At 66.0% G+C, this 461,373-nt stretch carries 431 protein-coding genes, 2 tRNA genes, 7 pseudogenes and 1 riboswitch (2 of these 441 running past the window's edge); of the genes and pseudogenes, 188 read left to right on the forward strand and 252 right to left on the reverse strand.

Features of this window, described 5'->3' with window-relative positions; translation table 11 throughout:
* On the reverse strand, positions 1-414 hold the 5' portion of the coding sequence (locus IV501_RS08605; RefSeq protein ID WP_200556276.1) for an SDR family oxidoreductase. Its footprint begins 405 nt before the window's first position; 414 of the gene's 819 nt are visible here — the first part of the coding sequence; the start codon lies at positions 412-414; its stop codon lies beyond the left edge, outside the window.
* A 107-nt stretch (positions 415-521) separates the two neighbouring features.
* Here IV501_RS08605 and IV501_RS08610 point away from each other — a divergent pair, with 107 nt between their 5' ends.
* Together IV501_RS08610 and IV501_RS08615 are read left to right on the forward strand one after the other, a co-directional pair.
* The gene (locus tag IV501_RS08610; protein WP_200556278.1) at positions 522-1,130 is read left to right on the forward strand and encodes a TetR family transcriptional regulator; all 609 of its coding nucleotides are present in this window, start codon (positions 522-524) and stop codon (positions 1,128-1,130) included.
* 229 nt (positions 1,131-1,359) lie between these two features.
* Positions 1,360-1,835, forward strand: a pseudogene (locus IV501_RS08615) (transposase); the annotation flags it as partial.
* A gap of 193 nt (positions 1,836-2,028) precedes the next feature.
* On the opposite strand, the gene IV501_RS08620 reads toward IV501_RS08615, so the two are convergent.
* Both IV501_RS08620 and IV501_RS08625 read right to left on the reverse strand, forming a co-directional pair.
* Positions 2,029-2,322 carry a hypothetical protein gene (locus tag IV501_RS08620; protein WP_200556282.1) on the reverse strand — a complete coding sequence of 98 codons (294 nt, stop codon included), beginning with the start codon at positions 2,320-2,322 and terminating at the stop codon, positions 2,029-2,031.
* Positions 2,323-2,451: 129 nt separating this feature from the next.
* A complete protein-coding gene (locus tag IV501_RS08625) occupies positions 2,452-3,219 on the reverse strand; it encodes an enoyl-CoA hydratase/isomerase family protein (protein WP_200556284.1) in 768 nt (255 codons plus the stop codon).
* A gap of 81 nt (positions 3,220-3,300) precedes the next feature.
* Here IV501_RS08625 and IV501_RS08630 point away from each other — a divergent pair, with 81 nt between their 5' ends.
* Positions 3,301-3,918: a TetR/AcrR family transcriptional regulator gene (locus IV501_RS08630; protein WP_200556286.1), complete on the forward strand. Its 618-nt coding sequence runs from the start codon at positions 3,301-3,303 to the stop codon at positions 3,916-3,918.
* 162 nt (positions 3,919-4,080) lie between these two features.
* Here IV501_RS08630 and IV501_RS08635 read toward each other — a convergent pair whose 3' ends face one another.
* Together IV501_RS08635 and IV501_RS08640 are read right to left on the reverse strand one after the other, a co-directional pair.
* Positions 4,081-4,473: a hypothetical protein gene (locus IV501_RS08635; protein WP_200556288.1), complete on the reverse strand. Its 393-nt coding sequence runs from the start codon at positions 4,471-4,473 to the stop codon at positions 4,081-4,083.
* A gap of 53 nt (positions 4,474-4,526) precedes the next feature.
* Positions 4,527-4,910: a DUF2256 and DUF3253 domain-containing protein gene (locus tag IV501_RS08640; protein WP_200556290.1), complete on the reverse strand. Its 384-nt coding sequence runs from the start codon at positions 4,908-4,910 to the stop codon at positions 4,527-4,529.
* A 127-nt stretch (positions 4,911-5,037) separates the two neighbouring features.
* Between IV501_RS08640 and IV501_RS08645 the strand changes: the two genes are divergently transcribed.
* Together IV501_RS08645 and IV501_RS08650 are read left to right on the forward strand one after the other, a co-directional pair.
* Positions 5,038-5,808 (forward strand): class I SAM-dependent methyltransferase, encoded by a 771-nt coding sequence (locus IV501_RS08645; RefSeq protein WP_200556292.1) that lies wholly within the window; start codon positions 5,038-5,040, stop codon positions 5,806-5,808.
* 149 nt (positions 5,809-5,957) lie between these two features.
* Entirely contained in the window at positions 5,958-6,206 is a 249-nt protein-coding gene (locus IV501_RS08650) for a hypothetical protein (protein WP_200556293.1), read from the forward strand.
* Between the two features lie 64 nt (positions 6,207-6,270).
* On the opposite strand, the gene IV501_RS08655 is transcribed toward IV501_RS08650, so the two are convergent.
* Positions 6,271-6,555 carry a glutaredoxin family protein gene (locus IV501_RS08655; protein WP_200556295.1) on the reverse strand — a complete coding sequence of 95 codons (285 nt, stop codon included), beginning with the start codon at positions 6,553-6,555 and terminating at the stop codon, positions 6,271-6,273.
* A gap of 176 nt (positions 6,556-6,731) precedes the next feature.
* On the opposite strand from IV501_RS08655, the gene IV501_RS08660 reads away from it, so the two are divergent.
* Together IV501_RS08660 and IV501_RS08665 are read left to right on the forward strand one after the other, a co-directional pair.
* On the forward strand, positions 6,732-7,667 hold the full coding sequence (locus IV501_RS08660) for a 5'-3' exonuclease (RefSeq protein ID WP_200556297.1): 936 nt from the start codon (positions 6,732-6,734) through the stop codon (positions 7,665-7,667).
* A 120-nt stretch (positions 7,668-7,787) separates the two neighbouring features.
* On the forward strand, positions 7,788-9,182 hold the full coding sequence (locus tag IV501_RS08665) for a pyridoxal phosphate-dependent decarboxylase family protein (RefSeq protein WP_372430751.1): 1,395 nt from the start codon (positions 7,788-7,790) through the stop codon (positions 9,180-9,182).
* A 46-nt stretch (positions 9,183-9,228) separates the two neighbouring features.
* Here the strand turns inward: IV501_RS08665 and IV501_RS08670 are convergent, their stop codons facing one another.
* Complete coding sequence (locus tag IV501_RS08670; RefSeq protein ID WP_200556299.1) at positions 9,229-11,238, reverse strand: DUF262 domain-containing protein; 2,010 nt, start codon at positions 11,236-11,238, stop codon at positions 9,229-9,231.
* Between the two features lie 113 nt (positions 11,239-11,351).
* Between IV501_RS08670 and IV501_RS08675 the strand changes: the two genes are divergently transcribed.
* Positions 11,352-12,125, forward strand: a complete 774-nt coding sequence (locus IV501_RS08675; protein ID WP_200556300.1) for a hypothetical protein — start codon at positions 11,352-11,354, stop codon at positions 12,123-12,125.
* A gap of 82 nt (positions 12,126-12,207) precedes the next feature.
* Here IV501_RS08675 and IV501_RS08680 read toward each other — a convergent pair whose 3' ends face one another.
* A complete protein-coding gene (locus tag IV501_RS08680) occupies positions 12,208-12,702 on the reverse strand; it encodes a DNA alkylation repair protein (RefSeq protein ID WP_200556302.1) in 495 nt (164 codons plus the stop codon).
* Between the two features lie 109 nt (positions 12,703-12,811).
* Here IV501_RS08680 and IV501_RS08685 point away from each other — a divergent pair, with 109 nt between their 5' ends.
* Positions 12,812-13,234 (forward strand): VOC family protein, encoded by a 423-nt coding sequence (locus IV501_RS08685; protein WP_200556303.1) that lies wholly within the window; start codon positions 12,812-12,814, stop codon positions 13,232-13,234.
* A gap of 42 nt (positions 13,235-13,276) precedes the next feature.
* On the opposite strand, the gene IV501_RS08690 is transcribed toward IV501_RS08685, so the two are convergent.
* A complete protein-coding gene (locus tag IV501_RS08690; RefSeq protein ID WP_200556411.1) occupies positions 13,277-13,978 on the reverse strand; it encodes a FadR/GntR family transcriptional regulator in 702 nt (233 codons plus the stop codon).
* A 155-nt stretch (positions 13,979-14,133) separates the two neighbouring features.
* Here IV501_RS08690 and IV501_RS08695 point away from each other — a divergent pair, with 155 nt between their 5' ends.
* Positions 14,134-15,054, forward strand: coding sequence for an NAD(P)-dependent oxidoreductase (locus IV501_RS08695; RefSeq protein ID WP_200556305.1), 921 nt, complete (start codon positions 14,134-14,136; stop codon positions 15,052-15,054).
* 4 nt (positions 15,055-15,058) lie between these two features.
* Here IV501_RS08695 and IV501_RS08700 read toward each other — a convergent pair whose 3' ends face one another.
* Positions 15,059-15,895 (reverse strand): aldo/keto reductase, encoded by an 837-nt coding sequence (locus tag IV501_RS08700; RefSeq protein ID WP_200556307.1) that lies wholly within the window; start codon positions 15,893-15,895, stop codon positions 15,059-15,061.
* A gap of 114 nt (positions 15,896-16,009) precedes the next feature.
* On the opposite strand from IV501_RS08700, the gene IV501_RS08705 reads away from it, so the two are divergent.
* From IV501_RS08705 to IV501_RS16385, 8 genes and pseudogenes are all read left to right on the forward strand, one after another.
* Positions 16,010-16,687: an aspartate/glutamate racemase family protein gene (locus tag IV501_RS08705; protein ID WP_200556309.1), complete on the forward strand. Its 678-nt coding sequence runs from the start codon at positions 16,010-16,012 to the stop codon at positions 16,685-16,687.
* Positions 16,684-18,162, forward strand: coding sequence for a four-carbon acid sugar kinase family protein (locus tag IV501_RS08710; protein WP_200556311.1), 1,479 nt, complete (start codon positions 16,684-16,686; stop codon positions 18,160-18,162). The genes IV501_RS08705 and IV501_RS08710 overlap by 4 nt, the downstream gene beginning before the upstream one ends.
* Before the next feature lie 82 nt (positions 18,163-18,244).
* Positions 18,245-19,216, forward strand: coding sequence for a sugar-binding protein (locus IV501_RS08715; RefSeq protein ID WP_200556313.1), 972 nt, complete (start codon positions 18,245-18,247; stop codon positions 19,214-19,216).
* Between the two features lie 69 nt (positions 19,217-19,285).
* A complete protein-coding gene (locus tag IV501_RS08720) occupies positions 19,286-20,800 on the forward strand; it encodes a sugar ABC transporter ATP-binding protein (RefSeq protein ID WP_200556315.1) in 1,515 nt (504 codons plus the stop codon).
* A complete protein-coding gene (locus IV501_RS08725) occupies positions 20,797-21,840 on the forward strand; it encodes an ABC transporter permease (protein ID WP_200556317.1) in 1,044 nt (347 codons plus the stop codon). Before IV501_RS08720 ends, IV501_RS08725 begins: the two co-directional genes overlap by 4 nt.
* A gap of 34 nt (positions 21,841-21,874) precedes the next feature.
* Complete coding sequence (locus IV501_RS08730) at positions 21,875-22,759, forward strand: NAD-dependent epimerase/dehydratase family protein (protein ID WP_200556319.1); 885 nt, start codon at positions 21,875-21,877, stop codon at positions 22,757-22,759.
* A gap of 38 nt (positions 22,760-22,797) precedes the next feature.
* Positions 22,798-22,974, forward strand: a pseudogene (locus IV501_RS16380) (RbsD/FucU domain-containing protein); the annotation flags it as partial.
* Between the two features lie 76 nt (positions 22,975-23,050).
* A complete protein-coding gene (locus IV501_RS16385) occupies positions 23,051-23,161 on the forward strand; it encodes an RbsD/FucU domain-containing protein (RefSeq protein ID WP_307812245.1) in 111 nt (36 codons plus the stop codon).
* Between the two features lie 107 nt (positions 23,162-23,268).
* On the opposite strand, the gene IV501_RS08740 is transcribed toward IV501_RS16385, so the two are convergent.
* On the reverse strand, positions 23,269-25,026 hold the full coding sequence (locus IV501_RS08740) for an MFS transporter (protein ID WP_307812246.1): 1,758 nt from the start codon (positions 25,024-25,026) through the stop codon (positions 23,269-23,271).
* A 135-nt stretch (positions 25,027-25,161) separates the two neighbouring features.
* Here IV501_RS08740 and IV501_RS08745 point away from each other — a divergent pair, with 135 nt between their 5' ends.
* Entirely contained in the window at positions 25,162-26,571 is a 1,410-nt protein-coding gene (locus IV501_RS08745) for a glucose-6-phosphate dehydrogenase (RefSeq protein ID WP_200556323.1), read from the forward strand.
* A 23-nt stretch (positions 26,572-26,594) separates the two neighbouring features.
* Here the strand turns inward: IV501_RS08745 and IV501_RS08750 are convergent, their stop codons facing one another.
* Entirely contained in the window at positions 26,595-27,608 is a 1,014-nt protein-coding gene (locus tag IV501_RS08750; protein ID WP_200556325.1) for an LLM class flavin-dependent oxidoreductase, read from the reverse strand.
* 94 nt (positions 27,609-27,702) lie between these two features.
* Here IV501_RS08750 and IV501_RS08755 point away from each other — a divergent pair, with 94 nt between their 5' ends.
* From IV501_RS08755 to IV501_RS08765, 3 genes are all read left to right on the forward strand, one after another.
* Positions 27,703-28,179: a VOC family protein gene (locus IV501_RS08755; RefSeq protein WP_200556327.1), complete on the forward strand. Its 477-nt coding sequence runs from the start codon at positions 27,703-27,705 to the stop codon at positions 28,177-28,179.
* 49 nt (positions 28,180-28,228) lie between these two features.
* On the forward strand, positions 28,229-28,762 hold the full coding sequence (locus IV501_RS08760; protein WP_200556329.1) for a nitroreductase/quinone reductase family protein: 534 nt from the start codon (positions 28,229-28,231) through the stop codon (positions 28,760-28,762).
* An 84-nt stretch (positions 28,763-28,846) separates the two neighbouring features.
* On the forward strand, positions 28,847-29,392 hold the full coding sequence (locus IV501_RS08765) for a TetR/AcrR family transcriptional regulator (RefSeq protein ID WP_200556331.1): 546 nt from the start codon (positions 28,847-28,849) through the stop codon (positions 29,390-29,392).
* A gap of 45 nt (positions 29,393-29,437) precedes the next feature.
* Here IV501_RS08765 and IV501_RS08770 read toward each other — a convergent pair whose 3' ends face one another.
* The 7 genes from IV501_RS08770 to IV501_RS08800 all read right to left on the reverse strand — a co-directional run bounded on the left by IV501_RS08770 (position 29,438) and on the right by IV501_RS08800 (position 35,061).
* Positions 29,438-29,791, reverse strand: a complete 354-nt coding sequence (locus IV501_RS08770) for a hypothetical protein (protein WP_200556333.1) — start codon at positions 29,789-29,791, stop codon at positions 29,438-29,440.
* A 126-nt stretch (positions 29,792-29,917) separates the two neighbouring features.
* Positions 29,918-31,261, reverse strand: a complete 1,344-nt coding sequence (locus IV501_RS08775) for a serine/threonine-protein kinase (protein WP_200556335.1) — start codon at positions 31,259-31,261, stop codon at positions 29,918-29,920.
* Positions 31,262-31,371: 110 nt separating this feature from the next.
* Positions 31,372-31,833, reverse strand: coding sequence for a nucleoside deaminase (locus IV501_RS08780; RefSeq protein WP_200556337.1), 462 nt, complete (start codon positions 31,831-31,833; stop codon positions 31,372-31,374).
* Positions 31,830-33,257 carry a purine-cytosine permease family protein gene (locus tag IV501_RS08785; RefSeq protein WP_200556339.1) on the reverse strand — a complete coding sequence of 476 codons (1,428 nt, stop codon included), beginning with the start codon at positions 33,255-33,257 and terminating at the stop codon, positions 31,830-31,832. The genes IV501_RS08780 and IV501_RS08785 overlap by 4 nt, the downstream gene beginning before the upstream one ends.
* 88 nt (positions 33,258-33,345) lie before the next feature.
* The gene (locus IV501_RS08790) at positions 33,346-33,714 is read right to left on the reverse strand and encodes an RNA-binding S4 domain-containing protein (protein ID WP_200556341.1); all 369 of its coding nucleotides are present in this window, start codon (positions 33,712-33,714) and stop codon (positions 33,346-33,348) included.
* Between the two features lie 16 nt (positions 33,715-33,730).
* Complete coding sequence (locus IV501_RS08795) at positions 33,731-34,066, reverse strand: hypothetical protein (protein ID WP_307812247.1); 336 nt, start codon at positions 34,064-34,066, stop codon at positions 33,731-33,733.
* Positions 34,067-34,233: 167 nt separating this feature from the next.
* The gene (locus IV501_RS08800; protein ID WP_200556345.1) at positions 34,234-35,061 is read right to left on the reverse strand and encodes a DUF1295 domain-containing protein; all 828 of its coding nucleotides are present in this window, start codon (positions 35,059-35,061) and stop codon (positions 34,234-34,236) included.
* A 57-nt stretch (positions 35,062-35,118) separates the two neighbouring features.
* Between IV501_RS08800 and IV501_RS08805 the strand changes: the two genes are divergently transcribed.
* The 4 genes from IV501_RS08805 to IV501_RS08820 all read left to right on the forward strand — a co-directional run bounded on the left by IV501_RS08805 (position 35,119) and on the right by IV501_RS08820 (position 37,694).
* Positions 35,119-35,733: a CDP-alcohol phosphatidyltransferase family protein gene (locus tag IV501_RS08805; RefSeq protein WP_307812248.1), complete on the forward strand. Its 615-nt coding sequence runs from the start codon at positions 35,119-35,121 to the stop codon at positions 35,731-35,733.
* Between the two features lie 38 nt (positions 35,734-35,771).
* Positions 35,772-36,251 carry an FHA domain-containing protein gene (locus IV501_RS08810; RefSeq protein ID WP_200556346.1) on the forward strand — a complete coding sequence of 160 codons (480 nt, stop codon included), beginning with the start codon at positions 35,772-35,774 and terminating at the stop codon, positions 36,249-36,251.
* Positions 36,251-36,952: a transcriptional regulator FtsR gene (ftsR, locus tag IV501_RS08815; protein ID WP_200556348.1), complete on the forward strand. Its 702-nt coding sequence runs from the start codon at positions 36,251-36,253 to the stop codon at positions 36,950-36,952. The genes IV501_RS08810 and ftsR overlap by 1 nt, the downstream gene beginning before the upstream one ends.
* A 193-nt stretch (positions 36,953-37,145) precedes the next feature.
* A complete protein-coding gene (locus tag IV501_RS08820; RefSeq protein WP_200556350.1) occupies positions 37,146-37,694 on the forward strand; it encodes a MerR family transcriptional regulator in 549 nt (182 codons plus the stop codon).
* A gap of 143 nt (positions 37,695-37,837) precedes the next feature.
* Here the strand turns inward: IV501_RS08820 and IV501_RS08825 are convergent, their stop codons facing one another.
* Positions 37,838-38,641, reverse strand: coding sequence for a ParA family protein (locus IV501_RS08825; protein WP_200556413.1), 804 nt, complete (start codon positions 38,639-38,641; stop codon positions 37,838-37,840).
* 125 nt (positions 38,642-38,766) lie between these two features.
* Between IV501_RS08825 and IV501_RS08830 the strand changes: the two genes are divergently transcribed.
* The 4 genes from IV501_RS08830 to def all read left to right on the forward strand — a co-directional run bounded on the left by IV501_RS08830 (position 38,767) and on the right by def (position 45,484).
* Complete coding sequence (locus IV501_RS08830) at positions 38,767-42,171, forward strand: pyruvate carboxylase (RefSeq protein WP_200556352.1); 3,405 nt, start codon at positions 38,767-38,769, stop codon at positions 42,169-42,171.
* A 79-nt stretch (positions 42,172-42,250) separates the two neighbouring features.
* Positions 42,251-43,570, forward strand: coding sequence for a MinD/ParA family ATP-binding protein (locus IV501_RS08835; RefSeq protein ID WP_200556354.1), 1,320 nt, complete (start codon positions 42,251-42,253; stop codon positions 43,568-43,570).
* Positions 43,563-44,999 carry a mycothione reductase gene (locus IV501_RS08840; protein ID WP_200556356.1) on the forward strand — a complete coding sequence of 479 codons (1,437 nt, stop codon included), beginning with the start codon at positions 43,563-43,565 and terminating at the stop codon, positions 44,997-44,999. The genes IV501_RS08835 and IV501_RS08840 overlap by 8 nt, the downstream gene beginning before the upstream one ends.
* Complete coding sequence (gene def / locus IV501_RS08845; protein WP_200556358.1) at positions 44,996-45,484, forward strand: peptide deformylase; 489 nt, start codon at positions 44,996-44,998, stop codon at positions 45,482-45,484. The genes IV501_RS08840 and def overlap by 4 nt, the downstream gene beginning before the upstream one ends.
* Positions 45,485-45,562: 78 nt before the next feature.
* Here the strand turns inward: def and IV501_RS08850 are convergent, their stop codons facing one another.
* Positions 45,563-47,389: an AMP-dependent synthetase/ligase gene (locus IV501_RS08850; RefSeq protein WP_200556360.1), complete on the reverse strand. Its 1,827-nt coding sequence runs from the start codon at positions 47,387-47,389 to the stop codon at positions 45,563-45,565.
* Between the two features lie 158 nt (positions 47,390-47,547).
* Here IV501_RS08850 and IV501_RS08855 point away from each other — a divergent pair, with 158 nt between their 5' ends.
* The 3 genes from IV501_RS08855 (at position 47,548) to IV501_RS08865 (ending at position 50,687) form a co-directional block, all read left to right on the forward strand.
* A complete protein-coding gene (locus tag IV501_RS08855; RefSeq protein ID WP_200556414.1) occupies positions 47,548-48,495 on the forward strand; it encodes an ROK family glucokinase in 948 nt (315 codons plus the stop codon).
* Positions 48,496-48,534: 39 nt separating this feature from the next.
* Complete coding sequence (locus IV501_RS08860) at positions 48,535-49,224, forward strand: lysophospholipid acyltransferase family protein (protein WP_200556362.1); 690 nt, start codon at positions 48,535-48,537, stop codon at positions 49,222-49,224.
* A 134-nt stretch (positions 49,225-49,358) separates the two neighbouring features.
* Positions 49,359-50,687: a class II 3-deoxy-7-phosphoheptulonate synthase gene (locus IV501_RS08865; protein ID WP_200556415.1), complete on the forward strand. Its 1,329-nt coding sequence runs from the start codon at positions 49,359-49,361 to the stop codon at positions 50,685-50,687.
* Between the two features lie 163 nt (positions 50,688-50,850).
* Here the strand turns inward: IV501_RS08865 and pknB are convergent, their stop codons facing one another.
* Together pknB and IV501_RS08875 are read right to left on the reverse strand one after the other, a co-directional pair.
* The gene (gene pknB / locus IV501_RS08870; RefSeq protein ID WP_200556364.1) at positions 50,851-52,815 is read right to left on the reverse strand and encodes a Stk1 family PASTA domain-containing Ser/Thr kinase; all 1,965 of its coding nucleotides are present in this window, start codon (positions 52,813-52,815) and stop codon (positions 50,851-50,853) included.
* A 201-nt stretch (positions 52,816-53,016) separates the two neighbouring features.
* Positions 53,017-54,174, reverse strand: a complete 1,158-nt coding sequence (locus IV501_RS08875) for a muramidase family protein (protein WP_200556365.1) — start codon at positions 54,172-54,174, stop codon at positions 53,017-53,019.
* Positions 54,175-54,365: 191 nt separating this feature from the next.
* On the opposite strand from IV501_RS08875, the gene IV501_RS08880 reads away from it, so the two are divergent.
* Positions 54,366-54,707 (forward strand): Rv2175c family DNA-binding protein, encoded by a 342-nt coding sequence (locus IV501_RS08880; protein ID WP_200556367.1) that lies wholly within the window; start codon positions 54,366-54,368, stop codon positions 54,705-54,707.
* A 59-nt stretch (positions 54,708-54,766) separates the two neighbouring features.
* On the opposite strand, the gene IV501_RS08885 is transcribed toward IV501_RS08880, so the two are convergent.
* Positions 54,767-55,900 carry a polyprenyl synthetase family protein gene (locus tag IV501_RS08885; RefSeq protein WP_200556369.1) on the reverse strand — a complete coding sequence of 378 codons (1,134 nt, stop codon included), beginning with the start codon at positions 55,898-55,900 and terminating at the stop codon, positions 54,767-54,769.
* Between the two features lie 77 nt (positions 55,901-55,977).
* Here IV501_RS08885 and IV501_RS08890 point away from each other — a divergent pair, with 77 nt between their 5' ends.
* From IV501_RS08890 to IV501_RS09005, 24 genes are all read left to right on the forward strand, one after another.
* Positions 55,978-56,358: an SCO2097 family morphological protein gene (locus IV501_RS08890; RefSeq protein WP_200556371.1), complete on the forward strand. Its 381-nt coding sequence runs from the start codon at positions 55,978-55,980 to the stop codon at positions 56,356-56,358.
* Between the two features lie 251 nt (positions 56,359-56,609).
* The gene (gene mraZ / locus IV501_RS08895; protein WP_200556373.1) at positions 56,610-57,041 is read left to right on the forward strand and encodes a division/cell wall cluster transcriptional repressor MraZ; all 432 of its coding nucleotides are present in this window, start codon (positions 56,610-56,612) and stop codon (positions 57,039-57,041) included.
* A 103-nt stretch (positions 57,042-57,144) separates the two neighbouring features.
* Positions 57,145-58,116 carry a 16S rRNA (cytosine(1402)-N(4))-methyltransferase RsmH gene (rsmH, locus tag IV501_RS08900; protein WP_200556375.1) on the forward strand — a complete coding sequence of 324 codons (972 nt, stop codon included), beginning with the start codon at positions 57,145-57,147 and terminating at the stop codon, positions 58,114-58,116.
* Positions 58,113-58,748, forward strand: coding sequence for a cell division protein FtsL (gene ftsL / locus IV501_RS08905; protein ID WP_200556377.1), 636 nt, complete (start codon positions 58,113-58,115; stop codon positions 58,746-58,748). Before rsmH ends, ftsL begins: the two co-directional genes overlap by 4 nt.
* A gap of 104 nt (positions 58,749-58,852) precedes the next feature.
* Entirely contained in the window at positions 58,853-60,619 is a 1,767-nt protein-coding gene (locus IV501_RS08910) for a peptidoglycan D,D-transpeptidase FtsI family protein (protein ID WP_200556379.1), read from the forward strand.
* Between the two features lie 14 nt (positions 60,620-60,633).
* Positions 60,634-62,223 (forward strand): Mur ligase family protein, encoded by a 1,590-nt coding sequence (locus IV501_RS08915; RefSeq protein ID WP_200556381.1) that lies wholly within the window; start codon positions 60,634-60,636, stop codon positions 62,221-62,223.
* Entirely contained in the window at positions 62,220-63,635 is a 1,416-nt protein-coding gene (locus tag IV501_RS08920; protein ID WP_200556383.1) for a UDP-N-acetylmuramoyl-tripeptide--D-alanyl-D-alanine ligase, read from the forward strand. The genes IV501_RS08915 and IV501_RS08920 overlap by 4 nt, the downstream gene beginning before the upstream one ends.
* Positions 63,632-64,735 carry a phospho-N-acetylmuramoyl-pentapeptide-transferase gene (gene mraY / locus IV501_RS08925; protein WP_200556385.1) on the forward strand — a complete coding sequence of 368 codons (1,104 nt, stop codon included), beginning with the start codon at positions 63,632-63,634 and terminating at the stop codon, positions 64,733-64,735. Before IV501_RS08920 ends, mraY begins: the two co-directional genes overlap by 4 nt.
* Before the next feature lie 13 nt (positions 64,736-64,748).
* The gene (murD, locus tag IV501_RS08930; RefSeq protein WP_200556386.1) at positions 64,749-66,290 is read left to right on the forward strand and encodes a UDP-N-acetylmuramoyl-L-alanine--D-glutamate ligase; all 1,542 of its coding nucleotides are present in this window, start codon (positions 64,749-64,751) and stop codon (positions 66,288-66,290) included.
* A 76-nt stretch (positions 66,291-66,366) separates the two neighbouring features.
* Complete coding sequence (ftsW, locus tag IV501_RS08935) at positions 66,367-67,566, forward strand: putative lipid II flippase FtsW (protein ID WP_307812249.1); 1,200 nt, start codon at positions 66,367-66,369, stop codon at positions 67,564-67,566.
* Positions 67,563-68,660, forward strand: coding sequence for a UDP-N-acetylglucosamine--N-acetylmuramyl-(pentapeptide) pyrophosphoryl-undecaprenol N-acetylglucosamine transferase (locus IV501_RS08940; RefSeq protein WP_200556388.1), 1,098 nt, complete (start codon positions 67,563-67,565; stop codon positions 68,658-68,660). The genes ftsW and IV501_RS08940 overlap by 4 nt, the downstream gene beginning before the upstream one ends.
* A 5-nt stretch (positions 68,661-68,665) precedes the next feature.
* Complete coding sequence (murC, locus tag IV501_RS08945) at positions 68,666-70,084, forward strand: UDP-N-acetylmuramate--L-alanine ligase (RefSeq protein WP_200556389.1); 1,419 nt, start codon at positions 68,666-68,668, stop codon at positions 70,082-70,084.
* Positions 70,085-70,097: 13 nt separating this feature from the next.
* Complete coding sequence (locus IV501_RS08950) at positions 70,098-71,177, forward strand: cell division protein FtsQ/DivIB (protein WP_234698474.1); 1,080 nt, start codon at positions 70,098-70,100, stop codon at positions 71,175-71,177.
* Positions 71,178-71,321: 144 nt separating this feature from the next.
* A complete protein-coding gene (ftsZ, locus tag IV501_RS08955) occupies positions 71,322-72,488 on the forward strand; it encodes a cell division protein FtsZ (protein ID WP_200556390.1) in 1,167 nt (388 codons plus the stop codon).
* A 4-nt stretch (positions 72,489-72,492) separates the two neighbouring features.
* Positions 72,493-73,182: a YggS family pyridoxal phosphate-dependent enzyme gene (locus IV501_RS08960; RefSeq protein ID WP_200556391.1), complete on the forward strand. Its 690-nt coding sequence runs from the start codon at positions 72,493-72,495 to the stop codon at positions 73,180-73,182.
* A 35-nt stretch (positions 73,183-73,217) separates the two neighbouring features.
* The gene (locus IV501_RS08965) at positions 73,218-73,709 is read left to right on the forward strand and encodes a cell division protein SepF (RefSeq protein ID WP_200556392.1); all 492 of its coding nucleotides are present in this window, start codon (positions 73,218-73,220) and stop codon (positions 73,707-73,709) included.
* 49 nt (positions 73,710-73,758) lie between these two features.
* Positions 73,759-74,055 (forward strand): YggT family protein, encoded by a 297-nt coding sequence (locus IV501_RS08970; protein ID WP_200556393.1) that lies wholly within the window; start codon positions 73,759-73,761, stop codon positions 74,053-74,055.
* A gap of 178 nt (positions 74,056-74,233) precedes the next feature.
* A complete protein-coding gene (locus tag IV501_RS16390; RefSeq protein WP_200556394.1) occupies positions 74,234-75,142 on the forward strand; it encodes a DivIVA domain-containing protein in 909 nt (302 codons plus the stop codon).
* A complete protein-coding gene (gene lspA / locus IV501_RS08980; RefSeq protein WP_234698475.1) occupies positions 75,129-75,749 on the forward strand; it encodes a signal peptidase II in 621 nt (206 codons plus the stop codon). Before IV501_RS16390 ends, lspA begins: the two co-directional genes overlap by 14 nt.
* A 4-nt stretch (positions 75,750-75,753) precedes the next feature.
* The gene (locus IV501_RS08985) at positions 75,754-76,674 is read left to right on the forward strand and encodes an RluA family pseudouridine synthase (protein WP_200556395.1); all 921 of its coding nucleotides are present in this window, start codon (positions 75,754-75,756) and stop codon (positions 76,672-76,674) included.
* A 71-nt stretch (positions 76,675-76,745) separates the two neighbouring features.
* Positions 76,746-80,264 (forward strand): DNA polymerase III subunit alpha, encoded by a 3,519-nt coding sequence (gene dnaE / locus IV501_RS08990; RefSeq protein WP_200556396.1) that lies wholly within the window; start codon positions 76,746-76,748, stop codon positions 80,262-80,264.
* 63 nt (positions 80,265-80,327) lie between these two features.
* Positions 80,328-81,638 (forward strand): histidinol dehydrogenase, encoded by a 1,311-nt coding sequence (gene hisD / locus IV501_RS08995; RefSeq protein ID WP_200556397.1) that lies wholly within the window; start codon positions 80,328-80,330, stop codon positions 81,636-81,638.
* Between the two features lie 58 nt (positions 81,639-81,696).
* On the forward strand, positions 81,697-82,176 hold the full coding sequence (gene nrdR, locus IV501_RS09000) for a transcriptional regulator NrdR (protein ID WP_200556398.1): 480 nt from the start codon (positions 81,697-81,699) through the stop codon (positions 82,174-82,176).
* Positions 82,177-82,228: 52 nt separating this feature from the next.
* The gene (locus tag IV501_RS09005) at positions 82,229-83,260 is read left to right on the forward strand and encodes a quinone-dependent dihydroorotate dehydrogenase (RefSeq protein ID WP_200556399.1); all 1,032 of its coding nucleotides are present in this window, start codon (positions 82,229-82,231) and stop codon (positions 83,258-83,260) included.
* Positions 83,261-83,321: 61 nt separating this feature from the next.
* On the opposite strand, the gene IV501_RS09010 is transcribed toward IV501_RS09005, so the two are convergent.
* Entirely contained in the window at positions 83,322-83,906 is a 585-nt protein-coding gene (locus IV501_RS09010; protein WP_307812250.1) for a DUF3043 domain-containing protein, read from the reverse strand.
* 40 nt (positions 83,907-83,946) lie between these two features.
* On the opposite strand from IV501_RS09010, the gene IV501_RS09015 reads away from it, so the two are divergent.
* From IV501_RS09015 to IV501_RS09060, 11 genes and pseudogenes are all read left to right on the forward strand, one after another.
* Positions 83,947-85,347, forward strand: coding sequence for a dipeptidase (locus IV501_RS09015; RefSeq protein WP_200556401.1), 1,401 nt, complete (start codon positions 83,947-83,949; stop codon positions 85,345-85,347).
* Between the two features lie 107 nt (positions 85,348-85,454).
* Positions 85,455-85,859, forward strand: coding sequence for a HesB/IscA family protein (locus tag IV501_RS09020; protein WP_234698476.1), 405 nt, complete (start codon positions 85,455-85,457; stop codon positions 85,857-85,859).
* 213 nt (positions 85,860-86,072) lie between these two features.
* Positions 86,073-86,948 (forward strand): aa3-type cytochrome oxidase subunit II, encoded by an 876-nt coding sequence (gene ctaC / locus IV501_RS09025; protein ID WP_200556402.1) that lies wholly within the window; start codon positions 86,073-86,075, stop codon positions 86,946-86,948.
* Positions 86,949-86,958: 10 nt separating this feature from the next.
* Positions 86,959-88,701, forward strand: a complete 1,743-nt coding sequence (gene ctaD / locus IV501_RS09030; RefSeq protein WP_200556403.1) for an aa3-type cytochrome oxidase subunit I — start codon at positions 86,959-86,961, stop codon at positions 88,699-88,701.
* 2 nt (positions 88,702-88,703) lie between these two features.
* Positions 88,704-89,162 carry a cytochrome c oxidase subunit 4 gene (locus tag IV501_RS09035; protein WP_200556404.1) on the forward strand — a complete coding sequence of 153 codons (459 nt, stop codon included), beginning with the start codon at positions 88,704-88,706 and terminating at the stop codon, positions 89,160-89,162.
* Entirely contained in the window at positions 89,131-89,589 is a 459-nt protein-coding gene (locus IV501_RS09040) for a GNAT family N-acetyltransferase (RefSeq protein ID WP_200556405.1), read from the forward strand. Before IV501_RS09035 ends, IV501_RS09040 begins: the two co-directional genes overlap by 32 nt.
* A gap of 408 nt (positions 89,590-89,997) precedes the next feature.
* A complete protein-coding gene (locus tag IV501_RS09045; RefSeq protein WP_200555360.1) occupies positions 89,998-90,270 on the forward strand; it encodes a hypothetical protein in 273 nt (90 codons plus the stop codon).
* Between the two features lie 88 nt (positions 90,271-90,358).
* A complete protein-coding gene (locus IV501_RS09050; protein ID WP_200555359.1) occupies positions 90,359-90,496 on the forward strand; it encodes a hypothetical protein in 138 nt (45 codons plus the stop codon).
* An 83-nt stretch (positions 90,497-90,579) separates the two neighbouring features.
* Complete coding sequence (locus IV501_RS16685) at positions 90,580-90,750, forward strand: hypothetical protein (RefSeq protein WP_372430740.1); 171 nt, start codon at positions 90,580-90,582, stop codon at positions 90,748-90,750.
* Positions 90,678-91,204, forward strand: a pseudogene (locus tag IV501_RS16145) (transposase); the annotation flags it as partial. The gene IV501_RS16685 and the pseudogene IV501_RS16145, both read left to right, overlap by 73 nt.
* Before the next feature lie 40 nt (positions 91,205-91,244).
* Positions 91,245-91,454, forward strand: a complete 210-nt coding sequence (locus IV501_RS09060; RefSeq protein WP_200555357.1) for a hypothetical protein — start codon at positions 91,245-91,247, stop codon at positions 91,452-91,454.
* Between the two features lie 63 nt (positions 91,455-91,517).
* Here IV501_RS09060 and IV501_RS09065 read toward each other — a convergent pair whose 3' ends face one another.
* Together IV501_RS09065 and IV501_RS09070 are read right to left on the reverse strand one after the other, a co-directional pair.
* A complete protein-coding gene (locus tag IV501_RS09065) occupies positions 91,518-92,708 on the reverse strand; it encodes a chymotrypsin family serine protease (protein ID WP_200555356.1) in 1,191 nt (396 codons plus the stop codon).
* Positions 92,709-93,265: 557 nt separating this feature from the next.
* Complete coding sequence (locus IV501_RS09070) at positions 93,266-93,520, reverse strand: hypothetical protein (protein ID WP_200555355.1); 255 nt, start codon at positions 93,518-93,520, stop codon at positions 93,266-93,268.
* Between the two features lie 324 nt (positions 93,521-93,844).
* Between IV501_RS09070 and IV501_RS09075 the strand changes: the two genes are divergently transcribed.
* Positions 93,845-94,237: a VOC family protein gene (locus IV501_RS09075; RefSeq protein ID WP_200555354.1), complete on the forward strand. Its 393-nt coding sequence runs from the start codon at positions 93,845-93,847 to the stop codon at positions 94,235-94,237.
* 19 nt (positions 94,238-94,256) lie between these two features.
* On the opposite strand, the gene istB is transcribed toward IV501_RS09075, so the two are convergent.
* The 6 genes from istB to ctaE all read right to left on the reverse strand — a co-directional run bounded on the left by istB (position 94,257) and on the right by ctaE (position 101,461).
* The gene (gene istB, locus IV501_RS09080) at positions 94,257-95,069 is read right to left on the reverse strand and encodes an IS21-like element helper ATPase IstB (protein WP_200555353.1); all 813 of its coding nucleotides are present in this window, start codon (positions 95,067-95,069) and stop codon (positions 94,257-94,259) included.
* A complete protein-coding gene (gene istA / locus IV501_RS09085; protein ID WP_200555352.1) occupies positions 95,066-96,742 on the reverse strand; it encodes an IS21 family transposase in 1,677 nt (558 codons plus the stop codon). Before istA ends, istB begins: the two co-directional genes overlap by 4 nt.
* Before the next feature lie 397 nt (positions 96,743-97,139).
* Positions 97,140-98,771 (reverse strand): cytochrome bc1 complex cytochrome b subunit, encoded by a 1,632-nt coding sequence (qcrB, locus tag IV501_RS09090; protein WP_200555351.1) that lies wholly within the window; start codon positions 98,769-98,771, stop codon positions 97,140-97,142.
* Positions 98,768-99,835 carry a cytochrome bc1 complex Rieske iron-sulfur subunit gene (gene qcrA / locus IV501_RS09095; RefSeq protein WP_200555350.1) on the reverse strand — a complete coding sequence of 356 codons (1,068 nt, stop codon included), beginning with the start codon at positions 99,833-99,835 and terminating at the stop codon, positions 98,768-98,770. The genes qcrB and qcrA overlap by 4 nt, the downstream gene beginning before the upstream one ends.
* A 78-nt stretch (positions 99,836-99,913) precedes the next feature.
* Complete coding sequence (gene qcrC, locus IV501_RS09100; RefSeq protein ID WP_200555349.1) at positions 99,914-100,735, reverse strand: cytochrome bc1 complex diheme cytochrome c subunit; 822 nt, start codon at positions 100,733-100,735, stop codon at positions 99,914-99,916.
* A gap of 57 nt (positions 100,736-100,792) precedes the next feature.
* Positions 100,793-101,461, reverse strand: a complete 669-nt coding sequence (gene ctaE, locus IV501_RS09105) for an aa3-type cytochrome oxidase subunit III (protein ID WP_200555348.1) — start codon at positions 101,459-101,461, stop codon at positions 100,793-100,795.
* A gap of 39 nt (positions 101,462-101,500) precedes the next feature.
* Between ctaE and trpD the strand changes: the two genes are divergently transcribed.
* A complete protein-coding gene (trpD, locus tag IV501_RS09110; protein WP_200555347.1) occupies positions 101,501-102,553 on the forward strand; it encodes an anthranilate phosphoribosyltransferase in 1,053 nt (350 codons plus the stop codon).
* Between the two features lie 30 nt (positions 102,554-102,583).
* Positions 102,584-102,943: a TraR/DksA family transcriptional regulator gene (locus IV501_RS09115; protein ID WP_200555346.1), complete on the forward strand. Its 360-nt coding sequence runs from the start codon at positions 102,584-102,586 to the stop codon at positions 102,941-102,943.
* Here the strand turns inward: IV501_RS09115 and IV501_RS09120 are convergent.
* The 4 genes from IV501_RS09120 to IV501_RS09135 all read right to left on the reverse strand — a co-directional run bounded on the left by IV501_RS09120 (position 102,940) and on the right by IV501_RS09135 (position 107,854).
* Entirely contained in the window at positions 102,940-104,205 is a 1,266-nt protein-coding gene (locus IV501_RS09120) for an alpha-hydroxy-acid oxidizing protein (RefSeq protein WP_200555345.1), read from the reverse strand. The two genes, IV501_RS09115 and IV501_RS09120, sit on opposite strands and share 4 nt — an antisense overlap.
* Before the next feature lie 56 nt (positions 104,206-104,261).
* Positions 104,262-104,669 carry a YchJ family protein gene (locus IV501_RS09125; RefSeq protein ID WP_307812192.1) on the reverse strand — a complete coding sequence of 136 codons (408 nt, stop codon included), beginning with the start codon at positions 104,667-104,669 and terminating at the stop codon, positions 104,262-104,264.
* 25 nt (positions 104,670-104,694) lie between these two features.
* A complete protein-coding gene (locus IV501_RS09130; protein ID WP_200555343.1) occupies positions 104,695-105,120 on the reverse strand; it encodes a VOC family protein in 426 nt (141 codons plus the stop codon).
* A 157-nt stretch (positions 105,121-105,277) separates the two neighbouring features.
* Entirely contained in the window at positions 105,278-107,854 is a 2,577-nt protein-coding gene (locus IV501_RS09135; protein WP_200555342.1) for a X2-like carbohydrate binding domain-containing protein, read from the reverse strand.
* Positions 107,855-108,134: 280 nt separating this feature from the next.
* Here IV501_RS09135 and IV501_RS09140 point away from each other — a divergent pair, with 280 nt between their 5' ends.
* Positions 108,135-109,121 (forward strand): helix-turn-helix transcriptional regulator, encoded by a 987-nt coding sequence (locus IV501_RS09140; protein WP_200555341.1) that lies wholly within the window; start codon positions 108,135-108,137, stop codon positions 109,119-109,121.
* A 46-nt stretch (positions 109,122-109,167) separates the two neighbouring features.
* Here the strand turns inward: IV501_RS09140 and IV501_RS09145 are convergent, their stop codons facing one another.
* Positions 109,168-110,307, reverse strand: coding sequence for a glycerate kinase (locus IV501_RS09145; RefSeq protein WP_200555471.1), 1,140 nt, complete (start codon positions 110,305-110,307; stop codon positions 109,168-109,170).
* Positions 110,308-110,641: 334 nt separating this feature from the next.
* Between IV501_RS09145 and IV501_RS09150 the strand changes: the two genes are divergently transcribed.
* Positions 110,642-112,363 carry a hypothetical protein gene (locus IV501_RS09150; RefSeq protein ID WP_200555340.1) on the forward strand — a complete coding sequence of 574 codons (1,722 nt, stop codon included), beginning with the start codon at positions 110,642-110,644 and terminating at the stop codon, positions 112,361-112,363.
* Positions 112,364-112,471: 108 nt separating this feature from the next.
* On the opposite strand, the gene IV501_RS09155 is transcribed toward IV501_RS09150, so the two are convergent.
* Positions 112,472-113,311 carry a bacteriorhodopsin gene (locus IV501_RS09155; RefSeq protein ID WP_200555339.1) on the reverse strand — a complete coding sequence of 280 codons (840 nt, stop codon included), beginning with the start codon at positions 113,309-113,311 and terminating at the stop codon, positions 112,472-112,474.
* 133 nt (positions 113,312-113,444) lie between these two features.
* Between IV501_RS09155 and IV501_RS09160 the strand changes: the two genes are divergently transcribed.
* Positions 113,445-113,933 (forward strand): MarR family winged helix-turn-helix transcriptional regulator, encoded by a 489-nt coding sequence (locus tag IV501_RS09160; protein WP_200555338.1) that lies wholly within the window; start codon positions 113,445-113,447, stop codon positions 113,931-113,933.
* A gap of 13 nt (positions 113,934-113,946) precedes the next feature.
* Here the strand turns inward: IV501_RS09160 and IV501_RS09165 are convergent, their stop codons facing one another.
* Positions 113,947-115,164: an Acg family FMN-binding oxidoreductase gene (locus tag IV501_RS09165; protein WP_200555337.1), complete on the reverse strand. Its 1,218-nt coding sequence runs from the start codon at positions 115,162-115,164 to the stop codon at positions 113,947-113,949.
* Complete coding sequence (locus tag IV501_RS09170) at positions 115,164-115,547, reverse strand: DUF805 domain-containing protein (RefSeq protein WP_200555336.1); 384 nt, start codon at positions 115,545-115,547, stop codon at positions 115,164-115,166. The genes IV501_RS09165 and IV501_RS09170 overlap by 1 nt, the downstream gene beginning before the upstream one ends.
* A gap of 332 nt (positions 115,548-115,879) precedes the next feature.
* Between IV501_RS09170 and IV501_RS09175 the strand changes: the two genes are divergently transcribed.
* The 3 genes from IV501_RS09175 to IV501_RS09185 all read left to right on the forward strand — a co-directional run bounded on the left by IV501_RS09175 (position 115,880) and on the right by IV501_RS09185 (position 119,115).
* The gene (locus IV501_RS09175) at positions 115,880-117,013 is read left to right on the forward strand and encodes a glycosyltransferase (RefSeq protein WP_200555335.1); all 1,134 of its coding nucleotides are present in this window, start codon (positions 115,880-115,882) and stop codon (positions 117,011-117,013) included.
* 825 nt (positions 117,014-117,838) lie between these two features.
* Positions 117,839-118,153 (forward strand): VOC family protein, encoded by a 315-nt coding sequence (locus IV501_RS09180; protein WP_200555334.1) that lies wholly within the window; start codon positions 117,839-117,841, stop codon positions 118,151-118,153.
* 404 nt (positions 118,154-118,557) lie between these two features.
* The gene (locus IV501_RS09185; RefSeq protein WP_200555333.1) at positions 118,558-119,115 is read left to right on the forward strand and encodes an SOUL family heme-binding protein; all 558 of its coding nucleotides are present in this window, start codon (positions 118,558-118,560) and stop codon (positions 119,113-119,115) included.
* 16 nt (positions 119,116-119,131) lie between these two features.
* Here the strand turns inward: IV501_RS09185 and IV501_RS09190 are convergent, their stop codons facing one another.
* The 6 genes from IV501_RS09190 to IV501_RS09215 all read right to left on the reverse strand — a co-directional run bounded on the left by IV501_RS09190 (position 119,132) and on the right by IV501_RS09215 (position 123,977).
* Positions 119,132-119,611, reverse strand: coding sequence for a hypothetical protein (locus tag IV501_RS09190; RefSeq protein ID WP_200555332.1), 480 nt, complete (start codon positions 119,609-119,611; stop codon positions 119,132-119,134).
* 434 nt (positions 119,612-120,045) lie between these two features.
* Positions 120,046-120,534, reverse strand: coding sequence for a DUF305 domain-containing protein (locus tag IV501_RS09195; protein WP_307812191.1), 489 nt, complete (start codon positions 120,532-120,534; stop codon positions 120,046-120,048).
* Between the two features lie 141 nt (positions 120,535-120,675).
* Positions 120,676-121,395, reverse strand: a complete 720-nt coding sequence (locus tag IV501_RS09200; protein WP_200555331.1) for a hypothetical protein — start codon at positions 121,393-121,395, stop codon at positions 120,676-120,678.
* Positions 121,396-122,094: 699 nt separating this feature from the next.
* The gene (locus IV501_RS09205; RefSeq protein WP_200555330.1) at positions 122,095-122,772 is read right to left on the reverse strand and encodes a cation diffusion facilitator family transporter; all 678 of its coding nucleotides are present in this window, start codon (positions 122,770-122,772) and stop codon (positions 122,095-122,097) included.
* Complete coding sequence (locus tag IV501_RS09210; protein WP_200555329.1) at positions 122,772-123,104, reverse strand: ArsR/SmtB family transcription factor; 333 nt, start codon at positions 123,102-123,104, stop codon at positions 122,772-122,774. Before IV501_RS09210 ends, IV501_RS09205 begins: the two co-directional genes overlap by 1 nt.
* Before the next feature lie 288 nt (positions 123,105-123,392).
* Positions 123,393-123,977, reverse strand: a complete 585-nt coding sequence (locus tag IV501_RS09215; RefSeq protein ID WP_200555328.1) for a TetR/AcrR family transcriptional regulator — start codon at positions 123,975-123,977, stop codon at positions 123,393-123,395.
* A gap of 73 nt (positions 123,978-124,050) precedes the next feature.
* On the opposite strand from IV501_RS09215, the gene IV501_RS09220 reads away from it, so the two are divergent.
* Both IV501_RS09220 and IV501_RS09225 read left to right on the forward strand, forming a co-directional pair.
* Positions 124,051-125,100, forward strand: coding sequence for a zinc-binding alcohol dehydrogenase family protein (locus IV501_RS09220; protein ID WP_200555327.1), 1,050 nt, complete (start codon positions 124,051-124,053; stop codon positions 125,098-125,100).
* A 48-nt stretch (positions 125,101-125,148) separates the two neighbouring features.
* A complete protein-coding gene (locus tag IV501_RS09225) occupies positions 125,149-125,799 on the forward strand; it encodes an NAD(P)-dependent oxidoreductase (RefSeq protein ID WP_200555326.1) in 651 nt (216 codons plus the stop codon).
* A 263-nt stretch (positions 125,800-126,062) separates the two neighbouring features.
* Here IV501_RS09225 and IV501_RS09230 read toward each other — a convergent pair whose 3' ends face one another.
* The 10 genes from IV501_RS09230 to IV501_RS09275 form a co-directional block, all read right to left on the reverse strand.
* Complete coding sequence (locus IV501_RS09230) at positions 126,063-126,581, reverse strand: VOC family protein (RefSeq protein ID WP_200555325.1); 519 nt, start codon at positions 126,579-126,581, stop codon at positions 126,063-126,065.
* A 94-nt stretch (positions 126,582-126,675) separates the two neighbouring features.
* Entirely contained in the window at positions 126,676-127,353 is a 678-nt protein-coding gene (locus IV501_RS09235) for a TetR/AcrR family transcriptional regulator (RefSeq protein ID WP_200555324.1), read from the reverse strand.
* Positions 127,354-127,372: 19 nt separating this feature from the next.
* Entirely contained in the window at positions 127,373-128,662 is a 1,290-nt protein-coding gene (locus IV501_RS09240; protein ID WP_200555323.1) for an ABC transporter permease, read from the reverse strand.
* Positions 128,659-129,372, reverse strand: coding sequence for an ABC transporter ATP-binding protein (locus IV501_RS09245; RefSeq protein WP_200555322.1), 714 nt, complete (start codon positions 129,370-129,372; stop codon positions 128,659-128,661). Before IV501_RS09245 ends, IV501_RS09240 begins: the two co-directional genes overlap by 4 nt.
* A 122-nt stretch (positions 129,373-129,494) precedes the next feature.
* Complete coding sequence (locus tag IV501_RS09250; RefSeq protein ID WP_200555321.1) at positions 129,495-131,891, reverse strand: ATP-binding cassette domain-containing protein; 2,397 nt, start codon at positions 131,889-131,891, stop codon at positions 129,495-129,497.
* A gap of 47 nt (positions 131,892-131,938) precedes the next feature.
* On the reverse strand, positions 131,939-132,781 hold the full coding sequence (locus tag IV501_RS09255; protein ID WP_200555320.1) for an ABC transporter permease: 843 nt from the start codon (positions 132,779-132,781) through the stop codon (positions 131,939-131,941).
* The gene (locus IV501_RS09260) at positions 132,778-133,803 is read right to left on the reverse strand and encodes an ATP-binding cassette domain-containing protein (protein WP_307812190.1); all 1,026 of its coding nucleotides are present in this window, start codon (positions 133,801-133,803) and stop codon (positions 132,778-132,780) included. Before IV501_RS09260 ends, IV501_RS09255 begins: the two co-directional genes overlap by 4 nt.
* 5 nt (positions 133,804-133,808) lie before the next feature.
* Positions 133,809-134,684: a DUF4097 family beta strand repeat-containing protein gene (locus IV501_RS09265; protein WP_200555319.1), complete on the reverse strand. Its 876-nt coding sequence runs from the start codon at positions 134,682-134,684 to the stop codon at positions 133,809-133,811.
* Entirely contained in the window at positions 134,681-135,208 is a 528-nt protein-coding gene (locus IV501_RS09270) for a toxin-antitoxin system HicB family antitoxin (RefSeq protein WP_200555318.1), read from the reverse strand. The genes IV501_RS09265 and IV501_RS09270 overlap by 4 nt, the downstream gene beginning before the upstream one ends.
* 66 nt (positions 135,209-135,274) lie before the next feature.
* Complete coding sequence (locus IV501_RS09275; protein WP_200555317.1) at positions 135,275-135,742, reverse strand: Lrp/AsnC family transcriptional regulator; 468 nt, start codon at positions 135,740-135,742, stop codon at positions 135,275-135,277.
* A 188-nt stretch (positions 135,743-135,930) separates the two neighbouring features.
* Between IV501_RS09275 and ald the strand changes: the two genes are divergently transcribed.
* Positions 135,931-137,043, forward strand: a complete 1,113-nt coding sequence (gene ald, locus IV501_RS09280; protein WP_200555316.1) for an alanine dehydrogenase — start codon at positions 135,931-135,933, stop codon at positions 137,041-137,043.
* Positions 137,044-137,112: 69 nt separating this feature from the next.
* Here the strand turns inward: ald and IV501_RS09285 are convergent, their stop codons facing one another.
* Genes IV501_RS09285 through kynA form a run of 3 tightly spaced genes read right to left on the reverse strand, consistent with a single transcriptional unit; the run spans position 137,113 to position 140,224 of the window.
* On the reverse strand, positions 137,113-138,360 hold the full coding sequence (locus IV501_RS09285) for a kynureninase (RefSeq protein ID WP_200555315.1): 1,248 nt from the start codon (positions 138,358-138,360) through the stop codon (positions 137,113-137,115).
* A complete protein-coding gene (locus IV501_RS09290; RefSeq protein ID WP_200555314.1) occupies positions 138,357-139,373 on the reverse strand; it encodes an amidohydrolase family protein in 1,017 nt (338 codons plus the stop codon). Before IV501_RS09290 ends, IV501_RS09285 begins: the two co-directional genes overlap by 4 nt.
* Positions 139,370-140,224, reverse strand: coding sequence for a tryptophan 2,3-dioxygenase (gene kynA, locus IV501_RS09295; RefSeq protein WP_200555313.1), 855 nt, complete (start codon positions 140,222-140,224; stop codon positions 139,370-139,372). Before kynA ends, IV501_RS09290 begins: the two co-directional genes overlap by 4 nt.
* Positions 140,225-140,257: 33 nt before the next feature.
* On the opposite strand from kynA, the gene IV501_RS09300 reads away from it, so the two are divergent.
* A complete protein-coding gene (locus tag IV501_RS09300) occupies positions 140,258-140,395 on the forward strand; it encodes a hypothetical protein (protein WP_200555312.1) in 138 nt (45 codons plus the stop codon).
* Between the two features lie 14 nt (positions 140,396-140,409).
* Here IV501_RS09300 and IV501_RS09305 read toward each other — a convergent pair whose 3' ends face one another.
* The 4 genes from IV501_RS09305 to IV501_RS09320 are packed head-to-tail and all read right to left on the reverse strand — an operon-like array spanning position 140,410 to position 144,176.
* Positions 140,410-140,883: a heme-binding protein gene (locus IV501_RS09305; protein WP_234698124.1), complete on the reverse strand. Its 474-nt coding sequence runs from the start codon at positions 140,881-140,883 to the stop codon at positions 140,410-140,412.
* Between the two features lie 3 nt (positions 140,884-140,886).
* A complete protein-coding gene (locus IV501_RS09310) occupies positions 140,887-141,351 on the reverse strand; it encodes an NUDIX hydrolase (protein ID WP_200555311.1) in 465 nt (154 codons plus the stop codon).
* Entirely contained in the window at positions 141,348-143,381 is a 2,034-nt protein-coding gene (locus tag IV501_RS09315) for a S9 family peptidase (RefSeq protein ID WP_200555310.1), read from the reverse strand. Before IV501_RS09315 ends, IV501_RS09310 begins: the two co-directional genes overlap by 4 nt.
* A 15-nt stretch (positions 143,382-143,396) precedes the next feature.
* Positions 143,397-144,176: an SDR family oxidoreductase gene (locus IV501_RS09320; RefSeq protein ID WP_200555309.1), complete on the reverse strand. Its 780-nt coding sequence runs from the start codon at positions 144,174-144,176 to the stop codon at positions 143,397-143,399.
* Between the two features lie 174 nt (positions 144,177-144,350).
* Here IV501_RS09320 and IV501_RS09325 point away from each other — a divergent pair, with 174 nt between their 5' ends.
* From IV501_RS09325 to IV501_RS09340, 4 genes are all read left to right on the forward strand, one after another.
* Positions 144,351-144,827, forward strand: coding sequence for an NfeD family protein (locus IV501_RS09325; protein ID WP_200555308.1), 477 nt, complete (start codon positions 144,351-144,353; stop codon positions 144,825-144,827).
* Positions 144,824-145,741 carry an SPFH domain-containing protein gene (locus IV501_RS09330; RefSeq protein WP_200555307.1) on the forward strand — a complete coding sequence of 306 codons (918 nt, stop codon included), beginning with the start codon at positions 144,824-144,826 and terminating at the stop codon, positions 145,739-145,741. Before IV501_RS09325 ends, IV501_RS09330 begins: the two co-directional genes overlap by 4 nt.
* Positions 145,742-145,745: 4 nt before the next feature.
* On the forward strand, positions 145,746-146,549 hold the full coding sequence (locus IV501_RS09335; protein WP_307812189.1) for a glycerophosphodiester phosphodiesterase family protein: 804 nt from the start codon (positions 145,746-145,748) through the stop codon (positions 146,547-146,549).
* Between the two features lie 183 nt (positions 146,550-146,732).
* On the forward strand, positions 146,733-147,098 hold the full coding sequence (locus tag IV501_RS09340; RefSeq protein ID WP_200555306.1) for an RNA polymerase-binding protein RbpA: 366 nt from the start codon (positions 146,733-146,735) through the stop codon (positions 147,096-147,098).
* Positions 147,099-147,262: 164 nt separating this feature from the next.
* On the opposite strand, the gene lnt is transcribed toward IV501_RS09340, so the two are convergent.
* The 10 genes from lnt to IV501_RS09390 form a co-directional block, all read right to left on the reverse strand.
* Positions 147,263-148,834, reverse strand: a complete 1,572-nt coding sequence (gene lnt, locus IV501_RS09345; protein ID WP_307812188.1) for an apolipoprotein N-acyltransferase — start codon at positions 148,832-148,834, stop codon at positions 147,263-147,265.
* Positions 148,835-148,869: 35 nt separating this feature from the next.
* On the reverse strand, positions 148,870-151,314 hold the full coding sequence (locus IV501_RS09350; RefSeq protein ID WP_200555305.1) for a DEAD/DEAH box helicase: 2,445 nt from the start codon (positions 151,312-151,314) through the stop codon (positions 148,870-148,872).
* Positions 151,311-152,072, reverse strand: coding sequence for a twin-arginine translocase subunit TatC (tatC, locus tag IV501_RS09355; RefSeq protein WP_200555465.1), 762 nt, complete (start codon positions 152,070-152,072; stop codon positions 151,311-151,313). The genes IV501_RS09350 and tatC overlap by 4 nt, the downstream gene beginning before the upstream one ends.
* Before the next feature lie 100 nt (positions 152,073-152,172).
* Entirely contained in the window at positions 152,173-152,415 is a 243-nt protein-coding gene (gene tatA, locus IV501_RS09360; RefSeq protein WP_200555304.1) for a twin-arginine translocase TatA/TatE family subunit, read from the reverse strand.
* A 120-nt stretch (positions 152,416-152,535) separates the two neighbouring features.
* A complete protein-coding gene (locus IV501_RS09365; protein WP_200555303.1) occupies positions 152,536-152,937 on the reverse strand; it encodes a hypothetical protein in 402 nt (133 codons plus the stop codon).
* Positions 152,934-153,920 (reverse strand): helix-turn-helix transcriptional regulator, encoded by a 987-nt coding sequence (locus tag IV501_RS09370; protein ID WP_200555302.1) that lies wholly within the window; start codon positions 153,918-153,920, stop codon positions 152,934-152,936. Before IV501_RS09370 ends, IV501_RS09365 begins: the two co-directional genes overlap by 4 nt.
* The gene (locus IV501_RS09375) at positions 153,913-154,929 is read right to left on the reverse strand and encodes a helix-turn-helix transcriptional regulator (RefSeq protein ID WP_200555301.1); all 1,017 of its coding nucleotides are present in this window, start codon (positions 154,927-154,929) and stop codon (positions 153,913-153,915) included. Before IV501_RS09375 ends, IV501_RS09370 begins: the two co-directional genes overlap by 8 nt.
* Positions 154,930-155,067: 138 nt before the next feature.
* Positions 155,068-156,045, reverse strand: coding sequence for an FKBP-type peptidyl-prolyl cis-trans isomerase (locus IV501_RS09380; RefSeq protein ID WP_200555300.1), 978 nt, complete (start codon positions 156,043-156,045; stop codon positions 155,068-155,070).
* 60 nt (positions 156,046-156,105) lie between these two features.
* Positions 156,106-157,116: a tRNA (adenine-N1)-methyltransferase gene (locus IV501_RS09385; protein WP_200555299.1), complete on the reverse strand. Its 1,011-nt coding sequence runs from the start codon at positions 157,114-157,116 to the stop codon at positions 156,106-156,108.
* A complete protein-coding gene (locus tag IV501_RS09390) occupies positions 157,113-157,847 on the reverse strand; it encodes an HAD family hydrolase (protein WP_307812186.1) in 735 nt (244 codons plus the stop codon). Before IV501_RS09390 ends, IV501_RS09385 begins: the two co-directional genes overlap by 4 nt.
* Before the next feature lie 96 nt (positions 157,848-157,943).
* On the opposite strand from IV501_RS09390, the gene IV501_RS09395 reads away from it, so the two are divergent.
* A complete protein-coding gene (locus tag IV501_RS09395) occupies positions 157,944-158,921 on the forward strand; it encodes a PAC2 family protein (protein WP_200555463.1) in 978 nt (325 codons plus the stop codon).
* 162 nt (positions 158,922-159,083) lie between these two features.
* Here the strand turns inward: IV501_RS09395 and mshC are convergent, their stop codons facing one another.
* The 7 genes from mshC to IV501_RS09430 all read right to left on the reverse strand — a co-directional run bounded on the left by mshC (position 159,084) and on the right by IV501_RS09430 (position 165,357).
* Positions 159,084-160,310, reverse strand: a complete 1,227-nt coding sequence (gene mshC, locus IV501_RS09400; protein ID WP_200555298.1) for a cysteine--1-D-myo-inosityl 2-amino-2-deoxy-alpha-D-glucopyranoside ligase — start codon at positions 160,308-160,310, stop codon at positions 159,084-159,086.
* 58 nt (positions 160,311-160,368) lie between these two features.
* Positions 160,369-160,554, reverse strand: coding sequence for a hypothetical protein (locus IV501_RS09405; RefSeq protein WP_200555297.1), 186 nt, complete (start codon positions 160,552-160,554; stop codon positions 160,369-160,371).
* Between the two features lie 107 nt (positions 160,555-160,661).
* Positions 160,662-161,375, reverse strand: coding sequence for a GAF and ANTAR domain-containing protein (locus IV501_RS09410; RefSeq protein WP_200555296.1), 714 nt, complete (start codon positions 161,373-161,375; stop codon positions 160,662-160,664).
* 9 nt (positions 161,376-161,384) lie between these two features.
* On the reverse strand, positions 161,385-162,107 hold the full coding sequence (locus tag IV501_RS09415) for a GAF and ANTAR domain-containing protein (RefSeq protein ID WP_200555295.1): 723 nt from the start codon (positions 162,105-162,107) through the stop codon (positions 161,385-161,387).
* 77 nt (positions 162,108-162,184) lie between these two features.
* A complete protein-coding gene (locus IV501_RS09420; protein ID WP_200555294.1) occupies positions 162,185-163,018 on the reverse strand; it encodes an undecaprenyl-diphosphate phosphatase in 834 nt (277 codons plus the stop codon).
* Positions 163,019-163,031: 13 nt separating this feature from the next.
* Entirely contained in the window at positions 163,032-164,345 is a 1,314-nt protein-coding gene (locus IV501_RS09425) for a M20/M25/M40 family metallo-hydrolase (protein WP_200555293.1), read from the reverse strand.
* A gap of 46 nt (positions 164,346-164,391) precedes the next feature.
* Positions 164,392-165,357: a nucleoside hydrolase gene (locus IV501_RS09430; protein WP_200555292.1), complete on the reverse strand. Its 966-nt coding sequence runs from the start codon at positions 165,355-165,357 to the stop codon at positions 164,392-164,394.
* A 123-nt stretch (positions 165,358-165,480) separates the two neighbouring features.
* Here IV501_RS09430 and IV501_RS09435 point away from each other — a divergent pair.
* The 10 genes from IV501_RS09435 (at position 165,481) to IV501_RS09480 (ending at position 176,218) form a co-directional block, all read left to right on the forward strand.
* Positions 165,481-165,565 (forward strand) — tRNA-Leu (locus IV501_RS09435).
* A gap of 331 nt (positions 165,566-165,896) precedes the next feature.
* A complete protein-coding gene (locus tag IV501_RS09440; RefSeq protein ID WP_200555291.1) occupies positions 165,897-166,253 on the forward strand; it encodes a YciI family protein in 357 nt (118 codons plus the stop codon).
* Between the two features lie 32 nt (positions 166,254-166,285).
* Positions 166,286-167,566, forward strand: a complete 1,281-nt coding sequence (locus tag IV501_RS09445; protein WP_200555290.1) for an RNA polymerase sigma factor — start codon at positions 166,286-166,288, stop codon at positions 167,564-167,566.
* 1,325 nt (positions 167,567-168,891) lie between these two features.
* On the forward strand, positions 168,892-169,335 hold the full coding sequence (locus IV501_RS09450; protein ID WP_234698123.1) for a GtrA family protein: 444 nt from the start codon (positions 168,892-168,894) through the stop codon (positions 169,333-169,335).
* A gap of 61 nt (positions 169,336-169,396) precedes the next feature.
* A complete protein-coding gene (locus IV501_RS09455; protein ID WP_307812185.1) occupies positions 169,397-170,776 on the forward strand; it encodes a glycosyltransferase family 2 protein in 1,380 nt (459 codons plus the stop codon).
* Positions 170,773-172,725 carry an ArnT family glycosyltransferase gene (locus tag IV501_RS09460; protein ID WP_200555288.1) on the forward strand — a complete coding sequence of 651 codons (1,953 nt, stop codon included), beginning with the start codon at positions 170,773-170,775 and terminating at the stop codon, positions 172,723-172,725. The genes IV501_RS09455 and IV501_RS09460 overlap by 4 nt, the downstream gene beginning before the upstream one ends.
* A gap of 49 nt (positions 172,726-172,774) precedes the next feature.
* Complete coding sequence (locus IV501_RS09465; RefSeq protein ID WP_200555287.1) at positions 172,775-173,611, forward strand: DUF4397 domain-containing protein; 837 nt, start codon at positions 172,775-172,777, stop codon at positions 173,609-173,611.
* Positions 173,608-174,762, forward strand: coding sequence for a glycosyl hydrolase family 8 (locus IV501_RS09470; RefSeq protein WP_200555286.1), 1,155 nt, complete (start codon positions 173,608-173,610; stop codon positions 174,760-174,762). Before IV501_RS09465 ends, IV501_RS09470 begins: the two co-directional genes overlap by 4 nt.
* On the forward strand, positions 174,735-175,382 hold the full coding sequence (locus IV501_RS09475) for a class F sortase (protein WP_200555285.1): 648 nt from the start codon (positions 174,735-174,737) through the stop codon (positions 175,380-175,382). Before IV501_RS09470 ends, IV501_RS09475 begins: the two co-directional genes overlap by 28 nt.
* 53 nt (positions 175,383-175,435) lie before the next feature.
* On the forward strand, positions 175,436-176,218 hold the full coding sequence (locus tag IV501_RS09480; RefSeq protein ID WP_200555284.1) for a polyprenol monophosphomannose synthase: 783 nt from the start codon (positions 175,436-175,438) through the stop codon (positions 176,216-176,218).
* A gap of 247 nt (positions 176,219-176,465) precedes the next feature.
* Here IV501_RS09480 and IV501_RS09485 read toward each other — a convergent pair whose 3' ends face one another.
* The 16 genes and pseudogenes from IV501_RS09485 to IV501_RS09560 form a co-directional block, all read right to left on the reverse strand.
* Positions 176,466-179,423 carry a Tn3 family transposase gene (locus IV501_RS09485; RefSeq protein ID WP_200555283.1) on the reverse strand — a complete coding sequence of 986 codons (2,958 nt, stop codon included), beginning with the start codon at positions 179,421-179,423 and terminating at the stop codon, positions 176,466-176,468.
* A 14-nt stretch (positions 179,424-179,437) separates the two neighbouring features.
* Positions 179,438-180,010 (reverse strand): recombinase family protein, encoded by a 573-nt coding sequence (locus IV501_RS09490; protein WP_200555282.1) that lies wholly within the window; start codon positions 180,008-180,010, stop codon positions 179,438-179,440.
* A gap of 321 nt (positions 180,011-180,331) precedes the next feature.
* Entirely contained in the window at positions 180,332-180,769 is a 438-nt protein-coding gene (locus IV501_RS09495; protein ID WP_200555281.1) for a hypothetical protein, read from the reverse strand.
* Positions 180,770-180,804: 35 nt separating this feature from the next.
* Positions 180,805-181,893 (reverse strand): hypothetical protein, encoded by a 1,089-nt coding sequence (locus IV501_RS09500; RefSeq protein ID WP_200555280.1) that lies wholly within the window; start codon positions 181,891-181,893, stop codon positions 180,805-180,807.
* Between the two features lie 164 nt (positions 181,894-182,057).
* Entirely contained in the window at positions 182,058-182,687 is a 630-nt protein-coding gene (locus IV501_RS09505) for a recombinase family protein (protein ID WP_200555279.1), read from the reverse strand.
* Positions 182,688-182,777: 90 nt separating this feature from the next.
* Positions 182,778-184,001 (reverse strand): TniQ family protein, encoded by a 1,224-nt coding sequence (locus IV501_RS09510; protein WP_200555278.1) that lies wholly within the window; start codon positions 183,999-184,001, stop codon positions 182,778-182,780.
* Positions 183,998-184,903, reverse strand: a complete 906-nt coding sequence (locus IV501_RS09515; RefSeq protein WP_200555277.1) for a TniB family NTP-binding protein — start codon at positions 184,901-184,903, stop codon at positions 183,998-184,000. Before IV501_RS09515 ends, IV501_RS09510 begins: the two co-directional genes overlap by 4 nt.
* 1 nt (position 184,904) lies before the next feature.
* Complete coding sequence (locus tag IV501_RS09520) at positions 184,905-186,578, reverse strand: TnsB C-terminal domain-containing protein (RefSeq protein ID WP_200555276.1); 1,674 nt, start codon at positions 186,576-186,578, stop codon at positions 184,905-184,907.
* Positions 186,579-186,871: 293 nt separating this feature from the next.
* Positions 186,872-187,471: a hypothetical protein gene (locus tag IV501_RS09525; RefSeq protein ID WP_200555275.1), complete on the reverse strand. Its 600-nt coding sequence runs from the start codon at positions 187,469-187,471 to the stop codon at positions 186,872-186,874.
* On the reverse strand, positions 187,471-188,745 hold the full coding sequence (locus tag IV501_RS09530) for a hypothetical protein (RefSeq protein ID WP_200555274.1): 1,275 nt from the start codon (positions 188,743-188,745) through the stop codon (positions 187,471-187,473). The genes IV501_RS09525 and IV501_RS09530 overlap by 1 nt, the downstream gene beginning before the upstream one ends.
* A gap of 251 nt (positions 188,746-188,996) precedes the next feature.
* A pseudogene (locus IV501_RS16720) lies at positions 188,997-189,611 on the reverse strand (ATP-binding cassette domain-containing protein); the annotation flags it as partial.
* Entirely contained in the window at positions 189,497-189,907 is a 411-nt protein-coding gene (locus IV501_RS09540; protein ID WP_185204220.1) for a hypothetical protein, read from the reverse strand. The pseudogene IV501_RS16720 and the gene IV501_RS09540, both read right to left, overlap by 115 nt.
* A gap of 332 nt (positions 189,908-190,239) precedes the next feature.
* Complete coding sequence (locus IV501_RS16560) at positions 190,240-191,007, reverse strand: COG4705 family protein (RefSeq protein ID WP_307812184.1); 768 nt, start codon at positions 191,005-191,007, stop codon at positions 190,240-190,242.
* Complete coding sequence (locus IV501_RS09550; protein WP_200555272.1) at positions 191,004-191,216, reverse strand: hypothetical protein; 213 nt, start codon at positions 191,214-191,216, stop codon at positions 191,004-191,006. The genes IV501_RS16560 and IV501_RS09550 overlap by 4 nt, the downstream gene beginning before the upstream one ends.
* 90 nt (positions 191,217-191,306) lie before the next feature.
* Positions 191,307-191,951 carry a DedA family protein gene (locus IV501_RS09555; RefSeq protein WP_200555271.1) on the reverse strand — a complete coding sequence of 215 codons (645 nt, stop codon included), beginning with the start codon at positions 191,949-191,951 and terminating at the stop codon, positions 191,307-191,309.
* A gap of 68 nt (positions 191,952-192,019) precedes the next feature.
* A complete protein-coding gene (locus IV501_RS09560) occupies positions 192,020-193,441 on the reverse strand; it encodes a DUF2079 domain-containing protein (RefSeq protein WP_200555270.1) in 1,422 nt (473 codons plus the stop codon).
* Between the two features lie 117 nt (positions 193,442-193,558).
* Here IV501_RS09560 and IV501_RS09565 point away from each other — a divergent pair, with 117 nt between their 5' ends.
* The 5 genes from IV501_RS09565 (at position 193,559) to IV501_RS09585 (ending at position 200,147) form a co-directional block, all read left to right on the forward strand.
* Positions 193,559-194,221 carry a response regulator transcription factor gene (locus IV501_RS09565; protein ID WP_200555269.1) on the forward strand — a complete coding sequence of 221 codons (663 nt, stop codon included), beginning with the start codon at positions 193,559-193,561 and terminating at the stop codon, positions 194,219-194,221.
* Positions 194,218-195,222 (forward strand): sensor histidine kinase, encoded by a 1,005-nt coding sequence (locus tag IV501_RS09570; protein WP_307812183.1) that lies wholly within the window; start codon positions 194,218-194,220, stop codon positions 195,220-195,222. Before IV501_RS09565 ends, IV501_RS09570 begins: the two co-directional genes overlap by 4 nt.
* Positions 195,223-195,280: 58 nt before the next feature.
* Positions 195,281-196,807: a glycosyltransferase family 39 protein gene (locus IV501_RS09575; RefSeq protein WP_234698317.1), complete on the forward strand. Its 1,527-nt coding sequence runs from the start codon at positions 195,281-195,283 to the stop codon at positions 196,805-196,807.
* 113 nt (positions 196,808-196,920) lie between these two features.
* Positions 196,921-199,416, forward strand: coding sequence for a glycosyltransferase (locus tag IV501_RS09580; RefSeq protein ID WP_200555267.1), 2,496 nt, complete (start codon positions 196,921-196,923; stop codon positions 199,414-199,416).
* Positions 199,413-200,147, forward strand: a complete 735-nt coding sequence (locus tag IV501_RS09585) for a phosphatase PAP2 family protein (RefSeq protein WP_200555266.1) — start codon at positions 199,413-199,415, stop codon at positions 200,145-200,147. Before IV501_RS09580 ends, IV501_RS09585 begins: the two co-directional genes overlap by 4 nt.
* A gap of 12 nt (positions 200,148-200,159) precedes the next feature.
* Here the strand turns inward: IV501_RS09585 and IV501_RS16405 are convergent, their stop codons facing one another.
* Positions 200,160-200,282: a hypothetical protein gene (locus IV501_RS16405; RefSeq protein ID WP_267910389.1), complete on the reverse strand. Its 123-nt coding sequence runs from the start codon at positions 200,280-200,282 to the stop codon at positions 200,160-200,162.
* Positions 200,283-200,410: 128 nt separating this feature from the next.
* On the opposite strand from IV501_RS16405, the gene IV501_RS09590 reads away from it, so the two are divergent.
* The gene (locus IV501_RS09590) at positions 200,411-202,126 is read left to right on the forward strand and encodes an alkaline phosphatase family protein (protein WP_200555265.1); all 1,716 of its coding nucleotides are present in this window, start codon (positions 200,411-200,413) and stop codon (positions 202,124-202,126) included.
* A gap of 10 nt (positions 202,127-202,136) precedes the next feature.
* Here IV501_RS09590 and IV501_RS09595 read toward each other — a convergent pair whose 3' ends face one another.
* The 10 genes from IV501_RS09595 to IV501_RS16690 all read right to left on the reverse strand — a co-directional run bounded on the left by IV501_RS09595 (position 202,137) and on the right by IV501_RS16690 (position 213,586).
* A complete protein-coding gene (locus IV501_RS09595) occupies positions 202,137-202,886 on the reverse strand; it encodes an FAD:protein FMN transferase (protein ID WP_307812182.1) in 750 nt (249 codons plus the stop codon).
* A complete protein-coding gene (locus IV501_RS09600) occupies positions 202,883-203,383 on the reverse strand; it encodes an FMN-binding protein (protein ID WP_307812181.1) in 501 nt (166 codons plus the stop codon). The genes IV501_RS09595 and IV501_RS09600 overlap by 4 nt, the downstream gene beginning before the upstream one ends.
* Positions 203,380-204,795 (reverse strand): ferredoxin reductase family protein, encoded by a 1,416-nt coding sequence (locus tag IV501_RS09605; RefSeq protein ID WP_307812180.1) that lies wholly within the window; start codon positions 204,793-204,795, stop codon positions 203,380-203,382. Before IV501_RS09605 ends, IV501_RS09600 begins: the two co-directional genes overlap by 4 nt.
* Positions 204,796-204,895: 100 nt before the next feature.
* Positions 204,896-206,245, reverse strand: a complete 1,350-nt coding sequence (locus IV501_RS09610) for a sensor histidine kinase (RefSeq protein WP_200555264.1) — start codon at positions 206,243-206,245, stop codon at positions 204,896-204,898.
* 3 nt (positions 206,246-206,248) lie between these two features.
* Positions 206,249-206,950 (reverse strand): response regulator transcription factor, encoded by a 702-nt coding sequence (locus IV501_RS09615; protein ID WP_200555263.1) that lies wholly within the window; start codon positions 206,948-206,950, stop codon positions 206,249-206,251.
* A 173-nt stretch (positions 206,951-207,123) separates the two neighbouring features.
* Complete coding sequence (locus tag IV501_RS09620) at positions 207,124-208,917, reverse strand: FAD-dependent oxidoreductase (RefSeq protein ID WP_200555262.1); 1,794 nt, start codon at positions 208,915-208,917, stop codon at positions 207,124-207,126.
* 136 nt (positions 208,918-209,053) lie between these two features.
* Positions 209,054-209,944: a LysR family transcriptional regulator gene (locus IV501_RS09625; RefSeq protein WP_200555261.1), complete on the reverse strand. Its 891-nt coding sequence runs from the start codon at positions 209,942-209,944 to the stop codon at positions 209,054-209,056.
* Positions 209,945-210,086: 142 nt separating this feature from the next.
* On the reverse strand, positions 210,087-212,528 hold the full coding sequence (locus IV501_RS09630; protein ID WP_307812254.1) for a GAF domain-containing protein: 2,442 nt from the start codon (positions 212,526-212,528) through the stop codon (positions 210,087-210,089).
* A gap of 13 nt (positions 212,529-212,541) precedes the next feature.
* Positions 212,542-213,222 carry a response regulator transcription factor gene (locus tag IV501_RS16150; RefSeq protein WP_234698122.1) on the reverse strand — a complete coding sequence of 227 codons (681 nt, stop codon included), beginning with the start codon at positions 213,220-213,222 and terminating at the stop codon, positions 212,542-212,544.
* Between the two features lie 4 nt (positions 213,223-213,226).
* Positions 213,227-213,586, reverse strand: coding sequence for a response regulator (locus tag IV501_RS16690; protein ID WP_200555259.1), 360 nt, complete (start codon positions 213,584-213,586; stop codon positions 213,227-213,229).
* A 159-nt stretch (positions 213,587-213,745) separates the two neighbouring features.
* Here IV501_RS16690 and IV501_RS16695 point away from each other — a divergent pair.
* Positions 213,746-214,261: pseudogene (locus IV501_RS16695) on the forward strand (ATP-binding protein); the annotation flags it as partial.
* 210 nt (positions 214,262-214,471) lie between these two features.
* The gene (locus IV501_RS09640) at positions 214,472-216,655 is read left to right on the forward strand and encodes a LuxR C-terminal-related transcriptional regulator (protein WP_307812201.1); all 2,184 of its coding nucleotides are present in this window, start codon (positions 214,472-214,474) and stop codon (positions 216,653-216,655) included.
* On the opposite strand, the gene IV501_RS09645 is transcribed toward IV501_RS09640, so the two are convergent.
* Positions 216,568-217,227: a DNA-3-methyladenine glycosylase family protein gene (locus tag IV501_RS09645; protein ID WP_200556406.1), complete on the reverse strand. Its 660-nt coding sequence runs from the start codon at positions 217,225-217,227 to the stop codon at positions 216,568-216,570. The two genes, IV501_RS09640 and IV501_RS09645, sit on opposite strands and share 88 nt — an antisense overlap.
* Before the next feature lie 211 nt (positions 217,228-217,438).
* Here IV501_RS09645 and IV501_RS09650 point away from each other — a divergent pair, with 211 nt between their 5' ends.
* A complete protein-coding gene (locus IV501_RS09650) occupies positions 217,439-219,619 on the forward strand; it encodes a beta-glucosidase (protein ID WP_234698120.1) in 2,181 nt (726 codons plus the stop codon).
* Positions 219,620-219,632: 13 nt separating this feature from the next.
* Here the strand turns inward: IV501_RS09650 and IV501_RS09655 are convergent, their stop codons facing one another.
* Entirely contained in the window at positions 219,633-221,111 is a 1,479-nt protein-coding gene (locus IV501_RS09655; protein WP_200555256.1) for an MGDG synthase family glycosyltransferase, read from the reverse strand.
* 134 nt (positions 221,112-221,245) lie between these two features.
* Here IV501_RS09655 and IV501_RS09660 point away from each other — a divergent pair, with 134 nt between their 5' ends.
* Both IV501_RS09660 and IV501_RS09665 read left to right on the forward strand, forming a co-directional pair.
* Positions 221,246-221,662: a cytochrome c oxidase subunit 4 gene (locus IV501_RS09660; protein WP_200555255.1), complete on the forward strand. Its 417-nt coding sequence runs from the start codon at positions 221,246-221,248 to the stop codon at positions 221,660-221,662.
* Between the two features lie 43 nt (positions 221,663-221,705).
* Positions 221,706-222,578 (forward strand): 3-hydroxyacyl-CoA dehydrogenase, encoded by an 873-nt coding sequence (locus tag IV501_RS09665; protein WP_200555254.1) that lies wholly within the window; start codon positions 221,706-221,708, stop codon positions 222,576-222,578.
* Between the two features lie 40 nt (positions 222,579-222,618).
* Here the strand turns inward: IV501_RS09665 and IV501_RS09670 are convergent, their stop codons facing one another.
* Together IV501_RS09670 and IV501_RS09675 are read right to left on the reverse strand one after the other, a co-directional pair.
* Entirely contained in the window at positions 222,619-223,080 is a 462-nt protein-coding gene (locus tag IV501_RS09670) for a universal stress protein (RefSeq protein WP_200555253.1), read from the reverse strand.
* Between the two features lie 104 nt (positions 223,081-223,184).
* Positions 223,185-224,231 (reverse strand): NAD(P)-dependent alcohol dehydrogenase, encoded by a 1,047-nt coding sequence (locus tag IV501_RS09675; protein ID WP_200555252.1) that lies wholly within the window; start codon positions 224,229-224,231, stop codon positions 223,185-223,187.
* A gap of 103 nt (positions 224,232-224,334) precedes the next feature.
* On the opposite strand from IV501_RS09675, the gene IV501_RS09680 reads away from it, so the two are divergent.
* Positions 224,335-224,778 carry a universal stress protein gene (locus IV501_RS09680; protein WP_200555251.1) on the forward strand — a complete coding sequence of 148 codons (444 nt, stop codon included), beginning with the start codon at positions 224,335-224,337 and terminating at the stop codon, positions 224,776-224,778.
* On the opposite strand, the gene IV501_RS09685 is transcribed toward IV501_RS09680, so the two are convergent.
* The gene (locus tag IV501_RS09685) at positions 224,768-226,684 is read right to left on the reverse strand and encodes a heavy metal translocating P-type ATPase (RefSeq protein WP_200555250.1); all 1,917 of its coding nucleotides are present in this window, start codon (positions 226,682-226,684) and stop codon (positions 224,768-224,770) included. The two genes, IV501_RS09680 and IV501_RS09685, sit on opposite strands and share 11 nt — an antisense overlap.
* A 150-nt stretch (positions 226,685-226,834) precedes the next feature.
* Here IV501_RS09685 and IV501_RS09690 point away from each other — a divergent pair, with 150 nt between their 5' ends.
* Both IV501_RS09690 and IV501_RS09695 read left to right on the forward strand, forming a co-directional pair.
* Entirely contained in the window at positions 226,835-227,299 is a 465-nt protein-coding gene (locus tag IV501_RS09690; RefSeq protein WP_200555249.1) for a universal stress protein, read from the forward strand.
* A gap of 37 nt (positions 227,300-227,336) precedes the next feature.
* Positions 227,337-227,810, forward strand: coding sequence for a hypothetical protein (locus IV501_RS09695; RefSeq protein WP_200555248.1), 474 nt, complete (start codon positions 227,337-227,339; stop codon positions 227,808-227,810).
* An 11-nt stretch (positions 227,811-227,821) separates the two neighbouring features.
* Here the strand turns inward: IV501_RS09695 and IV501_RS09700 are convergent, their stop codons facing one another.
* From IV501_RS09700 to IV501_RS09710, 3 genes are all read right to left on the reverse strand, one after another.
* Complete coding sequence (locus IV501_RS09700; protein ID WP_200555247.1) at positions 227,822-228,268, reverse strand: pyridoxamine 5'-phosphate oxidase family protein; 447 nt, start codon at positions 228,266-228,268, stop codon at positions 227,822-227,824.
* A gap of 150 nt (positions 228,269-228,418) precedes the next feature.
* Positions 228,419-229,069, reverse strand: coding sequence for a response regulator (locus tag IV501_RS09705; protein WP_200555246.1), 651 nt, complete (start codon positions 229,067-229,069; stop codon positions 228,419-228,421).
* Positions 229,066-230,766 (reverse strand): sensor histidine kinase, encoded by a 1,701-nt coding sequence (locus IV501_RS09710; protein WP_234698118.1) that lies wholly within the window; start codon positions 230,764-230,766, stop codon positions 229,066-229,068. The genes IV501_RS09705 and IV501_RS09710 overlap by 4 nt, the downstream gene beginning before the upstream one ends.
* Before the next feature lie 178 nt (positions 230,767-230,944).
* On the opposite strand from IV501_RS09710, the gene IV501_RS09715 reads away from it, so the two are divergent.
* The 4 genes from IV501_RS09715 to IV501_RS09730 are packed head-to-tail and all read left to right on the forward strand — an operon-like array spanning position 230,945 to position 233,616.
* Entirely contained in the window at positions 230,945-231,868 is a 924-nt protein-coding gene (locus IV501_RS09715; protein WP_200555245.1) for a universal stress protein, read from the forward strand.
* Complete coding sequence (locus tag IV501_RS09720; RefSeq protein WP_200555244.1) at positions 231,865-232,719, forward strand: universal stress protein; 855 nt, start codon at positions 231,865-231,867, stop codon at positions 232,717-232,719. The genes IV501_RS09715 and IV501_RS09720 overlap by 4 nt, the downstream gene beginning before the upstream one ends.
* A complete protein-coding gene (locus IV501_RS09725) occupies positions 232,719-233,162 on the forward strand; it encodes a pyridoxamine 5'-phosphate oxidase family protein (protein WP_200555243.1) in 444 nt (147 codons plus the stop codon). The genes IV501_RS09720 and IV501_RS09725 overlap by 1 nt, the downstream gene beginning before the upstream one ends.
* A 7-nt stretch (positions 233,163-233,169) precedes the next feature.
* Complete coding sequence (locus tag IV501_RS09730) at positions 233,170-233,616, forward strand: DUF2269 family protein (protein ID WP_200555242.1); 447 nt, start codon at positions 233,170-233,172, stop codon at positions 233,614-233,616.
* A gap of 39 nt (positions 233,617-233,655) precedes the next feature.
* Here IV501_RS09730 and IV501_RS09735 read toward each other — a convergent pair whose 3' ends face one another.
* Positions 233,656-235,302, reverse strand: coding sequence for an MFS transporter (locus IV501_RS09735; protein ID WP_234698116.1), 1,647 nt, complete (start codon positions 235,300-235,302; stop codon positions 233,656-233,658).
* A gap of 146 nt (positions 235,303-235,448) precedes the next feature.
* On the opposite strand from IV501_RS09735, the gene IV501_RS09740 reads away from it, so the two are divergent.
* The 5 genes from IV501_RS09740 to IV501_RS09760 all read left to right on the forward strand — a co-directional run bounded on the left by IV501_RS09740 (position 235,449) and on the right by IV501_RS09760 (position 240,344).
* Positions 235,449-236,456, forward strand: a complete 1,008-nt coding sequence (locus IV501_RS09740; RefSeq protein ID WP_200555241.1) for a FecCD family ABC transporter permease — start codon at positions 235,449-235,451, stop codon at positions 236,454-236,456.
* Complete coding sequence (locus IV501_RS09745) at positions 236,453-237,505, forward strand: FecCD family ABC transporter permease (RefSeq protein ID WP_200555240.1); 1,053 nt, start codon at positions 236,453-236,455, stop codon at positions 237,503-237,505. The genes IV501_RS09740 and IV501_RS09745 overlap by 4 nt, the downstream gene beginning before the upstream one ends.
* Positions 237,502-238,353 carry an ABC transporter ATP-binding protein gene (locus tag IV501_RS09750; protein WP_307812179.1) on the forward strand — a complete coding sequence of 284 codons (852 nt, stop codon included), beginning with the start codon at positions 237,502-237,504 and terminating at the stop codon, positions 238,351-238,353. Before IV501_RS09745 ends, IV501_RS09750 begins: the two co-directional genes overlap by 4 nt.
* Before the next feature lie 91 nt (positions 238,354-238,444).
* Positions 238,445-239,452 (forward strand): ABC transporter substrate-binding protein, encoded by a 1,008-nt coding sequence (locus IV501_RS09755; RefSeq protein ID WP_200555239.1) that lies wholly within the window; start codon positions 238,445-238,447, stop codon positions 239,450-239,452.
* Between the two features lie 73 nt (positions 239,453-239,525).
* Positions 239,526-240,344, forward strand: coding sequence for an ABC transporter permease (locus tag IV501_RS09760; protein ID WP_200555238.1), 819 nt, complete (start codon positions 239,526-239,528; stop codon positions 240,342-240,344).
* A gap of 24 nt (positions 240,345-240,368) precedes the next feature.
* Here the strand turns inward: IV501_RS09760 and IV501_RS09765 are convergent, their stop codons facing one another.
* The gene (locus tag IV501_RS09765) at positions 240,369-240,875 is read right to left on the reverse strand and encodes an NUDIX hydrolase (RefSeq protein ID WP_307812178.1); all 507 of its coding nucleotides are present in this window, start codon (positions 240,873-240,875) and stop codon (positions 240,369-240,371) included.
* Positions 240,876-240,893: 18 nt separating this feature from the next.
* On the reverse strand, positions 240,894-241,775 hold the full coding sequence (locus tag IV501_RS09770) for a coiled-coil domain-containing protein (RefSeq protein WP_200555237.1): 882 nt from the start codon (positions 241,773-241,775) through the stop codon (positions 240,894-240,896).
* Between the two features lie 152 nt (positions 241,776-241,927).
* Between IV501_RS09770 and IV501_RS09775 the strand changes: the two genes are divergently transcribed.
* Positions 241,928-242,275, forward strand: a complete 348-nt coding sequence (locus IV501_RS09775) for a cytoplasmic protein (RefSeq protein ID WP_200555236.1) — start codon at positions 241,928-241,930, stop codon at positions 242,273-242,275.
* Positions 242,276-242,429: 154 nt separating this feature from the next.
* Here the strand turns inward: IV501_RS09775 and IV501_RS09780 are convergent, their stop codons facing one another.
* Both IV501_RS09780 and IV501_RS16700 read right to left on the reverse strand, forming a co-directional pair.
* Positions 242,430-243,818 (reverse strand): HNH endonuclease signature motif containing protein, encoded by a 1,389-nt coding sequence (locus IV501_RS09780; protein WP_200555235.1) that lies wholly within the window; start codon positions 243,816-243,818, stop codon positions 242,430-242,432.
* 305 nt (positions 243,819-244,123) lie between these two features.
* Positions 244,124-244,375 (reverse strand): GNAT family N-acetyltransferase, encoded by a 252-nt coding sequence (locus IV501_RS16700; protein WP_200555234.1) that lies wholly within the window; start codon positions 244,373-244,375, stop codon positions 244,124-244,126.
* An 80-nt stretch (positions 244,376-244,455) separates the two neighbouring features.
* Between IV501_RS16700 and IV501_RS09790 the strand changes: the two genes are divergently transcribed.
* The 3 genes from IV501_RS09790 to IV501_RS09800 all read left to right on the forward strand — a co-directional run bounded on the left by IV501_RS09790 (position 244,456) and on the right by IV501_RS09800 (position 248,373).
* Complete coding sequence (locus IV501_RS09790; RefSeq protein WP_200555233.1) at positions 244,456-247,341, forward strand: hypothetical protein; 2,886 nt, start codon at positions 244,456-244,458, stop codon at positions 247,339-247,341.
* Positions 247,338-248,012, forward strand: coding sequence for an ABC transporter ATP-binding protein (locus IV501_RS09795; RefSeq protein ID WP_200555232.1), 675 nt, complete (start codon positions 247,338-247,340; stop codon positions 248,010-248,012). Before IV501_RS09790 ends, IV501_RS09795 begins: the two co-directional genes overlap by 4 nt.
* Before the next feature lie 160 nt (positions 248,013-248,172).
* The gene (locus IV501_RS09800; protein WP_200555231.1) at positions 248,173-248,373 is read left to right on the forward strand and encodes a hypothetical protein; all 201 of its coding nucleotides are present in this window, start codon (positions 248,173-248,175) and stop codon (positions 248,371-248,373) included.
* Between the two features lie 40 nt (positions 248,374-248,413).
* Here the strand turns inward: IV501_RS09800 and IV501_RS09805 are convergent, their stop codons facing one another.
* The 3 genes from IV501_RS09805 to IV501_RS09815 form a co-directional block, all read right to left on the reverse strand.
* Entirely contained in the window at positions 248,414-248,986 is a 573-nt protein-coding gene (locus IV501_RS09805) for a flavin reductase family protein (protein WP_200555230.1), read from the reverse strand.
* Positions 248,987-249,160: 174 nt separating this feature from the next.
* Positions 249,161-249,610 carry a Fe-S cluster assembly sulfur transfer protein SufU gene (sufU, locus tag IV501_RS09810; protein ID WP_200555229.1) on the reverse strand — a complete coding sequence of 150 codons (450 nt, stop codon included), beginning with the start codon at positions 249,608-249,610 and terminating at the stop codon, positions 249,161-249,163.
* Complete coding sequence (locus IV501_RS09815) at positions 249,607-250,926, reverse strand: SufS family cysteine desulfurase (RefSeq protein WP_200555228.1); 1,320 nt, start codon at positions 250,924-250,926, stop codon at positions 249,607-249,609. Before IV501_RS09815 ends, sufU begins: the two co-directional genes overlap by 4 nt.
* A 176-nt stretch (positions 250,927-251,102) precedes the next feature.
* Between IV501_RS09815 and IV501_RS09820 the strand changes: the two genes are divergently transcribed.
* From IV501_RS09820 to IV501_RS09830, 3 genes are all read left to right on the forward strand, one after another.
* Positions 251,103-252,104 carry a hypothetical protein gene (locus IV501_RS09820; RefSeq protein ID WP_200555227.1) on the forward strand — a complete coding sequence of 334 codons (1,002 nt, stop codon included), beginning with the start codon at positions 251,103-251,105 and terminating at the stop codon, positions 252,102-252,104.
* 118 nt (positions 252,105-252,222) lie between these two features.
* Entirely contained in the window at positions 252,223-253,377 is a 1,155-nt protein-coding gene (locus IV501_RS09825) for a hypothetical protein (RefSeq protein WP_234698115.1), read from the forward strand.
* A gap of 141 nt (positions 253,378-253,518) precedes the next feature.
* Entirely contained in the window at positions 253,519-254,136 is a 618-nt protein-coding gene (locus IV501_RS09830; protein ID WP_200555225.1) for a hypothetical protein, read from the forward strand.
* Between the two features lie 33 nt (positions 254,137-254,169).
* Here the strand turns inward: IV501_RS09830 and IV501_RS09835 are convergent, their stop codons facing one another.
* On the reverse strand, positions 254,170-255,498 hold the full coding sequence (locus IV501_RS09835) for an L-serine ammonia-lyase (RefSeq protein ID WP_234698114.1): 1,329 nt from the start codon (positions 255,496-255,498) through the stop codon (positions 254,170-254,172).
* A 342-nt stretch (positions 255,499-255,840) separates the two neighbouring features.
* Positions 255,841-255,933: riboswitch (glycine riboswitch) on the reverse strand.
* Positions 255,934-255,987: 54 nt separating this feature from the next.
* Complete coding sequence (locus IV501_RS09840; RefSeq protein WP_200555223.1) at positions 255,988-256,701, reverse strand: endonuclease/exonuclease/phosphatase family protein; 714 nt, start codon at positions 256,699-256,701, stop codon at positions 255,988-255,990.
* 315 nt (positions 256,702-257,016) lie between these two features.
* On the opposite strand from IV501_RS09840, the gene IV501_RS09845 reads away from it, so the two are divergent.
* The 4 genes from IV501_RS09845 to IV501_RS09860 all read left to right on the forward strand — a co-directional run bounded on the left by IV501_RS09845 (position 257,017) and on the right by IV501_RS09860 (position 259,445).
* A complete protein-coding gene (locus IV501_RS09845) occupies positions 257,017-257,229 on the forward strand; it encodes a hypothetical protein (protein WP_200555222.1) in 213 nt (70 codons plus the stop codon).
* A 74-nt stretch (positions 257,230-257,303) separates the two neighbouring features.
* Positions 257,304-257,510, forward strand: a complete 207-nt coding sequence (locus tag IV501_RS09850; RefSeq protein WP_200555221.1) for a hypothetical protein — start codon at positions 257,304-257,306, stop codon at positions 257,508-257,510.
* Between the two features lie 25 nt (positions 257,511-257,535).
* Positions 257,536-257,706 (forward strand): hypothetical protein, encoded by a 171-nt coding sequence (locus IV501_RS09855; RefSeq protein ID WP_200555220.1) that lies wholly within the window; start codon positions 257,536-257,538, stop codon positions 257,704-257,706.
* Between the two features lie 158 nt (positions 257,707-257,864).
* Positions 257,865-259,445 (forward strand): DUF2510 domain-containing protein, encoded by a 1,581-nt coding sequence (locus tag IV501_RS09860; RefSeq protein ID WP_200555219.1) that lies wholly within the window; start codon positions 257,865-257,867, stop codon positions 259,443-259,445.
* 52 nt (positions 259,446-259,497) lie between these two features.
* Here IV501_RS09860 and IV501_RS09865 read toward each other — a convergent pair whose 3' ends face one another.
* Entirely contained in the window at positions 259,498-260,463 is a 966-nt protein-coding gene (locus IV501_RS09865; protein WP_200555218.1) for a J domain-containing protein, read from the reverse strand.
* A gap of 166 nt (positions 260,464-260,629) precedes the next feature.
* Between IV501_RS09865 and IV501_RS09870 the strand changes: the two genes are divergently transcribed.
* The 4 genes from IV501_RS09870 to IV501_RS09885 all read left to right on the forward strand — a co-directional run bounded on the left by IV501_RS09870 (position 260,630) and on the right by IV501_RS09885 (position 262,623).
* Positions 260,630-261,142: a glutathione peroxidase gene (locus IV501_RS09870; protein WP_200555217.1), complete on the forward strand. Its 513-nt coding sequence runs from the start codon at positions 260,630-260,632 to the stop codon at positions 261,140-261,142.
* 85 nt (positions 261,143-261,227) lie between these two features.
* A complete protein-coding gene (locus tag IV501_RS09875) occupies positions 261,228-261,881 on the forward strand; it encodes a histidine phosphatase family protein (RefSeq protein ID WP_200555216.1) in 654 nt (217 codons plus the stop codon).
* A gap of 98 nt (positions 261,882-261,979) precedes the next feature.
* Positions 261,980-262,354 carry a hypothetical protein gene (locus IV501_RS09880; protein WP_200555215.1) on the forward strand — a complete coding sequence of 125 codons (375 nt, stop codon included), beginning with the start codon at positions 261,980-261,982 and terminating at the stop codon, positions 262,352-262,354.
* Between the two features lie 14 nt (positions 262,355-262,368).
* The gene (locus IV501_RS09885; protein WP_200555214.1) at positions 262,369-262,623 is read left to right on the forward strand and encodes a hypothetical protein; all 255 of its coding nucleotides are present in this window, start codon (positions 262,369-262,371) and stop codon (positions 262,621-262,623) included.
* A gap of 49 nt (positions 262,624-262,672) precedes the next feature.
* On the opposite strand, the gene IV501_RS09890 is transcribed toward IV501_RS09885, so the two are convergent.
* The 9 genes from IV501_RS09890 to IV501_RS09930 all read right to left on the reverse strand — a co-directional run bounded on the left by IV501_RS09890 (position 262,673) and on the right by IV501_RS09930 (position 271,753).
* Positions 262,673-265,696 (reverse strand): AAA family ATPase, encoded by a 3,024-nt coding sequence (locus tag IV501_RS09890; RefSeq protein WP_200555213.1) that lies wholly within the window; start codon positions 265,694-265,696, stop codon positions 262,673-262,675.
* Complete coding sequence (locus IV501_RS09895; protein ID WP_200555212.1) at positions 265,693-266,892, reverse strand: exonuclease SbcCD subunit D; 1,200 nt, start codon at positions 266,890-266,892, stop codon at positions 265,693-265,695. The genes IV501_RS09890 and IV501_RS09895 overlap by 4 nt, the downstream gene beginning before the upstream one ends.
* A gap of 73 nt (positions 266,893-266,965) precedes the next feature.
* Complete coding sequence (locus IV501_RS09900; protein ID WP_200555211.1) at positions 266,966-267,718, reverse strand: nuclease-related domain-containing protein; 753 nt, start codon at positions 267,716-267,718, stop codon at positions 266,966-266,968.
* Between the two features lie 134 nt (positions 267,719-267,852).
* A complete protein-coding gene (locus IV501_RS09905) occupies positions 267,853-268,053 on the reverse strand; it encodes a DUF2188 domain-containing protein (RefSeq protein WP_200555210.1) in 201 nt (66 codons plus the stop codon).
* A gap of 73 nt (positions 268,054-268,126) precedes the next feature.
* Positions 268,127-269,008 (reverse strand): Rieske (2Fe-2S) protein, encoded by an 882-nt coding sequence (locus tag IV501_RS09910; RefSeq protein WP_200555209.1) that lies wholly within the window; start codon positions 269,006-269,008, stop codon positions 268,127-268,129.
* Between the two features lie 163 nt (positions 269,009-269,171).
* Positions 269,172-269,594 carry a TIGR03618 family F420-dependent PPOX class oxidoreductase gene (locus tag IV501_RS09915; RefSeq protein ID WP_307812175.1) on the reverse strand — a complete coding sequence of 141 codons (423 nt, stop codon included), beginning with the start codon at positions 269,592-269,594 and terminating at the stop codon, positions 269,172-269,174.
* Positions 269,587-270,003: an MmcQ/YjbR family DNA-binding protein gene (locus tag IV501_RS09920; RefSeq protein ID WP_200555207.1), complete on the reverse strand. Its 417-nt coding sequence runs from the start codon at positions 270,001-270,003 to the stop codon at positions 269,587-269,589. Before IV501_RS09920 ends, IV501_RS09915 begins: the two co-directional genes overlap by 8 nt.
* A gap of 4 nt (positions 270,004-270,007) precedes the next feature.
* Positions 270,008-270,631, reverse strand: a complete 624-nt coding sequence (locus IV501_RS09925) for a DUF1294 domain-containing protein (protein ID WP_200555206.1) — start codon at positions 270,629-270,631, stop codon at positions 270,008-270,010.
* Between the two features lie 114 nt (positions 270,632-270,745).
* The gene (locus tag IV501_RS09930; RefSeq protein WP_200555205.1) at positions 270,746-271,753 is read right to left on the reverse strand and encodes an LLM class flavin-dependent oxidoreductase; all 1,008 of its coding nucleotides are present in this window, start codon (positions 271,751-271,753) and stop codon (positions 270,746-270,748) included.
* A 154-nt stretch (positions 271,754-271,907) separates the two neighbouring features.
* On the opposite strand from IV501_RS09930, the gene IV501_RS09935 reads away from it, so the two are divergent.
* The 3 genes from IV501_RS09935 to IV501_RS09945 are packed head-to-tail and all read left to right on the forward strand — an operon-like array spanning position 271,908 to position 274,857.
* Positions 271,908-272,846: a phosphatase PAP2 family protein gene (locus tag IV501_RS09935; RefSeq protein WP_200555204.1), complete on the forward strand. Its 939-nt coding sequence runs from the start codon at positions 271,908-271,910 to the stop codon at positions 272,844-272,846.
* Between the two features lie 37 nt (positions 272,847-272,883).
* Positions 272,884-273,849 (forward strand): diacylglycerol/lipid kinase family protein, encoded by a 966-nt coding sequence (locus tag IV501_RS09940; protein WP_200555203.1) that lies wholly within the window; start codon positions 272,884-272,886, stop codon positions 273,847-273,849.
* A 36-nt stretch (positions 273,850-273,885) separates the two neighbouring features.
* On the forward strand, positions 273,886-274,857 hold the full coding sequence (locus tag IV501_RS09945) for a diacylglycerol/lipid kinase family protein (protein ID WP_200555202.1): 972 nt from the start codon (positions 273,886-273,888) through the stop codon (positions 274,855-274,857).
* Positions 274,858-274,958: 101 nt separating this feature from the next.
* Here IV501_RS09945 and IV501_RS09950 read toward each other — a convergent pair whose 3' ends face one another.
* Together IV501_RS09950 and IV501_RS09955 are read right to left on the reverse strand one after the other, a co-directional pair.
* Positions 274,959-276,314 (reverse strand): HNH endonuclease signature motif containing protein, encoded by a 1,356-nt coding sequence (locus IV501_RS09950; protein WP_200555201.1) that lies wholly within the window; start codon positions 276,312-276,314, stop codon positions 274,959-274,961.
* Positions 276,315-276,434: 120 nt separating this feature from the next.
* Positions 276,435-276,872 carry a hypothetical protein gene (locus tag IV501_RS09955; protein ID WP_200555200.1) on the reverse strand — a complete coding sequence of 146 codons (438 nt, stop codon included), beginning with the start codon at positions 276,870-276,872 and terminating at the stop codon, positions 276,435-276,437.
* Positions 276,873-276,987: 115 nt separating this feature from the next.
* Here IV501_RS09955 and IV501_RS09960 point away from each other — a divergent pair, with 115 nt between their 5' ends.
* From IV501_RS09960 to IV501_RS09985, 6 genes are all read left to right on the forward strand, one after another.
* Complete coding sequence (locus IV501_RS09960) at positions 276,988-278,307, forward strand: threonine/serine exporter family protein (protein WP_200555199.1); 1,320 nt, start codon at positions 276,988-276,990, stop codon at positions 278,305-278,307.
* Entirely contained in the window at positions 278,307-278,756 is a 450-nt protein-coding gene (locus IV501_RS09965) for a hypothetical protein (RefSeq protein ID WP_200555198.1), read from the forward strand. The genes IV501_RS09960 and IV501_RS09965 overlap by 1 nt, the downstream gene beginning before the upstream one ends.
* A gap of 196 nt (positions 278,757-278,952) precedes the next feature.
* Complete coding sequence (locus tag IV501_RS09970) at positions 278,953-279,945, forward strand: hypothetical protein (RefSeq protein WP_200555197.1); 993 nt, start codon at positions 278,953-278,955, stop codon at positions 279,943-279,945.
* A 4-nt stretch (positions 279,946-279,949) separates the two neighbouring features.
* Positions 279,950-280,894 (forward strand): L,D-transpeptidase, encoded by a 945-nt coding sequence (locus tag IV501_RS16565; protein WP_200555196.1) that lies wholly within the window; start codon positions 279,950-279,952, stop codon positions 280,892-280,894.
* A 56-nt stretch (positions 280,895-280,950) separates the two neighbouring features.
* A complete protein-coding gene (locus IV501_RS09980) occupies positions 280,951-281,286 on the forward strand; it encodes a tryptophan synthase subunit alpha (RefSeq protein ID WP_200555195.1) in 336 nt (111 codons plus the stop codon).
* An 81-nt stretch (positions 281,287-281,367) separates the two neighbouring features.
* Positions 281,368-284,928, forward strand: coding sequence for a DEAD/DEAH box helicase (locus IV501_RS09985; protein ID WP_234698113.1), 3,561 nt, complete (start codon positions 281,368-281,370; stop codon positions 284,926-284,928).
* Between the two features lie 91 nt (positions 284,929-285,019).
* On the opposite strand, the gene IV501_RS09990 is transcribed toward IV501_RS09985, so the two are convergent.
* Positions 285,020-286,315, reverse strand: coding sequence for a M18 family aminopeptidase (locus tag IV501_RS09990; protein ID WP_200555194.1), 1,296 nt, complete (start codon positions 286,313-286,315; stop codon positions 285,020-285,022).
* Positions 286,316-286,367: 52 nt separating this feature from the next.
* Here IV501_RS09990 and IV501_RS09995 point away from each other — a divergent pair, with 52 nt between their 5' ends.
* A complete protein-coding gene (locus tag IV501_RS09995; protein ID WP_200555193.1) occupies positions 286,368-287,699 on the forward strand; it encodes a GNAT family N-acetyltransferase in 1,332 nt (443 codons plus the stop codon).
* A gap of 28 nt (positions 287,700-287,727) precedes the next feature.
* Here the strand turns inward: IV501_RS09995 and IV501_RS10000 are convergent, their stop codons facing one another.
* The 3 genes from IV501_RS10000 to IV501_RS10010 all read right to left on the reverse strand — a co-directional run bounded on the left by IV501_RS10000 (position 287,728) and on the right by IV501_RS10010 (position 290,901).
* On the reverse strand, positions 287,728-288,486 hold the full coding sequence (locus tag IV501_RS10000; RefSeq protein WP_200555192.1) for a DarT ssDNA thymidine ADP-ribosyltransferase family protein: 759 nt from the start codon (positions 288,484-288,486) through the stop codon (positions 287,728-287,730).
* A gap of 62 nt (positions 288,487-288,548) precedes the next feature.
* Entirely contained in the window at positions 288,549-289,118 is a 570-nt protein-coding gene (locus IV501_RS10005) for a DUF4287 domain-containing protein (RefSeq protein WP_200555191.1), read from the reverse strand.
* A 25-nt stretch (positions 289,119-289,143) separates the two neighbouring features.
* Positions 289,144-290,901 carry a pyruvate dehydrogenase gene (locus tag IV501_RS10010; RefSeq protein WP_200555190.1) on the reverse strand — a complete coding sequence of 586 codons (1,758 nt, stop codon included), beginning with the start codon at positions 290,899-290,901 and terminating at the stop codon, positions 289,144-289,146.
* 89 nt (positions 290,902-290,990) lie between these two features.
* On the opposite strand from IV501_RS10010, the gene IV501_RS10015 reads away from it, so the two are divergent.
* Positions 290,991-292,856, forward strand: a complete 1,866-nt coding sequence (locus tag IV501_RS10015; RefSeq protein ID WP_200555450.1) for a gamma-glutamyltransferase family protein — start codon at positions 290,991-290,993, stop codon at positions 292,854-292,856.
* Here the strand turns inward: IV501_RS10015 and IV501_RS16570 are convergent.
* The 3 genes from IV501_RS16570 to IV501_RS10030 all read right to left on the reverse strand — a co-directional run bounded on the left by IV501_RS16570 (position 292,853) and on the right by IV501_RS10030 (position 296,289).
* Positions 292,853-294,025 carry a GAF domain-containing protein gene (locus IV501_RS16570; RefSeq protein ID WP_200555189.1) on the reverse strand — a complete coding sequence of 391 codons (1,173 nt, stop codon included), beginning with the start codon at positions 294,023-294,025 and terminating at the stop codon, positions 292,853-292,855. The two genes, IV501_RS10015 and IV501_RS16570, sit on opposite strands and share 4 nt — an antisense overlap.
* 309 nt (positions 294,026-294,334) lie before the next feature.
* Positions 294,335-294,682, reverse strand: a complete 348-nt coding sequence (locus IV501_RS10025; RefSeq protein WP_200555188.1) for a hypothetical protein — start codon at positions 294,680-294,682, stop codon at positions 294,335-294,337.
* Positions 294,683-294,711: 29 nt separating this feature from the next.
* Entirely contained in the window at positions 294,712-296,289 is a 1,578-nt protein-coding gene (locus tag IV501_RS10030; RefSeq protein WP_200555187.1) for a S53 family peptidase, read from the reverse strand.
* Positions 296,290-296,425: 136 nt separating this feature from the next.
* On the opposite strand from IV501_RS10030, the gene IV501_RS10035 reads away from it, so the two are divergent.
* From IV501_RS10035 to IV501_RS10075, 9 genes are all read left to right on the forward strand, one after another.
* Positions 296,426-297,103, forward strand: a complete 678-nt coding sequence (locus tag IV501_RS10035; RefSeq protein ID WP_200555186.1) for a response regulator transcription factor — start codon at positions 296,426-296,428, stop codon at positions 297,101-297,103.
* Positions 297,100-298,485: a sensor histidine kinase gene (locus IV501_RS10040; protein ID WP_200555185.1), complete on the forward strand. Its 1,386-nt coding sequence runs from the start codon at positions 297,100-297,102 to the stop codon at positions 298,483-298,485. The genes IV501_RS10035 and IV501_RS10040 overlap by 4 nt, the downstream gene beginning before the upstream one ends.
* 72 nt (positions 298,486-298,557) lie before the next feature.
* On the forward strand, positions 298,558-300,099 hold the full coding sequence (locus tag IV501_RS10045) for a glycosyltransferase family 39 protein (RefSeq protein WP_200555184.1): 1,542 nt from the start codon (positions 298,558-298,560) through the stop codon (positions 300,097-300,099).
* Positions 300,096-300,941, forward strand: coding sequence for a polyprenol monophosphomannose synthase (locus IV501_RS10050; protein ID WP_200555183.1), 846 nt, complete (start codon positions 300,096-300,098; stop codon positions 300,939-300,941). The genes IV501_RS10045 and IV501_RS10050 overlap by 4 nt, the downstream gene beginning before the upstream one ends.
* The gene (locus tag IV501_RS10055; RefSeq protein ID WP_200555182.1) at positions 300,934-301,473 is read left to right on the forward strand and encodes a GtrA family protein; all 540 of its coding nucleotides are present in this window, start codon (positions 300,934-300,936) and stop codon (positions 301,471-301,473) included. The genes IV501_RS10050 and IV501_RS10055 overlap by 8 nt, the downstream gene beginning before the upstream one ends.
* A 13-nt stretch (positions 301,474-301,486) precedes the next feature.
* Positions 301,487-302,245 carry a DnaE2-dependent mutagenesis accessory factor ImuA' gene (imuA', locus tag IV501_RS10060; protein ID WP_307812174.1) on the forward strand — a complete coding sequence of 253 codons (759 nt, stop codon included), beginning with the start codon at positions 301,487-301,489 and terminating at the stop codon, positions 302,243-302,245.
* On the forward strand, positions 302,242-303,981 hold the full coding sequence (locus IV501_RS10065) for a DNA polymerase Y family protein (RefSeq protein WP_200555181.1): 1,740 nt from the start codon (positions 302,242-302,244) through the stop codon (positions 303,979-303,981). The genes imuA' and IV501_RS10065 overlap by 4 nt, the downstream gene beginning before the upstream one ends.
* 21 nt (positions 303,982-304,002) lie before the next feature.
* On the forward strand, positions 304,003-307,404 hold the full coding sequence (locus tag IV501_RS10070) for an error-prone DNA polymerase (protein ID WP_200555448.1): 3,402 nt from the start codon (positions 304,003-304,005) through the stop codon (positions 307,402-307,404).
* Positions 307,405-307,477: 73 nt separating this feature from the next.
* Positions 307,478-308,119, forward strand: a complete 642-nt coding sequence (locus IV501_RS10075; RefSeq protein WP_200555180.1) for a dihydrofolate reductase family protein — start codon at positions 307,478-307,480, stop codon at positions 308,117-308,119.
* Positions 308,120-308,136: 17 nt separating this feature from the next.
* On the opposite strand, the gene IV501_RS10080 is transcribed toward IV501_RS10075, so the two are convergent.
* Positions 308,137-309,234 carry a glycoside hydrolase family 6 protein gene (locus tag IV501_RS10080; protein ID WP_200555179.1) on the reverse strand — a complete coding sequence of 366 codons (1,098 nt, stop codon included), beginning with the start codon at positions 309,232-309,234 and terminating at the stop codon, positions 308,137-308,139.
* Between the two features lie 197 nt (positions 309,235-309,431).
* Positions 309,432-311,297: a DEAD/DEAH box helicase gene (locus IV501_RS10085; RefSeq protein ID WP_200555178.1), complete on the reverse strand. Its 1,866-nt coding sequence runs from the start codon at positions 311,295-311,297 to the stop codon at positions 309,432-309,434.
* Between the two features lie 86 nt (positions 311,298-311,383).
* On the opposite strand from IV501_RS10085, the gene IV501_RS10090 reads away from it, so the two are divergent.
* A complete protein-coding gene (locus tag IV501_RS10090) occupies positions 311,384-312,169 on the forward strand; it encodes an SGNH/GDSL hydrolase family protein (RefSeq protein ID WP_200555177.1) in 786 nt (261 codons plus the stop codon).
* Positions 312,170-312,258: 89 nt separating this feature from the next.
* Here the strand turns inward: IV501_RS10090 and IV501_RS10095 are convergent, their stop codons facing one another.
* From IV501_RS10095 to IV501_RS10105, 3 genes are all read right to left on the reverse strand, one after another.
* Complete coding sequence (locus IV501_RS10095) at positions 312,259-313,332, reverse strand: fatty acid desaturase family protein (RefSeq protein WP_307812200.1); 1,074 nt, start codon at positions 313,330-313,332, stop codon at positions 312,259-312,261.
* Positions 313,333-313,512: 180 nt separating this feature from the next.
* Positions 313,513-314,784, reverse strand: coding sequence for a D-alanyl-D-alanine carboxypeptidase family protein (locus IV501_RS10100; RefSeq protein ID WP_200555175.1), 1,272 nt, complete (start codon positions 314,782-314,784; stop codon positions 313,513-313,515).
* A complete protein-coding gene (locus IV501_RS10105) occupies positions 314,781-315,602 on the reverse strand; it encodes a TrmH family RNA methyltransferase (protein WP_200555174.1) in 822 nt (273 codons plus the stop codon). Before IV501_RS10105 ends, IV501_RS10100 begins: the two co-directional genes overlap by 4 nt.
* Before the next feature lie 114 nt (positions 315,603-315,716).
* Here IV501_RS10105 and IV501_RS10110 point away from each other — a divergent pair, with 114 nt between their 5' ends.
* Together IV501_RS10110 and IV501_RS10115 are read left to right on the forward strand one after the other, a co-directional pair.
* Positions 315,717-316,601 carry a Sir2 family NAD-dependent protein deacetylase gene (locus tag IV501_RS10110; protein WP_200555173.1) on the forward strand — a complete coding sequence of 295 codons (885 nt, stop codon included), beginning with the start codon at positions 315,717-315,719 and terminating at the stop codon, positions 316,599-316,601.
* A gap of 44 nt (positions 316,602-316,645) precedes the next feature.
* Positions 316,646-317,323, forward strand: a complete 678-nt coding sequence (locus IV501_RS10115; RefSeq protein ID WP_200555172.1) for a histidine phosphatase family protein — start codon at positions 316,646-316,648, stop codon at positions 317,321-317,323.
* Positions 317,324-317,362: 39 nt separating this feature from the next.
* Here the strand turns inward: IV501_RS10115 and IV501_RS16575 are convergent, their stop codons facing one another.
* Both IV501_RS16575 and IV501_RS10125 read right to left on the reverse strand, forming a co-directional pair.
* Positions 317,363-318,508, reverse strand: coding sequence for a glycosyltransferase family 4 protein (locus tag IV501_RS16575; RefSeq protein ID WP_200555171.1), 1,146 nt, complete (start codon positions 318,506-318,508; stop codon positions 317,363-317,365).
* Complete coding sequence (locus IV501_RS10125; protein WP_200555170.1) at positions 318,505-319,443, reverse strand: alpha/beta fold hydrolase; 939 nt, start codon at positions 319,441-319,443, stop codon at positions 318,505-318,507. Before IV501_RS10125 ends, IV501_RS16575 begins: the two co-directional genes overlap by 4 nt.
* 124 nt (positions 319,444-319,567) lie before the next feature.
* Between IV501_RS10125 and treS the strand changes: the two genes are divergently transcribed.
* Genes treS through IV501_RS10140 form a run of 3 tightly spaced genes read left to right on the forward strand, consistent with a single transcriptional unit; the run spans position 319,568 to position 322,506 of the window.
* The gene (gene treS / locus IV501_RS10130; protein WP_200555169.1) at positions 319,568-321,292 is read left to right on the forward strand and encodes a maltose alpha-D-glucosyltransferase; all 1,725 of its coding nucleotides are present in this window, start codon (positions 319,568-319,570) and stop codon (positions 321,290-321,292) included.
* 9 nt (positions 321,293-321,301) lie between these two features.
* Positions 321,302-322,066, forward strand: a complete 765-nt coding sequence (locus tag IV501_RS10135; protein ID WP_200555168.1) for a 3'-5' exonuclease — start codon at positions 321,302-321,304, stop codon at positions 322,064-322,066.
* Positions 322,063-322,506: an NUDIX hydrolase gene (locus IV501_RS10140; RefSeq protein WP_200555167.1), complete on the forward strand. Its 444-nt coding sequence runs from the start codon at positions 322,063-322,065 to the stop codon at positions 322,504-322,506. Before IV501_RS10135 ends, IV501_RS10140 begins: the two co-directional genes overlap by 4 nt.
* Before the next feature lie 314 nt (positions 322,507-322,820).
* Here IV501_RS10140 and IV501_RS10145 read toward each other — a convergent pair whose 3' ends face one another.
* The 3 genes from IV501_RS10145 to glgA form a co-directional block, all read right to left on the reverse strand.
* Positions 322,821-323,069: a type B 50S ribosomal protein L31 gene (locus tag IV501_RS10145; RefSeq protein ID WP_200555166.1), complete on the reverse strand. Its 249-nt coding sequence runs from the start codon at positions 323,067-323,069 to the stop codon at positions 322,821-322,823.
* 122 nt (positions 323,070-323,191) lie between these two features.
* A complete protein-coding gene (locus IV501_RS10150; protein ID WP_200555165.1) occupies positions 323,192-323,974 on the reverse strand; it encodes an ABC transporter ATP-binding protein in 783 nt (260 codons plus the stop codon).
* A 109-nt stretch (positions 323,975-324,083) separates the two neighbouring features.
* Entirely contained in the window at positions 324,084-325,268 is a 1,185-nt protein-coding gene (gene glgA / locus IV501_RS10155) for a glycogen synthase (protein ID WP_200555164.1), read from the reverse strand.
* Positions 325,269-325,314: 46 nt separating this feature from the next.
* Between glgA and glgC the strand changes: the two genes are divergently transcribed.
* Together glgC and serB are read left to right on the forward strand one after the other, a co-directional pair.
* Positions 325,315-326,553 (forward strand): glucose-1-phosphate adenylyltransferase, encoded by a 1,239-nt coding sequence (gene glgC, locus IV501_RS10160; RefSeq protein ID WP_200555163.1) that lies wholly within the window; start codon positions 325,315-325,317, stop codon positions 326,551-326,553.
* 37 nt (positions 326,554-326,590) lie between these two features.
* Positions 326,591-327,223 carry a phosphoserine phosphatase SerB gene (gene serB, locus IV501_RS10165; protein ID WP_200555162.1) on the forward strand — a complete coding sequence of 211 codons (633 nt, stop codon included), beginning with the start codon at positions 326,591-326,593 and terminating at the stop codon, positions 327,221-327,223.
* An 8-nt stretch (positions 327,224-327,231) separates the two neighbouring features.
* Here serB and fabG read toward each other — a convergent pair whose 3' ends face one another.
* Positions 327,232-327,942: a 3-oxoacyl-ACP reductase FabG gene (gene fabG, locus IV501_RS10170; RefSeq protein ID WP_200555161.1), complete on the reverse strand. Its 711-nt coding sequence runs from the start codon at positions 327,940-327,942 to the stop codon at positions 327,232-327,234.
* A 114-nt stretch (positions 327,943-328,056) separates the two neighbouring features.
* On the opposite strand from fabG, the gene IV501_RS10175 reads away from it, so the two are divergent.
* Genes IV501_RS10175 through IV501_RS10185 form a run of 3 tightly spaced genes read left to right on the forward strand, consistent with a single transcriptional unit; the run spans position 328,057 to position 329,476 of the window.
* Entirely contained in the window at positions 328,057-328,365 is a 309-nt protein-coding gene (locus tag IV501_RS10175) for a DUF3099 domain-containing protein (protein WP_234698291.1), read from the forward strand.
* Positions 328,362-328,619, forward strand: coding sequence for a hypothetical protein (locus IV501_RS10180; protein WP_200555159.1), 258 nt, complete (start codon positions 328,362-328,364; stop codon positions 328,617-328,619). The genes IV501_RS10175 and IV501_RS10180 overlap by 4 nt, the downstream gene beginning before the upstream one ends.
* Positions 328,616-329,476, forward strand: a complete 861-nt coding sequence (locus IV501_RS10185) for an SURF1 family cytochrome oxidase biogenesis protein (RefSeq protein WP_200555158.1) — start codon at positions 328,616-328,618, stop codon at positions 329,474-329,476. The genes IV501_RS10180 and IV501_RS10185 overlap by 4 nt, the downstream gene beginning before the upstream one ends.
* Positions 329,477-329,488: 12 nt before the next feature.
* Here IV501_RS10185 and IV501_RS10190 read toward each other — a convergent pair whose 3' ends face one another.
* Entirely contained in the window at positions 329,489-331,087 is a 1,599-nt protein-coding gene (locus tag IV501_RS10190) for an ABC-F family ATP-binding cassette domain-containing protein (protein ID WP_307812199.1), read from the reverse strand.
* Between the two features lie 125 nt (positions 331,088-331,212).
* Between IV501_RS10190 and IV501_RS10195 the strand changes: the two genes are divergently transcribed.
* The 3 genes from IV501_RS10195 to IV501_RS10205 all read left to right on the forward strand — a co-directional run bounded on the left by IV501_RS10195 (position 331,213) and on the right by IV501_RS10205 (position 333,926).
* Positions 331,213-331,821, forward strand: coding sequence for a biotin transporter BioY (locus IV501_RS10195; RefSeq protein ID WP_200555156.1), 609 nt, complete (start codon positions 331,213-331,215; stop codon positions 331,819-331,821).
* A 93-nt stretch (positions 331,822-331,914) separates the two neighbouring features.
* Positions 331,915-332,895, forward strand: coding sequence for a glycoside hydrolase family 6 protein (locus IV501_RS10200; protein WP_200555155.1), 981 nt, complete (start codon positions 331,915-331,917; stop codon positions 332,893-332,895).
* A 56-nt stretch (positions 332,896-332,951) separates the two neighbouring features.
* Entirely contained in the window at positions 332,952-333,926 is a 975-nt protein-coding gene (locus tag IV501_RS10205) for a response regulator transcription factor (protein WP_200555154.1), read from the forward strand.
* 57 nt (positions 333,927-333,983) lie between these two features.
* Here IV501_RS10205 and IV501_RS10210 read toward each other — a convergent pair whose 3' ends face one another.
* Positions 333,984-335,474 carry a glycosyltransferase family 2 protein gene (locus IV501_RS10210; RefSeq protein WP_200555153.1) on the reverse strand — a complete coding sequence of 497 codons (1,491 nt, stop codon included), beginning with the start codon at positions 335,472-335,474 and terminating at the stop codon, positions 333,984-333,986.
* A gap of 203 nt (positions 335,475-335,677) precedes the next feature.
* Between IV501_RS10210 and IV501_RS10215 the strand changes: the two genes are divergently transcribed.
* The gene (locus IV501_RS10215; RefSeq protein WP_200555152.1) at positions 335,678-336,286 is read left to right on the forward strand and encodes a hypothetical protein; all 609 of its coding nucleotides are present in this window, start codon (positions 335,678-335,680) and stop codon (positions 336,284-336,286) included.
* A gap of 10 nt (positions 336,287-336,296) precedes the next feature.
* On the opposite strand, the gene IV501_RS10220 is transcribed toward IV501_RS10215, so the two are convergent.
* The 9 genes from IV501_RS10220 to IV501_RS10260 all read right to left on the reverse strand — a co-directional run bounded on the left by IV501_RS10220 (position 336,297) and on the right by IV501_RS10260 (position 345,384).
* A complete protein-coding gene (locus IV501_RS10220; protein WP_200555151.1) occupies positions 336,297-337,451 on the reverse strand; it encodes a GGDEF domain-containing protein in 1,155 nt (384 codons plus the stop codon).
* A complete protein-coding gene (locus IV501_RS10225) occupies positions 337,448-339,088 on the reverse strand; it encodes a sensor histidine kinase (protein ID WP_200555150.1) in 1,641 nt (546 codons plus the stop codon). The genes IV501_RS10220 and IV501_RS10225 overlap by 4 nt, the downstream gene beginning before the upstream one ends.
* Positions 339,089-339,219: 131 nt before the next feature.
* Positions 339,220-339,549: a metal-sulfur cluster assembly factor gene (locus IV501_RS10230; protein WP_200555149.1), complete on the reverse strand. Its 330-nt coding sequence runs from the start codon at positions 339,547-339,549 to the stop codon at positions 339,220-339,222.
* A gap of 2 nt (positions 339,550-339,551) precedes the next feature.
* Positions 339,552-340,328 carry a Fe-S cluster assembly ATPase SufC gene (gene sufC / locus IV501_RS10235; RefSeq protein WP_200555148.1) on the reverse strand — a complete coding sequence of 259 codons (777 nt, stop codon included), beginning with the start codon at positions 340,326-340,328 and terminating at the stop codon, positions 339,552-339,554.
* A 29-nt stretch (positions 340,329-340,357) separates the two neighbouring features.
* Positions 340,358-340,690 (reverse strand): non-heme iron oxygenase ferredoxin subunit, encoded by a 333-nt coding sequence (locus IV501_RS10240; RefSeq protein ID WP_200555147.1) that lies wholly within the window; start codon positions 340,688-340,690, stop codon positions 340,358-340,360.
* Entirely contained in the window at positions 340,687-341,904 is a 1,218-nt protein-coding gene (gene sufD, locus IV501_RS10245) for a Fe-S cluster assembly protein SufD (protein WP_200555146.1), read from the reverse strand. Before sufD ends, IV501_RS10240 begins: the two co-directional genes overlap by 4 nt.
* Positions 341,905-343,323: a Fe-S cluster assembly protein SufB gene (gene sufB / locus IV501_RS10250; RefSeq protein ID WP_200555145.1), complete on the reverse strand. Its 1,419-nt coding sequence runs from the start codon at positions 343,321-343,323 to the stop codon at positions 341,905-341,907. It lies immediately after the preceding gene.
* Between the two features lie 130 nt (positions 343,324-343,453).
* The gene (locus IV501_RS10255; RefSeq protein WP_200555447.1) at positions 343,454-344,335 is read right to left on the reverse strand and encodes a COX15/CtaA family protein; all 882 of its coding nucleotides are present in this window, start codon (positions 344,333-344,335) and stop codon (positions 343,454-343,456) included.
* Positions 344,336-344,454: 119 nt separating this feature from the next.
* Positions 344,455-345,384, reverse strand: a complete 930-nt coding sequence (locus IV501_RS10260) for a heme o synthase (protein ID WP_200555144.1) — start codon at positions 345,382-345,384, stop codon at positions 344,455-344,457.
* Positions 345,385-345,706: 322 nt separating this feature from the next.
* Between IV501_RS10260 and tkt the strand changes: the two genes are divergently transcribed.
* The 6 genes from tkt to pgl are packed head-to-tail and all read left to right on the forward strand — an operon-like array spanning position 345,707 to position 353,886.
* Positions 345,707-347,800: a transketolase gene (gene tkt, locus IV501_RS10265; protein WP_200555143.1), complete on the forward strand. Its 2,094-nt coding sequence runs from the start codon at positions 345,707-345,709 to the stop codon at positions 347,798-347,800.
* Between the two features lie 27 nt (positions 347,801-347,827).
* Positions 347,828-349,003 (forward strand): transaldolase, encoded by a 1,176-nt coding sequence (gene tal / locus IV501_RS10270; protein WP_200555142.1) that lies wholly within the window; start codon positions 347,828-347,830, stop codon positions 349,001-349,003.
* 5 nt (positions 349,004-349,008) lie between these two features.
* Positions 349,009-350,607, forward strand: coding sequence for a phosphoglucose isomerase-related protein (locus IV501_RS10275; protein ID WP_200555141.1), 1,599 nt, complete (start codon positions 349,009-349,011; stop codon positions 350,605-350,607).
* A gap of 14 nt (positions 350,608-350,621) precedes the next feature.
* Complete coding sequence (gene zwf, locus IV501_RS10280; protein WP_200555140.1) at positions 350,622-352,163, forward strand: glucose-6-phosphate dehydrogenase; 1,542 nt, start codon at positions 350,622-350,624, stop codon at positions 352,161-352,163.
* Entirely contained in the window at positions 352,160-353,122 is a 963-nt protein-coding gene (locus IV501_RS10285; RefSeq protein WP_200555139.1) for a glucose-6-phosphate dehydrogenase assembly protein OpcA, read from the forward strand. Before zwf ends, IV501_RS10285 begins: the two co-directional genes overlap by 4 nt.
* A complete protein-coding gene (gene pgl / locus IV501_RS10290) occupies positions 353,119-353,886 on the forward strand; it encodes a 6-phosphogluconolactonase (RefSeq protein ID WP_200555138.1) in 768 nt (255 codons plus the stop codon). Before IV501_RS10285 ends, pgl begins: the two co-directional genes overlap by 4 nt.
* A 205-nt stretch (positions 353,887-354,091) precedes the next feature.
* Here pgl and IV501_RS10295 read toward each other — a convergent pair whose 3' ends face one another.
* From IV501_RS10295 to IV501_RS10360, 14 genes are all read right to left on the reverse strand, one after another.
* Positions 354,092-354,457 (reverse strand): RNA polymerase-binding protein RbpA, encoded by a 366-nt coding sequence (locus IV501_RS10295; RefSeq protein ID WP_200555137.1) that lies wholly within the window; start codon positions 354,455-354,457, stop codon positions 354,092-354,094.
* A gap of 25 nt (positions 354,458-354,482) precedes the next feature.
* Positions 354,483-354,734 (reverse strand): preprotein translocase subunit SecG, encoded by a 252-nt coding sequence (secG, locus tag IV501_RS10300; RefSeq protein ID WP_200555136.1) that lies wholly within the window; start codon positions 354,732-354,734, stop codon positions 354,483-354,485.
* Positions 354,735-354,866: 132 nt separating this feature from the next.
* Entirely contained in the window at positions 354,867-355,658 is a 792-nt protein-coding gene (gene tpiA / locus IV501_RS10305) for a triose-phosphate isomerase (RefSeq protein ID WP_307812198.1), read from the reverse strand.
* 5 nt (positions 355,659-355,663) lie between these two features.
* On the reverse strand, positions 355,664-356,881 hold the full coding sequence (locus tag IV501_RS10310) for a phosphoglycerate kinase (protein ID WP_200555135.1): 1,218 nt from the start codon (positions 356,879-356,881) through the stop codon (positions 355,664-355,666).
* A gap of 9 nt (positions 356,882-356,890) precedes the next feature.
* Positions 356,891-357,898 carry a type I glyceraldehyde-3-phosphate dehydrogenase gene (gene gap, locus IV501_RS10315; RefSeq protein ID WP_200555134.1) on the reverse strand — a complete coding sequence of 336 codons (1,008 nt, stop codon included), beginning with the start codon at positions 357,896-357,898 and terminating at the stop codon, positions 356,891-356,893.
* Positions 357,899-358,052: 154 nt separating this feature from the next.
* Positions 358,053-358,679: a superoxide dismutase gene (locus IV501_RS10320; RefSeq protein WP_200555133.1), complete on the reverse strand. Its 627-nt coding sequence runs from the start codon at positions 358,677-358,679 to the stop codon at positions 358,053-358,055.
* 161 nt (positions 358,680-358,840) lie between these two features.
* Positions 358,841-359,821, reverse strand: a complete 981-nt coding sequence (whiA, locus tag IV501_RS10325) for a DNA-binding protein WhiA (protein WP_200555132.1) — start codon at positions 359,819-359,821, stop codon at positions 358,841-358,843.
* Positions 359,822-359,916: 95 nt separating this feature from the next.
* The gene (gene rapZ / locus IV501_RS10330; RefSeq protein WP_200555131.1) at positions 359,917-360,792 is read right to left on the reverse strand and encodes an RNase adapter RapZ; all 876 of its coding nucleotides are present in this window, start codon (positions 360,790-360,792) and stop codon (positions 359,917-359,919) included.
* Positions 360,793-360,838: 46 nt separating this feature from the next.
* The gene (uvrC, locus tag IV501_RS10335) at positions 360,839-362,761 is read right to left on the reverse strand and encodes an excinuclease ABC subunit UvrC (RefSeq protein ID WP_200555445.1); all 1,923 of its coding nucleotides are present in this window, start codon (positions 362,759-362,761) and stop codon (positions 360,839-360,841) included.
* Between the two features lie 71 nt (positions 362,762-362,832).
* Positions 362,833-365,775, reverse strand: a complete 2,943-nt coding sequence (gene uvrA, locus IV501_RS10340; RefSeq protein WP_307812173.1) for an excinuclease ABC subunit UvrA — start codon at positions 365,773-365,775, stop codon at positions 362,833-362,835.
* Positions 365,776-365,995: 220 nt separating this feature from the next.
* The gene (gene uvrB / locus IV501_RS10345; RefSeq protein WP_200555129.1) at positions 365,996-368,074 is read right to left on the reverse strand and encodes an excinuclease ABC subunit UvrB; all 2,079 of its coding nucleotides are present in this window, start codon (positions 368,072-368,074) and stop codon (positions 365,996-365,998) included.
* 9 nt (positions 368,075-368,083) lie between these two features.
* A complete protein-coding gene (gene cydC, locus IV501_RS10350; RefSeq protein WP_307812172.1) occupies positions 368,084-371,431 on the reverse strand; it encodes a thiol reductant ABC exporter subunit CydC in 3,348 nt (1,115 codons plus the stop codon).
* On the reverse strand, positions 371,428-372,474 hold the full coding sequence (cydB, locus tag IV501_RS10355) for a cytochrome d ubiquinol oxidase subunit II (RefSeq protein WP_200555443.1): 1,047 nt from the start codon (positions 372,472-372,474) through the stop codon (positions 371,428-371,430). The genes cydC and cydB overlap by 4 nt, the downstream gene beginning before the upstream one ends.
* Before the next feature lie 19 nt (positions 372,475-372,493).
* Complete coding sequence (locus tag IV501_RS10360) at positions 372,494-374,098, reverse strand: cytochrome ubiquinol oxidase subunit I (protein WP_234698112.1); 1,605 nt, start codon at positions 374,096-374,098, stop codon at positions 372,494-372,496.
* Positions 374,099-374,182: 84 nt separating this feature from the next.
* Here IV501_RS10360 and IV501_RS10365 point away from each other — a divergent pair, with 84 nt between their 5' ends.
* The 3 genes from IV501_RS10365 (at position 374,183) to IV501_RS10375 (ending at position 376,966) form a co-directional block, all read left to right on the forward strand.
* Entirely contained in the window at positions 374,183-374,554 is a 372-nt protein-coding gene (locus IV501_RS10365) for a BlaI/MecI/CopY family transcriptional regulator (RefSeq protein ID WP_200555128.1), read from the forward strand.
* The gene (locus IV501_RS10370) at positions 374,551-375,513 is read left to right on the forward strand and encodes a M56 family metallopeptidase (protein ID WP_200555127.1); all 963 of its coding nucleotides are present in this window, start codon (positions 374,551-374,553) and stop codon (positions 375,511-375,513) included. The genes IV501_RS10365 and IV501_RS10370 overlap by 4 nt, the downstream gene beginning before the upstream one ends.
* Positions 375,514-375,655: 142 nt before the next feature.
* Entirely contained in the window at positions 375,656-376,966 is a 1,311-nt protein-coding gene (locus IV501_RS10375; RefSeq protein WP_200555126.1) for an MFS transporter, read from the forward strand.
* Between the two features lie 227 nt (positions 376,967-377,193).
* Here IV501_RS10375 and IV501_RS10380 read toward each other — a convergent pair whose 3' ends face one another.
* The 12 genes and pseudogenes from IV501_RS10380 to polA all read right to left on the reverse strand — a co-directional run bounded on the left by IV501_RS10380 (position 377,194) and on the right by polA (position 391,139).
* On the reverse strand, positions 377,194-378,384 hold the full coding sequence (locus tag IV501_RS10380) for an acyltransferase (RefSeq protein WP_200555125.1): 1,191 nt from the start codon (positions 378,382-378,384) through the stop codon (positions 377,194-377,196).
* Positions 378,381-379,853 (reverse strand): class I adenylate-forming enzyme family protein, encoded by a 1,473-nt coding sequence (locus IV501_RS10385; protein WP_200555124.1) that lies wholly within the window; start codon positions 379,851-379,853, stop codon positions 378,381-378,383. Before IV501_RS10385 ends, IV501_RS10380 begins: the two co-directional genes overlap by 4 nt.
* 13 nt (positions 379,854-379,866) lie before the next feature.
* The gene (locus tag IV501_RS10390; protein ID WP_200555123.1) at positions 379,867-380,799 is read right to left on the reverse strand and encodes a BPSS1187 family protein; all 933 of its coding nucleotides are present in this window, start codon (positions 380,797-380,799) and stop codon (positions 379,867-379,869) included.
* A 67-nt stretch (positions 380,800-380,866) separates the two neighbouring features.
* Positions 380,867-381,475, reverse strand: coding sequence for a dephospho-CoA kinase (coaE, locus tag IV501_RS10395; protein ID WP_200555122.1), 609 nt, complete (start codon positions 381,473-381,475; stop codon positions 380,867-380,869).
* Positions 381,476-381,561: 86 nt separating this feature from the next.
* Entirely contained in the window at positions 381,562-382,581 is a 1,020-nt protein-coding gene (locus IV501_RS10400) for a BPSS1187 family protein (protein ID WP_200555121.1), read from the reverse strand.
* A 111-nt stretch (positions 382,582-382,692) separates the two neighbouring features.
* Positions 382,693-384,138: a 30S ribosomal protein S1 gene (rpsA, locus tag IV501_RS10405; RefSeq protein WP_200555120.1), complete on the reverse strand. Its 1,446-nt coding sequence runs from the start codon at positions 384,136-384,138 to the stop codon at positions 382,693-382,695.
* A gap of 155 nt (positions 384,139-384,293) precedes the next feature.
* Positions 384,294-385,259: pseudogene (locus IV501_RS10410) on the reverse strand (epimerase).
* A gap of 4 nt (positions 385,260-385,263) precedes the next feature.
* Entirely contained in the window at positions 385,264-385,941 is a 678-nt protein-coding gene (locus IV501_RS10415; RefSeq protein ID WP_234698111.1) for a DUF4166 domain-containing protein, read from the reverse strand.
* Between the two features lie 4 nt (positions 385,942-385,945).
* Positions 385,946-387,646, reverse strand: coding sequence for a DUF885 domain-containing protein (locus IV501_RS10420; RefSeq protein ID WP_200555119.1), 1,701 nt, complete (start codon positions 387,644-387,646; stop codon positions 385,946-385,948).
* 25 nt (positions 387,647-387,671) lie between these two features.
* A complete protein-coding gene (locus IV501_RS10425; protein WP_200555118.1) occupies positions 387,672-387,941 on the reverse strand; it encodes an HPr family phosphocarrier protein in 270 nt (89 codons plus the stop codon).
* A 76-nt stretch (positions 387,942-388,017) separates the two neighbouring features.
* A complete protein-coding gene (locus IV501_RS10430) occupies positions 388,018-388,461 on the reverse strand; it encodes a PTS mannitol transporter subunit IIA (RefSeq protein WP_200555117.1) in 444 nt (147 codons plus the stop codon).
* A gap of 2 nt (positions 388,462-388,463) precedes the next feature.
* The gene (polA, locus tag IV501_RS10435) at positions 388,464-391,139 is read right to left on the reverse strand and encodes a DNA polymerase I (protein ID WP_200555116.1); all 2,676 of its coding nucleotides are present in this window, start codon (positions 391,137-391,139) and stop codon (positions 388,464-388,466) included.
* Between the two features lie 64 nt (positions 391,140-391,203).
* Between polA and IV501_RS10440 the strand changes: the two genes are divergently transcribed.
* Positions 391,204-391,635, forward strand: coding sequence for a hotdog fold thioesterase (locus IV501_RS10440; protein WP_200555115.1), 432 nt, complete (start codon positions 391,204-391,206; stop codon positions 391,633-391,635).
* A gap of 296 nt (positions 391,636-391,931) precedes the next feature.
* On the opposite strand, the gene IV501_RS10445 is transcribed toward IV501_RS10440, so the two are convergent.
* On the reverse strand, positions 391,932-392,537 hold the full coding sequence (locus IV501_RS10445; RefSeq protein WP_200555114.1) for an ANTAR domain-containing response regulator: 606 nt from the start codon (positions 392,535-392,537) through the stop codon (positions 391,932-391,934).
* Between the two features lie 39 nt (positions 392,538-392,576).
* Between IV501_RS10445 and IV501_RS10450 the strand changes: the two genes are divergently transcribed.
* Positions 392,577-392,659, forward strand: a tRNA-Leu gene (locus IV501_RS10450).
* Between the two features lie 78 nt (positions 392,660-392,737).
* Here the strand turns inward: IV501_RS10450 and IV501_RS10455 are convergent.
* Positions 392,738-393,607, reverse strand: coding sequence for an FHA domain-containing protein (locus IV501_RS10455; protein ID WP_200555113.1), 870 nt, complete (start codon positions 393,605-393,607; stop codon positions 392,738-392,740).
* Positions 393,607-393,885: a hypothetical protein gene (locus IV501_RS10460; RefSeq protein ID WP_200555112.1), complete on the reverse strand. Its 279-nt coding sequence runs from the start codon at positions 393,883-393,885 to the stop codon at positions 393,607-393,609. Before IV501_RS10460 ends, IV501_RS10455 begins: the two co-directional genes overlap by 1 nt.
* Positions 393,886-394,088: 203 nt before the next feature.
* Here IV501_RS10460 and IV501_RS10465 point away from each other — a divergent pair, with 203 nt between their 5' ends.
* Positions 394,089-394,784 carry a DUF2510 domain-containing protein gene (locus IV501_RS10465; protein ID WP_200555111.1) on the forward strand — a complete coding sequence of 232 codons (696 nt, stop codon included), beginning with the start codon at positions 394,089-394,091 and terminating at the stop codon, positions 394,782-394,784.
* 105 nt (positions 394,785-394,889) lie between these two features.
* Here the strand turns inward: IV501_RS10465 and pyk are convergent, their stop codons facing one another.
* From pyk to fdhD, 16 genes and pseudogenes are all read right to left on the reverse strand, one after another.
* Complete coding sequence (gene pyk / locus IV501_RS10470; protein ID WP_200555110.1) at positions 394,890-396,335, reverse strand: pyruvate kinase; 1,446 nt, start codon at positions 396,333-396,335, stop codon at positions 394,890-394,892.
* A gap of 61 nt (positions 396,336-396,396) precedes the next feature.
* On the reverse strand, positions 396,397-397,851 hold the full coding sequence (locus IV501_RS10475; protein ID WP_200555109.1) for a glutamate synthase subunit beta: 1,455 nt from the start codon (positions 397,849-397,851) through the stop codon (positions 396,397-396,399).
* Complete coding sequence (gene gltB, locus IV501_RS10480; protein WP_200555108.1) at positions 397,844-402,427, reverse strand: glutamate synthase large subunit; 4,584 nt, start codon at positions 402,425-402,427, stop codon at positions 397,844-397,846. Before gltB ends, IV501_RS10475 begins: the two co-directional genes overlap by 8 nt.
* 88 nt (positions 402,428-402,515) lie before the next feature.
* Entirely contained in the window at positions 402,516-403,556 is a 1,041-nt protein-coding gene (locus IV501_RS10485; protein WP_200555107.1) for a prolipoprotein diacylglyceryl transferase, read from the reverse strand.
* Positions 403,557-403,628: 72 nt separating this feature from the next.
* The gene (gene trpA, locus IV501_RS10490; protein WP_200555106.1) at positions 403,629-404,426 is read right to left on the reverse strand and encodes a tryptophan synthase subunit alpha; all 798 of its coding nucleotides are present in this window, start codon (positions 404,424-404,426) and stop codon (positions 403,629-403,631) included.
* Positions 404,423-405,655, reverse strand: coding sequence for a tryptophan synthase subunit beta (gene trpB / locus IV501_RS10495; protein WP_200555105.1), 1,233 nt, complete (start codon positions 405,653-405,655; stop codon positions 404,423-404,425). The genes trpA and trpB overlap by 4 nt, the downstream gene beginning before the upstream one ends.
* A gap of 51 nt (positions 405,656-405,706) precedes the next feature.
* Positions 405,707-406,480 carry an indole-3-glycerol phosphate synthase TrpC gene (gene trpC / locus IV501_RS10500; protein WP_200555104.1) on the reverse strand — a complete coding sequence of 258 codons (774 nt, stop codon included), beginning with the start codon at positions 406,478-406,480 and terminating at the stop codon, positions 405,707-405,709.
* The gene (locus IV501_RS10505; protein ID WP_200555103.1) at positions 406,481-406,714 is read right to left on the reverse strand and encodes a DUF6704 family protein; all 234 of its coding nucleotides are present in this window, start codon (positions 406,712-406,714) and stop codon (positions 406,481-406,483) included. It lies immediately after the preceding gene.
* Between the two features lie 35 nt (positions 406,715-406,749).
* The gene (locus tag IV501_RS10510) at positions 406,750-407,415 is read right to left on the reverse strand and encodes a Trp biosynthesis-associated membrane protein (protein ID WP_200555102.1); all 666 of its coding nucleotides are present in this window, start codon (positions 407,413-407,415) and stop codon (positions 406,750-406,752) included.
* On the reverse strand, positions 407,412-408,935 hold the full coding sequence (locus IV501_RS10515; protein ID WP_200555101.1) for an anthranilate synthase component I: 1,524 nt from the start codon (positions 408,933-408,935) through the stop codon (positions 407,412-407,414). Before IV501_RS10515 ends, IV501_RS10510 begins: the two co-directional genes overlap by 4 nt.
* 111 nt (positions 408,936-409,046) lie before the next feature.
* A pseudogene (hisI, locus tag IV501_RS10520) lies at positions 409,047-409,400 on the reverse strand (phosphoribosyl-AMP cyclohydrolase); the annotation flags it as partial.
* A gap of 2 nt (positions 409,401-409,402) precedes the next feature.
* Complete coding sequence (gene hisF, locus IV501_RS10525; protein WP_200555099.1) at positions 409,403-410,164, reverse strand: imidazole glycerol phosphate synthase subunit HisF; 762 nt, start codon at positions 410,162-410,164, stop codon at positions 409,403-409,405.
* A gap of 2 nt (positions 410,165-410,166) precedes the next feature.
* A complete protein-coding gene (gene hisG / locus IV501_RS10530) occupies positions 410,167-411,021 on the reverse strand; it encodes an ATP phosphoribosyltransferase (RefSeq protein ID WP_200555098.1) in 855 nt (284 codons plus the stop codon).
* Positions 411,022-411,073: 52 nt separating this feature from the next.
* Positions 411,074-411,337: a phosphoribosyl-ATP diphosphatase gene (locus IV501_RS10535; protein ID WP_200555097.1), complete on the reverse strand. Its 264-nt coding sequence runs from the start codon at positions 411,335-411,337 to the stop codon at positions 411,074-411,076.
* Positions 411,338-412,239: 902 nt separating this feature from the next.
* Positions 412,240-414,585, reverse strand: a complete 2,346-nt coding sequence (locus IV501_RS10540) for an FdhF/YdeP family oxidoreductase (RefSeq protein ID WP_200555096.1) — start codon at positions 414,583-414,585, stop codon at positions 412,240-412,242.
* Positions 414,582-415,553: a formate dehydrogenase accessory sulfurtransferase FdhD gene (fdhD, locus tag IV501_RS10545; protein ID WP_200555095.1), complete on the reverse strand. Its 972-nt coding sequence runs from the start codon at positions 415,551-415,553 to the stop codon at positions 414,582-414,584. Before fdhD ends, IV501_RS10540 begins: the two co-directional genes overlap by 4 nt.
* A gap of 85 nt (positions 415,554-415,638) precedes the next feature.
* Here fdhD and mobA point away from each other — a divergent pair, with 85 nt between their 5' ends.
* From mobA to IV501_RS10560, 3 genes are read left to right on the forward strand one after another with little or no spacing between them, the layout of a single operon-like run.
* A complete protein-coding gene (gene mobA, locus IV501_RS10550) occupies positions 415,639-416,178 on the forward strand; it encodes a molybdenum cofactor guanylyltransferase (protein ID WP_200555094.1) in 540 nt (179 codons plus the stop codon).
* Complete coding sequence (locus IV501_RS10555; RefSeq protein ID WP_307812170.1) at positions 416,175-416,444, forward strand: DUF6457 domain-containing protein; 270 nt, start codon at positions 416,175-416,177, stop codon at positions 416,442-416,444. The genes mobA and IV501_RS10555 overlap by 4 nt, the downstream gene beginning before the upstream one ends.
* Positions 416,441-417,607: a molybdopterin molybdotransferase MoeA gene (locus IV501_RS10560; protein WP_200555093.1), complete on the forward strand. Its 1,167-nt coding sequence runs from the start codon at positions 416,441-416,443 to the stop codon at positions 417,605-417,607. Before IV501_RS10555 ends, IV501_RS10560 begins: the two co-directional genes overlap by 4 nt.
* A 12-nt stretch (positions 417,608-417,619) precedes the next feature.
* Here the strand turns inward: IV501_RS10560 and IV501_RS10565 are convergent, their stop codons facing one another.
* The 31 genes from IV501_RS10565 to IV501_RS10715 all read right to left on the reverse strand — a co-directional run bounded on the left by IV501_RS10565 (position 417,620) and on the right by IV501_RS10715 (position 449,826).
* Positions 417,620-417,994: an FKBP-type peptidyl-prolyl cis-trans isomerase gene (locus IV501_RS10565; protein ID WP_200555092.1), complete on the reverse strand. Its 375-nt coding sequence runs from the start codon at positions 417,992-417,994 to the stop codon at positions 417,620-417,622.
* Positions 417,995-418,174: 180 nt separating this feature from the next.
* Positions 418,175-418,840 carry a ribulose-phosphate 3-epimerase gene (rpe, locus tag IV501_RS10570; protein ID WP_200555091.1) on the reverse strand — a complete coding sequence of 222 codons (666 nt, stop codon included), beginning with the start codon at positions 418,838-418,840 and terminating at the stop codon, positions 418,175-418,177.
* Positions 418,841-418,881: 41 nt separating this feature from the next.
* A complete protein-coding gene (locus tag IV501_RS10575) occupies positions 418,882-420,288 on the reverse strand; it encodes an RsmB/NOP family class I SAM-dependent RNA methyltransferase (protein WP_307812197.1) in 1,407 nt (468 codons plus the stop codon).
* 23 nt (positions 420,289-420,311) lie between these two features.
* Positions 420,312-421,241, reverse strand: a complete 930-nt coding sequence (gene fmt / locus IV501_RS10580; RefSeq protein ID WP_200555090.1) for a methionyl-tRNA formyltransferase — start codon at positions 421,239-421,241, stop codon at positions 420,312-420,314.
* Positions 421,242-421,343: 102 nt separating this feature from the next.
* The gene (locus IV501_RS10585) at positions 421,344-423,371 is read right to left on the reverse strand and encodes a primosomal protein N' family DNA-binding protein (RefSeq protein WP_200555089.1); all 2,028 of its coding nucleotides are present in this window, start codon (positions 423,369-423,371) and stop codon (positions 421,344-421,346) included.
* A gap of 16 nt (positions 423,372-423,387) precedes the next feature.
* On the reverse strand, positions 423,388-424,587 hold the full coding sequence (gene metK, locus IV501_RS10590) for a methionine adenosyltransferase (RefSeq protein WP_200555088.1): 1,200 nt from the start codon (positions 424,585-424,587) through the stop codon (positions 423,388-423,390).
* A 355-nt stretch (positions 424,588-424,942) separates the two neighbouring features.
* Entirely contained in the window at positions 424,943-425,209 is a 267-nt protein-coding gene (gene rpoZ / locus IV501_RS10595; RefSeq protein WP_200555087.1) for a DNA-directed RNA polymerase subunit omega, read from the reverse strand.
* A gap of 88 nt (positions 425,210-425,297) precedes the next feature.
* A complete protein-coding gene (gene gmk, locus IV501_RS10600; RefSeq protein ID WP_200555086.1) occupies positions 425,298-426,191 on the reverse strand; it encodes a guanylate kinase in 894 nt (297 codons plus the stop codon).
* Positions 426,179-427,069: an orotidine-5'-phosphate decarboxylase gene (pyrF, locus tag IV501_RS10605; protein WP_234698110.1), complete on the reverse strand. Its 891-nt coding sequence runs from the start codon at positions 427,067-427,069 to the stop codon at positions 426,179-426,181. The genes gmk and pyrF overlap by 13 nt, the downstream gene beginning before the upstream one ends.
* On the reverse strand, positions 427,062-430,370 hold the full coding sequence (carB, locus tag IV501_RS10610) for a carbamoyl-phosphate synthase large subunit (RefSeq protein WP_200555085.1): 3,309 nt from the start codon (positions 430,368-430,370) through the stop codon (positions 427,062-427,064). Before carB ends, pyrF begins: the two co-directional genes overlap by 8 nt.
* Positions 430,370-431,530, reverse strand: a complete 1,161-nt coding sequence (carA, locus tag IV501_RS10615) for a glutamine-hydrolyzing carbamoyl-phosphate synthase small subunit (protein WP_200555084.1) — start codon at positions 431,528-431,530, stop codon at positions 430,370-430,372. The genes carB and carA overlap by 1 nt, the downstream gene beginning before the upstream one ends.
* Positions 431,527-432,048: a PH-like domain-containing protein gene (locus tag IV501_RS10620; protein WP_200555083.1), complete on the reverse strand. Its 522-nt coding sequence runs from the start codon at positions 432,046-432,048 to the stop codon at positions 431,527-431,529. Before IV501_RS10620 ends, carA begins: the two co-directional genes overlap by 4 nt.
* The gene (locus IV501_RS10625) at positions 432,041-433,387 is read right to left on the reverse strand and encodes a dihydroorotase (protein ID WP_200555082.1); all 1,347 of its coding nucleotides are present in this window, start codon (positions 433,385-433,387) and stop codon (positions 432,041-432,043) included. The genes IV501_RS10620 and IV501_RS10625 overlap by 8 nt, the downstream gene beginning before the upstream one ends.
* The gene (locus IV501_RS10630; RefSeq protein WP_200555081.1) at positions 433,384-434,370 is read right to left on the reverse strand and encodes an aspartate carbamoyltransferase catalytic subunit; all 987 of its coding nucleotides are present in this window, start codon (positions 434,368-434,370) and stop codon (positions 433,384-433,386) included. The genes IV501_RS10625 and IV501_RS10630 overlap by 4 nt, the downstream gene beginning before the upstream one ends.
* Positions 434,367-434,963: a bifunctional pyr operon transcriptional regulator/uracil phosphoribosyltransferase PyrR gene (pyrR, locus tag IV501_RS10635; RefSeq protein WP_200555080.1), complete on the reverse strand. Its 597-nt coding sequence runs from the start codon at positions 434,961-434,963 to the stop codon at positions 434,367-434,369. Before pyrR ends, IV501_RS10630 begins: the two co-directional genes overlap by 4 nt.
* A gap of 263 nt (positions 434,964-435,226) precedes the next feature.
* A complete protein-coding gene (gene nusB / locus IV501_RS10640; RefSeq protein ID WP_200555079.1) occupies positions 435,227-435,640 on the reverse strand; it encodes a transcription antitermination factor NusB in 414 nt (137 codons plus the stop codon).
* Positions 435,640-436,200 carry an elongation factor P gene (efp, locus tag IV501_RS10645; RefSeq protein ID WP_200555078.1) on the reverse strand — a complete coding sequence of 187 codons (561 nt, stop codon included), beginning with the start codon at positions 436,198-436,200 and terminating at the stop codon, positions 435,640-435,642. The genes nusB and efp overlap by 1 nt, the downstream gene beginning before the upstream one ends.
* A gap of 100 nt (positions 436,201-436,300) precedes the next feature.
* Positions 436,301-436,741 carry a type II 3-dehydroquinate dehydratase gene (locus IV501_RS10650; protein ID WP_200555077.1) on the reverse strand — a complete coding sequence of 147 codons (441 nt, stop codon included), beginning with the start codon at positions 436,739-436,741 and terminating at the stop codon, positions 436,301-436,303.
* A gap of 36 nt (positions 436,742-436,777) precedes the next feature.
* On the reverse strand, positions 436,778-437,530 hold the full coding sequence (locus IV501_RS10655; RefSeq protein WP_200555076.1) for an SDR family oxidoreductase: 753 nt from the start codon (positions 437,528-437,530) through the stop codon (positions 436,778-436,780).
* 99 nt (positions 437,531-437,629) lie between these two features.
* Positions 437,630-438,703: a 3-dehydroquinate synthase gene (gene aroB, locus IV501_RS10660; RefSeq protein ID WP_200555075.1), complete on the reverse strand. Its 1,074-nt coding sequence runs from the start codon at positions 438,701-438,703 to the stop codon at positions 437,630-437,632.
* The gene (locus IV501_RS10665; RefSeq protein WP_307812169.1) at positions 438,700-439,221 is read right to left on the reverse strand and encodes a shikimate kinase; all 522 of its coding nucleotides are present in this window, start codon (positions 439,219-439,221) and stop codon (positions 438,700-438,702) included. Before IV501_RS10665 ends, aroB begins: the two co-directional genes overlap by 4 nt.
* Positions 439,218-440,450, reverse strand: coding sequence for a chorismate synthase (aroC, locus tag IV501_RS10670; RefSeq protein ID WP_200555074.1), 1,233 nt, complete (start codon positions 440,448-440,450; stop codon positions 439,218-439,220). The genes IV501_RS10665 and aroC overlap by 4 nt, the downstream gene beginning before the upstream one ends.
* Positions 440,451-440,523: 73 nt before the next feature.
* Positions 440,524-441,354 (reverse strand): shikimate dehydrogenase family protein, encoded by an 831-nt coding sequence (locus IV501_RS10675; RefSeq protein ID WP_307812168.1) that lies wholly within the window; start codon positions 441,352-441,354, stop codon positions 440,524-440,526.
* 10 nt (positions 441,355-441,364) lie between these two features.
* The gene (gene mltG / locus IV501_RS10680) at positions 441,365-442,660 is read right to left on the reverse strand and encodes an endolytic transglycosylase MltG (RefSeq protein WP_307812167.1); all 1,296 of its coding nucleotides are present in this window, start codon (positions 442,658-442,660) and stop codon (positions 441,365-441,367) included.
* 3 nt (positions 442,661-442,663) lie between these two features.
* Positions 442,664-443,125: a Holliday junction resolvase RuvX gene (gene ruvX, locus IV501_RS10685; protein WP_200555072.1), complete on the reverse strand. Its 462-nt coding sequence runs from the start codon at positions 443,123-443,125 to the stop codon at positions 442,664-442,666.
* Positions 443,126-443,150: 25 nt separating this feature from the next.
* The gene (alaS, locus tag IV501_RS10690; protein WP_200555071.1) at positions 443,151-445,805 is read right to left on the reverse strand and encodes an alanine--tRNA ligase; all 2,655 of its coding nucleotides are present in this window, start codon (positions 445,803-445,805) and stop codon (positions 443,151-443,153) included.
* A gap of 66 nt (positions 445,806-445,871) precedes the next feature.
* Positions 445,872-446,096 carry a hypothetical protein gene (locus tag IV501_RS10695; protein WP_200555070.1) on the reverse strand — a complete coding sequence of 75 codons (225 nt, stop codon included), beginning with the start codon at positions 446,094-446,096 and terminating at the stop codon, positions 445,872-445,874.
* A gap of 90 nt (positions 446,097-446,186) precedes the next feature.
* Positions 446,187-446,564: a DUF948 domain-containing protein gene (locus IV501_RS10700; RefSeq protein WP_200555435.1), complete on the reverse strand. Its 378-nt coding sequence runs from the start codon at positions 446,562-446,564 to the stop codon at positions 446,187-446,189.
* 130 nt (positions 446,565-446,694) lie between these two features.
* Complete coding sequence (rpsD, locus tag IV501_RS10705) at positions 446,695-447,324, reverse strand: 30S ribosomal protein S4 (protein ID WP_200555069.1); 630 nt, start codon at positions 447,322-447,324, stop codon at positions 446,695-446,697.
* A gap of 285 nt (positions 447,325-447,609) precedes the next feature.
* On the reverse strand, positions 447,610-448,461 hold the full coding sequence (locus IV501_RS10710) for a phosphotransferase family protein (protein ID WP_200555068.1): 852 nt from the start codon (positions 448,459-448,461) through the stop codon (positions 447,610-447,612).
* Between the two features lie 15 nt (positions 448,462-448,476).
* On the reverse strand, positions 448,477-449,826 hold the full coding sequence (locus tag IV501_RS10715; RefSeq protein WP_200555067.1) for a replication-associated recombination protein A: 1,350 nt from the start codon (positions 449,824-449,826) through the stop codon (positions 448,477-448,479).
* A 94-nt stretch (positions 449,827-449,920) separates the two neighbouring features.
* Here IV501_RS10715 and IV501_RS10720 point away from each other — a divergent pair, with 94 nt between their 5' ends.
* The 3 genes from IV501_RS10720 (at position 449,921) to IV501_RS10730 (ending at position 452,773) form a co-directional block, all read left to right on the forward strand.
* Positions 449,921-450,733, forward strand: a complete 813-nt coding sequence (locus tag IV501_RS10720; RefSeq protein ID WP_307812166.1) for a peptidylprolyl isomerase — start codon at positions 449,921-449,923, stop codon at positions 450,731-450,733.
* A 114-nt stretch (positions 450,734-450,847) separates the two neighbouring features.
* Positions 450,848-452,092, forward strand: coding sequence for a DUF349 domain-containing protein (locus IV501_RS10725; protein ID WP_200555065.1), 1,245 nt, complete (start codon positions 450,848-450,850; stop codon positions 452,090-452,092).
* A gap of 138 nt (positions 452,093-452,230) precedes the next feature.
* Positions 452,231-452,773: a type IV toxin-antitoxin system AbiEi family antitoxin gene (locus IV501_RS10730; protein WP_200555064.1), complete on the forward strand. Its 543-nt coding sequence runs from the start codon at positions 452,231-452,233 to the stop codon at positions 452,771-452,773.
* On the opposite strand, the gene IV501_RS10735 is transcribed toward IV501_RS10730, so the two are convergent.
* From IV501_RS10735 to IV501_RS10775, 9 genes are all read right to left on the reverse strand, one after another.
* The gene (locus IV501_RS10735; protein WP_200555063.1) at positions 452,752-455,070 is read right to left on the reverse strand and encodes a RelA/SpoT family protein; all 2,319 of its coding nucleotides are present in this window, start codon (positions 455,068-455,070) and stop codon (positions 452,752-452,754) included. The two genes, IV501_RS10730 and IV501_RS10735, sit on opposite strands and share 22 nt — an antisense overlap.
* A gap of 97 nt (positions 455,071-455,167) precedes the next feature.
* Positions 455,168-455,506, reverse strand: a complete 339-nt coding sequence (locus tag IV501_RS10740; RefSeq protein WP_200555062.1) for a rhodanese-like domain-containing protein — start codon at positions 455,504-455,506, stop codon at positions 455,168-455,170.
* Positions 455,507-455,552: 46 nt separating this feature from the next.
* Complete coding sequence (gene secF, locus IV501_RS10745) at positions 455,553-456,542, reverse strand: protein translocase subunit SecF (RefSeq protein WP_200555061.1); 990 nt, start codon at positions 456,540-456,542, stop codon at positions 455,553-455,555.
* The gene (secD, locus tag IV501_RS10750; protein ID WP_200555060.1) at positions 456,542-458,314 is read right to left on the reverse strand and encodes a protein translocase subunit SecD; all 1,773 of its coding nucleotides are present in this window, start codon (positions 458,312-458,314) and stop codon (positions 456,542-456,544) included. Before secD ends, secF begins: the two co-directional genes overlap by 1 nt.
* Positions 458,315-458,431: 117 nt before the next feature.
* Positions 458,432-458,863 (reverse strand): preprotein translocase subunit YajC, encoded by a 432-nt coding sequence (locus tag IV501_RS10755; protein ID WP_200555059.1) that lies wholly within the window; start codon positions 458,861-458,863, stop codon positions 458,432-458,434.
* Positions 458,864-458,936: 73 nt separating this feature from the next.
* Complete coding sequence (gene ruvB / locus IV501_RS10760) at positions 458,937-459,971, reverse strand: Holliday junction branch migration DNA helicase RuvB (protein ID WP_200555434.1); 1,035 nt, start codon at positions 459,969-459,971, stop codon at positions 458,937-458,939.
* Positions 459,972-459,973: 2 nt separating this feature from the next.
* Positions 459,974-460,612 (reverse strand): Holliday junction branch migration protein RuvA, encoded by a 639-nt coding sequence (gene ruvA, locus IV501_RS10765; RefSeq protein WP_200555058.1) that lies wholly within the window; start codon positions 460,610-460,612, stop codon positions 459,974-459,976.
* The gene (ruvC, locus tag IV501_RS10770; RefSeq protein ID WP_200555433.1) at positions 460,609-461,187 is read right to left on the reverse strand and encodes a crossover junction endodeoxyribonuclease RuvC; all 579 of its coding nucleotides are present in this window, start codon (positions 461,185-461,187) and stop codon (positions 460,609-460,611) included. The genes ruvA and ruvC overlap by 4 nt, the downstream gene beginning before the upstream one ends.
* 18 nt (positions 461,188-461,205) lie before the next feature.
* Positions 461,206-461,373, reverse strand: partial view of a YebC/PmpR family DNA-binding transcriptional regulator gene (locus tag IV501_RS10775; protein ID WP_200555057.1) — the end only. The gene runs 591 nt beyond the window's last position; 168 of the gene's 759 nt are visible here — the last part of the coding sequence; its start codon lies off the right edge, out of view — the gene reads right to left on this strand; it ends in the stop codon at positions 461,206-461,208.

A 461,373-nucleotide genomic window follows, 5' to 3' on the forward strand; every position in this document is an offset into this window, starting at 1 on the left:
GCCGCCGACGGTGGAGATCTGGATGATGTGACCCGAGCTCTGCTGACGGAGGATCGGCAGCACGGCCTGGGTGACGTGGAACACCCCAAACAGATTGGTCTCGAGCTGGTCGCGAAGCTGCTGCTCGGTGATCTCCTCGAGCGTGCCGAAGAGGCCGTAGCCGGCGTTGTTGATGACAACGTCGAGGCGGCCGAACGTGTCGTGGGCGGTCTTGACCGCGGCGAACACCTGGTCGCGGTCGGTGACATCCAGCTGGAGGGGGAGGACCGCGTCCCCGTACTTCTCGACCAGGTCGTTGAGGGTGTCGGAGTTGCGGGCAGTTGCTGCGACTTTGTCGCCTCGCTCGAGCGCGGCAAGAACGAACTCCCGGCCGAAGCCCTTTGATGAACCGGTGACGAACCAAACTTTGCTCATAGTGATGCTCCTCGAGTCATGTGGCGCTGCTCAGCGCTCGGGAGTCATCCTATGCCGATAGTGACAACCGGTGTCAAGTTCGCGTCTGTGGGGGTATGCTGAGGATCATGTCCGATACCACGCCGCCGAAGATCCGTGAGCGCACCCGCCGGATCGCGCAGACGGAACTGACGCTGGTCGCGCAAGATCTGTTCTTGGAGAACGGGTACGAGGGTACGACGGTGGATCAGATTGCTTCGGCCGCGGGGATGTCGAAGCGCACGTTCTTCCGCTACTTCGCCTCGAAGGATGACCTGGTCATCGGAAAATACGACCTTTTCGCCGACCGGATCGCTGACGCCTTCGACGACCGACCGATGGACGAGCCTGTGTGGCAGTCATTGCGTCGCGTTTTCGACATCACCCTCGACTACGTGCAAGACGACCATGCCCGCGCCCGCAATGACGCGATGGAACGCATCGTCCAAAGCACCCCCCAGCTCAACGCTCGCTATCTCGAGAAGATGCAGCGCGTTCAAGAGATCCTCGTGGGACGCGTTGCTGCTCGCCTCAGCCACCAGGCCGTGTCCGCGCCTAGTCCGAAACCGGCCGCCATCGTCGGGGCTGCGTTCGCATGTATGCAAGCGGCACGCGTTGCATGGCTCCAATCAGACCAAACGCAACCCTTCGGCGAATACCTCGACGACGCGATGTTGACTTTCACGCTCACGGAGTAGCGAGTGAGCCGCACCAGATGCCTTTGGTGAACTGACGTCGTGCGGTGGTGCTCTCGGTGGGACACCACCGAGAGCAGCGGCCCGACGTTAGAACCGCCTGGGGTTGTCGCTGCACTTAGTGCAAAGACGAATGTGCCTGGTGCAACGTGAAACCCGCAAGCGCAACGGCAACATGAGAATCGCTCTGGGTTTGTTCGAGACTCCTGATCTTGGAAACGAGGATGGGTTTATGTCGAGAGAACGATCAGTGGCGAAGCCGACGACCCGTCGCTACTCGCCAGAAGAGAAGGCGTCAGCGGTCCGGATGGTGCGGACGGTGCGGGCGGAGCTCGGGACTGAGCACGGCACGGTGCAGCGTGTCGCGTCTCAGCTCGGATATGCGCTCGAGTCCGTGCGGACGTGGGTGAAACAGTCCGATAGTGACGTTGGCCATGCCGCCGGCGTGACGACGGTCGATGCGCGGCAGGTGCGGGTGCTTGAGCAGGAGGTCCGCGAGCTTCGTCGGGCCAACGAAAACTTGAAGCGAGCGGCCAGGTCCTTGGGGGCGGAGCTCGACCGCCAACACCGGAAGTAGTCGCTTTCGTGGACGACGACAAGGACGACGTTGTCGAGGGTCGCCCGCTCGGAGTCGAGTCCATCTGCACCGTGCTGCAGATGGCTCCGAGTACCTACTGCGCCACGAATGGTCGGGCCCCGTCGGCGCGGGGCGGTCAGCTAGTGATGAGGCCGTCTCTGCCAGGGAAGACCTGTCGTCTGATGATGACGAGTTTCTTGGTGAAGTCCACGTCTCCGACGTGAAGACCGGAGACTTCTGTAGAGCGTGCTGCCAGTAGAGCGGCGAGCATCACGAAGTCTGAATAGGACTGGTGGACGTCGCCGCAGGTGGTGGCGGGCTGATTCAGCCGCTGCAGGTCAGGGATCGCGAGTGCGCGCGCGGGGCAGCATCTTCGGCCGGGTGAACTCGGAAGCCGTTTCGGTGGAGACTCTGCTTCGCCCGGTGCTTGGCGGGGTGGACTGTGATCAGACCATCGCGCACTGCTTCGTCGAGCACCCGCACAAGTGGGGCGATGGTGTTCTTGATCGTCGATGCGCCGTACTTCACCTCGCAGTCATCAATCGTGCGGTCGATCATTCCGGCGAGGCGGCGTGGCCATCGATCGTCGATCGAGGTGAAGAACTCCAGGAAGGTCATGGAGACGTCTATTCCCCGGACCGAACAATGACGGAGTATTTCGAAGAATGCCCGACTCCAGGTCGTTCCTGGGGCGGCCCGGAGGCGGAAATGTTCCGGTCGTTTCCGCCTCCGATCCTGCGCGGGTGGCTAAGCCTGCTCTTGGTAGGCGAGGGCAGCTGCGGTGAGACCTTCGAGAGCCATGCCGAAGGGAACGTCCTGGGTGATGCGGCGGCGCAGCTCGAGGTTCAGGGTCTGCTTCTGCAGCGTCAAGTAGATAGAAGACTTCGCGGCCAGCTGACGTGCGAGCTCGATTCCGCGGGCGAGTACCCGATCCTGGGGAAGGACCTCGGTGACGACACCCCACCGCAGGGCGGTTGCCGCATCGATGGTCTCGCCGGTCCAGAGGAGGCGCTTCGCCCGGGCAGGGCCCGCGGCTTCCTCCCAGACGACGTGGAGCCCGTCGCCGGCGGTGATGCCGAACGCCGGGTGTGGGAAGTCACCGTAAGTCGCGGTTTCGGAAGCGATGTGAATGTCGGACAGGAGCAGATACTCCGAGTGCACCGTCGCCGGGCCATTGGCGACACCGACGACCGGGATCGGGAGGTCCAGCAGACGCTGGAGAACCTTGGCGCCCTCGACGCGGATCTTCTCCCACACGATCGGCTTGAAGATTTCGCCCAGGCTTCCGCCGTCGATCTGATCCATGAACGTATCCCCGGTTCCGGTGAGGACCATCGCCTTATTGTCTCGGTCCAGGGCGATCTCCTCCAACGCGTTCGTGAAGTCCTCATGGGTCTGGCCAGTGAACGTAATCGGGCCTCCGTCGGTGTGGAAGCGGAGGATCAGGACTCCGGCATCGTCGCGCTCGAACGCGAGGTTGACGTACTTCGTGAAGTAATCCGGGACGGTAGTCATGGTAAAAACTCTTCGCTATGTGAACAGATCTGTTCGGTCTGCCTCACTAACTAAACAGATCCGTCTAGTATTGTCAAAAGCATGACCGCCACCGAACCCCGCACCCGACGACGCCCCGCTTTAGAGCGCGTCATCCACACCAGCGACCGCCTGTTTTACGAGCGCGGCATACACGCCACCGGCGTCGATCAGATCGTCGCAGAGGCAGACGTCTCCAAAGCAACGCTGTACGCACACTTCGCCACCAAAGACGACCTGATCGTCCACTACCTCCGCGGCCGCAGTACAAGGTGGCGGGAATACCTCTCCACCGAACTAGACCGCCGCGGAGGCACACCGAGGCAACTCATCGGGATCGTTTTCGATGTTCTCGGCGAATGGTTCATCGAAGACGGGTTCCGCGGATGCCCGTTCATCAACGCGGAAGCCGAATGCGACCAAAGCCTCGCCGTGCACGACGTCACTACAGACCATCGGACCTGGATCCATGGGCTCTTCGCCGGTCTTGCCCGCGCGGCAGGATCGGGCAACCCCGACTCGCTCGCATATCAGCTCACACTCCTATACGACGGGGCGATGACCAGCTCCCACAGCGAACCCCACATCGACTGGGCCACCGAAGCAAAAACCGCCGCCCTCATGCTCACAGACAACGCAACGCGCTCAGTCGTTGTGAATCGCTCTGGGTTGAGTTCCTAGTATTTTTCGAGGGCGGCGGTTGCCGTCTCGGGGTGTGGAGGTCAGCGTAATACGCGGCCTCGATATCAGCGGGGGTGCGGTAGCCGAACTCGGAGTGCAGCCGCTGGTTGTAGAACCACCACACTCTCGACCGTGTGCCAGGGCCTGCGGTGATTGCGCACTTTAGGTGAATGCGGCGAGGTTGAGACCAATGGCGATGCCACCCGCGAGCATCACGATCAGGAGCCCGATCGTGAGAGGCAGCGATGCAGACCTGCTCCGGCGTGCCGATCGGACGCCGCCGATCACGCCGACAGTTGCGACAACGACGGCAGCAATGAAGGGCAAATACAGCGAAACAGCGCCCAGTTCGAAATTGCACGTACCTGACTCAGAGCAAGCGTCGGAGTTGAAAGACAGAATGAACACCACCCCGGTGGCTATCGCCGCGGCCACGAAGTGGAGCAGAACCAAGCCGAGCATGTGCAACGATTCGCCGCCGGTGACGCTGCCGCGAACCTCGGCGCGGTCACGTAGCGACGGAATTCGGCGGAGATCTCGATAGCCTGCGCCCACTCGGCACAAATTATCGGAATATCTGTCACGTACCCTGCTACGCCACGCGGACATCATCCGTGGTCGGGTTTGGGGATTCGACGGATGCGAATCGGACCACGCGCCGTCGACGGATCGACGGGGCTGCCGTGCTGGGTGATCACGACGTCACCGGAGGCGACCAGGCGTCGAGCGGCCCGGCGGGCGGGCTCCATGAGATCGCGCCAATCGTCGGGACTCACCGCACGAGCGGCATCCGACGGGCAGATCGTCGAGGTCGCAGCACGCTGGTCCAGCAGCTCGAGGATCTTTGCCTCGAGTGCCCGGTCTTCGCGGGTGACCTTGCGCCGACGGCACGCATCGGAGCAGTACCGAACCTGTTCCCAGTCATCCGCCCATTTGCGGCGCCACTCGATGCGTCTGCCGCAGGATGCGCAGGTCTTCTCGAGTGGTTCCATGCGCCCACTCTGCCACCGGCCACTGAGTGTCGGTACATGGAGGCAATGCCCCGCGGCGACGTGTTCAGTTCTAGAGTGGGCGACACTAATCGCCGACGACCTCGTGCGGTGGAGCGAGGAGTGACCCATGAGTTTTGACGTCGCAGCCGAGTCGTACCAGCGCTTCATGGGGCGATATTCGGAACCATTGGCCGAGCTGTTCGTCGGCGAATTGGCGCCGAGTCCCGGACAGCGCGCGCTCGACGTCGGTGCGGGACCGGGGGCTCTGACGGCGCCGCTTGCGCGGATATTGGGCACGGATGCTGTGGCCGCACTCGACCCGTCCGAGCCGTTCGTTGCCGCGCTGCGCAGCCGCCTGCCGGGTATCGACGCGCGTGTGGCGACCGCGGAGGCGATCCCGTTCCCCTCGTACAGTTTTAATTTCGCGGTGGCTCAGCTCGTCGTGCAGTTCATGTCAGATCCCGTTGCCGGTCTGCGCGAGATGTGCAGGGTCGTTTTTCCCGGCGGGGTGGTGGCTGCATGCGTGTGGGACTTCGCCGGTGGGAGGTCGCCGCTGTCGCTGTTCTGGCGTGCGGCTCGCGACATCGATCCGGCGGCCCAGGACGAGACGGGAGTGGCGGGCGGCAGAGAGGGGCACCTCGGTGAACTCTTCGCCGCTGTCGGGCTGGTCGACGTACGGAGCGGAGAGACAGCGGTGACGGTGCCATATCGAGACTTCGACGACTGGTGGGAGCCATTCACTCTCGGCGTGGGGCCGGCAGGTGCGTATTTCTCGCGCCTCGATTCGGAGGGACGAGCTCACCTCAGAGATCGATGTGCAGCCCTGCTGCCGCCGGGGCCCGGGGCGATCGTCGCCACAGCATGGACGGCATTCGGGGTTGTGGGCAACCCGACGTAGGAGCCATCCTCGCAAGTCCCTGTGCGCAAGGGTGCCAGAGGGTCAGGCGCGCGACGCCACCTGAATCTGGCGTGCCGTCGTCGCTCCGTGCGAAACTGCAGACGGCCCTCGGGGTGAGCCCCCTCGGCGAACGAGTAAGGAGACCGGACGTGACAATCGAGAACGAACCTTCAGCGGTACCCGTCAGTTTCGAACGAAACATCCGGCCGCTGTTCCGCGCCTTCGACCGGGACAGCATGACCAAGGCCTTCGACCTGTGGAGCTATACGGATGTCGTCTCTCACCAAGAGGCGATCCTCGATCATCTCGTGGCCGGTTCCATGCCCTGCGACGGAGCCTGGCCCGCCGAGCAGGTGGAACTGGTCCGCCAATGGATCGCCGCGGGATCGCCCGCCTGATCCGTGCGAGAGCGTCTCTGGTCGCCTGTTGGGATGACGACTGGCGGCCACAGTGGCCATGGAACTAAGCGCTGATCGCGCCGAGTTCCACGAGCTTCGCACGCAGATCTGCGTTGCTGGGCTCGACCACGTGAGTATCGTCAGGGAATGCGATGACCGGGATGCTCATGCGGCCGCTAATAGCCTTGGCCCGGTCGGCGCCATCCGGAACCGACTCGAGGTCCACGTAGTCGTAGTCGACGCCGAGGTCTTCGAGCAGCGACTTGGAGCGGCGGCAGTCGATGCACCATTCGGCGCCGTACATGGTGATGCGGTCGGTCGCTGAGCTGGGGGTAGCAAGATCAGTCATGTGTTTCTTTCTATTTGGTCGGATATCGTGACGCGGTGCACTGAGGCGAGCGCGTTCGTGCGGTCGAATATTCCGATTCCCCGCGGTGTTGAAGGCGGGCACCCATTGGATGTTGCGTCCGTTGCCGGCCAACGCTGAACCGTAGGCGCATCACTGCCCGCATGACAGGATCAGCTATGCCTGACCGCCTGATGCTGCTCGACGCCGCGTCGCTGTACTTTCGCGCGTACTTCGGTGTGCCCGACACGATCCGCCGCCCCGACGGCACGCCGGTGAACGCCGTGCGCGGGCTGCTCGACATGATCGCGCGACTGAGCGTCGACTACGGTGCGACCCATCTGGTCGCCTGTTGGGATGACGACTGGCGGCCACAGTGGCGGGTCGACCTCATCCCTAGCTACAAGACGCACCGGGTCGCCCGAACGGTGACGGGTGCCCCGGACGTCGAAGTCGTGCCCGATCCGCTCTCCGCCCAGATCCCCATGATCCGCCGGGTGCTGGACCTCGCCGGCATCGCCATCGTTGGCGCCCCCGGCTACGAGGCCGACGACGTGATCGGCACCTACGCCAGCCACGCCGAACTGCCGGTAGACGTGGTCACCGGCGACCGTGACCTCTTCCAAATCGTCGACGACTCCCGTGTCGTGCGCGTGATCTACACCGCGCGCGGCATGAAAAACCTCGAGGTGCTCACCGACGTGGTTGTCGTCAAGAAGTATGCGGTGCTGCCCGAGCAGTACGCGGACTACGCGGCATTGCGCGGTGACGCGTCCGACGGGCTCCCCGGCGTCGCCGGCATCGGCGAGAAGACCGCCGCCTCACTGCTGGGCGAGTACGGAACCCTCGACAACCTGCTGGCCGTGGCGGCGGATGCCGGCAGCACCCTGTCTGCGTCGGTGCGGGCCAAGCTCGCCGCCGCCGCCGACTACCTCGCCGTCGCCCCCACAGTGGTGAAGGTTGCCCGCGATCTGGACCTTCCGTCGCTCGACGAAATAGGTGCGCGGCTCCGGCCGGTGACCGGTGACGCGCGCGCCGAACTCGAACAGCTTGCCACCGAGTGGAACCTCGGGGGAGCCGTCACTCGGCTGCTCGCCGCGCTCGACGGGGAGTGACCCCGGCCAAGCCCGCTCGAGCAGTCCGGTCGCCTGAGTTCCAACGCGGCGTGGGCAACATCAGGACGTGATGGCGGAAAAAGCTGTTCCGCGGGGGCGCGCCGGGAGTACGGTGTGCGCGTGCCCCTGTCGCCCGACGACTTTCGACAGCCGCTCGCGCATGCCGCCGCGCATGCCAGCGAGTGGCTCGAATCGCTGCCCGACCGACCGATAGGCCCGCGCGAGAGCATCGGTGACCTGGAGCGTGCGTTCAGCGGTGAGTTGCCCGAGCATCCGTGCGATCCCACCGACGTCGTCGATGAGTTGTCCGCGCTGGCGCAGCCGGGGCTGATGGCGATCGGCTCCGGCCGGTTCTTCGGCTGGGTGATGGGCGGAACACTGCCGGCCGCTCTCGCCAGTGACTGGCTGGTCAGCGCGTGGGATCAGAACGCTGGCTTGCGGTATGCCACGCCCGCCGCCGCGGCGATCGAAGAACAGGCGGGTCGCTGGATCGTCGACCTGCTCGGGTTGCCGGCCGAAAGCGCGGTCGGATTCACGACCGGCGGAACGATGGCGAACTTCGTCGGTCTGGCAGCCGGCCGCGGGGCCGCGCTCGAGGCTGCGGGCTGGAACGTCAATCGCGACGGCCTCACCGGCGCCCCGCGCATCACCGTGCTGGCGGGGGCCGAGGTGCACAGCTCCGTCGAGCTCGCCCTGCGCTACCTCGGCCTGGGCGCCCCTACCGTGGTTGCCGCGGACGATCAGGGTCGAATCGTGCCGCAGGCACTCGCCGCGGCGCTCGCCGCAGCGACCGGCCCGATCATCGTCGCCCTCCAGGCCGGCAATCTGCATTCCGGCGCGTTCGATCCGGTGGGGGAGTGCATCCGAATCGCCCACGAGCGCGGAGCGTGGGTGCACGTCGACGGGGCCTTCGGGCTGTGGGCGGCGGCGAGCCCGCGCTGGCAGACCGAGCTCGAGGGGCTCGAACTCGCAGACTCCTGGGCGACGGACGCCCACAAGACCCTCAATGTGCCGTACGACTGCGGCGTGGCGATCGTGGCCCGAGCCGGGGCAGCGCATTCGGCGTTCTCGGTGCACACCAGCTATCTCATTCGGGACGACGCCGGCGCGGCCGACCCGCTCGACACGGTACCGGAGCTCTCGCGGCGTGCGCGCGGCATCCCGGTCTGGGCAGCGCTGCGCTCGCTCGGCGTGCGGGGAACCGTGAGCATGGTCGAGGGCCTGGCGCACAGCGCTCGCGCGTTGGCCGCAGGGCTTGCCGAACTGCCCGGTGTCGAGATCCTCAACGATGTGGTCTTTACCCAGATCTCGGTCTCGTTCGGGTCAGACGAGCGCACCCGTCTGATCACCCAGGCGGTCATCGAGGGTGGCGCGGTCTGGATGTCCGGGTCGAGCTGGGCTGGACGCGACGTTCTGCGAATCTCCGTGAGCAACTGGACGACCGATGCCACGGAGGTCGCAGCATCCGTCGAGGCCGTCGCCCGAGCCATCGCGCAGGTCGGCCCACCGCGGTAGGCGGCCCGTCACGGGTGGACTCACCCACTGCGGTCGGCTTGGACAGCTACATCGCGGCGGCGATATAGCTGTACTTGACGAACACCTCGGCCGCTATGCCCGCTTCGTCCAGCACGCCCTGGATCGCGGTGAGCATGTACTTCGAGTCCCAGCCCATGTAGATGAAGTGGTCATCGTCGAGCTGATCCCAGTGCCCGTTCCACGACTGTGCCGAAAAGATGGGGCCGCCGCGCCGGGCGCTGAATGCCACGACCGACGCGCGCGAATCCGCCCACAGCCGGGTGAAGATGCGGTTGAAGAGGTGCTTGACGTCGTACACCTCCCAGTGCTCGCCGCGGTACTCGACGTACTCGAACTCGCGCTCCCAGCCGCGCGGCCAGCCGCGCCTGCGCTGCGCATCGAGCACCGGGGTGAGGCCGTCGTCATCGATGGCGACGGTGACCGGCCGCGCCCAGATCTGAAGGAAGTCGGCGGTGAGCGTCGCCGTACGGTCCGAGATCGCGGCCGTGCCCCAGGAACGGATGTCCGCAAGCTCACGCGTCGCCACGATCGAACTCTTCGCGTAGCTCGCGGCGGCCTTCTCCGGGAAAGACGCGTCGAGCGCACGCTCGGCCAGGTGCTCCTCGAGCAGGGTGAGGTTGCCCAGGGTCTGCGCCAACGCACGGTGGCTGTTCTGCTCGTCGTCGCTGTAGTCGACCCACTGCCGCTCGCCATCGCCGCTCCAGGCGTCGCCCGGGGCGAGGGGGAAGACGTGCTCGAGGTCGAGCCCGGTGATCGTTTCGACACCCGAAAGTCGGCCGAGCACGTAGGCGGCGTGGGGGAGATCGCCGTACTTGAGGGCGACTCGAACGCGTTCGTCGGAGGGCATGATTCGCGCGATCGCGAGTACCAGCGCGGCGCGACCGTTCTCGCGCGCGCGGCAGAGTCGGGCCACCAGGCGGGCGTTGCTCAGCCCGACGAGTTCTCGGCGCAGAAGCAAGGATTGGATCTGCTCGAGGGTCTCGATCAGCTCGGTGGTCTCGATCGCTCCGCGGAGGTGGTCGCGATAGACCCGCATAGCGAGCGGGTACATGCCGCGACCGAAGGTGTTGAGGTAGGCGAGCTGTCGACCGATCTGGGCGTCGGGCGACTCGGCCGGGGTGAGGAGCGTGCGATAGAGGGCCGAGTATTCGCGCCACTCGGCGGCGCGCTCGCGGAGGGTGGCGACATCCAGTCTCGGAAACTGCTGGCGGAAGGCGTCATAGACGCCGCGCTCGCCGGCCACCGCGACCTCGCGACCGGTCGTCATGATCAGGTAGTGGCGCCAGAAATTGCCGATCGATTCGCCCGTGTTCTGCTCGATCGGGAGCCAGAATGAGTCCTCGATCTCGCTCTGCTCGGCGTGCGACAGGCCCATCAGCACGTAGTTGTGGATGAGTTCGTGGTCGCGGAGCGGCTCGCCGGTGGAATTGAGACTCTCGAAGGTCTGCTGCGCGTTCGCGTCGGGGCCGAGGGTGATCGCCACGTGCTCGAGACGCTGCAGACCGCGCCAGATTCGCTCGGTCTCCTCGGCCGGGATCTGACTGCGGAAGAACGCGTAGTTGTCGTCGAACCGCGACTCGCGCAGCAGGTCGTCGTCGGCCCGATGGTCGAGCACGACGCTCTCGAACACGTCTGCCCAAGCCCGGTGCGGGCGGAGCTTGGTGCGCGTGGGGTCGTGCGGGTTCGTCAGCACCCGCTCGAGCTCCGCGGCCAGAGCCGGGTTCTCGGTGCGCGCGGCATGCTGCAGGGCCGCGATCAGCAGCATCAGGGTCGTGACGCGCTGCTGACCGTCGATGAGCACGAGCTCCGGCGCATCCGTATCGGTGGAGAGCGTGGAGAGGATCGATCCGATGAAGTGGGTCTGGCCGTCGCCCGCGTCTGCAGCGGCACGGATGTCGGCGAGCAGCTGCTCGCAGCCGCCGATGTCCCAGCGGTACTGGCGCTGGTAGACCGGTACGACGATGGTCGTTTCGGCGGCCGAAAGCCAGTTGATGGTGGAAACGGCGGTCGCGATGATGTTCGTGGCAGTGCCCATGTTGCCCCCAGTTTATTCGCGCGGCGAGTATCCAGGCCCTCTTCGAGCCTCAATGTTAGGCTCCCCTAAGTTGGGCCTGTTAAAACGTGCTGGCCCCAGACGAAAGAAGACTCATGGGTTACATCAAATCCGCCGCGCTCGAAGAGACCGGCTACGTGGTGCTCGATCGCTACAACCAGGAGCTCGACCCCAAGGAGTGGCTCGACATCGAGTACGTGGACTGGAAGTCCTCGGGCGAGACGCAGTTCGCTCCGCTCGCCAGCGCCAAGGGCGAGATCGAAGTGAACGGCTTCTGGAACCACAAGCCGCCGCGCACCGACAAGGATGGCGTGTGGATCCCCTCGCAGGTCGAGAAGGCACCGAACCTCGTCCGCCGCGCGCAGGAGCCGGGCGCGAATGTGGGACGCTGCCGCGTGATCGAGCTGCAGCCGAACAGCTACGCCGACTGCCTGTACAACCTGCACCAGGATGACAACAACCGCCTGAACCCCGATGGCACGGGCTGGGTCGTCCGTGGTTTCTTCAACCTCACCGACGACAAAGACAGCTTCTTCGTGCTGCGCGACAACCGCACCGACCCGAGCGTCGAATACCGCATCGCCCTGCCGGCCGGCGCGCAGCTGATCATCGACACGCAGCGCCTCTGGCACGCTGCGACCCACGTCGGCACCGAGCCCCGCTACTGCCTCATCACGTCGTGGGAGTCCGGCCCCGAGCTGGACGCCTACATCGCGAAGCACAACGGCGTCAGCCGGGTGCCGAACGTCGAGGTGCCGCAGGATGTGCTGGATGCCGGCCAGGCCGAGCAGAGCCGCCGCATCGCCGCCCGCGCTGCGTACTACGCGGCCAAGGGGAAGGCCGAGGCCACCGCAATGAGCGAGGCCTAAGCAGCAACAGCAGTACTAGAAGCACAAAGGCCCCGGGTGCAGCGTTGGTTGCTGCGCCGGGGCCTTTGCTACGCCAGCGCAGTCAGCTAGCCCGAGTGCTTCTGACCAGTGCGGCCGCGCGGGCCAGCCACCTATCGTCCCGCGCCCATCGGTCGAGCGTGAGGTCGGCTCGGGAGCGGCTCGGCTCGGGGAGGCGCTCGAGGAGCGGGCCGAGGACATCCGTCGCCAGAGGGGCGACCAGCTGTTCGACCTGGGCGCTTCGGATGAATCCCTCGATGCGGGTGAGGTCTGTACCGATGAGTAACTCGAGCTTGGTCTGCAGCAGCACGATCGCGGCGAGCCTGCGCTCGAACACGGGCACGCTCCAGAGTTCTGAAGCCAGGGCGGTGACGTCGTCGTGGGTGAGCTCGCGGTGGCGGCGGAGGGCATCCCGAACCGTGCCGCGCACGGCACCGACCGAGGCGCCGTAGAAGCGGAGCGCCTCGGGTGCGCCCAGGCGTTCGCGATCATCCTCGGCGCGATACCAGTCGCCCTCGCGCTGCAGCGTCGCGTCGATGAACTCCGCGGCGTCGGTCATCCCTCCATCGTCACATGGCTGCTGGTGCGGAGGAGGCTAGGGCTGGTGCCGGCCGCGCATCGGCGGGACAATCGACCCCACCGTCACTCACACCATTGGAGGTTGTGTCATGGTCGCTCGCCTTAATCCCTACCTCAGTTTTCGCGATACCGCACGAACGGCGATGGAGTTCTACGAGACAGTCTTCGGGGGCTCGTTGACCATGAGCACCTTCGCCGATTTCCACGTCAGCGAGGACCCCGCCGAGCAAGACAAGCTGATGCACTCGCAACTCGAGACGACGAGCGGCTTCACCATCATGGGCTCGGACACCCCGAATTCGATGGACTGGTCGCCGCAGAGCAACATGTCGGTCTCGCTCAGCGGTGGTGCTGACGACGAGGCTGAGCTGCGTGGCTACTGGGACAAGCTCGTCGACGGTGGCACGGTCGCGCTGCCACTCGAGACGGCGCCGTGGGGTGACGCCTTCGGGATGGTCATCGACAAGTTCGGCACCCGGTGGATGGTCAACATCATGGGATCTCAGGGCTGAGCCTGCTCCTCCTAGGGCACCCCCGGCGGGCGGATGCTCGGCTCAGGCGTTGAGGACGTAGGTCGTGAGGTCCCGCAGCGTCTGGGCCATATGGCTGTCCATCGCCAGCCGTGACCTCTCCGGGTCGCGCGACGCAAGAGCCTCCACGATGTGCGCGTGCTCCTCGATGGCGTTCGCCTGGATTTGCGGTACGCGCGACGTCTGCGTGCGCCGGGCCGCGAGGATCCGCGACAACGGTTCGAAGAGCACCGCGAGGAAGACGTTGCCCGACGCATGCAGGATCACGTCGTGGAAGGCCAGGTCGGCCTCGACGAAGCTGCCCACGTCGTTCGAGGCGTGGGCCGCACGCATGCTGGCCAAGTGTTCGCGCAGTAAGTCGAGCTCCTGGATCGACAGGCGCTCGGCTGCGAGTTCGGCGGCGCCGGTCTCGAGCATCCGCCGCAGTTCGATGAGCTGGATGGACGCGGAGGCGTCGTTTTCACCGGTCGAGGTGGCCCGAAGCACGGCTTCCATCGAGGTCCACTGGTTGAAAGGGTTGACGAAGGTTCCCCGGCCGCGCTCGATGCGGGCGACCCCCATGGCTTCGAGGGTCTTGACGGCCTCTCGCACGGTCATCCGGCTGACCTCGTGCTGGGTGACGAGATCCTGCTCCCCGGGGAGGGTCGAGCCGGGTTCGAATTCTCCTGAAACGATCCGGGCGAGCAGGTCGTCGGAGATCATGGCAACCAATGACTGACGAGCCAGCGGGTCCTCCAGAGGTCGATGTCGAGAAATCCTGAACGGAATTCTATTGGGTTCGCCGTGAACCAGCGCCGACGAAAGATAAGATGTCTGACGTACTTCGAATTCTAGTCGAAGCGTTCCGGGGTCTCATGATCTCCCGATGCGAAAGTTGCCACATGTCGGATACCATTCCCGCGACATCCGCGGACACAATCGTCACCGTTCTGGGGCTGGGGGCGATGGGACTACCCATTGCCGCCCGGCTGTCGACATCATTCACGGTACGGGGGTTCGATGTCAATGAGGGGCGCCGTGAACTGGCCGCGTCGGCCGGTGTTGCGCGGTTCGATTCCGCCAGGTCGGCGTGTCGGGGGAGCGCCATCGTGCTCCTGGCCGTTCGCAATGAGGAACAACTCCTCGACGCCCTGTTCGGAGAGGACGGAGTCGCCACCGTCATGGCCTCCGGGTCGGTCGTCATCCTCACGAGCACGGTGGGGACCGCAGCGATCCCGGTCACGGCCGACCGGCTGGCGGCGATGGGAATCGAGTTCGTGGATGCGCCGCTCTCGGGCGGCCCCGTGCGGGCGGGCGCCGGGGATCTTCTGATCCTCGTGGGGGCCGAGGAGAGTGCGCTCGATCGGGCTCTCCCCGTGCTGGAGTCACTGGCATCGACCCTGACCATCGTCGGCGACGCCCCGGGGGACGGTCAGGCGATGAAGACCGTCAACCAACTCCTGTGCGGGGTGCACATCGCGGCGGCGGCGGAGGCGCTCGCCCTGGCCGACCGCCTGGGCCTCGACCCGGAGAAAGCGCTGCACGCGCTCGAAGCGGGTGCGGCGGGATCGTTCATGCTCTCCAATCGCGGTCCGCGGATGCTCGAGGCCTACGACGACGACGGCGCCGAGGTGCTCAGCCGCCTCGACATCTTCGTTAAAGACATGGGGATCGTCGGCAACGCGGTGCGCGCGGCCGGACTGCCCTCGCCCCTCGCGGCGGCAGCGGAGCAGCTCTACCTCATCGCCCAGGCGCAGGGTCTCGGCACGGCTGATGATTCCGCGGTGATCCGTGTGCTTGCGCCGTCGCGCCGCTCCGACTGACCCGCTACGCCTGCGAGAAGTCGAAGGTCGCCGGATCGCCGCTGGTGCGCATCCCGGCTTCGAGGACGGAGATCTGCTGCATCTCTGCCGCGCTGAGTTCGAAGTCGAAAATGTCGATGTTCTCTGTGACGCGATGGGGCGTGACGGTCTTCGGGATCACGATGAATCCCTGCTGCACATGCCAGCGCAGGATTGCTTGAGCAGGGGTCTTGCCGTGGGACACGGCGATGGCGCGCACGATCGGGTCTTCCACATCCTTCGCCTGGCCGAGAGGACTGTAGGCCTCGACGGCGATGCCGCGCTCGATCGAGGTCGCGGTGAGTGCCGACTGCTGGAAGCTCGGGTGGATCTCGAACTGGTTGACCGCCGGTACGATCGTGCCCTCGTCCCGCACACGGTCGAGGTGCGGCTGTAGGAAGTTCGAGACCCCGATCGCGCGCACAACGCCGTCTGTATAGAGCTTCTCCATGGCGCGCCAGGTGTCCAGATAGCGATCGTGCATCGCGTAGGGCCAGTGGATCAGATAGAGGTCGACCACGTCGAGTCCGAGAGCGCGACGGCTTTTTTCGAACGCGGCGAGACCGCTCTCGTATCCCTGATCGGCGTTGCGCAGCTTCGTCGTGATGAAGATCTCGTCGCGGGGCAGGCCGCTGCTTCGAACGGCCTCACCGACGCCCGCCTCATTGCCGTAGGCGGCAGCGGTGTCGATATGCCGGTAGCCGGCCTCGAACGCCGCGAGGGTCGCCCCTCGAACGTCTTCCGCCGGGATCTGGTAGACCCCGTAGCCGAGCTGGGGGATCTCGATTCCGTTGTTCAGTGTGACGGAGGGACTGGTGGACACGGCTTCTCTTTTCGGTCGTGGGGCGGGAATCGACACCGGGGTTGACAAGTCTCGACCTGTATTCAATGATAAGTCATCTGACGTCTAGCGTCATACCTCAAAGGAGAGAACACCGTGCCTCAGAAGATCGCGGTTCTGCACACCAGCTTTGTTTTCGTGTCGGTGGAACCGGTCATCAACGAGTTGATCGCCGAACTCCTGCCCGGCGCCGAGGTGATGCACTTCGTCGATTCCGACGTGCTCGCCACCGTCGTGCGGGAGCAGGGCATCTCGGCCAGCAGCGAGCAGCGGATGGTGCACCTCGCCCAGGCTGCCGAGGCGGCGGGGGCCGACATCATCTTCTCCGCGTGCTCATCCCTCGGCCCGGCGCTCGATGTGGCCGCCCGCAACGTCCACACGCCTGTCGTCAAGATCGACGAGGCGATGGCGATTCTCGCGGCGAGCGGAGGCACTCGCATCGGTGTGCTTGCGACCGTCCCCACCACGCTCAGCCCCACTTCCGACCTCATCCAGCTCAAAGCGGACGAGCTCGGCCGCGACGTGAAGATCGAGCAGCGCCTCTGTGCCGGGGCGTTCGACGTGCTGATGTCCGGCGATCGTCCGCGGCACGACACGATGGTCATCGAGCAGGCCGTGGACCTGGCGAAGAACGTCGACACGATCGTGCTCGCGCAGGCATCCATGGGTCGACTCGCCGAAACGCTTCGCGAGAAGACCGGCTTGCCCGTTCTGTCCAGCCCGCGCATGGGCGTCGAATACCTGGCCGAGCGAGTCGCGGAACTCGCCAAATGACCCGGCGTGCCGAGACGGGCGCCGCGACCGAGATGTCGGTATTGCGCACGCTAGCCCCCGATCCTCTGGTCATCGACGATGCCCGGCGCAAGATCCGTGAGGCGAACCGCGCAGCAGGCACCCGGGTGGTCTTCCTCGACGACGATCCCACGGGTAGCCAGTCGGTGCAGGGCGTGCCGGTGCTCACGCGCTGGAGGCCGGATGACCTCCGCTGGGCATTCGCGCAGCCGGCGAGTGGCTTCTTCATCCTGACCAACACGCGAGGATTGAACGACTCGGAGGCAGCGTCGACCGTGCGTGAGGTCGCCGCGGTGATCGACCGCGTCGCAGCGGATCTCGACGTGCGGTACTCGCTCGTCACTCGCAGCGACTCTACCCTCCGGGGCCATTACCCCCTCGAAACCGATGTGCTGCTCGAGATGGGCCTGCAGGAGGGCCGGCCCTACGACGCTCTTCTGATCGCCCCGGCCTACATTGCGGCCGGTCGGGTCACCGCCTCCGACGTGCACTACGTACAGGAGGGTCACACCTTCGTTCCCGTCGGCCAGACCAGCTATGCCCGTGACGCGACCTTCGGGTTCCACAGCTCGGACATCCGCGAATATGTCGAAGAGAAGACCGACGGACGCATCGCGGCGGGGGATGTCCGGAGCCTGAGTCTCGAGGACATCCGCGTCGGCGGACCGCAGCGGGTGCGGGACATCATCCTTTCCTGCTCAGGCGCCGTGCCCGTGATCATCAACGCGCTCGATGACAGTGACCTCGACGTCGTCACCCTCGGCCTGCTGCTCGCCGAGCAGTCCGGTGCCCGGGTGCTGTGCCGCACCGGGCCCTCATTCGTGGCGTCCCGGCTCGGAATGGCCGGACGGGACCCGCTCTCCCACGCGGAGATCTTCGCGGTCGGGGAAAGGTCGGGCAACGGCCTCGTCGTCGTCGGCTCGCACGTCGAGCTCACCTCGAGACAGGTCAGCTGCCTCATCGATCGGCTCCCGGAGATCGAGACGGTTGAGCTCGACGTGCCTCGGTTGCTCGACCCGCTCCAGGCCGACGCCGAGGTGGAGCGTTGCTCGGTCGCGCTCACGGCCGCCCTGCGCAGGACGGATGCGCTGCTGGTATCGAGCCGCCGCCAGGTCACCGGTGACAGCGGACATTCCAGCCTCGTGATCGCCCAGACCGTGTCCCAGGCGCTGGTGGACCTGACCCGGCGGGTCGTGCAGGATGTGCCGTTGAAATGGGTGCTCGCCAAGGGCGGGATCACCTCGAGCGATATCGCCACCGAAGGTCTCGGCATCCGACGCGCACTCGTGGCTGGCCAGCTTTTCGATGGAATCGTCTCGGTCTGGCTCAACGACGGAGAAGGCGGGCGCGGTCTGGAAGGACTGCCCTATGTCGTCTTCGCTGGGAATGTGGGCGATGAAGGCACGCTCGCCGACGCCGTGTCGATGCTGCGGGGGAGCTCGCCTATGCGCGCATAGCCACCCCACATCCGAGAATCCATCACAGCCCATCCTCTCCACCGTTCCACCCATCGTTTGCACTGATTACAAAGGAGTAGTAATGCGAAAAGTCCTGTTGGCCACTGCCCTCCTGGCAGTTTCGGCCCTCGCCCTCGCGGGCTGCAGCACCGCGGCGACCACCGCGGGAACCGCAGCGAAGTCCGATTCCAAGCCCGTCTACGTCTTCCTGCCCAAGTCGCTCAACAACCCGTATTGGGTGGATGCGCGCAAGGGAATGGAAGATCAGGCGAACAAGCTCGGCGTCACCGCGAAGTTCCTCGGCCCGGACACCGATGACGCCGCCGCCCAGGTGGCCATCTTCGATTCCATCCTCGCCACCAAACCAGCCGGCATTGCGATCTCGCCCAACGACCCCGCCAGCGTGATCGACAATATCGCGAAGGCCCGCGCGGCCGGCATCCCGGTCATCGCCTGGGACGGCCCCGTGCCGAACAGCGAGGTCATGGGCTACATCGGCACCGACAACGTCGCCGCCGGTGAGCAGGCCGGAGAAGCACTCGCCAAGAGCATCAACAAGAAGGGCAAGGTCGCCGTGGTCATCGGCAGCCTGAGCGCCGTCAACCTCAACCAGCGCCTCACCGGCGTCAAGAAGGCTCTGGCCAAGTACCCGGACATCAAGCTCGTCGCCACCGAGGTGTCGGGCGAATCCGTCGCCACCGCCCAGTCGGCATCCGAGACGATCCTCCAGGCCAACCCCGACCTCGCCGGCATGGTGGGCATCGGTGGATCCGACCTTCCCGGAATCGCCGGAGCCCTCAAGTCGGGCAACAAGTGCGGCACCGTCAAGGCTGTCGGATTCGACGTCGTGCCCCAGGGCATCGACGGCATGAAGGGCAAGTGTGTCGACGCGCTCATCTCCCAGAAGCCGTTCGGCATGACGGCCCAGGCCCTGAAGATCCTGGCCGACTTCCACAACAAAACCTCCAAGCTGAAGGACAACTTCACCGTGGACACCGGAGTCGTCACAGTCACACCTGACACGCTGGATGAGTTCCTGAAGACCGCGCACTAGCGCAGACTGGCGGGGCCGATCACGATCGGCCCCGCACCCCCCTTTCACAATGAAGTTTTAGGAGTGGCCATGACCGAGCAAGCGCTCATCTCGATGCGCGGTATCGTCAAGCGGTATCCGGGCGTGACCGCCCTCCGCAATGTCGATCTTTCCGTGCAACCCGGCGAAGTGATGGCCCTGGTCGGCGAGAACGGTGCCGGCAAGAGCACGCTGTTGAAGATCCTCGCCGGTGCGGCCCGCGCCGATGAGGGCACCATCGAAGTTTCCGGAGTGGTGCGGGACATCCAGGCGCCCCGTGACTCCCAGGCGTGCGGCATCGCCGTCATCTACCAGGAGCTCAACCTCGCCAACGACCTCAGCGTCGCAGAGAACATCTACGTGGGCCGGGAGATCAGGAACCGCTTCGGTCTCGTGGACTTCCGGGCGATGGAGCGCGGCGCGGCCGCCCTGTTGAACAGCCTCGGCGTCGCCATCTCACCGCGGCAACTCGTCGGCAACCTCAACATCGCACTGCGCCAGATGGTCGAGATCGCCAAAGCGCTGCTGGTGGACGCACGCGTCGTCGTGATGGATGAGCCCACCTCCTCCCTCACCGAGGAAGAGGTCGAGACGCTGCTGGAACTGGTTCGAAAGCTGAGATCCAACGGGGTCAGCGTCATCTACGTCTCGCATCGCATGCGGGAGATCTACGAGATCGCTGATCGGATCACCGTCATGCGTGATGGAGCCGTCGTCGGCGTGTGCGAAGCGGGCAACACCACCCCCAACGACGTCGTGCAGATGATGGTGGGGCGCGAGCTCGTCGACCTCTACGGCGTGAGGTCCTCGCCGCTGGACGAGACAGCCGCACCCGCGCTCGAGGTGAAGAGCCTGAGTTGCGGAGACCTGTTGCACGATGTGAGCTTCTCCGTGCGCCCGGGCGAGATCCTGGTGCTTGCCGGGCTCATCGGGGCGGGTCGCAGCGATGCAGCCCTCGCGATCTTCGGGGCTGCGAGACGGAGAGGCGGCGAGATCCTGGTATCCCAGAAGCCGCTGGCCCTTCGCACTCCGATCGAGGCGATGGATGCGGGAATCGGGTTCGTCCCCGAGGATCGCAAACACCAGGGGCTCTTCCTCGGGCTTCCCGTTCGGGAGAACATCTCGTCGGCATCCCTTCCCGCGATCAGCCGCCTGTCGATCGTGTCGCGGCGGCGCGACCGGGATCTTGCAACCCATCACTCGAGCCAGCTCGGGCTCCGGCTGTCTGCGATCGAGGTCGCCGCCGGAACTCTGAGCGGGGGAAACCAGCAGAAGGTGGTGCTGGCCCGGTGGCTCGCGCGCAAGCCGCGCATCCTGATCCTCGACGAACCGACGCGTGGCGTCGACGTCGGTGCGAAGGCAGAGATCTACCAGCTGATCCGAACGATCGCTCGAGAGGGAGTCGCGGTGCTCGTGATCTCCTCGGAGCTCACGGAAGTGCTCGGCATCGCCGACCGCATCGTCGTGATGCGGGAGGGATACGGAGTTGGGGAATTGAACGCCGCAGACGCGACAGAGAAGCGCGTAATGGCGATGGCAACAGGAGTCGAAGGAGACGTTTCATGACCATCAACGAAGTGACCGCTAAAAAGGACGAGGCCCTGGCTCGGGCGGGTTCGGCAGTGCCGCTGCCGGAGCGCGTGACACCCGGCCAGAGGTTCCGCCTCGGAGTCCGGAAGATCGTCGGGGCGCGCGAGGCGACCCTCGCGGGCGTGGTCGTACTCCTTGTCGTCTACCTCTCGTTTGCCTCGCCCTACTTCCTCACGGCGGGCAACCTCACAGTTGTGGGGCGGCAGATCGCGCTCGCGCTGATCATCAGTGTGGGAATGACCTTCGTCATCCTCATCGGAGGCATCGACCTCTCGGTGGGATCGACAGTCGCGCTGGTGAGCGTGCTCACCGGGGAGTTCATGGTCACCATCGGGATACCGCCAGCGCTCGCCGTGCTGTTCGCGCTGTTGGGAGGGGCCCTCGTCGGGTTGATCAACGGGGTCATCAATGCCTACGTGGGCATACCCTCGTTCGTGGTGACGCTCGGGATGCTCGCGGTCGCCCGCGGGCTCAGCCTTGGTATCACCAGTGGTTCGACGATCAGCGGTTTCCCGGCGGAATTCCTCAACCTCGGTCAGGGAGCTGCCCTCGGCATCCCCATTCCGGTGTGGGTGGCCGTCGTGATCGCGGTCGTCGCGCACCTCGTGCTCACGCGCACCACTTTTGGCCGGCACATCTACTTCGTCGGCTCCAATGAGGAGGCCGCCAAGCTGTCCGGCATCCGGGTGCGGCGGGTGAAGATCGCGGTGTTCGTGATCTCGGCCTCGCTCGCCTCTGTATCCGGCATCCTCGAGACCGCCCGACTCAGCGTTGGGCAGCCCGCGGCTGGGAACGGCTACGAGCTGCTCGCGATCGGTGCCGCGGTGATCGGTGGTGCCAGTCTGTTCGGCGGCGTCGGCGGCATCCTCGGCACCGCCCTCGGCACCTCGCTGTTGCTCCTGATCCAGAACGCGTTGATCCTTCTCGGCATCTCCGCCTATTGGCAGCAGGTGTTCAGCGGTGTAATCATCGTCGCCGCCGTCGCTCTCAACATGTGGCGTCGTCAGCGCAAGTAGCCCGCAACCATCCCTCAAGAAAAAGGATAGAAATATGAAGGTAGTCATCACCGGCGCACACGGCAAGGTCGGGCGCGCCGCCACCCAGGCGCTCCTCGACGCGGGTCACGATGTGCTCGCCACCGACCTCTCGCGCCCCGGATTCGAAAGGCGCGAAGAGGGCTCTGCGCGGTACATGATGGCCGACCTCACAGACGCGGGCGAGGCCTTCGCCGTCGTGCGCGGCGCCGACGCGGTCGTGCATGTCGCTGCCATCCCGGAGCCGACCGGCAACCCGGCCCACGTGGTCTTCCGCACCAACCTGATGGCTACCTTCAACGTGCTCGAGGCGGCGGTGCGCTTCGGGGTGAAGCGCTTCGTCAACATCTCGAGCGAGACCGTTCCCGGGTTCTTCTTCCCCGAGCGCCCCTTCCTTCCGGACTACGCGCCGGTGGACGAACTGCATCCGGTCCACCCGCAGGATCCCTACGCGCTCACCAAGCACTTCGGCGAGCAGCTGATGAACGCGGCGGTCGAACGCAGCGACATCCGCGCCATCTCGATCCGCCCGAGCTGGGTGCAGAACGAGGGAAACTACGAGCAGAACCTCGGGCCGCAGATTCGCGATGCCTCGGTGCTCAGCCCCAACCTGTGGAGCTACATCGACGCGTATGACCTCGCCGACGCCATCGTGCTCGCCACCGAGTCGGAGCTACCGGGACACGAGGTCTTCTACATCGCATCTCCCGACAACGTGGGCGGCCACGACTTCGCCGAGGTGCTTCACCAGTACTACGGCGACAAGATCGAACTGCGTGAGCTCGACCGGGTCGACTCCTCCGGCATCTCCAGCGCGAAGGCACAGCGGATGCTCGGCTGGACGCCCAAGCGTTCCTGGCGCGACTACCTCGATTCCGACGGTCGGGCGCTCGCCAAGTGAAGCGCACGAGCGGGATCATCCATCCGCAGCTGTCGCGCGTGATCGCCGAATCCGGTCACACCGATGGGATCGTCGTGGCGGATGCCGGCTTACCGATCCCCCTCGGGGTGGAGCGCGTCGATCTCGCGTACCGGGCCGGCTCGCCCGCGTTCCTCGACATCCTCGACTCGGTGCTTGCAGAGTTCATCGTCGAACGGGCAGTGATCTCCCAGGAGATGGAGACGGAGAGCCCGGGGATGCTCGGGGAGCTGCGGGATCGGCTTGAGGCGGTGGGGGGTGGAGGTCGAGACCGTGCCGCACACCGATTTCAAGGTACTCACCAGGAATGCCCGCGCCATCGTCCGCACCGGTGAGTACACGCCGTATTCGAATGTGATGCTCTTTTCCGGCGCTCCCTTCTAGCCGACGCGCCCCGGAGTGCCACGCGCGGGAGAACGTTCTGGCGCGCGTGGCACCCGCGGCCGCACTGCACCTGGGGTGGCCGAGTTCTGATGCCGGCGAGTGTCGGTCTAGACGTTGCTCATCGTCGCGGCGGCGCCCTGCGGGAGCTCGTCACGAACCGGCTCCTCCACGTGGATGTACTTGCCGCCAGCGGAGAGCGACATTATCGCGCCGATGATCGACATCGCCGCTGCGGCGATGAACACGATCACGAGACCGGCGTGGAAGGGATCGGCGATCAGCTGCGGGAAGAATTCCTTGCCGGTGAGCGCGGCGGCGTTCGCGGGTGACAGCGAGTGCAGCACTCCGGTCGGGCCGAGGATCGAGGCGATTGGGTTGTAACCGAGGAAGGCGGCGAACAGGCTGCCGACCGGGGGAGTCGCCGCGACCTGGCCTGCCACCGCGGCGTTCACCCCGTGGCTCGTGAGCCCGGTGCGGAGCGCGTCCGGCAATGTCGAGGCGAGGCCCGCGATCATCAGCGAGAAGAAGATGCCGATGGAGAGGGAGTTGCCCGCGTTCTGGAAAGTTCCGGTCATGCCGGATGCCGCCCCGCGCTGGTTCGCCGGAACACTGTTCATGATCGCGGTGCGGTTCGGTGCCGCGAACAGGCCGGAGCCGACGCCGTTGAGGAATGTGATCACGGCGAACAGCCAATACGGGAAGTTCACCGGGATGAGCAGCAGAGCCACGAAGGTGAGCGCAACCAGTACCAATCCGCTGGTGGCGAAGGCTCGCGCACCGAAGCGGTCGGAGAGCGATCCCGAAACGGGGCCGGAGACCAGGAAGCCGATGGTGAGCGGCAGGAGGTAGATGCCGGCCCAGAGCGGCGTGCTTTCGTAGGAGTAACCGTGAAGGGGAAGCCAGATGCCCTGCAGCCAGATGATCAGCATGAACTGCAGACCACCGCGGCTGATCGAGGCGAGCAGTCCGGCGAAGTTGCCCCAGGCAAACGCGCGGATGCGGAACAGCCGCATGTTGAACATCGGGTCTTTAGCGCGCAGCTCGTAGAAGACGAACAGGATCAGCAGGGCGATGCCGCCGATGATGCCGGCGAGCACCCAGGGGTTGCCCCACCCGGTGGAGCTGTCACCGTAGGGCTGGATGCCGTAGGTGATTCCGGTCAGCAAGGCGACGAGGCCGACGGCGAAGATGATGTTGCCCGGGATGTCGACCTTTCCGACGGCCTTCGACCCGACCTCGTGCAGCGACTTGTACGACCAGATCGTGCCCAGGATGCCGAAGGGAACGCTGATAAGAAAGACCGCGCGCCAGTCGATCGTCGAGAGCAGTCCACCGATGATCAGACCGAGGAAGGTGCCCGCGATACCGGCCACCTGGTTGATTCCCAGCGCGAAACCGCGGCGTTCTACGGGAAACGCATCGGTGAGGATGGCGGTCGAGTTCGCAAACAGCATCGACCCGCCGACGGCCTGCACCACGCGCCATCCGATCAGCCAGATCGCGCCCTGTCCGCCCGTGAAGGGGTCGAAGACGAGGGCGATGGCCGAGAGGGTGAAGATCACGAAGCCCAGGTTGTAGATGCGCACCCTGCCGTACAGGTCGCCGAGTCTGCCGAAGCTCACGACCAGCACGGCCGTGACCAGGATGTACCCGGTCAGCATCCAGAGCAGATAGCTCACGTTGCCCGGCTCGAGCGGGTTGAGCTTGATGCCGGTGAAGATCGCGGGGAGCGAGATCAGCACGATCGACCCGTTGATGGTCGCCATCAGGATGCCGAGGGTGGTGTTGCTCAGTGCGATCCACTTGTACTTCGGGTGGTCTTTGTTGAACATGCCCGAGCGGGTGCGAACGGCGGTGTCTGCCACGAATTCCTCCATCGAAGCGCTCGCCGTTGAGTGCCAATTGATTAGTTGTTGTGTACTAACTATATCTCGAGACGGGCGATGCCGCCCGCGCGTACAGTGAGCGGAAATTCACCGGCACGCCGTTCAAGGAGTTTCATGCCCGACAGTTCCGACGCCCCCGCTACCGTCTTCGTGCTCTTCGGAGCGACCGGAGATCTGGCCAAACGCATGGTCATCCCGGCCTTCTACCAGCTCGCGCAGCACGGTCTGCTGCCGAAGAAGTGGGCGATCGTGGGTAATGGTCGCGGCGACGTCTCCACCGACGACTTCCGCGCCCACGTGCACGACGTGCTCACCGAGTTCGGTCCGCAGCCGGGTGACGACTGGGACGACTTCAGCGCCCATCTCCACTTCGCCGGCAAGGGCTTCACCGCCGATGACCCGGGAGAGTTGGTCGACGTGCTCGCAGAAGTGGAGAAAGATCTCGGTGAGAAGCCGCAGCTCATCCATTACCTGTCGCTCCCTCCCGTTGCCTTCATCGGCATCACCGAGGCGCTTGGCGCACACGACCTGGTGACGGATGCCCGTGTCGTCTACGAGAAGCCATTCGGTACCAGCCCCGATAACTTTCGCGAACTCGACACCGCCGTCCACAAGGTGTTGGACGAGCATCAGGTCTTCCGCATCGACCACTTCCTCGGCAAGGAGGGATCGCAGAACCTCCATGCTCTCCGCTTCGGCAACGGCCTGTTTGAGGGGGTCTGGAGCCGTGAGCACATCCGCGCGGTGCAGATCGACGTTCCCGAGACGCTCGGTATCGACGACCGCGCGGAGTTCTACGACCAGACCGGTGCTCTGCTCGACATGATCGTGACCCACCTGTTCCAACTGGCCGCCGAAATCGCGATGGAGCCCCCGCTATCGATGAAGCCCGACGACCTGCAGGCCGCGAGGGAGACCGTGATCGCGGCCTTCCGTCCGCTCGCGGCAGAGGATGTCGTGCTCGGCCAGTTCGACGGGTTCACCGAGACCGAGGGGGTCGCCTCGGACTCCACGACCGACACGTTCGCGGCGGCTCGACTATGGATAGACACCCCGCGATGGCGTGATGTGCCCTTCCTGCTCCGCACCGGCAAGCGCCTCGCCGAGGGTGCTCAGCGGGTGAGCATCATCTTCCGCACGCCCGCGACAGGGCCGCTCGCCCACGACGCTCCCGAGACCGGCAATGTGCTGTCGATAAATCTGGCCGGAAAAGGCGCTGTAGACCTGCGGATGGTGGTCAAGGAGCCTGGCGCGGAGTTCTCGCTCACCACAGCCCAGAGCACGATCATGCTGGGCGATGTCGGCGACGCCGACTCGCTGCCGCCCTACGTGAAGCTGCTCAACGACGTCATCCTGGGTGACCGTTCGCTGTTCACCCGCCCCGACGGCCTCGCCTGGGCCTGGGACGCGATCGCGCCGATACTCACCTCTCCGCCGCCCGTGCTGTCGTACGCCGAGGAGAGCTGGGGCCCGGCGGAGGCCGCAACCTTGGCTGCTCCCGACGGCTGGCTGGTGGGGGAGTAGAAGTCGGCGGGTGTCCTGCCCCCCTAGTCGCCCAGCGCCGGCCGAATGTCCCGCACGATCGACTCGAGAATGCGCGCGTTGAATCCCACTCCCAACTGATTGGGGATGGTTACCAGCACGGTGTCCGCGGCCTGCACCGCCGCATCCTCAGCGAGTTCTGCCGCTATCCGGTCTGGTTCGCCGATGTAGCTTCGCCCGAACCGCGCGAGTCCGCCGTCGAGATGGCCGACCTGATCTTTCGCGTCGGCCTGCGCGCGCAGTCCGAAATAGTGGCGAGTCTCGTCGTCGATGATCGGCAGGATGCTGCGGCTCACCGACACCCGTGGCACTCGAGTATGTCCGGCCTCTGCCCATGCACTCCGGTACATCGCGATCTGCTCGGCCTGGAGTTCGTCGAAGGGAACCCCGGTGTCTTCGGTCAGCAGCGTCGAGCTCATCAGGTTCATGCCCTGCTCGGCGGTCCACACGGCGGTCGCCCGCGAGCCGGCGCCCCACCAGATGCGGTCGCCCAAGCCGGGCGACTGGGGCTGAATGGCGAGGCCGCCGGCCGCCCCCATCTGCGGGTTGGCCCGGGCCACGGCGGCGCCGGCTATCGCCGCACGGAAACCGTCAGTCGTCTGGCGAGCCAGGTCGGCGTCGGTCTGCCCCTCGAGCGGGAAGTGGCCGAAACTCTCGTAGCCGCGCTCCGCCGTTTCGGGTGAGCCCCGGCTGATGCCGAGCTGCAACCTGCCGTCGCTGATCAGGTCGGCGGCCGCCGCGTTCTCCGCCATCGCCAGCGAATTCTCATAGCGCATATCGATCACCCCGGTGCCGATCTCGATGCGGCTGGTGCGCGCTGCCATCGCCGCCAGCAACGGGAACGGTGACGCGAGCTGCCGGGCGAAGTGATGCACCCGCACGTATGCGCCGTCGACGCCCATCTCCTCCGCCGCGACCGCGAGGTCGATCGTCTGCAGAAGTACGTCTTGCGCGGTCGGGGTGAACGAGCCGGGCACCTGCTGCCAGTGACCGAAGGAGAGAAAGCCGATGCGTTTCATCTTCGATAGAGCACCGCGCGGGCCATCGCTATTCCCCCCGTCGTGCCGCGGGAGTAGCGTCGGCGGCGGGAGACCGCTAAACAAAGGAGTCCCCGTGCAGAAGATCACCCCGTTCCTCTGGTTCGACACCGAGGCGGAGCACGCGGCGTCGTTCTACGTCTCACTGTTCCCCGACTCCTCAATCACGCACGTCTCGCGGTACCCCGCCGGCGGCCCGATGCCCGAGGGGCACGCCTTCGTCGTCGACTTCGTCCTCGACGGGGTTCACTACAGCGCGATGAACGCCGGACCGCAGTTCTCCTTCACCGAGGCGATCTCGCTCTATGTTTCCGCCGAGACCCAGGATGAAATCGATCGACTGTGGGATGCCCTCCTCGCCGACGGGGGTGAGCCCAGCCGGTGCGGGTGGCTGAAAGACAGATGGGGTCTGTCGTGGCAGGTCGTGCCCCCGGTTCTCGGCACGCTCCTTCAAGATCCCGATCCGGGTCGCGCCGCACGGGTCATGGAGGCGATGATGGCGATGACGAAAATCGACATCGCCGAACTGCAGGCCGCGTACGACCGGGAATGAATGTCCGAACGGCCGCTCAGCTTCGGTGCTCGGCTGCCAGAATCAGATCATGACGCCGCCGCCGACGCCGAGCAGACGGCAGTCTCCCGTGCAACGCACCGTGCGTCGGGCCGTGTCGCGATTCTCGCGCACCCTATTCTTTCGGCGAGTCGGGCCGACGATCATGCCACCCCTGGAGCGGGTGACGAGTGTGCTCACCCACGGCAAGCATCCGTTGAGCGGATTTCTCGTGCCGTCGCTCGTGTTGCATACGACCGGCGCGAAATCCGGACTCGAACGGGACACCGAACTCATGTACGTGCCCGAGGGGGAGGGGATGCTGGTGACCGGAAGTAACTTCGCTCGCGACCAGCATCCCGCGTGGACAGTCAACCTGCTCAAGCACCCGGCGGCGACGGTGAGTGTGAATCGCACGCTTATTCCGGTGCGTGCGACGCTTATTTCTGACGACGAGCGCGAAGCAGTCTGGACGTTCATCGAGGATCAGTGGCCCGGATATCGCGGCTACGAGCGGGCTTCCGGGCGGGTTCTTCGCATATTCCGCCTCACTCCCGAGGCCGCGCAGCCCCTCGTGCTCGAATGATCGATAGTACATTCTTGGCGAAATGTCCATGCATGAGGAGAAATTCATCTGACGACTATCTGTCGCGTCGCCTAGACTTGAAGAATGCCCGATCCCCGTATCCAGCGCACACGTGATCACGTGCTTGCGACGGTGCGCAAACTCCTGGCGGAGCCCGCGTCCACCCCGCTGACTTTCACCATCCTCGCCGCCGAGGCTCAGGTGTCCCGCAGAACCCTGTACACGCATTGGGGGTCGATCGATCGGGTGATCAGCGACGCGGTGAGCAGCACTTTCGCCGGCGATGCCAGCGATTTCGACGGACTGACAACGTTCGAGCGGCTTAATCACTTTCTTGTGCAGGTGCGCGACACCATGTGCGATCCGGTATTCGCAGCCACGGTGACAATGCAGATGGCGAAGGCGACCCGCGACCCAGAAGCTGCCGACTCGCTGCGCGAGATGAACGACGCGGCAATCGCAGAGTTCCGCGAACGCGTCGCCCCGGTGACGACTCAACAATACGGAGCGATCGTCGGTCCAGTCTTCTTCGCGCAGCTGATCGCGCGCGTTCCGATGACGGATGTCGACGTGCGAAACCATGCCGAGATCATCGCCCAGCATCTCGGACTGATGGAAGCAGTCGTATAGCGGCGAGCCAGCCGCCAGCCTTCAGGACGCGCTCACGAAACGCGGTTAGTCGAAGAGTTCTCTCGGATCGACCGACGTGTCGTGGCCCGCGATCAATTCCAGGTGCCATGCGCCGATGTCGAGATGCCAACTGCGCTCACCGTCGACGGAGTCCCATTCGTATTCGACCATCGTCAGCGCCGCGGCCCACTGCGCACAGGTCTCTGCGACATCGGGACCTGCGGCCTCCGGGCGCCCCTCGATGACGAGTCCCTCCGGATAGTCGATGACCGACCAGCGGAGGGGTGACAATCCGCGATCCTCCCCGAAACGCTCCAGAACCTGCACAACCGCGGCGTCCAACACCGGACCGATCGTTTTTGCGTCAAGACGTTGTTCGCTTGTGGTCGCGGCGCTCACGGGCGCTGCCGTTCACCTGCTGCGTACATAAAGATTCCCCGATCCGAGATCCCCCAAGCCAGGCGACATTGCCGTGTGGCTTGACACGAGGGTAGCTCACCAGAGGGGTGCTGTCTGCAGAAAGGGTCACCCCCGCGCGGGGATCTCGTCCCAGCGTGGCTCGCGCCGCGCCGCTCGCCTCGAGTTCAGTGCTGTCACATTTCCCGCGCGATTCGGGGTTTCGGACGTCTGCGCCGGACGGATGCGCACCGGCGTGCCGAGCGCACCGGCGACCAGAGCGGCCAGATCCGTGAACGTGGCGACCTGCTCGTCGGACGACCCCAACCGCGCGTCGCCGAACACCTCGAGGGTTCCCACGACGTCGCCGCCCGCACCCAGGATTGTCGCGGCCAGGGAACACGACAGGTCCGGGCGTTCCACCGTCGGGCTCGCGAGCAGCCTCACCACGTCAGATTCGCGCAGCCCGAGCTCCGGACTCACCCAGATCTGTTCCAGCGCGCCTGTCGTGAGTGCCGCGACACCGGCGTTCAGCGCCCGCCCCGCGATGCTGACGACGCGATCGGCGACATCGTGCAGCACCGAGTTGCGGTCGAGCGTGAGGCCGCTCCCCGAGAAGCCGTGCCGATGCCGCCCTGACTCGCTGGCGAGCAGCTGGGCGAGTGCTGCGACGACCTCGTCAGCGGTGGGGCGATCGTCGGGATGGCGTGCGGTCATCGCAGCCAGGAGCTCTCGCCATTCGGGGGCGAGGTCATCCGGGATCGAGGGATCGCCGAGCAGGCGAGCCAGAGCGGACGGGATCGGATCGCCGGGAAACGCGAGACGACCGGTGAAACACTCGAGCAGCACCAGGCCCAGCGAGTAGATATCGCTGGGCGGACCGACCGGAGATTTCTGCGCCTGCTCTGGGCTCAGGTATGCGGCGGTTCCGGTAGTCATGCCCGCTCCGGTGATGCGCGCGCTGCGAGCGGTCAGCGCGATGCCGAAGTCCGTGAGTTTGGCCCGGGTTCGCGTGCTGTCGTCGTCGTAGTCGAGCATCAAGACGTTCGACGGTTTGAGGTCGCGATGGACCACGCCGCGACGATGGATGTACTGAAGACCTTCGGCGAGGTCGAAGCCGAGCTGAGCGACTTGGCGGGCCGAGAGCGACCGACGGTCGAGCAACCGGGCGAGGTCATCTCCTGCGACCAGCTCCATCACGAAATAGATGCGCGGGTCGTCGGGGTCCGAACGATCGACGGCTGCATCGAGGAGGGTCACCAGCGAGTAATGACTGAGACCGGCGAGAAGATTTACCTCATGCTCCTGGCGACGGATCTCAATCGGATCGGTCGCGGCTGCGAACAACTTGATCGCGACATCTCGGCCGAGCGCCTCGTCCCGAGCGCGGTAGACGTAGCCCATGCCGCCACGTCCGATCACCTCGGTGGGTCGATACCGCCCTTTGAGAAATGAGCCCAGCCGAGGATCCATGATCCGATGTCCTGTCGCCGCATGCCGGAATCTCCGGGTGCAACGATTGTGGGGCACGCACACTGCGCAGAGCGTTGCTCAGCGAGGGTCAGCCTGCACGAAGCGGTGGCTCAGTCCTCGCCGATATCTTCGTTCCACAGCCGGGGGTGGGTGTGGATGAACTCGCCCATCATGGCTATGAGGCCCGGATCGTTCAGCACGGTGACCTCGACGCCGTTCTCGGCCAGCCATTCCTGTCCGCCGAGGAAACTCTGATCATCGCCGACGACCACACGCCCGATTCCGAACTGCCGCACCAGGCCCGAGCAGTACCAGCAGGGCGACAGGGTCGTGACCATGACCGTGTCGCGATAGCTGCGCTGCCGACCCGCGTTGTGAAAGGCGTTGGTCTCCGCGTGCATCGCGGCGTCGTCATCCTGAACTCGACGGTTGCGCCCCGCCCCGAGCAGAGTGCCGTCCGCCGCGAACAATGCGGCCCCGATCGGGATGCCTCCTTCGGCCGCGCCCTTCTCCGCCTCGGCACGGGCGACGGCCATTTTCTCGCTGTCGGTCAAGTAGAGCTCGCCGCTCATGCGATCTGGTCCGCAGCGTCGACGCCGATAACCTCGTCGGGTTCTTCACTGAGCGGTCCGCCCAGCTTCGGAGCGAAGACGCGGAACAGGATGACGTACGCCACCCCCGCGAGCAGCAGCCCGACGATCGCGGTCAGGTCACCGATAGGCAGGGCCTTCGCGAGCGGGCCGGTGTAGATCTCCTGATTCGAGAACAGCAGCACAGACACGACGAGGCCGACCAAGAAGGCCAGGATGCCAGCGGGGTTGCGGTACTTCGCCCTCTCGGTGACGAGCGACGCAATCGAGGTGCCGCGACGCAGGTAGCGATCGACCAGCACCACCCCGAGCCACGGGGCGATCCAGTAGGCGATCACCAGGAGGAACCCCTCGTAGGTGTGGCCGGCATCGGGGATGGCGCTCCAGGCGATGAAGAAGCCGACGACGCCGAAGCCCACGGCGACGATCGCACGCCGCAGGGCGAACGGGATCTTGATGCCCGCGGCGAGAAACGACATGGCGCCCGAGTAGATGTTGAGAGCGTTGGCGGCGATGGCACCGACGGCGATGGCCACCAGCGTGAAGTCTTTGATCACGACCGGCATCGATGCGGTGAAGGAGTCGGTCGGGCTGTTCGCGTCGAATCCGGCGATCGTGGCGGCCGCGGCTCCTGCTGCCATCAGCACGACGCAGGAAACGAAATCGCCGAGTCCGGCGGCCAACGCGATTGCCTTCGTGCTCGTGGTGCGCGGGAGGTACCGGCTGTAATCGGCGGCGTAGGGATTCCAGCCGGCGGCGTAGCCGAACGCGGCACCGGCGGCGAGCGTGAAGCCGGCGAAGCTGAAGTTGCTTCCCCCCTTCTGCACGAAGCCGAAGTCGGCGTGCGCGAAGATCGTGATCGTCGCCACGATGAAGATGATGCCGAGCACGATGCTCGCGTACCGCTCGAACAGCTGCACCAGGTCATGGCCGACGAACGCGACCGCGACCTCGATCAGGACGATGATGAGCAGGCTGAGCACGACCGGCATGCCCGTCAGAGTCGCGAGCGCGAATGCGCCACTGACCGAGTTGACGGCGAACCAGCCGAGACCGGCCATCAGCGTGTTCAACGCGGCAGGCAGGATGTTGCCGCGGTAGCCGAACGCGGTGCGGCTCAGCACAAGCTGGGCGAGACCTTCGCGCGGACCCCAGGTGGAGAGCACGCCCTGAGTGATCGCGCCGGCGACAGATCCGAGGACCAGGGCGGCCATGGCCTGCCAGAAGCCCAGGCCGAAGAAGGCCACGGCAATGACGCCGACGAAGATCGTCGCGAACTCGAGGTTCGGCGACGTCCAGGTCGAGAGGAGTTGCCAGGGGGAGCCGTGTCGCCGGTCGGTCGGAATCGATTCGATCCCGCCGGTCTCGATGTGCGTGGCGCGTGTGGGGGAGGGCGCGATGGTCATCTAACGAATAGTACGAGCGTGAAAGCGTCTTGGTGAAACCGAACCGCAGACTGTCACATGCTGTTAACACCGCACGCGGAGGAGCAGATCAGTGACCGCGGAGCTTCTCCAGATCGCGCCGCTCACGCTTTGTCGGACGCCCGGCGCCGCGGTCGCGAACCACCGTGATCGGACGCTCCTCGCGGGGCGGGGGCGGTGGCGTGAGGTCGACCATGCACTCGGCCGCGACGGGGGCGCCGACACGCTTCACGACCAGCCGCGCGACCTTCACAGTTCGCTCGAGGTCTGCGGTGCGCAGGCGTACCTCGTCGCCGATCTTGACGGGTTGGGAGGGCTTTGCACGCTCTCCGTTCACGTGAACGTGACCCGCCTTGCACGCGGCGGTGGCGGCGGATCGGGTTTTCGCGAGGCGAACGGCCCACACCCAGCTGTCCACTCGCGCAGTCGTCGGCTCCATGATCAGCTGCTCCCGCTCAGGCGTCGGCGAGTGCACCCTTCCAGCCCACCAGCGCGCGAACGATCTCGCTACGGTCGTCGGCGAGGCGTTCCATCACGTCGGCAGGCACGAAAAAGTTGACGGCGAGGAAGCCGCGCACCCGTTCCGAGTCGTCGTCGGCCAGGCTGCGCAGCACATCGCAGGGCGCGTGCTCGTTGCGGGCCACGCAGGAGCGGACGCCCTCGTCGTCGTCGGCGGCCAAGGCGACCAGCACGTCCTCGGGAGCGTTCGGGCTGCTGGCGACGCTTTCGCGAATCTTGGCGTTCGCATCGGTGGCGAGCAGCCGCAGCCGAGCGATCTTGCTGTCGGTCACCGGGGGAGCGGGATGGAGGGCCGCAGCCTGCTCGGGAGTGAGCATGACCGGCCGGTGGTCACGCATCGCCTGGCGCTGCGCTGGGGTATTGAAACGGATGCAGGACATCGTCCAACGGTACCCGGCCCGCTCCCGGTCGGGCGAGACACGCCCTGGCGTGGTCTGGACTAGGCCGCGGCTTCCGTGGTCTCGCGCTCGCGACGCGGGAACCACGGGATGATCGGCGAGGTCCGCCGCTGGTAATCGACGTATTCGGGGTACTTGCTGACCGAGATGTTCTCCGTGAAGATCGTCGACCCGATGAACAGCACGGTGAGCAGGAACGGGCCTGCAACGGTCCATTGCAACACCGAACCCGCCGCGGACGCGCCGAGGAAGAACAGTACCCACCACTGCGCCTGCTCGAAGAAGAAGTTCGGGTGGCGCGAGACGCGAAACAGGCCGGATTGGAGGAAGCGCGGAGTCGGGGTGCGACCCGCGGCGACGTCGGCCTTCTTCTTTTCGTGGAAGTCCCACTGCTGCTGGTCGGCGACCGTCTCGCCGGCGGTGAGCGCCAGGAAGACGATCGCGAGGATCACATCGAGGGGACCGAACGCTGTGTCGCGGTTCTCGAATGCCGTGAACGCCGGAAGGGCGATGAGCACCAGGATGAAGTTCTGATAGAGCACGATGAAGAACAAGTTGAAGAGTTGGAACCCAGCCGGCGACATCCTCCCGCGCAGCACTGCCCAGCGGTAATCCTCCATGCCGCTGTAGCCGCCCTTGCGGGCGAAGTTGAAGGTCAGCCGCGCTCCCCACACGGTGACGATCGCGGCCATCACATCGAGCCGCACATCCGTCAGACCGGCGGCAATCGCGAACACCCACACGTAGACGATGGGCACGATCGACCAGATGCGATCCACCCAGGACGTGTCTTTCGTGATCAGCGACGCGATCCAGACGAAGGCGCACACCACGGCGGCGATGATGATGACGATGGTCAGGGGGCTCATGTTGGCATCTTATTCCGCGGCGAAACGGCGAGAGGGCGGGCCGATAGAATCGATGGCGTGACGGATGCTGCGAATCAGATGAGTTCGCGCATCCTGACGGTGCCGAACGTGCTCAGCTTTCTGCGCCTGCTCATGGTCCCGGTCTTCTTCGTCTTCATCGTCGTCGGCAACGATCTCGGTGCGCTTATTCTGCTGGTCATCTCGACGATCACCGACTTCGTCGATGGCCAGATCGCTCGCCGTTTCAATCAGATCACCCGACTCGGCCAGCTGCTCGACCCGGCCGCCGACCGGCTGCTCATCCTTGCCGCTCTGCTCGGCCTCGCGATCGCGCAGGTGCTGCCGTGGTGGTTCGTGATCGCCGTGGTGAGCCGCGATCTCCTGCTGATCGTGTTGGGAATCGTCCTCGCCAACCACGGCTACGGTCCGCTCCCGGTTCACCATCTCGGCAAGTTCGCCACCTTCTGTCTGTTCTCGTCGCTTCCCATCCTGATGCTCGGCGAGGCGTTCCCCGCGGTGCAGGGCGTGACGTCCCCGATCGGGTGGGCAGCGGCCCTGTGGGGTGGTTTCCTGTATTGGTGGGCTGGCGTGCTCTATCTGCGCGAGACCGTTCGGGTCGTGCGGATTCCCGCTCGTGAACCCGACACGGGATCAGCTACGCTTGGCCTCTAAGAAACCGAAAGACGCAGGGGAAAGCGGGAGGTGTCACCATGGCTGATCCAGAATCGCAGGATAGCCACGCAGAAGACCGACCTCGCGAGAGTGATACGACGGCTCTGCACCTGGGTGCCGAGTTCGAACGCCAACTCGCCGCTCTCGACGGCGAGGTGACGCCGGAAGAACAGCAGGCGATCGCCGCACTGCCGTCAGGCTCCGCTCTTCTCGTGGTGCGCCGCGGGCCGAATGCCGGTTCGCGCTTCTTGCTGGATGCCGACCGCACGACCGCGGGGCGTCATCCGGATGCAGACATCTTCCTCGACGACGTCACCGTCTCACGTCGTCATACCGAGTTTCTCCGCCACGGAACGGCCTTCGAGATCCGTGATCTCGGCAGCCTGAACGGCACGTACTTCGACGGCGTGCGCATCGATACGGCTCTACTGGGCGACGGGGCCGAGGTGCAGGTGGGCAAGTTCCGCCTCACTTTCTACGCGTCACGACTGGATCTCGCGAACCTGGCGAGCAAGTAGTGGGGCGCGCTACGGCCCAGGCGAAGACGCCTGGTGCAGCACCGCTGCTCAGTATCGGTCAGGTGCTTGCTCGACTCACGTCGGATTTTCCCGATCTCACGCCGTCGAAGCTCAGGTTCCTCGAGGAGCGCGACCTGATCGCCCCCGCTCGGACCGAGTCGGGCTATCGCAAGTTCTCGTCTGCGGATGTGGAGCGTCTGCGATTCATCCTCACGATGCAGCGGGACCACTACCTGCCGCTCAAGGTGATCCGCGAGTACCTCGTGGAACTCGATGCCGGCCGCGAGCCCGAGCTTCCCGGTGGTACGACGCTGTCTGGCCCCTCCATCCTCTCCACCGAGCGCAAGTTCAAGCGCGATGAGCTCGTGCGGGAGGCCGGCGCAACCACGCAGCTTCTCGGTGACGCAGTCTCCTCGTCGCTTATCGCGGCATCCGATGTTTACGGTGATGATGCGCTCAGTGTTCTCACCTCACTGGTAGAACTGCAGAAATCCGGCATCGAACCACGGCACCTGCGTGGATTTCGGGCGGCGGCCGAGCGCGAACTCGGCCTCATCGAGAGCGCGCTCATCCCGGTGGCGCGACGAAAAGACGCGTCGAGCCGCGCCAAGGCGGGCGAACTGGCTCGTGAGATCGCCGGTCAGCTGGAGATCGTGCGTTCCAGCCTGATTCGCTCGGCACTGACGCGACTCGACCCGTAAACTGTCGGGATCGGACACGCGCGGGCGATGAAGTTTCGCGAATCCGACCGACACGCCGACTCGTGTGTCACGGTGCGAGCCACCCCTCAGCGGTAACGTGGGGAACGACGAAAGTGTCAACCATCCGTTGAACGTTAAGGATGGGCACGGCAGTCAATTGACACAGCATGAACTGCAGAGGTGGAAGGCAACAATGAGCGAGCTCAGCACACGTAGCGAGGACTCCCGCTACGATCTCGGATTGCTCTTCACCGACGGTCTGCCCGATCTGGATGTCGACGCTGGCTACCGGGGCGCCGTTGCGGCTCGAGCGGCCGGAATCTCCTATCGCCAGCTCGACTACTGGGCACGCACCGAGCTCGTCGAGCCGACCGTGCGCGGTGCGGCAGGGTCCGGTTCGCAGCGTCTCTACGGCTTTCGCGACATCCTCGTTCTCAAGCTCGTCAAGCGTCTGCTCGATACCGGGATCTCGCTGCAGCAGATCCGGGTTGCGGTAAACCAGCTGCGCGAGGCCGGCATCAACGACCTCGCCCAGACCACGCTGATGAGCGATGGTGCCAGCGTCTACCTGTGCACGTCGAACGACGAGGTCATCGATCTGGTCAGTCGCGGTCAGGGTGTCTTCGGCATCGCCGTGGGCAAGGTGCTGCGTGAGGTCGAGACCTCGCTCGTGGAGCTCGACTCCGAGCGTCCCGACGTCATGGACGAACTGGCAGCAAAGCGCGCCACGCGAGCCTCCTAGGCGTCGTGCGAACCTCCGCTGGTTGAGTAGGCCGCGACGGAGGAGCAGCCGTATCGAAGCCTCCGCGTGGGTCTCGATACGCGTCCTCGCGCGGACGCTCGGGCGCTCGGGCGCTACTCGACCGGCGGAGTAGCGCTGGATACTTAGACGACGGCGTACTCGCCGATGCGCGCGGTGCGCAGCACCCGGTCGAGAAGCAGATCGAAGTTGTGCGCCATCTCCTGTGCACTCTCGCCCGGCCAGACGTGCAGGGGCTTTGCGGCTCCCTGGGCCTGCTGCAGCGAGGTGCGCTCCGGCAGCTGTGGGCTGAGCACCAGCGGGCCGAACATGTCGCGAAGTTCCTTGATGCGGAACTGGTGCTCGAGCGACTGAACGCGGGCGCGGTTGACGATGATGCCGAGTGGCTGCAGTCGCGGGGACAGCCCGCGACGGATCTCCTCGATCGCCCGCAGCGCCCGGTCGGCCGCGGCGACGGAGAACAGGCCGGGCTCGGTGACGACGGTGACCCGGTCGCTCGCGGCCCACGCGGTGCGGGTGAGCGCGTTGAGTGAAGGCGCGCAGTCGATGAGCACGAGGTCATAGTCGGCCTCGACGTTCGCCAGAGCCTCCTCGAGCTTCCAGATGTCACGGATGCTCGGGTGCGGTCCGTCGAAGTTGATCGCGGACGGGCTGCCGATCATCACGTCGATGGTGCCGGGGCGACCCCTGGTCCAGCCACTCGGAGCGATCGCCGCACGGACGATCTTCTCCTTGGGAGAGGCCAGCACGTCGGCGACGTTGAGGTGACCGGCGACGTTGATGTCCATGCCGGTCGAGACGTCGGACTGCGGGTCGAGGTCGACGACGAGGGTGCGAAGGCCCTTTGCGAAGGCGGCGGAGGCCAGCCCGAGCGTCACAGTGGTCTTGCCCACTCCTCCCTTGAGGGAGCTGACGCTGAGTACATGCACAAGGAAGAACAATACCTTCACTAGTCTGAGAGCACCTACAGCTCGCGTCGCGATATCGCGTCCGGCGGCCATGTTTCCCGACAGTTGAGCCGCAGTCCCGCCACATCGTCGTTGGAAAGGACCGAATGTTCACGAAGATCCTGGTGGCCAACCGCGGTGAGATCGCTATTCGCGCGTTCCGTGCGGCCTATGAACTCGGCGCGCAGACGGTCGCGGTGTTTCCGTACGAAGACCGCAACTCGATGCATCGGCTCAAGGCCGACGAGGCCTACCAGATCGGCGAGAAGGGGCATCCGGTCGCCGCCTACCTCAACGTGTCCGAGATCATCCGGGTAGCCAAGGAGGCCGGTGCTGACGCGATCTATCCCGGCTACGGCTTCCTCTCCGAGAACCCGGAGCTCGCCGGAGCCGCAGCCAACGCGGGCATTACGTTCATCGGTCCCGGCCAGCATGTGCTCGAGATGGCGGGTAACAAGGTCACCGCCAAGGAGCACGCCATCGCTGCGGGCGTGCCGGTGTTGAAATCGACCCCGGCATCCAAAGACATGGATGCCCTGCTCGCCGGCGCCGACGACATCGGCTTTCCGATCTTCGCCAAGGCCGTCGCCGGTGGTGGCGGCCGCGGCATGCGTCGGGTCGAACGCAAAGAGGACCTGCGCGCGGCCCTGGAAGAGGCGATGCGCGAGGCGGACAGCGCGTTCGGCGACCCGACGATGTTCCTGGAGCGGGCGGTGGTGCGCCCCCGGCACATCGAAGTACAGATCTTGGCCGATGCGACGGGGGAGACGGTTCACCTGTTCGAGCGGGACTGCTCGGTGCAGCGCCGCCATCAGAAAGTCGTCGAGATCGCTCCGGCGCCGAACCTGGACGAGGATGTCCGCCAGGCCATGTACCGCGACGCGATCGCCTTCGCGAAGTCGATCGGCTACGTCAACGCCGGCACGGTCGAGTTCCTGCTCGACACCGCGGGGGAGCGGCGTGGCCAGCACGTCTTCATCGAGATGAACCCGCGTATCCAGGTGGAGCACACGGTCACCGAGGAGATCACCGACGTCGACCTGGTGCAGTCGCAGATGCGCATCGCCTTCGGGCAGTCGCTGGCCGAGCTCGGCCTGCAGCAGAAGGACCTCAGGATGCGCGGCGCGGCATTGCAATGCCGCATCACCACCGAAGACCCCGCGTCGGGGTTCCGGCCCGACACTGGGAAGATCACGACCTATCGTTCGCCCGGCGGCGGCGGCATCCGTCTCGATGGCGGAACCATCGATCCCGGCACACAGATCAGCCCGTACTTCGATTCGATGCTGGTGAAGATGACCTGCCGCGGTCGCGACTTCGCCGCGGCAGTCGCCCGTGCCAAGCGCGGTCTCGCCGAGTTCCGCATCCGCGGCGTCTCAACGAACATCCCGTTTCTGCAAGCAGTGCTCGACGATCCGTCGTTCGCGGCCGGCGACCTCAGCACCGCGTTCATCGAGGAGCGCCCGGAGCTGTTCGACGCCCACCAGTCGAAAGACCGAGGGACCAAGCTGCTGAACTGGATCGCCGATGTGACCGTGAACAGGCCATACGGCGACGGTACGGGGATCATCAATCCGGCCCTCAAGTTGCCAGTAATCGATGTGACAGCCCCGGCGCCCGACGGCTCGCGCCAGCGGCTGCTCGAACTCGGCCCGGTGGGGTTCGCGACGGCGTTGCGTCAGCAGACCGCGCTGGCTGTAACGGAGACCACGTTCCGCGACGCCCACCAGTCGCTTCTCGCGACCCGGGTGCGCACCAAAGATCTCGTCGCGGTGGCGCCGTACGTCGCCCGCATGACGCCGCAACTACTCTCGGTCGAGGCGTGGGGCGGTGCGACCTACGATGTCGCGTTGCGATTCCTCGGCGAAGACCCGTGGGAGCGGCTGGCAGCACTGCGATCGGCGCTGCCGAACGTCGCGATCCAGATGCTGCTCCGCGGTCGCAACACGGTCGGCTATACGCCGTACCCGACCGAGGTCACCAGCGCCTTCGTGCGCGAGGCTGCGTCGACCGGCGTCGACATCTTCCGGATCTTCGACGCGCTCAACGACGTGTCGCAGATGCGACCGGCCATCGACGCGGTGCTCGAGACCGGCAGCGCCGTCGCCGAGGTGGCGCTCTGCTACACCGGCGACCTGCTCGACCCGGCCGAGAAGCTCTACACGCTCGACTACTACCTGCGACTCGCGGAGCAGATGGTCGCGTCTGGCGCGCACATCTTGGCGATCAAAGACATGGCCGGGCTACTCCGCGCGAGCGCCGCCGAGAGCCTGGTCACGGCGCTGCGGGACCGCTTCGACCTGCCGGTGCACGTGCACACGCACGACACCGCTGGCGGCCAGCTCGCGACCCTTCTCGCTGCGGCTCGCGCCGGGGCGGACGCGGTAGACGTCGCCAGTGCACCGATGGCCGGGACGACCAGTCAGCCCTCGGCATCGGCTCTGGTTGCCGCACTGGCCCACACCGAGCGCGACACCGGACTCTCATTGCAGGCGGTCTCCGACCTGGAGCCGTACTGGGAGGCAGTGCGGCGTGCATACAAGCCGTTCGAATCCGGCCTACCCGGGCCGACGGGACGCGTCTACACCCACGAGATCCCGGGCGGGCAGCTCTCGAACCTACGCCAGCAGGCCATCGCGCTCGGGCTGGGCGACCAGTTCGAGAAGGTGGAGGACCTGTACGCGGCGGCCAACGTCATCCTGGGTCGTCCTCCCAAGGTGACGCCGTCGTCGAAGGTCGTCGGCGACCTCGCCCTCGCCCTCGCTGCCGTCGATGCCGACCCGGCCGACTTCGAGGCGAACCCCGATCGCTACGACATCCCCGACTCGGTAATCGGCTTTATGGCCGGCGAGTTGGGCGAGCTGCCCGGCGGCTGGCCTGAGCCATTCCGCACCAAGGTGCTGGCCGGTCGCACCGTGAAGATCGGCGTGCAGGAGATCACGGATGTCGACCGCGCAGCGCTCGGCGGAGACGCGACGGTGCGCCGCTCCACCCTCAACCGTCTGCTCTTCCCCGGCCCGACCAAACAGTTCGAGCAGATCCGTGAACAGTACGGCGACCTCTCGGTGGTCGACACCGTCGATTACCTCTATGGCCTGCGTCAAGGGTCCGAGCACGTCGTCGACGTCGCGAAGGGCGTGAGCCTGTACGTGGGCCTCGAGGCGATCGGCAACGCCGACGACAAGGGCATGCGTACGGTCATGACCATCCTCAACGGTCAGCTGCGTCCGGTGTTCGTGCGCGATCGCGCCATCGATGTCGTCACCAAAGCGGCCGAGAAGGCAGACCTCTCCCGCCCCGGGCAGATCGCCGCTCCGTTCTCGGGCGTCGTCACGCTGCAGGTGGTGGAGGGGTCGGTCGTGGAGGCGGGCCAGAGCGTCGCCTCGATCGAGGCGATGAAGATGGAGGCGGCAATCACCACCCCTGTCGCCGGAACCGTGCGTCGGCTCGCCATCCCGAAGACCCAGCAGGTGGATGCCGGCGACCTCCTGATCGACATCGAGCCCCGGTAGCCCGGGGCGCAGGCCCCGAACGTGAGCAACCCGTGACGGTAATGTAGAGGGTTGACACTTTACGAAGGGCTACCCGAGCATGGCGATCAAACGGAACGGCACGAACGAGTCGGACGGTGCCGGTGTCCATGACGGCAGCACCGGCGAACTCGTCGATGCATCCTCCGGCGACCTCGCCGCGAGCCTGCCCGAGAGCCTGAGTATCGCGATCAGTTTGCCGACCACCGTTCATGCGGCCCCGGAGGACGAGCTCGCCGTGGCGATCGTCGAGATTCCGGTGAACCCGGGCGCGGTAGAGGTGACGCAGCCGACGACGACGTCCATCGATGTCGTGCAGCCGGCGACGACATCCATTTCCGTGGTCTCGGAAGAGTCGGTGATCGTGCCGCTTCCCGAGAGCGACGGAAAGAATTACACCCGTCGAAACCGTCGCGACGGTGAAGTCTCGACCACCCCCGAGACCGCGTCGATGCTCACCGCTGACCGTCTGATCGAGAAGAACCACAAGCGTCGCACCGCGCCAGAGGGCGGTTGGAATGCGTTCGTCTACGCGGTCACCTTCCACCTGGTGAATCGCGGGGATTCGCCCAAGGTGCGCGCGCGCAAAGAGCTCGAGGCCCGCATCGACAAGCAATTCGTCGGCGGTGCCCGCTTCGTGCCGGTGCTCACCCGCAAAGGCGGCGTCGGCAAGACCACCGTGACCGCGCTGTTGGGGATGGCACTGGCAGACGCCCGAGAAGACCGGGTGATCGCCGTCGATGCCAACCCCGATCGCGGAACACTGAGCGAGCGGGTGAACAAGCAGACTCGCTCGACCGTGCGGGACATCGTGACTCTCGCCCCGACGATCACCAGCTTCAACGATTTCTCCACGATGGTGTCCCGCGATGACACGCGACTCGACATCCTCGCCTCCGATACCGACCCGCTGCTCTCCGAGGCGTTCGACGAGAACGACTACAACGTCGTCGCCGACCTGGCCGCAAGGTTCTACTCGCTCGTACTGACCGACTGTGGCACCGGCATCGTGCACTCGGTGATGCGCGCGACCCTGCAGCGCGCAGACTCGGTCGTCATCGTCTCCGGCGGCTCGGTCGACGAAGCCCGGCTCGCCTCCGAGACCCTCACCTGGCTCGAAGCAAACGGATACGGCGATCTGGTGAAGAACGCCGTCGTGGCGATCAACACCGCGACGCAGGGCACCAACCTGGTGAAGCTCGAGGAGATCGAGGCGCACTTCAAGTCCCGGGTGCGCGAGATCGTGCGCATCCCGTACGACCCGCAGCTTGCTGCCGGCTCCGTGATCGACTACGCCACGCTCAAGCCACTCACCCGAGCCTCGGCCCGCGAGCTCGCGGCCCTCGTCATGGACGGCCTGCCCGTACGCCAGGGTGCCTGAGCTGGCACAGGCGGAGTCGCTGGACTTCGACCTCATCATCATCGGCGGCGGTTCGGGCAACTCGATCATCGGTCGCGATCTCTCGCACCTGACCATTGCACTGATCGACGACGGCGAGCATTTCGGCGGAACCTGCCTCAATGCCGGCTGCATCCCCACCAAGATGTTCGTTCATGTGGCGGATGTCGCGGCCGACGCCCTGCGCAGTGACGGCCTCGGGCTCCGGGTGCCGACCGCGCAGGTCGACTGGGCGGCGATCCGAGACCGGGTGTTCGGTCGGATCGATCAGCTGAGCGAGGCCGGCTTCCGCAACCGCGACCAGAAGATCCCGAACGTCACCGTCTTCCGGGAACGGTTTCACTTCGTCGATCAGCACGAGCTGGTCGGCGCGAGCGGGGTTCGCCTTCGCGCGCCGCGTATCGTGATCGCCGCCGGCTCCCGGCCGCGGCCGCTGCCGGCCGCGGAGGGCGTTCGCAACCCGGCCATCCATGATTCCGATTCGATCATGCGCATCGAGCAGCTCCCCGCGTCGATGGTGATCGTCGGCGGAGGTGCGGTCGCGGCCGAGTTCGCCCACGTCTTCTCGGCCTACGGGGTGCAGGTCACGCAGGTGGTCCGCGCCGAGAATGCTCTCGATCGGCTCGATTCGGACATCGCCGAGCGCTTCACCGAGCTGGCCCGTGCCCGGTGGCGGGTGGTCACCGGTGCCTCCGTAGCCTCGATCGATGAGGATCTGCGCATCACCCTCGACTCGGGCGAGCGGTTCTCGACCGATCTGGTGCTCTCGGCGATCGGCCGCATCCCGAATTCCGACACGCTGGGACTCGGCGACGCGGGCTTCGACGTGCATTCCGACGGGCGACTCGTCGTCGACGCCGAGCAACGCGCTCTCGCCGGTGGCACGCCCGTCGATGGCATCTACGGGCTCGGCGATGTCTCCTCGGAGTGGCAGCTCAAACACGTCGCCAATCACGAGGCGCGCGTCGTCAAGCACAACCTGCTGCAGCCACACGACCTGATCGGCGGCGACCCGGGCCCGATCCCGGCGGCGATTTTCAGCAGCCCGCAGGTGGCCTATTTCGGGTTGACCGAGGCCGAAGCTCCGGATGCCGTGGTCGCGACCCGCGCCTACGGCACCACCGCCTGGGGGTGGGCGCTGGAAGACACCACGAGCTTCTGCAAGCTGGTGGTGGACGGCGAGACCGGGATGATTCTCGGCGCGCACCTCATCGGACCGGAGGCGAGCATCCTGATTCAGGTGCTGGTGTTCGCGGCCAGCCACGGCATCCCGGTGACGGGACTCGCGCGCTCGATGTACTGGCCGCATCCCGCCGCCAGCGAGGTCGTCGAAAATGCGCTGCTGGACGCCGAGAAGCTCGTAGTACAGAAGAGACATGCAGAACAGATCAACGGAGGAGAGAAGCCATGACCGAACGCCAGATCCGCATCTTCGGGGACCCGGTGCTCAAGACCGTGTCCGACCCGGTGCGGCCGACGGACGACGTGGCCGGCCTGGTCGAAGACCTGCTGGACTCCGTGAAGGTCGCCGGCCGCGCTGGCGTCGCCGCGCCCCAGATCGGCGTGAACCAGCGGGTATTCAGCTACAACGTCGACGGTGAGATCGGTTATGTGATCAACCCCCAACTCGTCGAAGTCTCCGGCGAGCCGGAACTGGTCGACGAGGGTTGTCTCTCCATTCCGGGGTTCTACTTTCAGCGCTTGCGCTACCCATACGCGCGAGTAACCGGCGTCGACCTGAACGGCGACCCAATCGAACTCGAGGGCACGGGCGTCATGGCGCAGGCGCTGCAGCACGAGACCGACCACCTCGATGGAAAACTCTTCATCGACGGACTAGAGAAGCCGGCCAGACGTGAAGCGATGGCAGCCATCCGGTCAGCACCCTGGTTCTGATTTCCAGCAACCGACGACAGCCCGGCTCACGCGAGCCGGGCTGTTCTCGTTGGTGAGTGCTGGCTGACCGATCGCGAGCTAACCGACCGTAGAGATGCCCTCCGTCGCCGTTGCGCCGCTATACATCTCTTCGATGACCTGCGAGAAATCTTTGAGGATGACGTTGCGCTTGATGCTGAGCTTCGGCGTGAGGTGTCCGCTCGCCTCGGTCAGATCTTCGGTGAGGACGACGAACTTGCGGATCGACTCTGCACGCGAGACCGTCGCGTTCGCGGCATCCACCGCTCGTTGGATCTCATCGAGCACCTTGGGATTGCGCGAGGCCTCGCTGATGCTCTGAGTCGCGTCCTCGCCATTGTTGTTGAGCCATACCGGCAGCATCTCCTCGTCGAGGGTGATCAGCGCCGAGATGAATGGCTTCTGCTCACCCACGACGACCACCTGGCCGATGATCGGGTTGGCGCGGATCGGGTCTTCGAGTTGAGCTGGCGAGACGTTCTTGCCGCCCGCGGTCACGATGATCTCCTTCTTGCGACCGGTGATCGTGAGGAATCCATCGTCGTCGAGCTGACCGATGTCGCCGGTTTTAAACCATTCACCGTCGAAGACCTTCGCGGTCTCTTCCGGGTTTTTCCAGTAGCCGTCGAAGACGTCGACGCCCTTCACCTGTATCTCGCCGTCGTCGGCGATCCGCACGGACATGCCGGGCAGCGGTGGTCCGACGGTTCCGATCTTGAAGTTCGAGGGCGGGTTGACCGACACCGGAGCGGTGGTCTCGGTGAGGCCGTAGCCCTCCATGATCGTGATGCCGAGGCTGCGGTAGAAGTGGCCGAGGCGGAGGCCGAGGGGGGCAGACCCAGACACCGCGTACTTCACCTTGCCGCCCATCGCGGCGCGGATCTTCGACAGCACGAGACGGTCGAGCACGGCGAATTGGATGCTGAGACCGAACGGCACCGAGCCGGCGTCGAGCGCCTTCGAGTGCGCGATGGCGACCTCGGCGGCCTTGCGGAAGATGCGGCCGCGGCCGCCGGCTTCCGCCTTCTGCTCAGACGAGTTGTAGACCTTCTCGAACACCCGCGGCACGGCGAGGAGGAAGGTGGGCTGAAACGATGCCATCGCCGGGAGCAGCTGCTTGGTGTCGGACTGGTGACCGGTCTTGACACCGCCGTAGATGTTGAGCACCGAGATGAACCGCGCGAAGACGTGCGCCATGGTGATGAACAGCAGGGTGCTGGAATCGTCGTTGACGATCTCCGGCAGTCGATGTGACGAGTTGCGAACCAACTCCACGAAGTTGGAGTGCGTGAGCACGACGCCCTTCGGGCGGCCGGTGGTTCCCGCGGTGTAGATCAGGGTGGCGAGGTCGGAGCCCTGGGCGATCACGCGGCGACGTTCGATCTCGTCGTCCGCGACATCCGTTCCCGCGGCGGCGAGCTTAGCGAGATCGCCCAGATCGATCTGCCAGGCCTGGCCGACCAGAGGGAGATCGGCGCGGATCTCATCGAAGCGCGAGAACTGCTCGGCGGTCTCAGTGACCATCGCGATGGCTCCGGAGTCGCTGAGATCCCAGTGGATCTGGCTGGGCGAGGAGGTCTCGTAAACCGGTACCAAAACCGCCCCGGCGAACCAGGTGGCGAAGTCGAGAAGGCTCCACTCATACCGGGTCTTGCACATCAGGCCGATCTTGTCGCCGGGCTGGATACCTGCGTTCACCAGCCCCTTGGCGAGGGCGATCACCTGGGAGTGAAATTGTGCCGCAGTCACGTCCTGCCAGCCACCGTTTGCGGTGGGGAGGGAGAAGAGCGGTCGATCGGGAGTGAGTCGAACCCGCTCGAGAAGCAGGTCGGTCACGTTGGCTGTCGGGTCGGCCTCGACCACGGCGGGTGCGTCGTATTGTTGCACGGCAACTCCTTCGGTACCGGTTGTTCCAGTCCGTCCACCCTCTGGCGGGGACCGGTGTGCGTGGCGATGGCCCGCACGGTTGTCTAAACTCTAAAGGTGCATGCCGCGTGGCGGCTGGTCATGTGCGCTTTCCCACGAACAAGAAGAGGTCGACGTCTGTGCACGCTATAGGAATCGACATCGGGGGAACGAAGATCGCCGGCGCTGTGGTCACCGAGGCCGGCGAGATCGTGGCGGAGGATCGCCTCCCCACCCCGAGCGGTGACTCCGAGGCGATCATCGACGCTGTCGTTGGCATGATCGAGCGTCTCGCCGTCGGTTACGACGTGGCGGCTGCGGGAGTCGCGGCCCCCGGGTTCATCGACGCGGCGCAGTCGGTCGTCTACTACACCCCCAACATCAGCTGGCGACACGAGCCGTTGCGCGAGCGCCTTTTGTCCCGCCTCGACCTGGCCATCACTATCGACAACGACGCCAACGCGGCCGGCTGGGCGGAATACCGCTTCGGCGCCGGGCAGAACGTCGGTGACATGACGATGCTCACCATCGGTACCGGTGTCGGCGGCGCGATCGTCAACCAGGGCCGGCTATTCCGCGGCGGCTTCGGTGCGGGTGCGGAGCTGGGGCACATGCGCGTCGTCCCCGACGGCCTGCCCTGCGGGTGCGGCGCACGCGGCTGCATCGAGCAATACGGCTCGGGCCGCGCACTACTGCGCATGGCGAACGAGATAGCGGATGTCGGCGGCATCGGCCTTCAGCTGGCCAACGTCCGGGCACGCAAGGGCGCGCTCAGCGGGCCAGATGTGGCCGACCTGATCGTCGCGGGTGACTCCGGAGCCATCCAGGCCCTGCGCGAGCTCGGCGGCTGGATCGGCCAGGCCTGTGCCTCGCTGAGCGCGGTGCTCGACCCGCAGATGTTCGTGATCGGCGGTGGCGTCGCCGTGGCCGGGGATCTGCTCCTCGATCCCATTCGCGAGGCCTATGTGGCCAATCTTCCCGCCCGTGGGTACCACCCGGAGCCGGTGTTCACCATCGCCCAGCTGGTCAACGACGCCGGTGTGGTCGGGGCTGCCGATCTCGCGCGCCTGCACTACAACGCGCGCTGACGCTATAACCTGAGCGAACGCTCTCGAAGGCAGGCCTGAATGTTCTACTGGTTCATGAAGAATCTCGTTGCTGGCCCGCTCCTGACGGCGATCTTTCGGCCCTGGGTGCTCGGTCACGACAACGTGCCGAAGACCGGCGGCGTCATCCTGGCCAGCAACCACCTCTCCTTCGTGGACTCCATCTTCTTGCCGCTGTACCTCGACCGACGGATCAGTTTTCTCGCGAAGAGCGACTACTACACCGCTCGCGGGCCTCAGGGTTGGTTCGTCAAGAACTTCCTGAAAGGAACCGGCATGCTGCCCATCGACCGTTCGGGCGGAAAGGCCTCGGAGGCCTCGCTGCAGACCGGCCTCGGCGTGCTCGCTCGGGGCGACATGCTCGGCATCTATCCGGAGGGCACGCGCAGCCCCGACGGCAAGCTGTACCGCGGGCGCACCGGCGTCGCCCGAATGATCCTCGAGGGGCGCGTGCCGGTGGTGCCCGTGGCCATGGTCCATACCGATCAGGTAATGCCGATCGGCGCGAAGTTCCCCAAGATCCGCCGCATCGGCATCATCATCGGCGAACCGCTCGACTTCTCCCGGTTCGAGGGCATGGAGGGCGACCGCTTCATCCTGCGCTCCATAACCGACGAGATCATGTACGAACTCGACCGTCTCAGCTCCCAGGAATACGTGGACGTGTACGCGTCTTCGGTCAAGGAACGCCAGAAGTCGCGCACTCGGTAACCAGCCGTCGCCCACCCGATAAACTGGCGATCCCGCCTTTCGCGGGTCCCGCCTGCTCCACCACAGCGCACCAAAGGAATATTCCCGTGCTCCAGAGCCAAGATGACGAGACCGTCGTACTGCCAGATCCTTCTGTGACGGCCGGTCTCGACTATTGGCGCACGCTTCCGATCAAGCAGCAGCCCCAGTGGGCGGATGCCGGGGCCGTCACGGCCGCATCCGACGAGATCGCGGGTCTTCCGCCGCTGGTCTTCGCCGGCGAGATCGACGTGCTGCGCGAGCGCCTGGCGTCGGCCGCGCGCGGCGACGCATTCCTGCTGCAGGGAGGCGACTGCGCCGAGACCTTCGCCGGGGCGACCGCCGACGCCATCCGCAACCGGGTGAAGACGATTCTGCAGATGGCTGTCGTTCTCACCTACGGCGCGTCCACGCCCGTCATCAAGATGGGGCGCATGGCCGGGCAGTTCGCCAAGCCGCGTTCCAGCGACACCGAGACCCGTGGCGGCGTCACGCTGCCTGCCTACCGCGGCGACATCGTGAACGGGTACGACTTCACTCCGGAGTCGCGCGCGGCCGACCCCCGCCGGCTTGTGCAGGGGTACCACACCTCCGCATCCACCATCAATCTGGTGCGCGCGTTCACGCAGGGTGGTTTCGCCGACCTACGTGAGGTGCACCGCTGGAACCAGGGCTTCGCCCGCAACCCGGCGAACGCACGCTACGAGCAGATGGCGCACGACATCGACAAGGCGATCAAGTTCATGGAGGCGGCAGGGGCCGACTTCGACGAGCTGAAGCGGGTCGAGTTCTACACCAGCCACGAGGGTCTGCTCATGGACTACGAACGGCCGATGACGCGCATCGACTCTCGCAACGGCGAGCCCGTGAACACCTCCGCCCACTTCCTCTGGGTGGGGGAGCGCACCCGCGATCTTGACGGAGCGCACGTCGACTACATGTCGCGCATCCGCAATCCCATCGGCGTGAAGCTCGGTCCGAGCACGACGCCCGACGTAATGGAGCGGTTGATCGACAAGCTCGATCCCGACCGCGAGCCGGGTCGACTCACCTTCATCACGCGCATGGGCGCGTCGAAGGTGCGGGATGCCCTACCTCCGCTTCTCGAGGCGATCAAGGGTTTCGATGCGACGCCGCTCTGGGTCACCGACCCGATGCACGGCAACGGCCTGACCACGCCGAACGGCTACAAGACGCGCCGCTTCGACGATGTGGTCGACGAGGTGAAGGGGTTCTTCGCCGCCCATCGTGACGCGGGAACGCACCCCGGCGGCATCCACATCGAGCTCACCGGTGACGACGTGACCGAATGCCTGGGTGGGTCGGAGCACATCGACGAAGCGACCCTCGCGACACGCTACGAGTCGCTCTGCGATCCGCGCCTCAACCACATGCAGTCGCTCGAGCTGGCCTTCCTCGTGGCCGAGGAGCTCGGCGCGGAGTAGCCCGCTCGCCCTCATTCAGGAGGGCGTTATTCAGGAGGTCGTGGGGCGGTAGTGATCTGTGGTGCGGGACTGGCGAACATCCGTCACTCCTGTCACACGCGTCACGCGAGCTCCTGAATAAAGGCAGTCGCGCGGAAGGGTCAGGCGAGGATTGGCCGGAGGGCTAGCCAGCCTGGAGGGCGACCGTGATCTCGGAGCCCTTGTCGACGGTCTGGCCGGCTCCGGGGCTGATCGACTTGACGGTGGCGTTGAGTGGCGCCGCCGAGAGGAACTGGCTGATCGGGTTCGCGAACTTGATGCTGAATCCGGCGTCTTTGAGGGTCTTCTGCGCGACCGCCCAGGTATTGCCGATCACGTTCGGTACGGCGACCGGCTCGGGCCCGTTCGACACGATGAGGCTGACGGAATCGCCCGGCTTGAGCACAGTGCCGCTCGGCACGTCGATTGCGATCACGTTGCCCTTGTCGACCGTGTCGCTGTAGTCCTGTCGGCCCGTCGAGCCTGTGAGGTCGACCTCCTTGAGCGCGGCCTGGGCATTCGCGAGTGGCTTGCCTGCCACATCCGGCACAGCGCCGACGGATACCACCAGCGAGATCGGCTGCTTCTGGCCGTACTGGCCGCCCTGAGACAGATCAAGGTCACCGGTTCCGTGCGCGGCGATCACGGTGCCCTTCGGCACCGTCGCGTCGAACTGCCGGGTCGAGTCCTTCGCGTCGTAGCTGAACTTGCCGCTCGTGATCGCGTCTTTCGCGGCCTGCTCGGTCTGTCCAGCAAGGGCGGGCACCGTCAGGATTTTCGGTCCACTGGAGATGAGCAGCTTCACCCGACCGTCGCGCACGACGTGCGAGCCAGAGCCGGGGTTGGTGTCGGCGACCAGTCCGCTGTTTACCGTGATCGAGGGGGTCGACCCGACCTGCGGGTCGACGCCGAGTCCGAGCTGCTGGAGCTGGGCCGTCGCCTGCTCGCGAGTCTGTCCGCTCAGCTCGGGGACGGTGACCTGGCCGCCGGGGCCCGGACCGAAGTACCAGCCGGTGCCACCCGCCAGTGCGGCGAGCAGGATCACCAGACCGAACAACCACCAACCCCGTGAGCGTCGCTTCTCGCTCGTGGCGGCCAGAGCCGTCACCGATTCGGCCACGATCGGACCGGTGCGGTGACGTCCCTTGTTCGGCTGCTTCGCGCCGCCGAGAATCTGCGTCTCTGCGGTCGGCCCGGTTCCGGCCAGGGCGGTGGGCATGACGGTGGTGCGGTGAACGGATGTCGCGGCCGTGGCCGGATCGTCGCTGCGCAGAAGCGCCTCGGTCTCGTGCAACTGCTCCAGCATCACGCGGGCGTCACGCGGGCGCTGGTCCGGGTCGCGCGCCGTCGCCCAGAGCACGAGCTCGTCGAGCTCGGCCGGCACCTTGCCATTCTTCGTGCTGGGCGTCGGCACGGTGTCGTTGGCGTGCTGGTGAGCGATCTGAAAGGCTTGTTCGCCCTTGAACGGCTGTTCGCCGGCCAACATCTCGTAGAGCATGATGCCGACGGCGTAGATGTCGCTGCGGGTGTCGGCCACTCCGCGGGTGACGAGCTCGGGGGAGAGATAGGCGATCGTTCCGAGCAACGCGTTGCCGGTCGCGGTGTTCGCGGTCGCGGCGCGAGCGAGCCCGAAGTCGCCGATCTTGATGCGACCGTCATCGGCCAGCAGCACGTTCTCGGGCTTGAGATCGCGGTGCACTATGCCGTTCTTGTGAGCTGCGGCGAGCCCGGCGAGGATGGCCTCCATGATGTCCATGGCCTGCACGGTAGTAAGCACCTTGTGCTCTTGCAGCAGGTCACGCAGCGTTATGCCGGGCAGGTACTCCATCACGAGGTAGGCGGTCTCGCCGTCTTGACCCTGGTCGTAGACGTTGACCACGTTGGGATGCGCGAGTCGAGCCGCCGAACGAGCTTCCTGGATGAACCGTGCTTTGTACTGCGAATCGTCAGCGAGGTGGCCGTGCATGACCTTGATTGCTACCCGGCGCTCGAGGCGCAGATCGGTCGCCAGATACACCGTCGCCATGCCACCCCGAGCAATGCGCGAACGCACCTGATAGCGGCCGTCGATGAGACGTCCGATCAGGGGGTCGGTGCTTTGGGTGGCCACCGCATGATTCTAAAGTTGGCGGGGCTGAAGGCCCGGCCAAAACACCGTGCGGCGCGGGATGGACCTCAAGTTGTGATCGGAAAGTGATGCGCGAGGGCGCGCCATCCGCTCAGCACGGAGACGCACGGTAGGGATTCGCACGGTGAGGTGCGAGGGCATATGGCGGCGTCCGAATCGGTCCCGTGCGGGTCGGCCGCGTCCCTAGCGCAGCTGGGAGAGAGCGGCGCGTGCCGTGCTCTCCCACTTCGCGTAGGCGTCCGGGTAGGCCGAACGCTGCACTGCCTGTGCTGCCTGCGTGACGGTCTTGGTCTGCCAGTTCGCGATGTCGAGCAGGCCATTGGTCTTGCCGCGGTTCGGATTGGTCTTGCCGCCGAAGAACAGCCGGGCCGAGTAGGTCGGATCGGTCACCTGGGCCGGGGTTCCCCAACCGGTACTTGGACGCTGCTGGAACAGGCCGAGGGAGTCGCGGTCGCCGTAGTGGAGGTTGCGGAGACCAGATTCCTGCAGCGCTGCGGCCAGACCGATGACGATTCCGTAGTCCGGAACCCCGAGCGATCGACCGACGCTGATGATCGTGCGTGCGTTCGCCGCCATCTCGGCGCTCAGAGCGACGACCGGTGCGGTGCTGGTCGGCAGGGCTGGGCCCGGGGCCGGGGCGGGGGTGATGCTGACGGCGGGCGTCGAGTTCAGAATGGGGGTCGAGCTCACCGCGGCGGCCGTTGATCCGGGAATCGCGATGGACTGGCCCGGGTAGATGATGCTGGACAGGCTCAGGCCATTGGCCGTGAGGATTGCCTGGGTGCTCGTTCCGTAACGGGCCGCGATGTGCCCGATCGTGTCACCCTTCTGAATCGTGTATCGGCCACCGATCGCGCCAGCGCTCGGCGCGGGGGGCGTGGGCCGTGCGACGACGGGGACCGCCCCGGAGGCGCTGAGCCTGAGTACCTGACCCGGAAAGATCACCGACTTCCAGCCGAGGCCGTTGAGGGCGAGAACGGATGCCGTTGCCAGGCCGAAGCGGCCGGCGATGCTGCTGACGGAGTCGCCGGCAGCCACGGTGTACGTGGTCGGGGCTGCCGCAGTGCTGGGCGCGGCGACCGAGGTCTGCTCGGTCGAGGGCGTCAGTGCGGTTTTGCTCGCGCCCGCGAAGGCATGGCGAACCGTCTTGGCGAGTTCGCCGGGCGTGGTCTTCGGCTTCTCGGTGCGCTTCGGCGACACCGGGTGGATCGGTCCGGTGAGCCCGAGCCCCACCGCCATCGACCCAGCGACCACGATCGGAATCGTCGCGAAAAGACTGCGTCCCACGCGTTCGCGCGCGGTCTGAGATTCTTTGCGCGCGCGCTGTTCCGAGTTGTTCATTAGTTTCCCGCTCACTGCCGGCCCCCGCAGGCGTAGTTACTGCTGTGCCATAACGCTGACACAGTTGATGATGCCTGTCAATTAAAGGGACAGGTGTTACTGGTGTGCAAGCTGTGATGATCTGAGGTGGTTGTGGCGCCGATCGCCGCGTGGTGCGCTGCACCCACAGCGAATTCTGAAAGACTGATGGGGTGACTACTGCTTCGGAAACTGCCTGGCTCTCCATTCCCGACCTGGTCGACATCCTTGGAATCGGCGTCAGCAAGGTTCGTCGCCTCATCGAGGACCACTCCTTGCTTGCCGCCAAAATCGACGGCGTCTGGAAGGTGCCCGAGGTGTTCCTCCGCGACGGCGAACCACTGGTCGAGCTTCGCGGCACTGTGCTGGTGCTCCACGATGCCGGGTTTACCGATGAGGAAGCGATGCGCTGGTTGCTCTCGGAAGAAGAGAGTCTCGGCGCGCCGCCGATCGACGCCCTGCGCGCCGGTCGCAAAGCCGAGGTGCGTCGCGTAGCCCAGGCGCTCGGCTTCTAGGAAGTTCCGCCGGGCCAGCACACGCCGGGCCAGGTCGCGCCGAGTCAGGTCGCGCCGGGTCAGGACACCCGTTGGGCGACGGTGTCGGCCAGCTGCACGAGCTGACGCTTCGCAGCCGCACTGATCGGGGCATCCTCGATGGCGGCGAGGGCAACGCGCACGTTGTGCTCGATCACCCGTTCCACCTCGTCCACGGCACCGCAGTCGCGGATTGAGGCCTGCAGCATCCGTACCTGCTGAACGCTCAGCTCGGCGTCGCCGAGCAGCTCGTCGAGGAGGCTCGACGCATTGGCGGGCAGCGCTGCTCGGGCTATGGCGATCAATACCGTGCGCTTGCCCTCTCGCAGATCGTCGCCGGCCGGTTTGCCGGTGGTCTCTGGATCTCCGAAGACGCCGAGCAGGTCGTCGCGGAGTTGGAAGGCGATGCCGAGCGGCAGGCCGAAGTCGCGCAGTGCCGTCACCTGAGATGGGCTCGCTCCGCCGAGCAGGGCTCCGATCGCCAGCGGTGCCTCGATGCTGTATTTCGCCGACTTGTAGACGATCACCCGGTGCGCTCGGGAGAGCTGATCTCCCTCGGGGAAGCTGTTCCACGCTCGCTCCTCGAGGATGTCGAGGTACTGCCCGACCGTCACCTGCGTGCGCATGGTGTTGAACTCCGTGCGGGCCGCGTCACGGACATCCGGAGCCGCCAACAGTTGGATGCCGGAGTCGAACAGTTCGTCGCTCCAGCCCAGCAACAGGTCGCCGAGCAGCAGGGCTGCTGACTGTCCGAAGCCGCGAGGGCTTCCCGACCAGCGGCTGTCGTAATGCAGGGTCTCGAACCGTCGATGCGCGGCAGGGCGTCCACGCCTGGTGTCGGAGTTGTCCATGATGTCGTCATGCACGAGAGCCGCGGCGTGGAAGATCTCCAGCGCGCTGGCCGCGAGCACTACCGCGTGGAGGTCGTCGGACGACGTCGGGTCGGCGATGGGATCGAAGTCGAGACGATCCTCGGTGCGAACGCCGCTGACCGCCTGCCACCCCCAGTAGCAAAACAGCGCGCGAAAGCGCTTGCCGCCCTGCAACAGGTCACGGGTGTAATCGATGAACGGAGCTAGATCAGGGGAGACCGAGAGCAGCATCGGCTCTCGATCATCGAGAAAGGCATCAAGTCCAGCCTGAACAAGGTCAACTAACCGGGTACTCTCAGCCACGCTCCTAGCCTAGCGAGCCGCCGATGCATACACTTGAGAGTTAGCAATAGTCGGTTTCGAACAAGAGGAGCGTCACAGTGCCGCTTTCCGAACAGGAACAACGCCTCCTGGAAGAGATGGAGCGCAGTCTCTATCACAACGACGCCGACTTCGTCGCTGCCGTGGGCAAGCGCCAAGGGCGCACCAGTTATCGCATGGTGGTGCTCGGTGTGCTCATTGCACTCGTCGGCATCGCGGTCATCGTCACCGGGGTAGCGATAAGTCTTCCCATTCTCGGCATCGCGGGATTCATCGTGATGTTCGTCGGTGTGCTCCTCGCCTTCACCTTCCCGCGTCGTCGGGGCATGGCCGGGCCAGATGACCTGCCACACGAGCGCTCGTCCGCATCGGCGAAGCCCGGGTTCATGGACCGTCTCAACGAGCGCTGGGACAAGCGCCAAGACGATCACGGGCAGTAAACCAAGCACTCACCACCGTCAGTAAAAGGGTCGACCACGAGGTCGGCCCTTTTTCTTTGCCCTAATTGTGTCCCGTCCGCTCCATTTCTTAGATTTTTCCTCCACCCTCCTCCACCATGCAGAGTCCAGTAACGGCGGGGAATATCGACGCGCCCTGACCCCAAATCGGGGCAATCTCTCGATTTTGTGGGGGAAAGTGGAGTAAAGTGGAGTCATCCTGAATCCGGGCCGGAGTTTGAGGGGGGAGGCGCATGTTCCTTGGTACGTACGCCCCCAAGCTCGACGACAAAGGCCGCGTCATCCTGCCCGCCAAGTTCTGGGGCGAGTTGGAGTCCGGACTGGTGATGACCCGGGGTCAGGAGCGGTGCCTTTATGTCTTCTCCACGCGGGAATTCGAGGAACTGCACGACCGCATCCGTCAGGCACCGGTGACGAGCAAGCAGGCGCGCGACTACCTGCGTCTGTTCCTCTCCGGCGCCAACGCGGAAGTGCCAGACAGCCAGCACCGTGTCACCATCCCCGCCGCGCTGCGTGCGTACGCGGGGCTGGGGCGCGAGCTCACCGTGATCGGGGCGGGTAACCGTGCCGAGATCTGGGACACCGAAGCCTGGAATACCTATTACGCCGAACAGGAAAGCGCGTTCGCCGAGACCACCGAGGAGGTGATCCCCGGGCTCTTCTAGTGCCCTTGCGCCTGACTCCCAGCCGTTCACCCTGCAGCCACTTCCCCGGCAGCAGGTCGGACCGGATGGGGATCAGACGAAAGGGACAGGCCCGGTGTAGCTCATGGCAGAACACATCGATTCCTCCGGAAAGCAGATCCACACCCCGGTGATGCTCGAGCGCTCGATCGAGCTGCTCGCCCCCGCGCTCGAGAAGCCGGGAGCTGTACTCGTCGACGCGACGCTCGGTATGGCCGGCCACTCCGAAGCGTTCCTCGACCGCTTCCCTGGTCTGACCCTGGTCGGTCTCGACCGCGACACCGACGCCCTCGCCATCGCGGGGGAGCGACTCGCCCGCTTCGGCGACCGGGTGAACCTGGTGCACACCGTCTACGACCGCTTCGACGAGGCCCTCGACGGTCTCGGCGTCGACGAGGTGTCGGGCATCCTCTTCGATCTCGGCGTCTCCTCGCTTCAGCTCGACCGGGTCGAACGCGGTTTCTCCTATTCGAAGGATGCCCCGCTCGACATGCGCATGGACGCCACGTCCCCGCTCACCGCCGAGGTCATCCTCGCCGAGTACAGCGAGAACGAACTGCGACGCATCTTCTGGGAGTACGGCGAGGAGCGTCTTGCTCAGCGCTACGCGAAGAAGATCGTCGAGGCTCGCCAGGTCGAACCGCTGACCAGCTCCGCCCAGCTGGTCGCGATCCTGACGGCGGCGACTCCGGTTGCAATCCAGCGCAACGGGCATCCGGCCAAGCGGGTGTTCCAGGCCCTCCGCATCGAGGTCAACCAGGAGCTCGCGGTGTTGCAGAGGGCCATCCCGGCGGCGATCGATCGTCTCGAGATCGGCGGCCGCATCGTGGTGCTGGCCTACCAGTCGCTCGAAGACCGGATCGTCAAGCGCGCGCTGGTGGCAGCATCCAGCTCGACCGCCCCGGCCGGCCTGCCGATCGAGCTCCCCGAGCACCGTCCGGAGCTGACGCTCCTGGTCCGTGGCGCTGAACTCGCGACAGACGACGAGCGCGCCAAGAACCCGCGGGCTACCCCGGTACGGCTTCGCGCCGCAGAGAGAACTAGGAGGGCAGGATGACCGACACCCTGGCTTATGACCTGCCCTTCGTCGCCCCTCACGAGGTCGTCGAGCATCCCCGTCACATCGAGATCGTCTCGACGCGAAGCCAGCGTCGAGCCCGACCGCGCATCGTCTACGCCCTGGTCGGGGTGGCCGGACTTTTCCTGATCCTGGTGGCTCAGCTGCTGATCAGCATCGTGCTGTCCGACGGTGCCTATCAGATCGCGTCGCTGCAGAGTTCGCAGAAGGAGCTCGTTCGGGATCAGCAGACGCTGAGCGAACGCCAGCGCATCCTGGAGTCGCCCCAGAACCTCGCCGGGCGGGCCAGCGCGCTCGGAATGGTCGGCAACGTGAACGGTGAGGGATGGCTGCGGCTCTCCGATGGCAAAATTCTCAGTTCGCCCACCGCGGCCGAGGGTACCGCCGGCGTCGACCCGAGTAGCGGATCGACCGTCACCAATGCCCTACTCACCCCCGAGCTGCTCGCGCAGCAGGAGGCGACGGCGAAGACCCCCGCGCCGGGCACCATTCCTGATTCCGCAACGCCGGTCCCGGCGACCGCGGTGACACCGGGCGCGCCTGGCGACGGGACGACGGCCGGAGCGGTAGCGTCCGAGGCGGGGGGAATCCCCGCGCCGCAGACCCATTAGCAGCGCAGGCCGACTAGACAGCACCAAGCAGTATTAGGCGGCACTGACGCGCCACAGCACGGAATGCACCGAACCGGCACGCGCCCGGCCACGAAGGGGGACAGGTGAACGCGACTCGCAGTACCCGCCGGCGACTCACTCTGGCGGTCGCCGTCGTCATCCTCGTCGTGGGTGTCTTCGTCTTCCGCCTGGTCGATATCCAGGTGGTCCAGGCCGACGAGCTGAACAAGCAGTCGTATGACAAGCGCGCCGTGGCGATGAAGACCTACGCGCCGCGGGGTGACATCGTCGATGCCAATGGAGTGGAGCTCGCGACCTCGGTGACCCGCTTCGACATCACCATGGCGCCGGTGAACATCAAGTCGTTCGAACGCAAGAACACAGACGGAAGCCGCACCAGCGTGTCGGTGCAACAGCAGGCGAACGAGATCGCCGCCATCACCAAGCAGGATCCCGCCGCGGTGTTCTCGGCGATGACGAAGGATCCGAAATCCAACTACACCATGGTGGCCAAGACAGTCGACACCGCGACGCTCCGGGCGATCCAGAAGCTCGGCATTCCGGGCATCGTGCCGGTCAACCACCCGGTGCGCATCTATCCGAACGGACAGGTCGCCGGCAACATCGCCGGCTTCGTCGGCACGGATGGCCCGCAGAACGGCATCGAGACCGTCGAGCAAAAGTGTCTGAAGAGCACCGACGGTAGCTCTACCTACGAGCGCGGTGCCGATGGCGTGCAGATTCCCGGCAGCACCGTCACCAGCACGACGGCGAAGCCGGGCGGCACGGTGAAGCTCACCATTGACCGCGACCTCAACTGGTTCATGCAGCAGGCGATCTCCCAGCAGGCGCAGGCCATCGGAGCGGTGTCCGCGACCGCGATCACGGTGCGGGTGAAGGATGCCGCGCTGATGGGAGTCGCGGACTGGCCCTCGGTCGACCCCAACGACGTCAACGCGACGGCGAAGGACCACCCCGAATACCTGGGCTCGAAGGCCTTCTCGGACTACTACGAGCCCGGGTCGACGATGAAGGGGCTCACCGCGTCGATGCTCATCGACTCCGGGGCAGCCACTCCCACCACGGGTGTCGACGTTCCATCGAAGTGGACCTCGCCCGAGGGTCACACCATCAGTGATGCGACGCCGCACGCGGACGAGAAGCTCACGCTCACCGGCGTGCTCGAGCAGTCGTCGAACGTGGGCATCTCGCAGCTCGCGGTGAAGGCGTCTCAGAAGACCCGGTTCGCCTACCTGCAGAAGTACGGCTTCGGCACGCCGACCGCCGTCAACTTCCAGGGCGAATCGCCGTACGCGATCACGCCGCTGCCGTGGAGCGACAGCTCCAAGTACGACATCGCCTACGGCCAGGGCATCGCGGTGACCGCGATGCAGCTGGTCGACGCCTACCAGGGTCTGGCGAACGGCGGCGTGCGCGTGCCGCTCAAACTGGTCGAGGGCTGTACAGCACCGGATGGCACCGTGACCGATGTCCCCTCGACGACGGGCACCCGCGTGGTGTCAGAGCAGACCTCCAAGACCGTGGTCAACATGCTCGAGAGCGTCGTCGCGGGCGGCGACCTCTCGTCCCTCGCCTCGATCCCCGGTTATCGTGTCGCGGGCAAGAGCGGAACGGCCGAAGTTGCGCGTCCAACGGGTGGGTATGGCGGCGACCGCATCGTGTCATTCATGGGTATCGCCCCGGCCGAGGACCCCCAGTACATCGTGCTCGTGACCTACACCAAGCCGACTACTATGAAGACTTCGGCCGCCGCGGCGCCGACGTTCAAGAAGATCATGACTGAGGTGCTCACAAAGTACCGAGTCCCCCCGTCGACGACACCATCCACGTATCCGGCGACGACCTGGTAAGAAATGGAGCTGCCGTGACCGCACGGATCCCCCCGGTTCTCAGGCCGGAGCATCCGCTGGCCAGGCCCCTCGCAGGACTTGTCACCGAGTTCGACCTCGAGTCTGTCGGCTCGCTCGACGGTGTCGAGCTGACCGGCGTGACCCTGCGTTCGACCGAGGTTCAGCCCGGTGACCTGTACGTCGGTATCCGCGGCGTGAACAGCCACGGTGCCCAGTACGCGAAGGATGCCGCCGACAGCGGTGCCGTCGCGGTGCTCACCGACGCCGAGGGCGTCGACCTCGCCTCCGACAGCGGCCTGCCGATCGTCGTGGTCGAGTCGCCTCGGGCGGCACTCGGTGACGTCTCGGCCTGGGTCTACCGCACTGGCGAACATCCGCCCCTCCTGCTCGGCGTCACGGGCACCAACGGCAAGACCTCGGTGTCGTATGTCGTCGAGGCGATCCTCAAGCAACTCGGCCTGGTCACCGGGCTCAGCTCGACGGCGGAGCGCCACATCGGTGATCTCACCGTCGTGAGCCGCCTGACCACGCCCGAGGCCAGTGAGATGCACGCCCTCCTCGCCCGAATGCGCGAGAGCGAGGTGCGCGCTGTCGCCGTCGAGGTGAGTGCTCAGGCCCTCTCGCAGAACCGGGTCGACGGCCTGGTCTTCGACGTGGTGGCGTTCACGAACCTCAGCCACGACCACCTCGACGACTACGCCGACATGAACGAGTACTTCGAGGCGAAGGTCGCCTTCTTCGACCCCGAGCGCGGCAAGCGCGGTGTGGTCTCCCTCGATTCACCGTGGGGCGAGAAGGTCGTCGAGCGTTCGCGCATCCCCGTCACCACCGTGTCGGCCACGCCGGGCGTCGTGGGGGAGTGGAACGCGGAGATCCTCGAGGAGCAGTCCTCCTTCACCCGCTTCCGTCTCACCGGACCGGAGGGACGTTCGCTCGAGACCACCGTTCCGCTGATCGGCTGGCATATGGCCGCGAACGCTGCACTCGCCATCGTGATGCTGGTCGAGGCCGGCTTCGAGCTGGAGGCGATCGGTCACGCGCTGAAAGACGGCATCGATGCCTACCTCCCCGGACGGACCGAACTGGTCTCCGGTGAGCATTCACCCGCCGTGTACGTCGACTTCGGCCACAGCCCCGACGCCTTCCTCAATACGCTCGCCGCCGTGCGCAAGGTCACGCCGGGGCGCGTGATCATGGTCTTCGGTGCCGACGGTGACCGAGACGCGACCAAACGGCACGAAATGGCCCGGGTCGCCTCGGAGGGTTCCGACATCCTGGTCATCACCGACCACCACCCGCGGTTCGAGAACCCGGAGTCGATTCGGGCCACCCTGGTCGAGGGAGCACAGCTCGCCGAGCACCAGGCCGAGCTGCACGAGGTGAGCCCGCCCGAAAAGGCGATCCGCGCGGCGATCGCGCTGGCGCAGGAGGGCGACGCGATCCTCTGGGCCGGCCCCGGACATCAGGACTACCGCGACATCCGCGGCGAACGCACGCCATACTCGGCTCGCCAAGAGGCACGCGACGCCCTCGTCGAGGCAGGGTGGGAGTCGAACGAATCCGCCGGTCGCCAGGCCGATCCACGGCAGGCCGATTCCCGGTGATGGCCCTGACGCTCGCGCAGTTGGCCGCGGCCGTCGACGGCGCACTGATCGCTCCGGATGACGCGGCTCTCGCCGATCCAACGCACACGGTCGACGGACCGGTCGAGACCGACTCCCGTCTCGTCGTGCCCGGCGCACTCTTCTTCGCGATGCGAGGCGAAAACACGAACGGTGGCCTCTTCGCCGAGGCTGCGGTCGCGAATGGCGCCGTGCTCGTCTTCACCGAGGAGCGGCTCGCGCTGCCGGTGCCCCAGATCGTCGTCGCCGACACGCTCTATGCTCTGGCGGCGCTCGCTCGCGCTGTCGTCGCCGAGGTACGCGCAGCGGGAACCCTCCGTGTCGTCGGTATCACCGGGTCGAACGGCAAGACGACGACCAAGAACATGCTGCGCGCGATCCTGTCGGCGCAGGGGCCGACCGTTGCGCCCCAGGGTTCGTACAACAACCAGGTCGGCGCGCCGTACACGATGCTCCGGATCGACGAAAAGACGCGCTTCTTGGTCGTCGAGATGGGGGCGAGCGGAATCGGCGACATCGCGCGCCTGATCGGCATCGTCGTTCCCGACATCTCGGTTGTGCTCAAGGTCGGTCTCGCCCACGCCGGCGAGTTCGGCGGTATCGAGGCCACCCAGCGCGCGAAGTCGGAGATCGTCACGCAGCTGCCCGCGGATGCCGTGGCCGTGCTCAATCGAGACGACGAGCGTGTTGCCGCGATGGCAGTGCTCACTGCGGCCCGCCCGGTCTGGTTCGGACTCGACCCAGAGGCTGATCTCTCTGCCGACGACCTGCGCGCGACCAGTGCAGGAACGTCGTTCACGCTGCTCGTGGACGGCCTGCGCCTTCCCGTGAACCTGCGCATCCTGGGCGAACACCACGTGATGAATGCCCTCGCAGCCCTCGCGGTCGCTCGCGAACTCGGCGTCGACATTACCGAGGCCATAAGCGCCCTCGAAGGTGTCGAGCGTGCGGAACGGTGGCGCATGGAGATCCTCACCCGCGCCGACGGCGTCACCGTCATCAACGACGCATACAACGCCAGCCCGGACTCCATGGCGGCTGCCCTCAAGACGCTCGCACAGATCATCGAGCCCGGCCAACGGTCCGTCGCGATCCTCGGCGAGATGAACAACCTCGGCGACTACGCGGACGACGAGCACGACCGCATCGGTCGACTCGCAGTTCGCCTCAACGTGCAACAGCTGATCGTCGTCGGGCATCGCGCCCGCCACATCCACAACGCTGCGGGGCTCGAGGGTTCATGGGACGGTGAATCCGTGCTGGTCGAGACCGCAGATGAGGCGTACGACCTGGTGAACTCTCGCCTTCGAGCGGGGGATGTCGTGCTGGTCAAGTCGTCCAACGCGGCGGGCCTGCGCTTCCTCGGTGACCGGCTGGGCGAGGTGCAAGCATGATCGGAGTACTGACCGCCGCGAGCGTGTCGATGGTCTTCACCCTGTTTCTCACCCCGGTGTTCGCGAAGGCATTCCGCCGCTTGAAGCTCGGGCAGTTCTATCGTGCGGACACCCCGACAACGCACATCGTCAAGCGCGGAACACCGTCTATGGGCGGCATCATTTTCATCCTCGCCGCGGTGATCGGCTACTTCGTCGGCCACTGGGTCGGCGGCGACCCGATCTCGGGCTCGGCGCTCCTCGTCATTGGCATGATGGGCGGCCTCGCCGCCGTCGGTTTCCTCGACGACTTCCTCAAGGTGAGCAGGCAGAACAGCCTGGGTCTCCCGGGAGTCTGGAAGATCGTCGGGGCCGTGATCGTCTCGATCATCTTCGGCGTGCTGTCGCTCACCTATCGTGACTCGTTCGGTCACACGCCGGCCTCGACCGCGCTCTCGTTTGTTCGCGAGTTGCCGATCGATCCGCGCGTGGCCTTCGGCGCCACCGTCGGCGGAATCATCTTCGTGATCTGGGTCATCCTGATCACCACCAGCGTCTCCAACGCGGTGAACCTCACCGATGGCCTGGATGGTCTCGCCGCAGGATCGTCGATCTTCGCCATCGGCTCCTACGTGATCATCTGCTTCTGGCAGGCACAGCAGTCCTGCTACAGCCTCACGACGCCGGCCGAGAACCTGTTCAAGTGCTACACCGTGTCGCGTCCGCTCGACCTCGCGGTGATCGCCGCGTCGATCGTCGGAGCGCTCATCGGATTCCTCTGGTGGAACACCTCACCCGCGCAGATCACCATGGGCGACACCGGTTCATTCGGCCTCGGTGGCGCACTCGCCGCTCTGGCGATCCTGTCGCGTACCGAACTCCTCCTGGTTTTGATCGGCGGCCTGTTCCTGGTCATCACCGGCCAGGTGATCATCCAACGCATCTACTTCAAATCGACGCGCGGTAAACGCATCTGGCGTGCGAGCCCGCTGCACCATCACTTCGAGATGAAGGGGTGGGCGGAAGTCACGATCGTCGTGCGCTTCTGGATCATCTCCGGCCTCTTCGTGGCGGCCGGGGTGGGCACCTTCTACCTCGAATGGCTGTATCGCATCAAATGACCAGCGAACTCGTATGACCAGACGAACCCCTGCAGCGGTGGCGCAACTCGTGAGCTGGAACGCCGAATGGCGTGGCCTCCGGGTCGCGGTTCTCGGCCTCGGGGTCACCGGGTTCTCCGTGGCCGACACGCTCGCAGAGCTTGGTGCGGAGGTGCTCGTGATCGCCGAGCGTGCGGATGTCGAGTTCACGCGCATTCTCGATGTGCTCGGTGTGCGCTGGGTGCAGTCCGACCTCGAGCGCGAGCTCGTCGACTTCGAGCCGGAACTCGTCGTGGTGTCGCCGGGCTTCCGGCCGGATCATCCGCTGGTCGTCGCCGCGGAGTCGACCGGCGCTCCGCTCTGGGGTGACGTCGAGTTGGCGTGGCGGCTGCGCGACAAGGTGACGAACCCCGAAACCGGTAAGCCCGCCGAGTGGATCGCCATCACGGGGACCAACGGCAAGACCACGACCACCCAGCTGACCACGGCGATGATCGCCGAGGCTGGCGGACGTGTGGTCGCCTGCGGCAACGTCGGCGTGCCCGTGCTCGACGCCATCCGCGATCCGCTCGGTTGGGACGTGCTGGTGGTCGAACTCTCCAGCTTTCAGCTGCACTACCTCGACAGCATGTCCGCCTGGTCGGCCGTCTGCCTGAATATCGCTGAAGATCACCTCGACTGGCACGGCTCCGCGGAGGCCTACCGTGCGGCCAAGGGCAAGGTCTACCAGAACGCCCAGGCGATCTGCCTCTACAACCTGGCCGACGAGGCCACGCGGGAGCTGGTCGAAGACGCCGAGGTGGTGGAGGGATGCCGCGCGGTCGGTTTCGGCCTCGGGGCCCCCGGTCCCAGCGACCTCGGCATCATCGACGGCATCCTGATCGACCGGGCGTTCCACGATGACCGCCACCACACGGCGCTGGAGATAACGACCGTTCACGACCTCGTGGCGTCGGGCCTGGCCTCTCCACATATGACGGCCAACGTGCTGGCGGCCGCGGCGCTCGCGCGTTCGGCCGGGGTCACCATCGAACAGATCCGCGCCGCACTTGCAGCCTTCCGGCTCGACGCGCACCGCACCGAGACCATCGTCGAGGCAGACGGCATCCGCTGGGTCGACGATTCCAAGGCAACCAACCCGCACGCGGCGCAGGCGGCGCTGTCGGCCTTCCCGTCGATCGTCTGGGTCGTCGGCGGGCTGTTCAAGGGGGTGGATGTCGACGCTCTCGTCGCCGCGAACGTGCGCAGACTGCGGGCCGCCGTGGTGATCGGCACCGACCGTCAACCGGTGATCGAAGCGTTCACGCGACACGCGCCCGAACTCCCCGTGTTCGAGGTCGCCACCACTGACACTGAAGAGGTGATGCCGAGCGCCGTGCGGCTGGCTGCGCGGGTTGCGCGGGCCGGCGACACGGTACTTCTCGCCCCGGCGGCGGCATCCATGGATCAATTCACCGACTACGCCGATCGCGGTGTGCGATTCGCCGAGGCGGTCAGACGGCTCGGAACAGCAGGCACGGCAACGGGAGGAACCACGGATGACGACGAGCATTCCGCGCCCCCGACGGACGCCTGAGCCGCCTCGATCGCAGCCCGCGCCTCGATCGGAGCCCGGCCGGCAGCCGTCCAGCGGCCCGGCCGCCATCGTTCGGGTGAAGAAGATCTTCGCCGCGGAAACGGGAAACTACTTCCTCGTTCTCGGCGCCACGCTGTTCCTGGTGGTCTTCGGCCTCATCATGGTGCTGTCGTCGTCGGCGGTGGAGTCGTTGACCGCAACCGGCGGTTCGTTCGGAGGATTTCTCCGTCAGGGATCCTTCGCCCTCGTCGGCATCCCACTGATGCTGTTCGCGGCTCGGCGCTCCGCGGTCTTCTGGAAGAAGTGGGCCGGGATCATCATGATCGCCGCGATCGGACTCCAACTCCTCGTGTTCATGCCTGGCATCGGCTTCGCTGTCGGCGGTAACCGCAACTGGATCCACATCGGTAGCTTCACCGCTCAGCCCTCCGAGCTGATCAAGGTGGCGCTGGTGGTCTGGATCTCGCTGACGCTCGCAAAAAAGCGGGACAGCTTCGACAACTGGCGTGAACTCATCGTTCCGCTGGTTCCGGTCGCGGGCGCCGCAATCGGTCTGGTGCTGCTCGGTGGCGACCTCGGCACCGTGATCATCCTCGCCGCCATCGTGTTCGGCGCACTGTTCTTCGCCGGTATCAAACTGCGCTTTCTCGCTGCACCGGTGATCGTGCTCGGTTTCCTCGGTCTGATTGCCGCCTTCGCCACGGGCTCCCGGCAGGACCGCATCGGTCAGTTCCTCAACGGGTGCAAGTCGGACGCGGCCCAGGCCTGCTGGCAGACCGTCCACGGCTGGTGGGCACTGGCATCCGGCGGCTTTTTCGGGGTGGGTCTCGGCAACTCCAAGCTGAAGTGGTCGTGGATTCCCGAGGCAGACAACGACTTCATTTTCGCGGTGATCGGCGAGGAGCTCGGCCTGCTCGGCGCGATCCTGGTGCTGGCCCTGTTCATCGTGCTCGCGATCGGCTTCGTCCGGATCATCCGCGCCAACCGCGACCCCTTCGCCAAGGTCGCTGTGAGCGCGGTCATGGTGTGGATCATCGGGCAGGCATTCATCAACATCGCGGTGGTGCTCGGCATCTTGCCGGTGCTCGGCGTTCCCCTTCCCCTGATCTCCGCGGGAGGCTCGTCGTTGGTCACCACGCTCATTGCGATCGGGATCGTGCTCTCCTTCGCCCGGTACGCGCCGGAGCGACAGACCGCTCCGGCAGTGGCCGTTGGCGCCCGTCGGCCGTCTGACAGTCGCCCGTCTGGGCGTCGCCCATCTGGACAACAGAGATGACTCGCTACCTGCTCGCGGGCGGTGGTACGGCCGGCCACGTCAATCCGCTGCTGGCCGTGGCGGATCGACTGAGTGCCGTGCACCCCGACTCCGAGGTGCTCGTGCTCGGCACCCTCGAGGGCCTCGAGGCGAGACTAGTTCCGCAGCGCGGCTACGAATTGGTGACGATCGCACGCGTGGTGTTTCCCCGTCGGCCGAATGCGGCGGCGCTCAGATTTCCGCGCGCATTTCGGGACAGCGTCGCGGACATCCGTCGGATCATCGTCGAGCGCAAGATCGACGCGCTTGTCGGCTTCGGGGGCTACGTGTCGGGCCCGGCCTATGTCGCGGCCTGGCGCGAGAAGATCCCGCTGGTGGTGCACGAAGCGAATACCCGCCCTGGCATTGCGAACCGACTCGGTGCTGTCTTGACCACACACGTGGGAACCGCGTTTCGCCGAACCCGCCTGCTGCATTCGCGCCTGGTCGGCATGCCGCTGCGGCGCGAGATCGAAGAGCTGGATCGCGCGGCGTCTCGCACCGAGGCGATCCGCGCTTTCGGACTCGATCCCCGCAAACCCGTGCTGCTCATCACCGGTGGATCGCAGGGTGCCATGGCGATCAACGAAACGATCTGGAAGGCCGCGGCGTCTGTACTCGGGGCGGGCTGGCAGATCCTCCATATCGCCGGCGCGCGCTGGGAGCGACTGAACTCCGACCTCGTCGGCTACCAGATTCTGCAGTACTCCGATCGCATGGACCTCGCTCTCGCCGCCGCGGATTTCGCCGTGGCACGGGCGGGCGCGGCGACCGTGAGCGAGTTCAGCGCGCTTGGCGTGCCCGCGGCCTACGTGCCGCTGCCCATCGGCAACGGCGAGCAGCGGCTCAATGCCCAGGACTCGGTGGATGCCGGCGGCGCCATCGTTGTGGCGAACGCCGACTTCACTCCCGCCTGGGTCGACCATTCGCTGGTGCCGTTGCTCGAAGACCGCGCAGCCGTCGCCGCGATGGCAGCGCGGGCGCTCTCCGTGGGCGTGCTCGACGGCTCGGATCGCATGGTCGATCTGATCGCGGAGGCGATCGCGCTTCCGCCCTCGGCTCGCCGGGTACGGTAGGTGCGATGATCAAGTCTGACTTCTCCCAGCCCGTCCCCGAAAGCCTCGGCACTGTCCACTTCGTCGGAATCGGCGGCGCGGGCATGAGCGGAATCGCCCAGATGTTCGTGGCGGCGGGCCTCACCGTCACCGGCTCCGACATGCGTGCCACCGACACGGTCGAGGCGCTTCGAGCACGGGGCGTGGCGATCGCCATCGGTCACGCGGCAGAGAACATCGGCGCCGCCGACACGCTGGTGGTGACGGGTGCGATCGCCGAAGACAACCCGGAGTTTCTCGCGGCCAGAGAGCGCGGCATCCCGATCATCCACCGCGCCCAGGCGCTTGCCTGGCTGACCCGCGAGCACCGTCTCGTCGCCGTTGCCGGAGCGCACGGCAAGACCACGTCGACGGCGATGATCGTGACGGCGTTGCTCGCGCTCGGCGCCGATCCGAGCTTCGTCAACGGGGGAGTCATCCGTTCGCTCGGGGTCTCGGCCGCGCCAGGAGCGGGCGACGTGTTCGTCGTCGAGGCCGATGAGTCCGACGGCTCGTTCCTGCTCTACGACACCGCGATCTCGCTGATCACCAACGTCGACCCGGATCACCTCGACCACTTCGGTTCGGAGGAGGCCTTCGAAGATGCGTTCGTCACCTTCGCGGCCAGGGCCAGCGAGCGGGTGGTGATCTCGAGCGACGACGAACGTGCCGTGGCAGTCACTGGCCGCCTGGTCGATCGCGAGATCACGACGTTCGGGCAGGACCAGGCGGCGGATGTCCGGCTCCACTCGGTGGAATCCGGCACGACGGTCTCCTTCGCGCTCCGCTACCGGGGCGAGGACTACCGCACCACGCTTCGCGTCGCGGGCCTGCACAACGCGATCAATGCCGCCGGCGCCTTCGGTGTGCTGGTCGGTCTCGGCTTCGAGCCTCAGTCGGCGCTGGATGCCATCGCGCTTTTCGATGGTGCGGAGCGCCGGTTCGAGTTTCGTGGCCAAGTCGGCGGGGTGAGCGTCTACGACGACTTCGCCCACCACCCGACCGAACTGCGGGCTGCGCTGTCCGGCGCGCGCGGGGTTGTCGGGGCAGGGCGCCTCATCCCGATCTTCCAACCCCACCTCTACACTCGCACCCGCGACATGGCGGCGGAGTTTGCGACGGTGCTCGAGTCGCTCGCCGACCTGACCATCATCGTGCCGATCTACGGAGCGCGTCAGGATCCGATTTTCGGTGTCACCGGCGAACTGATCGCTGAACGCTTCTCCGATCCGTCCCGCGTGCGGGTCATCGACGACTGGGAGGCCGCGGCAGACTACGCGGCGTCCATCGCACGGCCTGGCGACTTCGTCATCCCGATGGGTGGCGGCGACATCTACCGCATCATTCCCGAACTGCTCGCCTCACTCGAGGAGCACCAGCGCGACCAGAGTGGTCTGACTTCGTGACGGTTGTCGCCCGATGAAACGCCCCGAGGGATTCGACCAGCGACCCGAACCGGCGGAGCCGGCCTCTCCCGCGAAGTCCCGGCGCGGCGCGCGGGGGCAGGGGGAGACCGTGGGGGTCGATGCGGCGGTCACACCCCCGAAGCCAGCGGCCCGCAACGCGCGTCGCCCCATCGCCATCGCTGCGCTGCGAGCGGCCGGGGCTGACAAGGCTAGAGATGACAACTCTGGAAGTGACAAGGCTGGGCCCATCGCCGCAGCCAGTACCGAGACCAGCACAGTAGCCAGCGCTGCCACTGCCACTGCCGCTCGTGCTGACGCGCGCGCCGAGGAGAAGCAGTCTGCCCGCGCGCTGCGCAAGGCAGCGGCGGCGCGTCGGCGTTTCGAGCGCTCGGAGGTCAAGCGGTTCACCCGCCGCTCCCGCCGACGCCGCATCACCTGGCTGGTCGTGCTGCTCTCCTTCGTTGCCGTCGGCGCCCTGGTCACGGGCGCCGTCTACTCGCCCGTGCTCTCGCTCAAGACCATCACGGTCACCGGCACGTCCCGCGTCGACAAGGCGGAGGTGTTGAAGGCAGTCGACGGACAGCTGGGAACGCCGCTCGCTCTCGTCGACTTCGATGCCATCAAGAAGGACCTGTCGAAGTTTCCGCTCATCCGCAGCTACGTGACCGAGTCTGTCCCGCCCGACACTCTCGTCATCCGTATCTCCGAGCGCGCGCCGATCGCGGCCATCGAGACCGCCACTGGTTTCGAGGTAGTGGACGCGGCCGGCGTGGTGATTACGAGGAGCGATGAGCGCCCTGCGGGGCTCCCGCTGATCGCGCTCGGCACGGCATCCACCTCGAGCATGGCCTTCAACGCCGCTGCGCAGGTGTTGTTGGCGCTGCCGGCAGATCTACTCACCAAGGTCGACACGGTCACCGCGCTCTCTCTCGATAACGTGAGCTTCGTCTTGACCGCCGGCCCGACGGTGGTCTGGGGGAGTGCGGAGGACTCGGCGAAGAAGGCGCGCATCCTGGCGATCCTGCTTTCCAACGAGCCGCAGGCGACGCGCTTCGATGTGAGCGCGCCGACCATCCCCACCTTCGCAAACTGAACGAATTCGCGCCGCGGTTTGCGACACGCGGGAGCGCCTCGCGCCCGTGTCGGTCACCGGCCCATACCTTCGAAACACCAAACCTATACTGAGCAGAACTTTAATCTTCAAGTAGAGGTTGAAAGTTTCAAGCGGAGGCCGAACGTGACATCGAACCAGAACTACCTAGCCGTGATCAAGGTCGTCGGCATAGGCGGCGGTGGAGTAAACGCGGTCAACCGCATGATCGAGCTCGGCCTTCGCGGCGTCGAGTTCATCGCCATCAATACGGATGCACAGGCACTGTTGATGAGCGACGCCGACGTCAAGCTCGACGTCGGTCGTGAGATCACCCGCGGCCTCGGTGCCGGTGCAGACCCCGAGGTCGGGCGTCGCGCGGCCGAGGATCATGCGGAGGAGATCGAAGAAGCCCTCGCCGGTGCCGACATGGTCTTCGTCACCGCCGGAGAGGGAGGCGGCACCGGAACCGGTGGCGCTCCCGTCGTGGCTCGCATCGCCAAGTCGATCGGCGCGCTCACCATCGGTGTCGTCACCCGCCCCTTCGGTTTCGAGGGCAAGCGCCGCGCCGCGCAGGCCGAGACCGGCATCTCGGCACTCAAGAACGAGGTCGACACCCTCATCGTGGTGCCGAACGACCGCCTGCTGGAGATCAGCGACCGCGGCATCAGCTTCCTCGAGGCCTTCGCGACCGCCGACCAGGTGCTGCTCGCCGGTGTTCAGGGCATCACCGATCTGATCACGACGCCCGGCCTGATCAACCTCGACTTCGCCGACGTCAAGTCGGTGATGCAGGGGGCGGGATCCGCCCTCATGGGCATCGGCTCCAGCCGCGGCGCCGACCGGGCCATCAAGGCCGCGGAGTTGGCGGTCGCGAGTCCGCTCTTGGAGGCATCCATCGACGGAGCGCACGGTGTCCTGCTCTCCATCCAGGGCGGATCGAACCTCGGCATCTTCGAGATCAACGATGCCGCGCGCCTGGTGCAGGAAGCGGTCCACCCCGAGGCCAACATCATCTTCGGTGCCGTCATCGACGACACCCTCGGTGACGAGGTGCGCGTCACGGTTATCGCGGCCGGATTCGACGGCGGCGAGCCGATCGTCAAGAAGCCCGGTCACCGCTCGAACTTCGTCGACGCTGCGCCCGCCGCGGCCGGAGCGATCGCAGCCTCCGGTTCTACCGGCGAGGTTGCGGCTCCGGTTGAAGCCTCCGTTCCCGCCTGGACGCCGGAGCCCACGGCTCCCGCTGCACCTCGCGACCCGGTATTCGAAGACGCGGATGACGACCTGGACATCCCCGACTTCCTGAAGTAGCCGCATGCCCCCCACGCTCGAAGAGCGACTCAGTCTCGTGCGTGAGGGGGTCGCGGATGCCGCGGCGCAGGCCGATCGCCGCGCCGACGACATCACGACCATCGTCGTCACCAAGTTCCATCCGGCGAGCCTGGTGCGTGAACTCCATGCACTCGGGGTTCACGACTTCGGTGAGAACCGGCATCAGGAAGCGCAGGCTAAAGCTGCGGAACTGGCTGATCTCAGCTCGGGCATCGATCCGATCCACTGGAACTTCATCGGGCAGCTGCAGAGTAAGAAGGCGAAGCAGGTGCGGGCATACGCGAGCTCGGTGCAGTCGCTCGACCGGGACTCGGTGCTCGACGCTCTCGCCGCGCCGAGCCCCGCTCTCGACGTGTTCGTGCAACTCAACCTCACCGACGATCCCGGGCGGGGCGGCGTGCGGGACGAAGAATTCGAGCCTTTCGTGGAGCGCGTGCTGCAGACATCCGGAGTGCTGCTGCGCGGGGTGATGGCCGTCGCGCCCCTCGACGAGGAGCCCCGGCGGGCATTCGCCCGGGTGCGCGCAGCCTCCGAACGGATGCGCGCGCTGGCTCCGACGGCCACCGCGATCTCGGCAGGGATGTCGGGTGACTACCGCGACGCCATCCTCGAGGGCGCGACACACCTGCGGATCGGCTCGGCAATCACGGGAAACCGGCCGGTCGCCGGTTAATCTTGCACCACCGGTTCCACAACAGGAGGCACGAAATGGCTAACCCGCTGCGCAAGACCATGGTCTATCTCGGCCTTGCCGATGAGGAGTTCGACTACGAGGAGCCCGCGCCCGTCGCTCAGGCCGCTCCGCCGGTCGAACGCCAGACTCCGCAGCCCACCGCCAATCGTGCGCCCGTGACGCCCCTGCGTCGCGCGCCGAGCCAACGACAGTCAGAGCACAGGATGGCAGCGCCCGCCGACATGAACGAGATCCTCACCGTCCACCCCCGCGCCTACAAAGACGCCCAGGTCATCGCCGAGAGCTTCCGTGAGGGAATCCCGGTGATCATCAACCTGTCCCAGATGACCGAGACGGATGCCCGGCGCCTGGTCGATTTCGCCAGCGGACTGTCGCAGGGTCTGTATGGCAAGATCGAGCGCGTGACCAACAAAGTATTCCTGCTCTCGCCCCAGCACGTGGCCGTCAGTGGCGACCAGGCGGAGGCGGAGCAGGATGTCGACGCCTCCTTCTTCGCCCAGTCCTGACCCCGTCTCGACGCTCGTTCCCGTCGAGCCGACCTAAGCGGTGATTTCTGTGAGTCCGGTATCGATCGTCGCCACGATCCTGTACTACCTGTTGCTCCTCTATTTCTTCGTGATGTGGGCCCGGTTCATCGTCGATCTCGCTCGGACCTTCCTTCGGGATTGGCGACCGCGCGGTTTCGGTCTCGTGGCGACTGAGGTCGTCTACTCGATCACCGATCCGCCGATCAAAGCAGTGAGACGAGTGGTCAAGCCGGTAAGGATCGGTGGCATGGCACTCGACTTCGGGTGGAGCGGCGTCATGCTCATCGTCGTGGTACTGATCTACGTGACCCTGGTGTTGCGCTAGTTCCGAATCCCCGCCGCGATGCTCGGCGACCGCGCACCGACAGATTTGACAGCCTGTGTAATCTGGCCTGTGTGGGCGGTCGAAGATCGCCGCGATCCGCATTTCCCTTCGGCATTGATTTGCTAGCGTTAGCTGATCGTTACTGACACTGTTCGACCTGATTTCCAGAGGTGACACCATGGCCCTGACGCCTGAAGACGTAGTCAACAAGCGGTTCCAGCCGACCAAGTTCCGCGAGGGATATGACCAAGACGAGGTCGATGACTTCCTCGACGAGGTCGTCGTCGAACTCCGCCGCCTCGGTCAGGAGAACGAGGAACTGCGCCAGCGCCTCATCGCGAGCGACTCGCGAATCAATGAGCTGCAGCGCAGTGCCGGCAGCCAGGCCGCCAGTGTCGAGCAGCCCCAGTACCAGGCGCAGCCGGTCGCAGCCCCCGTGGCTGCCGCCCCCGCTGCGTATGTTGCGCCGGTCGTGGAGCCCAGCGCCGTCGACCCGAGCAACACCAACAACCTGCTTCAGCTCGCCCGCAAGCTCCATGAGGAGCACGTGCGCGAGGGTATCGAGAAGCGCGACGCGCTCATCGCCGAGGGGCACGCCACCGCCGCCCGCGTGGTGAGCGAGGCCGAGGCCGCTCAGCAGGCCAAGACCGCCGAGGCCGAGGCGGCAGCGCAGGCCAAGCTCGCCGAGATCGAGGCAGAGCAGCAGGCCAAGCTCGCCGAACTCGAGGCACAGCAGCAGGCGAAGGCCGCCGAGGGCGAAGCAGCCCTGCAGGAGAAGCTCGCCGAGGCAGAAGCCGCTCAGAAGGCCAAGCTCGAAGAGGCCGAGGCGGCAGCGCAGGCCAAGCTCGCCGAGGCGGAGAACGCTCAGCAGGCGAAGATCGCCGCGCTGGACCAGGAGCGCGTGTCGCTCGAGGACCGCGTCGACGAACTCCGCAACTTCGAGCGCGACTACCGCCAGAAGCTGAAGAGCTACATCCAGGGCCAGCTGAACGAGCTGGACTCGCCCGCCGCGGGGGAGTCGACCAGCGAGGTTTCCGGCTTCGCGTCGCCGCAGCCCGCCGGATACCAGGGCTTTGGCGGCAACTGAGCCGCAGACGAAGGCTCGCGCACGGAAGGTCAGCGTTTCAGCGCTCATCGCGCTAGTCGTCGTCGCGCTGGCCGTCTACGCGTTCGATCAGGGAACCAAGTACCTGATCGTCGCAAACCTGAACGAGAACGACCAGGTAGAGGTGCTCGGCACCCTGCTGCAGTTCCACTTCGTGAAGAATTCAGGTGCTGCCTTCTCGCTTGCGAGTGGCACCACCTGGATCTTCTCGATCGCGGCCTCCGCGGTCACCGTCGTCATCATCTACTTCGCCCGGCGCATCCGATCTATCGGGTGGGCGGTGCTGTTCGGGATGCTGCTGGGTGGCACGACGGGCAACCTCACTGACCGCCTCTTCCGCGAGCCGGGCTTCGGCGTCGGGCACGTGGTGGACTTCGTGCAGATCGCCGGGTTCCCCGCGATCTTCAACATCGCCGACTCGTTCATCTGCGCGAGCATGGTGCTGTTCGTAATCCTCACCATTCGCGGGGTACGGCTCGACGGCACGCGTACGGTGAAAGCGTCCGACGCCGCGCCCGATGACGACTCTGTTCCGCACGACTCAGCACCGCGCGACTCAGCACCGCACGACCCCGCACCGAAGGATTAGTCCGGTGGAGACCAGAAGCCTCCCCGTGCCCGATGGCTTGGTCGGCGAGCGAGTGGATGCGGCGATCGCCAAGTTGCTCGGATTTTCCCGGAGCTTCGCCGCCGAGGTGGCCGAGGCTGGGGGAGTGAGCGCCGACGGTGTCGTGCTCGGTAAGTCCGATCGGCTCCGCGCCGGCAGCTGGCTCGAGGTCTCCTGGCAGGCGAAGGAGGCGCCGAGCATCGTTGCGGTGCACGTCCCCGAACTCACGGTGGTCTACGACGACGACGATCTCGTGGTGATCGACAAGCCGGTGGGTGTCGCCGCCCATCCGTCGGTGGGCTGGACCGGGCCGACCGTGCTCGGGGCGCTGGCCGGCGCCGGATACCGGGTCTCGACATCCGGAGCGGCGGAGCGGGCAGGAATCGTGCATCGACTGGATGCCGGCACCAGCGGCCTCATGGTCGTCGCGAAAAGCGAGCGCGCGTACACCGAGCTGAAGCGACAGTTCCACGATCGCGAGGTCTCGAAGATCTACCACGCCGTGGTGCAGGGCCACCCCGATCCGCTCACCGGCACAATCGACGCCCCGATCGGGCGGCATCCCAGCTCGAGCTGGAAATTCGCCGTCACCATGGACGGCAAGCACTCGGTGACGCACTACGAAACGCTCGAGGCGTTCCCGAGCGCATCGCTGCTCGAGGTGCATCTCGAGACCGGTCGCACCCACCAGATTCGGGTGCACATGGCCGCTCAGCGGCACCCCTGTGTCGGCGACGCCATGTACGGCGCCGACCCGACTATCAGCGCCAGGCTGGGACTCTCCCGACAGTGGTTGCATGCCATGGAACTCGGCTTCCGACACCCGGGCAGCGGTGATCAGGTTGTTTTCCGCAGTACCTATCCGGCGGACCTGCAGAACGCCCTCGACACGCTGCGCGGAGACTAATCGCGGCGACGGACTGAGCGCCGTCTCTGGCTTATCCTTGATGCTCAGCCCCCGTGAGTTTCGGAGCATCAGTGCCAGCCAATGATTCCTTCGTGCACCTCCACGTGCACAGCGAATACTCGATGCTCGACGGCGCGGCGCGCGTCGGACCGCTCATCGCGGCGGCGGTGGAGCAGGGGATGCCCGCCATCGCGGTCACCGACCACGGCAATATGTTCGGGGCGTTCGACTTCTGGCAGAAAGCCACCGCGGCGGGAATCAAGCCAATCATCGGTACCGAGGCATACGTCACGCCGGGAACCGCTCGGGGCGACAAGACCCGGGTGAAGTGGGGAACGCAACAGCAGTCGCAGGATGACGTAGGCGGTAGCGGCGCGTACACCCACATGACTCTGCTCGCCGAGTCGACCGAGGGCATGCACAACCTGTTTCGCGCCTCATCTCTGGCCTCGATCGAGGGCTACTACTTCAAGCCGCGCATGGACCGCGAGCTGCTCAGCCGGTACTCGAAGGGCGTCATCGGCACGACCGGCTGCGTTGGTGGCGAGGTGCAGACCCGCCTGCGTCTCGGTCAGTATCAGGAGGCGCGCAAGGCTGCGGGCGACCTGCAGGACATCTTTGGCAAGGAGAACTTCTTCGCCGAAATCATGGACCACGGCATCGAAATCGAGCGTCGCACCATGAAAGAGCTCATCTCCCTCGCCAAGGAAATGAACATCCCGCTCCTGGCGACCAATGACCTGCACTACACGCACGCGCATGACGCCACCGCCCACGCGGCGCTGCTCTGCGTGCAATCTGGCTCCACCCTGGACGACCCCAACCGGTTCAAGTTCGATGCGGACGAGTTCTATCTCAAGAGCCCGCAGCAGATGCGTCAGCTGTTCCGCGAGTTTCCCGAGGCCTGCGACAACACGTTGCTCATCGCCGAGCGAAGTGAAGTGAAGTTCGACACCAACGCGAACTACATGCCCCGGTTCCCCGTTCCCGAAGGCGAGACCGAGGCGAGCTGGTTCATCAAAGAGGTGCAGACCGGACTCTTGGTGCGCTACTCCGGAAACATCCCCGACGAGGTGCAGGCCCAGGCCGACTACGAGATCGGCGTCATCACCCAGATGGGGTTCCCCGGGTACTTCCTGGTGGTCGCCGACTTCATCAACTGGTCGAAGCGCAACGGCATCCGGGTCGGGCCTGGTCGTGGTTCCGGCGCCGGATCCATGGCCGCGTACGCCATGGGCATCACCGACCTCGATCCGCTGCGCCATGGGCTGATCTTCGAGCGCTTCCTCAACCCCGACCGCGTCTCTATGCCCGACTTCGACGTCGACTTCGACGATCGTCGCCGCGGCGAGGTGATCAAGTACGTGACCGAGAAGTACGGCGAGGAGCGCGTTGCGCAGATCGTCACGTACGGCACGATCAAGGCCAAGCAGGCGCTGAAAGACTCCTCCCGCGTGCTCGGCTTCCCCTTTGGTATGGGGGAGAAGCTCACCAAGGCGATGCCGCCGGCGATCATGGGCAAGGACATCTCGCTCGCGGCCGTCACCGACCGCAGCAACGACCGCTACAAAGAGGCGGCCGATCTCCGCAGCATCATCGAAACGGATGCCGAGGCCAGAACGGTCTTCGATACTGCGCTTGGTATCGAGAACCTGAAGCGCCAGTGGGGTGTTCACGCCGCCGGCGTCATCATGTCCAGTGAGCCGCTGATCGACATCATCCCGATCATGAAGCGGGAACAGGACGGCCAGATCGTCACGCAGTTCGACTATCCGGCGTCCGAGGCTCTCGGGCTGATCAAGATGGACTTCCTCGGGCTGCGCAACCTCACCATCATCAGCGACGCCCTCGACAATATCGAGAGCAATCGGGGCGAGAAGCTCGACCTCGAGAAGCTCGAACTCGAAGACCGTGCCGCCTACGAGCTGCTTGGCCGGGGTGACACGCTCGGGGTGTTCCAGCTCGACGGCGGACCGATGCGCTCGCTGCTGCGACTGATGAAGCCAGACAACTTTGAAGACATCTCGGCCGTCATCGCGCTGTATCGCCCTGGCCCCATGGGTGCCAACTCGCACACGAACTACGCCCTGCGCAAGAACGGTGCCCAGGAGATCACCCCGATCCACCCGGAGTTCACCGAGTCGCTGCGCGAGATCCTCGACACTAGCTATGGCCTGATCATCTATCAGGAGCAGGTCATGGCGATCGCGCAGAAGGTGGCCGGGTTCTCGCTTGGCCAGGCCGACATCCTGCGCCGCGCGATGGGCAAGAAGAAGAAATCCGAGCTGGACAAGCAGTTTGCCGGCTTCCGCCAGGGAATGCTCGACAACGGATACTCCGACCAGGCGATCAACATGCTCTGGGAGATCCTCCTGCCGTTCTCCGACTACGCCTTCAACAAGGCGCACTCGGCGGCGTACGGCGTCGTCTCGTACTGGACGGCGTACCTCAAGGCGCACTACGCCGCCGAGTACATGGCCGCGTTGCTCACCAGCGTCGGCGATGCCCGCGACAAGCTCGCCCTGTATCTCAACGAGTGCCGCCGGATGGGCATCCGCGTGCTGCCGCCGGACGTCAACGAGTCGATCGGCTTCTTCGCCGCGGTCGGCAACGACATCCGCTTCGGTCTCGGAGCGGTTCGCAACGTCGGGTTTGCCGTCGTGGAACAGATCCGCGCCTCGCGCGAGGCGAAGGGCGCCTTCACCAGCTTCCATGACTTCCTCAGCAAGGTGCCGATTTCGGTCGCGAACAAGCGCACGGTCGAATCGCTGATCAAGGCGGGCGCGTTCGACTCGCTCGGGTCGACCCGGCGCAGTCTGCTCGAGATCCACGAGGACGCGATCGACGGCGCGGTGAGCCAGAAGCGGGCCGAGGCGAACGGCCAGGTCGGGTTCGACTTCGACAGCCTCTGGGATGAGCCGCAGGCCGCGAGCCAGGTGCCGGATCGGCCGGAATGGGCCAAGCGCGACAAGCTCGCTTTCGAACGCGAGATGCTCGGACTCTACGTGTCGGATCACCCGCTCGCCGGTCTGGAGATCCAGCTGGCAAAGCACGCGAGCACCTCGATCACCGAACTTCTCGAGGGCGACGTCGCCGGGGACGGCGAGCACGTCACCGTCGCCGGATTGATCACCTCGGTGCAGCACCGGGTGGCCCGCAACTCCGGCAACCAGTACGGCATCATCACGCTCGAAGACTTCGGCGGCGAGATCGGCATCATGTTCCTCGGCAAGGCGTACCAGGAGTTCGCTCCGGCGCTGAGCAATGACTCCGTGGTCGTGGTTCGCGGCCGCGTGAGCATGCGCGACGACGGAATGAACCTCCACGCCTCGAGCATGTTCGTCCCCGACCTCGGGCAGAGCCTGGGCTCCGGCCCGTTGGTGATTTCGGTGCCGGAGACCCGGGCAACCACCGACACGGTGACAGCGCTCAACGACGTGCTGATCCGTCACTCCGGCGACACCGAGGTACGGCTGAAGCTGATCAAGGGCGAGCTGGCCCGCGTATTCGAAGTGCCGTTCCCGGTGAAGGTGAGCGCCGACCTCTACGGTGATCTCAAGTCGCTGCTCGGCCCGAACTGCCTGGTCTGAACACCCCCGCCCCCGCCCCGCACCCACGGAATCGCGCGTGCCCGCAACTAGGATGAACCCGCCATGATCCAGACCATTGACCTGCGCGGCATGAAGCCCAGCCGCAGCGAACTCCTCGGACTCGTTCCCCGCGCACAGACGGATGTCTCCGCCGCAACGAAGATCGCCGGCGACCTTATCGCCGAGGTGCGATCGCGCGGTGAGCAGGCGCTGCTCGATCAGTCCGAGCGCCTCGACGGGGTGCGTCCTCCGCACGTGCGCCTCGACGTCGCGTCTGTCTCCGCGGCCGTACGGATGCTCGACCCGCTCGTACGGGACGCCCTCGAGGAGGCGATCGTGCGGGTGCGCGAGGCGTCGAAGGCACAGATGCCGCAATCGAAGGTCACCACGCTGGCACCAGGGGCCGAGGTCATCCAGCGCTGGATGCCGGTGAGCCGCGTCGGTTTCTACGTGCCCGGTGGCAAGGCCGTCTATCCGTCCAGCGTGGTCATGAATGTCGTCCCGGCGCAGGTTGCCGGCGTGTCATCGGTCGCCCTCGCCAGCCCGGCACAAAAAGCCTTCGACGGGATGATCCACCCCGTGATCCTCGGCGCGGCGGGCCTGCTCGGAGTCGATGAGATCTACGCCATGGGCGGTGCCGGCGCGATCGGTGCCTTCGCCTACGGGGTGCCAGAGCTGAGTCTCGATCCCGTGCAGCTGATCACCGGACCGGGCAATGTCTACGTGGCCGCGGCCAAACGTCTGGTGCGTGGCACGGCCGGTATCGACGCGGAGGCAGGGCCGACCGAGATCCTGGTGATCGCCGACGAAAGCGCGGAAGCACGGCTCGTGGCGGTCGACCTGATCAGTCAGGCCGAGCACGACGAGCTCGCCGCGGCGGTGTTGGTCACCGACTCGCCCGAGCTCGCCGAGAACGTGCGCGCGCAGTTGGAACGGCTGGCCCCGAACGCTCGCCACGGCGCGCGGGTCGAGGAGGCGCTGCGAGGTCGCCAGTCGGCGATCGTGCTCGTCGACGACATGGAGGGCGCTGCCGCCTTCAGCAACAGCTACGGGCCCGAGCACCTGGAGATCCAGACCGCGAGCCCCGGTGCCCTGCTCGACCTGATCGACAGCGCCGGCGCGATCTTCCTCGGCGAAGATTCCCCGGTAAGCCTCGGTGACTACCTCGCCGGATCGAATCACGTGCTACCGACGGGGGGACAGGCACGGTTCGCCTCGGGTCTCGGGGCGTACACGTTCCTTCGACCGCAGCAGGTCATCCGCTACGATCACGCCGCGCTGCAGCAGATCGAACCTCGGTTGGTCGCGCTAGCCAATGCCGAGGATCTTCCGGCTCACGGTGCCGCGGTCAGCGCCCGGTTCGCCGAGGGCTGATCACGAGCTCGCTCGGCATCCCTGGTTCTCCGGGCGCACCGTCTATCCTGTAGACACTATGTTCTGCCCCTTCTGCCGCTATCCGGACTCCCGTGTCATCGACTCGCGCACCAGCGATGACGGCCTCTCGATCCGACGTCGGCGGCAGTGCCCCGATTGTGGTCGTCGCTTCAGCACCACCGAAACCGCGAGCCTCAATGTGGTCAAGCGCAGCGGTGTAGTTCAGCCGTTCAGTCGCGAGAAGATCGTCTCCGGCGTGCGCAAGGCCTGCCAGGGACGCCCGGTCACCGACACCGACCTGGCTCTCCTCGCCCAGCGGGTGGAAGAGTCCATTCGCGCCACCGGCGCCTCCCAGGTCGACGCGAACGACATCGGGCTCGCCATCTTGCCGCCGCTGCGCGAACTGGATGAGGTTGCCTACCTGCGCTTCGCCAGCGTCTACCAGGGCTTCGACTCGCTCGAAGACTTCGAGTCGGCGATCACGTTGCTGCGCGTCGAGCACGAAGCGGCGCGCGAAGAAGGCCTGACCGAGGCCTGACCGAGGCCTGACCGCGGTCTGACTGCGCGCGGCTCCGCTAGCCTGGGTCGCGATGTATCGCACCTTTTTCAGCCTCGTCCTCTCCCGACTCGATCCGGAGCAGGCGCACCATCTCGCCTTCGACGTGATCCGAACCCTGCCGAAGATCGGTATCGGTCATCTGGTGGCTCGCGCCACCCGGCCGCATCCGTCGCTCGCCGTCCAAACGCTCGGGCTCCACTTCCCGTCACCGTTCGGTCTCGCCGCGGGTTTCGACAAGGACGGCAAGGCGGTTCAGGGCCTCGGACAGCTCGGCTTCGGTCACATCGAGGTCGGCACGGTCACCGCGATCGCGCAGCCGGGCAACGAGAGGCCCAGGCTGTTCCGGCTGATCCCGGACCGCGCGGTCATCAATCGCATGGGCTTCAACAACAGCGGAGCCGCGGATGCCGCGCCGCGCCTGCGCCGCGAACGTCTCCGGCGAGACCGCCCGGTCATCGGGGCCAACATCGGCAAGAGCCGGGTGGTCGACGTGGATGCCGCGATCGAGGATTATCTCGTCAGCGCCCGGCTGCTCGCCCCGGTCGCCGACTACCTCGCCGTCAATGTGAGTTCGCCGAACACGCCAGGGCTCCGTGGTCTGCAAGAGCTCGAAAAGCTCGCGCCGCTCCTCGACGCCGTTCGCAGTGCCGCCGGTACGACGCCGGTTCTCGTCAAGATCGCCCCCGACCTGGTCGATGACGAGGTGCGGCGCATCGCCGAGCTGGTCATCGAGCTCGGGCTCGACGGCATCATCGCCACCAACACGACACTGGCGCGGTCGGGACTGCGCACCCCGACGTCGGTCGTCGAGGCCGCCGGTGCCGGGGGACTCTCCGGAGCGCCACTGGCCGCTCGGTCACTCGCCGTGCTGCGCCTCATCCGTACTGTCGTTCCGGCCGAGCTCTGCGTGATCTCCGTCGGCGGTGTCGAGACCGCAGCGGATGTCGCCGAGCGTCTCGACGCCGGTGCCACCCTGGTGCAGGGCTACACCGCGTTCCTCTACCGCGGTCCGCTCTGGGCGCACTCGATCAATCGCGGTCTTCGGCGTCTCCGTCGCGCCTGACGGGCGCGGTACGACGAAGCCCCCACCCACATTCCCTGGGTGGGGGCTTCGTCGTACAGATTCAGGCGGGGAAATTGCCGCGCTTGACCTGCGGCTTCGGCAGTCGCATCGGGCGTAGCTGAACGGCACGCATCGATGCGTACCAGCGGAAGCCCCGCTCGACCTTGCCTGCGCCGAACTTGGCGCTGAGCTTGCGATTGAGAGTGAAGCCGAGGATGACGCAGTCGACCACCAGGATCGCGAGGAAGCCCCACAGCGCGAAGGTGCCGATGGTCACGAAGATCGGCTCGCTGATGAACGTCAGCACGATGACGACACCAAGGAACGGGATCATCAGCTCGCCGACGCTGAACCGCGCATCGACGTAGTCACGGACGAAGCGGCGCTGCGGCCCCTTGTCGCGCGGACCGAGGTACTTCTCCTCGCCGTTGGCCATGCCGATACGGGCGCGGTCGCGGGACTCGGCCATCTTGGCGCGGGACTCCTTGCTGCTGGCCTTGCGATCGCTGGAGACCAGGGGTCGGAGGTTCGCGGCTTCGCGCTCCTTGCGGGTGGGCGTCGCACGTCCCTTGCCTGCAGCGGTGTCGAGCTCGCTGGTGGAGTCGTCGATCGGGGCCGCGGGCTTGCTCGCGAATGGGTTCGGCACGGTGATTTCCTTCGAAAGTCGAGTCCTTAAGATTACCTCTATGACTTCACCCCTCACCACCAGGCCGGAACTCCTCTCAGCACTCCGGGAGGCGGTACACGGCGGGCTGCCCGTGTCCATCGCCGACCTGTCTGCTCTGGTCCGCATCCCCTCGGTGTCCTGGTCGGCGTTCGACCCGGCTCATGTGCAGCAGAGCGCTGACGCCGTCGCGGCGCTCGCGACCGGCCTCGGGGTATTCGACGACGTGCAGATCTCCCGCGCCACCATCGGCGACAGCGAGGTTCTCGGCCAGCCCGCCGTGCTCGCCACACGCGCCGCAAAGAACGGCAAGCCGACCATCCTGCTCTACGCCCACCACGACGTGCAGCCCCCCGGGAAGGACGAGGACTGGGATTCGCTCCCGTTCGAGCCCACGGTGCGCGGCGAACGCCTCTACGGGCGCGGGGCAGCGGATGACAAGGCCGGAGTCATGGCGCACATCGCGGCCATTCGCGCCCTGGTCGAGACCGTCGGGCCGGACTTCGACCTCGGGCTGGCACTGTTCATCGAGGGGGAGGAGGAGTTCGGCTCCCGCTCGTTCGGCAACTTCCTCCAGCAGCACCGCGAGCAGCTTGCCGCGGATGTGATCGTGGTCGCCGATTCCGACAACTGGGACACCGAGACCCCCGCGCTCACCGTCGGCCTCCGCGGAAATGTGACCTTCCGGCTCACGGTGTCCACGCTGGCGCACGCCTCGCACTCGGGGATGTTCGGGGGAGCGGCTCCGGATGCGATGCTCGCGCTGGTCAAGCTGCTCGCAACCCTCTGGGACGACGACGGTGCTGTCGCGGTCGAGGGGCTCGCGAGCATCCCGCAGGAGACTCCGGAATACCCGGAGTCCCAACTGCACGAGGAGGCCGCGCTGCTCGACGGCGTGCGTCCCATCGGCACCGGCACCGTGCTCAGCCGTCTCTGGTCGAAGCCGGCCATTACGGTGACCGGAATTGATGCTCCCTCCGTGGCGAACGCATCCAACACCTTGCTTCCGTCGGTGAGCGTGCGGATCAGCGCCCGCATCGCTCCCGGCCAACAGGCGACGGAGGCGGCCGCGGCACTCGACAAGCATCTGCGCGAGCATGCGCCGTTTGGTGCGCATGTCGCGGTCGACGATCTGGACTACGGCAACGGCTTCCTGGTCGACACCACCGGATGGGCGGTTGCCGAGGCAGAGACGGCGATGGCGGATGCCTGGGGTCGCGAGGCGGTCGAGACCGGCATCGGCGGCTCCATTCCGTTCATCGCCGACCTGGTCGAGGTGTTTCCTGAGGCCCAGATCCTGGTCACCGGCGTCGAAGATCCCGACACTCGGGCACACAGCCCGAACGAGTCACTTCACCTCGGGGTCTTCCACCGGGCCATCCTCACCGAGGCCGTGCTGCTGGCGCGCCTCAACGAGCGCTAAGCCGGTCGGTCGTCGAAAGTGCATGTCAATCTCGTCGCCTCACAGGTCAACAGCGCAGACCGTGCTTACACTGAACCAAGACTTTTCACCCAAGCGAAGGAGTGGTCATGACTGACACCACACTGGCTGACACGACATTGGCTGACGTCAGCGTCGCCGAGACCGCCCAGGCCCCCGCGGGCGCCGCACACGGCGTTCTGCTGAGCGAGACTGCCGCCGTCAAGGTCCGCAGCCTCTACGAGCAGGAGGGCCGCGACGACCTGCGTCTGCGCGTCGCCGTCCAGCCGGGCGGATGCTCGGGGCTCATCTATCAGCTGTACTTCGACGAACGTCTGCTCGAGGGCGACGCGACCGTCGATTTCGACGGCGTCGAGGTGGTCGTCGACAAGATGAGCGTGCCATACCTTGACGGGGCCACTATCGACTTCGAAGACACGATCCAGAAGCAGGGCTTCACCATCGACAACCCGAACGCCACGGGCAGCTGCGCATGTGGAGATTCTTTCCACTAGCGATCGTGGGGCGTTAGCTTTCCAGCAGCCTCTCAATCGCCATCCAGAGAAGGGGACCGCCGATCGGCGGTTCCCTTTTTTGTGCCCGGATCTCCGCGATTTCTGCCCGTCCAGCGGCCATTCCGGTCTGAGTTCGGCCCGCTGTCGCAGTAGGCTGATCACACTAAAGAGACTGTGAACTGCAGCAGTCCGTGTCATCCGAGAGGTTTTCAGGTGCGTTCTAACCGCCGTCTTCGATGGGCCACCATTCCGGTTGCCGTCGCGCTCGTCCTGGTTCTTGCGGGGTGTAGCCAGGACCAGCTGAGAGGCTTCCTCCCGGCTGGCTCCGAGGGCGCCACCAACCACACCGAAGGTGTCACGAGCCTCTGGGTGAATTCCTGGATCGTGCTCCTCGTGGTCGGTCTGATCACCTGGGGTGTCATCATCTGGGCAGCGGTGGTCTACCGCCGTCGCAAGGGACAGACCGGACTCCCGGTCCAACTGCGCTACAACCTGCCGATCGAGATCTTCTACACGATCGTTCCGCTCATCCTCGTGCTCGGATTCTTCGCGTTCACCGCGAAGGAGCAGAACAGCATCGAGCACCCCACCAAGAACCCCGACGTTCAGGTCGAGGTCTACGGCAAGCGGTGGGCGTGGGACTTCAACTACCTCAAGACGGGCCCCGGCGACAAGGGCGTCTACTCGCCCGGCATCCAGGCTCAGGAGATGGAGAAGGCCGACGGCACCATCGACGAGAGCAAGCTCCCGGTGCTGCACCTTCCGGTGAACAAGAGCATTCAGGTCAAGATCGAGAGTCGCGATGTCGACCACTCGTTCTGGGTCATCGACTTCTTGTACAAGAAGGACAACATCCCAGGCCGCGACAACTACATGTACTTCACGCCGACCAAGATCGGCAAGTGTGCGGAGCTGTGCGGTGACTATCACTCGCTCATGCTCTTCAAGGTAAAGGTGGAGTCGCAGGCCGACTACGAGGCCTACCTGCAGACTCTCGTCGAGAAGGGCCAGACCGGCACCCTCGGCTCCGAGTACAACACCAATTCGAACCTGCCCGGCAACACGGCGCCGGCGACGGACAACGAGTAGGACGGCCACCATGACTACCGTGACAGCACCCCGGCCGACCGTGGGAGGCAGCAGCGCCCCGACGTATCAGGCGCCGACCGCACGACCCGCCGGCAATATCGTCGTCAAGTGGATCACCACTACAGACCACAAGACCATCGGGTACCTGTACCTGATCACGTCGTTCATCTACTTCCTGCTCGGCGGTGTGATGGCGCTCGTCATCCGTGCGCAGCTTTTCGAGCCCGGTATGCAGTTGCTGCAGACCAAGGAGCAGTACAACCAGCTGTTCACGATGCACGGCACCGTGATGCTGCTGATGTTCGCGACGCCGCTGTTCGCCGGCTTCGCCAACGTGATCATGCCGCTGCAGATCGGTGCGCCTGACGTCGCGTTCCCGCGACTCAACGCCTTCGCGTACTGGCTGTACAGCTTCGGTTCGTTGATCGCGGTTGCCGGGTTCCTCACTCCGCAGGGCGCCGCGTCGTTCGGCTGGACGGCCTACGTTCCGCTGTCGACCACGACGTTCTCGCCATCGCTCGGTGGCAACCTCTGGGTGTTCGGTCTGGCGTTGAGCGGTTTCGGCACGATTCTCGGTGCGGTCAACTTCATCACCACCATCATCACGATGCGTGCGCCCGGTATGACCATGTTCCGTATGCCGATCTTCACCTGGAACGCTCTGGTGACCTCGATCCTCGTGATCATGGCCTTCCCCGTGTTGGCCGCTGCGCTGTTCGCGCTCGGCGCCGACCGCGTCTTCGAGTCGCACCTCTACAACGTGCAGTCGGGTGGTGCGATTCTCTGGCAACACCTGTTCTGGTTCTTCGGGCACCCCGAGGTGTACATCATCGCTTTGCCGTTCTTCGGCATCATCTCGGAGATCCTGCCGGTCTTCAGTCGCAAGCCGATCTTCGGCTACAAGACGCTGGTCTATGCCACGATCGCTATCGCGGCACTGTCGATCACGGTGTGGGCGCACCACATGTACGTGACCGGCACGGTCCTGTTGCCGTTCTTCTCGTTGATGACGATGCTCATCGCCGTTCCGACGGGCGTGAAGATCTTCAACTGGGTAGGCACGATGTGGCGGGGGTCCGTCACCTTCGAGACTCCGATGCTGTGGGCGATCGGCTTCCTGATCACCTTCACGTTCGGTGGTCTCACCGGTGTGATCCTGGCTTCGCCGCCTCTCGACTTCCACGTCTCCGACACCTACTTCGTCGTCGCCCACTTCCACTACGTCGTGTTCGGCACCGTCGTGTTCGCGATGTTCGCGGGCTTCTACTTCTGGTGGCCGAAGTGGACCGGCAAGATGCTCAACGAGCGTCTGGGCAAGATCCACTTCTGGCTCCTGTTCGTCGGCTTCCACACGACGTTCCTGATCCAGCACTGGTTGGGTGTGGTGGGCATGCCGCGTCGGTACGCCACCTACCAGCCCGATGACGGCTTCACCTGGATGAACCAGCTCTCGACGATCGGAGCGTTCCTGCTCGGCGTCTCGATGCTGCCCTTCATCTTCAACGTGTACATCACTGCACGGAAGGGCAAGCGGGTCACCGTGAACGACCCGTGGGGTTACGGTCGCTCGCTCGAATGGGCCACCTCCTGCCCGCCGCCGCGTCACAACTTCACCTCAATCCCGCGCATCCGCTCGGAGTCGCCAGCGTTCGACCTCAACCACCCCGAGGTCGGAATCCCGGTCGGGATTGGTCCGTTGAAAGACGCGCCGGACGCCGCCACCTACGACATCGCTGACGGAGAGGTCAAGTAACAATGGGCGTCAACGCCAAACTCTTCTGGATCCTGGCCGGCTTCTTCGTGGTGGCCGATGCCGCCTACACGATCTGGAGCCTCCTCGACAGCAACTATCGCGTCTCCGCCGAGCCCGCCGGTGGAGTGCCCGGACCGGCTGTCGAGTGGGTGGGTACCGTCGGTATCGCACTCACCGGCGTGCTGTCCGCATTCATCGCGTTCTACCTCGGCCGTACCAACAAATCAGTGGGCGGCACGCTCGCTGAAGACCGTCTCGATGCCGACATCGACGACGGTGACGCCGAGCAGGGCTTTTTCAGCCCGTGGAGCTGGTGGCCGTTCATGCTCGCTGCCGGCGCCGCGACAGTGTTCCTCGGAATCGCCGTCGGCTTCTGGGTGTCGTACATCGGTGCTTGCATCGCGCTCATCAGTCTGGTCGGCTGGATCTATGAGTATTACCGCGGTAACTTCGCCCGTTAGCATCCGGTCGGCGTCAGGTGATGACGCCGACTCGGTCTTCGCGCTTGTCGTACAGCTGGGTATCGGAGGCGCGCCGCAACGGGCGTCGTTCGACGAAGCCTTCGCGCACTCCGTTCAAGGCGCATACGACCACATTCTTCTGGTGGCCGAGGTAGACGGAGCGGTGGTCGGATATGCGCTCGCCACGGTGGCCCGGCTGCTGTACACGAACGGTGACGTGGCGCAGCTTCAGGAGCTGGTTGTCGATTCCACGGCCAGTGGCAACGGTTACGGAAGCCAGCTGGTGGGCGCGATCGAACGTGAGTGCGAGGCCCGGGGCATCCGACAGCTCACGGTGGCGAGCATCTTGCGCGGCGCGTCGTTCTATGAGCGGCTCAACTATCGCTCCACGGCCAACTACCTGAAGAAGAGTTTTCTGCTCGACTAGAGGCCGGTTCGGCGTCTCCCGGTGAGGGAGGCCTGCCGCGTGCCGTGGCACTCAACTTCGGACGGTCTGCTGGCGTTGGCGGCGCTGCGATCGAGTCTGACGCATCCATCGAGACAATGCGTCCCATTCTGTTGTGGGACGCTTCATGCATGGCGGCACGAGCCCGGGTGAGGCGCAGGTGGCTTCTCTGACTATGTCAAGGTTTCTTGGCCCCACCGTGACGGAGATCTCTGGCCCCACGTGGTGACCGGCTAGTCGCGTCGGCGAGTGCGGGCAGGCTGGGTGACAGACTTGTTTGATGGCAGGTTTTCATCATGTGGAGTTGTGGATCGCGGATTTCGATCAGGCCCGAGTCGAGTGGGGCTGACTCCTCGGACGATTGGACTTTGTTCTGGATGACGTGTCTATATGAATCAAACACGAACGGCCGCGATTCTCCTCATCGACCGCCCACTCGAAAAACGGTGGGAGTTCAAAAACCACGTGGTCAAAACCATTGGCCGGCAGCAAGGCGCCGCTCTCCGAAACGTGATGAGCGTGCCCTTGAAGAACGCCGCTCAAGCCGCACACGTTTCTCTCTATGGAAAAGCTGCGAACAGCAAAGTACAAAGCGAATACCTTAAGCAGTTCCAGTCATGGGGGCTAAAGAAGAACGGCAAAAACGGGGTCATCTGGCCTTAAATAATTTGCGCCCGACGCATCCAAAAGCAGCGCCCCTAGCCGTCCTCTCTCCCGGCTGGGGGCGTTTTCTCTGCCCGATAATGGATGTATGACTTGGGAGCTCGCGCACCACCCGCGTGGCGTCTATCACGCCACAACGGCCACCATCGAAGCCGGCGACAGTGCCGCGGCGATCGCGCAGCTCCGCAGCACCATCCCGGCCGATCACCTAGGGCGTGTCTCCTAAAGATGTGATTGCTTGTCGGTGACGATTGAGGCACGTCGCGTTTCACGTTTTTGGATGATCAGCAGTGGGCTCTTCTGAAGCCGGTGATTCCGTCGTCGGATGGGCGTCAGGGGAGGCCGTTCAGGGATGATCGGAAGGTCATCGAGGGCATCATCTACCGGTATCGGTGCGGGATCGAATGCTGGCGACGCTGCTTACGATCGCCGACAAGCAAGGCGCGGTCGATTGGGCGGTGTCGGTGGATTCCACGGTGAATCGTGCCCATCAGCACGGCCCGCGCTACAGGGGGATCTGTCGAATTACACGAATCTGCGGGTAGAGCCACCTGATCACGCCATCGGTCGTTCCCGCGGCGGTTTGACAACCAAAATTCATGCCCTGGTCGATGGTCAAGGGCGCCCGTTAGTGCTGCTCGCCGGGCCCGGTCAGGGCGGAGATTCGTCGATGTTCCTGCCATTGATGGGTCAGCTGAAGATAGGTCGGTCTGGGCCGGGACGACCGCGGACCCGCCCAGACCGGATGCGTGGCGACAAGGCATATTCGTCGCGGGCGATCCGTTCGCACGAGTCCGAACGAGGGATCGTGGCCGTAATTCCGCAGCCCTCGGACCAGATCGGCCACAGAAAACATCGCGGCCAAGCAGGCGGCAGGCCCCCCGCCTTTGACGCCGTCGACTACAAGGGACGCAACGTCGTCGAGCGGAACTTCATGTAAGGATGGGCCATCGGCTACGAGCAGGAGAAGCGATATGTCTTGGTCCCAAACGACCTCGTGGGTGCTCGTCATCGTCGGGGTGGTGGCACTCCTCGTCGGGCTCCTGAGCCCGAGCCGTGCCACGCTTGGCCGATACTCTCGTCGTCGATTCTTCGTCACCGCAGGAGCGATCCTCGTCGTGGCGGCTGGCGTTCTCTTCGTCGCCGTGACCATATTTTGGTCGTCTCGCGCGATGCCGGTTTAACTGCTGAGTGACCAAAAAGGGGCCCCAACAATGATGTTGGAGCCCCTTTTCGTTCCTGCGTCGCTACACGCCGAGCAGACTGAACGAGAGGTTGTTATTGACGAACGTCTCGATCGGAGCGAACAGCACATCCTTGCTGCACTTACGATCGTTTGCCCCAGTCCCGCCAGGTTCCCCGGTGCAGGTAGCGGTTCCGTCGATGATGCCGCTGACGATGCCCGTTCCATAGGCTTCGGTGCTTCCGTCAGCCGCAGCGGCGAAGCCCATGACGGGCCCACCGCTGTCGCCGTTTCCAACCGCCGGCACCGAGTTGTGCGTCCGCGTTAGCCAGTAGCACTGGAGCCCTTCGTAGCAGGTATAGACGCTGGTCTCGACGACATCGTTGCCGCAGACAGTTCCCGAATATGAGCCGTTGTAACAGACCTGGTCACCTGCGATCGAGGCGTAATAGCCCACGATCGGTGCCACCTGGTTGCTGACGTTGTACGGTCCGACGAGGGTGTAGCCGGAGGGGTCAGTAGTTCCCCGAAATATCTCGAAGTCGCTCCCGCCGCCGGCCGTTCCGCTGGTCGTCCCGACGTGCACTGCGTTCCCGGAGTAGCCCCAGTACCAGGTGCCGTTCAGGGCATGACCGCAGTGGTCGGCCGACACATTCCCATACTCGCCGTCGGAGCGAATCACGGGGAATCCGGTCGTGCAGTTGTAGCCCTGACCGGTCATCAATCCTCCGGTGAAGACCGGAGCGTCGTTTCGCTGTCGCAGCGTCGGAGTCACCGCGCCGGCCGACTCGTAGCGAAGCTGCACCCCACCGACCTGCGACTTTCGGGCGGATAGGTCGCGGAGCGTCGAGGCGTCCGCGTCGACGGCGATTGTCACGGTCGAACCATCAGATGAGGGAGTAGCCGTCACGAGCTGCTGCCCGTTCGCCATCGTCCCATCCTGATCGGCCAGCCCCTCAATGAGTTTGCTCAGGGCAGCCTTGGACGTCGATGCCGAGACGATTTGAGACTTTTGGTCCGCCGACAGCGATTTCGCGAGAATACCCTTCACCGCCTCGGGGTCGCCGTTCACGTAGACGTTGAGCGTCTGGGTGGATGCGTCCCAACGGAAATCGTTGAGCTGGGCACGGTGGGAGCTTGCTTTCAGCTCGGCAACGGCCAGCCTCACCTGGTCGGGGATGATGCTGGTTGCGTTCTCCGGCAATCCCCTCTGGAGCTCTGTACCGGCCGGCAGCCCAGCGTTCGTGTGCTTCATGGGAAATTGTGCGTTCGGGTTGCCCAGTAACGGTGCAGCCGCGCTCGCATCTTGTGGAGCCCAGGCGGCTCCGGTGCCTGCTATCCCTGCCATCGCGATCAGGCCGGCTGCGCATACTGCCCCGAGTGTTCGTCTTCGCTTGCTCATTGCCACTTCTCACCTTCGTTGTTGAACCCGTGAAAAATGAGGAAACCCCCACAACGCTGAGTCAAACGCACATCGGCAGGAACGGCTGTCGGCTCTTTGGGGCACTAGTGCTCTACGTTCGCCAAACGAAGTAGGCAGGACCCATGAGGATCCCGGAGCCGGTGCGACTGTGGTGGTACGACGGCGGCGGGGTCCGAGTCATCGGCTACAGCTCCCGCCAATGGGGCGTCTACCTGGTCGTCTGCATTCTCGCTCTCGCGGCAACGTTTGTTCCGACGCAGAACTCCCTCACGCTGGCCTTGCACGCCGTTGTCCCGTTCTTAGCCGTCCCGGCCGGGCTGTTTGCTGCGGCGTGCTTCTCCGTCGCTTGTGAGCGAACCAGACGCTTCCGAGCTGGCAGGCGCTGAACGTTAAGGCCGAACCGCCCGGTTGCGCGCGAACGGCACCAACTGCAGGAGGAACCCGAACGCAAGAATCACCCCGGCCTCGATGCATGCCGGGAGCAGGAACGACGCCCATCCGCTACGTAACAAGTAGGCCAGGACCAGGCCACCCATCGTGACGCCGCACAGAAGAGCGACCACGCGCAGGAACACTGCGGCGCGGAAGAAGAACCGGCCCCAGGGGGAGTCCCACCGGCTCCGTGAGCGACTTGGCGAATCCATGCGCCCCAGTCTGAGCCGAGTTGCTGGCATCCGCCAGATAACGGCTCCGCTGCTGCGCCGCCTCTCACGAGGTCAGCCGCCGCGGGTACGCTCAAACTCTGCTGGGCCGGTAGCTTCCATCGAGAGAGAGTTATCTGAGTGGTGCAGCACTGGACCCCGCTGTCCGAGGTCAGTCCGACACCCAACCGCGGCGAGTGGATCATGCACGATGGAGTGACTATGTCAAGGTTTCTTGGCCCCACGGTGACGGAGATCTCTGGCCCCACGTGGTGACCGGCTAGTCGCGTCGGCGAGTGCGGGCAGGCTGGGTGACAGACTTGTTTGATGGCAGGTTTTCATCATGTGGAGTTGTGGATCGCGGATTTCGATCAGGCCCGAGTCGAGTGGGGCTGGCTCCTCGGACGATTGGACTTTGTTCTGGATGCGGAGTGGTCCGGGGGCCAGTCTTGGAGTGCTGGGGGCTCATATCTGACTCTCACAACGTCGCCGAATGTGTCGGTGTCGACGCATGATCGTCGCCGGGTGGGTGTCAATCACCTCGCCTTTAAGGCCTCAGCTGAGGCCGCCGTCGACGCGATCATGGCTGACGCGCCGGCGCATGGCTGGCAGCCCCTCTATTCGGATCGGTATCCGCATGCGGGCGGAAAAGACCACTACGCGGGTTGGCTCGAAAACGCGACGGGGTTCAAGACGGAGATCGTCGCCGACCTTTCGTGAGCCGCGCTGACACCGCTCCTCATCCGGCATGCTGCCTCTGTTGTTTGCTGTGTGCGAGGCGGTAGGAGTCGGTGCCTGTTTCGATGATGGTGCCGTTGAACGTCAGCCGGTCCACGATCGCGGCGCAAAGACGCGGGTCGGTGAACGTCTTCGTCCAGCCGGAGAACGACTCATTAGAAGCGATCGCGATGGAGTTGTTCTCTTCCCGTTCGGTCAGGACCTGGAAGAGGAGTTCGGCGCCTCTGCGGTCGAGTTCCATGTAGCCGAGTTCGTCGATCATCAGCAGGTCGACCCTCCCGTAGCGGGCGATGGTCCGGGCAAGGTTCTTCTCGTCGGCCGCCTCGACGAGTTCGTTCACGAGCCTGGTGGCGAGTGTGTATTTGACCCGGAACCCCTTCTCCGCTGCGGCGGTGCCGAGGCCGATAAGGAGGTGGCTTTTGCCGGTGCCGGAGTCACCGATGAGACAAAGCGGCCGCCCCTTCCGGACCCAGTCGCCGGTGGCGAGGGTGTTGATGGTGGCGGGGTTGATGTTCGGGTTGGCGTCGAAGTCGAAGTCCCCGAGCCACTTGTCCCTAGGGAACCCGGCGGCTTTGACGCGGCGGACGGAGGAGCGGCGGTCACGGTCGTCGCACTCCGCCAGCAGCAACTCGGCCAGGAACCCTTGGTAGCTCAGTTGCTCCTTCTGCGCCGCCGTGGTCGCCTCGTCGACGACCGCCCGGATGGTGGGGAGCCGAAGCCGGCGGCAGGCCTGATCGATCGCGGCGTTCGCCGCTTCTTCCGTCAGCCCTCTGCGTCTCCGGAGGGTGGTGGTGATGCTCGTTGTGGTTGTCATGACGCTGTTCCCTTCTTCATGGTGGGCTCCGGGACTGGTGCGGTTCGCTCGGGCAGGCGCAGCAGCTGGTCGTAGGCGGCGACGGACGGCAGCGGCCTCGTGTCCGCGGGCAGGCCAGCGATAACGGCCGCCGGATCGGCGAGGCGGCGCTGAGTGAGACTGACAACTCGTCGCTCAGGACCGCGAGCATGTTCGACGAGAGGACGGCCCAATCTGGACCCACCCAGCGCTTCGTGGCGACGCGCCTCGACAGCGACAACGTCCGCGGTAACAGCTCCGACCGTGTGAGCCGCCGTGATCCCCGCGGTGACATCCTCGGCCGTCATCGACCGGTGCAGCAGCAGGACGTCAATCAGGGCTTTCGTGCCGCCGGCATCGCCGTCGGTTTTGCGGGCCGCCGCCCAGAATGCCTCATGCGCCGGCGTGAACACCCCCGACGCTCGAGCTTGAGCCAACGCGGTTGATCCGGGGAAGGCGCCGGGCTTGTGCTGGAGAACCTCAAGGTAGTGGTCCAGTTTCACGCTCTGCCCATGCATCTCGACCACCCGGGAGTGGCGCGCAATCTCGGTGCGGCCGTCAAAAATGACGACCTCCGAGGCGCGAAGAGACACCCGGACCGGACGCCCGATCATCCGAGCAGGAACGGAGTAGTTCGCGGTCCTGACCCGGACAAGGCTTGACCTGTTCACTCGCGGCGCCAGCGCTAATCCCGGCTCGAAGCGTTCCGCCGTCACCTTGGCCAGGAGCGGCCGCTCGAGAGCGAAGTCCTGCGCAACGGTGCGGATCCGGTCGTTCACCCGCCGGTTCTCGTCGTCGAGATCCCACTGCCTGCATTTGTCGTTGAGCTGCGCGAGGGAATCGACAACGGGCATCGGAGACAGATGGGTGCGACGGAACCGGCCGACCTCTCCTTCGATGCCGCCCTTCTCGTGAGCGCCCTCGATCCCGGGCCGGCAATAGAACGCATCGAACCCGTAGTGAGATCGGAACAGTACCCAGCGAGGGTTCTCCGTCCGCTGCCTCCCGGTGCCGTAGATGACTTTCGCGACAGCGTCGGTGAGGTTGTCGTAACGGATGTGCCGGGTCGGGATCCCACCGAGATCCTCGAACGCATCGATGTGGCCCTCAAGGAACGCTTCCTGCGCCTGCGTCGGATAAACCCGGTGGATCGCTTTCCCGGAGAACGAGAGGCGGAACGCGAACATGTGGCACTTCGTTTTCACGCCGGCCAGCACTACCCAGAGTTCCCCGAAGTCGACCTCCGCCTCTGCGCCTGGGGCGTGCTCCTGCGGGACGAACACCTCCCGGCCCCGGCCTGCTTCGGCATCGATCACCGGGCGGCGTTTCGCGACGTAGTCCCGGACGGTCGAATACGACAACTCGGACGCGCCGTGCTCCTCGGCAAGCCGGGCCAAGATCCGTCGGGTCGTGTGACGTTGCTTCCTCGGGGCATCAAGATCGACCTTGAGCATCTCGTCGATCGCCGTCTTGAACGGGTCCAGCCTCGGCGCCGGCGACACCCGCGGTTTCCGCGGTGGCGGGTCCGCTGCCTCCAACGCTTGACGCACCGTCCGCCGGTGCACTCCGTGCCGGCGAGCAAGCTCTCGGACGGAGAGCCCCTCGACACGGGCGTCACGACGGATTGTTGCGAACAGCTCCACTCTCGACCCCATTCCGGGCCCTCCTGTCAGTCACGAACACAGACAGGAACCACGGTGAGGTGGGGCCAGATTAAACCGTCACAAGGACCCCGGCGAGTTGCAGGTGGGGCCGACTTCGGCCGCCATCCCGGGGCCAACTAACGCTGACACAGACACTTCTCGCCACGGCGATCGTTGGCGTGCTCACCGTGCTAATGATCGCCGGGTTCCAGGGGGGTTGGTGGCAGGACTCAATCGATCCTGGCGCCAGTAGCTGTTCTCACAGATCTGAGCCGTTAGCGCTCTTCCTCGGCGTGGTTGGCATGGTCTTTATGGTGTTCGCGCTGCTGCGCACATTTCGTCGTTAACGACGGATGCCCCGGCTCCTCGCGACGTATCGCGGGAGCCGGGGCATCCGTTTCAGCAGTCGTTAGTGGTGGCCGTGGCCGCCACCTTCGATTTCACCGCGGGTGGGCGGTGCGATGCGGTCTTCGAAGAACCAGCGGGACAGCCCCGCGCGCACCTTCTGTGCCTGCGAGATTCGACCGTGAGCATCCGGACGGACCATCAGCGGTGTGTACTCGTCGAAGCTGACCAAGCGCCAGCGCTCGTAGTCGTCGAGCTGCTCGTGCACCTCGATGTACTCGCCACCGGGAAGCCGAACGATGCGACCTGACTCGAAGCCGTGGAGCGCAATCTCGCGATCCTTCTTCTGCAGCGCCAGGCAGATCCGCTTGGTCACCTGGTAGGCGATCACCGGACCGAGGAAGAGCAGAACCTGCAGGGTATGGATGACGCCCTCAAGAGTGATCTTGAAGTGTGTCGCCATCAGGTCGGAACTCGCAGCAGCCCAAAGCACCGCGTAGAACGTCACACCAGCAGCACCGACGGCAGTGCGTGCCGGAGCGTTGCGTGGACGGTCGGCGATGTGGTGCTCACGCTTGTCGCCGGTGATCCAGTTCTCGATGAAGGGATAGAACGCCACAGCAGCAAGGAAGATCGGCAGCACGAGGATGACCACGATCATGTTGAACGACCAGGTGTGGTTGAGCCACACGAACTCCCAGCCCGGGGGCACCAGACGCAGGGCACCGTCGGCGAAGCCGATGTACCAGTCGGGCTGCGTACCAGCAGACACGGGGGAGGGGTCGTATGGCCCGTAGGTCCAGATCGGGTTGATCGTGAAGAACGAGGCAATCAGGACGATCACACCGAAGACCACGAAGAAGAACCCGCCTGCCTTCGCCGCGAAGGTCGGGAGGATCGGAACGCCGACGACGTTCTGCTCGGTGCGACCGGGGCCGGCGAACTGGGTGTGCTTGTTGACGATCAGCAGCAGCATGTGCACGCCGAGCGCCGCCACGAGAATCGCAGGCAGAAGCAATATGTGCACGGAGTAGAACAGCGCAACGAGCTTCGTTCCCGGGAACTCGCCGCCGAACAGCAGGTACGAGATCCAGGTGCCAACGACCGGGATTCCCTTGATCAGACCGTCGATGATGCGCAGACCGTTACCGGAAAGCAGGTCGTCGGGCAGGGAGTAGCCGGTGAAGCCCTCGGCCATCGCCAGGATGAACAGCGTGAAGCCGATCACCCAGTTGATCTCGCGCGGCTTACGGAACGCGCCCGTGAAGTACACGCGCAGCATGTGCAGGCCGATGGACGCGATGAAGAGCAGCGCGGCCCAGTGGTGCACCTGGCGGAACAGCAGTCCGCCGCGGATGTCGAAGGAGATGTTGAGAGATGACGCATATGCTGCCGACATCTCGATGCCCTTCAGAGGCACGTACGAACCGTTGTATACGACCTCGGCCATCGACGGCTGGAAGAAGAACGTTAGGAACGTTCCCGAGAGCAGGATGACGATGAAGCTGTAGAGCGCCACCTCGCCGAGCATGAACGACCAGTGATCGGGGAAGATCTTGCGGCCTACTTCGCGGACCAGACCGGAGATGCTGGTGCGCTCGTCGATGTAGTTCGCGGCGGCTGCCGTGAAGCGTGCACCACGGTTATTCGCCGCGGCGACGGGTGTTTCCGGCTGTGTTGCGGTTGAGACGGTCATGAACGCTCCCAGAAACTCGGGCCGACGGGCTCGTGGAAATCACTGCGGGCGACGAGGTAACCCTCGCTGTCGACCGTGATCGGTAGCTGCGGAAGTGGGCGTGCGGCCGGTCCGAAGATGACCTCACACTCGTTGGTCACGTCGAAGGTGGACGAGTGGCACGGGCACAGCAGGTGGTGGGTCTGCTGCTCGTAGAGCGCCACCGGGCACCCGACGTGCGTGCAGATCTTCGAATAGGCGACGATTCCGTCGTAGTTCCAATTCTCGCGACCCTTAGACACGTTGAGGTCTTCGGGCTTCAGACGCATGAGGAGCACGGCCGCTTTGGCTTTCTGCTCCAGCATGTCTTCCTTCTCCAGAAGTCCCTCGGGGATGACGTGGAACGCCGATCCCAAAGTGACGTCGGAGGCCTTGATCGGGGCGCCGCTGGGGTCATGCGTCAGACGCGTGCCCTTCGCCCAGAGAGTGTGCTCGAGTGCTGGTACCGGGCTGTGATCGGGTGCGAGACCGCGGAACAGCACGATTCCGGGAAGCGGGAAGGCGAGTAGGGCGCCGATGAGGCTGTTGCGAATCAGCGAGCGACGGCCGAAACCGGACTCCTGGTTTCCCTCTTTGAAGATCTCGACGGCGCGTTCGCGGCTTGCGACGCGTTCGCTGGTGAAGTGACGGGATTCGCTGATCTCGTCGCCGCGCATGAGGTTCTTGGCCCAGTAGATGGCACCGATACCGAGCGAGAGCAGCCCAAGCGCGATACCCATACCGAGGAAGACGGTGTTGAGGCGCACCGAGCCGGGGTCGCCCGGCTTGATCGGGAAAGCGGCGTAGGCGGCGACGGCGAAAATGCTGCCGACGATCGACACATAGAACAGCGTGTACACGCGGCGTTCCGCGACCTTGGCGGCTTTCGGGTCGAGGTCGGTGACGCGGAGCCGGTGCGGCGGGAGGCCGGGGTTCTGCGGGAGGTCAGGCGCGATCACGGCCGTGCCACCCGAGATCGTCGACTGACCGATCTTCTCGACGTCCGAGCCGGCAGCGGCGGTTGTGCCGCCGTCGTCGTGTGCCATTGGCTTCCCTTCGGTTGGTGCTGGTGCTTCTGTCATTGCAGAGTGCGTGAAGTTGTGGGTAGAGCTGGTGCTGTGGTGCTAGCTCGCCTTGGCGGCGATCCAAATCGTGACGCCGACTACCGCGCCGAGGCCGAAGATCCAGATGAACAGACCTTCAGCGACCGGGCCGAGGTTTCCGAGCTCGAAGCCGCCGGGCGACGGGTTCTTGTCCAGATACTTGAGGTAGCTGATGATGTCGGCCTTCTGCGCGGGCGTGATGTTCTTGTCGTTGAACACCGGCATGTTCTGCGGCCCGGTGACCATCGCCTCGTAGATGTGCTCGCCGGTCACGCCGGTGAGGGCGGGAGCGAACTTGCCTTCGGTGAGTGCTCCGCCAGCGCCGGCCACGTTGTGGCACATTGCACAGTTGATGCGGAACAGCTCGGCACCGGTGGAAGCGTCGCCCTTGCCCGAGGTGTACTTGGAGGAGGGGATGCCGGGGCCGGGCGCGAGGCTAGAGATGTAGTCGGCAAGAGCCGTGGTCTGCTCCGCGGTGAACTGCACCGGCTTTTGCTCGGCCTGCGGGCCCTGATTGGCGAGCGGCATGCGGCCGGTGCCGACCTGGAAGCTGACCGCTGCCGCGCCGACGCCGTACAGGCTGGGACCGACGCCGGTGACGCCCTGGGCGCTGAGCCCGTGGCAGGTAGCGCAGTTCGAGGCGAAGAGCTTCTTGCCCTCTTCGATGCTTGACTGCTTGGACGCCGTCGACGCCTGCTGAGTCTCCGCATTGGCCGTGCCGGTGAACAGCGCGTATGCACCACCCGTCGACACGAGCCCGATAACGATCAGTGCGACCGTAGCGAGCGGGTGACGGCGGCCTTTCGACCGGTTGCGACGAGTCGCTGTGCTGGAATTCGCCATGCTGTGCTGCGTCCTTGGGGTTAGTAGACCGGAGTATTCATAGATCTAGGGTGCCGACTATTTCAAGATGTAGATGACGAGGAACAGACCGATCCAGACGACATCGACGAAGTGCCAGTAGTACGACACGACGATGGTTGAGGTCGCTTCTTTGTGACCGAAGTTCTTGACAGCGAACGCTCGCCCGATGATCAGCAGCATCGCGATGAGGCCGCCGGTCACGTGCAGCGCGTGGAAACCGGTGGTGAGGTAGAACGCGGAACCGTAGGAGTTCGACTGCATCGTCACGCCCTCGCTGACGAGGTTCGCGTACTCGAAGACCTGGCCGGTGACGAAGATCGCGCCGAGCACGTACGTGACGAAGAACCACTCGACCATGCCCCAGTGAGCCGGGTTCCAGCTGGTGCGCTTCTTCTGCAGACGCTCCGCAGCGAACACGCCGAACTGAGCGGTGAACGACGACGACACCAGGATCAGGGTGTTCACAAGTGCGTACGGCACATTGAGGTGAGGCGCTTCGGCGTTCCACAATCCCGGGGACGTGGAGCGAAGCGTGAAGTAGATCGCGAACAGGCCGGCGAAGAACATCACCTCGCTGCCGAGCCACACGATGGTCCCGACCGCGACAACGCTCGGTCGGTTGACGACAGGGGCCCCTATTGAGGCGGAGACAGAGGTGCTGGTCACAAGTCCATTATGGCCGATTTCGTTCGCTCTGTTTCGCATAGGTCCGGCCGGATCGACCGAATTAGTAGGATCGCAACCATGGTTTCTGACCCCACTTGGCCCACTTTGCTCAGCGCGCTCCTAGGGGGCGAGGACCTGTCGATCAGTGAAGCATCATGGGCCATGCAGCAAGTGATGGCGGGCGAGGCGACTCCTGCTCAGCTGGCCGGTTTTCTGGTTGCGCTCCGGTCGAAAGGCGAGACGGTCGACGAGATCGTCGGCTTCCGCGACGCGATTCTCGAGTATTCGCTCCCGCTCAGCGTCGATCCGATGGCCCTCGACATCGTCGGAACGGGCGGAGACAGATTCGGCACGGTGAACGTGTCGACCATGGCGAGCGTGGTGGCCGCGGCATCCGGAGTCCCACTTATCAAGCACGGTAATCGGGCGGCGAGTTCAGCCTCCGGATCGTCGGATGTTCTCGGCGCGTTGGGTATTGATCTCGATATTCGGCCCGAGCGCGTCGCAGAGGTGCTGACCGAGACGGGGATCACGTTCGCCTACGCAGCAATGTTCCACCCCGGATTCGGCCACGCCGGGGCTGTGCGCAAGGAACTCGGCATTCCGACCGTGTTCAACTTTCTTGGCCCGCTCTGCAATCCTGCCCGCTGCGAGGCCAATGCGGTCGGTGTGGCGAGCCTCGAGAAGGTGCCGTTGATCGTCGGCGTATTCCGCACGCGAGGCGCGACCGCGCTGGTCTTCCGCGGCGACGATGGACTGGATGAGCTGACAACCACCGGACACAGCCACATCTGGGAGGTCTCCCGCGGTTCTGTGACCGAGCACGACCTCGATCCGCTGGAGCTCGGCATCCCGCGCGCGAAGATCACCGACCTGCTTGGCGGAGATGCCGTGCACAACGCCGCGGTGGCTCGCGCGGTGCTCGGTGGGGAACGTGGCCCGGTCAGGGACATAGTGCTGTTGAACGCAGCGGCTGGTCTGGTCGCGTTCGACCTGGCGAAAGACCCGGCGCAGTTGCAGATCCCGATCGTCACCCGGTTCCGCGAGAAGCTGGCCATCGCTGCGTCGGTCATCGACTCCGGCGCGGCGACCGAGAAGCTCGATCAGTGGGTGGCCGCGACCAACGCGTAGTCCCGGAGCGGACAGGAGCAGAGGGGCGCGATGACACCCGAGGAGAGTGCGGAACTCGCCACACTGCTCGAGGATCGGCTTCTCGCGGCCGAGCACCGCGCGATGGCGGTCGGGGTCGAACTCGCGCAGGTGCGCGGTGCCCGTGCCGATTCGGTCGACGACGAGCACGACCCCGAGGGCTCGACCCTGTCGTCCGACTGGTCGCGGCTGGATGGGCTTGCCCGCGCCGCAGCCGTGCAACGCGTGGCCATCGAGGAGGCGCTCGACCGGATGGAGGCGGGTACGTACGGCGCGTGCATCCGCTGTGGGCTGTCGATCGGGCTCGACCGGCTGCGAGCGCGACCGGAGGCCGTGCACTGCATCGAGTGTGCGCGCGAACTCGAGCGTTAGACCCTGGCCACCGCATCCCGGGGGATGGAGTCCGCCCGCGCGTTGCCGGAGAGGCCGAGCGTGATGTCGAACTCAGCAATCAGGTTGCGCAGTACCTCGGCGGCCCCGCGTTGCCCGGCGATGGCGAGACCGTATGTGTACGCGCGGCCCACGCAGACCGCGGTCGCTCCGAGGGCCATGGCCACGAAGACATCCGCACCCGACCGCACGCCGCTGTCGAACAGCACCGGGATCGCCCCGTCGACCCGCTCGACGATGCCGGGGAGGGCATCGAGCGACCCGAGCGCGTCGTCGATCTGCCGTCCGGCGTGATTGGAGACGATGATGCCGTCGACGCCCTCCGCGACGGCGCGCGTCGCGTCATCCGGATGCTGCACGCCCTTGAGCAGAATCGGCAGACTGGTGCGCCCGCGCAGGAACGCCAGGTTCTCCCAGGTGAGGCTCGAGCGCGAGAACACATCGAGGAAGGTGTCGACGGATGCCCGCGGCCGCCGCGAGCGCAGGTTCGACCTGAATGCTCCGGGGTGATTACGCGTGATGTCGACCAGTGTGCGGATCGTCTGCGGGGTGATCCTGGGCCGTGGCGAGTCGGGAGCGGCACTCATCCGTTCGTCGACCAGTCGGGCGAACACCGGATCGCTGGTGTATTGAGCGATGCCCTCGCCGTGGGCGAAGGGGAGGTACCCGAGGTCGAGATCGCGCGGGCGCCAGCCCAGCAGGTGGGTGTCGAGGGTGACGACGATGGCCTGTGCCCCGGAGGCCTCGGCGCGGGAGACCAGCGATTCGACCAGATCGTCGGAGCTCGACCAGTACAACTGGTACCAGTGCGGGGCGTGGCCCATCGCGGCGACTACCCGCTCCATCGGTACCGACGCCTGGGTGGAGAGGATGTATGGCACTCCGAGCGCTGCGGCCGCACGGGCGATGTCGAGGTCGCCGTGGGGACGCACCAGGCCGAGCACCCCGACCGGCGCGGCGAGAATCGGAGATGGGTATCGGTGTCCGAACAGCTCGACGGACAGGTCGCGGTGTTCGACGTCTCTGAGCACCCGCGGGACGATCCGCCAGCGATCCAGCGCCGCCCGGTTCGCGGCGGTGGTCGACTCGTTGCCGGCTGAACCCGCGACGTAGGCCCAAGCCCGGCGGGACATGGCCTGGTGCGCCCGACCCTCGAGCTCTGCCCACGCCGTCGGCACGAGCGGGAGTCGTCCAATTGCACCGTCCCGAAAGATCGCGGACTGGGTGTTCCTGCCAATTGCCACGTCACACTTCTTCCTCGGAGGACGGGTCCATTGTGCCCGGACCGGGACAGTTCAGGTCAGTCGATAACGCCGTCGACGTAGAACCAGCGCTTGCCGTCGCGGGTGAACGTGCTCGTCTCGCGAAGCTCCCCGCGCTCACCGCCCGCTCGGTAGGTCGCGCGGAACTCGACGGTGCCGACGGTATCGAACGGACCGCCATTGACGGTGCGAAGGATCTCGAGCAGCTGCCAGCGCAGGCCGTCATCGAGGTCGAGGGTCGCGGGACGGGTCGACGGATGCCAGGAGTCGAGCAGATACTGCGGCAGTCCCAGCGCGAAGGCCGAGAATCGCGAGCGCATCAGCCGCTCGGCGGTGGGGGCGACCGCATCGCCGCGATGGATCGGACCGCAGCAGTCGCCGTACACGTTGCCGCTTAGGCAGGGGCAGCGAGCGGTAGCCGAGAGGGAGGAGGGGGAGGGGAGCACCTCTCCATTCTGAAGTCGACCAGGCTCACGCGGGGGCGTAGGCAACCGCGACGTCGAGAACCCAGACCACTCCGAAGGCATCCTTGAGCATTCCGTAGGCGGGGGAGAAGGCCGATGGCGCGAGGTCGGAGAGGACAGTGGATCCCACGGAGAGCTTCGCCCAGAGTGAGGTGATCTCGTCGACCGAATCGCCGCGCACCGAGACGAACGACGACCTGTCGCCCTGGTCGTACGACAGGCTCGCTGGAACGTCGTAGGCCATGATCTGGAAGCCGTCGTCGCCGATCACCTGGCCGAACTTGATCTGCTGCGCCTCGTCGGGACGCTCAACGCTGAAGGCCTGCTCGTTGGTGAACGCGATCAGCTGCCCGCCGAAGACCGAGTGGTAGAAGTCGAGAGCGGCTTTGGCGGTGCCGCGGAAGTTGAGGTGAGGGGTAGTGGTGACAGACATGTGCGCTCCTGTGATCGTGTCGGGGAGTTCCCGACACATCGATATTCACCGCAGTAGAGGACGCCTTCCGTCCTCTACTGAAAGACCGGGTCCCGCGAGCTACTTGCGGGACCCGGCGCTCTCTTGGTCAGAAGCGAGTCGTCAGAGTCTGAATCGACTACCGAATCGTGTAACTGAAGGCATCTTGGCGCAGCACCTCACCTGACTTCTTGGTGATCGTGACGCTGTGCTTGCCGCCCTGCAGGTCGCGCGACGAGAACAGCTTCTGACCGGTGAGACGGGTCGCGCTCTTCACGTCGACGGTCTTCACGAGCGTGCCGTCGATGCGCACCTCGGCCGCGCCTTGGTCTGGTGCGGTGGGGCCGTTCCACGAGACGCCCGTGCCCGAGAATTCGAACGTCACGGAATCCCCATTGGTGGTCGTGGAGTGCACATCACCGTGCAGGTCGCCCTTGAACGCGAAATCGATCGCGGCATCACCCGAGGGAAGTGTGGCCAGGTACGCCTTCATGATGGTGACCGTGCTACCGGACACGGTGTAATCCGCGTCCTTCTTCAGCGCGGTGCCCTTCACGCTCAACCCGGCCAGCTCTCCCGGATCTCGCGTCACGTCCACGGAGACATTCTTCGGCGCTGCCGTGTCGAAGGCGGCGGTCGTGGCGCTCAGGAGACTGACCTGAGTGACGTCGAGCTTGTCGAGCAGCATGTAGTCGCCCGACTTCTTCACCGCGCGGATGGTGTGGCTCCCGTCCGGCAGGCCGGATGCACTGAACGCGACCACCTGTGCTGCGCGGGGCTGCCCCGGCTCGAGATGCGTGCTCACGGTCTTCTGGAACGAACCGTCGATATAGATGTCGACATCGCCCTCGGAGGAGTCGGTCTCGGTGACGTAATCGATCCCGGTGCCCTGGAACGTGTACTGGAACGAGGCGTCGTTCGCCTCGGTGTAGTGGACATCGTTGTTGTAGTCGCCGAGTCCGCGGCCGGTGCTCTGGCCCCAGGCTCCCGAGTAGACGATGGAGGGATTGTCATCGTTGACGGCGACGGATGTCCCGGCCGTGGCCGCAGACATCGACGCGCCCGTCGACGAGTCGCCGACCTTCACGGTGAGCGCCTGCGAGGTCGGTGCGACCTCCTTGTTGTCGTTGCGCGTCCAAGTGCCGTCGTAGCTGACCCGCAGCGAGTCGTCGTTGACGGTCAGCGCTGCCTTCTTGGTCGGGGTGACCTTGAGCAGTCGCACCCCATGAATCGGGATCGTCTGGCCGGTGTACGACGAGGCGAATGTCCCGAGGTCCTTGCCGGCCCAGAGGTCGCGGACCTTGGCTGCGCCGTCGAGACCCAGATCCGACCAGTTCGCGGTGATGTCGGCATCCGCTCGCCCGAGGTTGAACAGAGCCACCGTGTACGTGCCGTCTGCATTGAGCGCGTACCAGACCTGCTTCTTCGTCGCGGTGGATACCGGCTGGGCCGGCGTCGCGGCCTGGTTGATGGCGACGACCTCCTTATTGGTGAGCAGACCGATCCCGAAGGAGTCGAGCGTGGTCAGGTCATCACCGGTGTACATCGGCGCGGCCTCGATGGCCCAGAGCGTGGTGGCGGTGCGACGCTCATCCTGAGTGAGGCCGTCCATGGTGCCGTTGCCGACATCCAGCGAGTCGAAGTCGGTGAAGCCGCCGGGTCCGCCGTGACGCCACCAATCGGCGGCTCGGGGGAACAGGCGAGCGATGTTGTCCCACTGGGTGAGTGCTTCGTTGCCGCAGTAGCACTCGACGTCCCACTCGACGCGATAGCCGTCGGCTTTCTCCTTCCAGTAGTCGGCGTAATTGATGTCGACAGCCCAGGAGAGTTCGAACCATATGTTGCGTTCTTTGAGAGCCTTCGACCAGGCGGCGACGTCATCGCGGGCATCGAGCGAGAGGTCGCTGACGCCGGACCCCGGTGTGACGCTGTCGAATTTGACGAAGTTGACACCCCACGACTTCAGCTGGTCGGCGATGGAGTCGATGTATTTCTGCGCGCATGGGTTGCTGAAGTCGATGCGGTAGCCGATACCCCAGTAGTCAGCCTGCTGGATCGGCTGCTTCACGATGTCGTGGGTGTTGCAGCCGGGGGCACCGAAGATCGGCACCGGGTTGGTGTACAGCGAGGGCGAGATGCCGGGGATGAAGTACAGCCCGAACTTCTGGCCGTTCGCGTGCACATGGTCGATGACCTTCTGCAGGCCATCGGGGTAGAGCTCCGTGCTCGGCACCGGGCGACCGTACTCGTCACTGCTACCGTTCCAGCCGGAGTCGACGTTGATGTAGTTGTACCCGGCCTTCTGCAGCTTCGCGTGCATCGCGTCGGACTGGGCGATGATGTTCGCCGCGGTGATCCACTTGCCGTTACCGGTGTAGACCTGCTGGCTGTAGCTGCTCCAGCCCATGTACGGCGTGAGCGCGAGCTCGTTACTCGGGGGCTTCGGGGTCGGCTTCTTCGCCGCGCTGTCATCCGGCGCGGCCGTGCTGACGGATGTCGGGGCCGGGCTGCTCGTGGACGTGGCGGTCGGTGTCGGTGTCGGTGTTGCGGTTGCGGTCGGAGTCGGAGTCGGTGTCGGAGTCGGTGACGCTGTCGATGTTGCGACTGGTGTCGATGTGGTCGCGAAGGCGCTGGCGTTGCCTGCGAGCCCGAGAGCGAGGGCGATGGCAGTGGCTGCTCCTACCGCCACGACCGCAGATTTCTTCCGGTGTGTCATGTTTCCCCTTGTTCCGGCAGCCCGACGCCGGACGGCGTCGTTGCCGCTGTGTCGGTCCGTCAGCGGTGACGGTGTCGAGCGCCGGCGGAGGGCGACAACATCCCCGAAGTTGCCCGCCGCGCTATTACTTGACGACGTTAATAAATCACGCCGAGACGTGCAGCACAAGAGGGACATGCCTCAGCTGGGGGAGGGGAACACGTGCTGATGCCCTGGATTGTCGCCGTCGTGACAGCAGTAGAGGGCCGTTTCTGTCCGCTATTACCCGTACTCTGATGTCGTGACGTCGACCACTTCGCGGCTTCTACTCCTGCTCTCCCTGTTGCAATCGCGCCGGGACTGGTCGGGAGCTGTGCTCGCCGATCGTCTCGAGATCAGCCCGCGAACGGTGCGGCGCGACGTCGATCGCCTGCGCGAGCTGGGGTATCGCATTCGGGCGATCAAGGGACCGGATGGCGGCTACCGGCTCGATGCCGGGAGCGAGCTGCCGCCGTTGCTGTTCGACGACGATCAGGTCATCGCTCTGGCAGTGGCACTGCAGGCCGCGACCGTCGCCGGTGCCGGGGTCGAAGAGGCGGCAATGCGGGCACTCACCACGGTGCGCCAGGTGATGCCCCAGCGGCTACGGCACCGTCTCGACGCGTTGCAGTTCACCGCCGTCAGCACCCGGCCGGATGTCGAGGAAGCGAGTCCGGATGTGCTCATCGCCGTCTCGGCGGCGATCCGAGCCGGCGAGGTGCTCCGCTTCGACTACGCGGATGGCGGCGACGCGGAGAAGGCGCCGCGCAGGGTCGAGCCTCACCACCTCGTCGCGCGACAGGAGCGCTGGTATCTCATCGCCTGGGATCTCGACCGCGACGACTGGCGCACCTTTCGCATAGACCGCGTGACTCCGCGCACCCCCACGGGACCGCGATTCGTCCCGCGTACCATGCCGGCAGAAAGCGTGCAGGATTTGGTGTCGGCGCGATTTCGCGGGTCTGTGCAGGGCACGGCATGGCCGTGCAATGGTTCGGTCATTCTCAGTCTGCCGGCCTGGGAGGTTCTTGCTTTCGCCGGTGACGGAGCGGTCGAAGATCTCGGGCCCGAACGATGCCGCCTTGATACGGGGTCGTGGTCGTGGGTGGCATTGGCTGCCTCTCTCGGACGGTTCGATGCCGACATCGAAGTGATCGGTCCGCCGGAACTGTCCGCGGCCTGTGTACTGCTTGCGGGCCGGTATAGCGCGGCGTCGCAGGGGCATCGATCGGCAGCGAGACGCCAGTAGGCCGTGCTCACCGTGCTGGCTGGATACTCGCGCCGGTGCCCGCGATTCAGTCGAATTCGCGCTCGAACCGCTTGGCAAGTTCGGCCCCGGCGACCCGTGCCCAGGTGAGCGGATCGGCGTAGGCCGCGGCGCCCGAACCCGCCAGCGCCGTCAACGAGGTGCTCGCGGCGAACCCGACAGCGGCCGCGGAGATCAGCCCGGCGACGAGCGCGGTGGGCACGCCATGCGCGTCGGCCGTTGCTCGCACGCGGTCGACGACCTTGCCTTCCCCGGTCTGCTCATCGAAGCGGCCCTCGCCGGTGACGACGAGATCTGTGTCGCGTATGGCCTCGTCCAGCCCGATCAGTTGCGCCACCGAGTCCGCTCCCGAGCTGCTTGTCGCACCCCAGAGCGAGAGCCCGAACCCGGTGCCGCCCGCCGCGCCGGCCCCGGCGCGCGTGCTCAGGGCCACGGCATCCGTGCTGGTCTGGCTGATGATGCTGGTCTGTCTGATCACGCTGAGCAGGTTGCCGAGGTTGCGTTCGAGCAGCGGAAGATCGTCAGCCGATGCGCCCTTCTGAGCGCCGAAAACGTACGACGCACCCGTCTCGCCGAGCAGCGGACTGCGGACGTCGGTGAGAACCTGCACTCCGCCGACGGGCAGGGCGCGGAGCCCGTCGAGCTGAACGGCGGCCAGGGTGGCGAGCCCCGCGTTCCCGTCCGGTGTCTCGGCGCCGTGGGCATCGACGAACCGTGCGCCGAGTGCCCGCAGGGCGCCGACCCCGCCGTCGGACGACGAACTGCCGCCGATGGCGAGCTGCAGCTGTGAGACGCCCGCCTCGAGCGCCGCCGCGATCGCCTGCCCGAACCCGCGGGTGTGGGCATGGAAGGGGCGGAGTGGATCGAGCAGACCGAGTCCGCTGGTGTTGGCGAGCTCGACCACCCCGATGCCGCCCGGGAGCAGTGCCCAGTGGGTGTGGACGGGGCGATCGTCGGGGCCGTCGACCGTGATCGGCATTAGTCGCGAGTCGTCTACCGCGGCAACGATCGCAGCCATGGTGCCCTCGCCCCCGTCGGCCATCGGTCGCAGGACCAGGTCATCGTCGGCGCGCACGGAGTGCCAGCCGGCCGCGATGGCCTCCGCTATCTCGCTCGCGGTCGCGCTGCCCTTGAAGGAGTCGGGGGCGATGACGATGCGTCGGCGAATCGCGCCGCGGATCAGTGCACCGCCTTCGTCGCGAGGGCGGCGATCGCCTTCTCAGACTTCGTCGTCTCGGGCATGGCCAGCTGTCCTTTCGGGGCGGTCGATCGATTTCTCCATGGTAGGCAGCGACGACCCCGATCTTCCCGGGAGGTGCGGCCCATTCGGGACGACATCCGTTTCCGTATCGCAACGCTTCTGTCAGAGATCCTTACCGGACCGGCCGTCGGACCGCGCTCAGGTCGCTAACCCTGCCGAGCTCAGAGCGGTAGCGCTCCACGACACGGGCGGGAGCGTCAGCGATGCCGATTGCTACGTCGTGGTGAACACGGGGACGAGCATGACTCGTGCGCTCTGCTCGGTGCGTGGACCAGAGGGGGCCGCCCCGGATGCTGCCGCCACCACCACTGCCGCCACCACCACCACCACAACCGTCGAGCGGTGGCACCCCGAGACGGGACGCACGAGCCCGGTAGCCCACCTCCGCACCTCCGACGGCCGAACTCTCCTCGATGTCGAGGTCGCCCCAGGCGAGGCCCAGATCTTTGTACGGATGGCGGGCACCGAGCCAGTCGGTACCGCCGCGGACATCCCATCGTCGCAGACGACGACCCTCGACATTCCGATCGCCGGGCCATGGGAGGCCGAGCTGTTGCCAGTGCTCGACAACCGCCACGGCGACTTCGAGTTCGGCGGTGACGCTCTCGGTGTGGAGACCTGGCATGTCGACACCGCCGCGACACTCGAGGGTCCGTGGGAGCCCCGCGCGGTGCGGGACTCGCTGCGCTTCTTCCTGCTCGGGCCCCTTCCGGCGGAGCGCGCTGAGCACCTGTCGGCGCAGTTTTCGAGCGTGTCGCGGCTCGATACCAGTGAGGTGGTCAGCGTCGACGGTGTGAACCTGCGGTGGCGGCCGTACCGGTTCTCGACCGAGACTGGCATCGTCGACGACCCAGTGCAGCGCGACAGGATGACCGGGCCGCACGGCCTCAAGTCGGTCTCCGACGACTTCCTCGACCCGACCGTCGTTGATCCGGAGGCTCATCCTGGCGACGTCTATCTTTTCTGGAGCGCGGTCGACGGCGGCGCGTCTTCGACCGAGCGCACGGTGACGATCTCAGCGCGAATCGGGCTGTCGGTCTGGATCGCCGGGCATCATGTCGGCAGCAGATCGGCTGTGCCGGTGCATCGTTTCGCGCCGTGGAACCTCCGCGATGCGCGTCCGAACCTCTCCACCGAGCAGATCACGCTCGCTCCCGGCGGCAGCGGTGTGGTCGTCGCACTGACGGTCGCAGACGACCAACCGTCGCGGGCGGCGGTGGCGATCGGGGGAGTTTTCACCGCCGAGCGCCCGAAGAGCAGGCTGGCGTGGTGGTTCGGGTCGACGCCGGCTCTCGAGTATCGCCCTGCTCGAACGGATGACGGCCCGCGGCCGATCTGGGTGCGAGCGGTCATCCCGCCCGGTGCCACCAGCGTCACGGTGCGCGCCACCGAGCCAGTGATTGAGGCCCGGGCGGGCGGTGTCACGCTTCCGGCGAGCTCGGTGCAGGCGCCGAGCGATGAGCGCGCCGCGGTCGTGTCGACCGTGACGCTTTCCGGGGCGGTCGGCCCGCTGCTGATCCGGCTCTCTGAGCCGTCGGTCGTGGGTCGCGAGCCCGTGCTGGTCGAGCCGCTGCGCTGGCAGACCGCCGCCGGCATCCTGGATCTCGCACTGTGGAACGACCTCGGCCTTGCCGACTACTCGGGGGCGATGATCTACCGTGCTTCGGTCAGTGTGCCCGACGGGCAGTTCGTGTCGGCGCGACTGGAGTTTGCCGGGCTAGTCGGCACGGCGGCGGTACGCGTCGACGACGTCGCGGTCGGTATCGTCTTCGGTGGCTCGACGCTAGACGTGACAGCGGCTGTGCGCGGGGGAGTGCATCACCTCGAGATCGAGGTAGCGAACACGCTGGCGAATTTCGCGGCGCGGCTTCCGTCGCCGTTCTCCGGCATTCAGATGCCGTCAGGTGGCTTCACGGCGGCGACGCTTCGGCTGCAGGCGGTGACCCCGCACCCGAGCTCGTGAGTGGCGGCTCTGACAAGAGCGAAGCACCCCGGCCTCTTTGCGGAGACCGGGGTGAGTGCATGCGGTACAAGCCGGGGCCGCCGTGGAGTACACGGTGGCCCCCCATCCTTAGACGGTGTTCGATGCTGAGGAGCGCGCTGCAGGTGCGGCATCCTCCCGGGACGTCTCGATTGCTGCGAACTCACGGTCGTCGGCGTAGGACTTCATCTTCGCCACGCGGAAGATGATGAGGGCGTACACGGCTTTCGCCACGATGTCGGCGATCGAGTAGCCGACCTGCTTGTAGACCCAGGCGTCGGAGCCGGCGATGTTCAGCAGCGGGAGCAGGTAGGCGATGGGATAGACGCCCCAGCTCAGGAGGAGAAGAAACCGGAGTCGGCTCAGGGTGCCGCGCACCTCGATGGGCTGGTTCTTGAGCGATTTGCTGAGCTGGCTGAAGAGAATGTACAGGATGTAGAGGAACGGGATGGTCGACAGGATTCCGAAGATCCCTCGTACCGTGTTGTCGCCGCTGATCTCCCCCGGATAGCCCAGGGCGATCATGAGCGCGGCAGCCGGAACGAGGCGGAAGAGCAGCTGTGACTGCACCTTGCGGGCAAGCGCCAAAACGGCCACGAGCTCGACCAGGAGCAGCGGGACCGTGAGAAGCCAGTCGACGTACCGGTAGCCCTCGTTGAATGACTCTCCGACCGCCTGGGTGTACGTGCCCGTACCGCCGACGGATTTGGTCACGAACGCCGATCTGAACGAGTCGAAGATGCGGAAGTAGTGATACGCGGCGATTCCGCAGACGACGATCGCGACGGTGATCGCATTCCGATAGCGGGGCAGGATGCGAGGCAGCGAGATGACCAGGAAAACCGCAGTGAACAGTTGCGCGGCTATCACCAACGACAGGAAGTTGTAGACGGTAACGAATTGCCCGTGCGACAGCGCATCAGGAATCACAATGTCCTCCAAGATCGGCCGGTCGATGCGGGATGCATCGGCTTCGGTTGTTTAGTTCAGATACTAAACTGTAATCTGTCTAAACGATAGAGCTGGCAAGGTAACATATGGTTCGACAGTGTTGAACGGCGAGATGAGGCCCAAAATCGACGTCGAACCGACCAGCGGCCATCAGCCTGAGCGGCATGTTCTGCAGGGTTTTCCCGACACGGCCGCCCGTTTCGTGCGCGCGATGGAGCAGAACCAGCGTCGTGTCGCGGCGGAGCGCGGGCTCTCGGACTTCGATCTTCGCGCGATATTTCGTATCGCCGCAGCCGGCTCGGTCACACCCAAGCAGCTGGCCGTCGACCTCTCCGTGACAAAGGGTGCCATCACCGGGCTCTCGACCCGACTGGTCGACGCCGGTCTGGTCGCCCGCGTGGAGCATCCGCTCGATCGGAGGAGTCTCCATCTCGAACTGACCCCCGCGGGTCATGCCGCCATGCGCGAGATGCACGACGACTTCAAAGCCCGCCTCTCGGCAGCGGGTACGCCGCTCGGTGACGATGAGTTGTCTGCTGCAGCTTCCGTTCTGCAGGCACTCACCCGACGCCTGGTCGACCAGGGCGGCGACCTTCCGTAAGCGCCCCCGAGGTTTATGGTTTGTGTACGAGAGCGCTCGCGTCTCGTCTCATCGACTCCGGGTACTGAGTCGTTGCGGTGCCCATGCGCACGAGCATCTGGATGGTCTGGCCGTCGGGTGCGTATTGCGCGTGGATGGCGGCGTAGGGAGCGGCCATTGTCGGGTATTCCTGCAGCACCTGGCTGAGGGGCTGCATGACGAGCCCGAGGGTGCGGGCGCGGAGGCTGAATTGTGCGTACAGGATCCCTGCTTCGACTTGCTCGGTGCGGGTGTTTGCCGGGGTGCTGATGAGACCGTATGCCGCGGTGTGGTCGACTCCGGCGGCGGTAAGCGCGATCGCATTCTTCGCACCCGCCGCATCATCGTTGACTGAAGGAACCAAAGTGATGAGGCCCTGGAGGAAATACTTCATAAACCCGCTGGTGCCCTGTCCTTCGACGGCGAAGCCCGAACGTGCCGTGTTCTTCGCCTGCTCGGTGCTGTGGAAGACGGCGTCGCTCTCCTTGGTGGCGGCCTCGTACTGAGTCTCGATCAGTGTTCCTTGCTTACCGAAGTTTCCGAGCGTCGTCATGTCGCGCTTGTCGCTCAGGATTGACAGGGTCGCTGCCGAGCCATCGGCGAGATCGCTGAGGTCGCTGGTCTGCGCCGCGGTGAGGGGGGCCGACGTGTAGGGGGAGCGGTTGGTATCCGAGAGGAACAGCGAGGCGTAATCGTCGGTCTTTGCGTCGGAGTCCTTCGCCAGGGTGACCCGCGCGACCGGTAGCTCGCTCATCGACTTCTTCAGATTGTTCTCGTCGTAGCTGCCGTTCGGGAACAGGGCGAACGTCGCCGAGTAGCCGAGATGTTCAGCGGCGACCTGAAGGTAGGCCAGGAACGTACCCTGGGAGACGAGCGTTTGGCGGGCTAGCGGGTCGACGGCCGGGGTGAGCCGCGTCGGGTCGGTATAGAGGTAGAGCACGCGCGCGTCGGTCTTGTCGAGGTGCACGGTCCACGGCTGCATGTTGTGGCCGCTGGGTGCCAGCACCGCCTGGGCGACCACCTGCATGCGGGGGTCCGCGAACTGGCGATAGTAGGTCGCACTCCACGGTTGAAGGTACGCGGCAGGGACGAAAATTCCCCCCACCGTGAGGATGGTTCCGAGGGCCAGCACGAGAAGGCCCGCGACAGATCCGAGGAAGATGAACGCGGTGCGTCTGGCCCGGTGCTTCGTCACACCGACGCCGTCGGTCATCAGGTCGCCACCGGGCTGGGTGCGATGACCTGCGGCGGAATGGGGCCGGTCTCGCGATGCGGCTCCGCGAGGTGGACGATGAGTACTATCAGCCCCGCGATCGGCAGCAGCAGCCAGAACAATTCCGCCCAGGAGCGGCCTGCATCCCGGAGGCGACGCACCGTCACGGCAAGCGTCGGGATGAGTACGGCCACTCCGAATGCGCCGGAGAGGCTGGCACCGAGATAGACAGTGCCCTGATCGGTGAAGATGTTGAGCGCGTTCAGTGCCACGTGCGCCACAACGCTGAACAGGGCGAACCACCAAAACTCTGGCCTGCCGGCGGTGCCGGAGAAGTCAGCATATTTCCGGAGGACGGCGGTGACCGAGTGGAGCATGTTCATGGGATGCCTTCTGCTAAGGGTGATGACCACTCCCAGTTGACGCGTGATGGTGGTCGCGAGGTAGTGCCATAGGTCCCGAATGTCACCGGGGGAGCAGGTCATCCGTCTCGTCCGTCGATGCCGAGCGGCTTCGCGGGGGATCGCTCATGAGGGGGGCATGCCGTCGCGGTGTCCCCCTTTTACGCGGGGCTTGACTGGGATTTGCAGGGCCATTCTGTTGGCTGCGACCTCGATCGAATGGACGTAGGGTTTCGCCGAGAGCTGGCCATTCACGTCCCATAGAGAAGGACTGACGCCATCTCGATTTCTATCCCACAAGTTAAGGGCTCAACATGAAGTTTCTCTTTGCCGGTGTTCCCGCCTTCGGGCACCTCTTGCCGCTTGCCCCTTTGGCGGCAGCGGCGCGAGCCGCGGGGCACGATACCGCGGTTCTGACCAGCGGTGGCATGGTCGACGCTTTGCGATTGGATCTTCCAGACACGCCCGTCCTCGCCGCTGGGCCCATGCCGGATGCGCTGTTCGCCGAAGTGGCCCGCAGGTACCCCGGTAGCGATCCGGCTCGCAATCCTGAGCCCGAAACGGTGGCGTCCTTTTTTGCCGGTGCGCGAGTCGACCTGACGGCTGACGCGGCCATCACGGCCGCTCGAGGATGGGGGCCGGATGTGATCATCGCTGAGGCTACAGATTTCGTCGGACCGATGGTCGCGGCTGCCTTGGGTGTTCCCTACAGCGTCTTGGCTTTCGGGCCCGCTGTGCCACCTGAGTTCACGGCGCCGATGTTCTCCATGGTCGCGGAGCGCTACGCAAGTCGAGAGTTGACCCCATCGCTTCCGACGAATTACATCGACCCAACTCCGCCCAGCCTCCAGCAACAAGGCTGGGTCGCGCCAGCGAACCATCTGCTCTTCGGAGCGCGCCCCCATAGTCGACCGGTCCCGGCCGACTACATCGCGCCTCCCGCAACGCCGGGAAAAACGAGAGTGCTCGTCACACTCGGTACGGTCTTCTCCAGTGAGGAAACGGTCGAAGCCATCATCGAGAGCATCGACCTTGGGCGCTTCGACATCGTCGCGACGGTAGCAATTCAGCCTGACGACGTGCTGCCCGAGAACCGAGATGGCGTGACCTTCGTGAGGTTCGTTCCTCTAGGCGAGTTACTTCGCGGGGTTAGCCTCGTCGTGAACTCGGGTGGAGCTGGCACCGTTCTCGCATCCTTTAGCGAGGCACTCCCGATGGTGATCATGCCGCAAGGGGCCGATCAATTCATCAACGCTGCGGCTGCGGCAAACAGTGGCGCAGCGGTCGTCGTTTCGTCGCCCAGCGAAGTCGGAGCCGCGTTGCATCAACTCGTCGATGACGATTCCGCCACTCGGGCAGCGCGACGCGTGGCGGACGAGATGGCCGCGATGCCCACGCCTGCGGATGTCATTTCTACGGTGGTGGCTCAGGTGACGGCCTCTGCCTGACCACCCAGGATCTCGACTCGACAACCTTCCGCGTGAGACGTCGGCCTCCGATCGCTGGGCTCGGGCACTCTTACGCGCCCCGGCGAGGTGTTAGATGATGCTATGGATAACCCCTCCGGAGACGACCCTCGCGATGAGGGCGCTGCTGGCGTGCCGGTTCCAGAAGAGTCCGACACGAAGAGCCAGGGCAGCAGTGCCCGGAGTGAGAAGACCAAGAAGATTCTGGCTGACGCCGACCGGCGTGACGATGAAGCCACAGCGCGCGACACAGTCTCTGATGAGCGGGCCGAAGCAGCCGACCGTCAGGCGTTCCTCGACTCCAGCGCAAAATATCCTGGGCACGGAGAACGGCGCGCAGCAGCTCTGGACCGATCCCACGCGAAAAGCGATCGTGAAGCATCCGCAGACGACCGAGCCGAACTCACGGCAGAGATAGGCACGCCTGACGGTGCGGAGACGACTGGCTCGGAGCGACCCTGATCGATCGCTCCTCGGCGAATGGCTACTCGCTGTAATCGCGATAGCGCGGTAAAGGGGAGATGCCATCGCGGTGTCCCCGTTTCGCGAGGCGCTTCCCTGGGATCTGCCGGGCCATTCTGTTGGATGCGACCTCAAGGAAATGGACGCAGCGTGTCGCCAAGAGTGCGTCTAGATCTGGTTCGGACCAGGGGTTTTTTTGCCCTGCCCGGATCAGATCACGGCGTACGCGAGCCCGACCCTCAACCAGGACGAACGCTCCTCGGGCTATTCGCGTCAAGTCAAGGAGTACAGGGCTATAAACCCATCGATGCCGTATAGCGAGGGATCGAGCACGTCGGCATCACGGTGCCTGATATCGAGGCGGCGACCGCGTTCTTCGTCGCTGCGCTCGGTGCGGAGACGATTTACGACCTCGTCGACAAGACCGAGGATCCTCTGACCGGTCTGGACGGCGCGCTTGGCGTCGATCCCGCCGCGTCAATCACGGCAATGCGGATGCTGGACGGCCCGGTGGACATGCTCCGAGATGAGGCGGGCAACAAGAACTACTACTGGTACTTCCACGCGCCGTGGGGTGGTTCGTTTGAACTCGTGGCCATCCCCTCACCTCAGGAGTATGAGTCCACTACGCCGATCCGTCGATGGCATCCGCCAGCCTGATCGCGAACGAGAGTGACAGCCGTCAGCGCCCCTGCCATGACGGTACCGCTCGGCAACGCACGAGCTGCCATCAGTTGGTCATTGCCGGAATGATGGCACCGGCGAATACCTGCCATGCGAGTGACGGTACTGGTCGAGCCGGGCGCGAAGAAGTAGATGAGGATGACGATCCAGGGCACCGCCCCAACAATCGAGCCGAGGATGGCCACCGCCGACGCAGCGACGATGGCCAACGCTGGGGCCTGCATCGCGAAAGGATGCCTCGATGTGGACGAGTCGACTAGGGCCAAAGGTCACACCGAAGAATGAACGGGTGGGCTACAGTCCGAACAGTTGCTCCACTCCTTCGATGCGGAAGCTCAGCGGGCCATCCGCTCTCAAGCCTCACGGAATTCGGTCACCCCATGACAGAACAGCAGCCTTACGAGACTGTCCGGTCCGAGCGCGCCTTTGAACTGAGGCGCTACCCGGAGCACGTCGTGGCCGAGACTCAGGTGTCGGGCGACTTTGAGAGCGCCGGCACCCAGGCATTCCGTTACCTCTTTGGCTACATCAATGGCCAGAACGCCGCGAGACGGTCAATCGCGATGACTGCACCGGTTGTGCAGGGAAGCTCTCAGCGCATTGCTATGACCGCCCCCGTCGTACAGACCGAATCGCGCGGCGCGTTCACGGTTGCCTTCGTGCTGCCCGCAGGTCTGTCCGAGGCTTCGGCGCCGGTCCCCACCAGAAGCGAGGTTGCTTTGCGCACCGTCGCACCTCGGCTCGTTGCAGCAGCCCGGTTCACCGGTCGCTGGAGCCAGGGCTCCTACGAGGAACATCGGTCTGCACTGCTTGTTGCGCTTGCGGATGCCGGGCTTACCCCGGTGGGCGAGCCGTGGTTCGCCCGATTCGACCCACCCTTCACTCCCTGGTTTCTGCGCCACAACGAGGTTCTGGTGCAGGTGGCTCAGACGGCGTGACCGGGGGAGAGCTTCGCTAAATGAGCCCGAGAATGGACTTCACCAGAGCCTGGGCATCATCCGTTTGCGGCACGACTATCGACACTTCGTGGCTCATGATGGTTTCGGACACCAGGGTTGAACCGACGATCTTGTCGCCTGTCTTCATCACCAACCGCGCCGTGCTTCCCGACTTCGCGGCTTGTTCGGTCAGCGCCTCCAAGAGTGCCGCGCCTGTGCCGGTGAACGTGACGTCTATCTCGCTCTGGCCGTGATTTTCGACGACGGAGGCCTTCTGAACGCCCGCGTCCTGGAAGGCAACCGGCATGACGACACCTTCGCCGTTGACGAGAACACAGTGCGCATCAGAGCTGTCTGCACACGTCTCCGAAACCGCCAGTTCAAGCTTCGCTTGGCTGGACGGCTCGGTGGCCTTGGACGCGCTAGTAGTCGCGCACCCACTGAGCGCCAGGGCGCATAAAACGAGGGCGGAAAGTCGGATGTTTCGTGCGAACATGTAATCCCCTCGAGTGGGTGAGCCTCATGCGCCTTAACGCGACTATAGCTCAGCAAATAGGACACCGCCAGCGACATGCGCGGCCGCGTAGGGCTGAAGCGTTATCGCAAGAGCGGGGGAGGTGATTCCTTGCTGTGAAGACCGGGCCGATTGCCCTCAACGCGACGTCGATTGGGAAAGCTGGTTATCACCTTCCTGTCGATGAGGTCCTCCTCGTGCTCAGTCCCAGGTGAACATCAGCATCGGGTGGGTTTTCCTGGCAGGTGCGCCGTTCGGCGGCGAGGGCTTCCCGTCGGGTGCTGTGGGGCGGGGTCTGCGATGGGTCGAGCATGGGACCTCCGAAATCAGGGGGTGCGCGCAGGAACTCGTCAGGATCCGAGCGAAGGGAAGAAGGGGGGAGGGGTGCACTGGGGTGGACCCCTCCGGTCTGCTCGCTAGAGAGTGGCCAGCAGGTCCTTCATCTGGGTGATTTCGGCGGTCTGCGACGAGACGATCGACTTCGCCAACGCGACCGCGTCATTGTCCTTGCCTTTGTTGATCTCGGTCTTGGCCATGTCGATAGCGCCGGTGTGGTGCTCCATCATCTGGGTTAGGAAAAGTTTCCCGGCGTCAGCGGCGTTGGCGTTGTCGAGGGCGGACATGTCGCCGTCGGACATCATCCCGGTCATTGACCCGCTCATCGAGGTGGTCGACTGATTCCACGACTTCAACCAGCCGGTCATCGTCGTGATTTCGGGCGACTGCTCGGCCTTGATCTTCGTGGCAAATGCGATCACGTCGGCATTCACGGAGGAGCCCTTCGAGATAAGCATGTCGCTCATCTCGACAGCTTGCTTGTGGTGCGGCAGTATCTCCTGGGTGAAGGTGATGTCCTGGTCGTTGAAGGAGTCCGACGGCGCGGCGGACGAGGAGCTATGGTCCATGCCGCTCATTCCCGACCCGGAGTTCGAGGCTGTCGAGCAGCCGGCCAAGGCGAGGCTTGCCTCAATCACGAAGCCGACCGGCTCTACCGAGCAGCCTTCGACCACCGTAATTGATCATGACGGACGCTGATCAAACAACTGCTAGGCCGGAGTGAGTAGCGCGCGGAGTTCGTAGGAGTCGGGCGGAAATGCGCTCAACGCGTCAGCAAGAGATTCAGGAACCCATTTCACCGTAGCCACAATCTGCACCTGGTGAGCGGGGGAAGCCTGCTGACCAAACGATGACAGCAGCTCGTCCGGCAAGGTGTAAATGATGTCTCGGAGTCGCATCACGTCGGCATGCGCCATGCGACTTGAAACGACGTGGAGCCGGTCGCCAAAATGCGGGCGCAGGGCGATTTCTACAGCACGATCGTTGGTCGACGTCGCGTAGACCAGCGCTTGCTCGCTCTCGCTGCTGAGTTCCAATAGATCTCCGCTCGCGTACAGCTCTTGAGCAGCCTGAATGAGTGCAGGTGAGCTTGGCGCTGGCCGTGACGTGGTCGTGGGGGGGGATGCCTCTTCGTACGCAATAGCGGTCGTTTCCCAGTCGAACGACGCCGGTGAGAGCGGACCAGTTGGGACATCTAAAGACCGCCCGTCCCAGACGCCCCGCACGGTCATCAGCGCGCCGAGGTTGCGGACCCATTCGCTGGCTGAGTCTGGCGGAATCTGAAGCTGAACGGTCTCGGATTCAGAGGGTGCCCCTACTACCGGGTACTGGTAGCGCTCATCGTTGAGTAGAAGCCAGTAGGTGGCGTCGAATTGAAACAGGATGCCTGATGCGACCACTTCGTCGCCGGGTATAAGTGGTCGCATCATGGGGCTTCTCCTAGCAGAAAGCAGCGGTGGGGAGCGACCACGTTTCCGATCGTGCGGTCAGGCCAACCCGGGCACCGTTCGTGCCAACCATCGCATACCAAAAGTATGACGGCGTAGGGCACACCTGTCGCGTGAACTTCTGACATTTCCACTTCAATTCGGGGCTGCCGGCATAGGCCGCTTTCAGCTGGTCCAGTCGCGCCGCGCACTTGCCTGCGGAAGTGACTTCAGAGAAGTCATACGGACTCCAAGTGATCACCTGAGGTGTTACGACGGACGACTGCGTGGTGGGAGGGGTAGGGGACGGAATGGATGATGCGAACGCGGGGGTCGTCAGACCGCCAAATACCAGGCCCATTGTGACGGCCAGTACGCCTACAACTTTCGTGATTTTCATCAGACTGCTTTCTTTTCCGGTTGAGCCATTATCGACTTAGTCCGGATCCTATCTATTCGATAGACGCTCATTTATCAAATTTGTGTTAACTCTTCGCTCGCCTGCCAGGCTCGAGTAGTTCGGCGCGCGATCGCCGCGCGCACCGAGTCGGACACGACGTTTGCTGCCACTTCTCGATCTGGAGCGCCCGCAGACGTGGAGGGGGCACATGAGCAGAGCGCAACTGTTCATGCCAGAAGCGCAGCAGTGCTAACCAGATAACGAGTGCTGGTGAAGACCGTTATCCGTTTTTACTCTGATGTTCAGTTCGAACGGTCGTGGTGGTGGTCGTGCCCGACCTCCCGCTCGCCGGTGAGGGCGGCTACCGGAACGGCGCAGGCGTGTCCGCGCCACGCTTCAATTCCTTCCTTGATCGCCCATCCGGCGATGACGAGCGCGGCGATCGAGTCGGCCCAAGTCCATCCCAGTGTGGCGTTGAGGACCAGGCCGAGAAGCATCGCGGCGGAAAGGTAGGCGCAGAGAAGGGTCTGCTTGGAGTCGGCGATCGCGGTGGGGGAGCCGAGCTCCCGGCCTGTGCGGCGTTCGACCGAGCTCAGCACTGGCATGATGACCAGGCTCACCGCAGCGAGCACAATCCCGATGGTGCTGTGTTCGGCCTCGCGTCCACCCAGCAACCCGAGCACGGTGTCCACCAGGACATAGGCGGCTAGCGCGAAGAACGAGAACGCGATGACGCGCAGCGTGACCTTCTCGCGTTCTTCGGGGTCCTGGGCGGAGAACTGCCACGCAACTGCGGCCGCCGACAAGACCTCGACGACGGAATCGAGGCCGAAGGCAACGAGCGCGGTGGACGAGGCGACCGCGCCGGCGGAGAGCGCAATGACGGCTTCGACGACGTTGTAGGAGATCGTGATCGCAACGACAATCCGGATGCGGCGGCGCAGCACCACACGGCGTGGTTCGGAGAGAGCTGTGCTCATCAGCAGGTGCAGCCGTCGTCGTCGCAGCAGTCCGGTTCGACATACAGCACCACGCGCAGGAGCTCGTCGAGTGCGGGCGTGAGGTGGGCGTCGGCAAGCCGATACCACGTGCGTCGCCCCTCAGGGACTGCCTCAACCAGCCCGCATCCGCGCAGACATGCCAACTGGTTGGACATCACCTGCCGCGAGACGCCGAGAGCGTCAGCCAGGTCGGAGGGAAACGCCGGCGATTCGCGCAATGCCAGCAAGACGCCCGTCCTAGTCGGGTCTGAAAGCGCGTGGCCCAGACGGGCAAGGGCCGCAGTGTGGGTCAGGGTTGCGCCGGTAGCCATCCCAAAACGATACACGCACGGCTGAATTCAGAGCAACGTGTAACTTCTGCTGGTGAAGACCGTTACCCGGTTTCCCACTAAAGCGTGGCTCAGCGGACGACTGCCAACTGCGCCCCAGAGGCTTGAGTGGAGTGATGGCCGCACGACATGGGGAGAATGAGGAGTCCCGTTCGCCAATGAGTGACAGAGCCAATGCGACTCATGTCGACGCTTCCACCTGCTACGGTGTGCGATTCGCGTTGCCGACGCTAATACCCTGCTCGGGCGACGACCTTCGCCTCGATCAAGCTATTCGATCGGCCGACCTAGGAAGAGCGCGATCGCGTCGTCGATGAGTTGGTCGCCGCCCGCGGGTAACACGCGACCGGCGCCGACAAAGGTTGAAACGCCCTGCATGGTCGCTGACATCAGCAGCGTCAGGCGCTCGATCTCAGCCTCGCGAAATACACCGGCCTCGACGCCCGCCTGCATCACATCGCTGATGGTAGAGAACAGGGTCTCGGCGGCGGAAAGCAGGCTTGCGGGCGGCTGGTCCATCTTGGCTGCGAACATCAGGTCGAGCAGTGCGGCGTTGGCGACAGCGAAGTCGACATAGGCCTGGCCGGCTGCCCGAAGGCTTTCCGCATACTCGGTGCGGCTGTCTGCTCCGGCTCGCATGGCGGACGCGAGCGCGAGAAATCCGCGCTCCGCGAGAGCGTCGAGCAACGCCTTTCGGTCGATGAAGTGGCTGCGCGGAGCGCCGTGACTGACGCCGACCTCGCGCGCGATTTCGCGGAGTGATAACTCCTCGACGCCTTTGGTCCGAAGCGCCAGTTCGGCCTGGTCGAGCAGGACCGTCCGCAGGTTACCGTGATGGAAGGGTCGCTCCGACATGCCTCTACGATAGCGGACTCCGACCACTTTACTAGACATTGACTAGTTTCTAGACAGCGTCTAATCTATGCTCATGACTTACATCAATGAGGCACTGTGGCTGCCCAAACGCGGCGGAGATTTAGCCGTCGGCTCTTCGACCTACACGGCCCCGAAGCAGGGCGAGGTGGTTGTGCGAACGCGGGCCGTCGCCGTCAACTTCATCGACGCCATGCCCGGCTTCGCCTACCGATTCGTGCTGCCGTGGCTGAGCTTTCCCGCTGTCATCGGATCGGATGTCGCGGGCGAGGTTGTTGAGGTCGGTGCCGGAGTGACGCGCCTGCAGGTCGGCGATCGGGTCGTGGCGCACGCTGCGGGTACGGAAAAATCCCGCAACACTTCGGCCGAGGGGGCGTTCCAGGATTACGTCGTGCTGATGGCGCACATGGTCGCCCCGCTCCCCGACTCGCTCCCGTTCAAGCAGGCGGCCGTGCTGCCGCTCGCGATGTCGACGGCGTCGTGTGGACTGTTCCAAAAGGATCAGCTTGCGCTCGCACTCCCGACAGCGAACCCCGCCGACCGGAACGAGACAGTTCTGGTGTGGGGCGGGTCGACGAGCGTCGGCGTCAACGCCATCCAACTTGCGCGCAACGCGGGCTACCGCGTCGTTGCGACATCGTCGCCGAAGCACTTCGACTGGCTGCGTTCGCTCGGAGCCTCTGTGGTCATCGACCGCACGAGCTCGGACGTCGTGGATGAACTCGTCGCAGCGATAGGTCACCAGCCGCTCGCGGGCGTCCTCGCGATCGGCTCGGGATCCCTGCCGCCGACCATCGAGATCGCGGCGCGCCTGCCCGGATCCAAACGCGTCTCGACCACCAATCCCAGCCCGATCACGAGCGTGCGTGCTCGGCTGGCTCGACGACGCGGGGTCACCGTCAGCACCATCTGGGGTGGCACCCTGAAAGACAACGAGGTCGGCCCGGCCATCTACTGCGACTTCCTGCCGGCGGCCCTCGCAAGTGGCGCGTACCGTGCCGAGCCCGTCGCGACCGTTGTCGGGGATGGGCTCGCGAGCATCCCGGCCGCGCTCGACCGGCTGAGGGAAGGCATCTCCGCCACGAAGCTCGTCGTCCGACTCTGACGTCGGCTCATCCCTTACCCACCTAAACAAGAAGAGAAGGTTCATCCCATGAGTCAACAGAAGACTGTCCTCGTCTTTGGCGGCACCGGCCAGACGGGACAGCACTTCGTGCGTCTCGCACTGAAGGACGGACTCCGCGTGCGCGCCCTGGCACGCAACCCCGCGAAATTCGGCATCACCGACCCGAATCTCGACGTCATCCAAGGATCCATCACCTCGATCCCGGACCTCGACGCGCTCGTTGCCGGAGCAGATTTCGTGGTCTCGATGCTCGGAAACGCGGCGGAGCAGCGCGAGCACACGATCGTCGCCGACCTCGTTCGGAAACTTGTTCCGGCGATGCGGCGCAACGGCGTCTCACGGTTTCTCCATCAGGCCGGTGGGCTGAGCGCCAGACCGCACCGCCGGCTGCCGCTCGTACTCTGGATCATCCGCCACACCGTCGCTCGCGGCTTCGAGGGACAGCACAGGGACAATGAGGCCGTCATGCGCTATCTCACCGATGAGGCGAACGACATCGAATGGATGGTGCATCGCGCCGGGATAGGGTCCGACGGTCCGTCAAAAGGAGTCCTGCAGCGATCGCGGCGCGCGATCAGCATTGCGACGTTCCAAGACTGCGCCGCATACAACCTGCGTACAGTCCAGGATGCGACGGCCATCCACACGTGCGACGGGAGCCGGTATGGAAAGCCGTGATTGCCTGCTCGCCACAATGGAGCTGCGGCCACGCGCAAACCGACGTGCTCCGTGATGGGCCGAATGGACGCGCGGAACCCGAGAACGAGAGTGCAATCCGCGACGGAGAATTTCAGCACTCTGTCCGAGAAACGATTGGTCAGACGGACAATCGCGGAGGAGGACGAGGTGTCATCCGCCTTTACCCTGATTGCACTTTTTCCAAATAGAGTAATTACAAGCTGACATAATGTGCATTATCAGCGCGAAAAAAGGGCTGAAGGTCAGCCATAGAGTTCGGGGTCAAGCTCATTGATCTTGATCAGTAGTCCGCCGGGTGCCCGCAGCTGGAGTTGGCGCCCGAAGCCTTCGTCGGTTACCGACGAGACGATGTCGACGTCCTGTGTCGACAGTGCCTCCTCGAGCTGTGCAAGATCGGCTGATTCGAAATTGAGTTCGACGTCACCTTCGCCCTGGTCGGGATTCGCTGGGTGGGCAAGAAGTGAAAGCTGAGTTTCTCCCATGGCGAGAAGCACGAAGTCTCCGTCACGAGATCCGTTGATTATCGTCGCGCCGAGCGCCTCGTAGAAGGCAACGGATGCGTGCATGTTCTTGACGTGCACCATGGGCTGCACCGTTACTGCCGGTGGCGTGGTCATGAGTGACTCCTTGGACAGGTAGGTGGTGAGCGCTTTTTCCAACCAGTCGGATAGCGAGTGCTGCTCGTCGATCGCACGATGCTTCACGGCGCGCACGAGGTCTGGTGAAAGCGTCACATTGAACTGTTGTTTATGGGATGGCACAGCTACATAGTTGCACCGCGGTGTCTAGATGTCTAGACATCTAACCCGTCTTCCCCATGACAAGTGTGACAAGTGTGCCGGGGCGTTTGTGCGGCTAGAGGAGGCGATTCCAGATCCATCGCATATTTTCCAGCTCTGAACTGGTGGCCGCCGGGTTCGGTAGACCCGGCGGGGCCGCGATCGCTGGTAAATCTGCCGTCGCTGTCAGATTCGTGTCGCCCGGGCCGGGCAGAGGCATCGGCGGTCGCAGGGTGAGCGCTGCCGCCATCGCGGTGATGAGGGCCGCGGCCGAACGGATGTGATCTTCCGGGATGTCGGCACCGGCGATCGTGCGGAGCTTGAGCTCGACCACGGCAGCGACCTGCCCGGCGATGGGCAGCATGCGTGCGGTCTGTCGTGCGGCGAGCCACGGAGCCGCCGACATGACGCGGAGGCGCGCGTGCACGAGTTCTTGTTCCTCGGTGATCTCGGTGGGAAGTTCTACCAGGGTGAGAGCCCCGGTGAGCACCCCGACAGCGGGGTCATCGAGGTAGGCCTGGCGGCGTTCTGCGCTGAGGTGCGGCAGTTCCCAGCCGAGGAGGGCGTCGTCCTTGGTGTCGAAGTGGTTGAAGAATTGGCGTTGGCTGATGCCGACGGCCTCGCAGATGTGGTCGACGGTCAGTGCGGCCGGCCCGTGTTGGAGGGCCAGCCGCACCGCCTCGCGTTCGATCGACCGCACGGTGGCGCGACCCCGGGCATTACGGGTGTCGCGACCATCGGCGGTGGGTCTCATGACGTCGTCCTGTTCCTGATTATTCGTATCGAAGTGCGTCGATCGGTGTCTTGCGGGCCGCTCGCCGGGCAGGCAGTGTGCCGGCGAGAAATGCTACGACAATAATGAGCAGGATCACGCCGATGATCGACCCCGGCTGGAACAGCAGCAGGTTGAGACCGGCGAGTCCAGCGAGCGCCCCACTGCCGAGTGCGGCATTGATGGGAAGTCCGACGAGGATCGCCACGCCCGCCCCGATGGCGCTGCCGAGGAATCCGATGAACGCCGCCTCGAGGCTGAAGAGGGCGAACACTCTCCCGCTGCTCATCCCCATGGCCTTCATTAACCCGATTTCTCGAGTGCGTTCCTGCACGCTCATGAGCAGAGTGTTGACGATGCCGAACGCAGCGGCCAGAAGCGCAACGATCGCAAAGGCGTTCAGCACGCCCGTGATTCCGGTGATGATCGTTTGAACGACCCCGAGCTGGTCTGCGATCGTTTGCGCCGTCATCCCCTGGGCGGCGACCTTCTTCTTCAGCGCGTCGATAGTCGCGGCGGAAGCATTCTTGTCGAAGTGCGCGACGGCGTTCGGATAGCGAGCCGGAGCCTGGGATCCGGCGTTCTGCTGTTTCGAGAGCTCATTCACCAGCGCCGCGTTTGCTCCGGCACCGCTGCTGAACAGGCTCGCGTTAGAAATGCCCACCACCGTTGCGCTCACTTCGTGCCGAGTGCCGAGAACGTCGGTGAGCCCCACCGTAACCTCGGTTCCGACCGCAGACGAGGCGCTGCCGAGGCGAAGCGCTGTGACGTAATCATCGGGCAGAACGAGCTGACGCTCCGAACTCGACGGGCTCAGCTGCTCCCCCGCCTTGAGGTCGGATTTCGCGATCGACGATGTCGGGGCGATCGACAGCTGATACTTCTCGCTCGACGGCGCGGAGATCCAGTCGATCGACACGGGGGCGATCGGGTCGACACTCTTCAGCCCGGGGATAACTTTGAGGGTGTCGATGTCTGTGGCACTCAATGTTCCCGCCGACCCGGTCAGAGGATTCGCGGTGCCGCTCGACGCGCTGGATGTCGCCGGATCGTACTTCTGAGGCCCGCTGGAGGTGCCGGCGGTAGTCGAGGACTTGGAGATGAGGAACACATCTCCCGCACCGAGCGAGGCGACCTGCTTAGTCACGTAATCAGAGACTCCGGCTCCGAGTGCCGTCGTCAGGGTCAGAGTGAAGGCCCCGACGAAGAGCGCGAGCACGGTGAGCGTAGTCCGCAGTTTGCTGCGTACGGTGTTGGCGGCGGCGGTGCGGATCAGGTCGACGGTATTCATGCGGTTACCGCCTCTGCGGCGGATTCGACGATCCGCCCGTCCCGCACGTAGATCTGCCGGTCACAGCGGGCGGCCAGATCCTCATCGTGGGTCACGATGACCAGCGTGATGCCGTGGTCTCGGTGGAGGGCGAACAGCTCGTCTTCGACGATTGCGCCCGTCGCGCTGTCGAGGTTGCCGGTCGGTTCGTCGGCGAAGATGACATCCGGTTGGCCGACCAGCGCCCGGGTCAAGACCACGCGTTGCTTCTGGCCGCCGGAGAGGTCTGTGGCCTTGTTGCGGGCCTTGTCGTCCAGACCGAACCGGGCCAGAGCCTCCATCCCGCGCCTGCGCCGTTCGCTCGCCGGGACTCCGGCGATTTTCAAGGGCAGAGTCACGTTCTCGAGCACAGACGAGCCGGGCGTCAAGAAGAACTGTTGGAACACGAACCCGAAACGGCGGTTGCGGAGCTTGTTGATGGCGCGGGTCGACAGGGTGCTGGCCTGCTGCCCATCCACCAGCACCGATCCCTCATCGGCCGTGTCCAGTAGCGCGAGGATATGCATGAGCGTCGACTTGCCGGAGCCGCTCTTCCCCACGATCGCGAGCGACTCTCCCCGCCCGATAGCCAGTGAGACGTCGTCGAGAGCCTGAAAACGACTGTCGCCTTTGCCGTACCACTTTGAAAGATGCCGTGTCTCGAGCACGGTGCCAAGCGTTGAAGATGTCATGCATGACAGTCAACCAGTTTGTGCAGTCACTGAAGTACTCCGGAGGGAGTAGTCGACTACGGCATCCGGATGATCTCGACCCGTGCTCGTCCAGTCCCCGCCAGCTGGAATCCACTCCTCCGTCAGCGGGAGCCGGGCACAGACTCCGTGCCGACGTACGCCGCCAGATACTCCCCCGTCAGCGTGGTGCGATCGGCGATCAGAGCGGCGGGCGTGCCCTCGAACACGACCCGGCCTCCGTCGTGACCGGCGCCGGGGCCGATGTCGATGATCCAGTCCGCGTGAGCCATGACCGCCTGATGATGCTCGATCACGATCACCGACTTGCCGGATTCGACCAGTCGGTCGAGCAGACCGAGCAGCTGCTCGACATCCGCCAGATGCAGCCCGGTGGTTGGCTCATCGAGGATGTACAGGTCACCGCTCTCCCCCATGTGCGTCGCCAGCTTGAGCCGCTGCCGCTCGCCGCCCGAGAGGGTGGTGAGCGGTTGCCCGAGACTGATGTAGCCGAGCCCGACGTCGACCAGCCGCTGCAGGATGGCGTGGGCCGCCGGGATGCGCGCCGCACCGGATCCGAAGAACAGTTCGGCCTCGGCCACCGGCATCGCCAGCACCTCGCTGATGTTCTTGCCGTCGAGCGTGTAGTCGAGAACGGATGCCTGGAACCGCTTGCCCTCGCAGACCTCGCAGACCGTGGAGACGCTGGCCATCACACCGAGGTCGGTGAAGATCACGCCCGCGCCATTGCAGTTCGGGCAGGCTCCCTCTGAGTTCGAGCTGAACAGCGCCGGCTTCACGCCGTTGGCCTTGGCGAAGGCCTTGCGGATCGGTTCGAGCAGCCCGGTGTATGTGGCGGGATTGCTTCGCCTCGAGCCGCGGATCGCACCCTGGTCGATCGCGACGACGCCATCCCCCGGTGCGATCGACCCGTGCACCAGCGAGCTCTTGCCCGACCCGGCGACACCCGTGATGACGACCAGGATGCCGAGCGGGACATCCACATCCACGTCGTCGAGGTTGTTCGCCGAGGCGCCGCGCACCTCGAGCACGCCGGTCGATTCGCGTACCTGCTGCTTGAGCTTCGCGCGGTCGTCGAGGTGTCGACCGGTGAGAGTGTCGCTCTTTCGCAGGTCGGCGACGCTCCCCTCGAACACGATCTCGCCGCCGGCGGTGCCGGCGTGGGGGCCGAGATCGACGACATGGTCGGCGATCACGATGGTCTCCGGCTTGTGTTCGACGACCAGCACGGTATTGCCCTTGTCGCGGAGGCGCAACAGCAGGTCGTTCATGCTCTGGATGTCGTGCGGGTGCAGACCGATGGTGGGTTCGTCGAACACGTAGGTGACGTCGGTGAGCGACGACCCGAGGTGCCGGATCATCTTGGTGCGTTGCGCCTCGCCGCCGGACAGCGTGCCCGCCGGGCGGTCGAGCGAGAGATAGCCGAGTCCGATGTTCACGAAGGAGTCGAGGGTCTCCTGCAGTGAACGGAGCAATGGGGCCACCGACGGATCGTCGATCCCGCGCACCCATTCGGCCAGGTCGCTGATCTGCATGGCGCAGGCCTCGGCGATGTTGAGCCCGGCAATGCGGGACGAGCGTGCGCCCGCGTTGAGCCGGGTGCCGCCGCAGTCCGGGCAGGTGGTGAAGGTGACCGCCCGGTCGACGAAGGCGCGGATGTGTGGCTGCATGGCCTCACGGTCCTTCGAGAGGAACGACTTCTGCACCTTGGGAACCAGTCCCTCGTACGTCATGTTGATGTCGCCGACCTTGACCTTTACCGGCTCCTTGTAGAGGAAGTCGTGACGCTCGCGCTCCGTGAAGTCGCGAATCGGCTTGTCGGCGTCGAGAAAGCCGGAGCCCGTGAAAATGCGCACGCCCCACCCGTCCGCCGTGTATCCCGGAATGGTGAGTGCCCCCTCGGCCAGCGACTTGCTGTCATCGAAGAGCTGGCTGAGGTCGATGTCGTTGACCGTGCCCATTCCCTCGCAGCGCGGACACATACCGCCGGTGATGCTGAAACTTCGGCGTTCCTTGGTGGTCGCTTCCCCGCGTTCGATGGTGACCGCGCCCGCCCCGGAGATGGAAGCGACGTTGAACGAGAACGCCTGCGGCGACCCGATGTAGGGCTGACCGAGGCGGCTGAATAGGATGCGCAGCATGGCGTTCGCGTCGGTGGCAGTCCCCACGGTGGAGCGCGAGTTCGTCCCCATCCGTTCCTGGTCGACGATGATCGCCGTCGTGAGTCCTTCGAGGATGTCGACATCCGGCCGCGGTTGCGACGGCATGAACCCTTGAACGAACGAGCTGTAGGTCTCGTTGATCATGCGCTGCGACTCGGCGGCGATCGTGCCGAAGACCAGGGAACTCTTGCCGGAGCCGGAGACGCCGGTGAAGACCGTCAGCCGGCGTTTCGGCAGTTCGACGCTGACGTCCTTCAGGTTGTTTTCGCGAGCACCCTGCACCCGGATCAGGTCGTGGCTGTCGGCGGCGTGGTTCGCAGTCACGTTGTGTGAGGTCATAGTGCAGTCAGCCTAGGGGCGTCCGCGAAGCCAGTCAGCGAAGCGCGTTAGCGAACCGAGCGACGGTTATACAGGGCGAGCGCCCAGACATAGCCAGCCAACGCGATAGCAAGGCTCCAGGCGAGCGTCAGCCAGCCAGCCGTGCCGATCGGGGTGGCGAGAAGCAGGCCGCGAATCGTCTCCGTGAACGGGGTAAACGGCTGATATTGCGCAAATGCCTGCAGGGCCGCAGGCATCGTCGAGGTGGGCACGAAACCGCTCCCGACGAGCGGCAGGATCACCAGGATGAGCGGCAGATTGCTCGCCGATTCGACGGAGGTCGCGGCCATCCCCATGGCGACGGCGAGCCAGACGACGGCGAATTGCACGAGCGCCACGACGCCGAACAGCGCGAGCCACTGCAGCGGTCCGGAGGTCGGGCGAAAACCGATCAGCAGCGAGACGCCGAAGACCAATGCCACCGCAATCAGCCCCTGGAGGAGATTGCCCAGCACATGCCCGGTGAGCACGGCGGCCCGCGAGATCGACATCGTGCGGAACCGGGCGACGACACCCTCCCGCATATCCATCGCGACCGTCGTGGCGGTGCCGCCCGCTCCCCCGGCGATGGTGATCACCAGGATGCCAGGGACCACATAGGCGAGATATGCACCGCGGTCGCTCGCCGCCGCGCCTGCTGCAGTGGACAGGCCCGGCACCGCGGCACCCAGCGCTCCGCCGAAGACGAAGACGAAGAGCAGCAGGATGACGACGGGCCCGAGCACCGTGAACATGCTGAGCGCGGGGTACCGCACCATGTGCAGAAGATTGCGCCGGAGCATCGTCACCGAATCGGCGGCGACGTGGGAGCGAACGGATGGGGTGCGAGAGAGCGAACTGATGGTGGTCATCGGGCTGTCCCTTCCAGGTCGGTGTTGTCTGCGCTGTCGGTGGTGGCTGCGCTGTTGGTGGTGGTGGCTGCGCTGTTGGTGGTGCCAGTGGCCGGAGCGCCTGTCAGCGCGAAGAACACGTCGTCGAGGTCCGGGGTGTGGATGCTGAGTGCGGTCGGTTCGATTGCCCCGGCGTCTAGGCGGTCGAGAACGGTGCGGATCGAATCGATTCCGCCGTCGCTCGGCAGCTCGAGCGCGTCCGATTCCTCGGGGCGCCGAGCCTCCGGCAGCAGAGTCTCGGCGGAGGCGAGCGTTGTGGCATCCGCGAACTCCAGCCGGATGCGACCGCCGGGAACCAGCTTTTTGAGTTCGGCCGCAGTGCCTTCGGCGACGATTCGGCCACCATCGAGCACGGCGATCCGGTCCGCGAGTTGGTCCGCCTCCTCGAGGTACTGGGTGGTGAGGAACACGGTGACTCCGCGCGCGACCAGTCCGCGGATGATCGTCCACATCGCGTGCCGGCTGCGCGGGTCGAGTCCCGTCGTCGGCTCGTCGAGGAAGATGATGCGCGGGTCGCCGATCAGTGTCATGGCCAGGTCGATGCGCCGCCGCATCCCGCCCGAGTAGGTCGAGAGTGGTTTCTTCGCGGCCTCGGTCAGCTCGAACTGGTCGAGAAGTTCCGCGACCCGGCGCTTCGCCTCACGGGTCGACAGATGGCGAAGGCGTGCCATCAGCATGAGGTTCTCTTCGCCCGTGAGCAGTCCGTCCACCGCGGCGAACTGCCCGGTGAGTCCGATCGCCGAGCGCACGCCATCGGCGTTGCGACGCAGGTCGTTGCCGTCGACCGATGCATGGCCGGCATCCGCGGAGATCAGCGTCGAGAGGATGTGTACGACGGTCGTCTTGCCCGACCCGTTCGGCCCCAGCAGGGCGAACACCGTGCCGTAGGGAACGTCGATGTCCACGCCCTCCAACACGGATTTCTTGCCGTAGGCCTTGCGAAGACCGGTTGCGTGAATGGCGGAGCTGGGTGTGGTGTGCACGGTTACTATCCCTCCTCGGTAGAGCGCTGCAGCAGCACGTCGCCGTAGCCGCTCCGCGCTGTGATCCGGACGCTGTCTGACGTGTCGGCTGGGGCGTCTGCGGCGGCCAGCTGATTGCGAACCTGCCCCTGCTTGGAGGCCAGATCGAGCCAGGCCGCGGTGCCCGGGCGCACCCCCACCCGGATCGAGCCGGTCGTGGTGGTTGCGTTGAGCGACCCCCGGGCCGCCTCCATCACGCGGATCGAGCCATTCGCCGAACGTGCGCTCACCTCGCCATCGAGGTGGGCGACGACGATGTTGCCGTTAGAGGCCTTGATCTCCAGTGTTCCCACGATCGTGCCGACCGTGGTCTCGCCGTTGCCGTTCTTGATGCGGCCGGTTCCCTCGAGCTCGCCCGCCGAAATCGTGCCGCTCCCGGTCGCGAGGTCTACCGGCCCGGTGGCGCGGTCGACGCTGATGTCGCCCGCCCCGCTCTTGATGCGGATTCCCGCGCTGGTGCCGAGGTGGACCTCGCCCATTCCGGTGGCCAGCGTGGCATCGCCGAACTCGCCGTCCGCGGTCAGGTTGCCCATCCCGGAATAAAGGTCGAGGGTGGTGCCGATCGGCACCTCGACGGCCACAACCACGGCACCGCCGTCGCTGAACAGGCTTTCGCGGCGCCAGTGCTTGAGCGTGACGGCGAGGCGTCCGTGCTCGAAGGTGACGGCGGTCGTCTCGGCCGCGCGGACATCCAGCGCCCTGGACGGGTCGCGGGGCGTGACGTCGACGGTGACCTCGGAACGGCTGGTCGCGGCGACCCAGATGTCGGCGCGGGCGCCGATGTCGATCCTGGCCGAGACGGGCCCGACAGCGGTGAAAGTGTGGGCCGGTGCGGGGGTCATGAGCGCGTCCATCCGGTGAAGTTCTGTTCGCCGGCCGCGGGGCGCGACGGGCGTCGGTCTGGCCCGTCCAGCGCGGCGGAGACGGCGCGCACGAGCCAGGTATTGACGGAGAGCCCCTCGCGGGCGGCGGCTGCTTCGGCGCGGGATTTGAGGTGATCGGGCAGGCGCAGCGTCGTGCGGGAGGTGCTCCCCTCCTCGACCTCGACCGAGCCGACGGTGTCGATGACGGCGCCCGTCGGAGATTGCAGGGCGGACGGCTGCAGAGCGGACGGCTCCGGGGCGGTCGGGGTCGACACGACGAACTCGGGATCGACCCCGCGAAGGCGCACGTCGACCGAACCCGGCGCGAGCTCGACCGTGATCTCGGCGGCGGCGCCAGAAAGCGCGTCGAGCAGCATCAGCCGGGCGGCGGATTCGAGCGGCGCGGTCATCCGCTCGGCAAGCGCGCGCGCGTCGTCACCGCCGGCATCCGCGGCGACGAGCAACTGCTCATGCAGCCGCTCGATGTAGGGAAGAAGGTTCATGACACCATAGTGACACCACAAGTGGTGTCACGCAAGTGTCACTATGCGACGACGTGGTGTCGTGCGTCAGTCCTTCGCGGCGGTCTTGTTCATATGTTCGAGCCCCACGAGATGGTCGAAGACGATGTTCGTCTGCGTCGAGGCGACCGCCGGGTCCATGCTCAGCTGCTGCGCCACGAAATCCCGCAGCTCACGACTATCGCTGCACGCGACGTGGATGAGGAAGTCGTCCGCGCCCCCGAGGAAGAAGACATTGAGCACATTGGGCAGCGTGATCACGCGTTGGGCATAGGTGTCGACGTGACCGCGGGCCTGGGCGCGCAGTCGCACGGTGACGATGGCCTCGACGCTGAGTCCCATCGCCGCCCAATCCGGGTGAGCATGGTACGAGCGGATGGTGCCGCTCTCCTCGAGCGCTCGCACCCGACCCAGACACGTCGACGGCGCGAGACCGACGCGTTCGGCGAGGTCTTTATTGGAGATGCGTGCGTTGCGGGAGAGCTCCCAGACGATCTTCTCGTCGATGTCGTCCATGGTCGTCCCTTCGCCCGCCGCGAATACTGTGCGTCCGGCTAGCTCCTCGACGCGCCTGTCGTCGAATAAAAATGTAAAATTCGGCGATTTGCCGAATGTCATTCCGATTTCATGCCATCGAAACAAATCCTGTACATGATAGCCGTGTGCTGGCACGCGGTTCGGTACATCGACGGCAGGGGATCACAGTGATCATCGGAGTTCCAAAGGAAGTAAAGAACCACGAGGACCGGGTAGGACTCACCCCGTCCGGTGTCTTCGAACTGGTCGGCCGCGGCCACAGCGTTCTCGTGCAGGCGGGAGCCGGGCTCGGCGCAGCTATCCCGGATGCGGAGTACGCCGCGGCGGGTGGGACCATCGTCGACGTCGACGGCGCCTGGGCGGCCGAGATGGTGGTCAAGGTCAAGGAGCCGGTCGCCTCCGAGTACCGTTTCCTGCGCAGCGATCTTCTGCTGTTCACCTACCTCCACATCGCGGCCGACGAAGCTCTCGTGCGCGCACTCGTCGACTCGGGCACCACCTCCCTCGCCTATGAGACCGTGCAGCTCGCCGACGGATCTCTGCCCCTCCTCGCTCCGATGAGTGAGGTCGCCGGGCGTCTCTCGGTGCTCGTCGGCGGCTACCACCTGATGGGCAGCCAGGGCGGACGGGGCGTGCTACTCGGCGGCGTGCCCGGCGTGCGTCCCGCCAAGGTCACCATCATCGGTGCCGGCATGGCCGGGCAGAACGCCCTGGGCCAGGCCCTCGCCGTCGGCGCTGACGTCACCATCCTCGATCTGTCGATCCCGCGGCTCCGTCACATCGACGAGGTCTTCGGCGGGCGCGCCAAGACCGTCGTCTCCAACCGCTACGAAATCGAGAAGAGCGTGCTCGAGGCCGACCTCGTCATCGGCGCCGTGCTCCTCCCGGGCAAGAAGGCACCGACCCTCGTCTCACACGACCTCGTGTCTCGGATGAAGCCGGGCTCGGTGCTGGTCGACATCGCGATCGACCAGGGCGGATGCTTCGAAGACTCCCGCCCGACCACTCACGACGACCCGACCTACCTGGTCGAGAAGTCGATCTTCTACTGCGTGGCGAACATGCCCGGTGGAGTCGCGTCCACTTCGACGTCGGCGCTGACCAACGCGACCCTCCCCTACATCGTGCAGGTCGCCACGCTCGGCTGGCGCGAAGCAGCCCGGCGCGACCCGGCGCTGGCGAAGTCGGTCTCGACCGTCGCCGGCGCGCTGACCCACCCCGGAACGGCCGAGGTCTTTCCCGAGGTGGCGTTCGCCGAGGTCGACGCGCTTCTGGTCTAGCCGAGCAGCATCTAGGGGCTCAGGGTTGGGAGGCTCAGGGTCGAGGGGATCAGGGTCGAGCGGCCCAGTTCAGCGCAGCGCGAGCAGCGCTGTCCTGATCGCCTCGACGCCGACCCGCAGTTCGGCGAACGAGGTGCTGAGCGGCGACAGGCCGAGACGGATGCCGTCGGGGTTGCGGAAGTCGGGAATGACATCCTGCGCCCACAGGGTCTGGGTCACGGCCCGGAATTCGGGATGGGTGATGGTCACGTGACTGCCCCGACGGGCCTCCTCGCGCGGCGTCACGACACCGACGCCGAACTCCGAGAGCAGCTCCTCGACCAGGTCGAAGGCGTGACTCGTGAGGGCGAGTGACTTGGCCCGGATCGCCTCGATTCCGGCGCTCTCGATCGCATCCAGCATGTCTTGCATGGCGAGCATCCCGACCACCGGCGGCGTGCCGCTGATGAAACGGCGCATTCCCTCCGCCGGACGGTAGCCGGGGCCCATCGCGAAGACGTCGGCGGCGCCCATCCAGCCCTGGATCGGCTGCACGAGTTCGCCCTGCAGGCGTGCCGCGACGTAGCCGAAGGCCGGTGCGCCGGGGCCGCCGTTGAGGTATTTGTAGCTGCAGCCGACCGCGAGGTCGACTCCCCACTCGTCGAGCTGCATCGGGATGACGCCGGCCGAATGGCACAGATCCCAGAGCACGAGTGCCCCGGCCTCGTGAGCGACCGCGGTGATCGCCGGTATGTCGGCGACGTAGCCGGAGCGGTAGTCGACATGGCTGAGCAGCACGAGGGCGGTGCGGTCGCCCACCACGTCGGTGACCTGTTCCACGGTGACTCCGCGATCGGGGTCGACCTCGATCCAGCGCAGGGTCAACCCCCGCTCGGCGGCGATGCCCTCGACCAGATAGCGGTCGGTCGGAAAATTGGCGACGTCGACCACGATCTCGGATCGCGAGGCATCGGACGAGGCGAGCCGTGCGTCCACCGCGGCACGGACGAACTTGTACAGCATCACCGTGGTGGAGTCGGCGACGACGGTCTGGCCGGCGGCAGCGCCGAGGGTGATCGCGGCGATCCGGTCCCCCAGGTCGAGCGGCAGGGACATCCATTGTTCATCCCACGAGCGGATGAGGCGGTTGCCCCAGTCACCCACGATGAAGTCGTCGAAGCGTGCTCGGGTGGCGAGCAGCGGGCGCCCGAGCGAGTTGCCGTCGAGGTAGGAGACGACGTGCTCCCCCGGCACGAACAGGTCAACGTAGGCGGCGAGCGGGTCGGCGGCGTCGAGAGCTGCGCTGTCATGCTTGCTGCTGCTGATGCTGATGGTCATGCGAAGGTCTCCTCGAGGTCGCGCACAGAGTGGACGGTAGCGGTGCTCAGCCAGTCGGCGAGCACGGTGCGGTCGCGATTGACCGGGCCGCGGATGACCGAAACCCGACCCTGCAGCGGCCCCGGCGCGATCGCGGCGACGACAGCGTCGGCGCTGAGCCCCGCCGCCACCAGTGCATCCAGCTCGCGCGTGTTGATGCCGACCGGCAGTGGACCATTGCCGAGATCCGTGCCATACAGTACCGGTCCACCCGCCGCGGCGAAGCGGCTGAGGTTGTCGAGCGCGATCGCATACTCGGCCGTCGGGTTGCCCCAGCCGTGGATGTCGAGCGTGCTGATCCAGGTGCAGGTCTCGGTGGCTTCGCTCACGTCGTCGTCCGAGATCAGTTCGCTGAACGGGGTATGGGCGAGTCGATCGGCCCCGGCCCGGATCGCCCGCATCGCCTGACCGGGTCCCTCCGCGTGGGCGACGATCGGCAGCCCGGCGTCGTGCGCCTGACGGACGACGGTGGCGAGCATCCGATCGTCCCAGACGGGTCCGCTGCTATTCACTGCGACCTTGATGACGGATGCCCCCGCCACCGCCATCTCGTCGACCGCCGCCGCACTCTCCCGCGCCGACATCACCTCGCGGATCGACTCTGCCGCAGCCCAGTCGCGTCCAACCGGGTATCCGCCTGCCGCGGTCAGGAACGCGCCGGCGAACTCCACGTCGACGACGTCGGAGGCAGCCCACCGCGCGACGAGCCGCGGGTCGGATCCCAGGTCGACGACCCGAGCGATTCCGCCCGGAACGAGTCCGGTCGGGTCCACCAGGCCGAGGTGGACGTGAGAGTCGGTGAAGCCGGGGAGCAGGGTGCCGTTGATGTGCACTGTGCCACCGACGTGGGCTGCGCCGTCGTCATCCGTCGGCTCGGTGTCGACGAGCGTGAGCCGCTCGCCGTCGATCGCGAACAGCGCGGGGCCGGTGAAGCCGCGGCCGTCCCAGGAGTCGAGCGCCGAGATCAGTCTCACGTGCCGATCTCCGTGCGTACCGCGTACAGCTCGGGAAAGAAGGTGAGGTCGAGGGCGCGCTGCAGGAAGTCGACACCGCTCGAGCCGCCGGTACCGGTCTTGAAGCCGATGGTGCGGCGCACGGTGCGCAGGTGCCGGAAACGCCAGAACTGGAAGTTGTCTTCGAGGTCGACGAGTTCCTCGCAGGCCTCGTACAGCCGCCAGTTGTCGCCGGCCGACTCGTAGATCTCGCGGAAGACGGGCACCAGTTCGGCGGTGAAGGTCCAGGCCTTCGTCAGGTCGCGGTCGAGCACCTCCTGCGGGATGGCGAATCCAAGACGCGCGAGGTAGCGCAGGAACTCGTCGTACAGTGTCGGCTCGTCCAGCAACTCCTGCAGGATCCCCTGCGAAACCGGGTCGCTGGCGAACACGCTGAGGATCTTCGCGTTCTTGTTGCCCAGAATGAACTCCAGCGCGCGGTACTGGAAGGACTGGAACCCCGACGAGTTCGCCAGGAAGTCACGGAACTCCGAGTACTCGGTTGGCGTCAACGTGGCGAGCACCGACCACTGCTTGGTCAGCGTCTCCTGAATGTGTTTGACCCGCGCGATGCGCTTGAGTGCCGTGCCGATGTCGTCGTCGCGGAAGGCCTGCCGCGCAGACCGCAGCTCGTGCAGCATCAGCTTGATCCAGAGCTCGCTGGTCTGGTGCTGGATGATGAACAGCAGCTCGTCGTGGTGCTCCGGCACACTGACCGGCCGTTGCAGACTGAGCAGCTCGTCGAGCGCCAGATAGCCGCCGTAGTTCATCTTCTTCGAGAAGTCGGTCACGATTCCGTCTTCGAGCGGACGGGTGTTGCCGGGGTCGGTCATGCGATACCTCTCGAATCACGGAATACTGATGTCATGACGTTCTTCGGCATCATCAAGTATCTGGGCATCCTGTTGCTGGCCTTCATGGCCGTCGTGGTCGTGGTGGTGGCTCTGATCGGCATCGGCGTCACGTTCTCTCCGACGCTCATCCCCGGCCTGTTCCAGAGCTAGCCCAGCGCGCGAGCTCAGCGCGCGAGGTAGCGGCGCACGGCCTCGGCGCTGGCGGCGTGGTCGACAACGTCAGGCTCTCCCGACATGGTGATCGTGCCGACCGCGAGACCGTCGATGCGAATGGGGATCGATCCGCCGTGTGCGCGGTACGTCTCGAAGTCGTAGCCCTGTTCTTCGAGCGTCGTTCCCGCTTCCTCCTGGCGTCGCTTCACCAGCAGTGACGGCTCATTGAAGGCGGTCGCCACGGCGGCCTTGCCCGCCAGCCAGGGGTCGTTGCCGGAGCCGGTGGTGCCGAGGTTGGCGCGGAACACCAGCTCGTCGCCCAGCACGATCTGCACGGCGAGGTTGAGATTCCAGTCCTGAATCACCCCGACGGCGATCACCCCGAGAAGCACGCCGTGGTCGTTGTCGAAGACGTCGGTGTCGAGACCGGTGAGCTCCTCGAGGTCGGCGATCGTAAAGACGGGAAGTTCTTCGAAGATGGGCATGTCTTACTCCTGAGCTGGGGCGTGTGGCAGATTGCGCAGAACCAACTCTGGCAGTTCCGCGGGTTCGTATGGTTCGTCGGTGCCGATCAGGTCGTCGGCCGTCCACCATCGGTGGGCGAGTACGTCGACCTTCTCGTCGTCGGTCCAGTGGGCGTCGCTCGGCTCGAACGCGTCGACGATGTGGCGGTAGAACACGGCATGGCCGGTCGAATGGTCGGCCGCATCCCACATCACGTCGAAGTCGTGCTCCCACACCGGCGTGCCGAGGTCGTCGACCTTGAGGCCGGTCTCCTCGAACAGCTCGCGCACGGCGGCCTGATCGTGGTTCTCGCCCGGGTCCACTCCCCCGCCGGGCGTGAGCCAGCGCGCGGCGCCACTCGTGTCTGGGGCCTTCGTGAGAAACAGCAGGATGCGGTCGTCCCGGTCGAACAGCAGAATCCTCGAGGTCAGCCGCAGCCCGCCGGTCATCGGGTTCCGCTGTTGTCGGTAGGTGCAGTAACTGGCAGGGAGCGAGCCCACCAGTCGAGGATCGCCTCGAACCGCTGCAGGCGATGCCGCGGCCGGCCGCTCCTGCTCAGTTCGTGGTTCTCGCCGGGGAAGATCAGCAGCTCGGTCTCTACCCCGCGGCGCTTGAGTGCCGCGTAGTATCGCTCGCCCTGAGGCAGCGGGCAGCGCAGATCGTCGGCCGAGTGGATCACGAAGGTGGGGGTGCGTACCTGCCCGACGACCGCCTGCGGGCTTTGCTTCGCGATCGCGGCGGCATCCGTTCCCACGTATTCGTCGCCGAAGAACGATCCGATGTCGGAGGTCCCGACAAAACCCTCGGGGTCGAGAAACCCGCGCTCCACGATAGCGCCCGCGAAACGGTGATCGTGAGCGATGGTCCAGGCGGTGAGATATCCGCCGTACGACCCGCCCATGATGCCGACCCGGCCGGCGTCGAAGGTCGGGTTGGCGGAGATGGCGCCGTCCAAGAAGTCGAGCACATCGGTGAGGTCGACCGTGCCCATGGCGTGACGCACGGCGCGGCCGTGCTCTTCGCCATACCCCGCGCTGCCGCGCGGATTGCACATGACCACCGCGTACCCGGCGTCGGCGTAGACCTGGGCCTCGTCGAACAGGCTCACCGTGTACTGGGCGAAGGGTCCGCCATGGATGACGAGCAGCACGGGGTGCGGGCCCGCCCCGGCCGGGGTGAGCACCCAGCCGTGCACGGGGTGGCCGTCGCGCGACTCGACGCTGAACTCGGGAGCCGGGATGATGCCCGCCTCGCGAAGTGGCGCGGAGAAGTCGGTGAGCGCGACCACCGAGCCATCGAGCACAAGTCCGAGCTCACCTGTGGTCTCCGGAGCAGCGTAGGCGACCACGATGGTGCCCTCCACCGCCGAGACGCCGGAGATCTCGACATCGCCGCCGGCCACCACCTCGATCTGGGTGCCGGCCAGGTCGGACCCGTGCGTCACGCGCAGCAGGGTGACGCGACCGCGGCTCACGTTGCCGACGAGCGCAGCGTCGCCGACGACCGTCAGTTCTCCACCGACGTCGTAGGCGGTATCGGTGAGCCTTGTGACGGCGGAGGTGCTCGGGTCGAGGTGGAACAGGCCGCCCGAGCGACCGATGAAGTCGGTGCCGTGCGGGCCGAGCTCGATGCCGGTGAACAAGAGATGCCCGTCGGCGGCCCAGCCGAGGTCGTCGATGCCGAACTGGGCGTCTGCTGGACTGAGTGGCTCGGGTGCACTGAGCAGTTCGGGCGTGCTTTCCTCCGCGACGGCCACGACATAGATCTCGTTCGCCAGCGTCGCGTCGGGTGCGCGTCGTGCCGAGACGAAGGCGATGCGCAGCCCGTCGGGCGAGAATCGCGGGGCGCTGTCATCGGCATCACCGGTAGTGAGCTGGCGGGCCACCGGGGCGGCGGCGGGGGCATCCGGATGCTCGTCTCCCACGCTCGGGGCGGTGCGGTAACGCGGCTCCTCCCCCGGGCTGGGTACCTCGACCAGGAACACGTGCGACCGACGGTCGGTGATGTAGCCCAGGCCGTTCGCCGTGTACTTCAGCGTCGTGATGCGGCGCGGGGCCTCGGCATTCGGTCCGAGGTCGGCAACCGAGCCGTAGCGTCCCGGTTCGGGAACGCGCGCGGTGAAGGCGAGGCTGCGGGAGTCTGGCGACCAGACGTAGTCGTCTATGCCGAGCGGGGCATCCGTTACCTGGATCGGCTCGCCGCCGTCGGTCTCGGTGACGAACACCTGGCCGCGGCCGTCTGAATCGGCGCGGGTGAAAGCGAGAAGTGCGCCGTCGGGCGAGAAGGCAGGCGATCCATCGGCCACCCCCCGGGTGATGCGACGGCGTGCGCCGCCCGGCACCGCGACGGACCAGAGCTGCCCGACCGTGCGGTCGGCCGCCAAATCGGGGTGGCTCACTGCGACGACGGCTCTCGTGCCGTCCGGGTGCAGGGCAGGCCGGGACAGGCTGGTCAGCAGGGAGAGGTCGCTCGCCTTCACGGGGTTGCTCGCCCGCTACTCGGCAGCGTCGTCGGTCGGCGCGAAGTCGCTGGTGTCGCCGACCAGCCGCGTGTTGTCGTCAGGAATCGGATCGACAGCAGCCCGCGCCACCTCGGCGGCGAACTCCGCCACGTTATAGAGCTTGCCCGCCGCGTCCTTTCTGGCACTGATCGCGCCCGGGTTCGCCCGCTCGAGCAGAGTGGCCGTGATGGTGCCCTCGATCATGTCGCCGGAAACGACGACGAAGCCGATGCCCGCCTCGGTCAGGGTCGGGATCAGGCCGCGCAGCGCATCCTCGCCGGCACGCTTGCTCAGGGCCACCGGCAGGTATTCGGGCATGGTCGGGGTGGTGTGGATGAAGTGCGCCTGGTGGCTGGTGACGAACACCACGCGCGAGCCCGGCTGCAGCAGGGGCAGTGCAGCGTTCAGCACGCGCAGCTGGGCGTCGCGGTTGAGCTTGGTGGCATAGTCGGCTTCCATGCCGGACTCCATGCCTCCCGAGGCGTTGAGGACGAGGATGTCGAGCCCGCCGAGGTCAGTCTGGATGGTGTCGAACATCGCTGCGACCGAGGCCTCGTCGGTGAGGTCGGCGCCAATGGCGATCGCGGAGGCGCCGGTGGCAACCAACTTCTCCACGAGTTTGTTCGCGCGCGCCTCTTTATTGCGGTAGTTGACGACGACGCTCGCCCCCGCCTCGGCGAGGTAGGTGACGGTGTCGGCGCCGATGCCACGGGAGGAGCCGGTAACGAGGGCGCGCAGTCCGTCGAGGGAACCGGGGGCGAGGGGGTTGGTCACGAGAGAACTCCTGGGAAGACGAGCCTGCGAACAGACAGGAACGGACCAAGCGGCCCGATTCCCGACAATACCAAGGGACGAGCGTGACCAATGCTTTGCAATGCCCGTGCTTCCCCCCGGCGCGCGGCCGGTGGTGATAGCTTCGGAAGACACGATGCGCGAGGGGGCAGCTGAATGGCCGCTGAATTTCTAACCACGTATTCGTGGATCTTCTGGCTGGCGCTCATCCTCATCTTCGTGATCATCGAGGTCGCCACTGTCGACTTCACCTTCCTCATGATCGCGGTCGGCAGTTTCGCGGGCCTCATCGCCGGTCTGTTCGGCATCCCGTGGTGGGCGCAGGTGATCGTCGCCGGAGTCGTCTCCTTGATCCTCATCTTTGTCGTCCGGCCGGCGCTCAAACGTGCCCTGTCGAAGGGCGGTGACGCTACCCCGAGCAATGTGGCGGCGCTTCTCGGCCTCGCCGGAACCGTGACAACCGACTTCGTGGCCGGCCAGGGCCACGTCAAGCTCGCCAACGGCGAGACCTGGACCGCGAAGCTCTCGGGCCTCACCGACGTCGAGGTAATCGGCGCGGGAGACCGCGTCGTCGTGACGGCAATCGAAGGGGCGACCGCCGTGGTCATCCCTGCTGAAAGGAACCCATCGTGACCACTGCCGAACTGTTCGGCCAGATCGTGCTCGTGATCGTGATCATCGTGGTGATCATCTTCGTGCTGGTGATCCTGTTCCGATCCATCCGCATCATCCCCCAGGCGCGCGCCGGAGTCGTCGAGCGCCTCGGCAAATACCACAAGACCCTCATGCCGGGGCTCAACGTGCTGGTGCCGTTCATCGACCGGGTACGTCCGCTCATCGATATGCGTGAGCAGGTCGTGTCTTTTCCCCCGCAGCCGGTGATCACCGAAGACAACCTGGTCGTCTCGATCGATACCGTCGTCTACTTTCAGGTGACGGATGCCCGGGCCGCGACCTACGAGATCGCCAACTACCTCGGGGCTGTCGAGCAGCTCACCACCACGACCCTGCGTAACGTCGTCGGTGGCCTGAACCTCGAAGAGGCGCTGACCTCCCGCGACAACATCAATGGGCAACTGCGCATCGTGCTCGACGAGGCCACCGGCAAGTGGGGCATCCGCGTCGGCCGGGTCGAGCTCAAGGCGATCGATCCGCCCCTCTCCATCCAGGACTCGATGGAAAAGCAGATGCGTGCCGAGCGAGACCGCCGTGCGCAGATCCTGACCGCCGAGGGAACAAAGCAGGCCGCCATCCTTCAAGCCGAGGGCTCGCGACAGGCCGCCATCCTCGAGGCAGAGGGTGCCGCCAAAGCACAGGTGCTGCGGGCAAACGGTGAGGCCGAAGCGATCAAGACCGTGTTCACTGCCATCCACGACGGTGACCCCGATCCGAAGCTGCTCGCTTACCAATACCTGCAGATGCTGCCCAAGATTGCCGATGGCGATGCAAATAAGCTCTGGATCATTCCGTCCGAGCTCACCGAGGCCGTGAAGAACATCAGTTCGGGCTTCCTCGGAAATTTGGGTGGAAACCCCCCGACGAAGTAGGGGCGTGGATGACGTACGGCCGGATGACGGCCGTCCCTCTGCTGCGACCACCTACTTCACCCCTGCTCCCCCACGCGTACTCGCCCACCGCGGTTTGCAACTCGACGCACCCGAAAACACGATGCTGGCGTTCGAGCAAGCGATCGCGCTGGGAGTCACGCACCTCGAGACCGACGTGCACGCCTCGAAGGACGGCGTCGCGGTTATCGTTCACGACGCCGACCTCAAGCGCACGGCGAAGCGGTCGGTGCGCGTGGAGCAGCTGACGCTGGCTGAGCTGCGGGAGATCGACCTCGGCAAGGGGCAGACGATCTCGACGCTGGCCGAGTTGCTCGCCGCTTTTCCCACGGCGCGGTTCAACATCGACATCAAGTCCATGGCTGCCGCGGAGCCCGCGTCTCACGACATCATCGCGGCGGGTGCCGTCGCGCGAGTGCTCATCACCTCGTTCAACGACAAGCGCCGTCGTGCCGCAACCGACCGGATGCCGGGGATCGCGACATCCGCCTCTGCGCCCGCCTTCGTCACGGCACTGATCGCGGCGCGTCTGGCTATCGCTCCCCTCGCCCGCTGGCTGATGCGCAACGTGGATGCGGTGCAGATCCCGGAGCGGATCGCCGGATTCCGCACGGTGACCGCTCGCACGGTGCGCACATTCCACAGCGCCGGTCTCGAGATTCACGTCTGGACGGTCAACGACGCTCCCTCGATGCGCAAGTTGTACGGTCGCGGTGTCGACGGCATCTTCACCGACCGGGCGGACATCGCCCTGGCCGTGCTGCGGGAAAGCTTCCCGCACTCTCGCTGAGCGGCGTCGACAGCGGGCCTCGCCGACCCCGAAATCGTCGTCCTGACCCCGCCGCACCCATCGACGCCGTGGACTTCTTCTCGCATACTGGCTGGGAACTGTCTGGGAACGGTCGCGGCGCGAAAGGATTTGCCCAGCTTCGGGGTTTATAACTGTGTAGGCATCGCGAGAGAGGACCACACAATGGCGGATCGCAGTTTGCGCGGAATGAGGCTCGGATCCCAGAGTCTTCAGAGTGAAGAAGGCGTTACCTTCTCCCCGCGAAAGATAAGCACATACCAGGCAGCAGACGGTACGACCTTCGAGGTCACGTTCGCCGCCGACGCCGAGGTTCCCACGGTGTGGGAATCCCCCAAGAGCGGTCACGAAGGTCGGCTCATCGGCCTTGATGGCAAGCAGGTCGAGCCCGAAGAGTCCGACACCAAGGTCGCGCGTACCCACTGGGACATGCTGCTGGAGCGTCGCACCCGGGCTGAGCTCGAAGAACTCCTTCAGGAGCGGCTCGACTACCTCCGGGCACGCAAGGGACAGCACAAGATCGGCGCCTGATCACTCAGGACTGATCGCATAGGTCTGATCTCACAGGTCCGATCGCACCGCGCTTCATCGGGATCCTCTTCGGAGGGTCCCGATTCGTCGTTAACCCGCGCTCCCCCTCGTGAGTTGCATGTTTTGGCTGTTCTCAGCGCGTGAGAACAGCCAAAACATGCAACTCAGTGGGAGGAGGCGCGAGAGGAGGCCGAGGAGGAGGGGCGGCGGGCGGGGCGGATGCGCGGGCGGCGACGACGCAGGAGGAGCCCGAGAGCGAGTCCAGCCAGCCCGAACCCGCCGGCCAGCCATTCCAGCTGTCGGCCGATCACCATGGCCGGCGTCTTCACCGTCGTGAGCGGGATGTCGTGCACCATTGTCCCCGCGGTGAACGGCGTGATCGACTCCAGCTTCTTGCCCGTCGGACCGAACATCGCGCTCACCCCGACCGTGGAGTCGTTGACGACGCTCCGGCCCGTCTCAATCGCCCTCATCTTGGCGATCGCGACCTGCTGCTGACTCTCGTCGCTGTGCCCGAAATCGGCATTGTTGGTCGGAGCGAGGATGAACTCCGCGCCGCTGTCGACCATCTTTTTGATCAGGGCGTCATCGACGATGTCGAAGCAGATCGCAATTCCGGCCACCGCATTCTTGATCGAGAAGACGTTGTTGCGGGTGCCAAAGGAATAATCACGCGGCACCAGGGCGAACAGGTCTGGGGCGAACGGCGTCCAGAATTTGCGATCGGGCAGGTACTCGGCAAACGGCACCGGGTGGATCTTGTCGTACTGGTCGACCGCTCCCCCGTTCTTCCAGAGCAGCACGCTGTTCCAGGTGCGCCCCCGCGTGCCGCTGGTGATCGTGCCGGTGACCAGCGGTGCTCCGATCGCCTGCGTCACATAGTCGAGCTGCTGCGCGGCGTACTCGTTGGTGAGTGGATCGACGTCGGAGGCGTTCTCGGGCCAGACCACGACATCCACTTTCTTGCCGATCAGCGGGAGGGACGCCTCGAGGTGGTCGTTCAGGGCGTCGCCCGGCTCGATGCGGGCGAACAGTCCTGAATCGGAGTTTCCCTGTACGGCTGCAACGCGGATGGACCCGTCGGAGAGGTCGGGCCAGGCGGGGAAGGCGAGAAGCACGAAGGCGGTCGCCGCGGCGATGACTCCCCGCAGCGTCCAGCGAACGGATGTCTCGCGCACCGCCTGCAGGATGACCGCAGCCAGGAAGGCGATCAGGAAGCTGAGTCCGGAGACGCCGACCCAGGCCACCAGCGGGGCGAACGGCCCGTCCGACTGAGACAAGGCGAGGCGACCCCAGGCGAATCCGCCGTAGGGCCAGACGGCGAAGACGGCCTCGCGGAGGGTCCAGAGCCCCGCGATGACCGCCGGCAGCGCGAGGAGCCGACCGCCGACACCGGGCCAGAGCCGCGGCACGAAGCGCCAGGCTAGAGCGATCAGCGTGGCACCGATGGCGTAGAAGATCGCCTCGAGACCGGCGAGGGCGAGCCATGGCACCGGGCCCAGGTAGACCGTGAGCCAGAAGATGTGAGTGCCGAAGAAGGCGAATCCCCCGACGAGCCCGACGACCAGGGAACTCCAGAAGCGGCGACCGATCAGCGCCCACATCATCAGCGCCGGGCCGAAGAAGGCGAGCGGCCACCATCCGCGGTCAGGGAAGGCGCCCGCCGTGACCATTCCGGCAATGCCCGCGGCGAGAACGGCGATCCCCAGGTTCGCGGGTTGCCGGGTTGGGTGCACCGGATAAGCCTACGGTCGGATGCTGGATGAAAGGGTTAGGCGACGGAGGAGTACGCCACGATTCCGCGACGGATCGCGTCCAGGGCCTTGCGGGCGGTGCGGCCGACATTACCCTCCGCCACGACGGAGAGCTGGTCGAGCAGATCGATGGTCTGCTTCGTCATCCGCACGAAGTCCCCGGCGGCGAGTTCGGCATCCTGCAGCACCTGGTCGAGACTTGTGCCCTGCGCCCAGCGGTTCATGGCCAGCGCGAGCCCGGTCGAGATCGGATTGCTGCCGGGCAGCTTGTGCGCCCGCTCCAGATCGTCAAGCGTGGCCCAGAGGTCGGTGGTCTTCTCCAGCGCCGGCCGGAACGCACCCTTGGGCAGGTATCGATCGGAGAGTTGTCCCTCGTCACGGCGCGGCTCGTAGACCAGAGACGCAGCCATCGCGGCGAGACCCGCGGGGTCGAGGTCGTTCCAGACACCGCGGCGCAGGCACTCCGCCACCAAGAGGTCGCGTTCGCCGTAGATGCGCCGCAGCGTACGACCGTGCACCGAGGCCGTCACGGTGCCATGGTCGTCGCGCACCAGATAGCCGAGCTCCAGCAGAACATCGGTGACACGGTCGAAGATGCGCGCGACGGCACCCGTTCTGGTGCGGATCTGACGGCTCAGATCATCCGTCTGCTTCTTCAGCCGCCACCAGCGCTCCGCCCAGCGCGCGTGGTTTTCGCGGTCGGGGCAGGAGTGACTGGGATGCTGCTTCAGCCTCTTGCGCAGCACGGTGAGCTGATTCTGCCGCTTGTCTCGCTCGGCGCGACTCTGCGTGTCGGCGCGCGATGCACCCTTGCGCTCGAGGTCGGTGAGCTCGCGACGAATGTTCGAGTACTCACGGAAGTCACCGAGGTGGCAGGTCATCGAGCTCTCGTAGCCGGCCAGCGACTCTTCTTGGCTCCGCACCTTGCGGGCGATGTCGACGACGGCACGGTCGGCCTGGAACTGCGCGAACGACGACTCGAGGATGTCGCGGGCGCGTTCCCGGGAGAACTGCTCGATCAGGTTCACGGCCATGTTGTACGTGGGGGTGAAGCTCGAGTTGAGCGGGTAGGTGCGGCGGGAGGCGAGCGAGGCGACCGCCTGCGGGTCGAGGCCGTCTTGCCACTGGATCACCGAGTGGCCCTCGACGTCGATGCCCCGCCGCCCGGCCCGACCGGTGAGCTGCGTGTACTCCCCCGGGGTGATTGGCACGCGAGCTTCGCCGTTGAACTTCTCGAGCTTCTCGAGCACGACGGTGCGAGCGGGCATGTTGATGCCGAGCGCCAGCGTCTCCGTGGCGAAGACGGCCTTGACCAGTTTCTTCTGGAACAGCTCTTCGACCACCTCCTTGAAGGCGGGAAGCATGCCAGCGTGGTGGGCTGCGACCCCGCGCTGGAGGCCCTCGAGCCATTCCCAGTAGCCGAGCACGGCGAGGTCTTCGTCGAGAATGGTGCGGCAGCGCTCCTCGACGATCTCACGGATCTCGTCGCGCTCCTCGGCGGTGGTCAGCCGAACGCCGGCGCGCAACACCTGTTTGACCGCCTGGTCGCAGCCGACGCGGCTGAAGATGAAGAAGATGGCGGGCAGCAAGTTGCGCTCGCCCAGGAGCTTGACGATATCGGCGCGGTCCATGCGCCCCTCGGCTCCACGATGGCCGCCGCCCCCGCCCTGGTAGCGCCCACGCCGCTGCCGCACATTCGCCGGCGCGTTGCGCCCGCCGCCGGAGCGGACGAGTTGCACCAACTCGGGGTTCACCCGGTTGGTCGCCGCGAGGCCAGACGAGTCGAAGAGGTCGAGCATCTTCGAGCGCACCAGGATGTGCTGGTCGAGCGGCACCGGACGCTCCTCGGAGACGATCACGGCGGTCTCGCCCCGCACCGCCTGCAGCCAGTCGCCGAATTCCTCGGCGTTGGAGACCGTGGCGCTCAGGGAGACCAGACGCACCTGCTGGGGAAGGTGGATGATGACCTCCTCCCACACCGCCCCGCGGAAGCGATCAGCGAGGTAATGCACCTCGTCCATGATCACGAAGGAGAGATCGCGCAGCAGATCGGAGTCGGCGTAGAGCATGTTGCGCAAAACCTCGGTGGTCATGACCACGATGCGCGCGCCCGAATTGATGTTGGTGTCGCCGGTGAGCAGGCCGACGTTGTCTGACCCGTACTCGGCGACGAATTCCTGAAACTTCTGGTTGCTCAGAGCCTTCATCGGTGCCGTGTAGAAGACCTTGGCATGGCTCTGCTGCATCGCCAAGAACACAGCGAACTCGGCGACGATCGTTTTGCCCGCGCCGGTGGGCGCCGCGACCAGCACGCTGTCGCCGTTCTCGAGTGAGACGCAGGACTGCAGCTGGAAGGGGTCGAGGTCGAACGAAAGTCCGGCGCGGAACCGCTCCAGTTTCGGTGAGCCCTGACGGGTCTTCGACAGGGCGTAGCGCTCCGACGGTGTCAACTCAGTGGTCACGCTTTCGCCGTATCGCCGAGGTCGTCGAGCAGCTTGTCCGCCCGTTTGGCGACGCTGCGGTCATGAAGGATCGAGATCGCGGCAGCCGCCAAGTAGAGCACAATCATCGGCGCTGCCAGGAGGAACATTGAAGAGATGTCGGCGGAGGGTGTGGCCAGGGCGCAGAAGACGAAGATCAACAGGATGGCCCATCGCCAGCTGCGAATGATGCTGATGCCGGAGATCAGACCGATGAAGTTGAGAAGCACGAGAAACACCGGCAACACGAATGCGACCCCGACGGCCAGCACCAGTTTGAGGACGAAGCCGAGGTAGTCCTTCGCGCCGATCAGGCTGGAGTCCTGTTTGGGTACAAACGAGCCGAGTACCGAGACGATGTGCGGGAAGACGAACCAGCCGGCGGCGCATCCGATCAGGAAAAGGGGAATGGCACTGAACAAGAATCCGAAGGTGTAGCGCTTCTCTTTGGAGGTCAGCCCGGGGACGAGGAAGGCGAGGATCTGGTACAGCCAGACCGGGCTGGCCGCAACCACACCGATCGTGACCGTGATCTGCAGCCGTACATCGAATGCTTCACTGATGTTGGTGAAGTTCAGACTCGCGGACCGATCGTGGCCGGCGAGGATCGCAATGGGTTCGCGGATCGCCTGCAGGACGTAGTCCTGCACGAACCAGCCGGCGATGGAGAGGACCACCACAGCGATGGCAGAGATGAATAGGCGCTTGCGCAGTTCGAGCAGGTGCTGGCCGAGCGACATCCGGCCTTCGCTGTTTTTGCCTCGCTGCGCGCGTGTGCTCGCCACAGACGTTCTGACCGGCTCGATATCAGACCAACACAGACGTTTCGACGGGGAAGACTTAGGAGTTCGTCTTCGAGGAGTCCGTCGTCTGCGACTTGACCTCGGGGGACGTCTCGTTCAGCTGCACGCCGGGGGTGGCGGTACTGTCGGCGGGCTTGTCCTCCGACTTGATCTCGTTCTTGAAGATCTTCATCGACTGCCCGACGCTCTTGGCCAGGGCGGGAAGCTTCGCCGCACCGAAGATCAGCACGATGATGACCAGAAGGATCAGGGCATGCCAACCGGTGAATCCACTCAACATTGTGTGCCATCCCTAGATCGTGAACCGAATGAACCGGCGAACTGCTGGTGCAGTGAAAACAAGCGAACCCCTAGAGTTTACCGCGCTCCCCGTGTTTTGGCTGGCAGGTCCATAGACCGTTCACCGTCGGTTCGCGCGGCGAGGCTTTCGGAGACGTTCTGATGACGTGGGGATAAACCACTCCTGCGCGCTCGCATCGACCGCGAGCAACGATTTACCGCGCGCGATGCGTGTCTCATGCCGGGCATCTCTGCGCGCGTGGGCAGCCTCGCGCACCCGGTCTCGACGTGCGCGCGTCGCGTCCTCCCCCGCGAGGATCGCCAACTGTTCGACCTGTCCGCGCTGGTCGTCGGCGAGGTCCGAGACGCGATCGAGGATCTCGAGCGTGCCCGAGAGCTTCTCGAGAGCGGAGAACAGCACCATCAGCTTGCGGAACAGCAGAACGCCCAGCAGAACGAGCATCGCGACGAGCGCCAGGCTCAACCCCACCCAGATCAGCAGCCACACCCACCACGCGATCATGCGGGGTCGTCCGTGTAGCGAGCCGCGCCGGCCGCGGCCCAGTCGGCGACGACGGACCGCGCCTCCCCCGGGGCGATAACCGTGACCATGCCGGGAAGACCCGCGATGAGCCGCTTCAGCCCGTGATAGTGCGAGACCAGGATGTTCGCACGCAGTCGCCCGTCGACCTCCACCGTGGGGGTGCCATCGGGGATGTAGTCGGCAACGAGCGGCAGAGCAGACGGAAGGATCTCGATGGTGACGGGGAGGTCATCCGCCGTTCCCTCGAAGAGCGTGTCGGGAAGTGCGACCTCGCCGGCATGGAAGGTGATCGGCTCGGCTGTGACGAGGGGATCGCTGATGCGGTCGATGCGGAAGGTGCGCACGGCGGTACGCAGGTGACACCACCCGCGCAGATACCAGTCCGCATCGACCGATTCGATCCGCAGCGGATCGACCCGGCGACGCTCGTGCTCGCCGCGCGAATTGAGGTAGTCGAATTCGATCTGAACGCCGGCTGCGACGGATTCGCGGATGAGCGCGAGCGTCGCGTCAGACTCCGAGCCTTCCACGGCGACCTGGCTGGGCAGCGCGGAGGCGCCGTGGGACAGCTTGGTCATCAGCGAGGCGATGGCAGAGCGGTCGGCGTTCTCCGGCAGGGCGGAGAGGTACTGGAGCCCGGCAATCAGAGCGGCGGCCTCGCGCCCCGAGAAGCGCGGTGCGTCGTCGATTGCGACCAGGTTGGTGAGAACGATCTGGTCGTTCTCCTCGAAGTCGTCCCAGGCCAGGTCGAACAGGTCACCGTGCTGATACTGGCCGGTCTCCCCCGGGATTCCGGAGACGGCGATCAGCTCGACCGCCTCCCGCACCGCCATCGGCGTCACGCCGAAGTGGTTGGCCGTCTCCTGAACGCTGATTCGTTCGTGCTCCATGAGGAAGGGCACGAGCGACAGCAGGAAGGCGAGCTTGTCTTGCGCCTGCAGGGGAACGGCTCGATCAGCCATGGGATGCCTCCTGATCGGCGTGAGTGTTCGCCGTATCGAGCAGGCGGGCGCGCACCGCGGCGCGCAACACCGGCGGACTGAGCACGACGGCTTCCGGACCGTAGCCCGCGAGCTCGTCGGCGAAGATATTCGCGTCGGAGTAGTGAAGCCGCAGGGTGCCGTCGGGGAGCCGCTCCGTGCCGCGACGCTTGCGCAGGCGAGTGTCTGCGTCGGATCCCGCAACCACCTCCACATCGGCGGTATGCGATTGCCAGACCTGCTCGAGCTCGGCGAGGGCGCGAGCGGTCTGATCACCGACGGGCGCGGCGAAGGTAGTGGAGGTGAGCGTGACCGCACTCACGATGCGACGCAGCAGAAACGTCTTGGTGGTCTCGGTCTGCGGCTCGAGCGCATGAAGATGCCAGCGACCCTGGTGCTGAACCAGCGCGAGCGGAGCGACCTCGCGCACGCGGGCCTCGGCCTCTCCGGGCTTGAGGTAGGCGAAACGGACGATGGAATTGCGCTCTAGGGCCGCCCGCAGCGGCTCGAACGCGGCATCCCGCACCCGCAGTCGTGGAGCGTAGGCGAGAACCGGCTCGTCGGAGACCAGCCCGAGGCCGCGCAGCTTGACGATGGCGCGACGCGACTCCGCCGACAGCGAGCCCTCGCGCCAGACCATTGCGGCAAGGCCGAGCAGCGCGGTCTCCTCCGCGGAGAAACGGATGTCCGCGGGCAGCTCGTAGTCGCCGCGCGGGATTCGATAGCGCAGGTTCTGATTGTTGCCGGGTTGTCCGGGGCTGTCGATCGTTTCGAGCGGCACACCCAGGTCGCGGATGTCGTCTTTGTCGCGTTCGAACTGGCGCTCGAGGTTGGCGTTGTCGCCCGATCGGCGATAGCGCTGGCGATAACCCTGCACTGTTGACAGGATCTCGTGCTTGGTGAGGCCGGTCTCGGTGGCGAGCAGGGCCAGCACAAGGCTGAACAGACGTTCCTCGACGGGAACCTTCGCGGTGGGTGCTGAAGCTGACACGAGAGAGATCCTGGTTAGAAGGGAGACACTCGGCCTGTGTCGGTGAACAGAGCTGTGTCGCACATTGCTGTCGACAACTGCTGTCGACAGACTACCCGCGCAACGCTACGGGAAGATCGCCCGTTTCGGGGTCGAGCTCTACTGCGCGATGCCGAGGATGTCGACGACGTACACCAGCGTTGTGCCGGTGGGAACGGTGACCGTCTGGTCGCTGCCGTCGCTGACGGCGAGCTTCGGCGGAACGACCAGGAGTACGCGAGACCCGACCTTCTGGCCGATCAGCCCGGCGCGAAGGCCGGCGACGACGCCGGCGTTACCGAGGCCGATCACCTTGGCCTGGCCCTCACCGATGGTCCAGCTCGAATCGAAGACCGTCTGGTCTTTCCAACTGATCGCCGTGTACTTCGCGACGATGAAGCTGTCTTTCTTGGTCTTCGGGCCGGTTCCCTGCCGCAGCAGTTCTTTGGTGTAGGTGGTGGGCTCCTTGCCCGCGGGGAGCTGAATGCCGGGCTGGCCGGTCTTGGTGGTGACGACCGAGGGCAGGCCGTTCAGCGGGAGGCGGTTGAACCCTGTGGCCTGAGCGGGGAAGCTCTTGGTGACATCGAGCACGAAGACCAGGGAGTCGGACTTGCGGATGCCCTGGTACGGCTTGTCGTCGTGACCGTCTTTGGAGGTGGCGACGATCGCAATGCGGGAGTTGCCCTGCGCGCACTCGAGACCCTTGGTCACGGCATCGAATGCCGCGCCCTTTGCAATGGTCGAGAAGCCGTCACCCACGGTGTCGTAGTTGCCCTTGGCGACGACCTTGCCGGTGCGGCCGTTGAGGATGGTGAGGTCGTAGAACGCGGACTCCCCCGCGGTCATCGGCTTGCCCTTGCCCGAGACGAGCACGGAGGTCTGCGTCTTCGTGACGTGCAACGGCGTCGGGAAGCTCACCTTCGGCGCCTTCTTCAGAACGCCGCTGGCCTTCACCGATTCGGACGCTGCACCGGACGGCGCTGCGCTCGGCGTGCAGCCGGCGACGGAACCGTCCTTCACCAACGTGGAGGTTCCCGTGCAGGCGGTCAGGCCCGCGAGAATGGCGAAGGCAGCTAGGAGTGCCGTTGTCTTGCGCACGAATCCTCATTTCGGTTGTGCAGGGGTGATGCCGATCGATGCAACTAGGTAATTCTAGGGTTATGCCGGAGGCTCGTCTTTCGCGGCGGCCTCGGCGGCAATGGCCTGCTCGGCGGCGTGCTGCGCTGCACGCGCGGTGCGGCGGAGGCGCTTGTCGGTTGCGGTGCGGTCACCGAGCGCGCCCGGCGTCCAGGCCTCGACATCCTCGTCACTGAAGTCGGTCTTCGATGGTCGGCGCTTCAGCTGCGGCACAACGGTGTCTGGCGCGAGCCGGCGGGCGGTCAAAAGGAACCCGGTGTGCGCAACCATGCGATGGTCTGGCCGCACGGCGAGCCCCTCGACGTGCCAGCCGCGCACCATGGTCTCGGAGGAATCCGGGTCGGTGAACAGGCCGGTCGAACGGATGGCCTCGGCAACGCGGGAGAGCTGCGTGACGGTGGCGATGTAACAGAGCAGAACGCCGCCGGGGGTGAGCGCGTCGGCGACGACGTCGAGGTTCTCCCACGGGGCGAGCATGTCGAGCACGACACGGTCGACAGTTCCCGGTTCGACCGTGGACGGCAGGGCATCGGCGAGGTCTCCGACGGTGACGCTCCAGTTCTCGGGCTCAGCCCCGAGGAAGGTGGTCACGTTGGCCTTGGCCACGGTGGCGAACTCGTCTCGACGTTCAAACGAGGCGAGTCGGCCGCTCGGACCGATGCCGCGAAGCAGCCAGAGGCTCAATGCGCCCGACCCGACTCCGGCCTCCACCACGGTGGCACCCGGGAAGATGTCGCCCAGGCTCAGGATCTGCGCCGCATCCTTCGGGTAGACGATCGCCGCGCCCCGCGGCATCGACATGACGAAGTCGCCGAGAAGCGGGCGGAGGGCGAGGTACTCGTCGCCGTTTGTCGCCGTCACCACGGAGGCATCCTGCAGGCCGATCAGATCGTCGTGCTGGACCATTCCGCGGTGGGTGTGGAAGACCGCGCCCACCTCGAGGGTGATGGTATTGAGGCGACCCTTGGGGCCGGTGAGCTGCACGCGGTCGCCCGCACGGAATGGACCGCTTTGGCGGCGTTCTGCGGTCATGCCGCACCTGCTTTCTCGGCGCCGGAATTCTCGGCGTCGGATTTCATTGCGTCAGATTTCGCTGCGCCGTCTCGGGACGACCTGAAGAGGTCTCCGAGGTCGGCGACGGTCTTACCGGCGAGGGTCGGCCAGATCGTGTAGCCGAGCCCCTCGGTCAGCGGGGAATGAAGGGGCACGCCAACCGAGACCGCACCCGAGGCAACGGCAGCGGCGAGGCCGGTGACCGAATCCTCGATGGCGACACAGTCGAGCGCAGAAACCCCGAGCACCCGTGCGGCGTGAAGGTATGGCTCCGGGTGGGGCTTGCTGTGGGCGACCTCGTCTCCGGCGAGCACGAGATCGAAACCGTCGAAGGGCAGCAGGGAGGCGACATGTCGAGCCATGCGGCTGATCGACATCGTGACCAGAGCAGTCGGGATGCCGGCCTCACGCACCGAGCGCAGGAGCTCGAGGGCGCCGGGGCGCCATGTCACCGAGCTCTCGATGCGTGACTGCACGCGATCGGTCAGCCAGTCGATGATCTCCATCTCGGGAAGATCTACTCCGCGCCCCCGGAGAACGGCCGCCGAATGGTCGAGACCGGAGCCGACCAGGGCGAGCCCGTCGTCGTGCGTCCAGGTTCCACCAAAAGAACTGACAAGCTCCTCCTCGGCGGCGAGCCAGAACGGCTCGGTGTCGACGAGAGTGCCGTCCATGTCCCAGAGCACGGCGGCGGGCAGCAGATCATTCACGGAATCCGAGTTTAGACGGGACGGGGTTCTATCCTTGACGAATGGCAACGGGCCGCCGTCGGCACCGGGCAGGGAGAACATGTGACTGACTCAGGGATGCGCGGCTCGGGAATGCTGAGCGGCCGACTGCTGGTGGTGGCCTTCGAAGGCTGGAATGATGCCGGAGAGGCGGCAAGCGGTGCCGTGCGCTCGCTCAAAGAGCAGCTCGACGTCTACCCCATCTCCGAGATCGACGCGGAACGCTACTTCGATTTCCAATTCAATCGACCCATGGTGTCCATCGATGACGACGGACATAAGCAGCTGACCTGGCCGAACGTGACCGTGTACGGACCCACGGCGCTCAAGGTTCAGCAGGACCGTGCGGCGGCCGAGGCTTTAGAGGGCCAGGACGAGGGCGACGAGCTCGACGGGATCGGCGACAACTCCTCCAACATCTACCTGCTGCTGGGCACCGAGCCGTCGCGCAACTGGCGCAGCTTCACCGCCGAACTGATGGAGACGATCACCGAGACCGGTATCACCGGAATCGTGATGCTCGGGGCGATGCTCGCCGACGTGCCACATACCCGACCGATCAGTGTGTTCGTCGGCAGCGAGAACGCGGATCTCCGGGCCGAGTTGAGTGTGGAGCGGTCGACCTACGAGGGTCCGGTCGGCATCCTCAGCGTGCTGGGCGACGCTGCCGAGAAGGCGGGGATTCCTACGGTCTCGATCTGGGCATCCGTTCCCCACTACGTTCACAACGCGCCATCGCCCAAAGCGACGCTCGCGATCATCGACAAGCTCGAGGAGATCATCGACGTGGTCATCCCCCGCGGCGATCTCGTGGAGGAGTCGGCAGCCTGGGAGAGCGGCATCGACGCACTCGCCGCCGACGACGACGACATGGCGAGCTACATCTCGCAGCTCGAGCAAGCGCGCGACACGGTGGATTCCCCCGAGGCGAGCGGCGAGGCGATCGCTCAGGAGTTCGAGCGCTACCTGCGCCGGAGAGACGGCAAGGCCGGCGGCAAAGACCAGGGTGGCCCGACGGGTCCTCCCGGTTCGGATGACTGGCGGCCGAAGGAGTAGGTCGCTGCACCGTTGGTTGAGTAGCGCCCGAGAGACGAGGACGCGTGTTGAAACCTGGCGCGGGGTTTCGATACGCGAACGCCGTGGACGGCGTGCGCTACTCAACCAGCGGAGCGCAGTGTGGGGTTTCGATACGCGAACGCCGTAGACGGCGTGCGCTACTCAACCGGCGAGGGCGATGCCGAGGAGGGCGTCGATGGCGGCGACCAGGTCGGTGGAGGCGGGCAGTGCTGCATCGATGCGGGCATCGATGAGCTTCAGCGCGGCGGGGGTGTCGAGATCGAAGCTGAGCACAGTGCGAAGCTCGGCCACTCCCCCGTCGCCGGCAACAGCTTCCGCTGCCCACCTGGTCCACGCGGCGAGGCGTGCCGTGGCGATCTCGAGATGCTCGGTGGTCCACTCCCAGTCGGAGCGGTAGTGCTCGGAGAGCAGAGCCAGACGGAGCGCACGCGGGTCGGTGCCGGCGCGGACCAACTCCGAGACCAGCACGAGGTTGCCGAGCGACTTGCTCATCTTCTCGCCCTGGTACGCGACCATGCCGGCGTGGGCATATACCTCGGCCAGCGGTTCACCGGTGAGGGCCGCCGCGTGGCCGGCGCTGAATTCGTGATGGGGGAAGATGAGATCCGACCCGCCGCCGTTGACGGTGACCGGCGACGGCAGGTGGTTCAACGCGATGACCGCGCACTCGATGTGCCAGCCCGGGCGTCCGGCGCCGAGCACGGTCTCCCACGACGGCTCGCCTGCGCGGGCCGAACGCCAGAGCAGCGGATCGAGCGGATGCCGCTTGCCCGGCCGTGCGGGATCGCCGCCGCGCTCGGCGCTGAGCTCCAACATGTTGGCCCGGTCGAGGCGACTCTCCTGCCCGAGGAACCAGGGCGATGAGTCGGCGGCGCTGTCGAAATACAGGTCTTGGGCGGCATCCTCGCTGTCGACGGGGTACGCCACCCCGCTGACGAGCAGATCGTGCACGCCCGCGGCGATCTCGTCGATCACTTCGGTAACCGCGATGTAGCGCTCGGGCGGCAGGATGCGCAGGCTCTCCATGTCGCCACGGAACACGTCGATCTGCCCGGCGGCGAGGGTGCGCCAGTCCACGCCATCACGTGCGGCGCGTTCGAGCAGCGGATCGTCGACATCCGTCGAGTTCTGCACGTAGTGCACCTCGAGGCCGGCGTCGAGCCAGAGCCGCTGCAGCGTGTCGAAGGCCAGGTAGGTGGCCGCGTGACCCAGGTGGGTGGCGTCGTACGGGGTGATGCCGCAGACGTAGAGGCTTGCCGGTCCGTCGCCTCCGACCGACTGCAGTTCGTCGGTCGAGGAGTCATAGACGGTCGGGATGGGTCCGGTGCCGGGCACCGTCGGGACGTCGGGTCTGTGCCAGGACTTCACGCTGTGATCACCGGAAGAGTCTACGGGCGACAGTGTCGCCGCCCGCAACGGTGTGCGGTCAACCGAGCATCACGTCCCATTCGAAATCGGTGGCGTCGTCTTCTGCCTGCCGGGCCTCGGCGCTCGAATATGACCTTGCCGACGTCGTCAGCGCCTGAATAATCACCGATATCGGCGCGTCGGTCATGGACATCCCCGCGAGCGAGCCATCGGGCAAGCCGGTCTGCTCTTCATCGATCGACATTCCGGAACCCCTCGGGAGAAATACTTGGATCACCGGGGTCTGGGGCGCTGCAGTGAACGCTACTCGCGTTATGCACCGCGCGGAACGAAATGTTTCGACACAGGTCGTCAGAGAGCCAATGACCGATCCACCACGTCGGCGGCCACATCACGGAGGTTCCGTCCGGTGTTCCGTGCATGGGCACGCAGCAACGTGAACGCTAAGTCCATGTCCACGGCGCGCAGCTGAGCGATCACGCCCTTGGCCTGTTCGATGACGACACGACTCTCAAGCGCGTTCTGCAACTGCTCGCGGGCCACTTCGCTCTCGCGGATGGCTCGCTCCTGAAGGATGCCGATGGTCGCGACATCGGCGAGCCCCTGTGCTGCGGCAGCGTCCACCGCGGTGAGGCTTCCCGTAGCGGCCCGGAACAGGTTCACCGTTCCGATGATGGAGCCGCGGAGCCTCATCGGTACGCAATGGATCGATCTGAATCCCTGGGCAAGCGCCTCTTCGGCGAATTCGGGCCAGCGCGCCGCCTCCGCGGCGATGTCACTCACCACGACCACCTCACCGCAGACGAATGCCTCCAGACACGGACCGTTGCCGGAGCTGAGCTGCATCATCTCGACCAGCCGGCTCCGCTCGCTGGTAGCGGCGACGAGCGCGAGCTCTCCTTTGTCGTCGGCCAGCATCAGGCCCGCGGCCGAGGCATCCAGGAGTTGCGCGCTGGATTCGATCAACGTCTGCAACAGGTCGACGACGTCATACCCGGCCACCAGGGTGTCGGCAAGCCTGACGAAGGCGCCGACCAAGCGCTCTTCGCGCGATTCGGTCACCATTGGCTCAGTCTATGCATCTGCATCACCGTCTCGTCCACGGGTTTCGGGGGCATCGGTGGAGAACACCAGCCGTCGCTCGACCACATCATTTGCAATCTCTCTTACTGTCTTGGCGGAGCTGAAGGCGTGGGCGCGCAGCAGCAGCATCGCGTCGTCGGCGGCGATGTCGAGCTGCACCAGCACCATTCCCGTCGCCTGGTGAACCTCGTGGCGGGAGTAGCGGGATCCGCTCTCGCTGTCGTCGTGACTGTCGTTGAGCAGACGGCGCAGCACCTGCCACGAAGCGAGTTCGGCGAGCACCGACACCCGAGTGATCTGGTTATCGCTGAGCTGCTGTGCTGTTGATGAATACAGATCAACGGCCCCGATGTCCACACCCCCGACAGAAAGCGGGAACGCGAAGATTGACGCGATCGGCTCCCGACTGACCGCCTCGGCGAACGCCGGCCACGGGGTGTCGGCTTCGGACCGGAGATCCGGATGCAGAACCGGAGCGCGGTTCGCCATCGATTCCCAACACGGCCCCTGGCCGAGGTCGAATTGCATCTCGTCGAGACGAGAGGAGAGGTCATCCGTCGAGCAGATGGTGGACGGGCCCACCCGACTAGCCAGTACCGCCAGGGCGACTCCGGTGGTGGGAACAACGGAGAGGAACGGTCTGCAGAGGTCGGCCGTGCTGTCGCGCGAGTGCAGCAGTTCGCGCCGTGCAGTGTCGAAGGCGTCGTCGCTCATCGGACTTCCGTGATCGGTGCTGCGCGGCGGCGCTGCGAAGTCGCGGACCCGTTTCGCTGAGCCTACCCGTGCACGCCTCAGTTGGCGGCGATGACTCCGCTGGCGAGCAGCGCGATGAGGGCGATGCCGAGCAGGATGCGGTAGATCACGAAGGGAAGGAACGAGCGCTTCGAGATGTAGTTCATGAAGAACGCGATCACGACGAGGCCAACGACGAACGCAACGACGGTCGCGACGGCGATCTCGGCACCGGTGAAGTACTCGGTGGTCGGCGACTTGACCGTCTTGTACAGCTCGTACAGCCCACTGCCGAACACCGCGGGAATGGCGAGGAGAAATGAGTAGCGGGCGGCGGCGGCGCGCTCGTAGCCAAGGAACAACCCGGCGGTGATGGTGCCGCCCGAGCGGGAGACGCCGGGGATGAGGGCGAACGACTGAGCAACCCCGAATACCGCGGCGTGCGGGATGGTCAGGTCTTTGAGGCGACGCTTCTTCGCCCCGACATAGTCGGCGATGCCGAGCAGAATGCCGAAGACGATGAGGGTGACGGCGATGATCCAGAGCGAGCGGAACGTGGTCTCGATGGTCTTCTGGAAGAGGAGCCCCAGGATGACGATCGGGATCGACCCGAAGATGATGAACCAGCCCATCTTCGCGCTCGGGTCATTCCGCGGGATGCGCCCGAACAGCGCCAGGAACCAGCGCGAGATGATCTTCCAGATATCAGCCGCGAAGTAGACGACGACAGCCGCCTCGGTGCCGAGCTGGATGATCGCGGTGAATGCCGCCCCCGGGTCGGCACCGAGTCCCAACAACTCCCCCACGATTCGCACGTGAGCGCTGGAGGAGATCGGCAGGAACTCGGTCAGCCCCTGAACGATCCCGAGGATGATGGCGTTGATGAAGCCCACGAGAACCTACCTGTCAGTAATTCAGCAGCAGGTCCGTCAGAACGTGCCTGCCAAACACTAACGCGTCGAGCGGCACTCGCTCGTCAACGCCATGGAACATCGCCGGAAAGTCGAGGTCGGCGGGCAGCTTGAGCGGGGCGAACCCGTAGCCTTTGATGCCCAGGGTCGACAGTGCCTTATTGTCGGTGCCGCCCGACAGCAGGTACGGCAGCACGGGAGCGCCCGGGTCGTGGGCCTGCAGCGTCGACGTCATGGCGTCGACGAGCTCCCCCGAGAAGGCGGTTTCGAGCCCGATGTCGCGGTGCAGCACGACGATCTCGATGTCGGGGCCGACCAGTTCTTGCACCTGCGCGAGCACGGCATCCTCTTCACCAGGCAGGGTGCGAATGTCGATCAGCGCCTCTGCGGTGTCGGGGATCACGTTGTGCTTGTAGCCGGCGGTCAGCACGGTCGGGTTGGTGGTGGTACGCAGCGAAGCCTGGATGAATCGACTGGTCGATCCGGTGGCGAGGGCCACCTCATCCGGTCCGACCGTCTGAGGGTCGATGTTCAGGATGCCGGCGAGCTCGGTGATCAGCTCGGTCGTCGTCTCGGTGAGGCGGATCGGCCACTCTTGGGTGCCGATGGTCGCGACCGCGGCGGCGAGTTTGGTGACCGCGTTGTCGCGCATCATCTGCGAACCGTGGGCGGCCGTGCCGCGGGCGACCAGCTTGATCCAGATGAGCGCCTTCTCGCCGGTCTGCAGCAGGTACGCCCGCTTGCCGTTGAGGGTCACCGAGTATCCGCCCACTTCGCTGATCGCCTCGGTCGCGCCGGCGAAGAGCTCCGGACGTTCGCGCACCAGGTAGTGCGAGCCGTAGACGCCGCCGTTCTCCTCGTCGGCGAAGAACGCCACCACCAAATCCCGGGCGGGTTGGCGGCCGGAGCTCAGGATGTCGTCGAGCGCCGTGAGCATCATGGCGTCCATGTTCTTCATGTCGACGGCACCGCGGCCCCAGAGCAGCCCGTCTTTGATGACGCCGCCGAAGGGGTCGACGCTCCAGTTATCCGGCTGGGCGGGCACGACGTCGGTGTGGCCGTGCACGACCAGGGCAGGTTTGCTGCGGTCGGCACCCTCCACGCGTGCCACGACGCTCACCCGGCCGGGCTCGGATTCGAACAGCTCCGGCTGGAGCCCGATGCGCGTCAGGTGCGAGGCGACGTACTCGGCCGCATCCGTCTCCCCGTTGGATTTGCCGCCGCCGTAGTTGGTGGTGTCGAAGCGGATCAGGTCGCGGGCGATGCGCGCGGTGGCGTCGAGTTCGTCGTACTGGGTGGCGTCAGACATGCTTCAACGCTATCCGGTACGCCCCGGTGTGCTGGGCCACGCAGACTCACGCCGTGAGCAGCGCAGCCATCAGCTTCGGGGCGAAGGGCTCGGCGACACTCAGCACGAGTCTGGTGCGCGCACGCTCGGTCGGTGGATGCCCGCGGAAGCGCCCGCGCAGGTCACTGACGGTCTGACCGCGGCCGGGGCCATTCGTCGTGTCGATCTCGACGTGCACGATCGGCGCCGAATCGAGCTCGAGGTCACCCAGCGCGACGGCGGCGGCGAGGGGATCGTGCAGCACCGACACGCGTCGGCCGAAGACCTGCACGTAGAAGTCGAAGTAGGTGTCGAGCATCTCGCCGATCGCGTGGGCGACCGGACGGGTCGACGCGAGCAGGCGGTCGCGGTCGTCCGTGTCGAGCAGGCTCTGCATCGTGGTGTCGAGCGGCACCAGCGTCACCGGCCAGGCTGCTTCGAGAACCGCGGCAGCGGCATCCGGATCGTTGTGGACGTTCGCCTCGGCGACCGGCGTGACGTTGCCGGGCACCATGGCGGCCCCGCCCATGATCGTCACGTCGGCGACGAGGTCGGCGATTGTCGGGTCGAGGCGCAGTGCGATGGCGAGATTGGTGAGCGGCCCGATCGCGATCACCCGCAGTTGGCCGGCGTTCTCGTGAGCCAGTCGCACCAACATCTCGGGTGCGGATTCGGCAACCGGATGCCGTGGAGATTCCGGTAACACCACCCCGCCGATGCCGTTGTCGCCGTGCACCCGCGTGGCCCCGCCATGGAACGCCCGCGTGAGGAAGTCGTGCTCCCCCACCGCCACCGGGATGTCGTCGCGGCCCGCCAGAGCGAGCAGGTCGAGCGTGTTGCGAGCAGCACCGGCTGCGGAGGTATTGCCGCTGACGGTGCCGATGCCGAGGAGGGCAGCGTGCTCGGAGGCGAGCAGGTAGGCGATCGCCATGGCGTCGCCGATGCCGGTATCGCAGTCGAGGTAGACGGGCAGCGCGGCGGCAGAATCGGGCATGGTTCTCCAGTTTTCGGGGCAGCCTTCATTGTCGCGAACGATGAACAGTGCCGCGGGTAAAAAACGCTCCCGAGAGCGTGCTAATGTCTTACCTCGGTGCTTCTGCAAGGGAACATCAGATGCGCGCGGATGGCGGAAATGGCAGACGCGCTAGCTTGAGGTGCTAGTGCCCGTATAGGGCGTGGGGGTTCAAGTCCCCCTTCGCGCACAAAGGGTGGTTCGGCTAATTCAGCCGGTCCACTTCATGAAATGGGTCGCGACAATCGGTAATCGGTTGTCCGGCCCATTTTTTGTGTTCGGATGGCGGATGATCGCGGCGGTATCCCGTCGCGTCGCTCCGCCGCGAGACGGCGCCTCAGGTGCGCCGATAGAGTGCAGCACAGCACGCAATGTCGTCTCCGGCACTTATGCGGCGGCGGCGCCGGAAAAATCTTGAAGAAAATCCGGGCGTAGTTGTCGATCCGGCGGCAGGATGTTCGTCGTCATTAGTGACGGAGCCGGACAGGCTGGCCCGCGACTTAATGCAAGGAGGCAGCTCCATGTCCCAGTACGCAATCCTCATCTACGAAGACCCGGCGTTCTACGCGAACGCATCGCCGGAGACGTGGAGTGCGGTGATCGACGCGCACAACACGTTCACCAAGCAGGTCTCCGAGCTCGGCGGGTCTCTCGTCGGCGGGGCGGCGCTCGCGCCCACGACGACGGCCACCACGATCAAGGGTGGCGGCACGGTGACTGACGGCCCGTTCGTCGAGACCAAGGAGGCCTTCGGCGGCTACTACGTCGTGGAGGCGCGCGACCTCGACCACGCCATCGAGATCGCCAAACTGTGCCCGGCCCCCGGCGGCGGCGTCGAAGTTCGCCCGGTCGTGGACCCGACGACCAACCCGTTCTAATCACTCCCAGCGACGAGCCGACCGCGTCCGCAATGCAGGCGGACGCGGTCGCTGCCGCGCTGACGCAGGCCCACCGCTCGGAGTGGGCCTTCGTACTGTCCGCCACGGTGCGCGTCGCGGGCGACCTGGACGTCGCGGAGGAGTGCGCGCAGGAGGCGTACGTCAGCGCGCTACGGGCCTGGACCCGGGACGGCGTCCCGGAGCGGCCCGGCGCGTGGCTGACCACGGCGGCGCGGAACCATGCGCTGGACCGGTTACGTCGCGAGGTCACCCTCCGGCGCAAGCTCCCGCTGCTCGTGGAGCCGGCGACCGTCGATCCGCACGACCCGGCCGCCCTGGACTGGCCCGACGCCGCGGTGCCGGATGACCGACTCCGGCTGGTATTCATCTGCTGTCACCCCACCCTCGCCCCCGAAGCCCGCGTTGCTCTCACCCTGCGCCTGGTCTGCGGCGTTCCCACGCCCGACGTCGCCCGGGCCTTCCTGGTGTCCGAGCCGACGATGGCGGCACGGATCACCCGGGCAAAGAAGAAGATCTCCGACGCGCGGATCCCCTACCGGGTTCCGGCCCGGGCGGAGCTGCCCGAGCGCCTGGACAGTGTCCTCACCGCCCTCCACCTGCTCTTCAGCACCGGCCACACGGCCGGCGAGGGTGACGCGCTCGTCCGTGAGGAGCTCTGCGACCGGGCCCTGCACCTTGCGCGCACCCTCGCCGCAATGCTCCCCGAGCAGGCCGAGACCCGCGGCCTGCTGGGCCTACTGCTCCTCACCGACGCGCGCCGGGCCACCCGCACCGACGAACAGGGCCGGCTGCTCCTGCTCGCTGACCAGGACCGAACGCGCTGGGATCAACGCGCGATTCTGGAGGGGCTCACGGTGACAGCCGGGGCGTTGGCGTCCGGCCCACCGGGGCGGTTCACCCTGCAGGCGGCGATCGCCGGTGTGCACGCGATGGCGCCGTCCCTGGAGCAGACCAACTGGCCGCGCGTAGTGCACCTTTACGACCGGCTGCTGGCGGTGTGGAACACCCCGGTGGTCGCGCTCAATCGGGCTGCCGCCGTGGCGTTCGCCGACGGTCCGGCCGCCGCCCTGCCGCTCCTCGACGAGCTGGCCACCGATCCCCGACTCGCCGACTATCCCTATCTTCCGGCCACGCGCGCCGACCTGCTGCGCCGCCTCGGCGATGCCGACGGCGCGGCTCAGTCGTATCGGCGCGCGATGGAGCTCACGGCGAATGCCGCGGAGCGCGCGTTCCTGGAGCAGCGGCTGGCCGAGGTCAGTCGCGACGCCGGCGCCGAGCCCGCGCCCGGCTGAGGACGGCGGGCTCGGCAGTCACTGCTCCGAGCCCCGCGGGGGCTCCCTCGTCGAACCCCTGGCTCGGGTACTCCCCCGCATCGAATTGCTCGCGCAAGAGCGCCTCCCCTTGGTTGTCTAGCCGTATCGATCCGGAACCGGCGCCCACGGCCGCTGACACTCATGAACGACCTACATTCGAAGGACCTTCTCCTATGCATTCGGCATGGTCCCCGAAAGTGACGATGACTTACTCGATTCGCACCCCCTTGTCCGTGTAGGAGATGCCGAGCTATTTGTCGACAGGGAGCGCCCGGTTGCCGCGCTGGTAGTGCCGACACTCGCTCCGTCCTACATCACTTGGCCGTGGGCGTCTCTGCCGCCGACCTCCGGCCCTTCCGAGGTATTCGGAACTCCGAATTTTGCGTGGGTGGTCTTTCGCGAGTTGGAGTCATTCGAGAGCGCGGGAACGTACTCGTCAACGGCAGTATGAATCGGTCGTGACGGCAGGTGGAGTTCAGTCGAATTGGGTCACCTCACTCCGATTGGAGCTGACGACGATGGCGTTTGGCTGACGGATCAACCTGTTCCGATGGTCGCAGACACCTCACAGGTCATGTCGACGGGGAGTTTCGAGTACGTGGCACCGCCGCCGGTTAAGACACGATCGGGCCCGAGTGTCAATGCGAGAGGCACGCCGGCGAACCGTCCGGGGTATTGCTGAGCAAATTGCTTGGAGGAACTGATTCGCACACAAAGCGCAATCGCAATGTGACGAACGTTCGCGTAAAGCTGTTGCGCGGGCGCCGTGACATCCGCCCCCTCAAGCGGGCCGACGATTCTTGCCCCGGATTGCGGTGTCGACGAAGACGTAGGTATCCCGGCTTGCTGCTGGGGCGTTCTGCTGAGGCTCGAACCGGTGAAGGCTGCTAGCTGCGGCACTGGCGGAAGCGTGCCTGGAGAGTAAAACGCGAGGACGCTCCACAGGCACAGAATTGTGCCCACCACCCCAAGCGTTCCGCCCAAAAACGGCAGAACGCGAGCCGACTCTCCACGAGCGGACCCTGCTCGTCGCACACCGACGTCCGGGTCGATCAGGGCGAGCAGATACGCGGAGCTTCCCCGCGCCCGCCTGATGATAGACACGAGACTGTCCCCCGTATAGGGGACACGCGATAATTCTGCGTTAACGATTCGGCCGAATGTGAACGCGGTGTTAAAGGATCGAATAGTTCGCCGAAATACCAAACCGTGATCGGCATGCCTCCGTAACCCGTTACATGTCGCTCGCCAAATCCCCCCGAATGGGGGACACCTTCGTCGGCGCCTACTCTCGGATCCGCTCGATGCTCCCCGAACTGGCCTCGTTCGGTTCCGTCGGAGTGATTGCCTTCGTCGTCGACTTCGTCGTTTTCAATGTTTTGCGCTCGACGGTGCTCGGCGACCAGGTTCTCTTGGCCAAGGCGGTTTCGGTCGCCGTGTCCACGGTGGTCGCCTGGCTCGGCAATCGATACCTCACCTTTCGCAAGCGCCGGGGCCGCCCGGCCTGGCGCGAAGGTGCGCTGTTCGCCCTCAGCAACCTGATCGGCCTGGGAATCGCCGTCGGCTGCCTGTTCGTCTCTCATACTCTGCTCGGTCTCACCTCGGCCGTCGCAGACAACATCTCCGCCAACGTTGTCGGACTCGTGCTCGGTACCTCATTCAGATACTTCGCCTACCGCACCTTCGTGTTCGCACCCACCGCTGGAGGAAACCCGAATGACCTCGAAATGGTTAAGCAGATTAGCTGACGACCCGATACTGCCCCCCGCACCATCCGCACCATCCGCACCCAGCGATCCCGGCACCAGCGTGCCCAATCGCGGTGACCTCGGAACGATCAGCCCCACCGGCTCGACCGGAACGATGTCGGGCGACTGGACCGCGGTCGTCGGATACGGCGTTCTGGTGCTTCTGGCGATCGTGCTCACCGCGATCGCTTTGACCACCCTCTGGTGGATGCTCCATGCCTGGAAGTCAGACGGCAACCTGCGCAAGACGGGCTTCTCTGCCAACCCGCTCCCCCCGGCACACTCGTTCACCCTGCTCGTCCCGGGCAGGCACGAGGAGGAGGTAATGGGCCAGACCCTCGACACACTCGCGGCACAGACCCATCCGAACGTGCAGATCATCGCGATCGTGGGCGACGACGACCCGGGAACGGATCGGGTCGTCCGCGAAGCGGCAGCGCGACATCCGGAGCTGATCACCGTGGTGGTCGACTCGAGCGTTCCGAAGAACAAGCCCAAGGCTCTTAACACCGCGCTCGCCTATGCCACCGGCGACATCGTCGGGGTGTTCGACGCCGAGGACGAGGTGCACCCGCATCTGCTTGAGCTCATCGACTCCAAGTTCAGCGAGACCGACGCCGGTGTCGTGCAGGGCGGCGTGCAGCTGATGAACTTCCAGTCCAGCTGGTGGTCGCTGCGCAACGTGCTCGAGTACTACTTCTGGTTCCGCTCCCGTCTGCACTTCCACGCGGGCGCCCGCTTCATTCCGCTCGGCGGCAATACCGTGTTCATCAAGCGTGCGCTGCTCGAGCGCAACGACGGCTGGGATGCGGAGTGCCTCGCCGAAGACTGCGAGATCGGCGTGCGGCTGTCGAGCCAGGGCGAGAAGGTCGTCGTCGCCTACAGCCCCGAGGTCGTCACCCGCGAGGAGACGCCCGGCACGCTGATGTCGCTGTTCAAGCAGCGCACGAGGTGGAACCAGGGCTTTCTGCAGGTGCTCGGCAAGGGCGAGTGGAAGAAGCTCCCCACCGTGCGCCAGCGGCTATTCGCCCGCTACATCCTGGCCATGCCGTTTCTGCAGGCGATCACCGGGCTGATGATCCCGCTGTCGCTCGTGCTGATCCTGTTCGTGAAGGTGCCGACAGTCATCGCCCTGATCACGTTCATCCCCCTGGCGCCGACACTGATCACCGTCGCGGTGGAGATCGCCGGCCTCGGCGAGTTCGGGCGGCTGTACGAGACCAGGGTGCGGGCGCGCGACTACGTCCGTCTGGTGCTCGGCACCTTCCCGTTCCAGGTGTTCCTGGCGATCGCCGCAATCCGCTCGGTACTGCGCCAGCTGCGCAACGAGACGGGCTGGGAGAAGACGGCCCACGCCGGCGTGCACCTGCGCCCGATGGAGTCCGCCGACCCGCACCAGATCCCCGACCGTGAACCCGAGACCGTGGGGAGCGCACGATGACCAGCACCACCCACGACGGGTCGACAGTCGTCCAGCTGACGGATGCCGCGAGCCGGGCATCCGTTCGAATCAAGCTCGCGGCCCTCCGCCACCGCCTCACGTTGCTCTGGCTCTCCCCCACCCTCGTTCTGGCCGGAATCGCCACCTTCCTCAACTTCGGCGGCTCGCCGCAGCGCATCGACGACGAGGGCACGTACACGGCGCAGGCCTACGCCGTCAGCCACTTCGGCGAACTCGCGCACTACACGTATTGGTACGACCACCCACCGCTGGGCTGGCTGCAGATCGCCGGATACACCCAGCTCACCGGGGCCTTCGCTCGGTACAGCACGGCGGTGCTCGCCGGACGAGAAGCGGTCATCGTCTTCTCTCTGATCTCCGTGGTGCTGCTCTGGGTACTCGCGCGGAGGGTGGGGCTGACCCGTGCGGCTGCCGCGGCGGCCGGGGTCATCTTCGCCGTCTCGCCGCTGGCCGTGCAGTTTCACCGCTCGGTATACCTCGACAACGTGGCGACACCCTGGCTGATCGCCGCCTTCGTGCTCGCTCTGAGCAAGCGCAATCAGCTGGCCGGGTTCGCCGCATCCGCCGCCTGTTTCAGTGTCGCCGTGCTCAGCAAGGAGACGTTTTTGCTCGCCCTCCCGTTCCTCATCTGGGCGATGGTGCGATCATCGCGTGCGCAGACCCGCCGCTACACCCTCTCCGTCGCCGGAACGGTTCTCGTGCTGATCGGATTCAGCTACGTGCTGCTTGCGCTGGTGAAGGGCGAACTGCTCCCGGGTGCCGGACGGGTGAGCCTGTTCGACGGCGTCACGTTCCAGCTCGGAACCCGCGCGAGCAGCGGTTCGGTGTTCGACCCGGCCAGCCTGATCAGCCGCACCTTCGCCATCTGGACACAGCTCGACCCGGTGTTCATCGTGTTTGGCATTCTGGCGGCGATCGCGGGAGTATTCGCGCGGCGGCTGCGGGTGTTCGCCGTCATGACGCTCGCCCTGGTCGCGTTCATGTTCCGCCCGGGCGGCTACCTTCCGGTGCCGTACGTGATCATGCTGCTGCCCTTCGGCGCGCTGCTCATCGCCGGGGTCACCGACTCCGCCGTCCGCGCAATCCGCCGCCGGGCCGCTGGCCGCTGGCGCGCCATCGTCTGGGCAACTGCCGCCACTCTCGCCCTGGCCGTCGCCGTCCCGGTATGGACCGTGCAGTTGCGCGGACTCTTCCTCGCCGACCTCGATTCCCCGATGCGATCGGCCGAGCAGTGGGTCGAAACGAACGTCGCTCACGACCAGCGCCTGATCGTCGACGACTCGATGTGGGTCGACCTGGAGCGTGCTGGCTGGGCCCGCGACAACGTGGTCTGGTACTACAAGATCGACACCGACCCGGCCGTCGAGGCGCAGTCCCCGCAGGGCTGGAAAGACTCGGACTACATCGTCGCCACGAACTCGATGCGCACCGGCGCCGGGACGTCGGCCGAGGTGACCGAGGCGATCGCCAACTCGACCGTGGTCGCCTCGTTCGGACAGGCCGAACAGGCCGTGCAGGTGCGGCGCATCGAGCCGGAGGGCATGGCAGCAGCGAAAACGGATGCCGCGGCGGCCCAGCAGAGCCGGGCCGAGACCGGCACGCAGTTGGCACAGAACCCCGCCCTCGGCACCTCCGTTGCCAACAAGCGTCTCTTGACCGCCGGTCGCGTGGACGACCGCATCACCCTCGCGCTCGGTTCTGCCACCGCCATCTCTTCGATCACGGTGCAGAACTTCCCGGCCGTTGCCGGGGAGACAGGGCCACTCCGCCAGGTGCTCATCACCGCCTTCGGCAGCCGCACCGCAGTCAGTGACGGCCGACTCACCTCGGCCGCGAAGAGCTTCGTCACCGGGCTCACCGGAACGTTCGTGCCGCAATCGGCCCGCGGCACGGGCGGCGGCCTGCTCCTCACCTACGGATCCCGATGATCCACGCTGTGTCACCCGACCACACCCGAATGGAACGAAAGGACACCCCATGAGAACCGTCACCCGCAGACCACTCCGCATCGCCCTGGGTATCGCCACCGGACTCCTACTCGGTGCTGGCACCCTGCTCGCCGCCGCACCGGCCAGCGCAGCCGTCCCGTCAGCGCAGAGCGCTCCGGCCGGCGAAGGCTGGATTCGCCTCGCGCATCTCTCCCCCGACACCAAGGGCATCGACGTGCGTATCAGTGCGCTCAAGGGCGGCACCACGCTCTACGAACTCGACAACGTGAAGTACGGCGCGGTGTCGCCGTACACGCCGATGCCAGACGGCACCTACACCGTCTCCATGGTGCCGACCGGCTCCCCCGCGTCGACCAAACCGATGCTGAGCAGCGCGGTCACCATCGCCGACGGACACGCCTCCACGGTCGCCGCCTATGGGCCGAACAAGAAGATCGCCGTCTCGGTGTACGACGATGACCTCACCGCTCCCAGCAACGGCGGTGCGCGCATCCGCCTGATCCAGGCGTCGACGCTCGCGCAGACGGTCAGCGTGAGAACTTCGACCGGCGTGGCTGTCGCATCGAAGGCGAAGCGCGGCACCGCGACCGGCTATGCCGAGGTCGGTGCAGGCCCATGGACCCTCGACCTCTCGGCGAAATCCGCCGGGAGCGCGAAGAAGACCCTGACCGATTCGGCTCAGGTCGCGCTCGCACAGGGCAGCGTGACCACCCTGTTCGTGCTCGACACCGCGGACGGCGGCCTCACCATCGAGCCGGTGCTCGACAGCGCGAGCGTCGGCCAGGATCCCGTCGGCGGCGTGCAGACCGGCGGGGGCTACCTCGCGACCCACCCGCAGACCACTCTCGGGGGCACACCGGGATGACCCGCATGCGCGCCATCGTCGTCATCGTGATCGCCGCGGTGGCTATCACCGCGGTGATCGCGGTCGTCGCGGTCGTGCGCCCCTCACAGTCCGCGCCCGCGGTCGCTCCGGCAACCAGCCCGTCAATAAGTCCGTCGGGCAGCCCCCGTGCTGCGTCGACTCCGACGGCCGCCGGGAAGCAGTTTCTCGCGCAGTGGACTGACGGGGGCCGGGTGATCCGTCGCGACCAGGGCAACGACACCGTCAGTGAGGGGCAGGCCTACGGTCTGCTGATCTCACTGGCCGTCGGTGACGAGAAGAAGTTCGACCAGATCTGGTCGTGGACGAAGAAGAATCTGCAGCGAGCGGATGACCTCCTCTCCTGGCAATGGTCGAAGGGGAAGGTCGTCGATACCGAGCCTGCCTCTGATGCCGACCTCGACACCGCCCGTGCGCTGGTTCTGGCCGGCACCCGATTTCATGACGCCGCCCTGACGAAGGCCGGCACGACCATCGCCGACGCGATCGCCGATGACCTCACGGTGGAGACCGCGAGTGGGCGCATCCTGCTGCCGGGGCTCTGGGCGGCGAAGTCCGAGCCGTATGCCTACAACCCGAGCTACGCCTCGCCGGTTGCGTTCGCTGTGCTCGGCGCGGCGACGAAAGACCCGCGCTGGAAGGAGCTGGCGGCCGGCACCACCGCGGTCACCACGACGCTGCTCGACGCGTCGCCGCTTCCCCCGGACTGGGCCCAGGTGCACGCCGACGGCACCGTCGACGCGATGCCCGGGCCGGCAGGACGTGGCGACAGCGTCGTGTACGGCTACGACGCCGGGCGGCTCGCACTGCGTTACGCCGAGACCTGCACCAGCCCGGCCACGGTCGCTCTGGCCGCCAAGCTGCTGCCGACGCTCGAGCGTTCGCGCACCCTGCACTCGGTGCTCGACCTGGGCGGTACCGCGCAGACGACCGACCAGGATCCGCTCTCCTACGCGTCTCGGGCCGCATCAGCCGCGGCCGCCGGGGACAGCGCCTCGGCCGACCTCGCCACCTCGGCGCGCTTGGCTCGCAGCACTCCGACCTACTACGGAACGGCGTGGTCGGTGCTCGGTGCATTCATGCTGCGCAGCACGGTGCTCGGCGGATGCGCCCCGGCGAAGGCCGACTCGTGATCCGCGCGCGCTGGGTGGTCATCGGCCTGTCGGTGGCGGCTCTCGTCGTCGGAGGCGTGGCGATCTCCGCTGCCGCCTCGCCGCACGACGCTCCCCGTCCATCCGCCAGCGCGGCCCCGGGCGCTGCCGGCGGCCTGCAAGACCCGACCGCATCCGTCGCCCCGACCGTGGCCGCCGGCATCGTGCCCACGCGGGTGCGCATCCCCGCGATCGGGGTCGACTCCGGCCTCGAAGATCTCTCACTCGACGCCAGCGGCGCCCTGCTCGCTCCGGCGGACTGGGACTCGGCGGGCTGGTACTCGGCTGGCGTCGTGCCGGGAAACGTCGGCCCGGCCGTCATCGCTGGGCACATCGACTCCCCCACCGCGCCCGCGGTCTTCGCCCGACTGTCGTCGCTTAAATCGGGCGACACGGTCACCGTCACCCTCTCCGACGGAACGATAGAGACCTTCACCGTCACCCAGAAGATCGAGTCGCCCAAGGCCACCTTCCCGACCAGCTCGGTCTACGGCAACGTGCCGACCCCCCAGCTCCGGCTGATCACCTGCGGCGGGGTCTTCAACCCGTCGAGCGGGCACTACGTCGACAACCTCATCGTCTACGCCAGCCTCACCTCCTGACTGACTTGTCCTGACCGCCTCCTCCCGACCGCCTCCTCCCGAAAGGAACCGCCATGCTCGAGACCCTCGTCGTGCTCCCGACCTACAACGAGTGCGAAAACATTACGCCGATCATCCGCCGCATCTTGGCCAGCTCGCCGCACACCGACGTCCTGGTCGTCGACGACAACTCCCCCGACGGCACCGGGCGGATCGCGGATGACCTCGCCGCGCGGCATCCGGAGGTGCATGTACTCCACCGCACCGAGAAGAACGGCCTGGGCGGGGCGTACCTCGCAGGGTTCGCCTGGGGACTGGAGGCGGGCTACTGGGCGCTGGTCGAGATGGACGCGGACGGCTCCCATCACCCCGAGGATCTTCCGCGGATGATCGAGCTGCTCGCCGATCACGACCTCGTGCTCGGCTCGCGCTGGGTGCCCGGTGGGCGCACCGAGAATTGGCCGCTGAGTCGCCAGCTGTTGAGCCGCGGCGGGAGCATGTACACGCGCGCTGCGCTTGGCATCGACGTGCGAGACGCCACCGGAGGTTTCCGGGTCTTCAGCGCTCGAGCGCTGCGCGAGATCGACCTCGGCGGCGTCGCGAGCCAGGGCTATTGCTTTCAGGTCGATCTGCTCTGGCGGGCACTCGAGCACGGGCTGCGGGTGGTCGAGACTCCGATCACCTTCACCGAGCGCGTATTCGGCGAATCCAAGATGAGCGGCGACATCGTGCGGGAGTCGCTTCTTCGCGTCACCGCATGGGGCCTTCGCCGCAGGGCCCGGGCCGTGCGGCGCGCTCTCACTGGAGGTTCCCGCTTGACCTCAGTTCGTGCGCAGTACCACCGAGTGCTGCCCTGACACTGTCACTCGAGAAACTCGAGTCCGCACCCGGCGCACGTCAGCGTTCCATCCACAGCCTCGATCACGCCGTCGCACTGCGGACACTCCTCGACGTTGCCGGGCATCGGCGCCTGCTTTCGGTTTCTTCGGCACCTTCGGAGCCGCTGGCCGTCACCGTACACGCGCGCGTGAAACCCTGCCGCTACCGCTACCGCTACCGCTACCGCTACCGGGGGTGGCTTGTGAATTCGTGAAATATCCGACGCTAAGGGTTGGTGGGGTGTCGGAGTGCCCGGTAGCGGCCGGGTTTATGGGTGGTGCGCGGCCAGGTGTAGTTGCCGGTGAGGTTGATGTGTTCCCAGCTGAGCGGTGAGAGGTAGCGCAGCAGCTCTGGTGCTGGCGGGGCTTGGGTGGTGTCCAGGGTGGTTATGGCGCGGTCGAGGTAGACGGTGTTCCAGAGCACGATCGCAGCGGTGAGCAGGTTGAGGCCTGAGGCGCGGTAGCGCTGTTGTTCGAATGAGCGGTCGCGGATCTCGCCGAGCCTGTTGAAGAAAACGGCCCGGGCGAGAGTGTTTCTGGCCTCGCCTTTGTTCAGGCCTGCGGTGACGGTACGGCGTAGTTCGGGATTCTCCAGCCAGTCGAGGAGGAAGAGGGTCCGTTCGATTCGGCCGAGTTCTCGGAGAGCGGTGGCGAGCCCATTTTGGCGGGGGTAGGCACCGAGCTTCCGCATCATCAGGGACGCGGTGACGGTCCCGGTTTTGATCGACGTGGCGAGGCGGAGGATCTCGTCCCAATGCTGAGCGATCGTGGCGGTGTTGATCGGGCCGCCGATTAGCGGTGCCAGGGTGGTGAGGTCGTGGGTGCGGGTGGGTGTGTAGAGGCGGGTCTCTCCGACGTTTCGGATACGGGGTGCGAACCGGTAGCCGAGGAGTTGCATGAGCGCGAAGAGGTGATCGGTGAAACCCGCGGTGTCGGTGTAGTGCTCCCGGATTTCCAGTTCACTTTCGTGATACAACAGCCCGTCAAGGACCCAGGTCGCGTCGCGGTCGCCGACATTGACGAGGCGGCTGTGAAAGGGGGAGTACTGGTCGCTGATGTGGGTGTAAACGAGACGGCCGGGGTCGTTGCCGTATTTCGGGTTCACGTGCCCGGTTGATTCTGCTCGGCCGCCGGCGCGGAAGCGTTGCCCGTCGGACGATGAGGTTGTGCCGTCGCCGAAGTGCGCGGCGAACGGGTGCCGGTGTTGAGTGTTGACGATCTCGGCGAGGGCGGCGCTGTATGTTTCTTCGCGGATGTGGGCGGCTTGGTGTCGGTCGAGCTGTGCGTAGCTGACGCCGGGGCAGGCTTCGGACATTTTTGTCAGGCCGAGGTTGATGCCGTCGGCGAGGATCGCGGTCAGCAGCAGTTGCTGGTCTTTGGACGGTTGCCCGGTTTTGAGGTTGGTGAAGTGCCGGCTGAATCCGGTCCAGGCGTCTACTTCCATCAGCAGATCCGTGATCCGGATTCGTGGGAACATGCCGCTGGTCGCGTCGATTAGCGGTTGCGCTTGAATCGGCACGATCGTGTCTAACGGCGTGATTTTCAGACCTGCGGCCGTGACGCCGGGAAGTTTGCCGTCAGTGGCGAGGTGTTCGACGCGGGCGAGGCGTTGTGTGAGGAGTTCGAGCCTGGCGGTCAGGTAGGCGGGGTTTCCGTCGGTGGTCACGATCGGTAGTTGCTGCGCGCTTTTCAGGGTGGTGTAGTCCTGGGGGTCGAGGAGGTATTCGTCGAAGTCACGAAATTGTCGTGACCCGCCTACCCAAATGTCTCCGGAGCGCAGCGCGTTGCGGAGCTCGGTGAGGACACAGAATTCGTAGAACCCGCGATCGATACCGGTGTCGGTGAAGACCAGGGGTTTCCAACGGGCCCGGACGAAGGATCTCGGTGCGGTGTCTGGAATCTTCCGGATACCGGCCGTATTGAGTTGCCGGAGGATCTCGACGGCTGCGAGCAGGTCGACTGCTGCTGGGGCGGCGTGCAGATCAAGGACTGCCAGGAATGCGGGCGAGTATCGGCGCACGGTGGTGAACTGGGCGCTGACCAGAGCGAGCGAATCCGCGGCCTCGGGCCTGGCGAGTTCCTTCGCGGCTGCGGTATTTTCGGCCAGAGTCTTCCACCCGATCACTTTCTCGATGACGGAGAACGCTTCCTCGCCGGTCTCCCGGGCTTTCAGCAGCGCTTCGCCGAGCTGCGAATAGGTCCGCATCAGTGCGGTGACGCTCGTGCGTGAGGCAAGTGTGGACGCATCGTGCCGGTTTTTCGCTGCCCGTAGCAGGCGGCCGATGATCCTGTCGTGCAGGTCGATGATCTCGTCGGTGACGGTCGCCACCCCCTCGACCGCCATCGCGAACAACGTCGCGTAACGACGGCGGGGTTCGAACTTCGCCAGATCAGCGCTCGTCATCGACCCGCCCTCGCGGGCAAGCTTCAGCAGCCGGTTCCGGTGCACAAGCCGCGCAGCTGGCCAGGGCAGATCTAGTGCACGCCACGCGGTGAGACGCTCGACGTGTTCCAGCATCGAACGCGCGTTAGGGCGGGCTGGAGCCTGTTTCAGCCAACCGATCTGAGTGAGAGCGCTGTCCGAACGTCGGATCAGCAACGCATCGAGCCGTGCTCGCTGTCCGTCATCCAAAGGCCCGCTCAAGGTGGAGTGGACGTGACGGGTCGCCCGAGTGAGGCCTTCCGCGCACGCCTTCTCGATCACCTCGATGGCCGGCAACGCGACCGCGTTACGTCGAAGAGATGTGATCGCTGTCTCGACGAGGACCCGGCCTCGGTCGGTCTGCCGCGCAACGGATTCAATCTCTTCCACGACGTTTCGGAAATCACCCATCCCGAACGCTGTCAGCCCGAGGTATGCGCGGGCTTCGCGGGCATGTTCTTGCCGGGTCTCCTCCCGCGCGCCGTACTCACTCCACAGGTTTGGGCTCACCGCGATATTCGACGCCAACTGCGCGAGAACCGCCACAGGTGGGCCAGCGTCGGCGCCGAGCGCGATCCCGGGCCCCCGCAGCAGACACAGGTGAACAGCGAACCCCAACCGGTTCGCGTCCCCACGGCGTTGCCGGATGAGCGACATGTCCGCCTCATCGATCCTGCACAGCGCCGCGATCTCGTCGGGATCCTCCGGCAGGCCTAGAATCTCGGCGCGCTCGAGTGGAGTTAGCAGTGCGCGGCGCGCCATCGTTAGACCTTGTCTTACTGAGCGCTGAGGTAGCGGTAGATGGTGGGCCGGCTTACTTTGAATTCCGCGGCGATCTGCGCCACCGTGTGTGCGCGCTTACCGTCCGGACCCGTCTCCTCGTACATCTGTCGGGCCAATTTCACCTGCCGTGCCCCCAACTTCGGTTTCTGCCCACCCGTGCGCCCTCGGGCTCGCGCTGCGGCCAACCCGTCGCGGGTGCGTTCGGCCATCAACGCATGCTCGAACTCCGCGATCGAACCCAGAATCTGAAAGAACATCGTCCCGAGCGGTGTCGACGTGTCGATGCCCTGATCCAGAACGACCAGGTCAACACCGGCACCCTGCAGCCGCTTAGACAGGTCGATCAGATTCTCCAGAGACCGGCCGAGCCGATCGAGTTTCGTCACCACTAACTGGTCACCAGCTCGGTTCGCCGACAGAAGCGCCTTTTCCAGACCCGGGCGGGACGCGAGTTTGCCTGACGCGGAGTCCACGAAAACCACCTCGCAGCCTGCCGCGTCGAGCGCATCTCGCTGCCCGTCAACGTGTTGATCTCGTGTCGATACCCGCCCGTAGCCCACCCGCATGCCCAGACTGTATCAGAAACAGGGGAAAGCACTACATAGCCGCGTACACGGCAAGCATTACATCACGCCTCGCGCCAACGCGCGGATCGCTGTCGATGTCCGTGACTGAGTGCACAGATGTCCGCTAATGCCTGCGCGTGGCAGAGTGTCACCCGTTGGCGGTCCCTTAACTTCCATACGAACGATGAACCTGGTCTCCAACGACGCGGAGTCTTTCGTTTTCAATCTCGGGCTGGCTAATTAATGGATGAGCTATCAGCCGGCCCCACGATTCGCCGCGGTTCGTATTCAGGGGGAATCATGCAAAGGGGCCGCCACGCCTTATCTGATCTTGAGCTGATCGACAGTGAGACGATTCTTCAGTAATCGGTACCCGATGAGTGCTAGCACTGCCGAAAGGACGAACGTGATTACTAAAATACCAGCGAAGTCGATTGCTCGGGTGGTGAGACATATGCCCAATACGGTGAGAGTGGCAGCCAAGGCGGAAACAGCAACGACGATCATCTGCCGCACCGGATCAGCGAGCGCTCGACGACGGGCCAATTGAAACGCTACGAGTCCGGCGAAAAAAGAGATCGCTCCTGTGAAGGCGCCGACTCCAGCTCCAATCGCAGCTAGCCAAAGCGCGAATCCACTCGGATAGGCGAAGGTGGCACCCACTATCAAACCGACCAACGCACCTGCGGCTATCGCGCAAAAAGATGTGAGGAAGATGGTCGAACCCGGCCGAGCTGTCTTATCCAAATTTTCCGCCACGTGTCGATCCTCGCACTTGGAGTCGTTTTAGCAATTCATCCAGCGCTGATGTTGGAGGCAAAGTTTCGCCAGTTTGTGAGCGCGCCCTGCTCGTATGCACCGTTGTGCAGCCACCATGAGTCGTTGACGATGTAGGCACTAACCACTAAGCGCTTGTTTCCCCCGACGAGTTTGAACTCGAAAACTACGTTGGAACCATAGCCATCGACATGGTTTTTTGTTGCGTCGAACTGAAATCCGAAATAGTTCGTCGAAGTGATCTCTCGCTTGAATCTGCATTCGAAATTGCCAGGACCTACGTGCAACGGAAGCAGTTGGTTAGCAACTGGAAATCCCCTTGGAGCGCCATCAACCGGAAAATAGCAGTTGAAGCATCTCTTCAGCAATGACTTTGCCTGTGCTGCTGTCTTCGTCACCGCATAGGTATAGGCGTAGCTCCACGCGGGGTCTGCGAGCACTGGGAATTCGAGATCGGGAGCGGATAGGTCTACGTTCTGCGTTAACACACCATCGTTCCACGAGTAGGACGTCGGAAGTTTTCGGCCAGCCGAGTCGATTGCCCACGGTTCGGATATCGTCCCAAGCACGTGGTCGCCGCTTTCAAGATAGGAAACACCTGCGCCTTCGACAAGCTTCGTGTCCGCAGGGACGTCGAAATGGTAATCGTAGTGCGTCGGCGCTGTCGCACTATTAATGGCGGTGAGAACGCGGACACCGGACGCTGTGGGCTGTACATATGCGTTCACATCGGCGGACTGACTTGCCACCACTGTGATTCCGGAATCGACCGAGACGGTTTCAGTCGCGTACTCGATGGAGAATCGGACTCCTCCGCCTGAACCGTCCAATGCTCCCGAAGTACTTTCGTCAGTCGCCTTTGCCGTGCCAACTGAGACAATAGCGGCGTCATCCCCCAGGGGCTTTTCGATGTCGACGGGCGCCTCGGTTGAAGTCTCGGCGAGGAGTTCTGGCGCAATCACCGCGAGCGTTGCAGTTGGGTCCGAGATATCGGAAGAATCAAGTGCTTGAGCTGGTACCACTCCACCGAGAACCAAGGCGCCGGCTACAACGATCGTGACTGTGGCCGACGTGGCCGACCGTCGATTCCATCCAAATTTGGACATTGCGCAGCTTTCGTTTTGGCCAGTTCAGGCTGATTGGGCACGATGACAACACGCGCAGTGGGACGAGTGGCTTTGATTTGAGTCTTGCTAAACAATCACCTCAAGAATTTGCAGCTTGACAGCGATGAGCCAGCGGTTCAACTCCCCCAAACGGGGCGCTGATGTCAGCGATGGGTATTTCGATTTTTTTCGATCAGCTTCTCGCCGTCTGGTCGAAGCGTTCCGGTCGGGGAAACGTGCCGGTAAAGCGTTTGCCGGGTAATACCGAGCTCCCTGCAAAGTTCGCCGACTTTGGTGTCTTTCTTCCCCATCGAGGCGATGGCGAGTCGGAGCTTCGCCGGCGTCATCTTGTATGGTCGTCCGCCGTTGCGTCCGCGGGCTCGGGCAGAAGCAAGCCCAGCCAGGGTGCGTTCGGAAATAAGTTCCCGCTCGAACTCGGCAAGGGCTGCGAAGATGCCGAAGACCAGTTTTCCTGAAGAGGTGGTGGTGTCGATCGAAGCGCCTTGGCCAGTGAGCACTCTCAACCCGATGCCCGCCTCGGTCAGGTCATGGACGGTGTTAACGAGATGGCGAAGGTCTCGGCCGAGGCGGTCAAGTTTCCATACGAGCAGGGTATCGCCGGTACGCAATCCTTTTAGGCAAGCCAGCAGCTCTGGCCGATCGTCCTTCTTCCCGGAGGCATGCTCTTCGTAGAGCTGGGCGGGCAGAACGCCGGCAGCAAGCAGCGAGTCCCTTTGCAGATCAGTGCTCTGTGATCCGTCAGCTTTCGACACGCGCATGTACCCCACGAGCATGGCCGTGCCTCCAGTCACTTATACGTTCGAATAAGTGACACGACGGCCAGCTGGGAGCCAGCCACGTCCGCGTGTCACCTAACCACTCACTTATTCTATGACCCGTGAAGGGGCCGAATCGTTATTGTGTGACGGACTGGGAACGGTGATGTTGAGGTCGGCGAGGATCGTGCGGGCCTTGTCGGTGCCTCCTGGTCCCCAAGCAAGAAACCGGAAAAGCTCGTCGGCTGCTGCGGGGTCTTTTCGGGCCAGGGAGATGGCTCTAACGAAGTTCTTCCGTACCTCTTGCCACAGCTCTTCAGAACTCATCTCGCTCAAGCCGCGACGCCACCGCCCGCCGGTCGTTGAAAGACGAGCGGTCGGCGGTGGGGGCGGTGGTAGGAAAAGTTGCCCGTCCGCGCCGGCGGGTTTGATTGTTCCCGATTCGATCATGTCGATCGCGGCGGCGGCAGCTTCGAGGAATTTTTCCTGCCTCGGGCGACGGAGGGCTTCGTAGGTGCACCACATCATTTGGCCGGCGCGTGGCGGCTCGCCGATGCGGTCCCAGATGGCGTGGAGTGTGGCCTTGTACCTGCCTGCGTGGGTGGGGAAGGTGGCGAGTTCGTCGAGGAGGGTCCGCACCAGCCGGAACCAGACCGCAGCAGTGACCTCGCGCCTGGGAAGAGTCACCACGCCGGTCCTCAGGGCGTCGTGCGTTCGCCGGTCCATGGCTTTCATGGCAGGTGGGGCGTCCCGTGGGTCGTGTTGACTGTCGGTCCATAGGACGCGGGACTCGTACACGCCGTCGATCGATTCGAGGTAGCAGCCATGGTCCGGGCAGGTCAGGGTGAGCGGAAGTTGGCCCAGGAGTCGCAACCGTGGTGTGGGGGCGGTGTCGGCGACGCAGGCCGGGCAGGCCCGCCGCAGCGGCGTCGATGGGAGCCACGCCTGCCAGCCGGGTGTCGCCCGGGACCGGATGGACCGTGGCGTGAGGAGGATCTGGTGCTGGTGGACGTAGCGGGAAAACACCTCCGGGTCATCCGATGGGTTCAGGGTGTCCATCACCGTCGGAACAAGTCCCGCGAGCGTCATCGCACGCAGCAGCTCGGCGGTTCGTCCAGTGCGCCCCGAGATCTCGGCGAGGAACTCTTGGGGCGGGTCACGATCCAGGTCGGAGGACTCCCGACCGAGAGTCTGGAAAGTGGGGTCGCTGAGGTTGCCGAGCAGCTCAGTCAGGGACAAACAGTTCGCTGCCGCGACGCGGGTGAGCCACGACGACAGCGCTTCCCCGTCGTCGGGTTCCGGGTGCCGCGGCCACCGGGTCAAGGCTTTCATCCGAGTTCTCGTTCGAAGAGTCGCCGTCGTTCGGTGGGGCCGGCGTAGTCCGCCATGAGCAGGGTCTTGGTGTTGATGCTCTCCTCGCCGGAGTCCACGGCGGCGATCGCGGCGTCGGTGAGAAGCCTGGTCAGTTCCCCGATAGTGCCCTCGCTGCGAGTCAGAAGGTATGTCGCCATCTCCGTCGTGGCGATGTTCGACGCGCGCCGGAGCGGGAAAGACGCCGCGAAGCTTGCCAAGAGGGCGCGGGTTTCGGTGTCCGGTTCCCATCGGGGAAGGGTGAAGGGTTCGAACCGGTTCTCGAGTTGGTCATCGGACCGGATAGCGAGATACGCATCTCGAGTCCCCACACCAACAAGGGGAATGCGCAGTTCGTTGCCCAGGAACCGGAGCAGGTTAAGAAACTCCCGACGGACGGGTCCGGTCCCGGAAAGGACGTTGTGGAGTTCGTCGATGACGAGGACCTTCACACCGACGTCTCGCAGAAGCCCCAGGGCGACTTGTTCGAGTTCCGCGAGCCGCTGCCGGGGGCGAAGCGGTGCACCCATCGTGCCCAGGAGGGAGACGTAGAAACGAATGACCGTGGGGTCGGAGGGCATCTGCACCACCAGTACAGGGATCTGCTCTCGGTCAGGGAGCGACACCGGCAGGTGGGTTCGGTAGAACTTCTCGACGATCATCGACTTGCCGTTATTCGTCGGCCCCACCAGCAGCAGGTTCGGCATTCGCTGTTTCCGCGGCCACTCGAACAACCCTTCCAGGCGGGCCAGAGCGTCGACGGCGCGGGTGTAGCCGATCCACCGGTCAGACCGGATATGGGCGAGGCGTTCCTCCGCCGGTAGTCGGGCGACACGTTGCGCGGTCTCGGTCAGGTGGGTCAGGTCGACCAGGTCATCATCCACGTCACCACTCCTCGATCTCCGCAAAGGGCGCCGCCGCCTCCGGCGAGCTCGGGTCCTCGTTCACTTCTATAGGTGGGATAAGCGCCGCAGTTGAAGTGCGGGGCGCCGAAGGCGTGGTGGTGCGCCGCTCGGTATCACGCCGCGCGCGTTTCGTCGTCCGGGCAGCGGCTGTCACGACGTCGCGCATGAGCTCGATCTGACGGAAAAGTGCTTCTTCGTCCACGTCCGCCCGCCCTTCCGCCCGGAGCGCAGCTACAGCGGCCTTCTGCTCCCAAACGGTCACCGGCGGGTGCGACAACCGCCGATACGGGACCGGCATGTACTCGGTTCCCTCCGGGTCCAGGACCCACACGCGGCTGATGTCCCGGGGATCTCGCCGGATCACGAACCGGCCCAACTTCTCCCGCCTCGCAATCCACGGCTTCAAGGCATCGGAAAAGTACTGGACGTGGTCGATGGTGAATCCCGACCGGGTCAGGGTCCGGCGGATGACAGGGAGGAAGTCGATCAGGAACGCGGCCGGGTTCACCACCACGACCGGGGCCATCTCGGCCAGCCCTGCGTTCCACCGGCCCACGGGTGTCCGGCCGATTCCCCCGTGCACGCTGCCGTGGTAGCTCGCGATCGCGAGCACCAGCCACCGCTCCAATTCCTTGAGCGTCAACGCTGCCGTCTTCTCGGAGTCGTACCTGCCCCGCTCTTGCGGGTTGGAGAACGTCGTCCCGGGGAGTTCGTGGACCGTTTTCATCATCGTGCCGATGACCCGCTCCACGATGCCGCCGTAGTGCGGCTGCCCCGGCGGCCGGTACCGCAGCCGGATGCCGTGCTGCTCACACCCACGACGGAGGGCCTCACTGTGGAACTCGGCCGCATTATCCAGGTACAGCTCCGCCGGTTTCCCGCTCATCGGCCACGACACGTCAGCTCCGAGCCGCTCCAACCAGTCCCGTTTGTCCGTAACCATGTTCGACAGACACAACCCGGCCGACAGGGCTGACGGGGCCTCCAACGTCACCACCAGCCCGACAATGCTGCGGCTGTAGACGTCGATCCCGACCGTGACGTACGGGCGGCCGATCGGGAGGCGGTGGCGTTCGTCGACGACGATGACATCCACCGGAGTGTGATCGATTTGCACCTGATCCAGTACATGCCGGACCGGTGGCACCACCCCACCCGCACTCTGACGGGCACGCACCGCATCGGCGCCGTCCCGTCGGTCGACCTGCTTCACCGGATCGATCTGGCCGATCCGCCGCACAAGGCTCCCGCGCGACGGGACCGGAAGACCCCGGAGACGGCACAACCGGGCAACCTCCCGGTACACCGCCGCCACGCTGCGCCTCTGCCTGGTCAGGTAATGCGTCCGAATTGCCTCACTGAGGATGTCCTCCACGGCTGCCGGCAGGTGCCGGCCGCCGGCGGGAGCACCACGACGACCAGGCAACAAATCCGAGGCGACGCCGTCGCCTGCACGCCATCGACGCAGGAACTCGTAAACGTATCGGCGAGACAGCCCCAGAGCAGCAGCCGCTTCGTCCACCCGGTCAGCACCAGCGTTCTCATGACACGCCAGCTCGCTGATCACCCCGGCCCGATGAACCGCGACACTCCACGACGCGGCGGATGACGTCAGGACTCCGCGTTCGACCTCGAACTGCTCCGACTCATCCATCTCCGACCTCACCGCGAAGAAACCCTGGTTCGAAGTCGAAGATAGTGCACACAATCACGAACATCTAGATGTCCATCAAATCGCGCACAAGCCCCGGGACCACGCAAGATCCCGTGCTCGAATTCCCAGACATCGACAGCGAAGCAGTCCGAAACTGTCTCGCGAACGATCGTTTCCGGCCACCTGCGCATCCGCATGTGGCAGACGGACGACGAGAGCGGCACGAACGTCCAGATTGAAGTGCTCCTCAGTCCGACCCCCCGCGCGAGTCATAGCCCAGCCGAAGGTCAGCGCTATATCGCCAGCCGCGCCTCCCGGAAGAAAGCGGTGTAGCCCACCATCCCCATGAACCAGAGTGCGATCGCCACGGTCCAGGATGCGGCTGAGTTGGTGTCGAACATTACGAAGCCCCAAAATTGTCCGCCAAGATCCGGTCGCGGAAATACGACGACCGGCAGAAGCACGAAGACGATTGGCACGATGCCGGCGATCCGTCGATCGAGGATCATCGTTGACAGAAGACCTACGCCGATGAGGCCAATCTCTGCACGGACCGGGGCGAAGATGCCCAGTGACCCCGGGGCGCCTATCCGGAGTGACTCGAGCGCGCTTAGGCCGATCATGAGTGCGCTCAACGTCAATGCGGTGATGCATCGCAGTGTCCAGATTCGGCGCGCAGATGTGGCCTCGATGCCTGCTCCGCTTGTGCCCAGGCCGTAGAGGCAGAAGGCCACGGGCAGGAACTGGAAGATGACCAGTAAAGGAATTTCCGAGACGTCGTTTCCGTGGGTGATCACGATCGCCGGAGTCGCAAATGCGCCAAGAAGTAAGTCGATGATCACGACGGCGAGGATTGTCCACCCGAAGGTACGGCTCCGTAGATAGCTCAGCACTACTGGAAGTCTGTGTTGGAGAGAGTGCAGCTCGTATACTCGCGCGCGTGTTTTGCGAACCACTCACGGCCCTCGGCGGGCGACAAGTTGAAGAGGTAGTTGATGTTGTCCCTAGTTTGGGCGATGCCGATGGTTGTCCCTTGTTGGCTACGGACGTCCTGCAGCCAGAAGTTGACCGCGATATCGTTGCTGATCCCTTGCTGGGTGGCGTCGCTTTTGGTGGAACAGATGTCGATGTCGGTTAGCGCGCTTTGAATTGAATCTTCCGCGGGGTCTGTCGAGGACGGGTTGAGGTAAAGGCGGCCGAATCTCGGCACGGCGTCACCATGGTTGTCGGGAACTTGTTCGAGGTGATCGAACGCCAGGGGGCTTTTGCTGGTGATCGCCGCCAGGCGGCTCCATCGCCTGAGCAGGTCTTGGCTGATGGTTTTGTACTGGGGAAGTATCTTCACGGTAAGGAGAGGCTTTCCACCGGTTATTGTGATTTCGCCGGCTTGGCTCATTGGCTCTTGCACGCTGTAGCGAGCTTCCTGTCCGGCCACGATGCCGAGTCCGAGCGCTAAGACGGCCACACTCAGCGCTGCTCCGCATGTGGCAAAAAGACGGTTTGCACGAGATGCGAGGGTGATGCCTGTGACAAGAAGAGCTGGCGCAGCAATCGCCACGAGAGCCTGACCGAGAAACATCGCGGTGTTCGGCAGGTTGTAGTCGATCGAGACGTAGCCGTCCAGAGGATTCAGGCCCGGCAAGAAGAATTGGTCTACGCGAACGGCGCTCAGCGCGTAGGCGACCACGCCGAGGGTTGCAGCGATCGGCACTGCCACCCAGTGACGGATCACGGCGGCAAGAACTGAGCCAAGGGCGGAAAAGCCCGCAACAACGGCTAATGCAACGAGCCAGAGGACGGGCGTCGGGGCTCCTGCGCCACCAGCCAAGACTGTGCGAATGGACTCCGCCACGAGCACAACCACGAAGATTGCGACCGCCCACAGTAGATCGGCGATCATCTGAGGTCGAAAGACATCAGACCAGTGTCTCGCGGCGGTCATGAGCAGTGGGGCACCGCGATGCCGGCGCTCCCGTAATCCGTCCCACGCTGAAGCGCCCGCGACAAAGGGGGAAAGGATACTCGCCGAGGCGAACAATGCTCCTGCTGCATCGGGCCAGTAGCCGAGTCGAGGGAAGGAACCATAAATCGCGACCAGCGATCCGAGGATCGCCAGGACCGGCGCGCCGATGACAAACAGAGAGCGGCGTAGGTGGAGCGAAATCACAGGTCGGCCCCGGACCCGTTTTTCAAGACCTCGGTGTAAGCGCGCTCCAAGGGGGTGTCTCCGACGCTTCCTTCGCGGGCCCGGAGCTCGAGGTCATCGACGGATCCATTGAAGGCCAGTCGGCCAAGGCTGAGCACGATGACGTGGTTTGAAGCTGCGCGGACATCTTCGATGAGATGAGTGCTGGTGATGACGCCACGAACTGTTCCCAGATCGCGAATGAGCTGGCGAAAGTTGATCCGCTGCTCGGGGTCTAGGCCGGCTGTTGGTTCATCGAGAAGTAGCAGCTCGGGGCTGTTGACGATCGCTTGTGCGATGCCAGCGCGGCGGCGCATTCCGCCAGATAGGCGACCCAGGCGAACGTCGCGTTGTTCTGTCAGGCCGACGGCTGCGATGGCTTCGTTGATCGCGTTAGCCGGATTTGAGACGCGTTTGAGCCAGGCGACGTACGACACGAACTCGTGAACGGTGAACGACGGTGTGAAGTCAAAATCCTGCGGGAGGTACCCGATGCGGCGTCGCACTTCCAGGAGGCTGGACGTGTCGTGGAGGTCGTGACCCAGCACCGACAGTTGGCCGGCGTAGCGACGTTGCAAGGTCACGAGCGACCTGAAGAGAGTGGACTTGCCGGACCCGTTGGGCCCGACAACGGAGGTCACTCCGTCGCCGAACCCAACGGAAAGGTTGTCGATGGCTGGGGTCTTCTTTCCCCGATAGGCCACCGAGAAATCTGTCGCCGATACGTGTTGGATCAAGTGTGGCAGGAGCTCAGGTTGCCTGAGTTGCCGGTGGTCTTGTATTCCTGGCCGTAGAACTGCGCCTGGCCGAAGAACTTCTGCGACGCGTAACCCGGCTGCGTGTCGCATCCCGTCGCGGACGTTGACCAACTCGTGGCGGTCTTCGAAGCGGTCTGCGAACGCAGAACCGTCGGGTTCGTGACACCGAAGCTCTTGTGGACCTCGTACACGAACGCGAAGGTCTTCGCCGTAAGGCACGATCCCGAACCGGACCCGGTGATGTTCACGCCCGACAGGTGCGGGACACCCGGATACACATCGCAGCCATCGGGCTGGCCGGCGAACGCAGCGCTGGCGCCTCCGACGACGCCTCCAAGCGCAAGTGTGGCGGTGATTAGCACCGTCGCTAACTTCCTTTTCAACATCTGACACCCCTTGTCTTAGTGAGAGAAATTCTCACACTCACATCATTGCGGGTATGACGAATCATCGCAGTCCGCTCTTGTGGGGACCTATGAAAAACCTGGATCAGCGCGCCTCTGCCGAAAACGGTGTTAAAAGCCCTGTCGATAGTAGAAGGTTTGGGCAAAGCTGATTTCGGGCGAACTATTGGACAGTAGTTTAAGCATCTTGTGAACAGCAATTCCGATAAACCTGTCGACCCGTCCTCAAACGATCGTTACTCGACACCACAAATCCTTAGCGTCGGATTTTCTCCGAATTCACGAGCTACCGCTACCGCAGCCGGGAGCGGACCCTAGTCCCCTGTCGCGGTCAGCCGACCAGCGGACGAAACGGATGACCGCCGCCGGATCGTCATGGCCGTGACGAGCACCACGATCACCCCCGCCAGAACCGCGCTGACCGGACCCGTGCCGAGCGCCAGTCCGCCCCGTACGTGCGACACCCCTGCCCAGTCGGCGAACGATGCACCAAGCGGCCGGGTGACGATGTAGGCGAACCAAAACGCGACGATCGCGTTCATCCGGAGCCACCGGTACGAGAGCAGAGGGACCGCCATCACGATGGCAAAGAGGATGCCAGAGGCGAGGTATCCGAGGTGCAGAGTGGTCGCGGTCATGTCACCGGCCGCGGTGCCCAGGGCGAATGTGCAGAGCACCGTCGCCCAGTAGAACACCTCCCGTCGACGACTGGTGATGCTGTGGATCGACAGGGTGCCTTCGATCCGGCGCCAGAGAAGGAACACCACGGCGAGGGCGGTGGAGAACGCCACGGTCGAGGCCAGGTACGGCACCCCGAACACGATGTGGGTCACATCCGCGACCATCGTGCCGAACACGCTGACCATGACGACGGTGAGCCAGTAAAGCCACGGGATGTAGCGCCGTGTAACGAACTGGGCAGCCAAGACTCCGGCGAACACGACCGCGGAGACGATCACCGCGACGACGGGGTTGCCATGCGTGACGAGGAAGTCCGACGTTGTCTCCCCCATGCCCGTCGTGAGCACCTTCACGATCCAGAAGACGGCGGTAATCTGCGGGACCTTGCTGGCGATTGTCACTCCACTCCCTGGATCGGACCGAAGCCGGACGGCGCTGCACCGGTGCTCAGGGGCACCCGGCGCGACGGAATGCGTTCGCGCACGGAGCTGGTGATCGAGTGAATCGACAGGGTTCCCTCCCTGCGGGACCAGGCCACGACGGTCGCGGGCAGCGCAGCCGCGAACACGACCGTCGTGATCCACCCGGGCGTTGTCGTGGTCAGCGGCATTCTGTTCTCTCCAGTCGTTGGTGCGAGAGAAACCCAACCGGGCCACGTCTAAGAAACCACTAATTCACCGGCAGAGCGGCAGGCCGTCGATCAGGCGTTCGCATCGCCCGGCAGTCGGGTGGGCCGGTCGACGGAGAGTCCTCGCTCTCGACGCGAACGCAGCCGCTGCACCGCGGCGATAGTAGCCGAGAGCAGCGCACCCACCCCGAGAGAGACAGCCACTCCCGCGAGTGGATTGGCGGCGAGGGCTGCGCCTGCCACGCTCGCGACCAGCACGTGGTAGCCGGTGTAGAGAGATGACGCGGCAAGCGAGAGGGGCAGATACCGTCGCGTCGACAAGCCCGTCGCGCCGGCGGTCATGGTCACCGCGACCCGGGCGTATGGCAAGAACTTCGCACCGATCAACGCGGCCGCCGGATGCTTCTCGATCCGTCCCGCCGCCCACGTGAGAGCCCGAGAAATACGGGGTCGGCGCATCCAACCCCACCGGTCGGTGCCGACCGCCCTCCCAATCCAAAACGCCACCCCGTCGCCGACCATGGTCGCCGCGATGGAGACGAGAAGCACCGCGAGAGGTGATGGCCCGAGGCCCGCCGCTCCGAGGCTCGTCAGTATGACGACAGTCGTCTCGCCGGGAACCAGCGGGAAGAACCCGTCGACGATGAGCAGCGTGGCCAGAACCACGAACGCCCACGGAGACGAGGCGATCGTCAGCAGGAGTTCCGAGAGGTTCATGGTCTTCAGTGTCGACTATCGCGCGTAAGAAATCACTCATCAACAGACTCGGGTGCTCATCGGAGTGGTCAGGTGCGCCTAAGCAGCGTGATGCCGTCGCGGGCGAACACGACGCGATAGTCATGTCGCTGCGCAGAAAGTAGATCGCGATGCTCCGCCTTGCGGGTTACCGCGAAGTGTCGTGTGGAATGCGGATCCACCACGATCCAGGTCGGGGTGTCCATGCCCGCCGGGAGCAGCCCGAACAGGGTGACATCGTCACGGGAGGTGAGCTGCGGAACGAGGTCATCCGACGCGGACACTGACGCCCCCGACGGGATCATCGCCAGCGCCGTGTCGATCGCCGAGGCGCGAGGGTTGGGTTGCCAGAGCGTGGGGGTCACGAGTTGAGCGAGCGCGTGCGAGGGAATCAGCATCGCGGTCACGATCAGAGATAGCGCGAGTGCGCCGCGAACGACTCCGCGCGCTGTCGGGGAATCCACTGCACGGATGCGAGTGCCCCCGTCGATCATCGCGGCGAACACTACCGGCATAACAACGGCGCTGTAGTGGTAGTTCGTGCCCCAGTAGCTGGGGTCGTTACTGGCGAACCGCCAGAGCAACGTGGGCACGGCCGCCAGCACCAGCGGTGAACGGAGGGCGAGGAACCCGGTGATCGCGATCGTGGCGAGAAGCGTCAGCAACTTGCCTCCCGCATCCGTCCCCAGCACCTGCAGGAGCGGCTCTTTCGAGACTTTCGCCCAGTAGTGGTATCCCCCCGAGCCGTTGATGGCGGGAAGGATGACGAGGATCTCGAGGATGCTCGCCGCCGCGCCGATGATGGCCACGGACACGCCGAGTTGGTGTCGTCCGCGACAGAAGATCAGGCAGCCGATCACGGCGACGACGGAGAGGCCAAGATCCTCCTTGACCAGCACGAGCGGAAGCGCCCAGATCGCCGCTCCACCGAGCCGCCCCCGCCCCAGCGCGCTCAGCGAGAAGGCGATAAGTGGAACGGCGAAGGCGATCTCGTGAAAGTCGAACCCGGCGGCTGCGGCGATTCCGAAGGAGAAACCGTACCCGAGCCCGACACAGACGGCCGGCCAGCGACCGAGTGCGGTTCTCGCCCAGGCGACTAAGGGCCACGCTGCTAGCGCGAAGAGAAACGACTGCGCGACGAGCAGCGTCACGGGGCTCGGCGCGATGGCATAGAGGGGGGCAAGCACCATCAGGATCGGATGGAAGTGGTCGCCGAGGAGGTTGACGTCAGCGCCCTTCAGGAGCGAGATAGGTGCTCGGAGCAGGGAGTAGTTGCGCACCGCCTGTTCGAAGATCCCGAGATCCCATCCGGCGGTGTGGAAGGTCAGCTGCCGTCGTACGGCCAGCGTCGAGTACATGGCGAACAGACCGAGCACGAAGACGATCGCGATGAAATCGCGACGCACCGCGATGCGGACGTTCTGGTGCCCTCGCGTGACCAGTCGGCGCAGGCGGGGGGCGTGGCGGTACATGGGGCCACAGTGATCCGGGGGGTCGCAGAAATCTCTCAGATTTCGCGGCTCAGTCGCGCTTGTGTGGTGCACAAAATTACCGCTGTTAGCGTGGACTCAATTTAGGGACACTTCACTATGGACATCCGACCGCGTCTGCTCCTCGTCGAGGACGACTCCAAGTTGGGAGCAGTCATGCGGCAGGTTCTGGAGGAGGTCTATGAGGTCACCCTCGTCGACGACGGCAGGGAGGCTCTGGATTTGGCGCTCTCGAGCGATTTCGAGGCGATGGTAGTGGACAGGCGATTGCCCAACCTGGACGGCCTGGAGCTCATCGAGGCTCTTCGAAAGAAGGGCGTGACGACGCCCATGTTGATTCTCACCGCGCTTGGCACCATCCACGACAAAGTGCAGGGGCTGGATGCGGGGGCGAACGACTACCTCGTGAAACCGTTCGAGTTCGATGAATTGTTCGCCCGACTCCGCGCGATCCGCCGGGTGTTCACCGGAGAGGGCCCCTTCGTGCGCATCGGGCTGTGGGAGTTCTACCCGGAGAGTCGCACCGTCTACTCTCCCTACGAAGGCCGCATGATCCTCACCGAACGGGAAAACGCCCTGCTGCGCCTCTTCGCCGAGAATCCGCAGCGCACGTACAGCAGGGAACAGATCCTGCGTCAGGTGTTCGACGAGAGCGACCTGCCCGGCACCGTCGACACCTACGTTCACTACGTCCGTCGCAAGACCGATCCCGACCTGATCACGACCGTGCGCGGGCAGGGCTACCGCTTGGGCGCGCTGTGAAAGCGAGTCGGTCGAACGGTCAACTCATCGACGCCGACGCGCGGGCGGTGCGTCGAGCCGCGCGAGTGGTCGGCGCTCAGATCACAGTGGCGTCAGCAATTCTCGTGATCGGAGTTCTCGTCGCGGCGCTCGTCTTCGTGCTGAGACACATTCCCGCAGCCAAACTATTTGACCGGAACGGCCCGCACGAGACCACGATCGACATCGGGGGGATCGATATTCTGATGGCGGGCATCGTGATCGGCGTGGTGGCCATTCTGCTGGCCGCAGCCATGAGCATCTTCGCCACACGGAGGGCGGTGCGGCCGCTGGGCGACGCCCTCCGCAGCCAACGTGCGTTTGTCGCCGATGCCAGCCACGAGCTGCGAACCCCCTTGGCAGTGCTCGATGCTCGCCTCCAGTTGCTCCAGCGCGGCCTCACGCCGCAGGATCGTTCGACCGAGATCGTGTCCGAGTTGCGACAAGACGCTAAGACGCTGATCGAGATCGTCAACGACCTGTTGGTGTCGGCCGAGGCCGTACCGAACGGCGATCCCGAGCCCGTCGCGGTCAACCCCGTCGCCGTACTGGCCGTGAATTCGATGCGGGTTCTCGCCGCGGATAAGCATGTAACGATCAGCCTGGTCGACACGACGCAACTGTCGACGATGGTGCCGCCAGCGAGCATCCATCGATGCCTCGTCGCTTTGCTCGACAACGCTCTGGACTTCGCGCCGCCGGGTTCCACGGTGACGGTGTCGCTGACCGAGCAGAAAGGGATGGCTCGCCTCGCTGTGCGCGACGAGGGCGCCGGAATCCAGGGCATCGAGCCGGCGAGGATTTTCGATCGATTCGCCCGCTCGGGCTCGTCTGTCGATGGCGGAGGCACCAGCCGCACGGGCTTCGGGATCGGCCTGTCGCTGGTTCGTGACACCGTTGAACGGGTGGGCGGACGGGCCACCGTCTCCGCGACCTCTGCCCAGGGGACGGAGATCGAGTTGCTCATCCCCCTGGCGCGCTGAACGCAGCAGATCCGACATTCTTCGAGCTTTCTGAGAGGCACCCGACTGTGCTGGCGTGATGGCACTCACTCGAGAACGCCTCGCCCCCACCGCGATCGGGCTCGGCGTGGCCCGACGGATGCCGCTGCTCGCCGTGCTTGTGGGACTGTGCGCGGCGGCCGTCTCCGTGAGCGGGTCGTGGATCCCGTCGTTATGGGGCGATGAGGCGGCCAGTGTGCTCTCTGCCCAGCGGTCGATTCCCAGCTTGTTCGCCATGCTCGGCCATGTTGACGCGGTTCACGCCACCTACTATCTCGGGCTCCATTTCTGGATCGAACTCTTCGGGGCATCCCCGTTCTCGGTACGGTTCCCGAGCGCAGTCGCGATCGGCGTCTGCGTCGCCGGCGTCGTCGTTCTCGGCACCAGGCTGGACTCGCTCACGGTGGGCGTCGTCGGCGGGATGATCTGTGCGGTGCTGCCCCGGGTGACCGGAATGGGCGACGAAGCCCGGTCGTATGCCTTCACCGCCGCCGCCGCGACCTGGTTGACGATCGTGTTCGTGTCGATCCTGCGGAGCGAACGTCGGCGACGCCGGCAGTGGATCGTCTACGGCACTGTTCTGGCCGTCGGGATCTACCTCTTCCTCTACCTGGCCCTCATTGCTATCGCGCACCTTGCCGTACTGCTCGTCAGCGCCCGTACGCGACCGCTGATCCGTCCGTGGGCGCGCACCATGGTCGTTGTCGTCATCGTCGTGTCCCCCCTGGTCGTGGCCGGCATCTTCGAGCACTCGCAGATCGGTTTTCTCGCCGATCGGGTCACCACCGACTTCTACTCGCTGTTCGTGACCGTCTGGTTCGGGATGACCTCGTTCGCCGTCGTGGCGTGGGTGGCGATCATCGCAGCCGTCGCCTTCTTCACCCGCGATGTAGTCGCGCGCCGGGCCCGGGGTCTGTCGAACGGCGACCACTCGCTGTCGCCAACCGTGGTGATCGGAGCGTGGCTATTCGTGCCGAGCGTGCTCCTGGTCTCGAGCCGTCTGCTCATACCGGATTTCACCGCTCGTTACCTGTCGATGTGCGCGCCAGCCGCGGCGTTGATGATGGCGATCGGTGTCATCCGGCTCGCCCATCGTCGCGTGCCGCTCATCGCGCTCGCCTGCGCGGCGATCGTTGCCGTGGCGATCCCCGGATGGGTGCAGCAGCGTGGCCCGTACGCGAAGAACAACAGCGATTGGGCGGTGATCAGCGCTGATATCCGCTCCCTCGCTCAGCCGGGAGATGCGGTGGCTTTCGACGATTCGTCGCGGCCATCTCGAAGAACACGGCTCGCGTTCGACGTGTATCCGGCGGGATTCACGGGTCTCGACGACATCACTCTGAAAACCCCGTACTCGCAGAACACGACGTGGTTCGACAGCACATACACGGTTGCCGAAGCCAACCGGCTCGGCAGGCTCTCTGGCATCACCAGAATCTGGATGGTCGAGTACGCACTGCCCGGGCATATGGATACAGCAGGAATCTCTGAACTCGAGTCACTCGGTTTCACCCAGCGGACCTCTGTGCGGACCCATCGAAGCGTCATTATGGGATTCACCCGCTGAGGGAGCTTTCTTATAGCCGTCTGTGATCGGTCGGGTGAGACTCGCGCTCGTAGAGGAATCGACCTCTCGCGGAGGAAAGAATGCTCACCACGACACAGCGAACGATCGCACGGGTGTTGCGTCGAGTCCGGCGCGCTGCCCAGGCGGAACTGCGGGCGTGGGCGGCGAGGGCGCCCCTTCGTCCGCGAACGGTCATGTACGAGTCGTTCGCCGGAAACGGGGTGCTTGATAATCCGGAAGCCATGTTCCGCGAGATCATCCGCTCTCCCGATCTGAGCGACATTCGTCACATCTGGGTGCTCGCCGGGGCTGGACACGATGAGATCCGCAGGGAGTTCGCTCACGACCGCCGCGTGCGCTTCGTGAAATACCGCTCGGGCCGGTACTTCCGTGCGCTCGCGACGAGCGGATACCTCATCAACAACGCGACCTTCCCGATCGAGTTCTCGAAGCGTCCCGGCCAGGTGTACGTCAACACCTGGCACGGAACACCGCTGAAGAAGATGGGCTACGACATGCCGGGTGGTGCCGTCGATTCCGCAAACACGGTCCGGAACTTCGTCGCGGCAGACTACCTGCTCTCGCAGAACCACTTCATGACCGAGCAGATGTACGAGAGTGCATACAAGTTGCGGGGTGCCTTTCGCGGGCGGATCGTCGAGGAGGGCTACCCCCGGGTCGATCGCCAATTCCTCGATCGGGGCTGCTTCCTCGCTGCCCACGCGCGACTAGAAGAGGCGGGGATCCAGCTGGATGGCCGCAACATCGTGCTCTACGCGCCCACCTGGAAGGGCGACTCCTTCGCCAATCCCGAAGACGACGCGAACGCGCTCCTTGCAACCGTGAGTGAGCTGCAGGACCGTCTGGGGTCATCGGAGTACATGGTGTTGCTGAAGACCCACCAGGTGGTGCACCGTTTCGCCGCGTCCCAGCCGGAGCTGAAGAGCATTCTCGTGCCCAACGACATTCCCACCAACACGATTCTGGGGCTGGCGAGTCAGCTGATCACGGACTACTCCTCGATCTTCTTCGACTTTCTCGCCACCGGTCTGCCCATCATCTTCTACACCCCGGATGCCGCCGAATACACCGGGTCGCGCGGAACCTACTTCGCCCCCGACGAACTGCCGGGACCGGTGGTGTCGCAGCTCGCGCAGGTCGCCGACCAGATCGCGCGGTCGGCGGGCGACGGTACTCCTGTGGTGCCCCACCCCAATTACGAGGTCTGGAAAGAGCGGTTCGTGGCACGAGAGGACGGTGGCGCATCCCGCCGCGTCGTCGATGTGATCTTCCGCGGCCACACCGACCTGCGCCGGGTGTTTCGCATCTCGGACGACGCGCGGACGCGGGTGCTGCTCCACCTTGGAGGTATGCGATCGAACGGGATCACCAGTTCAGCTCTCAATCTGCTCACTGCGATCGATCACGACAGCGTCGATGTCTCCATCGTGATCCAGCGCCCGCGCAGCGCAGACCAGCGAGCGAATCAGGCGCGCATCGATCCTCGAATACGGCAATTCCATCGCTCCGGCGGGATGAACGGCCACAAACTCCCCCACTTCCGACGGGAGACGGCGGAGCGACGCGGCCTCCCTGACCTTCACCACACCGTGCCAGGCCAGGCAGCGCTGTGGGCCGACGAGTGGCGACGCACCTTCGGCGACATGAGTTTCGATGTGGTCGCGGACTTCAGCGGATACAGCTCGTTCTGGGCCACGCTGCTGCTCCACTCCCCCGGCGCAGAGCGGCTGATCTGGCTGCACAACGACATGGCCGCTGAGGAGCATCGGGTGATCAAGGGGCGCCGGCGGATGCGACGCTCACTTCCCGCGGTCTTCGCGTTGTATTCGCAATACGACCGCCTAGTCTCGGTGTCGCCCAGCCTCGCGGCGGTGAATCGACGGTCGCTCGAACGCAGGTACACCCTCGACCCGAGCGTCTTCGTGACGAGCCGCAATCTGATCGATTCGGCCCGCATCCTCTCGATGGCGGCCGACGACCTCGAGCAATCGGTGACCACGATCGACGCAGACGGCGCCTCCCACACCCCGCCGTGGCTCGGCGAGTTCACCCGGCCCCGGGACGGGCGATGGTTTGTCACCGTCGGGCGGTACTCCACGGAGAAGAACCATGCGCGGCTGATTGATAGTTTCGCTGCTCTGCATGCGACAGCACCCGAGGCCCGGCTGCTGATCATCGGATACGGACCGCTGGAGTCCGCATTGCAGAAGCAGATCGATCACCTCGGCCTGAGTTCATCCGTCTTCCTGGTCGGTCACCTGGCCAACCCCGTCCCCGTGATGGCCGCCGCCGATTGCTTCGTGTTGTCGAGCAACTACGAGGGTCAACCCATGGTGCTCTTGGAGGCCGCGACTTTGCGACTACCGATCGTCTCGGTGAGGTTTGCGTCGATTACAGACGCACTCCCTCCCGGAGAGATCCACATCGTCGACCAGGACAGCGCGGCGCTCGCCCTCGGCATGGCTGAGTACCTGCACGGACAGGTCCAGCCCGCGCGACTCGATGCACGCCAGTACAACGCCCTCGCGCTGGCGGAATTTACCGACGCGATGAACATCACTCCTGTTCACTTCACGGCCGCAGCATGATTGACGGATCGCTGACCGAATCGCCCGTCGGAGCGCCCGCTGATTCGCGGCCAACCCGATCCCGCGTGCTGGTCATCAGCGGATCTGGCATCGCGGCCATACTGCTCCTCGTGGGGGTGGGCATGGCGATGACGGCCTCGCGCAGCTGGACCGCGCGGGAGATGAATGTGCTCGAAGCCGTCAGCCGTGCACATGTCGCCGCGCTCGATGCGCTGGCACTCGCCATCAACACACTGTTCAGTCCGCGGGTCGCTGCAACGATCGTCGTGATGGTGGCGGTGATCATCTGGGTCGTCACCCGCCGGCTGCGCACCACCGTCCAGTTCGTCGGAATCGTCTCCGGCTCGTGGCTGGGGACAGACGCGATCAAGGTACTCGTCCACCGCCCGCGCCCCGACGGAAGTCTGCTTGCTCATCCCCTCATTCACGAGGCGTCGAACAGTTATCCCAGCGGGCACACAGCGTTCGCCGCATCACTGGCGCTGACCCTGATCGTGTTGGCCCGAGGGCGCCGGTGGCAACCTGCGATCGTCGTAATCGGTGCAGCGAGTGCCGTGGTTGTTGCCTGGTCCCGGGTGTATCTGGGCGTGCACTACGTGTCGGATGTGACCGCATCGCTGGTCTATTCCGTGGTTGTGGTGTCGACGCTGTCGGTGCTCTGGGAGCGCTTCGCCGCGACAGCTCCGGTGTGGGATCGAGCGGCTCGCAGACCGGTCTCGCGTCTCGACTGAGTTCACCGGGATTCAGTCGTCGGAGAACTCGTCCGTCTCGTCGGAGTACTCGGCGAGTACCACTACGGACATCCAGCTGACGGCGAGCAGAGACCCCGCGAGGACTGCGCACGCTCCGATCAATACGGCGACCACGACTGCTCCTGACGAGACACTGGAGGCGAGCGACTGACCACTCGCCTCAGCCACGATCGTCCACTGGTTCTCAGAAACTCCTAAGGCAAGATCTCCTCTGGGGCTGCTCTGTGTGGGAGGCTCACCGCATGGACGCTGCCGAAGCACCGCAGAGTGCGAAGCCGAGTCGACGAGCCTTTCTGGGCCGGATCGCCTGGGGAGCGGCGGGACTCGCCGCCGGACTCGGGGCGGGGGTCGGCATCGGACACAACGTCGATCGCACGCAGGATGCGGACGCGCTGGCCGAACGCCCCGCGGGAACGGGATTCGACCATCTTGTTGTTCTGGCGTTCGAGAACCGGTCCTTCGACAACCTGTTCGGCTACCTCTACTCCGACCACGGCTATCCGCTACCTGCCGGGCAGAGGTTCGAGGGTCTGGCTGCGAAAGTACATTCGAACTCGGCTCCCGACGGAACTCGCGTCGAGGCGCATCCTTATTCGGGGCCCACCGACGAGATCATGAGCAGCCCGTCTCCCAATGCCGGGGAGGAGTACCCGCACATCAACACCCAGCTCTTCGGAATCGTGCGCCCGGCCAGTAACGCCCACGCCGTGACCCCGGTAGCTCCATATAACGCCCCGGGGCCGGGTGCACAGCCGACCATGAGCGGGTTTGTGACCGATTTCATCAACAACCACCGGGCGAAGACCGGGGTCGAGCTCACCGAAGCCGAATACAGCGTCATCATGGGCTCGTTCACTCCGGCGATGCTGCCCGTGTTTTCGACCCTCGCGAAGAACTTCGCGATCTACGACCATTGGCATGCGCCCGTGCCGACCCAGACCTTCGCGAACCGCTCGTTCATGCACGCATCCACCTCCAACGGCTTCGTGGAGAACAAAGGAGCGGGCGGTTTCGGCAAATGGATCGACCCGGCGCTGAACGATGCGCCGACGATCTTCAATCGCCTGGATGATGCCGGGCTGAGCTGGGCCGTCTACTTCGACGAGAGCCAGCTCATCTCGTTAACCGGGCTCATCCACGCGCCGGTGCTGGAACCGTTCTGGAAGACGCACTTCCGCACGATGACGCAGTTCCATGATGACGTGGCGGGAGGAACTCTCCCGGTCTACAGCTTCATCGAACCCCGCATGATCTACAACCACAACGACATGCACCCGGGTACCGGCGCCATCACGGCGCAGACCATTGATGGCAAGGTCGTCACGGGAAGCGGAGTTTCCGATGCCCGAGCTGGAGAGGTTCTGCTCCACGAGATCTACACCTCGATCAAAACGAGCGCCTCGGCGAAGGGGTCGAACGCGGTGAACACCATGCTGGTGGTCACCTTTGACGAGACGGGTGGTACCTACGATCACGTGCCACCGCCCGCTGCCATCCCTCCGGGCGATGGAAAGGTGGGAGAGCTCGGCTTCGGCTTCGACCGCTTGGGTGTTCGAGTGCCCGCTCTGGTGATCTCGGCGTACACCGCCGCGGGCACCGTTATTCACGACGAGATGCATCACGGTGCGATCCCCAGCACTCTGTGTAGTCAATACGGTCTCCCTCGTCTCACCGACCGGGACAAGGGCGCGACCACTTTGCACAATGCCGCGACGCTCCCCTCCGCGCGGCAGCCATCGTCGTGGCCGACGACGACAGCTCACTACGTTCCGGGAAACCCCGAAACGCTCGGACCGGCCCACGGTTCTAACGCGGTGCACCCGCTGAGCGCTCCCGCGGTCGGACTTCTGGGGGTGCTGCTGGCCAAGTACGGGCAACCTGGCGATCCGATTCCGAAGACCTACGCGGATGCATCAGAGCTGTTGGAGAAGCACGGCCGTGAGCTTTTCGGGACGTGAGAGCGGGCTCTCAGGTGCGAGCGGCCAGAGCGTTTCTCATCCCGGGGGTCATGGACAACTCGCCAGATCTCGTGACGGTGAGGACATCGATGTCCCAGTTCGCCGTGGCGATGTCCCGGAATGCCTCGCCGCCGGAGAGGATCGCGGTGGCGAGGACGTCTGCCGTGATGATGTCATCCGCTGCTACCGAGACCTGAACGAAGTCACGGTCAGAATCGGCCTGCGTGCGCCACACGTGCTCGCCTCGCTCCATCACGCCCGAGGTGGCGATGGCGCGACGGGGTTCGCTAAGGGCGACCACACAGAGAATCGAGGTGCGGTCGACCGGGTCGACGATGCCGATCTGCCATGCGCCCGAGTCTGGCGTTCCGGCGACCTGAACGTCGCCACCGACATTCAGGCACCACCGGTCGAATCCTCGATCGATGAGTTCCACCCCGGCATCGCGGATGGCGATGGCCTTGACGATTCCATCCAGATCGATGACGCCGTCGGGGCGGTGCGGAGTGAATGCTCCGCCGGTTGCCGATCGCCACTCGAGCGCCCTGTCATAGACAGAGCGCACCGCGGGGCTCGACTGCGTCAACAGTTGTTCGCCGCGGGCGATGCGGCTCAATTCCGAGTCGTCACGATAGAGCGAGAATGTCTCCTCCAAGCGGTCGAACGCTCCGCGGACAGCGGCCACGTCGCCGGCACCAACCGACGCACCCGGCACCTCGATCGACGCGACGGTGCCCATCGTCTCGAGGGTGACGATCACAGCCCCGCCTTGTCGATCGCGGACTGCACCGAGCTCAGATAGGCGTCGCTCGTATAGGTTGCTCCGCTCACCGAATCGACCTGTGCGGATTGCGACGAGATCACTTCGGAGCGCAGAGTCGGTGCGGCGCGATTGCTGATCTGTACGGACCGACCTCCCTGATCGGTGAGGTGCAGTGCCTTGACGTCGGTGATCTTGCCATTGGCGACGACGATCTCCACCTGGACGTTGCCATAGCGCGTCGACTGTACGGCCCCGGCGAAGGTACCGCTCGATGGATTTGGAGCCGCCGCACTTGGCGAGGGAGACGACGAAGGAACCGGTGAAGCGGATGACGTCGGTGACGCGGCGCTCGGCGTTCCCGTCGAGGTCGTGCTCGTCGCCGGGATCGCCGCCTGCGCCGCGAACGTGTGGGCGGCAGCCGATCCGAACTGCCAACCGATACCGAGGATCGCCGCCGAAGCGAAGATGCCTCCCAGAGTTGCTCGTACGCTCACCAGTCAAACCTTTCCGTGTGAAGTTGATGCGAGGGGATGCCGCTGCTCACGGCTTCGGCTTCGACGAGGTCGAGCCAGGCCGTCGGGCCACAGACATAGAGGTCGGACTCGTGTAATTCGGGAAAGATGCTCTTCAGCGTGACGCCGCGCTGATCGTCCTGCGCGGGCATCCATCCGCGGGAGCCCGTCGAGCGACGACCGACCATCGTGTACACCGTCGCCCCTTTTCGCCGCGCCAGCTCGATGACCTCGTCCCAGAGGTAGGTCTCCTCTGTGGTCGATGCTCGGAGCAGGATCGTGGCCTCCCCCGGGCGGATGTCGGAATCTTCGAGGAACGCGCGCACGGGGGTGATTCCGATTCCAGCCACGGCGATGGCCAGCTTCGGGGCGGTGCGTCCCGCATCCGTGAAGATCCCATACGGACCCTCGAACCAGACCGCGGTCCCGACGGGAACACGACTGATGGCGTTGCTGCCGGTGCCCAGATTGCGCACGGTGATCCTGGCCGTGGCGTCGCTCGGCAGCGACGACAGGGAGATCGGGTGGGAATGCCACCAGGTGCGGCCGGTCCAGAATCGCCAGATGAAGAACTGACCTCCAGCCGAATGCAGCGATCGCAGCCGTCGTCCGGACATGTCTATCGAGACGACCCCGGGTGCGATCTGCGTGATCGACCGTACGCGCAGCCGATGGCGGATGCTCGAGATGAGCGGCTCTGCGAACCGGAAGGTCGCGATCGAGCCGAAGGCGATGATGTACAACGCGAGCCAGTAGGCACGCTCGAAGGTGCCACCGGCGAGGATGCCACCGACACTGAGCTGATGCGGCACAGCGACGAGTACAGCGATGTAGCTGAGGAGGTGCACGAGGTGCCAGCCCTCGTAACTGAATTTGCGCCTGACAGCGACCAGGGAGGTGATGACCACGGCTATGAGTAGGCCGATGCCGATGAAGGCGAGTGGCAGATCCGGTATCGCCAGCATGGGGGCGATTTCAGCGATCGGGTTGATGCCCGAGGCCATTCCGTAGCCGATGATCAGCAAGACCGCGTGGGCAAGGAGCAGATAGAGAGCTGGCTTGCCGAGCGAGCGGTGCACGGCGATTGCCCGATCGTGGCCTACGGTGCGGTCGATGATCGGGATCCTCGCCGCCAAGACGATCATCACGAGAATGAAATCGGTACCGATCAGCCCGGCGATGATTCCCACGCTGGTGATGGCATCGCTCACCGTCCCGAATTTTCCGGCTCCGCCATAGGCGAGGAACAGGGCCAGTGCCGCGGCCGCGGAAGCCCAGAGAGCGGCGACCATCGCATCCGACCGTCGCATCCGTCGGCGATAGTCCCGCCGGTGGTCGGGAGTGTCCTGCATGGCACGGCTCCCGAGTCGAGGCTCTGGTGTGGTGACGTTCACGATCGCTCCTTCCCCACTCAGCTAACGTTCACGATTTGATAAGAATCGCGGAGCGTCCTTTGCAGAGACCGTGAAGAGGCCCTCTCACGAACGAGAGTTCTTACATGTTGGGCAGACGGACCTCGGCGATCAGGCCCGGATGCGCGTTCGTCAGGGTGACCGTGCCCCCCGCTGCGTCGACGATTGCTTTCACCAGCGCAAGACCAAGACCGGCGCCACCGTCCCCTGTGCGGGATGCATCGGCGCGCGAGAAACGGTCGAAGGCGCGAGGGATGAACGGATCCGGCATCCCCGGTCCATCGTCGGCGATCGACAACGCGAGAGTGTCATCGGTCTGCGTGAGCGTGATCTCGATTGCTCCAGAGTCACCCGCAGCCGCGATTGCGTTCCCGGCCAGGTTGTCGACGATCCGTCCAAAATCGCCGGCCGATATGGGAAACATCGCTGCGGGCTCACGAGTGACGGCCGAGAACGAGACATCGATGCCCTTCGCCAGCGCGAGTAGTCGCGTCCGGTCCACGCCCTCCATCGCCTCGGAAACAAGCTCATCCGCGCTGGTCGGCTCGAGTTTAGCCTCCGCCGATTCGGTGCGAGACAGTGCCAAGAGGTTCGACGCAAGCGACGACAACCGATCGACGGAGCGCTGGGCGGTGACGATCTGCGCCGGGAGCGCTGCCGGATCGGCGAAGTCGCGATGAGCGAGTTCGAGTTGCGTTTTGAGCGCCGCGAGCGGTGTTCTGAGTTCATGGGCGGCATCCGAGACCATCTGCTTTTCGCGAGTGTTGGATCGCCTGACCCGCTCGAGGAACGCGTTCAAGGTCGCGGCCAGGGCCGCTATCTCGTCGTTCGCCTCGCCTAACGGGAGGTCGACGGCGCCTTCAGTCGCACTGAGATTCTCGGCCTGCATGCGCATGCGGCTGACAGGACGCAGGGCAGCGGATGCGAGTAACCATGATGCAGCGCCGAACAGGATCACCAGAGCACCCGCTCCGACGATGAGCCCGTGGTCCAACCGCTCCATGGCGAACTGACTTGCGGCCTCGCTACGTGCTGCCCATAGCGACCAGGTACCCTCCGGTGTGGTAACCGTCTTGCCCACGAGAACGAAATCCGACCCCTCGCCCGCAGCGACGAAGTCCTCGTTCCCGCCGAGACGGTGCTCGAGGGTTTCACGGATGTCGTGAGGCATGGTGTCGAGCTCAACTCGGCCTTGGGGGTTTCGGATGTACACCAGCGAGCCTTTTGCCGAATCGTCGACGAGGCCGTCCGGGTTATTTCGGATCTCTGCCGCAAATGAAGTGAGGTCACCGGCCGCGAGCGACTGATTCGACGACATCAGGATCGAAGAGATCTCCAGCCGAACGACCACGAGAGTCGCCCCGAATAACAGGATCGCGAAGGCCACGCTTCCGAGAGTGATTCGCCACCTGATCGACAGTCTTTTGAACATCGGTCAGACGCCTTCTCGAGCGCGGAGTTCATAGCCGATGCCGCGAACTGTGCGGATGATGACGTCGGCCGACGTGGATTCGAGCTTGCGGCGCACGTACTTGATGTACTGATCCACGATCGTCGGATCGATGTTGTTAATGGTTCCCCAGACCTCCTCGAGGATCTCGGCTCGACTCACCGCACGGTCGATGTGCACTATCAGGAAGCGGAGTAGGAGAAATTCCTTCGTGCTGAAAGAGATCGAGGCATTTGCGACCGACGCGCGCATAGTTGCCGTATCCAGCGAAACGTTTCCCGCGACAACCACGATTTTCGGTGCGGCTGAATCCCGTCGAACCAGTGCGCGAACCCTGGCCGCGAATTCTGCGAAGGCGAATGGCTTGGTGAGGTAGTCATCCGCTCCGGAGTCCAGGCCGAAGACACGATCTTCGATGGCGTCGCGCGCGGTGACGAGAAGCACCGGAAGGGAGTTGCCGTGATTGCGCAGGTGTCTGCAGACTTCGAAACCGGTCATCTCGGGCATCATCACGTCGATCGTCGCGGCAGCGAATGTCCCGCTCGCGGCGGCCATGAGGGCGTCCATTCCGTTGGTGACGACCGTCACCTCGTATCCCTCCGCCCGCAAGCCCTTCGCGACGAGGTCGCTCATCTCGTGGTCGTCCTCGACCACAAGGATGCGTGACGTCGAGCTGTTTGCGACCATAGTCCCTGCAGTTCCGTATGGGGGGTGACACGACACTAGACCATCGTCATGCTCGACTGGCCGTCCGCCCTTTCGTGAACCACTGGGTGGGTGGATTCACGAACTGATTGGTCGCGTGTTGTCGCGACGGAAGAGTAGTACACATTCCAGGGTCGAACCGGTCGCTAGGACCCCTACGGTGTGGTGTGAATCGCCTGGTGCACCGATGCGACAGCGCTTGCGCCCTCCCCGACGGCTGCTGCCACCCGCTTCATCGACCCGTGCCTCACGTCTCCCGCGGCGAACACGTTGGGAGCAGAGGTTTCGAAGGCGAACGGAACGCGCGCTGGTGCGGTCGCGATCTGAAATGCGTCGACATCGAGGTTGACGTCGGTGAGGATGAAATTGTTGGAATCGACGGCGATTCCCGTGAGCCATTGTGTAGCGGGAGTTGCGCCGATGAAGCAGAACAGGGCTGCACATTCTTCGCGGTGACTGTGACCGGTGACGGTGTTAGTCAACGTCACTTCTTGCAAAGTCTCCCCGCCATCCAACGCCGTAACCTCGGTCGATGGGAGTACCTGAATCCTCGGATGGGAGACCAAACGTTCCGCCAGGTAACTAGACATTCCGGCACTTAACTCTGGCCCGCGTATGACGACATCGACACGGCAGTTGCTGTTAGCCAGAAAGAGGGCCGCCTGGCCAGCAGAATTAGCCCCGCCCACGATGACGACGGGTCTTCCCGCGCACGCCGTGGCCTCCAATTTGGTCGCGCTGAAATAGATTCCCGCTCGTTCGAACTTCGCCCATCCCGGAATCGGCAGAGTGCTGTATTGGGCTCCAGTCGCGATAATGACAGCTTTGGACGAAATCTCGCTTCCATCTCCGATTCTGAGCACGGGGTGCGTGTCACTGGTCATCAGTCCAACTACTTCGGTGGGTGCGTAAATGTGCGCACCGAACTTCAGCGCTTGAACGCAGGCCTTATTGGTCAGGTCTGTGCCGCTGATCCCATTGGGGAAGCCCAGATAGTTCTCGATTCGCGAACTTGCGGCCGCTTGCCCGCCCGGGCTGACGGTGTCAAGCAGCACAGTCGTCAGCCCCTCAGACGAGCCGTAGACGGCGGCGGCCATCCCTGCCGGACCGGCTCCGACAATGACGAGGTCGACGCTATTCTCCCCGTGTCTGTAGGACAGCCCGAGGCGTTCCGCAAGGCGTCTGGGTGTCGCCCGACGGAGCGCTCCGCCGGGAATGAAGACAACGGGAAGCTGATCTCGAGTCACACCGGTGCTCTGCATCAGAGCAAGGCCAGCCACCGACTCGCTGTCGAACCAGACGTGTGGCAGATCGAATCGCTCGGCGAACGACCGAAGAGCCAGCGATCCCGAGGACGCAGTACTGCCAAGAATTTCCATTGTGTGTGAAGCAAGACCCTTGACCAGCTCTCGACGAGCTTGGAACGCCTCGAGAAGAATCGCGGACAGATCTGCGTCTTCGGCCATCAGCCTTCTAAATCCGGAGGGCGGGATCCGATAGATATAGCCCGCAACGGCCACCCGAGCGACCAGGTAGGAAAACTGGCCGGTAAGGAGTGTCAGCTCGCCGAGAAATCTTCCCTGGGTGTGCCGGGTAATGAAGATTTCGGGCGCATGCGCCGTGCTGGCGGAGAAAATGTCGATTGCGCCACGCTCGACCAGAACCAGGTCTGACACAGGTTCTCCGACCCGGTAGATCAGATCGCCGACGCTGATTGGTTGCCGCACGCCATATCTCCTGATTCGTTCGAGATGGTCGTCGCTCAACGTCGGATAAGCAGGTGAGCCGCCACTGGCCTCGGCCGAATTGGGTCTCACCACGAGCGATCTCGTCTCACCAGTTCGATGACGCGGCGGAGCAAGGATGATAGCCAGTGTCGAAGTGAGGGGGCGGGAAGGGGTGCAAAGACGGCCAATCGAGACACAAAAACGGAAAGCGATACCACCCAAAAGATCCCCACCGTTTGGGGTCCGCAGCTAATGGCTAGGCCGCTTAAAGCACTGCCGCGTGCGATGCGGGAAGGTGTGGATGCGCCTACCCTGTGATGGCCGAGTACAGGCCACTGGCTGCCGCGCACGTCGCCCATCAGACTGTTATTGCGTGTTGCGTCTGTCGTAGAGCGATGTCTACGACCGCTCCGACGTGATGCGTGAACCGGTCGCGTGCGTACGCGACGACAACGGTGCAGGATCGAAGCCCGCGCACTGGTTTGAACGCGAGATCAGATCGGGAATAGGTTTCTGCGGTCGAAAGAGGGAGGATCAAAATGCCATGCTCTGCGGCGACGTGTTCGAGTGCTTCTTCTACGTTCGGCACCGAAAATCCACGCCAATTCAACCCGGGTATCCGGGCGACGCGCGGTCCAAGTCCTGGCGTCGAAATCTCGGGGACGCTGTCCGGATGTTGAAGAAGCCGAAAGCCGGCGAGGTCCTTCAGCTTCAGATAGTCAACATGAGCCAACGGGTGGTCATACGGCAACGCAACAACGCGAGGCTCGTCGAATAGCGGGACCAGTTCCACACCGTCTCCCGCGATCGGGGCACGCGCGAAGCAGACATCTACACGACCGCCCAGTATTGATTCACCCTCTTGCTCCTCTGGCACTCGGACGAGGTCCACCTCGATATGTGGATAAAGGCGTCCGAACTCTCGGGCAAACTGGGCGACCGATATTCCCTGGGCAAATCCGATAGTGACGCGCAGCGGGCGATTCTTCAGCTCCGCCAGTCTCTCGCGAATCGCATTTGCAGAGGCCAATAGCGGCTCGGCTTCGTAGAGAAGCTGCTTTCCCGCTTCCGTAAGGGCCACGCCGTGCGTCGTGCGCGTGAAGAGCTCCGCGCCCATCTCCCCTTCGAAAGACCGTATTTGGCGCGTCAGGGCCGGTTGGGCGACGCGCAGCTCATTCGCTGCTTTTCGAAAACCCTCACACTCTGCGACGGCAACGAAATAGCGGAGCTTTCTCAGATTGATGTCCACGATTCCACCCTGCGTCGCTCGGCGCTCCGCTGTTCATTCCCCGCTGTTGGTTCGGTTGACACGAGTCTTCTACGCTGCTGCTCGAAACACGCGAGGGTTGGCCGGAGAAGATTTCCGGATAACCCCACGCTGGGCAGATGCCTTAGTCGGCTGGCGCTCGGGGAGTGGCTGTGGGAATCCGTGCGACTATCCGGGTGCCGCCGTGTGCGGTGCCCTCGATCTCGAGCGTCCCGTTGCTCGCTTCGATGCGGTCTTTCAACCCGGTGAGTCCGGTGCCGCGAGACGGGTCAGCGCCACCCACGCCGTCATCTTCGATGATGAGGATCAGCTCGTCCCCGTCGCTTGAGAGCACGCACGACACGGTGAGGCGGGTGGCTTGCGCGTGCTTCACGGCATTGGTGATTGCCTCGGCGACGGTAAAGTATCCGGTCGTTTCGATGATCGCGGGTAATCGAGGGATGTCGAGCTTGAGATCGACCTCACACTGCGTGTCGGCCACAAGAGATCGAATTCCGGCAGCGAGTCCGCTCCGCGTGAGCGCTGCGGGCAATATGCCGCGGACAATGTCACGTAATTGACGATTCGCTTCTTCGGCGCTCGACAATGCCTCGGCGAGGAGTTCGGCGTCGGCGCCGCCGGCAGATCCCATGGCAAGTTTGAGCATGAGGATGGTGTTCACCAAGCCTTGTTGTGCACCGTCGTGGACGTCTCGCTGCAGCCTTCGCCGGGCTTCATCGGCCGCGGCTATCACTCGTGCACGGGACTGCGTGAGTCCATCTCGATGAGCAGAGTTGGTGATCGCTGCAGCCAGGAGATCGGCGAAGGGCTTGAGGCGATCCCGTGCGTTCATCCGGCTGGGCGCATCCGAGGAAACCGTGAGAACACCCCAGAGTTCACCGTTGACCAGAATCGGGACTTCAGCTCGGTGAGCGCCACGGGTCGCCTGTGGTTTCACCTCGGCCACGACGCGCGGTTCGTCCAACCCGTTGTGGTATTCGCGGGCTACCGTCGCCGATGAGGCATCGAGAACGCGAGCCGCTTGCTCCACCACCGCTTCCAACACGGCGGGGAGGGGGGACTCTCGTGCCACAAGCTCAGCGACGTGCCGCAAAGCTGCCTGTTCATCGGCGAGGCGGCGCAGGCTCTCTCGGGCTTCCGCGTTAGCGATCGCCGCCCAGGTCAGCTTCGCAAAGCCCTCCAACCTGCTTTCGGAGTCGCGCGGAAGGGGGCCAATCTGTGACGTGGCCACGAAAGCACCCCACACGCGGTCCTCGATGAAAACCGGAACCCCGACGCCAGCGCGGATACCGTATCTGCGCACGATGGCAGCGCTCGGAACGGAGTCAAAATCATCCACCCGCACGGTTGCCTTAGCGTGCGCGATTCGATCAGACATCGACCCCGGCGGGTGAACTATTCGGGTCCCGGGCGGAACCGAACTCGCGTACGTTGCGACTGCCACCACCGTGTCGGCGCTTTCAAATTGGAGCAGAGTGACCTCTTGTCCGTTGAGCTGATCGGAGGCCGCTCGACAGATCGCAGCAAGAATGTCGTCCATTGGCCCGGCCCGTGGAACTCCGCGCGCCGCGAGCTCGGCGATACGTCGCAAGGATGCCTGCTCATCAATAAGCTCACTCAGTTGCTGGCGGTTGGTGATCGCGAGAATTATCCGCCCAGTCACCTCACTCAGATCGTTGAGGAACTGAATGGTGTGGGTGGGTAATCCGGGGAGAGTTGTTTCGATGCTCAAAACGCCAAGGGCGTTATGCTGGGCCGTCACAGGAAATGCCATTGTCTGGGCCGGACGAACGGATGGCTTACTGATCGACACCACGGGGTTTGTCGCAGAGACCACCACCCCGCCGATGACCGTTAAGGTAGCGTGCTCTACTCCGCTCAGCATGGAAGCGTACTCCACCAGCCTCGACGACACCTCGGTGATGGACGCCCCGCTGGCATCCCGTTGAATCACGCGCATCGCTTCGTCATGTTCAGCGACAGTGCGAAGCTGATCTCGGGCCTCGATGCTGTCGAACGAGGCTGTGACCAATTGCGCGAACGCGGAAAGTAGAGCCTCCGTGTCTGGTGGTAGCTGTTCGACCGATGAGCTGACGAAGAACATCCCCCAGACTCGGCCCTCGACGACGATCGGCACGGCGATAGCTGCGAAAATTCCAAAGCGCGCGGCCAGTTCGGCATCCGGCTCTCGTCGGTAGTCGTCGACGCGAACCGGCAACCCGGAGCGAAATACGCGGTCCGGTAGGGTGTCGGGTTCGGACACGATGCGCATCCCAGGCTCTGCTGGTCCGTCGGGAGAAGCCCGCACGAACAGGTCTCGTGGCCCGACGAATTGCGTCAGAGTGATAGGCAACCCATCAACTTGCCGCGACGCCTCGCGAACGATGATGGCGATGATATCTACGTCAGCGCCCGCGCTACCAATAAGGTTCGCGACGTCGCGCAGAGCGCGTTCTTTCTCGACGAGCCGCCGGATCTCGGCGCGTTCAGCGTCCGTCACGAACAGAATCGGCTCGGGCTCAGAGTTCTGGGGCTTCGGGGGCACATCCTCCGCTGCGTCCGACACTGTACCTAACCTCTCAGTCTCGCTGAGCGGTGAGGTAACGCAGGACAGCGTGGACGCGTCGATGCTCGCTGCCCTCGGCTGTAATGGACAACTTCCTGAACAGGGCGGTGACGTGTTTCTCCACCGCCGCGGTACTGATGTACAGAGCGCGGGCGATGCCCTGATTCGACAAGCCTTCCGCCATGGCGGCAAGGACGGCTCGTTCCCGTGGTGTCAGAGGCGCAAGAGCATCGGGGACTGACCGTGGTCGAAGCATCCGGGCAACGATCTCAGGATCCAGCGCGCTTCCGCCTCGAGCGACTCTCATAACGGCTTCGACGAACTCGTGGATGTCGCCGACTCTCTCTTTAAGTAGGTAGCCGACGCCGTCTGGACGATCGCCAATGAGTTCGATCGCGAACTCGGGATCGGCGTGCTGGGTCAGGACGACGACACCCATTTCCGGAAGCCGCTTGCGCAACTCGATTGCCGCGCGAAGCCCATCGTCGTCCCGGTGTGGCGGCATCTGGATGTCGATCACTGCGACGTTCGGTCCGTGAATGAGCGTTTCGGCCAAAAACTCGACCGCATCGCCAGTTTCCGAAACTACGCGCAGCCCTCCTTCGGAGAGGACGCGCACCACACCCCTGCGGAAGAGGAGATCGTCTTCCCCGACGGTCACCCGAATCTGCTGGTTGTGGAGGTCGCTGCTCATGAAACTAGCGATCCCTGAGGACGGAGTGGAGCAGCGCGCTCGATAGGTCAGTCTTGGGGACGAACGCTGCGGCCCCGGCAGCGGTTGCCTCTTGTGCCGTTGTAGCCTCACTGTCGGAGGAGACAAGGACAACGCGCATACGCAACGGCGCGTCTGACAGGATCCTGCTGAGTTGGAGACCAGTCCCGTCGGGAAGACCGACGTCGACGAGCGCAAAGTCCGATCGTGACGTTGCGACTCTCTGCAATGCTTCAGTCACACTGCCTGCCTCACTGTCGGGCTGATAACCCCACGCAGTGAGCATTCTCCTCGCTAGCTCGCGAAACCGCTCGTCGTCATCGACAATCAATACCGTTGTCACCACTCCACTATGGTGCGACGAATCGACCTCGCCGACTGTAGGGTTTGCCGGAAATCGTCGCCGTGAGTGCGCACGGGCTCTTGGTGATGCCTAAAAGGGTCTACATTCCTCCGCCGGATCTTTAGCGTTTATCACGTGGGGTCGAGTTATGAGGCATCCAGGATGACTGAAGTTGAAACCAGAGACGGCTTGAACACCGCAGTTTCCGGGCCCCGGCTGCACCATCAGCGGCAGCTTGTCGGCCGCGAGCTGGAATGCCGAGTCGTGGACGAACTCATTCGCTCACTCGTCGGCGGCCAGAGTGGGTCATGCGTGTTCCTGAGCGAGGCCGGAGCCGGAAAGACTCGGCTTCTGGAATATGCAGCATCGGGCGGGGTCAGGGCGGTGAGCCTCGTGGGCATTGAATCGGAGTCTGGCATCGGATTTGCCGGGCTCCACCGAATCCTCCTTCCGTTCAGGGAACGGTTTTCTGGCCTGCCAGCGGCGCAAGGGAACGCGCTGCTGGCGACCTTCGGGGCGATGGACCAGGAACAGCCTTCGCGTTTTCTGGTGGGACTTGCCACCCTGAGCGTGCTTGCCGCCGCCGCACACGAGGCCCCGATCATCTGTCTTATCGATGACGCGCAGTGGCTCGACCAAGAATCATTGGATGTGCTGAGTTTCGTGGCGCGGCGCGTCAGCGCAGACAGAGTGGGCATGGTCTTCGCGGGGCGCGAGGACCATGGAGCTCTCGCGGGGCTCAGCGGCATGCCGACCTACTACCTTCGCGAATTAGATCGGGATGCCTCCCTTGCGCTCCTCGACTCTGCACGACCGGGTGGTCTCAGTTCGCTGGTCGCCGCGCGAATCGTCGCCGAAGCCAATGGGAATCCGCTCGCATTGCTCGAGGTGCTTGGACAGCTCACCTCGGAACAACTCGCCGGCCGCCGACCTCTCCCCCACCATCTGCAGGCAGGTCGAGGACTCAATGCCCGCTACCTGCGCCAACTCGAGGAGCTTCCCCAGGAAACTCGGTCTTTTCTCGTCCTCGCCTCGACGATGTCGACCGATGATCCATCTCGGCTCTGGCGCGCAGCCGAGATCCTCGGGCTATCCGAGGAGTCAGCTGACGCCGCAATAGATTCTGGGGTGCTTACCATCGCGGATCGGGTCACCTTCCGGCACCCGCTTATTCGCTCGGCTGTCTATGACGCCGCTGAACCCCGTCATCGTCGGTTCGCGCACACTGCGATGGCTGCCATCGCCGAGCTAGATGACGACCGAGACCTTGCAGCATGGCATCGCGCGGCTGCCATGCTAGCTCCAAATGAAGTCGTGGCCGCTGATCTTGAACGGTCAGCACGACGAGCAGAAAATCGCGGCGGTCGACTCGCACAGGCCCGATTCCTCGACAGAGCGGCCGAACTCTCTCCCGGGCCCAGGGAACGCGGCGTCCGGTTGCTTGCTGCCGCTGAAGCGTACCTGGCCGCCGGCGATGGGATCCTGGCTGAAGCCCTCGTGGACAAGGCCGCACCGTGGTTGGAAGACGATACGAGGTCGGTCGATCTGCAACGAATGCGCGCCTCGATCGCCGTGTTCTTCTTGCGGTACAAGAACGCCCCGGCCCTCTTGCTTGATGCGGTCGCCCACGTCGATAAGGGCAACGTGGAGCTCATTCGAAGCATTCTTTTCGACGCGTTGCAGGCGGCTCTAGTGGCTCGAGATGACACCCTCGCAGAGACCACCGCAGGAATCGCGAAACGCGTGCTCACGCTTCCCTTTGACACGAACGCCGACAACGTGGGCCGAGACGTGCTCCTTCAGGCACTGTCAACCCAACTGACCGTTGGGTATGCCTCTGCAGCTCCGTTGTCGAAGCGGGCTGTCTCAACACTCTTTCGCGAGGATGAACTGCATCCCGCCGTGCTGTCCACCGTGACCCTGGGATGGTTTGCAGCCGACGATCTCTGGGACGACGCCGGCCGCCACGATATGTTCGAGCGGGCGATCGCTCTCGGGCGCGGGCACGGCGACCTGGGTGCGCTGCGGATCGCGCTGGCCGGCAAATGCGTGGGTCAGTGCTGGACGGGAGACATCGAGGGGGCAGAACAAACCTATTCCGAGGCATCCGAAGTTTCCGCGTTGATTGGCGTTCCGCACCCCGCGACAGCAGGGGTTCTTCTCGAACTGAGAGCCTGGCAAGGCCGAGAGCAGGAGACCCGTGACACAGCGGCACTGACAGCGGATTGGGGTGCAGAACGAGGCGCCGGGGTCTTGGAGGTGAATGCCTGTCTGGGCCTCACGGTGTTAGAGATGGGGCTGGGAAAGTACGAGAGCGCGTTCGAGTCGGCGATGCGAATTTATGATAATGACCCACCAGGATTCGGCAATCGAATCCTGCCCGAGGTGGTCGAAGCTGGGGCGCGAACCGGACGCACCGACACCGCGCACCGAGCTCTCGAACGCCTCGCCGATCGGGCGCTCGCCAGCGGCTCTCCGTGGGCACTCGGCGTGTTGGCCCGGTCGCGGGCCGTGTTGGCAGACGACACCGAAGCGCAGTCGTTATACGAGGAGGCGATCGGCCTTCTGTCGCAGACGTCCGTAAAAACAGATCTTGCGCGCGCACACCTTGTCTACGGTCAGTGGCTTCGCCGACAGAGACGTCGAAAGGATGCGCAAGGGCACTTATTCGTCGCGTTCGAAATGTTCGATTCGATGGGTGCCAGCGCGTTCGCGGGTCGGGCGCACAACGAGCTGCGCGCAGCGGGATACCACCATGTCGACGTGTCGGGCGGACAAGTTGCCTCCGGCCTCACCTCCCAGGAGGCCACGGTCGCCCAGCTTGCGACCGACGGGGCAACCAACTCCGAAATTGCAACGCAGATGTTCCTGACGACATCGACCGTGGAATATCACCTGAGCAAGATATTCCGAAAGCTGGGTATCACGTCTCGCCGACAGCTGTCGCTCGCGCTGGCGATGGCAGTCAGAGCGAACGATGGCGGTCAGGCTGCCGGGGTGCCGGCCGAGGGGTCAGCCAGCGATCGCCAGAGGAGAGCAGCCGCGTACGTTCGGTACGGGCTCCACAGCTGACCGCGGCGGCGCACTTCGTCGATCGCGGGGATATCTTCCAACAAAAAGACGGTGCGTATCGCTGCGCGGATTCCGAGATCCCCCGCGGGCAGGATGTCGCCCCTCCGGAGTTGATGGATCAAGAACATTTCTGCGCTCCAGGGGCCGATTCCCTTGATCTGAATCAGAGAGTCCTCGGCGTCTTCATCACTCACATTCGCCAGGTGCTCGATATCGAGCTGTCCGGAGCTGACCGCCTCCGCGAGGGCGAACACATAGGTCGCCTTCGAATGGGAGGTGCCGATCGCTTTCACCTGGTCGACGCCGAGACGGAGCACCGCGTCCGGCGTCAACGTCCCTCCAGCCGCGGCGGTCAACCGGTCATACAGCACGAGAGCGACCCGTGCGGCGATTTGCTGAGCGAGGATGTGCATGACCATGCCAGCGAAATTGCTGTCCACTGTCCGTCCCCCGTCGGGAAACTCGAATGGGTCTGGCGTTCCCAATCGTGCGCTGAGCGCTGCGAAACGCGGCTCGGCACGTCCGAGCTCCAGATAGGCATTGTGGATATCTGACTCGCCGCGCGGAACCATGTTTTCGTTCTTTCGCTCGCCCGTTTTGCCAGCAATCGCAGAGATCGGCCGGTGATGACATCGTAGTATCTGCCCTCGGAGGGAGGCGCCGAGTGCCCGCGACGACTGATCATGTTGCACAATTCATCACATGGAAACGGCTGAAGCACGCTGGTCCGCGCGGGCCAGCAAGCGATCACGGGGCGCTGGACGCCGGGGAATGATCGGCACCATGAGAGCGACGGGAACAGAGTACGACGAGGCCGTTCGGGCAGTCCGCGCGGCCGAGATCGACGCAGACACCGCCGCCGACAACCTGATCGAGCGGATGACTGACGCTGAGGTCCTCTGGCTGCTAGACGGTGACTCCCCCCGTCGACTGCTTCCCCTCATCCCGTTTCTGCTCGGTCGGCGGCCCTTCGTCGCCGGAGCGAACAGGCGCCTCGGAATTCCCGGAATTCGGTTTAGCGACGGTGCTCGTGGCGTTGTGATCGGCGCCTCCACTTCCTTCCCGGTGACGATGGCTCGCGCCGCGACGTGGGACCCAACGCTGGAGGAGCAGGTCGGCATCGCGATCGGTCTGGAGACGCGGGCGCGAGGCGCGAACTACTCGGCATCGGTGTGCGTCAACCTGCTTCGCCACCCCGCGTGGGGCCGAGCGCAGGAGTGTTACGGGGAGGATCCCGTGCTAACGGGCATCATGGGGTCCGCCATAACGCGTGGTCTGCGCCTCAATGTGATGGCGTGCGTCAAGCACTTCGCTCTCAACTCGATGGAGAACGAGCGATTCGAAGTCGACGTCTCCGTCGATGAGCACGCTCTGCACGAGGTTTATCTGCCCCATTTCAAGGCGGTGATCGACGCCGGTGCCGACTCGGTGATGACCGCCTACAACCGGGTGCGTGGCGAGTACATGGACCTCAACGGCCCACTCGTCACCGGAGTATTGCGCGACGAATGGGGCTTCGCCGGGTTCGTGACGAGCGACTGGGTGTTCGGCACGCACGACGCAATCGAGAGTCTCCGTGCAGGAATGGATGTGGAGATGCCGCTGCGGATGCTTCGCGCTCGGTCGCTTCCCTCCGCGCTGCGATCGGGAGCGGTATCCCGCGAGACGGTTCTGCAATCGGCACACCGCATCCTGCGAACGACACTGCAACATGCCGCCACTCGCGAGGTAACCAGCCCGAGCCACGACGTGATCGCATCGACCTCGCACAGGGCACTCGCCAGAAAGGTCGCCGAGGAGTCCATCGTGCTCCTGAAGAACGATCCAGTAGACGGTGCCGCGCTACTGCCGCTCGCACCCGACACTCGTCGCATCGCGGTGATCGGCCGACTCTCAGAACGGGCAAATCTTGGCGATCACGGTTCGTCGCGGGTACGCCCCCCGTCAACGGTCTCGCCTCTGCAGGGGTTGCGCGAGGCGCTCCCGGATGTGCTGATCGAGACTGCCTCGGGATCGAGCGCGGCCGAGGCCGCGGCGGTCGCTGCAGCAGCAGACACCGCCATCGTGGTCGTGGGGCTCGACCAGCACGACGAAGGCGAGTCGGTCGTTACGGGAGGCGTCGATGTGGGTGTGCTCGGCGGCGCATTTACATCCGGCCCGTTTCGCGAACTTCTCATCAGGCTCGCCCACCTGGCGTCTCGCTTCGTCCGCGGCGGGGACCGCACCTCGCTCGAACTGCGCCCGACCGATGTGGAGCTGATCCGGGCGGTAGCGGCCGCGAACCCGCGCACGATCGTCGTTCTGATTGGCGGCAGCGCGATTCTCACGGAGACGTGGGGGGCGAGCGTGCCGGCGATCATGTACGCCTGGTACGGCGGAATGGAGGCGGGGCGCGCTCTCGCCAGGGTGATGAACGGCGACGTTGGGCCGAGTGGCAGACTTCCATTCGTCGTCCCCACCGATGTCGAGCACCTTCCCCCGTTTGACAGCGCCGCGAAGACCGTCGTCTATGACGACCGGTGGGGGCAACGGATGCTTGACGCTGACGGACACGTCGCCGCATTCCCATTCGGATTCGGGCTCTCCTACACGACCTTTTCGTATCAACTGGTTGATCACCGATTCGACGACAGGGGTGGCAGCGCGGAGGTGCTCGTCGCCAACACCGGCGACCGCGCAGGCTCGACCGTCGTGCAGGTCTATGCCGCGGACCTGTCCCTGGACCGCCCGGTGGCTCAGCTGTTGGGCTTTCAGAAGGTGGATCTGTCGCCTGGCTCATCCACGCTGGTGCACGTCGCCCTGGATGCCGGACCCACGCTCGAGCGCGATCCAGTGACGCACCGGTGGTCGAGGCGTGCGGGCACGTGGGCCATTCTCGCTGCCCAACACAGCCCACGGAGCTGGGAGGGGGCGCACCCACTCACGGTGTCGACCAGTGGCGGGATGCTGCCCGCGAATGAGTGAAACCTACCCCGGATCACCGGCTTCGGGAGCGTGTACCGACCACCGATAGTGGCGGGGCCACGGTCTCTACCCGAACGGAGAGCGTCTCGTCGTCGCCCAGCACACTGCGAAGGAGCCGCCGAGCCTCCCACCGAAACGGTGCTCGTCTCTCCTCGCGCCGCAGCACGAGATCGCCGGGTGAGTCTTCATACCGTCGGCGCAGATCGACGACCTCTTCCGCCCTGAGAAGGGCAATAGTGCTGTCACTGACGGGATCGACCAGGCGCATCAACGAGAACGGCCCGGTGAGGTCACTGGCAATCAGGTTGTTCTCGCTCGCTGCCAAGATCGTCTTTTGGGCACCGCGCGTGACGACCAGAGGACGGGACGGGCCGCTCAGCAACTGGCTCACCACGGTCGCGGCTGCACCGGGTCTGCCGATCCGGCGCGCTGCCGCCTGCATGTGCTGAAGTCGTCCCGGCTCACTGAGCACCTGATCGATCTTCCATCCGATGGTCGACGGAGTATTGCAACGGATGGCGGCGCCCTGCTCCATGAGATAGTCGCCGTTGCGAACCTCCTGACCAGGGATCGGGTTCACCACCACCATCGGCAAGCCCGCCGCCATGCACTCCGACGCCGAAAGTCCGCCCGGCTTGCCCACAAACAGATCTGCATCGTTCAGCAGCTGAGGCATCTCCGCGGTGAAGCCCAGTACCCGGTATCGGTCCCCGGCCGGCGCCACGACCTCTTCGATACGCCGTTTTAACTCCTCGTTACGCCCACAGACCACCGTCGCGGTGAATGGTGAGCTCATGTGCAATGTCTGCCGCACGACCGCGACGGCGTAGTCGCCGCCAGACGCACCGGCCGAGATGAGTAGCTTCGGGGGTCGCTCGCTGCTTCTCACGGCCGCCTGTTCCGGTGTAGCCGCCACCGGTATTCCGGAGACCCGCACGCGATCGGGAGGCACCCCCAACGTGGTGAGCTGTGCCTTCGCCTCCTCCCGGGCCACGAAGAGCGCATGAAACGCGCTCGTAAGCCACAGTCCCTGGAAGTCGTAGTCGGTGGTGACAACCGCCGTCTTGGCGTCGAGCACGCCGCGGAGGAGTAGCGACGCGATCAGCTGAGCGGGAAGGAAATGCGTGCAGACGATTGCGGTCGGCTTAAACCGCTTGATCTCGCTGACGGTAGGCATGGCATTCGCCTGCGTCCACGGGTCGAGCGGGCCACGACGTCGAAAAGGTTGGTCGCTGAGGTCGTAGCCCCAGTCAACCAACCACGGCACACTCTCGACCAGCGCGAAATATCCTTTGGCCAGCAGGTCGCGGTAGAGCACGGTGCTCTGTTGAAGCACGTCTACTACCCGCACATCGTCAATGTCGGCCCGAAGGTCGCACGCTTGCTTGACGGCCGCTGCGGCGCTGTTGTGCCCCGAGCCCACACCCGCCGACAAAATTAGCACCCGCTCGCCACCAACGAAATTAGGACTTCGTGCTGGTGTGTCGATCATGAATGGATGTTAGCGGGGCGGTCTTATCACTCAGTCAATGTGCACTGCGACGCGCCACAGGGGTACCGAGGTTCCGTCTCAGCAACAGGACCTTGGTCCCGGATGCACACCCCTGATCCAGTAAGAGTGGCCGCATGCGCGCACAAACGAACATCTTCTGGATCCTGGCCGTCTTCTTCGCGGTCGGGGATGCCGCGTACATCATCTGGAGTGTCGTCGCGATGGGGGGAATCGAGTGGACCGGAACGGTGGCGCTCACGATCAGCGTCATCCTTCCGCTGTTCCTCGGGTTCTACTTCAGCCGCACCCTCGGTTCCCAGAACGGAGACCTACCCGAAGACCGGGTCGATGCTGACATCGACGACGGCGATGCGGAGGTGGGGCAGTTCTCGCCGTGGAGCTGGTGGCCGGTCACTCTCGCTGCAGGAGCGGCGGTGCTCGTGCTCGGACTCGCAGCCGGCTTCTGGCTGTGTTTCATCGGGGCCGCGATCACCATGATCGCTCTGGTGGGCTGGGTTTACGAGTACTACCGCGGTAATTTCGCACGCTGATCAGCGCCACTTAACTCTCAGAAACACGAGGAGAACCAATCCCATGACACGACTCACCACAGTGACGGTGCTCGGCACCGGTGTTCTCGGCTCCCAGATCGCCTATCAAGCTGCGTACAGCGGCTTCACCGTGACCGCATACGACATCTCGGACGCCGTGCTCGAGAAGGCACGCGGCCGGTTCGACGAGCTGGCATCGGTGTATGAACGAACCGTTGCCGGAGGAGCAAACGGTAGGGCCACGCGCGCTCTCGACAATGTCACGTACTCCAGCGACCTGGGCGACGCGGTGAAGGATGCCGACATCGTCATCGAAGCGATCCCCGAGATCCTCGACCTGAAGAAAGCCACGTACTCCGCGCTGAGCGGTCTCGCTCCCCTGAGAACTATCTTCGCTACCAACTCGTCGACCCTGCTCCCGAGCGATCTGATGGAATCCACCGGAAGGCCGGATCGTTTTCTCGCGCTGCACTTCGCCAATGAGGTCTGGGTGCACAACACCGCGGAGATCATGGGCACAGCGAAGACCGACCCCGCGGTCTACGCGACCGTCGTCGAGTTCGCGCGTGACATCGGGATGGTGCCGATCGAGCTCAAGAAGGAGAAGGCGGGGTATGTGCTCAACTCGCTCCTCGTGCCGTTCCTGGATGCGGCGGCCGAGCTCCTGATCGACGGAATCGCCGATCCGGAGACCATCGACAAAACCTGGCGTATCGCCACCGGCGCACCGGCTGGTCCGTTCCAGATCTACGACGTCGTCGGGCTCACCACGGCGTACAACATCTCGCTCGCCGGCGGCCCCAAGCAGCGGGAGTTCGCCGACTACCTCAAGACCACCTATCTCGATCATGGCAAGCTCGGCGTCGCGACCGGGGAAGGGTTCTATCGCTACCCGGTGTCGGCCAGCGTCGGGTAGCTGCGAGCTTCCGGTCGGTGCAATGGCGCAGTGGCCGGAATCAGGTTGTCGCGTGTTCGGTAGCGACTTCGTCGGCCGGACGGTCGGTCGCGTGGGTCGGGACGACAAGCACGGGGCACCGTGAGTGCTCGGCGCAGTACGTGCTCACAGAACCCAGCAGTAGTCCGCCAATCGGACTGTGTCCACGGGTGCCGACGACGAGCAGCTGCGCGTGCACGGCCTCGGCCACTAGCGCCGGCCCGGCCGGGCCGGGCGTCGTGCTCTCGGTGACCCAGGCCGGCACCGCACCGTCGAACTCCGCAAGGGCGGCATCCCGTGCTGCTCGCCGCGCCGTGGTTTCCGGATGGAAGCCGACCACGGCATCCTGGTAGACCATCTCGTTCCATGCCGTGACGATGCGGAGATCGGCCGAGAGAAGGCGAGCCTGCGCTGCTGCGTGGTGGAGTGCGATGAGGGAATCCCTCGAGCCGTCCACTCCGACGACGACCACCGAGCGTGACATGTGAACTCCTCGTTTTCCGATGCGCCAGAAGCGATTCCCGTGGTCAGGCTAGGTCGGCAGAACCCTCGGCCCGGGGTCGAAGGTCCCGTGACAATCGCGTGAATCTAGCCCTCCGCGTGTGGGACGACGACCGCGCGCCCGGAGATCGTTCCGGCGTGGAGTCGTTCGTACGCGTGCGGTGCCTCCTCGAGCGTGAAGCGTTCGACATGCACCTTCACGAAGCCGCGGCGTGCCAGATCGAACACCTCGATGAGCTCGGAGCGCGAGCCCCAATACGGAGCCTGGACTGATGCCCCGAACGGTGTGGAGAAGAAACCCGTCGGCAGCACCCCTCCGCCGATCCCGACGATCTGGATCTTCCCGTCCATCGCCACACTCTGCTGCGCGATGTCGAGGGTCGGTTGGGTGCCCACGAAGTCGAAGACCACCTGGGCCCCCACGCCGCCGGTCGCGTTGCGGATCGCGGCCACGGCATCCGTGTTCGACGGGAAGGTCAGATCAGCACCGACCTCGCGTGCCAGGGCTAGCTTGTCCTCGTCGATGTCGAGCGCAACGATACGGGCGGATGTGATGGCCCGGAGGATCTGGATGGCGACGTGTCCGAGGCCGCCAGCGCCGATCACGACGGCGGTCGATCCGGGATAGAGCCTGTCGAGGCACGAGACGATCGCGTGATACGGAGTGAGCCCCGCATCCGTAAGAGAGACGGTGTCGACCGGGTCGAGATCGTCGAGCGGAATCAGGTGCCGGGAATCGTCGACGATGAGATAGTCGGCCATTGCTCCCGGTGCGCCCAGGCCGGGCGGGGCGATGCCGAGCGCTCCGGCGTTGGTGCAGTAATTCTCGCGGCCCTCCGAGCACGCGTGACAGTGTCCGCACCCCCACGGTCCGTAGACCGCGACCGAATCGCCGACGGCGACCCCCGTGGCGCCGTCGCCCAGCTTGTCAACGATGCCGGCGCCCTCATGCCCGAGCGTCAACGGGAGGCCGTAGATGTATTGCTCCGCTGGCAGCCCCATCAGGAAGGTGTCCGAATGGCAGAGCCCGGCGGCGGTGACCTTGAGTCGTACCTGTCCTGGGCCCGGTTCGGGCGTGGGGATCTCGACTACCTCAGGGGCGGAACCGATGGAACGATATTGAAGTGCTCTCATCTGACGAGTCTGTGCGCGAGGGCCGGCATTCTCTGGGACGTAGGTCCCGCCTCGGCTGGACACGAGCGCGCATCGTGGACCCATGGGTACCTCAGAGACGTCAGTGAAGCCGATTCTCGTCGGGATCGATGGTTCGTTGCATTCGTTGGAAGCACTTCGCTACGCAAAACGCGTGGCCATCGCGATGGGCCTTCCTCTGCGGATCGTGTCGGTGTGGCACTACCGCTCCGGCGGGTTCGGCCTGCCGCCGATCGGCATGGTGTCGATTTCTCTGGATTCAGAGCCACAGGTGGCCGCGCAGAAGACGATCGACGACTTCGTTTTCAGTGCGTTGGGCACCGATCCAAAAGTGCAGTTCGGTACTGCCGCCCTGGAAGGCGAGCCGGCCGATGTGCTGATCGGCCAGTCCGCCGGAGCCGAGCTCTTAGTCGTCGGGAGCCGGGGGTTGGGGAGCGTGTCGTCGGTGCTGCTCGGCTCGGTGAGTTCGCCCTGCGCCCAGCGCGCCCACTGCCCCGTGCTGGTCTTCCACCCACCAGTCAGGAACTGAGCTTCGCGGACGGCGTCGCTCGTGGGACACGCACCGTTCGCAACGCGTTGAGAATAGTCGCGAGATCGACTACCTCTTGAAGGGCTGCGCCGACCACCGCGGGGATGAATCCGAAGGCCGCGATGATCATCAGACCCACGCTCAGGCCGATACCGATCCAGATGCTCTGCAGGGCGATGCGAACCGAGCGTCTGCCGATGACGATCGCCGACACCACCAGGGAGATGTCGTCGAGGAGGAGTACGGCGGACGCGGATTCGCTGGCCGCCGACGCGCCGCGCGCGCCCATTGCGATGCCGACGTCGGCCGCCGCGAGTACCGGCGCATCGTTGACACCGTCGCCGACCATGATGACGGGGCGATCGTCTATCGCACGCACGGCCTCGACCTTGTCGGCGGGAAGGCAGCGCGCCCGGAGATCGCTGATGCCCACCTCGCCCGCAACATGCTCGGCGGTCGAATCCGAGTCCCCCGTGAGCATTCGGATGGAACCGATGCCCTCGAACGCCGCGAGACGTGCAATGGTGTCGCGGGCGTTCGCGCGAACGGGGTCCGTTGCCACGATCGCCCCGCCGAAACGACCATCGATGGCAACGTAGATGGCAAGCTCTCCTCCCGAAATGGGCGTCGACGGCGCGGCGGTGCAGCGGGTGGCGATGAAGTCCCGACTTCCCACGGAGACCAGCCGACCGTCGACCCGGGCATCCACTCCCCTGGCCTCCTTCTCCACCGCTCCCTCGGCGGGAAGCAACGTCAGTTTCGCCAGCTGTGCTGCCCGAGCTATCGATGCCGCCAGCACATGGGAGGAGTACTGCTCGGCGGACGCCGCTAGTCGCAGGAGCTGTGTTGCATCCAGTCCCGATTCCGGGCGGATCCTGACGATTGTCGGCGTGCCGGTAGTGAGCGTGCCGGTCTTGTCGAACACGACGGTACGCGCCCGGGCAAGGAGTTCGAGCACCGCGCCGCCTTTCATGACGATTCCTACGCGGGCCGACCGGCTCATTCCTCCGATGAAGGCGACCGGCGCCGCGAGCACGAGGGGACATGGAGTGGCGAGGACGAGCACCTCAGCGGCTCGTTTCGGATCGCCGGAGATCATCCACGCGACGGCCGCAATGACGACGGCAACAGCCGTGAACGGCAGTGCGTATCGATCGGCCAGCCGCACCACGGGAGCCTTGTTCTCTGCTGCCCGGCGCACCAGGGCGACGATGCCCTGATACTGGCTGTCGGCGGCGGTGGCGATCGTTCGAAGCGTGCTCACCGTGCTGCCGTTGATAGCACCGCTGTAGACGATCTCACCGCGGTGGGTCGTGACGGGCATGCTCTCGCCGGAGACTGACGACAGATCGAAGGCGGCGTCTTCGGACTCCAGTGTCGCGTCGACGGGCACCATTTCGCCCGACCTCACGACGATGCGGTCACCGACTGCGACCGCTCCTACATCGACATCGGCGATCTCATCGTCGCCGGTCAGCAGGTGAGCTATGCGCGGTTCGCGATCCAGAAGTGCGCTCAGCTCGGCTTCCGCTCTCCCCTCAGCGAAGTCTTCGAGCGCGCGACCTCCCGCAAGCATCACCACGATGATGAGGCTCGCGACGTACTCACCGACCGCGACCGTCGATCCGATCGCGAGAACGGCCAGGATGTCGATGCCGAAGACTCTCGCCATCATCTGGCGCACCATGATGACGGCTTCGCCCACGCCGACGATCGTGCAGTACCCACCGAACAACCAGGGGAGTCCTTGCTCGAGACCGGTGACGGCGAGGATCCCGCCGAGCACGCCGATCACCATGGTGCCGATCAGAAGCGCATAACGACGCGCAAGCCGCAGGGCGCCCGCCCGCGCTCGCTGATGTGGCCGGATGGTCTTCGACGCTGGCCTCAGTTTCACGACGCTCATGCCTCACCTTCGGCGGCCGCGCCGGGAGGCGCCGGGTCGAAGGTCCCATAGACATCTATGGGCCCTTGGTCCCTGTACCGGGGACCGGGGAGGGCCACCCTTGCGACAGCGTCACCCGCCGGGTAGGCCGGAGCAGCGAGGAGCACGTCCATGGACAAGAAGATCGTCGTCGTCGGTGTTGACGGATCGGAGACGTCGATCGAGGCGTTGCGCGACGCCGCGGGGTTCGCCCGCATGGCGAACGCCGAACTCCGCATCGTCAGTGCGTGGGAATACGTGGCCTTTCAAGACGTGAGCGGGGTGTTTGATCCCGAGCGCGAAGCGGAATGTTCCGCGCAATACGCGGTGCAGGCAGTGTTCGGTGACACCGTGCCCGACTGGGTTTCGATTGTCGTCGAACTCGGCAGGCCCGGTGAGGCGATGGTGCGTGCGAGCGAGAAGGCCGTTCTGCTCGTGGTCGGAAGTCGCGGGCACAACGTCGCCCTGCGATTCCTCCTCGGCTCCACCAGCACGTACTGCGCCGTGCGGGCCAAGTGCCCGGTCATGATCGTTCACCAGAACGATCGCCAGGACACCCGGGGTATCTGGGCGGACGTCGCCACCACGGCACGCTGAGCCAGACCGCACGTTCATGCTCACACGAAGCATCCGGATGCCCGCCACTCAGCCGACCACCGGGCGGTCGATGGCGCCGATGCCGTCATTACGCTCCCTCCTGTTCGACACTCCAGAGCCCCGCGAGATTCTGATCACCGCCGCGCCCGGGTGCCCGGAGTCGATTCTCATCCGCCATGTCACGGGTGCTCTCGACCGGGGAAATACGGTCGCGCTTCTCTGCCTTGCAGACCTCGACGAATCGGCGCAGCGCGCGCTCGCCGAGGTCGAGCGCACAACCACGCCTGGGGCGCTTCGGCAGGTTCATCGTGGGGACTGGCTGCGCGAGTGGAGCATCTCTGTTGTGGTGATCTTGGTCACGGGTGACCACGCATTCGTCAGCGACGGTCCCGGCACCTCGGATGACGCCCTGGGGTTCGTCCGCTACGCGCACCAGGATCTTGGCGAGCTGTACCGACGGCGCCGTCCGGTCGCCATCACCTGGGAGTGTGTCCCGGCGACACGGACGTAATCCGGGGGCGTTCAGGGGCGGTCCGGTTCCGGCCCGAAAACGAAGCGGCGTCCGGTGATCTCGCTCGGTGTGATGCGCACGTACACCTCTTTCTCCGTGGGAATCCAGGGCGTCAGTGGCGTGTCATCCGCCGCGAAAATGTCCTTCTGCTTCTCCAGTGCCACTGCCGTTCCCTTGACGACCACACTCCAACCATCGGTTGCGGTGAAGGAGTCGACTTCGAATGCAACCCGCGAGTTGATCGTGAGTTCGAGCAGCTTGCTCCCCTGCGCGGTGCGGATCAACACGCTCGAGCCGTCAGCGTAGTAATTGATGGGAAAGATATCCGGCGAGTCCGCGACCGACACGGCAAGCCTCCCCAGGGCCGCCGAGGCCAGCAGTGACCAGCACTCCTCCGTGTCGAGGGTGACGATCGGGTTGACGGATGTGGGGACGGATGCTGCGTGGTGCGCGCTCATGATGACCTCTCTGTCACAGTGCGGATCCGGGTTGTCCAGCGTTCCCGCGCCAGAGTGGATCCCGTGCAGGACGCTACCGTCGCTGGCGGAGGACGGCAGTGACCTTGGTCCCGTCCGTGCCGGTCGACCGCAGCTCTAGTCGACGCTCCGTTACGCGTCACCGGTCGGGCGTTGTCCCAGCCGGAGGATCGCCGCCTGTGTTCTGCGTTGCAGCCCGAGTTTTGCCAGGAGTCCGGAGACGTAGTTCTTGATGGTCTTCTCTGCGAGCCCGAGTTCGACACCGATCTGACGGTTGGTCAGCCCGTCGGCGATGAGGCTGAGGATCTGACTTTCGCGCAGACCGAGGGATCCCAGGCGGGGGTCGTCGGCGGTGTCCGCCGCGATCTTCTCGACCACGCGGCGACTCAGCGCGGGGTCGATGAGTGAGGTGCCTGCCGCCACCATGCGGATCGCCTCGAGGATGCGTGAGCCGCGGACATCCTTCAGCACGTAGCCGGCGGCGCCGGCGAGAACAGCCGCCCCGATCGCCTCGTCGTCGTCGTAGCCGGTGAGGATCAGGCAGCGGATTTCCGGGTGGGTAGAGCGGATGTCTCGGCACACGTCGATGCCGCTCCCATCGGGCAGCCGGACGTCTAACAGCGCGACCGTGGGCATCGTCGCGGTCACCCGACCGAGCGCCTGGGCTGCGGTCGATGCCTCGCCCACGACCTCGATGTCGGTCTCCGCGTTCAGCAGGTCGGCGATTCCTCGGCGCACGATCTCATGGTCGTCGAGCAGGAATACGCGGATGGTCTCTGTCATGTTCGCCCTGTCGGTTGCGCAGTGGGCACACGCCAGCGGAGTTGCGTGCCAGCCGAGCTGCTCTCGACGGTCGATGTTCCGCCTCGCGACGTGGCCCGCACTTCAAGATTCGCGAGCCCGCTCCTGCGGGTCGAGTCGCGGAGACCGTGTCCATCGTCATCGATGCTCAGTTCGAGTCCTGCACCGTCGGCAACGAGCCGGATGCTGGCAGACTGCGCCTCAGCGTGCCGCGCGATATTGGTGAGTGCTTCCCGTGCTACGGCGAGCACATCGTCTGCAAGCGAGTCCGTGATCACGAGGTCGACCGGCCCGCCGAACTCGAGAGTGGGAGTGCGGCCCAGGGATGTCGTCATCTCGGTCACGAGGTCGATAAAACGATGGCGAACCGTGATGCTCCCGCCGCTACTGGGGGTGGAGAGGGCGAAGATCGCCGTGCGGATCTGCGCGATAGCCCTGTCGATGTTGTTCACCGACTCTAGGATCTGGACGGAGGCGGGCGGCGGGAGCGCGCCGGCTATGCTCTGCAACAGCAGCCCCGTGCCGAAGAGCTGTTGGATGACGTGGTCGTGGAGGTCCCGCGCGATGCGTCCGCGGTCCTCGAGCACCAGCATTTGTTGTCGCGCCGTTCGGGACTTGATCACCTCGAGCGCCACGCTGGCTTGCCCAGCGAAGTCCGCAGCCATCTCCAGGTCCGAATTCTCAAACGACGCTCGGCCGTGTTTCTTGGTGACGACGACCACGGACTGCACTGTGCCGTTCGCGCTGAGGGGCAGCGCCATCACCGCACCGAGACCGTGCTGAGCGGCTATGGTCATCTGATGATTGGGCCCATCGTTGACCAACAGAGGCTGGCCTCCGTCGAAGGCACGCCCGGCAATGGTCTCGTTGAGAGGGAAACGACGACCCACCAGCTCGGCCGCCGCGAGTCCGCTTGCGGCCCTCACCTGGATTTCGTCACCGCCGGCGGCGAGGGTCGTCATGACCACGAGGTCGGCATCGGCGAGGGTGAGTAGACGTTCCACGAGGATTACCATCGGATCCTCCTCATCCGCCGACAGCATGGATGCGGTCACCTCTGCCGACGCAGCCGACCAGGCCTGCCGGCTGCGGGTTTCCGCATACAGGCGGGCATTCTCGATGGCGAAGCCGGCGGTTGCGGCGAGAGAAGTGACGAGTTGCACGTCGTCCGCGCTGAAGTCGCCCGATGCATGGTCGCTCAGGTAGAGGTTGCCGAACACGGTGCCGCGGATGCGGATCGGAACGCCCAGGAAGCTGTCCATTGGAGGGTGGTGTGCGGGGAATCCCGCGGATCGGGAGTCGTCTGCGATGTGACGCAGCCGGATCGGATGCGGGTCGTCGGTGAGCGCACCGAGCAGGCCGTGTCCTACCGGCAGATGACCGATCGCCGCGACCTCGGCATCGGGCATGCCCACATGGATGAATTGCTCAAGTTCGCCGTTCGGCGCTATGACACCCAACGCGCCGTAGCGTGCATCCACCAGCTCTACGGCCACCTCGACGATACGCCGGAGCACCTCCGGCAACTCCATGAGTTCGACGACTGCCTGGTTGGCGCGCAGGAGAGCGCGGAGCCTCCCCTGAGTGACCATCACGTCGCGCGCGTGATCGACCAATTCGGTCAGTGCAACGTCGAGCTGACTACGGGGCGCATCGGGGAAAGATATGGAGTCTGGCATGAATATGCGCCTTTCGCTCATCGGGTTTGGCGGACGAGCGAGTTCTGATCACCCCAGAGTATGCCTCTGCTGGCAACGGTGCTATGGGACCTTTTGCCATGGGACCTTTGTCCTCACTCCGTCCCCGCCGCTCTTGCACACTCCCAGGAGTGCCTCACCAACAGCCAAGGAGCGCCCGATGGCGAAGTCGATAGTGGTCGGCATCGACGGATCGAGTGCGGGCGATGCCGCCATCACCTGGGCAGCGACCCGCGCCGCGCGTCAGAACAGACCGTTGCAGATCCTCCATGTCATCGACGACGACTGGGGAGCCATCGGCACGCGGCAACTCGCTGAGCTTCACCCCGAGGCGCTCGAGTTGGTCGCCGGTGCGGCGGCGCTCGCATCATCCGTGGCTCCGGAGGTCGAGTGCGTGGTTCGAGTGACGATCGGCGACCCGATCGTCGAACTGGTCGATGCATCTCATTCCGCTCATCTGGTGGTCGTCGGTACCCACAAGACCGGGTTCTTCCACGGGCGGGCCCTCGGCTCCCGGAGCCTGCAACTGGCCGCAGCGTCGCAGAGCCCGGTGGCGATCATCCCGGGTTTCAGCACATCGCAACGAGACGGAATCGTCGTGGGACTCGACGATTCCGCGGGTGGGGAGGCAGCCCTGGCATTTGCTGCGCGGGAGTCCCGGGAACTCGACGAGCCGCTGGTGATCCTCCATGCGATTGCGCCGCCGCGACGGCGCCAGAGCGCAATTGTGACAGCGATGACTTCCTCGGCTAGCTCCCTTCCGGTTCACGCCATCGAGCGCGTGAAGGCGCTCGGGGTGTCGCACCATGTCCGGGTGCGGTCGGTGCGCCGGCCGCCGGCCGAGGCGCTCATCGACGCTGCCGCCCACGCGGAACTGCTGGTGCTCGGCTCGACGCGACGCCGCGGCGCAGACCTCACTCTGCTCGGCCCGGTGGTGCACGACGTGCTGATGAACATCACCGGACCGACTGTGGTGGTGCACGGGCTCACTTCGGTTCAGCGCGGGTCTTTGGTCCCTGGACACACGGCCTTGCTGGTCGATGCTGAGGGCACGACAGAAAGCCCGGATCGGAGCGAATGGTGACAGAGATCGTCGTAGGAATCGATGGAACGGTCGCATCCGCGTCGGCGCTCACCTGGGCACGGATGATCGCGGACCGGCTGAGTGCGCGCCTGGTGGTCGTCGGCGTGGTCGACGTCGACATCGCGAGCGTCATGTCCGCGGAGTACACCGAAGCCCACGCGCGAGCAGTGGAGTCGCTGCTCGATGACGCCAAAGCCGCGACGACCGGAACGGTCGTGGAAACCCGTCGAGCCTTCGGTCGCGTCGTCAGCGAACTCGTCGCTCAGGCGAAGGACGCATCGGTACTCGTCGTCGGCTCGGACAAGACCGGCGTGATCTCGGGGATCATCCACGGAACGATTCCGCTGAAGGTCGCCGACTCGACGGAAAGTCCTCTCGTCGTGGTGCCTGCGGCGTGGAAGGAATCTCTCGGGCCGATCGTCGTGGGAGTCGACGACACCACCGATAACGCCGCCATCACTTTCGCGGCCGAGATGGCACGAGCTCTCACCACTGATCTGCTCCTCGTGAACGTCTGGGGAGTGGCACCCCTGGTATTCGCCGATCCCCTGCAGCTCAAGCGATTGACGGCCGAACTCCGGGCGGCCGGCCGCCTCGTGCTCGACACCGTGCACGCCGAGCTTGCGAATAGCCATCCCTCGGTGGTCGTGACGAAGCAACTGGTCGAGGGCGACCCGTCGGTGGGGGTGCTCACCACCGTGCGCGCCACCGCCGGTACTCGCCTCGTCGTGGTCGGCACCCGTCGCCTCTCACCCCTCAGCTCACTGCTGCTCGGGTCGGTCGGCCACGACCTGCTCATGAACATGCCATGTCCGGTGGCAATCGTGCCGCCGACCAGAAAGGAACTGTGATGCAGACCGCTGACGCCACACAACTCGACGCGGAGGAATGTTGGTCACTCCTTCGCACGACCGACCTCGGCCGCCTTGCACTGATGAGCGACGGCTCTCCCGATATCGTCCCGCTGAATTACCTGGTCGGCGATGGCGTCCTGTATTTCCGGAGCGCGCCGGGCGACAAGCTCGCCGCGCTCGGCGTCGATCCCGCGGTGGCCTTCGAAGCGGATGGCATCTACTCACGCCAGCGCTGGAGCGTGGTCATCCGGGGAACGGCCCACCGCGTCAACTCCGACTCGGAGATCGAATCCTCTGGCGTAATGGAACTGGCGTCGTACCTGTCCGGCGACAAGTGGAATTACATTCGAATCCAGCCGCTCTCGGTGACCGGGAGGCGATTCCGTCGCTCCCCACGACGCGAGCCCCAAGCGGTAGTGTCCGCCGCGTCGATCGGCTGAGCCAGGAATGTCGACCCTCCTTCTCGTCGCACATGTCGTCGCGGCAATGTTCGTAATCGGACCCATGGCGATACTGCCGATGATGGGACTACGCGAAGTCCGCGCCGCGAACGCTGGGCGGCTCGACTCGATCAGCAGGGCGACCCGTCTTTTCAGCCTGCTCTCGCTCGTCGTGGTCGTGCTGGGATTCGGCGTGCTGGCGACGGCCAGATCGAAGGAGCAGCTGACGGTTCTGACTCCGTGGGTGGCGGCATCCGTCATCATCTACCTCGTCGCGACCAGCCTCAGTCTGTTCGTCACCGTCCCTCTGCTGCGCAATGAGGCGGACCGACTCACCTCGCCACAGTCGACGCCGCACCGGTCGATGCGCGCCTATCGCGCCGTCGCCGCAGCCTCGGGAGCTACGACGCTCGGTTTGGTGGCGATCACGGTGCTGATGGTCTGGCAGCCCTAGGGCTGTACGGCCGAGGGTAACGCGTGGGTCTGCTGGCGATCAGGTGCGTTCGTGGTGGGAACGGAGATCGGACGCTGGAAAGAAATGCTGTTCGGTTGGGGCGGTGGTGCTGAACGCGACCGCCGCATCGCGCATCTCGCGGTCCCTGCCGGTGAGCCGTTCGGACTGTTGCCGCCGGAACTCTCCCCAGGAGGGAACGACGAACGATTCGAGGAAGACATCCGCCGTCTCGCCGCTTCTATAGAGGCGCCAGCGCGAACCACCGGTGCGCCTGCGGGAGCCCTCGACCAGGCGCATGGCGGAACGGAAGTCGTCGACTGCGTCGGGGCGCACGGTGTACGACACCTGCACCACCACCGGACCGTCGGTAGGTGCGGGCTCGAAGACGAGGGAGGGGGTAGGGAGCGTCGAGCTGATGGTGCGATCGATTGTTCCGGTGCCCGGGAGGAGTGGTGCGACGCGAACGCTGGCCGCGACGAGAACGAGCAGCGCGGCCGATGTGGTCAGGGCCACGGTGGTGCCGAGCCATTCGGCGATAAGCCCCCAGACGAATGAGCCCAGAGCCATCGTGCCCATGAACACCAGGATGTATACGGACGCGCCGCGCGAGCGCACCCACTGCGGGAGGGTGAGCTGGAGTGAGGCGTTGAGCACGGTCAGCGTGCCGATCCAGGCGAGACCGGCGAGCACCAGCAGCACCAGGGCAGGCAGAAAGGGCAGAACCGCGGCGGCGATCGTTCCCACGGCGAACAACGCGGCGCTCGCCGCGATCACGACATTGTCGGAGAAGCGCTTGCGAGCGGCCGGGAGCGCGAAGATGCCCAACACTGCGCCGGCGCCCAGAGCACCCAAGAGAAGCCCGTATCCGCTCGAGTCCAGTTCGAGCCGGGTCGCTGTCACCGGCAGCAGGGCCCACAGAGCGCTCGCCGGCATGGCGAACAGGGCGGATCGCGCCAGTATTCGACGCACCAGGCGAGCGGATGCGACGTACCGCACGCCAGCGCGAAGTGCCGCACCGAACGGCTCCCGATCGTCGAGACCGGGCTGAGGTGGACGCTTCCACCAGAGCAGGGCCAACGCCGCGGCCGCGAAACTCAGCGCGTTGATTCCGAAGACGACCGGTGCGCCAAAGACGGAAAGGATGACCCCGGCAAGGGCGGGGCCGACCGCTCGAGCCCCATTGACCGTGATTCCACCGAGCGCCGAGGAGGCCCCGATGAGCGACCTCGGCACCAGTTCGGGCTGGATCGCCTGCCAGGCTGGCGACGTGAGCGTCGAGGTGATGCCGAGCACGAAGGTGAATGCGAGGATCGCCCACACCGTCAGGTCGTTCAGCGCTGCGACGACGGTAAGAGCCGCGGCGATAACCCCGCTGATTGCGGACCCCCAGATCAGGAGTTTCCGGCGATCCAGTGAATCCGCGAGTACTCCGGCGGGGAGAGAGAAGACGATCGCGGGTGCGAGACTCGCGGTCTGGACGAGGGCGATGATCGTGGCGCTGGCTGCGCCTTCGACCAAATACCACTGGGCGCCGACGGTCTGCATCCAGCTGCCGATGTTGCTTCCGAGCTGGGCGAACCAGAGCACGCGGAACGCGGTGATCGCCATCGGCGCCCACGCGGAGACTGATGTGGATGGGCTGCCTTTGAGCGACATCATCCGGCTCCCCTCGGATTCGAATGCCATGAGTGCCACTGCGGGCGAGGGAACTTTCCTCGTGGCGAAAAGTTACACGAAAAGGGCGCCAGACTGCGGGAAATGCCGATTCGAGTGAGGGGCACGGACGGGGTCACCGTCAGGATGTGCAAGTTAGGTAAGGCTACGCTTACACGGTGTACCGATCCTCAGCCCACCACCAGCGTGCGCTCGTGCTCGGTGCACTCACTGCGGGGGTCGCGCTCATCGCGGTGGTCAGCCTGATTCTCGGCAGCAATCTGATCAGTCCCACCGCGGTGGTGACCGGTCTGCTCGATCCCGCTCGGGATGTTGGGGACGTCGTCTGGGGCTCCCGCGTTCCGCGCACCGTGCTCGGCCTGCTCGTTGGATTCTGCCTCGGCGTCGCCGGCGCTGTCATGCAGGGACAGACCCGCAATCCGCTTGCCGACCCCGGCATCTTCGGCGTCTCGGCCGGCGCGAGTCTCGCCGTCGTCATCGGGGTCTACGTGCTCGGAACGAGTTCAGTGCTCACCACGCTATGGCTTGCCCTCGCCGGCGCGGTGGTGGCAAGCATCGTGGTGTTCTCCGTCGCCGCGCTCGGCACCGGGCTCTCGAGCCCTGTCCCGCTGGCGATCGCGGGAACGGCGGTCTCGGCGCTGTTGATCGCACTGACATCGTTTCTAGTCCTGTCCGACGAGACGACTCTGGCCGCCTACCGCATCTGGGTGGTCGGGTCGCTCTCCGGTCGCAGCCTGGCCGGGGTGGACGCGGCCCTCATCTTTGCCGGGCTGGGCATCATCTGTGCCGTCGCCAATGTCCGCTCTCTCAACGCCCTCGCCCTGGGCGCCGAGATGGCCAGCGGGCTCGGCGAGAACCTCGTTCGCGCCCGGATTGTCGGGTTGGCGGCGATCACCTTGCTGACCGCCAGCGCCGTCGCGATCACCGGACCAATCGGTTTCGTCGGCCTCACAGCGCCACACGTCGCGCGCGCAGCGATCGGCGGCGACCATCGGTGGCTGCTCCCCGCATCCGGCCTGATCGGTTCGTGTGTGCTGCTCGCCTGCGACGTCGTCGGACGTCTCATCGGTGGCACCGCGGAGGTCTCCGTGGGGGTCGTACTCGCTGTGCTCGGCGGAGTCGTGTTCATCGTGATCGTGAGACGCGCACGGATGGCGACGCTGTGACGGCGCTGCGGGAGGCGAAGCCCGCTGCGGTGACGCGCCGACAGAGCCGGGTCGTCGTCGTGACGCTGCTGTGCCTGGTTGCGGTTCTCGTGATCGCTCTGTGGGGCGTGGTCGCTGGCTCGTCCTCGCTGACGGGGGCAGATGTCGTGCGTACACTCATCGGCGCCGGCACGCCCGGACAGCAGCTGATCGTCGTCGAGCTGCGCCTGCCCCGCGTCGTGGCGGGTTTGCTTGTCGGCGCCGCACTCGGGCTGGCCGGCGCCCTCACGCAGACCTTCGCTCGCAATCCGCTCGCGACCCCGGACATCCTCGGAGTCACCTCCGGGGCGAGCCTCGGAGCCGTGGCCGCCATTGTGCTCGCCGGCGGGAGTTATTCGGTCGGAGCCGGTCTTCTCTCCCTGGGGCTCCCCGCGGTAGCGGTGCTCGGAGCCATGATCACCTCCGCCGTCGTCTATGGCCTCGCCTGGAGATCTGGCGTCGATAGCTACCGTCTGATTCTGATCGGAATCGGGGCAACCGCGGCCCTCGGCGGCGTCACCAGCTACCTCATCGCGCACGCCAAAATCACCGAGGCAGCCGCGGCCGCGCAATGGCTGGTCGGCAGCCTCTCCGGTGTCTCCTGGGCCAGCGTCTGGCCCGTTCTGATCTGTCTTGCGGTAATCCTGCCCATCGCGCTCACGCAATCGGCGAACCTCGAGATCACGCAGCTCGGCGATGAGATCTCGACCAGCCTCGGTGTGGTGGTGCAGCGCCATCGACTGCTGGTCATCGCCTGCGCGGTGGTGCTCACCGCTGCCGCTGTTTCGGCGAGCGGTCCGGTGGAGTTCGTCGCCTTCGTCGCACCGCAGATCGCTCGCAGGCTCACTCGAACCGGGCGTCCTCCGTTGCTCGCAGCTGGGCTGGTCGGCGCCATCATCGTGACCGGTGGCGATGCTCTGGGCCGCGGCGTGCTGCCCGGCGAGGTGCCGGTCGGCATCATTACCGCGATCATCGGCGCCCCCTATCTCATCTGGCTGCTCACTCGACGAACTGAACGGGAGAAACTGTGACCGAAACTCTTACGAGTACTCATCGGCCCGCTCGACATGCTGCCATCGAGGTGCGCGACATCACTCTGTCGTACGAGCGCTCGGTGGTGTTCGAAGGACTCCATCTCAGCATCGAGGCCGGTAAGGTCACGACCCTGATCGGCGCCAACGGCAGCGGAAAGTCGACCCTGCTGAAGGCGTTCGGGCGAATCCTGATGCCGAGTACGGGCACCGTGTATCTGGACGGGCGCCCGGTGCGCGAGTACGCGACCCGGGAGGTGGCCCGTCGGCTCGCGATCCTGCCCCAGAAGCCGCTCACTCCGTCGGCCACTAGCGTGCGTGATCTCGTGTCGCGCGGGCGGCATCCGCATCAGAGCCTGTTGAAGTCATGGACCTCCAGCGATGCCGAGGTGATCGATGCGGCGCTCGCGGCGACCGGACTCTCCGACCTGGCTGCCCGGGATGTCGGCTCGCTCTCGGGCGGGCAGCTCCAGCGTGCCTGGGTCGCCCTTGTTCTCGCTCAGGAGTCCCCCACGATCCTGCTCGACGAGCCGACCACCTTTCTCGATCTCAGCCATCAGCTCGACCTACTCGAGCTGGTGCGCTCGATCAACCGCGAACGGGGCGCGACGGTCGTGATGGTGCTGCACGATCTGTCGCTGGCCGGGCGGTATTCAGACCGGCTCGTGGCGGTCGGGCGGGGCAGGGTGCTCGCCGACGGCACGCCATGGGAGGTACTCACCCCCGAGATCTTGCGCTCTGCCTTCGACCTTGACGCGTTGGTGGTGCCCGATCCCAGCAGCGGAACGCCGCTCGTGGTTCCTGCCGTGCGCGCGGAGACCACCTCCGGTTTCGCTCTACTCCCGTAGATCGAGCCCATTCGCTCCAGTCCATTTGCTCCAGTCCGACGATGAGCCTCCCGGTCGCGCAGCAAGATAAGGGTAGGCTAACCTAAGTTTTGTGACCCCAACCAAGGCCGTGCGCCGCTCCGTTCTCCTGCTCGCCCCCCTCCTCGCGATCGTCAGTCTCGTCGGCTGTAGCGCGACATCCGACTCCGTTTCTGGCGGCAACGCCGGTTCGTCGTCGTGGAGCTTCACCGACGACACCGGAAAGACGGTGACCCTCGATCACCAGCCGAAGCGCATCGCCAGCTACGCCGACTACGCCCTCGGGCTGCTCAGTACGGGAGTGAAGCCGGTCGCGGTCTTTGGTCGCGTCGCGGTCGCGAGCGATGACCGTTTCGCCGACTACGACATCTCCTCGACCGCCATCGTCGGTAACAGCTATGGCGAAATCGACCTCGAGAAGCTGGCCGAGGCTGCGCCAGACCTGATCGTCGCGGGCGTCTACCCGACCGACCGCAAGGGCACCATTAATAAGGATGAGCCCTACTACAGCCTGGCCGACAAGGAACAGCAGACCCAGCTGGAGAAGATCGCTCCCATCGTCGCGATCAAGGTCGGTGGCAAGGGTAGTGACGTGATCACGAGCGTCAACAAGCTCGCCACCGCTCTCGGAGCCGACCCTGACACGATCGCCGCGGCGAAGAAGAAATACGACTCCGCGGCGGCCGATCTCAGGGCCGCGGCCGCGCAGACAAAGCTCGAAGTCACTCAGATGTACGCCGATGCCGACGGTGTCTATGTGGTCAAACCCGGCGATGAGCCGGAGACTGAGCTTTATCGGAGCCTCGGCGTGAAATTCACCGATCTGCACCCCGACGGCGAGTACTACTGGGACAAGTACAGCTGGGAAAATGCCGCCCAGATGATGACCGGGGACGTGCTGCTGGTCAACGTCGAGGGGTTCCAGAAGAAGGACCTGCTCGACCAAGCGACCTTCGCTTCCAGTCCCGCTCTGAAGACCGGCCAGATCCACGCCTGGAACTCTGCCGCTCTCGACTACGCCTCACAGGCCAAGCACATCACCGAGCTGGCGAAGATTCTGCGCGACTCGAAAAACGTCTGAGCGATCTGGCGTTGAGTTCGCAGGTACTGCGCACGGATCTGCGTGAGCCAGGCATGCCGTGATGTAATCGATCGTGAGCATCTGGGTGACCCTCATCGCCGTCGCATCGCTGACGGCCGTGACCCTGGTGATCGTGCTCGCCCTGCGACTCGAGCATCCGTGGTTGCAGCCATGGGCGGTGCTGCGGGCCGCGCTCCAGCTCGGAGTCCTCACCGTGATTCTGCACGGGGTGATCACCAGCACGCTGTGGGTGGCGGTCTTCCTGCTGGTGATGGTCGTGGCCGCCACCTGGGTCGTGTTCCGGCGGCTGCGTCTGCCGCGGCGCTACCTTCCCGTGCTCGCTGCAACCGTCGTGATCGCGGCCGCGGTGCCGACCTCTCTGGTCTTTGTCACCGGCGCCGTCGAGTTCTCACCGCGGTACGTTCTGGCGGTCGGCGGAATCATCGTCGGAAACACGATGACGGTCTCGACGCTGATGGGACGGTCGCTTGGCGGCCTGATCCTCGCGCAGCGCGAGGAGATCGAAGCCTGGCTGTCGGTGGGAGCGACCAGCAGGCGCGCGGCACTGCGAGCGGTACGCGCGGCGGCCTCTACCGCGCTCATCCCGTCGACCGATCAGACTCGTACCACCGGAATCGTGACACTCCCCGGTGCCTTTGTCGGGGCGGTATTCGCCGGCGCCTCGCCGTTGGAGGCGGCGGAGTTTCAGCTCATCGTGCTGGCGGCCATCCTCGCCGCCGGAGCCATCACGGTGGCGCTGTTCACCCTCGTTTTCGGCGCGCCGGAAGTACTTCCCCTGGAGGAGAGCCCGTTGGGCGGTCGGTCGCTGCTCGGGCCGGCAATCACCGCGCCTTCGCGGTCCGATCTCGCGCGATCCGACGCCGCGCACTGACCCTCTGAGTCAGGGCGGCCTGGGTCAGTGCGGCGGTATGTCGCGCGGGCCTTGCGCCGGACGCAGAAAGGCGAGGGCATCGATGACCGGCACGAGCCCGCGCAAGAGCTTGCTGCGGGCGACCTCGAGTCCGAACCATCCGCCGCGGTCGATCTCGGGGAAGCTCTGCAGATGGCCGGAGCGCGGTGGCCATTCGATGTCGAAGGTGTTGCCGCAGAGCGCGACCGGGAGGTCGTCGATCTGAGCGACGAACACCGTCACGATCTTGCGGGAAGGCTGCGTGAACTCTCCCAGTAGGCGGTAGTCGACCGACGGGGCGGCAATGCCGGTCTCTTCTCTGAACTCTCGGAGTGCCGCCCGCAGAGGCGTCTCCCCCGCTTCGAGTCCGCCCTTGATGACCGACCAGGCCGCGGCATCCTTGCGCGACCAATACGGGCCACCCATGTGACCCAGGTACACCTCGAGGTCAGCACCGAGCATCCGAAAAGGAAGGATGCCCGCGCTGTGCTCCCGCGCCGCATGGTCAGCCACGTTGGTCAGCCACGACGACTACAGCGCATCGATCTGTCGGTGCAGGTGCGCGAGTTCATCGCGCGCGGCGTCGAGTTGTGCCGTCTTCTGTTCTCGTGCGTCGTCGATCTCGGTCAGTTGCCGACTCGCCCGTTCGACCGACTCCTGCACGCGAGCAAGGCGCCGCTGGAGTTCTGCAAGCGCACGTTCGCGTTCGCGTTCCCGTGTCTGTTCTCGACTCTGTGCTTGTGTCTGTTTTCGTTTCTGTTCTCGACTTTGTTCTCGTCCGCTTTTTTGTCTCTGGTCCAGGCTCTCCTCGGCGACTCGCTGCCGCTCCGCTGCCGCGCGGCGGTCGGCCGTTGCCGACGCCCACGTTGCCGATGGTGCACTCCGCACGGCGATGGCGCCCACGAGGTCGGGCAGTGCGAGTGAACCCTCGAGATCCACCGGCTCCAGCCCGGTGGATTGCAACGACCTGATCAGGATGCCGGACCGCACCGCTGCGGCCGCCGCCGCATCCGACATGGCGGCAGAAAACGTCTGCGCCACCTCGTCGAGTACAGGTGCCGAGGTCGACACCGCGGCTTCTGCACCGAGTTCGCGCGCCCGCGCCGCCAGCTTCCTGACTACTTCACGATGCTGCTTGCTGAGGCGTTGGATGCTTACGCGATCGGCGTTGCCCTGGGCGTGCTGCAGGTCGGTGCCGAGCGCGATGGCGATGTCGAGCTCCTCGCGGTGGTGCCTGCTCACCTGATTGACCAGCCATGCCGCCGGGGTCGGCTTCGTCAGTGCCCGAACGGCTGCCGCCAGAGGTTTTTCGAGGGCCTTCGCACGCTCGTTACGGCGGGCGATGAAGTCCCGCGGCATCAGCGAGTACAGGTCTTCCGCGATCGCGGAGATCTCAGACTCGTCGCGTGCCATGCCGCGAACACTACGCGCAGTGGCGGTTGAAGCGCGCTGGTCGGCGGCGGCGCACGGTTACCGATGACGCGAGTCGCCTCACGAGCCTTCGTCCTATCGCTGGGATAAGACATCCTCTCCAGTGCGAGGGGCCGCAAGAGTGCAGTGCGGTCATGGACGCCGACCCGGTAGTGACGGACCCGCAGCTTAACCGGGTGCTGTGGGAGAACGACGACGTGCGGGTACTGGAGTACACCGATGTACCCGGCGACGCCCCGACGCTGCATCATCACCCGAACACCGTGATGGTGACTCTCACGGGGTTCGAGCGTCAGTTGTCCGACGGGACGCAGTCGACCGATGTTGAACTGCCCGCGGGGCGCGCGGTCTGGCTTCCTGCGCAGTTTCACCGCGGTACGAACAGCGGCAGCACACTGACGCACACGATCTTGGTCGAGGTCAAGCACAGTACTGTCGGCGCCGACCCGTCGCCCCAGCTCGGACCCCGCTTGATCGGCTGAGGTCGCGCGGCTGAGATCGCGCCGCTGAGATCGCGCCGCTGAGGTCGCGCCGCTGAGATCGCGCCGCTGAGGTCGCGCCGCTGAGGTCGCGCGGCTGAGATGCCACGGCTGCGGTCGCGCGGCGGAGGTGGCGCGTGCCGCCGACGTGCGTGGCTCACATCGCTATCACCACTATGCCTCCTTGTCGGGGTGTTTGGTCGGGGTCGATCCAGGGTGGCGGGATGAAGTACGGAACCTGCTCCCGAAGTTGGATTTCCCAGCTGTCGTCGTGGATGCGGTGGTGGTGGAACGAACATAACGGGATCCCGTTGTCCAGATCCGTTACCCCACCGCTGCACCACCACTGGAGGTGGTGCGCTTCGGTATAACTCGGTGGGTGTGCGCAGGCCGGGAACGCACACCCGCCATAGGTTTCGGCCAACGCGTGGCGTTGGGCGGGACTGAATAGTCGCCGCGACCTGCCCAGATCCAGGACTTCCCCGGCACCGCCAAGGACTGCGGGGATGATGTTCGCATCTGCCGCCATGATCCGCGCCCGGGTGGCGGAGATCCCGGCATCGATCCCATCGATCTGGGCGGTGCCGAGCCCGGTGATCAATTGGTCGAGGCTCATCCGCACGACCATCGTCACCAACGGACTACCACCACCACCACCACTACCACCACCACCACCACCACCACTACCACCACCAGCACCGCACGTGCAGTTGACCGCCTGCCGGAAGAGGTCTTCGGCGGCATCGGCGCGGCGGTGCGGCATGGTCCGATCATCACTGTCGGCACTACCGTCCTGTCCCAAAGAATCGGGAACCCTGTCGCGGGCAGCCCGCAACTGCTCACCGACGAGCTGGTCGATCCCGGCACGCACCAGTCCGGCGGTTTCTGGGGGCATTACCCAGACCAGACGCACCATCCCATCCGGTTCAGTCACCCACGACAGTGCTCGCCGCTGCCTCCGGATCACATCGCGGGGTTCGGCACCGTCCTCATCCAGACGGTCCCGCACCTGCCGGGCCACCCCCGCGATCTGCTTCACCGTCAACCCCGGCGCATGCTCCACCAGCAGCCGCTCCCCCGCCGCGCGCGCTTCGGTGGAGCAGAAGGGGGCGGCCAGGTCCAGTTCCCGCACGATCACCACAGCCGCCTCCACCCCCAGCGACAGATCCGCGACCGCAGCGGCAACCGCGGGATACCGGGCCGGCAACGGGGAGCCATCCAGCGCGCGTTTCGATCGCGTTGCAGTCCCCAGGTCGCACAGTCGTGCCGCCTCCGGGATGCTGATCTGCCACAGCTCGGCCAGGAACGTTGCCGGTCTCGAGTGGCCTGCTTGCCGGACCATCCCCTCGGCACCGAGATGCGGGGCGGATCGTTCGACGACTTCGCCGGCGAGTGTCACCCGGATCGCGTCGACGGCGCGCTGCACGATGCCGGAATCCGCAACCATCCGCAGCAGCTGATCTGACGCGACACCGGCGAACCCGTCGAACCCGTCAGCGCACACCTCTGACAGGTCGGCGAGAAGGGTCGCGGGCGAGTTTTCCATGTCGACAGCGTCTCACCGACCACCGACATTCCATCCGACAATTACCCTTCTGACCAGGGTTTCCTGTGGATAACTGCGCCCAGGTGGCCAATGTGGAGGAGGGGTGCCTGACCGCTCGGTATCGTGCTGCTCGGGCGTAATTGCGCAGCAGTGAGGCAGCCCGGTGAGGATTGCCATCGCTGGCGCTCTGTCTGCGCGGGTGGCTGGCGCGCCGCGGCCAGAACAACGCGACCATCTGCACCCGGCGGCCGTGCCTCCCGAGCCCGAGACCAGCTTCCGCGCGAGCAAGGCGCTGGTGGAATCGCTCACAGGCCCGCACTCGACAAAGCTTCGGTGGCGTAGAAGGGAGCGTTCCACGGGATATCGGCAAAGGTGCGAAGTGTCGTGCGGTCGTAGCCGCGCTGTTTGGCCTCGAGCACAGCAACTCTCAGAAGATCACGACCGTGCCCCAGCCGAGTGTGCTGCGGCAGCACCGACGGCTGTTCGAGGTGAGCGAAGCCATCGACCTCAAGCACTTGGGCGAAACCGCACGGCGTTGCGCTGGCGTCGAGCGCCACGAGCACGAATCCGTGCTGGTGATCCCCGTAGCACCTCGCGGTTGCGGGCACCGCCAGACGTCGAGATAAACTCTGAAATCGTGACCGCAGAGAAGGCTCCCGTTCGAATGCGAGTACCGGGCGCGATGCGGCGCCTGGGGCGGGATCGAGCACGGCTCATCGCGGTGGTGCTGCTCGCCGTCGTCACACTCTCGGCTGCGGGAATCCAGAGCGCGGCAGCGAGCATCTTGCAGCACACGCTCGATGCGAACTGGCGGGGTGCGTACGACATCCTGGTGACGGCGAAGGGCAGTCATCCGCCCTCGAACGGTCTGCTTCCGACCAATGCGCTGTCGAGCGGAAAACGGATGCCGCTGGCCGCTGTCGCCACGATCCGCTCGATCGAGGGCATCGACGTCGCCGCACCGATCGGCGAGGTGCAGGCTGCGCAACTGCGCTACGGATTTCCGTTGGTGTCAGTGCCGAAGGGCGTCGCGGGTGCCTCCGAGGTTCCGCAGGCCTTCACCGTGACGACGCGGCTGACCACGAACGATGGTCTCGGAGAGAGACTCGTCTCGAGCACGACCAACACCGTCGTCATCGACGAGACGCCGAAGCCGCCGGCACCGACATCGTGCACGTTTCTCGATCACCCGGTGGACGTCGCCAAATACCCTCACCTGTGTGCCGAGGTGAGCGCCACCTACCAGAATGCCGCGACCGTGTTCGAGGGATCATCCACTCGGTTAGGCGGGCTGTTGACCGATGGCGTGATTCGATTTCCGGCAATGATGTCGCCGGTGGGGTCGACCCGGATCACCCTGGTCGACCCGGATGCCGAACGCGCCATACTCGGAAAGGCCGGCCGGTTCCTGGCGCCGCTGCAGTCGGTTCGCGCCCACGCCCGAACCTCTGCCGCTGACATGGACCGGTGGGCGACACGCACATCCAGCCCGTTCGCTCGGAACTTCGTCGAGCAGCGAAAGGCTCGGGCGTCGGAGATGCACACGCAGAATCGATTCTCGAACGACCCGGAGATCGCGAAGGAGTACGCGGACTTCTTCGCCGAATACCAGGTCGACCAGGGCGCCTCAGAGACAGTCGACGAAAATTTCGTGCCTCTCCTGACGACCTCGACGGGCTCGGCGCCGTTGACGATGACCGCGACCATCAGCGCACTCGGGCCAGCCCCACGCACGGGAGGCGATGTCGGGTCCGAGTCGTTCACCCTGCCGCAGGGCACGGGAACTCCGGTCGGCACATCGACAGCCGATGCGTCGGGCCTGCTGAACCCGTTTGCGCGTGGAACGGTCGAAGTCCCCTGGCCGGGAACCGACCCCGACCGACTGTCACTCGACCCGACCTACGACGTCCTCTCGCTCAACTGGCTCGGAGCGGTGGGCGGCATGCCGACGAAGCCGCATTCCCCCACAACGCTGACCGGGACGGGCTTCGCGCGACCCGTGTCGCCGTCGATGCGGGACGGCGGAGACCCGTTCGCGGCGAAGAAGTCGGGCACGGATGCCGGCCTGGAGAGCGTCTACAGCTCGGTGTCGTCGATCGGTCCGATGGACTTCACCCACCAGAACCTCGTCGTTCCCGTCGGGTCGTTCTCGACGAGCCAGGTAGCGAAACTGCAATCGCCAGAGAGCTACGTCCCCCTGGGCGCCTACCAGTCCGCGGAAACCACCGTCGAGCGCGACGGCGAGCGGATGAAGATGCTGCCGAGCGTCTCCGGACTGGGACTGGTGAGCCCGCGCACCGTCGCGATCGCGCCCATCGCGAGTGCGGCCGCCTGGGGTCAGAAGGATCCCGTCTCCGCCATCCGAGTGCGCGTCGCTGGCATCTCCGCGTACACCCAGGATGCGCGAGAACGAGTGGCGAGCGTCGCCGCCGCGATTCGCCAGCTCGGCTTCACGGCAACCCTCGTTGCCGGCTCGTCGCCTACGTCCGTCGACCTTGCCGTCGACAACTATGCGTTCGGCACCACCACCGCCGATGAGAAGCAGCGGGTCGGAACCCTGCACGGTGTGCGCCAGCAGTGGTCTGAACTCGGCGCCGCGGCTCTCGCCGACACCGCGGTCTCGACGTCGTCGCTGGCCGTGCTCGGAATCGCGCTCGGGGGTGTCATTTTGCTACTCGCCACGGTGCAGGTCGTTTCGATCCCGCGTCGCCGGGAAGCTGCCGGCGCTCTGCGCACAATGGGCTGGACGTCATGGCGCGTCCGTCGTTGGCTGGCCGCAGAGGAGATCAACGGAGTGGTACTCGTCGTCCTGGCGGGCGTCGCCGCTATCCTCCTGTCCGGGATGGCGACGACGCCCGTGCTGATCGCTGCAGCCACGAGCGTGGTCGCCCTTACCTCCGCACTCGCCGCAATCGCCGGCGGCGCGCGCGCGGTGAGGTCCCGGACGCAGACGCACACGCCGATGCGGCCGCGGCGGGCATCCGCGAATCGTGGCGGAGCTCGCTACGGCGTGACCACGACCCTGCGGTTCGGCCTGCGGCGAGCCCGAAGTCAGTTGCCCGTGTCCATTTCGCAGGCAGCGGCGATCGTGCTGGCAGGTCTGTCGGCGGCGGGGGTCGCTGAAGTGTTCATCGACGGCCGACGTTCGGCTGGCGCGAGCCTCGTGGCGCGACTCACCGTCGATCAGGCCGCGGTGGCCCAGCTGCTGCTCGGTGCTGTCGCACTCGTGGCGGGAGTGGCGCTGTCGCTCGTCGTGCGACGTATCGTCGTCGCCCGTCGCGCCGCTGACGATTCAGCACTGCGGGCGATGGGCTGGTCAGCCCGTAACCTGCGCTCGGCACGCCACGCAGAGCTTGGCGTCATCGTGGTTCCGGCCATAGTCATCGCCGCAGAACTCGCCTGGATGGGGGCGACCGCAACAGACCCGGTAGACCGCACCGCTCTCGTCGTCGTGGCGGTGCTGGCGGCTGCGCTGGTCTCGGCCGCACTGCTGGTCGATTCACGAAAGGGAACCCGTTCATGATGCACTCCCGGGTGACGACTGATGTCGCCGTGCGCCTCGCTGGCGTGAGGATCGACTACGAGCGTCCCGGCCGTGAGCCGCTGGTGGTGGTGGATGACCTCACGCTCGGCCTCCACGCGGGCTCGATGCACTGCATCGCCGGACGAAGCGGCTCTGGCAAGACGAGCGTGCTGCGAGTGGCGGCGGGACTCGTTCCCCCGACCCTCGGTGACGTCCTGTGGGCGGGCGAAAGCATCGTGCAGCTCCGCGACGACTACGTTACGAATCTACGCGGCGCGAGCATTGGCTACCTCGACCAGGGAGGGTCGCTCATCCCGGGCCTCTCCGCCTTGGAGAACGTGCTGCTCCCCGCGGTTCCGGCACGGCGCAGCACCGAACTTGCGCCCCATGCCGCGGAGCTGATGAACAGGCTCGGCGTCTGGGATCGGGCCAGCAGTCATCCGGCCCGACTGAGTGGCGGTGAACGGCAGCGGGTGGCGCTCGCCCGTGCTCTATTGCTCGACCCTCCGGTGGTCATGGTCGACGAGCCGACGGCCGGCCTCGACCGCGAGAGCGCCGATTCGGTGATCTCGATCCTGCGCGACCTGGTGCGCGATGGCAAGGCGGTACTGGTCGCCTCCCACGACGAACGGCTGATCGACGCAGCCGAATCGAGAACGCAGCTCGTCTGATCACCATTAGCGGTGGTTCGACAGCGGGTCGTCAGCGGTTCGCTGCGTGCAACCGGTGTGCGCTCCGTTAACCCGATCGTCGCCCACCGGTCATCCGCACGCCACCGGCCGCGGGCCGCCCGAGCCTACTGTTGTGCTGCAGTCAGGAAGGCGGCGCATCATGGCGACCATCGGTGAGATGTTTTACATTGTCGATGCCGGGCAGGGGCGGTGGGTCATCCACCACCAGGTAACTGGCGTCAAGGCCGGTTCGCTGGTGCGAACCTCTGAGGGGCTGATGCTGGCCGACCCGGAATCGCGGCCCATCGGGCGGTATACGACCTTCGATGAGGCGTTACGCGAGCTCTACGCCACCGCCTAAACCGGTCAGGTGCGCGAAACCGCGGGTGACGGGATGAGCGTCAGCCCTCGAGACGGGAATGCTCCCCCACGTGGTGCCAGGTGCGGTTGTGGTAGACGAGCGGCGGCGCTTCGGACTCGGAGATGTGCGCCTGCAGCGCGTGTACCGCAATCACGGTGGAGCTGCCCGCCACCATACGGTTGATGATGCGGCCGCGGATCCACACCGGGGCGCCAGGAAGGTACGGCTCGCCCGTAACCAGGCGACTCCAGCTGGAGGTGTCGGCGAAACGGTCGACCCCGCTCGTCGCGAACAGCTTGGCGACCTGGAGCTGGTCGGCGCCGAGCAGATGCACCACCACGGTGTCCGCCCGGTTCAGAGTCGGCGCACTCGACGACGTGCCAGAAATGGAGAACACCAGAAGCGGTGGTTCGGCACTGACCGAGAAGACGGATGTCACGGTCAAGCCGACGGGCCCGTCGCCGGCGTCGGCGGTCACAACCGCGACTCCGGCAGGGTGATTGCGAAATGCGAGTTTGAAGTCAGTCGCACTGAGCCCGGCGTGCTCGTCGATGCTCTGCACCTGTGCCAACGGGCTGTGTTGTGGCTGAGGTGCCGGACTGCTCGAACTCATCTGTGCTCCGACTTTCTTGACCCTGATTCGACTGTCTCTGATTCGACTGTCTTCTCTCAGCCTCGTCGCTGAGGCGGTGAAGAGCAACGACATGACCGCGTGTGACGCCCGCTTGCCTCGCTGCCGCAGGTTCGATGAGCGGCGGGAGGTGGCGATCCAGCGCGGGGCAGGGGGCTACGCGCCGAGCTTCGCCAGCGCGTCCTCCGCGGCAACCCAGGCGAGCATCGCGCATTTCACCCGAGCGATGTACTTAGACACCCCTCCGAGAACCACCGCGTCGCCGAGCAGCTCCTCGTCGGGCTCGATGGTGCCGCGGGAGCGCATCGCCTCGCGGAACGAATCGATGCGGGTGCTGATCTCCGCGGTCGTGAGTCCCTCGGCGAGGCCGGAGAAGAGCGAGGCCGAGGCCTGGGAGATCGCACAGCCGTGTCCTTCCCAGCGCACCGCGGTCACGACATCCGTTCCCTGCTCGCGGTGCAACTCGAGGGTGATCTCGTCGCCGCAGGTGGGATTCAGCTGGTGCGAGTGTGCGTCGGGATCGGCACGCAGCCCGAAGCCGTGCGGCCGCCGGGAGTGATCGAGGATGACCTCCTGGTAGAGGTTCTGCAGGTCGGTGGTGCTCATGGCCGTACTCCGAAGAAGGTGATGGCGTCGGTGACGCCGGACAGGAACTCGTCGACCTCGTTCTCGGTGGAGTAGAGGTAGGTACTGGCCCGAGTGCTCGAGGTGAGACCGAGGCGGCGGTGAAGCGGTTGCGCGCAATGGTGCCCGACGCGCACCGCAATTCCGCGGTCGTCGAGAAACTGACCGAGATCGTGAGCATGGATGTCCGCCACAGCGAAGCTCGCCAGTCCGGTCCGGCGTTCGCCGGCCGCCGGTCCGAGCAACCGCACCCCGTCGATGGCGCTCAATCCTTCCGCCAGCTGCTGCCCCAGCAGCTCCTCGTGGGCGGCGATGCGATCCATGCCGACGGAGCTGAGGTAGTCCACGGCAGCGCCGAGCGCGATCGCCTGAGACACGGGTTGCGTGCCGGCCTCGAATCGTTGCGGCGCCGGGAGGAATTCGGCGCTTTCCATGGTCACCGTGGTGATCATCGAACCGCCGGTGAGAAATGGCGGGAGGGCGTTCAGCAGCTCGCGGCGCCCGTACAGCACGCCGATGCCGGTGGGGGCGAGCATCTTGTGCCCCGAAAACGCGGCGAAGTCGACATCGAGGGCGTGCAGGTCGAGGGCGAGATGCGGCGCGGACTGGCAGGCGTCGAGAACGACGAGAGCCCCGACGGCATGTGCTCGCGCGACGAACAGCTCGATCGGTGTGACGGCACCGAGCACATTCGAGACGTGGGTGACGGCGACGATCTTCGTTCTTTCGGTGATCAGACGGTCGAGGTCGTCGAGGTCGAGCGCACCATCATCATCGATCGGCACGAAACGTAGGGTCGCCCCGGTGCGCGCGGCGAGCTGCTGCCAGGGGATCAGGTTGGCGTGGTGCTCGAGTTCCGTGACCAGGATCTCGTCGCCGGGGCCGACGCGAAAACGCTCGGCGTCAGCTCCCCCGCTTCCAGCGTTGGAAAGTGAATAGGCGAGCAGGTTGAGCGCGGCCGTCGCGCCCGACGTCCAGACGATCTCGTCTTCGCCGGCGCCGACGAAGCGCGCGACGGTCGCTCGAGCGTTCTCGAAGGTCTCTGTCGCCTCGGCGGCAAGACTGTGCGCGCCGCGGTGCACCGCGGAATTCTCGGTGACGAGGTACCGACGCTCGGCATCGAGCACGGCGAGTGGCTTCTGGGAGGTGGCGCCGGAGTCGAGGTAGGTGAGCGAGTGTCCGTTGACCTCGGTGCTCAGGGTCGGAAAATCGGAGCGGACGCGTTCGAGCTCTTGCGGGGTGAAGGTGTCGACGCGGGTGACGGGACTGCTGATGGTCACGCGGACCTCCTGGTTCATTGCCCTTCTAGGTTAGCGCCGACCGGTTGTGCGGAGGCCGGAGCGTGCAGAGGACTGGGTGTTTATATGACTGTGCGGCGAGTGCGCAGAAGACGCCCAGAAAAATGGGGGCCGGTGCCGTAGACAGAGCATTCTGTGCGGCGTACCGTTGCACACATCATCGGGGGGTGATGGAAATGCGTCGAGACGTGTCGCAGTTGGATGAGTTGGAGCAGGCGGGGACCACTCTCCCGCGTGCCCTCTTCCTCGTTCTCTTCGGCGTTGCACTCGCCGTGCTCTGGGTGGTCGTCGGTACCACCAATTCGGCGTCGGCCGACGAAGCCTCACCGGCAGCCCCCGCGGCGCAGCCCTTGGCTCCAGCTCCGTCCCTCCTCGGCTCCCTTTCTTCCACGGTTGATTCCGCCGTTGCTGCGGTTCTCCCCCAGCAGCCGGCGGTGGTGGCCCCGGTAACTCAGGCAGTCACCCGCACCGTCACAGCAATTGTTCAACCGACCGTCCAACCCGCTGCGCAGCCCGTGACCACCGTTGTGGCGCCGATCACCCGCACCGTGGATGCCGTCGTCGCGGCTGTTCCGGTGGTTTCGCAGCTCACCGGTGCTGCCCCGGTAACGGCAGCTACGTCGCCGGTGACCTCCAGCCTCGACGGGGTTGTCGGCCCAGTACTCGGCCCGGTGGTCACCCCGCTGGTCACCCCGCTGTTCGGCACCGTGACGGATGTCGTGGGCACGGTTGTCGGACCCGTCCTGACCCCGGTGCACGGCGCAGGGGTGATCCCCTCGATCACGCTGAACCCTGACCTGGGGGCGGCGTTTGGCGCAGCCGACCCGACAGCGGCGGCGGTGGCGTCGGATTCGCGGTCGGACATCCGTTTCATCCGGGCCCTTTCGAGCACGTCAGCGTCGAATGTCGTGTTGTCTCTCCGCGCCCCAGTGTCTTCCTTTGCGCCATCGGCGCCGGGAGCGCCAACCTCGCCGTTCGGTGGCTCGCCCGCAGACCGATCCGTCGGGGTGCTCTCTGGGTCTCTTTCCAGCGGTGCCGGTTCTGGCGGTGCGGCGTCGCCAGCGCTCTCCGCCGACTTCGCCTTTGCCGTGCCGGTCGGAGCTGCCGTCGCGATCGCGTCGGCTGACGACTCCCTTCCGTCTTCCCTCACGCTCGACCCCGGTTCTTCGCCTGACTGAGCCGATCCGTGTCATCGCGTCGCCGATGACAGACGGATCCTCCCCGCGATAGCGGGACTCAATCAGACCCAAGAATCGGAGTACTTCAGTCATGAACAAAATAGTCTCTAGAGCCCTCATGGGTGCTCTCTTCGTCGGGGGCCTCACGCTCCTCGGCGCAACCGCGGCCAACGCCGCCGAGACCGGCGGTAGCGACGGTGTTGGTTCGGGAACCCAGGCCATCGCCGGCGTCACCGCACCGATCACCATCGGCGGCAACGCGATCTCGCTGCTCGGCAACAGCGCGAGCACCGGCTCGGTAGCTCCCGCTCCGGCTCCCGCGGCTCCCGCTCCGGCGGTACCGACGACTAGCGGCACCCAGTCGCTGCTCGGCGGCACCCAGGCAGTGGTGAACGCTGTGCTGCCGGTGACGGTCACCGGTAACGCCATTAGCGTGCTCGGCGATTCGGCATCCACGGGATCGGTGGCACCCGCTCCCGCGGCAACCCCGACCGCACCCGCGGCACCCGCGACGACCAATGGCAACGACGGTGTTGCTGGCGGCACGCAGGTGCTCCCGACGGCGGTCGCGCCGATCGGCATCACCGGTAACGCGATCAGCGTGCTGGGCGACTCGTCCAGCACCGGATCCAGCAGCACAGGATCCAGCACGGGCGGCTCCAGCAGCACCGGAACTGGAATGGGCGCAACGGGCAGCACCACCACCGGAACCGACTCGATTCTCGGTGGAACACAAATCGTGCCCAATGTCTCCGCTCCGATCGGCGTGACCGGCAATGCGATCAGCGTGCTGGGCGACTCGTCGTCGTCCGGCTCGACCGGCGGCACGACTGCCGGTACCGGCGGTCCCATCACCGGTGGGTCGACCACCCTCGGTGACGGCGGCATCCTCGGTGGCACACAGCTCGGTCTCGGTCTGAACCTGCCGATCACCCTCAGCGGCAACGCGATCAGCATCATCGGTGACACTGCGACGGATGGCCCGACCACACCGACCCTGCCGGTCGAGCCCGTCACCCCGGTCACTCCGGTGACCCCGCCAGTGACCCCGGTTGCTCCGACCGACCCCGGAACCACGCCCGTGACCACGACGACGTCCCCGTCCGGTTCGCTCGGCACCGCGGCGCTGTCGGTCTCGGCGGCCGTCTCTCCGTCGGCGCTGGCCTTCACTGGAGCGAACGGTGTGCTCGGCGGCGTGCTGGTCGGCCTGCTGGCCGTGATCGCGGGCCTCGGCCTCGCCTTCAGCGCTCGTCGTCGGGCACTGCGCGCTTAGCGGCATGACGAACGACCGCGCGGGTCGTGCTCGCCTCGGCGGCGCGACTCGCGCAGTCGCGCGCCCGCGGTACGCTCCACTGAACCAGCTGTCCGCCCGTCCACGCACTGGTCCACTCGTGCGTCCACCCCCAGGAGATCGATGGCTCACCCCTACCCGCTGCACGTCGCCGTCGACGTCGAGTGCTACTGCTGCCGCCTGATCCAACCCTTCACGTTCTCGTCGCCGAACGACCAACTGGTCTGCGCGCAATGCTCCCGCCACTACGGCGACGGCAAGGCAGAGAAGCGGGACCTCGATCACCTCGCGATGTGGTCGGCGCGGTACAGCGAACTGGCTCAGCGGTATAGGGATCTTGCCGAGACGACGGACGCGGAACGGATGTCCGCGGCCGCCACCGAAACGGAGCTGCGAGCCCGCGTGGCAGAACTCACCACCGCTATCGCGAACGACTTCGCCGCGACCGACCTCGGCGGATCCCGCGCTCTGGTCGAGAACGAGGTAGTGACCCGGGCCGAGCGTCGTGCCGAACTCGCAAATCGTCTCAACGACCGCATTATGGCCGTGCTCTGGCAGCTCGACCGCCTCCATCACAGCACCGACAAGGCCACCTGCAGCTGTGGCAAACGCCTTGTGGACTGCGGGGAATCGATGGCGATAGAGCCGCAGCGCCAGGCGATTCGGGATTGGGAGAGGCGCAACCTGGCGCTTCGGGCCAGCGGCAAGCGGGACGCGCTGCCGGACGATTTCGGTGGCTAGACGTACTGCTCGCTCACTAGCACTTCTGGCTCGCTAGCACTCCACCACGTTGACGGCGAGGCCGCCCATCGAGGTCTCTTTGTACTTGGAGCTCATGTCGCGCCCGGTCTCCCGCATCGTCACGATGACCTCGTCAAGCGACACCCGGTGATCGCCATCGCCCCAGAGCGCCATGCGGGCGGCGTTGATGGCTTTCGCGGCGGCAATCGCATTGCGTTCGATGCACGGAATCTGTACGAGACCACCGATGGGATCGCAGGTGAGACCGAGGTTGTGCTCCATCGCTATCTCGGCGGCATTCTCGACCTGCTCCGGGGTGCCGCCGAGAATCTCGGCGAGACCTGCAGCAGCCATCGACGAAGCCGAGCCGACCTCGCCCTGGCAGCCGACCTCGGCACCCGAGATGGAGGCCTGGCGCTTGTAGAGCACGCCGACGGCCGCGGAGGCGAGTAGAAAGCGCGCGACCACGGCATCCTTCTCCTCGGCCGTGGCGCTGGCCATGCCGGGCGCATAGTGCGTGGCGTAGAACAGCACGGCGGGGATGATTCCGGCGGCACCATTGGTGGGCGCTGTCACCACTCGCCCACCCGAGGCGTTCTCCTCGTTGACCGCCAGAGCGACCAGGTTCACCCATTCCTGCCAGTAGATCGGGCTGCGGTCGACGTCCTCCGCAAGCAGGCGGCGGTGCCAGTCAGGGGCGCGACGACGCACGTTGAGGCCACCAGGAAGATTTCCGCTGCGGGCGAGGCTGTTGTTCTTGCACTCCTCCATCACGTCGCGGATGTGCATGAGCCCGGCCATCACCTCCGGTTCGCTCCGCCGAGAGAGCTCGTTGCGCAGCATCACGCCACTGATCGGCAGACCCTCTGCGCTGCAATGGGCGAGCAGCTCGGCCGCCGTGGCGAACGGAAGCGGGTCGGGGCCACTCGACACGTCGACCCGCCCGGCCCCCTCGCGCTCGATGAAGCCGCCACCGATCGAGAAGTAGGTGGCTGCGCGCAGCAGAGCGCCGTCGGCGTCCAACGCCTCGAAGACCATCCCGTTGGTGTGCTGGTCGAGCACCGTGAGCGGGTGCAAACGGATGTCCGATGCCATAAGCGCCACCGGCCGACGCCCCGAGACCAGCACTTCGCCGCTCACCCGCTGCGCCGCGAGTCGCTCGGTCATCTCCGCGGGCAGAATCTCGTCGGGCAGGTAGCCCTCGAGTCCGACCAGCACGGCGTCCATCGTGCCGTGACCGGCTCCGGTGGCCGCCAGCGAGCCGTAGAGGTGCACGCGGATGGCCCGCACGCGATCGATCAGCTCGACGCCGGAGGCCTCGGGCTCGCACAGCTCGGCGGCGAATGCGGCGGCCGCGCGCATTGGGCCCACGGTGTGCGAGCTTGACGGCCCGATGCCGACAGTAAACAGGTCGAAAACGCTGAGCGGTGGAAGAGCGGGGCCGAGGTCACGAGTCGCAGACGCTCGGCCGGTGCGGCGGAATCCACGCTCAGCCGGAGCGGTGCGCGGGCCTACGTCACTTGGCGCAGTGTCAGTCATGAAACGCGATGTCAGTCATGGAAACCTTTGGGTCGAGCGGGTCGGTGTGCGCACCGTGATGCGTTCCCTCCGCTCTGTATCGGACCTGAGAGTTTCGACATCCTCGACTGAGGCGCTTGCACCGACGGTGAACACGACTGGATGCCGCGCTGCTTTCCAGAGTCGCCTCACCGCGCGGTACTTGGGCCTGAGAGATTCCCGGAGGGGATTGCTCCTACGGCGTCTTCACGGGTGGAAGAACTCTCCCGCAGCGGTTCGAAGGCGTATTGACTTGTAGTCCGAGAGTACTCCCGGGCGTCGCGATCGGGCAGGTTAGGCCGGAAGACTGGCCGCGGGAGTCTCGAGCGGGGCGGCATCCAACCAGGAGGCTCGGATGAGGATCGGCAGGTGGTCGGAGACGCCACGCTTGAGCGTCTCGACGCTGTCGATGCGCAGTCCCATCGAGGTGGCGAAATCGAAGTGCCCGCGGAAGAACTTGTAGCGGGTGTAGGTACGACGGTCGCTGAGCGACAGCTCGTAGCCCGACTCCTTGACCGTGCGGTTCAGACGGTTTTGGAACAGCGGATAGTTGTAGTCCCCCACCATCAGCTCGGGAATGCCCTCGCCCATGGTGCGCAGTTGTTCGTGCGCGGCGCGGATCTGCTCACGACGCAGCGAATTGAGAGCGGTGAGCGGAGCAGCGTGGAAGGAGGCGACGATGAGGTCGCGGTCGTCGCGCAGGTCGGTGAGTCTCGTGCCGATCAGGCGCTCGTGGGCCGGACGCATGACGCGGTCGTGCATCGACTTTTTGAGGGCGAACGTCTGGGTGCTGAGGGCGGTGAAGCGTTCGCGGTTGTAATACAGGGCGAGGCCGAGGCGGTTGCGCTTGGTGGAGTCCGCCATGTGCAGATTGCCGAGTTCAGCCGGCAACTTGTCTGTGTCCGCCTCCTGCAGGCAGAGAACGTCGAGGTCGTTGCCCCGCACCAGGGCGGTGAGCTCACCGCTGGCATGGTCCTCACGGAGGTTGTAACTGATGACACGAAGCACTCTCTTACCAATCGTCGATGTTGCCGCAGCCGGCGCTCGTCAGTGATGCAGGCCGATGATGCACAGTTCGCATGTGCACCGTGTCGCTTGTGCACCGTCTCTCGTGTGCATCGTCGCGACCACTCAGCATAGGTTCGCCATGAGTCGAGCGCGTTACAGCGACGTGCCCGTTTGCTCGGATGCTCAGCCAAGACTCTGCACGCGCTCAGACGGAGCACCGCCATCATCCATTCGGCGCCAAGGGGTTGCAGGTTGGGTCAACGGGAATATCGTCCGTGGTGTGACGCCGAACTACGTCGTCGAGGAAGGACCGCAGTGTCCGATCAGAAAACGCCCGAGGGCGCACAGGATCAGAGCGCAACAGCTCAGAGCGCAACGGAGCTGTATGGCGACGGAAGCATTCCGCAGGATGCCGACTTCACCGATCCCGCCAGCGCGGATGACCCGGTAGAAGAGTCGATTCTCGACGAGCTGCCTGACGGCGGAGGGGCCGAGGGAGAACCGCCTGCGGGATCCCCCCTCCCCTGACTGCACACCCCAGCTCGATGTGAACAGATCGATACGAACTACTCGACACGACTGCACCACCGAAAGGACCACCTATGTCTGACATCAACCCCCCGCTGCCCGACCAGGGACCCACCGACGGCAGCCACGGCGAAGAGACCGGCGAGCCGATGTCGATCGATGACAGCCTCGACAACCTGCCCGAGGATGCGGATGAGACCGCGCCGGCACCGGCGGTCGCGGCCGACGGCTCGTTGTCGCCGGGATCAACGGCCGACGGCTCGCCCACATCGCTCGACTGAAACTATGCACGACGAAAGGAACGCGATGAGTGGTTCATCGAACGGGCGCGACCCGATCGCGCGGGACATCGAATCCCGCAACCCCCATACCGACGATGAGGTGGCAGGTGAGCAAGTGCTTGCTGACGACCCCGCAGCGCCGGCGCCCGCGGTCGCTCCAGAACCGGATGAGCTAGGCCCCAGCACGGGCGACTGACCGCGTTTCGAGCGGTCGCAAGCGAGTGCGACACGCTAGCGGAGCGTTGCGCCCGCCCGGTGAGCCGCCGGTAGTAGGGTCAAGCCATTGCTGTCCCGTCGGGCGGCGAACACCCGTGCGAAGGCCTGAGCGGCCCGGATTGATGTGAGGACGCAGTCGTGGCAGGCAACAGCGACAGGCCCCCGGCGCCGCCCGCGGGATGGTTCGCGGATCCGGCAGGCAGCCCCTACCTCCGCTGGTGGGATGGCGACGGCTGGACCGACAACTTCATCGACGCTCGCACGGGCGCTCCCCCGGCCGAGCTGGCGTCGGCGCCCGCCCCGCGCGGGGCGATCGCGGCCTCGGCCAGCGCTGAGCCGACGGTGGTCGAACACAGTGCCTCTTGGTTCGGTGATGGATCATCCGCCGGTGCCGCGCCGGACGAGCCTGAGTCGCCGGTTGTGGCGGCCTCTGCTGGCTCTGCGGTCTCTGCTGGTTCCGCGGGCTCAGCCGAGGCACCTCCGCTCACTCGCCGCGAGGCTCGAGCGCGGGAACGCCTGGCCGAAGAAGCGCGCGCCAACGCAGAGACCGTCGCGCCTGTCGAGTCGGTGCCTGTCGAGTCGGTGCCAGACGAGCCTGTCCGTTTCGAACCTGAGCCCATTGAGCCTGAGCCTATTGAACCTGAGCCCATCGAGCCCGAGCCCGTCGACCACATCGTCGAGGTTGAGGACGAGCAGCTGCTTGCCCAACCGGTGTCCGCCGCTCGCGCGGTGGACTCGCTGGGCGAGGTCTCAGAACCGGATGCCGTGGCGCCTCCCGAGGAGAGCGCCACCGTCATGCCGTCTTCTGCCATCGGCTCGATCGGAATCCCCAGCCCGGAGCCACTGCAGATCGATCTGCCGATCGATCTGCCCGTCGATTCCGCTCCGGAGCACGTCGAGGCCACCTCCGCTAACCCATTGCCAGGCGCTATTCCGTTGCCAAGCCCCGTTCCGTTACCAGGATCGACCGTGGCGGCCCCGAGCCTGGCCGACTTCGTCACCGGGCCGACACCGGCTGGTGCGACCGTCACTCCACCAGCACCCGCGTCGTCACCCAGGAGCGATGAGCTGTTCGACTTCGCCGGAATCACTCCGACCGGTGCCATGCCGGTCGCCTCTCCGGTCACCGCCCTCGGGCCCGTGAATGCGTGGGCCACCGCTCCGACTCCCGCGGCAAAGGATGCTTTCCCGCTGGCGCTAGGCGATGGTCCGACCTACACACCGATGGAAACCCGGCGGCCGTCGATGGCGCGCGGTGCCCGTTCCGACGGTGCCCGTTCCGACAGCGCCCGTTCCGACGCTGCTGGTACCGACGCCGGCGTCGCCACCTGGGCTGTCTGGGTGTTTGCCGCGCTTCCCGTGCTGCACCTCGCGCTGGCCTGGCTGGTGTTCGACCTGGCGAGTCCGGCGAACGTAAATTCCACCGACGCCAATCTCACGCAGGCGAGCGTCCTCCGCTGGGCGGTGCTGCTCGGCCCGATCATTCTTTATCTCGTGTTCGCCGCACTCGATCGCTGGACGCTGCTCCGCGATGGCCAGCCAAGTGTGGCACCGGTCGCCTATGCGATCGTGCCGCCGTTGTACCTCGCCATCCGGGTGGTGCGAATGGGCATTCGTGCCCTCGCGCCGCTGGTGGTGTGGGTGGTGCTCGCTGCAGCCGCTGCAGCAGTTTTGATCTTCGCTTTACCCGCTGTGCTCGCGGATCTGACCGGAAGCTAGCGACCGCCGACCCTCACCCGGGGTCAGTTCCGCCGGCTCAGTTTCGGCCGGCTCAGCTTCCACCGACGCCGACGAACCTGATCGCGGACTGCAACCGGGTACGAACATCGAACAGCTCAGTCCCACCGACGGTGCGCGCCCCGGGCAGCCCCTCGCGCAGCACTGCGCCCACCCGCGATGCCGTCACCACCGCGGTCGTAGCGCCACGGATCGCTCCCAGCACGAGCAGGGACTCGTCGAGTTCATCGTCGGGGACGACGATGAGCAGCGCGCTGAACGTGACCCGCGCCGCGCGGGCGACCACTTTGGCGCGAGTTCCGAGGTCGTGCATCGGGCGATCGCCCAGCCCCGCTGGAACGAGCAGCTCGCCCTTCCGAACCCTCACGACGTCGCCGAAGTCCTCGGACAGCACTGCGTAGAGACCGGTGGGGCCGAGCACGACGTGGTCGATTTTCTGTTCCGCGGAGCCGGTATCGACGTCGTGCCAGACCGTGAAACCGATGCCGAGGTCGGTAAGAGTCCGTGCGGTCGACTCCTCGGCGAGAGCATCGGCGAGCAGGTGTCGGAGCGCGCGTGGGGCCGAGCGCACCAGCGCTGGATCATAGGGATCGTCGATCGTCTCGCCGCGGCCCACCCACTCGCGCAGCAGGGTGAGGTAGCGCTCACGACGCCAGCCACCCGGATGCCCGTAAGAGCGAGCGCGTGGCCGCGTGTCTGCCTGGTGGGCGCGCGATCGCGGCTCCCACCCGTGACCTGACGTGTCGGGCTGCTCGAAGCCGCCGGGCGGGGCTGCGGAAGCCCGCGATCTCGAGCCTCTGTCGTAGGCGGCCCGGACATCCGGAGTTCCGATCCGCTCCCAGGCCGCTTGCACAGCGCTGAAGCTGACGGCGTCGCCGCCGGTGTCGGGATGGGTTTCGCGCAGGCGGCGACGATACGCGGCCTTCAACTCCTCGGTACTCGCCGTCGTCGAGACGCGCAGCACCTCGTATGGCGTTGCCGAGATCGGGCTGTCGGGCATGGTCGCTTTCGGAGGGGCGGAAATCGGGGAAGCGCACGCTTCAGCATTTGACCATAGCGAAGGAAGTCTGAGATCGAGTCGAGGTTCGCCGTCGGCGTGGGAAAGCGACGCTCGCGAAAATGCGACAAGTGGGAATAGGGCGGAAACGAGAGAGGTTCGCTGATGTATGACTTCCAACGACGCGTCTTCCGCTGCGAATCTCGACAGCATCCCCCTCACCACCATCACCGGTGCTGAGACTTCCCTGGCCGAGTACGACGGCAAGGTGAAACTCATCGTCAACGTCGCCTCGCGCTGCGGGCTCGCGCCGCAGTACGAGAAGCTCGAAGCGATGCAGAAGCTCTACGCCGACCGCGGTTTCACGGTTCTCGGCTTTCCGAGCAACCAGTTCTTGCAGGAGCTCAGCACAGAGGAAGCTATCGCGGAGTACTGCTCGACCACGTGGGGCATCAGCTTTCCGATGTTCGAGAAGGTCAAGGTCAATGGCCGAGACGCTCACCCGCTCTACTCCGAGCTGAAGAAGACTCCGGATGCGAACGGCAAGGCCGGACGCGTGAAGTGGAACTTCGAAAAATTCGTCATCACGCCCGACGGTCAGGTGCACCGCTTCCGTCCGACCACGGAGCCCGACGACCCGGCGATTATCGACCTGATCGAGAAGGCTCTGCCAGCCGCCTAAAGATCGACGTGTCGCGTCACGACCGCACTGTCGAGTACTGGCGGAGTCATGATCCGGCGCGGACGGCGGCAATAGGCTGGGTGCGATGCGACTCCTCCTGATACGACACGGCCAGACGATCGACAACGTGAACGGCGCGCTCGGTACCGCCGCGCCCGGTCCGGGACTTACCGAGCTCGGTACTCGGCAGGCCGCGGCCATACCCGCCGCACTGCAGTCCGAGCGGATCGAGGCGATCTACGTCTCGCACTTGCTTCGCACCCGGCGCACTGCCGAGCCGCTCGCTCGCTCCCGAGGGCTCGAGATTCAGGAGATAGACGGCATCGAGGAGATCCGGGCCGGGGATGTCGAGGGTCGCAACGATATGGATGCGGTGCGCCTCTACATGGGCACGATCTTCTCCTGGTGGCAGGACTTCGATGGGCGCATTCCCGGTGGCGAAGACGGCAACGAGTTCTACGATCGCTTCACCGCCGCCATCGGCCGGATCGCGGTCAGCCACAGCGGAACCGTCGCGATCTTCAGTCATGGCGCCGCCATCCGCACCTGGGCCTCATGGACATCCCGCAATCTGGATGCCGGGTTCAGTCGCGTCCACGACCTCGAGAACACGGCGGTCGTCGTGGTCGAGGGCTCGCCCGAGGACGGGTGGGTCACCACGTATTGGGCCGGAGAACCGATGGGCGGGGCGGAACTCGAAGACCCGACGGCGCTCGACCCCACGGGCGAAGCGGTCTGATCGTTTCCGACGGAGAACTTTCGCATCCGTCAATTGCCCCTTGCACCGCTGGCAGCACTGGTCTTGAGTGGAATCACGACGAGAGAGAAGTGAGATCCATGAGCGACAGCACCGGAACTGAGGGCGGAACCGAGGGCGGCGCGGCCCCGTACTACAACGACCGCGAGGCCCAGTATCTTGCCGAGAACGACCTCGCCGTCAACGACGCGGTTGCGGGCGAGACGGTGAGTCGGGGTGTGGGCAACGGCAACTCTGGTCGCACCGGCGGGTCGCCGAACGAGGTTCGCCCCTACTCAGGTGAAGACGACCTCGAAGGCGTCGACCTCGACCTGGACGGCGAACCGACCGACGACGAGCCGCACCTGCGCACTGACGAGGTCGACAGTATCGATGCGGTCGACCAGCCCGATTCGAGCGTGATAGACCCGAGCGTCCCCGACGTGATCAGCGACAACGAGGGTCCGCTGCTGTAGCGGCGGGCGCACACATGAGCGACACCGACGGCACGCAACCCAGCGAGCAGAACCCGAGCCCCCAAATCCAGGCCGATATCGCCGATCTGGAAGCCCGGGGCAGCCTGCGATTGCCCGACCCGCCCGACGACGAGCCGCTGACGGATGACGACGAGCTCACCGACGACGGTGCGACGTCGACCGGAGATTCGGAGTTCGATCACTCCGACCCGAGTTCGGAGCCCGACCTCGAATCGGGCGACTCCGGCGGATTCGTCGACCCGCGCTAGCGGAACGTCGGCGCAGGGTCAGCTCCAGCACGCCGTCGACCGGCGCGTCTCAGACCAGAATCGGCAACTCTCCGGGCACGCGCTCGATCTGCTGAGGCTCGATCCGCTGAGGCATGGTGATCGTGCTGTCGCCGCGGGGCGTCATGCTCACCACCAGCTTTCCCGGGATCTGCTCCTTCATCGAGTCGACGTGGCTGATCAGACCGATGGTTCGACCTCCGGCACGGAGCCCGTCGAGGGTGCTCATCGCGATCTCGAGCGTCTCCGCATCCAATGATCCGAAACCCTCGTCGATGAACAGGGTGTCCAACCGGATGCCGCCAGCCTGGTTCGTCACGACCTCGGCCAACCCCAGCGCCAGGGCCAGCGACGCGAGGAAGGTCTCGCCCCCGGAGAGCGAATTGGTGGCTCGCGATTTTCCGGTGTGTTCGTCGAGGATGGAGAGCCCGAGTCCCGACTGCGTGTTGCGGTACTGCACGGAGTCGTCGTGTTCAAGTGCGTATCGTCCGCTGGTCATCACCCGAAGGCGCACGTTCGCCGCCGCCACGATCTGTTCCAACTGCGCGGCGAGAACGTAGGTCTCGAGGCGCATTCGCCGGGTGTTCGGCTCCTTGCCCTGCACCGCATTGGCCAGCTCGCGCAGCTGCCCGTACTCGGCCCGCAGATCAGCGGATGCCGCGAACCGCCGCCGCGCCTCAGCGACCAGCCCGGCGGCTGCGCGCACGCGCTCGCGCAGGGCGCTGGCGGCGGACATCGCGGAATCCCGCCGCTCGCCGGCCTCGAGCAGCGCCGCGCGAGCCGGCTCCAGGTCTACCGTGGTCTCAGGCAACCCGCGAAGCTCCGGCTCTGCGAGTATCGAGCGGGCAGTTGCTATCGACTGGTCGTGGTCGCTGATGACTCGCTCCAGGCGGCGGATCTCTTCCGAGTCCACACGCGCATCCTCCGCCTCGGTCTCGTCGGCGAACCCCTGCTCGGCGAGGCCCGTGGCCAATGACTCGGTCGCAAACTCGAGCGCCCGCTGCCTCTCGGTCGTGGTGTCGATCGCGCGCTCGAGCGTCTTCGCCGCGGCGAGATGAAGACGCAACGCCGACGCCCGCTCCGACACGGTCGCGAAGCCGTTCCGATGGTCGGAAACTCGTCGCTTGGCGCTGGTGAGCTCGAGTTCGCGGGCCGCGAGGTCTGTGCCCGCGGCATGGCGCCGAGCCTGCAACCCTTCCACCTCGGCCTCCGCCTGCTGGATCAGCGAACCCAGACGCCCGATCTCGTCATCGAGCTCGACCATGAGGTCGGCCGCCAGGCGCGCATCCCGAACCGCGCCGAGCGCGGTGCTGAGTTGTGTCTCGATCGTCTCCAGCGACAGACCCTCGCTGCGCGCGAGCGACTCGGCGAGAAGGCCGGCGAGCCGCGTGCTGACTCTGGTGGCGTCATCCAGAGCAGTCCTCCGATCCGTGAGTTCTGCGCGCGCCTCCTCGATATCCGCCGATGTCACGGGCGGCGCCTCCAATGGCGCGGGCTCGGGGTGCGCGGTGGAGCCGCACACGGCGCAGGGCTCGCCGTCGACCAGGGCACCGGCGAGTTCGGCGGCGTGACCGGCGAATCGGCGGTCCATCAGCAACTGGTGCGTGGTGGTCGCTCCGGTGAGGCGCTGGGACGCCACGAGCTCGGCTGCCTGCGCCGCGGCCATCTCGCGTTCGAGTCGAACTCTCTCGCGCGCCGCCTCGCGTGCCCCCTCGAGCCGCGCGGCGGTGGCAGCGGCGGCCCCTTCGGCAGACGCGGCGACACGTGCGTCGGAGAGCCTGGACTGGGCCTCGATCAGCTGGCCAGGAAGCATCTCGAGCTGCCGGACAGCCCTGGCAGCGCTCTCGTCGATGGCCGAGAGGGCGGCTCGCCCGATGTCGACCGCCTCGGAGAGGCTGGGCAACGCCAGTTCGTCGGTGATGGGCGCTTCGAGGGATCCGAGCCTGCGGGTGAGCGCGTCGATGGCCTCGTCTACAGCCTGCACTGTGATGGCTGCGGTGGCAGTGTCGACTGGCGGTGGATCGAATGACGCGTAGGCAGAACGAGCAGCGAGCTCGAGCGCGCGTGCGGCCATCAGTTCGTTGTCGGCCGCACGCCGGGCAGCGATCAGCGGCCACACGGGGGCCGCACGCCGAGCGCTGCTCGCGGCAGCGCGCTCGAGCTCGACCGACTCGGACAGGTGGCGCTGCAGGGTCGCGGCCGCGACATCCCGCCGCCGTTGCCGGGAATGCACCGTGTCGAGCTGCCGGAACTCGTCTTCGGCCGCGGCCCGTGCGGCATCTGCCACCGCAGCACTCGACTCGGCCAGCTCGGTCGCGGCGACGAGTTCGTCGAGAAGCGCGTCGAACCAGGCCAGCTCCGGCTCGGACGGCACCTCGCTCGGGTCCAGTTCTACCGCTCGCGCGAACTGGGCCGCGTGCTGAGAGACGGCCTCCGACGACTCGGCCACCTGCTGCTCGAGAGCGCGTCGGCGCTCGACCAGGAATGTCTCGTAGGCGAGAAAACGGTCGGTGCCGAAGAGACTCCTCAGCACCGACTGTCGATCGTCGTTTCCGGCGGCGAGGAACTCCTGAAACCGGTTCTGCGCAAGCAGGATCACCTGGAGGAACTGGTCTTTGCTCAGGCCGACCAGCCGCAGCACGTCTTTGCCGACATCCACCGGGCGGGCGGCGGTGACGCGCCAGTCGTCACCCTCCCTGATCGCCAACTCCGCCGTCGCTGGTGAGGAGGTGGTGCCGGTGCCACGGAGCTTCGGGCGGGCGAATTCGGGGCTACGGCGCACCCGGTAATCGTTCGATCCGACCCGGAATTCCAGCTCGACGACAGTGGGATCGTCGGGTTCGGCGTGATCGCTTCGTAGTCTCGCCTGCGCACCGTCGTAGCGCGGCACACTCCCATAGAGGGCGAAACAGACGGCGTCGAGGATGCTGGACTTGCCCGCGCCCGTTCGCCCGGTGATGAGGAAGATGCCGTCGTCGTCGAACCGCTCGAAGTCGATGTACTGCTCGGTCTTGAACGGTCCGAATCCAGCCACACGCAGACGGAGGATCTTCACGCCCCGACCTCCCGCGCCCCGACACCATCGAAATCGACTGAGCCGGTCTCAACGACCTGCGCGTGTCTCTGTTCGATCGCACGATCGATGATGCGCCGCTCCGCCTCGCTGGCGCCGACGCCGTTGCGAACCAGTTCGAGAAAGCCCTGCACGATCTCATGATCGCTCTTGGCGGCGATGCGCTGACCATAGCTCTGCGACGTGGTCTCGGCGACCACGCTCGGCCGGAACTCGAGATGGGCTGCGTACGGGAAGCGCTTCTGCAAGCGGCGCATCGCGTCCATCGGACGCACGACGTCGGTGAGGACGGCGCTTACCCACTGGTCTTCGTGGGCGGCCAGAGCCGGATCGATCACCAGGTCGTCCAGGTCGCCGGTGAGCACGGCGAGCTCTCTCGGAACGGGCAGGTCGACCCAGTCCACGTGGTCGAGTCCGTCGGCATCCAGGTGCACCAGCCAGGCACCGCGGGGCTTGCCGACCTCGCTGAACGAATAGTGCAGCGGCGCCCCCGAGTACCGCGCCCGCTCGCTGAGCCGAGCACGGCCGTGGATGTGGCCGAGTGCCACGTAGTCGGGGCCGTCGAAGGTCGACAGAGGCACGACATCCAATCCCCCGGCGGTGATGTCACGCTCCAACCCAACGCTGGCCGGCACGTCGGCGATGAACGCGTGCGAGAGAACGACCGAGCGCCCTCCGCGTCGGTCGAGGTCGGCGCGCACTCTCTCCATCGCGAAGCCGAGCATCTGTTCGTGGCTGCGAAGCTCGACACCGGGATACGCGCTGCGGACGATCGACGGTTCGAGGTAGGGGATTCCGTAGAAGTGCACCGGACCGAATTCATCGTCGATACTGATCGGTCGGTCATGCAGTTCCTGTCGGGTGATGATGTGGATGCCCGCCAGCCCGGTGAATCCGGCGTTGAATCCGAGTCTCGTGGCGGAGTCGTGATTTCCGCTGGTGAGTACCACCTGGGCTCCGGCATCACGAATGCCACGCAAAGTGGCGGTGAGCAATTCGTAGCTCTCGGCCGCGGGGGTGGCGCTGTCGAAGATGTCGCCCGCGACGACGACCACGTCGATCTGCTCTCGGCGCACGACGTCAACGAGGGCCTCGAGCACCTGGCCGAGATGCGCGATCGTCGAGTTGCCGTGGAACGTTCGCCCGATGTGCCAATCGGAGCTGTGCAGGATCTTCATTGAGGTCAGGTTAAGCCCTGCCACCGACGTGGGAAGCGAAGGCCCGCGAGGACCGGAGAACGCGTGTCGGCGATCACACCATACGGGTGACAGTCTCGAACATCATCGCCGCTGCTATGCCGGCGGCAGCCACACACCAGATGGCACGGCGCGATGATGCCACCCGGATCGACCGATCCAATGAGGCGAAGCGCTCGCGGATGCTGTGGTCGGGCGACGAGATGCCATGCCAGACATCGGGCTGCTCGACCGCGGTCACGATGGCGGACACCTCGGATTCGCTGAGCACGGTGGGCTGACTCGTCAGCCAGCGGACGATCCTGCGGGCATCTGTCACCTCGACGGCCGGGCGATCGGTGCCGAAGGTGATCCGTTCCGGGTCGACGAGAGCAAGCACCGGCCGCACCGGCGCAGTCGGAAGCATCCGCTCGATGCGGGCCGCCTCGCTCAGCGACACTCGGATGTGCGACTGCTTCTGACCGTCGACGAGAACGGAATGCCCGGCGGCCCAGACCTTCTTGTGGCGGTGCAGCCGCGTCGTGATCGTGAACACCCCGGCCGGACCGATGGCGATGTGGTCGATGTCCGAGCCCTTGGCGTTCAGGGGAAGGGCGTGGAGCACCGTCCATCCGGCCGGGAGCATGCTGAGTCGTTCGCCGACCTCGATCTCGCCGAGCGCGCCCGCGTACCAGCCGTAGCTGTTCGGGCTCAGCGGTGAGACACCGAACAGCCGTGCGAGCGGCGACCTCTCCCGTACACTTTCCTGCTCGATGAGCAGACGCTCCATCACGGCCTGCCCGGCGAAGCGCTCGCGCACTATCGACATACCACCCCCGTATCGCTGCCACGCTATGCGATGGAAGCTCATGGGTGCCAGCCCCAGTTCCGCAGAACGGGGGCACGAGCACGACGCGCACCGGGAAGTGCCCGGAAGCGTGCCGCGCTACTCCCCCTGGATCGCTAGTCCCCTGGATCGGTGATGACGCCCGTCGGATCCGACTCGCGAACGGTGTGTGTGCTCCCGAGTTCTTCTGCCAGAGATCGACCGGCGTCGATGGCCTCGATCTTGCTCGAGAAGCTTTCACTCAGTTCGGGAGCACCGATCACTCGGTTCACCCACTGGCCATTCTTGTCGATCGTCTCGACATCTCCATCTGCCATGCCACACCTCGTTTCTGCTCGCCGATCGTGCTCACCTGATCTGGTCGCGCGGTCGATCAGGATGCCGCCGGGGTCAGCCATCGGCTCCGGGCAGCTGCACCTGTACCACGCCATCCTGCACCCGGGTGATGAATCGCGGTTGTGGCGACGTCGCCGGACCGTGCACGACGGCGCCGGTCTCGACGTCGAATACGCTTCCGTGCCACGGACAGGAGACACAGGTCGATCCAGACTCCTCGTCAACGAGCTCGCCCTGATTCAGAGGCCCAGACAGATGACTGCAGGTATTCGACAACACACTCACGGCGTGGCCACGGCGCAGCACGAGAAGGGGCTGACCGGCGACATCCATCGTGCTTAGCTCGCCATCGGGCAGCTCCTCCAGCGGGGCGAGGACCTGCCAGCCCGACGGCATGAGGTGCGGCACGTCTTCGGCGTGATTGGCGCCCGAGGCCTGGCGATATGCCAGATGACCGCCGAGGTAGCCGCCGATCGACATCACGGCAAGTCCCGCGTAGCCGAAGAGCCGCCCACTCGCCTGGTGGCCACGTCCGCGCTGGAGATACGAGATGACGTAGAGGCCCACTGCGGTGGCGTTGGCCGCCGCGTGGACGATCCCCACCCGCTGCTGCTGTCGATGGAGCGACAACCAATCGACCCAGCCCGCGGCGATCGACGGGATCGCACTGACGATCCCGAGACCGACGAGCAGTTTCGACTGGCGAGCCGTCTTCGGAAACAGGTCGAGCACGGCCGAGGAGGTGAAGGCCCCCAGCGGCACCTGCACCGCGAGCGGATGCAGCGGATGTCCGAGCGGCACGCCGTGCAACAGGTCGCGCAGCCGACGGCTGGCGAACAGTGTCGAGTAGAGCCGATTCGCTTGGGTGACGACCGGATCGAGCCGAGTATCCGACTCGAGGTCGGCTACGGTCTGCACGATCGTCAGTTCTTGCATGAGCTGCCTCTTCCTGTCCTCTGGGCTTGTCCTTTCTTAGAGGACGCCGGCGAGACGCTCGTGTCAAGGGTGGCTTTCGTCCACAGTCCACAGTCCACAGTCCACAGTCGAGCGTTGATCGGCAGCTCGCCGAAAATAGCTAGCTGTATAGCTAGCTGTATAGCTAGCCCTTCATCCCCGGCGATCCGATCACGTCATCGACCAAGATCTCGATCACGACCCGCTTCGGGTTGGGACTCGGCTGTCGGTACCGCTGCGCGTACAGCTCGACGGCGCGGCTCACCTCGTCAGGCTCGCGACGGATGCTGGCGCGGCCAGCGAGACTCAGCCAGCGACGTCCGTCGACCTGGGCTACGGTCGCCGATCCGGAGCGCTCGACATTCCGAACCTTTTGCGTGCCGTCGCTGGTGATGATTCGCACCACGCCCTCCGACAGGGTGAACCCCACGGCGACGGAATGGATCGCCCCGTGCGGGCCGGGCGTCGACAGGATGGCCAGGTGCCGTTCCTCGGTGAAAGCGGCAGCGGCATCCGTCGCGCGGTACGGCGCAAGGTACGGCGTCTGGCCGTCAGGCGACTCAGCCACGGGAGCGCGGCACCTTCGGCCGCACGAGAGCATGGCTGTCGTGGAGCAGTTGCTCGATCAGACTGTCGGGAACGCGCCGGTCGGCCGGCGCACTGTCGTCGCTGGAAACACTGTCGTCGATGGAAACACTGTCGTCGCTGGCCACAGTGCCGTCGATGCTGATAGTCACCCAATGCTTCTTGTTGAGGTGGTAGCCCGGGGTGATCGCTGCGTATTGCTGGCGAAGCGCAAGGCTTTCTTCGGGGTCGCACTTGAGCGAGACACTGAGGGGAACGGCATCGAGGGCACTCAGCGCAAAGATCTTGTCGTTGCCACTGGTCTTGAATACGGAGAGACCCTCCCCGAAGGGAAAGGTCTCGGTGGTTTGCGGCAACGCGAGACAGATGTCGCGCAACTCGTCGGGAGTCATGGGATCACGCTACCCCGAGCGCCGCGCGCACCGGCGGCGAGGTGACGGCGACGAGTGCAAGGACGTTCAGGATGACCGTGCCCCAGAACGCGAGCTGGAAGCGTCGTTTGCGCGTCTTGTGCCGCAGCACCTGCTGCGCCACGATCGCGCCCGGCCAGCCGCCCAAGACTCCGAGCGCGAGCAGGCTGCTCTCGGAGGTGCGCCAGCGCCCATGGGTTGCCGCGGACTTGTCGACCGCGTAGACCACGAAGCAGATGACGCTGGTGAGGAGGTAGACCAGCCCGAACCACACCGGAGCATGCCATTCGATCACCAGAACCGACCCGAGCACGAGAAATGCGAGAATCGCGACGAAGCTGACCAGGCTCGCTGGGGCTCCGCGTCGTCGACCCTGCGGCGGGTGCGGCTGGTGCCGCTCACGGGTGCCGATGTGCTGCGCCTCGGGCCGGCCATCCGCCGATGTGCCGAGCTCGAAGGTCAACTGCTCGCCCTGCCTCGGCCGGATGTCGCCCCGCGGGAAAGCGGAGATGTGCACGAATACGGTGCGTCCCCCGGCCACCGGGGTGACGAACCCGAAACCGCGATCGTCATTCCACGTGGTCAGGGTGCCGGAGACGCGTACGGGCATGGGGCGATGCTATCCCGGGTTGCGCAGTGCCGGCCCTTCGACAAGCTCGGCCCTTCGACAAGCTCGGCCCTTCGACAAGCTCAGCCCTTCGACAAGCTCAGCCCTTCGACAAGCTCAGGCCTTCGACAGGATCAGGGACCGGAAGGCGTCGGCGGTGAGGGCCACAGAGCGCAGGCGGGCGTCGACCTCCTGCACGGCGTGGGCGGTGATCAGCTCGTCGGCCTGGGTGAGCTCGGCGAATTCGGTCAGGAAGTCGCGAACCTCCGCGGGCGAACCGACCGCTGAGTAGCGCATCATCTTTGCGATCTCCCGGCCCTGCGGTGTGGTGAGGAACTCGTCGATCTGCGCGTCAGAGTAGGCGGGCGCACCCGGCCCGCGGGAGATCATGCTGCGCACGCGGGAGCGACGGGTGACGTCGAACATTCGCTTCGCCTCGTCTGAATCTTCGGCGGCGACGACGTTCACGCCGGCGATGGCATACGGCGCCGCGAGCTGAGCAGACGGCTGGAAGTCACGACGGTAGAGCGTCAGCGCCTCGAGGAGGGCATCCGGTGCGAAGTGCGAGGCAAAGGCGTATGGCAGGCCGAGGGCGGCGGCGAGCTGGGCGCCGAACAGGGAGGATCCGAGGATGTAGAGCGGAACATCCGTTCCACCCCCGGGTACCGCCTGCACACCCGGGACGATGGACTCGCCACGAAGGAAGGCCTGGAGCTCGACGACATCCTGCGGAAACTGGTCGGAGGAGCGAGGGTCACGCCGCATCGCGCGCGCGGTGTTCTGATCGCTGCCCGGCGCGCGGCCGAGGCCCAGATCGATGCGGTCGGGGTACAGAGCGGCGAGGGTTCCAAACTGCTCGGCGATCGTCAGCGGCGAATGATTCGGCAGCATCACACCGCCCGAACCAAGTCGAATCGTGCTGGTCTTGCCCGCGACATGGCCGATCAGAACGCTTGTCGCCGACGACGCGATGGTCGGCATGTTGTGGTGCTCGGCGTACCAGACGCGGGAGTACCCGTGCTTCTCCGCGGTCTGCGCGAGGGCGACACTCGCGGCGAAACTGTCGGCAACGGTCTGGCCGGGGGCGATGGGAGCGAGATCGAGTATGGAGAGCGCGGTGGTCATATCGGGTCTAACCGCGGGTGGGCGAGTTTCGTTCCCATGCTGAAGCGTGTACAGGAGTTCGGAGCCTGCGCAAGCCCCGCGACATCCTCGCGGTCAACCGTTAGCCTCGGGGAATCGCGCCATCCGGTGTGAACGGTGGCGCCAGGGGGTCGGAATGTCAGAAGAACGGCGGCCCGACCGCGCCGAATCGCCCGACCGCGCCGAATCGCCAGACCGCGCCGAATCGCCCGACCGCGCCGAATCGCCAGACAGGGCTCGCGACCTCACCGATGACGACCGCTATCTCGGTTCGCAGGACCTTACGCACTGGTACGGCCCGGTGGGACGCGGCGTCGCCCGGGTCGCGCAACGGGTCGGGCGGGCGATCGGCGCGCAGCCGGCCCTACTAATCGGGCTTGTCGTCGGACTGGGCCTTGCGGTGGCGCTCACCCTCGTGTTCGCGCAGATCTACGATGCGATAACGGATGACGACGGGGTCGCCGGCTTCGATCTCCCCCTGTTGCATTGGGCCGTTGCGCACCGAACCCCGGTGCTGGACGTCGTCATCACCGGCTACACCGACATCGGTGGTGTCTACGGAATGCCGATCATCGCGGTCGCAATCGCTGTATGGCTCTCGCTGCATCGACGGTCGTGGACGCCAGCCATCCTCATCGCGGCTGCCGGCGGAGGTTCGCTGCTGATGACCATCGTCGGGAAGGGCCTGTTCGGCCGCACGCGCCCTCCGCTACGGTTCGCGGTGCCGCCATATGAGCACTCGCCGTCTTTTCCGAGCGGCCACTCGCTCAATGCGTTCGTCGTGGCCGGCATCGTCGCCTACCTGCTCATCCTTCGTCAGCGCTCGACCCGCATCCGGGTGCTGACGGTGACGGTCGCCGCGGTGTTTGCGCTCACGATAGGCCTCAGCCGCGTCTTCCTCGGCCACCATTGGTTCACCGACGTGCTGGGCGCCTGGGTGCTCGGGGCGGCGTGGCTGTCTCTGGTGATCACCGTGCACCGGCTGTATCTCACCGCCCGATACGCCGGCGCTCGCGATGGACCACCGCAACCGCGGTTGCCGATCGATCGCGCTCGCCCCAGTTCCGCCTTCTGATTCTGCGTCTGTCTTCCAATCCTGCGAAAGGACCACCATGACCGAAAACCGCGCCGCTGTCGTCTACAACCCCACGAAGGTCGACATCGACGCCCTCCGTGCCGCCGTGGCGAGGGAAGAAACCTCGGCCGGGTGGGCGGAAACACTGTGGTTCGAGACATCCGCCGACGACCCGGGGGCCGGTCAGACCGCCCAGGCCATCGAGCAGGGCGCGACCGTGGTGATCGCTGCGGGCGGCGACGGCACAGTGCGGTATGTCGCTCAGCAACTGCACGGCAGCCCCGCTGCCCTCGCCCTCCTGCCGGCGGGCACCGGCAACCTGCTCGCTCGCAACCTCCAGTTGACGTTGAGCGACCTGGACCACTCCGTTCGCACGGCGTTCCGAGGCGTCGACAAGCGCATCGACCTCGCCTGGGCGTCGATCGAACGCGCGGATGGGAGTCGGTCTCGCCACGCCTATCTGGTGATGGCCGGGTTCGGACTCGACGCGAAGATGCTCGCCGGCACCGACGAGCAGGCGAAGAAGCGCCTGGGCTGGATCGCCTACGTCGGCGCTCTCGGCCGTGCTCTGCTCGACAAGAACGAACTCAGGATGCGCTATCAGCTCGACGGCAGTGGCACCAAGTCGCTGCAGGCCCACACGATGATCGTCGGCAACGTGGGAACACTGCGCGCCAATGTGCTGCTTCTTCCCGAGGCGAAGGTCGATGACGGGCTGTTCGAGATCGTGTTCTTCCGGCCGGAGGGCATCATCGGCTGGGTTGAGATTCTGTGGAAGGTAATCTGGGAGAACGGCGTTCTGCGACGCACGCCGCTCGGCAAACGCCTGATCGGCCCGGACGTGAACGCGCTGCGATACGTGAAGGGCAAGGACCTCAAGGTGCGGCTCGGGCGCCCGGAAGAAGTTGAGCTCGACGGTGATCCGTTCGGTGAGGCCGTGGCATTCCACACCTGGATCGACAGTGACGGCATACGTACTCGGGTGCCCGCCGAAGACCAGTGACGTTTTACTGAGCCGGGATGCCCGTACGCTCGATTCATGGCCGAGCTCGCAGCATCCTCCCGTCGGGCTGCGATCATCTACAACCCCACCAAAGTGGCGCTCGACCAGTTGCGCCCTGTGATCGAAGACGAGGAGATTAGCCGCGGCTGGTTGCCGTCGCTGTGGTTCGCCACGACGACGGATGATGCGGGAGAGGGTCCGGCGCGAGAAGCAGTCGCCACATCCCCCGATCTGCTGATCGTCGCGGGCGGTGACGGCACGGTGCGGACCGTGGCGGAGGTGGTGCGCGGCAGCGGCATTCCGTTCGCCATCGTGCCCGCGGGAACAGGCAACCTGTTGGCCCGCAATCTGCACCTCCCTCTCGGCGATCTGGTGGCCTCAGTGCGGGTGGCTTTCGGCGACAACACCCGCGCGGTCGATGTCGCTGTCGTGACGCTCGAGCGCGCCGATACCACGTCGACGACGCACGCGTTCGTCGTGATGGCGGGCATCGGGCTGGACGCCAACATGGCGATCCACACCAGCAGCGCGCTCAAGCGGCGGATCGGATGGCTTGCCTACGTCGAGCCGATCGTGCGGTCGATCGGCAATCGCACCGAGCACGCGATGAGTGTCTCGCTGGACGGTGAGGCGTGGCGCAGCATCGACGCGCACACGGTGATCGTGGGAAATACCGGAACGCTCACCGCGGGGATAGTCCTGCTGCCAAACGCCGTTCCCGACGACGGGTTGCTGGATGTCGTGGTGATCCGCCCGAAAGGCCCGGGCGGGTGGGCCCGCATCGCCTCGCGACTCGCGGTCGGCGGAGTGCTCAGTCGTTCCCCCGGCGGCCGCAAGGTGCTGCGTGCTGCTCCGCAGTTTCGGGCGCTGCGGTACGCGCAGTCGCGGCGACTGGCGGTGCGGTTCGCGCAACCGCAGCAGATGGAACTCGACGGCGACGGCGTAGGGCTCGTCACGGCGGCGACGATCACGGTGATGCCGGGTGCGTTGCCGGTAAGGGTGCGGTAGCGCGGTTTCGGTCCGCCAGTTCGGCTGAACGTGCAGTTCGGCTGAACGTGCAGTTCGGCTGAACGAGCAGTTCGGCTGAACGTGCCGCCGACGTGCGTGGCTCACATCGCTATCACCACTATGCCTCCTTGTCGGGGTGTTTGGTCGGGGTCGATCCAGGGTGGGGGGATGAAATACGGCACCTGCTCGCGCATGACGATCTCCCACCCGTCGTCATGGATGCGGTGGTGGTGGAACGAGCACAACGGGATCCCGTTGTCCAGATCCGTTACCCCACCACTGGACCACCACTGGAGGTGGTGCGCTTCGGTATAACTCGGTGGGTGACCGCAGGCCGGGAACGCGCACCCGCCATACGTTTCGGCCAACGCCTGGCGTTGGGCGGGACTGAACAGCCGCCGCGACCTGCCCAGATCAAGGACTTCCCCAGTCCCGCCAAGGACTGCGGGGATGATGTTCGCATCCGCCGCCATGATCCGCGCCCGGGTGGCGGAGATCCCGGCATCGATGCCATCGATCTGGGCGGTGCCGAGCCCGGTGACCAACTGGTCGAGGCTCATCCGCACGATCACCGTCACCAGAGGACCGCCACCACCCCCACCACCAGCACCGCACGTGCAGTTGACCGCCTGCCGGAACAGGTCTTCGGCCGCGTCGGCGCGGCGGTGCGGCATGGTCCGATCATCACTGTCGACGAACCCGGTGTCGGCCAATGCGGCCGGTGCCGCGTCGCGGGCAGCCCGTAGCTGCTCGCTCACGAGCTGGTCTATCCCGGCGCGCACTAGCCCGGCGGTTTCTGGGGGCATCACCCAGACCAGACGCACCATCCCATCCGGTTCAGTCACCCACGACAGTGCTCGCCGCTGCCTCCGGATCACATCGCGGGATTCGGCACCGTCCTCATCCAGACGGTCCCGCACCTGCCGGGCCACCCCCGCGATCTGCTTCACCGTCAACCCGGGCGCGTGCTCCACCAGCAGCCGTTCCCCGGCCAACCTTGCTTCGGTGGAGCAGAATGGGGCGGCCAGGTCCAGTTCCCGCACGATCACCACAGCCGCCTCCACCCCAAGCGACAGATCCGCGACCGCAGCGGCAACCGCGGGATACCGGGCCGGCAACGGGGAGCCATCCAGCGCGCGTTTCGATCGCGTTGCAGTCCCCAGGTCGCACAGTCGTGCCGCCTCCGGGATGCTGATCTGCCACAGCTCGGCCAGGAACGTTGCCGGTCTCGAATGGCCAGCCTGCCGGGCCATCCCCTCGGCGCCGAGATGCGGGGCGGATCGTTCGACGACTTCGCCGGCAAGTGTCACTCGGATCGCGTCGACGGCGCGCTGCACGGTGCCGGAGTCCGCAACCATCCGCAGCAGCTGATCTGACGCGACACCAGCGACACCCGCGAACCCGTCAGCGCACACCTCTGACAGGTCGGCGAGGAGGGTCGCGGGCGAGTTTTCCATGTCGACAGCGTCTCACCGACCACCGACATTCCATCCAACAATTACCCATCTGACCAGGGTTTCCTGTGGATAACTGCACGAGATTGGCGCCTGTGAGGGAGAGGCCAGCCCCGGTGGAACTCAGCTCACGCTGCGCCGGAACGACGTGAACAGAATCGCGGCCATTGCGACCAGATTCAGCCACGGGATGATCGCGAACAACAGCAGCACGAGCAGCCCTGTTCGCACTCCGACGGTGACGCCCTGCTTGGTCGCCGCAAACCCGAAAAGAGTGGCCGCGGCGAGATACAGCACGGCAGCGAGGAGCAACCACGGCAGCGGCGCCTCCCCGGCTACGAACCAGGCGACGCGCAGCGATGCCGCCGCGGCCCCAGCGAGAATCGGAACGCCGAGGCCCGGCGAGATAGCGACACCTCTGCCGAGGATCCCGAGTGCCGCGCACACCGCCACCGCCACGCCCAGCACCGCCGACAGCGGCGCGATAAGCGTGGTGGGAAGCTCGATCAGCGCGAGCCCAACCCCGATCAGACTCGCCAAGGCCATGGGTGAGATGCGCATGCCTCAGTGAACCATGAGCGCCGTGCCACGAAGACAGCGAACCGCGAACACTGAAAAAGAACCCCGCTAAGGCCACCGCGAATCACGTCAGCCCCGGATGCGGGATGATCGACCCATGGCGGATCACAGCGACGAGAAGGCACCGGGCTGGCTCGAGCGCCAGGTCTGGCGGGTGCTGAAGAAGCCCGGCGAGCCGGGTGAGGCAACCGCGGAGCAGGCGGCGGCCCACGACATCCTGAACATGCTCGAGGTTCTGGGTCTGGTGATGCTCGAGGTCGGCCAGGCCACCAATGAGGTCGAGGAGTCGCTGCGCGCGATTGCGAAGGCATACCAGCTGACGGATGCCCGCACCATCGTGCTTCCCACCGTGATCGTTCTGCAGTCGGAGCAGGCCGGTGGCGAGGTGAGGATCCAGTCCGCGCGGGTGGCCGGCGGCCGCCTCGACCAGGCCGGGGCCATCGAGTTGTTGACCGCGAGAGCACTGCGTGCCGAGGTGAGCACTCAGGACGCGGTGGCGGAGGCCCGCCGCATCCGTTCGGCGAAGCCGCGGTTCGGCGCCTGGATGACCCTGGTCGGTCACATCGTGCTGACCGTCGGCTTCGGAATGGTGATCAACCCGACGGCGCAGGCGATCCCGATCTATGTGGGGCTCGGTGCAGGCGTGGGCGGGTTGGTGCTGCTGAGCAGGAAGCTGCCGGGGCTGACCGCGACCGTGCCCGTGGTCGCCGCGTTCGGTGTGACCCTCATCACAACGCTGGTGCTGGTGCACGTGGTCGGCGGAGAGCCGCTCAAGATCATCGCTCCCCCGCTGGTGTCGTTTCTGCCCGGCACCACCCTCACCATCGCTGCGATCGAGCTGACCAACAACCAGGTGGTGGCCGGCGCCAGTCGCATCGTCTATGGGGTCGCGCAACTGCTGCTGCTGGTCTTCGGCGTGTTCGCCGCCTCGACTGTGGCCGGCACTATCCGTGCGGGCACCGTGCAGCCCACACTCGGGCCGTGGGCCGGCATCCTCGGCGTCGCACTCGTCGCGATCGGATTCATGCTGTTCATGTCTGCACCGAAGGGCGCGCTGCCCTGGATCTTCCTCAGTCTGGCGGTCTGTTATGGAGCCCAGGCGCTCGGGGTGCTGGCTCTCGGACCGGCGCTCTCCGGCTTTGTCGGAGCCGTCGTGGTCGCCCCCTTCGCGCGCATCGCCAGCAGCTTTCGCACGTCGCCGCCGGCCGCGGTGATGAGTCTCGCGAGCTTCTGGCTGCTCGTGCCGGGGGCCCTCGGCTTCATCGGGCTCAGCGGCGTGCTGCAGGGCGGAGCCGGCGGTGTCACCGCCCTCACCACGGCGGGAATCTCGGTGCTCGCCATCGCCCTCGGCGCCATCGTGGGCGTCAGCCTCAGTCGCGACGGCGGACGCCTGCTGCGCCTCGCCCGGAGGAAGTGATGGGCTACCTCTCGCCCGAGAGCGAGGCCGCGCTGGCCGCGCTTGTCGATGCAGAAGAGCCCTTGCATCGCCTGGCCGCGATCCGCACCGCGATCGCCGCCCTCGAGGCAGACCCGGCGACCCTCGGCGCGGTTCGGGATGCCCGGGCCGATGGCGCGGACTGGCCGGCGATCGCCGACGCTGCCGGGCTCGGCACCGCGGCAGCCAAGTGGCGTTGGCAGGGAACGGACGCCGAAATCGCCTCTCGCGTAGAGGCCGGGCGCAAGCGTTCGGCGCGGCCCAGCAGCGTACCGACCGACCTGCCCGGGATGTCGGTCGCCGAGGCCGCGCGGAGTCTCGGGGTGACCGCGCAAGCCGTGTATCTTCGGGTGTCCCGCGGTCAGCTCCGCGCCGAGACGGTCGAGCTTGCCGACGGACGAAAGTACAAGCGGGTCTTCCTCGACGCGTAGTTATCCACAGCTTTCGCGCGCGGCCGTTGTCCACAGATTGCCGTGACCACGCCGTGGGCTCGTCGACTTTTCCTAGTGTCGGAAATCGGCGCCGGGCATCCGGAGCCGTCCGCCGAGGGGAGCCGCTCCGATGTCCGCGCACAGTATTCGTCCTCAACCCGTGTTTCGCTTGCGACCGCCGCGTCGTTCGCAACCGGTGCATACCGCGCCACGACGCCGCCTCCGGGCGTCACGTCTCGCCCTCTGGATCGCCACGGTGGCGCTGGTCGGAGGCGCCATACTCTCCGGGGTGACGGCACTGCCGGTGACCGCCCATGCCGCGACTCTCGGCCCGGGGTACGAACGGGACGGCCTGCCGGCCTGGCACCTCGGCGGCTACCTCAACCCCGACGGCTCGGTCAGCTATTGCATCGAGCCGGGCAGACCGAGCCCACTCGACAAGCCGACCACCGACGCTGGCATGGTCGGCCAAGTGAACGGCCTCAGCGAGACGGCGATGATCCAATTGAATTCGCTGCTCGCTCGTCACGGCAATACCGCAGACGACACCACCTCTGCCGCGGTGGCCATGGCCGTGTGGAGCATTGCGAGCAACGCCAGCTACCAGGCCGAGGGCGGGGATGCGTACGTGCTCGGTCGCGCGCCGGCAGAGTTGCGTCCGAGCATCCAAGCTTTGGCCGACCAGTATCGCGCCGAGGCCGCGGCCTACGTTCCGCCGGTGGGTTCGGCGACGCTCAGCCTCTCGATCGACGCCACCAGCGACTTCACGGGTTACCTCGATGTCGCTACCACCCCGGCCGAAGCTACCGGGACCGTCACTCTCACCAACGGAGTCTTCGCCGACACCGGTAGCCCCACGCGGCAGGCGGTGCCGAACGGAGCGCACCTCGCCGTAACAGCAGTTCCTCCGGCCGACGGCGCTCCGTATCGCGTCACGGCGAAGAGCGACGACTTCACGGCGCCCGGCGGGCCGGCCGCGACGGTCCACCTGTATTCGACGCCGGGCGCTCAGACGCTGACCGCATCCGGCGCCATGCGCTCGCTCGTCTTCTCGGCAACGGCGACGGATGTCCGCGACCGCGTCATTCCTCCCCCGCCCGTGCCCCCGGCTCCCGCGCCGACCTCGCCGCCGCCTGCGCCCACGGCGCCGCCGGCGGCCGTTCACCGGCTCCCCATCGTGAGCGGGTGAGCACGTGGGAGCCTCGCGCACGGCGATCGTGATGGTGCTGGTCGCCGCCGCATCCAGCGTCGCCCTTCCGGGCGCCGCGGTCGCTCTCGCCCACCGCGCACCGATGCCCACCGGTCCGTCTGCGGTGGCGCCTGTGATCGCGGGGGACGCATCACAGTCGCCGAATGGAAAGCTGCCAGCGGGCACCCCGTCGCCCAGCTCGCCCGCGCCAACGGCGACGGCTCCGGCCGAGCCCCCTCCCGTCGATCCGGCGTCACTCCCCGAGGCACGATACGACGCCGTCATCCCCGGCCTGCCGGAGTACGCGTCACCGCAGGTCACCGAACTCGCGCGGGTGGCGTACTCCCTCCGCGCGGATGCTCTGCTCTCGGCGGAGCCTGGCGGGCCGCCGATCGCCCGGTTCGCGGCCACCAACTTCCTCGGTGAGCCGACCGTGGTCGTGCGAGTGGCTTTGCAGAAGCGCTGGGCGCTGGTGCTTACCCCAGCCCGGTCCGTTCTTCCGTCACAAAATGGCGGATCGGCACCAGCCCAGACGGCAGGGTGGATGCCGGTCGCGCTGCTCACCCAGCCCAGAGCGCTCACGAGCAGCATCGTGATAGCCGTCTCGCACCAGACCCTGTCGATCGTGACGGAGGGCGCGCCGGCGAAGAGTTTCGCCGTCGGGGTCGGCACTGCGGCCACCCCGACTCCGCAGGGCGTGACCGGCTACCTGCAGGCACGCTACCTCGACGCGAATCAGCATCAGACGCGTTTTCGGGTGCAGCTCAGTTCGCTGCACTCCGCCGCGGCCGACGAACCTTTCGGCGGATCCGACGGCGGTCTGATCGGAATCCACTACGAGCGCACGGCGACCGGCGCGGTCTCCCACGGCTGCGTGCGGCTGGGCGAGGACGCCGTGCGGGCTGTCGACGCCCTTCCGCTCGGCACTCCCCTCTCAATCGTCGGATGACCCGCCGATGGAGCCGTCGTTCAGCCTCGCTGCGTGCCCCGTCGTAGGCTTGACGAATGCCTCAAACTCACCAGCCCCGCGGCCGGGCGAGCCTCGAGGTGCTGCGTGCAGAGGCCCATGAAGAGCTCGACACCGTGGTACATGAGCGGCTGCTGGCTGGCGAAGACCCCTGGGCGTTCATGGAAGAGCTGCCGACCGTCGACGAGATGGTGGTCTATCTGCTTCGGGCGGATGCCATCAACGCGAACGATGGCCTGCGCCCGTCCCCCGCGCGCGATTACCGGGTGCTCCGCCAGATCGCGCTGGAGTACCCGGCTCTCACCTCGACCGTGTGGCGGTTGATCGGCGAGCATGGGGTGAGCGCCCCACATCCGCTTCGCGCAGCACAGTAGACGGCAGGCCGGTAGCGAGCAGCACCGCAGCTTCTCGCACCGTATACCGGGCCGGTCGGATGTGCATGGGACGATAGACGGATGTCGCCCGAGGTCGCTCCGCTGGTGGACGTCGTCGACATCTCCCGTCTCGTCGGCCGCACCTCGTTTCAGCGCGGGCAGAGCTATTCGCGCGGTGGCGCAGTGGACGAGATCGAGTGGGACGCCGAGAGCAGGCGCCTTTCGGGCAGAGTCCAGGGCGGCTCGGCGTTGCCATACCGCACTCGTGTCACGCTGTCTGAGCCCAGCGGAGAATTCGCCTCCCCGCGCAGCAGTGCATGCAGCTGCCCCATGGCCTTCGACTGCAAACACGTCGCCGCGCTGATCCTGGCCAACAACGCCGCCATCCTGCGCGAACGCGGCGGGGTCGGCGACCTGGGGGGCGGCGGACTGAAGGAACGCAGCGGGCTCGAAAGTGGGCCGTCCGGCGCCAAACCGCCCGGCGCTAACCCACTCGGCGCTGACCCACTCGGCACCGACTGGCCAGACTCTGATCTGACCGACGCCGCCCGACCCGGCACTCAGGCACTCGTCGCCGACCCCGGCTGGAAGTCCGCGATTACCGCGCTGGCCGGCAGCAGCACCCCCGGCAGAACTACCAGCGGCCGTACCGCCACCGGCGACACCCGAACCGCGCGGCTTGGTCTGCTCTTCGAATTGCGCGAGCTGATCCCGCGCTCCCGCAATCGCTGGAACGGTCCGGTGGCCCGCACGGCGACCGGTGCCGAGGGCGGCGCCATACCCGGGCCATTCCGGTTGGCCGTGCGCCCGGTCATCCGCAGTGCCACCGGCAACTGGGTGCGCGCGGGCGTGACCTGGAGCACGCTGGCCTATCAGGTCAATCGCCTGCAACTCGACGCCACCGTTCTGCGCTGGTTCGCCCAGTTCGCGGCGCTGCACCGGTCGGTCAGAGACGCCTATGGCATCCAAGAACCCGACTGGCTGTACCTCGACGACTTCCAGAGCCCGCTGCTCTGGCGCCTGTTGGGCGATGCGACTGCGCTCGAGATCCCGCTGCTGACCGGGAAAAAGGACACCGCGGTCAGCCTGGGTGCCGAGGTGAGCCTCGGAATGGACGCTCGAACGGATGTCGACGGAGACCTCCGCCTCGCTCCGGTCGTGATGATCGACGGCCGCGAACATCCGGTCTCCATGGTCGGCGCGATCGGCGATCACGGGGTCTATTCCTGGCAACATGAGCCGCGCATGGCGTTCACCCTCGCGCCAACTGCGGAGCCGCTCACCGAGCGCCAGCGCGGACTGCTCGAGCGTGTGGACGACCTCGTGGTGCCCGCCGCCGACGTGCCCGAGTTCGTGCGTGACTATTACCCGGCGCTGACGCGAAGCATCGCGGTGAGCAGTTCGGACGGCTCTGTCTCCCTGCCCGACGTGCCTCCCCCGTCGCTCGTGCTCACCGTGACGTTCGGAACCGGCACTGTCAGTACTGGCACAGTCGGAACGGGCACAGATGGCACCGAGAAGAAAGCCAAGACGAAGGCCGGGAGCAAGGCCGGCGCGAAGGGCGCGACGACCACGGCCGACCACGAGCCGCAGCAGGTTCTGAGCATCGACTGGTCGTGGCGCTACGGCGAGGTGGAGCTTCCCTTCGCATCGACCGATTCCGCGCGCGACCTCGATCTGCGGGACGCCGCCGAGGAGGCCGCCATTCTCGATCGGGCCCAGCGCCTATTCCCGGTACGACCGGCGACCCTCGCGGGACTCGATGCGGCGGAGTTCGCTGACCGGCTGCTTCCCCAGCTCGAGGCACTCGACGGCCTGATCGTCGAGACGGTCGGCGAGCGTCCCGATTACCGGGAACTCACCGAGACGCCGAAGTTGGTTGTGAAGACCGTCGAGACCGAGCATCGTGACTGGTTCGATCTGGGTGTCTACGTGACCGTGCAGGGCAGGGACGTGCCGTTCACCCCGCTGTTCACCGCTCTGGTTGCGGGAAAGAAGAAGCTGCTCCTCGTCGATAATTCTTATCTTTCGCTCGACCAGCCCGTGTTCGCCGAACTGCGCCGACTGATCGAGGAGGCGGGCGAGCTCGACGAGTGGGAGACCGCGCCGCGGATCAGCCGCTACCACGCGAGCCTCTGGGCCGACTTCGAGGATCTCGCCGACGAGACCGAGCAGGCGGTCGACTGGCGGGACAGTGCGAGAGGGCTCCTCGATGTGCAGTCGGTGCCGAGCACAGCCCTTCCCGCTGGAGTCGATGCAACACTGCGGCCGTACCAGCAGGAGGGATTCGACTGGCTGGCGTTTCTGTGGCGTCAGCGGTTGGGCGGCATCCTCGCCGACGATATGGGGCTCGGCAAGACCCTGCAGACGCTGTCATTGCTCGCCTACGCCCGAGCGGATGCCGCGGCGCCGTTCCTGGTGGTCGCGCCGACCTCGGTGGTCTCCACCTGGCTCGCCGAGGCTGCCCGGTTCACCCCGCAGCTCGTGGTGCGCGCGGTCACCGAGACGCAGGCCAAGTCGCACACGATGGTGGCCGACCTGGCGCGCGGCGCGGACATCCTGATCACCTCGTATGCGCTGTTCCGGCTCGACTTTCCGGCGTACAGCGGGCAGGAGTGGGCCGGGCTGATTCTCGACGAGGCGCAGTTCGTCAAGAACCACGCCTCGAAGGCGCACCAGTGCGCCGTGGACCTCGCGACACCGTTCAAACTGGCGATCACCGGCACCCCGATGGAGAACAGCCTGCTCGACCTGTGGTCCCTGCTGCAGATCGTGGCACCCGGGCTGTTCGCATCCTCCCGTCGCTTCAGCGAGGAATACGTGCGGCCGATCGCGGCGGGGGCACCACCGGAGCTGTTGGCCAAGCTCCGCCGCCGCATCCGTCCGCTGATGATGCGGCGCACCAAAGAGCTGGTCGCGCCCGAGCTGCCGCCGAAGCAGGAGCAGGTGCTGCAAGTCGAGCTGGCGCCGCGGCACCGGGCGCTCTACGACACGTTCCTGCAGAAGGAACGGCAGAAACTGCTCGGTCTCATCGACGATCTCGACCGCAATCGCTTTATCGTCTTCCGGTCGCTGACGCTGCTGCGCATGCTCAGCCTCGACGCCTCTCTGGTCGACGAGAAGTATTCGAGCATCCCGTCGTCGAAGCTCGACGTGCTGTTCGATCAGCTGGAAGATGTGATCGCCGAGGGGCACCGCGCCCTGGTCTTCAGCCAGTTCACGAGCTTTCTCGGTAAAGCGGCCGATCGCATGACGGCCGCCGGTATCGAGTATCAGTACCTCGACGGGTCGACCCGCAAGCGGTCGGATGTCATCCAGGCATTCCGAGACGGCGACGCCCCGGTCTTCCTCATCAGCCTCAAAGCCGGGGGCTTCGGTCTCACCCTCACCGAGGCCGACTACGTCTTCCTGCTCGACCCGTGGTGGAATCCCGCGACCGAGAGCCAGGCGATCGACCGCACGCATCGCATCGGGCAGAGCCGCTCCGTGAACGTCTACCGGTTGGTGGCGAGTGACACCATCGAGGAGAAGGTGATGGCGCTCAAAGCAAAGAAGGCGAAACTCTTCGACGCCGTGCTGGACGACGAGGCGTTGTTCGGATCTGCCCTCACCGCTGACGACATCCGCGGGCTCCTGGACTAGCGCACCGCGCCGCGCGCAAACGGCGGCTCCGAAAGGCCGCCGTTCGAGTCGAGAGGTGGGAGTCGGCTACGCGCCGACGATTCCTCAGTCGTCAGTCCCCGCTCGGGGAAAAGAAGGCAGCGAGCGCTCGGCTGAGTGCGTGCGGGTCGCCCACCCCGCACATCTCGCGCGCCGAGTGCATGCTCAGCAGCGGGATGCCGATGTCGACGGTGCGGATCCCCAGACGGGTCGCGGTGATCGGCCCGATTGTCGAGCCGCACGGCACCGCATTGTTCGAAACGAACTCCTGATAGGCGACGCCGGCCCGCGCGCAGGCGGCCGCCCACTCGGCCGCGCCGCCGGCATCCGTCGCGTAGCGCTGGTTGGCGTTGATCTTGAGCAACGGTCCCCCGTTGACCAGCGGCCGGTTCACGGGGTCATGTCGGTCTGGATAGTTCGGATGGATGGCATGCCCGGCATCGGCCGAGAAGCACCAGCTGCCGGCGATGGCCCGGGCTCGCAGCACCGGATCGGGGCTGAGCCGGGTGAGGACATCGGAGAGGAATGGGCCGGCTGCCCCGGAACGGGTCTCGCTGCCGACCTCTTCGTGGTCGAAGGCCGCGAACACCGAGATCGACTCGACCGGATCTGCCGCGGCGAGAAGCGCGGTGAGTCCGGCATGCACCGAGGAGAGATTATCGAGCCGCCCACTCGCGAAGAGTTCGCGATCGGCTCCGAATACGCGACCGGGATTGGTGTCGGCGACCACCACGTCGTAGCCGGCGACCTCCTCTCCAGCACGTCCGGCCAGGGCCGCGAGAGCGCCGACGATGTCGGAGCTGCCGGGCCCCCCGACACCGATGACGGGGTTCAGGTGCTGCTGCGGATTGAGCTTCAGGCCCTCGACGTTGACGCTGCGGTCGAGGTGCACGGCGAGCTGAGGAATGCGCAGGAACGGCCCGGTGCGCACCAACGCCGTGCTGCCATCGGCGAAAACCAGGCGGCCGGCGAACTCCAGCTCGCGGTCGAGCCAGGAGTTGTACAGGGGCCCGCCGTAGATCTCGACGCCGGCCTGCTGCCAGCCGAACGCAGACGTGCTCGGCTTCGGCTTGAGTTTGAATCCGGGTGAGTCGGTGTGGGTACCCACGATACGGAAGGGCGTGGGGGCGACAGCGGATGCCGGGGCAGACCACGCGATTATCGCCCCGTCGCGCAGAACGTAGTGCTTGCCCGTGCCCGAGCCCCAGTCATCCGTCTCGGCCATTTCGGTGAAGCCCGCGGCATCGAGCCTGCTGGCGGCTTCGGCCACCGCGTGGAACGACGACGGCGACGCGGCGACGAACGCGGCGAGATCGTCGAGGTGGATCAGGGCTGCGGTTCTGTCGAGGGCGCTGCGGTCGGAAGCCATGCAGCCATTGAAACATCTTCGCGAGTGTGCCCGTCGCCACTAGCCTCAAGGGATGACCGACGACGCTTACCTCACGCTTCCGATCGACGTGGAATCGGCCACCGGGCTCGCCCGACAGGGGCTGCGGATGTCGCTGCTCGACACCGACGACGCCGCGGCGTTCGCCTCATGGCTCGGTGCAGTCGGTCGAGGGTTTCAGGACGGTCGAGCAACCCCGGAGGTGGTCGAGGCACGTCGGGTCACGGCGGGGCAGCGCCGCAATAGCGGTGTCTGGGACGAGACCCTGCTCGACCCGGCCACTCCCGTCGCCACCGTGGCCGGATGGCCGAGCCAGCTGAGCGTTCCCGGTCATCTTTCCCTCGGGGCATGGGCTGTCTCTGCCGTCACCGTCTCCCCCACCCATCGCCGACGCGGGGTCGCCGGGGCGCTCATCGAGGCTGAATTGCGCACCGCGCAGGCGCTGGGGCTGCCGGTGGTCGCGCTGACAGTGTCCGAGGCGACCATCTACTCGCGCTGGGGATTCGCACCCGCGGCGATGGCGGCCGACTGGACTATCGACACCTCGCGTGTCACGTGGACTGGTCCGATGGTGCCGGGCCGAGTGCAATTCGTCGAGGCAGACCGACTTGTCACCGAGGGTGCAGAACTGGTCGAGCGGGTGCGCCTGGCGACTCCCGGGCAGATGTCTTTCGACGGAGTGCTCTGGGAGCGTCTGATCGGCCGCGGGGTGGGGCTGGAGGAACAGGCCAAGTCCCTGCGCTTCATCCGCTACGCCGACGAGCACGGTGTGCCGCAGGGCTTCGCGGTCTACAAGGTGCTCGAAGAGACCCGCACCACGGTGGCGCGCGCGGTGGTCGAACTGCACTACCTGGTCAGCGCCACCGACGACGCCTATGCCGCGCTCTGGCGATTCCTCATCGAGCTCGACCTCGTGGGCGAGATCCGCGCTCCGCTCCGCTCGATCGATGAACCCGTCTACTGGCAGGTCGACGACGCACGCGCGGTGGTCAAGCATGACGAGCGCGAACACCTCTGGATCCGCATCCTCGACGTCCCCGCCATGCTGACCGGGCGGCGCTATCACACGCCGGGACACTTCGTGCTCGACGTCTCCGATCCGCTCATGTATGCCGCTGGCCGATTCCTGCTGACGGTACAGGCCGATGGCACCGCGGTCGTCTCAGAACTCGAGGGCGACATTCCGGGTGATACGGCTGCCGTCGCACTGACCGTGAACGAGCTCGGCTCGATCTACCTGGGCGGAGTGTCGGCCAGCACACTTTTTCGGGCCGGTCGCATCCAAGAACTCACACCCGGTGCCGCAGCGGTGCTCGACCGCACGTTCCATGCGGCGACGACGCCGTGGCTGAGTATCTGGTTCTAGTCGCGGAAGAAGCTTTGCCGAGCGGACGCTACGCCCGGGCGAACCACGGCGGGTAGACCGCGACCTTGGGCTCGTGCATCGCGGTCTGCAGGATCTCGCGCACGGCATCCCGAGCCCGGTCGTTGGCCACACCGATCAGCGCGATCTGGTCGAACGGGAACGCGTCGCGAATCAGAAGCTCTCCTTCGAGCAGCAGCGCATCATCGGCACGGAGCTTGCGCAGTGTGCGGTCGTTGGTCTCCGGGGTGGTACCGAAGCGGGTGTAGATGCTCGACGGGTCGCCGTCGGAGACCGAGATGGCGCTCTCCAGCGCAGTGGCGACCTTGACGGTGCTCACCAGGATGACGAATTCGGCCGGCGGCAGATCGCGCACCTCGCGGGACAATCGCGGGTCGTCGGCTCCGGCGCGGATCTGCGACCAGATCGTGGAGTTCGGCGAGAGGAAGAACGGCACGTAGTCGGCGACGGTTGCGCCTTCCAGCGTGATGTTGCGGCGGGCGTCCCGATTCTCGGGCGAGGAAGCGTCGAGTGCGGGGGTAGCGGGAGCCACGATCGAACCCGCCTCGATGATGCCGGCGAGATTGGAGATGTGGGTGACGTGATAGAGCCGCTGCTCACCGACCTTGTGATCGGGGGTGCCGACACCGGCGGTGCGCGGCACCGCGGGGGTGCGACGACGAGTGGTCGTACGGGTGGTGGTCGCCACGGGGGCTACCTCCGGTTTGGCCTTCGGGTAGCAGAGGTCACAGAGACCCGCTTCGAGACCGTGGATGCATTCGTCGGGCACTGGATTCCTTGCTCAAAAATGGGGATGTAAGGCGGCGGAACAACTCGACGCCACCCCCAACGTTACGCGGCTGCGTAGGCTCTGCGGAGCCAGTCGACGAGTTCGTCGTCGATCAGGTCGGGTTCAGTGAGTCGCACGCGGTGTGTCACCATCGAATTCCAGCTACCGGATGCCGCGAATCTGTCGGTCGGGGCGGCATCCTTCAGCTTGATCCCGACATCCATTCGATCCCCCGTGACCGCCACGATCGCGACCTTCGCCCGGCCTGTGCGCGTCGGTTTGGTCAGGCTGATGTAGCTGTTCGTCGGGGCGAGAGACACCGGACCGCCAACCTCGATCAGGGTGGACAGCAGCAAGTCGAAGGTCGACCGCCACCGCGCCTTCGTCCCGGTGAATTGGGCCTCCAGCTTCTGGCCGGCCGACAGACCCGCGCCCTCGTGCTTTCCGAGCACGGACACGATCGCCATCGCGTGCCCCGTGCCGAGACCGTAGTCTTCCTGCAGCCAAGCGATAATGTCACCGGGCCGGGTCGCCGCGGTGAGGTACCCCTTCTCGCCCGCGAGACGACGGAAATCGTCAGGCCCGAGGCCGGTCTTCGCCTTGATCGTGTCGAGGTATGCCTGGAACGTCATCGGATCTCCTGTTCTGGGGAAGAGACTAGAGCCCGGGGAGGTGCCGAATGTTGGACTTCAGGAGCGCGACCGCCTCACCGACGCCCCCATTCATCACCACCTTCGACATCGCAAGGGAGAATCCCTTCACCTGTGCGCTGGTGATCGCCGAGGGCAGCGAGAGCGCCAATGGATCGGTGACGATATCGACCAGCGCCGGGCCGTCGTGTTCCAGCGCCTCGGTGATGGCACCGGTGAGGTCCTGCGGGTGCTCTACTCGGCGCCCGAATATTCCGATGGCATTCGCCACGGCCGCGTAGTCCACACCGGGCACATCGACACCGAAGTCGGGGTAACCATCGACGAACATCTCGAGCTTGACCAGCCCGAGAGCGGAATTGTTGAACACCATCAGCTTTACCGGGAGCCTGTACGCGGCGATCGTCACCAACTCGCCCAACAGCATCGACAGGCCGCCATCTCCCGAGATGGTCACCACCTGGCGACCCGGGAAGGCGACCTGAGCTCCGATCGCCTGCGGTAGAGCATTGGCCATCGAGCCGTGCAGGTACGAGCCGATGATGCGACGCCGACCGTTGGGGGTGATGTACCGGGCCTGCCAGACGTTGCCCATTCCGGTGTCGGCGGTGACGATCGCGTCGTCCGCGAGCAGATCGTCAAGGGTGGAGGCGGCGAACTCGGGGTGGATCGGCGTCGTATGGGCGGCATCCGTGTACTTTCCGACCGCACCGCCGAGCAGTTTCTCGTGCCGTTTCAGCGTCTTTTCAAGGAAGCCGCGGTCTGTTTTGCGGGTGGTCAGAGCGGTGAGCGCGGCGAGAGCCGGCAGCACGTCGCCGTGCACGGGATGGGTGACGCTGGCCCGACGACCGAGGTGGGAGGCGTCGGAGTCGATCTGGGCGATCACGGCGGTCGCAGGATCCGGCAAGAACTGCTCGTAGGGAAAGTCCGTGCCGAGCAGGATGACCAGGTCGGCGTCGTGAATGCCCGCGTGCGCGGCACCGTAGCCGAGCAACCCGGTCATCCCGACGTCGAAGGGGTTGTCGTACTGGATCCATTCCTTTCCGCGCAGCGAGTGCCCGACCGGCGCAGCCAGGTGGTCGGCGAAGGCCACGACCTCGTCGTGCGCGCCCTCGACTCCGGCGCCAGCGAAGATCGCCACCGTCTTCGCCTTCTCGATGGCGGCGGCGAGCGAGCGGATGTCCTCCCCTGCCGGCACCACCGACGGCCGACCGGAGCGCACGAATGCCGGCTCCACGCCCACCGCATCGAGCAGCGGGATGTCCCCCGGTATCACCACCACCGCCACGCCACGAAGCCCCACCGCATGGCGCAGCGCCGAGTTGATCACCCGCGGCGACTGGGCAGCGGTCGAGATCAGCTCCCGGTAGTTGGAACACTCCACGAAGAGCTGGTCGGGATGGGTCTCCTGAAAGTAGCTCGACCCGATCTCGGAGCTCGGTATGTGGCTGGCGATGGCAAGCACGGGAGCGCCGGAGCGATGGGCGTCGAACAGCCCGTTGATCAGGTGCAGGTTTCCCGGGCCAGAGCTTCCGGCGCAGACCGCGAGCTCACCGGTGAGCTGTGCCTCGGCTCCGGCCGCGAAAGCCGCCGCCTCCTCGTTTCGCACGTGGATCCAGTCGATGCCGCCCTTGGCACTGCCGCCGGTGCGCCGCACGGCGTCGACGATCGGGTTGAGGCTGTCCCCCACGATCCCGTAGATGTGGCGCACGCCGGCGTCGACGAGTTGATCGATGATCTGGTCTGCAACGGTGCGAGATGACATGACATCATTCAAGCGCTCCAGCCCTGTCAGGGGCAGTGCCAGCCGTCATCCTGACCATTGGCTGTATGACGCGGTACGCTGAGGCGACGATGACGTATTCCTCGGCACCCGCGTTCACCACCCGTCCGACGCTGACGGGGACCTTCGGGATGGCCGCCTCGAGCCATTGGTTGGGGACGGCGTCAGCTCAGGCTGTGCTCGAGCGAGGGGGCAACGCCTTCGACGCCGCGGTCGCCGCGGCCTTCGTACTTCAGGTGGTCGAGCCGCACCTCAACGGACCCGGCGGCGATGTCGTCGGACTCTTCGTCACCTCCCATTCACCACGCGAGCCGATCGTGCTGATGGGTCAGGGCCCGGCTCCGGCGGGCGCGACAGTCGAGCACTATCGCTCGGAGGGGCTGGAACTCGTTCCGGGTACCGGAGCTCTCGCGGCCGCCATCCCCGGCGCGGTCGACGCCTGGCTGCTCCTGTTGCGCGATCACGGCAGCTGGGAACTCGCCGACGTGCTGGCCTTCGCCATCGGCTACGCCCGGGACGGACATCCGCGGCTCCCTGCCGTCACCGCGACGATCGAGCGGGTCTCTACGCTGTTCCGTGAGCACTGGCCCTCGTCTGCCGAGCAGTGGATGCCGGGCGGCGAAATCGCTGCTGGCGGCACCCTGGTCACCAATCCCGCACTCGCCCGCACCTACGATCGCCTCGTCGAGGCGGCCGCCGGCGACACCCGCGAGGAGCGCATCGACGCGACCCGGCGCGAGTGGCGCGAGGGCTTCGTCGCACAGGCGATCGTCGAATTCATCCAGACCCCGCATCGGCACTCGACCGGAGACGATCACGCGGGGGTGATCACGCTGGACGACCTGGCCGGATTCGAATCGTCGTACGAGCCCGCGGTCACCGCGGAGTTCCGCGGCCGCACGATCGCCAAGGCCGGTGCCTGGAGCCAAGGACCAGCGGTACTCCAGTCCCTCGCCATCCTCGACGGCTTCGACGACGACCGGCTGGATCCTTCGTCTGGCATCGGCGCGCACACCATCCTCGAGGCGCAGAAGCTCGCCTTCGCCGACCGCGAGGCGTTTTACGGCGATGACGTCGCCGTGCCGCTCGAGCACCTGCTGTCGGCGGAGTATGCCGCAGAGCGACGGACCCTGATCACGGATGCCGCCTCCCCCGATCTGCGCCCCGGCACGGTTCCCGGGATCGAGGCCTACCACCCACCGTTGCGCGTTGCCGCGGACATCCCGGCCGATCTCAGCGGAGGCGGCGAGCCGACCGCGCAGACGGATGCGCCTGTAGCCAGGCAGGCTGACGAGGCAGCTCTCGAGGGCGAATCCGATGGCGACCTGCCGACAGACTCCGATGGCCAGACCCGCGGCGACACCTGCCACCTCGACGTGATCGACCGCTGGGGCAATGTCGTTTCGGCGACCCCGTCGGGTGGCTGGCTGCAGTCGAACCCGACCATCCCCGAGCTCGGCTTCTGCCTCGGCACCCGCCTGCAGATGACCTGGCTCGAGGAGGGTACTCCGACCACCCTCACGCCGGGCAAGCGCCCCCGCACCACACTGAGCCCGACCCTCGTCTTCGGTCCCGATGATGCCGTCACCGCGCTCGGCACTCCCGGAGGAGACCAGCAGGACCAGTGGCAACTGCTGTACCTGCTGCGCACCATCATCGGCGGCTACAGCCCGCAGCAGGCGATCGACGCGGCCGCCATCCACAGCACCGCGTTCCCGGAGTCATTTTGGCCGCGAACGTGGACGCCGGCCGGCGCCGTGGTCGAATCACGCCTCGGCATGCCGGTGATCGCCGAACTCATCGTGCGCGGACACGACGTCACCGTGGACGGCGAGTGGCGCGATGGTCGGCTGTCGGCTGTCGGGCGAGACGCCACCGGGCTCCTGTTCGGAGCCGCGAATCCGCGCGGGATGCAGGGGTACGCGGCTGGGCGCTAGCGCATCCGTGCCCACAACTGTTCCTGCACCCGGAGCGCGAGATCACGCAGCAGGCCGGCTTCGCGGGCACTGAGTCGCCGAACCCTGCGATCGGAGATACAGAAGGCGCCGACGTGCTCGCCCTCCGGGCTCAGCAGCGGATACCCGGCGTAGAAACGGAAGCCGTCGGGCTCCGCGACAGACGGGTGAGTGTTGAACCGCGCATCTAATCGGGCATCCTCCACCACGAATACATTCGACTGTCTGATGGTGGTGTCGCAGAACGACGCCTGCCGCGGAAACTCGGTTCTCACAATGCCGGCTGCCGACTTCATCCAGAGGCGCTCGCTATCGAGAAAAGTGATCGCGGCACCGGAGACGCCAAACAGATTGCGCGCGAGCGCGGTGAACTTATCGAACCTCTCGTCTGCCGGGGTATCCAGAATGTCCAGCGCGTCGAGAGCGGTCTGCCTGGCGCGCTCGTCGATCGGGGCCGGCGGACGTGCCACGCCCGATGCGTGCCAGAGCGCCGACGTCATGCTCGGCGCGATCGCCGCAGCCCAGCGATCGTATGACGCGCTGGAGTACAGGTTGAGGTTCACGGCCAGTTCTGGCGCGGCAGCGACAAAGGTCGCCCGGGACCGGGTCGACAGCACGTCCGCCGCGATGTCATTGAGTCGGCCGATGTGGCGGCTGATCAGCGCGGCGAAGACCCGCGGCACTCCGCCTCCGGCTCGCGCCGGGGCATTCGCCACCACGAAGGTATGGAATTCGCTCGTGCTCTCCGACTCGACGTAGTCCAGCAGCGCGATGAGGTCTTTCCTCCAGCGGCCGAGACTCGACAACGACATCGCTTCGTTCATGCCGATCGTGATCACCAGGGAGTCGTGGCAGGAAAAGCGGATGCCTCGGGCCGCGTCCAAGGCGGCGGCTGCACTCATCCGCAGTCGCGCCACCACCTCCACGTCCGCCCCACGACCGGTGAGTGTGGCGAGCCTGCGTCCGAGATGACCGGCGAGGCTCAGATCCCAAGTCAGGACGCCGAATCCCAGGGCCGGACCGTTGCCGAGGAGCAGAACCCGATCGGGATTTGCGCCGGGGGCGTGAGCTGCGGAATGGCCTTCTGGCCGAGGGGCTCGCCGCACCCCGCGGATCATGGCGATGAGCCACAGGCGGATGAGGGGGCGCACGAGCAGGTTCGTGGCGCGCCATAATAGGAGTCGATCGCCCAGGACGCGTTGGTCGGCCGGGGCGGGCCGTGCGGTCCGGACTCGCCTGGCAGTCGGAGTGCGCTGCTCAGTGGGGTCGCGCCGTCCCGTTGGTATTCGCTTGTCGGTCGGTATGCGCTGTCGCGTCGCCACAGTTTGATCCACTTGTTCCCCCGTCCCGCGCCCGAAGTCTGGGCAATACGGGTGGATTGATTCTACGAGACGCGCATCCGGATCGGAGCATTTTTAGGAAACACAGTGCTCAGTTCGGGCCTCCACGACGTGGGGCGATCACTCCTCGTCGATCAGCTCGAGCAGGTTCTTTGCTGCCGTGGCGATGTCATCGTGGTCGTATTCGGCGGCTCGGCTCTCGATCGCGATCACCGCTCCTCGGTCAACCCGGCTGAAGTCGCCGTAGGGAAAGCTGAAACGCCCCTTGGTCTGTTCCGATGCGGTCTCGTCCACGCCGAGATGCCACTTTTCGTATTCGGCCCAGCCGTGCTTCTCGATGAATGCGTTCTCCTCTGCCGCTGTCGGCGCCTTGGCAGCCCAGCCGGCGTGCTTGTCCCGCACGACCTTGCCGTCCCGCACGAGACTGCGTGCGTGCTGAAGTGCGGCGTCGTTCAGCTTCTCTGCCATGGGGTGTCCTCTCGATGTGGCGCGGTCCTCTAATTGGTACGCGCCTCGAGGGCCGCAAGCAATGCTATTCCGTCCGGAACCCCGAGCCCAGTGCAGGCATCCCAGCCCACGCGTGCCTCGAAGGTTCCGTTGTCGCCCGCCACGACGTCGCGGAATCCGCTCGCCAGTTCGTACAGTCGGGGATGCACCAGCCCGAGCGGCTCGCCCGTCGATTGCACGATGCGCGCGATCAACGCGGCCCAGAGCGGCGCGACCGCACTGGTGCCGCCGAGGATGCGGTGCTCACCGTCGACCAGGATCTCATAGCCGGTGCTGGGATCCGCCACCGCCGAGACGTCGGGCACACCGCGACCACCGCCCGGTCGCGACGCGGCCGGGACGCCGACATGCGTCTGCCAGATCGGTCGAGCGAACACGGAGCTGACCCCGCCGCCGGTCGCTCCTCCGCCCGGGCCATTGTTCCAGACGGTCTCGGAGGCGACGACTGCGGCGGTGGCTCGCAGCGAGGTGCCGCCGCAGGCGAGAACGTGCGGGCTAGATGCAGGGAAGTCGGCGTGATCGCGGCCGTCGGTGGCGCCATCCGAACTTCCGTTATCGCCAGCAGCCGCGGTGACGGTGATGCCGAGCGCTGCGGCATCGATGAACGCGTCATCGAGCGACCGCCTGGCCTGTTCGGTCCACGCGTCTTCATTGAGTCCCCAGCTGATGCTGATCGACACCGGCGTGATCGCCGCGTGCGCCGCCTCGCTCACTGCGTCGACAAATCCGTCGTCGGTGTTCGGTGCGAAGTAGACGACGAGGTCGGCCCCGGGGCTGAGGGCGCCAGCGACCTCGATGTCGAGCAACACCTCGCCGTCGGCGCCGGTCGGATCGGCCCCGGGGTGATTCTCCGCGCCATTCACCCCGACAGCGGTGACAGTGGGTCCAGTGATGCCGAGTCCTGAGAAATACGTGTCGAGCTCGGTCTGGGCAAACCCGCCGCCGAGTTCGATGATGGCTATGGTCCGCCCGCTGCCGTCGGTTCCGATCGGAAACCGATAGATCTCGCCGAGCTCGAGCGGCGTGTAACTGGTCGTGACCGCTCGGGTCTCGGCGACCCGAAACTCCGCCCGCGCCTGCGGACGGTTGTCGAGACCGAGCACCGCGATGACCACACCATCGAGCGCCGTAGGCACCATCAGCTGGCCGGACCGGTTGCGGTGCTCGACCTCCGCGCCGTCGATGGTGCGGCTGGTCACCCCTTCGAGACGGGCAGCGAAGACGCGCGACATGGTCGAGATGGTGCCGGAGACACGCAGTCGCCGAGACGCGAGATCGGCAGAGAGCACCGTCAATCCCAGATCGCCCAGGGTCTTCTCGACCAGGGAGATGTCGGCCGGATCTGCGCCGTATGCGGCCGCGAAATCGGCCCGATCTATGCGTGCGCCGCCCGACGTGTCGGCACCGGGGTCGGCCCCGGGGCGACGGCGGAGCACGATGGTGGCCTCGACCGTGCTGTCGGGGGGCAGGCCATGTGCGGAGGGCCGCAGAACATCGACAGAGGGCCGCTCGCTGCCGGGGAGCGGGCTGAGGTGGAGCGGAGTCTGGTCGTTCTCAGCGGATGTCATGACACCTGTCTACTCGCGACATCCGTCATCCGGATCCCCGCCCGCGAAAGCTCAAAACATTCAGGACCACCGGAAGCTGTGCCCCTTGTCAGCGCGGTCACAGCGTGTATCGCCTCGACCCGTGCGACCATCGGCTATGCCAAAGATCCTGATCGTCGAGGACGACCCAGAGATGGGCCGGCTGATCGCCAGGGGTCTCACGGCCGAAGGGCACGAAACGACCGTCGTCGACACCGGCGTCGATGCGCTGATCGCCCTCAGCGGCGGCGATTTCGCCCTCGCCGCGGTCGACGTGATGCTGCCACAGATGTCGGGCTTCGAGGTTGCTCGCCGCATCCGTCAGACCGGCAGCAGCCTGCCGATTCTGCTCATCACCGCGCGGGATGCCGTCGAAGACCGGGTCTTCGGCCTCGACTCCGGTGCGGACGACTACCTCACCAAACCCTTCGCCTTCGTGGAGTTGAGCGCTCGAGTGCGGGCGCTGCTGCGCAGGGACGCCGCAGCCGACAAGCTCGTGCTGACGGTGGGGAGCGTGCGTCTCGACTCGCTGGCCCAGTCGGCGACGGCTGGCGGACATCCGCTTTCCCTCAGCCCCAAGGAGTTCGCCCTGCTGCGGTTACTGTGCACCCACGCCGGGCAGACCGTCGGGCGGGCCGTTATTCTCGAGGAGGTGTGGGGAACGACCCAGAACATCGATCCGAACATCGTCGACCAGTACGTCAGTTACCTGCGCCGCAAGCTCGAACCCGGGGCAGCCGGGGTGCAGATCGCGACGGAACGCGGCGTCGGCTATCGACTCCAGGAGAGCGGATGATGCTGCTCCGACGTCTCTCGATCCGCTGGCGCATCACGCTCGGAAGTTCGTTCATCGCTGCCCTGATCTTCGCGGGCGCCGGACTCGGCTTCCGGGTTCAGCTCGAATCGATCCTCTCCAGCACCACGACCACGGTGCTCGCGCACGACGCAGCCCCGTTCGTCAGTCAGATCCAGAACGATCCGACCGCGATCGACCGCCCGGGAAAAGGTCAGCTCGTCTCCGTGATCAATGCCGACGGCACCGCGGTGGTATCCAGCCTTCCGCGCCCCATTGCCGCAAGGCTCTCGTCGATCGTCGCGATTCCGGCCGATTCCGACGGCGACGTGGTCCGCTCGATCAGCGACGGCGACGACGTGTATCGCGTGCGAGTGCAGACCGTCGCGGAAAGCGGCGGCGACTGGCACGTGGTGACGGTCCGCAACGAAGACTCCTCCATGCTGTTGCTCGGCCGGGCGACCACCGCGATCGTCATCGGGGCGATCGCGCTGTTGATCGGTTTCGGGGTCGCTTCCTGGCTGCTCACCGGCGCTGCGCTGCGACCGGTGACCAGAATGCGACAGCAGGCCCAGGCGCTCGCCGCAGAGGGCTCGACCGAGCCGCTCCCGGTCGGACCTGCGCGCGACGAGCTCTCCGCCCTCGCCACGACGCTCAACGAGTTCATCACTGACATCCGAGGGGCGGTCGATCGGGAACGTCAGCTGGTCTGGGATGCGAGCCACGAGCTGCGTACCCCGATCGCGATCCTGTCCGGGCAGCTCGAACTGGCCCACCTCTCGAGCGGTGATGCGTCGGCGCTCGAGGCGGAGATCAGCGCCGCAGAACTGTCAGTGGCGCGACTATCCGCACTGGCTACCGGCCTGCTCGAACTCAGCCAGCTCGAGCAACCGGAGAACGGTGCCGAGCGTGCGACCAGCGACTGGACGGCGCTCGGGGTCGAACTCGCGGCATCCGTCGACCGGGCACGGATGCTGGTTGCCGCGACCGGGGTGACCATCGACTACGACATCGCCGCGGTGGATACCGCCGACCGCTATCGAATCGACCCGGTCAACGTGGGCCGATTGATCGACAACCTGGCGAATAACGCCGTCGCTGCCCTCGGCAGCGAGGGCAGCGTGCGGATCGCCCTGCGACACTCGGCGGTCGGTCTGGTGCTCACCGTGGTCGATTCGGGCCCCGGCATGCCGGAGGATTTCATCCCGATCGCCTTCGATCGCTTCTCGCGACCCGACCGTTCGCGCACGACGACTCGGGGCGGAGCGGGGCTCGGACTCGCCATCGTGCACGCGATCGTGACCGGTGCAGGCGGCACGATCAGCCTCGCCAACGCCGACGGACTGAGCGTCACCGTCACTCTGCCCCGGGTGCCGACGACCTAATCTGTGTGAACTCTCACGCGCGGGCACCCGATTGCCGAGCGAACGCGCGGTTGCGCTGGCGACCATCGAGAGGTGACCAGCGCTACCCGCGAGTTCCTCGCCCCCACGACGTCCCGAGAACGACGACGACTGCTGCCCGTGGTGGCAGTACTGATCGGACTCGGCGGCGCACTGGTTTCGTTTCTCGGCTCATGGATTCCGTCGTACTGGGGTGACGAGGCCGCGAGCGTTATGTCGGCGGAGCGGCCTCTGGCGACCCTCTGGCCCGAACTCGGCCGGGTCGACGCGGTGCACGGCACGTACTACCTGTTCCTTCACCTCTGGATCGACCTGTTCGGTGCCTCCGAGCTGTCGGTACGGCTGCCCAGTGCTCTCGCGATCGGCGTGGCGGTGGCTGGGGTCGTGGTGCTCGCCGCCCGGCTGTTCTCCACCCGGGTGGCCATCACCGCCGGAATAGTCATGGCCGTGCTCCCGCGCACCACCGTCATGGGTGAGGAGGGACGCTCGTACGCGATCGGTACCGCGATCGCGGTGTGGCTCACCGTGCTGATGGTGCACCTGGTCGTGACGCGGTCGACGCGGCTGCTGCCCTGGATCGTCTACGGCGTCGGCCTGGCGCTCTCCATCTACGTCTTCCTCTACCTGATCCTGTTGGCCGGAGCACACCTGATCTATCTCGTCGTCATGCGACCGCAGCTCGGGTCCACCTTCCGACGGATGCTGGGCCGCTGGGCCGGCGCCGTGGTGCTGGGCATCGCGCTCTCCACCCCGCTCCTCGTGTTCGGACTCTCGCAGCACAACCAGATCTCGTTCCTCAGCCATCGGCACTACATGACCTTCGAGCGGCTCGTCGTACTGCAGTGGTTCGGCAACCGTCCGCTCGCGCTGGTCGGGTGGCTTCTGGTCATCGTCGGCATCGTGCTCGGCCTGCGTCGACAGACCGCGCGTGGATTGGCCGCGCGTGGATTAGCCGCGCGTGGATTAGCCGTGCGTCGACAGACCGTGCTGATCGCTACCTGGATGCTGCTCCCGCCGCTGGTGCTGATCGCCGGCAACAGCCTGATCGCCCCGATGTACAGCATCCGGTATCTCTCGTTCTGCACTCCCGCGGTGGCGATCCTGGTCGCCCTGGCGATTTCCGCGGTGCCGTGGACCTGGGCTCGGATCGCCGCGGTACTCGCCATCGTCGCGCTGGCCGCGCCGACCTGGGCGGCTGAACGTGGCCAGTATGCCAAGGACGGCGGAAGCGACCTGCGGCAGACTGCCGCCGTTGTCGCGGCACACGCGCGGCCCGGCGACGCCATCGTCTTCGACGAGACCATCCGCAACTCGCGCAAGCCCCGGCTCGCCCTCCACCTGTACCCGAAAGACTTCACGGGGCTGCTCGACGTCGGGCTGATCACCCCGTACCAGCGCACCGCGGGGCTGTGGGACGTGGTCGGGCCAGCCCCGGCAGCCGACCTCGTGGGGGTGCGAACGGTATGGGCGGTCGAGTCGTCCGCGTCGCTCGCGCCCGCAGACATCCGTCACCTGCAGGGGCTCGGCTATGCCGTCACCCACGCCTTTCCTGTTCATCGCAGCACCGTCTACGAACTCACCCTGGAGACCTCATGACTAACGCCAGCACCCTCGTCGTCATCCCGACCTACAACGAACGCGAGAACCTGCCGCTCATCGCCGCGCGGGTGCTGCAGAGCGTGCCCGGCGTGCACATCCTGGTCGTGGATGACGACTCCCCCGATGGCACCGGGGCAGTCGCCTCGGCGCTCGCCTCCGGGCACGACCGGGTGCACGTGCTGCACCGCGAGGGCAAGCAGGGACTCGGTGCCGCCTATCGAGCAGGCTTCGCCTGGGGCCTGGCCCGCGACTACGAGCGCTTCGTCGAGCTGGATGCCGACGGCTCGCACCGCCCAGAAGAGCTCCATCGCCTGCTCGACGCGCTCGGCAGGGGTGATCTGGGCAGTAGGGACATGGGCAGCGGGGCTGTTTCCGGGGGCGCGGATGTCGTGCTCGGCTCGCGCTGGACGCCCGGCGGTGCCGTGCAGAACTGGCCGCTGCGGCGCAGGCTGCTCTCCCGAGCCGGCAGTCTCTACGCGCGCCTGGCCCTGGGCCTTCCGGTGCGAGACGTGACCGGCGGCTATCGCGCCTTCACTGCCGATGCGCTGCGTAGGATCGGCTACGACACCGTGCTGAGCCAGGGCTACTGCTTCCAGATCGACATGCTCTGGCGGGCGTACAGCACCGGGCTCCGCATTGCCGAGGTGCCGATCACCTTCGTCGAGCGGGTGCTGGGCGAGTCGAAGATGAGTTCCGGCATCGTGAGCGAGGCGATCGCGCGGGTCACGGTCTGGGGACTTCAGGGGCTTCCCGCCCGAGTGCTCGGCACACGGCATCCGATGCCGGTCACCCGCATCGCGCTGGAGACTCTAGAGACGCCGAGCATCGTTCATGCCTGATTCCGTCGTAGTCGTGGCCGGGCAGCGGCTGCACGGCCTGGCCCGCCAGGCCGTCAGCTTCTTCCTGGTCGGCGGCATCGGCCTGGTGATCGATGTCGTCGTGTTCAACGCCCTGCGCACGACGGTGCTGTCTCCCCACGACGTGCACGGCGGACCCATCATCGCCAAGACCATCTCCACGGCGCTCGCCATCGTCGCGAATTGGATCGGCAATCGCTACTGGACCTTCCGCGCCGAACGTCGCCGGGGTTCCCGCGCGCAGGTGGTGCGGGAGGCGGTCGAGTTCGGAGCGGTGAGCATCGCCGGCTCGCTGATAGCCCTGGGGTGCCTCTGGATCTCGCACTACGCCCTCGGCTACACCTCGCTGCTCGCCGACAACGTCGCGAGCAATGTGGTGGGGCTCGCGCTCGGTACCGCTTTCCGTTTCGCCCTGTACCGCTGGTGGGTGTTCGGCGTGCGCCGCATCGTGCTTCCGCCGGCGCCTGCCGAAGCACAGTTAGGGGCAACTCGCGCGGGTGTCGGAGGCAATTGACATAGTCGAACATGTGTTCGAATATGAGGAGATGGCCCCGTCGACCGCAACGCTCCCCGCACTGGCTGCGGATGCGCTCTCTTTAGCAGCGGAGCCGACGCGCGCCACTGTGGAGGAGTTGCAGGCGCGCATCCGGCAGATGCAGGCGACGAAGCTCGACACCCGGCTGGTGCCCACCCACCCGGCGATCGGCGCGCTGCTCCCCGGCGGGGGCCTCAAGCAGGGTGCCGCATACTCGGTCGACCAGTCCGCCGCGCTGGTGATGGCGCTGCTGGCCGGCCCATCCTCCGCGGGGTCATGGTGCGGCATCGTCGGCATCCCCGAGTTCGGCCTCGAGGCGGCAGCGGGCTTCGGCATCGACCTGGAGCGGCTCGTGCTCGTTCCGCATCCCGGCGATCAGTGGCTGGCCGTGGCGGCCGCGGTGGCCGACGTGCTCGGGGTCGTCGTCATCCGCCCGCCCAAGCGCGCCAGTGATGGCAGCGTCTCTCGGCTCAGCGCCCGCCTCCGGCAGCGCGGAGCCACCCTCATCGTGCTCGGGCCGTGGCCGCAGAGTGAGGCGATGCTGAGCATCTCCGAGAGCAGTTGGTCTGGCATCGGCGCAGGCCACGGCCATCTCGCCGCGCGCCAGGTCACCGTCACCGTCAGCAGCCGACTCGCCGGACGTCCGCGCAGCACCCGGCTCTGGCTGCCAGACCCGCAGCTCGCCCTCCGCGCGGTGCATGCCTCCCCCGTGCTCGCCTCCCCCGTCACCCACCTGCGAGCCGCGGTATGAGTACACCGGTCCTCTCACCCGCGCGCCCCGCCTCCACCCCCGTCCCCACGCGCACCATCCTGCTCTGGGTGCCCGACTGGCCGGTCATCGCGGCGGGGCGCTCCGAGACCGTGTTGCGCGCGCATCCCGGTGCCGCGGCGGCGGACGCCCGGCTAGCCCTCATCGACCGGGGCGAGGTCTTCGCCTGTTCCGCCGCCGCGCGCGCCCAGGGAGTGCGGCGCGGGCAGCGGGTGCGCGACGCCCAGGCCCGCTGTTCCGACCTGATCGTGCTGCCATACGAGTCGCAGCTCGACCTCCGCGCCTTCGAGCCGGTGCTCGAAGTGATCGAGGAGACCATGCCCGGGGTGCAACTGCTGCGCCCGGGAACGTGTGCCGTGCGTGCCCGTGGACCGGCCGCCTACTACGGCAGCGAGGAAGAGGCGGCGCTCTGGCTGCTCGACGCCCTCGACGAACTCGGCATCCGGGGGGCACGGATCGGCATCGCCGACGGCCCGTTCACCGCGGAGCACGCCGCGCGCGCCTCCGTTCGTCCCCAGCTCGCACCCGGCCGGGTCGCATCTGGCCGGGTCGCATCTGGCCAGGTCGCATCTGGCCAGGTCGCATCCGGTCGCATCAGCATCGTTCCCGCCGGTCAGTCCGCCAGCTTCCTGGCACCGCTGCCGGTGGGGCTCATCGGTGCAGAAGTCAGCCCCGGTGCGGCGGCGAAGCGCAGCACAGTCACTCGAACCAGCGGCGGCTCGTTGTCGACCTTGCTGCTGCGGCTCGGCATCCGTACCCTGGGGCAGTTCGCCGCGCTACAGGCGACCGATGTCGAGGCCCGCTTCGGGCAGGAGGGCGCACGCCTGCACGCCCTGGCCGCCGGCCTCGACTCGCGCCCGATCATCGCCAGGGTTCCCCCCGAGGAGCTCGACGGCTCGATCTTCTTCGAACCCCCGCTCGACAGGGTCGAACAGGTCGCCTTCGGTGTGCGAGGCACTGCCGACGCCTTCGTGCACGAGCTCATCCGCGCGCAGCTGGTCTGCACCGCGATCCGGGTCGAGATCGATTCGGAGGGCGGAGAGCTGTCGGAGCGCAGCTGGCTGCATCCGCGCTCCTTCACCGCGGCAGACATCGTGGACCGGGTGCGCTGGCAGCTCGGCACGGGCGCCGCGGGCGACGACTCCGGGCTGCGCTCGGCAGTCACCCGGGTGCGGATCGTGCCAGAGGCGGTCGACCCGATCGGCAACCACGAGCAGGGCCTCTGGGGTACAGGCCACGACGAGCGCATCCACCACGGTCTCTCTCGGGTGCAGAGCCTGCTCGGGCACGGTGGCGTGCTCACCGGCGCGCTCGGCGGCGGGCGCACCCTGATGGAGCGCCGGGAGCTGGTGGCCTGGGGCGATCGTCCGCTCGAGACGCGTTCCCCGCGGCAACCGTGGCCAGGACAGCTGCCCCCGCCCACGCCGACCACGGTATTTGAATCGCCGAAACCCGCTCTGGTGCTCGACGCCAGAAACAGCACGGTCGACGTTGACGGCCGCGGCGAGCTCAGCGGGGAGCCCGCCCGGTTCTCGGTCGACGGCCGCACCCTGCTCACCGTGGTGGGCTGGGCGGGCCCGTGGCCGATCGATGTGCGCTGGTGGGATGCCGGCTCCGCCCGCAGTTCGAGCCGCTTCCAGGTGGTCGACGAACACGGCGGCGCCTGGCTGCTCGTGCTCGAAGACCACCTGTGGTGGGCAGAAGCGAGCTACGACTGATGCCACGTGGAGAGAACGCTCATGGGCTGGAATAACCCGCCCATCCCCTGGTCGGAGCACGAACGGATGCTCTCCAGCCGCCGTCGCCCCGGCGGCCCCCCGGTCGGTGCAGACGGTGGAGACAGCCCCGGCTGGTCGCTCAAGCGCAACGCCTATGTCCCCCCGCCTGCGGAAGACAGGGTCGAGAGCGCTGTCCCCTATGCCGAGCTGCACGCGCACAGCAACTTCAGCTTTCTCGACGGAGCATCGGGGCCGGAGCACCTGCTCGAGGAGGCGGTGCGGCTCGGGCTTCACTCGCTCGCCGTCACCGATCACGACGGTTTCTACGGCATCGCCCGCATGGCAGAAGCGGCGGAGGCGCACCGCGGCATCGGCACGGTCTTCGGCGCAGAGCTCTCTTTCGACCTGACCGCGCCGCAGAATGGGTCGGCAGACCCGGAGGGCAGCCACCTCCTCGTGCTCGCCCGGCAGGAGGAGGGCTACCACCGCCTGGCCGGAGCTCTCACCTCCGCTCAACTCGCCGGGGGCGAGAAGGGGCGACCGATCTACGATCTCGACGAACTCGCCGAGCGGGCGGAGGGGCACTGGGCGATCCTCACCGGATGCCGCAAAGGCACGGTGCGACAAGCTCTCGTCGCGGGGGGTCCGCGCGAGGCAGCCCGCGAGCTGGACCGGCTCGTCGATCGTTTTGGCCACGACAACGTGATCGTCGAGTTGCACGACCACGGCAACCCGCTCGACAGCGATCACAACGACGTGCTGTTCTCCATGGCCCAGGAACAGCGGCTGCAGGTGATCGCCACGGGTAACGTGCACTACGCCCGGCCCGAGGAGCACCGGCTCGCCGCCGCGCTGGCCGCCGTGCGCGCCCGCAGGAGTCTCGACGACCTCGACGGCTGGCTGCCCGCATCCGGGGCCGCGCACCTGCGTTCAGGCGACGAGATGGCCCGCCGCTTCGCCCGCTACCCCGGTGTCGTCGAGCACACCGTCACCCTGGCCGACGAGCTGGGCTTCCGACTGCGCAGCGCGAAGCCCAAGTTGCCGAAACAGAAGGTGCCGGAAGGGCACACCCCGATGACCTTTCTGCGCCAGCTGGTGTGGGAGGCCGTGCCGCGCCGCTACGGCACGATCAGCGACGAGACCCGGGTTCGTATCGAGCGCGAGCTCGAGGTGATCGAGATGAAGGATTTCCCCGGCTACTTCCTCATCGTCTGGGACATGGTTCGCCATGCCCGCGCGCTCGGAATCCTCTGCCAGGGGCGGGGGTCGGCCGCGAATTCGGTGGTCTGCTACCTGCTCGACGTGACGGCCGTCGACCCGATCAAGTACAAGCTGCCGTTCGAGCGCTTCCTCTCCTCCACCCGCGAGGAGGAGCCAGACATCGATGTCGACTTCGACTCCGAGCGGCGGGAAGAGGTCATCCAGTACATCTACGACAAGTACGGCCGACACAATGCGGCGCAGGTGGCCAACGTCATCCAGTACCGGCCGAAGTTCGCGGTGCGCGACATGGCCAAGGCGCTCGGCGCGAGCCCCGGTCAGCAGGATGCGTGGTCGAAGCAGGTGGAGCGGCACGGCGGGCTGGTCTCGAGCACCGACCACGACATCCCGGATGCGGTGGTCGGCCTCGCACTGGAGGTGCTCGGCACCCCGAGGCACCTGGGCATCCACTCGGGCGGCATGGTGCTCACCGATCGCCCGGTCGGCGAGGTCTGCCCGATCGAGCATGGCCGCATGGACGGGCGCACGGTGCTGCAGTGGGACAAAGACGACTGCGCGTTCATGGGGCTGGTCAAGTTTGACATGCTCGGCCTCGGAATCCTGAGTGCGATCCAGCACTGCTTCGATCTGGCCCGCGATCATCTCGGCGAGCAGTGGGAGCTCGCCACCATTCCCAAGGAGGAGCAGGGCGTCTACGACCAACTCTGCCGAGCCGACTCGGTCGGTGTCTTCCAGGTGGAGAGTCGCGCGCAGATGGGCATGCTGCCGCGGATGAAGCCGCGCTGCCTGTACGACCTGGTGATCGAGATCGCGATGGTGCGGCCGGGCCCGATCCAGGGCGGTGCCGTGCACCCGTACATCCGCCGCAAGATGGGCATCGACCCGATCACCTATCTGCATCCGCTCGCCAAACCGGTGCTGGAGCGCACGCTCGGCATCCCACTGTTTCAGGAGCAACTGATGCAGCTCGCGATGGCGCTCGGCGACCTCGACGCCGACCAGGCCGACCTGCTGCGGCGGGCGATGGGGTCCAAGCGCGGGCTGGAGAAGATCGAGTCGGTGAAGGCCGACCTGTATCGCGGCATGGCGGGCCACGGCATCACCGGGGACGACGCCGACGACGTGTACAAACGCATCCAGTCCTTCGCCAATTTCGGCTTCGCCGAGAGCCACGCGCAGAGTTTCGGGTTGCTGGTCTATGCCAGCGCCTGGCTGCGGCTGCACTATCCGGCGGCGTTTCTCGCCGCGCTGCTGCGGTCCCAGCCGATGGGGTTCTATTCGCCGGCGACCCTGGTGGCGGATGCCCGGCGCCACGGTGTCGAGGTGCGACGCCCCGACATCCTCCGCTCCGACTGGCGGCCCGGCATGGAGACAGCCGCGGTCATGCGTTCACCCACCGGCGACGCGGCTTGCCTCGAGCACGAGCAGCCTGTCCCCTCCGCGAACTTCGACCCGAAGGCGCACTTCGACACGGACGACCACCGCCGCGACGGAGCCTTCGTGGTGCGGCTGGGGCTGGCCGAGGTCACCGGCATCGGCGAGAAGCTCGCGAAGCGCATCGTCGCCGATCGCGAGAAGCACGGCGACTTCGCCGACATGGCCGACCTGGTACGCCGGGTCGACCTCACGACTACCCAGCTCGAGTCTCTCGCCGCCGCCGGTGCCTTCGAGTCCTTCGGTCTCGGCATGCGCGAGGCGCTCTGGGCAGCCGGCGACGCCGCCCAGAATCGGTCGGAATACCTCGAGCACAGCACGGTGAGCGTGCAGCCGCCGCTGTTCTCGACGCCGAGCGGCATGGAGGTACTGTCGGCGGATCTCTGGGCGACCGGCATCTCGCCTGCAGACCACCCGGTGCACTACGTCCGTTCGGCACTGACCGATCGTGGGGTGCACAGCGCGGCAGACCTCCGCACGACCGAGTCCGGCCGGCGCATCGAGGTGGGCGGGGTGGTCACCCATCGGCAGCGACCGGCGACCGCGAGTGGCATCACCTTCATGAACCTCGAGGATGAGACCGGCCTGGTCAACGTCATCTGCAGCGTCGGCGTGTGGAACCGCTATCGGCGGGTGGCTCGGGATGCGCCGGCCATTATCGTGCGCGGCATCCTGGAACGCTCCCCGGAGGGCGTGACCAACCTGCTCGCCGATCGGCTGGAGGCGCTGCCCATCACCCAGCGCACGGCCTCCCGCGACTTCCGCTGAGCGTCGCGCTCTCTGATGGCGATAGCTCATTGATGGCGATCCAGTACCGTGATCGCTGAACCCAGGAGGAACCATGACCGTGCGCGTCGATCTCAACATCTCCCTCGACGGCTTCGCCACCACCACCGACCAGACGCCGGAGAACCCCTTCGGTGAGGACTGGTCGAGGCTGGTGCACACCTACGTCTCCACCCGCACCTTCCGCGAACGGGTGTTGCACGACACCAGCGGCACGGGCACCACCGGGATCAATGACGACTACGCCCAGGCCTACTTCGCCGAGCTCGGCGCCGAGATCATGGGGGCGGGGATGTTCGGGCTCCACGACCACCAGGACGACCCGGACTGGCGCGGCTGGTGGGGCAAGGAGCCGCCATTTCGAGTGCCGGTATTCGTGCTCACGCACACCCCGAGACCGACCATCGAATTCGACAACGGCACCACCTTCACCTTCATCGACGCAGCCCCGGAGGAGGCGCTGGCCACCGCTATCGCGGCGGCAGGCGGACGCGACGTGCGCGTCGGTGGTGGGCCGACCACGGTGAAGCAATTCCTCCGTGCCGGGCTCGTCGATCAACTGCACGTCGCGATCGTTCCGATCCTGCTGGGGCGTGGCATCCGGCTCTGGGATGACCTGCGCGGCCTCGAGAGCGGCTATACCATCTCGTCCGAAGCGGCCGAGAGCGGAGTCATCCACCTCACCCTGCGGCGCTGAGTGCCCAGCGGCGCGAATCAATTCGCGAGGGCCGCTCGATTCCTCACCAGATCGAGCGCATAGGACTGATACCACTTGCCCGCGGCTGGTCCCCCGTTGCAGGTTCCGTCGCTCGCCCCCGGCGTCTTCACCCAGAGCAGCGCGTCGAGGCTACCGCCGGCGGTCGAGACGCTTGGATTCTGCCCCAGGGCCGCCCCGGTCGGATTGCACCAGGTACCCTTCCAGCCCGCCCCGTTGCGCGACACGTCGATCACATAATGCTTGGTCCCGCCGAGCAGGCCCACGATCTTCTCGGCGTATGGCTGCTCCTCACTCACCCGTCGAAAGTTGGAGACATTGGTGAAGAAGCCCCTGGCGTACTGCACACCGGCCTGGGTTAGTCGATCGGCCATCACCTGCGGCTGCACCCAGTTGCTGTTTCCGCCGTCGAGGTACACCGCCACGCCGGCCTGGGCGTAGTACTGCACCACCGTGGAGATCAGGCCGAGGCGACGATCGACGATCGATCCACACCGCGCGGTGCCGAGCATCGCAATCGAATCTGGCTCCATCAACACGACGGCAGGATGTCCGCGAAGTGAGTCCGCCACCGTGCGATTGAACGCGACATAGTCCGCATCGCTGTACCCGCCGGCCGAGTACCCGCCGCAATCACGGTCGGGGATGGCGTAGATCACGAACACGGGAGTGTCGTGCGCCTGCGCCGAGGCGCTCATCATCGCGGTGAGCTTCGATGTCAACAGGTCACTGCTCCACCAGTCGCCCAACCAGGTGGCGATGGGCTGCGACGAGATCTGACCGAGGGTGTCCGCGTCTGCTGAGGCACCGGCGGTGCGCAGTTTCGCGACCTCGGTGACGGGCAACGAGGCGGGATTGAGCCAGACGCCGCCCGGATACAGGTCGGATGCACTCGCGCTATCCGGCCATCCGTTCGCCGGAGTGGAGGCGAGGTTCGACGCGCTCGGCGAGGGTGTGGCCGTCACCGTCGTTGTCGGTCCGACCACGGCGCGCTCGGTGTGAGGCGCGATCGAGGAGACAAATCCTGCTCCGACGATCACGCTGCCGAGAATCCCCGATGACAGCAGAATACGAGCGAACGTGCTGTGAGGCAGCATGGTGGTGAGCTTTCGACGACGGGTCGTCGGCGCCCCCGATGTCACCGGACGATCCCGCTTTCCAGTGTTCGTGTTACTCGCCCCCGCCCGCGACCCGCGTTCGCGGGGGCTGTCCACCCCAGTTAGAGTGTCGTGTGCTCCCCGCGGCACCGACCGACATCTCCGTCGAAATCAGCCTAGCGGGCGACGGCCACGCCTCAGCTGCGCAGGTTCTTTCGCAGGATGTCGATGCGCGCCTGGAGCTGGGTAACACTGGCCTGCGCGACCGCCGGGCCACCGGTCATCCGCCGCAGCTCCGCGTGGATGATGCCGTGCGGCTCCCCGGTCGACTTGGCCCGCATGCCCACCAGGCTGTTGAGCAGGCTGCGCTGTTCTTTGAGGTTGCGATACAGCGGTGGCGGGTCGTCAGACTCCACGCCGGATGCCTCCGAGCGCTTCTGCCTGTCGTCGATCCGCTTGGACTGCCGCGACTGGTGATGACGCAGCAGCTCCGCCACCTGGTCGGGTTCGAGAAGCCCGGGGATACCGATGAAATCGAGCTCCTCGAGGCTGCCGGTCGCCGCGCCGGTGCCGAACTCGTCGCCGTCGAACAGCACCCGGTCGAAGGCTGCTTCCGACTCCAGGGGTGTGAAGTCGAACAGCAGCGCATCGGCCGAGGCGCCCTCGACGCGATTCGCGGCATCGAGATCGTCGTCGTCGAGCAGGATCTCCTCGAGCCCCTCACCCGGCTCGCGATCGAGCGCGTGGTCGCGCTGCAACTCGAGGGTCTGCGCCAGCGCGGTCAGCGTCGGCACGCTGGGCAGGAAGATCGATGCCGTTTCCCCGCGACGTCGGGTACGCACGAAACGTCCGATCGCCTGAGCGAAGAACAGCGGTGTCGACGCCGAGGTCGCGTACACCCCGACGGCCAGTCGTGGCACGTCGACCCCTTCGGAGACCATGCGCACGGCGACCATCCAGCGCGAATCCCCCGACGAGAATTTCGCGATCCGGTCGCTCGCCCCGGCGTCGTCGGAGAGTACGACGGTGGGCTCCTGCCCGGTGATCTTCTCCAGGATGTCCGCGTAGGCGTGAGCGCTGAAATGGTCGGTCGCGATCACCAGTCCGCCGGCGTCGGGAATCCCCTGCCGCACCGAGGTGAGGCGCCGGTTGGCTGCCTTCAGCACCGCGGGTATCCACTCGCCCTCCGGGTCGAGCGCGGTGCGCCAGGCTTGCGCGGTGATGTCCTTGGTGTCGCCCTGCCCGAGCTGAGCCTCCATCTCGTCACCGGTCCGGGTACGCCAGCGCATCTTTCCCGCGTAGGCGAGGAAGATGACCGGGCGCACGACACCGTCGGCGAGGGCACGGCCGTATCCGTAGGAGTAGTCCGCCTGCGAGGTACGGATGCCGTGCTCATCCGGGTAGTAGGTGACGAACGGGATCGGCGCGGTGTCGGATCGGAACGGCGTACCGGTGAGCGAGAGACGCCGCGTAGCCGGCCCGAAGGCCTCACGGATCGCATCGCCCCAGCTGAGTGCGTCTCCACCGTGGTGCACCTCGTCGAGGATGACGAGAGTGCGCCCGCCCTCGGTCATCGTGCGGTGAAGCGCGGGCCGCATGGCGACCTGCGCATAGGTGACGGCCACCCCGTGAAAGTGTTTGCCCGCCCAGCCGTGGGCGTTCTTGAACATCGGGTCGAGCCGCAGGCTCACCTTGTGTGCGGCGTCGGCCCACTGGCGTTTGAGATGCTCGGTAGGGGCGACGACGGTGACCCGGTCGATCTTGCGTTGGGCGATCAGCTCGGTCGCGAGGCGGAGCGCGAAGGTGGTCTTTCCTGCGCCCGGCGTCGCCGCCACGAGGTAGTCCTTTGGCTCCGTCTTCCAGTAGGTGTCGAGAGCCTCTTCCTGCCAGGCTCGCAGCTTGCCAGCGGTGCCTCGTGCCGCGCGTTCCGGGAAGGCGGGCGACAGATGCTCGGCCGCGGCGCGGGCGACGGGAGGGCCGCTGTGCTGAATCTCAGCACCGGGGTGAAGCTCACCCGGGGGTGTGTTCGAACTCGTCGGGTCCGAATACAGGGGCGTGCTCATAGGAGAAAAACCCTACCTTGGGTGACTGACACCGCCGGACGCCGACCCGGTTGGCGCGGGCCTCGACGAAGGAGCATGCTTGATTCATGAGCCAGAAGCACCCGTGGTCCCGGTACGTCGCCATCGGCGATTCCTTCACCGAAGGCATCGGGGACCCTGAGCCGCAGAGCCCCGGTGGATACCGCGGCTGGGCCGATCGGGTCGCCGAGGTTCTGAGCGACCAGAATGACGACTTCTCCTATGCCAATCTGGCCGTCCGGGGTCGGCTCCTACAGCAGATTCTCGATGAGCAGGTAGGTGCCGCGCTCGAGCTGCGCCCCGACCTGATCACCATCTCCGCCGGCGGCAACGACATCATCCGGCCCAACACCGACCCCGACGAGGTGGCCAGCCGGTTGGAGAGCGGGATCGAGAAGCTCCGCTTGAACGGGGCGACGGTGGTCCTGTTCACCGGCCCCGACATCGGCATGACCCCGGTGATGCGGCGCATCCGGGGCAAGGTCGCCATCTACAACGAGAATCTCCGCGCGATCGCCCTGCGCCATGATCTCGTGGTGGCCGACATGTGGGCACTCCGAGAGCTCAAAGACACGCGGATGTGGGCGCCCGACCGCCTGCACTTCTCACCGATCGGCCACAACACCATCGCTCGCATGGTGCTGGACTCACTCAACGTGAAGAACGACCTGGAGCCGTACAAGCCGGAACCGCTGCCGAAGGTACGGTGGCGCCAGGCGCGCACGGAAGACATGGGCTGGGCGCGCGAGTACCTGGTGCCGTGGGTCATCCGGCGCATCCGTCACCAGTCTTCCGGCGACGGCATCAGCGCCAAGCGCCCGCTCGTGGCGCCGTACCGCAACACCTCGCTGTAGCCGGGGTGCGATAACCACGGTGCTGTAGGCACGAAGAAACCCCGGACCGCTCTGCGATCCGGGGTTTCGTTGTCGTGAACGTCTGCGGCTTAGCGGCCGAACTGCATCGCTGCCGGGCAGTCGAACGGACGGTTCGCCGAGAGGCCCACCTGGTTGAGGTAGCGCGTCACGATGCCGTAGGACTCGGTCAGCGTGGTCTCGGTGTACAGGATCTTGTGCGTGGCGCAGTACTCCTTGACGATCTCCTGCGCGCGGGCGAGGTGCGGGCGAGGCATGTTCGGAAACAGGTGGTGCTCGATCTGATAATTGAGCCCGCCCATGTAGCTGTCCATCAGCCAGTTGCCCTTGATGTTGCGGGAGGTGAGCACCTGGCGGCGCAGGAAGTCGACCTTGCTGTCGTGCGGCAGGATCGGCATTCCGGTGTGGTTCGGGGCGAACGAGGCCCCCATGTACACACCGAACACCGCGAGCTGCACACCGACGAAGGCGAACGCCATGCCGAGCGGCAGGCAGAGGAACACCACCGCAAGGTAGGCACCAATGCGCGTAGTGAGCATCGTGATCTCGAGCCAGCGCTTGTCGACCTTGCCCTTGCCGAACACGGTCATAAACCCGTGGCGGTGGAGGTTGACACCCTCGAGAACGAGCACGGGAAAGAAGAAGTAGCCCTGCTTGCGGGTGAACCAGGCGTAGATGCCGGTGGCCTTGGCCGCGTCGACCTCCTGGAAGGAGATGAAGTCACGCTCGATATCGGTGTCTTTGCCGATGACGTTGGGGTTCGAGTGGTGACGGCTGTGCTTGGTCATCCACCAGGAGTAGCTGATGCCGACGAACAGGTTCGCGAGCGTGCGCCCGACGAGGTCGTTGAGCTTGCCCGAGGTGAAGACCTGGCGGTGCGAGGCCTCATGGGCGAGGAAGGCGAACTGGGTGAGAATGATGCCGAGAACGCCGGCGATGAGCAGCTGGAACCAGCTGTCGCCGAGCAGAATGAAACCGGCAACTGCTCCGCCGAGGGCGAGCATCATGATGCCGAAGATCATCCCGTAGAACGATGTTCGGCGGTTGAGGAGTCCGGCGTCGCGCACTGTGCGCAGAAGAGCCGAATACTCCGTCGTGGGATTGGCGCGAGCGCCGCCCGGACGGGTCTTCGTAAAGGTGACCACGGGGGCGGTGATGGTTGTCGTCGCGGTGGCGAGAGAATCAGACACAGAACCTCGATTCGGGGATGACTTCCCAGTCGGGGTAGAAAAAGGAGCGAAATGCTCCGTTACAGATGACCCCACCCTAAGGGCACATACTGTGAGAGCTATGCACATATTCCCGAAGGAGAATGAGTGTCGCGCCTAGTCGCCAAGCCCGAACGGATGGACAAGCCGCCACCCCGCGCCAGGGTCGACGAGGCTCGCGCTGAAGGCCAACGGAACCGTGATCTGGTTCTCTCCCACCGTGAACGTCACGACCCCGGCCTTCTCGCCCCGTGAGACCAGACGGATGTCCGCCACCGACACCGCGGCCGACACCGGGGTATTCCCCCAGACCAGTACTTTCGCCCCACTGACCGCTTTCGCGCTGGTTGTGGCCGACCACGCGGTGCGGTAATTGGCGAACACCTGACCCTTATCCGCCAGGGTGATCTCGTGAAACCCCGAGGCGATCGACCGCAGCAGCCCGCTGACGGCCGGGTACAGCGTGTCGTGGTCGGGCGCGCCGAGAACAGCACCGATGATCGTCACCGTGCTCGACCCGATCTTCTGCTTGGATGCGAAGAGCAGACTCGACCCGACGTTCTCGAGGGTGCCGGTCTTTATACCCACCACCCCGTCAGAGCCGAGGAGCTGGTTGGTGTCCTTGATGGTGCCGACCTCGGGAAGGGTGAGCGTCGGGGTGTCGACGATGTCCGCGATCACCGGGTCGCCCATGGCGAGCTTTCCGAGCGCGACAAGGTCGGTCGCAGTGCTCGTGTTCGCCGGGTTGATCCCGGTTGGTTCGAGCACGGTCGTATGGCTCAGCCCGTGCTCAGCGAGCCACGTCTTCGTGGCACCGACGTAGGCGTCTTCGGTGCCGAATGCCCAGTCGGCGATCGCCTCGGCGTAGTTGTTGGCCGAGGCCATGAGCGCCACCTGCAGCACCTCGTGTTGTGACATGCTCGCGCCGACCGGCATCGGTTTGACCGTCCCGCGCAGTGCGGTGTACTTCGAGTACAGCGCACGGTCCGCCGCGCTGAACACGATCTCCGGGCCGTCGGCACCCTTCGCGAGGGGCTTGGCGTCGAGCACGACCATGGCGGTGATGATCTTGGTGATGCTCGCCATCGGGAGCGCTTCTTCGGTGCCGCTCACCGAGAGCAGATCGGGGTAGCCGACCGCTCCGAACGCGCTCGCGCCGAAACCGGGCCACGCGAGTTGAGCGGCCGCTGCCTGCAGCGGTGGTGGAGGAGTGACGCTGCGCTGCGCGACGCCAAGGGGCGCGAGCAAGCTGAACGGCAGATACAGAACGATCGCGAGAATGACCAGCACCGCCGACCCCACGGCGATGCGACGCTGGAGATACCGTCGCCGACGACTCGGCACGTGTTCGGGCGGATGCGGCGGCAGACCGGTGACCACAGAGCTCATACGCCCGGCCGGATCGCCCAGAGCGCCACGGCGCTGGCGGAGGCGACGTTGAGCGAGTCGACACCGTGCAGCATCGGAATCGTGACGATGGAGTCCGCCGCGTGGATTGCCGCGCGGCTCAGACCGTCTCCCTCCGAACCCAGGAGTAGCGCTATCTTCTCCGGCGCGGTGGCGGCAAAGGTGCCGAGGTCGACCGCGTCATCCGCGAGAGCGAGCGCCGCGATGTGAAATCCAGCGGCATGAAGGATGTCCGCGCCCTCCGGCCACTCTGGAATGCGAGTCCACGGCACCTGCAGCACCGTTCCCATGCTCACCCTGACGCTCCGACGATAGAGAGGATCAGCGCACCGCGGGGTCACCAGCACGGCATCGGCGCCGATCCCGGCCGCGGCACGGAAGATCGCCCCGACATTGGTGTGGTCGACGACATCCTCGATCACCACGATGCGAGTGGCACCGGCGATGACCTCGGCCGCTGGACGCAGCTCCGGCCGATGCATCGAGGCGAGGGCCCCACGGTGAAGGTTATATCCGGTAAGTTTCTCGAGCAGCGCGGCCGAGCCGACGTAGACCGGAGTGTCGCTGCCGTCGAAGTCAGGCCCGGTGAGGAGCGCTTCGACATCCGGAAGCCACTGTCCTTGTAGCAGCACGGATCGGGGCACGTGACCGGCGCGGAGCGCTCGGCCGATGACCTTGGTCGATTCGGCGATGTACAGCCCACCGGCCGGCTCGCTCACGCGACGCAACGCCACGTCGGTGAGCCTCGAATAGTCAGCGAGCGCCGGGTCGTCGAGGTCGTCGATATGGATGATGTGCATAGTTCTCCTGGCCCCGTGCCGACCGAGACGACCGATCTGCAGCTTTCGGAAACATATCCGAAAACTCCGGTGTTTAGGCTATTGACACCGCGTGAGCGGGGAGATGAGGGCGACATGGCTACCGATAGCGCTGCAACGGAAAGCACGGTTCAGTCGCGCGCGTCCAGCGCCTGGGCCCCCGCCCCTGCCGAAGAGCTGGATGCCGCCGCCGAGGTTCTGCGCGGCAAGACCATTGCTGTGCTCACCGGTGCCGGAGTGAGCACCGATTCCGGGATTCCCGATTACCGGGGCGAGGGCGCTCCCCCGCGCAACCCGATGACATTCCAGCAGTTCCTCAGCGATGCGGCGTACCGCCAGCGCTACTGGGCCGGCAGCCACCTCGGGTGGCGACGTTTCGACGGAGCCCGCCCGAACGATGGACACCGCACCATCGCGGCGATGGAGAACGCCGGACTCGTTAACGGGGTGATCACGCAGAACGTCGACGGCCTGCACCTGCGTGCAGGATCGCAGCGCGTTGTGGATCTGCACGGCACTATGGATCGCGTGCGCTGCCTCACCTGCGGACAGACCTTCGCCCGCGCAGACATCGCCCAGCGAATCGCCGATGCCAATCCCTGGCTCGATGAGCCGGACTCGTTCGAGCTCGGTCCAGATGGAGACGTGGAGTTCACCAAGATCGATGCCTTCGAGACGCCGGTCTGCACCGTCTGCGGCGGCATCCTCAAACCCGACATCGTGTTCTTCGGCGAGTTCATCCCGACCGACAAGTTCGTCGAGGCCAGTGCCCTCGTCCGGTCGGCCGGCGCGCTGATCATCGCCGGCTCATCGTTGGTGGTCAACTCCGGCATTCGACTTCTCGATCAGGCGACTAAACGACGGATGCCGGTGGTCGTCATCAACCGAGGCGAGACCAAGGGCGACTCCCGCGCCACCGTTAAACTGAACGCGGGCACGACGGGAACTCTCGCGGAGCTGGCCGAGCGCCTCGCTTCCTGAAGAGAAACGACGGGCCTAGCCGCCAATCCGGAAGCCTTCGCCACGTGACTCTGCTCTACCTCGTCCGCCACGGACAGACCGACTGGAACCTGCAACGCCGCATTCAGGGCAGCACAGACATCCCGTTGAACGACACCGGCCGGGATCAGGCTCGCCGCGCGGGGCGCCTGCTCGCTCGCCGACATTGGGACGTCCTGGCGTCGAGCCCCCTGTCACGCGCGTACGAAACGGCGGAGATCATCGGGGCCGAGATCGGGCTCGGCAGCTTCGGCCCGGCCGAGATCGAGATCGAGCCCGACCTGGTCGAGCGTGCGTACGGCGACGCCGAGGGCCTGTCCGGCGAGGAACTCGATCGGCGCTTTCCCGACGACACGCCGGTACCAGGCCGGGAGCGGCGCACGGATGTCGCGGCCCGCGCCATCGCCGCGCTCGTGACGCTCGGCGAACGCCACCCGGGAGCCGGCATCGTCGTGGTGACGCACGGCGGGGTCATCCGTTCTGTGATGAATGCCGTCGCCCCCGGCGCGCTCGCTCACAGCGGTGTGCCGATCTCGAACGGCTCGATCCACAGCTTTGAAATCGTTGCGGGAACGCCGCGCCTCATCGCGTTCGACGATCCGATCGAGTGGGACTCGGTCGACGTCCACCTCACCGTGGACCTCGACGGCGACTCGAACGGTCGTGCAGACGACGTCGCGGAGCAGAACGCCGCCGAGCGCTGAGTCCCGCGCTGATTCCGGCAGCGGCGCGAGCTGTCGTGCCTAGACCGGCGGTGTTGAGCGGCGTCGTACCGCCTTGGCAGTGCGTACCGGTGCGTCGGGCACCAGCCCGGTCACCAGGTCGTACATCCGCCGGGCCGATTCGTCCCAGCTGAATTCGCCGGCGTGAGCGCGAGCGCGGGCGCTCTGCGCCACCCAGCTCTCCGGCTCGTCCATCGCCAGAACGGCATCAGCGAAGGCGCGAGGATTCTCCTGATCGAAGAACACCGCGGCGTCACCGCCGACCTCGTGGAACAGCGGAATGTCACTCAGCACCACCGGCGTGCCGGCGTTTTGGCCCTCGATCAGCGGGATTCCGAAACCCTCGTCACGACACGCGGTCACCATGGCTGTCGCCTGCGCCAACACTTCGGCGTAGCGCTCATCACTGACGCCGTTCTCGAACACGATCGAGCCACTCGGTCCCAGCGCTGCGATGCGTTCCCTCGCCTCGTCGGAGATACGACTGAGCAACCGCAGGGTGTACCCGGGCAGGTGGTGCATCGCCGCGGCAAGGGTCTCGACATTCTTGTTCGGCTGGAAGGTGCCCATGTAGACGAGTTGCTTGCGCAGCTCACCAGACTCGTCGACGATTGCCTGCGGGTATTCCCGCGGCGGCAGCCCCGAGTCGTCGATTCCGGGCCGGATGACGCTGAGTGGGCGCTTGGTGAGCCGAGCGTCGATCATCTCCTGCTCGCAGTTATACGAGCCGGTCACTACCGCCTCGGCACGGTTCAGCGTCCAGCGCTGCGGCCAGTAGGTGAGGTGGTACAGAAACCAGATCAGCCTCACGATCGGCGTGAACTCCTTCGGGGGCGTGCGGTTGCGGTAGAACACCATGTCGTGAACGGTGAGCACCATCTTGTAGCCCCGGCGCCCGGTCGATCCGATGGTCTGCATCGGGCAGAAGACGACGTCGGGGTGCTCGCGGTTGAGGGTCAGCAAGGGGATGAACGGCTCGAGCAGGCTGTGCCCGGGCCTGGACTTGATCCACGGCAGGTCGGGCAACATGGTGAGCTGGCGCTCGTCGTGGATGAGCATCGTCACGGGATGCAGCTTGGAGAATGCCGCCACCAGCCCCGCCGAATAGCGGCTGATGCCGTCGTGGCGGGGAAACCGCACGAACCGGCAATCGAAGATCACTTTCACGGGAGCGGATCACCTTCGGCTCCGACACTGCCGGGGGAAGCGCCGTCGAGCTCCGCCACGAAGTCGGCGATGGCCGCGGCCGCGGGCACCGGGACCTCGTAGTGGATGAGATGGCCGACACCGGGAAGCACCGTGAGCCGGGCATCCGCGAGCTTCGCGTGAAGCCCACGCACCGCGTCGATCGGCGTGATCTCGTCGAGCTCTGCTGCCACCAGCAGCGTCGGCACGGTGATCTGTTCGGCGAACTCGCCCACGTGCGTGCTGATCGAGGCCTCGAAAGCCTCGACCACGACATCCCGCGTGGCGAAGCGGCCGAAGAACGTGTGGTGTTCGCGGTGGATCCAGCGACGCAGGTTCTTGTCTGTGGTCTTCACCATCGCCGAGCTCACGAACTGCGTCACGATCCAGTGCCGCAGCAACCAGGTTCCGACCGACACCGGCAGACGGCCTGCGAGGCGGTAGAACTTGACGGTGACGGCGGTCGCGAGGCGGTTCGGGCCGTCGAGTCCGGAGATCGCGATCGGATTCACCAGCACCAGGCCGCGAGGCGAGAGACCGTTGGCAAGCGCCTGGGACGCGATGATCGATCCGAAGGAGTGGCCGAGCAGGATCGCCGACTCGCTCAGACCGAGGGCGCTCATGAACGCCTCCAGCCACGCCGCGTAGCCGGGGATGTCGTGGCTGGCCTCGGTGAGCGGCGTCGATTCCCCGAAGCCGGGGAGATCGGGCCCTATCCAGCGGATGCCGGGAAGCTGAGCGATCACCGGCTCCAGACCGTGGTGCTCACCCCGATATCCATGCGCGACGACGATCGTCGTGGGCGCGTCGGGGTCTCCGTAGCTCCAGTACCGGGTGGTCGAGCCCAGGATCTCGATCTCGTGACGCTCGATCGGCAGTGCCGCGAGCAGTGCTGCATAAGGGGATTCAATGGCCATCGTTCGCCAGTCTATGGATTGTTCGGGTCCGTCGCGGTGCCGTTGGGAACCCGCGCCTAGACTCTTAACACGACTGTCATGTGCTGTACATCGACGGTGAGAAATGCTCTGGAGAGGAGCACCAGTGAGCTTTACCGCACCGATCCAACTGCCGGGCCTCACCCTCGATCCGCGGTGGTACAAGCGGTCGGTGTTCTACGAGGTCATGGTGCGCTCGTTCGTCGACAGCAATGGCGACGGCTCGGGCGACCTGCAGGGGCTGCTCTCCAAGCTCGACTATCTGCAGTGGCTCGGAATCGATGCGCTCTGGCTCCCGCCGATCTACCACTCTCCCCTCCGCGACGGCGGGTACGACGTCGCCGACTTCCGCAGCATCCTTCCGGAGTTCGGCACGCTCGACGAGTTCAAAGACCTCGTCACCAAGGCTCACGAACGCAACATGCGCATCGTGATCGACTTCCCGTTGAACCACACGTCGGACCAGCACGAGTGGTTTCTCCAGTCCCGCAGCGACCCGGACGGCCCGTTCGGCGACTTCTACGTCTGGAACGACGACGACGAGAAGTACCCGAATATCCGCATCATCTTTGTCGACACCGAGGACTCGAACTGGTCGTTCGACTCCCAGCGTCGACAGTTCTACTTCCACCGCTTCTTCTCGCACCAGCCCGACCTCAACTTCGAAAACCCGGCTGTGCAGGATGCCGTGATGGACATCATGCGGTTCTGGCTCGACCTCGGGGTCGATGGCATCCGTCTCGACGCGATCCCGTACCTCTTCGAGTCCGACGAGGGCAACGGTGAGGGCGAGGCACCGACGCACGAGTACATCAAGCGCATCCGCCAGATGTTCGATGACGAATACCCCGGCCGCATCATGATCGCGGAGGCGAACCAGTGGCCGCGCGAGGTTGCAGCGTTCTTCGGCACCGACGAAGAGCCGGAGTGCCACATGGCCTTCGACTTCCCGGTCATGCCCCGCATCTTCTACTCCCTGCGTTCGCAGAACGCGGGCGAGCTGAAGCGCATCCTGTCGGAGACCACGGATATCCCCGATGGTGCCGGCTGGGGCGTCTTCCTGCGCAACCACGACGAGCTCACCCTCGAAATGGTCTCTGAGGAGTACCGGCAGGCCATGTACGGCTGGTATGCATACGACCCCCGGATGCGCTCCAATGTGGGCATCCGTCGGCGCCTCGCTCCGCTGCTCGACAACTCCCGAGCAGAGCTGGAGCTGGCGCACGCGCTGCTGTTCAGCCTGCCGGGCAGCCCGTTCCTGTACTACGGCGACGAAATCGGGATGGGTGACAACATCTGGCTCCCGGATCGCGATGCATCCCGCACTCCCATGCAGTGGACGCCAGACCGCAACGCCGGCTTCTCGTCCGCAGACCCGGGAAAGCTCTACCTGCCAGTGGTCCAGTCGCTGGTCTACAACTACACGCTCACGAACGTGGAGTCCCAGCTCGCACAGTCTCGGTCGTTGCTGCACTGGGTGCGCAATGTGATCCACGTGCGCAAGGCCCATCCGGCATTCGGGCTCGGCACGATCACGATGCTCGAGACCGACCACGAGTCGGTGATCGCTTTCGTGCGCAGCTATGAGGGGTCTGGTACGCAGTTCGGTGACTCCGCGGAAGACGTGCTCTGCGTGTTCAGCTTCGCCCACAATCCGATCGCGGTGACCATCAAGGCGGAGCAGTTTGCCGGCTCACACCTCTTCGACCTGTTCGGCGGCGGGGAATTCCCCACCGTTGGCGAGGACGGATCGATCACCCTCACGCTCGCTACCCAGAGCTTCTACTGGCTGCACGTCGGGTCTCCCGGTTTCGTCAGTGCTCGGTCGTAGGGTTACGGCGTGACCAGCACCTCCGATATCAGCAGCCCCGCTACCAGTGGCCCAGGCACCAGCGGCCCGTGGTTCGACCGTCTCGGCGTCTTCGATCTGGAGACGACCGGTATCGACACCGAGACGAGTCGGATCGTTTCGGCGTACGTTGGGGTGATCGACGCCGACGGGGCACCGAAGGGCGTGTCGTGGCTCGCCGATCCCGGTGTCGAGATCCCCAGCCAGGCAACGGCCGTGCACGGCATCACCACCGAGCGCGCCAGAGCCGAAGGACGTTCGGCGCCGGAGGTCGTCGCGGAGATCGTGGCGGTGCTGCGTGCGCTGCTCGCTCAGGGCGTCCCTCTGGTGGTCTACAACGCCGCTTACGACCTCACGCTGTTGCACCACGAGTGCCTGCGCTACGGCATCGAGCCGCTGATCGATCCGACGCCGGTCATCGATCCCCTGGTGATCGATCGGGCGATGGACCGCTATCGCAAGGGCAAGCGCACCCTCGAGGCCGCGGCCGAGTTCTACGGTGTCGAGCTCATGGACGCTCACGACGCCGAGGCAGATGCCGTGGCCGCCGGCCGCGTCGCCCAGGCGATCGCTCGCAAGTACTCCGACACCCTCGGTGACGATGTCGTCATGGTGCACACCAACCAGGTGGCCTGGGCGTCAGACAGCGCGGCCAGCTTTCAGGAGTACATGCGCCGCACCAAAGATCCTGCGTTCGTCGCCGACGGCGTCTGGCCGATGCGTGCTGCGCTCGGCGCATCCCTCAGCGCCCGGTGACCGACTCGGACTCCCCCGCGGTTCTGCGTATCGTCGCCGCGCTCGTCGTCGACGAGCGTGGCAGAGCACTGCTGGTGCGCAAACGCGGCACCACACGATTCATGCAGCCGGGCGGCAAACCCGAGGCCGGGGAGACGGATGCCGCAGCTCTCGCCCGCGAACTGCAGGAGGAGCTCGGTCTGGTCGTCGACCCCGACGAACTCGTTCTGGTGGGCCGGTACTCGGCGGACGCGGCGAACGAGGCCGACACGGTGCTCGACGCCCGTGTCTTCGACGCCCCGATCATCCTCGGCCCGATCGTCGACACGATCGAGGTTGCGCAGGAGATCGTCGAACTCGTCTGGGTCGACCCGGCCGACCCGGGGGCGATCGCGCTTGCACCGCTCAGCAGCGAGATCCTGCTGCCGCTCCTCGCCTCCCGCAATTCACCGGTCGAGTAGCGCCCGCGCGTTCGCCACCCCATACCCGCTGGATTTCGATACGCGTGCTCGTCCCTTGCGCGCTACTCAATCAGCGTCACCCCGCTGGTCGAGTAGCGCCCGAGCGCCCGCGCGAGGACGCGTATCGAGGCCCTGTCGCGGTGGATTTCGATACGCGTGCTCGTCCCTCGCGCGCTACTCAATCAGCATCACCCCGCTGGTCGAGTAGCGCCCGCGCGCCCGCGCGAGGACGCGTATCGAGGCCCTGTCGTGATGAGGCGTTAACGCAACAATGGCGCCCGGCCGAAGCCGAGCGCCATCCTTGGTGGCAGGTGTTACTTGCCGAAGTTCTTGTAACGCGAGTTGAACTTCTCGACGCGACCGGCGCTGTCGAGGATGCGCTGCTTACCCGTGTAGAACGGGTGCGAGGCGGAGGAGATCTCCACGTCGATGACCGGGTAGGTCTCACCGTCGAGCTCGATGGTCTTGTCGCTCGAGACCGTCGAACGGGTGAGGAAGGTCTCGCCACTGGCGAGGTCGCGGAAGACGACCGGTGCGTACGTGGGGTGGATGTCAGACTTCATCGTTATTCCTTGGGTGATTGTTGGTGTGAAGAAGAAAAAGTGTTCGGGGCTCAGGGAGCCAACGAGCAATCTTATCAGACGCGGGCCGGATGCTGCGCTAGCTCGGCGCCGGCGAACCTGGATCAAACAGCGTGGGCGCTGAACCGACCGTCGTTCTCGTCGAGCTCGAGCGCGAGTCCGAAGGTGTCGCCGAGGTTGGCTGCGGTGATCACCTCGCGGATCGGTCCCGACGCCGTGACCGCACCGTCGGCAAGCAGCAACGCATGGGTGAAGCCCAGCGGGATCTCCTCGACGTGGTGGGTGACCATGATGATGGCGGGAGCCTTGGGAGCCTGCGCGTACCCGCTGAGCAACTGCAGCAGTTCCTCCCGCGCGCCGAGGTCGAGACTTGCCGCCGGCTCGTCGAGTAGCAGCAACTCCGGGTCGGTCATCACCGAGCGGGCGATCTGCACCCGCTTCTGTTCGCCATCGCTCAGGTCACCGAAGTTGCGAGACTCGAACGCGCTGAGCTTCCACTCCGCGAGCACGCGCTGGGCGCGACGGGTGTCGACGTCTTCGTAGGCCTCGTTCCAACGCCCGGTGACGGAGTAGGCGGCGGTGAGCACGACATCCAGCACCTTCTCGTTCTTCGGGATCCGGCGAGCCATCGCCGTCGAGGCGAAACCGATGCGCGGGCGCAGGTCGAACAGGTCGGCGGTGCCGAGCGTGCTGTCGAGGATCTCGACCGTTCCCGCGCTCGGGTGGCTCTGCGCGGCCGCCAGCTGCAGCAGCGTCGTCTTTCCCGCTCCGTTCGGACCGAGGATGACCCAACGCTCGTCACTGTCGACCGTCCAGTTCAGCGAATCGAGGATGGTGGTGCCGTCTCGAACGACGGACACGTCGGTGAACTGGAGAACGCGAGCCATGTCTCAACCCTACCGATCCGACGGCGCCGTCTGGCGCAGCACGCCCCCTACGACAGCGTGCTTCTCCGAAAGCACGGTCCTACGACGACACTCCCTAGGACGGCACGCCCTAGGAAAGCACCGACGCGTAGACCTCCTGCGTCCGCTTCGCGATTGCCGCCCAACCGAAGTCGCGCTCCGCCCGCTCACGACCCGCCGCGCCCATTGCGCGCGCCGTCTCAGGATCGCTGACGACCTCGGTGAGGATGCGCGCCAGGTCGTCCACGAACTTCTGCGGGTTGAGCGGGGTGCCGGTACCGTCCTCTGCCTGCTCGATCGGCACCAGTCGTCCGGTGACGCCCTCGTCGATGACCTCGGGGATGCCGCCGGTCGCCGTTCCGACCACCGGCGCCCCACAGGCCATGGCCTCGAGGTTCACAATGCCGAGCGGCTCGTAGATCGACGGGCAGACGAAGGTGGTCGCCGCAGTGAGCACGGCGGAGAGGTCGGGCTGGCTGAGCAGCTCCTCGATCCAGACGACGCCGGTGCGCTCTTTCTGCAATTCGGCGACTCCTTCGCGAACCTCGGCGAGGATCTCGGGGGTGTCCGGGGCTCCCGCGCAGAGCACGAGCTGCACGTCTTTGGGCAGCTGGGCGGCGGCGCGCAGCAGATACGGAAGACCCTTTTGCCGCGTGATCCGCCCGACGAACACGACGGAGGGACGGGTCGGGTCGATGCCGAGCGTGGCCAGCAGCTCGGGGTTTTCGGTCGGCACCCATGTGGTCAGGTCGATGCCGTTGTGCACAACCGAGACCTTCTGCTCGTCGAGGAACGGATACGAGCGCAGGATGTCGCGGCGCATGCCATGGCTCACGGCGATGATCGCGTCGGCCGCCGCAAACGCGCCGCTCTCGATCCAGCTGGAGACGCGGTACCCACCACCGAGTTGCTCGGCCTTCCATGGGCGGAGCGGCTCGAGGCTGTGCGCGGTGATGACGTGAGGGATGCCGTGCAGCAGCTGAGCGAGCTGACCGGCACCGTTCGCGTACCAGGTGTGTGAGTGCACCAGATCCGCTCCCCCAGAGTCCTGCGCCATCTGCAGGTCGACCCCGAGTGTCGCGAGCGCGGGGTTCGCGTTGGTTAGCTGCGGCGGAACCAGGTAGGCGTACACGCCCTGTTCATCGCGCGGCAGACCGAAGCAGCGCACGAGAACGTCGACGTCGACGCGCAGTGCCTTGACGAGTTCTGCGACGTGCACACCGGCACCGCCGTAGACCTCTGGCGGATATTCCCGGGTCAAAAGATCGACTCTCATCCCGTGAACGCTAGTACATGGGCAGCATTCACGTACTGTATGAGCCATGGCATCGAAGAAGATCTTTGGCATTGTCCTTGCGGGCGGTGAAGGTAAGCGGCTTATGCCCCTGACTGCGGATAGGGCAAAGCCCGCCGTCCCCTTCGGCGGCAATTACCGCCTCATCGATTTCGCCCTGTCGAACCTGATCAATTCGGGGCTTCGGCAGATCGTCGTACTGACCCAGTACAAGTCGCACAGTCTCGACCGGCACGTCTCGCAGACCTGGCGCCTCGACGGCATCACGAGTTCTTACGTGGCCTCGGTACCGGCCCAGCAGCGTCTCGGCAAGCGCTGGTTCGCCGGCTCTGCCGACGCCATCCTGCAGTCGCTCAACCTGCTGCGCGACGAAAAGCCCGACATCGTCGTCGTGGTTGGTGCTGACCACGTGTATCGCATGGACTTCAGCCAGATGATCGACGCCCACATCGCCTCCGGCGCCGGTGTCACGGTCGCCGCGATCCGGCAGCCCATCTCGCTGGCCGACCAGTTCGGGGTGATCGAGCTCGACGCCGACGACCCCACCCGCATCGCGCAGTTCTTGGAGAAGCCGAAGAATGCCGTCGGTCTCGCCGATTCGCCTGGCGAGGTTCTCGCCTCGATGGGTAACTACGTCTTCGACGCCGATGTGCTGATCGACGCGGTGCTGCGCGACGGGGAGGTGCCGACCTCCAATCACGACATGGGCGGCGACATCGTCCCCGACTTCGTCTCCCGCGGTGACGCCGCGGTCTACGACCTCAATCGCAACGAGGTTCCCGGCGCCACCGATCGCGACCGCTACTACTGGCGGGACGTCGGAACCATCGAGTCGTTCTTCGACGCGCACCAAGACCTGATCTCTGCCCTACCGATCTTCAACCTGTACAACAGCAACTGGCCGATCTTCAGCCAGCAGCTCAACTCGCCGCCGGCGAAGTTCGTGCGCGACTCGAAGGGCAACCTCGGCACCACGATCGACTCGATCGTCTCGCTGGGGTCGTTGCTGTCCGGTGCCCATATCGAACGCAGCGTGCTCGGGCCGTGGGCGACTGTCGAGTCTGGCGCCCAGGTGGTGGACTCGATCGTCTTCGACCGCGTGCGCATCGGGCCCGACTCGATAATCCGTCGCGCGATCCTCGACAAGGAGGTCGTGATCAGCCCCGGTGCAACGGTGGGCGTCGACGCGGATGCCGACCGGGCTCGCGGCTTCACGGTGACAGACTCGGGCATCACCGTGGTCGGCAAGGGCGTCACCGTCTCCTAGGCGATTTCCGCTTCGCGCTACCCGATACCCTTGGGCGGTGCCTCGTTTCCTCGTAGTCCTCGACGTCGATTCCACCCTCATCGAGAACGAGGTGATCGAGCTGCTCGCCGATGCGGCTGGTTCCGGCGCCACGGTGGCCGAGATCACCGCCTCTGCAATGAACGGCGAGGTGGACTTCGAGCAGAGTCTGCGCGCCAGGGTCGCGACGCTCGCGGGACTGCCCGACGGCGTCTTCGCAACCATCGCCGCGAAGATCCGGGTCACCGCGGGCGTGCCAGAGCTCATCGCCGGTGTTCATGCCGCGGGCGGTCGCGTAGGCGTCGTATCGGGTGGATTCCACGAGCTGATCGATGAGCTGGCCGAGGATCTCGGCCTCGACTACTGGAGTGCCAACCGCCTCGAGGTGACTGACGGCATCCTGACCGGCGGTCTGGTCGGCCCGATCATCGACGCGCAGGCCAAAGCACAGACTCTCACCGCCTGGGCGAACGACTTCGGGGTGCCGCTGGCCCATACCGTCGCCGTGGGCGACGGGGCAAACGACCTGCCCATGATGGCCATCACCGGGCTGGCGGTCGGCTTCGACGCCAAGGCGCCGGTGCGCGACGAGGCGGATGTCCTGCTCGACGTACGCGACCTGTCGCGCGTTCTGCCACTGCTGGGGTTGTAGCCCGCGGGCTAGTGCCCCATGCCGAGGCCGCCGTCGACGGGAATGACCGCGCCGGAGATATAGCCCGCGTCGTCTCCCGCGATCCAGGTGACCACCTTGGCGACCTCCTCCGCACTGGCGAAACGCCCGGCCGGGATCGATTTCTTGTACTCGGCCTGCTGGGCCTCGGGAAGCTCCGCGGTCATGTCGGTCTCGATGAACCCGGGCGCGACGACATTCGCCGTGATCCCGCGGGCGCCGAGCTCGCGCGTCACCGAGCGGGCGAGTCCGATCAGACCGCTCTTCGAGGCGGAGTAGTTGACCTGCCCGGCCGACCCGAGCAGTCCGACCACGCTGGAAATCAACACGATGCGGCCGAATCGAGCCTTCAGCATGCCCTTCGATGCGCGCTTGACCACGCGGAAGGCACCGGAGAGATTGGTGTCGATCACCGAGGTGAAGTCGTCTTCGCTCATGCGCAGCAGCAGGGTGTCCTTGGTGATGCCGGCGTTCGCGACGACCACCTCGACCGGCCCGAGCTCGGCCTCGACCGCGGTGAAGGCCGCATCGAGGGAGGCGGAGTCGGTGACGTCGGCGACCACGGTGAGCGCGCCATCCGGTCCCGATCCCGAGCGAGCGGTGACCGCGACGCGGTGGCCCTGGGCGATGAACTCTTCGGCGATGGCGCGGCCGATTCCGCGATTGCCTCCCGTGACGAGAACGGTGCGGGGAGTGGACATGCTGGCTCACTTTCGGTGGAGGTGGGGCCGCGGTCCGTCGTCTTCCGAAAGCTCCGGCGGCACCGGCAAACTTCCACGATTCTAGACGTAGGCTTGAGCTTGCCCATGGCGAAGATGCAATCGATAACCAGCATTCCCCGGTCTCCACAGGACGACCGGCGCAGTCGCGTGATCCAATACTCGATTGCCATGGCAATCCGCATGGTCTGCATCGTGCTCTGCCTGTTCGTTCGAGGCTGGTGGTTGCTCCTTCCGGCGATCGGCGCGGTGGTTCTCCCGTACATCGCCGTGGTGCTGGCGAACGCGACGACGCAGCGCGGGTCGGCCCCGGTGCTTCGCCCGGGCGGCATCGTGCGGGTCGCTCCGATCATCCCCACACCAGCGGATGCTCCGCCCGCTGGCCATGACGAGTCGCACCGGTGATCGGGCTCGGTCTCGATCCCGCCGAGGTGCTGGATCCGATCTGTTCTCGCGCGGGATGCCGAGAAGCCGCCGCCTGGAACGTCAACTGGCGCAATCCCCGCATCCACACCGCTGACCGGGTCAAGGTCTGGCTGGCCTGCGACGACCACGCGGACTATCTGCGCGACTACCTCGAAGCCCGGGACTTTCCGGTGCTGGTGACCGCGGTCGGCACGACCGTCGACCGTGTGCCCGACGTAACGAGTCGCGCGTGAAGATCCTCCGTCTCGCCCTCACCCGCCGCTGGCTCGGCTATCTCGCCGTCGCGATCGTCTTCGCGATCGTCTGCATCGGACTCTCGAAGTGGCAGGTCGACCGCACCAACGAAGCTCGCTCGGCCAATCAGCTCGTGCAGCGTAACTTCGACAGCACGCCGACGCCGCTGACGGATGTTCTCCCCTCGCGCACTGCGTTCGCCGCGAACCAGGAGTGGAAGCAGGTCGCGCTGCGCGGCGAGTACCTCATGAAAGACCAATTGCTCGTGCGCAACCGACCGCTCGACGGCAACCCCGGGTTCGAGGTGCTCACGCCGCTGAAGCTCGCCGACGGTTCGGTCTTCGTCGTCGACCGCGGATACGTGCCGACCGGCAATGACCAGGATGCGCCTGACAGCGTTCCTGCCCCGGCCGCCGGTGAGGTTTCGGTGGTCGTCCGCCTGCAGAAGGGCGAGCCCACCCTCGACGGACGCAGCGCCGGCTCCGGCCAGATCGCCACCATCCACCTGCCGACAGTGGCCAAGCTGGTGAAGCTCCCCACCTACACCGGGGCATACGGACTGATGGTCTCGGAGTCCCCCGCCGCCGCAACGCGACCGGTTGCCGAGGCGGCTCCCACCCTCGATGAGGGATTGCACATCTCGTACGCGATTCAGTGGGTGCTGTTCGGAATCATGGCGTTCCTCGGCCTCGCCTATGCGATCCGGCAGGAGTACCGCATTCGTAACGCCGACGATCCCGAGGAGCGGAAGAAGGCCGCAGAGCGCGAACGACGCAAACTGGCCAAGCCACGCAGCGACGCGGAGATCGAAGACGCGCTGCTGGAGAGTTCAGATTCGATGGCCGACTCCCGCTGACGCGGTGACGTTCTACGCCAGGGCGACGAGGTCCTGGTAGTCCTTGTTCCAGTGGTCTTCCTGGCCGTCGGGTAGCAGCAACACCCGCTCCGGGTTGAGAGCCTCGACGGCACCCTCGTCGTGGCTGACCAGCACGACGGCGCCAGAGTAGTTGGCGAGGGCATCAAGGATCTCCAGGCGCGAGGCCGGGTCCAGGTTGTTGGTCGGCTCGTCGAGCAGCAGCACATTCGCGCCGGAGACGACGATCATCGCAAGGGCCAGACGGGTCTTCTCGCCACCGGACAGCACGCCCGCCGGCTTGGTGGCGTCATCCCCGGTGAAGAGGAACGAGCCGAGAACGCGGCGCGCCTCCATCTCGGTGATGTTCGGCGACGACGACACCATGTTCTGCAGCACCGTGCGCTTGACGTCGATCGTCTCGTGCTCCTGCGCGTAGTAGCCGATGCGCAGGCCGTGACCGGGCTCGAGCTGTCCGGTATCCGGCTGGTCGACGCCGGCCAAGATGCGCAGCAGCGTCGTCTTTCCGGCACCGTTGAATCCCAGGATGACCACCTTCGAGCCGCGGTCGATCGCGAGGTCTACCGCGGTGAAGATCTCCAGCGATCCGTAGCTCTTCGACAGGTTGGATGCCATCAGTGGCGTGCGACCACACGGTGCAGGCTCTGGGAAGCGCAGCTTGGCGACACGGTCGACGGCGCGCACCTCCTCGAGCCCGGAGAGCATCTTCTCCGCCCGACGCACCATCTGGTGAGCGGCAGCGGCCTTGGAGGCCTTAGCCCCGAACTTGGCCGCCTGCATCTGCAGCACGCCCGCCTTCTTCTCGACGTTGACGCGCTCCTTCTTGCGGCGCTCCTCGTCGGCGGCGCGCTGGCGCTGGTAGTGCTTCCAGCCCATGTTGTAGATATCGATGACCTGGCGGTTTGCGTCGAGATAGAACACGCGGTTGACGGTCTCTTCGACCAGTTCGACATCGTGGCTGATCACGATCAGACCGCCCTGGAAGTTCTTCAGGAATTCGCGCAGCCAGACGACGGAGTCGGCGTCGAGGTGGTTGGTGGGCTCGTCGAGCAGCATGGTGTCTGCGCCGGAGAACAGAATGCGGGCGAGCTCAATGCGGCGGCGCTGCCCACCCGAGAGGGTCGAGAGCGGCTGGTCGAGAATGCGGTCAGGCAGGCTGAGGTTGCTCGCGATAGACGCGGCCTCCGCCTCAGCCGCATACCCGCCGAGCGCGGTGAAGCGGTCCTGCAGGTTGCCGTAGGTCTTCATCGCCTTCTCGCTGACCTTGGGGTCGGCGTCGCCCATTTCGGTGGCCGCCTTCTCCATACCGATCATCAGCTGACCGAGGCCGCGGGCATCCAGGATGCGCGTTCGCGCCAGATCTTCCGGGTTTCCCGAGCGCGGGTCCTGCGGCAGGTAGCCGATCTCGCCGGTGCGGTCGATGGTGCCGCCGGTCGGCATTCCCTCTCCCGCCAGGATCTTCGTCAGCGTGGTCTTGCCGGCACCGTTACGTCCCACCAGCCCGATTTTGTCGCCGCGTTCCACTCGGAAGGTGACGTCCTCCATGAGCATGCGTGCGCCAACACGCAATTCGAGGCCGTTGACGGCGAGCACAGGCATAGTCCAATTCATTAGTCGCTTTTCGAGCGACGAGGGGGTGGGGTAGGCCTCTAGTATAAATCGTGGGTCGCGCGCTCAGCGTCCGCGCCCTCCCAGACAGTTCCGCCAGAGGAGAACGCATGACCACCGTGAGCCTGGCCTTCGGCCGCCCCACCCTCGTCGACCGGCTTCTGCGCCGCTCGGTCGCAACCGACCTAGTGTTCATCGCCGCCGGTGCAGCGCTGGTTTCCATCGCAGCCCAGATCTCGGTGCCGATCGGCCCGGTCCCGATCACGGGCCAGACCCTGGCTGCTCTTATCGTCGGCAGTTCGCTCGGTGCCGTGCGCGGCACGCTCTCGATGGTCCTCTACGCGGTGATCGGCGCCCTGGGGTTGCCGGTATTCAGCGACGGCAGCCACGGCGTTGGCGTGATCTTCGGCGCAACCGGCGGTTATATCATCGGATTCACCGCCGCCGCTGCGCTCACCGGATGGCTCGCCCAGCGTTCATGGGATCACCGGATCCTCGGCGCTCTCGCCTCCTTCGGCGCCGGCACGGTCGTGACCTTCGCCGTCGGACTCCCCTGGCTCGCCGTCGTCGGTCACTACACGCTCACCGAGACCCTGCAGTACGGCCTGTACCCCTTCATCTTCGGCGGCATCATCAAGGCGGTCATCGCTGCAGGTTTCGTCCGCCTCGCCTGGTTCGGCGTCAATCGGGCGGACTCGACGGAGTCTCGCCGGTTGTAACCCGATGACGGCTCGTCGCACAGGTGCGGACCGCACCGTCATCTGCGGCGCAACATCCTCGAACCCGCTCTCGCCGATCCGGCGGTTGACCTGATGTCAGCGTCCGTTCGACGCCCGAGCCCGGCGCTAGTCCTCGCAATTGGGCTGCTTGTCGCTGCCGTGCTGTGCGCGGGGGCGGTACTGATCGCCAAGACGGCAGGTGGGGTGAGTACCGGTGGAGATCGTTACCTCTCCGGGCTCGATCTCTACACCGACCCGAACTCGTCGGCAGCGCAGGAGATCGTCGCCGAACCCGAACGCGCCGATGACTTCCGCCCCCTGGTGACTACGCCGACGGGTGTCTGGTTGACGCCGGAGAAGCAGCCGACCGCATCGGTCGAGAACTACGTGGCTGGCATCGCAGGAGCAGCCAGCTCCACCGCGACCGTTCCGACGTTCGTCGTCTACGGCATCCCGGATCGCGATTGCGGGTCCGAGTCCGCCGGTGGCCTCGACGCCGCTGAATATCCCGACTGGGTTGCCGCGATCGCCGACGGTGTGCGCGGACGCGACAGCATCGTGATCCTCGAGCCCGATTCGCTGGCCCTCAGCGCGAGCTGCGGGAGACAGGATGCTCGCATAGCCCAGGTTCGCGCGGCGGCCTCCCAATTCGCCGGCACCGGCGCCGAGGTCTATCTTGACGGCGGAAATTCCGACTGGCTCGGCGCCAAGACGATGGCGGATCTCTTGATCCGGGCCAAGGTCTCTTCGGTTCGGGGCTTCGCCACCAACGTCGCCAACTACAACACCAGTGGCCGCGAGACGAAGTACGCGAACGAGGTCAGCCGGATGACCGGCGGTTCCCACTACGTGATCGATGTGTCACGCAACGGAGCCGGCTCGAGCGGGGTGTGGTGCAACCCCGCCGGCCGTCGCCTCGGCGAGAAGCCCGCCATCAACCGTTCCGGCGGCGCTCGCGACGCCAACCTGTGGATCAAGCCGCCCGGTGAGAGTGATGGAACCTGCAACGGTGGGCCAGCGGCTGGTCAGTGGTGGGACCATAGCGCCCTGGAGTTGCTCGGCGAGAGCGGCTGACGAATCGCGTCTGATCCGCTCCCGGGCGGGGAGCATTGATTGCTACGATCATGCCCATGGGGATTGGGGAAGAGATGCGCGTTGCCGTCGTGATCGAAGACGAGGTCGACATCCGCCATCTGCTGGAAGCGGTGCTGCAACAGGCCGGATTTCAGGTCATCGCGACCGGCAACGGGCCCGATGGCATCGAGGCGGTGCGTCATCACCAGCCGGCGGTGGTCACGCTCGATGTCAACATGCCCGGCATGGATGGCTTCGAGGTCGCCCGGCGCATCCGAGCTTTCAGCGACACTTACATCGTCATGCTGACCGCTCTGCAGGACGAGATAGACACGCTCGATGGCCTCCGCGCCGGTGCTGACGATTACCTGACAAAACCGTTTCGTCCTCGCGAGTTGCGTGCCCGCATCGAGGCGATGTTGCGCCGTCCGCGCAGCGCCGCCAACGCGCCGCCGGCTCCAGCGAGCATCCCGGCAACCATCGAGATCGCTCCGTCGGCGATCGCCGAGGCGGTGCGTGCGCAACCGCCCGTCACCGAGCACCCCGTCACGGAGCACCCTGTCACCGAGCAGCGTGTGCCCGAACATCGTGCGGCCGAGCGCGCCAAGGCATCCCACGAGCGTCCGGTCGTTACGTCGACCTTCGCCGCGGATGTCCGACCGCCCGATATCGATAACTACGTCGTCCCCAGCGGCGAAGGCTGGTTGGCGCACAACGGCCTTTCGCTGAACACCCAGTCCGGTGAGGTGTTCGTCGACGGTCGCGATGTCGTGCTGCTCCGCAGCGAGTTCGATCTGCTGGCGTCTCTACTCAAGTCGGGTCGCCGCGTGCGCACGAAGCCCGACCTCGTGCTGCTCCTCCGTCGCGAAAGCTTCGTCACCACCCACTTCGTCAGCGACGCGGAGAAGCGCGCCATCGACGTACTGCTCGTCAGCCTGCGAAAGAAACTGGGAGAGAACTCCACTGAGCCGCGCTGGATCGAGTCGGTCGGAGCCGTCGGGTATCGCTCGACCGCTGACGACAGTCTCTGAGTCGCGGGTCCGGGATTTCTCGCTTCCGAGCGCAGTCCGCGAACGGTGTGACCCCGGTCAGACCCTGTAACCGCGGTGACGGCGCAGCAGCGATCCCAGCATGGTAATCGTCTGCGTGAACGTGATGACCCCCAGGATCGGCCACCCGATCCAGAGGATGGTCGACTGCACAACCACGTCAAGTTGGAACCACGTGAAGACCAGGATGGCCACGGCGAGGAGGAAGATGAAGACCGGAGCCAGGTGGGCGTTGCCAGAGCCACGCTCTGCCTTCGCCTGCGCTGCCCAATTGTCGACCTGCTTGCGACTGAGGAACTTGGTCCAGGCACGGAAGAAGTGTCCGAGACGGATGACCATATAGACCTCCGCCGGAATCACCAGCACCGCGAACAGGATATCGCGCCAGTTGCGCTTCTTCATCGACAGCGCGATGCGCAGGTTGAGCAGCACGGCGACCACCGGCGGGATCAGCCAGATCGGGCTGAAGACGAACGCGTGGATCGACAGAGATGCCACAAGCAACACCAGGAACAGCACGCGGGTGACGCCGTTGACGGCCATAGACAGGTTTTCCAGCCACCGCAGGCGCAGATTCGGGTGGAGCGGCTGTCCCTTGGTGTCACCGCGCTGGCCCGGCCACATCAGCTCGATGGCGCCGAAATTCCACTTGACCTGCTGGGCGTCGAGACCGCGCAGGGTGGTCATGCCACCGACATCCGCCCGTGCCTGGGCGCTGATCTTGGTGAGGAAGCCCGCGCTCTTGATCTGCAGCGACAACAGGGAATCTTCGACCTCGCTGTCTTTCACCCAGGGGGTCGACTGCTTGTTCTCGATCATCGCCTGGTTGAGCGCGCGCACGGAGAAGATGGAGAACTGCCCACCGAGCACCGCCATGTTGCGCCCGCGCAGCATATTCTGCATATTGAAGGCCGCGAACTGCGTGCGCTGGCCGGCGATCAGGAACGAGGGGATGACGCCGTGTACTCGGGTGTCGTCGATGCTGTAAATGGCGGAGATGCCGCCGATGCGGCTGTCGGAGTTGATCTCGTCTTCGAGTGCCTTCACGGCATCCGGCTCTGCGGTGGTGTCTCCGTCGACCCCCAGCAGATAGTCGCAGCCTTCGACGAGGGTGAAGCCGTAGTTGAGGGCGCCGACCTTCTTGTCGCGGTTCAGCCCGATGTCATGGACATAGACCTCGGTGCTCTGCTCCACGCCGTCGACGATGCGCGTGTGCGGCCCGGCGAACTCGCTGGCGATTCGCACCGTGTCGTCGGTGGTGTTGTTGACGATGACATGGATGACGTCGGGCACCCGCGTCTGCGCCAGCAGCGACTCGATGACCTCGGCGATCGATTCGGCCTCGTTGTAGGCGGGGATCACGCAGCCGATGGTGGTCTTCTCTACATCGATCGACTCGACGCTCGCGATGAAGTCCGACGCGAGTGGGGAGACCTCTTCGTGGTACTGCACGTAGTTCTTGCGGAACGGGACGAGTGAATCGTGCGGCTCGACCGACGCATCAGGCGTGGATGTGACATCGTTCGACATGGTCGTGACACCGTTTCTCATCAGCTTCCCGGGTGGACAGTCCAGGAGTACGGGCGTGGTAGACCTGTACGTCTACCATCATCACAGGCGCATCGACGCTTTCCCACCCCCCTTTCGCGTGCGAAATCCGGCGCGGGACACTCGGCCACGTATTTCGGCGGAAGCCATGTATCCTCGCGGAAGCAGAGTCATCGGGGGGCATCATGATCAGTCGGCGCGTCACCAGCACGGCAATCGCGACAATCGCGGCGTCGGCAGTCCTCCTGGGCCTCACCGGATGTGGTACTCCCCCGTGGTTGGACAAGGGATCCGCGTCCAGCTCCAGCCCCTCCCCGACCGCGAGCCCCACAATCCGCACCATCACAAACGATCTCGCCACCGGATCGACCAAGCGCGCGCTCACCGCGGGCAGCATCGGCCTGACGGTGAACTACTGGTCCGACCTAGCGATGGACAAGTGGACGGCTGGCGCGAACAAGCCCCTGAGCTTCTCGTTGACCGGGGCACTAACCCCCGACGACGGCCAGCAGGTCTATCTTTCCAAGGTGAGCGCGGTGGTCGCGGTCTCGGACGGTAATAAGTCCCTGCCGGCACCCGCCCCGATCGCCGACCAGGCGAGCATCACGCCGGGCTATCTGATCAAGACCCCCTACAGCTACAGCCAGACGTTCGTGCTGCCCGCACTGGATCCGAAGGCGACGTCGGTGACGCTCGACCTCACCTACGAGCTGCTGCTGCAGTCGACGCCGACGTCGGCGCAGTACGCGAAGCAGACGGCCACCGACACCATAGTCATCGCGATCGCGCGCTGATCAGATCCGGTCAGTCCGTGACCGCCTGTGCCGGCGGCGTCTGGGCAGCCACGCCAGCGATCGCTAGATCCAGCGCGGCCTGCGCGGCCGCGATGAGGTCGGGCTCCCGGTACCCGGCCTCGACCGTCGTTGCGGCCCCGATCGTGGCAACCGCGCGAATGCCGGTCACGCTATCCAGCGGACGGTCCACCAGGGCGTTCTGGATGTCATCGGCGACCCGCCGCGCATCGGCGACGACCGAGATCACCGCGAACCGTCGGGATGCTACCTGGCCGACGACGGAACCGATGGGCGAGCTCTCGCAGGCCGCACGACCGACGGCAAGGATCGCCAAGTCGCCGAATTCGCGTCCGAACACCGCGGTGAGATGGTCGAGATCGTCGACCTCGATCAGACTCAGCATGAGGGGTGACCGATCGATTCGAGCTCGACGGAGCCAATCCCGCAGCTGCTGATCGAAGAGTGCTGGACCGGCGATGCCGGGGATCCCCGACCCGCTCGTGTCCTTATCGTCCGCTTCAGAGGGAAGCGTGTTCCGCAGCGCCGACATGGAGATGCCGGCGACCAGGATGAGGACGATGACCACCATGCTGGTGGTGATCGAGCCGAACCAGTCGAGGAAGATCGGCGACCGGACACCCACTATGGCCACCACCGCCGCGCGCACCAGGTAAAACAGCGCGGCGAAGGCGAAGATTGCGGTGAGCGCAGAGGCATTCGAGTCGTGGAGCAATCGGCCGCGCAGGGTCTCGACCGCCACGAGCGCTGCCAGTACCGCCACGAGTAGAAAGAAGGGCAGCGAGCCCGCCCACTGACCGTATGCCGGATCGTCGAGGTAGACGACTGGGCCGGCCGCACTCGCCGCGATGGCCGCCACCCAGGCAAGACTGCCGCGGCCGTTGGCCACGCGACAACCGCTCCACATGATGGCGATCGCCGCAGAGAACGCGGCGCATCCGATGGCGTTGATGGTCCGAAGGTTGCCCTCGATGATGCCGGACACCCCGAAGCACATCACCGCGAGGATGCCGACCGCGAATGCCGCGCTCCACACCCGTCCGACCGCAGTGGTTCGGCCCAACACCGTGCCGAGGATGAAGGTCGCCCCGGTGGTGAGAAACACTAGCCCCTCGACCAGCGAGAGCGTGGTGGCATCCAGAATCACGGGGCTCCCATCACGGTTCCTGGGCCGACGACCGACGTCGCGGAGCCAAGCGAAGGAAGCACGATCTCGAATCTGGAACCCACGCCCGGCTCGCTCGACACCAGCAGCTCACCGCCGTGCTCCGCGATGATCTCCGCGGTGATGTTGAGGCCGAGACCGGAGCCGTGCACGGAGGACTGGCGAGCAGATTCGGCGCGAAAATACCGCTCGAACAGGCGCTTCTGATCGGTCTCGGAGATTCCGACTCCGGTGTCCGATACCGCTATTCGCACGAATTCTCCGTCGTCTCGCAAGGTCACGCGCACCACTCCCCCTGGCCGGTTGTATTTGACCGCGTTGGTCAACAGGTTGTCGAGCACTTGGCGCATCCGCAGGGGATCGACGACACACATTGCCTGGTCGTCGATGTCCGCCTCCAGCCGCAGACCCTGCCCCTCGATCATCGGCCGCTGCGACTCCACCGCTTCGTCTACCGTGTAGCCGACGTCGTAGGGCTGGAAGGTCATCGGGGCCCGCGCATCGGCTTGACTCGCCACGTGCATCAGATCGGACACCAGCGCGAGCAGCCGTTCGGAGTTTCGGTGGGCGATCCCGACCATCTTGCGGTTCTTTTCGTCGATCCCGTCGTCTTCGAGCACGAGCTCCAGGTAACCGAGGATCGAAGTGATCGGCGTGCGCAGGTCGTGCGAGACCGACGCCACCAGGTCATCCCTCGCTTCGACGGCGTCGAGCTCCCGCGTGATGTCGCGCACCACCACGACCTGGCCGTCGTATTCGCCGTCCGGCGTCGAGAGTGGCCGGGAGGTGACGGCATACGCTGCTCGGCGCGAGCCGGGCTCGCCGACCCAGATGGTCTCGTCATCGAACGACTCACCGCGCAGCGCACGGCCCATGGGGCGCTCCTCCGACGAGAACGCGGTCACCCGGTCAGAACGGTATGCCACGGGGTGCACGATGGATCCCGCCGGTGTGTGGAATGTGGCGAGGGAGAGTCGATGCGCCTCGTTCATGAGCGTGAGGTTGCCCTCGCGGTCGAACGCCAGCACCCCGAAGCTGACCGCATCGAGAACCTCGTTGCGGAACAGCTCCTGCTTCCGCGCGCGGGCGTATGCCCGTTCCACGAGCTGCGCCTGTTGCTGGAGCAGGATGCGCTGGCTGATGTTGCGTCGCGCCGTGGCATGAGTCGCCGTGGCCACGAAGGCGAGCGTCATGGGGAGAAGCAGGAGCACGACGTAGGCGGACCCTATCGTCGGCAACCCGGTGAGCGCCGTGCCGCCCCACAACAGCACCGTGGCGAACCCCACGCCGCCGATGGTCCCAGCGAGACCGTTGTGTCGTGCCATCCACATGATCGGCAGCACCAAAAGCAGGCCGGCACCCAGTTCGGGACGCCCCTCGCGGACTAGCACGATCGCCACGATGTTGACGATAGGCAGGACGGTTGCAAAACGCGCGATCTTCTCCGACCAGGGGATCAGCAGCGCGTAGGTGGTCGCCACGAACTCCACGCCCAGGCCACAGAGGAAGATCGGCGACTCCAAAGCCTCCGAGTCGAGCGCGATGGCGAGGCAGGCAAGCACCAGCATCGAGGCGGCGACCAACAGCTGCGACTGCACGACCGAGCGTCGCAGTCTCACCCGCCGACGCTCGTCAGACGTGCCGCTCTTCCCCCGAGTCTGGTCCATCGGATGAAGACTACCGCGCAAGACCAGCGGTCGAGGAGCGTGGCGTCCACCCAGTCCGAGGGACGGATGCCGCGCGGCCGTGACTACATCGAGAAGCCGAGGGCCCGCATCATGTCGCGACCATCGTCGGTGATCTTCTCCGGGCCCCACGGCGGCATCCACACCCAGTTGATGCGGAATTGCTCGACGATGCCGTCGAGCGCCTGAGCGGTCTCTTCCTCGATCACATCGGTCAGCGGGCACCCGGCCGAGGTCAGCGTCATGCTGATGATGAGTGCCTTGTACTCTTCGTCCCAGGTGAGGTCGTAGATCAGGCCGAGATCGACGACATTGACGCCGAGCTCGGGGTCGACGACATCCTTCAACGCCTCTTCGACCTGGTCGAAGAATTTCGGTTCCAGTGCGACGGCCATGGTCAGCTCACGTTCTCTTCCTCGGCCACGTCGGTGAGGAAGCGGTCGTAGCCCTCGTTTTCGAGACGATCGGCGAGCTCGGGGCCGCCCTCCTCGGCGACGCGACCGTCGACGAAGACGTGGACGAAGTCCGGCGTGATGTAGCGGAGGATGCGCGTGTAGTGGGTGATCAGCAGGAGTCCGAGGTCGGTGTTCGCCTTGGCACGGTTGACGCCCTCCGACACGATCTTGAGCGCGTCGACATCCAGTCCGGAGTCGGTCTCGTCGAGTACGGCGAACTTCGGCTTCAGTAGTTCGAGCTGCAGGATCTCGTGACGCTTCTTCTCGCCACCGGAGAACCCCTCGTTGACGTTGCGCTCGGCGAAGGACGAGTCCATGCGGAGGTTCTTCATCGACGCCTTGACGTCTTTGCCCCAGGTGCGGATCGACGGCGCCTCGCCGTCGATCGCCGTCTTGGCGGTGCGCAGGAAGTTGGTCACCGCAACACCGGGGATCTCCACCGGATACTGCATCGCCAGGAACAGACCGGCGCGGGCGCGAGCGTCGACGGTCATCGCGAGCACGTCTTCGCCGTCGAGCGTGATCGAACCGCTGTCGACCGTGTACTTGGGATGCCCGGCGATCGTGTACGCGAGGGTCGACTTACCGGAGCCGTTCGGCCCCATGATCGCGTGGATCTCCCCGGTCTTCACGACCAGGTCGACACCCTTGAGGATTTGCTTGGTGCCCTGCTCGGTCTCGACGGAGACGTGCAGGTCCTTGATTTCGAGGACTGACATAATTTGCTGCTTTCTATTCCGCGCCGTTTTTAGTCAACGACAACGGGCGTCGGGTCGATGTAGACGTCGCCGTCGACGATGCTGACTGCGAAGACGGGCACCGGGTCGTAGGCCGGCAGGGTGAGCGGCTTACCGCTCAGAAGCGAGAATTTGGAGCCGTGAGCCCAGCACTCGAGGGTGTCGTCTTCGACGAAACCCTCGGACAGCGAGATGTCGCCGTGGGTGCAGACGTCGCCGATGGCGTGAACGGCCCCGGCGGAGTCCCGCACGACGGCGATGGCCGTGCCGTCGATGGTGACGCGCACGGCCGAGCCGAGCGCGACATCCTCTTCTGCACAGATCTTGATGGTGCTCACCGTCATGCTGCCTTTCCGCTGTTGCCAGCGAGCTCGGATTCGATGACGGCCTGCAGGCGCGCCTCGAGGTCGGGGGAACCGATTTTCTGCACGACCTCGGCGAGGAAGCCGAGGACCACTAGACGCCGGGCATCGTGCTCCTCGATGCCGCGGGCCTGCAGATAGAACAGCTGTTCGTCGTCGAAACGCCCGCTGGCGCTGGCGTGACCGGCACCGGCGATGTCGCCGGTCTCGATCTCGAGGTTCGGCACCGAGTCCGCGCGAGCGCCGTCGGTGAGCAGCAGGTTGCGGTTCTGCTCGTAGCTGTCTGTGCCGGATGCTGTTGGCTTGATCAGCACATCACCGATCCAGACGGTGTGTGCACCCTCGCCCTGCAGGGCACCCTTGTAGGTGACGCGCGAGACCGTGTTCGGGGCGTCGTGATTCACGAACACCTGCTGTTCGAGGTATTGACCGGCATCGGCGAAGTACGCGCCGAACAGCTCGACCGATCCGCCCTCGCTCGACAGGTGGACGGACGGGTTGACCCGCACGACCTCGCCTCCGAGCGAAACGACCACGTGCCGAAGCTTCGCGTCGCGCCCGACCTCGGCGAAGTGACTCGCCAGGTGAACGGCGTCGGAGGCCCACTCCTGCACGGTGACCACGGTGAGGATCGCGCCGTCTTCGACGATGATCTCGACGTTCTCGCTGAACATCGCGTCGCCGCTGCCGAGCAGGATGACCGTGCTGTTGCTGTGCTTGGTCGCGGTGATCACGGTGTGTGCCGCGCGAGCGTCGCGGCCGAGGCCGGTGCGGTCGACGGTCGTGGTGCTGTGGTCTTCGCCGCTGACGGTGATGGCAAGAGCCTTCTCGACACTCGACCAGGCCGCGGCAGAGGCGCGCTCTTCGGGCTTGCCAGCCGAGCCGACGCGCGCGTCAGAGCGCTCGATCCATTCGACGGTCGCACCGTCGCCGAGCACCGTTCCCGGCTCGAGAGGAGTGCCCAGGATGCTGTCGGCGAGCAGCGGCTGGATCTTCGGGATCGGCGTGTACTTCCACTCGACCTCGCGGCCGGTCACCGCCTCGAAGTCACCGACCTCGAACGACGCGAAGCGCGCGGACCGCACCTGGACGGGAACGAGTCCCCAGCCTCCGTCGCTGTGCTGCTTGGAGCCGAGGCGGGAGTGCTCTGGTGATGGGGTGGTTGTGGTGGTGACGATTGGTGCTGGGGCGGTCATCTAGCCGACAGACCCTTCCATGCCCATTTCGATGAGCTTGTTGAGTTCGAGTGCGTATTCCATCGGCAACTCGCGGGAAATCGGCTCGATGAAGCCGCGGACGATCATGGCCATGGCCTCGTCCTCGGGCAGACCCCGGGACTGCAGGTAGAACAACTGTTCGGCGCTGACCCGCGAGACGGTTGCCTCGTGGCCCATCTGCACGTCGTCTTCGCGGATGTCCGTGGTCGGATACGTGTCAGAGCGAGAGATCGAGTCGACCAACAGCGCGTCGCATCGCACGGTGTTCGCGGAGTGATGCGCGCCCTCGGCGATACGCACCTCGCCGCGGTAGCCGGTGCGTCCACCGCCACGGGCGATCGACTTGGAGACGATGGATGACTGCGTGTACGGAGCCATGTGGATCATCTTGGCTCCGGCATCCTGGTGCTGGCCGGGACCGGCGAAGGCGACGGACAGGGTCTCGCCCTTGGCACGCTCGCCGACCAGGTAGATCGAGGGGTACTTCATGGTGACCTTGGATCCGATGTTGCCATCGATCCACTCCATGGTGGCGCCCTCGTGCGCGATAGCGCGCTTGGTGACCAGGTTGTAGACGTTGTTCGACCAATTCTGAATCGTCGTGTAGCGAACGCGGGCGTTCTTCTTCACGATGATCTCGACCACTGCGGAGTGCAGCGAATCGGACTTGTAGATCGGGGCGGTGCAGCCCTCGATGTAGTGAACGTACGAACCCTCATCGGCGATGATCAGCGTGCGCTCGAACTGGCCCATATTTTCGGTGTTGATGCGGAAGTAGGCCTGCAGCGGGATCGAGACGTGCACGCCCTTCGGAACGTAAACGAATGAACCGCCCGACCAGACCGACGTGTTCAGAGCGGCGAACTTGTTGTCACCCGACGGGATGACCGTGCCGAAGTACTCCTGGAACAGCTCGGGATGCTCGCGCAGAGCGGTGTCGGTGTCCATGAAGATGACACCCTTCTCCTCGAGCTCCTTGTTGATCGTGTGGTAGACGACCTCGGACTCGTACTGGGCGGCGACACCGGAGACCAGGCGCTGACGCTCAGCCTCGGGAATGCCGAGCTTCTCGTAGGTGCTCTTGATGTCGTCGGGGAGGTCGTCCCAGGTCTGCGCCTGCTTCTCGGTAGAGCGCACGAAGTACTTGATGTTGTCGAAGTCGATGCCGGAAAGGTCGGCACCCCACGCGGGCATGGGCTTCTTGTAGAACAGCGCGAGCGCCTTCAGGCGGTTCTTGAGCATCCATTCCGGCTCGCTCTTGAGAGCGGAGATGTCGGCGACGACCTCGGGAGAGATTCCGCGTCTGGCGGAGGCCCCAGCGACGTCGGAGTCGGACCAGCCGAACTCGTAGATGCCGAGACTCTCTAGCTCTGGGCGATCGATCAGGATGTCTGACATGCGCTTTCCTCTTTCCTGTCCACTGTGAACACGAGCCATGGGGCCGCGCATTCCCGCGGCCAAGACCTGTTCAGCAGGCTGTGGCGGCGGCGAAGACAATACCGACGATTCTACAGGGCTCGGCCGAGTCTCAGCGGGCGCCCACGGTATTCACGGGTACCGCTGCTCGCTCGACGGGCCGACCTCGAAACAGACCGGGGTTGGTGTCGAGAAGCACGCGCAGCGCACCGATCCAGACCAGCGCCGCGCCAAGCAGATGGATGGCGACCAACGCGGCCGGAAGGCTGGTGAGAGCCTGCACCGTTCCCACCGCCCCCTGCAGGATGACGACGACGATGAAGAAGCCGACGCGACGGCGAGCGAGCCGCCCGGCGGCATCGCCGCGCAGAACCACCCACAGCGCCAACGCGAGAATCACGGTGAGCGAACCGAGCACCGCGTGAACGATCGTGACGTGCTCCCAGTTGAACGACATCCGATGCACTTCGGCGGAGTCGCCGGAGTGGGGACCGGATCCCGTGACGAGGGTACCGACGAGGATCAGCGCCAGCGTGAGTATCGTCACGGCCCAGGCGAGGGCGCGGGCCGGCCGCGACGGGGAGGGCGGGGAGGTAATGGGCTGCCGTGCGCGGTGCCAGGTCAGGGTCGTGGTGGTCAGCAGCGCGATCGCCAGCGTGAAGTGCAGCGCGACGACGTACGGGTTGAGACCCGCCAAGACGGAAAGCCCACCGGCGACGGCGTTCGCCACCACCAGCCAGAACTGGGACCAGGCCAGGCGGGTCAGCCCGCGATTACGCGGCTTCTGCAGTCGTGCCGCGACAATGGCCCAGCCGACGGCGAAGATCAGCACGCCGGTGAACAGTCGATTGGCGAACTCGATCACCCCGTGGATGCCGAGCTCGGGCGTTGGCGCGAGCGAGCCCACCTCGCAGGCCGGCCAGGTCGGGCAGCCGAGGCCGGAGGCGGTGACCCGCACGACACCGCCCGCCAGCACGATGAGAACGCTGAGCACGAGAGATGCCGTGGTCCCCCAGCGCAGAGCTCGCTCCCCGAGGGTCACTCGGTCGGAAAGCCAGGCGAATGGGGTGCGGATGAGATGGCCTTGGGTCTGAGAAGCGGAAACGGGGGGGGTCAGAAGCGGAAGAACGGCACGAGCGGGTCAACGCCGACCGCGACGAATAGGACGGTGAGATACGTGATCGAGCTGTGGAAGACGCGCATCGGGCTCACCTTGCCGTGACGGATGGCCATCGAGTACAGCCGATGCGACTCGTACAAGAACCAAGCGCCAGCGAGAACAGCGGTCGCGGTGTAGACGATGCCCATGTGCGCGACCGGGATCAGCAGCAGCGAGCAGGCGACGGTCGCCCAGGCGTACAGCACGACCTGGAGGCCGACGATCATACGGCCACGCACGACGCCGAGCATGGGAACGCTTGCCGACGAATAGTCGTCGCGGTAGCGCATCGACAGCGGCCAGTAGTGCGGCGGCGTCCACAGGAACACCACGCCGAACAGGATGAGCGGCGCCCAGCCGAGCGAGTTGGTGACGGCCGACCAGCCGATGAGCACCGGAACACAGCCCGCCGCTCCGCCCCAGACGATGTTCTGCGGCGTGCGGCGCTTCAACACCATCGTGTACAGCACGACATAGATCAGGATGGCCGCGAGCGACAGCGCGGCGGACAGCCAGTTCACGAGAAGGCCGAGCCAGAGAATCGACCCGATGCCGAGCACCCACGCGAAGATCAGCGCCTGTCGGTCGCTCAACTCGCCGGTGACGAGGGGTCGGGAGCTCGTGCGCTTCATCACGCGGTCGATGTCGCGATCGATGTAGCAGTTGAACGCACCGGCCGAACCGGCGCTCAGTGCGCCCCCCACGAGAGTCGCCAGCACCAGCCAGAGGTTGGGTATCCCCCCCTGGGCCAGGATCATCACCGGGGCTGTCGTCACCAGGAGGAGTTCGATCACTCGCGGCTTGGTCAGCGCTATGTATGCCCGAACCGTGCGCTTCAGTCCGATGTGCTGCTGCACAACGGGCGCCTCCACCGCTACGTCCATCGCTCCATCTCACCGCCAGGTTGATCGTGGCCTGCCTGACCGCGAACTCCGGCCGCGCTCGCCTTCGATCATAAGGTGTACCGTCCGGGACAAAGCCCAGAGGATGCCGCCTCCGAGACCGGAACGGCTCAGAATTCTCTTATACTCGAATGTGCTTGCCAGCCGCAGGCCGTCGCCCAGTCCCCCCGCTTGCACACCCATAGACGATGTGCTTGCGAGTTGGGCTGCCCGCGGTGGTGCCGACGACGTCTGGTAAGCGCGACAACTCCATCGGCATGGTCCCATTCGGCCCTGCCGCGGCAACAGAAGGGTCTTCAATCTCGTGGCAGCTCTCCAGTGGGATTCCATCGACAATAGGGCCGTTGACACGGCCAGGATCCTCGCGGCCGACGCCGTCGAGAAGGTAGGGAACGGGCATCCGGGAACCGCGATGAGCCTGGCGCCCGCCGCGTACCTGCTCTTCCAGAAGGTCATGCGTCGCGACCCAAGCGACAGCACCTGGATCGGACGCGACCGCTTCATCCTCTCGGTTGGGCATTCGTCACTCACCCAGTACATCCAGCTCTACTTCGGCGGCTACGGCCTCGAGCTCGAAGACCTCAAGGAACTACGCACCTGGGGCTCCAAGACCCCCGGACACCCGGAATACGGCCACACCGACGGGGTCGAGATCACGACCGGCCCGCTCGGCCAGGGCATCTCCTCGTCCGTCGGGTTCGCCTACGCCGCCCGCTACGAGCGCGGCCTGTTCGACCCGGACGCCCCGGCCGGCACCAGCCCGTTCGACCACTTCGTCTACGTGATCGCCGGCGACGGCGACATGCAGGAGGGCGTCACCAGCGAGGCTTCGTCGCTCGCTGGACACCAGGAGCTCGGCAACCTCGTCGTCATCTACGACAGCAACCAGATCTCGATCGAAGACGACACCAACATCGCCTTCACCGAAGACGTCGCCGCCCGCTACGAGGCCTACCACTGGCACGTGCAGACGGTCGACTGGAAGAAGACCGGCGAATACGTCGAGGACATGCAGGCACTGCACGACGCGATCGAGGCTGCCAAGGCCGAAACCAGCAAGCCGTCACTGATCGTGCTCAAGACCATCATCGGGTGGCCGTCGCCGAAGAAGCAGAACTCGGGCAAGATCCACGGATCCGCGCTCGGCACCGACGAGCTGCGTGCCGTCAAAGAGGTTCTCGGCTTCGACCCGGACAAGAACTTCGAGGTCGACCCGGCAGTCATCGAGCACACCCGCCTCGCGGTCGAGCGCGGCAAGGCCGAGCACGCCGAGTGGAACACGCAGCTCGAGGCATGGGCCGCAGCCAACCCCGAGCGCAAGGCGCTTCTCGACCGCATCCTCACCGGCGACCTGCCCGAGGGCGTCGAGGAGGCACTTCCGGTGTTCGAGGGCGGATCGTCGATCTCGACCCGCGCCGCCAGCGGCAAGGTCCTGAACGCTCTCGGCCCGGTCATCCCCGAGCTGTGGGGCGGATCGGCAGACCTCGCCGAGTCGAACAACACCACCATCGAGGGTGCGGCGTCGTTCATCCCGGCCGAGCGGTCGACGCATGAGTGGACGGGCAACCCGCACGGTCGCGTACTGCACTTCGGCATCCGCGAGCACGCCATGGGCTCCATCCTCAACGGCATCGTGTTGCACGGCAACACACGCCCGTTCGGTGGCACGTTCCTCATCTTCAGCGACTACATGCGCCCCGCGGTGCGTCTCGCCGCTCTGATGAAGGCACCGGCCATCTACGTCTGGACGCACGACTCCGTCGCGCTCGGCGAAGACGGACCGACCCACCAGCCGATCGAGCAGCTCGCCTCGCTCCGGGCCATCCCGCAGCTCGACGTGGTGCGCCCCGGCGATGCCAACGAGACCGCGTGGGCCTGGAAGACGATCCTCGAGCGACGCAACGGGCCGGCCGGCATCGCGCTGACCCGCCAGAACATCCCGGTGTTCGAGCGCGGGGAAGACGCCGCAAGCGGCGAGGTCTTCGCCTCGGCCAAGCACGTCGCCAAGGGCGCATACGTTCTCGCGGAGGCGCCGAACGGCACCCCCGACGTGATCTTCATTGCCACCGGCTCCGAGGTGCAGATCGCGGTCGACGCTCGCGCGAAGCTCAAGGAAGAGGGCATCAACGCCCGCGTCGTGTCTGCGCCGTGCCTCGAGTGGTTCGAGGAGCAGACCCCAGAGTACCGCGAGTCGGTGCTTCCGAGCTCGATCAAGGCCCGCGTCTCGATCGAGGCCGGACTCGACCTCACCTGGCGCGGCTACGTCGGCGACGCCGGCCGGAGCGTGTCGATCGACCACTTCGGTGCCTCGGCCGACTACAAGACGCTGTTCGAGAAGTTCGGCATGACCACCGAGCACGCCATCTCCGCCGCCAAGGACTCGCTGGCCGCCCTCTAGGGGCCCCGGCACAAAAGGAATAGAGAAATGACAGAGAACACCCCCACCGCAGAACTGTCCGCCGTCGGCGTGAGCATCTGGCTCGACGACCTGTCGCGCGAGCGCATCGCCTCGGGCGGCCTGCAGGAGCTCATCGACGGCCGCAACGTCGTCGGTGTGACCACCAACCCCACCATTTTCGCCAGCGCGCTGGCGAAGGGCGAGGCGTACGACGCCCAGGTTGCCGAGCTGGCAGCGGCCGGCAAGACCGTCACCGAGGCCGTTTTCGAAATCACGACGGATGACGTGGCCAACGCCAGCGACATCTTCCGTGGCATCTACGACTCGACCGCTGGCAAGGACGGTCGCGTGTCGATCGAGGTCGAGCCCGGCTTCGCTCACGACGCGGCAAGCACCATCGCCCAGGCCAAGCAGCTCTGGGCCAAGGTCGACCGCCCGAACGCGATGATCAAGATCCCCGCGACGGTCGAGGGCCTCGAAGCGATCACCGAGGTCATCGGCGCCGGAATCAGCGTCAACGTGACCCTGATCTTCAGCCTCGAGCGTCACCGCGACGTCATCAACGCCTACCTCTCGGGTCTCGAGAAGGCCAAGGCGGCCGGTCACGACCTGTCGACCATCCACTCGGTCGCCTCGTTCTTCGTGTCGCGGGTCGACACCGAGATCGACAAGCGACTCGAGGCCATCGGCACGCCCGAGGCGGTCGCGCTCAAGAGCCAGGCCGGCGTCGCCAACGCGCGCCTCGCCTACCAGGTGTTCGAGCAGGCCTTCGCCAGCGAGCGTGCCCTCGGGCTTCTCGCCGCCGGCGCCAACCGCCAGCGTCCGCTCTGGGCCTCGACCGGTGTCAAAGACCCGAACCTCTCCGACACCCTCTATGTCACCGAGCTCGCCGTTGCCGACGTCGTCAACACGATGCCGCAGAAGACGCTCGACGCCACGTTCGACCACGGGGTCATCGAAGGCGACCGCGTCACCGGCTTCTACGCCGAGGCGAACGAGGTTCTCGACAAGCTCGACGCCGTGGGTGTCTCGTACTCCGAGGTCACCGAGCTTCTCGAAAAGGAGGGCGTGGAGAAGTTCATCGTCTCCTGGAACGAGCTGCTCGACACCGTCGCCGCGGCTCTGGAGTCCGCACAGACCGGCAAGCCCGAGACCGAGTCCGACCGCTCCGGTTCCGACCACACCGTGTCGACGGAGGCCTGAGTCCGATGAGTTTCGACATCTCGGTCAGCGGCGCAGCCGCTGAAGCCGTGGAGCGGGTCGTCCCGCAGCTGGTCAGCGACCTTGTCGCCTCCCGCATCACCGACGGCGACCCGACCCTGTGGGGCCCTGACGCCGAAGAGGAGTCCGCCAAGCGCCTGGGCTGGGTGCAGGCGGTCGTCATCTCTGAGCCGCTCATCGACGACATCCTGGCGCTGCGCGACAAGCTGCACGCAGAGGGAATCAACCACATCGTCCTCTGCGGCATGGGCGGATCCTCGCTCGCGCCGGAGGTCATCACCCGTACCGCGGGCGTCGAGCTCACCATCCTCGACTCCACCGATCCGGGCCAGATCCTCTCCGCGCTGAACGATCGACTCGAGACCACTGCGGTCGTCGTGTCCTCGAAGTCGGGCTCCACCCTGGAGACCGCCAGCCAGCGCAAGGCCTATGAAAAGGCCTTCCACGACGCCGGCATCGATCCCCTCGAGCGCATCGTCATCGTGACTGATCCCGATTCGCCGCTGGATAAGGACGCCCGCGCCGCCGGCTACCGAGTCTTCAACGCCGACCCGAATGTCGGCGGGCGCTATTCGGCGCTGACCGCCTTCGGTCTGGTGCCGTCGGGCCTGGCGGGAGTCGACATCCGTGCGCTGCTGGAGGAGGCTTCCTCCATCAGTATCCAGCTTGCGGTAGACAGCCCGAGCAACCCGGCTCTCATTCTGGGTGCTGCCATCGCGGGCACCACGCCGCTGAAGAACAAGGTCGGAATCGTCGCCGACGGCACCTACATCGTCGGCTTCGGCGACTGGGTCGAGCAGCTGATCGCCGAGTCGACCGGCAAGCTCGGCACCGGCCTCCTGCCGGTAGTGCTTGACACGACCTCCCCCGAGCTCAGCGAGAACCTCGCCGACGTGCAGATCGTGCGTCTGGTCGGCAGCGCCCGTGCCACCGAGCACGTGCGGGACGGCGAGATCGAGATCAGCGGCACGCTGGGCGCGCAGATGCTCGTCTGGGAGTACGCGGTCGCCGTCGCTGGTCGCCTGCTGGCGATCAACCCCTTCGACCAGCCCGACGTCGAGTCGGCAAAGGTCGCCACTCGTGCCCTGCTCGATTCCCGCCCGGCCCCCCTCGCCCCGGCCTTCGCGGCCGACGGCATCGAGGTGCGCGGATCTGCGGATGTCGTGGCTGGCCAAGACACGATCGCCGGTGTCATCGACGCCCTGGTCGCTCAGATCGGTCCGGACGGCTACCTCGCCATCCAGGCCTATGTGGACAGCCACACACTGCACCAGCTGTCCGACCTGCGCAACCTGCTGGCTGCCAAGTCCGGACGTCCGGTCACGTTCGGTTGGGGCCCGCGGTTCCTGCACTCCACCGGACAGTTCCACAAGGGAGGACCCGCCATCGGCGCCTTCCTGCAGATCACGGCGACGGCGCCGCAGGATCTCGAGATCCCCGACAGCCCGTTCAGCTTCGGCTACCTCATCCAGGCCCAGGCCGCGGGTGACGCGACAGTGCTCGAGCAGCACGGTCGTCCGGTACTGACGCTGACGCTGACGGACGCGACGCAGAACCTCGCCACGCTGTTCAGCGCGGTCGACTGAATTTAGGAGTCTCATTGTCCCCGGTGGAAATCACGCCGGAGTTCAACCCCCTCAGGTTGCCCTCCGACCGCCGTCTCAACAGAATCGCTGGACCCAGCGCCCTGATCATCTTCGGAGTGACGGGTGACCTCGCCCGCAAGAAGCTGATGCCAGCGGTCTACGACCTCGCCAACCGCGGTCTGCTGCCGCCCGGCTTCGCACTGGTCGGGTTCGCCCGCCGCGACTGGGAAGACCAGGACTTCGCGAAGGTCGTCCACGACGCCGTCGCGGAGCACGCCCGCACCCCCTTCGATGAGGATGTCTGGGCTCAGCTGGCCGAAGGCATCCGCTTCGTCCAGGGTGAGTTCGACGACGACGCGGCATTTGCCGAGCTGAAGACAACGCTGGACGACCTCGACCGCACCCGCGGCACGATGGGCAACCACGCCTTCTATCTCTCCATCCCACCGAAGTCGTTCCCGCTCGTCACCGAGCAGCTGCGCCGCTCCGGCCTTGCCGACGACGTCGAGGGCGCATGGCGCCGCGTCGTCATCGAGAAGCCGTTCGGTAGCGACCTCACGACGGCACGAGAGCTCAACGCCGTAGTGGAGTCGGTCTTCCCGCCCGACTCGGTGTTCCGCATCGACCACTACCTGGGCAAGGAGACGGTGCAGAACATCCTTGCTCTGCGCTTCGCCAACATGCTCTACGAGCCCATCTGGAACTCGAACTACGTCGACCACGTGCAGATCACCATGGCCGAGGACATCGGCGTCGGCGGTCGTGCAGGCTATTACGACGGAATCGGCGCCGCGCGTGACGTCATCCAGAACCACCTTTTGCAGCTGCTCGCGCTCACCGCGATGGAGGAGCCCGTCTCCTTCGACGCGGCCGACCTGCGCGCCGAGAAGGAGAAGGTTCTTTCGGCCGTTCGTCTGCCCGAGGATCTGTCCACCGCCACGGCGCGTGGCCAGTACTCCAGCGGCTGGCAGGGTGGCGAGAAGGTCGTCGGCTTCCTCGACGAAGACGGCATGAACCCGGAGTCGCTCACCGAGACCTTCGCGGCGATTCGTCTCGACATCGGCACACGTCGCTGGGCCGGTGTGCCCTTCTATCTCCGTGCCGGCAAGCGCCTCGGTCGCCGCGTGACAGAGATCGCGGTCGTGTTCAAGCGCGCTCCGCAGTACCTGTTCGCCGAGAGCCAGACCGGCGAGCTCGGCCAGAACGCGCTCGTCATCCGTGTGCAGCCCGACGAGGGTGTGACCATCCGCTTCGGCTCGAAGGTTCCCGGCGCCGGTATGCAGGTGCGCGACGTGACGATGGACTTCGGCTACGGCCACGCCTTCACCGAGGCGAGCCCCGAGGCCTATGAGCGGCTCATCCTCGACGTGCTGCTCGGCGACCCGCCGCTGTTCCCGCGCCACCAGGAGGTGGAACTCAGCTGGAAGATCCTCGACCCGATCGAGGAGTTCTGGGCCACTCAGGGCCAGCCGGAGCAGTACCGCCCAGGAACCTGGGGACCGAGCTCCGCCGATGAATTACTCGCCCGCGACGGCAGAACATGGAGACGCCCGTGATAGTCGATCTTCCGGATACCACCACCAGTCAGGTATCCAAAACCCTCGTCAAGATCCGCGAAGAGGGTGGCGCGGTTGCTCTCGGGCGCGTGCTCACCCTGGTGATCTCCACCGAGCTTGGGCATGAGGAGGAGGCCATCGAGGCCGCCAACGACGCCTCGCGCGAGCACCCCATGCGCGTGATCGTCGTCTCCACGTGCAGCGGCGATGTGACAACAGACGAACCGCGACTCGATGCCCAGATCCGGGTCGGCGGCGACGCCGGCGCGAGCGAGGTCATCGTGCTCAAGGCGTACGGAGACACCGCGACCGACGAGGAGGGGCTCGTCACCGGACTCCTGCTCTCCGACGCCCCCGTTGTCGCCTGGTGGCCGGGAGAGGCGCCTGCCGTCGTGTCCCAGTCCCCGCTCGGCCGTATCGCCCAGCGTCGGATCACCGATGCCGCGGCACAGCCCGATCCCCGCGGGTTCCTGAATCACCTCTCGGGCTGCTACGCCCCCGGCGACACGGACTTCTCCTGGACCCGGCTCACCCTGTGGCGCGCGCAGCTGGCGGCCGTACTCGACCAGCCTCCGTACGAGCCGATCACCGGGATCGAGGTGCACGGTTCGCCCGACTCACCCTCGACCCAGCTGCTCGCGGCCTGGTTGCAGGATGCGCTCGGCACGCAGGCGCGTCACGAACTGGTCACTCCCGCTCACGGCTCCAGCGGAATCCAGGGCGTCAAGCTCTACCGCGGTGACACCGTGATCGAACTCGAGCGCACCAGCCCGAGCATCGCGACGCTGTTGCAGCCAAACCAGCCGACGCACGACATCTCTCTGCCCCGCCGTAGCCTTCGCGACTGCCTCGCCGAGGAATTGCGTCGACTCGACCCGGATGACCTGTACGGTGAAGTTGTGCAGAATGGACTGAAAGCGCTGTCGGAGCCCGCCGTGATCACCAAGGCGGCTCGGTGACCAACGCCCGCCGCGTGCTGGTGCATGCCGACAAGCAGTCCCTCGCGGGTTCGCTGGCGGCACGCTTCATCACCAAGGTGGTCGACCTTCTCGATGCGCAACACGACGTCAATGTCGTGTTGACCGGGGGCTCGGTCGGTACCGCGGTACTCGAGGCGATCAACGAGTCGTCGGCGCGCGACAGCATCGACTGGTCGCGGGTGAATCTGTGGTGGGGCGACGAGCGCTGGCTTCCGGCCGGCGATCCTGAGCGCAACGAAACCCAGGCTCGCGCCGCGCTGATCGACCATGTCGGCGTGATCGAGAGCAACGTGCATCCGTTCGCCAGCTCCGATGGGCCGCTCACGCTCGACGGCGCGGCCGAGGAATATGCAACCGAGCTCTCCGTTGCTGCCGACGGCGGTGCACACCCGCGCTTCGACATCACCTTCCTCGGCGTCGGGCCCGACGGTCACGTCGCGTCGCTGTTCCCCGACCACCCGGGTATCCAGGTGACGGATGCGACGGTCGTCTCGGTGCGCAACTCGCCCAAGCCTCCCCCGGAGCGCCTGAGCCTCACCCTGCCGGTGCTTAATCGCTCCGACCGGATCTGGCTCGCGCTGGCCGGATCGGACAAAGCCTCGGCGCTCGGTCTCGCTCTCGCGGGTGCAAGCACCTGGGAGGTTCCGGTCGCCGGCATCGAGGGGCGCCTTCGTACTGTGTTCTTCGTCGATCGCGACGCGGCCGCCGAGGTTCCCGGCGAGCTGATCGCCGTCGAGTACTAGACAGTCGAGTACTAGACAGTCGAGTACTAGACAGCCCAGTTCTAGACAGCAATGCCACACAAGGGGCCAGCCGACTCGTTCGGCTGGCCCCTTTGTGTGGCACTGACTTTGTGCCCCGCACGACAAAAGAAGGCCCCGTCGACATCGTCGAACGGGGCCTTCTTCGCAGTTGCACCTACTGCGCGGTAAAACTACCGCGGTAAAACTACTGTGCAGTGAGGCGCGAGCGGCGCGCGCGGAGCTGCTCCAGCGCCTCATCCAGCAGAGTCTCTGCCTCTTCCTCGGTGCGACGTTCCTTCACATAGGCGAGGTGAGTCTTGTACGGCTCGAGCTTCGCCACCGACGGGGGGTTCTCTTTGTCACGGCCGGCCGGGAGACCACAGTTCGGGCAGTCGAGAATGACCGGGATCTCCTCCGGCTCGATCGTCGCGAGAAAGTACGGGCTCAGCTCGTGACCGTTCGCGCACCAGTAGAAGACCTGGAGACGCTCGGCGTGGAAGCCACGGTCTTGCTCGCCCATGGGCCCCGCGCCGACGCGCGAGCCCCGAATTGCACTGCCACCTGAAGCCATCTGTGTGTTCCTTCTCTCGCCGGCGTTACGCTGCGGCGTCGAACTTGGTGATGAGGCCGAGCACGATGATCGACGCGACCCAGACGAGGCCGAGGATCACCGTGATGCGGTTGAGGTTGCGCTCTGCGACCCCGGACGCGCCGAGGTTAGACGTCACGCCACCGCCGAACATGTCGGACAGACCGCCACCGCGACCGCGGTGCAACAGGATGAGCAGGGTCAGCAGGAGGCTCGTGATACCGAGCACCACCTGGAGGATGACCTGAAGGATTGCCACTGTGCGATTGCACCTTTCGACTACGGAAATGGGACCGCGCCGGCACGGAGCCACACGCAGTCGTCCTTCAGTATACCCGGGCCTCGGATCAGCGCTCGGGAGGCGCGATCGCCGCGCCTCCCTGCGCCGTGATCAGGTACCGACGTGCTTGGGAAACTGCGCGATCCGGGAGAATTCGGCCAGATCGAGGCTCGCGCCGCCGACCAGAGCGCCGTCGACATCCGTCTGGCGCATGAAACCGGCGATGTTGCCGGCCTTCACTGAACCGCCATACAGGATGCGCGCCGCATCCGCCGTCTCCTGTCCGAGCACCTCGGCAAGAGTCGCCCGCAGGGCCGCAGCAACCTGCTGTGCCTGCTCGGGCGTGGCCGCCTGGCCGGAGCCGATCGCCCACACGGGCTCATACGCGACGACGAGCTCGACACCCGCCGTGAGCCCGGCGATGCCCGCACGAAGCTGAGCGACCGGCACTGCACTCGGGCCGTGCAGCTCGAGGTCTTCCGCGGTCTCCCCCACGCACAGCACGGGCACGAGTCCCGCGGTGACGGCAGCAGCGACCTTGGCCGCCACCTTCTCGTCGGTCTCGTGGTGCAGCGTGCGGCGCTCGGAGTGACCGACGATGACGTAGCCACAGTCCAGCGCGCGAAGGAACGTCGCGGAGATCTCGCCCGTGTACGCGCCAGAGACGTGCTCGGAGACATCCTGACCGCCGTAGTGGAGGTCGAGCTTGTCTGCGGCGATCAGCGTCTGCACCGATCGCAGGTCGGTGAAGGGCGGGAAAATCGCCACCTCGACCGCGGCGAAGTCATGCCGGGCGTCTTTGAGACTCCAGGCCAGCTTCTGCACGAAAGCGATCGACTGCAGGTGGTCGAGGTTCATCTTCCAGTTGCCGGCGATCAGCGGGACGCGAGCGCCCGTCGTCACCGGGGTCACGCCTGCCAGCCCAAGACTGTGAGGCCGGGAAGGCTCTTCCCCTCGAGGAATTCGAGGCTGGCGCCACCGCCGGTCGAGATGTGACCGAACTGGTCGTCGGTGAAGCCGAGGGCACGCACTGCGGCGGCGGAGTCTCCCCCGCCGACGACGGAGAGTCCGTCGACCTCGGTGAGCGCCTGGGCGACCGTCTTGGTGCCCGCGGCAAATGGCTCGAGCTCGAAGACTCCCATCGGACCATTCCAGAACACGGTCTTCGACGAACGGATGACCGCGGCGAACGCCTCAGCGGTGGCCGGACCGATGTCCAGACCGAGCCCGGCCTCACCCCACGGCGAGCCTTCGATGTCGTCGGCAGCACGAACCTCGTGTTCTGCGTCGGCACCGAACTTCGAGGCGACTACGACATCAGTCGGCAGCAGGATCTGCACGCCGAGCTCGTCGGCTTTGGCCAGGTAGCCGCGCACGGTGTCGAGCTGGTCGACCTCGAGCAGACTGGAACCGACCTTGTGGCCCTGGGCCGCGAGGAAGGTGAACAGCATGCCGCCGCCGATCAGGAGGGAGTCGACCCGCGGCAGCAGATGCGCGATCACCCCGAGCTTGTCGGAGACCTTCGAGCCACCGAGAACAACGGCGTACGGCTTGGAGGGTGTCTCGGTGAGCTTGTCCAGCACATCGAGCTCGGTCGCAATGAGCCCGCCGGCGGCGCTCGGCAGCAACCCGGCGAGTTCGAAGACACTCGCCTGCTTGCGGTGCACGACGCCGAAACCGTCAGACACGAAGGCGTCTGCGAACTCGGCGAGGTCCGCGGCGAACGACTCGCGATCTTCGTCGTCTTTGGAGGTCTCGCGCGGGTCGAATCGGAGATTCTCGAGAACGACGAGGTCGCCCTCGGTCAGCTTCTCGACGGCCGCGACCGCCTCGGGGCCGACAGTGTCGTCGGCGAAGACCACCGGGGAGACCAGCAACTCCCCCAGGCGCCGAGCGACCGGGGCAAGGCTGTATTTGGGTGTCGGTACGCCGTCCGGGCGTCCCAGGTGCGAGATCACGATCACCCGCGCTCCGGCAGCCATGAGCTGCCGGAGCGTGGGGAGCGATGCGCGAATGCGGCCGTCATCCGTGATCTCGCCGTCTTTCAACGGGACATTCAGATCACAGCGGACGATGACCTTCTTGCCTCGGAGATCTCCGAGGCTTTCAATCGTGCGGAGCGTCATCCCGAGCCGTTACAGGCGCTCGGCGACGTACTCGGTGAAGTCGACGAGGCGGTTGGAGTAACCCCACTCGTTGTCGTACCAGCCGGCGATCTTCACCTGGGTGCCGATGGCCTTGGTGAGGCCCGCGTCGAAGATGCAGGAGTGCGGGTCGCCCTGGATGTCGCTGGAAACGATCGGGTCTTCGGTGTATGCGAGGTAGCCGGCGAGCGGGCCGCTCTCGGCCGCAGCCTTGAACGCCGCGTTGACCTCGGCGACGGTGACCGCACGGCCGGCGTCGATGGTGAGGTCGGTGATCGAGCCGGTTGGCACCGGAACGCGCAGCGCGTAACCGTCGAGCTTGCCGAGAACCTCGGGAACGACGAGGCCGAGTGCCTTCGCCGCGCCGGTCGAGGTCGGGATGATGTTCAGGGCGGCGGCACGCGCACGGCGCAGGTCGCTGTGCGGGCCGTCCTGCAGGTTCTGGTCTGCGGTGTAGGCGTGGACCGTCGTCATGAGGCCACGCTCGATGCCGAAGTTCTCGAGGAAGACCTTCACCAGCGGCGCGAGGCAGTTGGTAGTGCAGGACGCGTTAGACAGGATGTCCATGGTCGAGGGGTCGTAGTCGGACTCGTTGACGCCCATGACGAAGGTGCCGTCGTCGTCGGTCGCGGGCGCCGAGATGATGACCTTCTTGGCGCCGGCCTCGAGGTGCTTGCGGGCATCCTTGGCGTTGGTGAAGCGGCCGGTCGACTCGATCACGATGTCGATGCCCAGTTCGCCCCATGGCAGGTTCGCGGGATCGCGCTCCGCCAAGACCTTGATGCGCTTGTCTCCGACGATGATCGAATCACCCTCGACCGACACGTTCTCGGCGAGACGACCGCCGACGGAGTCGTACTTGAGCAGGTGTGCCAGCGATTTAGGGTCGGTGAGGTCGTTGACGGCGACGATTTCCAGGTCAGCGCCCTGAGCGAGGGACGCGCGAAGGTAGTTGCGACCAATGCGACCGAAGCCGTTGATGCCGATCTTGACTGTCAAGAGAACTCCTGATGCTGATGCGCCGAGGGCGCGATGTGTTGTTGTCGGGGTGCTGCTGCGCGGGGTAACCGCCGTGGCTACTGGGGCGACCCCACGGGTGACGGGTGTCGAGACAGGGGTGTGGCCGGTGCTCTCGCACCGGCCACCTCACCGATTAAGACAGTACCAGGAGGCCGTCAGTCTTCTGGGTTGCTGTGCTGAAGCGCTCCTGGACGTTCGCCCAGTTCACGATGTTCCAGAACGCCTTGACGTAGTCGGCGCGCACGTTCTTGTAGTCGAGGTAGTAGGCGTGCTCCCAGACATCCAGCGTCAGCAGCGGTACGAGGCCCAGCGGGATGTTGCCCTGCTGGTCGAACAGCTGGAAGATGCTCAGGTTCTTGCCGATGCTGTCGTAGCCGAGGATCGCCCAGCCCGAGCCCTGCACGCCCAGCGCGGTGGCCGTGAAGTGAGCGGTGAACTTGTCGAACGAACCGAACTGGTCGTCGATCGCCGCAGCCAACTCACCGGTCGGCTTGTCTCCGCCGTCGGGAGAGAGGTTGGTCCAGAAGATCGAGTGGTTGACGTGACCGCCGAGGTTGAACGCGAGGTCCTTCTCGAGCTTGTTCACATTGGCCAGGTTGCCGCTGTCGCGCGCCTCGGCGAGGCCGGCCAACGCCGTGTTGGCGCCGGTGACGTACGCCTGGTGGTGCTTGTCATGGTGAAGTTCCATGATCTGGGCACTGATGTGCGGCTCCAGAGCCGCAAAGTCGTATCCCAGTTCGGGCAGCGTGTATTCAGCCATATTCCGATCTCCTTTTTCTGTGGACCCGGGGGCTACGAGCACCATCTACCGGGCCGAATTTCAGTGTACTCGCGTCAGCTCCGGCGCCCAGCGAATGCTTCCCGTACGTACAGGGTCCGTTCACCCGGGATCAGTTCACCCGGCGCGCGACCATGCCGGGCTCAGGCGTCTTCGTAGTCCGCGGGAAGATTGGCGTCGGTTCCGGGGATCCCGAGATCGACGGCCTTCTTGTCTGCCATGGCCAGCAGGCGGCGGATGCGGCCGGCCACGGCATCCTTCGTCATCGGCGGGTCGGCGTGGTGGCCGAGCTCGTCGAGGCTCGAGTCGCGGAAGCGCAGCCGCAAATCACCGGCGTAGCGCAGGTGCTCAGGAACGTCGCCGTCGAGGATCTCGAGTGCTCGCTCGACCCGGGCGCAGGCCGCGACGGCCGCCTGGGCGGAACGGCGGAGGTTCGCATCGTCGAAGTTCACCAGACGATTGGCTGTGGCCCGCACCTCGCGCCGCTGACGCAATTCCTCCCAGTTGAGCACGGTGGCCGCCGCGCCCATGTGCACGAGCATCGCGCTGATCGCTTCGCCGTCACGGATGACCACGCGGTGCACTCCGCGGACCTCGCGAGCCTTGGCAGCCACACCCAGCCGACCGGCGGCACCGACCAGGGCCATCGCGGACTCGTTGCCGGGGCAGGTGATCTCGAGTGCTGCAGAACGACCAGGGTCGGTGAGGGAACCGCGCGCCAAGAATGCCCCGCGCCAGACGGCCGACAGCTCGTCTTTGCCCCCGGTGGTGAGCTTGTTCGGGAGCCCACGGATCGGGCGGCGACGGGCGTCGAGCAGGCCGGTCTGGCGAGCGAGCGTCTCGCCGCCGTCGAGGACGCGAACGAGGTAGTGGCTGGTGCGGCGAAGTCCGGATGCGGAGATGACCGAGACCTCGCTCTTCACGCCGTAGAGCTCGGCCAGGTCTTTGCGCACCCGGCGAGCGAGCTGCGGGGTGTCGAGCTCTGACTCGACCGCGATGCGCCCGGAGATGAGGTGGAGGCCGCCGGAGAAACGCAGGATGGTGGCTAGCTCCGCCGCGCGCACCGTGGTCTTGCTCACCTCGATGCGGGCGAGTTCATCTTTGACGTCGGCGGTGAGAGCCAATCTGGGCTTCTTTCTGTTGTATCGGAATCCTGGATGCCGTGCCCTCGTCCGTCAAGCGGAAAATTGGGGGCAGGGAGCCGCTGGCGCGGCGAAACTCACTCGCGACCGAGGTCGCGGTGCTTGACGCTGACGGCAACGCCGGGCTGTTCTCGCAATAGGCGAGCGAGCCTCTCGGCGACCGCGACGGAACGGTGTTTACCGCCCGTGCATCCAATGGCGATCGTAGCGTGTCTCTTGTTCTCGCGCTGATAGCCTGCGAGCACGGGGGCCAGCGCGCGGGTGTAATTGTCGACGAATTCGGCCGCACCCTCCTGGGCGAGCACGAAGTCGGAGACCTGCTGATCGAGGCCGGTGCTCCCCCGCAGATCGGGCACCCAGAAGGGGTTGGGCAGAAAGCGCATGTCGGCCACGAGATCGGCGTCGGTGGGCAACCCGTACTTGAAACCAAAGCTCATCACCGTGACCTGCAGCCCGGGCGTTTCCGCGTCGGAGAACGTCTCCTGCACCGTCGTGGCCAGCTGATGGATGTTGAGGTCGGAGGTGTCGACGATGATGTCGCTGGACTCTCGCAGGTTGAGCATCCGCTGCCGCTCGGCGCCGATGCCATCGAGCAGGGTGCCGTCGCCCTGGAGCGGATGTGGACGCCGCACCTGCTCGAACCGACGCACGAGCGCCGCATCCGTCGCCTCGAGGAACAACACCCGAACGGCGTTGTTCTCGCGCAGGGACTCGACGATCTGCTCGAGGTCGGAGAACAGATTGCCGCCGCGGACATCCACGACGGCCGCGATCTTCGGCAGCGTGTCGCCGACCCGGCCTGCCAATTCCACGAGAGGGCGCAACATCTGAGGCGGCAGGTTGTCGACGACATACCAGCCGAGGTCTTCGAGCGCATTGCCGACGGTGGAGCGCCCGGCTCCCGACATGCCCGTGACGATCAGCACTTCCTGCTTGTCGCTCTCCGCGCTCATGCTGCAAGCCTACTTAATCGTTTCCTGCGCCTGATTGATTCGTGCGTCACTGGCGCAGGCGTTCGTAGATGGTCTGGGCGAGCGTCGGGCCGATGCCCTGCACTTCGGCGATGGCCGTCTGATCCGCCGTGCGCAGCTGGGTCACCGAGCCGAAGTGCCGGAGCAGTTCTTTCACCCGCGCGGGCCCCAGGCCCGGGATCTCGCCGAGTTGCGACGAGACATCCTTTTTTCGTCTCTGGCGTTGATAGGTGATCGCGAACCGGTGCGCCTCGTCACGGATGCGCTGGATCATGAACAGCGCGTCGCTGTTGCGGGGCAGGATGACCGGATAGTCGGAGTCAGGCAGCCAGATCTCCTCAAGACGCTTGGCGATGCCGCAGAGGTGGATATCGGTGATGCCGGCGTCTTCCAGGGCGCGCTTCGCCGCGGCCACCTGCGGCTGACCACCGTCGACGATGAGCAGGTTCGGTCGGTAGGCGAACTTCTGCCGACGGGTCTCGGCGGCGGGGTCGACGATGTCGTCGGTGGTGGGGTCCGCAGCCTCGGTCCCCTCAGGGTCCGATTCGCTGCCCGTCGGGTCAAGGTAGGCGAGCCGTCGGCTCAGCGTCTGGTAGATCGACTCGGTGTCGTCGGTCGACTCGGGGATGCTGAAGCGACGGTACTGGTCTTTGCGTGGCAGACCGTCTTCGAACACCACCATCGAGGCGACGATGTTGGTACCGCTGAGGTGCGACACGTCGTAGCACTCCATCCGCAGCGGCGCGTCGGGCATGCCCAGGGCATCCTGAATATCGGCGAGGGCCTGGGATCGGGCGGTGAAGTCACCGCTGCGCCGCGTCTTGTAGAGCATCAGAGCGTTCTTCGCGTTGGTCTCGACCGTCTGGGCCAGGGCAGCGAGGTCACCGCGCTGTGCGACGCGAAGACCCACCTTGCCGTTGCCATCGCGCCCGGAGCGGATCCCACTGAGCCAGACCTCGAGCTCTTTCACGTCCTCCGGAAGTTCGGGAACGACGATCTGGCGCGGTGGCACGAGCTCGTCCTCGTAGGCGTTCTGCAGCACCAGTTCGACCAGCTCGCCGAGCGCCAGGTCGAGTTCCTTGTCGACCACCCAGCTGCGCACACCGCGGATGCGCCCGCCGCGCACGGTGAATTGCTGCACGGCGGCGGCGAGCTCGTCGTGTGCGATGCCGAACACGTCGGCGTCGACGTCTTCGGCCAGCACCACCGCGCTCTTGGACAGCGCGGTCTCGAGCGCTCCGAGCTGGTCGCGATAGCGCGCGGCAGACTCGTAGTCCTGGGTCTCGGCCGCCGCCATCATCTTTTTGCGGACATCCGTGATGTAGCGCGAGTCATTTCCCGCCATGAAGGAGGCGAAGTCGAGAGCGATCGACTTGTGGTCCTCTTTGGTGATGCGTTTCACGCACGGCGCGGCACATTTGCCGATGTCGCCGAGCAGGCAGGGCCGACCGGTCTGCTCCGCTCGCTTGTAGGTCGCGTCCGAGCAGCTGCGCATCGGGAAGGCTTTCAACATCAGGTCGACGGTCTCGCGAATCGCCCAGACCTTCGTGTACGGCCCGAAGTAGCGGGCGCCCTTCATGGTCTTGTGGCGGGTGACCAGCACGCGGGGAACGTCGTCGCCGAGGGTGATCGCCAGATACGGGTACGACTTGTCGTCTTTGAACTGCACGTTGAACGGCGGGTCGAACTCTTTGATCCAGGTGAACTCGAGCGAGAGCGCCTCGAACTCGGTGCCGACCACGGTCCATTCGACGGATGCCGCGGTCAGCACCATGCGCCTCGTGCGCTCGTGAAGGCTGCGCAGCGGCTGGAAGTAGTTGCTCAGCCGAGAGCGCAGGTTCTTCGCCTTGCCGACGTAGAGCACCCGCTGGTTCTGGTCGCGGAAGCGGTAGACGCCCGGCTGCTGCGGGATCTCCCCCGCCTTCGGCCGCCAACTCACCGTGCCCGACATCGGCGGGCGAGGAGGCGTCGCCCCGAGGGGCGATCGCCGCGGCGGCGTCGTTGTTGCCATGGTCGCCGAGCCTACGCCGAGGCGCGGGCCGGCTTGCGCGGCTGCTTACTGGCGGGTTTGCGCGACGACACCTTCACCACCGGCGCGGGAGCAGGCTCGAGGATCTCGGCGAGGAACTGGCCGGTGTGGCTGGCCTCCACCGCCGCGAGCTGCTCGGGGGTGCCCGTCGCGATGACCTGGCCTCCCCCGGCTCCGCCCTCTGGCCCCATGTCGATGAGCCAGTCCGCCGACTTGATCACGTCGAGGTTGTGTTCGATGACGATCACCGTGTTGCCCTTGTCGGCCAAACCGTTCAGCACCAGGAGCAACTTGCGCACGTCTTCGAAGTGAAGACCGGTGGTTGGCTCGTCGAGCACGTAGATGCTGCGTCCCATCGACCGCTTCTGCAGTTCGGTGGCCAGCTTGACACGCTGCGCCTCGCCACCCGACAGGGTCGTCGCGCTCTGCCCGAGGCGCACGTAACCGAGGCCGACATCGACCAGCGTGTTGAGGAAGCGGCTGATCGAGGAGATCGCCTCGAAGAACTCGGCCGCCTCGCTGATCGGCATGTCGAGCACCTCGGCGATCGACTTGCCCTTGTAGTGCACCGCGAGCGTCTCGCGGTTGTACCGGGCACCGTTGCAGACCTCGCACACGACGTAGACGTCTGGCAGGAAGTTCATCTCGATCTTGATCGTGCCGTCGCCGGAACAGTTCTCGCAGCGACCGCCCTTGACGTTGAAGCTGAAGCGACCGGGCAGGTAGCCGCGGGACTTGGCGTCGACGGTCTCGGCAAACAGGTTGCGGATCTTGTCGAACACGCCCGTGTAAGTCGCCGGGTTCGACCGCGGAGTGCGGCCGATCGGCGCCTGGTCGACGTGGACGACCTTGTCGAGGTTGTCGAGACCGGTGACGCGGGTGTGCTTGCCGGGGATCTGGCGCGCGCCGTTCAACTCATTGGCGAGCACCTTGTACAGGATGTCGTTCACCAGTGAGGACTTGCCCGATCCGCTGACGCCGGTCACCGCGGTGAAGGTTCCGAGCGGGAATTCGACGGTGACATCCCTCAGGTTGTTGGCGCGCGCGCCCTCGACCGTGAGCATCCTCTTCGGGTCGATCGGTCGACGCACCGTCGGCGTTTCGATCGCGCGCCGGCCCGAGAGGTAGTCGCCGGTCATGGAACGCGTGTTGGCGAGCAGGTCTGCGTACGACCCCGAGTGAACTACCTCGCCTCCGTGCTCGCCGGCACCCGGTCCGATGTCGACCACCCAATCAGCGGTGCGGATAGTGTCTTCGTCGTGCTCGACGACGATGAGGGTGTTGCCGAGGTTCTTCAGCTTCACCAGGGTCTCGATCAGACGGCGGTTGTCACGCTGATGCAGGCCGATGCTCGGTTCATCGAGCACGTAGAGCACGCCGGTCAAGCCGGAACCGATCTGGGTCGCGAGACGGATGCGCTGCGCCTCGCCACCGGACAGCGATCCGGCCGAGCGGGCGAGGTTGAGGTAGCTCAGGCCGACCTCGATCAGGAACTCCAACCGCAGCCGGATCTCGCGAAGCACCTGTGCCGCGATCTTGGCCTCGCGGGGGGTGAGTTCGAGGAGCTTCATGAACTCGTAGGCGTCGACGAGGCTGAGCTCGGAGACATCCGCGATGTTGTGTTCATGAACGGTGACCGCGAGCACCTCGCGCTTCAAGCGCTTGCCGTGGCAGACCGGGCAGGCGATCTCGCGAAGGTACGACGAGTAACGCTGGCGGGCCGAGTCGGTCTCCGCCTCAAGGAATTTGCGCTCGATGTAGGGCATGACGCCCTCGAAGCCCGTCGAGTACTTCATCTCGCGGCCGAAGCGGTTCTTCCACTTGACAGTTACTTCGAAGTCGTTGCCCTCGAGGATGGCGCGCTGCACCTTCTCGGGCAGCTCCTGCCATGGCGTCTTCAGGGAGAAATCGAGGTCGGCGGCGAGACCCTCGAGGAGGCGCTGAAAGTAGTTGAACAGGCCCTTGCCGGACTGGGTCCACGGCAGGATGACGCCCTCGGCCAGGCTGAGGGCCGGGTCGCCGAGCAGCAGCTCCTGATCGACCGACATGCGGGTGCCGAGACCCGAGCACTCCGGGCAGGCGCCGAACGGGGCGTTGAACGAGAACGTGCGCGGCTCGATCTCGGTGAGCTGCACCGGGTGCCCGTTGGGGCAGGACAGCTTCTCGGAGAAGTTGCGCCAGGCCTCCGGGCCGGTTGCGTCGACATAGTTGATGCTGACCAGGCCATCAGTGAGGCGTAGCGCGGTCTCGAGCGAGTCGGTCAGCCGGGTGAGGATGTCGGGGGCCGCAACCAGACGGTCGACGACGACGGAGATGTCGTGCTTGTACTGCTTCTTCAACGTCGGTGGGGAGCTGAGCTGAATCTGCTCACCGTCGACGATCGCGCGCGAGTAGCCGCTGGCCGCGAGTTCCTTGAACAGGTCGACGAACTCGCCCTTCTTCTGCGAGACCACGGGGCTGACGATCTGGTAGCGCACCCCGGTCTCCAGGGTCATGAGCTGGTCGGCGATCTGCTGCACCGTCTGGCGCTCGATCTTGGCACCGCAGATAGGACAGTGCGGAATGCCGATGCGCGCCCAGAGCAGGCGCATGTAGTCGTAGATCTCGGTGATCGTGCCGACGGTGGAGCGCGGGTTGCGGTTGGTCGACTTCTGGTCGATCGAGACCGCGGGGCTCAGACCGTCGATGAAGTCGACGTCGGGGCGGTCGACCTGACCGAGGAATTGCCGGGCGTATGCTGACAGCGATTCGACGTAGCGGCGCTGGCCCTCCGCGAAGATCGTGTCGAAGGCGAGCGACGACTTTCCCGAACCGGAAAGACCGGTGAAGACGACCAGAGAATCGCGCGGGATCTCGAGGTCGACGTTCTTGAGGTTGTGCACCCTGGCCCCGAGGACAGAGAGCTTCGGGCCGGACTTGACGGGGGAAATAGTCACCATACGAGTCTACGTAAGCCACCGACATTGCCCGATCGGTTAAGCCCCTAGCGGACCTGGTGTCAGCGATACTCCTTTGGTTGAGTACCGCACGCGCTCTAGCGCGTTCGCGTATCGAAACCTGTCCGTGGTGGGCCTCGATACGCGTCCTCGCGCGGACGCTCGGGCGCTAACCGCCCAGCGGAACGGCGCTACTCGACCGGCGAATCGACCGGCGCGGTCAGGCCAGGTGGCCCGCCGCCTCCATCTGACGTAGCTCCTTCTTCAGATCGGCGACCTCATCGCGCAGCCGGCCGGCGAGCTCGAACTTGAGCTCCCCCGCGGCCTGGAGCATCTGCTCGTTGAGGTCACGGATGATCGTCTCCAGATCATTCGCACCCGCGGCAGCCAGACCCGCGTGCTTGCCCTCGCGCTTGAGGCTCGGCGTGGGTGCACGCTTGCGCCCGCCGCGACCGCTCAGCAGTTCTGCCGTGTCGGCATCCTCCCGCTGCAGCTGGTCGGTGATGTCGGCGATCTTCTTGCGCAGCGGCTGCGGGTCGACCCCACGCTCGAGGTTGTACGCGACCTGCAGTTCGCGCCGCCGGTTGGTCTCCGAAATGGCCAGGGCCATGGAGTCGGTCATGACATCGGCATACATATGCACTGCGCCGGACACGTTGCGGGCGGCGCGACCGATGGTCTGGATCAGCGAGGTCGACGACCGGAGGAACCCCTCCTTGTCGGCGTCGAGGATGGCCACGAGCGACACCTCGGGAAGGTCGAGGCCCTCCCGCAACAGGTTGATGCCGACCAGCACGTCGTAGACGCCCTGCCGCAGCTCGGTGAGCAGCTCGACCCGCCGCAGCGTGTCGACATCGGAGTGCAGGTAGCGCACGCGCACGCCCGCCTCACCGAGGAACTCGGTGAGCTCCTCGGACATCTTCTTCGTGAGGGTGGTGACAAGCACCCGCTCGTTTAGGGCCACACGGGCGCGGATCTCCTCGAGCAGGTCGTCGATCTGACCCTTGGTGGGCTTGACCACGATCTCGGGATCGATCAGGCCGGTCGGGCGGATGATCTGCTCGACCACCGAGTCGGTGATGCCCATCTCGTACTTGCCGGGCGTCGCCGACAGGTAGACCTTCTGGCCGACCCGGTCGAGGAACTCGTTGAACTTGAGCGGGCGGTTGTCGAGGGCACTCGGCAGCCGGAAGCCGTGGTCGACCAGAGTGCGCTTGCGCGACGCATCCCCCTCGTACATGGCCCCGATCTGCGGAATCGTGACGTGCGACTCGTCGATGACCACCAGGAAGTCGTCGGGGAAGTAGTCGATGAGACAGTGCGGCGCCTCGCCCGGGTTGCGACCGTCGATGTGGCGCGAGTAGTTCTCGATGCCGCTGCAGAACCCGATCTGCTCCATCATCTCGATGTCGAAGGTGGTGCGCATGCGCAGTCGCTGGGCCTCGAGCAGTTTGCCCTCACGCTCGAGTTGGGCCAGGCGCAGCTCGAGCTCCTCCTTGATCGTGACGATCGCCTTCTGCATGCTCTCTTGGCCGGCCACATAGTGCGACCCGGGGAACACCGAGACGGCGTCGAGCTTCTTCACCACGTCGCCGGTGAGCGGATGCAGGCTGTACAGCCCCTCGATCTCGTCACCGAACATCTCGATGCGGATGGCGAGCTCCTCGTACATCGGGATGATCTCGATCGTGTCGCCGCGCACACGGAAGTTGCCGCGGGAGAAGTCGACGTCGTTTCGCTGGTACTGCATCGAGACGAATTTGCGGATCAGCGCCTCTCGGTCGATGCGCATGCCGACCTGCAGGGCGAGCATGGCGTCGAGGTACTCCTCGGACGAGCCGAGTCCGTAGATGCAGGAGACGGTGGAGACCACCACCACGTCGCGCCGACTGAGCAGCGAGTTGGTGGTGGAGTGCCGAAGCCGCTCCACCTCCGCGTTGATCGACGAGTCCTTCTCGATGAAGGTGTCGGTCTGCGGCACGTAGGCCTCGGGCTGGTAGTAGTCGTAGTACGAGACGAAGTATTCGACCGCGTTGTTCGGCATCAGCTCGCGGAACTCGTTCGCCAGCTGCGCCGCCAACGTCTTGTTGTGCGCGAGCACGAGAGTGGGGCGCTGCACCTGCTCGATGAGCCAGGCCGTGGTCGCCGACTTGCCGGTTCCGGTGGCGCCGAGCAGCACGACATCCGTCTCCCCCGCGTTGATGCGGGCGGTCAGTTCGGCGATGGCCTGGGGCTGATCGCCGCTCGGCACGTACTCGCTGACGACCTCGAACGGGCGCACGGATCTGGTCGGTTCCATGCCTCAAGCTTAAGCAGGGCCACTGACACTCGATTCGAATTGCGCCGTGGGCAGAACGGGCGCTGCACCGAGAACAATGCGCTGATCCGCCGGTCGCTGGTCGACGAGCTGATGCGTGACCAGCACGGTGATGCGGTCGGCGAGAGCGATCCGCAGATCTGTCATCAGCTCTCGCGCCGACTCTTCGTCGAGGTGTGCCGTCGGTTCGTCGAGCAGGATGACGTCGGCTCCCGTCAGCAGCGTGCGGGCCACCGCGAGCCGCTGTCGCTCCCCTCCAGACAGCTGTGCGCCGCCCGCGCCGATGCGCGTATCCAGCCCGTCGGTCAGTCGGTCGAGCAGGGGCCCGAGCCCGACACGACGGAGTACGGTGATCAGCTCTGCCTCGTCGGGCGCAGACTCGCGCGGCCGGGCGATGAGCAGATTGCCGCGGATGGTCGAGTCGAACAGATGCCCCTCCTGCGGGCTCCAGCCGAATCGGCGGGCGAGCGGCGAGAGGTCGCGGCCGGAGACGTCGTCACCATTGATGAGGTAGGCGCCCGAGGTGGGCTCGAGGTGTCCGAGGAGCAGCGCGATCAGCGTCGACTTGCCCGAGCCGGACGGCCCGGTGATGGTGAGCCAGTCGCCGCGGGTGACGCGAGCCGAGGCATCCGTCAGCACGGTCTGTGTCGGCTGCCAGCCCGTCGCGACCTGCCGCAGCTCGATGCTCTCGATTCGACGGTCGTCGACGGGTGTCCCCGGCGCCTCGCGCTCGACCGCCGTGGTGCGCGACACCCGGCCGAGTACACGGCGCAGGGCGGGAAGCAGCTGCACCGCTCCGACGAGCTCGAGCGTCGGCTCGATCAACGCGAGCGGCACCAGAGCGAGTACCGCCACCAGACCGGGCTGGATGTCTGGCTGCTGCAGCACCGCGAACGGCACCAGCAGCACGGCCGCCAGCGCGCAACTCGCGATCACCACCGCGCCGCCGAGTCCGAGCGCTCCAGCACCGCGACGAGCAGCGGCGGAGGCCCGGCCGTCCAGCGCCGCAAGCTCTGCCCGAACCCCAGCGTCGACCCCGTTGGCCCGCAAGTCGTCTGCGGCACCGAGCATGGCGGCGAAGCGCACCAACACCGTGGAACGGAGGGACTGCAGGCCTCGGGCAGCACGGCGATCCGCGGCGAGGGCCACCAGTGGGGCGACGATGCCGGCGAACAGTCCGAGCATGATCAGCACCGGAACGACGGCCGGCACCAGAACACCGAGCGCCACGAGCGTGACGAGCAGGCTGAGCACCCCGCTGGCGAGTGGAAGCACCACACGAATCGCCAGGTCGCGTAGCTCATCGACCTCGCGGACCAGGCGATCGAGCGTGCCGCCGGCCGTCACGCTGTCGCGACCGCGAAGCCCGCGCGCCGAGAGGGCCGACCAGAGCCGCATGCGCACGCCGGTGAGGGCCGCGAAGACGGCATCGTGGCTGAGCAGTCGTTCCGAGTAGCGCAGCACCGCGCGACCCACCCCGAAGAAGCGCACGCCGACGATCGCGACCAGCAGGTACATGATCGGCGGGTGCTCGCTCGCCCGCACGATCAGCCAGCCCGAGACTCCGGTGAGGGCGATCGCGAACAGCGTGGCGAGTGTGCCCAGCGCGACAGCGCCGGCGATCTTCCCTCGAACCGGACGAAGGAGAGCGGCGAGCTCGCGCCACGGATGCTCCGGCTCGCCGAAGGGTTCGACCAGGCGTGCCGGCAGGGGTTCGGCGACCACCGAGGACGACATCGGCGCAGCCTCGAACGCCGCGCCGGCGTCGAGCCGAACCCTGGCGTCGGCGAGGGCGCGGGCGGCTGGGTCATGCGAGGCGAGAAGCACCGTCGCCTTCCCGCGCAGCCGCGCGATCTCGCGCAGCACCTGCGCGGCACTCGCTGAATCGAGTTGAGCGGTGGGTTCGTCGAGCAGCACCAGGCGTGCACCGGCGTCCACGCGCGCGATCACCCGAGCTACCCCCAGCCGCCGCAGTTCTCCGGGGCTCATCAGCGCGGGCGGAAGGTCGGCGCTGTGGGCGATGCCGAGGCGCTGGAGCAGCGACTCGTCTCCCCCGTAGATCGCGAGTTCCTTGAGCACGGTGTCGCCGGTGGTGCGCGGATGCTGCGGCAGCCAGGCAACCCGGGTCGCGTCGAGTCCCTCGACCCTCCCGCCGACCTCGGCCGACGCACCGGATCGGAGCCGCCCGGCCAGCACCGCGAGCACCGTCGACTTACCGGTACCGCTCCGCCCGTCGAGAAGCGTGATCGCCCCGCGACGGGCGGCGAAGGAGAGGCCGGCCACGGCATCCGTCTGTCGGTCGGCGAAGCGCACGCGCAGGTCGGTCACGCACAGGTCGGCATCGCCATCGAAGACGATCGATTCTTCGACCGGTTCGTCGATAATCGCCTGTGCCCGGGCGAGCGCCTCGCGTCCGTCCCGCGCTGCATGGAAGGCCACGCCGATCTCCCGGAACGGCGCCATGCACTCCGGGGCCAGGATGAGCACCAGCAGTCCGACCTCGAGTGTGAGGTCGCCGCCCACGAGTCGCACCCCGATGAATACCGCCACGATGGCGACCGAGATCGTCGCGATCAGCTCCAGTGCCAGCGAGGACAGGAAGGCTGTTCTCAGGGTCTGCACCGTGGCGCGGCGGTGACGGTCTGAGATCTCGCGCAGGGCGTCGGTCTGTTCCTCGGCACGCCCCAGTCCGACCAACACGGGAAGGCCGCGGGCCAGCTCGACGAGGTGATCCGACAGCCGGGCCAGAGCCGTCGTCGCCGCGGCCACCCGCTCCTGGGTGTGCATGCCGATCAGCGTCATGAACACCGGGATCAGGGGCACCGTCAGCACGATGATGAGCGCGCTGACCCAGTCGGCGAAGAGGATGCGCGCGCCGATAATCACGGGGACCGTGGCCGCCGTCACCAGCGCCGGCAGGTAGACGGTGTAGTACTTCTCGAGTTCGTCGAGTCCCTGCGTGGCCAGGGTGGCGACGGACGCGGGTGCGGTGCCGGGCTGCAGAGCGCGGTCGGCGAGAGCCGCGCGCATCCGCTCCTTCGAACCGAGGAGCGCTCGTGCGGAGACGACCCGCTGCGCCCAGGCGACCAGCGCTCGACCGAGAGCGGATGCCGCGCCCAGGGCGATGATGCCGGCCCAGTCAGCGTGACCGGCTGCGCTGTTCCCGATCGCACTGTTCCCGATCTCCGTGTGACCGTCAGCCACCGCCGCGACGCCGCCGGCGATCGCGGTGGCGATACCGATCAGGGCGATCGCCTTCGCGGCACCCAGAAGGGCGAGCAGATAGAGGAACCCTCGCGGCATCCTGGCCAGGTCGTCGCGCGGCGTGGGCCGATTCACGGGTGTTGTTCCATCGGGCGTCGCACCGCCGCCTCGACCGGATGTGCGGCCGGCAGCTGGGTCGCGCTGACCCGCTTGCGGAACACCCAGTAGGTCCAGGCCTGGTAGGCCAGCACGAGGGGCACCCCGAAGCCGGCGACGACCGACATCACGGAGAGCGTGTACGGCGTCGATGACGCGTTCGCCACGGTGAGGTCGAAGCGGGCATCGATGGTCGAGGGCAGCACCACCGGGTAGCTGGCGGCGAAGATCGCGCCGACCGTGAGCGCGAGCGCGAATCCGAGGCTGACGAACGCCCAGCCCTCCCGACCGGCCCGGTTGGCGAACCACGCGCCCACGGCGACCGCGATGGCGAGAATCGCGATCACCCAGGTCACCGGGTTGCCCGTGCGAAGCTGCACGCCGATGAGCCAGACCGCGAGCGGTATCAGCGCGATCGGACCGACGAGGCCCGCGAAACGACGCCCGGCGACGCGCACCGGGCCGTCGGTCTTGAGCGCGAGGAACACCGAGGCGTGAGCGAGCGCGAATCCGACCACGGCGAGACCGCCGACGATCGCCCACGGAGTGAGCCAGGCGAAGGCGCCGCCCACCCGGTCGCCGTTCGCGTTCAGCGGAAGCCCGGTGGTGGTGAGCGCAAGGGTCGCACCGATTCCGAACGCGGCGACCAGCGAGCCGAGGCCCAGCGCGGCATCCCAACCCCGCCGCCAGCGATCGCTCGTTCCCTTACCCCGGTATTCGATCGCGACGGCACGGAAGATCAAGCCGAGCAACACGAACACCATCGGCAGGTAGAGGGCAGACAGCAGGGAGCCGTACCAGAACGGGAAGGCGGCGAAGGTAGCGCCGATCGCGGTGACCAGCCACACCTCGTTGCCGTCCCACACCGGCCCGATGGCGTTGAGCATCACACGCTTGTCGGCCTCCTTGCGGGTGAGGAAGAACAGCCGCATCCCTACTCCCAGGTCGAAGCCCTCGAGAAAGAGGTAGCCGAGCCAGAGAACGGCGATCAGGATGAACCAGATGGTGGGCAGCATGGTCAGCTCCTAGTAACTCGGGGTCTCAGTACGCGAAGGCGAGCACGTCGCCCGAGGTCGCGTCGGAATCGTCATCGTCGTCGTTCTTCGGATGCGCCAATTCCGGCACCGCGCTGGCGACCCCGCCGCGCACATACCGCACCAGCAGCCGGATCTCGAACACCATCAGCACGGCGTACACCAGCGTGAAGGCGCTGAGCGAGAACAGGATCTCGCCGAAACTCACTCCGGGCGAGACAGCGGCGGCGGTGAACATGAAGACCCCATCGATGCCGTCCGGGTTTGGCGCGACGACGAATGGCTGCCGCCCCATCTCGGTGAAGATCCAGCCAGCCGAGTTCGCCGCGAATGAGGCGAGGATGCTCGCCGCCGCCAACTGCATCAGCCAGCGCTGACGGGGCACCGTACCCCGACGCGTCAGCCAGAGCGCCAGCGCCGCGGCGCCGGCCGCGAGGATGCCGAAGCCGATCATCATCCGGAAGCCCCAGTAGGTCACCTCGAGCACCGGTGTGTAGTCGATCGCCTGACCGGCCCGATCGCCGTAGATCGCCTTGTCGGGCAGATTCGTACCGTACTTGGCCTGATACTGCGGGATCAATTCGTTGATGCCCTTGATGTCGGTGCTGAAGTCGCCCTTGGCGAGGAACGACAGCAGGCCCGGGATCTCGATGATCGGGGTGATGTCCGAGCAGTTCTTCGAGCCGAGCTCGCCCACCGAGAGCACCGAGAAGCTGGTGCCGTCGTGGCAGGCGCCCTCGGCCGCCGCCATTTTGAGCGGCTGCTGCTCGAACAACAGCTTGGCCTGTGAGTCGCCCGTGATGGCAACACCGGCGAACGCCACCATGGCTACGACCGCGCCGATCCGCAGCGAAGTGATCCAGACCTTGTGGTCGGCTTTATCCCGACCAGGGATGTCGGCGGCCTCGCCGACGACCACCTTCTTGTCGAGACCAACGGTGTCGATCCCATCGCGGCGCCGCTGCCACAGCTGGTACCAGGCGATGCCGACGACGAAGCCGCCACCGACGGCGAGCGAGCCGCAGAGGGTGTGGCTGAAGGCGCTGAGAGCAGTGTTATTGGTGAGGACGGCCCAGACATCCGTCATCACGGGGCGGCCGTCGATCAGGGCGACACCCACCGGATGCTGCATCCACGAGTTCGCGACGATGATGAAGTAGGCCGAGACGATCGACCCCGCGATGGCAACGCACAGGCTGGCGAAGTGCAGCTTCTTGGGCAGCTTGTTCCAGCCGAAGATCCACAGGCCGAGGAACGTCGATTCGACGAAGAAGGCGAGCAACGCCTCCATGGCCAGCGGGGCGCCGAACACGTCGCCCACGAACTTCGCATACTCGCTCCAGGCCAGCCCGAACTGGAACTCCTGCACCAGGCCGGTCGCGACACCGAGGATGAAATTGATCAGGTAGAGCTTTCCCCAGAACTTGACCATGCGGTACCAGCGCACGTCTCCGGTGCGCATCCACTTCCACTGCATGCCGGCGACGATCGGTCCGAGGCCGATGGTGAGCGGAACCATCCAGAAGTGGTACACGGTGGTGATGCCGAACTGCCAGCGTGCGATGAGCAGCGGATCGAGGTCCATGGGCATAAAACCAGCACCGTGCAGCATGACGCTCCTTCTTCTACCGAATGTAGAAACAGTTAAGTTCTACACCATGTAGAACTACATTTCTACATCGAGTAGAATCTGGACATGGCAACGCTGGGGGAACTCGAACGAACGGTGATGGACATCCTCTGGGATTCCGCCAACGCACTTGCGGCAACGGACATCCGTGACCGCCTCGATGGCAAAGAACTCGCCACCACGACGGTGCTGACGGTGCTGGGTCGCCTCGAGAGCAAAGGCTTCGTGATCCGGGAACGGGATGCCCGCCCGCATCTGTTCGCCGCCGCTACCACCCGTGCCGCGCACATGGCCGAGCTGATGCATGAGGTGCTCGGCACGGCGCCCGACCGCACCGCGGTGCTCGCACGGTTCATCGGACAAGTCAGCTCGGGCGAGGCGGCCACTCTGCGCCAGATGCTCGACGGTCGACTGGTGGGCGACAAGCAGCTGCTGTGACCATCACCTGGGTTGCTCTCGCGATTCTCGCGATCGCCCTGGCCTGGCCGGTGCCGATCCTGCTCGCACGGGCATCCTGGCCAGCTCGAGCGCCAGCCACCGCCCTGATCGTCTGGCAGGCGATCGCGCTGGCCGGTGGACTTTCCATGCTCGGCGCTCTGTTCTCGTTCGGGCTCGAGCCATTCGGCGACGATCTCGCCACCGGACTCGCCGCCTTCCCGGGCTGGCTGGTGGCGGGCGAATTGCCGGCCGGGACAAGCTTCCTGCAGATGTTCGCGGTCAGCGGCGGCATCCTGCTCGGGGTGCACCTGCTTCTCACGCTCGGCCTTACCTTCGCTCGCGCCGAGCGTTCTCGACGCCGGCACGGCCAGCTGGTTCGACTCCTCAGCGCACCCATTCCCGAACGCCCCGGCATGCGTCTGCTCGAGCACGAGGCGCCGGTGGCATATTGCCTGCCCGGAACGACCCGCTCGGTGACCGTGCTCTCGGCCGGGCTCGTCGAACTGCTCGACGACCAGCAGTTGCAGGCAGTCATCGCGCACGAGCTCGCCCACGCGACGCAGCGTCATCACCTTCTCCTGGTCGCCTTCCGGGCCTGGCGCGGATCGCTGCCCTGGTTCCCCATCGCGACGCGGGCCCTCGATGCGGTGACCGTGCTGGTCGAGATGTTGGCCGACGACCGCGCTCGCCAGCAGGTTCCGGACGAGGCGCTCGCGGCATCCATCGCCCTGGTCGCCTCGGCATCGGATGCGCCGGCCGTCTCGCGCCTCGACCCGGCGACGGATGCCACGGCTCGCGCCCTCGCCGCCGACGGCCATTCGGCCGAGCGCCGCCTCACGAGACTCATCACGCCGGGGCGGCCCCTCGGCGCCGCGGGCCGCGCCCTCGCGCTGATCTGCAGCGTGGCGCTGCTCGCCGTGCCGACCGTGCTGATCGTGGCTCCGGCAGTGCTCGCCTGAGCTCTGGGCTGGTCAGATCCATGCACGAGCATTGAGTGCACGGCGTTTCGGGTGTTTTATGGCCGCATAGCTGTTGGATAGGGAATATCCGTAGCGTCACACCGAGTACACCCGATGTCACCTCTCGCGGAATGAGCGCTCCATGGCACTGACCGACACTGCTCCGCGCACGGCCGCCACGCCGATCCTGTTCCACCGCCGCCGCGGGCGCGTACTCGTACTGCTATGCGTGATGTACTTCATCGCCTATTTCGACCGCACCAACATCTCTGCGGCCGGCCCCTCGATCATCAAGGAATTCGGCCTCACCAACGCGGAATTCGGCCTCGCGGCATCGGTGTTCGCGATCTTCTACGCCAGCCTGCAGATATTCGGCGGGTGGATCGGCGAGAAGGTCGGCCCTCGCCGTGGCCTCCTCATCCTGGGCCTACTCTGGGGTGCGTCGACGCTCTTCACCGGACTCGCCGTCGGCCTGGTCTCCCTGCTGATCGCGCGCGCGATCCTCGGCTTCAGCGAATCGGCCACCTTCCCCACCGCCACCCAGGCGATGAGCCGATGGATGCCGCCGGACCGCAACGGTTTCGTGCAGGGCATCGTGCACTCGGCATCCCGCCTCGGCACGTTCGCCGCGCCGATCGTGGTGACGACGCTGATCATCTGGTCGGGCTGGCGCGAGTCGTTCTTCCTCGTCGGGGTGCTCAGCATGCTCTGGGCCATCGTCTGGTTCGTCATGTTCCGCGACCGTCCGAGGGACATGAAGGGGATGACCGCGCAGGAACTCTCCGAGGTTCCCGCCATCCCCAAGGCGGCCGATCGCCCGCCGGTGCCGTGGAAGCGGCTGATCCGCACGATCCTGCCCGTGACGCTGGTCGACTTCGGCTACGGCTGGGTCGCCTGGGTATTCTTCACGTGGATTCCGACGCTGCTCGCCACCGTCTACAAGCAGGACATCAGCAAGTACGGCCTGCTCACCTCCCTCATCCTCGCCGGTGGCGTTATCGGCGACACGTTGGGCGGCGTACTGAGCGACCGGCTGCTGCGTAAGACCGGCAACGCCCGCAGCGCCCGGCGCACGTTGCTGCTGATCGGCTTCATCGGCTCGGCGCTCTGCCTCGTGCCGCTGGTGTTCTCACCGCCCCTGACTGTGGCCATCGTGGCCCTCGCCTTCTCGTTCTTCTTCCTCGAACTCACCAACGCGCAGCTCTGGTCGATTCCGATGGATGTCGCCCCCACCTGGTCGGGCACGGCCAGCGGCATGATGAACACCGGCTTCGGCGTCGCGGGCATCCTCTCCCCGATCGTCGTCGGTGCTCTCGTGGATGTGACCGGCGACTTCGTCGTACCGTTCGCCGTCTCCATCGGCATCCTGGTCGCCGCGACAGTGCTCGCCGGCGTGATGAAGCCAAAGCGGGTAGATCCGATCGGCTCCCCCCTCGCGGGCAGCACCGACTAGTTCGGACGCCGCTCACGGCAACACCGCGCCCCATTGTCAACACCGCGCAGGTTGTAACCCCCGCGCGGATGACAAGCGGGCGCGCGAATGAGGTTTCGCGAGATTCAGGACGTGGTGTGACGCGAGTGTCTCGAGTGGCGGATCTTCGTACCATCCGTCAACCCCCCACCACCTCCTGAATGATGCGCGGGCAGGATCGACGGATGGCGGAACACGAACAGGGGAAGTCAGTCCGGCGGCGGGCCACCGGCACCCGGGGACGCCACCGCGGCGGGGCGGGGCTTTGTGCGCCTGTAAATCCACGGACGACCGGTGAGCGGCAGGCTGACCGGCGAGCGACGGGCCAATTCGGTGATCGCCGCGGCCCCGACCAACACGACCACGTACGCGACGAGCGTCAGCCACGGCGTGGCCACGTGGTTGGGCACCCAGTCCCCACCGACCCAGAGCAGGATCCACAGCACGAGCGGATGCGACAGGAAGATGCCGAACGACCGGTCGGAGGCGACATCCACTCCCCTGGCCACGAACGACGTCGGCCGGCGGCGATCGGCCCACCAGCTGCCGACCGCGAGGAAGCCCAGCCCGACCGCGACGGACCACACCATGAGGATCGGCTGCAGCGGGGTGCCCGAGCGGTAGAGGCTGAACCCCAGCGCGAGGTGCTGGAAGGCGAAGACCCCGAGGGTGACGAGACCGGTCGCCAGGGTCACCCAGCCGATCAGTGCGCGATGCCCGCGAACCCAGGCGAGCAGCTGTTGTGCGTGGTCGGCCGCGACGGCACCGAGAAGGATGAAGAACAGGTAGCTGAAGAAGTAGACCTTGGCGTAGCCACCCAGCCACTCCGGCAAGTCCGGCACATACGCGTAGACCGCGGTGAGTGCCAACTGGAAGACGCCTGCGGTCACGAGCAGGGCGACGTGATGCCCGCGGGTCTTCCTGATCAGCCAGACGATCACCGGCACCAGCAGGTAGACCTGCATCGTCACGAGCAGGAAATACAGGTGATACCAGGCGTTGCCGGTGACGAGCTTGAGAGCGAATCTGCCGACCATCTCGGGAATGGTTCCGTATGGCGAATAGATGTTCGCCGACACGAAATAGATCGCCGACCACACCACGTACGGCACCCCCACGAGAAGGAAGCGCCGCGGCCAGAACTTCTTCATCGGCACCGGTTTGCTGAGGTAGCTGTAGACCAGTACGAAACCGGAGAGCGCGAAGAATACCTCTCGCGTAAAGTGCACGAGCCCGAGCAGTGCGTACAGGCCGACATCATCCGCCGCCGCCGTGTGGCTCGTGGTGTGCACCGCGATGACGCAGGCGAAAGTGAGGATGCGCACGACGTCGACCTCGTAGAGGTGCGGCGCGCGAACGCGGGGCGCGGATGTCGCGGCTGCGGGTTGTGCGGACGTCACTCCTGCTCCACCAGCTCGCGTACTCGGCTGCGCTGCACCTTGCCCGTGGGGGCGCGCGGCACGTCGTTGACGACCGAGATGTCGATCGGACGCTTGAATCGCGGGAGCTCGCGCTCTACCCGCTCGAACAGTTCGCCGACGAAGGCCAGCGTCTCGCTGTCGCTCAGCGCGCTGACGGGGATCACGAAGGCGACCGGAACCTGGTGCAGGATCGGGTCGGGTTTACCGACCACCACCGCCTCGCGCACTCGCGCGTCGCCGAGCAATACCTCCTCGACCTCGGCCGGGTAGACCTTCTCTCCGCCGCGGTTGATCACATCGTCAGAGCGGCCGACCAGGTAGACGTACCCGTCGTCGTCGAGGTAGCCGAGGTCGCCCGTACTCAACCAGCCGTCGGCATCGAAGCGCTCGCGCGCGCGCCCCTCGAAATAGCTCGTCACGATGCCGGGCCCGCGGATCCAGAATGCGCCAACCTCGCCAGCCGCGAGCACCGTGCCGTCCTCGGCCCGCGCCTGCACCTCGCTGCCGACGGGAACCCCAACCGACCCGTCACGTGGTGGCGCATCGAGCGGCGTCGCGGTGATCTGGCTGGCCCCCTCGGTCATCCCGTAGCTGACGATGAGCGGCACGTCGCCGAGCGAGGCGCGCACGGCATCTGGCAGCGGGGCGGATGCCGAGCGCACGAACCGCAGACACGCCGGCACGGCGAACTCCCCACCCCGGGCGAGCACCGCGAGCATCGCCGGCACCGCGTTCAGCCAGGTGATGCGGCGCTCGTCCATGAGCTCCCAGAACCCGGTGCGGTGAAACCGACGATCAAGCACGATGGTCGCCCCGGCGACGAGGGTCGAGAGCAGACCCACCACCTCGGCGTTGACGTGGAACAGCGGGAGCGGGTTGTAGCCGCGATCCGTCGGCACGAGCTGGTTGTTCTCGGCGATGCCGCGCGCGACGAAGAGCAGTTGACGTTCGCCGAGCTCCACCCCCTTCGGTGTGCCGGTCGATCCGGACGTGAAGAGGAGGGCCGAGCCCTCGCCCGGGACCGCAGCCGGACCGGTGGACGAGAGCGTGATGGCTGGCACGACCGGCACGACAGGGACGATGGGCACTCCGATACCGGCCCGGTCGTCACGATCCGTAACGAGCAGGTCGGCACCGTCCAGCAGGTCGGAGATGCGACGCAGCTCGGCCTCGGTGAGATCGGGATTGGTCGGCACCGACCGTCGCCCCGCCGCGATCACCGACAGGTGCACGAGGGCGAAGTCCAGCGGATCGGCGATGTCGATGATGACCGAGCCGCCGGGAGCGATGCCGCGGGCGTTGAGCTCGGCGGCCCAGACGGAGGCGGTCGCCTCGAGTTCGGCGTAGTCGATGGATCGATTCGAGCGTGCGTCTTCGAGGTAACGCGACCGCGGCGACGCCAACGCCTGCCGGTGGATAAGAGCACGGAGGCCTTCGGGTGCCGACATTCCCCCAGCCTACTCAGCGCACCTGTTCGAGCATCCACCGCCAGGTCGGCGCGAGCACGGGCACCCCATCGACGCGGGGGCTCCGGTCGGTGACGGTGCGAAGGTGCGAGTCGCTGGGCGAGCCGAGATCGAGCTCGGACACGATGGCGTGAGTGCCGGTCATCCCCATGGTCGCCCACGACGCCGTGACGTTCGTCGCGTATCGGTCGCGGACGTCCACCAGGCCGTACTGGACGGATGCCGGGGTCGCCCCGCTTTTGCGCATCCAACGAGCCGGCACACCAGCGTCGCTCTGCACCGGGGAGGAGAACATCAGGGCACCGTGCACCCGGAAACGATGAGCGATGTAGGCGGCGAGTCCCCCGCCCTGGGAGTGGCCTGCGACGACCACCCGATCCCAGCGGATGCTGTCGCCGGAGCGATACCGTGACCAGGCCCCGCCGGGGTCGGTGAATTGCAGGTGGTCGAGCGACATCCGCAACCGGTTGAGGATCGAGTCACGCCGGTCGACCGAATTGAACGCGCTCTGCCCGCCGCCCTGGAAGCGATTGCGCTGCACCTCGCCATAACAGCGCGGCGCCCCGGCACACAGGTGCACCACGGACTGGCCGCGATTCGGATAGTCAAGGGCGAGCACGTGGTAGCCGAGCGAGGCCGCGGTGTCGAGGAAGGAGCGGTAGTCGCGAGGGACCGAGCGGGTGGCCGGCAGAAACAGCAGCAGCGGGCTGCCCTTCGTGCCTCTGACGGCGAAGTTGCGCGCGTTTGGCGAGAGAAAGGCATCGCCGGTCTCCGGCAGCCGGAACGAGATGAGCGACGATCCCGGCCCATCGTGATCAGGGGTAGTGGCGTGGTCGCGGGTATCGGCCCGGGCGGCCTGGGCAACAGTGCACGACAGCACGACGCAGAGCGCTGCGGCGATGATCGCCAGGCGTCGCCCCGTGCGCATGCGACTCCCCTCGGTCCCCGTCTACCGCAGCAACCATATCCCGGGTCGGCCCATAACCCGGGAGAACTTAGAGCTCGCGGAGCTGCGTCCACACGTCGTCGGCCTGCGCGAGTGTGTCGTCGAGCGTGCCGTTGCTGTCGATCACGATGTCGGCGATCGCTCGGCGCTCCGCGTCGGTGGCCTGCGACGCGATGCGGCGCGCGGCGTCGTGGTCGCTCATCCCCCGCAACTCGACGAGGCGACGGATGCGCGTTGCCGGTTCTGCCTCCACCACGATGATCTTCTCGAACCGGTGATACCCGCTCTGCGAAGAGGCCTCGAGAAGCAGCGGGACGTCGTAGACCACGACGGCATCCGGGTCGTGCGCCTCCGCAGCAGCAATCAGGTCGCGTGCCCGCTGCTGCACCAGCGGGTGGGTGATGGCGTTGAGGTCGAGGCGCGCGCGATCGTCCGTAAAGATGATCGCCCCGAGTGCTGGGCGGTCGAGCATGCCGTCCGCGGTGATGACCCCGGCACCGAAACGATCGGCGACCGCAGCGAGCCCGGGCGTACCCGGCTCGACGACCTCCCGCGCCAGCCGATCCGCGTCGATCACGATCGCTCCGTGGCTCGCCAGTCGTTGCGCCACGGCGCTCTTCCCCGAGGCGATCCCGCCCGTCAGCCCGATCAGATGCACGCGACAATGCTAGCCGCGCGCCTGCCTTCCCCTGAGTTGCATGTTTTGGTCCCTTTCAGCGCCTGAAAGGGACCAAAACATGCAACTCACGGCTGGCGGACCTGGTCGAGCATCCAGCGCCAGGTCGGAGCGAAGACCGGGACGCCATTCGCTCCTCGGGGTGTTCGGTCGTCCACCGACCTGCCATGCGTCTGAATCGGGCTCCCCACCGGGAGCGAGCTCAGAAGCGCGTGGCCTCCGGTCGGCACGGCAACCGGATCGTGATCGGTGCCCAGCCCGAGCTTGCGCCAGCTCCCGGCGATCCTGTCCTGGTAGATATCGCCGAGCACGTCGAAGCCGAACATCCGGCTCACCGGCGTTGCACCCTTCCCGTCGATCCAGGATGCCGTGACGTTGTCGTACGACTCGACCGGCGAGGAGAACATCAGCACACCCTGCACCCGGTTGTAGTGCGCGATGAATGCCGACTCCCCGCCACCCTGCGAATGCCCGGCCACCACGATGCGGGACCAGTCGATGTGCCCGTGTTGCAGATAGCGCCCCCATCTACCGCTCGGGTCGTGCTGCTCGAGATAGTGCACCGTCGCGCGAAAGCGGTTGGTGATGGAATTGGCCGCGGTCACGTGACTGAATCGCGACGGATCCGCACCGGTAAACCGGTTGCGCTGCAGCATGGTGTAGCACTTCGCATCGCCCAAGCAGGTGCGGGTGACCGACCGCCCGAGGTTCGGGTAGTCGAGACCGATCACGCTGTAGCCGACGGCGGCCGCCGTTGCGAGAAAGGCCCGATAGTCGTCGGGCACCGCCCCCGTCGCAGGGAGGAACAGCAGCAGTGGTGCCGGGCGGGCGGCAGCGCGGGCCAGGTTGGGAAAGTCGGGGGCGGGGGCGATCCCGTCGAGATACGGGAGTCGGAATCGGAGGAAGCCATGGTCAGACGGCGACGACGAGGCTGACGGATGCCCGGCATCCGTCCCTGCGAACGCCGGCGCCGCCGCGCCGACGCCGACCAGCATTGCCACCGTTACCGCGAGGGCGCGGCCCGTCGACAGGCTCCGGGACCGGACGGACCGTGAGACTGTCGACGGGCGGAACCATCGGCGGCGCATGACCGAATCATAAGCACCGACAGATGCAAAACGGCCGGATCCCCGAGGGGATCCGGCCGTGTGGTGCTGCTGACCTACTAGTTGGCAGTGCCTACTAGTTGGCAGTGCCTACTAGTTGTTTGAGCTGAGCTTCTCGCGCAGAGCGGCAAGCGCCTCGTCGTCGGCGAGCGTGCCGGTCGACTCGGACTCGCTGGAGAAGCTGGAGCCGGCACCGGGGATGTCCTCGATGACCTGCGAGGCAGCTGCCTCGACCTGCTTCTTGTGCGCTTCCCAGCGAGCCTGGGCGGCAGCGTAGTCCTGCTCCCACTTCTCGCGCTGGGCCTCGAAGCCCTCGCGCCACTCGTTGGTCTCCGGGTCGAAGCCCTCGGGGTACTTGTAGTTGCCCTGCTCGTCGTACTCGGTGAGCATTCCGTACAGCGCCGGGTCGAACTCGGTGCCGTTGGGGTCGACGCCCTCGTTCGCCTGCTTCAGCGAGAGGGAGATGCGGCGACGCTCGAGGTCGATGTCGATGACCTTGACGAAGACCTCGTCGCCGACCGACACGACCTGCTCGGCGAGCTCGACGTGCTTGCCCGACAGCTCGGAGATGTGGACCAGGCCCTCGATGCCCTCTGCAACGCGAACGAACGCGCCGAAGGGGACGAGCTTGGTGACCTTACCCGGTGCAACCTGGCCGATGGCGTGGGTGCGGGCAAAGACCTGCCACGGGTCTTCCTGCGTCGCCTTGAGCGACAGGGAGACGCGCTCGCGCTCGAGGTCGACCTCGAGGATCTCGACGGTGACCTCCTGGCCAACCTCGACGACCTCGGAGGCGTGCTCGATGTGCTTCCACGACAGCTCGGAGACGTGAACGAGTCCGTCAACGCCGCCGAGGTCGACGAACGCACCGAAGTTGACGATCGACGAGACGACACCCTTGCGGATCTGGCCCTTGGCGAGGTTGTTGAGGAAGGTGGTGCGGCTCTCCGACTGCGTCTGCTCGAGCAGCGCGCGGCGGCTCAGAACGACGTTGTTGCGGTTCTTGTCGAGCTCGAGGATCTTGGCCTCGATCTCCTGGCCGAGGTACGGCGTGAGGTCGCGGACGCGGCGCAGCTCGATGAGCGATGCCGGCAGGAAGCCACGGAGGCCGATGTCGACGATGAGGCCACCCTTGACGACCTCGATGACCGAACCGGTGACGACGCCGTCGGCGTCCTTGATCTTCTCGACGTCTCCCCAGGCACGCTCGTACTGAGCACGCTTCTTGGAGAGGATCAGACGACCCTCTTTGTCTTCCTTCTGCAGAACGAGAGCCTCGACGCTGTCGCCGACCTGGACGACCTCGGAGGGGTCCACGTCGTGCTTGATGGAAAGCTCACGGGAGGGGATGACGCCCTCCGTCTTGTACCCGACGTCGAGGAGAACCTCGTCGCGGTCGATCTTCACGACGGTGCCTTCGATGAGGTCCCCGTCGTTGAAGAACTTCAAAGTCTTTTCGACCGCGGCGAGGAAGTCTTCAGCAGATCCGATGTCGTTGATCGCGACCTGCTTGGGGCCGGTGGTCGTTACGAGTGTCATGTAGTGGTTGCTCCAGGATGGACGCCTCGGTTGAGGCATTATTCAGGCCGGCGCAGAGGGTGGAGAAGATAATGTTCCGCGCACGGCAGCGGATGGGATGTCACAAACGTGACGTTCTAGCTTAGCGTCTTCGCGGGGTGGGTCGCCACCGAGTCTCAGGCGGGTTGTTTCGCCGTCACGATGTCTCGGATGGCCGGCTCCAGCTCGGGAAACTCGAACGCGTAGCCGGCCTCGACCAGGCGTTCCGGGAGCACCCACCGGCTCTTCAACACCAGCTCGGTCTCGGTCTTGATGACCGCGGAGCCGATCTCGAGCATCCACCGCGGGGCTGGCAGCCCGATCGGCATCCCGAGCACCCGACGGATGGTCGCCATCAGTGTGCGACTGTCTGACGGGTTCGGCGACGACACGTTGATCGCCCCGTCGAGGTCGGGGCGGGTGCGGAGGAAGCGGATGATTCCGAGCACATCGGCGATGTGGATCCAGCTGAAGCGCTGGCGTCCGTCCCGCGCGCGGAACTCGTGGAATGTGCCGGCAGCACGCCCGGCCGCGGTGGCGAACCAGCCGCCGTCGAGCTGTGGGCCGCCGAGACCGACGCGAGCGAGCCGCAGCAGCGGCGTGAGCGCACTGCCGTCGCCGAGCACGATCGCCATCCGCACGGCGACCCTCCTGGTGCCCGGCAGGTCGCGGGCGTACAACTCCCGCTCCCACGCCTCGGCGACCGAGACCGAGAATCCGGTGCCGATCTCACCGGACGACTACGTCATCGGGCGATCCTCGGCGTGGCGGTAGATCGTCGCTGTCGACGAGTTGATCCAGAGCGGCGGCGGATGCTCGCAGTCAGCGATCGCCTCGGCCAGCTCTCGGGTGGTCTCGACCCGTGATCGCAGGATCTCGGCTCGATTCTCCGGCGTGTAGCGGCAGTTGACGCTCTTCCCCGCCAGGTTGATCAGCAGGTCGGCGCCGTCCAGGAGATCGGTGATCGCGGCGGTGTCACCCCAGGTCGCGGTGGAGCCGGAACGACCGATAGTGCGCACTATGGCGCCGTCGGCGCGGAAGGCGCGCGCGAGGTACTGCCCGATGAACCCGGAGCCACCCGCGATGACGATGTGTTCGGGCATCCGTTCACCACGCTCCCGGAACGACGCTGTAGCTGAACGAGCCCGCGTATTCGTAGAGCCGCCCGAGCCGGGGCGACTCGACGACGACCGAGACGTGCTGCAGGCCGGACTTCGCATCGAACCGCTCGACCAGGCGGACCACCGGCGCGATCGACGTCGGGATCGGAATCGCGAACCGGCCGAATCGCACCGAGACCCGGGTCGACACCAGGTGCAGCTCGCCATCGACGACCTCCGCCCGCAGGCGTGCCGCGTACCGTCGCTGGGTGCCGAGGTGATCGACGAGCCGCCCGCGCTCGGCCGTGATGGCATCCGTCATCTCCCGGTCGCGGCCGAAGGGGCGCCTGGCGCTGAACCGGAATTCCCGCGAGGCCAGCACCGCGGTGTTTCCCGCGGCATCGATCACCGGACAATTGCGCACGGTGAATGGCACGCGCGCGCTCCAGACGGGAAAGAGCACGCCCTCCCGCTCGAGCAGCCAAAGCACCGGCCAGAGCCACAGCCGGGGCGTCCCTACCCGCTCGAAGACGCCGGAACCGACGCCGGTGGAGCCGTCGGGGATGCCATCGAAATATGCCCTCAGTCGGGGATGAAGAGCGTCGAGCTCGTCGCCGAGCACGAGTTCATAGGGCGAAGGAGCGGTGTTCGAACCGGTGAGACGGGTCGTGTTCTGTCGAGCCAACGCCCTACCTGGCCGGGGTGAGAAGGGCCGAACGCAGGGTGTCGAGTCCGACGCCGCCGATATCCAGCGCCTTTTTATGGAACGCACGGATGTCGAATGCCGCGCCCTCGCGCCGTGCATACTCATCCCGCAACTGCTCCCAGATGCGCTGGCCGACCTTGTACGAGGGTGCCTGACCGGGCCAGCCGAGGTACCGGTTGACCTCGAAGCGCACGAACTCACGGCTCATGTTGACGTTCTCGCCGAGGAAGCCGAAGGCGTAGTCGCCGGTCCACGGGCCCGAGCCGTCTGGCAGTTGCTTCTCGAGGTGTACGCCGATGTCGAGCACGACGCGGGCCGCGCGCATCCGCTGACCATCGAGCATGCCGAGGCGGTCGGCCGGGTCGTCGAGGTAGCCGAGCTGCTCCATCAGGCGCTCCGCATAGAGCGCCCAGCCTTCGGCGTGGCCGGAGGTGCCCGCATTGCGGCGCCAGGTGTTCAACTGAGCCTTGTTGTAGACGGCCTGGCCGATCTGCAGGTGATGGCCGGGCACACCCTCGTGGTAGACCGTGGTGAGCTCACGCCAGGTGTCGAACTCGGTGACGCCCTCCGGCACGCTCCACCACATCTGGCCGGGGCGGGAGAAGTCGTCGGTCGGGCCGGTGTAGTAGATGCCACCCTCCTGGGTAGGGGCGATCATGCAGACCAGGCTCTTGACCTCTTCCGGGATGTCGAAGTGGGTCTTCGACAGCTCGTCGACGGCGCGGTCGCTGGTCTCCTGCATCCAGCGCTGCAGAGCCTCGGTGCCGTGCAGCTTTCGGCTCGGATCCTGGTCGAGATAGGCGATGGCCTCGGCGACGGTGGCGCCAGGCGTGATCTCGCGGGCGATCGCCTCCTGCTCGGAGGTCATGCGGGCGAGTTCCTCGATGCCCCACTCGTAGGTCTCGTCGAGGTCGACGACGGCGCCGAGAAAGTCCCGAGAGGCGAGCGAGTAGATCTCGCGACCGACGGCATCCTTCTCCGGAGCGTGCTGGGCGAGTTCGGTGCGGAGGAAGTCGGAGAGCTTCTGGTACGCGTTCGCCGAGGCCTGCGCGCCCGCGTCGAGGTCGCTCTGCAGCGAGTCTGGCAGCGACCCCGCCTCGAGACGGCCGTTCGCGTTCGCCGCCAGCTGGAAGAAGAACCCGGAGTCGGCAACCTGCTTATTGGCCTGAGTGATGATCTCTTTCACCTGGCGTATCGCGGGGACGTTGCCGTTGGCGATGCCGCTCCGCAGCGTCTCGATATAGCCGTCCATCGCCTCGGGGAGGTTGTGCAATCGCTTAGCGACATTGCTCCAGTCGTCGACGGATGCCGTGGGCACCAGGTCGAAGATGTCGCGGAGTTCCTGGGCCGGGCTCGCGATCACGTTGAGGTTGCGCTGGTTGAAGCCTGCCTCGTGCTTGTCGATCGAGAGCTGCAGCTCGCGGGCGAGGTCCATCTTGGTGACCTCGTCGATCGCGTCGACCGGCGTCGTCGCCTGAACCTCCGCGAGGGCAGAACGCACGGCCTCGACGGCGCGCTCCGCTCCCGCCGGTGAGTAATCGGAGTACTCCCCCTCGTGGCCGGGGCGGCCGATGTAGACCCGGTACTCGGGAAACAGGTCGAGCTCGGTCTCGACCCATTTCTCAGCGACGGCGTCGACGGCGGTGGGGGTGCGAATCTGGTGCGCTCCGAAAGCTTCAGTCATGCACCGAGCCTATTGCGAATGAACGCTATTCGAGGTCCAGGTCGACGCTGAGCAACGCGACGAGCTCGTCGAGAGCGATCTCGGCCCGCTCCCCGTCGGCCTCCAGAGTTACCGACTCGCCAGGCCCGATCCCCAGGGACAGCACGCCGAGGATGCTCGCGGCGTTGACGCTGCGGCCGCTCGCTCCGGTCAGCAGCACCGGCACACCGATTCGCGCGACCGCCTGGCAGAACAGCGAGGCTGGGCGAGCATGGAGGCCGACGCTGGAGGCGACGACGACGGTACGGTCGGGCATGCGATGCTCGCTTTCGGCGGTACGACTCTCGGGTGAGCTCACCGCGCCGCATCGGGCGAGGGAGTTTCGGAGCACACTACCCGAGAAGCGCGTAGACCTCGGCCGGTGACGTCGCCGACCGCAGCGCCGCGGCCCGCCGTGGATCGAGCAGGAGCGTCGCCAGGCGAGACAGCAGCCCGATGTAGCCGCGACCCCGAGCAGCAATGCCGATGCAGACGAACACCCTCTCGCCGTCCCAGTCGACCCCGTCAGGAAAGCGCAGAACCACGAGCGCATCGTGGTCGACATCGCCGGCCGCCGACCGGGTGGCGTGTGGAAAGGCGAAGCCCTCGCCGACGAACGTCGACACACTCGCCTCACGTTCGATCATGGCGTCGATGTACAGCTCGCCGACCGCACCGACCTCGAGGAGCGCTTCACCCGCCCTCCGCACGGCGTCGAACCGGTCGACCGCGTGCTCGTCGAGACGGATCGAGCGGGCGTCGATCAGCTCGGCCAGGGGACCTTCGAGTCGCGCCATGATCAGTGCGCCGCCGCGTCCCAGTTGGGGCCGGTTCCGACCTGCACGGTCAGCGGCACGGCCAGGTCGGCCGCTCCGCCCATCCGATCCACCACGATCTCGGTGAGCTCGTCCAACTCGCCGTGGGCGACCTCGAACACCAGTTCGTCGTGCACCTGCAAGAGCATGCGGGAGTCGAGACCCCGATCGCGGATGTCGGCGTCGACGCCCAGCATCGCCACCTTCAGGATGTCCGCGGCCGACCCCTGGATCGGCGCGTTCAGCGCCTGCCGCTCCGCGTTCTCCCGCAGCACCCGGTTCGACGACGTGAGGTCGCCGAACGGTCGCCGGCGGCCCATGATCGTCTCGGTGTAGCCGTCTTCGCGAGCCTGCTCGACAACGCCGCGGAGGTAGTCGCGTACCGCGCCGAAGCGGGTGAAGTAGTCCGCGATCAGCTGCTTGGCCTCGCTCACCTCGATGCGCAGCTGTTTGGAGAGACCGAACGGGCTCAGGCCGTATGCCAGCCCGTACGACATCGCCTTCACCTTGGTGCGCATGGCGTTGCTCACATCCGCCGGGTCGACCCCGAAGACGCGCGAGCCGACGAAGCGGTGCAGGTCCTCCCCGGAGTGGAAGGCTTCGATCAGCCCGGCGTCGCCGGAGAGGTGCGCCATGACGCGCATCTCGATTTGCGAATAGTCGGCGGTCAGCAGCGTGTCGAACTCGGGGCCGCAGATGAACGCGGAGCGGATCTCCCGCCCGACCTCGGCACGCACCGGGATGTTCTGCAGGTTCGGCTCGGTCGAGGAGATCCGGCCCGTGCTGGTACCGGTCTGGTCGTACCGCGTGTGGATGCGGTGATCGGGAGCGATCGACTTCTCCAGCGTCTCCACGATCTGCCGCAGTTTGGTGGCGTCGCGGTGCTGCAGGAGCAGGTCGAGGAAGGGGTGCGGGTTCTGCGCCTGGAGGTCGGCGAGGGACGCCGCATCCGTCGAGTATCCGGTCTTGTTTGCCCGGGTCTTGGGCATCTGCAGCTCCTCGAACAACACCTGCTGCAGCTGTTTGGGCGAGCCGAGGTTCACCTCGCGGCCGATCTCGGCGTAGGCGCGGGAGGCCAGGTCCATCGCGGTGGCACCGAGCTGAGTGTTGAGTCCGGCGAGAATGTCGGCATCGACCGTGATGCCAGTGGTCTCCATGCGGTTGATCACGGGAATCAGCGGCAGTTCGAGGTCGGACAGCACGCGACGCGAGCCCTCGTCCAGTCGCTCGTTCAGATACTCGCAGAGACGCAGCACGTACCAGGCCTCGGTCGCTGGACTCACGGCGTCGGCCTCGGGCACCAGCTGATTGGGGTCGGGCTCGGCCAGGTGCTCGCCCAGGTGGGTGTAGACCTGCGCGGCCAGGTTCTGGTCGTGCCCCCCGGGCTTCAGCAGCCAGGCGGCCAGAGTGGTGTCGAACACCACTCCGCCGAGTTCGAGGTCGGCCGCGGCCAGCGTCTTCAGCATCGGCTTGTAGTCGAAGACGAATTTCGGCGAGTCGCCCGCCAGCCAATCAGCGAGGTCGACGTAGTCGAGTCGGCCATGAGCCCACGGTACGTAGACGCTGTCATCGGCCGAGGCGATGCCGAAGCCGGTCAGGCCGTCGACACCCACCTCGAGCTGCAGCCCGAGTGGCTTCGTGCCGTGACCAGATGCAGTGGTGAGCCACAAGCCCAGCTCCTCGTCGACGAGGGTGCGAACCACGGGGATCTCCGAGCCCGGCTGGGCCGAGCCCTCACCGGCCTTCGCGGTCGACACATCGTCGCCCGCGGCTGCCGCGAGCTTGAGCACGCGGTCGAGCAGGGTGCGGAACTGCAGCTTGTCAAAGACTTCGCGCACCTTGGCCTCGTCGAGCGGACGACGCAGCAGGTCGTCGGGGCCGACCGGCAGAGCGACATCGGTGAGCAGGTGGTTGAGCTTGCGATTACGGATGGCGCGGTCCTGCTGTTCGCGCAGCTTCTCCCCCACCACGCCCTTGATCTCGTCGGCGTGCGCCAGAACCTCGTCGAGGCTGCCGTACTGGGTGATCCACTTGACGGCCGTCTTCTCACCGACCTTGTCGATGCCGATCAGGTTGTCGCTGGTCTCCCCCACGAGGGCCGCGACATCGGGATACTGCGCCGGCTCGATGCCGTAACGCTCGAACACGGCGTCGCGATCGTAGCGCTTGAGTTCGGAGACGCCCCTGGCGTTCGGATACAGGAGGGTGACGTCATCCGTCACCATCTGGATGGCATCACGATCGCCGGAGACCACGTAGACGGTGTACCCCTCGGCCGCACCACGCTTCGCAAGGGTGGCCAGGATGTCGTCGGCCTCGTAGTCCTCCTTGGTCACCGTCGTAATGCCCATGGCGTGCAGCGCCTCCTCGAGCAGCGGGATCTGCCCGACGAACTCGGCGGGGGTCTCGCCGCGGGTGCCCTTGTACTCCGGGTATTCACGGGTACGGAAGGAGTACCGCGAGATGTCGAAGGCGACGGCGAGGTGGGTGGGCTTCTCGTTGGCGACCAGGTTGAGCAGCATCGAGATAAAGCCGTGGATGGCGTTAGTGTGCTGGCCTTCGCGGTTCTGGAAACTGTCCACCGGGAGGGCGTAGAAAGCCCGGAATGCGAGCGAGTGCCCGTCGATAATGAGGAGGGTAGGCTTTTCGTTGTCCGGCACGGAAGCCAGCCTAACGGTGGCCTCTGACAGGCCGAAGCCCTCCACCAGCCACCGATTTCCAAGGATGCCCGTGACCACTTTTCCCGCCGACCTCGACCCAGAACTCGTCGAGCGCCTGGTCACCACCGGTGGCGGCTCGCTCGCTCGCAAGATGGGAATCGAGTTTCTCGAACTGTCGGCGGAGCACTCGGTTGCGACGATGCCGGTGGACGGCAACACCCAGGTGATCGGCCTGCTGCACGGTGGAGCACACGTGGTGCTGGGTGAGTCCCTCGGTTCAGTCTCCTCGGCGATTCATGCCGGCCCGGGACGTTACGCCGTCGGCATCGAGATCAACGCGACGCACAGCCGCTCCGTCACCGAGGGCATCGTCACCGGCACCTGCACGGCGCTCGTCCTCGGCCGCACGCTGGCGACCCACGAGATCGTCATGCGCGACGAACAGGGCCGGCGGCTCTCGACCGTGCGCATGACGAACATGCTGCGCGACCGCTAAACTCGCGGGCCGCTCATTTCGCCGGGCGCTGTCTGCCCGGGCGCAGTCTCTGTGTGGCAGGCTGCACTGTTTTACCCGCCATCGCGCCCGTCAGATATCGCGGCGAGAGCCGCCCTCGCCCGAGGTTCCCGTGATTCAGTAACTCCTGCAGAACGGTTACAGGAGTGCCGACAACGGACGATTTCATCCGGCGTGTCCGGTTGCCATTCGACCGTCCGGTACAGTGCAATCGTCTGGCACAGCAAGACCGTCTCTGGCGGCGCGGCCGTCGCGCTAAAGGCTGCTGAGAGCGAGCGCTACTTCTTCGCGCTGAGCTGCTCGATGATCGCCTGGGCGACGTCGTGCATGGTGAGGCGGCGGTCCATCGACGCCTTCTGAATCCACCGGAAGGCCTCGGGCTCGCTCAGCCCCATCTTCTCGTTGAGCAGACCCTTGGCCCGGTCGACGAGTTTGCGGGTTTCGAAACGCTCGACCAGATCGGTGACCTCGGCCTCGAGCGTGATGATCTGGGCGTACCGCGCGAGAGCGATCTCGATCGCCGGCAGCAGGTCGTTCGGGGTGAAGGGCTTGACCACGTAGGCCAGCGCGCCGGCCTCCGTCGCGCGCTCGACCAGCTCTTTCTGGCTGAAGGCGGTGAGCAGCACGACCGGGGCGATGTGGTTCTTGGTGAGACGCTCGGCGGCCGAGATGCCGTCGAGGAGCGGCATCTTCACGTCCATGATCACGAGGTCGGGGCGCAGCTCGGTGGCGAGGGCGACAGCGGTCTCGCCATCGCCGGCCTCGCCGACGACCTCGAACCCGTTGTCCCGCAGGGTCTCGACGATGTCGAGCCGGATCAGCGACTCGTCTTCGGCCACAACAACGCGGCGGGGGGTTTGCGGTGCATTTTCTTGGTCGGTCACGCACTCAACCCTACGGTATTCTGACCAGAGTCCACGTGCGCCGGATTGGCGGAATGGCAGACGCGGAGCACTCAAAATGCTTTGCTCGAAAGGGCGTGCGAGTTCGAGTCTCGCATCCGGCACAGGCGACACCAGCACAACAGCAGAAGCACGAACGTCAGAACGAGACGGATGCCGCGGCGCAGGCCACGGCATCCGTTTCAGTTCTTCGGCACCCGTCGTTCGGGCTGAGGCTTCTGGCGGGCAAGTTCCCCACCGACTCTGCCGCCGAAAGGGCGCCCATGGTCGGCGAACTCGGCACGAAAGTAGGCCATCCGCCAGTCGCCGAGTTCTAGCCGAGCTCCGGTGCGCAGGATCTGCCCTTGCCCCTCGACAGCCCGAACAGCACTGCTCGCGATCGGACCGTGCGCGTAGAGCACATATTCATCGTTACCGTCGTGCCGGATCTCGGCGTGCATCGGCAACAGGCCGTCAAGCCGAAGATCGCACTTCTCGTCAGACCCGATCGTGGTGACACCAGGCAGAAGCTCGAATTCTCGAGGAGGGGTGCCGTCCCAGTATTCAGACCCGACGACGAAGATCAGTCGAGGCCGGCCGGAGCCCGGCGTGTAGTGCGTGGTCGTCACCCGTCGTCGCAGACGCCGACTTACCGTCGGAACAAGAGGGAATGGCGTCGACGGCGGCAGAGAGATGCTCGACGCGGTCGGGCGGGCACGCAGCAGCGGGGCAATCGCGGTCGCAGCCCCGAGGCGGATGTGCGGAGACCCGGTCATGGCGCGTTGCACCAGGCTCGACTTCACGTCGCCCATTCCGGCGATGTAGCCCGCCGGACCCGTGAGGGTCACCGAGACCCCCAATTCGGCCATCTGCGTCGCGAGCTCGCGGAGTGCGGTGAGTTTCGGCGCGCGGCCCGAGATCAGGAGTTCCGGATCACTGGCGTAGATCTGTACCTCGGAGCCGTGAGCGGTGATGCTTCCCGTCAGCAGTTTCGACGGCTCGCCGTCATCCGCTGCACCCGCCGCCTCTTCGAGCGAGAACTCCAGCTCGATGTCGAAGCGCGTCGCCACCATTAGGAGGCGACGTCGGGCGAACGATGGGTGTCGGAGCCGGCTGCCTCGTCGTCACTGGTCGTGACGCGGAGCGTGCCGTTCAGCTTCCAGGTAGCGCGAGGCGCGTCCGGCCCGATGTCACGCGGAACCTCGACGGTCATGTCGATGAACTCGTAGTTGACCGCGGCGCCGCGGCCGGTGAGGTACGACCACATCTCGCGGCCAAGATCGGTCCAGTCGCTGATTGTGCGGCCGTCAGGGCCGGTGCTCGTGTCGAAGAGTTCGGTGGTGTCGGTCATGATGCTCCTTCAGCGGTGAGAACGGCCGCGCGTCTCGAGAAGCAGAGGTGTGCGGCACACGTTCGCGTGACGGTGAGACTACGCCGCTGCGGCCCGGGTGACTCGCGTTCCCAGCAGACAACCAGACAGCGGGTGAGCGGTATACCGTGTGAACCGGGCGTCGGGTCGATCCGTCGCCTCCACGACCACGATGGGACCGCCGCATGACCTCGCCCGACAACACTCCGCCCGCGCAGACACCGCGCGTGCAGACACCGGCCGGGTGGTACCCGGACTACACCGGCGAGCCGCGGATGCGGTGGTGGGATGGCACCGCGTGGTCGGATCACGTGACGGAGCCCAGCGCGCCCGCGGCCATGCCGCCTGCGCCCGCCACCCCAGCGCGCAACACCGTTCCGGCCACGACCCCGGCGAACAACGTCTTCATCTGGATTCTCGTACTGCTCCCGGTGATCACACTCGCGCTCTCACTCACCGTGAACTACGCCGCCATCGGCCGTTCCGCGCTGCAGGACGCTCGGCTCGGCGAGAGCGGCAGCGCAATGGGGTTCGGCGTGGGCGGTGGAGCGACACTCGCGATCTCACTCCTGGGCTGGCTCGTCGACGCTGCCGTCATCGTGCTCGCCTACTTCGACAACCGTCGACTGAAAGCAACCGGCTTCGAACGCCCGTTCCCCTGGCCGTGGGCATTCTTCACTCTCATCTCCAGCGTCGGGGTACTGGTCTACGTGATCGGTCGCACCGTGATCGTGAAGCGGCGCTCCGGGCGGGGACTAGCGCCGATGATCGTCGCGATCGCACTTGCCGCGCTGGGGCTGATCCTCGGCGGGGTCGCGTTCGTGCAGATCGTCTCACCGATGTTCGACCAGTTCGGGTCCGGCGACTTCATCAACTCCTGATCCGCGCACGGTAGTCGCCGGAATAGGCCGACGGCCCGGCACCCTCTCGGGTGCCGGGCCGTTGGCTTGGGCTGACTCTGTGAGCCGGGACCCTGTGTACCGGGACTAATCCGCCGCGTACGCCGGAGCGACCGCGTTGTGAGCATCGCCCACACGGTGCACGCGCATGTCGTTCGTGCCCCCAGAGATTCCGGGAGGGGACCCGGCGATCACGACGACCTTCTCGCCCAGGGTGGCTCGGTCGTTGCCGATCAGGATGTCGTCGACCTGCCCGAACAGTTCGTCGGTGTGGGTCTTGCGCTCGACCCGGTAGGTCTCCGTACCCCACACCCATGCCAGGCGGTTGCGGATGCGCTCCTCCGGCGTGAAGGCGATGATCGGAATGCGGTGACGCAGTCGCGACATGCGACGCACCGAGTCGCCGCTTTCGGTGAACACGCAGAGGAATTTCGCCTCGACGAAGTCAGCGACCTCGGCCGCCGCAAGAGTGATCGCGCCGCCCTGGGTGCGCGGCTTGGTGCCGAGGGGTGGGATGCGCTCCAGCCCGTGCTCCTCGGTGGACTTGACGATCCGCGCCATGGTGGCGACCGTGATCACGGGGTACTCCCCCACGCTGGTCTCGCCGGACAGCATGACCGCGTCGGCGCCGTCGAGGACGGCGTTGGCGACATCCGAGGTCTCTGCACGGGTCGGGATCGGGCTGGAGATCATCGACTCGAGCATCTGCGTCGCCACGATGACCGGCTTTGCCATACGACGCGACAGCTCGATGGCGTGCTTCTGCACAATCGGGACCGCCTCGAGCGGCATTTCGACGCCGAGGTCACCACGGGCGACCATGATGCCTTCGAAGGCATCGATGATGGCCTCGAGGTTGTCGACGGCCTGCGGCTTCTCGACCTTGGCGATGATCGGAAGACGAATGCCTTCCTCCGCCATGATCTCGTGGGCACGCAGGGCGTCCTCGGCATTACGAACGAACGACATCGCGATGAGGTCGGCACCGAGGCGCAGGCCCCAGCGCAGGTCGGCCTCATCCTTCTCGGACAGCGCGGGAACGTTGACCGCGACGCCGGGAAGGTTGATTCCCTTGTTGTTCGATACCTCGCCACCGACGACGACCTCGGTCGTCACGACCTCGCCGTCGACCGACAGCGCACGCAGCTTGACCTTGCCGTCGTTGATCAGCAGGTCGTCCCCGGGGCGGACGTCCCCGGGAAGACCCTTGAACGTGGTGCTGGAGATCTCCTTGGTACCCAGGATGTCCTCGGTGGTGATCTTGAAGATGTCGCCAACCGCAAGGTCGTGCGGTCCATCGGCGAACTTGCCGAGGCGGATCTTGGGGCCCTGCAGGTCCACCATGACGGCGACCGCCTTGCCGGTGTCCAGGCTGGCCTGGCGCACGTTGCGGTACACCTCCTCGTGGACGTCGTAGCTGCCGTGGCTCAGGTTCATGCGGGCGACATCCACGCCGGCCTCGATGATGGCCCTGATGTTTTCATAGCTCGACGTTGCCGGGCCCAGGGTCGCGACGATCTTTGCGCGTCTCATTCGTTTCTTTCTGTTGGGGTTCTGTTCTCGCTGCGCCCGGGATCGCCGGGCACCGGATGGATCAGATCGAGATGGCCCGGTCGGTGGGCCGTACGGGCGAGGGCAGCTGGGTGTCGCCCTCAAGGAAGCGATCGACGGCGGCCGCGGCAGCGCGGCCCTCGGCGATCGCCCAGACGATCAGCGACTGTCCGCGGCCGGCATCGCCAGCCACGAAGACGCCAGACTCGCTGGTCTGGTAATCGCCGTCACGCTGCACGTTACCGCGCTCGGAGACGACGCGGAGCTGCTCCTCGAGCTGCTCCCCCTCTGTGCCGGTGAAGCCCAGCGCAAGCAGCACCAGGTCAGCCGGGATCTCGCGCTCGGTGCCGGACTTCGGCACCCGACGGCCGTCGAGGTATTCGGTCTCGGCGACGCGGATGGCCCGCAGTTCGCCGATCTCGTTCGACAGGAATTCGACGGTGGAGGCCAGGTAGACCCGCTCGCCGCCCTCCTCGTGGGCACTCGACACCTCGAAGAGCGTCGGGGACATCGGCCACGGCTGGGATTCGGGACGCTCGCTCGGCGGCTGGGTACCGATGGCGAGGTTGGTGACCGACAGCGCACCCTGACGGTGTGCGGTGCCGATGCAGTCAGCACCGGTGTCGCCACCGCCGAGGACCACGACGTGCTTGCCTTCCGCGCTGATCTGGTCGACGACCGTGTCGCCCGCACCCACGCGGTTCTGTTGCACGAGGTACTCCATGGCGAAGTGTACGCCGGGCAGGTCACGTCCGGGGATCGGGAGGTCGCGGGGCACCAGAGCGCCGGTGGCGACCACAACAGCGTCGTAACGGGCGCGCAGGTCATCCCAGCTGATGTCCGTGCCGATGGTTACGTTTGCCCGGAAGCGCGTGCCCTCGGCCTGCATCTGCCGCAGCCGGTTCTCGAGGTGCTTCTTCTCCATCTTGAAGTCCGGGATGCCGTATCGCAGCAGGCCGCCGATGCGGTCATCGCGCTCGAACACCGCAACGGTATGACCGGCACGGGTGAGCTGCTGAGCGGCGGCGAGACCGGCCGGGCCCGACCCGACGACGGCGACCGTCTTGCCCGTGAGACGCTCCGGAGGATGCGGATCGACCCAGTCGTTGGCCCAGGCCTGATCGATGATCGAGACCTCGACCTGCTTGATCGTCACGGCGGGCTGGTTGATCGCCAGCACGCACGACGACTCGCACGGTGCCGGGCACAGTCGCCCGGTGAACTCGGGGAAGTTGTTGGTGGCGTGCAACCGCTCGATCGCCTGGCGACCTTCGCCACGCCAGGTGAGATCGTTCCACTCCGGAATCAGGTTGCCGAGCGGGCAGCCGTGGTGGCAGAACGGGATCCCGCAATCCATGCAGCGGCCGGCCTGCTTACGGGTCGTAGCCGCGTCACCCTGCTCATAGACCTCTTTCCAGTCCATCAGTCGCAGAGCGACGGGCCGACGGGCGGGCGTCTGCCGCTCGCGGGTCTTCAGGAAGCCTTTCGGGTCAGCCACCGGTTACCTCCATGATCCGGCTCCAGACGACATCGCCATCCGGGTCCAATCCTTCTTCGACGGCGGTTGCTCGGGTGGCGAGCACCGCCGCGTAGTCGCGGGGCAGCACCTTCACGAAGCGAGACATGGTCTCGTCGAGGTTCTGCAGCATCCGCTCCGCCACGGCGGAGTCGGTTTGCGCCACGTGCTGACGCAGCAGATCGGTGACGATTTCGATGTCACCGGCACCAAGAGGCGACAACTCGAGTTCGCCCGAGTCGAGCGAGTCGCGGTTGACTCGCTCGCGCTTCAAATCGTAGACGTACGCCGTGCCGCCAGACATGCCGGCGCCGAGGTTGCGTCCGGTCTCACCGAGGATGAGCGCCAGGCCGCCGGTCATGTATTCAAGCGCGTGGTCGCCAACACCCTCGACGATCGCGGTCGCGCCGGAATTGCGCACCAGGAACCGCTCGCCGACGATGCCCCGCAGGAACATGCTGCCCTGGGTCGCGCCGTACCCGATGACATTGCCGGCGATCACGTTGTTCTCCGCGGGGAAGCCGCTGGCGGCGTCCGGCGTGACGACGATCTGCCCGCCACAGAGGCCTTTTCCGACGTAGTCGTTGCTGTCTCCGACCAAGCGCAGCGAGATACCGCTCGGAAGGAACGCGCCGAACGACTGCCCGGCGGTCCCGGTGAGATTCACCTGGATGGTGCCGGTCGGCAGACCGTTCTCGCCGTGCCTGACCGTCACCTCGTGGCCGAGCATCGTGCCGACGGCACGCTCGGTGTTGCGGATCGGCAGGTCGATGGAGACCGGCGTGCGGTCAGCCAGTGCGGCGGCACTCTGGCGGATGAGCTCGACGTCGAAGTGCTTGTCGAGTTCGTGGTCCTGGCTGCTGACGTTGCGTCTCGGCTCGTCGTCGCCGAAGACAGGACCGTCGAGGATGGGTGCCAGGTCGAGACCGTCGGCCTTCCAATGATCGATCGCGCCGGTGGCATCCAGCACCTCGGAGTGGCCGATCGCCTCCTCGATGGAGCGGAAACCGAGCTCGGCGAGGTACTCGCGCACCTCTTGGGCGAGGAACTCGAAGAAGTTGACCACGAACTCGGGCTTGCCAGTGAAGCGTGAACGGAGTTCGGGATTCTGGGTGGCGACGCCTACCGGGCAGGTGTCGAGGTGGCAGACGCGCATCAGAATGCAGCCGGAGACCACGAGCGGCGCCGTGGCGAAGCCGTACTCCTCGGCCCCGAGCAGCGCCGCGACGACCACGTCACGACCGGTCTTCATCTGACCGTCGACCTGCACCACCACGCGACCGCGCATACCGTTGAGCATCAAGGTCTGCTGGGTCTCGGCGAGGCCGAGCTCCCAGGGCGTGCCGGCGTGCTTGAGCGAGTTGAGCGGGCTCGCACCGGTTCCGCCGTCGTGACCGGAGACCAGCACGACATCCGCGAGTGCCTTGGTGACACCAGTGGCGACCGCGCCGATTCCCGACTGGCTCACCAGCTTGACGTGAACGCGGGCCTCGGGGTTGGCACGCTTGAGATCGAAGATGAGCTGCTTCAGGTCTTCGATCGAATAGATGTCGTGATGCGGCGGCGGCGAGATAAGGCCGACGCCTGCGGTGGCGTGGCGGGTGCGCGCGATCCACGGGTAGACCTTGCCCGGGGGCAGTTGGCCGCCCTCGCCGGGCTTGGCACCCTGCGCCATCTTGATCTGGATATCGTCGGCGTGGGTCAGGTACATGCTCGTCACGCCGAACCGTCCCGACGCGACCTGCTTGATCGCACTGCGCCGGGTGGGATCGAGCAGTCTGGCGGTGTCTTCGCCGCCCTCGCCGGTGTTGCTCTTGCCGCCGATGCTGTTCATGGCGATGGCGAGCGTCTCGTGTGCTTCGGCGCTGATCGAGCCGTAGCTCATCGCCCCCGTCGAGAAGCGCGTCACGATGGATGCGACGGACTCGACCTCGTCGATCGGAACGGCCGAGCGCAGCCCCTTCTTGAACTCGAACAGCCCGCGCATGGTCATGAGCGACTGCGACTGGTCGTCGACGAGCCTGGTGTACTCGCGGAAGATGTCATAGCGGCGAGACCGGGTCGCGTGCTGCAGGCGGAACACGGTGTCTGGGCTGAACAGGTGCGGCGGCCCGTCGCGACGCCACTGGTACTCCCCGCCGGTGGCGAGGCGCTCGTGAGCGCTGACTGCGCCGTCCTCCGGGTATGCAGCGCTGTGACGCGCCGCGCTCTCCGCCGCGATGACGTCGATGCCGACACCGCCGAGCAGGCTGGAGGTGCCGGTGAAGTACTGGGTGACGAATTCCTGGTCGAGGCCGACGGCCTCGAAGGCCTGAGCTCCGGCGTAGGAGCCGACGACGGAGATCCCCATCTTCGACATGATCTTCAGCACGCCCTTGCCGAGCGCCTTGATCAGGTTCTTGACCGCCTTCTCTGGCGTGACCCCCTGCAGCAGGCCGCTTCGGACCAGTTCTTCTGCGGACTCCATCGCGAGGTACGGGTTGATCGCAGACGCACCGTAGCCGACAAGCAAAGCGACATGGTGCACCTCGCGAACGTCACCGGCCTCGACGATCAGGCCGACCTTCATCCGGTTTTCTTTGCGGATGAGGTGGTGATGCACGGCCGCGAGCATCAACAGGGACGGCACCGGTGCCATCTCCTTGGTGGAGTCGCGGTCGGAGAGCACCAGGAACAGCGCGCCCTCGTCGATGGCGCGATCCGCCTCGTCACACATGGCGGCGATGCGCTGCTCCATGGCCTTCGGGCCCTGGTCGGCGCGGTAGAGACCCTTGATGGTGTGGGTCGGCTGGAAGCCGAGCCGGCTGCCCTTGGGGGCGATGTGCTGGATCTTGGCCAGCTCGTCGTTGTCGATCACCGGGAAGTCGAGGATGACCTGGCGCGCATGCTCCGGCGTCGCGTCGAGCAGGTTGCGCTCCGGTCCAAGGCCCAGCTTCAGCGACGTGACGACCTCTTCACGGATGCTGTCCAGCGGCGGGTTCGTCACCTGGGCGAACTGCTGGGTGAAGTAGTCGAACAGCAAGCGCGGACGGTCGCTGAGCACGGCGATCGGGGTGTCGGACCCCATGGCGCCGAGTGGCTCCGCGCCCTTCTCCGCCATCGGCTTGATGAGAATGCGCACCTCTTCTTCGGTGTACCCGAAGGTGCGCTGACGTCGCGTGACCGATGCCGGGGTGTGCACGATGTGCTCGCGCTCCGGCAGGTCCTTGAGGTTGATGCGACCACCGTCGAGCCACTCGCCCCACGGCTCCGACTCGGCGAGCTCGCGCTTGATCTCCTCGTCTTCGACGATGCGACCGGCCTCGGTGTCGACGAGGAACATCTTGCCGGGGCGCAGGCGACCCTTGCGCACCACGCGGGCGGGATCGATCTGCAGCACGCCGATCTCACTGGCGAGCACGACCAGCCCGTCATCGGTCACCAGGTAGCGGCCGGGGCGGAGACCATTGCGGTCCAGGGTCGCTCCGACCAGGGAGCCGTCGGTGAAGACCAGGGCGGCCGGGCCGTCCCATGGCTCCATCATCATCGCGTGGTACTCGTAGAAGTCGCGGCGGGCCTGCTCGAGGTCTGGCTGGTTCTCGTAGGCCTCCGGCACCATCATCATCATGGCGTGCGGGAGCGACCGACCGCCGAGGTTGAGCAGCTCGACGACCTCGTCGAAGGAGGCCGAGTCGCTCGCACCGGGCGTGACGATCGGGAAGAGCGGCGAGAGGTCGCCGAGAACGGCGGACTCCAGCTGGGACTGGCGGGCCCGCATCCAGTTGCGGTTGCCCTGCACCGTGTTGATCTCGCCGTTGTGGGCGATCATGCGGAACGGCTGGGCGAGCGGCCAGGACGGGAAGGTGTTCGTCGAGTAGCGCGAGTGCACCAGCGCGAGCTTGGAGGCGAAACGCTCGTCGGAGAGGTCCGGGTAGAACGGCTCTAGCTGGAGCGTCGTGACCATTCCCTTGTATACGAGGGTGCGGCTGCTCAGCGACGGGAAATAGACCTCGAGCTCGCGCTCGGCGCGCTTGCGCAGGCGGTACGCCTGACGGTCGAGCGCGATGCCCTCCACCGGGGAGTCGTCGGTCGACAGTGTCGACGTGAGAAAGAGCTGTTCGAAGGCGGGCATCGCCTCGCGGGCGAGATTGCCGAGAACCTCGGGACGCACCGGAACATCGCGCCACCCGAGAACGTGGAGCTTCTCTTGCGCTGCAAGGGCTTCGATGCCGGCCTTGATGGCCTCGCGCTCGGCCCGGTCGACGGGGAGGAATGCGGTTCCGACGACGTACTGGCCCACCGCAGGGAGCTCGACGCCCGCGACCGCGCGGAGGAAGTCATCCGGGATCTGGGTGACGATTCCGGCGCCGTCACCGGTTCCGGCATCCGACCCGATCGCGCCGCGATGTTCGAGGTTACGCAGGGCACCGAGAGCGGCGTCGATGATGTCGTGACCGGCGGTGCCACGAAGGGTGGCGACCATGGCCAGACCGCACGCATCTTTCTCGCGAGCAGGGTCGTACAGCCCGGTTGCCCCAGGGGCGACACTGAACCGGGAAAAGGGTGGCGTGAGAGCCATGTAGTTACCGTCCTCACGAGACTTTGGGAGCGTGTGGGACTGCAGCGGCCCGGGATTCAAGCGACGGACCGAGGAACCCGGCTATCCGTTACTTCGTGCCAGCCCCGCTTGTGACGGACCGTGTGGCCTTGACCGATTCGGTGTCTGTGGTGTCGACCGTGGCGTCATTGCCTGCCGAAGACATAGCGTCTTCGTCGGTGTCCGAATAGGTGTCTTCAGAGTGTACCTCAGCGGTGGGAATGTACTCGCGACCGGCCACGTACACGCTCGGCTCGGTGCCGGTGTGGCGACGTGAGGCGACCATGAGAACGATGAGGCCGATGATCGCGACGCCCCAGCCGATCCAGATGTTTACCCGGAGACCGGCGAGATAGAGGCTCGGGTCGATGCGCAGGGACTCGAACCAGCTGCGACCGAGGCCGTACCAGACCAGGTAGAGGCCGAACACCTTGCCCCACTGCAGCTCGAACTTCTTGGCGATCGCCGTGATCAGCGCCAGGCCGACCAGCGCCCAGACGATCTCGTACAGGAAGTTCGGCTGGAAGATCGTGGAATCGGGAAGGCCGACCGGAAAGCTCGGATCGTCCGAGGGGATCTGCACGCCCCATGGCGCGCTAGTGGGCGTGCCGAAGTAGTCGTGCTCGAACCAGTCGCCGATGCGTTCACCGATGGTGCCGATCAGGATGCCGGGCACCGCCAGGTCGAGGAAGGTCGAGGTGCGCAGACCCGCGAGCCTGCTCCCGATGGCCACACCGATCAGTCCGCCGAGCAGCACGCCCCAGATCGAGACGCCGCCCTCCCAGACGAATGCCCAGCTCCACGCCCGGCTGCCCGCGCTGAAGTAGACATCGGGGTGCAACGCCACGTGCACGAGACGACCGAAGACGATGCCGAGCGGGATTGCCCAGATGGCGACGTCGACGACGATGCCCGGCTCGGCCCCGCGCGTGGTGAGGCGGCGGGAGGTCACGGCCAGCGCGATGATCAGGCCGAGGATGATGAACCCCGTCGAGGCACGAAGGTTGATGTCGAGGCCGAAGGAGGTCCAACCGAGGTCGCGGAACCACTGCCCGAGGTTGAATACCTGCCAGGCGTCGTTCGGGCTGGGGATGCTTGCGGGGAGGACCAAGGGGCTGGTTGCCTTTCGTGCGGAGTGCGTGTCACGCGGGGAGCTCGGCGGCTAGAGCCACCGAGGAACTAGCTAAGCGTACAACCCGCGACTCAGGCCGGATGCTGCCGCGGCGACGCCGGACACTCCCCCCTCGGCGAGGGCTTTCACGAGCGCCGAGCCGACGATCGCGCCGTCCGCGTACTCGATGACCTGGGCCACCTGTTCGCCGGTGGAGATGCCGATGCCGACACACGCATTCTCGGCGCCGTCGGCTTTGAGCCGCGCGACCAGCGTGCGGGCGGCGGCGTCGACGTCCTGACGGGCGCCGGTTATCCCCATGGTGGAGACGGCGTAGACGAAGCCCCGACTGGCCGCGACGGTGTCGGCGATGCGGGCATCCGTCGAGGACGGCGCCGCGAGGAAGACCCGGTCGAGACCGGTTCGCTCGCTCGTCGCCACCCAGTCGCCGGCGGAGTCCGGTGTGATGTCTGGAGTGATCAGGCCCGCGCCCCCGGCATTGCGCAGCGCGTCGGCGAAGCGATCGACGCCGTACTGCATCACGGGATTCCAGTAGGTCATGACCAGCACCGGTGCATCGACGCGGGAACGGATGCCCTCCACCGCCGCGAACACGTCGCGGGTTCGAAACCCGGCCTTCAACGCCGTCTGAGTCGCCTGCTGGATGACCAGGCCGTCCATGACCGGATCGGAGTACGGCAGACCGAGTTCGAGAATGTCCACCCCGTTCTCGACCAGCGCGACCGCGGCATCGATGCTGGTGGGCAGATCGGGAAAGCCGACCGGCAGATACCCGATCAGGGCACCGGAACCGGCGTCGCGACGCGCGGCGATGGTCGAAGATACGGTGCTCACAGCGGTGTTGGTCATTCTTGGCGAGCTCCCTCGTCGAACAGATCGAACCAGGCGCCAGCGGTCTGCACGTCCTTGTCGCCACGGCCGCTGAGGTTGACCAGGATGATCGCCTCGGGCCCCATCTCCCGACCGAGCTTCAGGGCACCGGCGAGGGCGTGCGCCGACTCGATCGCCGGGATGATTCCCTCGGTTTGGCTGAGCAGGCGCAGGGCATCCATCGCCTCGGTGTCCGTCGCCGGCAGGTAAGTGGCACGGCCGATGTCGTTGAGGTAGGCGTGCTCTGGCCCCACACCCGGGTAGTCGAGGCCGGCCGAGATCGAATGGGACTCGATGGTCTGTCCGTCCTCGTCCTGCAGAAGGTAGCTGCGGGCGCCGTGCAGGATGCCCGGGCGACCGCGCTCGATGGACGCGGCGTTGCGGTCGGTGTCCACCCCATCGCCCGCCGCCTCGTAGCCGTAGAGCTTGACGCTGGGGTCGTCGAGGAAGGCGTGGAAGATGCCGATCGCGTTCGATCCGCCGCCCACACAGGCGGCCACGGCATCCGGGAGCCGGCCGGTGAGGTCGAGCACCTGCTGCCGCGCCTCTTCGCCGATGATCTTCTGGAAATCGCGCACCATGGCGGGGAACGGATGCGGGCCCGCCGCGGTACCGAAGATGTAGTTGGTGGTCTCCACCGACGTCACCCACTCGCGGTACGCCTCGTTGATGGCGTCTTTGAGGGTGCGGGAGCCGGTCGTCACCGAGACGACCTCGGCGCCCAGCAGCCGCATCCTGGCCACGTTGAGGGCCTGGCGCTGGGTGTCGACCTCGCCCATGAAGATGGTGCACTCCAGGCCGAACAGGGCGGCCGCGGTCGCGGTGGCAACACCGTGCTGACCGGCGCCAGTCTCGGCGATCACGCGCTTCTTGCCGATCTTGCGCGTGAGCAGCGCCTGGCCGAGCACGTTGTTGATCTTGTGCGAGCCGGTGTGGTTGAGATCCTCACGCTTGAGGATGATGCGGGCCCCGCCGGCGTGCTTCGCAAAGCGCGGCACCTCCGTGATGATCGAGGGTCGCCCGGTGTAGGTGCGGTGCAGCTCAGCCAGCTCCGCCTGAAACAGCGGGTCGGTCTTCGTCTGCTCGTACGCCGCGGCGAGCTCGTCGATCGCCTTGATCAGCGACTCCGGCATGAAGCGACCGCCGTACTCGCCGAAGAACGGTCCGGCGTTGTTCCTCAGATGGGTGACGTCATTCGGGTTGCTCATGCTGTTCCTCTCGGGCCGTACGCGAAGGGTACTCGCGCCGGCATAACGACGTCAGACGGCCAGGAAGTCGGCGAGGGTGCGCCGGGGATCGCCGCCCGTGACCAGCGCCTCGCCGACCAGCACGACATCCGCACCGGCAGCGCGGTAGTGAGCGACATCGTCGGCGTTTTTCACCGCAGACTCCGCCACACGGATGACGCCGGCCGGGATGTGGTCGGCCAACGCCCCGAACAGGTCGGGGTCGAGCTCGAAGGTGCTCAGATTGCGGGCGTTGACGCCCACCAGGCGTGCGTCGATATCGATGGCCCTGGCCAGCTCGTCTGCACTGTGGGTCTCGACCAGCGCGGTCATCCCGAGTTCGCGGATGAGTTCGTGCAACGACGCGAGTCGGGGCTGATCGAGGGCAGCCACGATGAGCAGCACCAGGTCGGCGCCCGCGGCACGGGCCTCGAACACCTGGTACGGCTCACCGATGAAGTCTTTGCGTAACACCGGGATGGAGACGGATGCCCGCACCGCCTCGAGGTCGGCGAGCGACCCGCCGAAGCGGCGCTGTTCAGTGAGCACGCTGATCGCGCTCGCACCACCCAGTTCGTACTGCGTCGCCAGGGCTGCCGGGTCGGCGATCTCGGCGAGTGGGCCGCGGGAGGGGCTCGCACGCTTGACCTCGGCGATGATCTTCACCCGGTCGGTCGGCGCCAACGCTGCTAGCGCGTCGAGCGCCGGGGTGCGGGCGAGGGCCTCGACCTCGACCTCGGCGAGCGGGCGGAGCGACTGGCGTGCGGCCGCGTCCTCCAGGGACCCGGCGAGGAGGTCGGAGAGCACCTACTTGTCGTGCTTGGCGGTGTACTTGGGGCCGTATACGCCGTAGCCCATTTTGCTCAGGATAACGCCGACGAAGAATCCGACGACAACGAGTCCTGCAGCAGACCAGACAAGGATCGGCAGCTGCAGGAAAAAGGCCAGGGTGCCGATGGCGAAGCCCACGAGCATGATGATTACAGCGGTCCAGGCGGCGGGCGAGTTGCCTTCGCCGGGCTCGTGGAATTCGTCGCTCACTGGGTTTTCTCCTTCGTGCTTGGTCGGTAGAAAGTCTAGCGTGACGACGGATCGTCGCTCGTCGGGGCGGCCCCGGCTGGGCCATCCGGCGTCGGGTCGTTCCAGGCCGCATCGTCACCGGTCGGATCGGTACCGTCGCTCAGGCTGTCCCAGTCGGCTGCGGGGTTCTCCCCCGGCTTCTGCGCCTCGAGCCGCACGGTCTGGTACTTGCGCGACGATGCCGGCCAGAGGCGGCCGGTGATCAACAGAAAGACCCCGAGCAGAGTGACCAGCGCACCGACGACGATGGTGACCGCGGGCCATGCCGTCACGGTGACGCTGCGCACCAGAGCCGCCACCGGTGCGGCCCCGCTCACCCCGGTCGCCCCCGTGATGAGTGACGCGGATGCCGCGATCGGATCGCGCAGGGCGGACACGGCCGACAGCACGACGGTGATGCCGAGCAGGGTCTGCACGGCCCCCAGCACGTAGCGGATGAGGGGTCCGGCGATCGCGAGCGCGCCGACCAGCGCGAGACCGGCAAGCGCGAGGGTGACCAGGGCGGGAGCCGCGACATCCCCCGCAGCACTCAGGTGACTCTGGGTGGCGGCATTGCCGTCGATGGTGAGAGCGAACCACTGGCCGGTCCAGGTGAGGATGGTCAGACCGCTCAGCACCACGCCGGCGAGCATGGTGAACGACTTGAGTCTGCGCGGGGTCATGACCCGACCCGCTTCATCGCGTTGGCCACGGCCACCGCGCGCAGGGGCGCCGCCGCCTTGTTCTGGGTCTCCTGGTGCTCGGAGAGGGGGTCGGAGTCGGCGACGAGCCCTGCCCCGGCCTGCACTCGGGCGACCCCGCGGGCAATCGTCGTCGTGCGGATGGCGATGGCGAGGTCGAGGTCGCCAGCGAAGCCGAAGTAGCCAACCACTCCCCCGTAGAGTCCGCGCTGGGCGACCTCCAACTCGTCGATGATCTCCAGCGCCCGCGGCTTCGGCGCGCCCGACAGGGTGCCGGCAGGGAAGGTCGCGCGAAACACGTCGATCGAGTTGGCATCGGGCCGGAGGTCACCCTCGACCGAGGAGACCAGGTGCATGATGTGGCTGAATCGCTCCACCCGCATGAATTCGGTGACCTCGACCGAACCGGCGACGCAGACCTTGGACAGGTCGTTGCGAGCCAGGTCGACGAGCATCAGGTGCTCTGCGCGCTCTTTCGGGTCACCGAGAAGTTCGTCGCTCAGGGCGAGGTCCTCCTCCGGGTTCTGCCCGCGGGGGCGGGAACCGGCGATCGGATGCATGTAGACGTGGTCGTTCTCGACCTTGACCAGCGCCTCGGGCGAGGAGCCGACAATCCAGTACGGCTCGCCCGCCGCATCTTCCAGCGACAGCAGGTACATGTACGGGCTGGGGTTGAGCGTGCGCAGCACCCGGTAGACGTCGATCGGGTCGGCCGTCGCCTCGTGGTCGAAGCGCTGGGAGATCACGACCTGGAAGACGTCGCCGTCGCGGATGAAGTCCTTCGAGCGCTCCACCGCCGCCTGGTACTCGGCGGGTAGGATGCGCGGGGTCGGGCTCGGCGCGACGGTGAGGTCGACCTCGGCCAGCCACGCCTCCGACGGTTCGGCCAGGCGACGCTGCATGTCGTCGAGACGGGACTGCGCGCCGGCCCACAGCTGCGCGGCGTCGTCGACCCCGTCGTTGAGGGCGGTGGCGATCAGCAGCACCGCGCCGGTGCGATGATCGAGCACGACCAGCTCGGAGACGAAGCTGAACGCCTGGCCAGGAATGGCGAAGTCGGCCGGAGGGATGTTCGGCAGGCTCTCGATCTGCCGGATCGCCTCCCACCCGATAAACCCGACCAGACCGCCGGTGAGGGGCGGATGTCCGGGCACGTGGGCGGTGCCCCAGCGCTCGTAGAGATGGCCGAGTGCCTCCAGCGGTGCCCGGCTGAAGTCCGTGCCGAGCGCCCTGGCCTCGTCGATGCCGTAGTCGAGCCAGACCGCCTCGCCGTCGACCTGGGTCAAGACGCCGAAACTCGACGCCCCGACGAACGAGTAGCGCGACCAGATGCCGCCCTGCTCCGCCGATTCGAGCAAGAAGGTGCCCGGCGTGCCCTTGGCGAGCTTGCGGAAGATGCCCACCGGGGTCTCCCCGTCGGCGAACAGCTCACGGATCACCGGCACCACACGATGCCCGGCGAGCAGCGAATCGAACTCTTCTCGCGTACTTGTCTCACTCATCTGGTCTCACTCATCGAGTTCGCCGAACGTGGTCTGGTCGATCTCGTTGTCGACGAAGTCCGGAGTCTCGGTGCCGATGTAGCCCGTCTCCGGATGCGAGTCGCTACGGGAATCTCCGATGACCGGCGCCAGCGGATCGACGTCGAAACAGGCGTGCTCACCGGTGTGGCAGGCTGCGCCGATCTGCTCGACCTGCACCAGCAGGGTGTCGGCGTCGCAGTCGAAGGCCGCACTCTTGACGTATTGTCGGTGGCCTGAGGTATCGCCCTTGCGCCAGAACTCCTGCCGGGAGCGCGACCAGAAGGTCACCCGCCCCTCGGTGAGCGTTCGGCGCAGTGCCTCGGCGTTCATATAGCCGAGCATGAGCACCTGCTTCGTCGACTCCTCCTGGATGATCGCCGGCAACAGGCCGTTCTCGTCGAATTTCGCCCGGGTCAGCACGGAGTCGATGTCGGTTGCAGTCATGGTCATCTCACTTCGATTCCGGATGCCATGAGCTCGCGCTTCACATCACCGACGGTCAACTCTCCGTTGTGGAACACCGACGCCGCAAGCACCGCGTCTGCCCCCGCCTCGACCGCCGGCGCGAAATCCCGCACCGAGCCGGCGCCGCCGCTGGCGATCACCGGGACGCGGGAGAGCTCTCGCATCAGCCGCACCAGTTCCAGGTCGAAGCCCTGCTTGGTTCCGTCCGCGTCGATCGAGTTGACGAGCAGCTCGCCCGCCCCACGCTCGATCACCTCCGCGGCCCAGGCCAGGGCATCCAGTTCGGTCTCGCGACGGCCGCCGTGAGTGGTGACCACGAAGCCCGATGGCGCTGCCGCACTGCGCTTGATGTCGAGAGACAGCACGAGCACCTGCGCCCCGAACCGGTCGGCGATCTCGCCCACCAGCTCCGGACGCTGGATGGCGGCGCTATTGACCCCGACCTTGTCCGCGCCGACCGCGAGCAGGCGGGCGACATCGTCACTCGACCGCACGCCGCCGCCGACGGTGAGCGGGATGAAGACCTGCTCGGCGGTCGCCCGCACCACGTCATAGGTGGTGGCGCGGTCATCCACCGTCGCCGTCACGTCGAGAAAGGTGATCTCGTCCGCACCCTGCTCGTAGTACTTCGCGGCGAGTTCCACCGGGTCGCCGGCGTCGCGGAGGTTCACAAAGTTGACGCCTTTGACGACACGGCCTGCCGCGACATCCAGGCACGGAATCACGCGGGTGATGACGGCCACGGTCAGATCCTCGCGGCGTGGATCGGGCTGACCAAGATTGCCCGCGCACCCAGGTCGTAGAGGCGGTCCATGATCAGGTTGGTGTCGTCGCTGCGCACCATCACGCGCACGGCCACCCACTGGCTGTCGCGCAGCGGAGAGACGGTCGGGGACTCGAGGCCGGGAGCGATGGCGGAGGCCTGGTCGATGAGGTGCACGGGGAGGTCGTAGTCCATCAGCACGAACTGGCGGGCGACGAGCACGCCCTGCAGGCGGCGCTGCAGGATGGCGAGGCCGGGGTGCTCGGCGCGATTCTGTCCGGCACTGCCGCTGATCAGCACCGCGGACGACTGCAGGATGACCGGGCCGAAGATCTCGAGACCCTGCGCCCGCAGGGTGGAACCGGTCGACACGACGTCGGCCACGGCATCCGCGACCCCGAGCTTCACCGCCGACTCCACCGCGCCGTCGAGCTTCACGAGGTGCGCGGCGACGCCGGCCTTCGCCAGGAAGTCGCCGACGAGACCGGGATAGCTCGTGGCCACCCGGATGCCGTCGAGGTCGGTCAGCTCGCTGAACTGGCCCGGGCGACCGGCGAAACGGAAGGTGGATCCGCCGAAGTCGAGGCTGGCGATCTCCGCCGCGGTCGATCCGGAGTCGAGCAGCAGGTCGCGGCCGGTGATACCGACATCCAGGGCGCCGGAGCCGACGTAGGTGGCGATGTCGCGAGGGCGGAGGTAGAAGAATTCGACGTCGTTGCGCGGGTCGACAACGTTGAGCGCGCGCGGGTCACGACGGCCGGAGTATCCGGCCTCGGCGAGCATCTCAGACGCGGTCTCGCTCAGGGAGCCTTTGTTGGGCACTGCGATGCGGAGCATTGTTCTCTTTCGGTCGGCAGAAGGATGCGGGCGACGGGTCGGAGCTCACCGATCAGAGATGTCGCCAGATGTCCGCCGGGGCGAGCCCCTTCGCGACCATGAGAACCTGCAGGTGATAGACGAGCTGGGAGATCTCCTCGGCGGTCTCGTCGAGCGACTGGTATTCGGCCGCCATCCAGACCTCGGCGGCCTCCTCGACGATCTTTTTGCCGATCGCATGCACGCCGGCGTCGAGCTCCGCGACAGTGCCCGAGCCCTCGGGCCGGGACGCGGCCTTCTCGCTCAGCTCCACAAAGAGGTCGTCGAAGGTCTTCACCCCTCTAGGTTAGTGGCCCGTGCCGGCCGGTTAGCGCGGGACCTCCGCTGGTCGAGTAGCGCACGCTCGCGTACCCAGGCGCGGGACCGCCGCCGGTCGAGTAGCGCACGCGCTCTGGCGCGTCCGCGGATCGAGGCCACTCCGAGTGCTTCCGAAACGACGGAGATACTGCCTCCTCCAGCGAAAACACGGTCATCCGGGACCGTTTCTGCAGAATCTCCGTCATTTCGGGGAGGGAGCCTGCCTGCTGGTGGCCGAATATGCCCTCAGTCGGGGCGCGACGATTGCCTCTGGGGTTTTCTCATGAATCACTCGGCAGATGGTGCAAATGCTGCTGGTCGACGTTGGGTTGATACTCGTCGTAATGCTGATCATCGCGGTGGTTGTCGGGAGCGCGCAAGAACCCCGTCGAGATGCAGCAGATCGAGGAATCCCGTCAGCGGCGAGAGGAGGCTCGGGAGCGCCGCCGATCCGCGACCTGATGGCGGGCCGAGACGTCGGCACTCCGCTCGACGCGACCCGCCGCTGCGGTCAACAGGATGCACCCTCCGGAATTACCGATGTGGTCCTGTTGAGGGGCGGTTGTGCGATCTCATCCTGTTGACTGCCGCTTGAGCAAGGGCGGGTTTAAGCCTTCAGTCGAGGGGTTCGCGTATCGAGGCGCGAGACCATCGCCGGTCGAGTGGCGCACGCGCTCTGGCGCGTCCGCGTATCGAGGCCAGTCTCGGGTGGATTTCGATACGGCTGCTCCTTCGTCGCGGCCTACTCAATCAGCGACCGTCGAGCGCGAAGCCCGGCGACACCCGCCCCGCAGGCAACAGGATGACCCCTCCGGATCTACCGAACTGGTCCTGTTGAGTGACGGTTCCGCCATCTCATCCTGTTGACGGACTCGTCGAGTCTCAGCCGAGGGTGACCGCGCCGTCGGCCGCGGGGACGAGGGCAGCTGCCGGCTCCAGCCTCACGATGACGGCCTTCGACGTGGGGGTGTTGCTACCGATTCCCGCGCTGTCGAGCGGCACGAGGACGTTCGCCTCCGGATAGTAGGCGGCGGCGCAGCCGCGTGCGGTGGCGTACGACACCACGCGGTAGTTGCGCAGCACTCGCTCCGTTCCGTCGTGCCACTCGCCGAAGATGTCGACGCGCTGCCCGTCGGCGAGACCGAGTTCGATGATGTCGTCGGGGTTCACGAAGATCACATCGCGTCCCTTGTGGATACCGCGGTATCTGTCGTTCAGGGCGTAGATCGTGGTGTTGAACTGATCGTGCGAGCGCACCGTCTGCAGGATGAGGCGGCCGGCCGGGCGTTCGAGATGCTCCAGTGCGTTGACCGTCATCATCGCCTTGCCCGTGGCCGTGGTGAAGGTGCGCGAGTCGCGCGGTCCGTTCGGCAGGACGAAGCCGCCCTTGCGTCTCACCTGCCGGTTGAAATCGTTGAAGCCCGGGATGACGCGGCTGATGTGGTCACGGATAACGTCGTAATCGTCCTGGAGGCCCTGCCAGTCGACCGGACCGGCGTCGCCGAGAGTCGCTCGCGCCACCCCGACGATGATCGCCAACTCCGACCGGAGGTTCGTGGACACCGGCGGCACGCTGCCGTGGGTGGCATGAACCGCGCAGACCGTGTCTTCGACCGACAGGAACTGCGGCCCGGACTTCTGCAGGTCGAACTCGGTGCGACCGAGAGTCGGCAGGATGAGGGCGGCGGCTCCGGTCACCGTGTGCGAACGGTTGAGCTTGGTCGACACCTGCACGCTGAGCTCGGTACCGCGCATGGCTGCTTCCGCGGCATCCGTGTCCGAGATCGCGGCCACGAAGTTACCGCCGACCGCCATGAAGACCTTGATCTGCCCACTCTGCATGCCCGCGATGGTCTTGAGAGAGTCAAAGCCGTGATCGCGCGGCGGGTCGAAGCCGAACTCGGCCTGGAGGGCATCGAGAAAGGTAGGCGACATCTGCTCCCAGATGCCCATGGTGCGGTCGCCCTGCACGTTGCTGTGCCCGCGGATCGGGGATGCCCCGGCCCCCTCCTTGCCGATGTTTCCGCGTAGGAACAGCAGGTTCATCAGCTCTTTGAGCGTGGAAACGGAGTTCTTGTGCTGGGTGAGCCCCATGGCCCAGGTGATGATGACCCGGTCGGCCGCGATGTAGCGCTCGGCCAGCTCGTCGATCTGCGCAGACGTGAGCCCGGTCGCGAGCAAGACGTCGGCCTCCTCGACGGCGAGCAGATTGGCCCGGGTCTCCTCAAAGCCAGACACGTGCTTCTGGATGAAATCGTGATCGAGCACCGTGCCGGGATTCGCCTCCTCGGCGAGCAGCACCCGTTTCGACACCGCCTGCATCAGCGCCATGTCCCCGCCCAAACGGATCTGCAGGAACTGGTCGGCGATGGCGGTGCCCTTGCCGATCACACCGCGCACCCGCTGCGGGTTCTTGTAGCGGATCAGCCCGGCCTCCGGCAGCGGATTGACCGCCACAATGCTGGCACCCTTGCACTTCGCGTCCTCCAGCGCGGTCAGCATCCGCGGATGATTGGTGCCGGGGTTCTGACCCATGACGATGATCAGGTCGGTGCGCTCGAAATCGTCGTAGGCGATGGTCGATTTGCCGATGCCGATGACCTCGCCGAGCGCGGTACCGGTGGCCTCGTGGCACATGTTCGAGCAGTCGGGCAGGTTGTTGGTCCCGAAGGCGCGCGCGAACAGCTGGTAGACGAAGGCGGTTTCGTTGGCCGCGCGACCGCTCGTGTAAAAGGCCGCCTCGTCGGGACTGTCGAGGGCTTTCAGGGCATCACCGACGATGGTGAAGGCCTCGTCCCAACTGACCGGCGCATAGTGGGCGGAACCGGCGGGCTTGTAGACGGGCTCCGTGAGCCGCCCCTGCATGCCGAGCCAGTACTCCGACTTGTCGGCCAGGTCACTCACCGAATACTTCTGCCAGAACTCGTGCGGCACCAGCACCGGGGTCGCCTCCCAGGTGACGGCGCGCGCTCCGTTCTCGCAGAACTCGAGGGTCTTGCGCCTGTCGGGGTCGGGCCAGGCGCAACTCATGCAGTCGAAGCCGTCCTTCTGGTTGATGGTCGTCATCAACTTCGCGGTACGAGCGAGCCCCATGCGACGGATGGCAGGCTCCATCGAGTTGAAGATGGCCGGCATCCCGACGGCCCAATCCTCGCGCCGCTCCACCGTGAGTTCCGGGTAGTCGTTCTCCGCGCTGACGGGAGTCTTCTCGGGGCCGTCCGTGCTCATGACGCGTCTGCTTTCTCGAGGATCGGCTGGTTCGCGGTGTCTGCAGGTTCGGATGCATCTGTGCGTTCGGAGGCATCTGTGCGTTCAGAGGCATTTGGGGGTTCAGAGGCATTTGAGGGTTCGGACAGGATGCGCTGGTCGGCCGAGTAGACGACCATCGAGCTGCCGCGCAGGAAGCCGACGACGGTCAATCCCAGCTCACCGGCCAGTTCGACCGCGAGGGACGACGGCGCCGACACCGCCGCCAGAATCGGGATGCCCGCCATCGACGCCTTCTGCGTCAGCTCGAAGCTCGCCCGGCCCGACACCATCAGCACCATGCCGGTGAGCGGCAGCAGATTCTCTTTCAGGGCCCAGCCGACCACCTTGTCGACCGCGTTGTGGCGACCGACGTCTTCGCGCAGCACCAGCATCTCGCCGGTTCGTCCGTCGAACAGGGCCGCGGCGTGAAGTCCCCCGGTCTTCTCGAAGACGTCTTGCCCGGCGCGGAGCCGGTCGGGGAAGGAGGCCATAAGCTCCGCATCGATGGTGAGCGGGTCATCCGCCACCGCGTGCCGAGACAGGGTGCGGACCGCGTCGATGCTGGCCTTGCCGCAGAGCCCACACGAACTGGTGGTGTAGAAGTTGCGCTCCAGGCTCGGGTCGGGTGGCGCGACCCCGAAACCCAGCGTCACATCGAGCACGTTGTAGGTGTTCTCCGGCATCAGGGAATTCTGGCTGTCGACCGTCGCCCCGGCGCAGTAGCGCGCCGCCCCGAAGTCGCTGGCCTGCGCGATGACGCCCTCCGAGACCAGGAAACCGGCGGCCAGGTCGAAATCGTGCCCAGGAGTGCGCATCGTGATCGCGAGTTGTTTGCCGCCGACCCGAATTTCGAGCGGCTCCTCGACCGCGAGCACGTCCTCCCGACGCTTCGGCTCCTGCCCGACAGTTATGCGGGTAACGCGACGTCGAACCGTGATTCTTCCCATCTGTCAGGAGTAACACCGACTGCGCTCCCTGACAACGGCCAAACGATCGTGTCGCGACGCTGGGGCGCGGCCTAGGGTGATGCACATGGAGTTCGATGCGGTGGTGCTCGCCGGCGGCCGGTCGGCCCGGCTCGGCGGCACGGCCAAGGCGCTGCTCGAGATCGCCGGACGGTCACTGCTCGACCTCACCCTCGATGCGGTGACGGATGCGCGGCGCACCGTCGTCGTCGGCGACGTCACCGTGCGCCCCGGCGTTCTGCTCACCCGCGAGAACCCCGCTTTCGGCGGGCCGGTGGCGGCGACCGCCGCCGGACTGGCCCGACTTGCCCCCGGGGCGGAGCACACCCTCGTGCTTGCCTGCGACATGCCGCTGATCGCCACGGTGATCACCGCGCTGCGGGAGGCCGGCGGCGGTATCGCCGTCGACGACGGCCGCGAGCAGTACCTGGCGGCGCTTCTCCCGACCGCTGAGCTGCGAGCCGCCACCGCGGGACCCGTCGACGGCATCGCCATGCGCACAGTGCTGGCGGCGATCGATCCGATTGCCCGGGTCCCCGTCCCCACTGGCAGCACCCGCGACATCGACACCTGGACCGACGCCGAACTGTTTGGAGCACACGCGTGACCGAGAAAGACGATACCGATCAACTGCTCGCTGACTGGTCGGCGACGCTCACCCGGGAGCTCGGCGTCGCCGGGCTCACGATCGACGTAGACGAAGTGCTCGCCCTCGCCGGGGTCGCGGCTCGCGCCGTCGTGCGACCGGCGGCCCCGCTCACCACCTTCGTGGTGGGCTACGCCGCCGGGCTCGCCGCGGCCGCCGGGGTCGAACCAGACCGGGCGGTCCGCGAGGCGATCGCCACCGCCGCGGCCCTCGCGGGCAGGGCATGAGCATCACCCAGCACCACGGCGCCACGACGGGCACGCGAGCCGGATGGCTCGAGGCTCGGGAGGTGGCGTTTGCCGCGGCATCCGTCGTCCCGGTCGAGACCGTTCCGCTCGATGCCGCGGTCGGCCGGATACTGGTCGAGCCCGTCTCCGCATTGCTCGACGTTCCGCACTACGCCTCGTCGGCGATGGACGGCTGGGCGGTTGCCGGAGCGGGGCCGTGGGACATCGTCGAGCGGGCGGCGCTGCGACCGGGCGAGGCGACGGCGATCGTCACGGGCGGCGACATCCCGATCGGTGCCGATGCGGTGGTGCGCAGCGAGATCGCCGAACGGTTCGACGGCAGACTTCACGCCTCGACGCCGACGCGCGGTCACCACATTCGTCCCGCGGGCGAAGAAGCCACGCGCGGCGAGACCGTCATCGCGGCCGGCACCGTGCTCAATCCGGCCCACGTTGCCCTCGCCGCGGGCGCGGGGCACGACACACTGACGGTGCGCGGGGCGGTGACAGTCTCGCTCGCGTTGACCGGTGGCGAAGTGATCACCGCCGGCCTCCCCGCTGCCGGCCAGGTGCGCGACAGCTTCGGCCCGCAGCTGCCCGCCATGCTCCGGATGCTCGGGGCGTCGGTCACCAGCTCGCGGCGGGTCGCCGACACCATCGACGACACCATCGCCGCGCTCTCGCAGCCCGGCGTAGCCCTCGTCATCAGCACGGGGGGCACCGGCAATTCCGCTCGCGATCACCTTCGCACCGCACTGGAGCGACTCGGCGCCGAGATGCTGATCGACGGCATCCGTATGCGTCCGGGCGGGCCGACGCTGCTCGCCCGGCTGCCCGGCGGCTCTCTCGTGCTCGCCCTCCCCGGCAATCCGCTCGCGGCGATGCTCGCACTGCTCACGATCGGCGGTCCGCTGATCGCCGGAATGACCGGCGTGGCGCTGCCCGACCTGGACACGGTGACGCTCGCGGTGGCCGTCGACGGTGTGGCTGGGGGCGCGGTGTTGATGCCGTACCGGCTCGAGAACGGGGCCGCCGTGCCCAACCGGCACCGGGCATCCGGGATGATGCGCGGCCTCGCCGACGCCGCGGGCGTGCTCGTCGTGCCGTCCGATGGCGCGAAGAAGGGCGACCGCGTCACCGCGATCGCCCTTCCGTGGAACTGAGTCTGTTCGGGTCTAGCTGACGCCGAGCAGGTCGATCACGAAGATCAGGGTGCGGCCGGAGAGCTGGTGTCCGCCGCCGGCTTCGCCGTAGGCGAGGGCCGGGGGAACGATCAGCTCGCGGCGGCCGCCGACCTTCATGCCGGGGATGCCCTGCTGCCACCCGGCGATCAGCGCGGCGAGCGGGAAGTCGACGGACTGCCCGCGGCTCCAGGAAGAGTCGAACTCCTCTCCCGACTCGAAGTCGACGCCGAGGTAGTGCACGTCGACGGTGGCGCCGGGGGTCGCCTCGGGGCCGTCGCCGACCTCGAGGTCGATGAGGACGAGCTCGCTGGGGGCATCGCCGTCGTATGGCTCGATCTCTGGCTTGGTCTTGTTGAAGTCACTCATGGTGACAATTCAAGCAGAGTCACGCCTCGTCGTGCCGCGCCCTGTCGCCCCCCCCACTTCCGAAATGAAGGCAATGCTCGCGACACGCCGAACGGCTGCGTCAAAGTGACGGCGTGGCGGAAATTTTTCCTTCATTTCGGAAGGGGCGCCGGGGCGGGGAAGGTCCGTTAGAGAAGGCCGTTAGTGCGTGTGGGCGGCGGCGGCAGCGGCACGCAGCGCGGCGATCTGGCTGGCCGGCTCCCCCACGTTGTAGACGCTCGAACCCGCGACGAAGGTGTCGGCCCCGGCCTCGGCGGCGATGGTGATCGTCTGCTCGGTGATTCCGCCGTCGACCTGCAGCCAGACGTCCAGCCCCGAGGCGGAGACGGCCTCGCGCAGCAAGCCCAGCTTGGGCATGGTGCTCTCCATGAAGCTCTGGCCACCGAAACCCGGCTCCACGGTCATGACCAGCACCTGATCGAACTCGGGCAGCAGTTCAAGATAGGGACGGATGTCCGTTCCCGGCTTCACCGCGATGCCGGCGCGGGCGCCGATCTGGCGCAGTCGGCGGGCGATCGCCACCGGGTCAGCGGCGGCCTCGGCGTGGAAGGTCACCGAGAACGCGCCGACCTCCGCGTAGCCGGGTGCCCAGCGATCCGGGTCGTCGATCATCAGGTGCACGTCGAGCGGCAGAGGCGACACGCGCTGGAGGGACTCGACCATGCGCTGCCCGAAGGTGAGGTTCGGCACGAAGTGGTTGTCCATGATGTCGACGTGCACCAGGTCGGCGGTGGCGATCCGGTCGAGTTCGTGTTCGAGATTGGCGAAATCGGCGGTAAGGATGCTCGGATTGATGCGCGCGGTCATCCCACGATTTTACGGCTGGTCGACCGGGCTGCTCGTCGCGCCTACTCGTCGCGCTGCAGAAGGGCGATGAACATCGCGTCGGTGCCGTGGCGGTGCGGCCAGAGCTGCACGTGACCGTCGTCGCCGTCCCCGAGCGGAAGCGGCGTCTTGGTCACGCCGGACAGGACCTCGACCGCGTCGAGGCGTCGGACATCCGTGCGGTTCTTCAGCACCGAGCCGACGACGGCCCGGGTCTCAGCGAGGTGGGGCGAGCAGGTGACGTAGGCGAGGATGCCGCCCGGCTTCAGCGCGGTGAGTCCCGCCTCGAGCAGCTGGGTCTGCAGCGCGGAGAGGTCTGGCACGTCTTTCGGCTGCTTGCGCCAGCGTGCCTCCGGGCGGCGGCGCAGCGCGCCGAGACCCGTGCATGGCGCGTCGAGCAGGATGCGGTCGAACTGTCCGGCAAGCTGCTCGCCCAGCTCTCGACCGTCTTGCACGAGCACCTGCGGCGGTTCGGGCAGCACCTTCAGGGCATTGCGCACCAGTTGCGCGCGCGCGGGGGTGATCTCATTGGCGACCAGCGTGACGCCACCGAGAGCGGCCTCCGCGGCCAGCAACACCGCCTTGCCGCCCGGACCGGCACAGAGATCAAGCCAGCGCTCGCCCGGCTCGATCGGCCGGGCGCGGCTCAGAGCGAGCGCGGCGAGTTGCGAGCCCTCGTCTTGCACCCGGGCTCGGCCCTCGTGCACCGCGGGAAGCAGTGCGGGATCTCCCCCATCGCTGACCCCGGCGACCGGCGAGTACTTGGACGCCCGCTCGCCCCGGATCTCGGACACCTTCGCGATGCCGGGCAGCGCGACCAGGCTCACCTTCGGAGCGAAGTTATCCGCCTCGAGCAGCGCCTCGAGCTCCTCCTCGCGCCCCTCGGCGGCCAGGGCCTGCCGAAATGCGCGCACGATCCAGACCGGATGCGAGAACTCGAGCGAGAGCCGCTCGTCGTCGGTGCGCGGCGCAGCCATCACTCGAGCGCGCCACTCATCCGGTTCGGAGCGGGTGATGGTGCGGAGCACACCGTTGACGAAGCCCGTGGCGGAGCGTGAGCCGACCTCACGCGCCAGCGACACCGACTCGTCGACGGCGGCATGCGCGGCGACACGCATGGAGAGTAGCTGGTGCACTCCGAGGCGCAACACGTCGAGGATCGCCTCGTCGATCTCGCTGGTCGGGCGTTTCGCCGCCAGCTCGATCACGGCGTCGTAGTAGCCCTGCTGACGCAGCGTTCCGTAGGTCAACTCGGTAGCGAGGGCGGCGTCCTGCGCACCGAGCCGGGCGCGCTCCAGCTTCACCGGGAGCAGCAGGTTGGCATACGCGTCGTCGCGGCGTACCGCGGTGATCACTTCGTACGCGACCCGGCGGGCCGGCTGGATGCGCGCGGGGGCGACGCGATTCTGCTCCGAGCGCGCGGGGCGGATGCGGCCGGAGGGATGCTGGTTGCTCACGATGCCACCGCCGCCGCGCCAGTCGGACGACCACGCCACCAGTCGGTAGCTCCCATCGGCTTCTTACCGGCCGGATGCACGGTGGTCAGCTCGATCGGATCGGAGGCGGTACCCACCAGGAGCACTCCCCCGTCGAGGGCGAAGGCCCCGGGAGCGAGCGGGGCTCGGTCGCGGGCGATGGTGGCCTGGAGCACCTTGAGGCGCTGATCGTCGAGCATCGTGAACGCTCCCGGTTCGGGCGTGACGCCGCGGATGAGACTGTCGACCGCGATCGCGGGCTGCGCCCAGTCGATCCGGCCGTCGTCGAGGGTGAGTTTGGGGGCCAGGGTGACCTCACCGACCTGCGGCTCGGGCCGCGCGTCGCCGTCGGCGATCGCATCGATCACCTGCACCAGCAGTTCAGCGCCAGACAGTGAGAGCGAATCGAGCAGGTGCCCGGCCGTCTCGTGGGCACCGATCGGCTGCCGCAGGTGGCCGTACAGGTCGCCGGCGTCGAGCTCCGGCACCAGCTGGAAGACGGATGCGCCTGTCGTCTCGTCGCCCGCGATGATGGCACGCTGCACCGGGGCCGCCCCGCGCCAGCGCGGCAACAGCGAGAAATGGAGGTTGATCCAGCCCAGGCGCGGCATCGACAGCAACGGCTCACGGACGAGTCCGCCGTACGCGACGATCACCCCGAGGTCGGGCTGCAGGGCGGTGAGCTGTTCGGTCGCGGCACCCGCGAGCCGATTCGCCTTGATGATCGGGAGTGCGAGAGCATCCGCGGCCTCGGCGACAGCGGTCGGGGTTAGCGTGCGCTTGCGCCCCTGCGGCGAATCCTCACGGGTAAGTACTGCGAGCACGTCGTGGCGGCTGGCGGTGAGGGCCTGCAGACTCGGAACCGCGGCGGACGGACTCCCGGCGAAGACGATCTCGAGATCAGACATCGGCGGAGTTCCGGGAGTGGGCGCGGGCGGGCGAAAGGTGCATGGCGTGGTGGATCACAGTCGTTTGGTCGAGCTCAGGTGGTCGAATTCAGGTGGTCGAACTCATTGTTGGTCGAATGGCTCGGTGTCGTCGAACCGCACCTTAAGTGTAGGAGGCACCGGGCGGGGGGCGGCCGCGGTCACCCGCTTGCGCCTGCTCGTGGCGTTGCGAATGACCTCTGCTCGCAGAGCGGATGCCACGGCCGCCCCCTCCGCGTAGTCGAATCGTACGATCGCCCGCTCGCCGCCCGACTCCTTGCCGGGCGTCGGTTGCACTTCCACCGGCCCGAGCACGTCCACCCGCTCGAGCTCGGAGACGATCTCGCTGGCTCGCTGCACGGCGGCGGGGTCACCCGTGATGGTCGCGACGCGCACGGCGGGCGGAAACCGCAGCCGGCGACGATCGTCGAGCTCTGACCGCGCGTATGCCGCGAGCCGCCAGGTGGTGAGGGCCGACGCCAAGGCGCCCCCGACCCCGACCAGCACGGTGGGCGCGCCGGGCGCGGCGAGGGCGATGGCATTGGACCACCAGCGCAGGCAGTCTTCGGCGACGCGCAGGCTCTCGCGGGCGAGCATCCGCTCTCCGTCCAGGAGCAGCACGGCGCGGTAGCCGCCAGCAGCGATCGGTTCGGCTCCGCGGGTAGCGATCACCAGGGCGGGCTCGGCGCCCACGTGGAGGATCGGTCGCTCTCCATCCGCGATCAGCACGCGAACGCCAGGGAAGGCTCGGCCGAGGTCTTCGGCGGTGCGGCCGGCGCCCTGGCCGATGTTGCGCAGGGTGGTGCCTTCGCAGTTGGAGCAGGTCCAGTTCGTGGCCAGTCGGCCGCACCACTGGCAGCCGGGCACCGAGCGGGAGGACTTCAGTCCGAGCGGGCCCTCGCAGAACTCGCACCGCGCGGACTGCGTGCAGTTGGCGCAGGCGAGCCTCGGCGCATAGCCGGGGCGAGCGACCTGCACCAGCACGGGGCCGCGCTCGAGCGCCGCGCGGGCCTCACGCCAGGCGCTGGAGGGGATTCTGGCCTGAGCGGCAAGGCGGTCTTGCGACTGCTGCTGCGCCGTCGGGATCACCTTGGGCAGGTACGAGCGGATCGGGGACATCGATTCGACCCAGCCGATCTCCACCAGGCGCTCGACATCCGTGCTTCTGGCGTGACCGAGAAACAGCAGCGCGGCACCCTGCTGCTCCTGCCGCACCAGAGCGGCGTCGCGGGTATGAATGTAGGGGCTGAGCGGCTCAGAGTGCAGCGGGTCACCGTCATCCCAGATCGCGATGAGCGAGAGACGGGCGGCCGGGGCATAGACGACCGAGCGATTGCCGACGATGACCAGCGGGGTCTCGCCGAGACAGTCGAGTAGCGCGCGATAGCGATCGGGGTTCGCCTGCTTGGCGTCGAGATGGACAATGCGCTCGGCGGGCAGTACGGCGCGAAGTGCCGCAATGAGCTGGTCTTGATCTCGATAGTCGGGAACGGCGAGGATGACCGAGCCCGCCTCGAGCGCGCGCGTCGCGGCGGCCGCGAGGGTCGTCGCCCAGTGCCCCACCCACGCGCCCGGCTGGTCGCCGCTGCGGATCTCGCGGACCAGCGGCAGCGCGTCCATCGCCACACGGCCCCCGGCTGCCACGACGGTGTCGAATCGTGCGGTGTCGTATGCGTCGAGTTCTCGGGGCACGATGGGCACCGGCGCCGACGGGGCTTCCCGGGCCAGCCAGGCCTTCTCGACCCGCACCTGGCGCTTCGGGATGGCGAGGCGCACGACGTCGCTCACACTGCCGGCCGCCCGATCGGCCACCTTGCGCGCCAGCGCCCACACCTCGGGGGTCAGCACCCGCGCCGGGGAGACCACCGCGTCGAGGTCGCTGAGCGTGCCGGAGTAGTCACCGACCTCCGCCAGCTCCACCAGCAGGCCGTCGGCGATGCGCCCGGCCGAGCGCAGCGGAACTCGCACGCGAACGCCAGGAACCGCCTCGGCGACGAGAGCGGGGGGGATCCGGTAGTCGAACAGGCGGTCCAGTTGAGGAAGCGGCGAGTCGATGAGCACGCGCGCCACGGTCTGACGGCCGGAACCGTCGAGCGCGGGCAGATCGCTCATCGGGATGCTGCCCGAATCAGAGACCGGCGACGCTGCGCAGCGCGTCGACCCGGTCGAGACGCTCCCAGGTGAACTCGGGAAGCTCGCGGCCGAAGTGACCGTAGGTGGAGGTCTTGGCGTAGATCGGGCGGAGCAGGTCGAGGTCCCGGATGATCGCGGCGGGGCGCAGGTCGAAGACATCCCGGATCGCCCCGATGATGGTCTCCTCCGAGACGTGCCCGGTGCCGAATGTCTCCACGTACAGTCCGACCGGCGACGCGGTGCCGATCGCGTAGGCGACCTGCACCTCGAGGCGGTCGGCGAGACCGGCGGCGACCGCGTTCTTGGCCACCCAACGCATTGCGTACGCGGCAGAGCGGTCGACCTTCGACGGGTCTTTTCCGCTGAAGGCTCCGCCACCGTGGCGACTCGCGCCACCGTAGGTGTCGACGATGATCTTGCGGCCGGTGAGGCCGGCGTCTCCCTGCGGTCCGCCGATCTCGAAGCGGCCGGTCGGGTTGATGAGCACGCGGGGATCGACGCTCTCGAGGTCGACGCGATCGAGCACCGGGCGGATCACCAGCTCCTCGATCTCGGCGCGCAGCTGCTCGGTGCTGACCCGCGGCGAGTGCTGGGTGGAGAGAACGACGGTGTCCACCGTGCGCGGCACGATTCCGTCGTAGCCCACCGTCACCTGGGTCTTGCCGTCGGGGCGCAGGTAGTCGACCAGGCCGGTGTTGCGCACCTCGGCGAGGCGCTCGGCCATGCGGTGAGCAAGCCAGATCGGCACCGGCATGTACTCGGGCGTCTCGGTGGTCGCATAGCCGAACATGATGCCTTGATCGCCAGCGCCCTGCCGGTCGAGCTCATCGATGCTGGCCTGCTCGCGCGCCTCGAACGCGTCGTCGACGCCCTGGGCAATATCGGGAGATTGTCCGCCGATCGAGATGCTCACGCCGCAGGAACGACCGTCGAACCAGACGTCGGATGAGTTGTAGCCGATGTTCCAGATGCGCTCGCGCACGATGGTGGGGATGTCGACGTACCCGGTGGTGGTGACCTCGCCGGCGACGTGCACTAGGCCGGTGGTGACCAACGTCTCCACGGCGACGCGACTGTTCGGGTCGACCTCGAGAAGAGCATCCAAAATGCTGTCGGAGATCTGGTCGCAGATCTTGTCGGGGTGACCCTCGGTCACCGACTCCGAGGTGAACAGTCGGAAAGGTGCAGTGCTCATGGGTATCCCCTGGATCGAGTCGTGGAGGCGGCTGCCGGAGGCTCTCAGACGAGCGAGTCCAACAGACGATCGGCCACCGACGCCGTGCTTCCGGAGGCCTCCATCACTATAGCTGCGGCGCTGTCGAGCACCACGATCGTGTTGCTCTCTGTGGCGAAACCCTCGCTCTAGCCCACCCTGTTGAGGACGAGAGAGTCACAGCCCGTGCGCGCGACGCGCGCTGGTCAGCCGACCAGAACGAGAAGACGGACGACACCGACGGCGTGATACGCCGCGATGCCGCCCGTCATGCCGACGATGATGTTCAGGCTTCTGACATACACCGAACCGGTCATCGGGGGTGAGGCGAGAGGAGTTACTCGGCCGGCTCGGCGAGCGGCGTGACGGTGAGCTTGTCCTCGTTGATCTCGTGCATCGCCACGGAGAGCGGCTTGTCTTCGATGGTCGAGTCGACCAGCGGTCCGACGTTGTCGAAGAGGCTTCCCTCGTGCAGGTCGGCGTAGTAGTCGTTGATCTGACGGGCCCGCTTGGACGCGAAGATCACGAGTGCGTACTTCGAGTCGACCTTCGACAGCAGTTCGTCGATGGGCGGGTCGATGATGCCCTTGGCGCGTTCAACCATGGTGGTACTCCAAAAATTCAAATCTGGGGGTGAACGTCAAGTCTACGGCCTCGCGCAAGTTCGCCGGTCATCCGCCCCGGATGATGACTCAGGAGAGCAGGTCGACGACCTCCTGGGCCGCGCGACTCACCTCGCTATTGATCACCTTGTAGTCGAATTCATCCTGCGCGGCCAGCTCGATCTTGGCCGTCTCGAGCCGACGCGCCTGCTCCACGGAGTCTTCGGTGCCCCGGCCGATCAGCCGGCGGACGAGTTCTTCCCAGGTCGGGGGCAGCAGAAATACCAGAACGGCCTCCGGCATCGCGCGGCGCACCGAGCGTGCGCCCTGCAGATCGATCTCGAGCAGCACGCTCTTGCCCTCGGCCAGCGCGGCGTCGATCGGCGGACGCGGAGTGCCGTAGCGGAAGCTGTTGTGCACCGTCGCGGTCTCGAGCATCTGGCCGGATTCGATCAGCTGGTCGAACTCGTCATCACTGACGAAGAAGTAGTGCACCCCATCGACCTCACCGGGCCGGGCCGTGCGGGTGGTGGCCGACACCGAGAGGTGAACATCGGGGTAGTTGTCGCGGATGTAAGTGGAGACCGTTCCCTTGCCCACGGCAGTGGGCCCGGCCAGCACGACCAACCGTGCCGGCTCCGGCGTCGATCCACGGTGCTCGCGGGCGACCAGCCACTCGAGCAGGCGACGACGCTGACGGATGCCCAGCCCCCCGACCCGCTTCGACTCGGCGATTTCGAGCTGCTCCATCACCCGCGCCACTCGTGTGGGTCCGAGGCCCGGCATGCTCGTCAGCAGTTCCCGCACCCGAAGGGTCGCCTCGGGGGCCGTGTGCTCGCCGGTCCAGGCGGCCTCGGCTACCTCGAGGGCGCTGCGCTTGCGATCGTGAATGTCCTGCTTGACTGCCGCTCGCGCACGGCGAGCGGCCACCGCGGCCTGGGCTGCGGCGACACGGTCGACGTCGGGGGGAGCTACGCGCGGCATGCCCGCACCTCCGCAGCCTGGGCCGCCACGGCCTCCGCGACGCCATCGGGACCGGCATGCAGGATGCTGCGGGATGCGGCAACGACGGTCGACCCGACCGCGGCACCATAGATCCGGCCGAGATCGGAGAAGCTCGCACCCTGGTGCCCGAAGCCCGGCGCGAGAACGGGTGTGGCCGCAACACCCGAGAGACTGTCGAGATCGATGGCGTAGTCGGCGAAATCCACGGTCGCACCGAGCACCAGACCGACAGACCCCATCACGCGCTCAGCGCCCTGTGCTCGATTCCACTCCACCACGTCACTGACGATACTGGACGCAACGGTCTGTCCGCCTCCCAGCCGTGCCGTCTGGAGTGAGCGAGCCTCGGGGTTCGACGTCGCCGCCAGCACGAATAGGCCCTTGCCGGTGGCTTCGGCGAGCTCCATCGGAGCCTGGATCGAGCCGACGCCCATGTAGGCACTGATGGTCATCGCATCGGCCTCCAGCGGGCTTCCTGGCGTGAGCCAGGCCTGACCGTAGGCTTCGACGCTGGTTCCCAGGTCGCCGCGCTTGGCGTCGGCGATCACGAGAAGGCCGGAATGACGGGCCGCGGCGATCACGTCTTCGAGGGCGGAGAACCCTGCAGCGCCGTGACGCTCGAAGAAGGCAACCTGCGGCTTGATGATCCCGGCGTCGCCGTCGACCGTGGCGGCCACGACGGAGAGTCCGAACTCACGGAGCCCCGCTGCGGTATCGGGAAGCCCCCACTGCTCGAGCAGATACGGGTGCGGATCGATGCCGACGCAGAGCTGACCGAGACGATCAAAGACCTTGGTCAGCCGTTCACCGAACCCGCGGATTGGTGCCGCGGAATGTGGCGACGCGGAATCAGCCAACGAGCACCGCCAGTCGCTCGGCACGCTCGAGCGCGTAGTCCTGGAGCGACTTCACGTCGAAACTGTTCGCGGTCGCCTCGATCGACGCCACGGCGGCGCCGAGCTGAGCGATGGTGGTGAACAGCGGCAGGTCCGCAGCGACCGCCGCGGCGCGGATCTCATAGCCGTCCGCGCGGGCGGCTCGTCCGCTCGGCGTGTTGATCACGATGTCGACCTCGCCGCGGTTGATCAGGTCGACGATCGAGGGCTCCCCCGCCAGCGTCGCCTCGCCCTGGTCGTACTTGCGCACGACGGTGGCGGTGATGCCGTTGCGGCTGAGTACCTCCGCGGTGCCGATGGTGCCGAGGATCTCGAAGCCGAGCTGCTGCAGGCGCAGTACCGGAAGGATGATCGCGCGCTTGTCGCGATCGGCGACCGACACGAACACCGATCCGCTGGTCGGCAGCCCGCCGTACGCGGCTTCCTGGCTCTTGGCGAAGGCGGTCGGGAAGTTCGCATCGATTCCCATCACCTCTCCGGTTGACCGCATCTCCGGCCCGAGCACTGAGTCGACGATCAGCCCGTCCTTGGTGCGGAAGCGCTTGAACGGCAGCACCGCTTCCTTCACGGCGACCGGCGAGTCCATCGGCACGATCGAGCCGTCGGCTTCGGGCAGCATCCCGCTCTCGACGAGGGAACGGATGCTCTCCCCCACCATGATCAGCGAGGCGGCCTTCGCGATCGGCAGCCCGAGTGCCTTCGCCACGAACGGGACCGTGCGGGAGGCCCGGGGGTTCGCTTCGAGCACATAGAGCACCCCGGCGCCGATCGCGAACTGCACGTTGATCAGACCGCGCACGCCGACGCCCTCGGCGATGGCGCGGGTGGCCTCGACGACCCGGGCGATCTGCTCGCGGCCGAGGGTCACCGGCGGAAGGGTGCAACTCGAGTCACCGGAGTGGATTCCGGCCTCCTCGATGTGCTCCATCACGCCGCCGACGTAGAGCTCGGTGCCGTCGTAGAGCGCGTCGATGTCGATCTCGATGGCGTCATCCAGGAAGCGGTCGACCAGCAACGGGTGCTCTGCACCGACGATTCCCTGGTCGGCGACCCGCACGAAGTAGTCGTCGAGCGACGGGCTGTCGTAGACGATCTCCATGCCGCGGCCACCGAGCACGTACGACGGACGAACGAGCACCGGGTAGCCGATCTCCTCCGCGACCGCGACGGCACCCTCGTAGTCGAAAGCCGTGCCGTTGCGCGGTGCGACCAGCCCCGCGGCATCCAGAATCCCCTGGAACAGCCCGCGCTCTTCGGCCAGGTCGATCGCCTCGGGCGTGGTGCCGAGGATGGTGACGCCGGCGGCCTTGAGACCCTTGGCGAGACCGAGGGCGGTCTGACCGCCGAGTTGCACGACGACGCCCACGAGCTCGCCGCTCTGGCTCTCCGCGTGGATGACCTCGAGCACGTCTTCGAGAGTGAGCGGCTCGAAGTACAGGCGGTCACTGGTGTCGTAGTCGGTAGAGACCGTCTCGGGATTGCAGTTGATCATGATCGTCTCGTAGCCCGCCTCGGAGAGCGCAAAGCTCGCCTGCACGCAGGAGTAGTCGAACTCGACTCCCTGGCCGATGCGGTTCGGGCCGGAGCCGAGGATGACGACCTTGCGGCGGTCGCTCGGCCGCACCTCGGACTCGAGGTCGTAGCTCGAGTAGTGGTACGGGGTCAGCGCCGGGAACTCGCCGGCGCAGGTGTCGACGGTCTTGAACACCGGACGCACACCGTGCGAATGACGGATGCTGCGCACCTCCGCCTCGTCGATCCCCCGGAGTTCCGCGATCTGTACGTCGCTGAAGCCGTGGTCTTTCGCCAGCCGCAGGATGCGCTCGTCGAGCTCGTGGAAGGATCCGATCTCCTCGGCGACCTCGTTGATCAGCACGATCTGGTCGATGAACCACGGATCGATCTTGGTCGACTCGAAGACCTCCTCGATCGTCGCGCCGGCCCGCAGCGCCTGCTGCACGGTGACGATGCGGCCGTCGGTGGGCACGGAGGCCTTGGCCAGCAGCGCGGCCTTGTCGCCGGGCACGCCGTTCCAGTGGAAGCTGGAGCCGCGCTTCTCGAGCGAGCGCAGCGCCTTCTGCAAAGCGGTCGAGTAGTTGCGGCCGATCGCCATGGCCTCGCCGACCGACTTCATGGTGGTGGTCAGCGTGGCATCCGCCGCCGGGAACTTCTCGAAGGCAAAGCGCGGCACCTTCACGACGACGTAGTCGAGGGTCGGCTCGAAGCTTGCCGGGGTCACCTTGGTGATGTCGTTCGGGATCTCGTCGAGGCGGTAACCGATGGCGAGTTTGGCGGCGATCTTCGCGATCGGGAAGCCGGTGGCCTTCGATGCCAGCGCCGACGAGCGGGACACGCGCGGGTTCATCTCGATGACGATGACGCGGCCGTTCGACGGGTCGATGGCGAACTGGATGTTGCAGCCGCCGGTGTCGACGCCGACCGCGCGGATGATGTCGATGCCGATGTCGCGCAGGTTCTGGTACTCGCGGTCGGTGAGGGTGAGCGCCGGGGCGACTGTGATCGAGTCGCCGGTGTGCACGCCGACCGGGTCGACGTTCTCGATCGAGCAGACGACGACCGTGTTATCAGCGGTGTCGCGCATCAGCTCGAGCTCGTACTCCTTCCAGCCGAGGATCGACTCCTCGAGCAGAACCTCCGTCGTCGGGCTCTGGTGAAGACCGTCGGTGACGATCCGGATGAGCTCCTCCGGCGTATAGGCGAAGCCCGAGCCGAGGCCACCCATGGTGAACGACGGGCGCACGACCAGCGGATACCCGAGGTCTGCGGCGAAGCCGACCGCCTCTTCGACGGTGTGGGCGATGTGGGAGCGGGCGACATCCGCGCCGGCGTCCAGCACCAGCTGCTTGAAGATCTGGCGGTCCTCGCCCTTGTTGATCGCCTCGAAGTTGGCGCCGATCAGCTCGACGTCGTACTTCTCCAGGATGCCGTGGTGGTGCAGCTGGATGGCCGCGTTCAGAGCGGTCTGGCCGCCGAGAGTCGGCAGGATGGCATCCGGCTTCTCCTTGGCGATGATGGTCTCGATGACCTCCCAGGTGATCGGCTCGACGTAGGTGGCGTCGGCGAAGTCGGGGTCGGTCATGATCGTCGCCGGGTTCGAGTTGATCAGGATGACCCGGATGCCTTCTTCACGCAGGGCGCGGCAGGCCTGGGTTCCCGAGTAGTCGAACTCCGCGGCCTGACCGATCACGATCGGGCCGGAGCCGATGACGAGGACGGAGTGGATGTCGTCGCGCTTGGGCATTACTTCGCTTCGCTTTCAGGGGTCGTGAAGGCCTTCGCGACGACGATGAGGTCGCGGAACCGGTCGAATAGGTAGTTGGCGTCGTGGGGGCCGGCGGCGGCCTCCGGGTGGTACTGCACGGAGAAGGCGGGGATGTCGAGGGCGTTGAGGCCCTCCACTACGTCGTCGTTGAGGTTGACGTGGCTCACCTCGACCCGGCCGAAGCCTGCGGGCGAGTCGAACGGTCCGTCGAGCGGGGCCTGCACGGCGAAACCGTGGTTGTGCGAGGTGATCTCGACCTTGCCCGTGGTCTTGTCGACCACCGGCTGGTTTATTCCGCGGTGGCCGAAAGGCAGCTTGTAGGTGTCGAGCCCGAGCGCACGGCCGAGCAGCTGGTTGCCGAAGCAGATGCCGAAGAACGGGAGCCCGGCGCGCAGCCCGGCCCGCAACAGTTCGACGTGCTGGTCGGAGGCGGCCGGGTCGCCCGGACCGTTGGAGAAGAACAGCGCGTTCGGCTTGAGCTCGAGCAGCTCGGCCGCGGTGACCGACTGGGGTAGCACGACGACCTCGAGGCCGCGGGCCGCGAGGTAGCGGAGGGTGGATTCCTTCACGCCGAGGTCGAGCACCGCGACGGTGCCGATCTTCTCACCGTCTGCCTCGACCACGCGACGCTCGGTCACCGAGACCTGGCCGGAGAGGTTCTGGCCGGTCATCTCGGCGCCGGCCCGCACGATGGCGAGCTGTTCTTCGGCGCTGAGCTCGGCATCCGCTCCCGAGAATATGCCGGAGCGCATCACGCCGGCGTCCCGCAGTCGCAGGGTGACCGCGCGGGTGTCGATGCCGCTGATGCCGACGACTCCCTCCGTCACCAGCTGGTCGTCGAGACTGCCGGTTGCCCGGTAATTGGAGACCACTCGGGAGGGGTCGCGCACGACGAAGCCCTCGACCCAGATGCGCCGGGATTCCGGGTCTTCGTCGTTCACGCCGGTGTTGCCGATGTGCGGAGCCGTCATGATGACGATCTGCCCCGCATACGACGGGTCGGTGATGGTCTCCTGGTAGCCGGTCATGCCGGTGGTGAAGACCGCCTCGCCGAGGCTGCGGCCTCGCGCTCCGTAGGCGTGGCCGGTGTAACGGGTGCCGTCCTCGAGGACGAAGAATGCCGGGTCGAAACGACTCATGATGCCTTTCCGGGCGTGGCCTCAGCGGGAATGAGTCCCGTGATGGCGTCGATCAGGGGGGTGAGGTCCGCGGGGTCGGTCACGCGGAAGAAGGAGTCGACGTCGGTCGAGGTAGTGCCGTGCAGGGTCCAGGCGATGACCACCAGTCCCCCGCTCTCGACCACGCGGTCGATGGTGAAGGTGGCCCGCTCCACCGCGCGAAGGGCAGCCGAGGGGATGAATGCCTCCGGCGTTCCGGCGATGCCGAGGATCACGCCGGTCGTGGTGACCGTGATGGTCGCCCGACCGCGGAAGCCGAGCCCGCGGACGGCCACGCGATTGAGCGGTTCGTTGGCGAGGGTCGTGGCGGCATAGAAGCTCTCGGTGCTGAAGAGGGTGGCTCCCGGATTCGCCGGGACGGCATCCGGAACCCCGAGACTCGCGTGCCGACGCTGGCGTGCCCGCCAGCTGAGCACCATGCCGACGAGGGCGAGCAGGATGACGATGACGACGATCGTGGTCGAGGTGGTTCTATCCACGCAGGCTCACCGCCTGCGGGTTCGTGCGAGCGAACCCCGCGATGGTCTCAGCGTCGACCAGTTCACCGTCGCGCACCGTGACGTAGCCGCGATGCACGGTGGTGAGCACGCGCCCCGGCAGCGGCATCGACAGGTAGGGCGAGTTGATGCCCTTGCCGTGCAGGTCGCTCAGGCCGAAGACGCGGCTCGCGTTCGTGTCGTAGAGCGTGAACTCGGCGGGGGCTCCGACCGCGATGCCGAACTCGTAGCCGGGAACCAGACCGATCTCGGCCGGCACTCGGGAGAGCACCCGGGCGACATCTTCCCAACCGAGCATGCCGGTGTCGACGACGGATGCCTGCACCACACTCAGCGCGGACTCGAGGCCGACCATGCCGAAGGCGGCAGCTCCCCACTCGCAGTCTTTCGCCTCGACCGGATGCGGAGCGTGGTCGGTGGCGACGATGTCGATGGTTCCGTCGGCGAGGCCCTCGCGCAGCGCGAGCACATCCTCCTCCGAGCGGAGCGGCGGGTTGACCTTGTACCGGGAGTCGTAGCTCGACACCGGCTGCTCGGTGAGCAGCAGGTGGTGCGGGGTGACCTCGGCGGTCACGTCGATCCCGCGAGCCTTGGCCCAGCGCACGACGTCGACCGAGCCGGCGGTGGAGACGTGGCAGATGTGCAGGCGGGCGCCGACGTGTTGGGCGAGCAGCACATCGCGGGCGATGATCGATTCCTCGGCGACTGCGGGCCACCCGGCCAGCCCGAGTTCGCCCGACAGTGTGCCCTCGTTCATCTGGGCACCCTCGGTGAGCCTGGGCTCTTGCGCGTGCTGGGCGACGACGCCGCCGAAGGTGCTGACGTACTCGAGCGCACGGCGCATCAGCAGGGCGTCTGAGACACACTTGCCGTCGTCGGAGAACACCCGCACTCGGGCGCGGCTGCCGGCCATGGCGCCGATCTCGCTGAGCTGCTGCCCCTCGAGCCCCACGGTGACCGCACCGATCGGGCGCACCGTGACGTAGCCGGCGTCCTCGCCGAGGCGCTGCACCTGCTCGACGACCCCGGCCGTATCGGAGACGGGTGACGTGTTCGCCATGGCGTGCACCGTGGTGAAGCCGCCGATGGCCGCTGCCCGCGAACCTGTGAGTACCGTCTCGCTCTGCTCGAAGCCGGGCTCGCGCAGATGCGTGTGGAGGTCGACCAGGCCCGGAAGCGCCAGGAGGCCGTCGGCGTGGATGATCTCGGCCGCCGCATCCGAGAGGTTGCTGCCCAGCTCGGCGATTCGGCCGTCACGCACCAGGATGTCGCTGCCGCTGCCGTCGGCAAGCGTTGCGCCCTTGACGAGGATGGTGGTCATCGGTTGCTCCCTGCGTGACTGACGGATGTGGATTCGGCGAGCCCCCGCTGCCCGGACAGCGCGAGGTACAGCACTGCCATCCGCACCGAGACGCCGTTGGCGACCTGTTCGAGCACCGTCGAGCGCGGCGAATCCGCCGCTCCGGACGAGATCTCGAGGCCACGGTTCATCGGGCCAGGGTGCATGACGATGCTATCCGCGGCGAGCCGGGCGAGCCGCTCGTCGCCGAGACCCCACTGCCGCGAGTACTCGCGAGCGTTGGGGAAGAAGGCGGCGTGCATCCGCTCGCTCTGGATGCGCAGCATCATCACCACGTCGGGGATGGCATCGAGCGCCTCATCGAGGTCGTAGGTCACCGCGACCGGCCAGTCTCGCACTCCTACCGGAAGCAGCGTTGCTGGGGCGACCAGGGTGACCTCGGCGCCGAGGGTCGAGAGCAGCCAGACGTTCGAGCGAGCCACACGGGAGTGAAGGATGTCCCCGACGATGGTCACCGACACCCCGTCGAGCGCCCGACCGCGCGAGCCTCGACCGTGCAGCCGGCGCCGGATGGTGAAGGCGTCGAGCAGCGCCTGGGTGGGGTGCTCGTGGGTGCCGTCGCCGGCGTTGATGATCGCCGCATCGATCCAGGCTGACTGGGCGAGAACCAGGGGCGCTCCAGATGCGCCGTGCCGGATGACCACGGCATCCGCACCGATAGCAGCGAGGGTCTGCGCGGTGTCTTTGAGGCTCTCGCCCTTGGAGACGCTCGACCCCTTCGCCGAGAAGTTGATCACGTCCGCGCTCAGCCGCTTGGCCGCGGCCTCGAACGAGATGCGGGTGCGCGTGGAGTCCTCGAAGAAGAGATTGACGACGGTCTTGCCGCGCAGGGTCGGGAGTTTGCGCACCTCACGGTCGGCGACATCCGCCATGTCTTCGGCGACGTCGAGAATGGCGATGGCCTCGTCGCGGCCGAGGTCGCGGGTGCTGAGCAGGTGTCTCACGATGCTGCTCCTTCCGCGCGCTCATCGATACGCGGTCCATCGATGCTGGGTCCGTCGATGCTGGGTCCATCGATACTGACGAACTCGTCGCCGTCGATCTCGGTCAGATGCACGTTGATGCGCTCGGAGCGCGATGAGGGCAGATTCTTGCCGACGAAGTCCGGGCGGATAGGCAACTCCCGATGACCGCGATCGACCAGGGTGGCCAGGCGCACGAAGCGCGGGCGGCCGATCGCCTGCAGCGCGTCGAGAGCAGCACGAATGGTGCGGCCCGAGTAGAGCACGTCATCGACGAGTACGACGACCGCGCCGTCGATGCCATCGGCCGGCATCTGGGTCGGTGCGGGGCTGCGAGTCGGATTGCGGTCAAGATCGTCGCGGTACATCGTCACGTCGAGCGTGCCGAGCGCCACCTGCTGATCGGACACCGATCGGATGATCTCGGCAATTCGCTCCGCCAGCACGATGCCGCGCGTCGGAATGCCGAGGATCACGAGCCTGTCGCCGTCGCGGACCGATTCGAGGATCTCGTGGGAGATGCGGGTCAACGCGCGGGTGATATCAGCTTGCTGAAGCACGATTCGTGCGGGCAATCTGACCTCCTTCCCCGCCTCACAGGACGGAAGTTAAAGGATGTCTGGATGACTCAACCCTACCCGATCCGTGAGCGGCCTCCTGCCCACTCGCCGCCCCACACTCCGCCACCTACTCCGCCCACTCTCTTCCGAAATGAAGGCAAAACTAGGCGCCCGCCGGAGTGTCGACGCCGACACACCGACCGTCGCGGAACGTTTCCTTCATTTCGGAAGGGGAGATCAGCGATCGCGAGAGTAGGAGTGCGGTCGCGCGGAAGGGCTCAGGCGCGGGTTTGGGCGATGCGGCCGAGGAGGCCGTTCACGAAGCTGCCCGAATCGTCGGTGCTGAGCGACTTGGCCGCCTCCACCGCCTCGTCGATGGCCACGCCATCCGGCACCTCGTCGTTGAACAGGATCTCCCAGATACCGATGCGGATGATCGCACGGTCGGTGACGGGCATCCGATTGATGGTCCAGCCCTGCGCATAGGTCTCGATCAGCTCGTCGATCTCGTCGCCGTGCTCGGCGATCCCCTCGACGATCTGGCGCGCATAGATCCAGGAGTTCCAGCGGTTCGGATCTGCCTTGGCCCGTTCGGCCTCCATCTCGATCGCCTGATTGAGGGAGATCTCGCGGAGGTCTGCGCCGTACAGCAGGTCGATGGCGCGCTTACGCGCCTTCGTCCGTGCGCTCATTAGTTGACGCGGCCGAGGTAGCTGCCGTCGCGGGTGTCGACCTTGACCTTGGTACCGGTCTCGAGGAACAGCGGAACCTGGATCTGGTATCCGGTCTCGACGGTCGCGGGCTTGGTGCCACCCGTGGAGCGGTCGCCCTGCAGGCCGGGCTCCGTGTAGGTGATCTCCAGCGTGACGGATGCCGGCAGCTCGACGTAGAGCGGAGCCTCGTTGTGCAGCGCGATCGTCACGTTCTGGTTCTCGAGCATGAAGTTGGCAGCGTCACCGACCTGCGCGGCGGTCAGGGTGATCTGGTCGTAGTTTCCCACGTCCATGAAGACGTAGTTCTCGCCGTCCGCGTAGAGGTACTGGAACTCGGAGCGGTCGACCGTCTCGGTCTCGATCTTCGCGCCGGCGTTGAACGTGCGGTCGACAACCTTGCCACTCATGACGTTCTTGACCTTGGTGCGAACGAACGCCCCACCCTTGCCGGGCTTGACGTGCTGGAAGTCGATCACGGTCCAGAGCTGGCCGTCCATGTTGAGAACGACGCCGTTCCTGATGTCAGCGGTAGAGGCCATGACTGTGAATCCGTATCTATGAGGAATGGTGAAGTTGGGGAAGGAAGCGATCCCGCAAGGGGAAACCAGCTATGAAGTCTACCCGGTATCCGAGCCCGCGTTATCCGAGCTTGAGGTCGATCGCGCGGATGGCCAGCCGGTAGGAGTCGAACCCGAAGCCCGCGATGATCCCGGTCGCGACGCCGGAGATCACGCTGGTGTGCCGGAAGGCCTCCCGCGAGTGCGGGTTCGAGATGTGCACCTCGATGAGGATCAGGCCCGCTTTCGAGACCAGAGCCGCGGCATCCCGCAGCCCGTACGAGTAGTGCGTGAAGGCTGCGGGATTCAGGATGACCGGGCAGCCTCGATCTACCGCCTCGTGCAGCCAGGAGATCAGTTCGGCCTCGTCGTCGGTCTGACGCAGGTCGAGGTCGTATCCAGGAGGGGCAGCCTCGCTCAGTTCGGCCCGCAGATCTTCGAGGGTTCCGCTGCCGTACACCTCGGGCTCACGAGAACCGAGGCGGCCGAGGTTGGGGCCGTTGAGGACGAGGATGCTGGGCATGCTGCGAGCATATCGGCGCTGCTCAGCCCTAGCTCACTACCGGTACGTGCTGAAGCCGCCGTCGGCCTTCAGCAGCTGCCCGCTGATCCAGCCCCCGCGCTCGGAGAGCAGAAACGACACGAGGGCCGCGATGTCCGCCGGGGTACCGAGACGGCCGGCCGGGGTCTGCTCGATCCCCCATTCGCGGATCTGCTGGGTCATCCACCCGGTGTCGATCGGGCCGGGGTTCAGCAGATTGGCGCTGATGCCGAGCGGCCCGAACTCCGCCGCGGCGGCTCGCACCAATCGATCGAGGGCGCCCTTGCTCGCCCCGTAGGCGATCTCGCCATCGATCGCGTCGCTCGTGAGAGCGACGATGCGCCCGGAGGTGCCGATGAATCGCCGGGCGAGTTCTCGCATCAGCAGCCAGCTCGCGCGCGTGTTCACCGCGAAGTGCCGGTCGAAGCCCTCGATCGTCTCCGTGAGCAGCGTGGCGTTGACGCTGTGGGCGTGGCTGAGAACCAGCGCGCTGACCGGTCCGAGCGTCTCGGCGACATCGAAGACGGCGGTGGCGACCTCCGGCTCGGCGAGGTCGGCGTTGATGGCGAGGGTCTGCGCGCCGAGGGCGCGCAGACTCTCCTCGATTCCCTTGACATCGCCAGCGCCGCCGTTCAGGGTGGCGTCGTATTCAGCGTTGTAGACGAAGGCGATGTCCCAGCCGTCCCGGGCCAGCTGCTCGGCGATTCCGGCGGCGATGCCGATGCTTCTGCCCAGTCCGGTGAGCAGCACAATCGGACGTGAGGATTCCATGCGCTCAGGCTAGCGCCCGACCCGCCGGTCGAGCAGCGAGGCCCCGATTTCGATACGCGTACGCCGTAGACGGCGTGCGCTACTCAATCAGCGGCAGCGCTACAGGCCGATCTCCTGGTAGGCCGCGAACAGCAGGCTCTCATCCGGACCGGTGAGCACGGTCGGCTTGGCGATGTCGTCGAGCACGATGAAGCGCAGCATGCTGCCGCGCGCCTTCTTGTCCCGCTTCATCACCGAGAGCAGGGTCTGCCAGCGCCCGGCCGGGTAGCCGATCGGCAGTTGCAGAGACGTGAGGATGCTGCGGTGCCGATCCACGACCGCATCCGACAGCCGTCCGGTGAGCCGGCCCAGCTCCGCCGCGTACACCATACCGATGGCGACGGCAGCGCCGTGCCGCCACTGGAACCGCTCCGCGTACTCGATCGCGTGCCCGAGCGTGTGACCGTAATTCAGGATCTCGCGTAGCCCGTGCTCGGTAAAGTCCTCGCCGACGACGCGGGCCTTCAGCGCGATGGAGAGCTCCACCATGCGACGGAACTCCTCGCTCTGCGGGTTCGTCGCGACATCCACATCCCGCTCGATGATGTCGAGGATCTCGGGTTCGGCGATGAACCCGGCCTTGACCACCTCGCCGAAGCCGGCCAGAATCTCCATCTGGCTCAGCCCGTCGAGCGTGTCGAGATCGACCAGCACGGCGGACGGAGCGTAGAACGCCCCGACCAGGTTCTTGCCCTCGTTGGTATTGATGCCGGTCTTGCCGCCGATCGAGGCATCGACCATGCCGAGCAGGGTGGTGGGGACCTGAATGAGGCGCACACCGCGCAGCCAGGTGGCCGCCACGAAGCCGGCCAGGTCGGTCACCGCACCGCCGCCGAAACCGATGACGAGGTCGGAGCGAGTGAAGTCCGACTGCCCGAGGATCTGCCAACAGAACGCCGCGACCTCGACCCGCTTGCCGGTCTCGGCATCCGGAACCTCGGCCAGGAGAACCTCATATCGGTCGCTGAGCGACGAACGCAGCTTCTCGGCACGGGCCCCGAGCGTGGGCGGGTGCACGATCAGCACCTTGCGGACGTCCGGTCCGATCAACTCGGGCAGTTGGCCGAGGATGCCGCGTCCGACGAGAACGTCGTACGAGTCGGTGCCGGGAACGGTGATGATGCTGGTGCTCATGGTGCTTCCTCTGTGAGTACCGGGGCCTCGACCCAGGCCGCGATCTCCGCCGCGATGTGCTCGATGGGGCGATGGCTGGTGTCCCAGGTGCGCGTCGCCAGACGTTCGTAGGTTTCGCGTCGCGCCTCGACCAGCGCCGACCACGATGCGATGCCGTCGGCGACCAGCGGCCGCTTCGACCCGGCGATGCGGGCCTCGACGGCCTCGGGACTCACCGTGATCAGCGCGACGCGCAGTCGTGCAAGCTCGCGTTGGGTGTCCCGGTCGAGCACCGCTCCCCCGCCGAGCGACACCACTGCGCGCTCGGTGAGCGCCTGCGCGACGACCTCGCGTTCGAAACGACGGAAGGCGACCTCGCCCTGCTCGCCAAAGATCTGCGCGATCGGACCATGCTGGGCGACGATACGGCGGTCGGTGTCGATGAAGTCTGTGCGCAGGATGCGCGCGACGCGCTTGCCCAACCGGGTCTTGCCCGCACCGGGCGGGCCGATCAGCACGACGTGTGGCGCCGGGCTCACGAGCCCGCGCTGCTGTTCTGGCCGGCGCTGCTGTCGGACGCGGATGCCGTGCGCAGGTTCTCCGGGATCGCCGCCAGATATCCGTCGAGGTTGCGCTTGGTCTCCACGATGGAATCTCCGCCGAACTTCTCCAGCACGGCGTTCGCGAGCACCAGGGCCACCATCGCCTCGGCCACGACGCCCGCGGCGGGGACCGCGCAGACGTCGGAGCGTTGGTGATGTGCCTCTGCGGCCCCACCCGCGGCGACGTCAACGGTGCGCAGCGCGTGCGGCACCGTGGAGATCGGCTTCATCGCCGCACTTACCCTCAGCACGGTTCCCGTGCTCATCCCACCCTCGGTACCGCCGGCCCGATCGGTGGAGCGCACGATGCCGTCGTCCGTCTGGAACAGCTCGTCGTGTGCACGCGATCCGCGGCGGGCCGCGGTGGCGAAGCCGTCGCCGACCTCGACACCCTTGATCGCCTGGATCCCCATCAGTGCGGCAGCGAGCTGCGAGTCGAGTCGGCGGTCCCAATGGGTGTACGACCCAAGGCCGGGGGGCACGTTGTAGGCGAGCACCTCGACCACTCCGCCGAGGGTGTCGCCGTCGTCGTGGGCGCGGTCGACCTCCTCGACCATGAGTGCCGAGGTCGTGGCGTCGAAACAGCGCAGGGGGTCGAGGTCGAGGGCAGCGACATCCGCCGGTCCCGGCAGCGTGCTGCCTTCTGGCACGCGCACAGGGCCGATGGAGAGGGTGTGGGAGACCAGCTGAATGCCCAGCTCGGCCAGAAACGACCGGGCGACGGCGCCGAGGGCGACACGCGCGGCGGTCTCGCGCGCGCTTGCCCGCTCCAGCACGTTCCGCGACTCGTCGAAACCGTACTTCTGCATGCCGACCAGGTCGGCGTGGCCGGGGCGCGGGCGGGTCAGCGCTGCTCCTCGCCCCGCGGGGAGGGTCTCGGGGTCGACGGGCACCGCGCTCATGACGGCGGTCCAGCGCGGCCACTCGGTGTTGCCGATGCGCAGCGCGACCGGGCTGCCCATCGTGAGACCGAAACGGATCCCGCCGCTGATGCTCAGCGCATCCTGCTCGAACTTCTGCCGGGCGCCGCGACCGTAGCCCAGCGTGCGGCGGTGAAGGTCGGCTTGGATCGCCTCGGGAGACACCGGCACTCCGGCGGGCATGCCCTCCAGGATCGCGACCAACTCCGGGCCGTGCGACTCACCCGCGGTCAACCAACGCAGCATGCCAGTCCTCTCAGCTGTGGTCGGCTCCTCGCGGAGACCGACCCCCAAATCCTCCCACAGCGCGCGGGTCGGCTCAGCCCAGTCCTACCGCGCTACGCATCGCCTGGAAAACGGATGCCTCGCCCGGCAGCTCCGCGTCGGGCGAGGCATTCACGAAGATCCTCACCTGCACGAGAGCCTGGTGGGCGAGCATCTCGAGCCCTGGGATCACCGGGCCGGCCCACCCTGCCGCCAACACGGTAGGCCATGGCTCGTAGGCGACATCGAAGAGGGCACCCCCCGCCACAGTCACAGCCGCGAGGGCTGCCGGTCGGAACGAGAGCTCGGTTCCATTGGGTAACGTGCTGACCACGGCATCCGTCACGAATGCCGGGTCAAAGGTGCCCAGCGTCTCCACGGTCAACGCGAGGTCGAGCCGCTCGGCGAGGGAGATGAGCGACCCGAGCCGCTCGGGTGCCCGCACCGCCAGCGCCACCCGTTCGGCGCCCATCCGCTGCACCGCCACGAGAACCGAGGCGGCGGTCGCTCCGCCGCCGAGCACGCGCACCGAGCCGAGCCGCTCGATACCGACGCCGCGGAAAGCCTCGACGACGCCATGGACGTCGGTGTTGAAGCCACGGAGCTTCCCACCGTCGAAGAGGACCGTGTTGGCGCCGCCGGTGAGTTCGGCGAAGTGGTCGATACCGTGGAGCAGCGGCAACACGTCCCGCTTGAGCGGCATGGTCAGCGAGAGGCCGCGCCACGCACCGTCGCGAGACTCGATGAACGCGCCGAGGGTCTCCCCCGTCACGTCCTGGGCGTCATAGCTCCAATCGAGACCGAGCACGCTATAGGCGGCGGCATGCAACGCCGGAGACTTGGAGTGCGCGATCGGATGGCCTAGCACGGCCAATCGAGCACTCACTCCGGCGTGCTCAGTTGCAGCCACCGGGGTTGGCCTTGAGCCAGGCATCGAGCTGACCGATCGCGGCCTGGTGCTGCGCATAGGTATCGGAGAACGCGGACTCGCCGGTCGAGCAGTTCACCACGACAAAATACAGCCATTTGCCGTCGGCAGGGTGCAGGGTCGCGTCGATCGCCTTCTCCCCCGGGTTGGAGATCGGCCCGATGGGCAGCCCCGGATTGGCGTAGGTGTTGTACTTGTTCGACTTGTCTGCACGCTGCGCCGGCGTGGTGTTGATCGACGTGCTTCCGGCCCCGTAGCTGACCGTGGCATCCGACTGCAGGTTCATTCCCTGGGCGAGGCGGTTGTCCCAGACTCGCGCGACCTTGTAGAAGTCCTGCACGCTGCCGCCCTCCTTCTGGGTGAGAGCGGCGAGGGTCAGCACGCGGTTGCGGTCGGCCGGGGCGACGCCCGCGGCGTCCAGCACCGAGAACATCTTGGTCACCATCGTCTGCAGCATCGCGTGGGCGTCTGTGCCCGGATCGAAGCTGTAGGTGGCCGGGAACAGGTAGCCCTCGAGACTCGGAGCGTCGGCGGGCAGGCCGAAGGAGGCGAGGTCGGTCGAGGCCGCGGTGAGCTGATCCGCGGTGACACCGGTGCTCTCACTCAGGGCGCCGAGCCTCGAGATGACTCCCTTGACCGAGATGCCCTCCGGCAGTGACACCTGGGTGGTGACCTTATTGGCCGGATCGATGAGCGCGGCGAGAGCCGCCTTGGCACTCATGCGGCTCTTCAGCGCGTAACTACCGGGGTGGAAGCTCACATCAGGCTTCGTCAGCAACAGTTTGTAGAAGGCGTCGTAGCTCTTGGTGACGCCGTCCTTCGCGAGCGTCGTGGCGACATCCGCCCCGATCTGGCCGTTCGTGATGGTCACGACGACCTTGCCGGTGCCCGATCCGACGTAGTCGTTGGGCTCCTCGGTGCCGAGCACGTGACGGATCTGCGGGCCGAACGCAACGTACACCGCGGCCGTGCCTGCTCCGAGCAGCACGATCACGCTGAGTAGAGCCCACAGCCAGGTCAGCTTGCGCTTGCGCTTCGGAGCCGGCGGCAGTCCGTAATGATCGACCGGGGGCTCGTAGGTGCTGCGTTGGCGCGGAGCGGCCGCAGCGTCGTGAGCCTCGCGCAACTGCCGACGGGTCAGCGGACGATCGGGGGTCGACGATGCACCAGTGGGGATCTGCGGTGACCCCGGCTCCGGTGTTTTCGGTATCTGCGCACCTGGTTGGGAGGTGAAGATCTCGTCCCAGCTCGGTTCATCTGCCACGCGTTACTGTCCTTCGTCCGGGTCGAGGAGTGTTCCCGGGGTCAGTCCCCCAGAGCGCTCGAAGTCGAGGGCATGTTGCAAAATGATAACAGCGGCCACCTGATCGATGACCGGACGTTGCTTCTTGGTGTTGCGACCGGATGCCTGCAGCGCACGCCCCGCCGACACCGTCGATAGCCGCTCATCCACCATTCGCACCGGCACGCCGACAGCGGTGAACAGGTCACGCGCGAAGTCCTTCGCGTCTTGCGTCGACGCCGTCTCGTTGCCGGACAAGGCGAGCGGGAGCCCGACGACCACTTCGACGGCCTCCAGTTCGCGCGCGATCGCCACGATCCTGGCGACGTCGCCGGGTCCGCGCGCAACGGTCTCCACGGGGGTCGCGAGCATGCCGTGCGGGTCACTGCGGGCAACACCGATGCGGGCTTTGCCCACGTCGATGCCGAGCCGCACTCCAGTCCTCATCGACGGGTCTCCGTGTGCCGCGCGGTCAGCGCGGCAGCGCCGAACTGATCGCCTCGAGCGCGATGCCGATCGCCGAGACGTCGGAGCCGCCGCCCTGGGCCAGATCGTCCTTGCCGCCGCCGCCACCGCCGAGGATACCCGCCGCGGTCTTCGCCAGCGCTCCAGCCTTGGCGCCGAGCGAGCGAGCCGCCTCGTTGGTCGCGACGATCACCGCGGGCTTGCCGCCCACGCTCGCCGCCAGGGCGACCACAACAGCATCGGAGCCGAGACGACCGCGCACCGAGGTGACCAGGGTGCGGAGGTCGTCCGAGCTATTCAGCTCTCCGACGTTCTCGACCAGGGCGGTGACCGCACCGATTCGGGATGCTGCACCGACGAGAGCGGGAACGCGCTCGTTCAGCGCTGCCGACTCGAACTCCGCGATGCGCTTCTCCGCGGCCTTGAGGCTTGCGACCAGGTCGCTGATCCGCTCGGGCAGCTGCTCGCGCGGCGTCTTCAGGTTGGCGGTCAGCTCGTTCACGATGGCGCGCTCAGCGGCCAGATCGCGGAAGGCATCGATGCCGACCAGTGACTCGACGCGACGGTTCGATGACCCGATGGACGCCTCGCTGACCAGGTTGATCAGACCCACCTGCGAGCTGCGGGCGACGTGAGTGCCCGCGCAGAGCTCGAGCGACCACGGGCTGCCGATCTGGACGACGCGCACGGTGTCGCCGTACTTCTCACCGAACAGCGCCATGGCCCCGAGCGACCGGGCTTCGTCGAGCGGCATGATGCGGGTGCTGACCTCGAGGTCGTCTCGGATGGCGCCGTTGGCGATGTCCTCGATCTCGCTGCGGGTCTCGAGCGAGAGCGGCTTCGACCAGTTGAAGTCGAGGCGCATGTAGCCGGACTTGTTGTACGACCCGGCCTGGTGCGCTTCGGCGCCGAGTACCTGTCGCAGAGCCGCATGGATGAGGTGGGTGGCCGAGTGCGCCTGCTCTGCGCCCCGCCGATACCCGGGGTCGACGATGCTGCTGGCGGCGTCCCCCACTCCGACCTCGCCGCTGCGCACCTGCACCTTGTGGCTCACCAGTCCCTTGACCGGCCGCTGCACATCGAGCACCTCGAGGTCGAAACCGTTGCCGACGATGCTGCCCTGGTCGGCCTCCTGTCCACCGGACTCGGGGTAGAGCGACGTCTCCTGCAGGATGACCTCGACGATGTCTCCCACCACCGCGCGGGTGATGGACTCGCCGTCCTTGATGATGCCGAGCACCGACGAGTCGGTGTCGAGGAAGTCGTAGCCGGTGAAGATCGTCTCGCCCTTGGCACGGAATGCGCTGTAGACCGAGAGGTCGGCGAGGTGGCTCTTCTTCGACTTCGCATCGGCCTTCGCCTTGGTGCGCTGCTCGGTCATGAGCATATCGAAGGCGGCACGGTCGACGCTGAGGCCGGACTCCTCGGCGATCTCGAGGGTGAGGTCGATCGGGAACCCGAAGGTGTCATGCAGCAGGAATGCGGTATCGCCGGGCAGCTGCGCGGATCCCGCGGACTTCGACTTATCCACGGCGACGTCGAGGATGGTCGTCCCACTCGCGAGCGTGCGAAGGAAGGTCTCCTCCTCCGCGTACGCGAGGCGACCGATGCGGTCGTAGTCGGTCTCCACCTCGGGGTATGCCGCCTTCATCGCGTCACGCGATGCGGGGAACAGCGCCTCGAAGGTCGGCGCGTCGACGCCGAGCAGACGCATCGAGCGCACCGAACGTCGCAACAGGCGGCGCAGGATGTAGCCGCGCCCCTCGTTCGACGGCGTCACACCGTCGGACATGAGCATCAGGCTCGAGCGCACGTGATCGGCGACCACGCGCATCCGCACGTCGTCGTCGTGGTTCGCGCCGTAGGCGCGCCCGGAGAGCTCGGCCGCGCGGTCGAGCACCGGACGGATCTGGTCGATCTCGTAGATGTTCTCGACGCCCTGCTTGAGAAACGCGACGCGCTCGAGACCCATGCCGGTGTCGATGTTCTGCTGGGGAAGGTCGCCAAGGATCGGGAAGTCGTAGCCGCTTCCCGCGCCGCGCAGATACTGCATGAAGACGAGGTTCCAGATCTCGACGTAACGATCGTCACCGGTCGCCGGGCCGCCGTCTGCACCGTACGCGGAACCGCGGTCGAAGAAGATCTCCGAGTCGGGTCCGGCCGGGCCGGGCTGGCCGGTCGACCAGTAGTTCTCCGACTTGCCGAGGCGCTGGATGCGGTGCTCCGGCAGCCCGGCGATGCGCCGCCAGAGGTCGAACGAGACGTCGTCCTCCTCGTAGACCGTGACCCAGAGGTCTTTCTCCTCGAAGCCGTAGCCGCCGTCGGCTTCCGAGGTGGTGAGGAGCTCCCACGCGTAGGTGATCGCCCCCTCCTTGAAGTAGTCGCCGAAGGAGAAGTTGCCGTTCATCTGAAAGAACGTGCCGTGCCGCGGAGTCTTGCCGACCTCCTCGATGTCGAGGGTGCGGATGCACTTCTGCACACTGGTCGCGCGCGGGAACGGCGCCGGAACGAGTCCGGTGAGATACGGCACGAACGGAACCATGCCGGCCACGGTGAACAGCAGTGACGGATCGTCGCTCACAAGCGATGCGGAGGGAACGACGGTGTGTCCGCGCTCGGAGAAGAAGTCCAGCCAGCGCTGGCGGATGTCTGCGGTCTGCATGGTGTCCTGAATCAAAGAGGTCGCGCGGCGCGACCGGGAAAGATGGTTGAGCGGAGAAGCTGTGGGCTACGCCTTGGCGCGCAGATCGGCGATGACGCCCTCCGCGTCGGCGACCGCTGCACGCAGTTCTGCCTCGCGGGCCTTGTACCCGTCGACGACGGCGCCGGAGAACTCCTTGGCGCGGCTGTCGACTCCCTCAAAGAACTTCTTTCCCTCTGGCGTCTTGTTCAGCTGGTGCGCGGCGAGAAGGCCGACGGCCACACCGGCGGCGAGGATCAGGATGCTCTTCATAGGTTTCTCCCTCAGATGGTGAGACTCGACACTCGAGCCGGTACGACACGGTGCGAAGCGGATGCGCGGCGCACGACCGCACGGGAAAGCTTACTTCGAAGTCTCCGCGGCCTTCCGGCCCGGCCGGAGTCCGACGACCGCGACCCGCACGGCGGCGGTGAACCCGGCGAATTTGATGAGCGGACCACCCAGGGTGGCCGCGAACAGGGCGATCAGGGAGGAGACGTTCGCCGTCGCATCCGCGACCCCGCTGGTGATCGTGTCGACCCTGGCCAGCTGCTTGTTGGTCTCGCTGATGGTGGTGGTCGCCTCTTCGAGCAGCGGTGTGACGTTCTCGCTCAGCTCGTGGATGGCGCTTGTGGTCTCGTCGAAGACCTTGCCGAGCTTGAGCAGGGGAACCGCGAGCAGTGCCACCAGAACGGCGAAGATGCCCGCCGCGATGAGTCCGGCGATGTCGCCACCCGTCATTGTCGTTTCCCCATCCACGCGTGCGGCCATCCGTTCGAGTGGCCGAGCCTCTTACGTTAACGCAGAAAGGGCCGCAGCTTTCGCTGCGACCCTTCCTCGGTATTACTGAACTGCTGTACTGCTTTCGCGACTAGCGCGCTGCGTAGTACTCGACGACGAGCTGAACTTCACACGTGATCGGAACTTCGGCACGCTTCGGGCGACGCACGAGGCGCGCCTGCAGCTTGTCGATCTCGACCTCGAGGTAGCCGGGCGTCTTCGGCAGAACGTCGACGTGACCGCCGGCCGCTGCAACCTGGAACGGCTCCATGCCCTCGCTCTTCGGGTGGACGTGGATCAACTGGCCCGGCTTCACGCGGAAGGAGGGACGGTCGACACGCTGTCCATCGACGAGGATGTGACGGTGCACGATCATCTGACGTGCCTGTGCCGTGGTGCGCGCGATGGCGGCACGGACGACAAGCGCATCGAGACGCATCTCGAGCTGCTCAACCAGGTTCTCACCGGTCAGGCCTGCTGCGCGACGTGCCTCTTCGAACTGGATCTTCAGCTGCGCCTCGCGGATGCCGTACTGGGCACGCAGACGCTGCTTCTCACGCAGACGGACGGCGTAGTCGCTGTCGGTCTTGCGCTTGGTGCGGCCGTGCTCCCCCGGGGGGTACGGACGCTTCTCCAGGTACTTTGCTGCCTTAGGCGTGAGCGGGATGCCCAGCGCCCGCGACAAGCGGGTCTTGCTACGGGTACGTGACTGAGTAGACACGGTTTCCTTTCATCGGTCTTCGAGATCGCGCGCGGATGCCGCGATCCAGTGAAGAGGGATGTGCCACCGAGGAGGGTCCGGCTAAAGGACACTCTCCCCTTCAGTAATGATCTCCGCAGCAGCCATGCATGGAGATCCCCTGTGGGCCTGTAAATACTAACAGATCGCGGGCACCCGGCAGAAGTAGATGCCTGCGGCGTTCGGGCGCCGCGCGCCGGTCTCCGGCAGCCCGTCGCCCGGCCGCTCTAGATCTCGTCCAGCCGCCCTAGATCTCGTCCAGCCCCGCTAGATCTCGTCCAGCCGCTCGACGAAGTTGCTGAGCGCATGGTCACGCAGCACCGCGTCGCCCGCAAGGTCAGCGGCGGCCGCAACCTGCAATGGGAGCGTGCGCTTGTGCACCACCGCACGAGCGAAAACGGCTGCACCGGTCATCCGCTCGACATCGTCCGGGTCGAAAGCGCCGAGCAACTGGGCCACATCGATGGCAGGGTCGCCCGCGCAGGCCGTGTCGAGGTCGAGCACCCCGGCGATGCGCCCACCCAACCAGAGGAGGTTGTGCATGCCGAAGTCACCGTGCACGAACACCGGGCGGATGTCGCGCTCCACCTCCAACACGGCGGCCGCGGCATCGATGGCGGTTCGCCGCAACGTGCGCCCGAGCGGCGCGGCGATCCGCTCCACGACGGCAGGCCATTCCGGTCCCCCGCACCAGTCCCGCACCGGACGCAGGCCCGCCGAGACAGGCAGCGGTACGGAGCGCAGCTCGGCGAGCACTCGCGTGAGCTCGGGTCCGACGACATCCCACTCCTCGTCTTGGCGCCGACGCCCGGGCAGATAATCGATGGCACATGCCGTCCATTCGGTGGCGACAACCGGCCGTCCGATCGGACCCGGAGTCGGCACCGGCAGATCCAGCAGCCCCACGGCCGTCGCGTTGGCATGTTCGCGTCGGGCGCGGCGCTCGTGTCCGAGCCCGGTCGACACCCGGATGACCGCGCGGCCCGGAAATAGAGCGACCCGATGGTAGGCGCCGTAGCCCGGGATCAGCTCCGGCCACGGCAACTCGGGCCAGAACGGGGCGACCTCGCCCCACAGACCGCTGAGGTCTGCACCCGGGGAGAGATCGAGGCTGTTCATGGTCTCGATTCTCGACTACTCGCCTCGGATGATCCTGCGGAGCTTCTCGACGCGCGGACCAACGTCGCGTTCGTTGCCGTTCTCGCTCGGACGGTAGTACCGCGTGTCGCGCAATTCATCGGGCAGGTACTGCTGCTCCGCCACCCCGAACTCATAGTCGTGGGAGTACTTGTAGCCCTTGCCGTGGCCGAGCTTCTTCGCCCCTGCGTAGTGGGCGTCGCGCAGGTGCTTCGGAACCCGCCCGATCTTGCCGGCGCGGACATCCGCAATCGCCGCATCGAGCGCCATGTATGCGGCGTTCGACTTGGGTGCGGTGGCGAGATAGACGACCGCCTCAGCCAACGGGATGCGCCCCTCTGGCATGCCGACGTATTGCACGGCATCGGCCGCCGCCACCGCGATCACGAGCGCCTGCGGGTCGGCCATGCCGATGTCTTCGGCCGCGCTGATCATCACGCGGCGGGCGATGAAACGCGGGTCTTCCCCCGCCTCGATCATGCGCGCCAGGTAGTGCAGCGCCGCGTCGACGTCAGAACCGCGCACCGACTTGATGAACGCGCTGATCACGTCGTAGTGCTCATCGCCGTTGCGGTCGTAGCGCAGCAACGCACGGTCGACCGCCAGCGAGACGATGTCGACCGTGATGACCGGCTTTCCGTCGGCGCTTGCCGACGACTCATCACTGGTCGTGGTCGCCGACAGTGCCGCCGCCTCGAGAGCGGTGAGCGCACGGCGCGCATCGCCGGAAGCCAGACGGATGATCGCCGCCCTCGCCTCCTCGTCCAACACGACCCTGCCGAACAGCCCGCGCTCATCGCTGACCGCCCGGTCGACGAGAATGCCGAGATCCTCGTCGCTGAGCACCTCCAGCGTGAGCAGGAGCGAGCGGGAGAGCAGCGGTGAGATGACGGAGAACGACGGATTCTCGGTCGTCGCCGCGACCAGGATCACCCAGCCGTTCTCCACCCCGGGCAGCAGGGCGTCTTGCTGCGCCTTGGTGAAGCGGTGGATCTCGTCGAGGAACAGCACGGTCGACACGCCATACAGGTCGCGGTTCGACATCGCCTGTTCCATGACCTCGCGGACATCTTTCACGCCAGCGTTGACCGCGGAGAGCTCGACGAACCGTCGGCCGGAGCTGTGGGCGATGGCCTGCGCGAGGGTCGTCTTGCCGGTGCCGGGCGGTCCCCAGAGAATGACCGACACCGATCCGCGCTCTCCGGTCTGATCGGAGGCGAGACTGACCAGCGGGGAACCGGGGCCGAGCAGGTGACGCTGCCCGGCGACCTCGTCGAGACTGCGCGGACGCATACGGACGGCCAGCGGCGTCGCGCCTCCGCGAAGGCCGAGCTGGGCATCCACCATCCCTCAATCGTAGTTGCGGCCTCCGACACCGCCTGCCTCACTCATGAGGCTTCGTCCTATACAGTTCTGGAGGACATCAGCACCTGGAGGACATGTGGCACCGAGCAGGAACGCCGAGCGGGACGCACGCGAGGCACGGGACCGGCTGCGCCGGTACAACGCTCGACAGGCCGTCTTCGGTCACCAGGTAACGCGCCGCAAGCGCGACAACATCATCGCGATCGTCGGCGTCGTCGTCGTTGCGGCCCTCGCCACCGTCACCCAGGTGCTCTACTTCACCGCTGGCCCCGGCTACACACCGACCAGCTCGCCGTCCGCCTCCGCGTCTCCGTCGGCATCCTCCTCGCCCAGCGCCAGCCCGGAAGGCAAGAACACCGGCGACGTTCCCGCGAAGACCATCGCCGAAGACCGCGACTGGTCCGGCGAACTCGACCTGAACTCCGTGAAGCTCGGCATCACTCTCGACGGCAAGGTCGCGCCGCAAGCGACCTCGGCATTCATCTCGCTTGCGAAGAAGAACTTCTACACGACCACCGGAAAGACCTGTCACCGTCTCACCACCGGCGGCCTGAGCGTCATCCAGTGCGGCTCGGTCAACGGTGACGGCACCGGCGACCCCGGGTTCAGCTTCGGACCGGTCGAGAACGCTCCCGTCGACGGCGTCTACCCGGCCGGCACCATCGCGATGGCCCGCGGCACCGACCAGTACAGCAACAGCAGCCAGTTCTTCATCGTCTACAAAGACAGCACGCTCGACACCTCCGGCGGCGGCTACACCGTGTTCGGCAAGGTCACTAGCGGACTGTCCGACTTCATCTCGAAGATCGCGGATGCCGGGGTCGCCAACGGATCGACCGACGGCGCGCCGAAGGTGGCGACCTCGATCACCCGGCTCACGCTGAACTAGAGGTACGACTGGCGCCGATTTGCCCGCCAGGTGACCTCGGAGGCCGAGACCTCCTTCGCCGGGTGCAATAGGCTGGTGCCCGGCGATTTCCGCCCGAGCAGCAAGGTGAGAATTTTGGCTACAGACGATCAAGCTCCGTGGGGCCGCGTTGACGAGACGGGCACCGTCTTCGTGCGCGAGGCAAACGGCGATGGGCCGGCTACCGAACGCGCCGTTGGACAATACCCCGACGGCACCCCCGAAGAGGCGATGGCCTACTTCGTCCGTAAGTACGCAGAGCTCGCCGGTCAGGTGACCCTGCTCGAGCAGCGGATCAAGCGCGGCACCGCGGCCGCCGACGTCGCTAAGACGATCGCGCACCTCAAAGAGACCGTGGTTACGGCCAACGCCGTGGGCGACCTCGCCTCCCTCACCGCCCGGCTGAATGCGCTCGGCGGGGCCGTGAACGAGCTGACCGAGAAGCAGACCGCCGAGAATAAAGCCACGACGGATGCCGCACTCGCCGAGCGCGAAGCCCTCGTCGTCGAGGCGGAGACGCTCGCTGCACAAGACCCGGCCAAGGCGCAGTGGAAGCAGGTCAGCGCCACCCTCGACGACCTCTTCGCCCGCTGGCAGAAGCACCAGCAGGACGGCCCGCGCCTGCCGAAGAACGAGAGCAACGAGCTCTGGAAGCGGTTCCGTGCCGCGCGAACCACCATCGAGACGCACCGCAAGGCCTTCTTCGCCGAGCTGGACTCCGTTCACAAAGACGCGAGGACCAAGAAGACCGCTCTCGCCGAGCAGGCTGAGGCCCTCGTCGGGCAGGGGCAGGCCGGCATCCCGACCTATCGATCCCTGCTTGACCAGTGGAAGGCTGCCGGCCGCGCCGGCAAGAAGTTCGACGACGCGCTCTGGGCTCGATTCAAGGCCGCTGGCGACGAGCTGTATGCAGCCAAGTCCGAGGTCGACGCGATCGAGAACGAGGAGTTCTCTGCCAATCTCGAGCAGAAGCTGGCGCTTCTGACCGAGGCCGAGCCGCTGCTCACCGCCACCGACCGGGTCTCCGCCCGCAACGCCCTGATCTCGATTCAGCGACGCTGGGACGCGATCGGCAAGGTTCCGCGCGAGCAGGTCAAGCCGGTCGAGGAGCGCCTACGCAAGGTCGAGGCGGCGGTTCGCAAGCTCGACGACGATCACTGGCAGAAGAGCAACCCCGAGCGCATCGCCCGCGCCGAGGGTCTGGCCGGTCAACTGCAGGATGCGATCGCCAAGCTCGAGAAAGAGCTCGACGACGCGAAGGCCGGCGGCGACGCCAAGAAGGTCAAAGACGCGCAAGAGGCGCTCGACGCCCGTAAGGCCTGGCTCAAGGTCATCAACTAGTCACACCGGCCCTGCCCTGCACGGTGCTGGTTCTCTACAGGGCTGGTTCTCTACAGTGCTCGTTCTCCACCGTGCTGGTTCTCCACAGTTCCGCCGCGCAGCCGATGACACCGGTCGGCAGCGGCGGAACATGGGGAAATGCGACTGGCATCCGTCCTCTCCCCCGCCGACCTCCCGTCGGCCGAGCTCCAAGCCGCCCGACTCGATGGCGAGCTCTATCGGGTCGACGAGTGCTTCAGTCCGATCGATCAGCCGACCGGCCTTCACCACCGAGCCCTCGCACTCGCGGCGATAACCCCGCGCAGACTCATCGCCGAACTGCACAGCGCTGCCTGGGTGTGGGGAGCGCTCGATCAGCCGCCGTCGCGCCACCGACTGTGTGCAGACATCACCGCCCGCACTCGCCCACCGATCGGTCCGGCGATCCTGCGTGAGGTGGTTGTCGACGCAACGGATGTCGTCACCCTCGGGCCACTGCGCATCACGACGCCGCTCCGCACCGCCGTCGATCTCGCGCGCCTCGACCCCGAACCGCACCGCGAGGTGATCACCCGGCTGTTCGCCATCGGGGGGTTCGGGCTAGCCGACTGCGAGGCCCTCATCCAGCGACGCCGCAACCTTCCCGACAAACGGCGGGCACTACGCCGCCTACAGCAGGCTCAGCCGCCGGTGACGCGATAGACGTCGTAGACGGCATCGATGCGGCGCACCGCGTTCAGCACCCGATCGAGATGGGTGGTGTCGCCCATCTCGAACACGAAGCGACTGATCGCCAGGCGATCACTCGAGGTGGAGACCGAGGCCGAGAGGATGTTGACGTGATGTTCCGACAGAACCCGGGTGACATCCGACAGCAAACCGGCACGGTCGAGCGCCTCCACCTGAATCTGCACCAGAAAGACGCTCGAGGTCGACGGCGCCCACTCGACGTCGATCATGCGCTCCGGCTCGGTGAGCAACTCGGCCACGTTGTGACAGCTTGCCTGATGCACCGAAACCCCCGCACCCCGCGTAACGAAGCCCACGATCTCGTCGCCCGGCACCGGCGTGCAGCACTTGGCGAGCTTGACCAAGATGTCTGGCGCGCCCCGCACGAGCACGCCAGAGTCGCTCGGACGCAACGGCCGGGTGCGGCCCTTGCTCGGAAACTCGACCTCGGTGTCTTCGTCCTCCGCCTCGGTGCGAACGGCGGCGACCACCTTCTCGATCACCGACTGGGTGGAGACGTGCCCCTCACCGACGGCGGCGTAGAGCGCGGAGACATCCTCGTACCGCATCTGCGCGGCGACCTCGCTGAACGAGTCCTGACTCATCAACTTCTGTAACGGCAGGTTCTGCTTGCGCATCGCTCGGGCGATGGCGTCTTTGCCCTGTTCGATCGCCTCGTCGCGGCGCTCCTTGGTGAACCACTGGCGGATCTTGTTGCGCGCGCGGGGACTTTTGACGAAGTTCAGCCAGCCTTGGCTGGGACCCGCGTCGGGGTTCTTCGAGGTGAACACCTCGACCACGTCACCGCTCTGCAGGGTGGACTCGAGCGGCACCAGGCGGCCGTTGACCTTGGATCCCATGGTGCGATGCCCGACCTCGGTGTGCACCGCGTAGGCGAAGTCGACCGGCGTGGCACCGGCGGGCAGGCCGATGACTTTGCCCTGCGGTGTGAAGACGTAGACCTCTTTGGCACCGATCTCGAAGCGCAGGCTGTCGAGGAATTCATTCGGGTCGGCGGTCTCGGCCTGCCAGTCGCTGATGTGTGCCAGCCACGCCATGTCGGCGTCATCGTGCGAGTCAGAACTGGTTTTGCCGCCGTTGACCCGCTCCTTGTACTTCCAGTGCGCGGCCACACCGAACTCGGCGCGCTGGTGCATCTCGTCCGTGCGGATCTGGATCTCCACCGCGCGCCCCTTCGGCCCGATGACCGTGGTGTGCAGCGACTGATACAGGTTGAACTTCGGGGTGGCGATATAGTCCTTGAACCGACCGGGGATCGGATTCCAGCGTGCGTGGATCGACCCGAGCACCGCGTAGCAGTCGCGCACAGAGCCCACCAGAATCCGAATGCCGACCAGGTCGTAGATCTCATCGAAATCACGACCGCGCACGATCATCTTCTGGTAGATCGAGTAGTACTGCTTCGGTCGACCGACGACCTTGCCCTTGATCTTCGCCGACTTCAGATCGTTGTTTACGGCGTTGATCACCTGCTGCACGAATTCCTCACGCTGCGGGGTGCGCTGCTTCACCAGGTTCTCGATCTCGACGTACAGCTTCGGGTAGAGCACCGCGAACGAAAGGTCTTCGAGCTCCCACTTGATGTTCTGAATGCCCAGGCGGTGCGCGAGCGGCGCATAGATCTCGAGGGTCTCCTGCGCCTTACGACGGGACGACTCGGCGGGCACGAAGCCCCAGGTACGCGCGTTGTGCAGTCGGTCGGCGAGCTTGATCACCAACACGCGGATGTCTTTCGACATCGCCACGACCATCTTGCGCACGGTTTCGGCCTGGGCGCTGTCGCCGTACTTCAGCTTGTCGAGCTTCGTGACGCCGTCGACCAGCATCGCGATCTCGTCACCGAAATCGTGTCGCAACATGTCGAGCGTGTACTCGGTGTCTTCGACCGTGTCGTGAAGGAGCGCGGCCGCGAGGGTCTTCGGTCCGATGCCGAGGTCGGCCAGTATCTGGGCGACAGCAACGGGATGCGTGATGTACGGTTCGCCGCTTTTGCGCTTCTGGCCGCGATGCGCGAGCTCTGCGGTCGCATAGGCGCGCTCGATGATGCTGATGTCCGACTTCGGATGGTGCAGTTTGGCCGTCTTGATGAGGCGGTCAACGGCCCCCGCCGGTTGGGCCCGAGAGAAGATGCGGGGAAGCAGAGTTCGCAACGAATTGTTCGAACCGCCGGTCCCCGTGATCACGGGACCGGTGTCGCGCCCGGAATTCTTGGCCTCGGGCGCTGCCTGGCGCGGTGTGGTCTCGGTCATGCCAGCCTCCACTGCAAAGTTAGCACCGCACGCTGGACGTGCCGTGCCGGTTCGCTCTGAGCGGGACGCCTGCGGCATACCCCCGCACTGCCGCCCATCAGTCGACGCGTGGTGCGTCCTCGCCGTCCGTCTCGAGGGCGCCGCCGGCGTCGGCCCAGGCCATCATCCCGCCCTCAACGTTGATCACGTCGTAATCTTCGCGCAACAGAGCAGCCGTAACCCGCGCAGACCGCATGCCCGAGTGGCAGACCACCAAGACCTTCTGATCGGTCGGTACCTCGCCGAGCAGCTCATTCAGCCGCGACGTCGGCACCAGGTGAGCGCCGGGTGCGTGACCGCGATCCCATTCGTCCTGCTCGCGGACATCCATGAGCCAGGCTCCCTCCGCGACCGCGGTGATCGCATTCGCTGCACTGATCTCGGGGATGCCGGCCATGACTGCTTCTTCCGTTCGACGGGTGGTTCGGGAGGACTGCGCGGAACTACTTGGTGAGACTAGCCTCACGGTTCGCCAACGCCCGCTGATTGCGCTTCTTCACCGCGGGCTCGGTTCCACGCAACTGCGCGTATAGCGGCGCTGCGACGAAGATCGTCGAATAGGTGCCCACGATGATGCCGATGAAGAGCGCGAGCGAGATGTCGCGCAGCGTTCCGGCACCGAGGAGTACCGCTCCGATGAAGAGGATCGAGCCGACCGGCAAGATCGCGACGATCGACGTGTTGATCGATCGCACCAGGGTCTGGTTGACGGCGAGGTTGACCGACTCCCCGAACGTGCGCCGCGACAGGTCGCCGTCCTCCGATGTGTTCTCTCGGATCTTGTCGAAGACGACGACCGTGTCATACAGCGAATAGCCGAGGATCGTCAGGAAGCCGATGACCGCGGCCGGCGTGACCTCGATACCGAAGACGCCGTAGACGCCGGCGGTGATGACCAGGTCGTGAAGCAATGCGACGAGGGCAGCGACCGACATCTTCCAGGTGCGGAAGTAGAGTGCCATCACGATCGCGGCGAGAACCACGAAGATGATGAGACCGGTGAGCGCCTGGCGCGTGATGTCCTGACCCCAGGTCGCACCGATGAAGGAAGCCGTGACCTGCTTGCTCGGGATGTCGTAGGCCTTGGCCAGCGCATCCTTGACCTCGACGCTCTGGTCAGATGTCAGCTGATCGGTCTGGATGCGTACGGAGTCGTTGCCGACGACGGTGACGCGCGGGTTCTTGCCGGCAACGGTGTCGTTGACGGTGTTCTGGGCGAACGGCTGGTTGGTGTTCGCGGTGTTCGAGATCTGAAACTGCGATCCCCCGAGGAACTCGATGCCGAAGACGAAGCCGCCCCGGGCGATCGGAACCACGATCACGATGAGCAGAAGGAGGCCGGAGACCAGATACCAGACCTTGCGGCGGCCGACGATGTTGTACGAACGAGCGCCGGTGTAGAGGTCGTTGCCGAACTGGGAGAAGCTGGCCATCAGGAGTCCTTCCCCTTGGTGCGGCTAGTGGATGGCTGCGAGGCTGCGGCTTCGGCGGCCTTGCGCTCGGCAATCGTCTGGCGACGCTGAGCCTCGCCCGACGCCGCCGTCTTCTTGGCAGCGACCGCGGCGGCCGGCTCGCGGAACTGGGCACGCCCGCGGTACACCGCGCCGAGAGCCTTCGGGTCAAGCCCGCTGAATCGGTGGCCCTCCGCGAAGAACGGTCGCCGGGCGATCAGCTGAAGCATTGGGTGCGTGAACAGGGTGACCACGACGAGGTCGATCAGGGTGGTGATGCCGAGGGTGAGCGCGAAGCCCTTGACGTTTCCGACCGCGACGGCGAACAGGATGGCCGCGGCGAGAAAGTTGACGGCGTCGGACGCGATGATGGTGCGCAGCGCGCGCTTCCAGCCCGCCTCGACGGCCCCGTCGAGCGCCCGGCCATCCCGCAGTTCGTCTCGTATTCGTTCGAAGTAGACGATGAACGAGTCCGCCGTGATACCGATGGCGACGATGAGGCCGGCCACACCGGCGAGGGAGAGCCTGAACCCTTCTCGACCGGAGAGCAGAACGACGACAAGGTAGGTGAGCACCGCCGCCACCACCAGCGACGCGATCGTGATCGAGGCGAGGCTGCGGTACTGCAGCAGCGAGTACAAGACGACCAGGATCAGACCGATCAGCCCGGCGAGCAGACCACTCTGGAGCTGGGTCTTACCGAGGGTCGCCGTGATGGTCTCGTTGCTCTGCACCTTGAACCCGATCGGCAACGCGCCGAACTTGAGCTGGTCCGCAAGGGTCTTCGACGTCGCCTGGGTGAAGTTGCCGCTGATCTGGGGCTTGCCGTTGGTGATCACCGCGTTGGTGGTCGGCGCCGAGATGATGCGGCCGTCGAGCACGATGGCGAAACGGTTGCGCGCATCGGTCTGCGGGAAGGCGTTGAGTCGGGTGGTGACCGCGGCGAACTCCTTGGTGCCCTTGGCGTTGAAGACGATATTGACCGCCCACTGGCCGGTCGTCGCTCCCTGCGAGTTCTGCACCTGGCCGTTGGTGGCGTCGGAGATGGTCTCGCCTGCCACCTCGACCGGGCCGAGGATGTACTTGTATGCACCGCTGTCATCGCAGGTGATGAGCGGGATCTTCGGATCCGCGACGTTCGCCTTGGTCTTGTCGACGTCGGCGCAGCTGAAGGCATCGAACTCGGCCTTCAGCTTCGGGGTGACGTAGGCGAGGTCACTGCCGTTGGTCGGCTTGGTGCTCGGGGTCGCCTGGAGCGTAGTGAAATCGCTCGGCGTCGGGCTCGGAGTGGCCGAACCTCCCACGGCGCTGCTGGCCGCGGCATCCGTCACCAGCACCGGACGGAACTCGAGCTTCGCCGAGGACTCGATGCGGTTGATCGTCGCCTGATCCGGAATTCCGGGGATGCTCACGACGACGTTCTGGCTGCCCTGCGTGTTGATCTCCGCCTCGGAGACACCGCTCGCATCGATGCGCTGACGGATGATCGCCACGGCCTGATCGAGCTGCTCCGCCGTCGGAGCAGCCTGGCCAGAGGCCACCTGGGGCTGCAGGATGATTTCGGTGCCGCCCTCGAGGTCGAGCGCGAGCTTCGGCGTCCAGGTCGCCGCGGCGACCACCTTGCTGATATCCGGTCCCTTGGGATTCGCAGTGAAGAAGGCATTCGCCCCGTTTGCGATCGCGAGAAGAGCCGCGATGACCAGGAGCCAAACCAGCGAACGTGTCGCCTTCTTGACCGGGGTCGTTCTTGCCAAAGGGAACTCAGCTTTCTGTGAGCGGGGAGGTCAGCACGCGCGCAGGCTAGGGTGCAAGGCGAAACGCTGGAGCGGGGCCAACCCGAGGATCTCGAGCGGCCCCGTTCAGATTAGCGGTTAGTCTTCGAGCTTTTTTGCCGCACCGGTCTCGGGCGTCGACGCGGGTTCGACACGCTCGCCGAACTGCGGCTCTTTAACGGTCGACGAGGACTGCTCGGGTACGACGATGGTGGTCTCGCCGCCACCCTCGGATTCGAGCTCTTCCACGGTCTCGGGCTCGACGGTGTCGTCAGCGGCCTTGAGGATTGTGGACTTGTGGATCTTGATCACGTTGCCGGGAGAAATCTCGATGAACGCGAAGTTGTTCTCGTCGTCGAGCTCGGTGATCGTGCCGAACAGTCCGTAGTTGGTCATGATCTCCACGCCCGGAACGATCTGCTTCTGACGCTCGGCCGCCGCCTTGGCCTTCTTGCGGGAGGAGCGGAACTGGAAGATGACGAAAGCCACCAGTACAACTGCGATGAGGATAAGGGTGGGATCGAATTGCATGCGCGAAGGAACCTTCCGAGTTCTTAGGGAAACACGGGGAGTCTAACCCTGCGTGCTGAGTGGCCAGCTTGAATTATAGGTCATCGCCGAACAACGCCCCGTTCGACTGCGACAGTCCGAAATGGCGCCAGGCCAGCCGGGTCGCGACGCGGCCGCGGGGGGTTCGCGTGATCAGTCCGATGCGCACCAAGAAGGGTTCGACCACCGACTCGATGGTCTCCGCCTCCTCGCCGACCGAGACCGCGAGCGTGTTCAACCCCACCGGTCCCCCGTCGAAGCGGGTCAGGATGATCTCCATCACGGCTCGATCCAGGCGGTCCAGCCCGAGCTGGTCGACGTCATACAGCTCCAGGGCGGCCTGCACCGCGCCGAGTCCCGCCTCGTCGCCGTGCACCAGGGCGTAGTCCCGCACTCGACGAAGCAGCCGGTTGGCGATTCGTGGCGTTCCCCGGCAACGCCCGGCGATCTCGGCCAGAGCGGCACGATCGATCGGAAGGTCTAGGAGAAGGGCAGCACGGCTCAGCACCTGCTCCAGCTCCGGTTCCGAGTAGAACTCGAGATGCGCGGTGAAGCCGAAGCGGTCGCGCAGCGGATTCGGCAGCATGCCGGAGCGCGTCGTCGCGCCCACCAGGGTGAACGGTGCGAGATCGAGCGGGATAGAGGTCGCCCCTGCCCCCTTACCCACCATGATGTCGATGCGGAAATCCTCCATCGCGAGGTACAGCATCTCCTCCGCGGAACGCGCCATGCGGTGGATCTCGTCGATGAACAGGATCTCCCCCGGTACCAGCGACGACAACACCGCGGCGAGATCGCCGGCGTGTTGGATGGCGGGGCCGCTCGACATCCGCAGCGGTCTGCCGCTCTCCTGCGCCACGATCATCGCGAGCGTGGTCTTGCCGAGTCCGGGAGGGCCGGCCAGCAGAATGTGGTCGGGCGTGCGGTTCTGGATGCGTGCGGCCTCGAGCAACAGCTGCAGCTGCGCGCGCACCTTGGCCTGGCCGACGAATTCGGCCAGCGACTTCGGGCGGAGCGCCCCCTCGAAGGCGAGTTCGGCATCCGACTCTGGCGTGGGCCGCACGATGGCGACGGACGGGTCGTCGGACATGCTCACCTACTGCTCCCCACCGGGTCTGCCGACTGCGGTCCGAGACGCGACAGCGTGAGTCGCAACAACTGCTGCACCGTGTGCGGTTGGTCCGCCGCGGCTTGATCGGCGGATGCTTCGGCCAGAGCCTCGTCGACAGCCTGAGCCGCAACGCGCTCGCTCCAACCGAGCCCGACCAGTGCGACGAGCACACTCTCGGTCACGGTGGTCGCCGCCCGTGGCGCCGGAGCGCTGGATGCAAAGGCCTGGATCTTGCCGGTCAAGGACACCACGATGAGCTTCGCGGTCTTGGGGCCGATGCCGGAGACCTTGCGGAACGCAGCATCGTCGTCGGAGGCCACGGCTGCGGAGATCTGGCTCGGGGTCATCGCCGCCAGCACTCCCATCGCCGACTTCGGCCCCACGCCGGTGGTGCCACGGAGCAGGTCGAAGACCATGAGCTCGTCAGCATCCTGAAACCCGAACAGTGAGAGGTCGTCTTCGCGCACGATGAGCGCGGTACGCACCGTCGCCTCGGTGCCGATGCGCAGGGACAGGGCGTGCTGGGGGGTGACGTTGATGGAGAGACCGAGGCCACCGACCTCGATGACAGCAGTGGTTCCGGCGACACCGAGAACGGTGCCACGGACGGAGGAGATCATGCGCCAAGCCTACGTTTGGGCGCCGACTTTGCGGTCGAGCGCTCTGCGGCGAGCCATGCCTGCTGGGCCTGGGTCAGCGCTCCCCCGGCGGGAGCAATGACCGTTCCCCGCTTCCAGCCGTGGCAGAGCGCGATCGCGAGGGCGTCGGAGGCGTCGGCGGGCTTCGGCAGCTCCGCGAGACCGAGCACGCGGGCGACCATCGTCGCCACCTGCTGTTTGTCGGCCGACCCGTACCCGGTGACCGCCGCCTTGACCTCCGACGGCGTATGAAGGCCGACCGGCAGTCCGCGCTTCGACGCGTGATACAGCGCGATGCCGCTGATCTGGGCGACGCCCATCACCGTGCCGAGGTTCTGCTGGGCGAACACTCGCTCGATCGCCACGGCCGCGGGACGGTGAACGTCGAGCAGTCGCTCGATCTCCTCGCCGACCTCGAGCAGCCGCTTCTCGAGCGCCATGGTCGAGGGGGTGCGAATCACGACGACGTCGACCAGCACCGCGGTGCGGTTGGGGGCGACATCCACGATTCCGACGCCGCAGCGGGTGAGGCCGGGGTCGATCCCGAGCACCCGCACGGAGCCCACCTGAGTCGCTTATTCCTCGTCGAGCTGCGCCTGCACGTCGGCGGGCACCTCGAAGTTGCCGTAGACGTTCTGCACATCGTCGTCGTCGTCGAGCGCGTCGATCAGGCGGAAGACCTTCTTCGCCGTCTCGAGGTCGACCGCGATGGTGAGACCGGGGACGAACTCGACGTCGGCCGA

This window comes from Lacisediminihabitans changchengi (genome assembly GCF_016634425.1).
GTDB classification, from domain to species: domain Bacteria; phylum Actinomycetota; class Actinomycetes; order Actinomycetales; family Microbacteriaceae; genus Lacisediminihabitans; species Lacisediminihabitans changchengi.

Coding starts and splice junctions, on each gene's coding strand:
- IV501_RS10075 (WP_200555180.1), top strand. CDS start 307,478: ATGACCGTGCGCGTCGATCTCAACATCTCCCTCGACGGCTTCGCCACC.
- IV501_RS08750 (WP_200556325.1), bottom strand. CDS start 27,608: ATGAAACGCATCGGCTTTCTCTCCTTCGGTCACTGGCAGCAGGTGCCC.
- rapZ (WP_200555131.1), bottom strand. CDS start 360,792: ATGAGCGCGGAGAGCGACAAGCAGGAAGTGCTGATCGTCACGGGCATG.
- IV501_RS09195 (WP_307812191.1), bottom strand. CDS start 120,534: ATGGACCATAGCTCCTCGTCCGCCGCGCCGTCGGACTCCTTCAACGAC.
- IV501_RS09300 (WP_200555312.1), top strand. CDS start 140,258: ATGACGTTCTTCGGCATCATCAAGTATCTGGGCATCCTGTTGCTGGCC.
- qcrA (WP_200555350.1), bottom strand. CDS start 99,835: ATGGCACACGACGACGGCGGCACAACCGCCGCTGCCGGCTCGGACGTC.
- mraY (WP_200556385.1), top strand. CDS start 63,632: ATGATCGGAGTACTGACCGCCGCGAGCGTGTCGATGGTCTTCACCCTG.
- aroB (WP_200555075.1), bottom strand. CDS start 438,703: ATGAGCACCAGCATCATCACCGTTCCCGGCACCGACTCGTACGACGTT.
- IV501_RS09725 (WP_200555243.1), top strand. CDS start 232,719: ATGCAGACCGCTGACGCCACACAACTCGACGCGGAGGAATGTTGGTCA.
- secF (WP_200555061.1), bottom strand. CDS start 456,542: ATGGCCAGCTTCTCCCAGTTCGGCAACGACCTCTACACCGGCGCTCGT.
- kynA (WP_200555313.1), bottom strand. CDS start 140,224: ATGACCGACCCCGGCAACACCCGTCCGCTCGAAGACGGAATCGTGACC.
- IV501_RS08790 (WP_200556341.1), bottom strand. CDS start 33,714: ATGGAGCCGACGACTGCGCGAGTGGACAGCTGGGTGTGGGCCGTTCGC.
- IV501_RS10655 (WP_200555076.1), bottom strand. CDS start 437,530: ATGGAATCCTCACGTCCGATTGTGCTGCTCACCGGACTGGGCAGAAGC.
- IV501_RS10430 (WP_200555117.1), bottom strand. CDS start 388,461: ATGGCGCGACTCGAAGGTCCCCTGGCCGAGCTGATCGACGCCCGCTCG.
- fmt (WP_200555090.1), bottom strand. CDS start 421,241: ATGTCTGATCTCGAGATCGTCTTCGCCGGGAGTCCGTCCGCCGCGGTT.
- glgA (WP_200555164.1), bottom strand. CDS start 325,268: ATGAGAGTCGATCTTTTGACCCGGGAATATCCGCCAGAGGTCTACGGC.
- tatC (WP_200555465.1), bottom strand. CDS start 152,072: ATGTCGCTCGGCCAGCACCTGCTCGAACTGCGCAAGCGCCTATTCATC.
- IV501_RS09895 (WP_200555212.1), bottom strand. CDS start 266,892: ATGAAGATCCTGCACAGCTCCGATTGGCACATCGGGCGAACGTTCCAC.
- fabG (WP_200555161.1), bottom strand. CDS start 327,942: ATGTCCACTCCCCGCACCGTTCTCGTCACGGGAGGCAATCGCGGAATC.
- IV501_RS09650 (WP_234698120.1), top strand. CDS start 217,439: ATGAGAGCGACGGGAACAGAGTACGACGAGGCCGTTCGGGCAGTCCGC.
- IV501_RS09505 (WP_200555279.1), bottom strand. CDS start 182,687: ATGCTCGTGGGGTACATGCGCGTGTCGAAAGCTGACGGATCACAGAGC.
- IV501_RS09440 (WP_200555291.1), top strand. CDS start 165,897: ATGTCCCAGTACGCAATCCTCATCTACGAAGACCCGGCGTTCTACGCG.
- IV501_RS09870 (WP_200555217.1), top strand. CDS start 260,630: ATGACTTCCAACGACGCGTCTTCCGCTGCGAATCTCGACAGCATCCCC.
- IV501_RS09255 (WP_200555320.1), bottom strand. CDS start 132,781: ATGACCACCATCAGTTCGCTCTCTCGCACCCCATCCGTTCGCTCCCAC.
- IV501_RS10320 (WP_200555133.1), bottom strand. CDS start 358,679: ATGGCTGAATACACGCTGCCCGAACTGGGATACGACTTTGCGGCTCTG.
- IV501_RS09050 (WP_200555359.1), top strand. CDS start 90,359: ATGACTTGGGAGCTCGCGCACCACCCGCGTGGCGTCTATCACGCCACA.
- aroC (WP_200555074.1), bottom strand. CDS start 440,450: ATGCTGCGTTGGTTGACCGCGGGTGAGTCGCACGGCCCGGAGTTGGTC.
- IV501_RS10065 (WP_200555181.1), top strand. CDS start 302,242: ATGAGTACACCGGTCCTCTCACCCGCGCGCCCCGCCTCCACCCCCGTC.
- IV501_RS08655 (WP_200556295.1), bottom strand. CDS start 6,555: ATGACTGATCTTGCTACCCCCAGCTCAGCGACCGACCGCATCACCATG.
- IV501_RS09935 (WP_200555204.1), top strand. CDS start 271,908: ATGTCAGAAGAACGGCGGCCCGACCGCGCCGAATCGCCCGACCGCGCC.
- IV501_RS09695 (WP_200555248.1), top strand. CDS start 227,337: ATGCCCGCCACTCAGCCGACCACCGGGCGGTCGATGGCGCCGATGCCG.
- IV501_RS09520 (WP_200555276.1), bottom strand. CDS start 186,578: ATGGATGAGTCGGAGCAGTTCGAGGTCGAACGCGGAGTCCTGACGTCA.
- IV501_RS10360 (WP_234698112.1), bottom strand. CDS start 374,098: ATGCTGCACGGTGCTGGTTTTATGCCCATGGACCTCGATCCGCTGCTC.
- IV501_RS09040 (WP_200556405.1), top strand. CDS start 89,131: ATGAGTATTACCGCGGTAACTTCGCCCGTTAGCATCCGGTCGGCGTCA.
- IV501_RS10585 (WP_200555089.1), bottom strand. CDS start 423,371: ATGAGCGATCTGCCCGCGCTCGACGGTTCCGGCCGTCAGACCGTGGCG.
- IV501_RS09715 (WP_200555245.1), top strand. CDS start 230,945: ATGGCGAAGTCGATAGTGGTCGGCATCGACGGATCGAGTGCGGGCGAT.
- IV501_RS09070 (WP_200555355.1), bottom strand. CDS start 93,520: ATGGATTCGCCAAGTCGCTCACGGAGCCGGTGGGACTCCCCCTGGGGC.
- uvrC (WP_200555445.1), bottom strand. CDS start 362,761: ATGTCGGGCACGGTGAGTTGGCGGCCGAAGGCGGGGGAGATCCCGCAG.
- IV501_RS09170 (WP_200555336.1), bottom strand. CDS start 115,547: ATGAACATGCTCCACTCGGTCACCGCCGTCCTCCGGAAATATGCTGAC.
- IV501_RS09325 (WP_200555308.1), top strand. CDS start 144,351: ATGGCCGCTGAATTTCTAACCACGTATTCGTGGATCTTCTGGCTGGCG.
- IV501_RS09960 (WP_200555199.1), top strand. CDS start 276,988: ATGGCGGATCACAGCGACGAGAAGGCACCGGGCTGGCTCGAGCGCCAG.
- IV501_RS10510 (WP_200555102.1), bottom strand. CDS start 407,415: ATGACCCCGCGCAGACTCAAGTCGTTCACCATGCTCGCCGGCGTGGTG.
- IV501_RS09805 (WP_200555230.1), bottom strand. CDS start 248,986: ATGAGTTCGAGCAGTCCGGCACCTCAGCCACAACACAGCCCGTTGGCA.
- IV501_RS10390 (WP_200555123.1), bottom strand. CDS start 380,799: ATGCGCACGGGGCGACGCCTGGCGATCATCGCCGCAGCGCTCTGCGTC.
- metK (WP_200555088.1), bottom strand. CDS start 424,587: ATGAGCACTGCACCTTTCCGACTGTTCACCTCGGAGTCGGTGACCGAG.
- IV501_RS09060 (WP_200555357.1), top strand. CDS start 91,245: ATGTCTTGGTCCCAAACGACCTCGTGGGTGCTCGTCATCGTCGGGGTG.
- IV501_RS09175 (WP_200555335.1), top strand. CDS start 115,880: ATGAAGTTTCTCTTTGCCGGTGTTCCCGCCTTCGGGCACCTCTTGCCG.
- IV501_RS09445 (WP_200555290.1), top strand. CDS start 166,286: ATGCAGGCGGACGCGGTCGCTGCCGCGCTGACGCAGGCCCACCGCTCG.
- IV501_RS10240 (WP_200555147.1), bottom strand. CDS start 340,690: ATGACGGTGAGCACCATCAAGATCTGTGCAGAAGAGGATGTCGCGCTC.
- IV501_RS09240 (WP_200555323.1), bottom strand. CDS start 128,662: ATGAATACCGTCGACCTGATCCGCACCGCCGCCGCCAACACCGTACGC.
- IV501_RS09065 (WP_200555356.1), bottom strand. CDS start 92,708: ATGAAGCACACGAACGCTGGGCTGCCGGCCGGTACAGAGCTCCAGAGG.
- IV501_RS10195 (WP_200555156.1), top strand. CDS start 331,213: ATGACCACCGTGAGCCTGGCCTTCGGCCGCCCCACCCTCGTCGACCGG.
- IV501_RS10560 (WP_200555093.1), top strand. CDS start 416,441: ATGAGCATCACCCAGCACCACGGCGCCACGACGGGCACGCGAGCCGGA.
- IV501_RS08730 (WP_200556319.1), top strand. CDS start 21,875: ATGAAGGTAGTCATCACCGGCGCACACGGCAAGGTCGGGCGCGCCGCC.
- IV501_RS09160 (WP_200555338.1), top strand. CDS start 113,445: ATGAGGCCCAAAATCGACGTCGAACCGACCAGCGGCCATCAGCCTGAG.
- IV501_RS08645 (WP_200556292.1), top strand. CDS start 5,038: ATGAGTTTTGACGTCGCAGCCGAGTCGTACCAGCGCTTCATGGGGCGA.
- IV501_RS09685 (WP_200555250.1), bottom strand. CDS start 226,684: ATGAGCGTCGTGAAACTGAGGCCAGCGTCGAAGACCATCCGGCCACAT.
- efp (WP_200555078.1), bottom strand. CDS start 436,200: ATGGCCTCTACCGCTGACATCAGGAACGGCGTCGTTCTCAACATGGAC.
- IV501_RS10005 (WP_200555191.1), bottom strand. CDS start 289,118: ATGACGTTCCAGGCATACCTCGACACGATCAAGGCGAAGACCGGCCTC.
- IV501_RS08610 (WP_200556278.1), top strand. CDS start 522: ATGTCCGATACCACGCCGCCGAAGATCCGTGAGCGCACCCGCCGGATC.
- IV501_RS09250 (WP_200555321.1), bottom strand. CDS start 131,891: ATGACCTCACACAACGTGACTGCGAACCACGCCGCCGACAGCCACGAC.
- IV501_RS08820 (WP_200556350.1), top strand. CDS start 37,146: ATGAGCGAGCTCAGCACACGTAGCGAGGACTCCCGCTACGATCTCGGA.
- IV501_RS09150 (WP_200555340.1), top strand. CDS start 110,642: ATGACTCGTGCGCTCTGCTCGGTGCGTGGACCAGAGGGGGCCGCCCCG.
- glgC (WP_200555163.1), top strand. CDS start 325,315: ATGGCATCGAAGAAGATCTTTGGCATTGTCCTTGCGGGCGGTGAAGGT.
- IV501_RS09820 (WP_200555227.1), top strand. CDS start 251,103: ATGCGTCGAGACGTGTCGCAGTTGGATGAGTTGGAGCAGGCGGGGACC.
- IV501_RS08680 (WP_200556302.1), bottom strand. CDS start 12,702: ATGACCGACGCCGCGGAGTTCATCGACGCGACGCTGCAGCGCGAGGGC.
- IV501_RS09835 (WP_234698114.1), bottom strand. CDS start 255,498: ATGCGCGCGGCCGCCGCATTCGCCGCCGAGCTGTGCGAGCCCGAGGCC.
- IV501_RS09285 (WP_200555315.1), bottom strand. CDS start 138,360: ATGACCATCAGCATCAGCAGCAGCAAGCATGACAGCGCAGCTCTCGAC.
- nrdR (WP_200556398.1), top strand. CDS start 81,697: ATGTTCTGCCCCTTCTGCCGCTATCCGGACTCCCGTGTCATCGACTCG.
- IV501_RS10440 (WP_200555115.1), top strand. CDS start 391,204: ATGCCCGTGACCACTTTTCCCGCCGACCTCGACCCAGAACTCGTCGAG.
- IV501_RS10365 (WP_200555128.1), top strand. CDS start 374,183: ATGGCAACGCTGGGGGAACTCGAACGAACGGTGATGGACATCCTCTGG.
- IV501_RS10310 (WP_200555135.1), bottom strand. CDS start 356,881: ATGACGCTCCGCACGATTGAAAGCCTCGGAGATCTCCGAGGCAAGAAG.
- alaS (WP_200555071.1), bottom strand. CDS start 445,805: ATGCAGACCGCAGACATCCGCCAGCGCTGGCTGGACTTCTTCTCCGAG.
- IV501_RS08775 (WP_200556335.1), bottom strand. CDS start 31,261: ATGGATCCTCGGCTGGGCTCATTTCTCAAAGGGCGGTATCGACCCACC.
- ruvB (WP_200555434.1), bottom strand. CDS start 459,971: ATGTCCGACGACCCGTCCGTCGCCATCGTGCGGCCCACGCCAGAGTCG.
- IV501_RS09585 (WP_200555266.1), top strand. CDS start 199,413: ATGATTGACGGATCGCTGACCGAATCGCCCGTCGGAGCGCCCGCTGAT.
- IV501_RS09235 (WP_200555324.1), bottom strand. CDS start 127,353: ATGAGACCCACCGCCGATGGTCGCGACACCCGTAATGCCCGGGGTCGC.
- IV501_RS10040 (WP_200555185.1), top strand. CDS start 297,100: ATGATGCTGCTCCGACGTCTCTCGATCCGCTGGCGCATCACGCTCGGA.
- IV501_RS09965 (WP_200555198.1), top strand. CDS start 278,307: ATGGGCTACCTCTCGCCCGAGAGCGAGGCCGCGCTGGCCGCGCTTGTC.
- IV501_RS09615 (WP_200555263.1), bottom strand. CDS start 206,950: ATGGTCGCAAACAGCTCGACGTCACGCATCCTTGTGGTCGAGGACGAC.
- ctaD (WP_200556403.1), top strand. CDS start 86,959: ATGACTACCGTGACAGCACCCCGGCCGACCGTGGGAGGCAGCAGCGCC.
- IV501_RS16390 (WP_200556394.1), top strand. CDS start 74,234: ATGGCCCTGACGCCTGAAGACGTAGTCAACAAGCGGTTCCAGCCGACC.
- IV501_RS09215 (WP_200555328.1), bottom strand. CDS start 123,977: ATGTCGGAGCGACCCTTCCATCACGGTAACCTGCGGACGGTCCTGCTC.
- IV501_RS09560 (WP_200555270.1), bottom strand. CDS start 193,441: ATGTACCGCCACGCCCCCCGCCTGCGCCGACTGGTCACGCGAGGGCAC.
- IV501_RS09395 (WP_200555463.1), top strand. CDS start 157,944: ATGCGCGGCTCGGGAATGCTGAGCGGCCGACTGCTGGTGGTGGCCTTC.
- IV501_RS09800 (WP_200555231.1), top strand. CDS start 248,173: ATGGCGACCATCGGTGAGATGTTTTACATTGTCGATGCCGGGCAGGGG.
- IV501_RS10710 (WP_200555068.1), bottom strand. CDS start 448,461: ATGAACAGCCTCGATCTCTCCCCGGGTGCAGACCTCAGCGGTCTGTGG.
- IV501_RS09670 (WP_200555253.1), bottom strand. CDS start 223,080: ATGTCACGCTCGGTGGTCGTCGTCGGAGTGGACGGCTCGAGGGATTCC.
- IV501_RS09775 (WP_200555236.1), top strand. CDS start 241,928: ATGGACGCCGACCCGGTAGTGACGGACCCGCAGCTTAACCGGGTGCTG.
- IV501_RS09910 (WP_200555209.1), bottom strand. CDS start 269,008: ATGCAAGAACTGACGATCGTGCAGACCGTAGCCGACCTCGAGTCGGAT.
- IV501_RS09945 (WP_200555202.1), top strand. CDS start 273,886: ATGGCCGAGCTCGCAGCATCCTCCCGTCGGGCTGCGATCATCTACAAC.
- IV501_RS09305 (WP_234698124.1), bottom strand. CDS start 140,883: ATGCCCATCTTCGAAGAACTTCCCGTCTTTACGATCGCCGACCTCGAG.
- IV501_RS08960 (WP_200556391.1), top strand. CDS start 72,493: ATGCCCCCCACGCTCGAAGAGCGACTCAGTCTCGTGCGTGAGGGGGTC.
- IV501_RS09830 (WP_200555225.1), top strand. CDS start 253,519: ATGGCTCACCCCTACCCGCTGCACGTCGCCGTCGACGTCGAGTGCTAC.
- IV501_RS10050 (WP_200555183.1), top strand. CDS start 300,096: ATGACTAACGCCAGCACCCTCGTCGTCATCCCGACCTACAACGAACGC.
- uvrB (WP_200555129.1), bottom strand. CDS start 368,074: ATGGAACCGACCAGATCCGTGCGCCCGTTCGAGGTCGTCAGCGAGTAC.
- IV501_RS08860 (WP_200556362.1), top strand. CDS start 48,535: ATGTTCTACTGGTTCATGAAGAATCTCGTTGCTGGCCCGCTCCTGACG.
- IV501_RS10260 (WP_200555144.1), bottom strand. CDS start 345,384: ATGGACGTAGCGGTGGAGGCGCCCGTTGTGCAGCAGCACATCGGACTG.
- IV501_RS09465 (WP_200555287.1), top strand. CDS start 172,775: ATGAGAACCGTCACCCGCAGACCACTCCGCATCGCCCTGGGTATCGCC.
- IV501_RS10755 (WP_200555059.1), bottom strand. CDS start 458,863: ATGCAATTCGATCCCACCCTTATCCTCATCGCAGTTGTACTGGTGGCT.
- IV501_RS08760 (WP_200556329.1), top strand. CDS start 28,229: ATGACGCCGCCGCCGACGCCGAGCAGACGGCAGTCTCCCGTGCAACGC.
- IV501_RS10230 (WP_200555149.1), bottom strand. CDS start 339,549: ATGGCCGTCGCACTGGAACCGAAATTCTTCGACCAGGTCGAAGAGGCG.
- IV501_RS10010 (WP_200555190.1), bottom strand. CDS start 290,901: ATGTCATCTCGCACCGTTGCAGACCAGATCATCGATCAACTCGTCGAC.
- IV501_RS09340 (WP_200555306.1), top strand. CDS start 146,733: ATGGCGGATCGCAGTTTGCGCGGAATGAGGCTCGGATCCCAGAGTCTT.
- IV501_RS09480 (WP_200555284.1), top strand. CDS start 175,436: ATGCTCGAGACCCTCGTCGTGCTCCCGACCTACAACGAGTGCGAAAAC.
- rpoZ (WP_200555087.1), bottom strand. CDS start 425,209: ATGGTTGAACGCGCCAAGGGCATCATCGACCCGCCCATCGACGAACTG.
- IV501_RS09855 (WP_200555220.1), top strand. CDS start 257,536: ATGAGTGGTTCATCGAACGGGCGCGACCCGATCGCGCGGGACATCGAA.
- IV501_RS09980 (WP_200555195.1), top strand. CDS start 280,951: ATGCCTCAAACTCACCAGCCCCGCGGCCGGGCGAGCCTCGAGGTGCTG.
- tal (WP_200555142.1), top strand. CDS start 347,828: ATGACAGAGAACACCCCCACCGCAGAACTGTCCGCCGTCGGCGTGAGC.
- IV501_RS09735 (WP_234698116.1), bottom strand. CDS start 235,302: ATGGCATTCGAATCCGAGGGGAGCCGGATGATGTCGCTCAAAGGCAGC.
- IV501_RS09540 (WP_185204220.1), bottom strand. CDS start 189,907: ATGTTGAAAAGGAAGTTAGCGACGGTGCTAATCACCGCCACACTTGCG.
- IV501_RS09500 (WP_200555280.1), bottom strand. CDS start 181,893: ATGTCCAAATTTGGATGGAATCGACGGTCGGCCACGTCGGCCACAGTC.
- IV501_RS09645 (WP_200556406.1), bottom strand. CDS start 217,227: ATGGTTCCGCGCGGCGAGTCAGATATCCACAATGCCTATCTGGAGCTC.
- rpe (WP_200555091.1), bottom strand. CDS start 418,840: ATGACCGCGCGCATCAATCCGAGCATCCTTACCGCCGATTTCGCCAAT.
- IV501_RS09045 (WP_200555360.1), top strand. CDS start 89,998: ATGAATCAAACACGAACGGCCGCGATTCTCCTCATCGACCGCCCACTC.
- IV501_RS10200 (WP_200555155.1), top strand. CDS start 331,915: ATGTCAGCGTCCGTTCGACGCCCGAGCCCGGCGCTAGTCCTCGCAATT.
- IV501_RS09575 (WP_234698317.1), top strand. CDS start 195,281: ATGGCACTCACTCGAGAACGCCTCGCCCCCACCGCGATCGGGCTCGGC.
- IV501_RS10465 (WP_200555111.1), top strand. CDS start 394,089: ATGACCTCGCCCGACAACACTCCGCCCGCGCAGACACCGCGCGTGCAG.
- IV501_RS09555 (WP_200555271.1), bottom strand. CDS start 191,951: ATGAACCTCTCGGAACTCCTGCTGACGATCGCCTCGTCTCCGTGGGCG.
- rpsA (WP_200555120.1), bottom strand. CDS start 384,138: ATGACACTCGTAACGACCACCGGCCCCAAGCAGGTCGCGATCAACGAC.
- IV501_RS08620 (WP_200556282.1), bottom strand. CDS start 2,322: ATGACCTTCCTGGAGTTCTTCACCTCGATCGACGATCGATGGCCACGC.
- IV501_RS09995 (WP_200555193.1), top strand. CDS start 286,368: ATGACCGACGACGCTTACCTCACGCTTCCGATCGACGTGGAATCGGCC.
- IV501_RS09510 (WP_200555278.1), bottom strand. CDS start 184,001: ATGAAAGCCTTGACCCGGTGGCCGCGGCACCCGGAACCCGACGACGGG.
- IV501_RS08670 (WP_200556299.1), bottom strand. CDS start 11,238: ATGGGCACTGCCACGAACATCATCGCGACCGCCGTTTCCACCATCAAC.
- ruvX (WP_200555072.1), bottom strand. CDS start 443,125: ATGAGGACTGGAGTGCGGCTCGGCATCGACGTGGGCAAAGCCCGCATC.
- IV501_RS09190 (WP_200555332.1), bottom strand. CDS start 119,611: ATGTTCGCACGAAACATCCGACTTTCCGCCCTCGTTTTATGCGCCCTG.
- IV501_RS10125 (WP_200555170.1), bottom strand. CDS start 319,443: ATGGCCATTGAATCCCCTTATGCAGCACTGCTCGCGGCACTGCCGATC.
- IV501_RS09385 (WP_200555299.1), bottom strand. CDS start 157,116: ATGACCGCAGAACGCCGCCAAAGCGGTCCATTCCGTGCGGGCGACCGC.
- IV501_RS09245 (WP_200555322.1), bottom strand. CDS start 129,372: ATGACATCTTCAACGCTTGGCACCGTGCTCGAGACACGGCATCTTTCA.
- trpD (WP_200555347.1), top strand. CDS start 101,501: ATGGTTTCTGACCCCACTTGGCCCACTTTGCTCAGCGCGCTCCTAGGG.
- tatA (WP_200555304.1), bottom strand. CDS start 152,415: ATGTTGAGTGGATTCACCGGTTGGCATGCCCTGATCCTTCTGGTCATC.
- def (WP_200556358.1), top strand. CDS start 44,996: ATGACCGAACGCCAGATCCGCATCTTCGGGGACCCGGTGCTCAAGACC.
- ruvA (WP_200555058.1), bottom strand. CDS start 460,612: ATGATCTCCTCCGTCCGTGGCACCGTTCTCGGTGTCGCCGGAACCACT.
- IV501_RS08965 (WP_200556392.1), top strand. CDS start 73,218: ATGGCTAACCCGCTGCGCAAGACCATGGTCTATCTCGGCCTTGCCGAT.
- IV501_RS09075 (WP_200555354.1), top strand. CDS start 93,845: ATGGCAGGTTTTCATCATGTGGAGTTGTGGATCGCGGATTTCGATCAG.
- IV501_RS09470 (WP_200555286.1), top strand. CDS start 173,608: ATGACCCGCATGCGCGCCATCGTCGTCATCGTGATCGCCGCGGTGGCT.
- pyk (WP_200555110.1), bottom strand. CDS start 396,335: ATGAGACGCGCAAAGATCGTCGCGACCCTGGGCCCGGCAACGTCGAGC.
- IV501_RS09415 (WP_200555295.1), bottom strand. CDS start 162,107: ATGAGCGACGACGCCTTCGACACTGCACGGCGCGAACTGCTGCACTCG.
- IV501_RS09485 (WP_200555283.1), bottom strand. CDS start 179,423: ATGGCGCGCCGCGCACTGCTAACTCCACTCGAGCGCGCCGAGATTCTA.
- IV501_RS09665 (WP_200555254.1), top strand. CDS start 221,706: ATGACACGACTCACCACAGTGACGGTGCTCGGCACCGGTGTTCTCGGC.
- carB (WP_200555085.1), bottom strand. CDS start 430,370: ATGCCCAAGCGCGACGACATCCACTCCGTCCTCGTCATCGGCTCCGGC.
- IV501_RS10215 (WP_200555152.1), top strand. CDS start 335,678: ATGATCAGTCGGCGCGTCACCAGCACGGCAATCGCGACAATCGCGGCG.
- carA (WP_200555084.1), bottom strand. CDS start 431,530: ATGAGTCGTTTCGACCCGGCATTCTTCGTCCTCGAGGACGGCACCCGT.
- IV501_RS09430 (WP_200555292.1), bottom strand. CDS start 165,357: ATGCCCGATTCTGCCGCCGCGCTGCCCGTCTACCTCGACTGCGATACC.
- IV501_RS09135 (WP_200555342.1), bottom strand. CDS start 107,854: ATGACACACCGGAAGAAATCTGCGGTCGTGGCGGTAGGAGCAGCCACT.
- IV501_RS08695 (WP_200556305.1), top strand. CDS start 14,134: ATGTCGGATACCATTCCCGCGACATCCGCGGACACAATCGTCACCGTT.
- istA (WP_200555352.1), bottom strand. CDS start 96,742: ATGGGGTCGAGAGTGGAGCTGTTCGCAACAATCCGTCGTGACGCCCGT.
- IV501_RS09425 (WP_200555293.1), bottom strand. CDS start 164,345: ATGTCTGACGCCACCCAGTACGACGAACTCGACGCCACCGCGCGCATC.
- IV501_RS09955 (WP_200555200.1), bottom strand. CDS start 276,872: ATGCGCATCTCACCCATGGCCTTGGCGAGTCTGATCGGGGTTGGGCTC.
- IV501_RS10090 (WP_200555177.1), top strand. CDS start 311,384: ATGAGCCAGAAGCACCCGTGGTCCCGGTACGTCGCCATCGGCGATTCC.
- trpB (WP_200555105.1), bottom strand. CDS start 405,655: ATGAGCAACCCGAATGACGTCACCCATCTGAGGAACAACGCCGGACCG.
- IV501_RS10210 (WP_200555153.1), bottom strand. CDS start 335,474: ATGTCGAACGATGTCACATCCACGCCTGATGCGTCGGTCGAGCCGCAC.
- IV501_RS09730 (WP_200555242.1), top strand. CDS start 233,170: ATGTCGACCCTCCTTCTCGTCGCACATGTCGTCGCGGCAATGTTCGTA.
- IV501_RS08715 (WP_200556313.1), top strand. CDS start 18,245: ATGCGAAAAGTCCTGTTGGCCACTGCCCTCCTGGCAGTTTCGGCCCTC.
- IV501_RS09850 (WP_200555221.1), top strand. CDS start 257,304: ATGTCTGACATCAACCCCCCGCTGCCCGACCAGGGACCCACCGACGGC.
- IV501_RS09925 (WP_200555206.1), bottom strand. CDS start 270,631: ATGCCCGTACGCGTCTCCGGCACCCTGACCACGTGGAATGACGATCGC.
- IV501_RS09270 (WP_200555318.1), bottom strand. CDS start 135,208: ATGAACCTTCTTCCCTACATCGAGCGGCTGCATGAGCAGTTGCTCGTC.
- IV501_RS09710 (WP_234698118.1), bottom strand. CDS start 230,766: ATGCCAGACTCCATATCTTTCCCCGATGCGCCCCGTAGTCAGCTCGAC.
- IV501_RS09165 (WP_200555337.1), bottom strand. CDS start 115,164: ATGACCGACGGCGTCGGTGTGACGAAGCACCGGGCCAGACGCACCGCG.
- IV501_RS09225 (WP_200555326.1), top strand. CDS start 125,149: ATGAGTCAACAGAAGACTGTCCTCGTCTTTGGCGGCACCGGCCAGACG.
- IV501_RS09940 (WP_200555203.1), top strand. CDS start 272,884: ATGACCGAAAACCGCGCCGCTGTCGTCTACAACCCCACGAAGGTCGAC.
- IV501_RS09920 (WP_200555207.1), bottom strand. CDS start 270,003: ATGACTCCCGACGAGTTGCGCGACATCTGTCTCGCGTTGCCGCAAACC.
- IV501_RS09875 (WP_200555216.1), top strand. CDS start 261,228: ATGCGACTCCTCCTGATACGACACGGCCAGACGATCGACAACGTGAAC.
- sufB (WP_200555145.1), bottom strand. CDS start 343,323: ATGTCAGACATCCTGATCGATCGCCCAGAGCTAGAGAGTCTCGGCATC.
- ftsL (WP_200556377.1), top strand. CDS start 58,113: ATGACCGACACCCTGGCTTATGACCTGCCCTTCGTCGCCCCTCACGAG.
- IV501_RS10540 (WP_200555096.1), bottom strand. CDS start 414,585: ATGAGCACGGACGGCCCCGAGAAGACTCCCGTCAGCGCGGAGAACGAC.
- IV501_RS10460 (WP_200555112.1), bottom strand. CDS start 393,885: ATGACCGACACCACCGAACTCTTCGACACGAGCACCGGCCCTGACGGC.
- IV501_RS09700 (WP_200555247.1), bottom strand. CDS start 228,268: ATGAGCGCGCACCACGCAGCATCCGTCCCCACATCCGTCAACCCGATC.
- sufD (WP_200555146.1), bottom strand. CDS start 341,904: ATGACCGCCCCAGCACCAATCGTCACCACCACAACCACCCCATCACCA.
- IV501_RS09550 (WP_200555272.1), bottom strand. CDS start 191,216: ATGCCGCTGACCACGACAACGCCCGGGTGGATCACGACGGTCGTGTTC.
- mraZ (WP_200556373.1), top strand. CDS start 56,610: ATGTTCCTTGGTACGTACGCCCCCAAGCTCGACGACAAAGGCCGCGTC.
- IV501_RS10145 (WP_200555166.1), bottom strand. CDS start 323,069: ATGAAGTCTGACATCCACCCCACGTACGCACCGGTCGTCTTCCGCGAC.
- IV501_RS09015 (WP_200556401.1), top strand. CDS start 83,947: ATGACTTCACCCCTCACCACCAGGCCGGAACTCCTCTCAGCACTCCGG.
- fdhD (WP_200555095.1), bottom strand. CDS start 415,553: ATGGGAAGAATCACGGTTCGACGTCGCGTTACCCGCATAACTGTCGGG.
- IV501_RS08720 (WP_200556315.1), top strand. CDS start 19,286: ATGACCGAGCAAGCGCTCATCTCGATGCGCGGTATCGTCAAGCGGTAT.
- IV501_RS10385 (WP_200555124.1), bottom strand. CDS start 379,853: ATGTCGGCACCCGAAGGCCTCCGTGCTCTTATCCACCGGCAGGCGTTG.
- IV501_RS09210 (WP_200555329.1), bottom strand. CDS start 123,104: ATGGCTACCGGCGCAACCCTGACCCACACTGCGGCCCTTGCCCGTCTG.
- gmk (WP_200555086.1), bottom strand. CDS start 426,191: ATGCCGCGCGTAGCTCCCCCCGACGTCGACCGTGTCGCCGCAGCCCAG.
- IV501_RS08800 (WP_200556345.1), bottom strand. CDS start 35,061: ATGAGCCCCCTGACCATCGTCATCATCATCGCCGCCGTGGTGTGCGCC.
- IV501_RS09675 (WP_200555252.1), bottom strand. CDS start 224,231: ATGAGAGCACTTCAATATCGTTCCATCGGTTCCGCCCCTGAGGTAGTC.
- IV501_RS09900 (WP_200555211.1), bottom strand. CDS start 267,718: ATGTCGATAGTGCGCGAGCGCTTCGCCGGGCAGGCCGTGATGGAGCGT.
- IV501_RS09275 (WP_200555317.1), bottom strand. CDS start 135,742: ATGGACGACATCGACGAGAAGATCGTCTGGGAGCTCTCCCGCAACGCA.
- IV501_RS08745 (WP_200556323.1), top strand. CDS start 25,162: ATGCCCGACAGTTCCGACGCCCCCGCTACCGTCTTCGTGCTCTTCGGA.
- IV501_RS09490 (WP_200555282.1), bottom strand. CDS start 180,010: ATGCGGGTGGGCTACGGGCGGGTATCGACACGAGATCAACACGTTGAC.
- IV501_RS09365 (WP_200555303.1), bottom strand. CDS start 152,937: ATGATCGCGTGGTGGGTGTGGCTGCTGATCTGGGTGGGGTTGAGCCTG.
- IV501_RS10030 (WP_200555187.1), bottom strand. CDS start 296,289: ATGACATCCGCTGAGAACGACCAGACTCCGCTCCACCTCAGCCCGCTC.
- IV501_RS09655 (WP_200555256.1), bottom strand. CDS start 221,111: ATGATCGACACACCAGCACGAAGTCCTAATTTCGTTGGTGGCGAGCGG.
- IV501_RS09865 (WP_200555218.1), bottom strand. CDS start 260,463: ATGCCCGACAGCCCGATCTCGGCAACGCCATACGAGGTGCTGCGCGTC.
- IV501_RS09200 (WP_200555331.1), bottom strand. CDS start 121,395: ATGATGCGACCACTTATACCCGGCGACGAAGTGGTCGCATCAGGCATC.
- IV501_RS10015 (WP_200555450.1), top strand. CDS start 290,991: ATGACGTATTCCTCGGCACCCGCGTTCACCACCCGTCCGACGCTGACG.
- IV501_RS09705 (WP_200555246.1), bottom strand. CDS start 229,069: ATGACAGAGACCATCCGCGTATTCCTGCTCGACGACCATGAGATCGTG.
- IV501_RS08640 (WP_200556290.1), bottom strand. CDS start 4,910: ATGGAACCACTCGAGAAGACCTGCGCATCCTGCGGCAGACGCATCGAG.
- IV501_RS09885 (WP_200555214.1), top strand. CDS start 262,369: ATGAGCGACACCGACGGCACGCAACCCAGCGAGCAGAACCCGAGCCCC.
- IV501_RS09565 (WP_200555269.1), top strand. CDS start 193,559: ATGGACATCCGACCGCGTCTGCTCCTCGTCGAGGACGACTCCAAGTTG.
- IV501_RS09410 (WP_200555296.1), bottom strand. CDS start 161,375: ATGGTGACCGAATCGCGCGAAGAGCGCTTGGTCGGCGCCTTCGTCAGG.
- IV501_RS08675 (WP_200556300.1), top strand. CDS start 11,352: ATGGGTTACATCAAATCCGCCGCGCTCGAAGAGACCGGCTACGTGGTG.
- IV501_RS09780 (WP_200555235.1), bottom strand. CDS start 243,818: ATGGAAAACTCGCCCGCGACCCTTCTCGCCGACCTGTCAGAGGTGTGC.
- IV501_RS10070 (WP_200555448.1), top strand. CDS start 304,003: ATGGGCTGGAATAACCCGCCCATCCCCTGGTCGGAGCACGAACGGATG.
- IV501_RS09205 (WP_200555330.1), bottom strand. CDS start 122,772: ATGAGCACAGCTCTCTCCGAACCACGCCGTGTGGTGCTGCGCCGCCGC.
- murD (WP_200556386.1), top strand. CDS start 64,749: ATGACCAGACGAACCCCTGCAGCGGTGGCGCAACTCGTGAGCTGGAAC.
- IV501_RS09770 (WP_200555237.1), bottom strand. CDS start 241,775: ATGGCACGCGACGAGTCTGAGATCTCCGCGATCGCGGAAGACCTGTAC.
- IV501_RS08660 (WP_200556297.1), top strand. CDS start 6,732: ATGCCTGACCGCCTGATGCTGCTCGACGCCGCGTCGCTGTACTTTCGC.
- IV501_RS09185 (WP_200555333.1), top strand. CDS start 118,558: ATGACAGAACAGCAGCCTTACGAGACTGTCCGGTCCGAGCGCGCCTTT.
- IV501_RS10295 (WP_200555137.1), bottom strand. CDS start 354,457: ATGGCTTCAGGTGGCAGTGCAATTCGGGGCTCGCGCGTCGGCGCGGGG.
- IV501_RS09370 (WP_200555302.1), bottom strand. CDS start 153,920: ATGGCTGATCGAGCCGTTCCCCTGCAGGCGCAAGACAAGCTCGCCTTC.
- IV501_RS09475 (WP_200555285.1), top strand. CDS start 174,735: ATGCGCCCCGGCGAAGGCCGACTCGTGATCCGCGCGCGCTGGGTGGTC.
- IV501_RS10205 (WP_200555154.1), top strand. CDS start 332,952: ATGGGGATTGGGGAAGAGATGCGCGTTGCCGTCGTGATCGAAGACGAG.
- IV501_RS10565 (WP_200555092.1), bottom strand. CDS start 417,994: ATGAGTGACTTCAACAAGACCAAGCCAGAGATCGAGCCATACGACGGC.
- IV501_RS10740 (WP_200555062.1), bottom strand. CDS start 455,506: ATGGCCGGCATCCCCGAGATCAGTGCAGCGAATGCGATCACCGCGGTC.
- IV501_RS09930 (WP_200555205.1), bottom strand. CDS start 271,753: ATGACCACCGCGCTCTCCATACTCGATCTCGCTCCCATCGCCCCCGGC.
- IV501_RS09130 (WP_200555343.1), bottom strand. CDS start 105,120: ATGTCTGTCACCACTACCCCTCACCTCAACTTCCGCGGCACCGCCAAA.
- rsmH (WP_200556375.1), top strand. CDS start 57,145: ATGGCAGAACACATCGATTCCTCCGGAAAGCAGATCCACACCCCGGTG.
- IV501_RS08710 (WP_200556311.1), top strand. CDS start 16,684: ATGACCCGGCGTGCCGAGACGGGCGCCGCGACCGAGATGTCGGTATTG.
- hisG (WP_200555098.1), bottom strand. CDS start 411,021: ATGCTCCGCATCGCAGTGCCCAACAAAGGCTCCCTGAGCGAGACCGCG.
- nusB (WP_200555079.1), bottom strand. CDS start 435,640: ATGAGCGCACGGACGAAGGCGCGTAAGCGCGCCATCGACCTGCTGTAC.
- qcrC (WP_200555349.1), bottom strand. CDS start 100,735: ATGGCGAATTCCAGCACAGCGACTCGTCGCAACCGGTCGAAAGGCCGC.
- IV501_RS09825 (WP_234698115.1), top strand. CDS start 252,223: ATGGGTGCTCTCTTCGTCGGGGGCCTCACGCTCCTCGGCGCAACCGCG.
- IV501_RS10110 (WP_200555173.1), top strand. CDS start 315,717: ATGGCTACCGATAGCGCTGCAACGGAAAGCACGGTTCAGTCGCGCGCG.
- sufU (WP_200555229.1), bottom strand. CDS start 249,610: ATGAGCACCACCGACCTGCAGAACCTCTACCAGGAGGTCATCCTCGAT.
- IV501_RS08765 (WP_200556331.1), top strand. CDS start 28,847: ATGCCCGATCCCCGTATCCAGCGCACACGTGATCACGTGCTTGCGACG.
- IV501_RS10420 (WP_200555119.1), bottom strand. CDS start 387,646: ATGACTGAAGCTTTCGGAGCGCACCAGATTCGCACCCCCACCGCCGTC.
- IV501_RS10375 (WP_200555126.1), top strand. CDS start 375,656: ATGGCACTGACCGACACTGCTCCGCGCACGGCCGCCACGCCGATCCTG.
- IV501_RS08830 (WP_200556352.1), top strand. CDS start 38,767: ATGTTCACGAAGATCCTGGTGGCCAACCGCGGTGAGATCGCTATTCGC.
- murC (WP_200556389.1), top strand. CDS start 68,666: ATGATCAAGTCTGACTTCTCCCAGCCCGTCCCCGAAAGCCTCGGCACT.
- qcrB (WP_200555351.1), bottom strand. CDS start 98,771: ATGACCGTCTCAACCGCAACACAGCCGGAAACACCCGTCGCCGCGGCG.
- IV501_RS09115 (WP_200555346.1), top strand. CDS start 102,584: ATGACACCCGAGGAGAGTGCGGAACTCGCCACACTGCTCGAGGATCGG.
- ctaE (WP_200555348.1), bottom strand. CDS start 101,461: ATGCGAAACAGAGCGAACGAAATCGGCCATAATGGACTTGTGACCAGC.
- IV501_RS09610 (WP_200555264.1), bottom strand. CDS start 206,245: ATGTTCAAAAGACTGTCGATCAGGTGGCGAATCACTCTCGGAAGCGTG.
- IV501_RS09265 (WP_200555319.1), bottom strand. CDS start 134,684: ATGACCCCCGCACCGGCCCACACTTTCACCGCTGTCGGGCCCGTCTCG.
- IV501_RS10275 (WP_200555141.1), top strand. CDS start 349,009: ATGAGTTTCGACATCTCGGTCAGCGGCGCAGCCGCTGAAGCCGTGGAG.
- IV501_RS09660 (WP_200555255.1), top strand. CDS start 221,246: ATGCGCGCACAAACGAACATCTTCTGGATCCTGGCCGTCTTCTTCGCG.
- IV501_RS10055 (WP_200555182.1), top strand. CDS start 300,934: ATGCCTGATTCCGTCGTAGTCGTGGCCGGGCAGCGGCTGCACGGCCTG.
- IV501_RS09035 (WP_200556404.1), top strand. CDS start 88,704: ATGGGCGTCAACGCCAAACTCTTCTGGATCCTGGCCGGCTTCTTCGTG.
- IV501_RS10695 (WP_200555070.1), bottom strand. CDS start 446,096: ATGAAGAGCATCCTGATCCTCGCCGCCGGTGTGGCCGTCGGCCTTCTC.
- IV501_RS09950 (WP_200555201.1), bottom strand. CDS start 276,314: ATGGAAAACTCGCCCGCGACCCTCCTCGCCGACCTGTCAGAGGTGTGC.
- IV501_RS09020 (WP_234698476.1), top strand. CDS start 85,455: ATGACTGACACCACACTGGCTGACACGACATTGGCTGACGTCAGCGTC.
- IV501_RS10515 (WP_200555101.1), bottom strand. CDS start 408,935: ATGAGTGAGACAAGTACGCGAGAAGAGTTCGATTCGCTGCTCGCCGGG.
- IV501_RS10735 (WP_200555063.1), bottom strand. CDS start 455,070: ATGACCGAGACCACACCGCGCCAGGCAGCGCCCGAGGCCAAGAATTCC.
- IV501_RS10715 (WP_200555067.1), bottom strand. CDS start 449,826: ATGGTGGATGCCCAGCTCGGCCTTCGCGGAGGCGCGACGCCGCTGGCC.
- IV501_RS09450 (WP_234698123.1), top strand. CDS start 168,892: ATGCTCCCCGAACTGGCCTCGTTCGGTTCCGTCGGAGTGATTGCCTTC.
- IV501_RS09460 (WP_200555288.1), top strand. CDS start 170,773: ATGACCAGCACCACCCACGACGGGTCGACAGTCGTCCAGCTGACGGAT.
- IV501_RS09220 (WP_200555327.1), top strand. CDS start 124,051: ATGACTTACATCAATGAGGCACTGTGGCTGCCCAAACGCGGCGGAGAT.
- IV501_RS08875 (WP_200556365.1), bottom strand. CDS start 54,174: ATGAACAACTCGGAACAGCGCGCGCGCAAAGAATCTCAGACCGCGCGC.
- IV501_RS08725 (WP_200556317.1), top strand. CDS start 20,797: ATGACCATCAACGAAGTGACCGCTAAAAAGGACGAGGCCCTGGCTCGG.
- IV501_RS16150 (WP_234698122.1), bottom strand. CDS start 213,222: ATGAGCAGCGACCTCCACAACCAGCAGATTCGGGTGACCGTCGGGGAA.
- IV501_RS10150 (WP_200555165.1), bottom strand. CDS start 323,974: ATGGCTCGCGTTCTCCAGTTCACCGACGTGTCCGTCGTTCGAGACGGC.
- IV501_RS10700 (WP_200555435.1), bottom strand. CDS start 446,564: ATGACGGGTGGCGACATCGCCGGACTCATCGCGGCGGGCATCTTCGCC.
- IV501_RS08810 (WP_200556346.1), top strand. CDS start 35,772: ATGGCTGATCCAGAATCGCAGGATAGCCACGCAGAAGACCGACCTCGC.
- IV501_RS08685 (WP_200556303.1), top strand. CDS start 12,812: ATGGTCGCTCGCCTTAATCCCTACCTCAGTTTTCGCGATACCGCACGA.
- IV501_RS09795 (WP_200555232.1), top strand. CDS start 247,338: ATGATGCACTCCCGGGTGACGACTGATGTCGCCGTGCGCCTCGCTGGC.
- mobA (WP_200555094.1), top strand. CDS start 415,639: ATGGAGTTCGATGCGGTGGTGCTCGCCGGCGGCCGGTCGGCCCGGCTC.
- IV501_RS09690 (WP_200555249.1), top strand. CDS start 226,835: ATGGACAAGAAGATCGTCGTCGTCGGTGTTGACGGATCGGAGACGTCG.
- istB (WP_200555353.1), bottom strand. CDS start 95,069: ATGACAACCACAACGAGCATCACCACCACCCTCCGGAGACGCAGAGGG.
- IV501_RS08835 (WP_200556354.1), top strand. CDS start 42,251: ATGGCGATCAAACGGAACGGCACGAACGAGTCGGACGGTGCCGGTGTC.
- IV501_RS08780 (WP_200556337.1), bottom strand. CDS start 31,833: ATGAGCGGCGAGCTCTACTTGACCGACAGCGAGAAAATGGCCGTCGCC.
- IV501_RS09005 (WP_200556399.1), top strand. CDS start 82,229: ATGTATCGCACCTTTTTCAGCCTCGTCCTCTCCCGACTCGATCCGGAG.
- IV501_RS10025 (WP_200555188.1), bottom strand. CDS start 294,682: ATGGCAGAGAAGCTGAACGACGCCGCACTTCAGCACGCACGCAGTCTC.
- trpA (WP_200555106.1), bottom strand. CDS start 404,426: ATGACCAACACCGCTGTGAGCACCGTATCTTCGACCATCGCCGCGCGT.
- IV501_RS09985 (WP_234698113.1), top strand. CDS start 281,368: ATGTCGCCCGAGGTCGCTCCGCTGGTGGACGTCGTCGACATCTCCCGT.
- IV501_RS08940 (WP_200556388.1), top strand. CDS start 67,563: ATGACTCGCTACCTGCTCGCGGGCGGTGGTACGGCCGGCCACGTCAAT.
- IV501_RS08785 (WP_200556339.1), bottom strand. CDS start 33,257: ATGACCATCGCGCCCTCCCCCACACGCGCCACGCACATCGAGACCGGC.
- IV501_RS09310 (WP_200555311.1), bottom strand. CDS start 141,351: ATGACCGGCGGGCTGCGGCTGACCTCGAGGATTCTGCTGTTCGACCGG.
- IV501_RS09990 (WP_200555194.1), bottom strand. CDS start 286,315: ATGGCTTCCGACCGCAGCGCCCTCGACAGAACCGCAGCCCTGATCCAC.
- IV501_RS09405 (WP_200555297.1), bottom strand. CDS start 160,554: ATGTCGATCGATGAAGAGCAGACCGGCTTGCCCGATGGCTCGCTCGCG.
- IV501_RS10425 (WP_200555118.1), bottom strand. CDS start 387,941: ATGCCCGACCGTACCGTCGTCGTCGCCTCCAGCGTCGGCCTCCATGCT.
- IV501_RS09590 (WP_200555265.1), top strand. CDS start 200,411: ATGGACGCTGCCGAAGCACCGCAGAGTGCGAAGCCGAGTCGACGAGCC.
- IV501_RS10080 (WP_200555179.1), bottom strand. CDS start 309,234: ATGCTGCCTCACAGCACGTTCGCTCGTATTCTGCTGTCATCGGGGATT.
- IV501_RS08950 (WP_234698474.1), top strand. CDS start 70,098: ATGAAACGCCCCGAGGGATTCGACCAGCGACCCGAACCGGCGGAGCCG.
- IV501_RS10105 (WP_200555174.1), bottom strand. CDS start 315,602: ATGCACATCATCCATATCGACGACCTCGACGACCCGGCGCTCGCTGAC.
- gltB (WP_200555108.1), bottom strand. CDS start 402,427: ATGGCTCTCACGCCACCCTTTTCCCGGTTCAGTGTCGCCCCTGGGGCA.
- sufC (WP_200555148.1), bottom strand. CDS start 340,328: ATGTCAGTCCTCGAAATCAAGGACCTGCACGTCTCCGTCGAGACCGAG.
- IV501_RS09815 (WP_200555228.1), bottom strand. CDS start 250,926: ATGAACCAGGAGGTCCGCGTGACCATCAGCAGTCCCGTCACCCGCGTC.
- IV501_RS10035 (WP_200555186.1), top strand. CDS start 296,426: ATGCCAAAGATCCTGATCGTCGAGGACGACCCAGAGATGGGCCGGCTG.
- IV501_RS10650 (WP_200555077.1), bottom strand. CDS start 436,741: ATGCCCAGCATCCTCGTCCTCAACGGCCCCAACCTCGGCCGCCTCGGT.
- IV501_RS08630 (WP_200556286.1), top strand. CDS start 3,301: ATGACCGCCACCGAACCCCGCACCCGACGACGCCCCGCTTTAGAGCGC.
- IV501_RS08625 (WP_200556284.1), bottom strand. CDS start 3,219: ATGACTACCGTCCCGGATTACTTCACGAAGTACGTCAACCTCGCGTTC.
- hisD (WP_200556397.1), top strand. CDS start 80,328: ATGATCCAGACCATTGACCTGCGCGGCATGAAGCCCAGCCGCAGCGAA.
- IV501_RS10085 (WP_200555178.1), bottom strand. CDS start 311,297: ATGAGCACGCCCCTGTATTCGGACCCGACGAGTTCGAACACACCCCCG.
- IV501_RS10100 (WP_200555175.1), bottom strand. CDS start 314,784: ATGAGCTCTGTGGTCACCGGTCTGCCGCCGCATCCGCCCGAACACGTG.
- IV501_RS10455 (WP_200555113.1), bottom strand. CDS start 393,607: ATGGTGGCGACGCGCTTCGACATCGAGCTGGAGTTCTCGCTCGAAGAG.
- IV501_RS10730 (WP_200555064.1), top strand. CDS start 452,231: ATGCGACTGGCATCCGTCCTCTCCCCCGCCGACCTCCCGTCGGCCGAG.
- IV501_RS10400 (WP_200555121.1), bottom strand. CDS start 382,581: ATGCGCCGCCGATGGTTCCGCCCGTCGACAGTCTCACGGTCCGTCCGG.
- IV501_RS10625 (WP_200555082.1), bottom strand. CDS start 433,387: ATGACCACCATCCTCGTCAAGGGCGCAACGCTTGCCGACGGCAGCGGC.
- IV501_RS09905 (WP_200555210.1), bottom strand. CDS start 268,053: ATGGCAGATGGAGATGTCGAGACGATCGACAAGAATGGCCAGTGGGTG.
- IV501_RS09880 (WP_200555215.1), top strand. CDS start 261,980: ATGAGCGACAGCACCGGAACTGAGGGCGGAACCGAGGGCGGCGCGGCC.
- IV501_RS10175 (WP_234698291.1), top strand. CDS start 328,057: ATGCAATCGATAACCAGCATTCCCCGGTCTCCACAGGACGACCGGCGC.